The sequence below is a fragment of the Picosynechococcus sp. PCC 7003 genome (assembly GCF_001693255.1).
GTDB lineage: Bacteria > Cyanobacteriota > Cyanobacteriia > Cyanobacteriales > MRBY01 > MRBY01.
In genome coordinates this window covers 1,427,883-1,889,255 of sequence record NZ_CP016474.1, presented here as the reverse complement: position 1 = coordinate 1,889,255, position 461,373 = coordinate 1,427,883, and the positions used below count along the sequence as shown (strand labels likewise).

The 461,373-nt window shown below is 49.4% G+C and carries 427 protein-coding genes, 5 tRNA genes, 3 rRNA genes and 3 pseudogenes (1 of these 438 cut by a window edge); 231 read left to right on the top strand and 207 right to left on the bottom strand.

Going from position 1 to position 461,373, the window contains the following annotated elements; all coding sequences use genetic code 11:
* Positions 1-46 precede the first annotated feature (46 nt).
* From pipX to AWQ21_RS08950, 9 genes are all read left to right on the top strand, one after another.
* The gene (gene pipX, locus AWQ21_RS08990) at positions 47-316 is read left to right on the top strand and encodes a transcriptional coactivator PipX (RefSeq protein ID WP_065714245.1); all 270 of its coding nucleotides are present in this window, start codon (positions 47-49) and stop codon (positions 314-316) included.
* Between the two features lie 43 nt (positions 317-359).
* The gene (locus AWQ21_RS08985; protein WP_065714244.1) at positions 360-1,028 is read left to right on the top strand and encodes a YggS family pyridoxal phosphate-dependent enzyme; all 669 of its coding nucleotides are present in this window, start codon (positions 360-362) and stop codon (positions 1,026-1,028) included.
* Between the two features lie 420 nt (positions 1,029-1,448).
* On the top strand, positions 1,449-2,039 hold the full coding sequence (locus tag AWQ21_RS08980) for a cell division protein SepF (protein WP_065714243.1): 591 nt from the start codon (positions 1,449-1,451) through the stop codon (positions 2,037-2,039).
* 152 nt (positions 2,040-2,191) lie between these two features.
* Positions 2,192-3,001: a pyrroline-5-carboxylate reductase gene (gene proC / locus AWQ21_RS08975; RefSeq protein ID WP_065714242.1), complete on the top strand. Its 810-nt coding sequence runs from the start codon at positions 2,192-2,194 to the stop codon at positions 2,999-3,001.
* Positions 2,998-4,155, top strand: coding sequence for a 7,8-didemethyl-8-hydroxy-5-deazariboflavin synthase subunit CofH (cofH, locus tag AWQ21_RS08970; protein ID WP_065714241.1), 1,158 nt, complete (start codon positions 2,998-3,000; stop codon positions 4,153-4,155). Before proC ends, cofH begins: the two co-directional genes overlap by 4 nt.
* 91 nt (positions 4,156-4,246) lie before the next feature.
* Positions 4,247-5,263: a c-type cytochrome biogenesis protein CcsB gene (ccsB, locus tag AWQ21_RS08965; protein ID WP_065714240.1), complete on the top strand. Its 1,017-nt coding sequence runs from the start codon at positions 4,247-4,249 to the stop codon at positions 5,261-5,263.
* Positions 5,264-5,411: 148 nt separating this feature from the next.
* Positions 5,412-7,133 (top strand): KGK domain-containing protein, encoded by a 1,722-nt coding sequence (locus tag AWQ21_RS08960; protein WP_065714239.1) that lies wholly within the window; start codon positions 5,412-5,414, stop codon positions 7,131-7,133.
* Positions 7,134-7,184: 51 nt separating this feature from the next.
* Positions 7,185-8,177: a tRNA lysidine(34) synthetase TilS gene (gene tilS / locus AWQ21_RS08955; protein WP_065714238.1), complete on the top strand. Its 993-nt coding sequence runs from the start codon at positions 7,185-7,187 to the stop codon at positions 8,175-8,177.
* Positions 8,178-8,544: 367 nt separating this feature from the next.
* Positions 8,545-9,327: an RNA polymerase sigma factor SigF gene (locus AWQ21_RS08950; RefSeq protein ID WP_083997997.1), complete on the top strand. Its 783-nt coding sequence runs from the start codon at positions 8,545-8,547 to the stop codon at positions 9,325-9,327.
* Here the strand turns inward: AWQ21_RS08950 and AWQ21_RS08945 are convergent.
* From AWQ21_RS08945 to AWQ21_RS08920, 6 genes are all read right to left on the bottom strand, one after another.
* Positions 9,324-10,301 carry a DnaJ C-terminal domain-containing protein gene (locus tag AWQ21_RS08945; RefSeq protein WP_065714237.1) on the bottom strand — a complete coding sequence of 326 codons (978 nt, stop codon included), beginning with the start codon at positions 10,299-10,301 and terminating at the stop codon, positions 9,324-9,326. The genes AWQ21_RS08950 and AWQ21_RS08945 overlap by 4 nt on opposite strands.
* A gap of 360 nt (positions 10,302-10,661) precedes the next feature.
* Positions 10,662-12,896 (bottom strand): PBP1A family penicillin-binding protein, encoded by a 2,235-nt coding sequence (locus tag AWQ21_RS08940; RefSeq protein ID WP_065715284.1) that lies wholly within the window; start codon positions 12,894-12,896, stop codon positions 10,662-10,664.
* Positions 12,897-13,091: 195 nt separating this feature from the next.
* Positions 13,092-13,295 carry a phycobilisome linker polypeptide gene (locus AWQ21_RS08935; protein ID WP_012307538.1) on the bottom strand — a complete coding sequence of 68 codons (204 nt, stop codon included), beginning with the start codon at positions 13,293-13,295 and terminating at the stop codon, positions 13,092-13,094.
* A 226-nt stretch (positions 13,296-13,521) separates the two neighbouring features.
* Positions 13,522-14,007 (bottom strand): allophycocyanin subunit beta, encoded by a 486-nt coding sequence (gene apcB, locus AWQ21_RS08930; RefSeq protein ID WP_012307539.1) that lies wholly within the window; start codon positions 14,005-14,007, stop codon positions 13,522-13,524.
* Between the two features lie 84 nt (positions 14,008-14,091).
* Complete coding sequence (locus AWQ21_RS08925) at positions 14,092-14,577, bottom strand: allophycocyanin subunit alpha (protein WP_012307540.1); 486 nt, start codon at positions 14,575-14,577, stop codon at positions 14,092-14,094.
* Positions 14,578-15,040: 463 nt separating this feature from the next.
* Positions 15,041-15,901: a DUF72 domain-containing protein gene (locus AWQ21_RS08920; RefSeq protein WP_083997996.1), complete on the bottom strand. Its 861-nt coding sequence runs from the start codon at positions 15,899-15,901 to the stop codon at positions 15,041-15,043.
* Positions 15,902-16,159: 258 nt separating this feature from the next.
* Between AWQ21_RS08920 and AWQ21_RS08915 the strand changes: the two genes are divergently transcribed.
* The 4 genes from AWQ21_RS08915 to crtB all read left to right on the top strand — a co-directional run bounded on the left by AWQ21_RS08915 (position 16,160) and on the right by crtB (position 20,123).
* The gene (locus tag AWQ21_RS08915; protein WP_030006436.1) at positions 16,160-16,339 is read left to right on the top strand and encodes an NblA/ycf18 family protein; all 180 of its coding nucleotides are present in this window, start codon (positions 16,160-16,162) and stop codon (positions 16,337-16,339) included.
* A 249-nt stretch (positions 16,340-16,588) separates the two neighbouring features.
* Complete coding sequence (locus AWQ21_RS08910; protein ID WP_065715282.1) at positions 16,589-17,461, top strand: universal stress protein; 873 nt, start codon at positions 16,589-16,591, stop codon at positions 17,459-17,461.
* A 168-nt stretch (positions 17,462-17,629) separates the two neighbouring features.
* A complete protein-coding gene (gene pds, locus AWQ21_RS08905; protein ID WP_065714236.1) occupies positions 17,630-19,045 on the top strand; it encodes a 15-cis-phytoene desaturase in 1,416 nt (471 codons plus the stop codon).
* Positions 19,046-19,181: 136 nt separating this feature from the next.
* Positions 19,182-20,123, top strand: coding sequence for a 15-cis-phytoene synthase CrtB (crtB, locus tag AWQ21_RS08900; protein ID WP_065714235.1), 942 nt, complete (start codon positions 19,182-19,184; stop codon positions 20,121-20,123).
* Positions 20,124-20,177: 54 nt separating this feature from the next.
* Here crtB and AWQ21_RS08895 read toward each other — a convergent pair whose 3' ends face one another.
* Positions 20,178-20,573, bottom strand: coding sequence for a response regulator (locus tag AWQ21_RS08895; RefSeq protein WP_065714234.1), 396 nt, complete (start codon positions 20,571-20,573; stop codon positions 20,178-20,180).
* Positions 20,574-20,891: 318 nt separating this feature from the next.
* On the opposite strand from AWQ21_RS08895, the gene AWQ21_RS08890 reads away from it, so the two are divergent.
* On the top strand, positions 20,892-23,408 hold the full coding sequence (locus AWQ21_RS08890) for a DNA topoisomerase (ATP-hydrolyzing) subunit A (protein WP_065714233.1): 2,517 nt from the start codon (positions 20,892-20,894) through the stop codon (positions 23,406-23,408).
* On the opposite strand, the gene AWQ21_RS08885 is transcribed toward AWQ21_RS08890, so the two are convergent.
* A complete protein-coding gene (locus AWQ21_RS08885) occupies positions 23,383-23,574 on the bottom strand; it encodes a hypothetical protein (RefSeq protein WP_065714232.1) in 192 nt (63 codons plus the stop codon). The genes AWQ21_RS08890 and AWQ21_RS08885 overlap by 26 nt on opposite strands.
* A 134-nt stretch (positions 23,575-23,708) precedes the next feature.
* Here AWQ21_RS08885 and AWQ21_RS08880 point away from each other — a divergent pair, with 134 nt between their 5' ends.
* The 4 genes and pseudogenes from AWQ21_RS08880 (at position 23,709) to AWQ21_RS08865 (ending at position 26,718) form a co-directional block, all read left to right on the top strand.
* Complete coding sequence (locus AWQ21_RS08880; RefSeq protein ID WP_065710975.1) at positions 23,709-24,500, top strand: ABC-2 family transporter protein; 792 nt, start codon at positions 23,709-23,711, stop codon at positions 24,498-24,500.
* A gap of 50 nt (positions 24,501-24,550) precedes the next feature.
* Entirely contained in the window at positions 24,551-24,778 is a 228-nt protein-coding gene (gene psb34 / locus AWQ21_RS08875) for a photosystem II assembly protein Psb34 (protein ID WP_065714231.1), read from the top strand.
* A gap of 379 nt (positions 24,779-25,157) precedes the next feature.
* Positions 25,158-25,481, top strand: coding sequence for a translation initiation factor (locus AWQ21_RS08870; protein ID WP_065714230.1), 324 nt, complete (start codon positions 25,158-25,160; stop codon positions 25,479-25,481).
* Between the two features lie 71 nt (positions 25,482-25,552).
* Positions 25,553-26,718: pseudogene (locus tag AWQ21_RS08865) on the top strand (ISAs1 family transposase).
* On the opposite strand, the gene AWQ21_RS08860 reads toward AWQ21_RS08865, so the two are convergent.
* A complete protein-coding gene (locus AWQ21_RS08860) occupies positions 26,702-27,613 on the bottom strand; it encodes a ChaN family lipoprotein (protein WP_065714229.1) in 912 nt (303 codons plus the stop codon). The pseudogene AWQ21_RS08865 and the gene AWQ21_RS08860 sit on opposite strands and share 17 nt — an antisense overlap.
* 139 nt (positions 27,614-27,752) lie before the next feature.
* Here AWQ21_RS08860 and AWQ21_RS08855 point away from each other — a divergent pair, with 139 nt between their 5' ends.
* The 9 genes from AWQ21_RS08855 (at position 27,753) to AWQ21_RS08815 (ending at position 35,576) form a co-directional block, all read left to right on the top strand.
* Positions 27,753-28,166 (top strand): VOC family protein, encoded by a 414-nt coding sequence (locus AWQ21_RS08855; protein ID WP_065714228.1) that lies wholly within the window; start codon positions 27,753-27,755, stop codon positions 28,164-28,166.
* A 48-nt stretch (positions 28,167-28,214) separates the two neighbouring features.
* Positions 28,215-28,811, top strand: a complete 597-nt coding sequence (locus tag AWQ21_RS08850) for a hypothetical protein (RefSeq protein WP_065714227.1) — start codon at positions 28,215-28,217, stop codon at positions 28,809-28,811.
* A gap of 162 nt (positions 28,812-28,973) precedes the next feature.
* Positions 28,974-30,203: an RNA-guided endonuclease TnpB family protein gene (locus tag AWQ21_RS08845; RefSeq protein WP_065714226.1), complete on the top strand. Its 1,230-nt coding sequence runs from the start codon at positions 28,974-28,976 to the stop codon at positions 30,201-30,203.
* Between the two features lie 79 nt (positions 30,204-30,282).
* Positions 30,283-30,939 (top strand): YdcF family protein, encoded by a 657-nt coding sequence (locus AWQ21_RS08840; RefSeq protein ID WP_065714225.1) that lies wholly within the window; start codon positions 30,283-30,285, stop codon positions 30,937-30,939.
* Positions 30,940-30,969: 30 nt separating this feature from the next.
* Complete coding sequence (locus AWQ21_RS08835) at positions 30,970-31,434, top strand: NADAR family protein (RefSeq protein ID WP_065714224.1); 465 nt, start codon at positions 30,970-30,972, stop codon at positions 31,432-31,434.
* 89 nt (positions 31,435-31,523) lie between these two features.
* Positions 31,524-32,735, top strand: a complete 1,212-nt coding sequence (locus AWQ21_RS08830; protein WP_065714223.1) for an FAD-dependent hydroxylase — start codon at positions 31,524-31,526, stop codon at positions 32,733-32,735.
* Positions 32,736-32,825: 90 nt separating this feature from the next.
* Positions 32,826-33,344 (top strand): hypothetical protein, encoded by a 519-nt coding sequence (locus AWQ21_RS08825; RefSeq protein WP_065714222.1) that lies wholly within the window; start codon positions 32,826-32,828, stop codon positions 33,342-33,344.
* Positions 33,345-33,408: 64 nt separating this feature from the next.
* Entirely contained in the window at positions 33,409-34,299 is an 891-nt protein-coding gene (locus AWQ21_RS08820; RefSeq protein WP_065714221.1) for a hypothetical protein, read from the top strand.
* 98 nt (positions 34,300-34,397) lie between these two features.
* Positions 34,398-35,576, top strand: coding sequence for an esterase-like activity of phytase family protein (locus tag AWQ21_RS08815; protein ID WP_065714220.1), 1,179 nt, complete (start codon positions 34,398-34,400; stop codon positions 35,574-35,576).
* Here AWQ21_RS08815 and AWQ21_RS08810 read toward each other — a convergent pair.
* Both AWQ21_RS08810 and AWQ21_RS08805 read right to left on the bottom strand, forming a co-directional pair.
* Positions 35,522-36,295, bottom strand: a complete 774-nt coding sequence (locus tag AWQ21_RS08810) for an HAD family hydrolase (protein ID WP_065714219.1) — start codon at positions 36,293-36,295, stop codon at positions 35,522-35,524. The genes AWQ21_RS08815 and AWQ21_RS08810 overlap by 55 nt on opposite strands.
* A gap of 112 nt (positions 36,296-36,407) precedes the next feature.
* Complete coding sequence (locus tag AWQ21_RS08805; protein ID WP_065715281.1) at positions 36,408-37,724, bottom strand: sensor histidine kinase KdpD; 1,317 nt, start codon at positions 37,722-37,724, stop codon at positions 36,408-36,410.
* A gap of 279 nt (positions 37,725-38,003) precedes the next feature.
* Here AWQ21_RS08805 and AWQ21_RS08800 point away from each other — a divergent pair, with 279 nt between their 5' ends.
* Positions 38,004-38,333, top strand: coding sequence for a DUF3155 domain-containing protein (locus AWQ21_RS08800; RefSeq protein WP_065714218.1), 330 nt, complete (start codon positions 38,004-38,006; stop codon positions 38,331-38,333).
* A gap of 169 nt (positions 38,334-38,502) precedes the next feature.
* On the opposite strand, the gene AWQ21_RS08795 is transcribed toward AWQ21_RS08800, so the two are convergent.
* The gene (locus AWQ21_RS08795; protein WP_071932278.1) at positions 38,503-39,096 is read right to left on the bottom strand and encodes a cofactor assembly of complex C subunit B; all 594 of its coding nucleotides are present in this window, start codon (positions 39,094-39,096) and stop codon (positions 38,503-38,505) included.
* Positions 39,097-39,126: 30 nt separating this feature from the next.
* On the opposite strand from AWQ21_RS08795, the gene AWQ21_RS08790 reads away from it, so the two are divergent.
* Together AWQ21_RS08790 and queG are read left to right on the top strand one after the other, a co-directional pair.
* On the top strand, positions 39,127-39,837 hold the full coding sequence (locus AWQ21_RS08790) for a response regulator transcription factor (RefSeq protein ID WP_065714217.1): 711 nt from the start codon (positions 39,127-39,129) through the stop codon (positions 39,835-39,837).
* Positions 39,838-39,873: 36 nt separating this feature from the next.
* Complete coding sequence (queG, locus tag AWQ21_RS08785) at positions 39,874-40,857, top strand: tRNA epoxyqueuosine(34) reductase QueG (protein ID WP_065714216.1); 984 nt, start codon at positions 39,874-39,876, stop codon at positions 40,855-40,857.
* 37 nt (positions 40,858-40,894) lie between these two features.
* Here the strand turns inward: queG and tsf are convergent, their stop codons facing one another.
* Both tsf and rpsB read right to left on the bottom strand, forming a co-directional pair.
* The gene (gene tsf, locus AWQ21_RS08780) at positions 40,895-41,551 is read right to left on the bottom strand and encodes a translation elongation factor Ts (RefSeq protein WP_065714215.1); all 657 of its coding nucleotides are present in this window, start codon (positions 41,549-41,551) and stop codon (positions 40,895-40,897) included.
* Positions 41,552-41,600: 49 nt separating this feature from the next.
* The gene (gene rpsB, locus AWQ21_RS08775) at positions 41,601-42,371 is read right to left on the bottom strand and encodes a 30S ribosomal protein S2 (RefSeq protein ID WP_065714214.1); all 771 of its coding nucleotides are present in this window, start codon (positions 42,369-42,371) and stop codon (positions 41,601-41,603) included.
* A 621-nt stretch (positions 42,372-42,992) separates the two neighbouring features.
* Between rpsB and psaA the strand changes: the two genes are divergently transcribed.
* From psaA to AWQ21_RS08750, 5 genes are all read left to right on the top strand, one after another.
* Positions 42,993-45,212: a photosystem I core protein PsaA gene (gene psaA / locus AWQ21_RS08770; protein WP_065714213.1), complete on the top strand. Its 2,220-nt coding sequence runs from the start codon at positions 42,993-42,995 to the stop codon at positions 45,210-45,212.
* 174 nt (positions 45,213-45,386) lie between these two features.
* On the top strand, positions 45,387-47,588 hold the full coding sequence (gene psaB / locus AWQ21_RS08765; protein ID WP_012307572.1) for a photosystem I core protein PsaB: 2,202 nt from the start codon (positions 45,387-45,389) through the stop codon (positions 47,586-47,588).
* 189 nt (positions 47,589-47,777) lie between these two features.
* Entirely contained in the window at positions 47,778-49,979 is a 2,202-nt protein-coding gene (locus tag AWQ21_RS08760; protein WP_065714212.1) for an amino acid permease, read from the top strand.
* A 148-nt stretch (positions 49,980-50,127) separates the two neighbouring features.
* Complete coding sequence (locus tag AWQ21_RS08755; protein ID WP_065714211.1) at positions 50,128-51,234, top strand: AI-2E family transporter; 1,107 nt, start codon at positions 50,128-50,130, stop codon at positions 51,232-51,234.
* A 281-nt stretch (positions 51,235-51,515) separates the two neighbouring features.
* A complete protein-coding gene (locus AWQ21_RS08750) occupies positions 51,516-51,794 on the top strand; it encodes an HU family DNA-binding protein (protein ID WP_012307575.1) in 279 nt (92 codons plus the stop codon).
* A gap of 95 nt (positions 51,795-51,889) precedes the next feature.
* Here AWQ21_RS08750 and AWQ21_RS08745 read toward each other — a convergent pair whose 3' ends face one another.
* Positions 51,890-53,005: a DegT/DnrJ/EryC1/StrS aminotransferase family protein gene (locus AWQ21_RS08745; protein WP_065714210.1), complete on the bottom strand. Its 1,116-nt coding sequence runs from the start codon at positions 53,003-53,005 to the stop codon at positions 51,890-51,892.
* An 85-nt stretch (positions 53,006-53,090) separates the two neighbouring features.
* Between AWQ21_RS08745 and AWQ21_RS08740 the strand changes: the two genes are divergently transcribed.
* The 6 genes from AWQ21_RS08740 (at position 53,091) to AWQ21_RS08715 (ending at position 58,967) form a co-directional block, all read left to right on the top strand.
* Positions 53,091-53,861, top strand: a complete 771-nt coding sequence (locus tag AWQ21_RS08740) for an ABC transporter permease (RefSeq protein WP_065714209.1) — start codon at positions 53,091-53,093, stop codon at positions 53,859-53,861.
* Between the two features lie 75 nt (positions 53,862-53,936).
* Positions 53,937-54,899 carry a quinolinate synthase NadA gene (gene nadA, locus AWQ21_RS08735; RefSeq protein WP_065714208.1) on the top strand — a complete coding sequence of 321 codons (963 nt, stop codon included), beginning with the start codon at positions 53,937-53,939 and terminating at the stop codon, positions 54,897-54,899.
* A 258-nt stretch (positions 54,900-55,157) separates the two neighbouring features.
* On the top strand, positions 55,158-55,712 hold the full coding sequence (locus tag AWQ21_RS08730) for a late competence development ComFB family protein (protein ID WP_065715279.1): 555 nt from the start codon (positions 55,158-55,160) through the stop codon (positions 55,710-55,712).
* A gap of 100 nt (positions 55,713-55,812) precedes the next feature.
* Entirely contained in the window at positions 55,813-56,469 is a 657-nt protein-coding gene (locus AWQ21_RS08725) for a sigma-70 family RNA polymerase sigma factor (protein ID WP_065714207.1), read from the top strand.
* 69 nt (positions 56,470-56,538) lie between these two features.
* Positions 56,539-57,054, top strand: a complete 516-nt coding sequence (locus AWQ21_RS08720) for an anti-sigma factor (protein WP_065714206.1) — start codon at positions 56,539-56,541, stop codon at positions 57,052-57,054.
* A gap of 308 nt (positions 57,055-57,362) precedes the next feature.
* The gene (locus tag AWQ21_RS08715) at positions 57,363-58,967 is read left to right on the top strand and encodes an NAD(P)H-quinone oxidoreductase subunit 4 (protein ID WP_065714205.1); all 1,605 of its coding nucleotides are present in this window, start codon (positions 57,363-57,365) and stop codon (positions 58,965-58,967) included.
* 132 nt (positions 58,968-59,099) lie between these two features.
* On the opposite strand, the gene AWQ21_RS08710 is transcribed toward AWQ21_RS08715, so the two are convergent.
* On the bottom strand, positions 59,100-59,621 hold the full coding sequence (locus tag AWQ21_RS08710) for a sterol desaturase family protein (RefSeq protein WP_065714204.1): 522 nt from the start codon (positions 59,619-59,621) through the stop codon (positions 59,100-59,102).
* A gap of 190 nt (positions 59,622-59,811) precedes the next feature.
* Between AWQ21_RS08710 and AWQ21_RS08705 the strand changes: the two genes are divergently transcribed.
* On the top strand, positions 59,812-61,185 hold the full coding sequence (locus tag AWQ21_RS08705) for a lipopolysaccharide biosynthesis protein (protein ID WP_065714203.1): 1,374 nt from the start codon (positions 59,812-59,814) through the stop codon (positions 61,183-61,185).
* Between the two features lie 29 nt (positions 61,186-61,214).
* Here AWQ21_RS08705 and AWQ21_RS08700 read toward each other — a convergent pair whose 3' ends face one another.
* The 5 genes from AWQ21_RS08700 to AWQ21_RS08680 all read right to left on the bottom strand — a co-directional run bounded on the left by AWQ21_RS08700 (position 61,215) and on the right by AWQ21_RS08680 (position 68,857).
* The gene (locus AWQ21_RS08700) at positions 61,215-62,450 is read right to left on the bottom strand and encodes a glycosyltransferase (RefSeq protein ID WP_065714202.1); all 1,236 of its coding nucleotides are present in this window, start codon (positions 62,448-62,450) and stop codon (positions 61,215-61,217) included.
* 62 nt (positions 62,451-62,512) lie between these two features.
* Positions 62,513-64,288: a fatty acyl-AMP ligase gene (locus tag AWQ21_RS08695; RefSeq protein WP_065714201.1), complete on the bottom strand. Its 1,776-nt coding sequence runs from the start codon at positions 64,286-64,288 to the stop codon at positions 62,513-62,515.
* Between the two features lie 43 nt (positions 64,289-64,331).
* Positions 64,332-65,138, bottom strand: coding sequence for an SDR family oxidoreductase (locus AWQ21_RS08690; RefSeq protein WP_065714200.1), 807 nt, complete (start codon positions 65,136-65,138; stop codon positions 64,332-64,334).
* Complete coding sequence (locus tag AWQ21_RS08685) at positions 65,139-68,408, bottom strand: aminotransferase class I/II-fold pyridoxal phosphate-dependent enzyme (protein WP_065714199.1); 3,270 nt, start codon at positions 68,406-68,408, stop codon at positions 65,139-65,141. It abuts the gene before it with no gap.
* 375 nt (positions 68,409-68,783) lie between these two features.
* Positions 68,784-68,857, bottom strand: a tRNA-Val gene (locus AWQ21_RS08680).
* A gap of 144 nt (positions 68,858-69,001) precedes the next feature.
* Here AWQ21_RS08680 and AWQ21_RS08675 point away from each other — a divergent pair.
* The 3 genes from AWQ21_RS08675 (at position 69,002) to AWQ21_RS08665 (ending at position 70,829) form a co-directional block, all read left to right on the top strand.
* Positions 69,002-69,505 carry a hypothetical protein gene (locus tag AWQ21_RS08675; RefSeq protein ID WP_012307590.1) on the top strand — a complete coding sequence of 168 codons (504 nt, stop codon included), beginning with the start codon at positions 69,002-69,004 and terminating at the stop codon, positions 69,503-69,505.
* 43 nt (positions 69,506-69,548) lie between these two features.
* The gene (locus AWQ21_RS08670; protein WP_065714198.1) at positions 69,549-69,983 is read left to right on the top strand and encodes an MAPEG family protein; all 435 of its coding nucleotides are present in this window, start codon (positions 69,549-69,551) and stop codon (positions 69,981-69,983) included.
* Between the two features lie 354 nt (positions 69,984-70,337).
* Entirely contained in the window at positions 70,338-70,829 is a 492-nt protein-coding gene (locus AWQ21_RS08665; RefSeq protein WP_012307592.1) for a YajQ family cyclic di-GMP-binding protein, read from the top strand.
* Here the strand turns inward: AWQ21_RS08665 and menA are convergent.
* Positions 70,826-71,776 (bottom strand): 2-carboxy-1,4-naphthoquinone phytyltransferase, encoded by a 951-nt coding sequence (gene menA / locus AWQ21_RS08660; RefSeq protein WP_065714197.1) that lies wholly within the window; start codon positions 71,774-71,776, stop codon positions 70,826-70,828. The two genes, AWQ21_RS08665 and menA, sit on opposite strands and share 4 nt — an antisense overlap.
* Positions 71,777-71,916: 140 nt before the next feature.
* The gene (hisB, locus tag AWQ21_RS08655) at positions 71,917-72,528 is read right to left on the bottom strand and encodes an imidazoleglycerol-phosphate dehydratase HisB (RefSeq protein WP_062434959.1); all 612 of its coding nucleotides are present in this window, start codon (positions 72,526-72,528) and stop codon (positions 71,917-71,919) included.
* A gap of 94 nt (positions 72,529-72,622) precedes the next feature.
* Here hisB and AWQ21_RS08650 point away from each other — a divergent pair, with 94 nt between their 5' ends.
* Both AWQ21_RS08650 and AWQ21_RS08645 read left to right on the top strand, forming a co-directional pair.
* Positions 72,623-72,946, top strand: coding sequence for a phasin family protein (locus AWQ21_RS08650; RefSeq protein WP_012307595.1), 324 nt, complete (start codon positions 72,623-72,625; stop codon positions 72,944-72,946).
* Between the two features lie 60 nt (positions 72,947-73,006).
* Entirely contained in the window at positions 73,007-73,531 is a 525-nt protein-coding gene (locus AWQ21_RS08645) for an FKBP-type peptidyl-prolyl cis-trans isomerase (RefSeq protein WP_065714196.1), read from the top strand.
* Between the two features lie 99 nt (positions 73,532-73,630).
* Here the strand turns inward: AWQ21_RS08645 and AWQ21_RS08640 are convergent, their stop codons facing one another.
* The 4 genes from AWQ21_RS08640 to acsF all read right to left on the bottom strand — a co-directional run bounded on the left by AWQ21_RS08640 (position 73,631) and on the right by acsF (position 77,963).
* Entirely contained in the window at positions 73,631-74,473 is an 843-nt protein-coding gene (locus tag AWQ21_RS08640; protein WP_065714195.1) for a fatty acid desaturase, read from the bottom strand.
* A 77-nt stretch (positions 74,474-74,550) separates the two neighbouring features.
* The gene (hemN, locus tag AWQ21_RS08635; protein ID WP_065714194.1) at positions 74,551-75,948 is read right to left on the bottom strand and encodes an oxygen-independent coproporphyrinogen III oxidase; all 1,398 of its coding nucleotides are present in this window, start codon (positions 75,946-75,948) and stop codon (positions 74,551-74,553) included.
* Between the two features lie 139 nt (positions 75,949-76,087).
* Entirely contained in the window at positions 76,088-76,840 is a 753-nt protein-coding gene (locus tag AWQ21_RS08630) for a heme oxygenase (biliverdin-producing) (protein ID WP_065715278.1), read from the bottom strand.
* A gap of 46 nt (positions 76,841-76,886) precedes the next feature.
* Positions 76,887-77,963 carry a magnesium-protoporphyrin IX monomethyl ester (oxidative) cyclase gene (acsF, locus tag AWQ21_RS08625; protein ID WP_065714193.1) on the bottom strand — a complete coding sequence of 359 codons (1,077 nt, stop codon included), beginning with the start codon at positions 77,961-77,963 and terminating at the stop codon, positions 76,887-76,889.
* A 183-nt stretch (positions 77,964-78,146) separates the two neighbouring features.
* Here acsF and AWQ21_RS08620 point away from each other — a divergent pair, with 183 nt between their 5' ends.
* On the top strand, positions 78,147-78,530 hold the full coding sequence (locus AWQ21_RS08620; protein WP_065714192.1) for a helix-turn-helix domain-containing protein: 384 nt from the start codon (positions 78,147-78,149) through the stop codon (positions 78,528-78,530).
* A 3-nt stretch (positions 78,531-78,533) separates the two neighbouring features.
* On the opposite strand, the gene AWQ21_RS08615 is transcribed toward AWQ21_RS08620, so the two are convergent.
* From AWQ21_RS08615 to AWQ21_RS08605, 3 genes are read right to left on the bottom strand one after another with little or no spacing between them, the layout of a single operon-like run.
* Complete coding sequence (locus AWQ21_RS08615) at positions 78,534-79,268, bottom strand: polysaccharide deacetylase family protein (protein ID WP_065714191.1); 735 nt, start codon at positions 79,266-79,268, stop codon at positions 78,534-78,536.
* 29 nt (positions 79,269-79,297) lie between these two features.
* Positions 79,298-79,999: an ABC transporter ATP-binding protein gene (locus AWQ21_RS08610; protein ID WP_065714190.1), complete on the bottom strand. Its 702-nt coding sequence runs from the start codon at positions 79,997-79,999 to the stop codon at positions 79,298-79,300.
* Complete coding sequence (locus AWQ21_RS08605) at positions 80,000-80,776, bottom strand: ABC transporter ATP-binding protein (RefSeq protein ID WP_065714189.1); 777 nt, start codon at positions 80,774-80,776, stop codon at positions 80,000-80,002.
* 207 nt (positions 80,777-80,983) lie between these two features.
* Between AWQ21_RS08605 and AWQ21_RS08600 the strand changes: the two genes are divergently transcribed.
* Positions 80,984-81,733, top strand: coding sequence for a carbonic anhydrase (locus tag AWQ21_RS08600; RefSeq protein WP_065714188.1), 750 nt, complete (start codon positions 80,984-80,986; stop codon positions 81,731-81,733).
* On the opposite strand, the gene AWQ21_RS08595 is transcribed toward AWQ21_RS08600, so the two are convergent.
* Both AWQ21_RS08595 and AWQ21_RS08590 read right to left on the bottom strand, forming a co-directional pair.
* On the bottom strand, positions 81,730-82,008 hold the full coding sequence (locus AWQ21_RS08595; RefSeq protein WP_083997994.1) for a diguanylate cyclase: 279 nt from the start codon (positions 82,006-82,008) through the stop codon (positions 81,730-81,732). The genes AWQ21_RS08600 and AWQ21_RS08595 overlap by 4 nt on opposite strands.
* 138 nt (positions 82,009-82,146) lie before the next feature.
* On the bottom strand, positions 82,147-83,547 hold the full coding sequence (locus tag AWQ21_RS08590) for an aspartate ammonia-lyase (protein WP_065714186.1): 1,401 nt from the start codon (positions 83,545-83,547) through the stop codon (positions 82,147-82,149).
* Between the two features lie 95 nt (positions 83,548-83,642).
* Between AWQ21_RS08590 and AWQ21_RS08585 the strand changes: the two genes are divergently transcribed.
* The 5 genes from AWQ21_RS08585 to AWQ21_RS08565 all read left to right on the top strand — a co-directional run bounded on the left by AWQ21_RS08585 (position 83,643) and on the right by AWQ21_RS08565 (position 88,832).
* On the top strand, positions 83,643-84,326 hold the full coding sequence (locus AWQ21_RS08585; protein ID WP_065714185.1) for a Uma2 family endonuclease: 684 nt from the start codon (positions 83,643-83,645) through the stop codon (positions 84,324-84,326).
* A 75-nt stretch (positions 84,327-84,401) separates the two neighbouring features.
* A complete protein-coding gene (locus AWQ21_RS08580; RefSeq protein ID WP_065714184.1) occupies positions 84,402-85,517 on the top strand; it encodes an ABC transporter ATP-binding protein in 1,116 nt (371 codons plus the stop codon).
* Positions 85,518-85,748: 231 nt separating this feature from the next.
* Positions 85,749-86,903 carry an ABC transporter substrate-binding protein gene (locus tag AWQ21_RS08575; RefSeq protein ID WP_232314931.1) on the top strand — a complete coding sequence of 385 codons (1,155 nt, stop codon included), beginning with the start codon at positions 85,749-85,751 and terminating at the stop codon, positions 86,901-86,903.
* A gap of 85 nt (positions 86,904-86,988) precedes the next feature.
* Positions 86,989-87,969, top strand: coding sequence for a carbohydrate ABC transporter permease (locus tag AWQ21_RS08570; RefSeq protein ID WP_232314930.1), 981 nt, complete (start codon positions 86,989-86,991; stop codon positions 87,967-87,969).
* A complete protein-coding gene (locus tag AWQ21_RS08565) occupies positions 87,969-88,832 on the top strand; it encodes a carbohydrate ABC transporter permease (RefSeq protein WP_065714181.1) in 864 nt (287 codons plus the stop codon). Before AWQ21_RS08570 ends, AWQ21_RS08565 begins: the two co-directional genes overlap by 1 nt.
* On the opposite strand, the gene AWQ21_RS08560 is transcribed toward AWQ21_RS08565, so the two are convergent.
* Positions 88,829-89,524 carry a GUN4 domain-containing protein gene (locus AWQ21_RS08560; RefSeq protein ID WP_065714180.1) on the bottom strand — a complete coding sequence of 232 codons (696 nt, stop codon included), beginning with the start codon at positions 89,522-89,524 and terminating at the stop codon, positions 88,829-88,831. The two genes, AWQ21_RS08565 and AWQ21_RS08560, sit on opposite strands and share 4 nt — an antisense overlap.
* 377 nt (positions 89,525-89,901) lie before the next feature.
* Positions 89,902-90,564: a response regulator transcription factor gene (locus AWQ21_RS08555; RefSeq protein WP_065714179.1), complete on the bottom strand. Its 663-nt coding sequence runs from the start codon at positions 90,562-90,564 to the stop codon at positions 89,902-89,904.
* Between AWQ21_RS08555 and AWQ21_RS16510 the strand changes: the two genes are divergently transcribed.
* The 4 genes from AWQ21_RS16510 (at position 90,563) to purT (ending at position 94,201) form a co-directional block, all read left to right on the top strand.
* Entirely contained in the window at positions 90,563-90,814 is a 252-nt protein-coding gene (locus AWQ21_RS16510) for a hypothetical protein (RefSeq protein WP_065714178.1), read from the top strand. The two genes, AWQ21_RS08555 and AWQ21_RS16510, sit on opposite strands and share 2 nt — an antisense overlap.
* Positions 90,804-91,712 (top strand): gamma-carotene 1'-hydroxylase CruF, encoded by a 909-nt coding sequence (gene cruF / locus AWQ21_RS08545; RefSeq protein ID WP_065714177.1) that lies wholly within the window; start codon positions 90,804-90,806, stop codon positions 91,710-91,712. Before AWQ21_RS16510 ends, cruF begins: the two co-directional genes overlap by 11 nt.
* A 77-nt stretch (positions 91,713-91,789) precedes the next feature.
* A complete protein-coding gene (gene cruG / locus AWQ21_RS08540) occupies positions 91,790-92,983 on the top strand; it encodes a 2'-O-glycosyltransferase CruG (protein ID WP_065714176.1) in 1,194 nt (397 codons plus the stop codon).
* Between the two features lie 45 nt (positions 92,984-93,028).
* Positions 93,029-94,201, top strand: a complete 1,173-nt coding sequence (gene purT / locus AWQ21_RS08535) for a formate-dependent phosphoribosylglycinamide formyltransferase (protein WP_065714175.1) — start codon at positions 93,029-93,031, stop codon at positions 94,199-94,201.
* Here purT and AWQ21_RS08530 read toward each other — a convergent pair.
* The 7 genes from AWQ21_RS08530 to AWQ21_RS08500 all read right to left on the bottom strand — a co-directional run bounded on the left by AWQ21_RS08530 (position 94,198) and on the right by AWQ21_RS08500 (position 102,434).
* Positions 94,198-95,661, bottom strand: coding sequence for an LCP family protein (locus AWQ21_RS08530; protein ID WP_065714174.1), 1,464 nt, complete (start codon positions 95,659-95,661; stop codon positions 94,198-94,200). The two genes, purT and AWQ21_RS08530, sit on opposite strands and share 4 nt — an antisense overlap.
* Positions 95,662-95,754: 93 nt before the next feature.
* Positions 95,755-96,138 carry a hypothetical protein gene (locus AWQ21_RS08525; protein WP_065714173.1) on the bottom strand — a complete coding sequence of 128 codons (384 nt, stop codon included), beginning with the start codon at positions 96,136-96,138 and terminating at the stop codon, positions 95,755-95,757.
* An 81-nt stretch (positions 96,139-96,219) separates the two neighbouring features.
* Positions 96,220-97,128: a pentapeptide repeat-containing protein gene (locus AWQ21_RS08520; protein ID WP_065714172.1), complete on the bottom strand. Its 909-nt coding sequence runs from the start codon at positions 97,126-97,128 to the stop codon at positions 96,220-96,222.
* Between the two features lie 14 nt (positions 97,129-97,142).
* Positions 97,143-97,781, bottom strand: a complete 639-nt coding sequence (locus AWQ21_RS08515; RefSeq protein WP_065714171.1) for a hypothetical protein — start codon at positions 97,779-97,781, stop codon at positions 97,143-97,145.
* 73 nt (positions 97,782-97,854) lie between these two features.
* Positions 97,855-99,195, bottom strand: a complete 1,341-nt coding sequence (locus AWQ21_RS08510) for a bifunctional diguanylate cyclase/phosphodiesterase (RefSeq protein WP_083997992.1) — start codon at positions 99,193-99,195, stop codon at positions 97,855-97,857.
* 649 nt (positions 99,196-99,844) lie between these two features.
* Positions 99,845-100,696 carry a mannosyl-3-phosphoglycerate phosphatase gene (locus AWQ21_RS08505; RefSeq protein ID WP_065714169.1) on the bottom strand — a complete coding sequence of 284 codons (852 nt, stop codon included), beginning with the start codon at positions 100,694-100,696 and terminating at the stop codon, positions 99,845-99,847.
* Positions 100,677-102,434, bottom strand: a complete 1,758-nt coding sequence (locus AWQ21_RS08500; protein WP_065714168.1) for a sugar phosphorylase — start codon at positions 102,432-102,434, stop codon at positions 100,677-100,679. Before AWQ21_RS08500 ends, AWQ21_RS08505 begins: the two co-directional genes overlap by 20 nt.
* Positions 102,435-102,750: 316 nt before the next feature.
* On the opposite strand from AWQ21_RS08500, the gene AWQ21_RS08495 reads away from it, so the two are divergent.
* From AWQ21_RS08495 to AWQ21_RS08480, 4 genes are all read left to right on the top strand, one after another.
* Entirely contained in the window at positions 102,751-104,007 is a 1,257-nt protein-coding gene (locus tag AWQ21_RS08495) for a glucosyl-3-phosphoglycerate synthase (RefSeq protein WP_065714167.1), read from the top strand.
* A gap of 106 nt (positions 104,008-104,113) precedes the next feature.
* Positions 104,114-104,509 carry a hypothetical protein gene (locus tag AWQ21_RS08490; protein ID WP_065714166.1) on the top strand — a complete coding sequence of 132 codons (396 nt, stop codon included), beginning with the start codon at positions 104,114-104,116 and terminating at the stop codon, positions 104,507-104,509.
* Positions 104,496-106,289, top strand: coding sequence for an ABC transporter substrate-binding protein (locus tag AWQ21_RS08485; protein ID WP_065714165.1), 1,794 nt, complete (start codon positions 104,496-104,498; stop codon positions 106,287-106,289). The genes AWQ21_RS08490 and AWQ21_RS08485 overlap by 14 nt, the downstream gene beginning before the upstream one ends.
* A gap of 6 nt (positions 106,290-106,295) precedes the next feature.
* On the top strand, positions 106,296-107,687 hold the full coding sequence (locus AWQ21_RS08480) for a TldD/PmbA family protein (RefSeq protein WP_157094724.1): 1,392 nt from the start codon (positions 106,296-106,298) through the stop codon (positions 107,685-107,687).
* 90 nt (positions 107,688-107,777) lie between these two features.
* Here the strand turns inward: AWQ21_RS08480 and AWQ21_RS16750 are convergent, their stop codons facing one another.
* Positions 107,778-107,921, bottom strand: a complete 144-nt coding sequence (locus AWQ21_RS16750; protein WP_397428150.1) for a 4-Cys prefix domain-containing protein — start codon at positions 107,919-107,921, stop codon at positions 107,778-107,780.
* Between the two features lie 141 nt (positions 107,922-108,062).
* On the opposite strand from AWQ21_RS16750, the gene AWQ21_RS08475 reads away from it, so the two are divergent.
* The 3 genes from AWQ21_RS08475 to AWQ21_RS08465 all read left to right on the top strand — a co-directional run bounded on the left by AWQ21_RS08475 (position 108,063) and on the right by AWQ21_RS08465 (position 111,206).
* The gene (locus AWQ21_RS08475) at positions 108,063-108,767 is read left to right on the top strand and encodes a class I SAM-dependent methyltransferase (protein WP_065714164.1); all 705 of its coding nucleotides are present in this window, start codon (positions 108,063-108,065) and stop codon (positions 108,765-108,767) included.
* Positions 108,768-108,836: 69 nt separating this feature from the next.
* On the top strand, positions 108,837-110,300 hold the full coding sequence (locus tag AWQ21_RS08470; protein WP_232314929.1) for a hypothetical protein: 1,464 nt from the start codon (positions 108,837-108,839) through the stop codon (positions 110,298-110,300).
* Positions 110,301-110,333: 33 nt separating this feature from the next.
* A complete protein-coding gene (locus AWQ21_RS08465) occupies positions 110,334-111,206 on the top strand; it encodes an NAD(P)-dependent oxidoreductase (RefSeq protein WP_065714162.1) in 873 nt (290 codons plus the stop codon).
* Between the two features lie 99 nt (positions 111,207-111,305).
* On the opposite strand, the gene psbC is transcribed toward AWQ21_RS08465, so the two are convergent.
* From psbC to queF, 5 genes are all read right to left on the bottom strand, one after another.
* On the bottom strand, positions 111,306-112,688 hold the full coding sequence (gene psbC, locus AWQ21_RS08460; protein WP_065714161.1) for a photosystem II reaction center protein CP43: 1,383 nt from the start codon (positions 112,686-112,688) through the stop codon (positions 111,306-111,308).
* Entirely contained in the window at positions 112,672-113,730 is a 1,059-nt protein-coding gene (gene psbD, locus AWQ21_RS08455; RefSeq protein WP_012307174.1) for a photosystem II D2 protein (photosystem q(a) protein), read from the bottom strand. The genes psbC and psbD overlap by 17 nt, the downstream gene beginning before the upstream one ends.
* A 314-nt stretch (positions 113,731-114,044) precedes the next feature.
* Positions 114,045-114,602, bottom strand: a complete 558-nt coding sequence (gene cobU, locus AWQ21_RS08450; RefSeq protein WP_065714160.1) for a bifunctional adenosylcobinamide kinase/adenosylcobinamide-phosphate guanylyltransferase — start codon at positions 114,600-114,602, stop codon at positions 114,045-114,047.
* A gap of 36 nt (positions 114,603-114,638) precedes the next feature.
* Positions 114,639-115,511 carry a prolipoprotein diacylglyceryl transferase gene (lgt, locus tag AWQ21_RS08445; protein WP_065715276.1) on the bottom strand — a complete coding sequence of 291 codons (873 nt, stop codon included), beginning with the start codon at positions 115,509-115,511 and terminating at the stop codon, positions 114,639-114,641.
* Entirely contained in the window at positions 115,511-115,912 is a 402-nt protein-coding gene (queF, locus tag AWQ21_RS08440) for a preQ(1) synthase (RefSeq protein ID WP_065714159.1), read from the bottom strand. Before queF ends, lgt begins: the two co-directional genes overlap by 1 nt.
* A 221-nt stretch (positions 115,913-116,133) precedes the next feature.
* Between queF and AWQ21_RS15910 the strand changes: the two genes are divergently transcribed.
* Both AWQ21_RS15910 and AWQ21_RS08435 read left to right on the top strand, forming a co-directional pair.
* A complete protein-coding gene (locus tag AWQ21_RS15910; RefSeq protein ID WP_071932277.1) occupies positions 116,134-116,361 on the top strand; it encodes a type II toxin-antitoxin system HicA family toxin in 228 nt (75 codons plus the stop codon).
* A gap of 23 nt (positions 116,362-116,384) precedes the next feature.
* Positions 116,385-116,732, top strand: a complete 348-nt coding sequence (locus AWQ21_RS08435) for a type II toxin-antitoxin system HicB family antitoxin (protein ID WP_065714158.1) — start codon at positions 116,385-116,387, stop codon at positions 116,730-116,732.
* A gap of 69 nt (positions 116,733-116,801) precedes the next feature.
* On the opposite strand, the gene gatC is transcribed toward AWQ21_RS08435, so the two are convergent.
* Both gatC and AWQ21_RS08425 read right to left on the bottom strand, forming a co-directional pair.
* Entirely contained in the window at positions 116,802-117,095 is a 294-nt protein-coding gene (gatC, locus tag AWQ21_RS08430; protein WP_065714157.1) for an Asp-tRNA(Asn)/Glu-tRNA(Gln) amidotransferase subunit GatC, read from the bottom strand.
* A 55-nt stretch (positions 117,096-117,150) separates the two neighbouring features.
* On the bottom strand, positions 117,151-117,672 hold the full coding sequence (locus tag AWQ21_RS08425) for a photosystem I assembly protein Ycf3 (protein ID WP_065714156.1): 522 nt from the start codon (positions 117,670-117,672) through the stop codon (positions 117,151-117,153).
* Between the two features lie 68 nt (positions 117,673-117,740).
* Between AWQ21_RS08425 and holA the strand changes: the two genes are divergently transcribed.
* Together holA and AWQ21_RS08415 are read left to right on the top strand one after the other, a co-directional pair.
* A complete protein-coding gene (gene holA / locus AWQ21_RS08420; protein WP_065714155.1) occupies positions 117,741-118,721 on the top strand; it encodes a DNA polymerase III subunit delta in 981 nt (326 codons plus the stop codon).
* Positions 118,722-118,841: 120 nt separating this feature from the next.
* Positions 118,842-119,327 (top strand): DUF4168 domain-containing protein, encoded by a 486-nt coding sequence (locus AWQ21_RS08415; protein ID WP_065714154.1) that lies wholly within the window; start codon positions 118,842-118,844, stop codon positions 119,325-119,327.
* 139 nt (positions 119,328-119,466) lie between these two features.
* Here the strand turns inward: AWQ21_RS08415 and AWQ21_RS08410 are convergent, their stop codons facing one another.
* From AWQ21_RS08410 to AWQ21_RS08395, 4 genes are all read right to left on the bottom strand, one after another.
* Positions 119,467-120,336: a M48 family metallopeptidase gene (locus AWQ21_RS08410; protein ID WP_065714153.1), complete on the bottom strand. Its 870-nt coding sequence runs from the start codon at positions 120,334-120,336 to the stop codon at positions 119,467-119,469.
* Positions 120,337-120,472: 136 nt separating this feature from the next.
* Positions 120,473-120,706, bottom strand: coding sequence for a hypothetical protein (locus AWQ21_RS08405; RefSeq protein ID WP_232314928.1), 234 nt, complete (start codon positions 120,704-120,706; stop codon positions 120,473-120,475).
* A gap of 275 nt (positions 120,707-120,981) precedes the next feature.
* Positions 120,982-121,266 (bottom strand): DUF2470 domain-containing protein, encoded by a 285-nt coding sequence (locus tag AWQ21_RS08400; protein ID WP_065714151.1) that lies wholly within the window; start codon positions 121,264-121,266, stop codon positions 120,982-120,984.
* A 90-nt stretch (positions 121,267-121,356) separates the two neighbouring features.
* A complete protein-coding gene (locus tag AWQ21_RS08395; protein ID WP_065714150.1) occupies positions 121,357-122,280 on the bottom strand; it encodes a TIGR01777 family oxidoreductase in 924 nt (307 codons plus the stop codon).
* Positions 122,281-122,427: 147 nt separating this feature from the next.
* Here AWQ21_RS08395 and AWQ21_RS08390 point away from each other — a divergent pair, with 147 nt between their 5' ends.
* On the top strand, positions 122,428-122,928 hold the full coding sequence (locus tag AWQ21_RS08390; RefSeq protein WP_012307187.1) for an HNH endonuclease: 501 nt from the start codon (positions 122,428-122,430) through the stop codon (positions 122,926-122,928).
* Positions 122,929-122,942: 14 nt separating this feature from the next.
* Here the strand turns inward: AWQ21_RS08390 and AWQ21_RS08385 are convergent, their stop codons facing one another.
* From AWQ21_RS08385 to AWQ21_RS08370, 4 genes are all read right to left on the bottom strand, one after another.
* The gene (locus tag AWQ21_RS08385) at positions 122,943-124,202 is read right to left on the bottom strand and encodes an efflux RND transporter periplasmic adaptor subunit (RefSeq protein ID WP_083997991.1); all 1,260 of its coding nucleotides are present in this window, start codon (positions 124,200-124,202) and stop codon (positions 122,943-122,945) included.
* Positions 124,203-124,261: 59 nt separating this feature from the next.
* A complete protein-coding gene (locus AWQ21_RS08380; protein WP_232314927.1) occupies positions 124,262-125,479 on the bottom strand; it encodes an AI-2E family transporter in 1,218 nt (405 codons plus the stop codon).
* A gap of 60 nt (positions 125,480-125,539) precedes the next feature.
* On the bottom strand, positions 125,540-125,740 hold the full coding sequence (locus AWQ21_RS08375) for a hypothetical protein (RefSeq protein ID WP_065714147.1): 201 nt from the start codon (positions 125,738-125,740) through the stop codon (positions 125,540-125,542).
* Between the two features lie 69 nt (positions 125,741-125,809).
* Positions 125,810-126,319, bottom strand: a complete 510-nt coding sequence (locus AWQ21_RS08370) for a response regulator (protein WP_065715275.1) — start codon at positions 126,317-126,319, stop codon at positions 125,810-125,812.
* Between the two features lie 318 nt (positions 126,320-126,637).
* Between AWQ21_RS08370 and lipA the strand changes: the two genes are divergently transcribed.
* Positions 126,638-127,540: a lipoyl synthase gene (gene lipA, locus AWQ21_RS08365; protein ID WP_065714146.1), complete on the top strand. Its 903-nt coding sequence runs from the start codon at positions 126,638-126,640 to the stop codon at positions 127,538-127,540.
* Between the two features lie 130 nt (positions 127,541-127,670).
* Entirely contained in the window at positions 127,671-128,183 is a 513-nt protein-coding gene (locus tag AWQ21_RS08360) for a hypothetical protein (protein ID WP_065714145.1), read from the top strand.
* 289 nt (positions 128,184-128,472) lie between these two features.
* On the opposite strand, the gene nfi is transcribed toward AWQ21_RS08360, so the two are convergent.
* The gene (nfi, locus tag AWQ21_RS08355) at positions 128,473-129,153 is read right to left on the bottom strand and encodes a deoxyribonuclease V (protein WP_065714144.1); all 681 of its coding nucleotides are present in this window, start codon (positions 129,151-129,153) and stop codon (positions 128,473-128,475) included.
* Positions 129,154-129,340: 187 nt separating this feature from the next.
* Here nfi and AWQ21_RS08350 point away from each other — a divergent pair, with 187 nt between their 5' ends.
* The 5 genes from AWQ21_RS08350 (at position 129,341) to AWQ21_RS08330 (ending at position 133,652) form a co-directional block, all read left to right on the top strand.
* Entirely contained in the window at positions 129,341-130,087 is a 747-nt protein-coding gene (locus AWQ21_RS08350) for a hypothetical protein (RefSeq protein WP_157094723.1), read from the top strand.
* A gap of 106 nt (positions 130,088-130,193) precedes the next feature.
* The gene (locus tag AWQ21_RS08345; RefSeq protein ID WP_232314926.1) at positions 130,194-130,490 is read left to right on the top strand and encodes a hypothetical protein; all 297 of its coding nucleotides are present in this window, start codon (positions 130,194-130,196) and stop codon (positions 130,488-130,490) included.
* Positions 130,491-130,635: 145 nt separating this feature from the next.
* The gene (locus AWQ21_RS08340) at positions 130,636-131,100 is read left to right on the top strand and encodes a hypothetical protein (protein WP_157094722.1); all 465 of its coding nucleotides are present in this window, start codon (positions 130,636-130,638) and stop codon (positions 131,098-131,100) included.
* Between the two features lie 135 nt (positions 131,101-131,235).
* Positions 131,236-132,561, top strand: a complete 1,326-nt coding sequence (locus tag AWQ21_RS08335; RefSeq protein ID WP_065714141.1) for a (Fe-S)-binding protein — start codon at positions 131,236-131,238, stop codon at positions 132,559-132,561.
* A gap of 29 nt (positions 132,562-132,590) precedes the next feature.
* Positions 132,591-133,652: a D-alanine--D-alanine ligase family protein gene (locus tag AWQ21_RS08330; protein ID WP_065714140.1), complete on the top strand. Its 1,062-nt coding sequence runs from the start codon at positions 132,591-132,593 to the stop codon at positions 133,650-133,652.
* Between the two features lie 82 nt (positions 133,653-133,734).
* Here AWQ21_RS08330 and AWQ21_RS08325 read toward each other — a convergent pair whose 3' ends face one another.
* Positions 133,735-134,931 (bottom strand): phosphoglycerate kinase, encoded by a 1,197-nt coding sequence (locus tag AWQ21_RS08325; RefSeq protein WP_065715273.1) that lies wholly within the window; start codon positions 134,929-134,931, stop codon positions 133,735-133,737.
* Positions 134,932-135,089: 158 nt separating this feature from the next.
* Between AWQ21_RS08325 and AWQ21_RS08320 the strand changes: the two genes are divergently transcribed.
* Both AWQ21_RS08320 and AWQ21_RS08315 read left to right on the top strand, forming a co-directional pair.
* Positions 135,090-135,494, top strand: coding sequence for a universal stress protein (locus AWQ21_RS08320; protein WP_065714139.1), 405 nt, complete (start codon positions 135,090-135,092; stop codon positions 135,492-135,494).
* 459 nt (positions 135,495-135,953) lie between these two features.
* The gene (locus AWQ21_RS08315; protein WP_065714138.1) at positions 135,954-136,514 is read left to right on the top strand and encodes a hypothetical protein; all 561 of its coding nucleotides are present in this window, start codon (positions 135,954-135,956) and stop codon (positions 136,512-136,514) included.
* A 230-nt stretch (positions 136,515-136,744) separates the two neighbouring features.
* Here AWQ21_RS08315 and psaC read toward each other — a convergent pair whose 3' ends face one another.
* A complete protein-coding gene (gene psaC, locus AWQ21_RS15905) occupies positions 136,745-136,990 on the bottom strand; it encodes a photosystem I iron-sulfur center protein PsaC (RefSeq protein ID WP_012307203.1) in 246 nt (81 codons plus the stop codon).
* 254 nt (positions 136,991-137,244) lie between these two features.
* On the opposite strand from psaC, the gene AWQ21_RS08310 reads away from it, so the two are divergent.
* The 3 genes from AWQ21_RS08310 (at position 137,245) to AWQ21_RS08305 (ending at position 139,883) form a co-directional block, all read left to right on the top strand.
* Positions 137,245-137,823, top strand: a complete 579-nt coding sequence (locus tag AWQ21_RS08310; RefSeq protein ID WP_065714137.1) for a DUF1997 domain-containing protein — start codon at positions 137,245-137,247, stop codon at positions 137,821-137,823.
* 154 nt (positions 137,824-137,977) lie between these two features.
* Entirely contained in the window at positions 137,978-138,100 is a 123-nt protein-coding gene (locus AWQ21_RS16625; RefSeq protein ID WP_041443506.1) for a membrane protein, read from the top strand.
* A 130-nt stretch (positions 138,101-138,230) separates the two neighbouring features.
* A complete protein-coding gene (locus AWQ21_RS08305; protein WP_065714136.1) occupies positions 138,231-139,883 on the top strand; it encodes an MBL fold metallo-hydrolase in 1,653 nt (550 codons plus the stop codon).
* Here the strand turns inward: AWQ21_RS08305 and AWQ21_RS08300 are convergent.
* The 3 genes from AWQ21_RS08300 to AWQ21_RS08290 form a co-directional block, all read right to left on the bottom strand.
* Positions 139,880-140,194, bottom strand: a complete 315-nt coding sequence (locus AWQ21_RS08300; protein WP_065714135.1) for a DUF6679 family protein — start codon at positions 140,192-140,194, stop codon at positions 139,880-139,882. The two genes, AWQ21_RS08305 and AWQ21_RS08300, sit on opposite strands and share 4 nt — an antisense overlap.
* Positions 140,195-140,278: 84 nt before the next feature.
* Positions 140,279-141,166, bottom strand: a complete 888-nt coding sequence (locus AWQ21_RS08295; RefSeq protein ID WP_065714134.1) for an alpha/beta fold hydrolase — start codon at positions 141,164-141,166, stop codon at positions 140,279-140,281.
* Between the two features lie 92 nt (positions 141,167-141,258).
* Positions 141,259-141,981 carry a hypothetical protein gene (locus AWQ21_RS08290; RefSeq protein WP_065714133.1) on the bottom strand — a complete coding sequence of 241 codons (723 nt, stop codon included), beginning with the start codon at positions 141,979-141,981 and terminating at the stop codon, positions 141,259-141,261.
* Between the two features lie 232 nt (positions 141,982-142,213).
* Between AWQ21_RS08290 and AWQ21_RS08285 the strand changes: the two genes are divergently transcribed.
* The 9 genes from AWQ21_RS08285 (at position 142,214) to AWQ21_RS08245 (ending at position 151,276) form a co-directional block, all read left to right on the top strand.
* A complete protein-coding gene (locus tag AWQ21_RS08285) occupies positions 142,214-142,720 on the top strand; it encodes a GNAT family N-acetyltransferase (RefSeq protein WP_065714132.1) in 507 nt (168 codons plus the stop codon).
* A 53-nt stretch (positions 142,721-142,773) separates the two neighbouring features.
* Positions 142,774-142,847: transfer RNA gene (locus AWQ21_RS08280), tRNA-Pro, on the top strand.
* 408 nt (positions 142,848-143,255) lie between these two features.
* On the top strand, positions 143,256-144,098 hold the full coding sequence (locus AWQ21_RS08275) for a Tic22 family protein (protein WP_232314925.1): 843 nt from the start codon (positions 143,256-143,258) through the stop codon (positions 144,096-144,098).
* Positions 144,099-144,122: 24 nt separating this feature from the next.
* Positions 144,123-144,998: a peptide chain release factor N(5)-glutamine methyltransferase gene (gene prmC / locus AWQ21_RS08270; protein ID WP_065714130.1), complete on the top strand. Its 876-nt coding sequence runs from the start codon at positions 144,123-144,125 to the stop codon at positions 144,996-144,998.
* Between the two features lie 281 nt (positions 144,999-145,279).
* On the top strand, positions 145,280-146,740 hold the full coding sequence (locus tag AWQ21_RS08265) for a hypothetical protein (RefSeq protein ID WP_065714129.1): 1,461 nt from the start codon (positions 145,280-145,282) through the stop codon (positions 146,738-146,740).
* Between the two features lie 6 nt (positions 146,741-146,746).
* Positions 146,747-147,250, top strand: a complete 504-nt coding sequence (locus tag AWQ21_RS08260; protein WP_065714128.1) for a prepilin-type N-terminal cleavage/methylation domain-containing protein — start codon at positions 146,747-146,749, stop codon at positions 147,248-147,250.
* Entirely contained in the window at positions 147,225-147,767 is a 543-nt protein-coding gene (locus tag AWQ21_RS08255) for a prepilin-type N-terminal cleavage/methylation domain-containing protein (protein ID WP_071932275.1), read from the top strand. Before AWQ21_RS08260 ends, AWQ21_RS08255 begins: the two co-directional genes overlap by 26 nt.
* A 66-nt stretch (positions 147,768-147,833) precedes the next feature.
* A complete protein-coding gene (locus AWQ21_RS08250) occupies positions 147,834-150,638 on the top strand; it encodes a prepilin-type N-terminal cleavage/methylation domain-containing protein (RefSeq protein WP_083997990.1) in 2,805 nt (934 codons plus the stop codon).
* 107 nt (positions 150,639-150,745) lie between these two features.
* Positions 150,746-151,276: a GspH/FimT family protein gene (locus AWQ21_RS08245; protein ID WP_157094721.1), complete on the top strand. Its 531-nt coding sequence runs from the start codon at positions 150,746-150,748 to the stop codon at positions 151,274-151,276.
* 41 nt (positions 151,277-151,317) lie between these two features.
* Here the strand turns inward: AWQ21_RS08245 and AWQ21_RS08240 are convergent.
* The 3 genes from AWQ21_RS08240 to AWQ21_RS08230 form a co-directional block, all read right to left on the bottom strand.
* Positions 151,318-152,111, bottom strand: a protein-coding gene (locus AWQ21_RS08240) for an IS5 family transposase (protein ID WP_315862169.1) whose coding sequence is annotated in 2 segments (ribosomal slippage) — positions 151,318-151,818 and positions 151,821-152,111 — 792 coding nt in all. Because the reading frame shifts where the segments join, the coding sequence is not laid out codon by codon here.
* Between the two features lie 70 nt (positions 152,112-152,181).
* Positions 152,182-152,415, bottom strand: coding sequence for a hypothetical protein (locus AWQ21_RS08235; protein ID WP_065714124.1), 234 nt, complete (start codon positions 152,413-152,415; stop codon positions 152,182-152,184).
* Positions 152,416-152,418: 3 nt separating this feature from the next.
* Positions 152,419-153,363: a ParA family protein gene (locus AWQ21_RS08230; protein ID WP_198159627.1), complete on the bottom strand. Its 945-nt coding sequence runs from the start codon at positions 153,361-153,363 to the stop codon at positions 152,419-152,421.
* 125 nt (positions 153,364-153,488) lie between these two features.
* Here AWQ21_RS08230 and AWQ21_RS08225 point away from each other — a divergent pair, with 125 nt between their 5' ends.
* Positions 153,489-154,652 (top strand): ISAs1 family transposase, encoded by a 1,164-nt coding sequence (locus AWQ21_RS08225; RefSeq protein WP_065714122.1) that lies wholly within the window; start codon positions 153,489-153,491, stop codon positions 154,650-154,652.
* On the opposite strand, the gene AWQ21_RS08220 is transcribed toward AWQ21_RS08225, so the two are convergent.
* The 3 genes from AWQ21_RS08220 to fabI all read right to left on the bottom strand — a co-directional run bounded on the left by AWQ21_RS08220 (position 154,580) and on the right by fabI (position 156,890).
* Entirely contained in the window at positions 154,580-155,050 is a 471-nt protein-coding gene (locus tag AWQ21_RS08220) for a hypothetical protein (RefSeq protein WP_065714121.1), read from the bottom strand. The two genes, AWQ21_RS08225 and AWQ21_RS08220, sit on opposite strands and share 73 nt — an antisense overlap.
* Before the next feature lie 114 nt (positions 155,051-155,164).
* Positions 155,165-156,037: a 16S rRNA (cytosine(1402)-N(4))-methyltransferase RsmH gene (rsmH, locus tag AWQ21_RS08215; RefSeq protein WP_065714120.1), complete on the bottom strand. Its 873-nt coding sequence runs from the start codon at positions 156,035-156,037 to the stop codon at positions 155,165-155,167.
* A gap of 76 nt (positions 156,038-156,113) precedes the next feature.
* Positions 156,114-156,890: an enoyl-ACP reductase FabI gene (gene fabI, locus AWQ21_RS08210; RefSeq protein ID WP_012307288.1), complete on the bottom strand. Its 777-nt coding sequence runs from the start codon at positions 156,888-156,890 to the stop codon at positions 156,114-156,116.
* A gap of 280 nt (positions 156,891-157,170) precedes the next feature.
* Between fabI and ntcA the strand changes: the two genes are divergently transcribed.
* From ntcA to AWQ21_RS08195, 3 genes are read left to right on the top strand one after another with little or no spacing between them, the layout of a single operon-like run.
* Positions 157,171-157,902: a global nitrogen regulator NtcA gene (gene ntcA / locus AWQ21_RS08205; RefSeq protein WP_232308876.1), complete on the top strand. Its 732-nt coding sequence runs from the start codon at positions 157,171-157,173 to the stop codon at positions 157,900-157,902.
* Positions 157,903-157,954: 52 nt separating this feature from the next.
* A complete protein-coding gene (locus AWQ21_RS08200; RefSeq protein WP_065714119.1) occupies positions 157,955-159,325 on the top strand; it encodes a DUF3084 domain-containing protein in 1,371 nt (456 codons plus the stop codon).
* A gap of 14 nt (positions 159,326-159,339) precedes the next feature.
* Positions 159,340-159,741, top strand: coding sequence for a pre-16S rRNA-processing nuclease YqgF (locus AWQ21_RS08195; RefSeq protein ID WP_065714118.1), 402 nt, complete (start codon positions 159,340-159,342; stop codon positions 159,739-159,741).
* Between the two features lie 57 nt (positions 159,742-159,798).
* Here AWQ21_RS08195 and alaS read toward each other — a convergent pair whose 3' ends face one another.
* The 3 genes from alaS to AWQ21_RS08180 form a co-directional block, all read right to left on the bottom strand.
* A complete protein-coding gene (alaS, locus tag AWQ21_RS08190) occupies positions 159,799-162,432 on the bottom strand; it encodes an alanine--tRNA ligase (RefSeq protein ID WP_065714117.1) in 2,634 nt (877 codons plus the stop codon).
* 163 nt (positions 162,433-162,595) lie between these two features.
* Positions 162,596-163,726 carry a site-2 protease family protein gene (locus tag AWQ21_RS08185; protein WP_065714116.1) on the bottom strand — a complete coding sequence of 377 codons (1,131 nt, stop codon included), beginning with the start codon at positions 163,724-163,726 and terminating at the stop codon, positions 162,596-162,598.
* A gap of 248 nt (positions 163,727-163,974) precedes the next feature.
* Entirely contained in the window at positions 163,975-164,391 is a 417-nt protein-coding gene (locus AWQ21_RS08180; RefSeq protein WP_065714115.1) for a DUF29 domain-containing protein, read from the bottom strand.
* A gap of 141 nt (positions 164,392-164,532) precedes the next feature.
* Here AWQ21_RS08180 and purL point away from each other — a divergent pair, with 141 nt between their 5' ends.
* The 5 genes from purL (at position 164,533) to AWQ21_RS16505 (ending at position 169,240) form a co-directional block, all read left to right on the top strand.
* Positions 164,533-166,812 (top strand): phosphoribosylformylglycinamidine synthase subunit PurL, encoded by a 2,280-nt coding sequence (gene purL, locus AWQ21_RS08175; protein ID WP_065714114.1) that lies wholly within the window; start codon positions 164,533-164,535, stop codon positions 166,810-166,812.
* A 3-nt stretch (positions 166,813-166,815) separates the two neighbouring features.
* Entirely contained in the window at positions 166,816-167,148 is a 333-nt protein-coding gene (locus AWQ21_RS08170) for a DUF6883 domain-containing protein (RefSeq protein WP_065714113.1), read from the top strand.
* An 18-nt stretch (positions 167,149-167,166) separates the two neighbouring features.
* Positions 167,167-167,394: a DUF4926 domain-containing protein gene (locus AWQ21_RS08165; protein ID WP_065714112.1), complete on the top strand. Its 228-nt coding sequence runs from the start codon at positions 167,167-167,169 to the stop codon at positions 167,392-167,394.
* An 80-nt stretch (positions 167,395-167,474) separates the two neighbouring features.
* Positions 167,475-168,041 (top strand): Uma2 family endonuclease, encoded by a 567-nt coding sequence (locus AWQ21_RS08160; RefSeq protein WP_065714111.1) that lies wholly within the window; start codon positions 167,475-167,477, stop codon positions 168,039-168,041.
* A 128-nt stretch (positions 168,042-168,169) separates the two neighbouring features.
* The gene (locus tag AWQ21_RS16505; RefSeq protein WP_232314924.1) at positions 168,170-169,240 is read left to right on the top strand and encodes an HNH endonuclease; all 1,071 of its coding nucleotides are present in this window, start codon (positions 168,170-168,172) and stop codon (positions 169,238-169,240) included.
* A gap of 123 nt (positions 169,241-169,363) precedes the next feature.
* Here the strand turns inward: AWQ21_RS16505 and AWQ21_RS08150 are convergent, their stop codons facing one another.
* The 3 genes from AWQ21_RS08150 to AWQ21_RS08140 form a co-directional block, all read right to left on the bottom strand.
* Complete coding sequence (locus AWQ21_RS08150) at positions 169,364-170,986, bottom strand: serine/threonine-protein kinase (protein WP_065714110.1); 1,623 nt, start codon at positions 170,984-170,986, stop codon at positions 169,364-169,366.
* Positions 170,987-171,055: 69 nt separating this feature from the next.
* Entirely contained in the window at positions 171,056-171,499 is a 444-nt protein-coding gene (locus AWQ21_RS08145; protein WP_065714109.1) for a hypothetical protein, read from the bottom strand.
* Between the two features lie 279 nt (positions 171,500-171,778).
* On the bottom strand, positions 171,779-172,552 hold the full coding sequence (locus AWQ21_RS08140; RefSeq protein WP_065714108.1) for a COP23 domain-containing protein: 774 nt from the start codon (positions 172,550-172,552) through the stop codon (positions 171,779-171,781).
* A gap of 132 nt (positions 172,553-172,684) precedes the next feature.
* Here AWQ21_RS08140 and AWQ21_RS08135 point away from each other — a divergent pair.
* Positions 172,685-172,765: transfer RNA gene (locus AWQ21_RS08135), tRNA-Leu, on the top strand.
* A 32-nt stretch (positions 172,766-172,797) separates the two neighbouring features.
* Positions 172,798-173,130: a hypothetical protein gene (locus tag AWQ21_RS08130; protein ID WP_065714107.1), complete on the top strand. Its 333-nt coding sequence runs from the start codon at positions 172,798-172,800 to the stop codon at positions 173,128-173,130.
* Positions 173,131-173,133: 3 nt separating this feature from the next.
* On the opposite strand, the gene AWQ21_RS08125 is transcribed toward AWQ21_RS08130, so the two are convergent.
* The 4 genes from AWQ21_RS08125 to AWQ21_RS08110 all read right to left on the bottom strand — a co-directional run bounded on the left by AWQ21_RS08125 (position 173,134) and on the right by AWQ21_RS08110 (position 179,284).
* The gene (locus AWQ21_RS08125) at positions 173,134-173,943 is read right to left on the bottom strand and encodes a segregation/condensation protein A (RefSeq protein WP_065714106.1); all 810 of its coding nucleotides are present in this window, start codon (positions 173,941-173,943) and stop codon (positions 173,134-173,136) included.
* A 23-nt stretch (positions 173,944-173,966) separates the two neighbouring features.
* Positions 173,967-174,419: a LapA family protein gene (locus AWQ21_RS08120; RefSeq protein WP_065714105.1), complete on the bottom strand. Its 453-nt coding sequence runs from the start codon at positions 174,417-174,419 to the stop codon at positions 173,967-173,969.
* Between the two features lie 151 nt (positions 174,420-174,570).
* Positions 174,571-176,367: a pyruvate kinase gene (gene pyk, locus AWQ21_RS08115; protein ID WP_065714104.1), complete on the bottom strand. Its 1,797-nt coding sequence runs from the start codon at positions 176,365-176,367 to the stop codon at positions 174,571-174,573.
* A 202-nt stretch (positions 176,368-176,569) separates the two neighbouring features.
* A complete protein-coding gene (locus tag AWQ21_RS08110; protein WP_065714103.1) occupies positions 176,570-179,284 on the bottom strand; it encodes a cation-transporting P-type ATPase in 2,715 nt (904 codons plus the stop codon).
* Between the two features lie 456 nt (positions 179,285-179,740).
* Between AWQ21_RS08110 and proS the strand changes: the two genes are divergently transcribed.
* Both proS and AWQ21_RS08100 read left to right on the top strand, forming a co-directional pair.
* Positions 179,741-181,546 (top strand): proline--tRNA ligase, encoded by a 1,806-nt coding sequence (gene proS, locus AWQ21_RS08105; protein WP_065714102.1) that lies wholly within the window; start codon positions 179,741-179,743, stop codon positions 181,544-181,546.
* Between the two features lie 253 nt (positions 181,547-181,799).
* On the top strand, positions 181,800-182,999 hold the full coding sequence (locus AWQ21_RS08100; protein WP_065714101.1) for an HhoA/HhoB/HtrA family serine endopeptidase: 1,200 nt from the start codon (positions 181,800-181,802) through the stop codon (positions 182,997-182,999).
* An 82-nt stretch (positions 183,000-183,081) separates the two neighbouring features.
* Here the strand turns inward: AWQ21_RS08100 and fmt are convergent, their stop codons facing one another.
* Positions 183,082-184,068, bottom strand: a complete 987-nt coding sequence (gene fmt, locus AWQ21_RS08095; RefSeq protein ID WP_065714100.1) for a methionyl-tRNA formyltransferase — start codon at positions 184,066-184,068, stop codon at positions 183,082-183,084.
* A 61-nt stretch (positions 184,069-184,129) separates the two neighbouring features.
* The gene (gene bchB / locus AWQ21_RS08090; RefSeq protein ID WP_065714099.1) at positions 184,130-185,656 is read right to left on the bottom strand and encodes a ferredoxin:protochlorophyllide reductase (ATP-dependent) subunit B; all 1,527 of its coding nucleotides are present in this window, start codon (positions 185,654-185,656) and stop codon (positions 184,130-184,132) included.
* 299 nt (positions 185,657-185,955) lie between these two features.
* Here bchB and AWQ21_RS08085 point away from each other — a divergent pair, with 299 nt between their 5' ends.
* The 5 genes from AWQ21_RS08085 (at position 185,956) to AWQ21_RS08065 (ending at position 190,108) form a co-directional block, all read left to right on the top strand.
* The gene (locus AWQ21_RS08085; RefSeq protein ID WP_065715271.1) at positions 185,956-186,360 is read left to right on the top strand and encodes an Npun_F0494 family protein; all 405 of its coding nucleotides are present in this window, start codon (positions 185,956-185,958) and stop codon (positions 186,358-186,360) included.
* 54 nt (positions 186,361-186,414) lie between these two features.
* Positions 186,415-187,902, top strand: a complete 1,488-nt coding sequence (locus tag AWQ21_RS08080) for an AAA family ATPase (RefSeq protein WP_065714098.1) — start codon at positions 186,415-186,417, stop codon at positions 187,900-187,902.
* Between the two features lie 176 nt (positions 187,903-188,078).
* The gene (locus AWQ21_RS08075) at positions 188,079-188,591 is read left to right on the top strand and encodes a Fur family transcriptional regulator (protein ID WP_065714097.1); all 513 of its coding nucleotides are present in this window, start codon (positions 188,079-188,081) and stop codon (positions 188,589-188,591) included.
* A gap of 15 nt (positions 188,592-188,606) precedes the next feature.
* Entirely contained in the window at positions 188,607-189,626 is a 1,020-nt protein-coding gene (locus AWQ21_RS08070) for an ABC transporter ATP-binding protein (RefSeq protein WP_065714096.1), read from the top strand.
* Positions 189,627-189,637: 11 nt separating this feature from the next.
* Positions 189,638-190,108: a CRR6 family NdhI maturation factor gene (locus AWQ21_RS08065; RefSeq protein WP_065715270.1), complete on the top strand. Its 471-nt coding sequence runs from the start codon at positions 189,638-189,640 to the stop codon at positions 190,106-190,108.
* A gap of 40 nt (positions 190,109-190,148) precedes the next feature.
* Here AWQ21_RS08065 and AWQ21_RS08060 read toward each other — a convergent pair whose 3' ends face one another.
* From AWQ21_RS08060 to AWQ21_RS08045, 4 genes are all read right to left on the bottom strand, one after another.
* Positions 190,149-190,379, bottom strand: a complete 231-nt coding sequence (locus AWQ21_RS08060; protein WP_065714095.1) for a DUF2283 domain-containing protein — start codon at positions 190,377-190,379, stop codon at positions 190,149-190,151.
* Positions 190,376-190,636 (bottom strand): DUF4258 domain-containing protein, encoded by a 261-nt coding sequence (locus AWQ21_RS08055; RefSeq protein WP_065714094.1) that lies wholly within the window; start codon positions 190,634-190,636, stop codon positions 190,376-190,378. Before AWQ21_RS08055 ends, AWQ21_RS08060 begins: the two co-directional genes overlap by 4 nt.
* A 75-nt stretch (positions 190,637-190,711) precedes the next feature.
* Entirely contained in the window at positions 190,712-191,458 is a 747-nt protein-coding gene (gene cysE / locus AWQ21_RS08050; protein WP_065714093.1) for a serine O-acetyltransferase, read from the bottom strand.
* 113 nt (positions 191,459-191,571) lie between these two features.
* Complete coding sequence (locus AWQ21_RS08045; protein ID WP_065714092.1) at positions 191,572-193,200, bottom strand: AarF/ABC1/UbiB kinase family protein; 1,629 nt, start codon at positions 193,198-193,200, stop codon at positions 191,572-191,574.
* 402 nt (positions 193,201-193,602) lie between these two features.
* On the opposite strand from AWQ21_RS08045, the gene AWQ21_RS08040 reads away from it, so the two are divergent.
* Positions 193,603-194,982 (top strand): NrdH-redoxin, encoded by a 1,380-nt coding sequence (locus AWQ21_RS08040; protein ID WP_065714091.1) that lies wholly within the window; start codon positions 193,603-193,605, stop codon positions 194,980-194,982.
* 2 nt (positions 194,983-194,984) lie between these two features.
* Here the strand turns inward: AWQ21_RS08040 and AWQ21_RS08035 are convergent, their stop codons facing one another.
* On the bottom strand, positions 194,985-195,650 hold the full coding sequence (locus AWQ21_RS08035; protein WP_157094720.1) for a (2Fe-2S) ferredoxin domain-containing protein: 666 nt from the start codon (positions 195,648-195,650) through the stop codon (positions 194,985-194,987).
* A 110-nt stretch (positions 195,651-195,760) separates the two neighbouring features.
* A complete protein-coding gene (locus AWQ21_RS08030; protein WP_065714089.1) occupies positions 195,761-196,039 on the bottom strand; it encodes a hypothetical protein in 279 nt (92 codons plus the stop codon).
* A 258-nt stretch (positions 196,040-196,297) separates the two neighbouring features.
* Between AWQ21_RS08030 and AWQ21_RS08025 the strand changes: the two genes are divergently transcribed.
* A complete protein-coding gene (locus AWQ21_RS08025) occupies positions 196,298-196,726 on the top strand; it encodes a hypothetical protein (RefSeq protein WP_157094719.1) in 429 nt (142 codons plus the stop codon).
* 25 nt (positions 196,727-196,751) lie between these two features.
* Here the strand turns inward: AWQ21_RS08025 and AWQ21_RS08020 are convergent, their stop codons facing one another.
* The 8 genes from AWQ21_RS08020 to AWQ21_RS07985 form a co-directional block, all read right to left on the bottom strand.
* Positions 196,752-197,288: a hypothetical protein gene (locus tag AWQ21_RS08020; protein WP_065714087.1), complete on the bottom strand. Its 537-nt coding sequence runs from the start codon at positions 197,286-197,288 to the stop codon at positions 196,752-196,754.
* A gap of 91 nt (positions 197,289-197,379) precedes the next feature.
* The gene (locus tag AWQ21_RS08015) at positions 197,380-199,521 is read right to left on the bottom strand and encodes a heavy metal translocating P-type ATPase (protein ID WP_065714086.1); all 2,142 of its coding nucleotides are present in this window, start codon (positions 199,519-199,521) and stop codon (positions 197,380-197,382) included.
* A gap of 19 nt (positions 199,522-199,540) precedes the next feature.
* A complete protein-coding gene (locus AWQ21_RS08010; RefSeq protein WP_065714085.1) occupies positions 199,541-200,086 on the bottom strand; it encodes an HMA2 domain-containing protein in 546 nt (181 codons plus the stop codon).
* 51 nt (positions 200,087-200,137) lie between these two features.
* A complete protein-coding gene (locus AWQ21_RS08005; protein ID WP_065714084.1) occupies positions 200,138-200,440 on the bottom strand; it encodes a DUF5132 domain-containing protein in 303 nt (100 codons plus the stop codon).
* 186 nt (positions 200,441-200,626) lie between these two features.
* Positions 200,627-202,474, bottom strand: coding sequence for a ferrous iron transport protein B (gene feoB, locus AWQ21_RS08000; protein ID WP_065714083.1), 1,848 nt, complete (start codon positions 202,472-202,474; stop codon positions 200,627-200,629).
* Positions 202,475-202,477: 3 nt separating this feature from the next.
* Positions 202,478-202,720 (bottom strand): FeoA family protein, encoded by a 243-nt coding sequence (locus tag AWQ21_RS07995; protein WP_065714082.1) that lies wholly within the window; start codon positions 202,718-202,720, stop codon positions 202,478-202,480.
* Positions 202,721-203,024: 304 nt separating this feature from the next.
* A complete protein-coding gene (locus tag AWQ21_RS07990) occupies positions 203,025-203,939 on the bottom strand; it encodes a M23 family metallopeptidase (protein ID WP_065714081.1) in 915 nt (304 codons plus the stop codon).
* Positions 203,940-204,003: 64 nt separating this feature from the next.
* Positions 204,004-204,213: an Hfq-related RNA-binding protein gene (locus tag AWQ21_RS07985; protein ID WP_065714080.1), complete on the bottom strand. Its 210-nt coding sequence runs from the start codon at positions 204,211-204,213 to the stop codon at positions 204,004-204,006.
* A gap of 40 nt (positions 204,214-204,253) precedes the next feature.
* On the opposite strand from AWQ21_RS07985, the gene dapF reads away from it, so the two are divergent.
* Positions 204,254-205,099: a diaminopimelate epimerase gene (dapF, locus tag AWQ21_RS07980; protein ID WP_065714079.1), complete on the top strand. Its 846-nt coding sequence runs from the start codon at positions 204,254-204,256 to the stop codon at positions 205,097-205,099.
* Here the strand turns inward: dapF and AWQ21_RS07975 are convergent.
* Together AWQ21_RS07975 and AWQ21_RS07970 are read right to left on the bottom strand one after the other, a co-directional pair.
* Entirely contained in the window at positions 205,096-206,370 is a 1,275-nt protein-coding gene (locus tag AWQ21_RS07975) for a GAF domain-containing sensor histidine kinase (protein WP_065714078.1), read from the bottom strand. The genes dapF and AWQ21_RS07975 overlap by 4 nt on opposite strands.
* A 107-nt stretch (positions 206,371-206,477) precedes the next feature.
* Positions 206,478-207,230 (bottom strand): YebC/PmpR family DNA-binding transcriptional regulator, encoded by a 753-nt coding sequence (locus AWQ21_RS07970; protein ID WP_065714077.1) that lies wholly within the window; start codon positions 207,228-207,230, stop codon positions 206,478-206,480.
* 182 nt (positions 207,231-207,412) lie between these two features.
* On the opposite strand from AWQ21_RS07970, the gene AWQ21_RS07965 reads away from it, so the two are divergent.
* Positions 207,413-210,568, top strand: a complete 3,156-nt coding sequence (locus AWQ21_RS07965; RefSeq protein ID WP_065715269.1) for a hybrid sensor histidine kinase/response regulator — start codon at positions 207,413-207,415, stop codon at positions 210,566-210,568.
* A gap of 62 nt (positions 210,569-210,630) precedes the next feature.
* On the top strand, positions 210,631-212,223 hold the full coding sequence (locus AWQ21_RS07960) for a SpoIID/LytB domain-containing protein (protein ID WP_065714076.1): 1,593 nt from the start codon (positions 210,631-210,633) through the stop codon (positions 212,221-212,223).
* Between the two features lie 6 nt (positions 212,224-212,229).
* Here the strand turns inward: AWQ21_RS07960 and AWQ21_RS07955 are convergent, their stop codons facing one another.
* A complete protein-coding gene (locus tag AWQ21_RS07955) occupies positions 212,230-212,526 on the bottom strand; it encodes a hypothetical protein (protein WP_065714075.1) in 297 nt (98 codons plus the stop codon).
* Positions 212,527-212,745: 219 nt separating this feature from the next.
* Here AWQ21_RS07955 and hisF point away from each other — a divergent pair, with 219 nt between their 5' ends.
* Complete coding sequence (gene hisF / locus AWQ21_RS07950; protein WP_065714074.1) at positions 212,746-213,531, top strand: imidazole glycerol phosphate synthase subunit HisF; 786 nt, start codon at positions 212,746-212,748, stop codon at positions 213,529-213,531.
* Here the strand turns inward: hisF and AWQ21_RS07945 are convergent.
* Positions 213,528-214,688: an S-layer homology domain-containing protein gene (locus AWQ21_RS07945; protein WP_198159626.1), complete on the bottom strand. Its 1,161-nt coding sequence runs from the start codon at positions 214,686-214,688 to the stop codon at positions 213,528-213,530. The genes hisF and AWQ21_RS07945 overlap by 4 nt on opposite strands.
* Positions 214,689-214,960: 272 nt before the next feature.
* Between AWQ21_RS07945 and AWQ21_RS07940 the strand changes: the two genes are divergently transcribed.
* On the top strand, positions 214,961-215,878 hold the full coding sequence (locus AWQ21_RS07940) for a LysR family transcriptional regulator (protein ID WP_065714072.1): 918 nt from the start codon (positions 214,961-214,963) through the stop codon (positions 215,876-215,878).
* Between the two features lie 107 nt (positions 215,879-215,985).
* Here AWQ21_RS07940 and apcB (AWQ21_RS07935) read toward each other — a convergent pair whose 3' ends face one another.
* On the bottom strand, positions 215,986-216,495 hold the full coding sequence (gene apcB / locus AWQ21_RS07935; protein ID WP_065714071.1) for an allophycocyanin subunit beta: 510 nt from the start codon (positions 216,493-216,495) through the stop codon (positions 215,986-215,988).
* Between the two features lie 569 nt (positions 216,496-217,064).
* Between apcB (AWQ21_RS07935) and glnA the strand changes: the two genes are divergently transcribed.
* A complete protein-coding gene (gene glnA, locus AWQ21_RS07930) occupies positions 217,065-218,486 on the top strand; it encodes a type I glutamate--ammonia ligase (RefSeq protein ID WP_065714070.1) in 1,422 nt (473 codons plus the stop codon).
* 118 nt (positions 218,487-218,604) lie between these two features.
* Here the strand turns inward: glnA and AWQ21_RS07925 are convergent, their stop codons facing one another.
* Positions 218,605-218,892 (bottom strand): RNA-binding protein, encoded by a 288-nt coding sequence (locus AWQ21_RS07925; protein WP_012307242.1) that lies wholly within the window; start codon positions 218,890-218,892, stop codon positions 218,605-218,607.
* Between the two features lie 263 nt (positions 218,893-219,155).
* Here AWQ21_RS07925 and AWQ21_RS07920 point away from each other — a divergent pair, with 263 nt between their 5' ends.
* On the top strand, positions 219,156-220,058 hold the full coding sequence (locus AWQ21_RS07920) for a histone deacetylase (RefSeq protein WP_065714069.1): 903 nt from the start codon (positions 219,156-219,158) through the stop codon (positions 220,056-220,058).
* Here AWQ21_RS07920 and urtE read toward each other — a convergent pair.
* Together urtE and AWQ21_RS07910 are read right to left on the bottom strand one after the other, a co-directional pair.
* A complete protein-coding gene (urtE, locus tag AWQ21_RS07915) occupies positions 220,055-220,756 on the bottom strand; it encodes an urea ABC transporter ATP-binding subunit UrtE (RefSeq protein ID WP_065715268.1) in 702 nt (233 codons plus the stop codon). The two genes, AWQ21_RS07920 and urtE, sit on opposite strands and share 4 nt — an antisense overlap.
* 142 nt (positions 220,757-220,898) lie before the next feature.
* Complete coding sequence (locus tag AWQ21_RS07910; protein WP_012307239.1) at positions 220,899-221,423, bottom strand: peptidylprolyl isomerase; 525 nt, start codon at positions 221,421-221,423, stop codon at positions 220,899-220,901.
* Positions 221,424-221,619: 196 nt separating this feature from the next.
* Here AWQ21_RS07910 and AWQ21_RS07905 point away from each other — a divergent pair, with 196 nt between their 5' ends.
* Positions 221,620-221,859, top strand: a complete 240-nt coding sequence (locus AWQ21_RS07905) for a hypothetical protein (RefSeq protein WP_065714068.1) — start codon at positions 221,620-221,622, stop codon at positions 221,857-221,859.
* Positions 221,852-222,397 carry a hypothetical protein gene (locus AWQ21_RS07900; RefSeq protein WP_065714067.1) on the top strand — a complete coding sequence of 182 codons (546 nt, stop codon included), beginning with the start codon at positions 221,852-221,854 and terminating at the stop codon, positions 222,395-222,397. The genes AWQ21_RS07905 and AWQ21_RS07900 overlap by 8 nt, the downstream gene beginning before the upstream one ends.
* Here AWQ21_RS07900 and crtD read toward each other — a convergent pair.
* Positions 222,394-223,893 carry a C-3',4' desaturase CrtD gene (gene crtD / locus AWQ21_RS07895; protein WP_065714066.1) on the bottom strand — a complete coding sequence of 500 codons (1,500 nt, stop codon included), beginning with the start codon at positions 223,891-223,893 and terminating at the stop codon, positions 222,394-222,396. The genes AWQ21_RS07900 and crtD overlap by 4 nt on opposite strands.
* Before the next feature lie 170 nt (positions 223,894-224,063).
* On the opposite strand from crtD, the gene ffh reads away from it, so the two are divergent.
* From ffh to ilvA, 7 genes are all read left to right on the top strand, one after another.
* Positions 224,064-225,500, top strand: a complete 1,437-nt coding sequence (gene ffh / locus AWQ21_RS07890) for a signal recognition particle protein (protein WP_065714065.1) — start codon at positions 224,064-224,066, stop codon at positions 225,498-225,500.
* A gap of 52 nt (positions 225,501-225,552) precedes the next feature.
* Positions 225,553-225,927 (top strand): group 1 truncated hemoglobin, encoded by a 375-nt coding sequence (locus tag AWQ21_RS07885; RefSeq protein ID WP_065714064.1) that lies wholly within the window; start codon positions 225,553-225,555, stop codon positions 225,925-225,927.
* Between the two features lie 84 nt (positions 225,928-226,011).
* Positions 226,012-226,824, top strand: coding sequence for a Dam family site-specific DNA-(adenine-N6)-methyltransferase (locus tag AWQ21_RS07880; protein ID WP_065714063.1), 813 nt, complete (start codon positions 226,012-226,014; stop codon positions 226,822-226,824).
* Positions 226,825-226,946: 122 nt separating this feature from the next.
* Entirely contained in the window at positions 226,947-228,128 is a 1,182-nt protein-coding gene (locus AWQ21_RS07875) for a HEAT repeat domain-containing protein (RefSeq protein ID WP_065714062.1), read from the top strand.
* Positions 228,129-228,204: 76 nt separating this feature from the next.
* A complete protein-coding gene (locus AWQ21_RS07870; RefSeq protein WP_065714061.1) occupies positions 228,205-229,269 on the top strand; it encodes an anthranilate phosphoribosyltransferase family protein in 1,065 nt (354 codons plus the stop codon).
* Between the two features lie 295 nt (positions 229,270-229,564).
* Positions 229,565-229,888, top strand: coding sequence for a hypothetical protein (locus AWQ21_RS07865; protein WP_012307230.1), 324 nt, complete (start codon positions 229,565-229,567; stop codon positions 229,886-229,888).
* Between the two features lie 84 nt (positions 229,889-229,972).
* Positions 229,973-231,484 carry a threonine ammonia-lyase, biosynthetic gene (gene ilvA, locus AWQ21_RS07860; RefSeq protein WP_065714060.1) on the top strand — a complete coding sequence of 504 codons (1,512 nt, stop codon included), beginning with the start codon at positions 229,973-229,975 and terminating at the stop codon, positions 231,482-231,484.
* A gap of 11 nt (positions 231,485-231,495) precedes the next feature.
* On the opposite strand, the gene AWQ21_RS07855 is transcribed toward ilvA, so the two are convergent.
* Positions 231,496-232,686 carry a glycosyltransferase family 4 protein gene (locus AWQ21_RS07855; protein WP_065714059.1) on the bottom strand — a complete coding sequence of 397 codons (1,191 nt, stop codon included), beginning with the start codon at positions 232,684-232,686 and terminating at the stop codon, positions 231,496-231,498.
* Between the two features lie 495 nt (positions 232,687-233,181).
* Between AWQ21_RS07855 and trxA the strand changes: the two genes are divergently transcribed.
* Positions 233,182-233,505, top strand: a complete 324-nt coding sequence (gene trxA / locus AWQ21_RS07850) for a thioredoxin (RefSeq protein ID WP_012307227.1) — start codon at positions 233,182-233,184, stop codon at positions 233,503-233,505.
* 311 nt (positions 233,506-233,816) lie between these two features.
* On the opposite strand, the gene AWQ21_RS07845 is transcribed toward trxA, so the two are convergent.
* From AWQ21_RS07845 to AWQ21_RS07835, 3 genes are all read right to left on the bottom strand, one after another.
* Positions 233,817-234,266, bottom strand: coding sequence for a hypothetical protein (locus AWQ21_RS07845; RefSeq protein ID WP_065714058.1), 450 nt, complete (start codon positions 234,264-234,266; stop codon positions 233,817-233,819).
* An 84-nt stretch (positions 234,267-234,350) separates the two neighbouring features.
* A complete protein-coding gene (locus tag AWQ21_RS07840; protein ID WP_065714057.1) occupies positions 234,351-234,824 on the bottom strand; it encodes a hypothetical protein in 474 nt (157 codons plus the stop codon).
* 60 nt (positions 234,825-234,884) lie between these two features.
* Positions 234,885-235,541: a GNAT family N-acetyltransferase gene (locus AWQ21_RS07835; protein WP_232314922.1), complete on the bottom strand. Its 657-nt coding sequence runs from the start codon at positions 235,539-235,541 to the stop codon at positions 234,885-234,887.
* 215 nt (positions 235,542-235,756) lie between these two features.
* On the opposite strand from AWQ21_RS07835, the gene AWQ21_RS16190 reads away from it, so the two are divergent.
* Complete coding sequence (locus tag AWQ21_RS16190) at positions 235,757-235,933, top strand: hypothetical protein (RefSeq protein ID WP_157094718.1); 177 nt, start codon at positions 235,757-235,759, stop codon at positions 235,931-235,933.
* A 61-nt stretch (positions 235,934-235,994) separates the two neighbouring features.
* On the opposite strand, the gene hemC is transcribed toward AWQ21_RS16190, so the two are convergent.
* The 4 genes from hemC to mraY form a co-directional block, all read right to left on the bottom strand.
* A complete protein-coding gene (hemC, locus tag AWQ21_RS07830; RefSeq protein WP_065714056.1) occupies positions 235,995-236,960 on the bottom strand; it encodes a hydroxymethylbilane synthase in 966 nt (321 codons plus the stop codon).
* Between the two features lie 146 nt (positions 236,961-237,106).
* Positions 237,107-238,288: a tyrosine--tRNA ligase gene (gene tyrS / locus AWQ21_RS07825; RefSeq protein WP_315862170.1), complete on the bottom strand. Its 1,182-nt coding sequence runs from the start codon at positions 238,286-238,288 to the stop codon at positions 237,107-237,109.
* Positions 238,289-238,390: 102 nt separating this feature from the next.
* Positions 238,391-240,196 (bottom strand): penicillin-binding protein 2, encoded by a 1,806-nt coding sequence (gene mrdA / locus AWQ21_RS07820; RefSeq protein WP_065714054.1) that lies wholly within the window; start codon positions 240,194-240,196, stop codon positions 238,391-238,393.
* 57 nt (positions 240,197-240,253) lie between these two features.
* Positions 240,254-241,348 (bottom strand): phospho-N-acetylmuramoyl-pentapeptide-transferase, encoded by a 1,095-nt coding sequence (mraY, locus tag AWQ21_RS07815; protein WP_065714053.1) that lies wholly within the window; start codon positions 241,346-241,348, stop codon positions 240,254-240,256.
* 124 nt (positions 241,349-241,472) lie between these two features.
* Here mraY and AWQ21_RS07810 point away from each other — a divergent pair, with 124 nt between their 5' ends.
* The 5 genes from AWQ21_RS07810 to AWQ21_RS07790 all read left to right on the top strand — a co-directional run bounded on the left by AWQ21_RS07810 (position 241,473) and on the right by AWQ21_RS07790 (position 244,888).
* Positions 241,473-242,324, top strand: a complete 852-nt coding sequence (locus AWQ21_RS07810; protein ID WP_232314920.1) for an alpha/beta fold hydrolase — start codon at positions 241,473-241,475, stop codon at positions 242,322-242,324.
* Between the two features lie 123 nt (positions 242,325-242,447).
* Positions 242,448-242,906, top strand: a complete 459-nt coding sequence (gene psbQ / locus AWQ21_RS07805; protein ID WP_083997989.1) for a photosystem II protein PsbQ — start codon at positions 242,448-242,450, stop codon at positions 242,904-242,906.
* Positions 242,907-243,070: 164 nt separating this feature from the next.
* A protein-coding gene (locus tag AWQ21_RS07800; protein WP_315862169.1) for an IS5 family transposase occupies positions 243,071-243,864 on the top strand; the annotation gives its coding sequence in 2 pieces (ribosomal slippage) (positions 243,071-243,361 and positions 243,364-243,864; 792 coding nt in all).
* 88 nt (positions 243,865-243,952) lie between these two features.
* Positions 243,953-244,156 (top strand): hypothetical protein, encoded by a 204-nt coding sequence (locus AWQ21_RS07795; protein WP_065714052.1) that lies wholly within the window; start codon positions 243,953-243,955, stop codon positions 244,154-244,156.
* A gap of 147 nt (positions 244,157-244,303) precedes the next feature.
* The gene (locus AWQ21_RS07790) at positions 244,304-244,888 is read left to right on the top strand and encodes a Uma2 family endonuclease (RefSeq protein ID WP_232314918.1); all 585 of its coding nucleotides are present in this window, start codon (positions 244,304-244,306) and stop codon (positions 244,886-244,888) included.
* Here the strand turns inward: AWQ21_RS07790 and AWQ21_RS07785 are convergent, their stop codons facing one another.
* Entirely contained in the window at positions 244,889-245,482 is a 594-nt protein-coding gene (locus AWQ21_RS07785) for a Uma2 family endonuclease (protein ID WP_065714050.1), read from the bottom strand.
* A 130-nt stretch (positions 245,483-245,612) separates the two neighbouring features.
* Here AWQ21_RS07785 and AWQ21_RS07780 point away from each other — a divergent pair, with 130 nt between their 5' ends.
* From AWQ21_RS07780 to AWQ21_RS07745, 8 genes are all read left to right on the top strand, one after another.
* Positions 245,613-246,737 carry a class I SAM-dependent RNA methyltransferase gene (locus AWQ21_RS07780; RefSeq protein ID WP_065714049.1) on the top strand — a complete coding sequence of 375 codons (1,125 nt, stop codon included), beginning with the start codon at positions 245,613-245,615 and terminating at the stop codon, positions 246,735-246,737.
* Positions 246,738-246,802: 65 nt separating this feature from the next.
* A complete protein-coding gene (locus AWQ21_RS07775; RefSeq protein ID WP_065714048.1) occupies positions 246,803-248,236 on the top strand; it encodes a serine/threonine-protein kinase in 1,434 nt (477 codons plus the stop codon).
* 121 nt (positions 248,237-248,357) lie between these two features.
* A complete protein-coding gene (gene acnB / locus AWQ21_RS07770) occupies positions 248,358-250,964 on the top strand; it encodes a bifunctional aconitate hydratase 2/2-methylisocitrate dehydratase (protein ID WP_065714047.1) in 2,607 nt (868 codons plus the stop codon).
* Between the two features lie 82 nt (positions 250,965-251,046).
* On the top strand, positions 251,047-252,117 hold the full coding sequence (locus AWQ21_RS07765; RefSeq protein WP_065714046.1) for an ATP/GTP-binding protein: 1,071 nt from the start codon (positions 251,047-251,049) through the stop codon (positions 252,115-252,117).
* Positions 252,118-252,125: 8 nt separating this feature from the next.
* Positions 252,126-252,821 (top strand): DUF3226 domain-containing protein, encoded by a 696-nt coding sequence (locus AWQ21_RS07760; protein ID WP_065714045.1) that lies wholly within the window; start codon positions 252,126-252,128, stop codon positions 252,819-252,821.
* 101 nt (positions 252,822-252,922) lie between these two features.
* On the top strand, positions 252,923-253,162 hold the full coding sequence (locus AWQ21_RS07755) for a hypothetical protein (RefSeq protein ID WP_065714044.1): 240 nt from the start codon (positions 252,923-252,925) through the stop codon (positions 253,160-253,162).
* Positions 253,163-253,164: 2 nt separating this feature from the next.
* Positions 253,165-253,578 carry a type II toxin-antitoxin system VapC family toxin gene (locus AWQ21_RS07750; RefSeq protein ID WP_065714043.1) on the top strand — a complete coding sequence of 138 codons (414 nt, stop codon included), beginning with the start codon at positions 253,165-253,167 and terminating at the stop codon, positions 253,576-253,578.
* A gap of 32 nt (positions 253,579-253,610) precedes the next feature.
* Complete coding sequence (locus AWQ21_RS07745) at positions 253,611-253,856, top strand: hypothetical protein (RefSeq protein WP_065714042.1); 246 nt, start codon at positions 253,611-253,613, stop codon at positions 253,854-253,856.
* Positions 253,857-254,135: 279 nt separating this feature from the next.
* On the opposite strand, the gene AWQ21_RS07740 is transcribed toward AWQ21_RS07745, so the two are convergent.
* The 3 genes from AWQ21_RS07740 to upp all read right to left on the bottom strand — a co-directional run bounded on the left by AWQ21_RS07740 (position 254,136) and on the right by upp (position 255,609).
* Complete coding sequence (locus AWQ21_RS07740) at positions 254,136-254,402, bottom strand: YggT family protein (RefSeq protein ID WP_012307299.1); 267 nt, start codon at positions 254,400-254,402, stop codon at positions 254,136-254,138.
* 92 nt (positions 254,403-254,494) lie between these two features.
* On the bottom strand, positions 254,495-254,797 hold the full coding sequence (locus AWQ21_RS07735; RefSeq protein WP_062434476.1) for a hypothetical protein: 303 nt from the start codon (positions 254,795-254,797) through the stop codon (positions 254,495-254,497).
* Positions 254,798-254,952: 155 nt separating this feature from the next.
* The gene (upp, locus tag AWQ21_RS07730) at positions 254,953-255,609 is read right to left on the bottom strand and encodes a uracil phosphoribosyltransferase (protein ID WP_065714041.1); all 657 of its coding nucleotides are present in this window, start codon (positions 255,607-255,609) and stop codon (positions 254,953-254,955) included.
* 62 nt (positions 255,610-255,671) lie between these two features.
* On the opposite strand from upp, the gene AWQ21_RS07725 reads away from it, so the two are divergent.
* Both AWQ21_RS07725 and purH read left to right on the top strand, forming a co-directional pair.
* The gene (locus tag AWQ21_RS07725; RefSeq protein ID WP_065714040.1) at positions 255,672-256,130 is read left to right on the top strand and encodes a molybdenum cofactor biosynthesis protein MoaE; all 459 of its coding nucleotides are present in this window, start codon (positions 255,672-255,674) and stop codon (positions 256,128-256,130) included.
* A gap of 91 nt (positions 256,131-256,221) precedes the next feature.
* Positions 256,222-257,772, top strand: coding sequence for a bifunctional phosphoribosylaminoimidazolecarboxamide formyltransferase/IMP cyclohydrolase (gene purH / locus AWQ21_RS07720; RefSeq protein ID WP_065714039.1), 1,551 nt, complete (start codon positions 256,222-256,224; stop codon positions 257,770-257,772).
* 64 nt (positions 257,773-257,836) lie between these two features.
* Here the strand turns inward: purH and pyrR are convergent, their stop codons facing one another.
* Complete coding sequence (gene pyrR / locus AWQ21_RS07715) at positions 257,837-258,370, bottom strand: bifunctional pyr operon transcriptional regulator/uracil phosphoribosyltransferase PyrR (RefSeq protein WP_065714038.1); 534 nt, start codon at positions 258,368-258,370, stop codon at positions 257,837-257,839.
* Between the two features lie 118 nt (positions 258,371-258,488).
* A complete protein-coding gene (gene leuS, locus AWQ21_RS07710; protein ID WP_065714037.1) occupies positions 258,489-261,047 on the bottom strand; it encodes a leucine--tRNA ligase in 2,559 nt (852 codons plus the stop codon).
* A 132-nt stretch (positions 261,048-261,179) separates the two neighbouring features.
* Between leuS and AWQ21_RS16040 the strand changes: the two genes are divergently transcribed.
* The 5 genes from AWQ21_RS16040 (at position 261,180) to AWQ21_RS07685 (ending at position 265,781) form a co-directional block, all read left to right on the top strand.
* A complete protein-coding gene (locus tag AWQ21_RS16040) occupies positions 261,180-261,713 on the top strand; it encodes a YkvA family protein (protein ID WP_232314916.1) in 534 nt (177 codons plus the stop codon).
* Between the two features lie 359 nt (positions 261,714-262,072).
* The gene (locus AWQ21_RS07700; RefSeq protein WP_083997987.1) at positions 262,073-262,660 is read left to right on the top strand and encodes a DUF4087 domain-containing protein; all 588 of its coding nucleotides are present in this window, start codon (positions 262,073-262,075) and stop codon (positions 262,658-262,660) included.
* A gap of 65 nt (positions 262,661-262,725) precedes the next feature.
* Complete coding sequence (locus AWQ21_RS07695; protein WP_065714036.1) at positions 262,726-263,493, top strand: PD-(D/E)XK nuclease family protein; 768 nt, start codon at positions 262,726-262,728, stop codon at positions 263,491-263,493.
* A 41-nt stretch (positions 263,494-263,534) separates the two neighbouring features.
* Complete coding sequence (gene prfC / locus AWQ21_RS07690; protein WP_065714035.1) at positions 263,535-265,151, top strand: peptide chain release factor 3; 1,617 nt, start codon at positions 263,535-263,537, stop codon at positions 265,149-265,151.
* 21 nt (positions 265,152-265,172) lie between these two features.
* Positions 265,173-265,781 carry a TerD family protein gene (locus tag AWQ21_RS07685; protein WP_065714034.1) on the top strand — a complete coding sequence of 203 codons (609 nt, stop codon included), beginning with the start codon at positions 265,173-265,175 and terminating at the stop codon, positions 265,779-265,781.
* 57 nt (positions 265,782-265,838) lie between these two features.
* Here the strand turns inward: AWQ21_RS07685 and AWQ21_RS07680 are convergent, their stop codons facing one another.
* From AWQ21_RS07680 to AWQ21_RS07665, 4 genes are all read right to left on the bottom strand, one after another.
* Entirely contained in the window at positions 265,839-266,177 is a 339-nt protein-coding gene (locus AWQ21_RS07680; protein WP_065714033.1) for a DUF86 domain-containing protein, read from the bottom strand.
* On the bottom strand, positions 266,170-266,490 hold the full coding sequence (locus AWQ21_RS07675) for a nucleotidyltransferase family protein (protein WP_065714032.1): 321 nt from the start codon (positions 266,488-266,490) through the stop codon (positions 266,170-266,172). The genes AWQ21_RS07680 and AWQ21_RS07675 overlap by 8 nt, the downstream gene beginning before the upstream one ends.
* A gap of 75 nt (positions 266,491-266,565) precedes the next feature.
* Entirely contained in the window at positions 266,566-267,657 is a 1,092-nt protein-coding gene (gcvT, locus tag AWQ21_RS07670) for a glycine cleavage system aminomethyltransferase GcvT (RefSeq protein ID WP_065714031.1), read from the bottom strand.
* A 43-nt stretch (positions 267,658-267,700) separates the two neighbouring features.
* Positions 267,701-269,947 carry a DNA polymerase III subunit gamma/tau gene (locus AWQ21_RS07665; RefSeq protein WP_065714030.1) on the bottom strand — a complete coding sequence of 749 codons (2,247 nt, stop codon included), beginning with the start codon at positions 269,945-269,947 and terminating at the stop codon, positions 267,701-267,703.
* Between the two features lie 170 nt (positions 269,948-270,117).
* Here AWQ21_RS07665 and AWQ21_RS07660 point away from each other — a divergent pair, with 170 nt between their 5' ends.
* The 5 genes and pseudogenes from AWQ21_RS07660 (at position 270,118) to phoU (ending at position 274,528) form a co-directional block, all read left to right on the top strand.
* Complete coding sequence (locus tag AWQ21_RS07660; protein ID WP_065714029.1) at positions 270,118-271,266, top strand: tetratricopeptide repeat protein; 1,149 nt, start codon at positions 270,118-270,120, stop codon at positions 271,264-271,266.
* A 54-nt stretch (positions 271,267-271,320) separates the two neighbouring features.
* A pseudogene (gene rnhA, locus AWQ21_RS16715) lies at positions 271,321-271,746 on the top strand (ribonuclease HI); the annotation flags it as partial.
* Between the two features lie 162 nt (positions 271,747-271,908).
* The gene (locus AWQ21_RS16710) at positions 271,909-272,202 is read left to right on the top strand and encodes a hypothetical protein (RefSeq protein ID WP_315862264.1); all 294 of its coding nucleotides are present in this window, start codon (positions 271,909-271,911) and stop codon (positions 272,200-272,202) included.
* Positions 272,186-273,700, top strand: coding sequence for a DEAD/DEAH box helicase (locus AWQ21_RS07650; protein WP_065714027.1), 1,515 nt, complete (start codon positions 272,186-272,188; stop codon positions 273,698-273,700). Before AWQ21_RS16710 ends, AWQ21_RS07650 begins: the two co-directional genes overlap by 17 nt.
* A 159-nt stretch (positions 273,701-273,859) precedes the next feature.
* Positions 273,860-274,528, top strand: a complete 669-nt coding sequence (gene phoU, locus AWQ21_RS07645; protein WP_065714026.1) for a phosphate signaling complex protein PhoU — start codon at positions 273,860-273,862, stop codon at positions 274,526-274,528.
* A gap of 263 nt (positions 274,529-274,791) precedes the next feature.
* On the opposite strand, the gene AWQ21_RS07640 is transcribed toward phoU, so the two are convergent.
* Positions 274,792-275,463, bottom strand: coding sequence for an L-threonylcarbamoyladenylate synthase (locus AWQ21_RS07640; protein WP_065714025.1), 672 nt, complete (start codon positions 275,461-275,463; stop codon positions 274,792-274,794).
* A gap of 13 nt (positions 275,464-275,476) precedes the next feature.
* On the opposite strand from AWQ21_RS07640, the gene larC reads away from it, so the two are divergent.
* Positions 275,477-276,736: a nickel pincer cofactor biosynthesis protein LarC gene (larC, locus tag AWQ21_RS07635; protein WP_065714024.1), complete on the top strand. Its 1,260-nt coding sequence runs from the start codon at positions 275,477-275,479 to the stop codon at positions 276,734-276,736.
* Positions 276,737-276,911: 175 nt separating this feature from the next.
* On the opposite strand, the gene AWQ21_RS07630 is transcribed toward larC, so the two are convergent.
* Together AWQ21_RS07630 and AWQ21_RS07625 are read right to left on the bottom strand one after the other, a co-directional pair.
* Entirely contained in the window at positions 276,912-278,060 is a 1,149-nt protein-coding gene (locus AWQ21_RS07630; protein ID WP_065714023.1) for a hypothetical protein, read from the bottom strand.
* A gap of 213 nt (positions 278,061-278,273) precedes the next feature.
* Positions 278,274-278,810: a hypothetical protein gene (locus AWQ21_RS07625; protein WP_232314914.1), complete on the bottom strand. Its 537-nt coding sequence runs from the start codon at positions 278,808-278,810 to the stop codon at positions 278,274-278,276.
* An 860-nt stretch (positions 278,811-279,670) separates the two neighbouring features.
* On the opposite strand from AWQ21_RS07625, the gene AWQ21_RS07620 reads away from it, so the two are divergent.
* On the top strand, positions 279,671-280,870 hold the full coding sequence (locus tag AWQ21_RS07620; protein WP_065714021.1) for a YihY/virulence factor BrkB family protein: 1,200 nt from the start codon (positions 279,671-279,673) through the stop codon (positions 280,868-280,870).
* Between the two features lie 38 nt (positions 280,871-280,908).
* On the opposite strand, the gene metK is transcribed toward AWQ21_RS07620, so the two are convergent.
* From metK to AWQ21_RS07605, 3 genes are all read right to left on the bottom strand, one after another.
* On the bottom strand, positions 280,909-282,162 hold the full coding sequence (gene metK / locus AWQ21_RS07615; protein ID WP_065714020.1) for a methionine adenosyltransferase: 1,254 nt from the start codon (positions 282,160-282,162) through the stop codon (positions 280,909-280,911).
* Positions 282,163-282,297: 135 nt separating this feature from the next.
* Positions 282,298-283,290 carry a UDP-glucose 4-epimerase GalE gene (gene galE, locus AWQ21_RS07610; protein WP_065714019.1) on the bottom strand — a complete coding sequence of 331 codons (993 nt, stop codon included), beginning with the start codon at positions 283,288-283,290 and terminating at the stop codon, positions 282,298-282,300.
* A gap of 62 nt (positions 283,291-283,352) precedes the next feature.
* Positions 283,353-283,700, bottom strand: coding sequence for a hypothetical protein (locus AWQ21_RS07605; protein ID WP_065714018.1), 348 nt, complete (start codon positions 283,698-283,700; stop codon positions 283,353-283,355).
* 132 nt (positions 283,701-283,832) lie between these two features.
* Here AWQ21_RS07605 and AWQ21_RS07600 point away from each other — a divergent pair, with 132 nt between their 5' ends.
* The 3 genes from AWQ21_RS07600 to AWQ21_RS07590 are packed head-to-tail and all read left to right on the top strand — an operon-like array spanning position 283,833 to position 286,410.
* Positions 283,833-284,429 carry a DUF3727 domain-containing protein gene (locus AWQ21_RS07600; protein ID WP_065714017.1) on the top strand — a complete coding sequence of 199 codons (597 nt, stop codon included), beginning with the start codon at positions 283,833-283,835 and terminating at the stop codon, positions 284,427-284,429.
* Positions 284,413-285,507, top strand: a complete 1,095-nt coding sequence (gene mltG, locus AWQ21_RS07595; RefSeq protein ID WP_232314912.1) for an endolytic transglycosylase MltG — start codon at positions 284,413-284,415, stop codon at positions 285,505-285,507. Before AWQ21_RS07600 ends, mltG begins: the two co-directional genes overlap by 17 nt.
* A 12-nt stretch (positions 285,508-285,519) precedes the next feature.
* Positions 285,520-286,410 carry a tRNA (5-methylaminomethyl-2-thiouridine)(34)-methyltransferase MnmD gene (locus tag AWQ21_RS07590; RefSeq protein ID WP_065714015.1) on the top strand — a complete coding sequence of 297 codons (891 nt, stop codon included), beginning with the start codon at positions 285,520-285,522 and terminating at the stop codon, positions 286,408-286,410.
* On the opposite strand, the gene AWQ21_RS07585 is transcribed toward AWQ21_RS07590, so the two are convergent.
* From AWQ21_RS07585 to AWQ21_RS07570, 4 genes are read right to left on the bottom strand one after another with little or no spacing between them, the layout of a single operon-like run.
* Complete coding sequence (locus tag AWQ21_RS07585; protein ID WP_065715263.1) at positions 286,376-287,506, bottom strand: ABC transporter permease; 1,131 nt, start codon at positions 287,504-287,506, stop codon at positions 286,376-286,378. The genes AWQ21_RS07590 and AWQ21_RS07585 overlap by 35 nt on opposite strands.
* Before the next feature lie 11 nt (positions 287,507-287,517).
* Positions 287,518-288,624, bottom strand: coding sequence for an ABC transporter permease (locus AWQ21_RS07580; RefSeq protein ID WP_065714014.1), 1,107 nt, complete (start codon positions 288,622-288,624; stop codon positions 287,518-287,520).
* A gap of 3 nt (positions 288,625-288,627) precedes the next feature.
* Positions 288,628-290,595, bottom strand: a complete 1,968-nt coding sequence (locus tag AWQ21_RS07575) for an ATP-binding cassette domain-containing protein (protein WP_232314911.1) — start codon at positions 290,593-290,595, stop codon at positions 288,628-288,630.
* Positions 290,596-290,601: 6 nt separating this feature from the next.
* A complete protein-coding gene (locus tag AWQ21_RS07570; RefSeq protein ID WP_232314909.1) occupies positions 290,602-291,837 on the bottom strand; it encodes an HlyD family secretion protein in 1,236 nt (411 codons plus the stop codon).
* A 219-nt stretch (positions 291,838-292,056) separates the two neighbouring features.
* Here AWQ21_RS07570 and AWQ21_RS07565 point away from each other — a divergent pair, with 219 nt between their 5' ends.
* Complete coding sequence (locus AWQ21_RS07565) at positions 292,057-292,290, top strand: hypothetical protein (protein WP_065714012.1); 234 nt, start codon at positions 292,057-292,059, stop codon at positions 292,288-292,290.
* Positions 292,291-292,348: 58 nt separating this feature from the next.
* On the opposite strand, the gene AWQ21_RS07560 is transcribed toward AWQ21_RS07565, so the two are convergent.
* On the bottom strand, positions 292,349-293,821 hold the full coding sequence (locus AWQ21_RS07560; RefSeq protein ID WP_065714011.1) for a PPC domain-containing protein: 1,473 nt from the start codon (positions 293,819-293,821) through the stop codon (positions 292,349-292,351).
* 178 nt (positions 293,822-293,999) lie between these two features.
* Positions 294,000-294,842 (bottom strand): hypothetical protein, encoded by an 843-nt coding sequence (locus tag AWQ21_RS07555; protein ID WP_065714010.1) that lies wholly within the window; start codon positions 294,840-294,842, stop codon positions 294,000-294,002.
* A 694-nt stretch (positions 294,843-295,536) separates the two neighbouring features.
* Between AWQ21_RS07555 and AWQ21_RS07550 the strand changes: the two genes are divergently transcribed.
* The 3 genes from AWQ21_RS07550 to AWQ21_RS07540 are packed head-to-tail and all read left to right on the top strand — an operon-like array spanning position 295,537 to position 299,883.
* Positions 295,537-296,784 carry an efflux RND transporter periplasmic adaptor subunit gene (locus tag AWQ21_RS07550; protein ID WP_232314907.1) on the top strand — a complete coding sequence of 416 codons (1,248 nt, stop codon included), beginning with the start codon at positions 295,537-295,539 and terminating at the stop codon, positions 296,782-296,784.
* A gap of 10 nt (positions 296,785-296,794) precedes the next feature.
* Complete coding sequence (locus AWQ21_RS07545; protein WP_065714008.1) at positions 296,795-297,511, top strand: ABC transporter ATP-binding protein; 717 nt, start codon at positions 296,795-296,797, stop codon at positions 297,509-297,511.
* Positions 297,512-297,513: 2 nt separating this feature from the next.
* Positions 297,514-299,883 carry an ABC transporter permease gene (locus tag AWQ21_RS07540; protein WP_065714007.1) on the top strand — a complete coding sequence of 790 codons (2,370 nt, stop codon included), beginning with the start codon at positions 297,514-297,516 and terminating at the stop codon, positions 299,881-299,883.
* An 8-nt stretch (positions 299,884-299,891) separates the two neighbouring features.
* On the opposite strand, the gene AWQ21_RS07535 is transcribed toward AWQ21_RS07540, so the two are convergent.
* Complete coding sequence (locus AWQ21_RS07535) at positions 299,892-301,073, bottom strand: DUF1176 domain-containing protein (RefSeq protein ID WP_065714006.1); 1,182 nt, start codon at positions 301,071-301,073, stop codon at positions 299,892-299,894.
* A gap of 64 nt (positions 301,074-301,137) precedes the next feature.
* Complete coding sequence (locus AWQ21_RS07530) at positions 301,138-302,037, bottom strand: hypothetical protein (protein WP_157094717.1); 900 nt, start codon at positions 302,035-302,037, stop codon at positions 301,138-301,140.
* A gap of 569 nt (positions 302,038-302,606) precedes the next feature.
* Here AWQ21_RS07530 and AWQ21_RS07525 point away from each other — a divergent pair.
* A complete protein-coding gene (locus tag AWQ21_RS07525; RefSeq protein WP_065714004.1) occupies positions 302,607-302,906 on the top strand; it encodes a hypothetical protein in 300 nt (99 codons plus the stop codon).
* A gap of 156 nt (positions 302,907-303,062) precedes the next feature.
* On the opposite strand, the gene AWQ21_RS07520 is transcribed toward AWQ21_RS07525, so the two are convergent.
* From AWQ21_RS07520 to AWQ21_RS07505, 4 genes are all read right to left on the bottom strand, one after another.
* Positions 303,063-303,275, bottom strand: coding sequence for a hypothetical protein (locus tag AWQ21_RS07520; protein ID WP_065714003.1), 213 nt, complete (start codon positions 303,273-303,275; stop codon positions 303,063-303,065).
* Between the two features lie 27 nt (positions 303,276-303,302).
* Positions 303,303-303,500 (bottom strand): electron transporter, encoded by a 198-nt coding sequence (locus tag AWQ21_RS15900; protein WP_071932274.1) that lies wholly within the window; start codon positions 303,498-303,500, stop codon positions 303,303-303,305.
* Positions 303,501-303,549: 49 nt separating this feature from the next.
* On the bottom strand, positions 303,550-303,759 hold the full coding sequence (locus tag AWQ21_RS07510; protein ID WP_065714001.1) for a chlorophyll a/b-binding protein: 210 nt from the start codon (positions 303,757-303,759) through the stop codon (positions 303,550-303,552).
* Between the two features lie 214 nt (positions 303,760-303,973).
* A complete protein-coding gene (locus AWQ21_RS07505) occupies positions 303,974-306,496 on the bottom strand; it encodes a sigma 54-interacting transcriptional regulator (RefSeq protein WP_065714000.1) in 2,523 nt (840 codons plus the stop codon).
* Positions 306,497-306,610: 114 nt separating this feature from the next.
* Here AWQ21_RS07505 and AWQ21_RS07500 point away from each other — a divergent pair, with 114 nt between their 5' ends.
* From AWQ21_RS07500 to AWQ21_RS07460, 9 genes are all read left to right on the top strand, one after another.
* Positions 306,611-307,573 (top strand): aldo/keto reductase, encoded by a 963-nt coding sequence (locus AWQ21_RS07500; protein ID WP_065713999.1) that lies wholly within the window; start codon positions 306,611-306,613, stop codon positions 307,571-307,573.
* Between the two features lie 71 nt (positions 307,574-307,644).
* Complete coding sequence (locus AWQ21_RS07495) at positions 307,645-308,112, top strand: hypothetical protein (RefSeq protein WP_065713998.1); 468 nt, start codon at positions 307,645-307,647, stop codon at positions 308,110-308,112.
* A gap of 165 nt (positions 308,113-308,277) precedes the next feature.
* Positions 308,278-309,465 carry a CapA family protein gene (locus tag AWQ21_RS07490; protein WP_232314906.1) on the top strand — a complete coding sequence of 396 codons (1,188 nt, stop codon included), beginning with the start codon at positions 308,278-308,280 and terminating at the stop codon, positions 309,463-309,465.
* Positions 309,466-309,572: 107 nt separating this feature from the next.
* Complete coding sequence (locus AWQ21_RS07485) at positions 309,573-310,052, top strand: hypothetical protein (protein WP_065713997.1); 480 nt, start codon at positions 309,573-309,575, stop codon at positions 310,050-310,052.
* 196 nt (positions 310,053-310,248) lie between these two features.
* Positions 310,249-310,599, top strand: a complete 351-nt coding sequence (locus tag AWQ21_RS07480) for a hypothetical protein (protein ID WP_065713996.1) — start codon at positions 310,249-310,251, stop codon at positions 310,597-310,599.
* Between the two features lie 240 nt (positions 310,600-310,839).
* Positions 310,840-311,436, top strand: coding sequence for a fasciclin domain-containing protein (locus tag AWQ21_RS07475; protein WP_065713995.1), 597 nt, complete (start codon positions 310,840-310,842; stop codon positions 311,434-311,436).
* Positions 311,437-311,637: 201 nt separating this feature from the next.
* Positions 311,638-314,463, top strand: a complete 2,826-nt coding sequence (gene uvrA, locus AWQ21_RS07470; RefSeq protein ID WP_065713994.1) for an excinuclease ABC subunit UvrA — start codon at positions 311,638-311,640, stop codon at positions 314,461-314,463.
* 33 nt (positions 314,464-314,496) lie between these two features.
* Positions 314,497-314,847 carry a nucleotidyltransferase family protein gene (locus AWQ21_RS07465; RefSeq protein ID WP_232314904.1) on the top strand — a complete coding sequence of 117 codons (351 nt, stop codon included), beginning with the start codon at positions 314,497-314,499 and terminating at the stop codon, positions 314,845-314,847.
* Entirely contained in the window at positions 314,837-315,184 is a 348-nt protein-coding gene (locus AWQ21_RS07460; RefSeq protein ID WP_065713992.1) for a DUF86 domain-containing protein, read from the top strand. The genes AWQ21_RS07465 and AWQ21_RS07460 overlap by 11 nt, the downstream gene beginning before the upstream one ends.
* Before the next feature lie 178 nt (positions 315,185-315,362).
* On the opposite strand, the gene AWQ21_RS07455 is transcribed toward AWQ21_RS07460, so the two are convergent.
* Both AWQ21_RS07455 and ribD read right to left on the bottom strand, forming a co-directional pair.
* Positions 315,363-316,910, bottom strand: coding sequence for a P-loop ATPase, Sll1717 family (locus tag AWQ21_RS07455; RefSeq protein WP_157094716.1), 1,548 nt, complete (start codon positions 316,908-316,910; stop codon positions 315,363-315,365).
* A 30-nt stretch (positions 316,911-316,940) separates the two neighbouring features.
* Entirely contained in the window at positions 316,941-318,050 is a 1,110-nt protein-coding gene (ribD, locus tag AWQ21_RS07450; protein WP_065713990.1) for a bifunctional diaminohydroxyphosphoribosylaminopyrimidine deaminase/5-amino-6-(5-phosphoribosylamino)uracil reductase RibD, read from the bottom strand.
* 200 nt (positions 318,051-318,250) lie between these two features.
* Here ribD and AWQ21_RS07445 point away from each other — a divergent pair, with 200 nt between their 5' ends.
* Both AWQ21_RS07445 and arsS read left to right on the top strand, forming a co-directional pair.
* Complete coding sequence (locus tag AWQ21_RS07445; RefSeq protein WP_065713989.1) at positions 318,251-319,438, top strand: methyltransferase domain-containing protein; 1,188 nt, start codon at positions 318,251-318,253, stop codon at positions 319,436-319,438.
* Positions 319,439-319,478: 40 nt separating this feature from the next.
* Entirely contained in the window at positions 319,479-320,477 is a 999-nt protein-coding gene (gene arsS / locus AWQ21_RS07440) for an arsenosugar biosynthesis radical SAM (seleno)protein ArsS (RefSeq protein WP_065713988.1), read from the top strand.
* Here arsS and AWQ21_RS07435 read toward each other — a convergent pair.
* Positions 320,474-321,061 carry a hypothetical protein gene (locus AWQ21_RS07435; protein WP_157094715.1) on the bottom strand — a complete coding sequence of 196 codons (588 nt, stop codon included), beginning with the start codon at positions 321,059-321,061 and terminating at the stop codon, positions 320,474-320,476. The genes arsS and AWQ21_RS07435 overlap by 4 nt on opposite strands.
* Positions 321,062-321,144: 83 nt before the next feature.
* On the bottom strand, positions 321,145-321,771 hold the full coding sequence (locus tag AWQ21_RS07430) for a DedA family protein (RefSeq protein ID WP_065713986.1): 627 nt from the start codon (positions 321,769-321,771) through the stop codon (positions 321,145-321,147).
* A 176-nt stretch (positions 321,772-321,947) separates the two neighbouring features.
* Between AWQ21_RS07430 and AWQ21_RS07425 the strand changes: the two genes are divergently transcribed.
* From AWQ21_RS07425 to opcA, 4 genes are all read left to right on the top strand, one after another.
* Complete coding sequence (locus AWQ21_RS07425; protein ID WP_065713985.1) at positions 321,948-323,330, top strand: efflux RND transporter periplasmic adaptor subunit; 1,383 nt, start codon at positions 321,948-321,950, stop codon at positions 323,328-323,330.
* 436 nt (positions 323,331-323,766) lie between these two features.
* A complete protein-coding gene (gene tal, locus AWQ21_RS07420) occupies positions 323,767-324,912 on the top strand; it encodes a transaldolase (RefSeq protein WP_065713984.1) in 1,146 nt (381 codons plus the stop codon).
* Between the two features lie 109 nt (positions 324,913-325,021).
* A complete protein-coding gene (gene zwf, locus AWQ21_RS07415; protein WP_065713983.1) occupies positions 325,022-326,551 on the top strand; it encodes a glucose-6-phosphate dehydrogenase in 1,530 nt (509 codons plus the stop codon).
* 109 nt (positions 326,552-326,660) lie between these two features.
* Positions 326,661-327,995 (top strand): glucose-6-phosphate dehydrogenase assembly protein OpcA, encoded by a 1,335-nt coding sequence (gene opcA, locus AWQ21_RS07410; protein WP_065713982.1) that lies wholly within the window; start codon positions 326,661-326,663, stop codon positions 327,993-327,995.
* A 24-nt stretch (positions 327,996-328,019) separates the two neighbouring features.
* On the opposite strand, the gene AWQ21_RS07405 is transcribed toward opcA, so the two are convergent.
* Entirely contained in the window at positions 328,020-328,682 is a 663-nt protein-coding gene (locus AWQ21_RS07405; protein WP_065713981.1) for a Crp/Fnr family transcriptional regulator, read from the bottom strand.
* A 146-nt stretch (positions 328,683-328,828) separates the two neighbouring features.
* Between AWQ21_RS07405 and AWQ21_RS07400 the strand changes: the two genes are divergently transcribed.
* Positions 328,829-329,575 carry a hypothetical protein gene (locus tag AWQ21_RS07400; protein ID WP_065713980.1) on the top strand — a complete coding sequence of 249 codons (747 nt, stop codon included), beginning with the start codon at positions 328,829-328,831 and terminating at the stop codon, positions 329,573-329,575.
* Positions 329,576-329,881: 306 nt separating this feature from the next.
* Here AWQ21_RS07400 and AWQ21_RS07395 read toward each other — a convergent pair whose 3' ends face one another.
* The 11 genes from AWQ21_RS07395 to AWQ21_RS07345 all read right to left on the bottom strand — a co-directional run bounded on the left by AWQ21_RS07395 (position 329,882) and on the right by AWQ21_RS07345 (position 341,396).
* A complete protein-coding gene (locus AWQ21_RS07395) occupies positions 329,882-330,991 on the bottom strand; it encodes an ABC transporter permease (RefSeq protein WP_065713979.1) in 1,110 nt (369 codons plus the stop codon).
* Positions 330,992-331,027: 36 nt separating this feature from the next.
* The gene (locus AWQ21_RS07390; RefSeq protein WP_065713978.1) at positions 331,028-331,522 is read right to left on the bottom strand and encodes a salt stress protein, Slr1339 family; all 495 of its coding nucleotides are present in this window, start codon (positions 331,520-331,522) and stop codon (positions 331,028-331,030) included.
* Between the two features lie 55 nt (positions 331,523-331,577).
* Positions 331,578-332,165, bottom strand: a complete 588-nt coding sequence (gene aat / locus AWQ21_RS07385) for a leucyl/phenylalanyl-tRNA--protein transferase (protein ID WP_065713977.1) — start codon at positions 332,163-332,165, stop codon at positions 331,578-331,580.
* Between the two features lie 60 nt (positions 332,166-332,225).
* Positions 332,226-332,894: a response regulator transcription factor gene (locus tag AWQ21_RS07380; protein WP_065713976.1), complete on the bottom strand. Its 669-nt coding sequence runs from the start codon at positions 332,892-332,894 to the stop codon at positions 332,226-332,228.
* Positions 332,860-334,371 carry a cell wall metabolism sensor histidine kinase WalK gene (locus AWQ21_RS07375; protein WP_065713975.1) on the bottom strand — a complete coding sequence of 504 codons (1,512 nt, stop codon included), beginning with the start codon at positions 334,369-334,371 and terminating at the stop codon, positions 332,860-332,862. Before AWQ21_RS07375 ends, AWQ21_RS07380 begins: the two co-directional genes overlap by 35 nt.
* Positions 334,371-334,733, bottom strand: a complete 363-nt coding sequence (locus AWQ21_RS07370; protein WP_157094714.1) for a hypothetical protein — start codon at positions 334,731-334,733, stop codon at positions 334,371-334,373. The genes AWQ21_RS07375 and AWQ21_RS07370 overlap by 1 nt, the downstream gene beginning before the upstream one ends.
* A 111-nt stretch (positions 334,734-334,844) precedes the next feature.
* On the bottom strand, positions 334,845-335,834 hold the full coding sequence (locus AWQ21_RS07365) for a phosphotransferase family protein (protein ID WP_065713973.1): 990 nt from the start codon (positions 335,832-335,834) through the stop codon (positions 334,845-334,847).
* A gap of 2 nt (positions 335,835-335,836) precedes the next feature.
* Positions 335,837-337,669 carry an ABC transporter ATP-binding protein gene (locus tag AWQ21_RS07360; protein WP_065713972.1) on the bottom strand — a complete coding sequence of 611 codons (1,833 nt, stop codon included), beginning with the start codon at positions 337,667-337,669 and terminating at the stop codon, positions 335,837-335,839.
* A gap of 6 nt (positions 337,670-337,675) precedes the next feature.
* Positions 337,676-338,842: a glycosyltransferase family 4 protein gene (locus AWQ21_RS07355; protein ID WP_065713971.1), complete on the bottom strand. Its 1,167-nt coding sequence runs from the start codon at positions 338,840-338,842 to the stop codon at positions 337,676-337,678.
* Entirely contained in the window at positions 338,839-340,080 is a 1,242-nt protein-coding gene (locus AWQ21_RS07350; protein WP_065715260.1) for a glycosyltransferase family 4 protein, read from the bottom strand. The genes AWQ21_RS07355 and AWQ21_RS07350 overlap by 4 nt, the downstream gene beginning before the upstream one ends.
* A gap of 35 nt (positions 340,081-340,115) precedes the next feature.
* Positions 340,116-341,396 (bottom strand): glycosyltransferase family protein, encoded by a 1,281-nt coding sequence (locus AWQ21_RS07345; RefSeq protein ID WP_065713970.1) that lies wholly within the window; start codon positions 341,394-341,396, stop codon positions 340,116-340,118.
* A gap of 380 nt (positions 341,397-341,776) precedes the next feature.
* Between AWQ21_RS07345 and AWQ21_RS07340 the strand changes: the two genes are divergently transcribed.
* From AWQ21_RS07340 to AWQ21_RS07330, 3 genes are all read left to right on the top strand, one after another.
* The gene (locus tag AWQ21_RS07340; protein ID WP_065713969.1) at positions 341,777-342,166 is read left to right on the top strand and encodes a hypothetical protein; all 390 of its coding nucleotides are present in this window, start codon (positions 341,777-341,779) and stop codon (positions 342,164-342,166) included.
* 1,080 nt (positions 342,167-343,246) lie between these two features.
* Positions 343,247-346,783, top strand: a complete 3,537-nt coding sequence (nifJ, locus tag AWQ21_RS07335; protein ID WP_065713968.1) for a pyruvate:ferredoxin (flavodoxin) oxidoreductase — start codon at positions 343,247-343,249, stop codon at positions 346,781-346,783.
* An 86-nt stretch (positions 346,784-346,869) separates the two neighbouring features.
* Complete coding sequence (locus tag AWQ21_RS07330) at positions 346,870-347,886, top strand: dihydroorotate dehydrogenase-like protein (protein WP_065713967.1); 1,017 nt, start codon at positions 346,870-346,872, stop codon at positions 347,884-347,886.
* A gap of 6 nt (positions 347,887-347,892) precedes the next feature.
* Here the strand turns inward: AWQ21_RS07330 and AWQ21_RS07325 are convergent, their stop codons facing one another.
* Positions 347,893-348,483, bottom strand: a complete 591-nt coding sequence (locus AWQ21_RS07325) for a triacylglycerol lipase (protein WP_065713966.1) — start codon at positions 348,481-348,483, stop codon at positions 347,893-347,895.
* Positions 348,484-348,548: 65 nt separating this feature from the next.
* On the opposite strand from AWQ21_RS07325, the gene AWQ21_RS07320 reads away from it, so the two are divergent.
* From AWQ21_RS07320 to AWQ21_RS07310, 3 genes are read left to right on the top strand one after another with little or no spacing between them, the layout of a single operon-like run.
* Positions 348,549-349,223 carry a HEAT repeat domain-containing protein gene (locus tag AWQ21_RS07320; protein ID WP_065713965.1) on the top strand — a complete coding sequence of 225 codons (675 nt, stop codon included), beginning with the start codon at positions 348,549-348,551 and terminating at the stop codon, positions 349,221-349,223.
* A gap of 3 nt (positions 349,224-349,226) precedes the next feature.
* Positions 349,227-349,763, top strand: a complete 537-nt coding sequence (locus AWQ21_RS07315) for a peptidase C15 (protein ID WP_065713964.1) — start codon at positions 349,227-349,229, stop codon at positions 349,761-349,763.
* A complete protein-coding gene (locus AWQ21_RS07310) occupies positions 349,760-350,242 on the top strand; it encodes a DUF4112 domain-containing protein (protein ID WP_065713963.1) in 483 nt (160 codons plus the stop codon). The genes AWQ21_RS07315 and AWQ21_RS07310 overlap by 4 nt, the downstream gene beginning before the upstream one ends.
* Here the strand turns inward: AWQ21_RS07310 and surE are convergent.
* From surE to lepB, 3 genes are read right to left on the bottom strand one after another with little or no spacing between them, the layout of a single operon-like run.
* Entirely contained in the window at positions 350,239-350,922 is a 684-nt protein-coding gene (gene surE / locus AWQ21_RS07305; RefSeq protein ID WP_065713962.1) for a 5'/3'-nucleotidase SurE, read from the bottom strand. The two genes, AWQ21_RS07310 and surE, sit on opposite strands and share 4 nt — an antisense overlap.
* Positions 350,922-351,686: an ABC transporter ATP-binding protein gene (locus tag AWQ21_RS07300; protein ID WP_065713961.1), complete on the bottom strand. Its 765-nt coding sequence runs from the start codon at positions 351,684-351,686 to the stop codon at positions 350,922-350,924. The genes surE and AWQ21_RS07300 overlap by 1 nt, the downstream gene beginning before the upstream one ends.
* Before the next feature lie 53 nt (positions 351,687-351,739).
* Entirely contained in the window at positions 351,740-352,366 is a 627-nt protein-coding gene (gene lepB / locus AWQ21_RS07295) for a signal peptidase I (protein ID WP_065713960.1), read from the bottom strand.
* A gap of 245 nt (positions 352,367-352,611) precedes the next feature.
* Between lepB and AWQ21_RS07290 the strand changes: the two genes are divergently transcribed.
* On the top strand, positions 352,612-353,115 hold the full coding sequence (locus tag AWQ21_RS07290) for a hypothetical protein (RefSeq protein WP_157094713.1): 504 nt from the start codon (positions 352,612-352,614) through the stop codon (positions 353,113-353,115).
* A 14-nt stretch (positions 353,116-353,129) separates the two neighbouring features.
* On the opposite strand, the gene AWQ21_RS07285 is transcribed toward AWQ21_RS07290, so the two are convergent.
* Together AWQ21_RS07285 and AWQ21_RS07280 are read right to left on the bottom strand one after the other, a co-directional pair.
* Complete coding sequence (locus AWQ21_RS07285; protein ID WP_065713958.1) at positions 353,130-354,353, bottom strand: DNA double-strand break repair nuclease NurA; 1,224 nt, start codon at positions 354,351-354,353, stop codon at positions 353,130-353,132.
* Positions 354,354-354,429: 76 nt separating this feature from the next.
* Positions 354,430-355,137: an SIMPL domain-containing protein gene (locus tag AWQ21_RS07280; RefSeq protein ID WP_232314900.1), complete on the bottom strand. Its 708-nt coding sequence runs from the start codon at positions 355,135-355,137 to the stop codon at positions 354,430-354,432.
* Positions 355,138-355,389: 252 nt separating this feature from the next.
* Between AWQ21_RS07280 and AWQ21_RS07270 the strand changes: the two genes are divergently transcribed.
* The 3 genes from AWQ21_RS07270 (at position 355,390) to AWQ21_RS07260 (ending at position 358,225) form a co-directional block, all read left to right on the top strand.
* Positions 355,390-356,274 (top strand): RnfABCDGE type electron transport complex subunit D, encoded by an 885-nt coding sequence (locus AWQ21_RS07270; protein ID WP_065713955.1) that lies wholly within the window; start codon positions 355,390-355,392, stop codon positions 356,272-356,274.
* 8 nt (positions 356,275-356,282) lie between these two features.
* Entirely contained in the window at positions 356,283-357,623 is a 1,341-nt protein-coding gene (locus AWQ21_RS07265; protein WP_065713954.1) for a DUF2330 domain-containing protein, read from the top strand.
* Between the two features lie 140 nt (positions 357,624-357,763).
* The gene (locus AWQ21_RS07260; RefSeq protein WP_065713953.1) at positions 357,764-358,225 is read left to right on the top strand and encodes a thiol-disulfide oxidoreductase DCC family protein; all 462 of its coding nucleotides are present in this window, start codon (positions 357,764-357,766) and stop codon (positions 358,223-358,225) included.
* 49 nt (positions 358,226-358,274) lie between these two features.
* Here AWQ21_RS07260 and AWQ21_RS07255 read toward each other — a convergent pair whose 3' ends face one another.
* Complete coding sequence (locus AWQ21_RS07255) at positions 358,275-358,481, bottom strand: hypothetical protein (RefSeq protein ID WP_012307043.1); 207 nt, start codon at positions 358,479-358,481, stop codon at positions 358,275-358,277.
* Between the two features lie 172 nt (positions 358,482-358,653).
* On the opposite strand from AWQ21_RS07255, the gene AWQ21_RS07250 reads away from it, so the two are divergent.
* From AWQ21_RS07250 to AWQ21_RS07240, 3 genes are read left to right on the top strand one after another with little or no spacing between them, the layout of a single operon-like run.
* Positions 358,654-358,866, top strand: a complete 213-nt coding sequence (locus AWQ21_RS07250; RefSeq protein ID WP_012307042.1) for a DUF2555 domain-containing protein — start codon at positions 358,654-358,656, stop codon at positions 358,864-358,866.
* Positions 358,867-360,078, top strand: coding sequence for a bifunctional phosphopantothenoylcysteine decarboxylase/phosphopantothenate--cysteine ligase CoaBC (gene coaBC / locus AWQ21_RS07245; RefSeq protein ID WP_065713952.1), 1,212 nt, complete (start codon positions 358,867-358,869; stop codon positions 360,076-360,078). It abuts the gene before it with no gap.
* 22 nt (positions 360,079-360,100) lie between these two features.
* A complete protein-coding gene (locus AWQ21_RS07240) occupies positions 360,101-360,412 on the top strand; it encodes a DUF2499 domain-containing protein (RefSeq protein WP_065713951.1) in 312 nt (103 codons plus the stop codon).
* Here the strand turns inward: AWQ21_RS07240 and AWQ21_RS07235 are convergent.
* The 7 genes from AWQ21_RS07235 to psbA all read right to left on the bottom strand — a co-directional run bounded on the left by AWQ21_RS07235 (position 360,409) and on the right by psbA (position 369,105).
* Positions 360,409-361,881, bottom strand: a complete 1,473-nt coding sequence (locus AWQ21_RS07235; RefSeq protein ID WP_065713950.1) for a carotenoid oxygenase family protein — start codon at positions 361,879-361,881, stop codon at positions 360,409-360,411. The two genes, AWQ21_RS07240 and AWQ21_RS07235, sit on opposite strands and share 4 nt — an antisense overlap.
* Before the next feature lie 49 nt (positions 361,882-361,930).
* Positions 361,931-363,322 (bottom strand): glycosyltransferase family 39 protein, encoded by a 1,392-nt coding sequence (locus AWQ21_RS07230; RefSeq protein ID WP_315862262.1) that lies wholly within the window; start codon positions 363,320-363,322, stop codon positions 361,931-361,933.
* 339 nt (positions 363,323-363,661) lie between these two features.
* Positions 363,662-364,567 (bottom strand): N-acetylmuramic acid 6-phosphate etherase, encoded by a 906-nt coding sequence (gene murQ, locus AWQ21_RS07220; RefSeq protein WP_065713947.1) that lies wholly within the window; start codon positions 364,565-364,567, stop codon positions 363,662-363,664.
* Positions 364,568-364,614: 47 nt separating this feature from the next.
* On the bottom strand, positions 364,615-364,929 hold the full coding sequence (locus AWQ21_RS07215) for a Dabb family protein (RefSeq protein ID WP_065713946.1): 315 nt from the start codon (positions 364,927-364,929) through the stop codon (positions 364,615-364,617).
* Positions 364,930-364,971: 42 nt separating this feature from the next.
* Positions 364,972-366,627 (bottom strand): CTP synthase, encoded by a 1,656-nt coding sequence (locus AWQ21_RS07210; protein ID WP_065713945.1) that lies wholly within the window; start codon positions 366,625-366,627, stop codon positions 364,972-364,974.
* Positions 366,628-366,853: 226 nt separating this feature from the next.
* Positions 366,854-367,450 (bottom strand): hypothetical protein, encoded by a 597-nt coding sequence (locus tag AWQ21_RS07205; RefSeq protein WP_065713944.1) that lies wholly within the window; start codon positions 367,448-367,450, stop codon positions 366,854-366,856.
* Positions 367,451-368,022: 572 nt separating this feature from the next.
* Entirely contained in the window at positions 368,023-369,105 is a 1,083-nt protein-coding gene (gene psbA / locus AWQ21_RS07195) for a photosystem II q(b) protein (protein ID WP_012307032.1), read from the bottom strand.
* A gap of 113 nt (positions 369,106-369,218) precedes the next feature.
* Here psbA and cofG point away from each other — a divergent pair, with 113 nt between their 5' ends.
* Positions 369,219-370,259, top strand: coding sequence for a 7,8-didemethyl-8-hydroxy-5-deazariboflavin synthase subunit CofG (gene cofG, locus AWQ21_RS07190; protein WP_065713942.1), 1,041 nt, complete (start codon positions 369,219-369,221; stop codon positions 370,257-370,259).
* On the opposite strand, the gene AWQ21_RS07185 is transcribed toward cofG, so the two are convergent.
* Positions 370,241-373,021: an SGNH/GDSL hydrolase family protein gene (locus AWQ21_RS07185; protein ID WP_065713941.1), complete on the bottom strand. Its 2,781-nt coding sequence runs from the start codon at positions 373,019-373,021 to the stop codon at positions 370,241-370,243. The genes cofG and AWQ21_RS07185 overlap by 19 nt on opposite strands.
* 131 nt (positions 373,022-373,152) lie before the next feature.
* Between AWQ21_RS07185 and AWQ21_RS07180 the strand changes: the two genes are divergently transcribed.
* Complete coding sequence (locus AWQ21_RS07180; protein WP_232315102.1) at positions 373,153-373,359, top strand: hypothetical protein; 207 nt, start codon at positions 373,153-373,155, stop codon at positions 373,357-373,359.
* Between the two features lie 128 nt (positions 373,360-373,487).
* Complete coding sequence (ppc, locus tag AWQ21_RS07175) at positions 373,488-376,475, top strand: phosphoenolpyruvate carboxylase (protein WP_065713939.1); 2,988 nt, start codon at positions 373,488-373,490, stop codon at positions 376,473-376,475.
* A gap of 79 nt (positions 376,476-376,554) precedes the next feature.
* Here the strand turns inward: ppc and AWQ21_RS07170 are convergent, their stop codons facing one another.
* Complete coding sequence (locus tag AWQ21_RS07170) at positions 376,555-376,791, bottom strand: NifU family protein (protein WP_012307027.1); 237 nt, start codon at positions 376,789-376,791, stop codon at positions 376,555-376,557.
* 195 nt (positions 376,792-376,986) lie between these two features.
* On the opposite strand from AWQ21_RS07170, the gene AWQ21_RS07165 reads away from it, so the two are divergent.
* The 5 genes and pseudogenes from AWQ21_RS07165 to AWQ21_RS07140 all read left to right on the top strand — a co-directional run.
* Positions 376,987-377,727: a HEAT repeat domain-containing protein gene (locus AWQ21_RS07165; protein ID WP_065713938.1), complete on the top strand. Its 741-nt coding sequence runs from the start codon at positions 376,987-376,989 to the stop codon at positions 377,725-377,727.
* A gap of 34 nt (positions 377,728-377,761) precedes the next feature.
* Positions 377,762-378,394, top strand: coding sequence for a flavin prenyltransferase UbiX (locus tag AWQ21_RS07160; RefSeq protein ID WP_065713937.1), 633 nt, complete (start codon positions 377,762-377,764; stop codon positions 378,392-378,394).
* Positions 378,395-378,554: 160 nt separating this feature from the next.
* Entirely contained in the window at positions 378,555-379,679 is a 1,125-nt protein-coding gene (locus tag AWQ21_RS07155; protein WP_315862261.1) for a PQQ-dependent sugar dehydrogenase, read from the top strand.
* A 52-nt stretch (positions 379,680-379,731) separates the two neighbouring features.
* Positions 379,732-382,407 carry a trans-splicing intein-formed DNA polymerase III subunit alpha N-terminal partner DnaE-N gene (locus tag AWQ21_RS07150; RefSeq protein ID WP_065713935.1) on the top strand — a complete coding sequence of 892 codons (2,676 nt, stop codon included), beginning with the start codon at positions 379,732-379,734 and terminating at the stop codon, positions 382,405-382,407.
* A gap of 227 nt (positions 382,408-382,634) precedes the next feature.
* Positions 382,635-382,944 (top strand): annotated as a pseudogene (locus AWQ21_RS07140) (helicase-related protein); the annotation flags it as partial.
* An 11-nt stretch (positions 382,945-382,955) separates the two neighbouring features.
* Here AWQ21_RS07140 and AWQ21_RS07135 read toward each other — a convergent pair.
* Entirely contained in the window at positions 382,956-383,909 is a 954-nt protein-coding gene (locus AWQ21_RS07135; protein WP_232315101.1) for a UPF0104 family protein, read from the bottom strand.
* A 141-nt stretch (positions 383,910-384,050) separates the two neighbouring features.
* Here AWQ21_RS07135 and purD point away from each other — a divergent pair, with 141 nt between their 5' ends.
* Together purD and nblS are read left to right on the top strand one after the other, a co-directional pair.
* Entirely contained in the window at positions 384,051-385,316 is a 1,266-nt protein-coding gene (gene purD, locus AWQ21_RS07130) for a phosphoribosylamine--glycine ligase (protein ID WP_065713932.1), read from the top strand.
* A gap of 70 nt (positions 385,317-385,386) precedes the next feature.
* A complete protein-coding gene (gene nblS / locus AWQ21_RS07125; protein WP_065713931.1) occupies positions 385,387-387,405 on the top strand; it encodes a two-component system sensor histidine kinase NblS in 2,019 nt (672 codons plus the stop codon).
* Here nblS and AWQ21_RS07120 read toward each other — a convergent pair.
* The 4 genes from AWQ21_RS07120 to AWQ21_RS07105 form a co-directional block, all read right to left on the bottom strand.
* Positions 387,402-387,959, bottom strand: coding sequence for a CAP domain-containing protein (locus AWQ21_RS07120; RefSeq protein ID WP_065713930.1), 558 nt, complete (start codon positions 387,957-387,959; stop codon positions 387,402-387,404). The genes nblS and AWQ21_RS07120 overlap by 4 nt on opposite strands.
* A 40-nt stretch (positions 387,960-387,999) precedes the next feature.
* Positions 388,000-388,458: a Mov34/MPN/PAD-1 family protein gene (locus AWQ21_RS07115; protein WP_065713929.1), complete on the bottom strand. Its 459-nt coding sequence runs from the start codon at positions 388,456-388,458 to the stop codon at positions 388,000-388,002.
* Between the two features lie 99 nt (positions 388,459-388,557).
* Complete coding sequence (gene thrC, locus AWQ21_RS07110; RefSeq protein WP_232315123.1) at positions 388,558-389,667, bottom strand: threonine synthase; 1,110 nt, start codon at positions 389,665-389,667, stop codon at positions 388,558-388,560.
* 165 nt (positions 389,668-389,832) lie between these two features.
* Positions 389,833-391,473, bottom strand: coding sequence for a Ppx/GppA phosphatase family protein (locus AWQ21_RS07105; RefSeq protein ID WP_065713927.1), 1,641 nt, complete (start codon positions 391,471-391,473; stop codon positions 389,833-389,835).
* 92 nt (positions 391,474-391,565) lie between these two features.
* Between AWQ21_RS07105 and AWQ21_RS07100 the strand changes: the two genes are divergently transcribed.
* Positions 391,566-392,447, top strand: coding sequence for a 4-hydroxybenzoate solanesyltransferase (locus AWQ21_RS07100; protein WP_065713926.1), 882 nt, complete (start codon positions 391,566-391,568; stop codon positions 392,445-392,447).
* A 160-nt stretch (positions 392,448-392,607) separates the two neighbouring features.
* On the opposite strand, the gene rrf is transcribed toward AWQ21_RS07100, so the two are convergent.
* The 10 genes from rrf to ruvB form a co-directional block, all read right to left on the bottom strand.
* Positions 392,608-392,725, bottom strand: a 5S ribosomal RNA gene (gene rrf, locus AWQ21_RS07095).
* Between the two features lie 79 nt (positions 392,726-392,804).
* Positions 392,805-395,618 (bottom strand): 23S ribosomal RNA (locus tag AWQ21_RS07090).
* A gap of 205 nt (positions 395,619-395,823) precedes the next feature.
* Positions 395,824-395,899, bottom strand: a tRNA-Ala gene (locus AWQ21_RS07085).
* A 39-nt stretch (positions 395,900-395,938) separates the two neighbouring features.
* A tRNA-Ile gene (locus AWQ21_RS07080) sits at positions 395,939-396,012 on the bottom strand.
* Between the two features lie 121 nt (positions 396,013-396,133).
* Positions 396,134-397,623: ribosomal RNA gene (locus tag AWQ21_RS07075) — 16S ribosomal RNA — on the bottom strand.
* The 16S, 23S and 5S rRNA genes sit together here with 2 tRNA genes alongside, the layout of an rRNA operon.
* 439 nt (positions 397,624-398,062) lie before the next feature.
* The gene (gltX, locus tag AWQ21_RS07070; protein WP_065713925.1) at positions 398,063-399,508 is read right to left on the bottom strand and encodes a glutamate--tRNA ligase; all 1,446 of its coding nucleotides are present in this window, start codon (positions 399,506-399,508) and stop codon (positions 398,063-398,065) included.
* 168 nt (positions 399,509-399,676) lie between these two features.
* The gene (locus AWQ21_RS07065; protein ID WP_012307012.1) at positions 399,677-399,889 is read right to left on the bottom strand and encodes a photosystem I reaction center subunit IV; all 213 of its coding nucleotides are present in this window, start codon (positions 399,887-399,889) and stop codon (positions 399,677-399,679) included.
* 99 nt (positions 399,890-399,988) lie between these two features.
* Entirely contained in the window at positions 399,989-400,606 is a 618-nt protein-coding gene (locus AWQ21_RS07060) for a DUF6391 domain-containing protein (protein WP_065713924.1), read from the bottom strand.
* Positions 400,607-400,668: 62 nt separating this feature from the next.
* Positions 400,669-402,165, bottom strand: coding sequence for a site-2 protease family protein (locus AWQ21_RS07055; protein WP_065713923.1), 1,497 nt, complete (start codon positions 402,163-402,165; stop codon positions 400,669-400,671).
* A 103-nt stretch (positions 402,166-402,268) separates the two neighbouring features.
* Positions 402,269-403,360, bottom strand: a complete 1,092-nt coding sequence (ruvB, locus tag AWQ21_RS07050; RefSeq protein ID WP_065713922.1) for a Holliday junction branch migration DNA helicase RuvB — start codon at positions 403,358-403,360, stop codon at positions 402,269-402,271.
* 162 nt (positions 403,361-403,522) lie between these two features.
* Between ruvB and AWQ21_RS07045 the strand changes: the two genes are divergently transcribed.
* On the top strand, positions 403,523-404,752 hold the full coding sequence (locus tag AWQ21_RS07045; protein WP_065713921.1) for a sugar phosphate nucleotidyltransferase: 1,230 nt from the start codon (positions 403,523-403,525) through the stop codon (positions 404,750-404,752).
* Here the strand turns inward: AWQ21_RS07045 and AWQ21_RS07040 are convergent.
* Positions 404,729-406,186 carry an ankyrin repeat domain-containing protein gene (locus tag AWQ21_RS07040; RefSeq protein ID WP_065713920.1) on the bottom strand — a complete coding sequence of 486 codons (1,458 nt, stop codon included), beginning with the start codon at positions 406,184-406,186 and terminating at the stop codon, positions 404,729-404,731. The genes AWQ21_RS07045 and AWQ21_RS07040 overlap by 24 nt on opposite strands.
* Before the next feature lie 159 nt (positions 406,187-406,345).
* On the opposite strand from AWQ21_RS07040, the gene AWQ21_RS07035 reads away from it, so the two are divergent.
* Complete coding sequence (locus AWQ21_RS07035; protein ID WP_012307006.1) at positions 406,346-406,816, top strand: DUF4079 domain-containing protein; 471 nt, start codon at positions 406,346-406,348, stop codon at positions 406,814-406,816.
* Here the strand turns inward: AWQ21_RS07035 and AWQ21_RS07030 are convergent.
* Entirely contained in the window at positions 406,800-407,576 is a 777-nt protein-coding gene (locus AWQ21_RS07030) for a DUF1997 domain-containing protein (RefSeq protein ID WP_232315100.1), read from the bottom strand. The two genes, AWQ21_RS07035 and AWQ21_RS07030, sit on opposite strands and share 17 nt — an antisense overlap.
* A gap of 144 nt (positions 407,577-407,720) precedes the next feature.
* Between AWQ21_RS07030 and AWQ21_RS07025 the strand changes: the two genes are divergently transcribed.
* Positions 407,721-408,383, top strand: a complete 663-nt coding sequence (locus AWQ21_RS07025) for an SDR family oxidoreductase (RefSeq protein WP_065713919.1) — start codon at positions 407,721-407,723, stop codon at positions 408,381-408,383.
* Between the two features lie 146 nt (positions 408,384-408,529).
* Positions 408,530-410,536, top strand: coding sequence for a DICT sensory domain-containing protein (locus tag AWQ21_RS07020; RefSeq protein ID WP_065713918.1), 2,007 nt, complete (start codon positions 408,530-408,532; stop codon positions 410,534-410,536).
* A 285-nt stretch (positions 410,537-410,821) separates the two neighbouring features.
* Here the strand turns inward: AWQ21_RS07020 and AWQ21_RS07015 are convergent, their stop codons facing one another.
* The 3 genes from AWQ21_RS07015 to AWQ21_RS07005 form a co-directional block, all read right to left on the bottom strand.
* The gene (locus AWQ21_RS07015) at positions 410,822-411,403 is read right to left on the bottom strand and encodes a thioredoxin family protein (RefSeq protein ID WP_065713917.1); all 582 of its coding nucleotides are present in this window, start codon (positions 411,401-411,403) and stop codon (positions 410,822-410,824) included.
* Between the two features lie 73 nt (positions 411,404-411,476).
* The gene (locus AWQ21_RS07010) at positions 411,477-414,536 is read right to left on the bottom strand and encodes a PAS domain S-box protein (protein WP_065713916.1); all 3,060 of its coding nucleotides are present in this window, start codon (positions 414,534-414,536) and stop codon (positions 411,477-411,479) included.
* Positions 414,537-414,665: 129 nt separating this feature from the next.
* Positions 414,666-416,270: an iron ABC transporter permease gene (locus AWQ21_RS07005; protein ID WP_232315122.1), complete on the bottom strand. Its 1,605-nt coding sequence runs from the start codon at positions 416,268-416,270 to the stop codon at positions 414,666-414,668.
* Between the two features lie 184 nt (positions 416,271-416,454).
* Between AWQ21_RS07005 and AWQ21_RS07000 the strand changes: the two genes are divergently transcribed.
* Complete coding sequence (locus AWQ21_RS07000; protein WP_065713914.1) at positions 416,455-416,697, top strand: hypothetical protein; 243 nt, start codon at positions 416,455-416,457, stop codon at positions 416,695-416,697.
* A gap of 21 nt (positions 416,698-416,718) precedes the next feature.
* On the opposite strand, the gene AWQ21_RS06995 is transcribed toward AWQ21_RS07000, so the two are convergent.
* Positions 416,719-418,494 (bottom strand): S8 family peptidase, encoded by a 1,776-nt coding sequence (locus AWQ21_RS06995; RefSeq protein ID WP_065713913.1) that lies wholly within the window; start codon positions 418,492-418,494, stop codon positions 416,719-416,721.
* A gap of 86 nt (positions 418,495-418,580) precedes the next feature.
* Complete coding sequence (locus AWQ21_RS06990; RefSeq protein ID WP_065715257.1) at positions 418,581-419,372, bottom strand: YaaW family protein; 792 nt, start codon at positions 419,370-419,372, stop codon at positions 418,581-418,583.
* 105 nt (positions 419,373-419,477) lie between these two features.
* Here AWQ21_RS06990 and AWQ21_RS06985 point away from each other — a divergent pair, with 105 nt between their 5' ends.
* A complete protein-coding gene (locus AWQ21_RS06985; RefSeq protein ID WP_065713912.1) occupies positions 419,478-420,452 on the top strand; it encodes an NAD(P)/FAD-dependent oxidoreductase in 975 nt (324 codons plus the stop codon).
* A 12-nt stretch (positions 420,453-420,464) separates the two neighbouring features.
* Here the strand turns inward: AWQ21_RS06985 and hmpF are convergent, their stop codons facing one another.
* On the bottom strand, positions 420,465-422,183 hold the full coding sequence (gene hmpF / locus AWQ21_RS06980) for a pilus motility taxis protein HmpF (RefSeq protein WP_065713911.1): 1,719 nt from the start codon (positions 422,181-422,183) through the stop codon (positions 420,465-420,467).
* Between the two features lie 420 nt (positions 422,184-422,603).
* Here hmpF and AWQ21_RS06975 point away from each other — a divergent pair, with 420 nt between their 5' ends.
* From AWQ21_RS06975 to modA, 6 genes are all read left to right on the top strand, one after another.
* On the top strand, positions 422,604-423,830 hold the full coding sequence (locus AWQ21_RS06975) for a response regulator (RefSeq protein ID WP_065713910.1): 1,227 nt from the start codon (positions 422,604-422,606) through the stop codon (positions 423,828-423,830).
* Between the two features lie 219 nt (positions 423,831-424,049).
* On the top strand, positions 424,050-424,445 hold the full coding sequence (locus AWQ21_RS06970) for a response regulator transcription factor (RefSeq protein WP_065713909.1): 396 nt from the start codon (positions 424,050-424,052) through the stop codon (positions 424,443-424,445).
* Between the two features lie 60 nt (positions 424,446-424,505).
* Positions 424,506-425,042: a chemotaxis protein CheW gene (locus AWQ21_RS06965; RefSeq protein WP_065713908.1), complete on the top strand. Its 537-nt coding sequence runs from the start codon at positions 424,506-424,508 to the stop codon at positions 425,040-425,042.
* 140 nt (positions 425,043-425,182) lie between these two features.
* Positions 425,183-427,897, top strand: a complete 2,715-nt coding sequence (locus tag AWQ21_RS06960) for a methyl-accepting chemotaxis protein (protein WP_065713907.1) — start codon at positions 425,183-425,185, stop codon at positions 427,895-427,897.
* Between the two features lie 110 nt (positions 427,898-428,007).
* Complete coding sequence (locus AWQ21_RS06955) at positions 428,008-428,802, top strand: MlaE family lipid ABC transporter permease subunit (RefSeq protein WP_065713906.1); 795 nt, start codon at positions 428,008-428,010, stop codon at positions 428,800-428,802.
* Complete coding sequence (modA, locus tag AWQ21_RS06950; protein ID WP_065713905.1) at positions 428,799-429,590, top strand: molybdate ABC transporter substrate-binding protein; 792 nt, start codon at positions 428,799-428,801, stop codon at positions 429,588-429,590. Before AWQ21_RS06955 ends, modA begins: the two co-directional genes overlap by 4 nt.
* On the opposite strand, the gene AWQ21_RS06945 is transcribed toward modA, so the two are convergent.
* The gene (locus AWQ21_RS06945) at positions 429,580-430,176 is read right to left on the bottom strand and encodes an Npun_F5749 family FMN-dependent PPOX-type flavoprotein (protein WP_198159715.1); all 597 of its coding nucleotides are present in this window, start codon (positions 430,174-430,176) and stop codon (positions 429,580-429,582) included. The two genes, modA and AWQ21_RS06945, sit on opposite strands and share 11 nt — an antisense overlap.
* 39 nt (positions 430,177-430,215) lie before the next feature.
* A complete protein-coding gene (locus AWQ21_RS06940) occupies positions 430,216-430,539 on the bottom strand; it encodes a DUF2605 domain-containing protein (RefSeq protein WP_065713904.1) in 324 nt (107 codons plus the stop codon).
* A gap of 187 nt (positions 430,540-430,726) precedes the next feature.
* On the opposite strand from AWQ21_RS06940, the gene AWQ21_RS06935 reads away from it, so the two are divergent.
* From AWQ21_RS06935 to AWQ21_RS06915, 5 genes are all read left to right on the top strand, one after another.
* On the top strand, positions 430,727-431,389 hold the full coding sequence (locus tag AWQ21_RS06935; protein WP_065713903.1) for a TIGR00266 family protein: 663 nt from the start codon (positions 430,727-430,729) through the stop codon (positions 431,387-431,389).
* A 9-nt stretch (positions 431,390-431,398) separates the two neighbouring features.
* Positions 431,399-432,076, top strand: coding sequence for a TIGR00266 family protein (locus tag AWQ21_RS06930; RefSeq protein ID WP_065713902.1), 678 nt, complete (start codon positions 431,399-431,401; stop codon positions 432,074-432,076).
* A 39-nt stretch (positions 432,077-432,115) separates the two neighbouring features.
* On the top strand, positions 432,116-432,811 hold the full coding sequence (locus tag AWQ21_RS06925) for a TIGR00266 family protein (protein ID WP_065713901.1): 696 nt from the start codon (positions 432,116-432,118) through the stop codon (positions 432,809-432,811).
* Between the two features lie 138 nt (positions 432,812-432,949).
* The gene (locus tag AWQ21_RS06920) at positions 432,950-433,879 is read left to right on the top strand and encodes a substrate-binding domain-containing protein (protein ID WP_065715255.1); all 930 of its coding nucleotides are present in this window, start codon (positions 432,950-432,952) and stop codon (positions 433,877-433,879) included.
* Positions 433,879-435,195, top strand: coding sequence for a cell wall metabolism sensor histidine kinase WalK (locus tag AWQ21_RS06915; protein WP_065713900.1), 1,317 nt, complete (start codon positions 433,879-433,881; stop codon positions 435,193-435,195). The genes AWQ21_RS06920 and AWQ21_RS06915 overlap by 1 nt, the downstream gene beginning before the upstream one ends.
* A gap of 116 nt (positions 435,196-435,311) precedes the next feature.
* Here AWQ21_RS06915 and guaA read toward each other — a convergent pair whose 3' ends face one another.
* On the bottom strand, positions 435,312-436,925 hold the full coding sequence (gene guaA / locus AWQ21_RS06910; RefSeq protein ID WP_269465849.1) for a glutamine-hydrolyzing GMP synthase: 1,614 nt from the start codon (positions 436,923-436,925) through the stop codon (positions 435,312-435,314).
* A 287-nt stretch (positions 436,926-437,212) separates the two neighbouring features.
* Here guaA and moaA point away from each other — a divergent pair, with 287 nt between their 5' ends.
* Together moaA and AWQ21_RS06900 are read left to right on the top strand one after the other, a co-directional pair.
* Positions 437,213-438,202, top strand: a complete 990-nt coding sequence (gene moaA / locus AWQ21_RS06905) for a GTP 3',8-cyclase MoaA (protein ID WP_065713898.1) — start codon at positions 437,213-437,215, stop codon at positions 438,200-438,202.
* A 147-nt stretch (positions 438,203-438,349) separates the two neighbouring features.
* Positions 438,350-438,796 (top strand): hypothetical protein, encoded by a 447-nt coding sequence (locus tag AWQ21_RS06900; RefSeq protein ID WP_065713897.1) that lies wholly within the window; start codon positions 438,350-438,352, stop codon positions 438,794-438,796.
* A gap of 34 nt (positions 438,797-438,830) precedes the next feature.
* Here AWQ21_RS06900 and AWQ21_RS06895 read toward each other — a convergent pair whose 3' ends face one another.
* Together AWQ21_RS06895 and AWQ21_RS06890 are read right to left on the bottom strand one after the other, a co-directional pair.
* Positions 438,831-439,439 carry a rhomboid family intramembrane serine protease gene (locus tag AWQ21_RS06895; RefSeq protein WP_065713896.1) on the bottom strand — a complete coding sequence of 203 codons (609 nt, stop codon included), beginning with the start codon at positions 439,437-439,439 and terminating at the stop codon, positions 438,831-438,833.
* A gap of 69 nt (positions 439,440-439,508) precedes the next feature.
* The gene (locus AWQ21_RS06890) at positions 439,509-440,015 is read right to left on the bottom strand and encodes a ComEA family DNA-binding protein (protein WP_065713895.1); all 507 of its coding nucleotides are present in this window, start codon (positions 440,013-440,015) and stop codon (positions 439,509-439,511) included.
* A gap of 271 nt (positions 440,016-440,286) precedes the next feature.
* On the opposite strand from AWQ21_RS06890, the gene AWQ21_RS06885 reads away from it, so the two are divergent.
* Positions 440,287-440,805, top strand: coding sequence for an NYN domain-containing protein (locus tag AWQ21_RS06885; RefSeq protein ID WP_012306976.1), 519 nt, complete (start codon positions 440,287-440,289; stop codon positions 440,803-440,805).
* 401 nt (positions 440,806-441,206) lie between these two features.
* The gene (locus tag AWQ21_RS06880) at positions 441,207-442,808 is read left to right on the top strand and encodes a 2-isopropylmalate synthase (protein WP_062433790.1); all 1,602 of its coding nucleotides are present in this window, start codon (positions 441,207-441,209) and stop codon (positions 442,806-442,808) included.
* A gap of 130 nt (positions 442,809-442,938) precedes the next feature.
* Here the strand turns inward: AWQ21_RS06880 and AWQ21_RS06875 are convergent, their stop codons facing one another.
* The gene (locus tag AWQ21_RS06875; RefSeq protein WP_065713894.1) at positions 442,939-445,281 is read right to left on the bottom strand and encodes a sensor domain-containing diguanylate cyclase; all 2,343 of its coding nucleotides are present in this window, start codon (positions 445,279-445,281) and stop codon (positions 442,939-442,941) included.
* A gap of 553 nt (positions 445,282-445,834) precedes the next feature.
* Here AWQ21_RS06875 and AWQ21_RS06870 point away from each other — a divergent pair.
* Together AWQ21_RS06870 and leuC are read left to right on the top strand one after the other, a co-directional pair.
* Positions 445,835-446,953, top strand: a complete 1,119-nt coding sequence (locus tag AWQ21_RS06870) for a HAMP domain-containing sensor histidine kinase (RefSeq protein ID WP_065713893.1) — start codon at positions 445,835-445,837, stop codon at positions 446,951-446,953.
* Between the two features lie 49 nt (positions 446,954-447,002).
* Positions 447,003-448,406, top strand: a complete 1,404-nt coding sequence (gene leuC, locus AWQ21_RS06865) for a 3-isopropylmalate dehydratase large subunit (protein ID WP_065713892.1) — start codon at positions 447,003-447,005, stop codon at positions 448,404-448,406.
* A gap of 254 nt (positions 448,407-448,660) precedes the next feature.
* Here leuC and fba read toward each other — a convergent pair whose 3' ends face one another.
* The 3 genes from fba to AWQ21_RS06850 all read right to left on the bottom strand — a co-directional run bounded on the left by fba (position 448,661) and on the right by AWQ21_RS06850 (position 452,953).
* Positions 448,661-449,734 (bottom strand): class II fructose-bisphosphate aldolase, encoded by a 1,074-nt coding sequence (gene fba / locus AWQ21_RS06860; protein ID WP_030006557.1) that lies wholly within the window; start codon positions 449,732-449,734, stop codon positions 448,661-448,663.
* A 289-nt stretch (positions 449,735-450,023) separates the two neighbouring features.
* Positions 450,024-450,491: an SsrA-binding protein SmpB gene (smpB, locus tag AWQ21_RS06855; RefSeq protein ID WP_012306970.1), complete on the bottom strand. Its 468-nt coding sequence runs from the start codon at positions 450,489-450,491 to the stop codon at positions 450,024-450,026.
* Between the two features lie 149 nt (positions 450,492-450,640).
* A complete protein-coding gene (locus AWQ21_RS06850; protein WP_083997985.1) occupies positions 450,641-452,953 on the bottom strand; it encodes a ribonucleoside-diphosphate reductase subunit alpha in 2,313 nt (770 codons plus the stop codon).
* A gap of 277 nt (positions 452,954-453,230) precedes the next feature.
* Here AWQ21_RS06850 and AWQ21_RS06845 point away from each other — a divergent pair, with 277 nt between their 5' ends.
* Entirely contained in the window at positions 453,231-454,835 is a 1,605-nt protein-coding gene (locus AWQ21_RS06845) for a radical SAM protein (protein ID WP_065713891.1), read from the top strand.
* Positions 454,836-454,841: 6 nt separating this feature from the next.
* On the opposite strand, the gene trpC is transcribed toward AWQ21_RS06845, so the two are convergent.
* A complete protein-coding gene (gene trpC / locus AWQ21_RS06840) occupies positions 454,842-455,726 on the bottom strand; it encodes an indole-3-glycerol phosphate synthase TrpC (protein ID WP_065715253.1) in 885 nt (294 codons plus the stop codon).
* Between the two features lie 97 nt (positions 455,727-455,823).
* Positions 455,824-455,940, bottom strand: a complete 117-nt coding sequence (locus AWQ21_RS06835) for a photosystem II protein Y (protein WP_012306966.1) — start codon at positions 455,938-455,940, stop codon at positions 455,824-455,826.
* A 204-nt stretch (positions 455,941-456,144) separates the two neighbouring features.
* Here AWQ21_RS06835 and AWQ21_RS06830 point away from each other — a divergent pair, with 204 nt between their 5' ends.
* From AWQ21_RS06830 to sat, 3 genes are all read left to right on the top strand, one after another.
* Positions 456,145-457,089 (top strand): permease, encoded by a 945-nt coding sequence (locus AWQ21_RS06830; RefSeq protein WP_198159695.1) that lies wholly within the window; start codon positions 456,145-456,147, stop codon positions 457,087-457,089.
* A 513-nt stretch (positions 457,090-457,602) separates the two neighbouring features.
* Positions 457,603-459,537, top strand: coding sequence for a DNA primase (gene dnaG / locus AWQ21_RS06825; RefSeq protein ID WP_065713889.1), 1,935 nt, complete (start codon positions 457,603-457,605; stop codon positions 459,535-459,537).
* An 83-nt stretch (positions 459,538-459,620) separates the two neighbouring features.
* Positions 459,621-460,787 carry a sulfate adenylyltransferase gene (gene sat / locus AWQ21_RS06820; protein WP_065713888.1) on the top strand — a complete coding sequence of 389 codons (1,167 nt, stop codon included), beginning with the start codon at positions 459,621-459,623 and terminating at the stop codon, positions 460,785-460,787.
* A 256-nt stretch (positions 460,788-461,043) separates the two neighbouring features.
* On the opposite strand, the gene AWQ21_RS06815 is transcribed toward sat, so the two are convergent.
* Positions 461,044-461,373, bottom strand: partial view of a Tn3 family transposase gene (locus tag AWQ21_RS06815; protein WP_065713887.1) — the 3' portion only. 2,700 nt of this gene lie beyond the right edge of the window; 330 of the gene's 3,030 nt are visible here — the last part of the coding sequence; its start codon lies off the right edge, out of view; the stop codon is at positions 461,044-461,046.

The window sequence follows — 461,373 nt, the reverse complement described above, 5'->3', positions numbered from 1 at the left end:
AAAGAGAGGGCGCTTTGTGGCTATTGGTGAACTCACTAAAATTTGAATGAACACGGAATCTTATTTTAATCACCCGACATTTGGCATGCTCTTTCGGATTTGTGAACTGGAAGACAAGCAGGAGTTATTTACGACGCTCTATGCCCAGCGGTTATTTTTTATTGTGAACCAAGATGCCAATGGCATGAGTTTTGAGTCGGTCACTCGGATGGATGCGCGGTTAAAGATGGAAAATCGCCTGCGTCAGGTGCGCCGCTCCGGTGCCATGGCTGAGTTTCAAGTGTTGCAGGCACTCTTTAAACGAACGTTTCAATAAGCGAGTTAGTTGAGTCTAAAATTTACGGGTCATTTTTTTAGTAATGTCAGATGCGATCGCCGAAAATATTGCCCGACTACGGGAAGAAATCCCCCCGGAGGTGCGCCTGATCGCTGTAAGTAAAACCCACCCTGCGGCAAAAATTCGCCTGGCCTACGCGGCGGGAATTCGAGATTTTGGCGAAAATCGGTTCCAGGAAGCCCAGCAAAAACAAGCGGAATTAGAAGACTTGCCGGATATCCGGTGGCATTTTATTGGCCATCTGCAAAAAAATAAGGCGAAAAAGGCGATCGCCCATTTCGATTGGATTCATACAGTCGATAGTCTGGCCCTCGCCCAAAAACTGGATCAATATGCCGCCGACTTAGAAAATCCAGCCCGCTGCTGTTTACAAATCAAACCATTGCCTGACCCAAATAAATTTGGCTGGGAAATTCCTCAACTCTTGACTGATTTACCGCACCTCGCCACCTGTCAACACCTCAAGGTTCAGGGTTTAATGACAATTCTGCCCCTAGGACTTTCCCGCGCAGCGACCCAAGCGGCTTTTGGGCAGGTCTTTTCTCTCAAGGAACAGCTGAATCAGATGGCAATCTTGCCGGAACAATTAACAGAATTATCCATGGGAATGTCCGGTGATTATCCCCTGGCGATTGAGGCTGGAGCAACAATGGTTCGCGTCGGCCAGGGGATCTTTGGGGCACGGGAATAAGCACATCTGAGTGCTGACAACGACCTCGATCATCCCAGTGACCCGCCACAATCCCATAAAAAATTTCGAAATTGATCCTCTTGCAACAAATCTATTGATGAAAAATATCTAGAATTTAAAATGTTCGATTCACAAAATCTTATCAATGTCGATTCTCCAAAACTCCACTTTTAGGGCAAAATAAGCCATATGTCCTAAGGCGATCGCTAAGCTTAAGAAATTTAAATTGGCGGAGCCCCAGATAATTCATCCCTTAGAATATGCTCAAAATCACCTAAAGTCTTGGTCAAGTCTCTTCACCCTTCGAGCCTTATATCCTGGACAAACGATTTTGGGAGATGTCGCCCACCATCCACCAAAATAGCGAAGCATATCATTATCAAAATATTGAAAACCCTATAACCAAGGATATTTAGCCCCATGTTCAACAGCATACGTAACTTCCTAGGCTTCAACGAATCAGAAGAATACGAAGAATACTATGAAGGAGAAATTGATAATAACGATTATCATGCCCTCTATCCTGCTGAAATGCCCACCCCTTTGCCCGAAGAGAGTGCGCCTGCCCCCCGTCGTCTACCTGAAAACCCTACCGTTGTTTCTAACTTTGCCATGAACTCTAACACCACCCCCGCTCGTAACAATGTCATTGGCCTCCCTGGCGTCAGTAATTCCCCGGCTGAAGTGGTCGTTTGTGAGCCTCATTCCTTCGAAGAAATGCCCCAAATTATCCAAGCCCTTAGGGATCGACGTTCCATTGTGCTCAATCTCAACATGATGGATCCCGACGAAGCACAGCGGGCAGTGGATTTTGTTGCCGGTGGGACCTTTGCCATTGATGGCCACCAAGAACGGATTGGTGACAGTATTTTTCTCTTCACGCCGAACTGTGTCCAGGTCACGAATCAAGCTAGCTTAAACCAAGAAGAAACCCCTGCGGCTCCGGCGCGTCCGGCGGCCCCGGCTCCGGCTTGGAATGACGACATGACGCCGATGGCCCAGGCTCAATAAAAATTAGCCCACAAAAACGCTGCAATCAAACGGCGATCGCCAAAATTTGGGGATAGATTTTCTGTCCCCTTTTTGATGCGGTACATTTGCCTTCTGGGAAAAAATCAGTCAAGATGAATGCGTCATTTCAGGGATGAATGTGAAAAATTAAAATGGCTGCAAAATTCGGCATGATTGGCGGCGGTGTCATGGGAGAAGCCCTCCTCGCACGGCTCCTCAAGGAACAGATTTACTTGCCAGCGGATGTGATTGTAAGTGAACCTGTGGCAGAACGGCGGGCTTATTTACAGCAGGAATATCAGGTAGACGTCACGGCAAAGAATCTAGAAGTGGCGATCGCCTCTGATGTTTTGATGCTGGCGATCAAACCACAAATTTTCAACCAAGTCACCAGCGAACTCCAAGGCCAGCAGCAACAAATGCGCCCCCTGGTGTTGTCAATCCTTGCTGGAGTGACCCTGACCCAGTTACAAAGCGGTTTCGGGGACTATCCTGTGGTGCGGGCAATGCCAAATACACCGGCGATTATTGGCCAAGGGATGACAGCGATCGCCCCTGGAGATCTCGTTTCAGAAGCCCAGGTCGCCCTCGCAAAACAGATTTTTGGGGCTGTGGGTGAAGTGGTGGTGGTACCGGAATCCCTGATGGATGCGGTTACCGGACTTTCTGGCTCTGGCCCGGCTTTTGTGGCCTTGATGGTAGAAGCCCTGGCCGATGGCGGCGTTGCGGCGGGTTTACCCCGGGCCACAGCCCAACAACTTGCCCTCCAAACGGTTAAGGGAACGGCTGAATTACTCCAAACCTCTGGCTTACACCCCGCCCAACTCAAAGACCGAGTCACCAGTCCAGGGGGCACTACGATCGCCGGCGTCGCTGCCCTCGAAGCCCACGGGTTCCGCTCAGGGGTCATTGCTGCTGTGACCGCTGCGAAGGCCCGTTCTGTCGAGTTAGGCCAAGGATGAATTTACTGCAGGTACTAGATGCGGCGATCGCTGGCGTTGATCTTACGGTTGAGGCAGGGGTATTTCTCCTTTCCCAAACGGAGCCGGCGGCCATCGAAAATATCCGAGTGGCGGCTGATACCCTCAGACAAACGCTTTGCGGGGAAACCGTCACCTATGTAGTTAACCGCAATCTAAACTTCACCAATATTTGTGAGCAGCATTGTCACTTCTGCGCTTTTCGGCGAGATGTGGGAGATCCAGATTCCTTTTGGCTCGACCAAGGACAACTCCAGGAAAAAGCAGCGGCGGCCTGGGCGGAGGGGGCAACGGAACTGTGCATCCAGGGGGGACTAAATCCCCAGGCAAAACGTAATGGGCGATCGCTCAACTATTACCTAGATTTGGTTTCTGCTTTAAAGGATGCTTTCCCTGGCTTACATCTCCACGCCTTTTCTCCCCAGGAAATTGAATTTATTGCCCGCGAAGATCATCTGTCCTTTCGGGATGTAATTATTGCCCTCAAGGAAGCTGGCGTTGATTCCCTCCCGGGTACTGCCGCAGAAGTTCTCGATGATCAAATTCGCCGTCAGATTTGCCCCGAAAAGTTAAAGGCGGCAACTTGGCTAGAAATTGTCAGTACGGCCCACCACCTGGGACTGCCGACCACCAGCACAATGCTCTGTGGCCACATCGAAACGCCATGGCATCAGGTACAACATTTAGCCCAAATTCGGCAGTTGCAACAACAGGCGATCGCCGAGGGGAAACCCGCGAAGATTACTGAATTTATTCTCTTACCCTTTGTCGGTCAGTTAGCCCCCCAGGTACTCCGCAAAAAAGTGGGCCGGGATCAACCGGATCTGCAAAAAACACTGTTATTGACGGCGGTGGCTCGCCTCTTCCTTGGCAAATGGATTATTAATCACCAGCCGAGTTGGGTCAAACTGGGCTTGGCAGGGGCCACCACTGCCCTCCGTTGGGGCTGTAATGATTTAGGCGGTACCCTCATGGAAGAGCACATTACCACCATGGCCGGTGCCCAAGGGGGAACCTGTTTAACGGTCTCTCAATTACGAACGGCGATCGCCTCAGTGGATCGCCTTCCCGCAGAACGTACCACCCTCTATCAGGATCGACATAGCCGTCGGGGGAGCTCAGCCGATATGATCTAATGGGAAAATAAGTAACGATAAAAATTTTTTAATCACAGTCCACTAAAAGTCCAAGCTTTTTTGATCGATATTTTTTTAGGAGAATCGCACAATGGATTTGGTCGCACTCCAAAGCCTTTTAGATAACACTTCTTTTCTGGTTCTTTTCTTAACAATGCTCCTCTATTGGGGCGGGGCCGCGTTCCCAAACATTCCGGGCTTAACTGGCTTAGGCACCCTCGGCGTGGCGATCGCCAATCTCTGCATGGCCACCCTCCTAGGAGCCCGTTGGTTAGAAGCGGGATATTTCCCCCTCAGCAATCTTTATGAATCGCTCTTTTTTCTCGCCTGGGGAGTGACCACCATGCACCTCGTGGCCGAATGGATGAGTCGCAGTCGTTGGGTCGGTGTGATTACTGCGCCGGTCGCCATGGGGATCACGGCCTTCGCAGCCCTTTCTCTCCCGGCGGAAATGCAAAACTCAGCCCCCCTTGTCCCGGCCCTCAAGTCCAACTGGCTGATGATGCACGTCAGTGTGATGATGATTAGCTATGCCGCATTGTTGGTGGGGTCTTTGTTGGCGATCGCCTTTTTAATTGTCACCAAAGGCCAAAAAATTGAATTGCGAGGCAGCTCCGTTGGCAATGGTGGCTATCGACTGCGCCAGCCCCAAAATCCCACCGGTGAAACCCCGGCAACCGTAGTGTCCTTTCAGAAAACTGAACCCCAAAGCAACGGGAATACCGCTGTCTTAACGTCCCCCGATCTCCAGCAGCTCACCACAACTGCGACCCTCAGCCCTCAGATGTTGAGCATTGCCGATACCCTCGACAACATTAGCTACCGCATCATTGGCTTAGGCTTTCCCCTTCTGACCATTGGGATTATTGCCGGTGCCGTTTGGGCCAACGAAGCCTGGGGTTCCTATTGGAGCTGGGATCCCAAAGAAACCTGGGCCCTCATTACCTGGTTAGTTTTTGCTGCCTATTTACATGCCCGCATCACCCGGGGTTGGCAAGGCCGACAACCCGCCTTTCTCGCAGCGGCAGGTTTTTTTGTCGTCTGGGTATGTTATCTAGGAGTCAACATCCTTGGTAAAGGATTACATTCCTATGGTTGGTTTTTCTAAAAATCCGTAAATTTTAAAGAGAAAAAGACATTTCCGTGGGAAAAGCCCGATTAAAATAGGACACAAAGGATTGAATTTCGATATCAGTCCACCCGAATCCTCTTTTAGCTTGATGACCTAACTATTTTGATACTGTGGGGAAATAACCGTGAGCAAAAACTTTCAACCACTGAGCAGCGGTGAAGTGCTGTCGATTAATAGCGAATCCCGTTTTGTAATCGGCCATAGCACTTTTCGCGTTGACGAGTTCGCCGCCGCCTTAAAACAACTCTTACTAGACCAAGGGTTGGGGGGACTCACTGAAGAAACCATTGATTGGCTAACGGATAATGGCATTGAATGTGATGTGCTACGGTTTGGAGCCTCTGGTTGGGTTAAAGGAAAAGTCAGACTACACCTTGAATTTGCCGAAGAAGATGGTGGGGAGGCAAGCGCAGACCCAAAGCCTAAGGCAGCTGCTGATCTTCTTCCTTCGGTAGCTGCCAGTGATTTCCCTAGTGCGACTGCATCTACGACTTCTGAATCAGACTTTGATGATTTGGAACTAGAGTTTAACGAAGCAGAATTTGCTGACCTTGGTTTGGATTTTGATGATTCTGAATCTGATACTGCAGAGCCAGAACTGCCAGACCTTGACTTGCCAGATATGGAAGCAGCCCCCCAGGATGTTGGTACTGATTTTGCCGATCAAGATGACCTCGATGATTTTGAGGCCCTTTTTGATGAATCCAGCGATGCTGCCGAGGCAGATCTAGCAGAACCCGTCGATGATCTCGATGAGCTGTTCGGGGAAGAAGACTTTGATTTTGATGCCGCCGTTGCAGAGGAAGCAGAGGAAGTACCTGAGATTCACGGGCCTGATGCGCCACGAGAAGAAGAAGCTGAAGCCACCGATGTTTTTTCAGACTTAGATTCAGAGGAGTTCGGAAAAACGGCAGATTTTGACGAAGCAGTGGCGGCGGAAGCGGGTTTCGCTGGGATCACCCCAGAGGCTGATCACGGCGGGGAGGATATCTCGGCTCCTCCCCCAGAACCCGTTGAACAATCCACCATTAGCGGTAGAGAAACTATTGTCTTTCAGGAAACCCTTGTTCAGCCGGATGAAGAGTTTTTAGAAAATATTTTCGATCAAGAAACGTCTGAAACCCCAGAACAACCTACCCCAGAGTCAGAAGCTGAACTTCAAGAAACCGACGATTTAGAAGCGTTATTCTCGGAAGACACACCAGCTAGTGATCTAAACGAAGCAATTTCTGACGAAGATCTCGATGATTTGTTTGGTGACACAGAAGAGGGAGATTTTGACCTTGATCTAGATTTAGATGAATTTGCTGATGATGATGAGCCAACGGCAATCACGGTCGATAGCGGCGAAGAACAAGAAACGGTTCTTAAGGATCTGTTTGATGAACCGGAACAGCTTCCAGAGGAAGATGATTTATTCCAATCCCTATTGGAAGAAAACCCAGCCCCCGCTACTGGTGATTTAGAAACGTTAGAAGATCTACCGGAGATGGAGACAGAAAGTACTCCTGAAGCCCTAGAAACAGATCTTCTGGATGCCCATAATCCTTTTGGAGAGGTGGCAGAAGACCAACCACCAACCCAGGATGATATTCAGGATGCTGCTTTAGAGGCAGATGATCCATTTGCGGTGTTCACAGACAATGACACAGAAAGTCTGGATGATCTGTCAGGAGATTTGGAGTTGTCTTTGGACGAGGCAGAAGAGTCTTTGCCTGAAGATAGTGATCTTGATTTAGGCGATCTTTTTGATGATTCTGAAGTCTCAAGCAATCAGAATACCCAAGCCTCAGATGATGATCTCGGTCAGTTCATTAATGTGGCGATGTTTCGTAAAAAGCCATAGGCTTTTGGATACGAAGGGTAGATTCTATGGGCGTATTAGACCGGTGATTCCATGAGCTGGAGTCCTTTACATGCGCGGCTAAACCAACAGTTGAAAGAATCAAATTTATTGCCGACAGGGGCCATGATCCTTATGGCTGTTTCAGGTGGGCAAGATTCTGTCTGTTTAAGTCAGTTGATGTTGGACTTACAAAGCCATTGGCAATGGTCCTTGGCGATCGCCCATTGTCACCATGGCTGGCCTGGTGATGACAATATTGCAACCCATGTGCAAACCTTGGGGGCACAATGGCAGTTACCTTTTCACCTTTGCTGCGCAGGGACTTCTCTCCCAGAAACAGAAAATGCGGCGCGCCAATGGCGCTATCAAGCTTTAACTCACTTAGCAGCCCAACTCGGCAAGGCTTATGTGGTAACTGGTCATACCCAAAGTGACCGCGCAGAAACCCTAATCTATAACCTGGTGCGGGGGTCTGGGATGGCTGGTCTCGGCAGTCTCACTGCATGGCGATCGCTCTCAGACAAAGTCATGTTGGTGCGCCCCTTGTTGACAATTACACGACAGGAAACAGGTAAGTTTTGCCGACAGTTTAATCTGCCTGTGTGTCTCGATCCTTACAATCAGCAAATGCGCTTTAAGCGCAACCAGGTACGCCAGCAAATCCTGCCCCAGCTACGGACATTAAACACCCAAGCTGACAAACACCTCGCCCAAACAGCAGTAATTTTGCAGGATGAAAATGACTATCTTGAGGCGATCGCTCAACAATATCTCCACCAAACCCTAAATCCCCAGCAACACCTCCATCGCCTCACCCTACAGCCTTTGCACATTGCCCTCCAACGCCGCATTATCCGGCAATATCTCCAGCAAATTTTGCCCAAAATGCCAACCTTTGCCCAAATTACTGCTACAGTCGAATTGATCCATGGCTTTAATGGCGATCGCCTTAGCACTTTACCCGGGAAAATTCAACTGCAAGTCACTGGAGAATGGCTTGTGCCGAAGGCACCACAATCGAATTCTCCCAAGCCAATTCACTAAGATAAAATAATCACTTGCCACAGACCAAAAATCATTAATTCCGTAGATCCAGGGAGAACATTGAAAGAATTGAAAAGGAGATCCCCCTTCGTTTTTCAGTAATTCCACGGAGTTTTGTTGAAGATTCCGTAAAAAGTAGTGAACTTTGATAAAAATCAATACTATTTTGAATCTACCTATGCCAATATTATGATCACAAACGGCATAACTGACAGATGCTAAAGATATCTGAGATTGTCTTTCCCAAAACTCTCCTCTAGTCTTGCATTAATCTTTGATTTCTTCATCAGAAAAATAGCGGATCTTTTCTGACTTGCTCCAATCCATTTCTCAGTAATACTTTGACTATTGATCTGGCCGAAAAATAATGGAACCTACGATGACGACGAAAGTCAGTGACAATATTAAGTCCAAAACCCTGGAACTGTTACAGGAATATCGGCAGTCCCAAGATGTCAAAATTCGCAATCAAATTGTGAGTTTAAATATTGGTTTAGTTCGTAAAGAAGCCCATCATTGGTCGAGACAATGTAGCGAGAACTTTGATGATCTCATGCAAGTGGGCAGTTTAGGTTTGCTCCGAGCCATTGAGCGATTTACCCTAGAGCGCGGTAATGCCTTTAGTTCCTTTGCAAACCCCTATATTCGAGGTGAAATTCAACATTACCTGCGCGATAAAAGTTCCACTGTTCGTATTCCCCGTCGGATGCTCCAATTACGGCAACAATCTAATCGATTTATCCAAGCCTTTCGCCAAGAACATAATCGACAACCTTCCATCGCAGAAATTGCCGAACATCTCGATATTTCCGTGAGCGAGTGGCAGTCAATTAATCTTGCTTACCAAAATCGTGATCCCGTTAGTCTTGACGTTTCTGTAAAAGCTGATCAAGGGGAAAACACTTCTCTAGGGGATCTTGTTCCGGATCCGGGTTACAAAAGCTTTCAACTGGCCATTGAAGATCAAATTCGCATTCAACAGGGCCTTGCTCAACTCGAAGAACATACTCGCAAGGTATTGGAATTTGTTTTTCTCCATGATCTCACCCAAAAAGAGGCCGCTGACTTACTGGGAGTGAGTGTCATTACCGTTTCACGACGGATTAAAAAAGGCATTAATTCCCTCAAGAAAATCATTGGTAGTGACTAGAGGCTGACATTCTGGAGGCGATCGCGGGGCTTAAAAGAATTAAGGGCCCGGAGCTTCTCATAGCACTCTTTCTCTGCTTCGGTGGGCGTAGTCGGGACAACAATCTCAATTTTGACGAGCTGATCCGTGCGGTTGCCCTTCGGTTTGGGCCAGCCCTTGCCTCGGAGTCGTAGTGATTGCCCTGATTTAATCCCTGGGGGGATTTTCATCGTCACCTTGCCATCTGGTGTTGGGACGGCGACAGAGGCCCCCAGTACAGCCTCGTCGGGGGTAATTGGTAAAGTACAGGTTAGGTTATCCCCTTCAAAATGGAAAAAGTGATGGGACTGGAGTTGGACAATTAAATACAAATCCCCCCTTTGTCCTCCCATGACACTGGGAGAACCTTTGCCTTTGACGCGGATTTTATTGCCGTTGGTGACTCCCGCCGGAATTTTAACCGTAATGGTTTCTGTGCCTAGACTCAATCGTTTTTCAACGCCTCGAAAGGCTTCGGAGAATGTCAATTGAATATTTGCTTCTCGATCTGCGCCCTGGGTGGTGCCACTCGCTGTTGTATTAAAGCCAAAATCACTGTAAGGATTGCCGGTGCCCCGTGGCCCAGCGCCCGCTGCGGCTCGTCCGAGTAAATCATTAATAAACTCGTCAAAGCTGCCAAAATTACCAAAGTCGAAGTTACTAAAATTCTCAAAATCGACATTAACGCCAGCACTATAGGGACTGCTGCCCCCGCGAGAAGCCTGTTGCCAGTATTGGCCAAACTGGTCATATTTTTGCCGTTTTTCTGGATCAGAAAGAACTTCGTAAGCTTCACTAATTTCTTTAAACTTTGCTTCGGCAGCCTTATCCCCTGGATTGCGATCGGGATGGTATTGGAGAGCGAGCTTGCGAAACTTTTTCTTAATTTCATCGGCAGAGGCACTTTTACTGACCCCAAGGATGGAATAGTAATCTTTAAAATCCGTTGCTGCCATCGAAATTAAGCCTCCTTGCGGGGGTCATGATTTACTACACCATAGAATAGCAAATTGCTCTGCCAAGAATGGTTTGGTTTTCCCTATGGGGCATTGTTGGATCTCCGTATGAACAACGCTTTTAACGGCAAAGGGTTGAAATCCCCGCCCCTTGGGGCGTAATGCTCTATAATCATATCGTTGACACGGCAACGGATAGCGAAAACCAAGCTAGACACATACAAAGTATTTTTTTGTGACCGTGATTTTTGTCCTCGGGAACCGGGGAGTCCGCCTATCGCCAGAATATAAGACTCGCTATTCCTCGGAATAGAAAGCTGTTCTTTGGGTAGGAAGCCCCGCTGCTTGCGGCGGGGTAGTTCACAAGGCTTCACGCATATAAGCGCCCCACAGTTTAGCTGCGTAGGAACTGCCACCCCGAGTGGGACTATTGTCGTCGTTTCCCAACCAGATGGCCGTTACTAAATCTTGGGATGGGACATAGCCCACAAACCACAGATCGACGTTGCTGTTCGTTGTCCCTGTTTTGCCGGCTTCATCAAGGCCTAGGCGGGCGGCAGTGCCTGTGCCCCCTTGAATCACCCCTTGGAGCATCTCGGTCATGGTGCGGGCGGTATCGCGAGAAATAACCTGTTCTCGGTGGAGATCGGCGCGGTTACTGAAATCGTAGAGTAAATGACAGCTATCAATGGTTTCGCCAGTACAGTCGCTGCTGTCGAAAATACGGCGGATGGCGTGGGGTTTGTTCCAGGTGCCATCGTTGGCAAAGGTGGCATAGGCCCCTGCCATTTCTAGGACAGAGACCTCGCTTTCTCCCAAAATCAAACCAGGAGAAGGCCTCAGTTCTGAGTCTACGCCTAATTTTTGGGCAAAGTTAATGACGCGATCTAACCCCACTGTCTGGGCAATACGCAAGGCGATCGCATTTTCGGATTGGGCCATGCCACGAAACATATCGGTACTGGCGGTGCTGGTGCGCTCGCAACCACGATATTGTTGTCCTTGCCAGTTGAGGGGCGCACAGGAAAAGGCCGTGTAGGGAGAAATGCCTTGTTCAAGGGCGGCACCATAGCCAAACACCTTAAACGTAGAACCAGGTTGTCGTTTAGCTTGAACGGCGCGGTTAAATTGGCTTTCGGCGTAATCTTTACCGCCAACCATGGCGAGAATTTCGCCTGTGTCGCTATCGAGGGTGGCGATCGCCCCTTGGGAAAAGCCGACCTGGGAGCCATCCTGCTCTATGGATGCCTGGAGAGCCGAGGCAGCTTTCTGTTGCATCGTAATATCTAACCCCGTTTCGATGTAAAGATTCCCCATTTTCATGGCATCTTCCCCCAGTAATTCCGTCAACTCCTGCTGCACATAGCCATAAAAATAGGGTGCTGCATTGTTAGACAGCGAACGGCGGGCCTCTTCACTCAAACGCTCTTCAATGGGGGTTAATTTTGCCTGACGTTGTTCTTGGTCGGTGATCATCCCCAATTTGTACATCCGGTCAATCACAAGATTGCGTTGTTCGCGGGATTTATCCGGGTCAACGATAGGATTAAACGCATTTGGGGCGGGCAACATGGCAATCAAAGTGGCAGACTCCAGCAAATCTAGATCCCGGGCCGACTTATCAAAATAAAACTGGGCGGCATCTTCAAACCCCGACTGGCCCACCCCCAGGTAAACCTTATTTAAATACAGCAGCAAAATTTCATCTTTACTGAAGAAAGTCTCCATCTTCAGGGCCACAATCATTTCCCGTAACTTGCGGCTGGCACTTTTTTCCCGCCCCACCTCTGGAAACAGACTCCGGGCTACCTGCTGCGTGATCGTACTCGCCCCCTGGGTCGCGCTTCCCCGTGAAAGGGCCACCCTGATTGCCCGAGCAATCCCAATCGGATCAATGCCTGGGTGCCAATAGAAACGGGCATCCTCAGAAGCCATCACACCGTTTTTGAGGTAAGGCGAAAAATCTTTGAGCCGCGGCAGTTCCCGGTGGCTATCGGTGGTGACGGGGTTAATAGCCGTCTCTCCGTCCCGGGAAAAAATCACCACAGGGCCTGTAACGCCAGAAGGGAGGGGATTTAGAGGATATTTTATCCATTGCCACAGCAAGAATAGGGTCAGAAAACCGACAAAACCACCGCCGCTGAACAGACCATAACGAATAATCTTGACCCACATAGGGATTTCGTAGCGGTAGGTCAAACAGGCGGCCTGGGCTAATTCTGGGGGCGCAAGGTGGATAACATCACCATTGCGGAGGGGAAAATGCTTAACTTTACGCCGATTGACGTAAATGCCGTTGGAAGATCGTTCATCGTGGATGAGGTAATGGCGCGGATTCTCTGGATCTTTGCTGAGTGAAAAATGTTGGGCACTCACCGTTTCGTTGCGGATGGTGATATCTTGGCTCGAACTTCGCCCCCCGGTGTGGCGATCGCCAATTAACGGAAAAGGTTGTGTCTGGCCTTCAATGTGTAGCTCAGGTACACGGGCACCGGGCTTGAGGGTATGCTGCCCAAAATGAACCATCGTATTGAAAGCTTGGGTGACCATCTGTCCCAATTGTGTTTTCGGAGGTTGAGGATTTGGTTGGGTCATCGCGAGTACCACCACAAAGAGACACTGAAAATACAAGATCTAGGGTAGTCAATTTTGGCGTGAAATTTAGACGCTGTTACCCATTCGTGAACCAAATTTCTACCAATCCCCCCAATTTTGCAAAAAAAATAAGAGGCCGTTAATCGACCTCCCCAAGTCAAACCCAAAAACAGATGGACGCTTGATGATTCGTATTTAGGTCAAACCAGTATTGGTGCCGGGCTTACCAGTTGCCAGTTGCACCTTAACAATCTTGCCGCCCATCTTCATGATGCGTTGTTGCTCACGGAACCAATTGTCGTAGGGAACTAGCTTGGTGAAGTATGTATTTTGTAGTTCACGCTGTGTCCGAATTCGGCTTTGGCTTGGTACACAGGCCGTAATTTTAAACATCCGCATAGCTTAAATGATCTCCTTAAACGTTTTTGAACCCAGTCGTTTATCTGAAAGAGTTTTATTATCAAGGCTGATATAGCAAAGTTCGGAAGTCGCAACCCAGATTCTAGATCCCCAAAACTTATACCCAGACAAACCTAGTAAAAGCTTACAAAGAGCTAGACAGTGAGCGCATACCCCCGAACTCAATTGGGTTACTACACCACTTGCATCCGACAGATGCGAAGCATTAGCTTAAGCCAGAGCAGATGTAGTCGAAGTAAACACCCATTTCACGGCCAGCGTCAGCACCGACAAGACCAGCAGTGACTTCTTTCATTGCTTGGATCGCTTGAACAGTAGAACCAACGGGTACACCGAGGGAGTTGTAGGTTTCTTTCAAACCGTTGAGCACACGCTCATCGAGGATAGAAGGATCGCCAGCAAGCATTGCATAGGTTGCATAGCGGAGGTAGTAGTCGAGGTCACGAATACAAGCAGCGTAACGACGAGTGGTGTACATGTTGCCACCAGGACGAGTTACATCAGAGTAAAGGAGAGACTTAGCAACAGCTTCCTTTACGATTGCTGCAGCGTTAGCACTGATGGTGCTAGCCGCACGAACACGGAGGGCACCAGTTGTGAAATAAGCTTTGAGCTTATCCATTGCACTGCCATCAAGGTACTTACCTTGGACGTCAGCAGAGTTGATTACAGAAGTAATTGCGTCTTGCATTGTTATAATTCCTTATCTTAGTAGGTCTTAACGAAGTTCCAGAGGGCAAAAACCACTATGGAGAAAGTAATCAAATTTGTATGATTACTCCATTGCTCCGATGACATAGTCAAAGTAAGCACCAGCTTCAGCTGCATCGTCGCCAGACATCATGCCAGTCGCAACAGCTTTCATTTCACGAACTGCCTGAGCAACCGCGTCAACGGGAGTGCCCAAGGACTTGTACATTTCGCGAACGCCAACAAGACCGATTTCTTCGATTGGAGTTACATCACCAGCAACGACACCGTAGGTGATCAGACGGAGATAGTAGTCCATGTCACGGAGGCAAGTTGCAGTCATTTCTTCGCCGTAAGCGTTACCGCCGGGAGAAACAACGTCAGGGCGCTTCTGGAAGAGGGCATCACCAGCAGATTTGATGATGCGCTCACGGGAGCCAGTCAGGGTTTCAGCGATCCGAAGACGGCTTTCACCAGAAGTAACAAAAGCTTTGATGCGATCGAGTTCACCGGGGCTGAGGTAACGAGCTTCAGCGTCGGCATTCACGATGGATTTCGTGACAATACTCATCTATGGATTCCTCCTCTAGATATGAGACTAAATAAAGTAAATAATTACCAGATTTTAGATTTAAACTGGTTTTTTATCAAATAAATGGTGGCTTTCTTTAATTTGCTTTATATTGCTCAAATTAAAACCAACATTGTGGGTGTATGAGGCGCCTAAGCGTCCGGATTACTATCTAAATATTTCATCAGAGAAATAAGCCGACACTGTCCTAGGTTTTCCTACAGCCATCCGCAAATATTTTGCGTTACTGTGTCACCTCTCCTTGTTGTTTCGTAACAGTTTTTAACATCTACAGGGGCTAAGGGGGGTCTTGGGTTTGGTGCCGTCCTGAGGAACTCGAACCAAGATTTTTCTCAGTTGCTGGTCGCTTTACTGAAAAACGGGCCTTTAATTTTGCGGTGAGCGAGGTTGTATGGGTAGGAGAATGCCGGAATAAGATGTTGAATGTTGGAAGGCGATGTTTTTAGAAGAGACTGAGTTGTTCGGGTTCGGGGATGAGTTTCTGCCAGGGGAGAGGTGGCACGGGAATTTGGGACTGTTGCAGTTTTTCTTGAAAGTAGAGGGCATGGCCGGGGGAGTGATCTTCGATGGGACAGTGCATGAAGAAATAAGTAGAGTAGCCGGCGGCATACCATTGTTGAATCTGCTGACACCACTGCTCAAAGTAGGGCTGATTTAAGGAACGTTTGGGGTGGCTGATGAAGCGGACAATGGCCTTCTGGTTCGTTACTGTTGGGATCAAGGGCACTTCTGGTTTGGGACGTTGGGAATGGGCCTGGGGATTATCGGAGCAGTTGTAAATTGGGCGGGTATCTAATAGCACTTTACTCACGCCATGATGGGCGAGGAGGGCGTCGAGGCGATCGCGGTGGGGCGCTTGAAACCAGTCGAGGTGGCGTACTTCCACACCTAGGGTGATGGGACAATCTGCTAAAGCGAGTAGAAATGCTTGTAGATCGCCATAGTAATTCGGGGAATAGTAAGGGGGAAGCTGGGCAAAGATACAGCCTAGGCGATCGCCTAAGGGCTCAACCCGGTCGATAAACGCCTTTGCTTGGTCTAATTGAGCCATTAATGGGCCTTGGTGGGTCACGGTCTGGGGAAATTTCAAACAAAAGCGGAATTCGGGGGGCGTTTGTTCCCGCCAGCGTGTCACTGTTTCGGCAGAGGGCACCGCATAAAATGTTGTATTTCCTTCCACGGCATGGAGGCGATCGCCATAGAGCCTCAAAAAATCCTTCGCGGCACTGCCTCTGGGGTAAAAATCCCCTAACCAACCGCGGTAGGCCCAGACCGCACATCCCAAACGAAATTCCTGCACCACTAAGACATTTCCCCCTATTGCTGGTTGGGCTATCCCTAATATTTTCCAATTTTATCTAGAAATCCAGACAAACAAGTATTTTTACTCATTGCTTTGTTCACTTTGAGCAACTTACGGGGAGAAGAATCGCTAAAAACGAATTAACACAATCACACAGTTGTCAATAATTGTTTACAATATGTAATAGTTGGCCTGGCATTTCTGCATCAGGAGAAATTCAGCCCAGTATTGATAGTCAAAACTGTTCAGGAGATAACTATGTTTCCAACAAACAACGAACTCTCATTAGAGCAACAATTCAGCCTCCGTTCCTTCGAAAGCCAAGTGCAACAGATGAATCGTGAGCAAGCCCTAGAACATCTCGTGAAACTTTATGAACAAATGCTCTCACGGGAAAATATGTACAAAGAGGTAATCAAGCACCAATGGGGACTCTAGGGGATAGTCCAAACGCTGGAAACAGCATTAAAAGTTAGGTTTATTCTGACCCAAAGCATCCACTGGTAAACGTGAATATTTTTCACTGGCCTCCTTCTCGAGCCTGATCACGAAAGCATCATGCTAGGGATGCGGGGGTAGGGAAAAAATTCCAAATGATTTATTGAATTGCAGTTCAACATCCTGAGAGAGAAGTGCTACCGTAAAGAAAATTTTGATTCTTATCCCACAAGTTTTAGCGATATTGCCATGTTTCATAGCGCCTTAGTCTGTACAGATTTTTCCGATGGCTTAGATCGACTCACTGGCTGCATCGCAAATCTGGTACAGGGAGGACTATCCCGGATTGTTTTTTTTCATAGTGTGCCCCTCTGGACGGAAGGTAATATCCCCCGCATTGACAAAGAAAAGGTTGCCGCTGCCCAAGCCCATCTTTCCAAGGCCCTAACTCAGGTGCCGGCTGGTGCAGATGTAAAAGTAGAAATTGTTTCTGGGAATGCCCTTGATAATATTCCCCAAGTCATTGAGCAATATCAATGTGATGTCATCTTGGTGGGCACCCCCATCAAAAATTTAGTCCAAGAAAAAATGTTCGGTAGCACGAGCCTGGGCCTGATTAAATCTCTCAAAAAGCCGATCATGATCCTCCGGCCCCAGATTGTCTCGACCTACACCCGTGAGGAGTTGGCGCTGCGTTGCCGCCATCTGTGGCGATATCTGCTGCTTCCCTACAATGGCAGTGATGAAGCGAAGTATCTGGTTGAACAGGTTAAGGCTTTTGCGCAAGATGCGCCCCAAGGGGCGATCGCCAATTGTTTTTTGTTGTCTGTCCTCGATAATTCTGGTATCCAGCGGATTCAGATTGAATATCTGCAAAAGGAGGCCGAGGAAAAACTGGCGAAGGTCAAAGAAGAGCTAGAAGCCCTGGGACTGACGGTCAAAACCGCCGTTAAAATTGGCAATCCCCTCAGTGAAACCCTTGATATTGCCGTCAAAGAAGATATCAGTGCGATCGCCATCGCCAGCAAACCCCGCAATCAACTCCTGGAACTCACGGTGCATAGCTATGCCAGCGATTTGTTGCACCGCAGTTGGTTCCCGACCCTATTTTTCCCGATGTAGATAACTGAGGGCCGCATAAAGGCGATCGCCCTTGCGACAAATCAGACGGTTGATTTTGTTGAAAATCAAGGGATTTCTGGAGAAAAACGCAAATGTAACGAATTGCAAAGTATAATGAACAACAGCTAATTTTTAGTTGTCGTTCGTTAGAGTAGGAAGCCCTTCACCATGCGAGTTGCGATCGCCGGAGCCGGATTAGCAGGATTATCCTGTGCGAAATACCTTGTTGATGCAGGACATACTCCGATTGTCCTCGAAAGAAGAGACGTTCTCGGTGGCAAAGTCGCCGCATGGCAAGACGAAGATGGTGACTGGTATGAAACTGGTCTACATATCTTTTTCGGCGCTTATCCCAATATGCTCCAACTATTCAAAGAACTCGACATCGAAGATCGTCTGCAGTGGAAAGAACACACGATGATCTTCAACCAACCCGATGCCCCCGGAACCTATTCCCGGTTTGACTTTCCCGATCTGCCCGCTCCCATCAACGGCGTGTTTGCCATCCTCCGCAACAACGACATGCTCACCTGGGAAGAAAAAATCAAATTTGGCATCGGCTTAATTCCGGCGATGGTCCAAGGTCAAAAATATGTCGAAGAAATGGATCAATATTCCTGGTCCGAATGGATGAAAAAACAGGGCATTCCAGAACGGGTCGAAAAGGAAGTTTTTATCGCCATGTCTAAGGCGCTGAACTTTATCAACCCCGACGAAATTTCTGCCACCATTTTGCTCACCGCCCTGAACCGCTTCCTCCAAGAAAAGAACGGCTCGAAAATGGCGTTCCTCGATGGCTCCCCCACAGAGCGTTTATGCCAACCCATTGTGGACTACATCACCGAGCGGGGCGGCGAAGTTCATCTCAATCGTCCCCTCAAGGAAATTCAACTCAACGATGACGGTTCTGTAAAAGGCTTTCTCCTGCGCGGCTTAAATGGGGCCGAAGACGAATTTTTTGCCGCCGATGCCTACGTTTCAGCAATGCCCGTCGATCCACTCAAGGTAATGTTGCCGAACCCCTGGAAAGAAATGCCCTTTTTCCAGAAACTGGATGGCCTCGAAGGAGTTCCGGTCATCAACCTGCATATGTGGTTTGATCGCAAATTAACCGATGTGGATCACCTCCTTTTCTCGCGATCGCCCCTCCTTAGCGTCTATGCCGACATGAGTAATACTTGCCGTGGTTACTATAGCGACAAATCCATGTTGGAGTTGGTCTTAGCCCCCGCAAAAGACTGGATCAGCAAGTCCGACGAAGAGATCATCGCCGCCACCATGGAAGAATTAAAACAACTCTTCCCCGATGACTTTACGGGCGATAATCAAGCCAAGCTTTTGAAGTACCATGTGGTGAAAACCCCCCGCTCTGTCTACAAGTCAACCCCCGGTCGCCAAGATCACCGTCCTTCCCAAGAGACGCCCATCTCCAACTTCTTCCTCACTGGGGACTACACAATGCAGCGCTATCTCGCCAGCATGGAAGGAGCTGTCCTCTCCGGGAAACTCACCGCCCAAGCCGTTGCTAAAGCGGCTGAAACCACCCTTGCTGACCAGGCCACCACTGTTTCCGTTGCCGCATAAAATCAGTCTGTGGGAGACTTCTTGACAAAATTAAGATTAATTTCCCATTTGACTCGTACAATGCGACAATCATTATGGCTTTTTTTGCCCACGGGGAGGCCCGGAAACGACTCCCCAGACACTTCGCCCGCAACGCATGCTGCAATTGTCTAGACTTCAACCTTCTCCACCCACTGCCTCATCCTTCATTTCCCGTGAAGAGGCCTACGAATATTGTCGTACTGTTACGGCGATGTATTCTAAGACGTTTTACCTAGGCACTCTCCTCATGCCCAAGGAAAAGCGCGAGGCGATTTGGGCCATTTATGTCTGGTGTCGCCGCACCGATGAACTGGTTGATGGGCCAGAGGCAGTCAATACCACCCCAGAAACCCTCGATCAGTGGGAACGGGATCTTGAATCTGTATTTGCGGGGCAACCGGTTGCGGATCCAGATGTGGCTCTGGTGGACAGCTTGAACCGTTTCCCCCTCGATATCCAGCCCTTTCGGGACATGATTGCTGGGCAGCGCATGGATTTGTACCGGAGTCGCTATGAAACGTTTGAAGACCTAGAGCTTTATTGCTATCGAGTCGCTGGAACGGTGGGTCTGATGTCCGGAGCGGTTATGGGTTTAGAAAATCGCACAAATACGGCTCCCTGGAATAGTCAAATTCAGGCTCAAATGCCAACAGAGGAGGCGATCGCCCTTGGGATTGCCAACCAATTAACAAATATTCTCAGGGATGTGGGGGAAGACCGGGGTCGCGGTCGCATTTACCTTCCCCTAGAAGATTTAGCGCTATTTAATTATTCTGAAAAGGATTTGTTTGCTGGAGTGATTGATGAGCGGTGGCGATCGCTGATGAAATTCCAAATTAAGCGGGCCCGCCACTATTATCAAATTGCCGAGCGGGGGATTCGAGCCCTCCACCCCGATGCCCGTTGGCCGGTGTGGTCTGCCTTGATGCTGTACCAAGGGATCCTCGATATCATCGAGAAAAACGACTACGATGTTTTTAACCGCCGTGCCTATGTGCCGACGGCGAAGAAAATGGTTTATCTGCCCGTCGCCCTACTGCGATCACAGGTGTTGTAGAGTGTTGGACGTAACGGATTTTTGCTAAATCTCAAAAAAGGCGATCGCCAAGTTTTACTCCCCAATCAGGCGACGAATCTGCTGCAAAAAATCATCATAATTAACCACTGGCTTAGAAATATAATCCTCAGCCCCACTCTTGCTGAGAAACGTTTCGCGATCGCCTTGCATTGCGTGGGCCGTCACTAAAATAACTGGAATGTTCTTCGTCTGGGGATCCGCCTTAAGCATTTGGGTAATCCGAATCCCATCAACTGACTCCCCTTCATAGAGGCTCGCCGTCAAAGAGACGTCCATCATCACCAGATCAACCTTTCCCGCTGACGTTAAGGCCATAATTTCCCCGACATCCTCAGAGCAGAGCACCTCAAACTGGCCTCGCTTTTTCAAAATCGTGCTGAAAACACGCACATTAATCGGATCATCTTCAACTATCAATATTGTGGCCATAACTACTTTCTTGAGATTAGGGATAACTGCAAACAATCAACTCTGACATTCATTGTGGCGTAATAACTGAGTCTTTCGGGTCGCTAAGCAGAAGCACAATATATCATCTCTGCCGCCTTGACTATCACACCCTTAAATTAAAGACATCGCATAATTTATTTTTACCCAAAGCAAGGCGAATCCATAACAATGTTTTTTGCGACAGAGAACCCTATGCCTTTATGGTGAAAAAGATGCAAACGCTTGTAAAGATTTAAGAATCAACAGTATATTCCTTGAAAACAGCGTTCTCCATTATTGTCCAACTAGCATAAATTCATGGCACAACAACTTGATCTGCTCCAGTCCGGTCACATTATCCCAACAGCGCTCCATGTGGAAATGGAACAGTCCTATCTGGAATATGCGATGAGTGTGATCGTTGGACGCGCCTTGCCAGATGTGCGGGACGGCCTTAAACCAGTGCATCGCCGAATTTTGTATGCAATGTATGAGTTAGGCTTAAGTCCGGATCGTCCTTACCGGAAATGTGCGCGGGTCGTCGGGGATGTGTTGGGGAAGTACCATCCCCATGGCGATCAGTCCGTTTATGATGCCTTGGTACGGTTGGTACAGGATTTTTCAACGCGCTATCCGTTGTTGGCAGGCCATGGAAATTTTGGCTCCATTGATAATGATCCGCCAGCGGCGATGCGTTATACCGAAACACGGTTATCACCCCTCAGTTTTGAGGCGATGTTGGCGCAGATTAGCGAAGATATCGTTGATTTTACGGACAATTTCGATGGGTCTCAGCAAGAGCCTGTTGTCTTACCAGTGCAGTTGCCAGTGCTGTTGCTGAACGGTTCATCGGGGATTGCGGTGGGCATGGCCACGAATATGCCGCCGCACAATTTAGGGGAAGTGGTGGATGGGTTGATTACCCTGATTGATCGGCCTGACATTGAAGATGAAAAATTATGGGAAGTGATCCCGGCACCGGATTTTCCGACGGGAGGTGAGATCGTTGATCTCGCTGGGGTACGTGACGCTTACCGGACGGGACGAGGAATTATTCCGATGCGGGGCATTGTCCACTTGGAAGTGCTGCAGGTGGGTAAGAAACGAAAACGGGATGTGAATGCGCTAGTGGTGACGGAACTGCCTTACCAAGTGAATAAGGCAGGCTGGATCGAAAAGTTGGCGGATCTGGTGAACGATGGCAAAATTTCGGGGATTTCGGATATTCGGGATGAGAGCGATCGCCAAGGGATGCGGGTGGTGATTGAACTGAAGCGGGATGCAGAACCGGAACAGATTTTGAAACTGCTCTATAAAAAAACGGCGCTCCAGTCGAATTTTGGGGCGATTTTGTTATCTCTAGTGGATAATCAGCCCCGTCAGTTATCATTAAAAGCGATTTTGCAGGAATTCCTTAAATTTCGCGTCGAGACCCTCACCCGTCAGTATGAGTATGAGTTGGCCCAAAAGGAAACCCGACAACATTCGGTGGAGGGGTTATTGCTCGCGCTGAATAATTTGGACGCAGTTATTGAAATTTTGCGCAACGCGGCGGATGGCACCACAGCAAAACAGCAGTTCCAAGGAGAACTGGGGTTTAGTGAAAGTCAGTCCGATGCAATTTTAGCAATGCCCATGCGGCGCTTAACGGGTTTGGAACGCCAAAAACTGGAACAGGAATTTGCAGAACTGACTACAGAAATTGCCAAATTGAATAAACTGTTGGGCGATCGCCATGAGTTGTTAAAGGCACTCAAGCGGGAATTGCGCAGTTTAAAACGAAAATTTGCCGATCCGCGTCGTACCCGTTTACCGGAGACCCCAGCACCAGAGGCGAAATCTGCTCCGGCCAATGCTGATCCCGCCGCCGCACCAGAAACCCCGAAGAAAAAACGAAAATCCCGCAAAAAAGAGGAGCCTGCCCTCACATTGCTGCCGCAATTGACGGAGACTTCCCATGTGGCGATCGCCGCGTCGGGGGGGGTGTACTGGGGCAATGATGATGCGGGGTTATTGGATGAGGAACCGACTATTTTTAAGGCGCAGATTGGCAGCCAGGAAAATTTAATTGTCTGCACCGATCAAGGGAAAGCCTTTCCGGTGGCGATCGCCGATTTGCCCTACCAAGAGCAGCGAGATAAATCCCAATTAGTTGATTTATTGCCGGATCACGCCCTACGAGACAATCATCAACCCATTACCCAGTTTTTGCTGCCCGATAATTTAGCAGCATACGATTTACTGTTACTTACGGCCCAGGGACGAATTAAGCGTTTACCAGCGGTGGAATTAGACAGTTTTACCAGCCGTGGTTTGAGTCTGATTAAGCTCAAAGACAAGGACACCCTCAAATTTGCTTGCTTTGTCAAAGGGGGAGATCAGGTGGCGATCGCCGTCAGCAGTGGACGCGTTTTACATTTACCCGTCAACGACTCCGAAATTCCCGTCATGGGTCGCACTTCCCAAGGGAACCAAGCCCTCCGCCTGCGATTTAACGAACAAATTGTCGCCTGTGTGCCCTGCCAGCGAAACAGTGAACTTTATCTGATTTCCGAAGAAGGTTACGGCAAAAAATTAGCCGCCAGCAGCTTACGGCTTGGTAAACGGGGCGATATGGGCAACCATGTAATGCGTTTTGAGTCGAAAACAGACCTCTTGCTGGATCTCTTTGTGCCCGATCAGCAGGACTCCCTACTAGTAAAAGATGCCCAAGAAAATCTCGACCTGTTGCCCTTAAGTAAATTTAACTTGGCTGAAAAGGATAGCGCGGGACAAAGACTGGTGAAATTAACCGGGGGCGATCGCCTCGTTAATTGTTATCTGAGTGGGTCGTAGAAGCCATAAAAAAGAGGGGATGAATTTCCCCTCCGTGGTCATTGCCCTTGAGCTTGTTTTTGAGCATTTTATTGCGTTTTTTCAGTTGCCGTTGACGAGCCGCGCCGCCTTTGCCTTTGTCATTACGACCCCGACGCCGGGGACTTTCCCAACTTTTGATGCGCATCGGATTTTATGGTGATTACTTAAACTTCTTTTTTGACCATAACACAAATGGCTCAGACTTTTCTGCGGGGTACAAAACTCGGCCATAGGTTAAACTTTCAGCCTATGATAAAAGCGACTTTTTTCTAGGAGACTATGGTGCGATCGCCGTTCCGAAAAGCACAGGTTTTATTCACCACCTACTATGCCTACATGGTGGAATATCGGGCCGAGCTATTTTTTTGGGTGCTCAACTCATCCTTGCCGATTATCCTGTTGGGGGTGTGGACAGAAGCCTCCAACCAAGTAGAGTTGCCCCTGTCTGCGATTGAATTCGCCCGCTACTTTATCGCTGTCTTTTTTATTCGCCAACTGACCCTCGTCTGGGTAATCTGGGAATTTGAAAAGGAAGTCTCCCAGGGAAAACTGTCCTTTGCCCTGCTCCAGCCCATTGACCCCGTCTGGCGGCACTTTGCGAGCCATGTGTCAGAACGGTTTGCGCGCTTGCCCTTTAGTATTGCCCTGGTACTCTTGTTTTTCGCCCTTTATCCCCAAGCTTTTTGGGTACCGAGTCTAACCCAGGTGTTGCTCTGTATTCTCACAGCGGCGATCGCCTTTGGTCTTCGTTTTCTGTTGCAATACACTTTTGCTATGGCGGCTTTTTGGGTGGAACGGGCCAGTGCCATCGAACAAATTTGGTTTTTGTTTTATATTTTCCTGTCTGGCTATATCGCTCCCCTCGAAACCTTTCCCCCTTTAATGAAGGAAATTGCCCTGTTGACCCCTTTTCCCTATGTGGTGTATTTTCCTTCAGCGATTTTAATGGGGTTGCCGGTGCGCCTCACCGAAGGCTTCATTGTCATGGGCGTTTGGAGCCTGATTTTCTATGGTCTTAATCGCTACTTTTGGCGCAAAGGTTTGAAACATTACTCTGGCATGGGTGCTTAGGCAGCTTAACTTTTGTTGAGTTTTATTGATAGCTATAAAGTTAGGTTCCTATGATGATCGAATCCCCTGGGGATTTAAAGATTGACAAATTTGAAGGAGCCACCATGCGCTACATGGAAGATGAAGACGGTAAGCTGAATAATTTTGCCCAAGAGCCCAAAATGTACCAAGCAGAGGCAAAAACAGCCAAAGAACAAAAAAATTTGCTGGTTATTGGTATTTTAGGAGGTGTACTGGTGGTGGCGCTCATTGGCGTTACGGTCCTGATTTCAGGCTAAGAGTCCGGTTCGGCGGCTAGGAAAGTCAGGTTACACTGAAGATGTGATTAATTCGTCACATTTAAGAGGCGATCGCCATGAATGAAGGACTTCTCGCTGTTGAAATTATTGGGATTTTTACGGTTGCGTTTATAATTTTGACCCCGATTCTCTGTTGGGTTTTACCACACCATTTTTCTCTTTCCTGAAAGCAGTTTTGGTCAAGTTTTCTCGGGCTGTACCTGGCCCACCACAAGGATATTGATGGAATCCAGTTCACCAAGGGCGGCCCTGTCGCTCTTTTTTTGTGGTCGGTATGATTTTTAAACGGGTAATGACGCAACGAACCATAAAACCCGTAAGCTATGGACAAGTACACCCAAGCGATTGAATTTGAACGATGGCACGCAAAAAAGTTGTCTATCAAGAATTTGGTAACACCGTCGCAGACGATACCCCGGAGATTATCGATCTGCCGCCCCAACAACAAAGTCCCCGCATCCAAGCGAGCCGTTCTGGTCGTAAGGGCAAGACTGTGACTGTGATTGCAGGATTACAACATTCCCCAGAGACGTTACAAAAACTCTTAAAGCAGCTAAAAAATAAATGCGGCTCCGGTGGCACCCTTAAAGACAATACCCTGGAAATTCAAGGGGATCACCGCCAGTCGATTCTCGCATTCCTCCTTGATCAAGGTTACAAGGCGAAAATTAGCGGTGGTTAGGGCATGGTTGGCAGGGGCTACGCATCTAAAAAAAGGTGTAGAAAGGAGGAAAGAGGAAAAATGTGAAAAGAATGGCATCCCTATTTAACAACGAAGTTCTCAAAGCCAGTATTGACAAGCACTTTGGAGAAATAGAAGACCCAAGAGTAGAACGTACACGGGCACACTACTTAGTCGATATCATCGTTATCGCTCTTTTTGCCACTATATCAGGAGCCGATAGTTGGGTAGGAATCGAAACCTATGGAAATTCCAAAGAAGAATGGCTCAGGCAATTTCTCGAGTTGCCCAACGGCATCCCCTCCCATGATACTTTTGCCAGGGTATTTGCCAGATTAGACTCAGAACAATTAGAAGCAGAATTTCGCAACTGGGTAGGGACAATAGCAGGAAAGCTCTCAGCTCAGGTCATTGCCATAGATGGAAAAGCTTCACGAGGCTCCTACGATAGGGAAAAAGGCATTAAAGACCTACAACTGGTCAGTGCTTGGGCAACGTCATCTCGTCTAGTGTTAGGACAAGAGGCTGTGGAAACAAAATCCAATGAAATTACAGCCATTCCTCAACTACTCGCACAACTAGAGCTCAAAGGATGTATTGTGACCATCGATGCCATGGGCACTCAAAAGAAAATCGCCCAACAGATTTGTCAAGCTAAAGCAGACTATATTCTGGCTCTCAAGGGCAACCAGGGTAGATTGTTTAAAGCAGTAAAAAACCTGGGTTTGAAAAGCAAAGAGAATCTGCCAAAGAATGGCGAGAAACGGGATGGCATCAGACGGAGAAGGGACATCAGCGTCTAGAAACCAGAACAATCTGGCAAATTCCAGCATCTCATGTTTTGCCTCAAGAGTTACGGGAGCCTTGGCAGCAACTCCGTACCATCGTCATTGTGGAAGGAACTCGTCAACTTTGGCATAAGACTACTCACGAAATCCGCTTCTTTATCAGTTCTATAGAAGCGACAAATCAGGAGTTTGCCAGTCATATTCGCAATCACTGGGGAATTGAAAATCAGCTTCATTGGTGTCTTGACGTGGTCTTTGGAGAAGATAATTCTCGAATTCGCCAAGGTCATTCGGCTCGTAATATGAGCCTAATGAGGCGGTTCACGTTGAATCTGCTTCGTCAGGAGACTTCTCAAACCAGCCTCACCATGAAGCGTTACAAGGCTGCCATGGACAATGGTTTTTTACTTAAAATCCTTGCTGACTCTGGTTTTATTTTAGATGCGTAGCCCCTGGCATGGTTGGCGCTTCTGTCCACCAAAAGAGATCAGCAACCTCTGGTGTTGGGGTGAGGCCAGGATTGGGATTGAGTAAAACGATCTGCTGTTTTAGATTTTCGCCGAGGCGACGTTGCACCCGCTCAGGAATGCCATAGCCATAAATGACATGGCCTTGACCAGCGAGGGTAATGATTTGGGTCTTGGGGTTATTTTGAGCAAAATTGGCGATCGCCTCAGCCATGGTTTCATCCCAGACCACCTGGGCCGCGAAGAAATCATCAAAATCAAAATTGCCATGCTGACCATGGCCTGTGAAAGCATCCTGGAGGAGAGCTTGATAGCTTTCGTTGCTCAGATCCAGTTCGTCACGGGGCGGTAAATATTCATAATCGGCAGCCTCTAAGCTATCCAAACCGGCTGAGGACACCTGACGCACCACTTCATTGGGGGCATTGAGGGCGATCACTGGAATTTGCTTTTCCTGGGCAAAGCGGAGAATTGGCGCGTACAATTCCCAGTCAAAACCCCAACGGGTTTCATATTCCGTTTGGGCGACCAGTTCAGCTTCGCTAATTTCCCCGGCGATGTATTGATCTAAAACCGCTTGGAAGGGCCGTTGAAACATTTCCATGGCGATCGCCACTTGGGGATTATGATCGTGGAGAGCTTTGATAATTGCTAACTGGGCGATGTGATCGGCCTCGCTGGTGTGGTGTTCGCCGAGGTAGATGACCTGTGCTGTTTTCAGAGCAGCGAGGGAGGTGCTGGCGTTGGGCATGGGCGCGGTTTTGACGGTAATCGCGTTTAAGTTATGGCCTAAGCTGTCATCGGCATAGGCAAAAGAACCATAGAAACAGAGGCTCCCCCACAACAGCCAACCCCAAGTATTGCGCCAAGCTCCCATACCTTTTTCCCCACAAATCTTTTTTAAAAAAAACTAAAGAGAACTCAAAAAACTATGGCTATGGTAACGCAGGGGATTTTTGGCGACAGATTTAGCCCTGGGGGAAAATTGATCTGTCCTTTACCTAAACCAGTCAGCCATGCACCATGCTTCGATTCGCACTGCAGATATCCACCGGGCGATCGCCTTTTATGGGCAGCTCGGTTTCGCCATGGAAACCCAGTTCACCACAGGATATACCCTCGCCTGTTGGCTCAAAGGCCCCCTCGGACGGCTGGAACTCATGCAAATCCCCCAACCAAAGCCCGCCCCCGATGCCTTTGGCGATGAACATTATGTCGGTTACTATCACCTATCCTTTGACCTGACTGAAATCACCCCAGATTTATCCACTTGGCTCGCTGATTTACAACAACAGACCCCGGAACCGATCACAATTCTTTTGCAACCCCAACAGCAGATGATCGGCGATCGCATTTATGAAGTGATGTTTCTTGCCGATGCCGATGGGCTGCCCCTCGAATTTATCCGGTATCAGGGAACACGGGCCTAAGATTCCCCTTTGCTACACTGGAGAGCCTGTGAATTTTTTCTCCCGCCCATGACCGACGAACAGCTCAAGCTTTTTTCTGTGGCCGATGCCCCGAATCCTTACCGCGTCGAGCGTGTCCCCAGGCTCACCATGGGCAAAGAAAGCCTCTTGCAATGGAAGCAACGGATTCAAAACTTTCAAGACAATGTGCGTCAAAATCCCCCCGCAAGCCAAACCAGTTTACTTTTCGAGACCCAGTCGAAGCCAGACCACTGGGACGCCGAAAAAATTGACCCTTTTAACCTACCGCCGAAGCCCTGGGACTTCTATCGGGAGCGCTATGATCCCCTCCAGGAAAGTCAGGCAAATATTTACTTCGTCCTTGACCATGCGGTGCCGTTGCTGCTCTATGTGGGGGAAACAAAATTATCGATTAAGCAACGCTGGAAAGGGGTTCATGATTGCAAAGACTATATTGATGCCTACATCAGCTTGCACCGTCAGTACGGCTTGAATGTGGCAGTCAATTTAGCGTTTAATGTGTCAGTCCCGGCAGACCGTCCCCAACGGCTCGCCCTAGAACGGGATTTAATCTTGAAGTGGCGATCGCCGTTTAATAAAGAATGTTGGCGCTACTGGGGACAACCCTTCCAGCGGCGGGGCTAAGATGGGGCTATGCTCCCCGTAAATCTTTCTACCCATTGCCTATCAGAAAAACTCCGCAGTACTCCGCCTATAGCCACAGGCTTAGGGGGTGGTGTAGCGGAGCAAGCCGTAAGGCTTAAGTTCTTAATACACAGTCTACAAAATATTTGTCAAAATGTAGATATGCTAAACATGACGTGGGAATTTAAGCTAAAACTAACTGCTGAGCAGGTTTCAGAAATTGAGCGCACATTAACCGTGTGCCGCAAAGTCTGGAACTACGCTTTGCGTGAGCGTAAAGACTGGCTGAATTCTCGCAAGTCACCGATTAACGCTTGCTCAATCGAACGTGAGTACATCATTTCGGTTGATGAACCGTTTCCTAATTACCACGTTCAAGCAAAACGCTTGACTACAGCCAAAAAGGAAATCGAAGCACTGCGGTCGGTCAACGCTCAGATGTTGCAGCAAGTTTTACGCAAACTTGAAACAGCGTTTGAGCAATGGCGAATGAAAAAACATGGCTTCCCTCGGTTCAAGAATCAAGCTCGGATGCGCAGTTTTGTGTTCCCGCAAATGCTGAAAAACTGCGTCAGCCAAGCTGGCATTAAACTGCCGCAGCTGGGATGGGTGAAGGTTCGGTGGTCACGTCAGATCCCAGACTTGTTTGTTGTCAAGCAAGCGCGGATTGTACGCAAGGCTTCTGGTTACTTTGTCATGTTGAGTTTGCAAGCCGATGTGGATGTACCTCAAACATCGTTTTATGGGCATTCCATTGGCATTGATGTCGGGCTGGAATATTTTCTCAGTACTTCGGACGGCACACAAGTTAAACGCCCACGCTTCTTTGCTAAGTTACACCGCAAGCTGAAATTGCTGCAACGTCGCTTAAAGCATAAGCAGAAAGGAAGTGTTAACTGTGCAAAGTTGTTAAAGAAAATCGCCCGTGTGCATCAACGGATTGCAGATACTCGCAAAGATTGGCATTTCAAGCTAGCGCATCGAATCTGTGATCAGGCTGATAGCATTTTTATTGAGGATTTGGATTTCCGAATCATAGCAAAAGGGATGCTCGGCAAGCACACACTTGATGCCGGATTTGGGCAATTTACCAATCAAATACTGCCTTGGGTTTGCTTCAAGCGTGATAAATATTACGCCAAAGTCAACCCGAACGGTAGTAGCCAGGAATGTCCAGATTGCGGCGGTGCAGTTCGCAAAACACTGAGTGACAGATTGCATCATTGTCATGCGTGTGGGTCAACTAAGCCCCGTGACGTTGCAGCGGCTCAAGTGATCAATTCCCGTGGGCAACGGGATAGAGAAAATGCCTGTGGAGTCGAGGTGGCGGGGGATTCGGTAACGGGTTCTAGTCAACTGGCTGTGAAGCAGGAAATCTTTAGAGCGATCTAAAGAATCCCCATCCAAACAGAGTTATGGATGGGGAGTATGTCAAAATTGGCGATGTTTTGCTTTCTCTCTTTTCCTTGGCATGGCTATTTCTCCTAGAAAAGTGGCGCGACAGCGATCGCCCCGACCGCAGCAAGCAACGTTTTGCCGACGGCGCTGGTTTGTTTTTGGTCTCATTGGCCTAACCTGTGCGGCGATCGCCTACCAACGTATCCAGGGAGCTTTACGGCCAGCTAAGGCCATTTTCGTCCTCGGGGGCCACGAAGAACGGGAGCGGTTTGCTGCCCAATTTGCCCAGGAACATCCGGATCTAAAAGTTTGGGTTTCCTCCGGTAGTCCACCGGAATATGCCCGCCAGATTTTTGCGAACTATCAAATCGAAGGCGATCGCCTCCAGCTCGATTACCAAGCCGAAGATACCGTTACCAACTTCACCAGCCTCGTAGACGAATTTAAAGCCGAGGATATCGATAGCGTCTACCTAATTACTTCTGAAAATCACATGCACCGCGCCAAGCTCGTGGCTAGTATTGTTTTCGGCACCCACGGCATTGCCATTAAACCGGTACCTGTCCCGTCAGATAATCCCCCTGAAACGACCATGAAATGTATCCGTGATGGACTCCGCTCAATCCTCTGGGTGGTCACCGGTGAAACGGGCCGCGAGTGGCAAACCCTGACGCAGATCCCCGCCCAGGCGATCGCCCCCAGCGCCAGACAACCAGAGGAGAATTTATAATGACTGAGGTTTTGCTTGTGTAGAGGAGTCATGATGGAGTCAAACACCGAGCCAATTTATTTTTATAAGGCGAATGACCCCTATGGCTGCTTCTCGAATTTTTCCCTGCATCCGATCCACTGCGAAGCCCTAAACTGGCCCACCGTTGAGCATTTCTACCAAGCCCATAAATTTCTCCCCACCCATCAACAAGATCTCATCGACAAAATTCGCGCTGCCCCGACCCCCGAAATTGCCGCTGCCTTAGGCCGCGATCCCCAGCACCCAAAACGCCCCGACTGGGAAGACATTAAGCAAGAAATTATGTGGCAAGGGGTTTGGACGAAATTCAAAACCCACATTGACATTGCCCAAATTTTGCTGGCGACGAAGGACGCAGAAATTATTGAAAATTCCCCGGTGGACTATTACTGGGGCTGTGGTGCCGATGGCAGTGGGCGCAATTATCTAGGCAAAGTCTTAATGCGGGTACGCCGCCAACTGCGCCACGGGTAATAACCCCATAGCCTTCTTTCTAGCGAAAATGTTACCTTTTGTTTAGGACAAGCCACGTCCTAGCAGTTCCTCATTTCTCGCGCTCAGTAATGGAAAAATCTCACCTTGGGTTTGATGTGATCATTGTCGGTGGCGGTATTGTCGGGGTCACCCTCGCGGCCTGCCTCAAGCAGACAGATCTGCGGATCGCCATCGTGGAAGCACAACCCCTTGATGTGGTGACCCAACGGCAGCGGGCCTATGCAATGTCCCTGCTTTCCCAACGGCTTTTTCAGGAGTTGGGGGTTTGGGAGGCGATCGCCTCCCGCAGTGGCAAATACCGCAACATTCAACTGTCAGACGAAAATTTTTCTGGTGTCGTTAAATTCTCCCGCCAAGATCTCAAAACAGACTTTCTCGGTTTTTCGGGGCAACACCAAGTCGTCCTTGAAAGCCTCCAGGCTTCTCTGCGGGGCTATGATAATATCCGTTGGTTTTGTCCGGCCCAAGTCACTGCCATTCACTATCAGTCCGATCAGGCGATCGTAGAATTATCCAGCGAAACCCAAGGAAATCTAAACATTCAAGGGGCTTTGGTGGTTGGAGCCGACGGGCCACGCTCCCTCGTGCGCCAAGGGGCTGGTATTAAAACGAGGGGTTGGAAATATTGGCAATCCTGTGTCACCTGCGTTGTCGAACATGAAGCCCCCCGCAATGACGTTGCCTTTGAACGGTTCTGGGGCACAGGGCCGATGGGAGTTTTGCCCCTAACAGAAAATCGTTGTCAAATTGTCTGGACGAATCCCCATGCTGAAGCCCAACGCCTCAAGGAATTGCCCCCTGACGTTTTCCTAGAACATTTAGAACAACACACAGGCCCCCAGCTAGGCCGCTTGAAATTGCTTGGCGATCGCCAGGTTTTTCCGGTGCAACTGATGCAAGGTGATCGCTATGTGGATCAGCGTCTCGCGTTAGTGGGAGATGCGGCCCATTGCTGCCATCCGGTGGGGGGTCAAGGTCTCAATTTAGGGATCCGTGATGCTGCGGCCCTTGCCCAAACCTTAATCGAAGCCCAGCAACGGGGACAGGATCTCGGAAGTTTAGCTGTTTTGAAACGCTATGAACGGTGGCGCAAGCGGGAAAATCTCGTGATCTTGGGCTTTACGGATTTCCTTAACCGTCTTTTTTCCAACCGGATTTGGCCTGTGGTCTGGGTGCGCCGAATGGGTTTGGTGATCATGGCGAAATTTAGCCCTTTGCGTCTGTTTGCGCTCAAGCTCATGACCGGACAAAAGGGCCGTCAACCCCGCATTTTGGCGTAACTTTCTTGCTAGATTGTTAATTTTTCGGGAGATTCTGGGGATTTGCGTTCAAAATTGAAACCAAGTGAGCGTAAATTTCCCAATCATCCCATGCGTGTTCAATCTATCTATCGGGCGATCGCCCCCCTTCTCCTGGCGAGTCTACTGTTCCTGACGGCCTGTGGCGGCAATGCTCCGGTTCCTCCCCCTGACCCGAACCCTGGGGCTAATACTGAAGTCACCGCCCCGGCAACGGAGACGGCCCAAACGCCCCAAAAGGGCAGTGCTTTTAATCAATTTTTCCCGGCGGACAAAACCGAGGGCTATGACCGGGTCTTTACTCAAGAAAAAGAAGGTTTTGCGGAAATTAAGTTAACCCTCAACGGTACGGAAATGGCAAAGATTTCCATCTCGGATACCGCTAATAATCTTGCCGCCCGCAATAAATTTACCGAGGCCGAAGAAACCGTTAATGGCTTTCCCCTCGTGGCCCAGGGGGCAAATACCCATGCGGTTTTAGTCGGCGATCGCTATCAAGTGAAAGTGATGTCCCGGGATGCCAGCTTTGGCCCCGATGAGCGCAAGGCCTGGCTCGCTAAGGTGAATCTGCAGGGTTTAGCGAGTTTATAAAGCCAATTTTTCGTAAACCACAGCCGTAATCTTTCCAGATATTGACTAAATTAGGAGGTTTTTCATGAGTGCTTCAATTGTGGAATTGATGGATCAGTTACCCGAAAAAAATCTCACGACCATGCTTTTAAATGGTCTGGATTTTGTGGTGCCTGGGGAATGGACAAATATTGTTGGCTTCGACAATATGGTCAAAGCTGTGACGCGGGAAACCGATCCGGCAATCCTTCAAGCGGTACGCGATCGCGCCATTGTCCTCTACAGCGACAAATCCCAAGGTTATCAGCGGGCGATGTGGATCTACCAAACCGTTGATCGGGCAGATAAAGCCTTGGCGGCGGCGGCCCTGGCGAATAAGGTGGGCGATAAAATTCCCTTGGTGGGCGGTTTGATGCAGAAAGTAACCCCCAATGCGGATAAGGCCCAGGCCATTGATTTATGTCTCAAGCTTGTCGCCGAAATCACCTGTTTCTGTCAGATTAACGGGATTCCGGGGGATAGTCTGGGGGATTTCATGAAGGCGATCGCCGACTATAGTGGCGAAGAATTGATGCGGATCGCGACCCTGATTTGTGTAGATGGCTTAATTCCCCTGGGGCCGGATTTCCTCCAAAAAATTGACCGAACCTTAAACAACCTTTCGGCGGGAGAACTCAATAGTAATCCGGCCTTTAGCCGCGTTGGAGAATTTTTACCAGGGGGCAATCCGGCGGGGAAATTGGCCTTTATTAACCGTAGTTTTAGCTCCATGCAGGGCTGGATGAGCGGCTTCGTCAGTGCTCGCGGTTTAACCCCCGAAAAAATCATGGATCACATCCAAGGGTTTGTGGAAGTTTCCGATAACAAGCTCGATTATGTGGCGGCTTTCTTGGATCTCAGTACCAATTATTACGAACACACTGGCACCCAAACCGTTGCCCGGCGGCTCATTGACCGGGCCTATGGAGAAATCTAGAGCAAGCCATTGCCAGGGCAAACTTTGATAATCTGCTAGTTTAAGGGAGGAAAATCACCTCTCTTTTTTGTTGTGTTGTGGGAAAGCAAAAAGCCGTTATGAAGCCGAAAAATTCCTGGTGGCGATCGCCAAACATTTTATGGATCAAACTTTGTCTCATTGGCAGCTTATTGATTGGTTGCGCCCCCATTGTTCCCCCAGCAGAAAGCAATCCCCGCACCTTCGTGCCCCTAGCCGTAGAATTTTTAGATGAATATTGGCTACCCAAAACAGAGTTTCAAGGGACGACCGTCGGCGGCTTATCGGCCCTCTATTACAATGCCCAAACCGGCGCCTACTATGCCCTGAGTGATGACCGCTCCCAGTTTGCTCCAGCGCGCTTTTATACCTTCGATCTGGACATCGACGAAACCGGGGCCATTCCCCAAATCCAAGGGCTAAACCTCAAGGCAATGACACCTTTAACCACTCCTGACGGTGAAACCTTTGCCCCAGGGAGCCTTGACCCAGAAGGATTGGTTCTCTCGCCCCACAATACATTATTTATTTCCAGCGAGGGAGATACCGATGCCGCCATTGATCCTTTCGTGAAAGAATTTGACCTCGAAGGTCACGAATTGACCTCCCTCAGAATTCCCCAGCGTTTTCTAACAGGCGATCGCCAGCGGGGGGTACGCAACAATTTAGGATTTGAAGCCTTGGCCATTTCTGCCCCTTCCCAAGCCGCCGCTGACCCCTTTCGGATCTTTGTTGCTTCAGAATCTTCCCTTTATCAAGATACCCGGTCTGATAATGTGGGGGCGCCCATTCGTCTATTGCATTACGTGATCAATCCCATCGGCGAACCTGTGTTAATCGCCGAACATCTCTATCCCCTAGAACCTGCTCCCCAAGGGACGTTTTCCAATGGCCTGGTGGAAATTATTGCCCTCCCCCAGGAAGGTTATTTCCTTAGCCTGGAGCGCAGCTATGGCCTTGGAGGTGTTGGCGCAAAACTGTTCCAGGTAACCATTGGCAATGCCACCGACACCGACCGCATTGAGTCCCTTGCCGGCAATCCAGAGACCGTTGTCCCCATGCGGAAAACCCTCTTACTGGATCTGCGACAATTGGGAATTAGCCTCGATAACCTAGAGGGCATGACCCTAGGGCCACAGCTAGCCGATGGCAGCCAAAGTTTACTGTTGATCAGTGATGATAATTTCAGTGCCGATCAGGTAAATCAACTTTTGCTCTTTCGCTTGAGTAATTCGGCGGCTAAAGTCACATCAAAATAGGGCCAAGTCCCCACCTCTCCGGCTAGCACCGTAAAGGGTTGATCGGGTTCGCCCAGATCACTAAGTACTAGGTCGGCCCCCGTAAAATCTTGGTTAGCGGTGTAGTTATTCACGGTGACAACGGTGGTGAGGCCGGCACCCCGTGACGAAAGCCAGCCATTACCGGAATCCTCAAAGGCAACGCATTGATCGGCCCGGAGATTCATTTTTTCGAGGGCATAGAAAAAGATATCGGGGGCCGGCTTTTTCTGGGGTACCATGTCGCCAGCGGCGATCACCTCAAACCAATCCATGGCATCGGGGGCCAGGGAATGGGTTAATAGGGCAGTGACATTGGCTGGGGTGGTGGTGGTGGCGATCGCCAAGCGAATATTTTGATCCCGTGCTTCTTGGATCAGTCGTCTAACGCCGGGGCGTAGGGGCAAAACTTCATTGGCGAGTAAATCGCAGTAATGCTGGGTTTTGCGAGCGTGGAGATCCTTGATAAAAGCAGTCAAGTCGCTCACCGTTGGCATTTGCGGCTGCCAAGATTCAATGTAAAAACGAATTCTTTCTTTACCCCCCGTCACCTTCAGGAGCTGGCCATAGAGATCCACTGACCAATCCCAGGACAAACCGACATCGGCAAAGGCACGGTTAAAGGCAACGCGATGGGCATCCTTTTCTGTATTAGCCAGGGTGCCATCCACATCAAAAATCAGGGCTTCTAGTTGTCCCATGTAAAACCTCAACTATTTTTATCGTCCCACTGTACTGGGAAATTATCTGCAATACTAAAAAGTTGCTTGATGCAAAAACAGCATTCTAAATGTCAAAAATCAAATAATTAAATCAATCGCTTGGAGAAAACTCGGCCGAGATGACTTGATTGGGGTTGGCGGCAACTTTGAGCCACAGCATAAAGGTGCTACCGGGGAGAGTTTCGGTATGGGGTAAACCGATGGTTGGACTATACACTTCAATGTCCCCGGCCATTTTACCCACAAGATCAGCGGCGATCGCCAACCCAAGTCCGGTACCTTCAATGGCACTTTCAGCCTGCACACCCCGATAATGCCGTTCAAAAACGTGGGGTAAATCTGCCGGAGGAATGCCGTAGCCCGTATCGTGGACGGCAATGGTGAGTTCCTGAGTCTGGGCTTCAACCTGTAAGAGCACTTGCCCCCCGGACGGTGTATATTTCAGAGCATTTTCTAAGAGATTATTCAAAACTTCCATCAGGGCGGTGTGATTCCCCAAAATCCAGGGAGACGGTTCTGGCAGCGCGTAATTTAAAGTGATTCCCCGCTCGGCGGCGATCGCCCCCAGGGAAGCCACAAGGGGAAGCACCACTTCTGCCACGGGTAGCGGTTCTACGGCAAGGGAGCGGTCTGGGGCCAGACTCGGCCCACCATTGGGAGGTAACGCTAAACTTGGCCCCCCTTCTAACTGGGGAATTTGAGCCGTTAAGAGATCCACCTCTTCGCTAAATTGGGTGAGTAATCCCTTCAGGCGATCGCTTTCCCGGACAATTCCCTCAGCGACTGTGTAATTTTTTTCCGTCGGCAGCAACCGTTTCAACAGCAACTTACCGAAGGTACTAATCGCCATCGTTGGATTACGGAGCTGATGCAGCAGATCATGGAAATGCTCTTGCTCTAGGGCCTGTAGATGTTGCTGTTGGGTGAGCCGTTCCGTTGCCCAACTCTTTTGTTGATCCAATACACAAGCCAGCACTAAACCTTCGGCAATCAATTCAATCTGGGCCACCTCCGGCGATCGCCAACCTCGGTCTCGTCGTCCCGTCGCCAAAATCCCCAAAATCAAATCACCATGCCACAGGGGAAATGCCCTCGTTGGTTCCCCCAATAGATCTATCAGATCTTCCGGTAAAGCCCCCGTCTCCTCGCCCATCGAAACATCAAGCCATTCCCCTTGATCCGGATCCATCGTTACCATGTCCGTTGCCCCCTGCCTCCCCGCAGCCAGTAAACGATCAGGAAAAGCACTAATCGGTTGGAGGGTAATTTCTTGATTCTCTTGATCTGGCTGGGCCAAATAAACAATCCCCCACTCAGCCCCAATCCCTTGGGCTAACAATTGCAACTGTCCTTGGCACAGGGACAAATACTCGGGGCTAACTGGCAATAGTTGCGGTAATGTCGTCATGAATTTCATCCTCCCAAGCCGCAATCCCTAGGGGACGTTTCCCAGGAAACCTTGATAAATCAGGGGTTTTGACAAAAAACTTAATCCTTTTTTCACTTTTGGATTGATCGCCCACCTTCATTGGATTGTAGTAGATTTCCTAATACAAAAAATCCAACCCATAGCGAAAAACAGTCAATTTTCACTTGATTTTTTTCAATGGAGCCGATATACTTTGCTCGACATTCTGTAACTCCTGTTACAGCTGTTCTAAAAAAGTAAAGAAGAGGAGGTACTGGGTTGGCAAGAAAGCGTAAACGCAAGAGTCGGCGTCGGCAAGAAGGAAGAAAAATTTTAGAGATTGTCCCACAATATAATATCGAAAGCGGTGATGACAAACCTGTGACTGCAGCCCGCAAGCACATTGCTGCGAATGGGATTATGCCCCCAGCAGTCGTTGTAGTTAAGCGTAATGAGCATACCACTGATCGGTACTTTTGGGCAGAAAAAGGATTGTTTGGTGCCCAATATGTAGAGGAGAATCACTTTTTATTCCCCAGTCTACGGGTGCTTTGTAACAACGCCGATGAGGAAGCATCTGAAAAAGCGACTGTTTCTAGCAAAGCTTAAAGTTCCTTCAAAAAATATATCACTTAACCCAACGTTTAGTGATCTCTAAATCCCCTTCTATCAATTTCAGTAATCCCTAGTCCCACCCATTTTAGGGTCGGGGCTATTTTTGTTGCGTTGTTCCCATAGTATTGATGGCTAATTCTAGGGTTTGTTGGGGAGGCATCTCCTAGGCTTCGTGGAGTTGGTAGGGCATGACCTGGCGCAGTTGGATCAATTCATCACGGTGGGCTGTCACTGTGATCAATCGGGTGGGGGTCTCAGTAATCGGTGTTTGTGTGGTGATCTGTAAAATGACTTTTTCTATCTTCCCGGCCTTGCGCCAGTAAAATAGACCCGCCAAGGGAGCCAGGAGACAAATACCAAGGAAAGCAAAGCCAATATTGGGATAGAGGAGTGCTAGGACTAGGGCGATACAAACTAAGCCAAGGGCCGCTAATAGACTTAAGAAAACAGCGATAAAGCCACTGGGAGGGACAAAGCCTTCATAGGTGACAATGTTGTTCACGCCATCAACTGTGGTAATCCGATAGGCTCGCTGTTCGAAATAGGTTTGGAGGCGCTCAAAGATGGATTCTTCAGGTTCTTTTGCCAATAGCTCTACTTGTTCGGTGCGATCTTTGATGGAAGCGCGGATGAAGAAAAACAGACCCACCATCAAGAGCAATGTGAGGAGGAGGGTCGAGGTGATTACGGATTGTTCTAGCACGGTTTTTACGAGGGGGGCTTGAAGATTCACTGCATATAAATGTATATCGATCATGCTATATTTTGGGAAGTCTCCGGGAAAACCATGAAAAAAATTCGGGTTGTTCTAATTGAAGATCATGATTTAACGCGGATCGGGCTACGAACTTCTCTACAACAATGTGCGGACATTGAACTTTTGGCAGAGGCGGCCAATGGGGTGGATGGATTGCGTTTATTAGAGGAGATTCATCCTGACTTGGCAATTGTGGATATTGGTTTGCCTGAGCTAGATGGAATTGAGCTAACGCGAATTTTGAAACAAGAAAAACTCAAACATCAGTCCCAAGAGGCGCAAACAAAGGTTTTAATTTTGACGTTGCAAGATGATGATGCTGCTGTTTTAGCGGCTTTTGCGGCAGGGGCAGATTCTTATTGTATGAAGGATATTACGTTTGATCATTTGGTAGAGGCAGTCAAAACGACCGACTCAGGTAATAGTTGGATTGATCCGGCGATCGCCCGCATTGTTCTCAATCAAGTGCAAGGGGGAGAATCCCTTTCTGGCACTACGGTCACGATTCAAGCGACTTCTCCGGAGGATCAACAACTCCTTGAAAGCTGTCCTTTAACGGATCGAGAATTGGAAGTACTCCAATTGATTGTTGATGGTTGCAGCAATTCCGAAATTGCCGAGCATTTATTTATTACGGTGGGTACCGTTAAGACCCATGTCCGCAATATTCTCAATAAACTCTGTGCCGATGATCGCACCCAAGCCGCTGTGCGCGCCCTTCGTTCCGGTCTGGTCGGTTAAAAAGCGCTTTGGTTAAGATTCATCAAATTATTCAACATGTTGCAGTTGCAAACAGATAGGACTGTCCAAATTAAAGAATATGCTCTAAATTTAGGATTTCATTTGGTGGGAATTGCCGATGCCACCGTGGACAATGCCCACAATCAACAACAGTTACAAGCTTGGTTAGCAGCAGGGTTCCAAGCAGAAATGGTCTGGATGGCTAACTCTAAACGCCAGGATGTCACAGCCTGTTTACCAGGGGTGCAGTCGGTTATTTGTGTTGCCCTCAACTATTACACCCCCTATGAACATTCCCAGGAACCAGGAGTGGGCAAAATCTCCCGTTATGGCTGGGGACGGGATTATCATCGTGTTTTAGGGAAACGTCTAAAAGCGCTTTGCCAGTGGCTCACCGCAGAATTTCCAGAAGAACAACATCGCTTTTATGTGGATACTGGGCCTGTCCAGGATAAGGTTTGGGCGGAGCGGGCGGGCCTCGGTTGGATTGCCAAAAATAGCAATGTCATTACCCGAGAGTACGGTAGTTGGATCTTTTTGGGAGAAGTCCTCACCACCTTAGCTCTAACGCCGGATCAGCCCCACACGAAACATTGTGGTACTTGTACCCGTTGTATTGAGGCCTGTCCAACTCAGGCGATCGCCGTTCCCTTTACCGTTGATGCAAACCGTTGCATTGCTTATCACACCATCGAAAATCGGGCCGAACAACTGCCACCTCACATTGCCCCACATTTACAAAACTGGGTCGCCGGTTGTGATATCTGTCAGGATGTCTGCCCCTGGAACCAGCGATTTGCCCAACCCACCGACATCGACGATTTTCACCCTTATCCCAAACATCTGGCACCAAGACTCACCGAACTTGCCACCCTATCCGAAACAGAATGGGATCAAAGACTCACAGGATCGGCGCTGCGCCGTATCAAGCCAGCCATGTGGCGACGCAATGCCCAAGCGAACCTCGACCATCAACCCATAGAAAAAAACCTCCCCCATAAGATGGAGAAGGCGGAATAATATTTAAGTACACACAATCAAATCAGAACCAAAGTTCTTACTTGCCCATTTGTGCGGCGACTTCTGCGGCGAAGTCCTCTTCTTTTTTCTCAATACCTTCGCCCAGGACGAAACGTTGGAAACGACGAATTTGAACATTTTCACCAATGGTGGCGATCGTCTGCTTCACAAGCTCTTCAACCGTCATATTCTGATCACGGATGTAGGGCTGATCCATCAAAGAAAGTTCTTTTAGGCGCTTAGCAATGCGGCCTTCAACAATTTTTTCCTTGATATTATCGGGTTTCCCGGCGAGGTCATCGCGACCCATTTCAATTTCGCGCTCTTTGTCGGCAATTTCAGTCGGAATGTCATCGACTTTCACATACTGAACATTAGGACAAGCGGCGATCTGCATGGCGATCCCTTTGGCCAGATCTTTGAAAATATCACCACGGGCAACGAAGTCGGTTTCGCAGTTTACTTCTACGAGAACACCAATGCCGCCACCAGTGTGAATGTAACTTTCAATCAGTCCTTCGGCTGCTACCCGACCTGCTTTTTTCTCAGCAGAGGTAATCCCTTTCTGACGGAGCCACTCAATCGCTTTAGTGATGTCCCCATTGGTTTCACCAAGCGCTTTTTTGCAATCCATCATTCCTGCGCCAGTTTTATCGCGCAGTTCCTTGACAAGCTTTGCAGAAATTTGTGCCATTTTGCTGTTCACCAAAAAATTATCAGGTCAATTCAAGAAGATATTACGCTTATTCAGACTCAGATGCATCGGTCTCATCGGCGTACTCATCGATTGCTTCATCGAAGTCTCCGTAGTCACCGTTGTCGTCAACGGGCTGACCGTGGCGACCGGCATAGATTGCATCGGCCAATTTACCCACAATCAACTTAATGGAACGAATAGCATCATCGTTCGCCGGAATTGGTAAATCAACGGTTTGGGGATCGCAGTTGGTATCTAAGAGAGAAACAATGGGAATCCCTAACTTTTGGCATTCTTGAATCGCATTGTGTTCCCGACGTTGGTCAATGATCACCACAATGTCAGGGATTTTGCGCATGTTCTTGATGCCGCCGAGGTATTTTTGTAGCTTGTCCAGTTCGCGACGAAGCATGGAGGCTTCTTTTTTCGGACGGCGGGCAAGGTTGCCGCTTTCTTCGAGGGCTTCTAATTCTTTGAGGCGCTCAACACGGGTTTTAATGGTTTCCCAGTTGGTGAGCATTCCCCCCAACCAACGCTGGTTGATGTAAAAAGCGCCACAGCGTTTTGCTTCTTGGGCGATGATACCAGCGGCTTGACGTTTGGTGCCGACAAAAAGGACATGCTTACCATTTTCGGAAGCTTCCTTCATATAGCTGTAGGCTTGTTCAACGAGCTGGGCCGTTTGAACGAGGTCAATAATATGGACACCGTTACGGGATGTGTAGATGTAAGGTGCCATTCTGGGGTTCCAGCGGCGGGTTTGGTGCCCAAAGTGGACACCAGATTCTAGTAGCTCAGCGAGAGATACAACGGGCATATTCTGTTTACTCCTTTTCGGGTTAAACCTTCATCTGGGGACATTTCATCTGTGCGAAACACCCGAAAGAATCCCAGATGTGCGAGTTTTAAACAACCTTATCAGGGTAGCATAGCTCCGCTTCTGGGGGGAGAGGTTTGTAGAGAACAGGTTCTAGAAGCATGACAAGGAATTGAACGTCGGGCGATCGCCAACAATCATTGTGTTGCTTAAATCTTCGTGTAGACATTGGGGAATTACGAAAACGAAGAGCTTTCCCTTGCCTCTTAGCTTTTAGTCCCTGGGGCGATCGCCGGAGAACTCCCCATAATGAAAGGTAACGTTACATTGCTTTTTGTTACAAAAAACCGTTTGGGTTTTCAGTTTTTCGGCGGAATTCAATTGATTTAAGCCATTGTGCCGTAATGATTCCAGGGAGTTTTAAATATTGTTAATGTCCCCAACATCCTTGGAAAGTAGGCCCTATCATTTACATCAATGCTTTTTGCCCAATGGGTTTTAAAGCAGTCCTAAATCACTGGAAACCTTGCAAGCTGGTGATTCGCTCACAGCTTATCTATTTGAATAAATCTATTTAGATAGAACCTTTATTACGTCGATTGTCTAGAGAGGAGAATCCTCATGGCAGTAAAGGTTGATAAGGATCCGGTACCAACTTCCTTTGAGAAGTGGGGCAAACCGGGTCACTTTGACCGAACTCTGGCACGGGGTCCAAAAACCACCACCTGGATTTGGAACCTCCATGCTGATGCACATGATTTCGATAGCCAAACAAGTGATCTCGAAGATATTTCGCGCAAAATCTTTAGCGCCCACTTCGGTCACCTTGCTGTAGTCTTTGTTTGGCTCAGCGGCATGTACTTCCATGGCGCAAAATTTTCTAACTATGAAGCTTGGTTAAATAACCCCACTGTTATTAAGCCAAGTGCACAAGTGGTTTGGCCTGTTGTGGGTCAAGGCATTCTGAACGGAGACGTCGGTGGCGGCTTCAGCGGTATTCAAATTACCTCTGGTCTGTTTTACCTCTGGCGTGCTGCTGGTTTTACCAACTCTTATCAGCTCTATGTGACTGCCATTGGCGGTCTTGTTATGGCAGCCCTGATGGTGTTTGCCGGTTGGTTCCATTACCACAAAGCAGCTCCGAAACTGGAATGGTTCCAGAATGCTGAAGCCATGATGAATCACCACCTATCTGTACTGTTGGGTTGCGGTTCCTTAGGCTGGACTGGCCACTTGATCCACGTTTCTTTGCCGGTAAACAAGCTCCTAGATTCTGGTGTGGCTGCAAAGGATATTCCTTTACCCCACGAGTTCTTTGATGCTTCGGTAATGGCAGAACTGTATCCGAGTTTTGCTCAGGGTCTGAAGCCTTTCTTTACTTTAGATTGGGCAGCATACTCTGATTTCTTGACCTTCAAGGGTGGCTTGAACCCCACTACTGGTAGCCTCTGGCTCACTGACGTGGCTCACCACCATTTGGCGATCGCTGTTCTCTTCATCATCGCGGGTCACATGTACCGGACTGGTTTCGGTATCGGCCACAGCATGAAAGAGATCCTTGAAGCCCACAAAGGTCCTTTCACTGGCGAAGGCCACAAAGGTCTTTACGAAATTCTAACCACCTCTTGGCACGCTCAATTGGCGGTTAACCTCGCGCTGCTTGGTTCTTTAACCATCGTCATCGCGCACCACATGTACTCCATGCCTCCCTATCCTTACATGGCAACAGATTACGGCACTCAGCTGTCTCTGTTCACTCACCACACTTGGATTGGCGGCTTCCTCATTGTTGGTGCTGGTGCCCACGGCGCAATTTTCATGGTTCGTGATTACGATCCCGCTAAGAACGTTAATAACCTCTTAGACCGCGTAATCCGCCACCGTGACGCGATCATTTCTCACCTCAACTGGGTTTGTATTTTCCTCGGCTTCCATAGCTTTGGTCTCTACATTCACAATGACACCATGCGTGCGTTGGGTCGTCCCCAAGATATGTTCTCTGATTCTGCGATTCAGTTGCAGCCTATCTTCGCGCAGTGGATTCAAAACATTCATACCCTTGCTCCCGGTGGTACCGCTCCCAATGCGATCGCCTCTGCGAGTCAAGTTTTCGGCGGTGATGTAGTGGCAATCGGTAACAAAGTTGCCCTGATGCCCATCACCCTCGGTACTGCTGACTTTATGGTTCACCATATCCATGCGTTTACCATCCACGTCACTGTACTTATTCTGCTGAAGGGTCTTCTCTATTCCCGCAGCTCCCGCCTCGTACCCGATAAGGGTCAACTGGGCTTCCGCTTCCCCTGTGACGGTCCTGGTCGTGGTGGTACTTGCCAAGTTTCTGGTTGGGACCATGTCTTCCTCGGACTGTTCTGGATGTACAACTCCCTCTCCATCGTGATTTTCCACTTTAGCTGGAAGATGCAATCCGATGTTTGGGGCACCATCCTCCCAGACGGTAGCGTATCCCACGTCACTGGTGGTAACTTTGCCCAAAGTGCAATTACCATTAACGGCTGGCTCCGTGACTTCCTCTGGGCACAGTCTTCTCAGGTGATCAACTCCTACGGTTCTGCACTGTCGGCTTACGGCATTATGTTCCTAGCGGGTCACTTTGTGTTTGCCTTCAGTCTCATGTTCCTCTTCAGTGGACGTGGCTATTGGCAAGAACTCATCGAGTCCATCGTTTGGGCACACAATAAGCTCAAGTTGGCTCCTGCAATTCAACCCCGTGCTTTGAGCATCATTCAAGGTCGTGCGGTTGGTGTTGCTCACTATCTCCTCGGCGGGATCGTGACAACCTGGGCCTTCTTCCTAGCGAGAAGCTTGTCCATCGGTTAACTCTGAAATGGTTTACCGATCGCCAATTTCAGGGGGAGTTGTAAGAGTTATATTTCACTCGATTCACCTTCCCTCCCAATTGGCTCCTAGTATCTTTCCCTGCGGGAAAATACAGAGGTTACATTTGAAGACCTCACCCTCATTTGTTTAACGAGGAGAACCTCAAGCATAGTTATGGCAACTAAATTTCCAAAATTTAGCCAAGACCTTGCTCAAGATCCCACTACACGTCGGATTTGGTACGGAATCGCTACAGCACATGATTTCGAGACCCACGATGGGATGACTGAGGAGAATCTTTACCAAAAGATCTTTGCTTCCCACTTCGGTCACCTCGCAATCATCTTCCTGTGGACTTCCGGCACTCTCTTCCACGTTGCTTGGCAAGGCAATTTCGAGCAGTGGATCAAAGATCCCCTGAATGTTCGTCCCATCGCCCATGCGATTTGGGATCCCCACTTTGGTCAAGGGGCAATTGATGCCTTTACCCAAGCGGGCGCTTCTAACCCTGTAAACATTGCATACTCTGGTGTTTACCACTGGTTCTATACCATTGGGATGACCACCAATGCTGACCTTTACCAAGGCGCAGTATTCCTTCTGATCCTCTCTTCTCTGTTTTTGTTCGCAGGCTGGCTGCACTTGCAACCCAAGTTCCGCCCTAGTCTTGCGTGGTTCAAGGATGCTGAATCTCGTCTCAACCACCATCTAGCTGGTTTGTTTGGTGTCAGTTCTTTGGCTTGGACAGGTCACCTAGTACACGTTGCAATTCCTGAGTCTCGTGGTGTTCATGTCGGCTGGGATAACTTCCTTTCTGTGAAGCCTCACCCCGCTGGTTTGATGCCTTTCTTCACCGGGAATTGGGGTGTGTATGCTCAGAATCCTGATACTGCGGGTCATGTGTTTGGCACATCCCAAGGTGCGGGTACTGCAATCCTGACCTTCCTTGGTGGTTTCCACCCCCAAACTGAGTCTCTCTGGTTGACTGATATTGCCCACCACCACTTGGCGATCGCCGTGCTGTTTATCATTGCGGGTCACATGTATCGCACCAAGTTCGGGATTGGTCACAGCATCAAAGAGATCCTCAATGCCCACCAGCCCCCCAGCGGTAAGCTTGGTGCAGGCCACAAAGGTCTTTACGATACTGTCAACAACTCCCTCCACTTCCAGTTGGGTCTGGCGCTTGCTTCCTTAGGTGTGATCACCTCTTTGGTGGCACAGCACATGTACTCTCTGCCTTCCTACGCATTTATCGCCAAGGATTACACTACCCAGGCAGCGCTTTACACCCACCACCAGTACATCGCTGGTTTCCTGATGGTTGGTGCGTTTGCCCACGGCGCGATCTTCTTCGTCCGTGACTACGATCCTGAAGCGAACAAAGACAACGTTCTTTATCGCATGCTGGAGCATAAGGAAGCTCTGATCTCCCACCTCAGCTGGGTGTCTCTCTTCCTCGGTTTCCATACCCTCGGACTCTATGTCCACAACGATGTGGTTGTTGCCTTCGGTACGCCTGAAAAGCAAATCCTCATCGAACCTGTGTTTGCTCAGTTTGTCCAAGCGGCTTCTGGTAAAGCACTCTACGGCTTTGATGTTCTTCTTTCCAACGCCGATAGCATCGCTTCCAATGCAAGTGCGGCTTATCTTCCTGGCTGGTTAGACGCCATCAACAGCGGTTCTAACTCTCTCTTCCTCAACATTGGTCCTGGTGACTTCCTCGTTCACCATGCGATCGCCCTCGGTCTCCACACCACCACCCTCATCCTTGTGAAAGGTGCGTTGGATGCCCGTGGTTCCAAGCTGATGCCCGATAAGAAAGACTTCGGCTACAGCTTCCCCTGTGATGGCCCCGGTCGTGGCGGTACTTGTGATATCTCCGCTTGGGATGCCTTCTACCTCGCAATGTTCTGGATGCTGAACACCCTGGGCTGGTTGACCTTCTACTGGCACTGGAAGCACCTCGGCATTTGGCAGGGTAATGTTGCTCAGTTCAACGAAAACTCTACTTACCTGATGGGCTGGTTCCGTGATTACCTCTGGGCGAACTCCGCACAGTTGATCAACGGTTACAACCCCTACGGTGTCAACAATCTCTCCGTCTGGGCTTGGATGTTCCTCTTCGGGCACCTTGTTTGGGCAACTGGTTTCATGTTCCTCATCTCTTGGCGTGGTTACTGGCAAGAGCTGATCGAAACCATCGTTTGGGCGCACGAGCGCACTCCCCTGGCGAACATCGTTCGTTGGAAGGACAAGCCCGTTGCTCTCTCCATCGTTCAGGCTCGTTTGGTTGGTCTCGCTCACTTCACGGTGGGTTACGTCCTCACCTATGCGGCCTTCCTGATTGCTTCGACGTCAGGTAAGTTTGGTTAATTAATTTCTTCTGAAAATTAACCTACTAAACTTCCAACCCCTTGTCTTTTAGGCAGGGGTTTTTTGCGATGGGAAAACCTAGGACAATACGCCAAATATCCGATAAAAGGCAGAAATAAACTATTGCTGCACAAAAGCAGGAAAAAATAACGCTATGCTGTACACAAACTTGGCAAGCTTAGAATTTTTATGGCGAGTGAGAAAAAATCCGGGTTAGGAATGTTTGGGGGGGTCTATACCCCTTCTATTTTGACCATCCTTGGGGTGATCATGTACCTCCGGTTTGGTTGGGTTGTGGGGAATGCAGGATTGCTAGGCTCCCTCGCCATCGTCACCCTCGCTAATGCAATTACTTTTTTAACGGCCCTTTCGATCTGTGCGATCGCCACGGATAAGGTAGTCCGTGTGGGGGGCGCATACTATATGATTAGTCGCTCTTTGGGCCTAGAAACCGGCGGGGCGGTAGGGATCCCGCTGTATTTTGCCCAGGCTTTTTCGGTGGCCCTCTATACCATTGGTTTTGCGGAGAGTGTTGTCCAGGTTTTTGGTGGATTAAATCAGCTTTATGTGGCTTTGATTGTGACGATTTTGGTGGGAATTTTAGCGCTCACTTCCGCCAGCATTGCGATTAAGGCCCAGTACTTTATCATGGCGGCGATCGCCCTTTCTCTTGTTTCTTTGGTTCTGGGTCGCCCGCTGCCTGAAGCAGGAGATATTGCCCTGTGGGGTTCTAGCGCTGAAATGACAGTGCCCTTTTGGACAGTCTTTGCGGTATTTTTTCCGGCGGTCACGGGGATCATGTCTGGCGTGAATATGTCCGGTGATCTCAAGGATCCCATTAAAGCAATTCCCATCGGTACCCTAGCTGCCGTGGGCACTGGTTATGTTATCTACATGCTCATTCCGTTGCTGTTGGCCCAACGGGGAGATACAGCCAGCCTCATTGAAGACCCTCTCGTGATGCAGCGCTTGTCTGTTTGGGGGCCAGCAATTTTATTGGGCGTCTGGGGGGCGACCCTCAGTAGCGCGATTGGGAGTATTCTCGGTGCGCCTAGGGTTTTACAGGCCCTCGCCCGGGATGGCGTATTACCGCCTTGGTTAGGTTTTTTGGGATCTGGTAGTGGGTCGGAAGATGAGCCGCGTATTGGCACCATTGCCACCTTGGGGGTAGCGATCGCCGCTGTTTGCATTGGGGATCTCAACATCATTGCCCCAGTGTTGACAATGTTTTTCTTAACCACCTATCTCGTCCTCAATATTTCTGCCGGCATTGAAACTCTCCTCCAAAGTCCTTCCTTTCGACCAACCTTTAGGGTGCACTGGGCTCTATCTCTGTTGGGGGCTATGGGCTGCCTGGGGGTGATGTTTTTAATTAATGCGATCGCCACGGTTGTTGCCGCCTTGATCGTGATCCTCATTTACTTTTGGATACAGCGGCGGGAACTCCAAGTCACCTGGGGAGACGTTCGACGTGGCCTGTGGATGGCTCTCATTAGTAAGGCGATTTATCAAGTGGCAGGAGCCGAAGATAGCAAAAACTGGCGGCCTCATCTCCTGGTACTTTCTGGAGCCCCCCGGAAACGTTGGTCTTTAATCGAATTAGCAGACGGCTTGAGTCACAATCGAGCCCTAATGACGGTGGCGACGGTGTTGCCTGAGGGTTCTCGAGACGCTGGCCAACAGACAAAAATGGAAACCACAATCCGTGATTATTTGGCCAAACGGGGTGTGAAAGCCTTGGTGCGCCTCAGTACCGCCGATGATCCCTTTATTGGCGCCTTAAATTTAATTGAAACCTATGGTCTGGGAGATTTAACCCCCAATACGGTTTTGCTGGGAAGTACAGAATCTCCCGAACGATTTGCCGCCTACTGTCATCTTTTGCAACAGGTTCATATTGCTAGGCGTAACATTATTATTTTCCATGAAAATCCAGAACGGGCCTTTGGTCGCAAAAAACGGATTGACATCTGGTGGGGTGGGGTTCAAAGTAATGGCGGCTTAATGTTGATGTTGGCCTATTTGCTCCGCACTGACATCCAATGGCGCAGTGCCCAGATTTACCTCAAGCTGGTGGTACAAGACGCGACAGCCGCCCAGGCCGCCCGTTTAAACCTAGAGTCCCTGATTAGTAGTGCCCGCATTAAAGCAGAACCAATGGTCATTATTGCTGGCGATCGCTCCTTTGAAGAGATTCTGTACCAATCCTCCGCGAGTGCAGACCTCGTCTTCCTCGGCATGGCCCGCCCCCACGAGCCTGCTGATTTTCAGGACTATTACAAGAGTCTTTCCCAACGGGCTCAAAACCTACCAAGTACCGTGTTTGTCCTAGCTGCTCCTGATTTTGCCTTTGCAGAAGTGGTGGGTGCGCCCCGAAAAGTGAGCACTTAAATCCCCTAAAAAGTCGAGCCTACCCTATATAGGGGGGTATTGACCGCGTATTAACAAGGTATTCTCGAAAGAAAAATCGCTTTTGGGTGACATTGAAGTAACTTTGCCCTGACAATGGGAACAATTCTGACCAATAGCAAAATTCAGTATGTCTGAGCGGAAAATTACAGTCTCTTTTTCAACGCTACTGCTGATTGTCGGGGCAGTGCTATTGCTATTTTTACTCTGGCAATTGCGTAGTTTACTTGTGGTGCTCATGATTGCCGTCGTGATTGCAGCGACCCTTGCGCCTGTCATTGCAATTGCTGAATCTTTCCGAGTGCCCCGCTGGTTAGCGGTGATCGGTGTGTATCTCGGCTTGATCTCAATTTTTACCGGGGTGGGCTTACTCATTGGCCCTACAGTTGTTGATCAAATTCAAAAATTGATCCGTAAGCTACCCCTCTATTTAGAAATCGTCGGGGTTTTGGTTCAATCTTGGGCCGTCCGCTTAGGCATGACAGAGCCGCAAGTTTTAGAACAGTTGAACCGTCTTTTTGATTTGCAAGCACTGACGTCTTGGGCTTTCCGTTCTTCCCAAGAGCTACTGATTCGTTCCTACGGCATTACCCGGGGTGTCATTGGCGGCATTTTGAGTTTGATCCTGGCATTTATGCTCTCCGGTTATATGCTCTCTGGTTCTGACAAATTAATTAGAGGTTTTGTGAGTCTTTTTCCGGCCCCTTGGGATGAGCAACTCCTCGAACAGGTACAGCCCATGAGCGAGCGGATGGGGAGTTATATTCAAGGGCGGATCGTCGTTTCTGGGATTCTCGGCATTGTCATCACCATTGGCCTGAGGCTCCTGGGGATTTCAGAATTAGCTCTCGGTTTGGGGGTGATCGCGGCGGTGACAAATTTGATTCCGTTTTTTGGGCCGGTGTTGGGCGCTGTGCCGGCTTTGATTGTGGCGATCGCCCAGGGGGGATGGACATTTTTATCCGTCTTCCTTCTTTTTACCCTGATCCAAAACCTCGAAACTTATGTATTAGATCCGCTCTTAGTCGGTTCTTCAGTCAAAGTAAACCCGCTTTATCAATTGTTGGCGGTTTTGGGCGGTGCCCAGGTGCTGGGAATTTTAGGCGCGGTGATTGTGCCACCCTGGGTTGCGGGAGCCGCTGTCCTGCTCGATAACCTTTATCTCAAAACGAAGCCTTTACCAGTGTCCCTCTCCTCTACGGCGACTCCCCCCCTGCCCGACATCCACAAATCTTAGAAAAATCAAGTCTAAGCAGCGATTATTTCGACGTTCTCTGACAAATTTGTTCTCTCTTGTTCTGTTTTTAAAGTTTTGAAACGGAAAAATTGTTGAAATCTATGTAAATTAATGCTTTCAGCGATCCATATTGAGCAAAGAACGCTTAGAATAATGCAGGAAAACCTTGCAACAAGATAAGTTTGACCCGCAACAGTGCAAAATATCTCTTCTGGGATTCTTGTTTTGCCTGGTTTTTTTACCTATACTTCTCACAATATCTAAAATTCAGGAGATTTTTAATGAATAAAGGCGAATTAGTCGATTTAGTCGCTGAGAAAGCTGGTATCAGCAAAAAGCAGGCAGATTCAGTGATTAGTGCCACCGTAGAGGCAATCATGGAAACCGTTGCCAATGGTGATAAAGTAACCCTCGTCGGTTTTGGCTCCTTTGAACCCCGCCACCGCAAAGCGAGAGAAGGCCGCAATCCGAAGACCAACGAAAAAATGCAAATTCCAGCAACCACAGTGCCCGCGTTTTCTGCTGGTAAACAGTTTAAGGAAATGGTTGCCCCCAAATAGAAGGCAACTTTGGTCGGACAAACTAAAAATGTGTATGGAGGCTTAGATGGTCACAATGTTGACTTTCTGGGCTTTTTTATTGGCTGATCAGATTCTTAAACCGCCAATAGACCCTTGAGGGTTGTGGCGACTTGTTCTTGTTCTGGGAGGCTGAGGTCGGGGAACATGGGCAAAGACAGCACCTGGTGGGAACATTGCTCGGCAATGGGGAATTGTCCGGATTGGTAGCCTAGGCTTGCAAACACGGGCTGGAGGTGTAGGGGTTTGGGGTAATACACCATGGCAATAATGCCTTCTGCCTGGAGCTGACTGCGCAGGGTATCGCGATCGCCTGCTTGAACGAGGATGGTGTATTGATTCCAGACGTGGGTGCCGCCAGGGGTTGCTTGGGGGAGTTGAATCCCCTTGATATCAGCGAGTAACTCGTGGTAGCGGTGGGCGATCGCCTGACGTTGTTGGTTCCACTGGTCGAGGTGACGTAATTTAATCGCAAGGATCGTGGCCTGCACCGCGTCTAAACGACTATTCACCCCCAGCACTTCATGTTGATAACGGACTTTGGAGCCGTGTTCCCGGAGCATTTTGATCTGCCCATGGAGGGCGGGATTATTGGTCGTCACGGCACCACCGTCGCCACAACCACCTAAATTTTTTGTCGGAAAAAAGCTAAAACAGCCAGCATCTCCCCATGCCCCTACCGGGCGATCGCCCCATTTTGCCCCCGTGGCTTGGGCACAATCTTCAACGATAAACAGATTATGTTTTTGGGCAATTTCCCCAAGACGAGTCATGTTTACAGGTTGTCCAAACAAATGGACGGGAATCACAGCTTTAGTCCTGGGAGTAATGGCAGCCTCTAGTTGGTCGAGATCGAGATTAAAAGTTGCGGCAGTAATATCAACAAAGATAGGGGTTGCGCCACACATGGCAATGGCTTCGGCAGTAGCAATGAAAGTAAAAGTGGAGGTAATTACTTCATCACCGTCGCCAACCCCAAGGGCTTTGAGGGCAAGATAAAGGGCATCGGTGCCAGAGTTACAGCCGATGGTAAAGTCAACCTGGTGATAAGCGGCAAAATGTTTTTCGAATTCGGTAACTGCTGTCCCCCCAATGTAGCGACCAGAACTGAGCACTTCCAGCACGGCGGCATTGGTTTCATTGGCAATGGTTGCGTACTGGCGCCCTAGATCAACGGGAGGAATTTGGCTCATGGGTAGCGGTGATTTTTTGGGTAAGAATTCGCGTAAAAGCGTAAATATAAATGTTATAGGTTATGGGAGTGAAAAATAAAAGCGCATGGGTGAATTTATTGCGTTAGATCCGGGGGATTTGGGCTGGGCCCTGGGACTGATTGCCTTGGCGATCGCCCTAGCCCGGTGGCAGAAATTAGGACTAGAGGGGCAACTCCTACTCGCAACAGGACGGACAATTTTGCAATTGCTGGTAGTGGGCTATGCCCTAGAAATGGTCTTTGCCCTGGCGCACCCGTTGGCGGTATTAGGCATTGTCTTAGTAATGTTGACCATTGCGGCGATCGCAGCAAAAAATCGCATTCATGGGCGGGCCCCCTTCCCCCTCATTTGGGGCTCTATTTTTATCAGTGTGATGCTCCCGTTGGCCTATACCTTACTGGTGATTGTCCAACCCGATCGCTGGTACGACCCCCAATATTTAATTCCCTTGGCAGGGATGGTGCTGGGCAATGCGATGAATAGTGCTTCTTTGGCAGGGGAACGTTTAAGTAGCCGGATCAAAACCAGTCGCTTCGAAATTGAAACCCAACTGTGCCTCGGTGCAACCCCAAAACAGGCGATCGCCAGCTACCGTACCGAAGCGATCCGCGCCAGCCTAATCCCGACGATCAATTCTATGATGGTAGTAGGTTTAGTTAGTTTGCCGGGGATGTTTACGGGGCAAGTTTTATCGGGCATTGATCCGCTCAATGCTGCTTCCTATCAAATTCTGATTCTCTTTTTGATTGTGACCATTAACCTCATTTGTACTTCCCTGGTAACCGAGGGTCTTTATCGACAATTTTTTAACCCCGCTGCCCAGCTCACCCTCTAAGTTTTGCTCCTCGCCAATCCTTGCTAGACTGAATTTCCACATTTGTTGCGATCCATCTCTCACGGAAAAACGACCATGTTTGCTGCCGCCGCCCGTCCGACAACGCCTGCCATTCCCCAAGACCTCTTTGGGGTGATCGCCGATCTCAAACAAGACCTCAACGCCATCATCCTCGCCCACTACTACCAAGAAAACGACATCCAAGACATTGCCGACTACATCGGTGATTCCTTAGGTTTAGCCCGCCAAGCCGCCGAAACCGATGCTGAAGTGATTGTTTTCGCTGGGGTGCATTTCATGGCAGAAACCGCCAAAATCCTCAACCCCAATAAACTCGTCCTCCTGCCCGACCTTGATGCCGGCTGCTCCCTCGCCGACAGTTGCTCCCCCGCCGAATTCGCTGCATTTAAAGCCAAGCACCCAGACCATATCGTCATTTCCTATATCAACTGCACCGCCGAAATCAAGGCGATGAGCGATATCATCTGCACCAGCTCCAACGCCGTCAAAATTGTCAACCAAATTCCCGCCGACCAACCGATCATCTTTGCCCCCGATAAAAACCTAGGGCGATACGTCAGCGAACAAACCGGACGGGATCTCCTCCTCTGGCAGGGCAGTTGCATTGTCCACGAAACTTTTTCTGAAAAACGCATCATCGAACTCAAACTCGAACACCCCGATGCGGAGGTGCTCGCTCACCCTGAGTGCGAAACCCCCGTGTTAAACCACGCTGACTTTATCGGTTCCACGACGGCCCTATTAAAGCGCTCCCAAGATAGTGCCAGCCAAACTTTCATTGTCGCTACCGAACCGGGGATTATTCACCAAATGGAAAAGGCAAGCCCCGGCAAAACCTTTATTCCTGCCCCGTCTACCAGTAACTGTGCCTGCAATGAATGTCCCCACATGCGCCTCAACACCCTGGAAAAGCTCTATCTGGCGATGAAACATAAAACTCCAGAAATCACCCTCAGCCCGGACATTGCGACGGCGGCCTTGAAACCGATTCAGAGGATGTTAGAAATGAGTGTCTAGGAAAATGTCGTTAGTCACTGAAAAATAGGCAGTAGCAAATTGACAAAAATCCTTTAGAGTAAATGACATCCCCCACACAGGAAGTAAAACATTTGTAAATCTGTGTAAGTCAAGCAAAAAGATTGCCCATTCCCTTGCTATAAATTGGAATGATAGTAATGGGATGTACTTTCTTAGAGAATCGTGGTTTTTCCCCGGTTTTTACGCAAAGATAGTGAAGTGATTGGCCCCCTTGTCCCGGAATTTTCCAAGAAACCTATGAGTATTGATCAAATTGTTGAACAAGCCCTAAAAGACGGCTATCTCACCCCGAGTATGGAAGCGGAAGTTGGACGCATTTGCGATATGTCCTCTGAGCTTTCGATTGAGGAATACATGGCGTTGGATCGCCTGATGGGGGCTTTACTCACTGGGGAAGTGATTGCTGTCCCCCGGAAACAATTCATCAATGTTATGGAGGAGCTGGTCATTAGCCGCTCCATTGCCCGGGTCGCTGAGATTGAGGCGAGTAGCACCCAAAGTTTGGATGTGGGGGATATTGCTGCCTATGCGCTCAACCGCCTGCCACCGCTCTATGCAACGACGGAAGAGGGGGCTAATTATCAGCGTCAAAAGGCCCGTGAGGAATTACAGAGCTTAATTAATGAACAGGTGGATGCAGCCCTTTCTCGTTATTTAGACCGACCGGACTTTTTCCCTGAGCGTCAGGCGATCGCCTCTCCTAGTCAGGATAAGAGCGTGCTGGCCCAGGTGAGCAAGCTCCTTGAAGGCTACGCACCGGGATTTGAACAGGAAGAGAATGTATTTTCCTAGGGCTGGGGTCTGACGCTTGGAGCTAGGGTCTGGAACTTTTTTCTGGGCCGTAGGGTCTTTACAAAAAGAAGTCCTGTTATGAGTTCTTTGTGAAGAGAGCATGAACCGATCCCTTTCTATCCCCATTCCTTCCCATCAGGGAGCCGTTCCCCAAAGTGGTGTGTCTCCGGAAAAACTCTCTAACTATGATCTGATTCTCCGTTGCCAGGCGGGTAGTAAGCCTGAGCGGTCTGCTTTCGTGGAATTATTAAAACGTTATCAGTCCCATGTGGATCGGTTACTCTATCACCTCGCCCCAGACTGGCAAGACCGGTCTGATTTGTCCCAAGAAGTTTGGATTCGGGTTTATCGCAATCTGCAACGCCTCAATGATCCCCAAAAATTTAAGGGCTGGCTGAGTCGGATTATTACGAACCTCTTCTACGATGAATTACGCAAGCGCAAACGGGTTCGTCGTCCTCTCTCGTTAGACAATCCGTTTCAGACCCAGGATGGGGAAGTGGCTTGGGATGTGGCGTCTGATGATCCTAGCCCCGATGATGATCTCGCAACCCAAGAATTTTATGAACATTTACGGGAGGCGATCGCCGAACTGCCGGAAGTCTTCCGCACGACAATTGTGCTCCGGGAAATTGAAGGGCTAGCCTACGAAGAAATTGCGGAAATCACTGGGGTTTCCCTCGGCACAGTCAAATCAAGGATCGCCCGCGCCCGTGCCAAATTGCAGGAAATGCTCCAGCCCTACTTAGCAGAGTAAATGACTAAATAATGAAGACTTGCCTCAGCGGCAAACCGCTGGCGATCGCCTAGAGGGGGAGACCTAGAAATGAAAAAAAAACACACTTCTCACCAACACCACACCGATTCTGAAACTCCAATGGGCCAAAATTTTGAGCAATTCCAGCGTTTGAGTGCCTATTTTGACGGGGAGGCCACCCCAGCAGAGCGCCAGGAAATTCAGCATCTCCTGGATACTGACCCCCAGGTTAAACAGCAATATCAGCAGCTACGGCAACTCAAACAAGCGCTACAGTTGTTGCCCATTCCCACAAGCATTTCGGCCCAATATCTCGGTCAACGGGTATTGGCGCGGTTGCGTCGTTCCCAGTTACGCACCCTTTCCCTCTGGGGCAGTGGGGCGATCGCCGCTCTTTTTGTGGCTGGGGTCATGGGTCAGATGCCCCGTCTTAACCTCGACCGATTTGCCAATAACAACTCGGATCAGGAATCCACCACCGCCCTAGTCGAAACAACGTCCCTCCAGGGAGAAGAAGCCCTTGTGGTCGCCCTGAATCGTCCGGTTCTCCAAATTCCCAAACTGGCCACCACAGAGTCGCCCTAGTTTTTCGACTGGTGTTTAAATTTTGCCCACGTTGTCCATGGTGAGATACCTCGCCGTGGATTTTTGTTTGGCTTGAATTTTGACAGTCTAGGGCGCAAAAATATCGGGCGATCGCCGTTAACGATGCAAAAAAAGCATTATTTTTTTTTTTTTCCATAACAAAGCCAGGGTTCTGTCTCCGGATAGACAGACAACCCCACAAATAAACATGACCATAAAAAGTTTTTACTTTAACCCCTTGGCAGATTGTAACAAAAATTCATATAATCGGAGGCGAACGCAATAAATAAGTATTTTTTCCTAGTCCTATGGATAGCTTGCAAATCCCGTGGCTCACTACGGCGATCGCCTTTCCGCTTCTGGCCGCCCTTGTCATTCCCCTCATTCCCGACAAAGAAGGTAAAACCATCCGCTGGTATACCTTAGGCGTTGCCCTCACCGATTTTGCCCTTCTAGTTACTGCTTTCTGGCAAAACTACGATCTCGGTCGCACAGAATTTCAACTCACTGAAAATTTTGTATGGATTCCCCAGTTGGGGTTGAATTGGTCCCTAGGCGTTGACGGTTTGTCAATGCCTTTAATTATTTTGGCGACCCTGATCACCACCTTGGCAACCCTTGCGGCCTGGAACGTCACCAAGAAACCCAAACTCTTTGCGGCCTTAATCCTCGTGATGCTGAGTGCGCAAATTGGTGTTTTTGCAGTCCAGGATTTGCTGCTATTCTTCATCATGTGGGAATTAGAGTTAGTCCCCGTATACCTGCTCATTTCCATTTGGGGCGGAAAAAAACGCCTCTATGCGGCCACCAAATTTATCCTCTACACGGCCTTGGGTTCTGTTTTCATCCTTGCGTCCACCTTGGCCCTCGCCTTCTATGGCGGTGATGTGACCTTTGATATGCAAGCCCTAGGGCTAAAGGATTATCCACTGGCATTAGAATTACTGGCCTACGCTGGATTTTTAATTGGTTTTGGCGTTAAATTGCCTATTTTTCCGCTCCACACTTGGCTCCCGGATGCCCATAGTGAAGCGTCTGCGCCGGTCTCCATGATCCTTGCTGGTGTGCTTTTAAAAATGGGTGGCTATGGTCTGATCCGGTTAAATATGGAAATGTTGCCGGATGCCCATATTCGCTTTGCTCCCCTGCTCATCGTTCTGGGGATTGTCAACATTGTTTATGGGGCGCTGACAGCCTTTGGACAAACTAATTTAAAGCGACGTCTGGCTTCGTCTTCGATCTCCCACATGGGCTTTGTTCTCGTTGGCATTGCTTCATTTACCGATTTGGGCATGAACGGTGCCGTGTTGCAGATGTTGTCCCATGGTTTCATCGCAGCGGCTCTGTTCTTCCTGTCCGGGGTTACCTATGAACGGACTCACACCCTGATGATGGATGAAATGAGCGGCATTGCGCGGTTGATGCCCAAAACCTTTGCCATGTTTACGGCGGCGGCGATGGCGTCTCTGGCACTGCCGGGGATGAGTGGTTTTGTCAGTGAACTAACCGTCTTCCTCGGTTTGAGTAATAGTGATGCTTATAGCTATGGATTTAAGGCGATCGCCATTTTCCTAACGGCGGTTGGGGTGATTTTAACGCCCATTTACCTACTTTCAATGCTGCGGGAAGTATTCTACGGCAAGGGATCCCAGGTTTCACTCAACCTTGCAACTGGGGCAGATGCCAAACCGCGAGAAATCTTTGTGGCAGTTTGTCTGCTGGCCCCCATTATTGCCATCGGTCTTTATCCAAAGCTGGCAACGACCACCTACGATCTCAAAACCGTTGAAGTTGCTTCGAAGGTAAGAGCCGCTCTACCGCTGTATGCGGAGCAATTCTCCCAAAATGGCGATCGCCAAGCGCAAATGGGTTTAAGCTCTCAAATGCCTGCCCTGATTGCACCTCGTTTCTAGCAATCATTGGGTGCTTTCCACTAATAAGCTCTCTGGGTTAGCGCCATAAATTTAGGAAAATAATTTGAAACGAATGGGCTTCATCAAGCCCATTTTTTTATGAATCAATGCTGCTCAGGTGACACACACCACCTAAAGCCATTTAATCTGCCAAAGTTTCTGGTCTGCTGTACGTTGCTCTTTTTCTGTGAGCCAAGTAGATGTCGGGCGATAAGTGCCAAAGAGTCGATCCCACCAATCGACGCCGATCCCAAAATTATGGTGCCATTGATTATATTTATGGTGGACGTAATGGACGGGCATCGGTAACCAAAAGCATTTAATTGGGTTGTCATGCTGCAATTGATGGGCAAAGGCAGCAAAGGCAGCATAAATGAAACAGCCCAGAAACCAACTAATTCCTAAGATCCAGGAATGGAGAAAAAAGGGAAACAGCACAACATTGATCCCGAACACATAGTTGCGAAATTCCCAAAGAAAACCCTGGCCGGTGCCGCTGATATGGTGTTGGGTATGGCCTTGACCCAGCTTGGGAAACAGACGTTTGATGGGGTGTTTGGAGGAAACATGGAAAATCCGGTGAATCCAGTATTCCAGAAAACTCCCAAAGATAAAGGAGAGGCTAAAAACAAGGAGAGGCAATAAAACTTCCATAGGTCACACTTGCGGTTCAAGGAAAACTTCAATAGAGTAAACGGGTTGTATTCGCTGGGGCCCCTAGAGATAATCCTGACTCGATAAGACCCCATTTGTAAATTTTTGTATTATAGTTGCCCCTGCACGTCTCTGGGTTTAGGAGAGTTTCCTCAACGCCTAAGGCGCAGATTTCTTTCGTCACGAATTCATGGCTAAGTTGTTTTTGGCAGACCGCATTCTTCGCAAGATTTTAAAAAATTTTAGTTGGCTGCTCTGTGGGCAGATTCTGACGGCGATCGCCAATTTTGCTTACCTAAGTCTAACGGCCCACACCCTTGGAGTTGTAGCCTTTGGTCAATTAATCTTGGTGCGAGCCTATGTAGAATTAATTATTGGCCTGACCACCTTTCAATCTTGGCAAGCCCTGATCCGCTACGGTGCAGACTATCTCAAAAATCGGGACTATTTAGGCTTTCAGAATTTAGTTAAACTCACCACTTGTCTAGACTTTCTCGGTTCCCTAGGAGGATATTTAATCGCAGTGGTCGCAGCCCCTTTCATCGGGCCATTGGTCGGGTGGGATGCTGCAACGATTCACGATGTACAACGGGTAAGCATTTTGATTTTGTTTACCTTGAGCTCAACTCCTATCGGCCTTCTACGTTTATATGATCGTTTTGATTTGTTAGCGGTCTTGCAAATGGTGGCCCCTCTAGTTCGGCTTTTGGGCACGGCGATCGCCATCTGGTTAGAGGCCCCACTAGTCGGCTATTTACTGGCCTGGTTGAGTGGCGAAGCAGCCAATGGCCTCTGTCTTTTAGCCTGGGGGTGGTGGAATACAGCGAAAAAACCAGTATTCCAAGAAATAAACTGGTCTTTAAAGCCACTATTACGGATGAAGCCTCAAATCTTTAAATTCTGCCTTGTTTCTAATCTCAATTCTTCCCTACCCCTCGCCATTACTCTGAGCCCCCTAATTGTCGGCGTCTTTGCCAATCCTAGCGCCGTTGCCCTTTTTCGAGCTGGCTATGAATTTTCCACACCCCTCAAGGATTTAGCCCTTCTTTTTACCCAATCGGTTTATCCCGAATTAGCCCACCTTAGTGCCAAGGGTCGCTGGCGTAAATTTCGTAATCTGCTGTGGAAGCTCGGACGAATTTTGTTGGGGATTGGTGTTACTTTGCTAGTTGCTATTCTTCTGGGTGGAAAAATACTGCTTTATTACTCCATGGGATCTGAATTTACCGCAGCCTATGCTCCTCTCGTGTTGTTAATTATGGCGGGCTTATTCTTGATGGGGAATTATCTCTTGGAACCGGCGCTTTTTTCCATGGAGATGCCCCATTTATCCCTCCGGAATAATGCCATTGCCATTTTGTTAGTTTATCTGCCTCTACTCATGATTCTTGCCTATTATTACGGCGCTTGGGGAGCAGGACTAGCAACCCTGATTGCCAATGGTATTGGATTTAGCCTGAATTTATTTTGTACCTGGCAAGAATTGTGCTTAAGACAAAAAAAACAGCAACAAAATAGATCCTCTATTCAGACAAAACAGCCTATTTTTCCCTCAAAACATTAATTGAGCAATAAAAGCTCATATGCTTTCAATTAAATATTTTCACTAACTTGTTTCTTCCAGATATCCAGTAAGTTTTCTACTGCCTTATCTAAAGTAAGCTCACAGACATTTCCATAGGTGTTATCGGCCATTTCATGACGTAAATCATCATGCTCAACGAGGTGCTTAAGACTAAGTACAAATGCTTGGGCATCCTGAGGAGGATACAAAAAACCCGTTTTTCCATCTGTCATATTATCAATCACACCTCCCGCATTAGGGGCGATGACGGGAGTACCACTTGCCAGAGCCTCAACCACAGTAAGGGCTCGATTCTCTTTTTCGGAATTAGTCACATAAATATCAGTATTTGCAAATAGTTGCGGTACTTTTTCTGGAGGAACACGACCTAACATGTGAGTTTCAGGACAAATTTTGCTGAGTCGTTCCAGAATCTCCGAATTTAAAGGCCCATCTCCAGCGACAAATATCGCAACTCTTTTCCAGTCAATTAAATCTTTGAATTGTTCTAGGGCGTTTAAACCAAAATCCCATCCTTTATCAGGGGTTAGACGTCCTATAAATAATATTTTGACTTTCTCTTCTATCTCTTGATGCAAATCATAGTTTCTTACAAAAAAATCATTAATCTTAAGCTTGGGCTCTCTAAATTTTTGGGGGTCAAAGCCCCAAAGCTCTCGATAGTGGACATTAGTAATGCCCATCTGAACAAGCTTAGCTTCTGTCGTTTTACTATGAATCAATGTCAGATCATAACTGTTATATATCCAGGCAATTAATTTCTTCGCTATATTTTCAGCAAATTTGAGAAAAATACCCTTAACCGGAAAAAAGTCTTCGATATATTCAGTGAAATTTGTCCTAAAAAATCCAATACAAGGAATATTGTGTTTTTTGGCAAAGTCAATTCCTGGGATTTTTAAAAATCCTAGAAAAAGTCTTTCCGGTTCATCAACGTGAATAATGTCAGGGGAAAACGCCTCTAGCTGTTGAAGCATTTGGCCATAGCTCCCCCTAGTGACATTGCGCTCGAAGTCAATCCCCATAAAAGGCTGACTTTCAAGATTTACAACCTTAACATTTGGCAAAATGTTACCAGTATATTGCTTCCAGTCTGGATAAATAGCTTTTAAGGATTGATAGTCAGGGCAAAAAAGAATAACCTCGTGGCCCCACTTACTTAATCTTTGTACTCTTTGAAAACCACTCACCGTCACTCCATCAATAACTGGCAAAAATCCAGAAGTAATGATTGCAATTTTCATAAATTTAGAGTCTTGATAATAGGTTTTTATCGATATTTTCTAGGGAAGCAGTTATTTGATTCCTAAAAACTTGAGATTAAATTAGCAATATCATGGGTTTCATGGAGAATCCATTCTCCTAAACTATTAAGATTGCCTTCAAGAAAAGCCTGACGACAAGCCCGTCGTTGGATTTTGCCGCTAGAGGTCTTGAGAATGCTCCCTGTTCTCAGCAGGACAATGCCATAAACCTCAACCGTATGCTCTTGATACACCGCCTGACGGATCGCCCCGACAACTTCTGCGAGATCAAACTTGCGGACATAGCTCCGCTTCAATTCTTGAACCACCACAAGGCGTTCTTCATCGGCGGCCTCAATGGAAAAAGCAGCACCGGCACAGGGGCGGAGGGCGGGGTGGCATTGCTCAACAGTTAGTTCAATGTCTTGGGGGTAGCGGTAACGGCCCCAGAGGATCATTACATCTTTAATACGTCCGGTCACAAAGAGCTCACCATCTTTTAAAAAGCCTAAATCTCCAGTACGAAGATAAGGCCCTTGGCCATCGACATAGGCTTGGAAGGTTTCTTTTGTTATCTCTGGTCGCTCCCAATAGCCCTTGCCGATACCTTTGCCAGCGGCCCAAATTTCCCCTACCTGACCTTCGGGTAGTTTGGTGTTGGTCTCTGGATCAACGATCACTACTTCATCTCCTAACCAAGTCCAGCCGCAGCTGACAATACCGCGACGACCATCAGTACTAATGATTGCTTGGTTTTGTTCGAGGGCTTCGGGGGCTACATATTGCACAACGGGGGGGATGCCCTTGGAGCCACCACTAATGAAAAGGGTGGCTTCAGCCATGCCATAACAGGGATAGAAGGCTTCTTTGCGGAAACCGCAGGGGGCAAAGGTCTGGGCGAATTTTTCTAGGGTGCTGGCCCGGACGGTTTCGGCACCACTATAGGCTACATCCCAAGAGTTCAGATCTAGGCTTTCTAGTTGTTTTGGGGTTACCTGATTGGCGACAAGATCGTAGGCAAAGTTAGGGCCACCACTGGTTGTGATGCGATGCTGGGAAATGACTTCTAACCAGCGAACGGGCTTTTGGATCAGTTCAATGGGGGACATTAGATAGGAAGGAAAACCGCCATAGAGGGGTTGGATGAGGCCTCCGATCAAGCCCATATCGTGGAACATAGGGAGCCAACTGGCCATCTTGCTTTCGGGACTGTGGCTAAAGGATTTGTAAATAGTGGCGGAATTGTGCAATACATTGCCGTGGGTGACCATCACGCCTTTGGGTTTACCTGTGGAGCCGGAGGTGTATTGTAAGAAGGCGAGGGTTTCTTCGGTAATCTGAGGGGGTTGCCAGTCTGCTGCTAAGGTCAAGGGAATTTTATCCATGGCGATCGCCTTAACCTGGCTGAATTTTTGGGTGAGGCCAGCGGCTTTGATCGGCGCTTTGATGAGTTTCTTTTGGAAGTACTCAATCAAGGATTGGGTCGTTAAAATGGCTTTTGCTTGGCAGTCTTCCACTCGTTCCATGAGTTTATCGAGGGCATCGTCGCTGCGACTGGGGTTGATGGTGACGGCGATCGCCCCGGCATAGAGACAGCCATAAAAACTGGCGACAAATTCAAGACCAGCGGAGTAGGGAAATACTAAAAGAATGCGATCGCCTGGCTCGATAAAGGTCTGTAGATGGGCGGCGATCGCCTTTACCTGTTGCTCCAGTTGGGCATAGGTCAGTTGGGTGAGATTATCTTCCCCTGCAATAAAATAATAGGCCGTGCGATCGGGGCTAGCATCAGCGTGGTGATGGAGGAGATCAACAATGGTTTTCGCAGAATGGGTCATGGTTTTCGATCCCATAGAGTCAGGGTAAAGGAGGAAGTGAGTCTTAGTTTTGGCGGGCGCGGGCCACAAGCCGATCAAAATACCATTGCAGGACAGGAGCCAACAAACTATGAAGGCGGTAGAGCAGTTGCATTTCCAGACCGGGCGCAATGACAAATTTTTGTCGACGAACGCCCCGGAGGATCGTACTGGCAACCTGCTCTGCAGTCCACATTTGGGCAGTCTCTGTAATTAACTTGGTTTCCGGCGGTTTTGTCAAATTTTCGGCGGCCAGTTGGGGAGTATCGGTATCGGGTGGATAGGCGATCGCCACTTGGATTCCCACTTGCTTTAATTCGCTCCGGAGGGATTCTGCCAAGCCCCGCAGGGCAAATTTGCTGGGACTGTAAGGCGTATAACCAAAGAGTCCCAACAGACCTGCGCCTGAAGAAATCATCACAATATTCCCCTTTCCTGTAGTTTGCATCGCTGGAAGAGCCGCCCGGATAGCATACAGTGTGCCGAAATAATTCACCGCCATGGTTTGTTCAAAAACTTCGAGGGAAAGTTCCTGAAAATATCCAGGGTGGGCAATGCCGGCAGAGGTGATCAATAAATCCGGAGCACTAAACTTTTCAATGGCTGAGGCGATCGCCTGTTCGATCTCACATCTTTGGGCCACATCCGCCGTGAGGGTTAAACATTGCTGTTGGGGATTGGGAAAGATTGCTTGAAGCTTTTCCTGGGCTGCCTGGAGCTTGTTTAGACTGCGGGCAATGATTGAAAGATTAACATCCCCCTGCTGGGCCAACTGGCGGGCGATCGCCAACCCAATGCCACTCGATCCCCCCGTAATAATTGCATGTCGCATCTATTCAGCCTCAATCAGAAACTGCTGACCGACTTCCGCAAAAATTGTCAGGGCTTTATCTAGGTGTTCGCGGGTGTGGGTCGCCATGACGCTGGTACGAAGGGCCGCTTTGTTGCGGGGGACAGCAGGATACACCGCCGCATTCACATAGACCCCAGCCTCCAAGAGTGCCTTACAGAACTGCATGCATTTAAAATCGTCACCAATGTGCACTGTGATGATCGGCGTTTGGGCAGTGCCGACGGTAAACCCAAGGGACTGTAACCCCCGTTGCCAATATTGAGCATTTTCGTGGAGCTTTTGCACCCGCCAAGGTTCGGCAATCAAAATATCTAGGGCAGCGGAGGCCGCAGCCAGGGAAGTGGGCGGAATAGAGGCAGAAAATAACATCGACCGACCATTAAAGCGAATCCAGTCAATCACCTTTGCCTCAGCAGCGACCCAACCACCGATGGAGGCTAAACTTTTTGAGAAAGTACCGCAGAGAATGTCACTACTGCCGATCATCCCGAAATGTTCCTCCGTTCCCCGGCCCGTTTTTCCCAGTACCCCTAGGGCATGGGCATCATCCACCGCTAAAGTGGCCCCATGGCGATCGCATAATTTCCGAATTTCCGGTAGAGGGGCAATATCCCCGGTCATGGAATACAAGCCATCAATGGTGACCATCGTTGCCGAGTCTGCTGTCACCTGGATCAGTTTTTGTTCTAAATCCTGTAGATCATTATGTTGATATTGAACGACCCGGCAGCGACTCATAAAAGCCCCATCGTAAATACAAGCATGGGCCTCACTGTCGAGGATCATTGTCGTATTTTCGTTCATCAAGGCCGAGATAAAGCCTAAATTTGCCTGGTACCCCGTCGTAAACACCAAAGCATCTTCATGGCCCACAAAGGTCGCAAGTTTCTGCTCAAATTCCCGGTGTTGGCGGGTCGAACCATTCAGGAGGCGTGACCCCGTTAAACTTGGCCCTTCCTCCAAGGCCGCCTTTGCCGTCGCTTCTCGCACCCGGGCATCCGCCGTTAGCCCCAGATAATTGTTAGAGCCCAGCATGATCAGTTGCCGTCCCTCAAAAATACAGGTGGCCCCTTCATTCCGTTCGAGGGCGCGGAAGTAGGGCAGCAGATCATTGGCCCGAAGCTGATCCGGCAGGTTAAACTCCCGGGCCTTGTCGAGAACATTGCGGCTGGGTTTGTAGGCTAACCGCAACCGTTGATCTAGATCGATACCCTCTGCTTCTAATGGGGTCGTTTGGGGGAGATGTCCATTTTGATGATGCTGGGATTCTTGGGAGAGATTAGCTAGAGCCAAGAGATCTTGGGCAAGTTGGGCAACGGTAATATCCTCAAAAAATTTTTCGAGGGGCACTGTCAGATCAAATTTTTGTTCGATGTAGTGCTTAATTTCAATAACCTGTACGGAATCTAGGCCCAAAGCGGCAATGGGTTGATCATCTTGGATCGTATCGAGGGGCAGCGAGAGGGCCTGGGCCAATTGTTCTCGCAGGGGATTAATTAGGTTAGTTGTTGATTGGGAGAGGTTTTGTTTAGTAATATCTTGGGCCGAAGAATTGCTTATTTCACCCAGGACACTGCGGCCCACAACCAGCAGTTCATCGGCCAGGAAAGCTTGACGACAACGGTATCGTTGGATTTTACCGCTGGACGTTTTCGGGATGCTACCTGTTTTGATCAAAATAATCCCGTAGGTTTGCAGTTCGTGGTTTGCGGCGATCGCCTGGCGGATTTTTTGGGCGATCGCCTCGACATCCAGATTCCGGAGAAAGGTTCGTTTTACCTCCTGCACCAGCATTAGGCGTTCTGTACCGTCGATTTCCACCATGAAGGCTGCCCCGCAATTTTCCCGGAGGGCTGGATGGGACTGTTGGGCCGTAAGTTCGATGTCATGGGGATAGTGATTTTTTCCCCGAACGATAATTAAATCCTTCAGCCGACCGGTAATAAACAGTTCTCCAGCTGTAATAAAGCCGAGATCACCGGTGCGCAGGAAAGATTTTTGGTGGTGATCGAGGGTCGCCGTAAAGGTTTCTTTAGTGGCGATAGGCGCATTCCAATAACCCTGGGCGACACTGCCCCCCCGCACCCACACTTCTCCAGTCGTGCCTTCGGGGCAAGGGGCAAAGGATTCCGGATCAACGATCGCCACTTGGGTGTCATGGTAGGGCTGGCCACAACTGACAAATAGATTTTCTGACTCTGCCGATGAGTTGGTGGTAATCGGCGCTTGTTTTTTGTCACCCCCTGTGATGAAGAGGGTCGCTTCTGCCATGCCATAACAAGGATAAAATGCCTCTGGTCGGAAACCGCAGGGAGCAAACTTTTTACTAAATTTTTCGAGGGTGGCCGCCCGCACTGGTTCTGCGCCGCTATAGGCGAGCGTCCAACTACTTAAGTCTAGATTTGCCAGATCATTTTCTGTCAGGCGATCAAGGCACAAATCATAGGCAAAATTTGGCCCACCGCTGGTAGTGGCCCGATATTTGGCGATCGCCTGGAGCCAGCGTCGGGGATTGGTTAAGAACGCCACCGGGGGCATCAAAATACTGGGGAAGCCCACATAAAGCGGTTGGAGCACATGGCCAATGAGACCCATATCGTGGAAGAGAGGCAGCCAACCGACCCCGACACTTTTTTCACTATGACCGAAGGCGGTTTGAATAAGTCGTTGGTTGTGGAGGATATTCCGATGGGAAACCATCACGCCCTTGGGGATTCCCGTGGATCCAGAGGTATATTGCAAAAACGCCAGATCATCCTCTCGAATCACCTGGGATTCAAATCCTTTGGGATCTGGCTCTAAAGTATCCGTCGCCAAAAAAATTAAATTCTGAAACGGCTCTGCTTGGGCAAATCTTTGTTGAATATCTGTGAGCAGTGTCTTGGTGGTTAGGGCGAGTTTGGCCTGGGCATTGTCGGCGATCGCCAACAGGCGCGATAACTTTTGGTTGCGCTTCGGCGGATAGACAGGCACCGCAATCACCCCGGCGTAAAGGCAGCCCAAAAATGCTGTGATAAATTCCAGCCCAGAAGGATAGAGCAGCAATGCCCGTTCCCCGCGCCAGGGAGCTAGATGGGAGGCGATCGCCTTTGCTTGGGTTGCTAACTCTTGGTAGGTGAGGTGGCCAGACTCTGTTTCTCCATTTTCTAAAAAACAGTAGGCTTGGGCATTGGGTTGGCTGCGTGCCCGCTCATCAAGGATATCGAGCAACGATGCCTGTGCCTGGATAGGATGCTGGAGAAACGTCATAAAGCAGTAAATCAAAAGCTAAGGGGACGCAACGGCTGTGGACCCTGACCTTAAGGAATAATAAAGGAGTTTTCTAATTTTGTTATGCAGAAATATAGCCTAACGATGTCAATTCTGGCATTTCTGCCCCAGTATTTAGAATTAGGGTCATCACGTCCCATTTCTATAGCCTAGGTCAATGGGCTCAACCCTTATGGTTGAATCAGCGTTGGCCAGACAGAAGCTCAATCACTGGAAATATATAGGCGATCGCCTATCAACCCCTAGGTGCCGTAAAATCATAGCGCTAATGGGCTAGAAAAACGAGACAAGGGTGTTCCCGACTCGAATTTGCGAACATCAAACTGGGAAACCACTGGAAATTAATTTTTGGTATGGACGTAACTGGATTCGAACCAGTGACCCCATCGATGTCAACGATGTACTCTAACCAACTGAGCTATACGTCCGGGTTGCAAACAGGATATCAATGTAGCATTAGCATTTAAAAATACGCAAGCGCCTGAGCAAAGAAAAATCTAAGGATTGCTTTATCAGGGATGTTTGATTAAAATGGCATCGATTATTCAGGCTATCGAGTCCCCTTACGATCTTTGAGTCAATCTTTAGATATTCCGACCCTTGACACCCTGGCGCAGGAGCTAGCTGCCATTCAACAAACTGGCTCTAAGCGCATCGCTCTTCTCGGTTCTCGGCATGTCCCGATTACCCACCAGCACCTGATCGAAATGATGAGCTATGCCCTAGCCCTAGGGGGAAACCGAATTATCACCTCCGGCGCAACGGGGACAAATTCAGCGGCCATTAAAGGCGTAATGCGGGCCGATTCGAGCCTTTTAACGGTGATTCTGCCCCAAAGTCTAGAGAAGCAACCCCGCGAATCCCGCGTGGAACTCGAAAAGGTTGTGCATTTGGTGGAGCACCCCGAAAACGATGAATTGTCCCTGGGGGAAGCCAGTAGCCTGTGCAATAGTGAAATTATTTCCCGCTGCCAACAACTCATTTGTTTTGCTTTCCATGACAGCGATACTCTCCTACAAACCTGTCAGGAAGCCGAAGAACAGCGAAAACTCGTCACCCTCTTTTATTTCGATTAACTTTTTTTGTGCCCCCATTTGCTGAGTCGTTTAGGATTAATCCATGAATCTGTCTGTTGCTGCTGTTCTTATTTATTCGTTGGTCGGCGCGGTATTTCTGGTTTATCTGCCCTATGGGGTAGTGGGTTATGCACGGGTTAAACTGGCTAGTCAAATGAGCGATCGCCTAGAGATGTTTCGGCGACCGAGGGCAACAGTAGATCTTCTGCCGGATTATGCGCAGCGGGCTAATTGGGCGCACCAGAATGCCTTTGAAGCGTTGGCAGTTTATAGTGTTGCTTGTCTATCTGCCTTGGTAACGGGGGTGGATTCTCCCTGGGCCATGGGGGCGGCGATCGCCTTTTTGGTGGCGAGAACCTTCTATCCGTTGTTTTATATCCTCAACATTCCGGTATTGCGCTCGATGATGTTTGCCGTGGGAAATATCGCCAATATTACGCTTTTTGCCTTGAGTGTGATTGCCGTCCAGGGCCTCTAGGAAAACGCCCAGGGCCTCGCAGAACGTTTACAGGCAAATGTGAACCTTGAACATGGGCGCTATCCTTCCCTACCCTAAAGAGGGATAGGGAAGGATAGCGCGGTGATGTAGCAAAGCAAAATCACCAATCAATGTGAGCACAATATGCCATAATAGTAGCCACATTGTTCACTTAAAGAGAATCAATGCAGCTCAGGTTAATTTAGTCTGAGCAAGGGGTCAGGAACTGGCCTCTTTAGACGCAGAGCTGCCTAGCTCTACCGATTGCGGAAGCATGAGGCAACTAGGAGCGATGAAGCGTCGGAAACTCCATGCCTCTTAGGCTGGAGTAGTTCACTTCAGCTAAGTATCTTTATGGCTTCTACAAATTCCTTTGATGTGGTGAGTGATTTTGACCGTCAGGAAGTGGTCAATACCATCGATCAAGCCCTCCGGGACATCAACACCCGCTATGACCTCAAGGATACCAAGACCACCATTGAGCTGGGCGAAAATACGATCACGATCAACACTGCCAGCGACTTTACCCTCGATGCAGTGCAAACAATTCTGGTCACTAAAGCCGTTAAACGGAACCTGTCACCGAAGCTTTTTGATTATGGTGAGGCAGAATCCGCCAGTGGTGGCCGCGTGCGCCAAGTGATTACCCTGCGCCAGGGTATTTCTAAGGATGATGCGAAGAAAATCACCAAGATGGTCAAAACAGATTTTAAAAAAGTGCAGGCTTCGATCCAAGGGGATGCTGTCCGCATTTCGAGTAAGTCAAAGGATGACCTCCAGGCGGTGATGCAGGCGGTGCGGGATTTGGATTTCCCGATGCCGATTCAGTTTACGAACTATCGCTAATAACCCAAGCCTGTAACGCTGAGAAATTCTAGGTTGTAATAGGACAAAACATAGGCGATCGCCAACAGCAGACCACTGACGAAGTGAAACTTGACCGCAAAAAATTTGCAGTTACTCACCTTGTCGGGTTGGTCATGGTTCAGGCGCACATGGTTGATTAGACTGAGGGCGAAGGGAGCACTGGCAAACGTAAGGAGCATCCAGGGCGACCAGGTTCCGGCGGCCACCAACAGGCAAGTCAAGACTAAAACGGCTCCCAGACTATAGGTCAGTACCTGCGCTCCTTGGTAGGTACCGAGGCGAACAATGGGTGATTTTTTCCCGGCGGCTAGATCATCTGCGGCCTGGTGAAAATGGGAGCAAAATAAAATAATGCTGGTGGTCAAAGCAACCCAGGCTGAGGCCCAGACCGCATTCAGTGTGAAGGTTTGGGCTTGGCTATAGAAGACTCCCAGCCCCGTGATCCAGTAGGCGAGAAAACAAACAAACTCACCAATGCCGAGATAGCCCAAACGGAAGGGTGGCCCCTGGTAGGTATAGGCGATCGCCGTCGCCAAGAGTAACAAGTTAAACACCGTCCAATCCTGCTGGAGATAGCTAATTAGGGCAATGCCCGCTACCCCTAGGCCCAAAAAACCGAGGGCAATGGCAAAAACCAGTTGGCGATCGCCCGTGAGATTGACCACCGAGGTTGCCTTATTCACATCAATGCCGGTGTCTGCGTCGAACACATCATTACTCAGGTTCATCCAGGCGATCAAACAAATGGCCGCACCCAGGAAAAGCCCAAATTGCACCGGGTCAAACACCCCAAATTCCCCATAGGCCGCTGCCGTTGTCACCAGCACAGGGGTAACCGCCACGGTATAAATGGGGGGTTTAATCGCGCCAAGCCAAAGACGCCGGGCCGCTTTCGGACTAGAGGTAGGTGGGTTTTCCGTGAGCATTACTGATTAAATGAGCCAATTCTTCAGAAAAGTGTACCTTAACCTTTCCATAAGAGGGGGAGGAGCTGAGCAATGCCCCAATACACTTTAACTGTGGAAATTTGCTTGGCAATGTTGGGAATCAAAATTTCAAAAAGATCCTAAAGCACCCCTTTAGAACTGGGGATCGTTGCCGCCCGACGGGGGTCAATTTCCAGGGCCATGCGCATCGCCCGGGCAAAGGCTTTAAAGGTTGCTTCGATGATGTGGTGGGAATTGATGCCGTCTAGTTGGCGCACATGGATCGTCATTTGGGCATGGTTCACGATCGCCACAAAAAATTCCCGCACCAGTTGGGTATCGTAGGTGCCGACCCGTTCCGTGGGGATTTCTAGGCCATAACTGAGGTGGGGCCGACCGGAAAAATCTAAGGCGACCTGTACTAAGGCCTCGTCGAGAGGGGCGACAAAATGACCAAACCGCTGAATCCCTTTGCGTTCTCCAATGGCTTTGGCGATCGCCATCCCCAAGGTAATGCCCACATCCTCATTGGTGTGGTGGTCGTCGATTTCATAATCCCCTTGGGCCTGGATGTGCAGATCCAAGAGACCATGGGAGCAGAGTTGGTGCAGCATATGGTCGAGGAAGGGCACCCCCGTATTTACCTCACACTTGCCGGTCCCATCCAGATTTACCGTTACTTTCACATTCGTTTCACCCGTCACCCGGGCAACGGTCGCAATCCGGGGGGACTCAGAAGAAGCAGGCATCATTAGAATATAACTAGGTTCAAATTCGCTAAGCTATTCTAGCTTAAGGTTGAAACCATTTAGGGAAACCCATACTGAAGACGAGACAGACTACACCATGGACAACAACAACTTCCTGCAACAAATGCTGATGATTGGGATTGGGACTACCTCGATCGTCGCCGAAAAGGTCAAAGAAGCCAGTGACCAATGGGTAAAAGAAGGGACGATCAACCCAGAGCAGGCCAAGACGATGCTCGATGACATGATGAACCAACTCAAACTCGAACAGGGCAATGCAGAAGCTTATTTCGAGCGGCAGGTGCGGAATATTTTGCGGGATCTTGGGGTGCCTCGTCAGTCAGAAATGGATGAACTGCGCGGCCGCATTGATCGTTTAGAGCGGCAGGTGCGCGAACTGGAAAATAAGCAGTGGCGATAGGCCCGGTAAGATAGGAAAGCAATGCACACTGTTTGTAAATCTGGGAGTGAATAAACATCCATGCGAGAAATTTGGCTTAGTTTTGGGGTCATCGTTATCTGTGGGGTGATGTTAATCTTGTCTGCGGTCTTTAATGGGGCCAGCCAAACGGCGATCGCCGCTGAACTCAACTCAACCAGCCCAGTGGTACAAATTGCCGCTAATCCCACCGAGGAACTCAAAAATATGGATATTGATTTATCAAAAGCAACAACAACCGAATCTGGTCTTCAGTACATCGACGAAGTTGTTGGCGAAGGAGCGTCCCCCATGGAAGGGGAAATGGTGACGGTACATTACACCGGCAAACTCACCAATGGCAAAGTATTCGATAGCTCCGTTAAGCGCAATGAGCCATTTTCCTTTGTGATTGGCGTTGGTCAAGTGATCAAAGGTTGGGACGAAGGCGTAATCACCATGAAGCCCGGTGGTAAGCGGACGTTGATTATTCCGCCGGATCTGGGCTACGGCTCCCGTGGTGCTGGTGGTGTGATTCCGCCCGATGCAACCCTGATCTTCGATGTGGAATTGCTTGGTATTCGCTAGGCTAACCCATTATCTATATTGCTTTAGACAAAAATCCCCCATACCAAACGGAAAATGGGGGATTATTTTTTGGGATTGGCGTAATGATTAAAAGTAAACTTATTCTGTGACGACGGCTGGCGGCAAAATAACTTTAGTGGCGAGACCAAGCCGTTGTAAGAGCCAGATGGCCCACCAGGTAACATCCACTTCCCACCAGCGCCAACCGGCTTTCGCGACGTTGGGATAGGCATGGTGATTGTTGTGCCAGCCTTCACCATAGGTCAGGATCGCGGCCCACCAAAGATTGCGGGAATTGTCATCGCTTGGGTGACTGCGGTAGCCCCAAACGTGGGTGACGGAGTTGATAAACCAAGTGCTATGCCATAGCAACACGGCCCGCACGAGCATTCCATACACCACCCAAGACCAACCGCCCAGGAGATAAAGGGCGATCGCCAAGGGAATTTGCAGCAACAAAAAATTGCGGTTTAACCAGCGATAGAAAGGCTGTTTTGCTAGATCCTGGGCATAGCGACTGTATTGGTCAGCATCGAAAAATTGCTTATCCGGGTAGAAAATCCAGAGCATATGGCTCCACCAAAAGCCCCGTTTGGCGGAATAGGGGTCTTTCACTTCATCTTCGGTGTGGGCATGGTGCAGTCGGTGGCCCGCCACCCAAAAGATGGGGCCACCCTGGAGGGCAAGGGCTCCGATAAATGCCAGGGTATATTCCAGCCATTTGGGAACCTTCAAGCTGCGGTGGCTCAAGAGGCGATGGTAGCCCAAACAAATGCCAATACTGCCAAAGAGCCAGTGGAGAAACAGGCAAACGGCGATCGCCGACCAGGAGAAAAAGAAAGGGGCCAAACCAAGGGCCAGGAGATGAACCGCACCGAAAAAGAACACGGCAACCCAGTCTAGGGTTGGTTTTTGGGTGGGGTGTTGCACAGATTGGGTCATGAATTCTCAAACAATAGAACAAGACAAAGGGGAATATCGGTGGGTTGATCCTCCCCCAGGGGAACTGGTGGCGATCGCTAAATCGCCTTGGAGAAGGTTTTCTCAGTTTTGTGTTGCAGGTAGGTATCAAACACCGCCGCAATATTGCGGATCAGCAGCCGACCACTGGGCGACACCTGGAAACCATCTCCAGAACGGTGAATCAGGCCATCGGCTTCCAAATCATTTAAAGCATTGAGTTCGGCTTGGAAATAATCGTTAAAGTCTAAATCAAAGCCTAAGTGATATTTGTTTTCGAGGTTGGGGGCCGACAGTTGGAACTGACACATCAATTCCATGATCACAGTGCGACGAATCAGGTCATCTTGGCTGAGTTGAACGCCCTTTTCGATGGGAAGAATTTGTTGATCAATGGCGGCATAAAAATCTTTGAGCTTTTTATGGTTCTGGGCGTAAACGTTCTGGAGCATACTGATCGATGTCATGCCAAATCCCAAAAGATCCGATTCCGGCTTCGTGGTGTAGCCCTGGAAATTCCGGTGCAGTTCCCCCGCCTGTTGGGCGATCGCCAATTCATCGTTGGGCTTGGCAAAGTGATCCATGCCGATGAACACATAACCGTGGTAGGTCAGGTTAGCGATGGTCATCTTGAGGATTTCTAGCTTTTCGGCGGTGGGGGGCATCGCCGCTTCGGGCATCCGTTTTTGCAGAGGTTTCAACCAGGGCACATAGGCAAAGCTAAAGACAGCGATCCGGTCGGGGTTGAGTTGAATCGTTTTTTCCACCGTTTCCGTGAACGTCGCCAGGGTTTGGTAGGGCAGGCCATAAATCAAATCTACGTTGACGCTCTCAAAACCTGCCTCCCGAATCCAGGCCATCACCTCAAAGAGTTTTTCTTCCGGCTGAATGCGATTCACCGCTTCTTGCACCTTGGGGTTAAAGTCTTGGATGCCGAAGCTGATCCGCTTAAACCCTAGCTGACGTAAAGCAACAATATACTCGCGACTCACCTCACAGGGGTTGATCTCAATGGAAATCTCCGCATCCGGCGCAAATTGGAAATTGTCCTGGAGGGTCTGCCACAGTCGGGTGACTTGATCCAGGGTGAGGTAGTTGGGCGTGCCGCCACCCCAGTGCAGTTGTTGCACGAGGCGATCGCCTTGGACGAGGGGGGCAACCTGTTCAATGTGGCGAATGAGGTAATCCAGGTAGGTAGCGGCGGCGGGTTTGTACTGGGTGATGATCGTATTGCAGCCGCAGAAATAACAGGGCTTTTCGCAAAAGGGAATGTGGCAATAAAGGGATAACGGGGTTTTCTTATAGTTCCCCATGGCGATCGCCTGGCGGAAAAGATCCCCATCAAAATCGGGGGTTAATTCCGTTGCGGGGGGGTAACTGGTATAGCGGGGAACCGCTTGATTATATTTTTGGAGAAGCTGTCCATCAAAGCGGACATTTTGACAAGCTAAATTCATGGGAAAAAAAGATTAATTAAAGCAGTTGATGTTTCAAAAAAATCCCCCGGCACCTCCACTTCAGGGCGACGTTAAGCTTTCAAACCACATCACAAAAGTGCTCAGGGGAACTTGTAGGAATAGAGGATTAAAACAGGTTCTAAGAAGACGCCACGAGGGCCGGATCATCGGGCTGGCGATCGCGGCTCTCTGTACTGCCCGGACGGTCTTGGCGAGTTAACAAATCAAAGGTGTGTTCGCCAATGGCGGCTTTGACGTCTGGCTCCAATTCGTGCATCACATCCCGGTTGAGGGCAAAGGCATAATTGGCTTCGTTGATAATCTTTTGGATGGTTTCTTCGTCTAAATTCAACTGATCCAGGGCGTCCCGATATTGCAATTTAAAATTGCGGCGATCGCCTGGGGTCGGCCAATGGTCAAATTCATAAAATCTGGTGCCTTGGGCATCGGGTAACTTTAAGGCCGAGCGAATAATATTCTTTAAACTCTGACCCCCAGACAGATCCCCCATGTAGCGCACATAGGCATGGGCAATCAGGAGTACCGGATCAGTGGCGGCCAGTTCTTGTAAGCGTGCTTGGTAGACTTTACCCGCCGGGAGCAGTTCCAACTGCGCTTGCCAATGCTCACCGTAGTAGAAGGCAAGATCTTCTTCCAGATGGGGTACTCGGTTCAACTCCGGAAAATAGATTTCCCCTAGAATGTCGTGGTCTTTGTACTGTTCAAAGGCTGTCTCTAGGGTGTAGTAGACCGCATACAAATTGGCCATCAACTTCCGGAGGGGTTGCCGCTCCACAATGCCCTTCAAAAAACACTTCATAAAGGCCGTATTTTCTGAGAGGGTATGGGAAGTTTGGGTACCAAATCGGAGGCGTTGGGATAGGGTTGTCATGGCTACTCCATGGGGTAAATGGGCGGAAAAATGCTGAGGGAAATCTTTAGTGAACTTCGGCCCGTAGGGCTTCGGCATCCACAGGCTTCGTGAAGAAAATCAAAGCCATATGCCAAACAATGCTGGCGATCCAGGGGACTTTTTGGAAAAACTGAATTACTTTCGGTTTCCCGTTGGTGGCGATCGCCTTGAGATGTTCATTGGCGGCGGCGCAGGCTTCTAAGCGGGAGAAAAACTGGGGATGGTTCGTGTCGAGCACTTCCGGGAAAGCCCGCAGGGACGTTTCATTGGTGTTGCGAATGACATCTCGATTGTATTGGTGGGCATCGAGGCCAATCATTTCGTAAAAATCAGACCGCTCCAGGGTCGTCAGGGAATGGGTGACAAACACCGTCAGGAGGAAAAAGCGCGACCATAGCCGAGATTGCCAGGTTTTCCAGAGGGATTTTTGCGATCGCAATAGGGCTTTAAAAAAGTCCCCGTGGCGGTTTTCGTCTTGGCACCAACTTTCAAAATACTTAAACAGCGGATAAATATTATGTTCTGGATGTTTTTCCAGGTGGCGATACACGAGGATATAACGCCAATAGCCGATCTTTTCCGACAGGTAAACGGTGTAAATCACCCATTCCGGCGGAAAGAAAGTATAGGTGCGTTTTTGGGTAAGATATTTCAGGTCTAAACAAAGCCCAAAGTCCACCATCGATTTGTTAATAAATCCCGCATGGCGCGCCTCATCCCGGGCTAGGAGGTGGAACGCTTCTGCGAGGATTGGGCTGCGATCGCGGAGGCGGCGGGAAAGCTCTTTAAATAAAAGAAAACCAGAAAACTCAGATGTACAGGAACGTTCTAAAAAGTCAATAAAAATGCTGCGGGTTTTCTCATCGAAATGATCCCAAGATTGCTCAAAACTTTCGTCACGGATGAAATGGTTGCGGTTATAATCGGCGCGCAATTCTTCGAGGGCCGCCAAAATTTCTTCCTCGTGGGAAGAGAGCACCATTTTGGCAATTTTATCGAAATCCGTGGTGTAAAAACGGGGTGTGAGGAGGGTTTCTTGAACTGGTTTTTTAACCCCTGGTCTGAGGAGTTCTGGACTCGGCTGGTCAGTGAGCGTAACCATAGGCTGATTAAAGGGCGTTTTTTAAATCTTTCTGGGACTCATCTTTTCGGAATTATCCTGAAGTTTCAAGAGGGTTTCTCCGGCTAGCCTATAGTTACCTAGAGTAAAAAAATATGGCCCCCGTTCGGATTCCAGGGACATTGAAGAAATGTTAAAGTTTTGGTAGTGGAGTGTGCTTGACCAATGACTGACCCCAATCTTTGTAATGATGTCAATTTCCAATGTCCGATCCAATTTGTGGTGGATTTGTTGGGAAATAAATGGTCAATTTTAGTGTTGCGGGAGCTTTTTACGGGCGATCGCCGCACCAATGAGTTGCTTAAGGCTTTACCGGGGATCAGTACTAAAACGTTAATGGTGCGCCTGCGAGAACTAGAAACCCATGGCCTCGTGGAACGGCGCATCTATGCCGAGATCCCGCCTCGTGTTGAATATTCGTTAACGGCCAAGGGGCGAGAAATTCAACCGGTGATGACGGCCCTTCATCAGGTCGGCTCCCAATGGCTCGAACAAGATACGTGCGTTTGTCCCTTGCAGGGGGAAATAGATTCGGTGCAATCGGCTTGATTTTCAGGACAATTCAAAGAGTTCGGCCACGGTCACAAAGCGATAGCCCGCTTCGGTCAGTTGACTCAAAATCAAATCTGTCGCTTCTACGGTGCGTTGGCGATCGCCACCGCCATCATGCATCAAAACAATGGATCCGGGCTGTATCGCCCCAATCACCCGGGCCGCAATGTCCGAGGGACTAGCATCCAGTTCCCAATCAAAAGAATCTACATTCCAGATTACGAGGCGTTTCTGTTGCTGATGGAGATAAAGGGGTAACAGGAGAAAACGACGTCCCCAGGGCGGCCGAAAATCGATCTGGCCCGTCACCCCCAAATTTCGCAGCAATTGATCCGTTTTGTCTACTTCGTTGGTGATGTAGTCCCAGGAACGGAAGGCCATGTATTTGTGCTCGTAGGAATGGTTACTCAGTTCATGGCCAGCGGCGATGGTTTTGCGAACGGTGTCTGGATAAATTTCGAGATTTTGCCCCACCACATAAAAGGTGGCCTTCGCCTGGTAGTTGTTGAGAACCTCTAAAATAGCTTCGGTGTAGGGAGGGGCTGGGCCGTCATCGTAGGTCAAGGCGACGACTTTCTCGGTTGTGGCGACTTGGTACAGGCCAAAAAAGCTAATTTGCCGGATCAAGGGCAACGCATTTCGCACCAAAATCAAGGCGATCGCCGTGGCGAAAAAGAGACGAATGACCTTCCGCCAAGCCTTGGGATATGGAGGAACAAAACGAACAGCTTTCACAATTAGTATCGCAGGAGAAAAATGAGCACCTAGCCCAGATAGGCCGCTTTGACCCGTTCATCGCTGAGTAGATCCCGGGCGTTGCCGCTAATTTTAAGGTAACCCGCTTCCAAAACATAGGCGCGATCGCTACATTCGAGGGCCAGACTCGCATTTTGTTCCACTAAAAGAATCGTGGTGCCTTCGGCGTGGAGTTGTTGAATCACCTGAAAAATTTCTTTGACGATTTGGGGGGCTAGACCAAGGCTTGGTTCATCGAGGAGCAGGAGTTTCGGCCGACCCATCACCGCCCTGGCGATCGCCAACATTTGTTGCTCCCCACCGCTGAGGGTGCCAGCAATTTGATTTTTCCGTTCTGCGAGGCGCGGGAAAATGGCAAATTGTTTTTCGAGATCCGCCTTAATCCTTAAGGTGTCCTGGCGGGTATAGGCTCCCAATTCTAAATTGCTTAAAACTGTTTGTCGCGCTAATATCCGTCGTCCTTCTGGGCTATGGGCAATGCCCGCCCTAACAACGGCATGGGGGGCGCTTGTGGTGATCTCGGTGCCGTTATATAAAATTCGGCCTTGGCGGAGATTCACAAGTCGCGAAATAGCCTTGAGGGTGGTGGTTTTTCCTGCCCCATTCGCCCCGATCAGGGTGACAATTTCTCCGGTATTCACCGTTAAATGGATATTTTTTAGGGCTTCGATACCGCCATAATTGACCGAGACATCGATTAGTTCCAACATTTACTCATCCCCCAAATACGCTTCGATCACCGCTGGATCTGCCTTAACCACTTCCGGTAAACCGAGGGCAATCAGTTCGCCAAAGTCCAACACTGCCAGGCGATCGCACAGTCCCATCACCAGGGGAATATGGTGCTCAATCAACAGAATCGTCAGGTCAAATTGCGCCCGAATCTGTCGAATTAAATCACTCAAAGCGCCTTTTTCGTTGGGGTTCATCCCGGCGGCGGGTTCATCGAGGAGTAAAAGCTGGGGTTCCAACGCTAGAGCCCGGGCAATTTCTAAGCGCCGCTGATCCCCATAGGAAAAATTTTTCGCCTGTTGACGGTATTTTCCGGCTAAACCCACCAAATCCAACAATTCCTTCGCTCGGTCGTAGGTTTCCTGTTCCGCCTTTTTTGCTTTGGGTAAACCGAAAATTCCTTCGAAAATGTTGTTTTTTTGGTGCAGATGGCGGGCGATCGCCACATTTTCCAGGGCCGATAAATTTCCAAACAAGCGCAGATTCTGAAACGTCCGTGCAATACCAGAGGCGGCAATTTGGTGGGGCGCCAGACCATGAATCCCTCGACCTTGGTACAGAATGCTTCCTTGGGAAGGGGAGATCATCCCGGTCAACATATTAAAAAAAGTCGTTTTGCCTGCCCCATTCGGCCCAATTAAGCCAAAAATCTCCCCTGGTGTCACCTGAAAAGACACATCATGCACCGCCACCAGACCCCCAAAGCGCCGGGTTAGATGTTGGACATTGAGGATGGGAGTGGCTAAATCCGGCATAGGCTCGACCGATTGAATCAAGCTTATTTTAGCGGCATCTAGGGGAGAAATTAACGGGATTATCAAGGCGGCGATCGCCAAAAATCTCCTTAGGTGATTGGTCTACCTTATGAAAAATATGTGCCATCCTCATTTATCTAAATGGATTGTTTTGGTTTACTATGATCCCTCAGTAGTCACCTCGTTTTGACATCGGACGATCGCACAGTGAAAAAACTTATTCGCGGCCTGGACAAATTTAAGCAAAGCTATGTTGCGAGCCACCAGGATCTTTTTGAACAACTCTCCCACGGCCAAAAGCCCCGCGTTCTTTTCATTTGCTGTTCCGATTCTCGCGTTGATCCGGCGCTGATTACCCAAACAGATATTGGCGAAATTTTTGTCATCCGTAATGCTGGCAATATTATTCCCCCCTATGGTGCGGCCAATGGTGGCGAAGGGGGCACTTTAGAATACGCCCTCCAAGGTCTCGATATTCGGCAAATTATTGTTTGTGGCCATTCCCACTGTGGCGCGATGAAGGGATTGTTGAAATTAAATAAACTCCAAGCGGATATGCCTCTGGTTTACGATTGGCTCAAACACGCCGAAGCCACCCGTCGCCTCGTCCGGGATACTTACCCCCACTGCGAAGGGGAAGAACTGGTCGAAACCCTCGTCGCGGAAAATGTTCTTGTCCAGATTGATAATCTCAAAACTTATCCCGTGGTGCGATCGCGTCTCCACCAGGGCAAACTAAAAATCTATGGCTGGATTTATAACATCGAAAACGGGGAAGTCCTCGCCTACGACGAAGCGAAACATGCCTATGTGAAGCCAGACTATAGCCTCATTGACGAAAGTCCCTTTGCGGAACGGGAAGCCGTAGAAGGTTGTCCAATTCCTTACACCATCGCTTCTGGACAGACTTTAGCGGGTTGGTACGGTGAAACTGATACGTTTTCCGTGAGCGGTTAGGATTGTTGTCCGTTACTGTTCGGTAAGGCCCCCCGGGTTTTCACGGTCTGAGATCTGGTTTTGCGCTGGTCGAAGATTGTTTTAACACAGTTTCGGCCAGACTGTTTAGCGAGGTAAAGGCTCTGATCTGCCATTTTAATCAGGGCTTCAAAGTTATCCATATCGGCTAAGCGCGCCGCCACGCCAATGCTGAGACTGCCATACCAAAAGGAGTTTCCCACAGGCACGGCAAACTGATTGATAGATCTCAAGATTCGCTGGGCGATCGCCACAATGCTTTCTAATGTGGGTTCGAGATAAGGGAAGAGGGGTAGGGTAAGCTAGCAGTGTCCAAACTAAACTAATTTACTTACCCTTCGGCTTAACCCGAACTGTTTTATGAAGATTTCAGCGATCGCCTTTTTTCTGTCCGATTAATTGCCGGGTAATTGACTCATTTTTTCGAGGTCGAGGACTTGGGCAAGGGTTGCTTGATCCATTAAGCCTCGCTCAAGGACAATTTGCCGGAGGGTTTTGCCCGTTTGCAGGGATTCCTTGGCGACATCGGCGGCGTTGAGATAACCGATATGGGTATTCAGGGCCGTGACAAGGGAAAGACTACTTTCTGCATAATTGTGGCAGCGTTGTTCATTGGCGGTAATCCCAGCCAAACATTTTTCGCTGAGAGCTTTGATCGTGTTGCCAAGAATTTCGATGCTGTGGATCAGATCATAGGCAATTAGGGGCATCATCACGTTCAGCTCTAGTTGACCAGCCTGGGCCGCAAAGGCGATCGCCGTGTCGTAGCCCATCACCTGAAAGCAGACCATCGAGGTCATTTCTGCCATGACGGGGTTATATTTACCGGGCATAATCGAGGAACCGGGTTGGACGGGCGGTAACTGAATTTCCTTAAAACCAGTGTTGGGGCCAGAATCCATCAGGCGCAAATCATGGGAAATTTTCACCAGATCCTGGGCGAGGTTACGCAGGGAGCCAGACACATTCACAAAAGGCGACATACTTTGCATGGCTGCCATTAGGTGCGACGCAGAAGTTAAGGGTTGCCCGATCAGCTCACTTAAAATTTCGGCGACGCGGAAACGGTACTGGGGATGGGTGTTTAAACCTGTGCCAGAAGCACTCCCGCCTAACCCTAAAACGGTTAGATCCTTTGCAGCAGTTTCGATGCGTCCCATGTGGGCGGTGAGAATTTCTGCCCAAGCACGGAATCCTTCCCCTAAACGCACGGGAACCGCGTCCTGCATATGGGTACGGCCAGATTTGACGATGTGGGCGAATTCTTCGGCTTTGTTATCAAGGGTGGCGATCGCCCCAGAGAGAGCCGGATATAAACAATGTTCGAGGGCGAGTAAAGCACCGATGCGGATTGCTGTAGGAATTACATCGTTGGTGGATTGGCCATAGTTCACATGGTCATTGGGGCTGACGGTTTGGTAATCGCCCTTTTCGCCGCCGAGGAGTTCGAGGGCACGGTTCGCCAACACTTCATTAATATTCATGTGGTGGGAAGTGCCAGCCCCGGCTTGGTAAACATCAACCACAAATTGATCACGCAGATTGCCTTTGAGCACTTCATCACAGGCTTGGACAATCGCCGTCGCCAAATTTTCGGGGATACAACCCAATTCGCTATTAGTCAGTGCTGTGGCTTTTTTGATCAGCACACAAGCATCGACATAGGTGGGAAGAGGCTTTAGGCCGCTAATGGGGAAATTTTCCGTTGCCCGGAGGGTTTGGATGCCATAGTAGGCATCGTGGGGGATTTGGCGATCGCCCATGGAATCTTTTTCAATGCGAAAATCTGCGCTCATTTTTGCTAATTTAATCAAATTTACCTCCCATCAGTGTAAGGGGAGGACACAAAATCAGATCTTACAATGGGACTAAATGATCTGGAGAATGACCGATGGTTGCTTCAATGAAGAATGCACGCCGGAAAGAGGCGATCGCCCCTTGGGTTCCAGCCCAGTGGGAAGCGTACCAACAACAACGGGATTTACCGACGGATGATCTCAATAAACAAAAACTCTATTTTTATCAAAATTCACTATTACTTGAAATGGATGCAGAAGGAATTAATCACGCTTCAGTTAATAATTTATTTACGCTACTCATTGGCTTTTGGTTTGCATTTAAGCCAGAAAATACAGGACATTTAATGGGCGGTTGTCAATTAGAAAAAAGCTCACAAAAAATTGCGGCTGCACCTGATTTAGTTTTGTATCTTGGGAACAATCATCCCGTTTGGAAACAAGGCGATCGCCGTTATTTAAACCTCGATGAATGGCGCGTCCCTGATTTAGTCGGTGAAATTTCTGACACGACAATTTTCCATGATTTAGACCGTAAAAAAGAAATCTATGCCGCTTTAGGCATCCCCGAATATTGGGTAATTGATGTCCAAGCCCAACGGTTTTTTCTCTTAGTTTTAAATGAGTCTGGACGCTATGAATCCGTTGAAACATCTCAGGTTTTAAAGAATTTGCCGAAAGCATTGTTAGAAGAAGCCCTAGAGCGTGTTGCCTTAGACGGTAATGCCCAAGTAGCTCAGTGGTTTATGGGACAATTGCAAGCCGAACAGCCCCAATGAGGGGGTTTTAGTTTTGGGAAATTTGAGGATTATTCGCTTTAATGGGGAATAATTGTTGTCAATCCAAAACTTTCTATGGCTAGCGTAACGTTCGAGCAAGTGACGAAGCGATTTGATGATTTTGTCGCCGTCAACAACCTCAACCTTGCCATCGAAGATGGTGAATTCTTAGTATTTGTCGGGCCATCTGGCTGCGGGAAAACCACGTCTCTCCGGTTATTGGCCGGGCTAGAGTCCATTACAGACGGGCAAATTTGCATTGGTGATCGCCGCGTGAATCACCTCTCCCCCAAAGATCGTGACATTGCGATGGTGTTTCAATCCTATGCCCTCTATCCTCACATGAGCGTCTATGAAAATATGGCGTTCAGTCTGCAATTGCAGGGAGTTGATAAAACCGAGATCAACAAGCGTGTCCAGAGTGCTGCCGCCCAATTAGGGATCGCAAGATTATTACAACGCAAACCCAAGGAGCTTTCAGGCGGACAGCGGCAACGGGTCGCAGTGGGGCGGGCAATTGTTCGCAAACCCGCCGTCTTTTTGATGGATGAACCCCTCTCAAACCTCGATGCTAAATTGCGCGTTCAAGCCCGCAAAGAAATTAGCAAACTCCACCAAGATCTTAATACCACCTTTATTTACGTCACCCACGATCAAGTGGAAGCGATGACCATGGGCGATCGCATTGCCGTGATGAAGGATGGCATTTTGCAGCAGGTCGATAGTCCCGGCAATCTCTATAACAATCCCAATAATTTGTTTGTCGCCGGATTTATCGGTAGTCCCGCGATGAATTTCTTTGACGTAGAGCAAACGACCAATGAAGAAGAACCCTGTCTAAAATTGGGTCAGAATTTAATTTCAATTCAAAAATATTTACCGCAATTTATCGTTGATGGTGGCGTGACCTTTAAGGATCGGCCGATCACCTTAGGGATTCGTCCCGAAGATATTTACCATCCTCAATATTTGCCCCCTGATATCCCCACTATGCCTGTGCAAGCGACAATCAATATGATTGAAATGATGGGCAATGAACTTATTGTTTACCTCACAACGGCTGAACAAGAAGAGTTTGTGGCGCGATTTGACCCCCGTGCTACGGTTAAACAGGGAGAAACCCTTGATGTGTTGTGGAATGTCCAACGTCTGTATCTTTTTGATCGCGAAATGGAAACAGTTATTGCATAGAACCATCTGTTATTTTAGATAGTTTAAACCCAATTCAAATCACAATTTCTCTTTTAACTAATTTGTTGAATTCAACCTTTATGAATGTTTTTTTTACAAAAAAGATCTCCACTTAAGCTTACTTCCTTCGCACTTAGTTCCGCACTCGTTTTAACAGGTTGTGTTGGCGAACAAACAACTTCTGGAGACGGCACAGCGAGTGATACTAAACAAGTCACTGTTTTCGGGGTGATGATTGGGGAGCAACAGGAAAAAATTGAGGCTGCCCTCGCTCCTTTTACTGAAGAAACAGGCATCGAAGTGGTTTACGAAGGTACAGATACCTTTGCGACGACCCTCCCGATTCGGGTTGATTCTGGTAATCCGCCTGATTTAGCGATGTTTCCCCAACCAGGACTAATGGCAGATTTTGCGCGGGAAGGTATGCTGGTTCCCCTGACAGAATTCATGAGTCTTGAGGATTTGCAAGCAGCTTACGACGAATCGTGGATTCAGCTTGGCAGTGTAAATAATGTGCCCTATGGGGTGTGGTATCGGGCTTCGGTCAAAAGTTTAGTGTGGTACAACCCGCAGCAATTTACGGCGAATGGTTACGAAATTCCTACCACTTGGGATGAAATGCTGGCCTTGAGCGATCGCCTTGTATCTGAAGGCAAAACCCCCTGGTGTATTGGCATGGAAAGTGGTGATGCTACAGGTTGGGTCGGCACTGATTGGGTTGAAGAAATTATGCTGCGCACCGCCGGCCCCAATGTCTATGACCAGTGGATTAGCCACGAAATCCCCTTTAACGATCCGGCGGTAGAAAATGCAGTTAACATTTTCGGCGACATTGTCCGCAACGAGGATTATGTTTATGGTGGCGTAGTGAGTGCCTTGAGTACGCCTTTTGGGGATTCAATTCAGGGATTGTTTGGCGAAGATCCCAACTGCTACCTACACAAGCAGGGGAACTTTATTGAGGCATTTTTACCGACGGATATTAATCTTGATGAAGATGTCGATGTATTCCCCCTCCCGCAGATTAATCCCGATCAAGGCTTACCAATTTTGGTGGCTGGGGATGTGTTTGCGATGTTTAATGACACCCCGGAAGCGCGACAATTAATGGAATACCTCGCCAGTAAAACGCCCCACGAGGTCGCCGCTGGCTTGGGGGGATATCTTTCGCCGCGACAAGGCATTGATTTAGCCCTGTATCCCACGGATTTGAGCCGAAAACAAGCAGAGATTTTGAATAATGCGGATGTGATCCGCTTTGATGCGTCGGACATGATGCCCGGTGCGGTGGGAACAGGCACGTTCTGGTCGGGCATGGTGGACTATGTCGGCGGCGCAGATGCGGAAACGGTTTTAACCAATATTGAAAATAGCTGGCCGGAGTGACATCCCCCTAAATCCCCCTTCAAAGGGGGACTTCGATTCCCCTAAATCCTTCTTTAACCAGGACTATAAGTATTTCATGGAGGTCATGATGGAATTTTGGACGCGTCTGTTGAACGTCGTCTTGGCGATCGCCATCGGTTGTGGCGGTGTGATTGGGCTATTTTATTTAGCCAATCTTGCGATTAATGCCCTGCCGAAACCCTGGAATCAGCGGTTGTTGCCATGGGTTTATATTTCTCCGGCATTATTGTTGCTGTCTGCTTATTTGATTTTGCCGACGGTGCAAACTTTTTATCTAAGCTTTTTAGATGGGCGATCGCAAAACTTTGTCGGACTCAAAAACTATATTTTTGCCTTCACGGATCGGGCAATGTTAATTGCCTTTAAAAACAATTTACTCTGGCTTGTCTTGGTCACGGGAATCAGCGTCAGTTTAGGGTTAATTATTGCCGTTTTAGTCGATAAAGTGCGCTATGAACCAATTATTAAATCCCTGATTTTCTTGCCGATGGCAATCTCCTTTGTGGGGGCGAGTGTCATCTGGAAATTTATGTACGCCTACAAACCCGCTGGCGATGATCAGATTGGGGTTTTAAATGCACTGCTGGTGAATTTTGGCTTTGAACCTGTGGGCTGGGTTGTGGAGCAATCGGTAAATAATTTTGCCCTAATTGCAATCATGATTTGGCTTTATACAGGCTTTGCGATGGTGATTTTATCTTCGGCGGTGAAAGGGATTCCCGAAGAAGTCATCGAGGCGGCGCGGATTGACGGGGCAAATAGCTGGCAAATTTTTTGGCGAATTACGATCCCGATGATCCGCTCAACAATCCTTGTCGTCAGTACCACGATTATTATTTTGGTCTTAAAAGTATTCGATATTGTCTTTGTGATGACAGGAGGAAATTATGGTACGGAAGTGATCGCCAGTCGCATGATTAAAGAGATGTTTAATTATCGAAATTTTGGGCGCGGTAGTGCGATCGCCATCGTGCTTTTAATTTTAATTATCCCAGTAATGATCAGTAATATCCGACGGTTTAGAACACAGGAGAAGTTACGCTGATGGCACAGCAAAAGCAGACTCAATTTTGGCAAAAAACACCAATTCATATTTCGTTATTGGCGATCGCTTTTATTTGGACATTGCCATCGGCGGGGTTATTGATTAGCTCTTTTCGGCGGCGGGATGCGATGTTGGCGACGGGCTGGTGGACAATTTTTCAGCATCCCTTTGAACTGACCCAATATCACATCGGCAATTATGTGGATGTACTGCAATCGGAGGGCATGGGCCAGGCTTTTTTTAATAGTTTGACGATCGCCATTCCCGCGACCGTGATTCCCATTGCGATCGCCTGTTTTGCCGCCTATGCCTTTGCATGGATGGAATTTCCGGGGCGACAATTTTTGTTTATCGTGGTGGTTTGTCTGTTGGTGGTGCCGCTGCAAACGACCCTGATTCCCATTTTGCGGGCTTATCGAGATTTGGGTTTATCCAATAGTTTTCTGGGGGTGTGGCTTGCCCATGCGGGGTATGGCTTGCCCCTGGGGATTTACCTGTTGCGTAACTATATTGGTGAGTTGCCACGGGATTTAATCGAAGCGGCGGCGGTGGATGGGGCGTCCCACCTGAAGATTTTTACGAAACTAATCGTCCCCCTCTCCATGCCGGCGATCGCCTCCTTTGCCGTCTTCCAATTTCTCTGGGTTTGGAATGATTTGCTCATCGCCCTCGTTTATTTAGGCACCACCAATGATGTCGCCCCCGTCACAATCCAACTGAGTAATTTAGTCGGGTCACGGGGTCAAGATTGGCACCTGCTCACCGCTGGGGCTTTTATCTCGATGATCGTTCCCCTCGGTGTGTTCTTCAGCCTACAACGTTACTTTGTGCGGGGAATTTTAGCAGGTTCCGTAAAATCCTAGTCCTTTTCCTTTGTCCACACCGGATGTTGGAACAGCGCGAGGATTGTTTTCGCACCCCGCAACTGGTTAGAGGTGGGCAGATGTCCCCTCGGCGCATCTAGATTCCAGATAAATGCTTTGGGATAGCGTGCCCAAATCCGCCCATCTCGCCAGGCGATTTTTTCCCAGAGGGCATTAAAGTCCTTACCGAGGGAATTCCATAATTTGCGCTGTACCGAGAAGCCAAATTTACCCCCAGAATAAACCTGCCATAGCTGATCGAGGGTGAGCAGATCCTCGTCTGGAAACCGTTCCACTTCCGTGAAATAGAGCCACTTACGCTTGACGGCGGATTCCCCAGCGAGCTCACACATTTTCTGGAGGGTTAGAATATCCGCCTCCAGAAACTCCTCTTCGATCAATTTGTCTTGAATGATTTGGTAGTCAATATCTCGCGCTGACTTGAGTTCAACGACCCCCTCCGGAAATTCTTGCTGCATAAACAGTAAATTTTCGGCGGTTTGATTCTGGGTGAGCACTTGGCAAATTCTCCCCATGACAGGGGTCGCCGCCTGGCCCTCTTGCGCCAGCAAAAATTCTCTCAAGCAAGCAAAACCAGCATCCCCTTGATCAATCAGTTGGGGGATTTTTTCGAGCTGCTTTTTCGCCGATAATGCCGAAAATTCTTGCAGTAAATCGCTGGTTGCCTCCATGTAAATTGTGTCTCCCCAATGTGTTGCGTCAAAAATGTTGTGATGGATGTAGTGCGTAGGCGATCGCCGTCAAAATCACTATTGAGTCAAGCAGAGCGATAAGGCTCTACCCAGTTAGACGGAAATCACCATCAAACCAGACTATCACAGGACACAGTAGGAAATATTGACTCTTGCTTAAGAATCTTGTTCACAACACTGTAAACTGCCTGACTTTTAGAGGCTATTTGTAAAGTAAATGAATTTCTTGGTTTGCCCCCTAAATCTCCTCACTAAAGCTCCTCACTAAAGCTCCGGCAAAATGGGGGACTCTGATCCCAATTGATTGACCGAAAATCTCCCCCAGACTGGGGGCTGGGGGCTTTATAAGTCAGCTCTTAGTCTTGCGTCGAGGAGGTATCCACTGGTTTTTCATAGCCATTTTCGTAGGCAAACCGTACCAATTGAGACCGATTCTCAAGCCCTAACTTACTCAAGATACTACTGAGGTGGGTCTGTACCGTGCGTGGACTCACATAGAGATGCTCACTAATTTGCTTATTTGTCCAACCCTGGACGGCCTCCCCAAAAACACGCATCTCAGCGGGGGTTAGCGGGAGTGGCTCTGGGGCTTGCTTCATCTGTTCAATGTTAGCCTGGGCAGCGAGTCGTTGCATTTCTGCTTGGATTTCCTCTGACCTGGCTAGTTGACGCTCAATTTTGGCCAACAACTCTTTCATTTCAAAAGGTTTGGCGATGTAGTCGTCCGCCCCCGAAAAATGCCCCTCAATGCGGGCCTCTAAATCCGTCTGACTCGACAAAAATAAGAATGGAATTAACTGCCCTGTCGGTTGGGAACGAATATACCGGCAGAATTCAAAGCCATCCATTTCCGGCATGCAAACATCAGAAACGATTAAATCTGGTTGAAACTCAAGCCAAATATCGAGTCCCTGCTTGCCAGAAAAAACGACCTCGACGATATACCCAGCTTGCGTCAGTAAGTTTTCTAAAATCTTTTGCAAGATAGGATCATCATCAATTACGAGAATCCGTTTCATGAACCTGCACCCGCTGAAAGTAAACATGTTGGAGTTTGCCCAGCAATACTCCGGAGGGTTTGATCCCACCTTTAAAAAACGCAATCAAACCAAGGGTATTACGAATACCGAACAACATGGGAGGTTGTTTTGTAACCGATCTACAGATTTATTTACAATTTTTTGTAAACTATGGGGAGTGTCAATTGCTTCTCAGTTCAATTTTGCGCCCCAGGGACGCCAGGAGGTCAGCGCCAGTTATGAAAATTAGGCTCAAGCCAGAAGAATATCTATTGTGGGGTCATGGGTTGGCCATGGCCTTTGGTTTAGCGGGCTTACTGCTTGTTTTACCAAATGCCAATTTCATTGCCAGCTTGCCAGATTTTGGCCAGGTTGCTTTTCGTCTCTCGATGGCCAACGGTGGTGTGATGTACATGCTCCTGGGGATGGCTGCCGTCACTGTTTATGCTTATCGCCTGTTGGGAAAGAAATATTTGTTGTCTTTTCTGGTGCCAGCGCTGGCGGTGTCGGTGTCAGCGGAACTAATGGGCACCAGTACGGGATTTCCGTTTGGGGCGTATCACTACACCAGCGGTTTGGGCTACAAGATTGCGGGGTTAGTTCCCTTTACCATTCCTCTATCCTGGTTCTACCTGGGCTTTAGTAGTTTTCTGATCGCGCGGGTGGGTTTGCAAAAATATAATTTGCCCCGTTGGGTGTATTTTCTGGCGGCGATCGCCCTTGGGTCTTTACTGCTCACTTCTTGGGATTTTGTTTTAGATCCGGGCATGAGCCAAACCGCTGTGCCTTTCTGGGAATGGGAAGTAGTGGGGCCATTTTTTGGGATGCCCTATGAAAATTTCTCCGGTTGGTTCGGGACAGGTTGTGTGTTTATGGGCATTGCCAGCCTGTTTTGGGGCAAGCAACCGCTTAATCTTTCCCGGGAACAATTGATGCTGCCCTTCGCGATGTATCTCTTGAATTTCGGTTTTGCGATGATGATGAGCATTGGTGGCGGCATTTATCCCCCCATTCTGTTGGGGATTCTGCTGGGCTTGGCACCAATTACCGTGCTGTACTTCAGCATTCCCAAAGCGAGCCAATCAACGACGACGATGCCGGTAGTAGATACCACGACTGGAAAAATGCCAGTGGGTGCTGGTCGTTAACTACTTTTTCGTATCGCCCCCATAATTCAAAACTGGGGGTTTTTTGTGTTTATTTTTAGTTGGAAATTACTTAAGTTATGGATTTTTCCCCGGTATGGATCGGTGGTGTTTGCTTGTTGGGGCTACTCATTCAGGGTAGTGGGGCCTTGATTGTCCTGGCGCGGTTGATGAAGGGGGCCGTGCGGCGATCGCCTTTGACACCGAAGCCCTCCCATTCGAACAATTTGGCTGCGGTGACGGTGGTGGTGCCGAGCCTCAACGAAGCAGAACGGATCCAACCCTGCCTGGATGGACTAAGTCAGCAGAGCTATGAAGTGCGAGAAATCCTCGTCGTTGATAGTAATTCCACCGATGGCACCAGGGAAAAAGTTTTAGCGCAAGCCAAGGCTGATCCTCGGTTTCGGTTATTAACGGATGATCCGCTGCCCCAGGGTTGGGTGGGCCGTCCCTGGGCGTTGAATTGGGGCTTTGAGCACAGTTCGCCAGACAGCGAGTGGATTTTAGGAGTGGATGCCGATACCCAACCGCAACGGGGCATGATCGCCAGTGTGTTGCAGGCCGCCGAGGAGGAAGGGTTTGATTTGGTTTCCTTGTCGCCCCAGTTTATTTTGCGATCGCCGGGGGAATGGTGGTTACAACCGGCCCTGTTGATGACCCTACTCTTTCGCTTTGATGTGGCGGGGATTCGCCAGCCGGATCAAGACAGTGTGATGGCCAACGGGCAATGTTTCCTCTGTCGGCGTAAGGTATTAGAAAAAGTCGGGGGCTACCGTTCGGCGGCGGGATCGTTTTGTGATGATGTGACCCTGGCAAGAAATATTGCGAAGGCGGGTTATAAGGTTGGTTTTCTCGATGGGGCGAAAATTATTAAAGTCAGAATGTACGAAGGGATGCGCGAAACCTGGGACGAATGGGGGCGATCGCTTGATTTAAAGGATGCCACTTCCCAGACGGAACTCTGGGGGCAACTATGGCTGCTGACGATGGTGCAAGGCTTACCGATTCCCTTAACGATGCTGCTGTTTGGGGGCCTCGAAGAAGGTCTAAGCAACCCCTTTTTGTCTAGCTGGTTAGGCTTAAATGTCTTTTTGCTCCTGGTGCGCTTTGGGATGCTGTTGGCCATTTCCGGTTCTTACGACCGCCAATTTAGCGAGGGAAAAAGTGCTTTATTGTTTTGGCTATCGCCCTTGGCCGATCCCTTTGCAGTGGCGCGGATTTTCCTGTCAGCCCGAAGAAAACCCAAGGCTTGGCGGGGGCGTGTGTACGGCTAAAAACGGTATGATATCTCTGTTTTGTTCTTGGCAATAGGTGAAAAAATGGCGATCGCATTACCGAAAAAAATCATGTTGTTGGGTTCTGGAGAACTGGGGAAAGAAGTGGCGATCGCCGCCCAACGCTTAGGCAATACCGTGATTGCAGTTGATCGCTATGACAATGCCCCAGCGATGCAAGTGGCCGATCAACGGGAAGTCATTTCGATGCTCGATGGGGCTGCCCTCGAAGCTGTGATCAAAAAACATCAACCGGATCTGATCGTGCCGGAAGTGGAAGCGATTCGCACCGAAAAGCTCCTTGAACTTGAGCAAGCTGGTTACACTGTCATTCCCACCGCCGCTGCCACCAACTTCACCATGAACCGCGATCGCATCCGGGATCTCGCCAGCGAAGAATTAGGTTTACGCACCGCCAAATACGCCTACGCCACCAACCTCGAAGAACTCAAAACCGTGGCCCAAGATATCGGTTTTCCCAACGTGATCAAACCCGTGATGTCCTCCTCGGGCAAAGGGCAATCCGTGGTGAACAACGCCGACGAATTAGAAGCGGCTTGGAATTACGCTATTGAGGGCGCTCGAGGTGACACCGCCAAAATTATCATCGAAGAATTTATCGATTTTGAAGTCGAGATTACGCTGTTAACCATCCGCCAGTGGGCAGGAGAAACGCTCTTTTGTCCGGCGATCGCCCATCGTCAAGAACGGGGCGATTACCAAGAATCTTGGCAACCCGTGGGTTTAACAGAATCCCAAGTAAAAGATGCCCAAGACATTGCCCGTAAAGTCACCGATAAACTCGGTGGCGCTGGCATTTTTGGCGTGGAATTTTTTATCACCAAAGATGAAGTCATTTTCTCTGAACTATCGCCCCGGCCCCACGACACCGGCATGGTGACGCTCATCTCCCAGAATCTTAATGAGTTTGAATTACATCTCCGGGCGATCCTTGGCTTACCGATTCCCACGATTGAACTGCTGAGTCCGGCGGCTAGTGCGGTGATTTTAGCCGAGAAAAATAGCGATCAAATTACCTTTACAGGCGTTGCGGAAGCCTTGGCTATTCCAGACACAGATCTCCGTTTATTTGGCAAGCCTGATTCTCGTCCCTATCGTCGCATGGGGGTCGCCCTCGCCAAGGGGAAAGATGCCGCTGAAGCCCGCCAAAAAGCAACAACAGCCGCCGCCACAATCAAAATTGTTGAATCCCTCTAATTGACCGTTGTTTGACCGGGAAGGTTATTTGCGAGGGGAAGCCAATCTCGGCCGAGTTGAATCGTGATGTCAGAATTTAATACTCCGGTACTTTCTACCCGCACTTCCCCAAAACCCAGGTTCGCGCGAATTTCGGAAGCTGCGAGGTCATCGCCTTTTTGGGCCACGATGCGTGTGCTTTCCAAGGGTTCTGACCAGTCCTGGGCGATACTGACCCGACTATAACCTGTTTCATTTAAATGCTGAAGGAGCGATCGCACCGCTTGGGGGTTGCCGGTACTGTCTTGGATTGCAATGCGAACATTCCCAGGAGAGAGAAAATCTAAATTGCTCGCGTAATCGGTTTGCAAGTCAAAATGCTGGGCCATGACCCGACTAATGCGGCTGCGGTGGGGTAACCAATAGCTCGTGCTGCCGTTTCTGCCATCGCCACTAAATTCCCCTGGGAGCATCACCATCTGAATATTACTGCGGTCGATCTGAGAACCAAAGCCAGCGAGGGCAATCAGTTCTTGCACGCTCATGTTCGTATCAATGTGGGATTGAATAATCGACATTACCTGGGGAAATTTCACCAAGGTACTGGGGGTTAAGCCTTGCTCTAGAACGGCACGGATCAACGTTTGTTGGCGTTGGACGCGACCAATATCCCCATATTCGTCGTAGCGGAACCGGAGAAATTGGAGGGCTTCGTCGCCATTGAGGTGCTGTTCCCCTTCCTTGAGGTTGATGTAGAGGCGCTGGCTATCGTCCTGGTATTTCATGTCCTTGGGGACGTAGACAGTGACCCCACCGAGGGCATCGATGAGTTTGCCAATGCCCTGGACATTGACGCGGATGTAGCGGTCAATTTCGACGCCACCCAGGAGATCACTTACGGTTTTGGCGGTGAGGACAGCACCACCGTAGGCGTTGGCATGGTTAATTTTCGAGAGGCCGTAACCTTCGATATTAGCCTGGGTATCCCGGGGAATAGAGAGGATTGACAATTGTTTGTCAGCAGGGTCAAAACGCAGCAATAGCATGGTATCGGCCAGCCCCTCAAAGGAATTGACGAGGGCATGGTAACCGAGATCTTCACTGGTACCGTCGTCCACTTCAGAGGTGAGCACTTTTGTCCCTAGCAGCAGGATATTTACAGGGCGCGTCAGTTCTGGTAAGCGGAGGGATTGTTTGGCGATCGCCTCATCCTGGGAAAAGACATTGAGTTCTTCCGGGGCGATGGGGGTTTGGCGGAGGGGTGTGGAGGAAAGAGACACCGCCAGTAAAGCACCCGCCGTAGCAGACACAATCGAAACGCCCGTCAAACCGCACCAAATCATCAACCAGTGCCAGGTTGAAAGGGGCCGCCGTTTTTTCGTAGGCGACTTCTGAAACAGGTTCGCTTTAGCGTTTTTTTGTTTTTGGGTTGCTTTGGCCGATAGACGTTGATTTGCTAGGGATGATTTTGTTGCAGGCACAGGTTTCCTCACACCGGAAAGACCACACTAAAAATTGCGGGACGAAATACTTTGATAGCTATGCTAAACCAGAGGTTCCACTTTTGGTGAGTTTTACTTGAGAAAATACTCCTCGAAATTGTCAGCCACCGGGTCAGTGCTTGTTGGGGTTGTTTTAGCGGATTTTTGCCAAACACGCACCATCAAAACAAAGCAACCGAGAAAATATCCAGACGTCAAGAGGGCATTGAGATACATCACCCGAAAGCCTCCGATGCCTGCCAGATGCCCGCTCCCCCAGCCTAACCCCAGGTAGAGACTTAGCCAGCTCAGCATTAGCATAATGGCCTGGCGACTGATCTGTTGTTCACGGCGATCGCCTTTAGATCCATAGAGCTGCCATAATGCCGGAAAAAAACCGAGGATTGGCACCAAATAGAGGTAAAGACGTAATTGCCGCAGACGATTTTCACCAAGGCGATCGCCAAATTCAGACATAGATCTCGACTCCGCAGGGACTACATCAATCCTAGCTTAAGTCTTAATTACACAGCCTTTCCCAGCGACATAGCACCGAATCTAACAACGTCGTTGACCATCGGGCATGATTGCCCCCTGCAAATTGACCCGTCCCAAAGCAACCCCTTCTAGGTTGGCATTTTCTAAGTTACAACCCTGGAGATTTGCCCCCCGGAGCAGACAGCCCCGCAGATTTGCCCCCACCAGAGACGCCCCGGTGAGATCACTATGGCTCAGATCTGCTCCCCGAAGATTTACCGTATCTAAGTCAGCCCCTACCAGATTGCTATAGGCCAGATTACTCCAGCGCAGATCGGTTTTACGGAGGGTTGCCCCCTGGAGATTTGCCCCAAATAGATAGCTGTGGTGGAGGTGGGCTTGGGTCAAATCTGCGCCCATAAGTTTAACTTTATAAAGCTGTCCCTGACCGACTTCCGCCTCAAATAAATTGGCTTGGCTGAGATCCGCTTCGTTGAAACTCACTTCATTCAGGTTTGTTTCGCTTAAATTAGCGCGATGCAGTTGGGCTTGGCTGAGGTTTGCCCCCAGGAGACTGCTGTAGCGGAGATTGGCACCGATCAAATTGGTGTGGTAGAAATTGACCCCCTGCAAACAACATTGACGCAAGTCCGCCCCGATCAAGTTGGCAAAACTGAGGTCGGCCCCCGAAAAATTACTATTGGCAAAGTGGCCATTACTGCCGTTGACAGACTGCAAATTGGCATCCAGAAGGTGCAGCGATTCCCCCTGGGCACTACTCAGATCGGCTTGTTGGAGGTTAGCGGCAATCAAACGACTGTGGTCAAGGAGACATTGGGACAGATTACAGCGACTGAGATCTATCCCCCGCAAGTTAAGTCGGCTCAGGTTGCCGTGACTCAAGTCAGGGATCACTGAAGGGTTAGCTTGCCGCCATTGGAGCCAGGCCAGGGTGCCTTGTTTGAGGATAGTGAGCGGTTGAGATGCCATGGTTCGTTTCAGAATTATTCTTGACGCTGGGTTGCTTGGGGTCGGCCAGGGGCATAGGCGATCGCCGCCAGGGCGGCCTGGGAACCCGCAATAATGTCCCGCTCTTCACCCCCAAGATAAACCCGGCCAAAACTCCCCACGGCCGTCACCTGAAGAATATTAATTTGGGCATATTTTTCCGCCTCATTGGCTGCGAGGGCGGCATAGGCTGCGGGTTGAACTTCCAGCACGTAGAGGGTTTGACCCGCCAACAACATTTGTCCCCGTCGATTGCGGTTTACCAATTGGGCCTGGTGGGCGTCAATGTTGCGAATAATTTGGCTAGAGACCACCTCTGGTTTGAGACAATCCTTAGCCGTGACCCCCAGGGAATCGAGGATTGCTTGGCCCGCGGCCTTGGTTTCCCCTTGGCGGGGCGAGTGAATTTCGAGTAGCCCATACAAACGTTCGACAAACTGTACCCCTGGGCGCACGGAGGTGGATTTGAGGGCCACATCGGTAATGCGGTTAATTTCGATGCCTGGGGACACTTCAATCCAGAGGGATGAGTCTCCTGGTAGGGGGAGAAATCCAAGGGCGACCGTCCCAATGTAGGATGCGTGTTGCGGTTGCAGGCTATCGAGATAAACATAGCTGCGCAGTTCAATGCCCAAGATTGTCTCCCTGTATTGTCTGGGTTTACTGGCTTAAAAGTTTACCCCACTTTCAGGTCTTTTCTGGGAACGATTAGGCGGCTAGGGCGAACTGATTTTGCTTTTCGGGGGCCAGACGCTCAAAGGCATTGGTCATAAAAGGCGATCGCTCAAACTGGGCCGCGTGGATTGGCCGACTAAAGACAAACCCTTGGATTTCGTCGCAGTTAAATTGTTTGAGAAATTCCAATTCTTCCTGGCTTTCTACCCCTTCTGCGGCGACTTTAATTTGGAGCTTATGGGCCATGCTGATAATGGCACTAATAATCACGGCATTCGCGGGGTTGCTGTGGATTTTCTGAATGAAAGAGCGGTCGATTTTGACCTTATCAAAACAGGCATGCTGGAGGTAGCTCAGGGCAGAGTAGCCAGTCCCAAAATCATCAAGGGAAATTTGTACACCCAGGGTTTTCAAGGCCTTGAGACGACGGAGGGAGCCATCTCCATAGCCGACGAGGGTACTTTCAGTGAGTTCGAGTTCGATGTCTTGGGGTTGAAGTTGATGTTCGATGATGATTTGACTAAGGCGTTGGTGTAAATCTAATTGGGCAAATTGTCGGGCAGAAAGATTAATGGACATGGTGAAATTTTTCAGTCCAGTCAGTTGCCATTGGCGCAGTTGACGACAGGCTTCTTGGATTACAAATTCACCAATAGGAATGATTAACCCTGTTTCTTCGGCGAGAGGAATAAATCGAGCAGGAGAAATAAGACCGTGATCGGGATGAAACCAACGTAATAGGGCTTCGGCACCAGTGAGCTGACCTGTTTGGATATTGATTTTGGGTTGGTAGACTACTTCTAGTTCATTCTGGGCGATCGCCTTGCGTAATTCTGTTTCTAAAGAAAGGTGGTTCGAGCGCCCGATATTAAAGGCCATGGAGAAAAATATCGATTGGTGCCCTCCCTGGTCATGGGCGCGCAACATCGCAGTGTGGGCGTTTTTCAGTAGGGTCGCCAAATTCAAACCATCGCGGCCATAGATTGCCATTCCAATACTGATACCAACGAAGGTTTCTTGGCCATGTTCTAAGGAAAAGGTTTGGGAAAATATCTCTAAAATTTTCTTGGCAACATTGGCGATCGCCTTTTTACTCGGGAGAGGATTAAGCACGACAGAAAACTCAAAACCATTGAGATGTGCTAATTCACCATACTGTTGAACAGCAGTCCGCAAGCGCTCTATGGCCTGGGCAAATAATCGATTTGCCACCTCATGACCCAGGTTTTCGTTCACCCGCTGGAATCGATCGAAAGTCAAACAAAATACGCCAATAAAAGACTTTTCACTGTGCTGTTGCTTAACGGATTGAAAAAAATTTTTTAAGTCAAATTGAGTAGGGAGAGCATTACTGGAAAACTGGGTATTCATCATCTTTTTTAATCCGTTTATCAGCGCAACAAAAATATGAGGAGTAATCGATAAGGAGAATAATGTTTTTCCCGAACAAAAACCCAATGAAATTTTCTGTGGACAATCTTATTTAGCCATCTTTCCCCAGGGAGAATTGTATTTAAAGTGACAATATGCCTGCAAGTACGGATGTAGGTACAGATATTTCGTTCCCGTGGATGATACTAGACTAGGCATCCATGATCGTTTTAAGACTATAGCGACTTTCCTAGAAACCAAGATTAAAGTATAGATATTAATTTTTTATTAAGGCTAGATAAAATATGCTCAAGTCTTTGCGTGGAAAAGCTTTTCTGGATTTTGCCAGGGGATGCTGACAGCGTTTTCATTCATTCTCCCCAAACCAGTTGGCACGTTAAAAGTCACTCTAAATATCGCTCAATATCGATAAATTTAACGAAAATCTCCTTGGGAAAATAGAATATTTTTTTAAGGTCTATTTGAAAAGTAATCTGTAGAATTGTGATTGTATTGTTGTGTAGCTATCAAGAAGTATGTGATGCCGACTAACTGCAAAAGAGAGCCCCATATAAATAAGTAGAAAATAAGTAAGTGATAAGAATTTTCTATAGACTTGCTACCGGAAGGAATCAGAGATGCTCTGGAGGTCTTACCGCGCCAAGGGATGATCTAACTCATTCAATTGTTTTTCTACTGCGGCGGCCCAGCCCTTAGCACCGGGATAGGGGGCGACTAACCAGCCTTGCTCTTGAATATGGGAAGCTAGCTTCGGGTTCACTCCTTCTGGCCCCGGTACGGCGATCACCACATCGACGGCTTCTAGTAAAGACAAATCATTGGGGCTATCCCCCAGGCCGAGGGTTTTGATGGGCGGTTGATCCGGATGGGCTTTTTGCCATGCCTGCTGGAGGAGTTGCACGGCGCGCCCTTTTCCGGCTCCCGCCCCCAAAAGATGACAGAAGCGATTCCCCACCAGGATTTGCAGACCAGCTTTTTTCGCTAAAGATTCTAACTGTGCTAAATCCGTTTGGGGCCGCAAAAAAGGTTCACTAAATTGGCGATCGCCCGCCTGTTTTAACGCTTCTAAGGGCAACTGCGTGAGATCCTGTAATGCCTCCAGACTTAAATCCCCAAACCCCGTCAAGGGTTCCCCAATCTGTTGGGCCAAATTCTGGAGGGATTGTCGCGCTTGGGCGTAGGAAATGCCGAGGGTAATGGTGGTGAGGGTGGCCTCGGTCGTCATCGCCACATCCAATTCTGAAAAATCAAACCGTGGATCGCCCGGTTCCAGGAAAATGCCGCTACCATTTTCCACAATAAATGGATCCTTTAACCCAAGGGACTCGCGCAGGTCAAGCACCTCTGCCTTCGTTTTGCTGGTGGTGGGAATGATCGGAATTCCCGCTTGTTTCAAGGTCTGGATTGTTGGTATCGCCGCATCGTAGCGATAGTCATCGTGGTTGAGGAGGGTGCCGTCGAGATCAGTGAAGCAGAGGAACATTGGTAATCCACGCAGTTTGATAGGGGGCTAGGGAAATGTCCGTTGTGCCTTCTTCTAACACAACTTGACCCAACAGATCCTGCCAGTCGTCGGTGCAAATGAGGTTTAAGCTTGCCACTGGGATGGTTGTGGGGCGATCGCCCAGGTTAAACAAACAGAAAATACTCTGGCGGCGATCGCGGCTCTGACGCCAAAAACCAAAGACTGCCGGACTCTGGAAATCAAGGGTATATTGGGTCGCGTTGGGATGGAAAGCAGGCTGCTGGCGACGGATCGCGATGAGTTTTATGAGTTCTCGCAAGACCCAAGCCTGGTCAGAGTCAGGATCAGTGAGCTTTTTCTGGAGCAGATCATAATCCCATTGGTGGCGGTTAATGCTGCGGTTATGGTTCGTCGCGGCTACCTTGGCATCATCATTAGGGGTCGCCAAAAAACTATGGATATAAAACGCCGGCACTCCCTCTAAGGACATCATGATCGCCTGGGAACAGAGGAACCGTTGCCGTTGCCAAGGGTCGGGGCCTGTGATGGTGCCTTTGAGGGCATCGAACAAAGAAATATTTAATTCATAGGGTTTTTCGGTGCCGTTGGGCAGACTACGGTAGCTGATCCTGGCCCCAAAATCGGCCATGGTTTTGATCAATTGCTCGAATTCTTGGCCTTCTAGAAGACCTTCGGCGGGACGGAGGCCAATGCCATCGTGGGAGGCGGTGAAATTAAAATAGGCGCAACCATCCTGGGCCGGGGGCATACTTTTCATCCAGGTTTTGAGGTGCCGGGCTTCGCCGCGAATCAATGCATTGAGGAGGAGAGGCGGCAGGCTGAAATTGTAGATCATGTGGGCTTCGTTGCCCTTGCCAAAATAACTGAGATTTTCCCGGTTGGGGACGTTGGTTTCGGTGATCAAAACGGTGCGCGGATAGGTGATGGCGAGGATCTCCCGGATCAATTGGATTACCAGATGGGTTTCCCGCAGGTGAATGCAGGCAGTTTGTAATTTTTTCCAGAGAAAGCCCACCGCATCGAGACGAATAAAGCGGATTCCATGTTGGCAGTAGCCCAAGAGGATATCGATAAACTCAAACAGAACGTCCGGATTGGCAAAATTGACATCTACTTGGTCGCGGCTAAAGGTTGTCCAGACGTGGCGATCGCCTTTTGTCGTGGCAAATTTACTTAAGAGAGGGCTACTGCGGGGCCGCACCACTAACTGGGTATCGGTATCTGGGGGCACCTCAATGAAATAGTCACAGCCGGGTTTTTCCTGGGCGAGGAACTGCTGAAACCAGTCTGATTCACTGGAGACGTGGTTGATCACAAGATCGGCCATCATTTCAAATTCGGCGGCGATCGCCTCAATGTCTTGCCAACTGCCCAACTGTGGATTGACCTGGCGGTAATCGATCACCGCAAAGCCATCATCGGAACTGTAGGGGAAAAACGGCAAAATATGCACACCGCTAATCACCCCCTGGAGCCGCTCCCGCAGAAAAATCAAAAGTACCTGGAGAGGATTGGGGCCATTATCCGCACTGGGTTGGTATAGGCTATCCCCGTAGGTAATCATCAGGGCTGTACTCTGATCCCATAAATCTTCGCTTCCCGCCGTCGCCATTAAATGGGGCGCAAGCACCCGCTCCAAGCGCGCAACTAACTCTGTAGGCGGATGGTTGGGATACAGGGTCGCAAAAAATTCATCAAGGCGATCGCCAAGACCTGCAATCTGGGGAATGGTCATAGGAGTAACAGGACAAACACGCTAATTTCACTCATCGAAGGATCTGCCGACTTCGCTTTTTTTAAAGCCCCAGGGCCTTATCACTACAGCATCAAAAGACATCATTTTAGAAATCAGTTTGATCTGCTTTTTCAGTATTTTCTTGGGGACAAAAAAACGACTGACTCACCCTTTACTCAAGTTAAATCTCAGCCTATCAACAAATGAAGCTGACATTGTAGTAATTTTTACGTCGCTTTAGATACGGCCAACCCCGCAAAATTGGGTTAATTTAAAGGCGAATTTTAAGATTTTCTTTTTATTTAGGTGACTAGCAATGGACTTTTGCCAAGAATTCATCACCACCATCCATGATCTTGATGCCGATCTGGATTACCTCGAAAAACGCCTGATGAATCTTCGTGAAATTTGCCCCATGGCGTTACTCATTCCTTCCCTTTACGAAGAGCTACAACGGCCTGCCCTCACCCGGATCAAAGAACATTTAAAAGGCTGTGCCTACATCCAAACGGTCAATGTTTGTCTCCACGCCGAAACCGTCGAACAATATCACCATGCCGTGATGTTTTTTAGCGAATTGCCCCAAAAAGTCAACGTCATTTGGACGAATGGGGCCCGGATTCGCGGCATTTTAGAAAAGCTGGCCCACCAAAATCTCAATCTCCTTGATTACATGGGCAAGGGTTGGGCAGTATGGCTGGGCCTTGGCCTGGCGTCCCTAGATGCCCGGGCGATCGCCCTCCATGACGCCGACATTGTCACCTTTGACCGTTCCCTGGTGGCCAAGCTGTTTTATCCCATCGTGGAGCCAGAATTTGGCATTGCCTATAACAAAGCCTATTACACCCGTCTCGGTCTCGAAAACCGAGCGATGAATGGCCGGGTTGTGCGCCTCTTTGTTGCGCCTCTGTTGGCAACCCTCGAAGATGTCCTGGGACGCAATGCCTATCTCCACTACCTCAAATCCTATCGCTATCCCCTCGCCGGTGAATTTGCCATGACCGCAGATCTGGCTTTAAATCTGCGCGTTCCCTGTGACTGGGGCATTGAGGTGGGGTTATTGGCAGAAGTTTATCGCAATGTAGCGCCGAAACGGGTGGCCCAGGTAGATCTGGGCTTCTTTGACCACAAACACAAAGCGGTAGGCAACAATCCCCAAGAAGGATTACAGAAAATGTGCACCGAAATTTTGTCTTCGATCCTGCGCACCCTGACAGAAACAGAGTCGATTGTTTTCTCTGAAGGGCACCAAATCGCGCTCCAGGTGAAGTTCCGCCGTGTGGCCCAGGATATGATCCGTCAATATTTTGTTGATGCGACCTGTAACGGTATTCCCTATGACCGCCACCGGGAAGAAATGACCGTCGAAAGCTTTGAACAAATCATTCCCTTGGCCTTTGATAAATATATGCACGAGCCGGCTGTGTACCGCATTCCCGATTGGACCAGGGCCTTGGCTGTGATGCCCGACCTCCGGGAGCAACTGATGGCAGCAGTAGAGGCGGATATGGCAGAAGTGCAGTTAGAGGCCACCATGCAGCGTTCGGAAATTCCCCCTTTAGAGATGGTTTAACTCCTAGGGCGATCGCCATTGCCGGGGGAGATCATGGGGGAGAGGATGCCGAAGACCACCACAATCGATACAATCTTTAAACACAGTTGTCGCCCTTACTCTCCCCATGTTGCGTGAATTTTTTCCCTTTATGATTCCCATCGAAGCCAGCACGATCGCCGGCGCTTGCCTCTGGGCCTTTGCCCTTTATATCGGTATTGCTCCGTTGCGGGAAGGGATCTTGAATGGTCTAGAGCGTTGGATGAACTGGGCCGAGCGATCGCTTTATTTTTCCGAAGAAGAATTTGAAAAGGACAAAGAAATTCGTGAATCCAAAAGTGCTTTTTCGGCCTCGCTCCTAAGTATTTTGCCCTTTTTGCTCTTTGGCGCCGGTTGCAACTTTGGAGTGGAGTGGAGCCTCGGCCACAGTTGGGCGATCAGTTTGGGCGTAATGGCCTGTGCTGGCTGTGGGGTGTATGAACTAGGGCGTTTAGATGGGGCACAGGGCAATGAAGAAGAATAAATCATTTCAATTCTCTAAATTATTTCGGTTACAGCGGTTTTGGGCATTTGTGGCGGCGATCGCCTTTACCTTAACTCTGCCCTCTGTCCTCACCGCCTGTAATCCCCAAGCCAGTAACGCCACGGGGGCAGGGGACAACCAAATTGTGATCAGCGTCCTCAGTGACCCAAAAACCTTTAACCCGGCCCTCTCGGCAGAGTCACCCAGTATTTTTGGTCTTACCTACGAAGGCTTAGTTTCCGAAAATCCCGTCACTGGAGAAACGGAGCCCCGGCTTGCCGAATCCTGGGAATTTTCCGAAGATCAACTCAGCTTGACCTTTACCCTGCGGGACAATCTGCAATGGTCTGACGGGGAACCCCTCACCGTTGATGATGTTGTCTTTAGCTATAACCAGATTTATCTCAACGAAAAAATCCCCACCAATTCCCGTGATGGCCTGCGGGTGGGCATTGCCGGGACTTTACCGACGGTGGAAAAAGTAGGCGATCGCCAAGTGAAATTCACGATCACCGAACCCTTTGCGCCTTTCCTCAACAATACAGCCCTGGAAATTCTGCCAGAACATGTCCTCCGCGAAAGCGTTGAGCAGACCGACAGCGAAGGCAATCCCCTCTTTTTGGGTACCTGGGGCGTCAGCACGCCACCGCAAGATTTAGTTTCCAGCGGCCCTTACCAGTTGATTAACTATGCCGTGGGCCAGCGCTTAATCTTTCAGCCCAATCCCTACTACTGGCAAACCCCCAAACCCTACGTGGATCAAATCGTTTGGCAAATTGTCCCCAACACCGACACCACCTTGCTGCAATTCCGGTCTGGTGACTTGGATGTTACAGGGGTCAGCCCAGATTATTTTTCGCTCCTGAAACGGGAAGAAGATCGGGGCGAATTTACCATCTACAACGGCGGTGAAGCCTACGGCACGAGTTTTATTTCCTTTAATCTCAATACCGGGAAGCGGGACGGTAAACCCCTCGTCGATCCCATTAAGTCGAAATGGTTTAACAATCTGAAGTTTCGCCAGGCTGTGGCCTATGGCATTGATCGCCAGCGCATGGTGAATAATATTTACCGAGGTTTAGGGGAAGTGCAACATTCGCCGATTTCAGTGCAATCTCCCTTCTACAACGACCAGGTGCAAACCTACGATTACGACCCGGACAGGGCCAAGGCGCTCCTCGAAGAGGCGGGCTTTTCCCACAACGCCCAGGGGCAATTAATTGATGCCGACAATAATCCGGTGCGTTTTTCTTTGATTACCAATGCGGGCAACAAAATCCGTGAGGCGATGGCCACCCAAATTGAGCAGGATCTCGAAGCCCTGGGGATGCAGGTGGACTATAGCCCGATTGGTTTTAATATCCTCGTCGATAAGTTGAGCAATTCCCTCGATTGGGATTGTTTCTTGTTGGGTTTAACAGGAGGAAATGAGCCTAATGGTGGTGCCAATGTGTGGTTTCCCGACGGTAATTTGCATATGTTTAACCAAGCAGCACGGCCAGGTACCACACCTCTGACCGACCGGGTGATCAATGATTGGGAACAGGAAATTGCGGATCTCTACATCCAAGGGGCCCAGGAGCTGGATCTCGACAAACGTAAGGAGATTTATGCTAAAACCCAAGAACTCGCAGCGGAATATTTGCCGTTTATCCATCTGGTGAACAATTATTCCCTCGCGGCGGTGCGTGACAAAATTGAAGGGGTGCAACATTCGGCCCTGGGTGGCCCCCTCTGGAACCTTGAAGACTTAACGATTGCGGCTGAAATTAAGGAGTAAAGATCGATGACGACCCTCACCATGCAACAGATTACCGATGCCCTCCAAGGGGCGATCGCCACCCATCAAGAGGCTGTGGACTACCTAGAAATTCGGGTGCAGCAGAGTGAATCTACCAGTCTGGCCTTCCGGGGGGCGCAGTTCGACGGCAGTAACCGTAGTTTTGCCCTCGCCGGCGGGATTCGGGCCTGCCACCAGGGGGGTTGGAGTTTTGTCACCTTCAATGGCCTTGCCGAATTAGGCGATCGCGTTGCTGAAGCGGTTTCCCAAGCGAAACTTGTGGGGAAAGAATCGACCCAACTCGCTCCCAGTGGTGCCATCGAAGACTATGTGCCGGTAGAGATTAAAACCGACCCCCGCACTATTTCCCTTAAGGAAAAACGGGATCTGCTGGCGAAATACAATCAAATTTTGCTGGATTATGACCCCCGGATTCAAACCACCATGGCGAGCATCAGTGACAGTTTTGTCACCACCTACTTCGTCAACTCCAACGGCAGTTGCATCATCCAAGAACGCCTCGATGTTAACGGTAGATTTGGGGCGATCGCCAGGGGCGAAGATGGGGTTGTCCGCCAGGGGTTTGAATCCATTCATTCCCGCTGTGATTTTGATGTGCTCCTTGGGATTGGCGATCGCGTTAAAGGTGCAGCCGAAAGAGCCATCCGCCAACTAGAAGCCAAACCCGTCAAAGGCGGCCAATATACTGTTGTCCTTGATCCTTACCTCGCAGGGGTTTTTATCCACGAAGCCTTTGGCCACTTATCCGAAGCAGATTTTGTCTATGAAAATCCCCGGATGCAGGAGTTGCTCACTATCGGTAAACCCCTCGGTATTTCCCAACTGAATGTGATCGATGATGCCACCCTTCCTGATCTGCCCGGCACGATGAAATACGACGACGAAGGGGTGCCCGGTCAGCGTAAATATCTCATCAAAGACGGTGTGCTTACCCAGCGACTCCACTCCCGGGAAACCGCCGGCAAAATGAGCGAAGCCCCCACAGGTAATGCCCGCGCCCTACAAGCTTCTTATCCGCCCCTGGTACGCATGACGAATACGGCGATTGAGCCCGGCGATACCCCCTTTGCAGAAATGATCCAAGATATCGAAGAAGGGGTTTATGCAGTGCGGATGATTGGCGGCCAAACCAATGGGGAAATGTTTACCTTTGCGGCGGCAGAAGGCTACATGATCCGTGATGGCAAAATCGCCGAACCCGTTAGTGATGTCACCCTTTCTGGTAATGTCTTCCAAACTCTGAAGGACATTGAGGCGATCGGTAACGACACCCTCTATACCAACGGCGGCTGTGGTAAAGGTGGCCAAGGAGGATTACCTGTCAGTGTTGGCGGCCCTCACTTGCGCATTAAAAATGTTGTCGTCGGTGGCCGGTGACATCCTCCCGACGCTGACCCTAAGAGCACACCACGGGCTTCCCAACCAAGATCGCTCTTGAGTATTCCTGCCCCACGCCACTTATCTAGGTCATCGACCCCCGACAGACCGGCTTGGCAGGCGGTTTTCATAACGGTATTTTGGAACTAAGAGGGTGCGGCATTGGGAACAATAATTGTGTTGAATCGGATTGAAGCTGGAGCAAGCAGGGTTGAGGCAGATGGATTGCTGCATAGCTTGGGGACATAGATGCTAGATTTACACCTAAGATTATAGAAACACTGTACTGTTCCGAAGACAGACCTGAAAATTTTCTTTGAAGGCGACTTGTACAATGGAATGGCTTGGATGCTTTTTTAGGATTTGGGGCCGCCCATGTTTTCCCAGTTACCCACCGATAACCGCGAATTGAATTGGTTTACCCTCACGGAGGCGATCGCCAAACGTTTCGACGCAGAATACCAAAACCAAAGGCCCGATCTTCCCGACGAAGTACAAGCCCTGCCTATTTTCCTCGACTGGCAATCCGGCAAACTCCAGAACCGCGTTACCTCGAAATTTTGGGAATTAGCCCAACCGAAGAAAAATCAACATTGCCTCGATCTAGGTTGCGGGATCAGCTTTTTGATCTACCCTTGGCGCGACTGGAATGCTTATTTTTATGGCCAAGACATCAGCAAAGTTGCCACAGAAATCCTCCAATCCCGCGCCCCCCAGCTCAATTCCAAACTCTTTAAGGGCATCTCGAACAAACCTGCCCATCACCTCGAAAGCTACCAGGACAGTTTTTTCGATTTGGCGATCGCCACCGGATTTAGCTGTTACTATCCCCTGGCATATTGGGAAACCGTATTAGAACAAGTCCAGCGTGTCCTCAAACCAGGCAGTTTTTTTGTCTTTGATGTGATTGACCCAACCCAAGACATGGCCGAAGACTGGTCAATCCTCGAAACCTACCTGGGCGCCGAAGTATTCCTCGAAAATCTCAACGACTGGCAAGCCCTGATCAAAAAATCCGGGGCCAAAATCATCAAAGAACAATCTGGCGAACTGTTCCATCTCTACAAAATTCGCTGGTAATTTGATAGAAACAGCCCATTATCATTTTGACCATTGGCTGTTTGTCGGGTCAGTGAGAAGATAAAAAGCGTGGCTTATCAAGGACTGTGGGAAATGTTTAAGCGGATTATTCTCCTTATTGTTTTGGCATTGGGCCTGTGGAGTTGTGGCGATCGCCTCGATGCCCGTCTCGCCAGTGATCTCAATCGCGAACCGACGCCCGTCACCACCCAAGCACTCACAGAAGTGGCGACTCCTAGCCTCATTACCGCACTGCGCCAAGAATTAGACCAATACCAACCCCAGGTCAAAATTCTCAGTCCCCGTCCCGACGAAACCTTTGACAGCACCACCATCGACGTCCAGCTCCAGGTCAATGACCTACCCATTTTCAAAGACGAAGAACTAGGCATGGGGCCGCACGTTCACCTGTTTGTCGATGACCAGCCCTACATTGCCGTCTATGACACCAGCAAGCCCGTCACCCTCGAAAACCTCAGTCCCGGTAGCCACCTGATCCGCGCCTTTGCCTCCCGTCCCTGGCACGAAAGCTTTAAAAACGAAGGTGCCTACGCCGAAACCACCTTTAATATTTTCACCAAGAGCAATAATAATATTCCCGATTTCCAACAGCCCCTGCTTACCTATAGCCGTCCCCAGGGAACCTATGGTGCCGAGCCGATCATGTTGGATTTTTATCTGACCAATGCCCCACTCCATTTCATTGCCCAGGCCGACAATAGTGACGATGTAAACGACTGGCGCATCCGGATCACCATTAATGGTGAGAGCTTTATTCTCGATGACTGGCACCCCATCTACCTCGAAGGCTTTAAAAAAGGCGAAAACTGGCTCAAACTGGAATTTATCGATGACCAAGGGGAACTGCTAGAAAATATCTACAATAGCCCTGTCCGCGTCATTAACTACGATCCGAAGCTCAACGATACCCTGGCCAAGCTCGTCCAAAATAAACTCTCCCTCAGAACCGCGAAGCGTCTCGTTACCACCAAGCCTCTCACCCCTGAAGTAGAAACCACCACCCCGGAAGAAACATCAGAGCCAGCACCAACCGTTGTTCCGGAAATTGATGAACCCATGCCCGCAGCAGAAACAGAAGTAGCTCCTGCTGTAGAAAAAACGTTACCAACACTAGAAGAAGAAGTAACACCAGAGACGGAACCCATCCCCTCTCCTGATGCGCCTGAGACAATGCCAGCCGAGGCAGAAGAACCTGCTGCCACCGTCGAGGAGGCAAGCCCCAGTCAATCTGAGTCATCTTTGGAAGTTAAGCAACCCGATCTTCCGCCAGAGATTGATGAAGAGGTCGCTCCCACCACAGCTCCAGAGATCGAAGCCCCACAACCAACCGCACCGGAATCTGAAGTAGAACCAGAAATATCGTCTCCCCCGGAAACCACTGAAAGCGCTCCTGAGCCAGAGGTTGAGCCAAGCCCCACTGTGCCAGAATCGGATATTTCCCCAGAGACAGATCCCCTAGAACAAAGCACCAATGATCTAGAGTCTCCGGAAATTCAGTTGTTCCCGGAGTAACCTAGAAGCGATCTTGATCATCATTAATAACTAATGACGAAAAAAATTGCGTTTCTCGGCATGGGGGTCATGGGGGCACCGATGAGCCTCAACCTCCAGAAAAAAGGTTTCCAAGTCACGGTTTGGAATCGTTCCGCTGCCAGTCCTCATTTAGCTAGGGTGGCCACAGCGGGTTTGCCCGTTGCCCCGGCGATCGCCACTGCGGTAAACGATGCAGATTACATTTTTAGTTGTGTGAGCGATGTCCCCGACGTGAAATCAGTTCTCCTAGGGGAAAAAGGGGTGATCCACCATGCTAAACCCAATGCCCTGGTTGTTGATTTCAGCACCATTGGCACCCGTGCGGCCCAGGAAATTGCCGAAACACTCCAAGCCAAAAATCTCCGGTTCCTCGATGCCCCCATCAGTGGTGGGGATGTCGGCGCAGAAAATGGCACCTTGACGATTATGGGTGGGGGCGATCGCCCTGATTTCGACGAAGCCAAACCTTACCTAGAAGCCATGGGTAAGAATATTTACTACTGCGGGAAGACAGGTAGTGGCCAGGCTGTAAAAATGTGTAACCAAGTTCTTTGCGCAATTCATATGGTGGCCCTCTGTGAGGCGATTAAGCTGGCCCAATCCCAAGGCATTGACCCTGATTTAATGATCGAAGCTTGTCAGACCGGGGCGGCAGGTTCCTGGGCGATCGCCAACCTCGGCCACAAAATTACCGCTAGCGATTTTCGACCGGGTTTCATGGTCAAGCACATTATCAAAGACCTCCGCCTAGTCAACGAAAGTCTCGCAGACCTAGAATTACCCGGTTTAGCCCTGGCAACCCAAAAATTTAAAGACACCGCCCAGTTGGCCGATGCCCTCGAACAAGGCACCCAAGCCATGTTCCGCTCATATACATTCTCCTAAAGGTTGTATCCCCCAAGCAAAAAACTCCTACCCTAGGGCAGGAGTTTTTTGGTTTCTATGAGTGAAATTCAGTGACTCAACTGAAGGCTCAACAAACTCTTAGTCAAGCTCGTTCATGTTCAGTACGGGCTCAGTCTCACGGTCAATCCCTTTCTCGAAACCAGCTTCAGCCGCCCGTGCACGACCAGCATGCCACAGGTGACCAACGAGGAAGAAGAAAGAAAGAACGAAGTGAGAACCAGCCAACCACTGACGGAGGTTCACAAAGTTAAAGGAGTTAGGCTCCGTAATAATCCCACCAACAGAGTTAATGGAAGCATTCGGGGCGTGGGTCATGTACTCAGCCGCACGACGCAGTTGCCAAGGCTGAATGTCATTGCGGATTTTATCGAGGTCAAGACCATTGGGGCCACGAAGCGGCTCCAACCAAGGACCACGGAAATCCCAGAAGCGCATGGTTTCACCACCAAGGATGATCTCACCAGTAGGCGATCGCATCAGGTACTTACCAAGACCAGTAGGACCTTGAGCAGAACCAACGTTCGCACCCATAGATTGGTCACGGGCCAAGAAGATTAAAGCCTGAGACTGGGACGCTTCAGCGTTAGTCGGGCCATAGAACTCACTGGGGTAAGCAGTGTTGTTAAACCAAACAAAGCAAGTCGCGATGAAGGCCATTAAGGACAAAGCACCGAGACTGTAGGAAAGATAAGCTTCACCAGACCAAACGAGCGCCCGACGGGCCCAACCGAAAGGTTTGGTGAGGATGTGCCAGATACCACCGAAGATACAAATCAAACCGATGTAAATGTGACCACCGATAATATCTTCCATGTTGTTGACACCGATGATCCAACCTTCACCACCAAAGGGAGCCTTGAACAGATAACCAAAGATCACCGCAGGATTCAAAGTCGGATTGCTGATGATACGCACGTCGCCACCACCGGGGGCCCAAGTGTCGTATACACCACCAAAGAACATCGCTTTAAAGACAAGTAGCAACGCACCACAGCCGAGAAGGATGAGGTGGTAACCAATGATATTGGTCATTTGGTTCTTGTCTTTCCAGTCATAACCAAAGAAGCTGGAATATTCTTCAAGGGTTTCAGGGCCACGGACAGCATGGTAAATACCACCAAGACCGAGAACCGCAGAAGAGATGAGGTGTAATACACCAACAACGAAGTAGGGGAAAGTATCGATAACTTCCCCACCGGGGCCTACACCCCAACCAAGGGTTGCGAGGTGAGGCATTAGGATGAAACCCTGCTCGTGCATGGGCTTCTCTGCGACAAAGTGGGCGACTTCAAACAAAGTCATCGCACCAGTCCAGAATACGATAAGGCCAGCATGGGCAACGTGGGCACCCAAGAGCTTACCGGAGAGATTGATCAGGCGGGCATTACCAGCCCACCACGCAAAGCCGGTCGATTCGATATCACGACCACCGGAAATGGGCGCATTAGAGAGCGTTACCACGGGGTAATACCTCCTCAGGGAATACAAATTGTTCGTGAATTTGGTCTTGCGGTGCCATCCAGGCCCGCATACCTTCGTTCAGCAGAATATTCTTCGTGTAGAACGTTTCAAATTCAGGGTCTTCCGCTGCGCGGATCTCCTGGGATACGAAGTCATAGGCTCGTAGGTTTAATGCTAAACCCACAATACCCACAGAACTCATCCACAGCCCGGTTACAGGTACAAACAGCATGAAGAAGTGCAACCAACGCTTATTGGAAAACGCAATCCCGAAAATCTGAGACCAGAAACGGTTTGCGGTCACCATCGAGTAGGTTTCTTCTGCCTGGGTCGGCTCAAATGCCCGGAAGGTATTTGCTTGGTCACTGTCTTCAAACAGGGTGTTCTCTACTGTCGCCCCGTGGATCGCACAGAGCAGGGCACCACCGAGAATCCCTGCAACACCCATCATGTGGAAGGGGTTCAGGGTCCAGTTGTGGAAACCTTGTAGGAACAGAATGAAACGGAAGATACCAGCGACACCAAAGCTAGGTGCAAAGAACCAGCTAGACTGACCCAAGGGGTACATCAGGAATACACTGACGAATACCGCAATGGGGCCAGAGAAGGCGATCGCATTGTAGGGACGGATTCCTACCAGACGGGCAATTTCAAACTGACGCAGCATAAAGCCGATCAGACCGAAAGCACCGTGGAGGGCAACAAAGCTCCAGAGTCCACCGAGTTGGCACCAACGGGCAAAGTTCCAGTTGGCTTCGGGGCCCCAGAGGAAAAGGAGGGAGTGACCGAGGCTGTCAGCGGGGCTGGATACAGCAACAGTCAGGAAGTTACACCCTTCGAGATAAGAGGATGCTAATCCGTGGGTGTACCAAGAAGTAACGAAGGTGGTACCAGTCAACCAGCCACCGAGAGCCATAAAGGCGCAGGGGAACAGGAGGATACCGGACCAACCGACGAAGACAAATCGATCTCGCTTTAACCAGTCATCGAGGACATCAAACCAGCCTCGTTCCTGGGGCGCGCGTCCGACTGCAATAGTCATAGTTTTTAATTCCTCTTGTCTATATGAATGAACAAGGGTTGGATATTAAATGGCTTACGCTAGTTTCCTTGTTATGGATTCTCCCTGTCAAATGAGCAAAAGCCAATAGGTATAAATCCTATGGTCGGGGGAGTTTCCTGAAACTACGTAAGCGGGTCAACCTTATGAAATATAGGCTATTCCAGACGGTTAACGTTTCTTAAAATAACACATACTCCATGGGCATACAGCCTTCTGAAGGATTTTATAACCTGAGTGTAAACACTTTTCTTAATATCTAGCAGAGTTTTTGTTACAAAAAGATACAATCAACTTCAGCTAAGGGGCGTTTTTACTGGAGGCAAGGGTTGTCCTAGCTTTTTAATATCTAAGGCGTGGCCACCCACTAACAGATAGGCTTGATCAGCAACAAGGCCTACTTCGCGGATCAAGCGACCTAGGCGATCGCGGAATAAGCGTCCTAATGGGTAAGTAGGCACGAGGCCCCAACCGGTTTCTTCAGCGACGAGGATTAGGATCCGTGGGGAATTTTTGACGGTCTCTAAAAATGCTGTGGTGAGCTGGTGCCAAGGAGCAGGCTCTGTTTCTAAATGATTAGCAACCCACAAACCTAAGGAATCTACGAGGACGCAGTGGTCTTCAGGCGTGCGGTGAATGGCGGCGGTTAGATGGACTGATTCACCGATAAATCCCCAAGTTTCGGGGCGGCGATCGCGGTGGTGTTGGATACGGGCCATCCATTCGGGGTCATCAGGATCTTCGGTGGCCGTTGCAATATAGGTGACGGGGCGTTGGGACTGGAGGGCAAGGTGTTCTGCCCATTCACTTTTGCCGGAGCGGACCGCTCCAGTAACGAGGATGGTTTGGCCCATGGATAACCTTGTGATTAGAGGAGCAATGGTAATGGTTTAAGTCTCAGAATTTTCTGGGATAGCTTCTGCCTCTCGCAATTCCCGCGGCGATCGCACATCGGGCAGACGCCGTTTGAGGACGTACAACCAAACCAACCCCAAAATACCAAGGGCCATCCCGGTTAAGCTGACCAGTTGAGCAATGCGAATACCACCAAGCATCAAACTGTCAGTTCGCAAGCCTTCAATCCAAACCCGGCCCGCACTATAGGCGATCCAGTAGGTCAGAAAAATCGTGCCTGTTTTGAGGCGATCGCCATGGCGCATACCCCAGAAAAACAGATAGAGGAGCAAGGCAAAAACCCCAAGATTCCAGACAGATTCATAGAGGAAAGTTGGGTGAAAATACTCGTATTCCACAAGACCTAAAGGACGATTTTGGAGGGGGATATAAAGCTTCCAGGGTAAATCAGTCGGTGCCCCAAAAGCCTCAGAATTGAAAAAATTCCCCCAGCGACCAATAGCTTGACCCAAAATCAAGGAAGGCGCGATCAAATCCCCTAGCTGCCAAAAAGAAATTCGATGTAGACGACAAAAAATCAAGGCTGCAATCACGCCACCAAGGATCGCCCCGTGGATTGCAATGCCCCCTTGCCAAATCGCAATAATATCCTGGGGCCGATCCGCGTAACTACGCCACTGGAACAGCACATAATACAAGCGCGCGCAGGGAATGGCCCCGATAATTCCCCAGATAATGTAATCGGCTAGTAACTCCGGTTTGACCCCCCGTCGCGTTGCCAAAAATTGGGAGAGATTCACCCCAATCAACACGGCGATCGCTATCAAAAGACCATACCAGCGAATTGCAAAATTACCCACCTCAAACAAAATGGGGCCGGGGGATTGGAACTGCCAAGCGAAAATCATCATGCCTGTTCTTTCGTGTGGGTGACTTCAATGACAGTATGCACATTACCACGGGGTTGGTAGTCCCCTTTGATCGTCATTTCGAGGGGGTCACAAGCCGCTACCAGGTCATCGAGAATTTGATTAACTGCTTCTTCATGGGAAATATAGCGATCGCGGTAACTGTTGATATAAAGCTTGATTGCCTTGAGCTCTACAACTTTTTGGTCAGGAACGTAGGAAATATAAATCGTGGCAAAGTCCGGGTAGCCAGAAAAAGGACATTTACAAGTGTATTCTGGCAGGGTGATGTTAATGGTATAACGTCGTCCGGGGCGGGGGTTCGGGAAGGTGATCAGCTCGCCGTTTTCAATTTCGCGCTCCCCATACTTTAGGGTCTGTGCTTCTGTGGTCTGGCCCATGGGTAAAACCTTAATATTTTTTAAAGAAACCGTATTGTATTGTACAAATCTTTGTTGAAATCTTGGGCTTCTAGGAAATTTCTTTGAGATTAATTAGGCCAAGACCCCCACGAAACATATATTTTAACTGCGACCCTTCTCACGATGAAATTATCGTGATGCAATGTTCTGGGCATAATATTTTGGTACTTTTTTGTAGTACCATCGAGGTGCTTAACTAAATGAAGCGTAAAAACAGTAAAACCTTAGCGCTTATTTTTCAAAGGCCCATCAGTGGCAACATTGCCTGGTCTGACATTGAGGGGCTCTTGCTGGAACTAGGAGCAGAAATTTCCGAGAGAAGCGGATCGCGAGTTGCTGTAATTCTCTTTGGTGAAGTGCGGGTTTTTCATCGACCTCACCCTTCCCCTAAAACTGATAAAGGAGCCGTTGCCAGCATTCGGAAATAGTTAGAATCCCACGGAGTAAAACCATGAACATGATGATTCTTGATGGTTATCGAGCAAAAATTGAGTATGATCCCGAACTCGACTTATTTCGCGGCGAAATCTTGGGGTTAAATGGCGGCGCAGATTTTTATGGTAGTAATCCAGCAGAACTCCGCCAGGAATTTAGAAATTCTCTTAATACTTTTCTCGAAGTCTGTGCCGAAAAAGGGATTAAGCCAACAAAAGACTATTCAGGACGGTTTAATTTGCGAGTGCCGCCGGAGCTACACCGGGAAATCTCAATGATTACGACCAGCAAAAATATTAGCATTAACAAGTGGATTACAGAGATTCTGCAGGAAGCGGTGCAGTCTGTTGATCAAGAAATCTAAAAAAGCAGCCAGATCTCCCCATGGCGGTAAACAGAGAAACCTGGCTAACAATACTCAAAGAATAATGGTCTATTCGCTTTCGCCGAGGATCTTGGGGACGCGGAAGTAGTCTTCTTCGCGATCCGGGGCATTGTCTAGCAGCAATTGGCGATCGCCAAAGGTTTTTTGCTCATCGGCGCGGGTAATATTACTCACATCAATGGCTCTGGTAGTCGGCTCTACATTGTCCGTGTCCAGTTCGCTGAGTTGTTCGACATAATCCAAAATCGCACTGAGTTGGGATGGTAAACGTTGTTCCTCTTCCGGCGTCAATTCCAACCGTGCCAAATGGGCAACCTTGCGAACCTGTTCAAGATCAATCATGTTTAAATTCTCAATGTGAATGCTTGCTTTTTTAAAGTTTTAATGACGGGCTAATTTAGAAAAAGACGTCCATTTCCGAGCGGCCAGTGGTTTTTAGCCAGTTTTGGGCTTCGATGTAGTTGTTTGGCGCAATGCGGATCGCCTGCTTCCAATATTCGGCGGCTTTATCAAAGAGCGCTTCCGATTCGTCTTCATTGCCGGCTTGCTTCGCCTTTTCGCCTTGGTAGTGGTAGACCACAGCAATGTTATTTAAAGCCTGGGGCATCCGAGGGTTGAGATCAATGGCTTCATGGTAGAGTTCTAGGGCTTTACGGTGATCGCCGTTGCTGGCATAAATGAGGCCCATATTGTAGAGGATATAGCTACGATCGTTGGGGTCATCTTCGAGTCTCAGGGCTTCTTCGTAGTTTTCGAGGGCTTCGGAATATTCCCCATCAGCTTGGGCCGACATCCCATCGCGATAGTAGGCAAAGGCTTCTTTGGAGCGGTTGTTGGTGGGCAGAATTTTGAGGATGATATCGGCCATCACCGTAAAGCTTTTGTCGATGAAATTATCGTTGCGCTGTGTTCTGGGCATAATGGTTACGTTGCGAGGGATGCTCTATTTACTTTACCTTGCTTTGTTTGTGATTTTAGCGGATTGCGATGGCGGTGTATTTTTTCTGGGGAGAGGATGATTTTGCGATCGCCCAAGCGGTGGATCAGATTAAGCAATCGGTCTTAGATCCGGCGTGGCTATCGTTTAATTTTCAGACCTACGACGGCAGCAAAGAGGAAAGTACCATTGATGCCCTCAACGAGGTGATGACGCCGCCCTTTGGCATGGGAGGACGCTTGATCTGGCTCAATGAAGCAACCCTGTGTCAATCCTGTTCAGATAGTCTTTTACAGGAATTACAACGCACGTTGCCCGTCGTCCCAGATAGCTCCCATCTCCTTATCACCAGTCGAAAAAAACCGGACAAGCGGCTAAAATCGACAAAATTTATCCATGAACACGCCAAAGTGCGAGAGTTTTCGCCGATTCCTCCCTGGCAAACGGAAGCCCTTGCGGATCGCGTTAAAGCAACAGCGCGGGAATTGGGGGTGAATTTAGATCGACAAGCCACAGAATTGCTCGGTGAGGCGGTGGGAAATGATACGCGGCGGCTCTGGAATGAGTTGGAAAAGCTCAGAATTTATCAAGGGAACCGGACACAACCGCTAACTCAATCTGACATTCAAATCCTGGTGGCAGCAACGAACCAAAATAGCTTGCAACTTTGTGAGGCGATCCGGGAAGGCAATGGTGGTTTAGCCATTCAACTAGTGGGGGAACTGTTGGCGCAAAATGAACCAGCTCTGCGGATTGTGGCGACATTAATCGGGCAATTCCGATTATGGACAATTATCAAGGTAATGATTGAGGCGGGGGAACGGGACGATCAGGCGATCGCCAAACTCGCGGATCTCAAAAATCCCAAACGTCTATATTTTCTCAAAAAAGAGATTGCCCGGTTGCGGAGCCAGCAACTCCTCAAAACCCTGCCGATTTTGCTCGAACTTGAAGCCGGTCTAAAACAAGGGGCGATCGCCACGGAGATTCTCCCGACGAAGATCCTTGAACTCTGTCAGCATTTCCGTTAAACCCTTGGAATCATGGCAGAAAAAACTTTTCCCCTGGAACTTCCCTCCCTAAAACCTATTCTTTAATATTGAATACGTTTAAAATTTGCCATCGCTGATTTTTATTCCCCATCGGTCATTATGCTTTTACCCCGTCGCTTCCAAGATTATCTGCTGGGCAGTTGCCTCACCCTCAGCTCCCTGGGCTTGGGGCTAGCCCCCCAATTAACCCTCAAACCGGAAATTCTTGGCTGGCAAAATCAGGCGATCGCCCAACAACCGAGCACCGCAGACATCAATCGCTATGCCGAGGCTTATCTGGCGATCTACGGCAACAACAGCATGGATAATCTCCTGCTGGAAGTCGAAAATCTCATTGGCCGCAAACCGGACTGGGAAATTCGCTGCGATCAGCCCCAAAGCATTAACCGCCTCAATAACCGTGCTGCCATTGGGAAAGTACGCAACTACTGCAACAATGTCTTGCCCAATCTCATCGACGATATTATGCCCCGCAGCACCTTTAATCGCATTAGTAATCAGTTGCCCAATAACCCGACTCTCCAGGAACAAATTCAGGATGCCATGTTCGATATCCTCAAACAAAAACAGGGCGGCGGCCGTTAACAGTCTTACTTTCATCCATAAAGCAGGATTTGCTATTCCCCCAACACCATGGGGGATTTTTTTGCCCATCGGTACACACACAAGGCGATCGCCCGGGGGAAGAGCGATCGCCTAAAAAACTGAGTTAAGACCAAAGAATTTAAAGCAGGGGCGACATCCGACTCCGATAACGTTGCTGATTTAACCCCTCCGCGTAGAGCGAGCCTTGGGGATTACCAGCATAACGAGCTGCTTTATTTTGAAGTCGAGCAATCCGATCATTGGTGGCTGGGTGGGTACTCAAAAATTCAGGGGGACGACCGCCACCACTGTTGGCAGCCATTAACTTTTTCATAAAGGAAGCCATCGCCTCTGGGGCATAACCGGCCCGGGTCAACATATTAAATCCGAGATCATCTGCTTCCGTTTCGTCGCTGCGACTGTTGGGATAATCAACGGCGATCGCCACCCCCAACTGAACAATCTGACTACTATCCAAGCCCGTCGCCGCCAGAATCCCCTGGTTCCGTGCCTGCATTCTCATCTGTTCTAGGGAATGTTTCGCCGCAATGTGACCAATTTCATGGCCAATCACACTGGCAAGTTCTGCCTCATTGGCGGCGGTTTTTATCAGTCCTGTGTTGACGTAGTTGTAGCCCCCCATGGTGGCAAAGGCATTCACACTGTCATCTTCTACGACAAAGAATCTGTAATTTAAATTGGGGCGTGTACTTTGGCGAGCGAGGCGTTGACCAATTTCGTTGATGTAACTTACAACCCGCTGATTTTGATAGAGTTTTACCTGGCCGGAACGGGTCAGTTCATTGTGAATTTGTTGACCAAAGTCCTGTTCCTGGGCATCCGAGAGATTGGAGATTTGATAACTCTGTACCCCCCAGATCAAAACGCCCCGTAAAAGATTTTCAAAAAAACCCGCCTGGCTTACGGTGGGTGTCGCAAGGTTGACGCTGATCGCGACAATGCAGGCTAATAGACCATACATCCAGCGTTTTTTCCGGCGATGCAACATGATGCTTGTGTTCCTGTGGCTGTTTTTAATAGGGAAGGTAGATTGGATGACAAACCAAGAATTTACCTATTTCCATGGTAACCAATCGTAATTTTCCGTTATGTCCTAAGACGGTCGCCCCCAGGGATTTAGTTCCTCAGTTCATGTTTTGGTAATAGTAAAAGTTAAAGGTTTCAAACATACCGCCGACAAAACCACAGGCGATCGCAATGACCAAGACCCCTTCCCAAATGCGTCCATTGCCAAACACTTTAAGGATATTACTAAAGGCATCCGTTAACAGTTCAACGGTTACCCCAGGGAAAATCCCCACCGCTGCACAGAGAGTCAAAAGTAAACCGCAAATCACCATCGGCGCCAAAAAGCTCATCGTAACGGTGATAAACAGTGAAGAGAAAAATCTAGGGGTCGCTTTCATAAGTCAGGAGATCCTTAGCCACAAGCGCTCGTTTGCTTTGGGATATGGCGCATTGAACTGACTTTAGAGTAACCAATTAAATGGAACGCATACTGTAAAGGACATGATTCTTAAATTTTTATAAAATTTTGAGATGTGTCAGGCCACTCAGAAACCGCCCATCCCCCACAGAGTGCTTGAGATCGGCGGTTTTAAACAAACTATGATTCAAGTTGCTGGGAGTTTACTTAGGTGGGATCAGCTTGGGCCGCTTGCATCATTTCTACTAAAACAGTGTGAGCTTCTTTCGCGTTGGCCAAGGTTTTGGGGAAAGGAATCCGTACCGCTTCTGTGCCGGTTGTGTCAGTCACTTCAAGGGCCATCCCCGTTTCATCAAGGGACAACATTTTTGCGGCTTCTGCACGATGACACTGGCCAAAATGCTTTGCATAAAGGAGAACCGCGTCGCCATGGTCTTTGTTCATGTGGTTACAAATGCGATCGCTTACTGCGGCAGTGATAATTTCAGACATGATTTGTTAAAAAAGAACGATAAATCTTGATTAAAAATAATAGGGTGCCAACCCTAAAAAGTATGGATGGATCGTCATGCTACTGAGGATCTAATTAACCAGTAAATCGATCAGAGCGGCTTTGAGATCAGAAAATTTAAACTGGAAACCGGCCTCCTCAGTCCGTTTGGGGAGCACTTTTTGCCCTTCTAAGACGACCTTTGCACCATCACTGAGGAGTAATTCTAAAACAAAGCCGGGGACAGGTAGCCAAGCCGGGCGTTTCATCACGGAGCCTAAGGTTTGGGCCAGGGTTTCCATGGTGACTGGATTGGGGGCAGTGCCGTTGTAGATACCTTGCCAATCGGCGCGGGTGAGGGCCATTTCAATCAAGCTAACAAGGTCATCGCGGTGGATCCAAGAGACCCACTGCTTCCCTGTACCAAGGGGGCCACCGACAAAGGTATTGAAAGCGAGAATCATCTTTGCGAGGGCGCCTCCTTCCTTGGCAAGGACAATCCCAAACCGGAGAATGACGGTGCGAGTGCCGTGGTTTTGGGCTTCTAGGGCCGCCGCTTCCCAGGCTTGACAAACGTCTGCGAGGAAGTCGTTACCGGGAGGACTCGTTTCAGTGTAGGTGGCGGTTTCACTGGTGCCGTAATAGCCGACAGCAGAGGGATTAATGAGTACCTGGGGTTTTTGGGCGGCTTTGGCGATCGCCTCAACGATTTTTTCTGTTCCCCCCTGGCGACTGTGGCGAATTTCTTGCTTATAGCTGGGTGTCCAGCGTTGTTCTGCAATGGGAGCCCCGGCCAGATTCACCACCGCATCGCAGCCAGAAATACAGTCTTGCCAGGGGCCTGATTCCGTGGGCATATAGGCCACAATCTTGAGCTTCGGATAGGCTGAGGCTGGAAAAATACCTTGGGCTTTGGCCTCGCTGCGGGTCAAGACTAAAAGCTCATGGGTAGGGTACAAGCGTTCAACTAAGCGTTGCCCCACAAGACCTGTTGCACCGGTAATCGCAATTTTCATTGAAAAAAGTTTAAATCATCAAGGATATACACAAATTGTGGCGTAATGGCCTCCATGGCGACAACGCCCCCCTGTCTTTGAGAGCTGTGCTAGCATAGGCGGAAATATTGAGTCTAGCGTCTTTCTTTTAAACATTACGCAGAGAATATGGCCAAGGTATTGGTGCTAAATGCCTCCTATGAACCGCTCAACATTACCAGTTGGCGTCGGGCAGTGGTGTTGTTGCTCAAAGACAAGGCCGAAAGCCTAGAACACAATGGCCGCGTCATTTACCAGAATTTTCCTCTCCCCACCGTCATTCGCCTGCGCCACTACATTAAAGTGCCCTACCGCGAGATTCCCCTGACCCGTAAAAATATTCTGGAACGCGATCGCCACACCTGCCAATATTGTCGTAAGCGCGGCGAACAACTGACCCTCGACCACATTATTCCGCGATCGCGGGGCGGCGTAGACAGTTGGGAAAACCTCGTCACCGCCTGTATGCGTTGCAATGTGCGCAAGGGCAATCGCACCCCCAAAGAAGCGGAAATGGAGTTATTGATCCAGCCGCGCAAACCCCACAGTAGCCTCTATTTCGAGCTTTTAAAATACACTCGGGACGATCTCAACCACGAATGGCGCAAATATGTGATCGGCATTAACTAGCTTCTCGCGCTTTACTAGAAGACTTCCTCGGTTTGGGGGAAGACAGGGGTGCCATCGGTCAAATTGAGAATGCCCGTGGTAATCACCTGTTCTCCGGTGGTTAAGCCTTCTAGCACTTGATAGCGATCGCCTTCAATGGCCCCTAAAGTGACGGGTTTTTGCACAGCAATTAAAGGCGGATCATTTTCCCCTTGGGCGTCGGGATTGGGGGCAGTGACGAAGACAAAGGTTTCTGCGCCAATGCGTGACACAGCGGTGACGGGAACCGAAACTCCCGTTTGCTGACTCAGAATGAGTTTGGCTTTGACCTGTTGTCCTGTGAAAAGGCGATTGTCAGGGTTATCAAAGCTGGCCTTCGCCAGGATGGTTTGGGATGCAAGGTCTACTTCCGGGGAAATAAAACTTACTTGGCCCCGACCTACGGTTTCTAGGGTGCGATAGTCAATCAGCTCGACAGGTAGGGAGAGACGAAGATCAGCAGCCTGCTCGATGGGGACAAAAAAGTTGAGGCTAAGGCGCGTATTTTGGGCAATGGTGCCAATGGTGGCTCCCCGTTCGAGGTAGTCTCCTGGTTGAACGGTTAAGTCGCCAATGATGCCGGTAACGGGGGCTGTTACTTGAGTTTCCCGGAGGTCTTCGTTGGCGATCGCCACCGTATTATTTGATTGGCGGAGATTAGCTTTGGCCTGGTTCACGCTCGCTTGGGCAGCTTTGATCCGTTGATTAATGGTATTTAGTCGCGCCTTGGCCACCTCTAGATCCCGTTGGCTCTGGTCGAGATCCCGCTTGGGTAAAGCTCCGGTATCCACGAGGCTTTTAATCCGTTGAAGATCTTGTTCTCGGAGTTTTAAATCGGCCTGGGCTTCGAGCTTTTCCGCATTGACGGCACTGAGTTGGGCTTCGGCATTGGTTTGGGCCGCCCGGGCTGCTTCTACCCCGCCGATCGCCTGTTGCAAAGAAGCCTGGCTGCGCTCTGACTTGAGGGTCAAAATAGGTGTTCCCGCCGCGACCGTATCCCCCTCTTGGATTTGAATGGCTTGGACAATGCCGTCTACTTCTGGTTTCAGGGTAACGAGATTATCAGCTTCTAAAACCCCCACATATTCAGTGGTGGTGGCGAGCAGATCGGGGTCTAAGGTTTCGAATTTCACCGGTACTCCCTGGGGAGTTTGGGCTTGGGGCGGTTGACCACCACAGCCACTGAGGCTCACAGCACAGCTTACAACTAGACTTAAGACCACTGGCGATCGCCAATCACTCCGGGACGCGCCCATACATCAAATTCCTCAACCAGAAATAAAATCACTCTTAACAAGGGTACACAAAGTTTTCCTTAACTGGGGGACTCCGGCGGATGGTCCGTCGGCAATTCTGGCGTTTTTCCCCTTGGTTCTGCGGCTACTGATTGACTGGATTCAATATCTACAATTCCAGAAACCATGGCCAATACTTGGCCTTCTTCCTTCGCTTGCCAAGGGTCTAAAATATCTTTGATCAAGACTTCCCGAACGATTACTTGGCCGATAACTGCCAGGGGCAATGCCAAAAATAGCCCCAAAAAACCCAACTGCAATGTCACAGCAAACAAAACCTGCGCCAGAAGCGTTACGGCGGGGAGTAGGGATACTTGCCGAGCCATCACCCAGGGGGTCAAAACATTCCCCTCTACCTGCTGAATTACAAAATATAAGATCAAAACTGCCCAGATTTTCCATGGAGCTTCCAACAGAGCAATGAGGATGGGGGGAATCACGCTCAAAGCGGGGCCAATATTGGGAATAAAGGTTAGTAAACCAGCCAAAATTGCCTGGGGTAAAGCCAATGACAACCCCAAAATCAAGAGGCCCACATAGCTCAACACACCAATGCAAAACATATTAAACATAATGCCCGCTACCCAGCCCTTGAGATCTGCGTCACAAAGGGTCAAAATTTCGTCTGCTCGCCGCCGATAAAAGGACGGAAACAAACGAATAAATCCCTGGCGATAGGGTTGGGGATCTGCTAGAAACATCAAGGTTAAAACCGTGAGCAACAAGACATTCAAAAGCACCTTGAGGGAGTCGGAAAATAGACTCCAGCCACGATTGAGTAGCTCATTAAGGAGGGTGGAGAGTTGTGGAATAACCTCATCGAAGTTCGGTAACTGTTCGCTGATCTGCAAGCCAAAGTTCTCTTCAATTCTGAGAATTTGTGCATCTAACCACCCATCAATTTCATAGAAGCCTGTGTTGAGCTTGCTAAACAGAATTTGGAACTGGCCAATAAAAGGTGGAATAACGATGGTTAAAGCAAGCCATAGGATTAATGCCACAAGAAATAGGGCCGTAAAGACCGCAAAGGAGCGTCCAATTCGCAGGAGGGGTTGGTTGAAACGGGCCGCGAGGCGATCGCCCCAGGTTTGTAGCTTGATCACCAGCACATTGAGAGCATTGGCCAGGATCACCGCCGTGAGTAACAACAGTAAAAACGCTTTAATTTGCCAGAGAATATAAAGGGAACTCAGAAGAACAATGAAGCCGCTCCATTTCCGAAAATCCACGTTACTCACACGCCTCAAGTTAGTGCTGTTGTTTTGATTATGTCTTAGTTTTGACTAACCCTTACCCATTTAGGAAGTCTGGGACATACTCCGCCACCACAATAGCCCGGCCATCACCAGCGCCGGTAGTAAAATCGCCGCCACAGCACCGCCATTAGATGAGGCGATCGCCCCCAAGCCAAAACCATAGGGCAAGCCATACTTAATTAACGCCGCCCCCGCCGCCGAAATCACCAACACCTTAACTAAAGAATAAAGCTGTGCGCCCATCGAAATTACTATCCCTTGATGTTGTCGCCATTGACCTTTGGCCAAGAATACTGGTTCAGTTTAGCGAGCCTACTTCAGCTTTTGTTTCACAAAACTAACCAACTGTGCCATTTGTTTTCTGAGCAGATCGATTTCCCCTTGGAGGGCGTTCACCTTCGCCTGCAACGCCACAATTTCTGATGCCATTGGATTCCCCGTTGTGCTCGCACTGAGGGAAGCAAGGGGAGCCTCTGGGATTGTCTGTGCGTGCTTTCTAGCCTTCGCCATTGCATCTTTGATGGCGTTGATCAGTTGCTTTTGGTCAAAGGGCTTCTCGATGAAGGAAAACAGTTCAAAGGGTTCCGGTAGCTTTTCGGTGACTTCTTCCTTGCGGCCAGACATTAGCACCAAAGGGATCGCCTTTAGTTCCGGGCGCTTTTGAATTTCTTGGTATACTTCCCAGCCGCTCATCTTCGGCAGGAGAAAATCCAACATGATCAGATTGGGATGTTCCGTATTGATAAGATTGAAACCCTCAAGTCCATTCTTGGCCTCAATGACTTCAAAATTCCCCTCTGGCAGCATATCCTTAACCCGCATGCGGATCACTTTGCTGTCGTCAATCACTAGGATTTTGTGGGTCACAACATACTCCTTCACAACATAAAATAGCTGACTGGGTCGTCTCTATGATGGCGTGGACTTGGTAAAAAGTTTAGAGGCTTCGACCAAAATCTACGATCATTTAGCAGTTAAGCGATTGAGTTTTTCTCAGTTTGACATACTCATCGGCCTGAAGCCACCGTGATGTTGCCCACGGGGTTAGCCCCACGCCTAGGGATGTTGGGTTAGCTGGATTTTCAGTAAACTAATTCTAAAAATTCCAGAACATCTCTCAACAGTGTTTTTATAAAAATTATGGCTCCTTCTGCGCCTCACTCCTCCAACGTCCCGATTTTGCCCATGCCCAATTGGGTCAAAGCTCCCCTTGGTAAAGCGAGTGAGATCTCGACGGTACAGCGAATCATTAAACAACGGGGCATTCATACCATCTGTGAGGAGGGAAAATGCCCGAATCGGGGTGAGTGTTACGCCAATCGAACCGCAACATTTTTATTAATGGGGCAAGTATGTACTAGGGCCTGCGCGTTTTGTCAGGTGGATAAAGGCCAAATTCCCCTCCCCCTTGACCCCCAGGAACCCCAAAAGGTGGCAGAGTCGGTGCGGCTGTTGGGACTGAGTTATGTGGTGTTGACATCGGTGGCACGGGACGATCTTGCCGATGGGGGAGCCGGCTGGTTTATGGCGGTGATGGCAGCGATCCGGGCGGAAAATCCAGGGACACAAATTGAAGTGCTGACCCCGGATTTTTGGAGTGGAAAAGGGGCAGAGACAGCCCAGGCAGAACGGGTCAAAACAGTGGTGGCAGCGCAACCGACTTGTTATAACCACAACATTGAAACGGTAGAACGGCTCCAGGGTCCCGTGCGTCGGGGGGCAAAGTATGGGCGATCGCTCCGGGTTTTGGAATTGGTAAAAGCGTACAATCCTGAGATCCCGACGAAATCAGGCTTAATGCTCGGCCATGGGGAAACGGAAACAGAAATTATCCAAGCATTACGGGATTTACGGGCGGTGGGGTGCGATCGCCTCACCCTAGGCCAATATATGCGCCCTTCTCTCGCTCATTTACCGGTACAAAAATATTGGACACCAGCGGAATTTGAACACCTAGGGGCGATCGCCCAGGAAATGGGTTTTTCCCATGTGCGTTCAGGGCCTCTGGTGCGTAGTTCCTACCATGCTGGCGAGTCCGCCTAGAGACCGTATAAATTATTGCGATTTATGAAAGAGTATTACTAGATTATGTCGTTTTGGGGCGATGCTTTCGATGGGGTTCCCTGAGCTTTTAAGCTAAAAAAAGTAAGGCCCCGTTTCGGGAGAAGAAACCATGTTCAACGACGCCCTCAAAAAGCAACCATTTTCCCTCAACTTATCGGCTATTGTCATGACAATCTTGGGGTTTTGGTTGAGTGCCTCTTTCCTCCTCGATTTTGTAATCATTCCTGTGTTGTCAATGACCGGGATGATGGCCGACAGCGGTTTTATCAGCACGGGATATGTTTTGTTTGGGGTGTTTAACCGTTTAGAGGTGGTCTGTGCCGCCGGGATTTTAACAATCTTTTTTGGGTTTAAATTTGAACATCTCTTTGGCGATCGCCAAGCCTTAAATGCCCTCGTCATTGCCAGCATTTTGTTAAATATTGCTTTACTTTATACCTATTTGATTACGCCTCAGTTAGCTGGCTTTGGCTTAGAAATGACTGGCCTCAATGGGACGGCAACGATGCCTTTACAGATGTCAGTGTGGCACAGTTTGTATTGGGTACTAGAAGCCGCAAAATTTATTTTGGGAATCACTTTGCTGCGGTGGTGTTACCGTCGTGCCTGTGCGATCGCCTAAACCACTAATTGGCTTTTTAACGGCAAAGGGTTGAAATCCCCGCCCCTTGGGGCGTAATGCTCTATAATTATGTCGTTGACACGGCAACGGATAGCGAAAACCAAGCTAGACACATACAAAGTATTTTTTGTGACCGTGATTTTTGTCCTCGGGAACCGGGGAGTCCGCCTATCGCCAGAATATAAGACTCGCTATTCCTCGGAATAGAAAGCTGTTCTTTGGGTAGGAAGCCCCTCTGTTTGCGGCGGGGTAGTTCACGGAAAACGATGCCGCCAAAAGGCGGTATTTTTCATGGGAAATTAGGTTTTCGAGAAGCCAGTTTATCCGCCAAGCGAGTGGGTTCCAGGAGGCGATATTTCGGCGTACAGGCGAGGACAAAATCAATGGCCGTGGCTAAACTGACCCGATGGCCCACAGAAATATAGAGGGGACGCACCTTCGTCCGACTCCGGAGCACAGCGCCAATGGTTTCATCGTGATCCTGTAAAGGCACCCACTGTCCCTTTTCGAGGGGAACGTCCTGGTGGGTACCAATATAGCGGGATTTTGCCACCCCAATCGTCGGTAAATCTAACAAGATACCCAAGTGAGAAGCTAACCCCAAACGGCGCGGATGGGCATAGCCTTGGCCATCACAGAACAATAAATCTGGCAGGTGTGTGATTTTTTCTAAGGCGTTTAAGATAGCAGGGATTTCCCGGAACGACAATAGCCCTGGTACGTAGGGAAAGGACGTGGGGCAGCGGGCGATCGCCGTTTCGATAATCTCCAAATCGGGAAATGATAAAACCACCACCGCCGCCCGTGTGATCATGAAGCGTTCCTCAAAGCCTACATCAACCCCAGCAATGGTTTTGACCTTTGTAGGTAAGCAATCTTGGAGCAGGAGCCATTGTCGTAGTGACGTTTGAATCTCCCGGGCGATCGCAGGGGAAACATCCCAGGAATGACTGTGGTGTAAAACAAGCATTTGCGTAACTCCTCATGGGTATTTCGAGGATCAAAGGAACCGATTTTCGTCCCATCAATCGGTAACCGTTAAATTTCACCAATTAATTCAGAATCAATCTGGCACTTTCCTCTACACTGGAAGCAACTTTTTAAAACTTCATTTTCATCCATATCCTGCCCCAAAATTGTGTGTTGAGGTTGCCGCCATGCGTCAAATATTTCTGTTGTTGCCCCTTGCTGCCGTGGGTTTAACACTCGGGAGTTGCTCTCTATTGCCCGGTGGTGGCGGTGATGAACCGACCCCTGAAACTCCCCAAGCCACAGCGCCAACTCCAGCTCCGGAGCCAGACGCTGAATTGTTTGCCCCCCCCACAACAGAAACATTATCTTCTGTGCTGATTCCGTCTACTGACCCGGATGCCCGTCGTCGAGCCACCGCAGAAGGTCGGCCAGATCCCTTTGCGGATCTTCCCATTGTGCCCCAGGTGACTTTAGCGCCTCCCCCAGCACCAACACCAACACCGACTGCTTCTGGTACGCAACCGGGTGCCCCAGGTACAGCCAATGGCGCTGGTACCCCTGGACAGACTACGCCAGGTACACTCCCTGGAGCCGTGGCGATCGCCCCACCGCCACCTCTGGACTTTACGCCGGTTCTCCCTGCCCTACCAGAGCCTACAGCAGCCCGCAATACCAAGGTTACTGGGGTTGTCCAAATAGGGGGGATTGATTATGTCATGGTGGAATCCCCCGATGAGCGTTTTAGCCGCTATGTGAAGGTGGGAGACTATGTGGCCAATGGTCAGGTACTTGTAAAAGCGATCGCCTTTAATCGGGGTGTTCCCGTTGTCACTCTGGAGCAGTACGGCATGACGATTCAGAAAAAACTCAATGAAACTTCGGTGGCGAGTAATCCTGGAGAACGTACTGTTCCGACCCTAGAAGAAGGTTAAATTCGTCCAGAAAACAAGCCAATCACCATCGAAATATTACCCCCCAAGGGGAGCAGGCAAAACGGTACAATGCTCCTAATGTTTGACGTGGAAAAGGACAGCAATTGTGACAACTCCGGGCACTGTAACAGAACTGATCACAGAATGTTTGCGGCGGGAGGATCTGCCCCTGGCCATTTATCGGGAGGTGGCGGCCCATCTACAACAGGTGCCCCAGGTAAAGGTGGAATTAGAGTTACGGCGATCGCCAAAATTTAATTACTTCCATAGCCAAATTGGGGAAATGCGTCTCCACTATCCAGCAGATCTCCCCCAAGGCGATCGCCAACAACTTGAAGCGATTCTTTCCTTCTACGCCGAGCGATATGGTGCTTGGCAACGGGACAGCATTAACCCCGAATAAAGCAGCCATACCCAGCTATCTCACCCCAACTCCTGAACGAAAATCCTACAATGGAAGTGTAAGGAAACTTGTCAAACACCTGATTTTGCTCTCCTAAGCGAGGCTTTTTCAGACGAGTTTCAAACGTTTTGAGGAGTGCTCAATCATGAAAACAATAGTTGCTTTACTTAGCCTAGGTAGCGTTATGCTCACGGCTGGTGCAGCCCAGGCCCAAATCACTCCCACAAATCAATACAGTTACATTGGTATTGCTGGAAATGTCGGTTTAACCGATCCTGATCGTAGTGTTGCCGATGACGGAGTCACGGTGATCAGTAAAATTGCGATTCTAAACAACGTATCCTTCCGCCCTGGCGTCAATTTTGGGGGAGATACCTCCGTCACGCTACCAATTACCTATGACTTTGCGGCCCGGGGACGCATCAATCCCTATGTTGGCGCCGGCATAGTCACAGATTCTGGAGACACCGACTTCTTGGCCACTGGCGGCATTGACTACCGTTTCTCACGGGATTTTGTGGGGAATGTCGGTCTCAATGTTGGGTTTGCCGATGATGCGGATGTGGGTCTCACCCTGGGGGTTGGCTACGTTTTCCCCCAAGGTCGTTAGGTGTTTAACCGGGAATTACCCGTTAATCATTTAGGACGTTACAAATCATGTTGATTTTCTGCCTCCCTATCCTGGGAGGTTTTTTCTCGGAGTCGCAAACTTCTATAGTGGTTTGAGGTAGTTTTTGGACGAGCAATGACCCTTTCTGACACAAAATTAGGTGGTTTTGACCCGCAGCTTCCCCCAGAACAGGGAGTGATCGACAGTTGCGTGCATTGTGGCTTTTGTTTGGATACTTGTCCGAGTTATCGGGTGCTCGGCTCTGAAATGGATTCTCCCCGGGGTCGGATCTACCTGATGGATGCGATCGCCAAGGGAGAGGCGGAAATTAACAGCGCCACGGTGCAACATTTCGATAGTTGTCTGGGTTGCTTGGCCTGTACCTCGGCTTGTCCTTCGGGGGTCCGTTATGACGAACTACTGGCCTCGATGCGGGCGCAAATTGAGCGCAACTACACCAGAAGCCTGGGCGATCGCCTATTTCGGTGGCTGATTTTCAACCTATTCCCCTATCCTTTGCGCCTAAAATTGCTGCTGCCATTGCTGTGGTTTTACCAAAATTCGGGTCTGCAGTGGCTTGTTCGTAAACTAGGTATTTTGAAGTTGATTCCCCGGTTGGCGGCGATGGAGTTGATTTTGCCCCAAGTTAATCTCCAGGCCAGCAAACAATCGTTACCCACTCTGATTCCGGCCCAGGGAGAAAAACGGTATCGCGTTGGCATGGTGCTGGGTTGCGTCCAACGGTTATTCTTTTCTCCGGTGAATGAGGCAACGGCCAGGGTTTTAACGGCTAATGGTTGCGAAGTGGTGATTCCCAAAAGTCAGGGGTGTTGTGCGGCGCTCCCGGCCCACCAAGGACAAACGGAGCAAGCCCAAGAATTAGCGCGACAGATGATCGATAGCTTTGCCGATCAAGACCTCGATTACATCATTATCAATGCCGCTGGTTGTGGCCATACCCTCAAGGAATACGGACGAATTTTACAGGACGACCCAGCTTATGCCCAAAAAGCCCAGAATTTTGCGGCCAAGGTGCGCGATGCCCAGGAATTTCTCGCGACGGTGGGTTTAACGACCCCTTTAAATCCTTTAACCTCTGACACATTGCCTCTTGTTTATCAGGACGCTTGTCACCTGCTCCATGGCCAAAAAATTTCTGCCCAACCGCGCGATCTGCTCCAGCAAATTCCCCATGTGCAGCTCTGTGAACCCGCTGAACATAATCTCTGTTGCGGGAGTGCCGGGGTATTTAACCTGCTCCAGCCGGACATCGCTGCCGAACTAGGAGAACGCAAAGCTCGCAATCTCGTAAACACTGGCGCAAAGGCGATCGCCTCGGCGAATCCAGGCTGTAGTCTGCAAATCCAGAACCATCTCCAACAACAGGGCCAAACAATTCCCCTATGGCATCCCATGGAACTGCTCGATTTTGCCATTCGCGGCGTCCCCTTGCCCCTATAATGATCCCGATATCTATGGTGGAGAACGTGATGGCACGGCAACGGGTTGGTTTATTGTTTGGGGGAAAATCTGGGGAACATGATGTTTCTATCGTCTCAGCGGCAGCGATCGCCAAAGCCTTTGCCCAGGATGATAACTCCGAAAAATACGAACTCCTCCCGTTTTACATCGACCGCAATGGCATTTGGCACGGCCCAGAGATTTCCCAACAGGTGCTCACTGCCGGAAAAGCTCTCCCCGCAGAAACCGTTGATCCGGCCAGTCGTTGGCAATTTCCCCCAGCGGCTCCTAGCGTTGATGTGTGGTTTCCCATTGTCCATGGTCCCAATGGCGAAGATGGTACCCTCCAAGGTCTGCTGACCCTGATGGAAAAGCCCTTTGTGGGGAGTAAAGTGCTCGGTTCGGCCGCCGGTATGGATAAACTGGCGATGAAAATGGTCTTTGCCCAAGCGGGTCTGGCCCAGGTGGATTATGTGGGCGTGCTGCGTTCGGAAGTGTGGTCTGGCCCTTGCGTTTTCCCAAAAGTCTGCGACAACATTGAAGCCCAGCTTAACTACCCAATGTTCGTCAAACCAGCAAATCTGGGGTCTTCTGTGGGGATTAGTAAAGTGCGCAGCCGTGACGAACTCGAAAAAGCGTTGGATCTTGCCGCTGAATATGACCGTCGAATCATCGTTGAAGCTGGGGTAACAGCCCGGGAAGTAGAATGCGCCGTTCTGGGCAATGATCAGCCGAAAGCCTCGGTGGTGGGGGAAATTCGCTTTGACAGTGATTTCTACGACTACGAAACGAAATATACCGATGGGAAATCCAGTATGCACATTCCCGCCGAGATCCCAGCGGCGATCGCCCAACAGATTCAAGAACTCGCGATCAAAGCTTTCCAAGCCCTCGACTGCCGTGGCATTGCCCGGGTAGATTTTTTCTATGTGGAAGCGACCCAGACGGTGTTGATTAACGAAATTAATACCCTGCCTGGTTTTACGGCCCTGAGTATGTACCCTCAGTTATGGCAACAAAGCGGCATTCCCTTCCCTCAATTGGTGGATCGCCTGGTGCAATTTGCCCTAGAAGACGCCCCACAAGCTTAATCGTCTCGACAAATTCCCCGAAAAAAAGCCCCCCTAAATCAGCTAGGGGGGTATTTGTTAGATCAAAAGAACAGTTAAAAGTTTAGGCATCATCGAGGGCAACGATACCGGGCAGCTCTTTCCCTTCCAGCAGTTCGAGACTGGCACCACCACCAGTAGAAATGTGACTCATTTTGTCTGCAACGCCGACTTTTTCGACAGCAGCAACGGAGTCACCACCCCCAATAATCGTGACAGTACCGGTTTCAGTCGCCCCCGCAAGGGTCTTGGCGATCGCCTCGGTACCTACAGCAAATTTATCGAACTCGAATACCCCCATCGGGCCATTCCAGATCGCTGTGCCACAACCATCGAGAGCCTCTTGGAAGACCTTCACAGAATCAGCACCAATGTCGAGACCCATCCAACCATCGGGAATGGCATCAACACTAACCGTTTTCGCTTCAGCGTCAGGCGCAAACTTGTCTGCCACAACCACGTCAGTGGGGAGCAAAATTTTCCCTTGGGCTTTTTCCATTAAGCTCTTCGCCAAATCGATCTTGTCATCTTCCACGAGGGAACCACCGACGGATTTCCCTTGGGCCTTGTAGAACGTGAAGATCATCCCACCGCCGATCAGGAGCTTGTCGCACTTTTCCAGGAGGGTTTCGATGACACCAATTTTGCTGGACACCTTAGAACCGCCCACAATCGCCACGAGGGGACGCTTGGGAGCTTCGATGGCCCCCTTGAGGAACTGGAGTTCTTTTTCGATTAAAAGACCAGCAACGGAAGTACCAACGTGGTGGGTGACGCCTTCGGTGGAACCATGGGCACGGTGAGCGGTCCCGAACGCATCGTTGACATAAATGTCTGCATTGGCCGCGAGTTGCTTGGCAAATTCAGGATCATTCTTTTCTTCGCCAGGGTTAAAGCGGAGGTTTTCTAATAATGCCACTTGACCATTACTGAGGTTGGCGATCGCCTGGTTTACCGCATCCCCAATGCAATCATCACACTTAGTGACAGATTGGCCCAACAATTCAGACAAGCGGGCGGCCACAGGCGTTAAGCGCATCGAATCAACCACCTGACCCTTCGGACGACCCATGTGGCTTCCGAGAATCACCTTGGCACCTTTCTCAGTCAAATATTTGATGGTGGGGAGTGCGGCCCGAATCCGGGTATCGTCAGTGATTGCACCGCTTTCATTGAGGGGTACATTAAAATCAACCCGGACAAATACGCGCTTACCGCTTAAATCTGCCTCTGTTAAATTTGCAACTGATTTCTTAGCCACAATATAAGATCCTCCAAATGCTTGCTTTTTATAAAGTTCTGTCATCTTGTCATCAGAAGAAGACCATTTTTCCGAGAAAATTGAACTAGAGTTCCAAATCCAGAAAAATATCTCCATGCAGATTTTACCGGAGCCTGTGTCTAGGAGGTAGAGCTACTATGTTTAAAACCATTCTTTTTCCCGTTGATAAAAGTCGTGAAGCCCGTGAAGCGGCAGAAACCGTAATCAGCCTTGTGAAATCCTTCCAAAGTCGTTTAGTCCTGCTCTCCGTGGTCGAACCAACAGAGCCAGAGGAGCGCCAGGGGGTGATGAATTCCGAAGAAGCGGTGGCCAAGCTCCTCCAGGGGGCCCATGATCTCTTTGCCCAGGCCGGAATCGAAGCCGACATCATTGAACGGGAAGGGATGCCATCTTTCACCATTTGCGATGTGGCCGATGAAATTGAGGCTGATTTAATCGTGATGGGCTGTCGGGGTATGGGCTTAACCCAGGAAGGGGCCGCCGAAAGTGTCACCAGTAAAGTCACGAATCTTTCTCCTTGCCCGGTCTTAATCATCCCCTAGGGGTTGCGCTGTCAGTTCAATACCCAGCTTGAGATTACTTCTATTTGTTCCATGGGACGATGGCGATCGCCTTTTTCTGTTCAGCCTTTTCTCCCATGGCAATACAAAAATTTTGATCTTTAATTAGGAAAGATCTTAAAAATCATAAGTATTTATATTCATTCAAGAGGGCCTGCCTCTATTTGAAGGAGAATCAACAAAAATAGACCAGAATTGCAACAACTTGCTCGGCTAAAGATTTTATTTGCTCATCTATGGCGGAAGTGAGAGTTAAAATTAACAGTAATCATTTAAGATTGCATTAAAATAGTTACAGTACCCCCATTCAATCAATAAATGCCCAGTTATATTTCTATAGGAAAATAAAAAATAAGCAAGTGATCTTTTAGTAGTAATGCGTTTTACTGGGTGTATAAAGCATTGATTTTGCGTCGTCTACAGTAGGTTGAAATAGCGCTTATGAATGCAGCATCTACCAATAATCGTCCTAAACTTCAGTTAATTGGTGAAGTCCTTGAAGATGCAGGCTTGATCTCCGAGGCCCAATTACAAACGGCCCTTTTTGATCAGCAAATTTACAACGATTTAAAATTTGGTGAAATCTTGACTCTGCGGGGCTGGATTCACCAACCAACGGCTGATTTTTTCGCGAAATATGCGAAACAAGAACTGATATTGATTGATGGCAAACGGCTTGGTGATTATTTGCTTGAGGCGGATTTGCTCACCACCGAGCAGCTCGCTCTCATTCTCGAGGAGCAAAAGCTTAACCATCTGCTATTTGGCAGTTTAGCGGTCTTAAAAGGCTATATTCCTCAAAAAACTTTGAATTTTTTCTTGCGCAATATCCTAAATAAAAATGTTGGCGATCGCCAATTTTGGCAGACTACCCACCACCCCAAAACATCTCTCATCGAAAAACCTAACGCGAAAGCCACTCAATCCGCGCTACCCAAAGACACCCTGAACGCGGCCAAGAGCACTGGTGCTGAGCCCACAGAAATTAACTGGATTGGTTAGTTTGTTCCTGAAAAATAGAACTTCTTAATTGCGAAAACGTTTGACCTATGGCGATTCTCCTGGAAAGCGATCGCCGCATGCTCGTGGCAAAACAAATACAATATAACGGACAATAAAAAAAGAGAGGACTTAAAATGCCTCTCCAGAGATGACCAGAATGGTTGAAAACGTTAATGGGATAGTGTTTTAATATAACCCAATACAAAAAGGCTTGTGTTAAATGGGCGAGTTTAGTAGGCCAGACCCATACTACGAGTTGTCTCGGCACCGAGGTAAACCCGGATACTGAGAAAGTCGGTGGGGCAAGCAGTTTCACACCGCTTACAACCAACGCAATCTTCTGTTCTCGGAGAAGATGCGATCTGACCCGCTTTGCAGCCATCCCAAGGAACCATCTCTAGGACATCAAGGGGACAGGCACGGACGCACTGGGTGCAGCCAATGCAAGTGTCGTAAATTTTAACGCTATGAGACATTGAGTGTTAACTCCTACAAGAATGTGGTTTGATTATGTCAGCATTCTGGATTATGGGTTAGTTTACCGCAGGGCTAGAAGTCCCTTGGCGAAAAGGTGATATAAGTTTACGTTGTGTTACATATCCCTAAAAATCCTGCGTCTCTGGGCAATTTTGGGCATTTTTTGAAATTTTCTGGGTTGCTTTTTCGGAGGCAGAGACCAATGTTTTTATTGATTCGGTGTTGATACAAAATTTAGGAATAGAACTTTACTATGGCCATTCGCTTCCAAGCCCTCGAAGTTGTTGCCCTCTCCGTGCCGGAGGCGCCCCGTCCTATTCAGGAGTATCTCCGGGAAATTGATTGTCTGGTGGGGGCGATCGCCGATCCTGAGCGCACCGAAAAAATTGCCCCGGATCAATACCGACTCAAAATGCGGCCCATTGGTTTCTTAGATCTATACAAATTCCAGCCCATTGTGACCCTGAAAATTTGGTGTGATCGCCACTGCCAAGTCCATATCAAAAGTTTGGATTATCAACTGCGGGGCCTCGAACCCTTCATGAAAGGTTTTAAACTCGATGTGACTGGCCGATTACAACCTGTCGCCGATAAGCAGGCGCAATGGTTACTCCAGGGTGAAGCAGATCTCCAGGTCAAACTCGAGCTGCCGCCCCCCCTCTGGTTTACCCCCAAGGCCTTAGTGAAAAAGACGGGCGATCGCCTCCTGCAGGAAATCTTGCAACGCATCAAAGGACAACTCCTTGATCAATTAGTGCGTGACTACCAAGTTTGGGCCCATGGTGCCCCCGAAATCTCGGCCTATGGCGATCGCCTCGAAACCCACCCTTAAATTTCCCGCAGGACAGATCTTATTTCAATGGGTCAAAATTCCATAAAATCCAAGAATTTCCAATGAAATAGCAAATTTTGCTGCCATAAAAGTTAATTTCCGCTCTCTGGAAAAATCGCTATGATGAAACTGAATGTACAGTTACCCTAACTCTATGGATATCAAATTACTTTTATTGGCTTTGACAGGTGTCTTTACTGTGGCTTGTCTCTTTTTCGGCACCCAAAATGGTTTTTATGATTCCGATGATTACCACGGCAATGGTTCCGCCCACTAATGTGCCTGCCCATCATTTTTGGGTGGTTTCGCCACAAGTTCCCTTAACCAGATCTTTTATTGTTCGTTGAGATACTCTAGGATCTCCTGCGGCGATCGCCTCCTTGGGATTCTAGGATTTTTTGTGCCCAATGCCCCCTGCCGTCGCCCCCGATTTGCCTCAATTATCCTGCCTGCCCTACGCCACTGGTCAACAAGCAGAAGGTGTTTGTCTTCTTCTTAAATTGGGGCCTTATCAACTGCTACTCGACTGTGGTGTCACGGATTTTGCGCGGCTCCTCGCCCAGGACAAAATGCCCGATGCCGTTTTTTGTAGCCATGCCCATCGGGATCACGCCGAAGGCATCCTCGCTTTACATCGCCATTTTCCGGAAGTCCCCATTTATCTGAGTGCTGCGACTCAAACATTGTTGCCCCTCAACTGGCCTGGGGCAAAGGTTCCGTCTGATTTAGGTCAAGTGGTGCCCTGGCGATCGCCCGTCGAAATTGCCGACAATTTAACCCTCCAACTTTTCCCCGCCGGACATTTGCCGGGGGCGGCGGCGGCTTTGTTTACGTTCCATACCCCAGAGCGAGATTACACGGTATTTTACACGGGAGATTTTTCCGTTTCCCATTTTCAGTTGGTGAATGGCTTATCCATTGAGGCTTTGCGGGGTTTCCAGCCCGATGTGCTGATCATCGAGGGTAGCTATGGTACGATGCGGCATCCCCACCGCCGTCAACAGGAAAAATACCTCACCCAACGGATTCTCGACGCCTTAGATTCTGGTCAGTCGGTGATTTTGCCCGTACCGCGCCTCGGCCTCGGCCAGGAAATCTTAAAATTATTGCGATCGCACCACCAATTTACCGGCAAAAAAGTTGATATTTGGGTAGAAGGCCAAGTGGCCCGTGGGTGCGATTTGTATTTGGAGATCTTGCCAGAATTGCCAAATCCAGTGCAAAATTTTGCCCGTCACCAGGCCCTCTTTTGGGATGACCGGGTCTACCCCCGGATGCATCGCCTCGCCCCAGGTGAATATCCAGACCTGCACCAGGGCAACCATGTGATCATCACCGATTACACCAATGACTTCGCCAAGTATTGCGAAGCAGAGCAATGCCCTTGTTTACTCCTCTTACCAGAACATCCAGGGGTTTGGTTAGATATTGAAGCGCCTCCCCTGGCGGCGATCGCCCCTAAAAAACACGTCCAAATCGAAACCTATCTCCTCGCCGAACACAGCGACGGTCGCAATACCACCCAGTTAATCCACAACTTGCGGCCCCAACACGTTGTCTTTTTCCATGGTTCTAGCCAAGACTTGGAAGATCTCACCGCCCTCGAAGAACTCCAAAGCCGCTATCAACTCCATTGTCCCGCCGCCGGAAAGTTAGTCGAGCTTCCCATTGGGGCCACGTTTATCCAACCAGAAGGCCCCCACAGCACGGAATACGAAGGGGAAATTAATGAAGTGGGGGCTTGGATTACCATCAGCCTGCCCAATAGCCTCAACGATGATCCCCGTTGGCAAACCTTTGCGGATACGGGTCTGGTGGAAGCGCGCTGGCAGGGGGAAGAACTTGTGCTGCGCGGCATTAACGAGCGGGAACTGCTACGCCATAATGTCGATGCCCAACGATTTAACAACTTAGATTGCTGCCTCAACTGCCGCTTTCAAAAAGGATTGCGGTGCCAACAACCAAAATCTCCCCTGTATCGCTTTAAGGTGACACCAGAGGGGTATTGTCCAGAGTTTCAGGCGATCGCCCAGGCTCCAGATCCATCAGAAGAGATTTAGTCTTGATTTTTTGAATCGGGGAAATGGGGGAAAATTTGCTCCGCTTCTGGGCAATCTTCGGCAATGGAAAGTTCCACATCCATCTTCGGCACCGAGGCGAGTTTTTGGGTGATCGCGCCAACGCTTTCTAGGCGCACCAATTCTTCCCAAGAGGAAATTTCGTCCTCTTCTTCCGTTTCATAACGGATTGTGAGAATTTCTCCTTCAAACGCCGTAATAGTCGCATTTTCAATCCAGCGCTGTTGATCCCGCAAGAATATACAAACTTCTTTTTCATCGTTGCAGATTTGGTTAATCTTGCGGTGTAGCATAAGCTTCTCCAAAGTTTGGGCAGAGCACAATAACATTTCTCTACTAAGCATTGTAGACAATCTCCCTGCACTTTTACAGTCCTTTTAGGGGTGATCTTGATTTAAAATTTCGCGAATATTTTCTGCTACTGCGATGGTTTGTTCAACCATTGCTAAATGACCGCAGTGATCAATTTCTCGGACATTATTGCCCATACAACCAAAACTAGGGTGAAAGCTGGCTAAATGGCGCACATACTTCAGTTCCATCACCGGATCTTGCTGTCCGGCCAAAAAATAAACCGGTTGGACTAATTGGGCCACCAACTGCGGTAGATAGTGCACTTCCTGTTCGGTGGTCGTTTCGAGGAGGGCACCGAGGGCGGCAGTGGCATCAGCCTGGAGAAAGTCATGAATTCTCTGTTTTCCCCACTGTCTTGAGAGGGGACGATGCACCATCAACCGGGCAAAAAATAAGTCCAATAAAGGTATATGTTTCAGGAAAGGCCAGCGATTTTTGACGAGGTTTTGGCCGGCATTGCGAAACTTTTCAAAGTCTTCTTTAAGATAAATGCCCCCCCCAGCATTGATGCAGATAATGCCCCGCACCCGTTTGGGACAAATGGCGGCCCCCCACAGGGCGATGCTCCCGCCGAGGGAGTGACCCACAAGCCAAACATGTTTGAGGTTGAGGGTTTCGAGTAAATGCTGTAGATCGGTGCCGTAGTCTTGAAGGGTGTAGCCTTGGTCTGGGTAGCGATCGCCTTGGGTTTTGGCGGCAGATTCTCCGAAACCCCGAAGATCGTAGGCCAGACAAGCATAATCTTGCTTTAAAAGATCAATGAGGGGTTGCCAATAGGCGCGACTCAGGAGCCAACCATGGATAAATACAAGCACCGGAGATTCGGGATCTTCTCCGGCAGGATCTGAGGGGCGATCGCTGGGGGTAAAGTCATAGGCATGGAGCACATCGCGAATTACCGTTGTTGCCATAAAGTCTTTTTACCAATGGGCTCACATTTCGATCACTCTTTATTTTACCCAAGAGCGATCGCCCAGCTTTCTCGGCCTAGGGACATTTACATTTATGAAATATGCAGCAGGCGATCGCGCACATTATTCGCAATCCGCTGGCCTAAATACTCAGGAATTGCACTTTCATTGGGGCCAAAAAGGTACAAAATTAGCCTGGTGTTGCCGCGCCAAGACACCAGATTGGCATTAATTACTAACAGATCTTCCTGCCAAATCGCATACATTGCTCGGTACAACAGACCTTCTTGTTCCTTCGCCTCGATGATCAGGGTCGGCAGATGGAACACAGGGTCAATGTAAAATTCCGTATGCACCTCAGCGAGCCCCGCCGCAAAATCAAACTCGACGGCCAACATCTCTTCCACGGCAAAGCGGCCCGCCAGGGCTTCCCGCACTGCTCGACAGACATTCCCGGCGGTATTGGGGGTGAGGGCCTGGTCATTACGATCAATTCTGAGCTTGATGAAAACGAGCATTGGCGCTTGGATCTGCCCATACAGGCTGAGGCTATGGATCTTCAGACCGTAGGCGAGGAGAATCCCGAAAATATCACTCAAGAGAAAGGATTGATTTCGGTAGGCAAACTGGAAAATGCTCCGGTTGCCATCGGGACTAATTTCAACGATCGGCCGCTTGGCCCGGTAAAGCTGATAGGCTAACTGGAGATTTTGAAATTGTGCTTCACTACTGACGAATTGTTCGTAAAATTCGGGAAATGAACGATTAAAACGTTTCAGTAGATCTAAATTAGAGGATTTGAGGGTGGCGGCCATAGGTAATGGGGGCGGTGTGGCTAAAAAAGACTTCAGAAAATAAAAATGCGTATGCTGATCTCCGAATAACCCTTATTTCCTATAGTTTACTCCAGGAATTTTGCGCTTTCTTGACTCTGGTGCCCTAGCAGCCCCCAGTCAGCCTTCGCAAAAGATCTTGTAAGATTATCAAGAATATTTATTTGTCGTGTCTTGCGACTTCATCCGAGGCGATCGCCCCCATAAAATGAGCATGGGTTTCCTAAAACGACTATTTAATCCCACCGTTGATGTTCCAAATGCCCAGATCAGTAATTCACAACTGGAGTCTGCTGGCCAACCGCGTATTTTCTTTAGCCTAGATCGCGACCTTGATCTCTACGAGCTAGAAGAACTTTGTGATCAAGTGGGTTGGGCCAGACGTCCCATTCGTAAAGTCCGCAAAGCAATCCAACATAGCTTTCTGGTGGTCACGGTCTGGGAAGTGCGCAATAGCAAACGGCGGCGTCTCATCGGGTTTGCCCGGGCCACCTCTGACTGTGCTTTTAACGCGACGGTGTGGGATGTGGTGATCCATCCCCAGTTCCAGAGCCAAGGCTTAGGTAAGGGCCTCATGCAGTTCATGATCAAAAAACTGCGGGAGTCAGATATCAGCAACATTACGCTTTTTGCTGATCCCCAAGTAGTAGAGTTTTACCGGCGGTTGGGTTTTATCCTTGATCCAGAAGGGATTAAAGGGATGTTTTGGTACCCAAGCTGAAAATGATTTCACAAATAGTCTAAGGCTAAGTTATACTAGCTGAGGTATTTTAACGGGATGTAGCGCAGCTTGGTAGCGCGCCTGCTTTGGGAGTAGGATGCCGCAGGTTCGAATCCTGTCATCCCGATTTTTTGATTTTTAAGACTCTCTGGTGGCGATCGCCCCCGTTAATTTGACCACTCCAGGCCAGCCTAGGCACGTCATAAAAAAGCCTAGATCGCCCCAGAATAATTGAATTTTTTGTGTTAGAGTCGAAATCATTGGCAAGTCTATGCCGATACTTTTCTATTTGCAATGGGACTTGAGTATAAACATTTACGAAATGGAACTCCAATTTACGGAGTCACGTCTCTAGAATACGTTGGTAAACTGCAATATCCGTCACCCATGGAAAGCCCCAGTTTATCGAGATCATGGAATAGATTGCCGCTTTTTTAGTGGGGATTTCTAAGACGTAATACAAAGCATTTTGACGGCTTATTTCTTTAGGATTAATTTTTCTAATCTTGCAGTTATTTTGTTCGAGGTTTTATTTATGAAAAGTCTGGTTCGTTTGGGTCAAAAAGCCTTATTGATGGGTACGGTAATTGCCGGAACAATCTTGGGCGTTAATAGCAGTGTGTTGGCGCTTCCTGAGGCAACGGTTGTCGAAAAGCTCCGGCCAATTCCGATGTATATGCTGATCAACGACGAAGGGCAGCCAATTTTCGCGACGGTCACTGACCAAAATGGCGGTGAGTCGGGAGTTACGGGGGTTTTTGTCAGTCTTGCGGATGCAGAAAATCTCGTGGCGGCCCGCCAGACAGAATCGAAAAAACTCCTCGATGCAGAACGGGCAAAACCCAATGCCGATCCCCAAATTGTCGCTGAACTAGAAGCCCAAGCGGCCCTGTGGCAAGAGGCCAACATTCTGCCCATCGGCTTGGATAAGATCTACCAGTTTGCTCAAAGTGACGAAGCAGAAGATTTAACCTTTAAGTTTTTGCCGACCATGGCCCAGTTAAATGCAGCGGCCCAAGTGACGCAACAGGAAAACTTCCCTGGTGTCCCTTTATTTTTCCTCTCGATTCAGGAAAAGGATGCCAATGGACAGGATATTGTTTCTTTCCCAACCCTGGCAGGGGATGACAACAATGGTAACGGCGAAATCCCCGTTTTCTTTGAGGTACAGCCGATTCTTGAGCAATTGGATGCGTTCCCAGAAGATGAAGAGCTAAGTATTAATGTGATGCCCCTTGAGGTATTTATTGCCAAATTACTCGATGAGGATCTGCCCACAGAGGAACAGGAATTTTTGGAGTCGATGACCCTCATTCCCTCAGCGGAATCGGCCCAATTGATCCAAGCTGTGATTGAGCAGCAACAGCAACAACGATAATAGGGTGTTGGGAACGGTTGATTCTTGACTGAGATCATTGCGGCTCAGGATTTAGGACGGTGGCGACAGTGGGCCCAGACCCAGGCGATCGCCACCGATATTTCTGTTGAGGAAGTGGACTGGTTTCTCCAGGGGCTGACCAGCGTGGATCGGCTCAGTTTGCGGCTAGGAATCCGGGAAGCTGTACAGAGTCAGGTGTCTTTGGCTGAACTTTCACAGCTCTGGGAACGGCGCTGCCAGGAAAAAGTTCCGGTGCAATATCTCGTCGGGAAAGCGCCCTGGCGAAATTTTGAGTTGTTCGTGTCCCCGGCGGTGTTAATCCCTCGGCCCGAAACAGAGTATTTAATCGATTTGGCGCGGACTAGCCCAACAAATTTACACGCAGGCCACTGGGTCGATCTGGGGACGGGCAGTGGGGCGATCGCCTTGGGTTTGGCAGAGAGTTTTGTGGCAGCGACGATCCATGCCGTTGACCAGAGTGCCGCCGCCCTTGGAGTCGCCCGAAAAAATGCGATCGCCTACGGCTTTCAAAATCGAATTCAGTTTTACCAAGGCAGTTGGTGGGAGCCGCTACAACATTTGCGGGGACAGGTGGCGGGAATGGTTTCCAATCCCCCCTATATTCCCGCTGCCCTACTGCCGGATTTACAGCCAGAAGTTTATCGTCATGAACCCCATAGTGCTCTTGATGGGGGCACAGACGGGTTAGCCGACCTGCGAATTTTGGTGAATGAAGCGCCGGATTATTTGGTTTCTGGTGGCATTTGGCTCGTGGAAATGATGCGTGGTCAGGGGGAAGCGGTGGCGCAATTACTCGCAGACAATGGCCGCTACACCCAAATTCAGATCATTGATGATTTTGCTGGGGGCGATCGCTACGTATCCGCCCAGCGCATCTGAAGAAAGTTACGTAAGTGTCATACGTGATTAAAATCACTGATAATATCTACCTTTAGACTTAAATTTAACTTAAGGCAGCTTATCTTTGAATGTGTTGTCCTCAAGCAACTTTTGGTTGATTGTCTCGGCTGAAAAAGCTGATATATAAAGTTTAATCTGTAAAATGCGACAAACACCTCAAGTTGTGGGCATCCTAAGAATTAGAGGTAGAAGCAGTGCTGCCCAGGTCGTTGCTTAGAATATTGCGGAATTTCAATAAACACTGCGAGGTTAAAACCACCATGTATACATTCTTACTCCAGTTCCTCCTAAAAACAAAACAGACTAAGGAAAGCGGTTTTAGTCTCGTGGTTGCTTTGGGGCTAGGTCTTTTCTTGGTGGTCACCGGTGCAACAATGCTCCTCCGTTCCAATGATGATCAAGTCGCCTCGACGCTACAGAAACATAGCCAAGAAAATATGGCGATCGCCGAAGCAGGTCTAAACCGAGTGCTTGGGGTACTTCGCTCTGAGGAAAATAGTATCTTTCTAAAGCTTGACAAGAACGAATGGACAAAAGAGAAGTACGATAGCCTGAAGCCAACTGCAGAAGTTTTTGACGGTGGCTGTAGCGAATACAATAACCAAGAAAGTGATGGTGAAGAGAATGCTTCTGAAGATATTCCTTTAGCGGTGGCTCAGATTCGTGACAGCAGTATATCAGTTGACAACAAAGGTGAATTTCAACTCCTTGCCTATGATTATGATTCTCGAACGGGCACAGGCACCTTTACTGTAGAGGGAAGTTTATCCGGTGATCGAGGTACAGCTATCCTTGAAGCATCTGTGTATGTCGGTGAATTTTCCAACGAAGGGGAATCGACATTCCCTGGTATGTACATGGAAAACTTTATTGAACTCGGCAACAACGATGTCTCTTTAATTCCTAACGTCAGTGCTGATCCGAATGAAAAAAGCAATATTATTTGCACAAGATGTCAATTTTCTAACTTAGAAGACGCTTGTGCCGCCGATATTTCCCCAGCAGACTATGCAAACTTAATCCATCGAGATGCAATGGGGGCTCAGAATAACTCTAAACTCACTAACGTCATTCCTCGGTTAGGTGAGCCCAATCTGCCGCCCTTGCCGGTTCCCCCACAAACAATTACCGCAGATTTAGGCAGTAATGTTCGAGATCTACCTAGCGGGGGTGATCAAACAGTTTCCTTTGATCCTGATGGTGCAGGCCCAGCCCAGGCCTATCAAGCCTATGTTTACAAAGCAGAAGACATTGATATTGGTGGTGGCGTTAAAACCTGGACGATTAACACAACAAACGCGCCTGTGATTGTCTTCCTCTCTGGTGATTTAACAATTTCTGGGAACCGCCAAATTATCCATGAAGGTGATTTTGGTGACTTTGCAATTTTTGGTAAGCCAGATAGTGGTACAGGCACAGTCTCTCAAAATATCCGCATTAACGGGACAGCCAGTTCGACATTCTTTGTCTATGCTCCTGATGCCCAGGTGGGAATCAATGGTGGCGGCAACGGCGACGGCATGAACGGCGTTATCTGGGGAAAAATTTGGGACGCTTCTAATTCCAATGCCAGTGGCGCAGTTGTTAATATTCCCCCGGGTGCTCCTGAAGCTTTGGGCAATGCCTTTGGTACAACCTTTGAAAGCATTTCTCTCAAACGGCCAGCACAAGTTGTCAACACAGGCGTGGTTACGTGGGAGAGAAGAGAAGCAACAAACTAACTAGCCATGATGCAACCTCGATGGACGACAAAAAACAACTCTAGCTCTGTCCCTAAACAAGGTCAGCAAGGCTTTACCTTTATTGAAGTCTTGGCAGGGATTATTGTTTCGACAATCTTTGTGCTTGTGACAGCCGAGGCCACATTTGTTAGTGTTGTTTTGCGAGTACAGGCCCAGCGTGCATCTGAAGCGATGAATGCAATCCAGTCAGACTTTGACGAAATTAAATATGAGGCTGCTTTGTCTTTCTCAAATGCCTCGCCTGACTGCGACGCAACTACCCCAGAAAAGGGTTATGCCCAAGCATTAATCAATCAGATTAAGGCTCCTGACCCTCCTACTCTGGTGAACAAAGAATACAATATGAACCGAAATTTAAGTATTCCGGATCAGCCTCCTTACAACATTGTGGAAGTCAGTTATCGAGTTGAAGATCCAGATAGCGGGCGAATCGTCGCAGAATATTATTCGGAGATTATCCCTGATGCCTTCTTTGCCTGTCGGAATTAGACGTAACTCGGCCGGATTTACACTCATTGAGTTGATGGTCGCAATTTTTATGGCAGGCATTTTGGCAACCATATCCACGCCTGTGATGTTTGGTTTTATCAATCGCAGTAAGTTAACCAGTGCCAGGAGTGAGCTTTTTGGGGCTTTAGAGGAAGTCCAACGCCAAGCGATCCGCCGTAGTATTAGTTGTCGATTTATTTTGCCGTCGAGTCCTGCCACCAATCCAACCCTTAACAGTGATTGTTTTGTCACAGGCGATCGCAGTTTAGAGGGGATCACCATGCGTCATAATGGTGCCACTGTTAAACCGACCGATTTTTTGTTTGATTTCCGAGGTAGAACCAGTGATCCAAGCAGAAACTTCCTTACAAATGATTTGGTACTGATTCTCACAAAAAATGGAAATTTGGGGAACCAAAAATGTGTCATTGTTTCCCGTGGTTTGGGCTTAGTCCGTAATGGCAATTACCCACCCGGCGATAGTTCAACAGACCCAGCTAAGTGTTCATTGCAATAGCTTTTTTGGGTATCATTAAAGTGATATGGCATTTTACATTGCTACCGGTTCGAGGCCCGCAAAACGATGAGACGTTGGCTCCTAAAATACTATTTTAATTTGCTCAATAGACGATCGACCTCACAAGGAAACCGAGGCTTTACTGTTATTGAAGTGCTCCTGGCGATCACCCTGAGCGGGATTGTGGCTACTGGTCTTGGCACAGCCATGGTCGCCACCCTCAATGCCAGCAATCGCACCGAAGCCCGTACCCAGCGGCGTTCTCAACTCAACCGGGCCATTGATTACATCACAGAAGATGTCCGGCGATCGCGTGTTCTTGATGTTGCAACCAACGATGCCACCGATGACACCTTAGTTTTAGAATATTTCCCAGAAATAGGAGACAACATCAACTCACGAACCATTGAATATTCCATAGCAGAAAAAGATGACAATTCCCCCTGGGTAGGGCCGATGGTGCTCCGACGGAAAGAGTATAGAACAGGAGATGATCCAGATGCCGTTAATTGGACAGTTCTCGTTGATGCCATTTCTGAGAACACAAATATTCCTGTTCCTCCAAACATTACTTGTCCGGAAGGAAGCACGACAATTGGGAATACAGGCTTTCGTGCTTGTTTGGAAGAAGAGACCTCCGCAACAGGTAATGCTATTTATAAAGTCGATCTAGCGCTCCACGGTGAAGTTAATGATTTTGAGGGTAGTAATAATACATCTGAAGTTTTAAGTGTTAGTAGTTCCGCCTTTGCGCGGAGTATTAATCCCCAGGGAGATATCCTAATTAACCCTTCTATCGAATCAGTGGCCCTAAGTAGTGATTTGACGACTGCGACGGTTAACTGGAGTGAAGCTCTCGGCGGGGAAAAACCCTATTCCTATACCCTCTATCGTTGCAGTGAGGGGCCGGATACCTGCGAAATCGATCAAGCTACTTCTGACACGGTCGCCAGCGAATTAACAACCAGAACCTACAGTGATAATATCTCTGGTCTGTCCCGAGGCAATACCGTTTGCTATGAAGTGAAGGTTGTTGATAACTTAGGAGATACCAGAACCAGTAATCCTGTTTGTGTCGAATTAGTAGAAGAACTAATCCCGCCGCAAATTGAAGACATTTGGGAATCCCAGGGAGAAGTGGGCCTTGAGTGGCGGGCCGCTTCCGGTGGTGATCCCGGCTACCTCTATGGTCTGAAGCGTTGTGATGTCGCAGGAAATGCAGATGATTGTGACCCCACAACATCGGTGCGCGATCCAGAAATTGCTGGTACTTCCTACTTCCCTGATATTGTGACGGGCATCAGCGATGGTCAAAAAATTTGCTATGCCGTTGTTGTCAAAGATCAAATAGGAGAAATAGCCCAGGGCGATCCGAAATGCATCATCAAGGGACAACCTCTCTCTGCACCACCGATTAAAAAGATTACAGAACAAGCTAATAATACCGTTGATCTCACTTGGTTGAGTGCCTCTGGTGGTGACTATCCCTACACTTACGATCTATTGCGCTGTGACGTCGCCCCAGACCAAACTTGCACTCCAACCACATCTCTGAACTTGGCGACTGAAGATAAAAGTTTCTCTGGAGATGATATTTCAGCAGTCAATAGCGGCGATAAAATTTGCTACGCTGTGCAAGTGACAGACAACAGTGCTGCTACCAGTATTGGGGAAACAGAATGTCTAATTAAAGATGCGCCCCTTGCTGCGCCGGATTCTTTGACAGTGACCCTTGATGTTAGTAGCGCCGAGATGGATATTACCTGGCCTGATGCGACAGGGGGCACCCCAGACTATACCTATAATCTTTATCGGTGTAATACGACCAACACAAGCTGTACCCCCAGCTTGCTGACTTCTGATGTAACTTCAGGTGTATCCGGATATGCAGATAATGTCAGTAGCATTGCTAGAGGTCAGAATGTTTGCTATGCCGTGCAAGTCAGTGACGCAGACGGAGCAACAGACCAGACGGAAACTGTGTGTGAAACAAAAATTGATCCTCTACTTTTGAGCGGCCTTGTTGTCACCATTGACCCGGATGCTTCCGAAGCCAATATTGCCTGGAGTTCGATTACAGGGGGCAGTACAGCATCACCAACCTACAGTCTTGCTCTAAAACGTTGTACTGGAGAAAACTGCACACCCACCACAGTGGCATCCACCAGAACGACACAAAATACAGGTAGCGGTAGTTTTACCAATAGTGTTTCTGGTATTGCTGAAGGCACTAACATTTGTTACGCCATTGAGGTTACCTCTGGCACCCAAACCACCAGTGGCCAAACCTGTACGACCCTCGAAACGAGTTTGGCTGCGCCTGTAATTACTTTGAATAACTCATCTTTGGTGAAACCAACTGTGAACTGGTCAGCCGTTACTGGAGCAACGGGTTATCGAGTGTTTAGTTGTCAAGGGCAGGGAATCTGTGATCCATTATCAGGGGACACAGCGAATACAACAAATCTTTCCTTTACGCCAGATAATAATCCGAGTGTTGGTAATGAATGGTGTTTCGTCGTTAAAGCAACTAAGGGTTCGGTGATTAGTCCTGCGAGTGAGCAACTTTGTGGTGCGATACAAGGTTTAACTGCACCGGAAGGTCTAAAACTTGAATTTACTCAGCGGTCAGATAAGCGCTACGATGCCAAGGTTAGTTGGAGTTTAAACACGAATGTAACAAGTTACAAGCTATATTTCTGCTCAACTAGTAATGACTGTACACCTAATGATTTAGTTTTAGATAATATCAAAACATCAACAGCTACGGATGGCCCAATCGATAAAAATACAAACATTTGCTACGGAGTTGTTGCAGAAGCAAATGGCATATCTAGTCCAATGAGTAGAGTTTGTGGTCGAGCAAAATAATAGAAGCTAACGAAAAAGCAATATTGTCTACCGTAAGATTGATTGCTCACAGCTTTTGATACTCGATATCATGGGGGGTGTAGTTAGATCTACTTAGGCTGTGTTTCATGTCACTATTATTCTCTAGGGCCAAAGCACCTTTTAGACCCCTCAAAACCCAAGGCTTCACACTGTTTGAAGTGTTGGGGGTTTTGCTGCTAGTTGGTATTTTGGCAGGAATTGCAACCCCGTCACTCCTCGGCTTTTTGGCACGGGCAGGCGCAAGACAAGACTTTACGGCTTTACAGGGTTTGTTGCAACGTACCCAACAGGAAGCCATTCGCCAGAGTCGCACTTGTCGGGTCATTTTGCCCGCCAACAATAGCGAGAATGCAAAAGTGTCCTCTGATTGTCGGGTAACGGAGGATGTGGTGCTTGAAAATGTTGTGATCAAATACAACAATGCCAATAGCAAAGCGATTAATTTTAATTACCGAGGTAACACCAGCCCGCTGCGCACTATCGTCCTGGCAGATACCCAGTCACAATACCAACGTTGTTTAATCATTTCCAATGGCATTGGCGTCATTCGTAAAGGGGTTTATGTCGGCGATATCTCGGGCAATGTCTCTGCTAGTTCTTGCCAAACAACTGGTTGATTTTCTTGATTAAGAGGATGTCTGAGAAAATATTGTAAAGATTACGCCAAGCGCCTCAGAAGGATGCGAATGGATGCTAGATATATCCACGCTTCCGCACTCCTCGTATTACATTCATAGTCTCGACTCAAACGGCGGCACCAGTAAAACCAGCCAAAGGTTCTCTCCACTACCCATCGCCTTGGTAATGCTGTGAATCCTTTGCACTCCTCCGGACGTAATACTTTCTCCAATATCCAGCCAAACTTGTCCATTACCCAGCGCACAAGACTTTCTCCGTGATACCCCCCATCCACATACAACAGGTAAAAACACTCTAGATTCAGTCCCATCCTTTGGATTCGTGCCAACAATAGCTTTAATCCTTGACCTTCCGCGGTGTTGGCGGCAGTTACCACTACGGCCATCAAAATGCCCAAGCTATCCACCATGATGTGTCGTTTGCGACCTTTAACTTTCTTATTTCCATCAACTCCAACATCCTGATGAATCATTGTTGCTGTATCCACCGATTGAGAATCCACCACCCCATAGCTCGGTGAGGAGGGTGGTCATGACCTGTGGTGCGTTCCCACTGATGGAGAGTTTGGTTAATACGTTCGAGGGTGCCATCGTCACGCCATTGGCGGAAGTAGTGATAGACGGTTTGCCATTTGGGGAAATCATGGGGCAGTAAGCGCCAGGCGATACCACCCATGAGGATATAGAGGAGAGCATTAACGACTTGACGCAGGTCAGTGGAGCGGGGACGACCACCCGATTTAGCTGAGGGAAGTAGGGGTTTAAGGAGAGACCATTGGTCATCGGTGAGGTCTGTCGGATAGGATGTAGACATGATTTTTGAGATTAGAGATTTATGTACTTCTACAGGCTAAATCTCTATTTTTTTATCCGCCATACCCTTCTCAGACATCCTCTAAGATAAAAGTATTATGCATAGCTTCATATTGGTCTTCCTCTAGCTGTTTGATCATAACTGGCAAAATATTTCTTTGGGAATGCTTGAGTTGCTCAACCAAATTTTCCAAAATAATCTTGTTAAACTTTTCTTTATTTTTAGATTTGATAAAATCACAAGGAACTTGAACTAATTCACCAACTTCTAATTCATTTAATGGTAAATCTTCTAAGATAGACATAGCTTATTCATTGATAAAATTTGGATTGATAAATACTTCTTTAACTAGCTCTTGGTAGCATTTCGTGATCTGAGATTGACGCCAACAGACAACAGGCATCTGTTTGAATTCTGCAACTTTAGTCTGGGCAAATGTGCGAATAACTTCATTGTATCTTTTGCCAGAGAAACAATGTTTATCTAGTTCTTGGTCAATCATTTGATCTAGTCTTTTACCTGCGTCTGCCGGACAGTTACTGTAAACTAAGCCAAGGTTCCACGGGCCTAAGTGAAGAGTCTTTACCTTTTTGCGTGATTCCCGTACTTCTTTGATTTTTTTATGGATACGTACACCATGATAAATCGACTTTTTTCCATGGTCGATCGGTATTAGTAGAGAGTCTATGCTGTACATCAAGCTACGAGTTAGTTGATCTGCAGCAGGAGATGTATCGATAAAAATATAATCAAAACTAGGTGTCAATAAGTCAATAATTCTTGGGAAAACTTTAGCTGCCGAAAATCCTTGATATTGCCCTTTAGATTCACGGAATTCATCTAATGCATATTTCCCAATGGGCAGAACATCAATTTCTAGCTTCTCCTTTTCTGAGGTGGGAAAAATTCGATGCTGAATAACTGAATTGAGAATTTCTCTTGCGTTTTTGATTTTTCTCTGGGAAATGGATTTAACACATTCGAGCAGCCAGCTATTATATTTATCTGGAATAAGACCAAGCCCTCGTGTTAGATCGTTTTGTGAATCTAAATCAATTAGTAAAACACGTTTACCCGCCAACGCCAACTCAGCACCGATGTTGATAGTATTCGTTGTTTTGGCGACGCCTCCTTTTTGATTCCAGACAGCTGTCACCAAAGCTCTATAGGGATTATTAAGACAATAATTTAGCTGCTTCATCAGAGCCGGAATAGTCTTTTCGGTCATTCGTTGAATATCTGTCATCGGCATAACTAAACCGTCAATGCGCTTCCAGATCTGAAAGAAATCACCATTCATCACTAGACCATAGGGAGCAGGGGCTACGCATCTAAAAAAAGGTGTAGAAAGGAGGAAAGAGGAAAAATGTGAAAAGAATGGCATCCCTATTTAACAACGAAGTTCTCAAAGCCAGTATTGACAAGCACTTTGGAGAAATAGAAGACCCAAGAGTAGAACGTACACGGGCACACTACTTAGTCGATATCATCGTTATCGCTCTTTTTGCCACTATATCAGGAGCCGATAGTTGGGTAGGAATCGAAACCTATGGAAATTCCAAAGAAGAATGGCTCAGGCAATTTCTCGAGTTGCCCAACGGCATCCCCTCCCATGATACTTTTGCCAGGGTATTTGCCAGATTAGACTCAGAACAATTAGAAGCAGAATTTCGCAACTGGGTAGGGACAATAGCAGGAAAGCTCTCAGCTCAGGTCATTGCCATAGATGGAAAAGCTTCACGAGGCTCCTACGATAGGGAAAAAGGCATTAAAGACCTACAACTGGTCAGTGCTTGGGCAACGTCATCTCGTCTAGTGTTAGGACAAGAGGCTGTGGAAACAAAATCCAATGAAATTACAGCCATTCCTCAACTACTCGCACAACTAGAGCTCAAAGGATGTATTGTGACCATCGATGCCATGGGCACTCAAAAGAAAATCGCCCAACAGATTTGTCAAGCTAAAGCAGACTATATTCTGGCTCTCAAGGGCAACCAGGGTAGATTGTTTAAAGCAGTAAAAACCTGGTTTGAAAAGCAAAGAGAATCTGCCAAAGAATGGCGAGAAACGGGATGGCATCAGACGGAGAAGGGACATCAGCGTCTAGAAACCAGAACAATCTGGCAAATTCCAGCATCTCATGTTTTGCCTCAAGAGTTACGGGAGCCTTGGCAGCAACTCCGTACCATCGTCATTGTGGAAGGAACTCGTCAACTTTGGCATAAGACTACTCACGAAATCCGCTTCTTTATCAGTTCTATAGAAGCGACAAATCAGGAGTTTGCCAGTCATATTCGCAATCACTGGGGAATTGAAAATCAGCTTCATTGGTGTCTTGACGTGGTCTTTGGAGAAGATAATTCTCGAATTCGCCAAGGTCATTCGGCTCGTAATATGAGCCTAATGAGGCGGTTCACGTTGAATCTGCTTCGTCAGGAGACTTCTCAAACCAGCCTCACCATGAAGCGTTACAAGGCTGCCATGGACAATGGTTTTTTACTTAAAATCCTTGCTGACTCTGGTTTTATTTTAGATGCGTAGCCCCTGCCATAGGGAGGTAGCTTATCTCCATCTACACTCTCTTTGTTGAGGTATTGTTGAATCCCATTTCCGTCAGTTTTATAGCCTACTGATTCTTGATAATATTTATTTTCTTTGCATTTATCGATGAAGAATTCATCCGCAGACTCTGCAAGAATTTGATCTCGCTTTTTGACCTCAACAGTGATTAGTGGTTTTCTTTTATCGTCATCGGAAAAGATTAAATAATCTGGCTTTAATCCTGAACCAATCTTAATCTGTGATTCTATTTGAGTGAAGTTTAATCCCAACGATGGCCAAATACATTCATCGATAAAATGCTTTTCTAGTTTAACTTCTGAATAATCGGAAGGGAGTTGCTTCCAGCGTTCAATAACTGCTTCGTATGTATTGGCCATGATTTTAACTTCAATCTATAGCCATTGTGTCGCCAAAGGATAATAACAATTTCTTCTCGATACAATTATTCATATTTTGATGTTAAAATTCCTGTACTTCGAGCGATAGTCGCCCTATTCTGCGGCTTCTTTTAACTCAGCAAAACGCAACTTTGCGGATCGTGCCCGGGGATTCTGATCAACTTCTTCATCACTGGCAACAATCGGCTTTTTGGTGAGTACCCGCCAAATTTCCCGCTGTCGAAACGCATTTTTAACCAGACGATCTTCGAGGCTATGAAAACTAATAATCCCTAATCTGCCTTGGGGTTTGAGCCATTGGGGGGCATTGACTAATAGATATTGCAGCGCATCGAGTTCACCATTTACGGCAATACGTAATGCTTGAAAAACCCTTGTTGCCGGATGGATTTTCGCTTTTCTGGCCTTGGGATGATAGGTATAAAACACGATTTCTTCTAATTCTTTAGTTGTCTGAATCGGGCGTTTCATGGCTATTTTTTTGGCAATTTGTCGTGACAAACGTTCATCACCATACTCATAGAACAGATTCGCCAACGCTTTTTCTTCATAGGTGTTGACAATATCCGCCGCTGTTAAGCTTTGCCGTTGATCCATACGCATATCGAGGGGCGCATCCATTCGAAAACTAAAGCCGCGATCGCCTTGATCAAACTGTACGGAACTCACCCCAAGATCCGCGATAATCCCATCAAATTTTTCTCCTTGGGGATTATATTCGCCAAAATTTGACCGCACCGCCCGAAAGCGATCGCCAAATTCTTTTAATCGTTCTGACGCAGCGGCGATCGCCTGACCATCCCGATCCACTCCCGTAACGCGCACATCGGGATACTGCTGCAAAATCAATGCTGTATGGCCGCCGCCGCCCAGGGTCACATCCAGGTAATGGCCCCCCGGTTTTACTCCCAAGCCCGCCACCAACTCTTCTCTCAACACCGAAATATGCTTAAACGCTTCCGCCATGAATCCATCCAATAAAAAACAAAATCCCCCTATCACTGAGGGGGAGCCCAAGAACGCAAAACCCTAAACTAGGACATTACATCCCCATGATTTCGTAGCCAGAATCCACATAGAGCACTTGACCTGTGACCCCACTCGAAAGATCACTACAGAGGAACGCCGCCGCATTACCCACTTCCTTTTGGGTTACGGTTCGGCGCAAAGGAGCCGTTGCTTCCACATGGTGAATCATATCGAGGATGCCACCCACCGCTGAAGACGCCAAAGTCCGGATCGGGCCGGCCGAAATTGCATTCACGCGAATATTACTGGGGCCGAGGTCCGCCGCCAAGTAACGCACACTCATTTCGAGAGCCGACTTTGCCACACCCATCACATTGTAATTGGGGATAACCTTCACCCCACCCAGGTAAGTTAGGGTTACAATCGCGCCCCCTTCTGTCATCACTGTTTTGGCACCCCGGGCGAGACGCGTTAAAGAATAGGCACTAATGTCGAGGGCCGTATTAAAACCATCCCGCGAAGTATCACTAAAATCACCCGTCAAATCTTCGCGATTCGCAAAGGCAAGACAGTGGATCAAAATATCTAACTTGCCCCACTCTTTTTTGACAGACTCAAACACTTGATCCACCTGGGCATCATCTTGCACATTACAGGGGAGGAAAAGAGAAGGGTTGAGGGGCGCAACAAGCTCACCTACTTTTTTCTCAAACCGTCCTTTGTCATCGGGGAGATAAGTGACCCCAATATTCGCCCCGGCGGCATGTAATTGTTGGGCGATCCCCCAGGCAATGGATTTGTTATTTGCAATCCCAGTGACTAGGGCATTTTTTCCAGTTAAATCAAGCATATGGGTTCTCAAAAAGTATAAAAAATTAAAGCCAAGAAGCCAGCGTATATTATCTTCGCGCTCTGGTGACCTCGATGCAAACGGCTACTTTAGGGCAAATCAGGGGAAATTCTGCAAAATGCCTGGGAACTAACCCAGAAATCCATAATTATTTTGAAGCAAAAAGTACAAAATACTATACCAGAGTAAGATTTAGTTTAAGGGGAATGCTCATGGTCTCTGCACACTGAGCGCTAATGTTTCACCCATCACGGTGGGGAACTGTTGCCCAACAGAATCTATGATGTACAACCCTGACTTCAACCAACCTCCTTTTTCTTCTGCCAATCCAGTGCCTGAATTACCTGCGACTCAAATTACAGACCTTGCGACGGCGTTTCGTCAGTTTCACAGTGGCCCCTTCCCACCCGTCGTGGAGAACTATGACCGGGGCAAGACGATCTTTTTTCCGGGGGATCCAGCGGAACGGGTTTATTTCCTCCTGAAAGGGGCTGTCCGTTTGTCCCGGGTCTACGAAGCGGGGGAAGAAATTACGGTGGCCCTCCTCCGAGAGAACAGTGTCTTTGGGGTTTTATCGCTACTCACGGGACAAAAATCGGATCGCTTTTACCATGCGGTGGCTTTTACGCCAGTGGAGTTGTTGTCGGCTCCCATTGAGCAGGTGCAAAAGGCTCTTAATGAACACCCAGAACTGGCGATGTTAATGCTAAAGGGGTTGTCGTCGCGCATTTTGCAAACGGAGATGATGATCGAAACTCTAGCTCACCGGGACATGGGCTCGCGCCTCGTGAGTTTCCTGTTGATTCTCTGTCGAGATTTCGGGGTGCCGACCGATGAAGGGATTCGTATCGATCTCAAGCTATCCCACCAGGCGATCGCCGAAGCAATTGGCTCAACGCGGGTGACAGTGACGCGCCTCCTGGGGGAACTTCGAGAACAGGACATGATTTCGATTTATAAGAAAAAAATTACCGTCCATGACCCCGTAAACCTGAGTCAACAGTTCGCTTAACGCTAAAGTAGAAAAGTCATACTTGTGTGTTCGGATGTCACCTTTTTGTTAAATGACCAGTGCTTTTGTACTAATTTTTTCGGTTTTAATCTTGGGGGGCATCCTGGCAGCACTGGGCGATCGCCTGGGTAGTAAGGTCGGCAAAGCGCGGCTGACGTTATTTAATCTACGGCCAAAACAAACGGCGGTGGTCGTCACGGTCATGACGGGGACAGTGATCGCCGCCAGCACCTTGGGCTTATTGTTCGGGTTGAGTAAGTCTTTGCGCCAGGGGGTTTTTCAGTTGGATGAAATCCTCGCCCAGCGGCGACAAGAGTTGATGGATGTGACGGCAGAAAAGGAAAAGATTGAAAAGGAATTGCAAGCTGCCAGGGACGATCGCCTAGAGGCAGAACAAGATTTACAGGAGATTGAAGCAAAATTTGAAACAGCCCAAACCCAACTAGAAGGCTTTCGGGAACAGGCCAGTGTCCTCCAGGCCGATATTAATGCGCTCACCACAGAACAAACGACCCTGCGACAACAGCGCGATCGCCTCCAGGCCCAAAGCGAAACCCTCCGCGCCCAACTGAATCAACAAAACACCATTATTGAGGAGCGCTCCCAGCAGATTGAAGCCTTAGAAGCCCAACAAAGTGAACTCCAAGCCGAGATCAACCAGCGCGATGGTCGCATTGCCGAACTCGACCAGGCGATCGCCCAAAAGGATCAAGTGCTCACGGGCCTAGAAAATCAAATTGGCTCCCTAGAAGAGCAAATTGATATCCTCGAAGCCAACTACATCAATTTCCGCAGCGGGAATGTGGCCCTCACCACGGGGCAGGTCTTAGCCTTTGGCGTGGTGCGGATTATCGATCCCAAAGCAGCGACCCAGGCCGTTGATCAGCTGCTCCGGGAAGCGAATCGTAATGCAATCATTGCCACCGGGGGCGTTAATCCTGATTTTGAGGCGCGGGTGGTGCAAATTACCAATGCCCAGGTGCAACAACTTCTTGGGCAAATTGCCGATGGTCGGGACTATGTGGTGCGTCTCCTGGCAGCGGGGAACTATCTCCAGGGGGAAGGTTCCGTTCAAGTATTTGCGGATGTGACTTTAAATGAGCAGGTTTTTCGGGCGGGGGAAGTGATTGCCACTTTATCTTTAGAGGAGCTCAGTGTGCAAAATCCGAGCGCCGCCCGCCGTCCAGTGGATTTCTTGTTGGGGGCAGCGCAATTCCGGGCACGACGAGCGGGTGTCCTGGGGGATATTCAGGTAAAAGATGGCAATGTGGGCCACATCATTGATTTCGTCGAAGCCCTCAACAACGCGCCAGAACCCATCACAGAAATTCGGGCGATCGCCATCGAAAACGGCTTTACGGCAGGGCCGCTCCGCTTAGAATTGGTGGGGCTGAATAACGGTAGAATCGTCATCAGACAGTAGGACAAAAAGAATACATGAGCATTTATCTTGGGTTTGACCCAGGTCGTGACAAATGTGGCCTTGCGGCGCTGGATGGCCAAGGGCAATTGTTGAACCACGGTGTCATTGCTGCGGATCAAGCACCCAACATTGCGAAAGAATGGTGCCAACAGTATGGCGTTTCCCTGGTGGTCATGGGCAATCAAACAACGGCCAAAGAATGGCACCAAAAACTAAGCGCTATTTTGCCCCAGGGGCTGGCGATCGCCTTTGTGAATGAACGCAACAGCACCCTCGAAGCCCGTGATCGCTATTGGCAGATGTATCCACCCAATCTATTTCAGAGATTACTCCCCCAAGGAATGCGCCTGCCCCCCCGACCTATCGATGATATCGTGGCGATTTTATTGGTTGAACGCTATCTCAAACAGCCATAGCCAATAAAAAAGGATGAGCATTAAGAACCCATCCCGATCATTCAATTGCTGCAGTGTTTAACCCAGAGCATCAAGCAATTGTTGTTTTGCGGTTTGGAGGGCTTCTGGTAATTTACTGGCATCCCGTCCCCCGGCCTGAGCAAGATTCGGACGACCGCCGCCGCCACCGCCGCAGAGTTTAGCGATGCCGCCGATGAATTTACCGGCTTGCAGCTTTTTGTCTTTATAAATGCCTTCGCTAAAGGCTGCCACCAAGGAAACTTTGCCGTCTTCTGGGGTGGAGGCTAAGACCACCGCTGCATTACCGAGTTTTTGTTGTAAACGTTCGGCGGCAGTTTGCAGGGCTTTGGCATCGAGATCCCCCATATTTTCCACGAGGATCTTAAAGTCACCGACGGTTTCCGCTTGGCTGACAAGGGCTTCCGATTTGGCGATCGCCAGTTCTCCCTTCACTTTCTCTAGTTCTTTCTGGGTATTGCGGAGTTCAGTTTGAATATTCTCCACCCGTTCAGTGATTTCTTCGGGCTTGGCTTTAAACTTATCACCCAATTCTTTCACCACTTGATCGCGGACTTTTAAATATTCTAAAACAGCGGCTCCGGCAACCGCTTCAATGCGGCGAATACCAGAAGAAATACCCGTTTCAGAGATAATCTTAAACAGACCAATTTCAGCGGTATTTTTAACATGGGTACCGCCACAAAGTTCCATCGAAACATCGGGGAAATCGACCACTCGGACTTCTTCCCCATATTTTTCCCCGAACATTGCCACTGCCCCTTTTGCTTTCGCTTCAGCGATGGGCATCACTGTCACTTGACTATCATGGGCTTCAGCGATCCAAGTATTAATTTGATCCTCAATTTGCGTTAATTCAGCCGGTGTTAAAGCCCGAGGACAATTAAAGTCAAACCGGAGGCGATCAAAGTCCACTAAAGAACCCGCCTGGGAGATGGAATCATCCACAATATTTTTCAAGGCTGCTTGCAACAAATGGGTTGCGGTGTGATTCGCTTGGGCACGCCGACGACAAGCCCGATCGATCGTGGCATTAAGGGTTTCACCAACGTTTAAAACACCCCGTTCCACCTTGCCATAGTGAACAAAAAATCCCGATTCTTTCTGCACATCGGTAATGCGAACCACGAGATTCTCGCCCGAAAAATAACCGCGATCGCCAATTTGTCCCCCAGATTCCGCGTAGAAAGGTGTTTGGTCACAAATGAGCTGTATTTCCGCACCAGCCTCCGCCTGTTCAACCCGATGCCCATCCACTAAAACCGCTTCAATTTTCACTTGGGATTGCAGATCGGTATAGCCCAAAAATGCCGTCGGATGAATATGTTCAGCTAATTCATCAAGGCTTCCTTGGACAGTTAAATCAATGGTTTCATGGGCGGCTTTAGAACGTTCTTGCTGCTTTTTCATCTCCGCTTTGTAGCCTTCAGCATCAACCGTTAAACCGTTTTCTTCAGCGATTTCTTGGGTCAATTCAAAGGGAAAACCAAACGTATCAAATAGGGTAAAAGCATCAACCCCAGAAATTTGTTTTTTTTCTTTTGAAATAATTTCTGCAAGCAGTTTTTCACCCCGCTCTAAAGTTTTCAGGAAATTGTTTTCTTCCCGCTCTAATTCCTGCTTGATAAAACTTTCCCGCTCACGGGTATTGGAGTAGGCAGTTTCAGAGAGTTGAATCGCGGTTTCTGCCACTTGATTAATAAAATTGCCTTCAATGCCAATCAACCGACCATGACGCACCACCCGCCGAATTAAACGGCGTAATACGTAACCCCGATCGGTATTAGAAGCAGTAATCCCGTCGGCAATCATATGGACAACAGAGCGCACATGATCGCCAATGACTTTTAACGAAACTTTTGTTTTTTCGTCCGCTTTTTCGTAGTGAATTCCGGCGGCTTTGGCGGCAGTTTCAATAATCGGAAAAATCAGATCTGTTTCATAGTTGTTGGGGACGCGCTGAAGAATTTGCGCCATCCGCTCCAACCCCATCCCTGTATCAATATTTTTATTTTGGAGGGGGGTTAAATTGCCTTCAGCGTCGCGATTATATTGCATGAAAACGAGGTTGTAATACTCGATAAACCGGGTATCATCCTCTAGATCAATGTCATCATCTCCCAACTCTGGTTTGAAGTCATAGTACAACTCGGAACAGGGGCCACAGGGGCCAGTGGGGCCAGATTTCCAGAAATTGTCTTCCTCACCCATGCGGATAATTCGTTTTTCGGGCACACCGACTTGATCACGCCAAATATCAAAGGCTTCATCGTCTTCACGGAACACGCTAACGACAATATTTTTCGGGTCAAGCTGAAATACTTCTGTGGACAGTTCCCATGCCCAGGCGATCGCCTGTTCTTTGAAATAGTCCCCAAAACTAAAATTTCCGAGCATCTCAAAGAAAGTATGGTGCCGGGCGGTGCGGCCTACGTTCTCAATGTCATTGGTGCGGATACATTTTTGGGAGGTGGTGGCGCGGGGGCTAGGGGCGTCCTGCTGTCCGAGGAAAATCGGCTTAAACGGTAACATCCCCGCAATGGTCAAAAGTACCGTGGGATCCTCCGGCACAAGGGAAGCACTGGGGAGGATGGGGTGTTGCCGCTGGTTGAAAAACTCTAAAAATTTTGACCGAATTTCACTTCCGCTCAGGACAGGAGGCACACTAGACATAGGAGTTACGAAAAATTTTTGCGCTACAAACTTTACTGTCTGTATTGTGACATTCTTTGCGGTGGATTCCTGGGGAAAACCTCAAAATCAGGCGATCGCCCCGGAAACTTTTTTGCTCCCAAAAGGCGATCGCCCAAGTTGATATTAATTTTTGAGTTAACGATTAAGCAGACTGGACTTTTGCCTCCTGCTGACTGCTTTGCAATAGTTTAATGATCGCGGACTTCTCTAGGAGTCCCACAAGAGTTCCATTGGTCTGGATGACGGCGAGGGCTTGCAAACCTTGTTGTTCGAGTTTGGCGGCCACATCTAAGAGTGACAAATCAGACTGGACTTGATTTTCCGCAGGGACAGATTTGATGAAATCACGCACTTGATTGTGGGGCCAGTCATTGGTAGGCACTGCGCGGAGAACATCAAGGTGCACCTCACCGAGCAATTGACCTGTTTCGTCCTGGACTAGGAAGCGTTTCCACTGGTTACCAGAGCGAATAGCACTGTTTGCTAAATCCCGTAGCGTCGTTTCTGCTGAGATAATCGGACTGTCTTTAACCACTGCATCAGCGGCCGTTAAACCAGAGAGGGCTGATTGAATGGTGGCAGATTGAGCAGAACGACCCGCGTTTTGGAGTAAGAACCAACCAATAATCAGTGTCCAGAAGCTACCCACATTAGAAATACCAAGGATAGATAATGCACCGAGAATAATCGCTGTCCAACCGATGAACTGACCAACACGGCTGGCCCAGATCGTGCCGGTGAAGCGGTTCCCCGTCAGTTTCCAGACGATGGATTTGAGGACGTTACCACCATCAAGGGGTAGACCAGGGATCATATTAAAGGTGGCCAAGATTAAGTTGATGTAAGCCAACAATCCGGCGATCGCCGCTGGCGGCCCACTCAGGACACCGCTACCCGTTAAGAGGAAAAGCGCGATAAATAGAGCCAAACTCACAAGCGGCCCTGCTACGGCAATCCAGAATGCACCACCGGGAGTTTTCGCTTCCTCATCAAGGTTGGCGAGTCCCCCGAACAGGAATAGGGTGATGGAGTTTACACCAATTCCTTGGCGAATCGCCGCATAACTGTGGCCCAACTCGTGGAGTAATACAGAAGCAAACAGGAGCAAACCTGCTACTAATCCTAAAATTAAGGCGTTGATGCCGAGGGCCGGAAACTGAGACGCCAGGCCGCCGCCAAAGTTTAGGGTAACGAGCACCAGAACAATAAACCAAGAAATATTGATGTAGAAGGGAATCCCAAATAAATTCCCCACCCGAAAATTGCCGTTCATAAATGAACCTCCCGAATGGTTGTTGAGGCCCAAAAAGACTTACGTTTAGCGCTATTGAAAACCTTTTTGTCCGCTTTCACTGCTTACATTGTAACAAAATGTAAAATTCTCACCTTGCTGGTTGAGTAGTGGAATCCGTCGTTTCGGGTTCGGTTCGCTTGGGGCTACTCGCTTTTGACGTCACCGTTTAAAAAAAGGCGATCGCCTTTAAAAAATAGAATCTTCACCAAATTCAACAATGGTTAGACTTAATTCAATAGGTTTTGTGGGGGACTAAGAAAAGGATAATCCTGGGGAAATTTCACATCATATTCAAGTTGCATATTGGCTATAGCTTCCTGATAACAATCCAGGTAAATTTCTTCGAGTAAATGACTCAAACTAGGAGAATCTGCTAACAAATCTTTTAATTTAGATTGAGTTCTCCGAATCGTTACATCCCAACCCCGATAACATTCAGGCATAGGGACATAGTGGCGCTTTAGGAGATGCTCAAATAGCGTAATTAAGCGACTTTTGAGTTCACGTTTTTCCCGTTTCCCCAAGGATTCCACCTCATCAATTAAGTGTTCTAAATCCAGGGCTGCAAAATTTTGAGCTTTAAGTTCCTCGACAGTTTTCTCGATCCACACCAAAAAATCACGATCATAGAGCGCTTTTTCCATCTTGATGAATCTCCTGAAAACTTGTCTCATTGGCGATCATAACGATTAACCCCAGTAAAGTGGCGATCGCCTCTTTGCATATACTATCTTTCCCCTGAAGCCTTACAATAGCGCTGTTACAGAAATTTTGATGCAAAATCCATGACCACTTGCCCTTTCACCCCTGAAGAAATCGCATCCGAAGGTATCAAGCCCGAAGAGTACGAAGAAATTGTCAGCCGTTTAGGTCGCCACCCCAACAAGGCGGAACTGGGGATGTTTGGCGTGATGTGGTCGGAACACTGCTGTTATAAAAATTCCCGCCCGTTGCTGTCTGGTTTCCCCACAGAAGGGAAGCGCGTCCTCGTGGGGCCTGGTGAAAATGCGGGGGTTGTCGATATGGGGGATGGTCTGCACCTCGCCTTTAAGATTGAATCCCATAACCACCCGTCGGCGATCGAGCCTTTCCAAGGGGCTGCAACGGGTGTCGGCGGTATTCTCCGCGATATTTTTACGATGGGTGCGCGTCCGATCGCCCTTTTAAATTCCCTGCGTTTTGGAACCCTCGACAATGCCCAAACCCGCCGCATTTTTAACGGTGTGGTCGAAGGAATTTCACACTATGGCAACTGCGTGGGCGTGCCGACCGTGGGCGGTGAGGTCTATTTTGATAAGGCTTACTCCGGTAATCCCCTCGTCAATGCGATGGCGTTGGGCTTGATGGAAACCGAGGAAATCATCAAATCGGGAGCCTATGGCGTTGGTAATCCGGTGCTCTATGTTGGCTCCACCACGGGACGCGATGGCATGGGGGGTGCAAGTTTCGCCAGTGCGGAATTAACCGATGAATCCATGGACGATCGCCCTGCTGTGCAAGTGGGGGATCCCTTTACCGAAAAATCCCTGATTGAAGCTTGTTTAGAAGCCTTTAAAACCGGAGCGGTGGCAGCGGCACAAGATATGGGTGCAGCGGGTTTAACCTGTTCTACGGCGGAGATGGCGGCAAAAGGTGGGGTCGGTGTCCTGCTCGATCTCGATAAAATTCCGGTGCGGGAAACGGGCATGGTTCCCTACGAATATTTACTTTCGGAATCCCAAGAACGGATGTTATTTGTTGCCCACAAAGGTCGTGAACAAGAGTTAATTGATATTTTCCACCGTTGGGGTTTACAGGCAGTTGTTGCGGGCGAAGTGATTGAAGAACCCATCGTCAAAATCATGTTTAAGGGTGAAATTGCGGCGGAAGTTCCAGCCACTGCGCTATCAGATAATACACCAATTTATCACCGGGAATTGATGGCGGAAGCCCCCGAATATGCGCAAACAGCTTGGGCTTGGTCTGCCGATAGTTTGCCGAATTGTGATGTTAATGGCATCGCTGGAAAATCTTGGAATGAGATTTTATTAACCCTGTTAGATGTGCCGACCATTGCTTCTAAAAAGTGGATTTATCGCCAGTACGATCATCAAGTGCAAAACAATACGGTGATTTTCCCCGGTGGAGCTGATGCAGCGGTGGTGCGGGTTCGTCCAGTAAATGGTAAGCCCGATGCGTCAACAATTGGCGTGGCAGCTTGTACCGATTGCAATCCCCGTTATGTCTATTTGAATCCGTTGGAAGGGGCAAAGGCGGCAGTGGCTGAAGCGGCAAGAAATTTAAGTTGTGTCGGTGCGGAACCCTTGGCAATTACTAACAATTTAAATTTTGGTAGTCCCGAAAAACCTGTGGGTTATTGGCAGTTGGCAAATGCTTGTAAAGGGATTGCGGAAGCTTGTCGGGAATTGGATACGCCTGTCACGGGTGGTAATGTTTCTCTCTATAACGAAACCCTTGATAGTGATGGCAAACCGACCCCCATTTATCCAACGCCTGTAATTGGTATGGTGGGACGGGTTGAACAGATTAATCAGGTCTGTGGTTTGGCGTTCCAAAATGCTGGGGATAAGGTCTATCTTTTGGGCATTCAAGCAACAACAACCCTTGGCGGTTCGGAATATTTAAATACGATTCACAATACCGTGGCTGGTATTCCCCCCCAAGTGAATTTCACCCTCGAAAAAGCTGTCCAAAAAACCGTGCGGGAGGCGATCGCCGCTGGACTGTTAGCCTCTGCCCATGACTTAGCGGAAGGGGGTTTAGCCGTTGCCCTGGCGGAATGTTGTATTGGCGGCAAGGTCGGCGCAACGATTTCTGTCGATTCAGAAGGGCGTTTAGACGAAATGCTCTTTGGTGAAACCTGCGGCAAAATTATTGTGTCCGTCGCCCCCGATAAACAAGCCCAATTTGAAGCCCATTTAACCCAATCTTTGGCGGACAATTGGCAGGCGATCGGTGTGGTTAATGATTCCAATCATCTGGAAATTGGCTCTTTGATCAATGTTTCCGTTGCCGAAATGACCACTAGCTGGAGTGAGGCGATCGCCCGTCGCTTACATCCCTAAGAAATGAGAGTTCCCAATGCAGAAAATGCGATTATTGATATTCGGAAATTGCGAGATTATTGCCTTAATCTAGACCATAGTGATGGCAAACATAAGGCGCGATTATTCCGTTCTCAATTGGGAATGAAAGCTCAAGATGCTGATCGATTACGGTTGATCTTATTTGACATTGTGCAAACCCATGATGCTCAACTGGGTCGCCGTGATCAATTTGGTCAGCGTTATACTGTCGATTTTGAATTGGTATGGCAGAATAAAAGAGCAATAGTGCGTAGTGGCTGGATAATTGAGCATGGCTCAAATGTTCCTAAACTAACAACTTGTTATCTCTTATAAGTTTGGAGAACAAATCTAATGAAAAATTCAACTCAGTTATTAGATGTTGTTGCTTTAACGGTTGATTTACCAGAGTTTAATTTATTAAAAGGACAGGTTGGTACTGTTGTCGAAATTCTTGCGGATGGTAAAGCTTTTGAAGTAGAGTTTAGTGATCGCCAAGGGAGAACCTTTGAATCGGTGGGTCTATTACCAGAACAAATCATGGTGTTACATTTTGAACCAATGATGTCTATCGCGGTTTAGTCAGGCGATCGCCCGTCGCTTACACCCCTAATCAGAATCGTTGAATACAATAGAAAGCACAAATCAAGTGGGTAAGGCTAATGACTACAATGACCCTGGCGCTAGAACCCGTTTTCACGTTAAGCAATGAACAATTTCAGCAACTTTGTCTGGTTAATCCGGAGCTTCAACTGGAACGCACAGCTAAAGGAGAACTCGTAATTATGCCTCCCACTGGTGGCGAAACGGGACGACAAAATGCCAATTTGATTTTTCAGGTGCAACTTTGGAATCAGAAATACCAATTAGGGGAAGTTTTTGATTCTTCAACGGGTTTTATTTTGCCCAATGGTGCGACCCGTTCCCCTGATGTTTCTTGGGTCGAAAAATCCCGTTGGGAAGCTTTAAGTATTGATCAACGGGAAAAATTCATTCCACTTTGTCCGGATTTTGTCATTGAATTAGTTTCGCCTAGTGATGCTGTCCAGAAAACAAGAGACAAAATGGCTGAATATCAGGATAATGGCTGTAGTTTTGGAATATTAGTTAATCGCAAAGAAAAACAAGCTGAAATTTACACCCCCAATTGCAAAACTCAAGTCTTGTCTCTACCTCGTAAGATTTCGGGTGTTAATCTCCTCAAGGATCTTGTCCTGGATTTAACCTGATTGGCGATCGCCCGTCGTTTACATCCTTAGTTTGATCTGTTGATTATAATTGTCCAAACTCATTGCAATAGTTGGATAAATAATTCTTACCATGCAAAATCTATCCCTTTATAGGAGATGATTTCAACGTGAAATTACAGCTTAAAGAGATTACTTTTGATGAAAGTGATCAAAATTTATTTCAAGTCAATGACCCTCGGCTAAGGGCTGATGCACTAAAATATTCTGTTGTTCCCCGCTTACAAGAGCTACTCAATCAATGCATAGCAAAGGTCAGAGGAGTCTATGAGGTAGAAGTCTTCGATACTTCTATTATCTCTTATTATCCACATTTCAGAACTAAAAGAGAAAAAGAATTAACTTTTTTGTATGACACTGCTTATGCGGGATTAGGAGGGAAAAGAATCAAAGACAAGTGGCATGGGATAGAAAAAAAGAATAAAAAACCTGTACAGATACTGCCCTTTCGCTACGGATTAATGTTAACAGAAGCAGGTCTTGAAATTTTCTTTGAAAATTATTGGCTTACTGGCTTAACAAATCAATCTTATAAGAAATTTTTCGATTTTCATTTGCAATTTGAAGATTTGCTTCATACTCTTTGCTATCGGAGTAATATATATCCTGTTTTATATTGGGGTGATCAACTCTCATATATCTCGTCTTTTAAAGATCATTATGAGTATATGATTGCGAATAAATATTTTGACAATCATTATTTTTCTAGAGTTTATAAATTTCCTATTACAGAATTAGACTTGATTGATATTATTGATGCTTATGTTTCTTTTTATCCAGTATATGACTCTTATTTGAGAATTTCGATGGGTCAAGATCTTTGCTTTCAAGATCTTTTATCTAAGCTTCATAAATGGAAATATGATCAATTAAATTCAAATGAGTCTGATGAAAAAGATCTTCCTATTCATCATAATCTTGATCATATTAAAGCTTTAAAAAATGCAGAAAAAAGGCTAAAAGTGATGCCAGCTATTCGGTGGCAAGTTTTCCAGAGAGATAATTGGAAATGTGTTTCCTGTGGCAGAACAGCGGGAGATAATATTGTTTTACATGTGGATCACATTATCCCTCGTTCAAAAGGAGGAAAAAATGCATTAGAAAACTATCAAACCTTATGTAATTTGTGCAATTTAGGGAAAAGCAATAAAGACATGACTAATCTTCGGCAGAAAAAGTAGTATCTTGCCATCTTTTATGGCATAAGATTTAGCGATTGCCAATTTACTACCTTTGAATTGACGGGATGATTATTGCTGGGAGTTTAAGGGGGCGATCGCCTTTGGACGAAGACTCAAGATAGCTTAAAATCCCCCAAGGTTGCTGTTCGTCCGGGAAGCGGCCAACTTCATGAGGATTTTGCCCTTGCTTTTCTCATATTCTTTTTTCAAAGTTTGTTTACTCACCACAGGATTACTGGCAGGTAGTCTCTGGCTCAAATCCGCCCAGCGAGTAAGCTGCTCCCGTTGCTTGAGGGAAATTGTTGCCTGGGTAATATGAAAATACCGTTGGGGTTGCCCCAGGGCAAAGAGCAAAATTCGATAGTTCCCTTGACTAGCTAAAAGACGTGCCATCTGTTGGCCAATCTTTGTTTTCAAGTCCAGATAGCAAGGCAACCAGCGGGCTCCTTCACTGCTGTTATACAGCACTGTGATCCACAGCAACATCGGATGGGGAGCCTCAATAAAGAGGAACTGATTATAGCGGGTATCAAAGCGGCGCTTACCTAACTCCTCACCCTCTAACATCGCCCAAAGACTGGCGATCGCCGTCGGTTCAGCCGGTACAATCCGAGGGAAAACAATCTTACTTTGGGGTTTATCCGCTGGCCAGGACTGGGCTGCACAAACCGTGTCCGTAAAGGTTGTATTCAGTTTGTCCGTGGGTCTTCCCTGGCGATTTACCGTCGAATTACGAAAGCTGGGGGCAGTGGTGGCATTGTTAATCCGGGTCGGATCATTGGGGCCAGCCACCGGAGATGTCGCCTGGAAATTTTGCAGATTTTGGGACGTGGTGAAAAAGGATTTCTTGGTTTCGGCTGCTTGTTGTTCATAATATTTGGCGATGGGAGCCATGGCTTGCCAAATATCATTGACAGTTTGGGGGCGATCGCGCGGATTTTTCGCCATGCAGCACATGATAATTTCCGCCAAAGGAGCCGGAATTCGCAGACTTTTATCAAAGGGAATCGGCGGTGTGTCATGGTGCGCCCGGTACCAACCCCCAAAGGAATTATTTTCGGGCATCACGGGCATATCCCCGGTGAGCATCTCGTACATCGTAATCCCCAGGCTATAGATATCAGAGCGTTGATCTAATTCCTTGCCTTCCATTTGCTCTGGGGAACAGTAAGCGAGGGTGCCCATAAACGATTGGGTCTGGGCGGCACCAGCTTGGCTCAGGCGAGCAATCCCAAAATCTAGAATTTTTACCAGTTCTCCCAGGGACGCATCCTGCATGATCAGAATATTGCTGGGTTTAATATCCCGGTGAATAATTAAACATTGTTCACCCTTGAAGGTAATCCCTTGGTGGGCGGCTTCCATCCCCAAACACACCTGCCGTACCACTTGAAAAAAGCGCGGTAAACCGAGGGTCGCGTGGGCAATAATATCGTTAAGACTTTCCCCTTCTAAAAATTCCATGACATAAAAGGGCACATCCTGGTCATCAACGCCATAGTCTTTTACCCGCACGATATGGATGCTTTTTTCACTCAAAAGAGCACAGATGGTGGCTTCCCGCTCAAAACGTTGGCGCATTTTATCGTTGAGCAAGGTCTGGGCTAAAAACTTTACGGCGACAGTGACTCCCCCTAGCACTGTATCTTCACCCCGGTAGACACGCCCCATAGCCCCCTGGCCTACGAGGTCTACCAGGCGATAACGGCCGGCGAGAAGGCGATTGACATTGGGATCGGTAGTCATAGTTTGGGGTGGACGAACAAAACAATCAAAAAAATAGGAGACCAGACAAAACTGAGATCACTAAAGCTATTAAAGCTGACGGAGGAGAGTCCCTTCAATGGTACTGGTGAGATAGTGGCCTGCGAGGATCCCCCCGGAGTAGCGATATTCATTGTCGTTAATCTGGTAGAACATTTCAAAGCCACTACGCCGTTGGCGATCGCCAAGCACCCAGTATCGCTGAATGATTGATTCTGAGCCAACCCAACCTTCCCCTTCCACCCGTCCCAAAATGCTTTGTTGCAGTACATAGGTATATTGTCGCTCACCGCTATCTAAACGCCCTTTGTATTGATAAGAAATTTCGGGGCGATCGCCGTCTTGAAACGTTAACTTTGTCACCATCGTAAACCAATTATTTTGGCCCCAAGCAACAATGGTTTTGCCCCGAATGAGAATGGGGGGTTGATTTCGTTCAATCCAACTACCATTTAACGTCCAGCGACCTGCTTCCAACAAAAAACTATGGGCCACAATGTATCTTGCTCCTTGGGACTACGAGACGAATCAATGTCATTTGACCCTGTTCTAGCTGACCAAAAACCTTGATCGCACACAGTGGGGATTCGTGACGAAACCTCCTTCTATTGTAAGGAGTTCTGCCCCATTCCGAAAAAGCCAGTGACCCGCTTTGGTAGATTGTTAACGATTGAGATATTCAGGCCAGAAAAAACCCCAGGCGATCGCCTAGGGAAAAATTACACAGTAGAGGACGCTTACGGGCAAAGCGAAATGCTGTGTGGCCCAGATGCTCTAACGGAAGAGATCGGTGTTCAATCTGAGGCCATTATTGGTCGGGCTCGGATTCGACTGACCAGCGGCGCGACCCTGGGTTAAATATTCACCGGTACCACCATCGGCGGGATCGAGGAAGGGCTTGAGGCTAATGCCACTGCTTGAATAACTTTGGGCCATGGGGCTAGGGGTGGAGCGACGGCCCCCAAAAATACTTTGGAGTTGCCCCAGGAGGCTATTGGTCGATCCGGTGCCCATAAAGGTGTTGACCCCACGGGTTTGGAAACCACTGTCAGCACTGAGGAGGTTATCGAATACTTGATCCCGGGTGGTGATCGCATTTTGGCCCCGGGGTACCGTAAAGACAATTTGACAGCTGGGATTCAGTTCGGTGGTCACACAAACGATGTCATAACCATTTTCGCGGCCAGTAGTAAGCTCGACGAGACCATCACCCCGGTACATTTCTAAACGGCGGGCAATTTCTTCACAGCGACGCTCTGCACTCCAACCACCCCCCATGGTGCGGGGAATGGCCCAGGGATACACTTCCCCCGGACGACTTTCGGGTTGATACATCACGGTGTATTGTCCTTGGTCATACTGACACACAAAACGGCGATCGCCAGAATTGTCGATCACATCACCGGGCGTATTCCCTGCATTGGGTTCTGTGTCCACGACGATGTCCGGCGGCACCTGGGCGATCGCACTACTGGCGGTAAACCCAAAAATTCCTAACCCGACAATGCCGATTTTTAACCTAGTTCGAGCCTGCAAACCTTTACTCATCTTCAAATTTCTCGTGCGTCACAGTAAATCCTAGCGGGATCCTATGGGTTTTGCTGACGGGATAAGCGGACTTTGGGTTCCCCTTGTCGGCCGGAAAATGGATGTGATATATTTACTGAGCTAATTAATTTTGCGGACGTGGCGGAATTGGTAGACGCGCTAGATTTAGGTTCTAGTGTCCTAGACGTGAGAGTTCGAGTCTCTCCGTCCGCATCCATAACAGAAAATTCCTGGGGTTTGGAGTGATGGCACTTTCCCACACTGAATTTGAGCAGGCGATCGCCCAAGTGGAAACTGACCTTGCCGCCCTGAAAGCTCGTCATGCCCAGGTTAAAGCTGCCGAAGCCCGCATCACAGAACTAAAAGCAGAACAAGACAATCTCCAGGCAGAGCCAGAAACGATCCAAAAACAAGCTTCCCTTAAAACAGAACTCAACCTCATTGCCGCCGAAATTGCCAAGTTAGAACTGCAACTCGAAAGTCAGTTACTCAAATGGCAGGAACCCTTTTGGCAAATTGTCCGCTTCACAGGAGTGGGCATTGTGCTGGGCTGGATTCTCAAATCTTTTACGGTTTAGAGCTTAAATCTCCCGGTGCCCTGGATAAAGCGGACGCACCAACACCGGCGCATAAAAATCATCCTGGGACAGCACCACCTTGGACTGGGCTGACAATAAAAGTAAGGCCCAAAAGATCCCCACCTTTTCGTGACGGTGTTGCTTGGCAGTGATGTCCTGGGGGAAAAATTCGTTGGCTTCTTTGTAGGCGATCCACTGACGGATTAAATCGTCTAATTCAAACACCATGGGGGTTTCTGGATCCGGGGGCATTTGGGTCTGAAAAAACTGTTCTAGCTGGGCAGCCAATTCCGTGAGATTTTCATCATGGGCCAACTGGGTAATCTGTTTAATGGCCGCTTTGTTGGATAGTTTACGGGGCGTTTTGAGGCGTTTTTTGGGGGTGTGATCCTCGATCTCGTTGGCGATTTGTTGGATTTGCTCAATAAATTCCTGGAGAGTGACCCGCCGCCGTTTTGGGGGAGGTGCTACGGCCCGTCGCCGGAGTCTTTTTTCGAGCTTGAGGGGAAGTCGTTCAACATCACCGGCTTCCCAATCTTCGTAAAATTCTTCGTCCTGAACCTCTGCTTCAATGGCTGTTAAACTTTCGAGGGTGTCGGCCTTGAGAAGAACCAGTTTAGAGGCCCACAAAAAGGTCTGGCCCGACTGGGGTAGGTCTGCTTCCCTCAGAATTGGGTCTGTGTCTCCGGCGAGGCCTAGTTCGTTCAGGAACTGATCAATGACATCAATGACCTGCACGTCCCAGGGATCAATTTCTCCCTGTTGGGCTAGTTCAATGAGGGTGGCGATCGCCGCTTGGGGTTGGGTGGCCATGGCTGAAATTCAAGGGTCAAAAATTAGGCCGTTTGCTCAGATTGAGAATCATCTTGGGATGTGTCGGCGGTTTCCTGGGTTTCCACGGTAGCGGTAGAAGTTTCAGGTTCAGGCGCAGTTTCGTCTGCGGTGGATGTTGTCGCGATGGGGGAATCTGTCGATGATTCTGCGGCGTTTTGTTGGGCAGCCTGAAGTTCAGCCAAAGCTTTTTCTAATTCTTCAATTTTTTGACTTTGGAGCTTGAGTTCCCGCTGGGCTTTCCACGATTCAATTTGCCGCTGTAGCTGATCCCATAGGCTAAACATCCAGGCCAAAATCGCCCCTGTGCCCACTGCCAGTAGGAGTTCAATGGAGAGGGGCGCTTCGGCTTGGAATCCCGGAATAATATTAATCCCGACGGGTTGCGTATTTTCGATACTAAATAGCGCTAGGGCTAAGCACAGGGCAAAAAACAATAAAAAATTCAGTTGCCGCATGATCTCTCCACAGGATGCATCGCGTGGCGGATCTCGATGGCGATCGCCAACACATCCCCTAGGATATCGCAATTGTTCCGACCCAAAAAAATTGCCCCAAACATTGTTGGGGCTGCTGGACGATGGAAATGAGAATTACCTTGGTTCAGCCTTAAGCCAGGGACATTTTGGTGCCACCCACAGCATCCCCAAGGCTGACATTTACCCCAGAATAGACAGTACCCCGACGGGCATCGATAGAGATAATCGACCCATCCCGAATTAGCTGGGTTGCCTCCTTAAAACCGACAATCACCGGAATGCCTAGGCGCATCCCCAAAGTTGCCGCATGACAATTTTGATTCGGTTCCTCGATCACAATGCCACTGGCCTTACGGATCATCTCCACATAGGCTGCATCCGTAGAGCGAGCAACGAGGATTTCCCCTGGCCCAAAATCATTAATATCTTCACTTTGATTCACGACCCGGGCACGACCACTGGCCGCCCCTTGACCAATGCCAATGCCTTCTCCGAGTACCGCCTGCACCATTTCAACTTTAATGAGATCTGTGGAGCCAGACACCCCTTGGAGCGTCCCGGCTGTCATGATCACCAAGTCCCCTTCATGGAGAAAGCCGCTCTCCTGGGCGACATTAATTGCCGCTTTAAAGGTTTGGGTCGTCGATGGCGAGTCCATGACAAGGAGGGGTTTGGCTCCCCAGACCAACTGGAGACGACGGGCTACATCCACATGGGGAGTCACGGCAAGAATCGGCGTTGCTGGGCGAAATTTGGAGACGTTTCGGGCCGTTGCCCCGGACTTGGTGAGGGTCATGATCGCCGTTGCATCCAACTGTCCGGCAATGTGACTGACGGCGGCGGAAATGGCGTTGGGAATGGATTTTTTATCAGAAGGTTGTTTTTGAATGCCGTCGGGTTCTTTTTCGATACGTTTGGCGATGGTTGCCATGGTCGCCACAGCTTCTACGGGGAATTCACCCACGGCGGTTTCATTCGAGAGCATCACCGCATCAGTACCGTCTAAAATCGCATTGGCCACGTCAGAAACTTCAGCGCGGGTGGGGCGAGGATTACTCACCATGCTATCGAGCATCTGGGTGGCGGTAATTACAGGAATCCCAAAGCGGTTGGCGGTGGCAATGAGTTTTTTCTGGAGGATGGGCACATCCTCTGCGGGCAGTTCGACCCCAAGGTCCCCCCGGGCGACCATGACCCCATCGGAAAGGGACAGAATGGCCTCCATCTGTTCGATCGCCTCGTGCTTTTCGATCTTGACAATCACGGGGACATTTTTTCCGGCATTGGCGATGAGTTCTTTGATCTCTAAGACATCCTGGGGATTGCGCACAAAACTGAGGGCGACCCAATCAACGCCTTGGTCGAGGCCAAACATCAGATCTGCGCGGTCTTTATCGGTGAGGGCTTTGACGGAGAGATAAACCCCAGGAAAGTTGACCCCTTTGTTATTGGAGAGCTTACCCCCAACCACTACACGACAGTGGAGATTTTTGGCGGCAATATCGACCCGCTCAACTTTCATTTCTACCTTGCCATCGTCGAGGAGAATGGTGGAGCCTTCGGGGACTTCCTCGGCCAGCTTGTCATAGCTGACATAACCCACTTCTTGGGTACAGGGGACTTCGCGACTCGTGATGATGTAGGGATCGCCATTTTTGAGGGTGATAAAACCACTTTCGTAGCGACCGAGACGAATTTTTGGCCCCTGGAGATCTTGGAGGATGCCAACGGGTTGGTTTAGTTCAAAGGCGGTTTGGCGAATGAGGCGAATGTTGCGCTGGTGGTCATCGTGGGTACCATGGGAGAAATTCAGCCGTAGAGTGGTCGCCCCTGCTTCGATGATTTCCCGGAGAACGTCTGGTTTGCTAGTCGCAGGGCCAATGGTGGCAACGATCTTGGTGCGGCGGGGCATTTCTCTAGAGGGCATAGTGAATTTTCTCGGGTCAGTTGGGAAAACAAGCCTCATATTATCCCAAAAGTTGACGTTTCTTTCTATACGTGGCAGGGGAGTTCTGGGAGATTTTGGGAATCTCGACGGGATCTGCTGTGGGGTTTATGGGTGGGAGCTTTTGGCGGACGGAGGGGAAGCTGAACAATCTTCCCCTGATTTTCGTGATTTTCCTTCAGGTTCAGGTATCCAAATAATTGGCGGCGATCGCCGTGGGGATCATCGGTAACATCGGCAGTAAACAGATTAATCCCTGTTGCCAGGTGAGAGGGGCCGTTTGGAAGAGTTGATTCATAAGACCCCATTGACTAAAGGCAATCTGCAACGCCACCGCGACGGCGATGCCGACCAACAGGAGTGGGGCTTGAATGATCGCTTTTGTTTGGCCGCTAATGTAACGGATTAGGCTACGACCCAGTTGACTGATACTCAGTAAATAAATGATCCGGGCAGCAACGAGGGCTTGGATCGCCATGGTGCGGGCCAAGGCTAAATCGCCGGTGCTGGTTTTGATCCATTCAAAAATGCCAAAGATCAGAATCCAGTTAAAGATAGAAATAATCCCGATCCGTCGGAGCAGCTTGGGGGTAATCAGGGGTTCGTTGGGATTGCGGGGGGGAGATTGCATAATCCCGGCGGGCTTGGCTTCAAAGGCGAGGGGCACAGTCATGGTGATCGAGTTGATCATATTGAGCCAGAGCACCTGCAAAGAAAGAATCGGCAAATCCCGCGCTAGCAAAACACTGATCAAAATTGTCATGGATTCACCGCCATTGACGGGCAAGAGGAAGGCGATCGCCTTACGGAGATTTTGGTAAACGGTGCGTCCTTCCTCTACGGCCGCTTCGATGGAGGCAAAATTATCGTCGGTGAGCAACATCGCGGCAGATTCCCTGGCGACCTCTGTGCCACCCTTGCCCATGGCGATGCCAATATCGGCTTGTTTAAGGGCTGGGGCATCGTTAACGCCATCGCCAGTCATGGCCACAATATCGCCTTTTTTCTGGAGCGCTTCGACGAGGGCCAGTTTTTGGGCTGGGGCAACCCGGGCAAAGACCGATCCTGTTTCGGCGGCTTCGGCCAGGCTTTGGGGATCCATTTTTTCGAGGTCTTGGCCCTCAAAGGCGATTACCGTTTCTCCGGTGCGAATCCCCATGCGTTGGGCGATCGCCTTGGCGGTGGCAATGTGATCGCCGGTGATCATCTTGACGTTAATTCCCGCCGTTTGGCAGGCATGGACAGCGGCGATCGCCTCCGGTCGGGGGGGATCAATCATTCCCTGGAGTCCTAAAAACTCAAGCCCTGTGGCGAGATCCTCATGGTCAACGCTGTGTTGGTGACTGCTCACCTCTTTTTTCGCAAAGGCTAAAACCCGTAATCCCTTAGTGGCCATGGTCTCTACCACTGCTTCGATGGTTGCTGGATTGAGGGCGATCGCCTGGCCATCGTCCAAGAGCATCGTTTCACAGCGACGTAACAAGGATTCCACTGACCCTTTCACATAGATCGTCCGCCCCGTACCATCATGAAGGGTCGCCATGTATTGATATTCCGACTCAAAGGGAATCGAATCGAGTCGGGGCTGCTGGGCGTCTAAGCCTACCTGGCTGAGGCCTGCCTTCGCCGCAGCGGTAATCAATGCTCCCTCCGTTGGATCGCCCACCACTGACCAATCATCGCCCGCTTGTTTCAGTTGAGAATCGTTGCAGAGCAACCCGGCGGTAAGACATTCTGCCAGGAGCGGCGGTAAGGTTTCAAAGCTGGCCTCCCCATCATCACCGGTTGCAGCCAGGTAAACTTCCCCTTTCGGACTGTAGCCACTGCCACTCACTTTGTAATGGACATCCCCGGCATAGATCGCCTGGACGGTCATCTGATTTTCGGTGAGGGTGCCCGTTTTATCGGAACAAACCACCGTAGCACTACCGAGGGCTTCCACCGCTGGTAATTTACGGATGATGGCGTGGCGGCGGGCCATGCGGCTGACCCCAATCGCCAGGGTAATCGTCACTACGGCGGGTAATCCTTCGGGGATGGCACTCACAGCCAGGGCCACGGCGGCTTCAAACATCGCGGCGAGGTCGCCCCCCCGGCCCCAACCAATGGCGAAGGTGAGGGTCGCCAGGGTCAAGATCACATATAAAAGGGAATGACTAAATTTGGTGAATTTGCGGGTCAGCGGTGTGGTTAAACTGACTTGCTTTTCCATGGATTGGGAAATCTGCCCCATTTCCGTCTGATTGGCGATCGCCACGACAATTCCTGTGCCCTGACCAAAGGTGACAAAGCTACCCGCATAGGCCATATTGCGGCGATCGCCGAGGGGCGTCTCCAAGGGCAAAGAACCTAATTTTTTCTCGACGGGTACTGCTTCACCGGTTAGGGCCGACTCGTCAATTTGGAGGTTCCGCACCTTGAGTAACCGTAGATCGGCTGGCACTTTGTCCCCGGAAGCCAAAAGCACAATATCGCCAGGCACTAAATCCCGCGACGGGATCCGGAGGGTGTTGCCTTCCCGCAGAACCATTGCTTCGGTGGTAACTGCTTTGGCCAGGGAGGCGATCGCCCCTTCAGCCTTAGCTTCTTGGATATAGCCAATCACCGCATTGATAAGCGTAACCCCCCAGATGACCCAGGCATTCGTCCAGGAACCCAAGGCCGCTTTAATACTCCCAGCGATGATTAAGATGTATAGAAGAGGCTGATGAAACTGCAACAAAAAACGCAACCAAGCTGGTTTTCCGGCCCGAAATTGCAACTCATTCCAACCATACTGCTCATAACGCTGGGCCACTGCCTCTGGCGACAACCCCCGTTCTGCATCGCTCTGGAGAGTCTGAATCAAGGCTGCCTCAGGTTGGGCATGGCAAGGGGGAAGTGACGATGACACTGGCATAACTTAAGCTTGAAAATCAACCTGTAAATTTGATCCTCCAAATTCTAGCAATTTAGTTTTATAAAATCGTGTCGTTAAATTGTTAAGCTTTTTGTTTTTCATACTTGAAATGTCCTGGGGCAAAATCAAAGTAAAAGTAGTCTTGTTCTGTACCACGCCCATGTTCGCCTCGTAAAGGATCTAGGTCTTGACAATTTTTTAAGACTGCCTAAACTATGTATTCCTTAAAAATAAATCTTGCTTAATTTTTTTTGAAACTAATTTTTGAAACAAAAAAGAGAGATTTTATTTTATTTTTTTATTGCCAATTAATTGACTCACTTCTCTAACTCATGCCAGAAGAAAATTGACTGACAACGACGTTTTGACCACGCCCCCGATTCTAAAATGGCAGCAAGTAATCCATAATGGGCGATGAATCATTTCATTAGCTGTCACGAAAAACTCAAAATAACCATGCGCCTTTCCCAAAGTCTGTTCGTTACCCTCCGAGAAGATCCCGCCGATGCGGAGATCCCTAGCCACAAGCTCCTGCTGCGAGCCGGCTATATCCGGCGGATTGGGCGGGGGATTTATGCTTACCTACCGTTGATGTGGCGCGTGCTCCAGAAGGTATCCCAGATCGTCCGGGAAGAGATGAATGCCACCGGTGCCCAGGAAACCCTTTTACCCCAGTTGCAACCCGCAGAGATTTGGCAAGAGTCAGGCCGTTGGGATACCTATACCCAGGCAGAAGGGATTATGTTTTCCCTGCGCGATCGCCTGGACGGAGAGTTGGGTTTGGGGCCGACCCACGAGGAAGTGATTACCACCATCGCCAAGGACATGATCCGCTCCTATCGGCAGTTGCCCCAGCATTTGTACCAGATTCAGACGAAATTCCGCGATGAAATTCGACCCCGGTTTGGCTTGATGCGCGGGCGGGAATTCATCATGAAAGACGGCTATTCATTCCATGCTTCCGAGGACTGTCTCAAAAAAACCTATGCAGACATGGATCAGGCGTACCGCAATATGTTGCGTCGCTGTGGATTGCAATTCCGGGCTGTAGAGGCCGACTCCGGGGCGATTGGCGGTTCTGGTTCCCAGGAATTTATGATCCTCGCCGATGCCGGGGAAGATGAAATTCTCTACACCGAAGACGAAAAATACGCGGCGAATACCGAGAAAGCAGTATCTCTGCCCGTTGATGCGACTGAATCTCCTTTCAACAGTTTTGAAAAGCGCGAAACCCCGAACACAGCTACCATCGAATCCCTGTGTAAGTTCCTAGATTGTTCCCCCACTTGTGTCGTTAAAAATGTTCTTTATCAGGTAGTTTATAATAATGGCAAAACAGTTTTAGTCTTGATTTCTATTCGGGGTGATCAAGATGTCAATGAAGTCAAATTGCAAAATGAATTGACAAAATTAGCGCCTAATTACGATGCAAAAACAGTCATTGCCTTAACAGTACCCGATGCCGACGCCCAACAAAAATGGGCCGCAAAATCATTGCCTCTAGGCTACATTTCTCCGGCCTTAGCAGATGATTTCATTGCTCAAAATAAAGAGGTTTCAGGGGAATTTCTGCGCTTAGTTGATCATACGGCAGCGACCTTAGAAAATTTCGTGACGGGTGCCGATGAAACGAATCACCATGTCCTCGGTGCAAACTGGGGTACAGAGTTTAAACTACCTGCATTGCAAGTGGATGTGCGGTTAGCGAAGACCGGCGATCGCGCCGTTCACGATCCGACCCAAATTCTGCAAACGGCGCGGGGCATCGAAGCGGGTCACATTTTTCAATTGGGGACGAAATATTCCGAGGCCATGGGAGCGACCTTTACCGACGAAAATGGTAAGGAACAACCCTTGGTGATGGGCTGCTATGGGGTTGGGGTTTCCCGGCTGGCCCAAGCCGCCGTGGAGCAATCCTACGACGAGAATGGCATTATCTGGCCCGTGGCGATCGCCCCTTACCATGCCGTGGTAGTGGTGCCCAATGTTAAGAGTGAAGAACAGATGGCAGCCGCAGAAAAACTCTATGCTGATCTCAATGCCGCTGGGGTCGAGACGATCCTCGATGACCGCAACGAACGGGCCGGGGTGAAATTCAAGGATGCAGAACTGATTGGTATTCCCTTCCGAGTTGTGACGGGCAAATCCCTTAAGGATGGCAAGGTGGAAGTGGTGCGCCGCAAAGAAGGCGATCGCCAAGATCTTGACCTCGATGATGTGGTTGCCACCTTACAAAATTGGGTCAGCGAAGCAACAAGTTAGTTTTGCAGCAAATTTTTAAATTGCTTGATGGTGGGGGTTAAGTTGTTTGATCCCCATTTTTGTGAACCAAAAACCGCAAATTTACGTCAAAAATTATGACCCAGGGTTTAGTAATGGCGAGAAAACCTCACCTAAACCGGGTGAATTCAATTGCTAAGATTGAACGATAAAACCCCCTGTGGTGTCTCCCCAGCACCCGGTTCGATGTGGCCATCATCCTAAAACTTTATACAGACTGGATAGAAAAACTTCTATGAGACGATCAAAATTTGTCCAACGATTTACAACCCACATTGTTGCCCTCTGTGTGGGCTGTGCCATTACCTTCGGGGCGTTGCAAGGCTCTAGCCAAACCCTTGACCAACCCCTGGCCGATACTAAGCCTCCCCAGGAAGTGGCGGCGGTGCCGGTGCAGGCAGGTCGTAGTTTTGTAGCCGATGCGGTGGCCAGAACCGGTCAAGCAGTGGTCCGGATCGATACGGAAAAAACCGTTGTGCGCCGCTTCCAAGACCCGTTTATGAATGATCCGTTTTTCAGGGAATTTTTTGGCGATCGCTTTGGTCTACAGATGCCCGATGAACAGCGTCAGGTGGTCACTGGCCAGGGATCTGGGTTTATTACCGACCGCTCGGGGGTGATTCTGACCAATGCCCACGTCGTCAGTGGTGCCGATAAAGTAACTGTCACGCTAAAAGATGGTCGTAGCTTCGAAGGGGAAGTAAAAGGCACCGACGAAGTAACCGATCTCGCGGTCGTGAAAATTGACCCTAAAAGTGAGTCTATTCCCGTGGCTCCCCTGGGTGATTCTGGGGCTGTGCAGGTGGGTGACTGGGCGATCGCCGTCGGTAATCCGGTTGGTCTGAACAATACCGTTACCCTAGGGATCATCAGTACCCTGGAGCGGTCTTCGGCCCAGGCGGGGATTCCCGATAAGCGCGTCGATTTCCTCCAGACCGATGCCGCCATTAACCCTGGTAATTCCGGTGGCCCCCTCCTTAACTCCGACGGTGAAGTGATTGGGATTAACACCGCGATCCGTCGGGATGCGATGGGCATTGGGTTTGCAATCCCGATCAACAAAGCCAAGGATCTTGAACCCACCCTCGCTGCTGGGAAAGAAGTCCCCCACCCCTTCATTGGGATTCGGATGGTAAGCCTCACACCGGATATGGCCAAGGAAAATAACGCTGACCCCAATTCCATCGTGCTATTACCGGAAGTGAACGGCGCGCTAGTGCTGGGTGTGGTGCCGGGTAGTCCAGCAGAAACAGCTGGCCTGCGTCGGGGCGATGTAATCACGAAAATCAATGGTAAGGCGATCGCCGATGCCCAACAACTCCAGGAAACCGTTGAAAAGAGCGGTATCAATGCCAACCTGAAGCTCGAAATCCGTCGGGGCGATCGCACCTCAGAGATCACTGTCAGAACGGCGCAAATGGAAGGCGTTTCTTAAACTTTTCTGATTGTTCATTGTTTCTTCTCCAAAAGCTTCCAGGTGCATAGGCCTGGGGCTTTTTTTGTGGCTCGCAACGGGCTTAGGTCAAGCACTCACCCACGGTTAAGCGCATCCCGTTGACCATATCCCAACCGGACTGGGGTTTTTTACCGCTGGGTTGCACCTGTTTGAGCAATAAAAGTCCGTCCCCAGTTTGAATAATTGGCCCAAATTTTTTGGCGATCGCCACAATTTCTCCGACGTTTCCTGTGCTCCCAACCAATTCTTTGAGGGGTTCGTATGCTGCGGGGTACTGCGCAAAACATTCCGGCACGATGGGAATCGTTTCTAGGACTTTTAAAGGTTTATCGCGGCAGATGGTGACGCAGTTGGGATAGAAACCGCGCACTTGGTTATGTAAGGCGATCGCCCCTTTTTGCCAATCTAACTGAAAATCTTCCTTCTGAATCAGCGGCGCATAGGTGGCGTGGTCTGGATCCTGGGGGACAGGAGTGATTTTCCCTTGAGCAAGTTGAATAAGCGTTTCCGTCAATAAAGCCGCCCCAGAGGTCGCTAATTTCACTGCCAAGTCATGGGCATTGTCCCAAAGATCAATGGGCGTTTCGGCCTTGAGGAGCATTGCCCCGGTATCCATCCCCTCATCCATGAGCATGGTGGTCATGCCCGTCACCGTTTCTCCCTCGACTAAGCTCCACTGGATCGGCGCGGCCCCCCGATATTTCGGCAGCAGAGAACCATGGCCGTTAACACAGCCCAACCGGGGCATCTGGAGAATTTGCGGCGAGAGCAACTGCCCGTAGGCGACCACCGCAAACACATCGGCCTGGAGGTTTTCGAGAATCGCTAAGGTTTCCGGGTCTTTTTTGATGCGCTTCGGTTGCCAGACGGGGAGATCATGGGCGATCACCACTTTTTTCACCGCCGACGGAATCAGCTGACTACCCCGGCCCCGCCGCTTATCCGGTTGGGTGACCACCCCCAGCACTTCAATGTCTGGATAATGCAATAGGGCTTCTAGGTAAGGCACCGCAAATTGGGGTGTGCCGAAAAAGACAACTTTAAGCATGGGAAAAAGAGCAACCAAGCGTGCGATCAGCCTCTCACTTTAGCGCAGATCTCCCCAGAGCTTAAGCGCCGACAGACTCCTTAGCGGCGTAGAGCACTTCCAGGGAAATTTCACTCAGTCCTTGGGCACGGGCATACTTTTCGGTGTTGCGCTTCACCTTGCCCCGCACAAATCCGGGGACTTTGTTCAGTTGCCCCTGGGCCTCTGTGGTCCAATTCAGGTCAGAACTGGCCGACATGGTGGTGGTGATCACTTCCTTGGTATCGTGGCCGCCGAAAATTTCGAGCAGGTGGTCTTCCATGCCCAGGGTGAAGGAGTTGTACACCAGATCCGCAAGTTGATTGGTGCCCTCGTAGCCCACGAAAGGTCGATAACCAATGGGGAAGTTTTGGATATGGATCGGCGCGGCAATCACCCCACAGGGAATATTTAACCGTTTGCCCACGTGGCGTTCCATCTGGGTACCAAAAATTGCGGCGGGTTCTAGGCAGGCGATCGCATCGGCAATTTCACCGTGATCTTCACTGATTAAAATCTCATCACAGTATTCACTGACTTCCTGACGGAACCAGTCGGCATCATATTTACAGTAGGTTCCCGCCAACACCACATGGATGCCCATTTCCCGCGCCAAAATTTTTGTCATGGCCGCAGCGTGGGTATTATCCCCAAAGACGATCGCCTTTTTGCCGGTTAAATTTTGACAGTCAATGGAACGACTAAACCAAGCCGCCTGGGACACATGGAGGGTTTGTTCTTCGATGAAAGCTTCGTAATCGGCTGTGGCCCCTTGGTCATTAATCACCCCTTGGATCGCGCGGATGCACCGAGCTGTTTCCACAACGCCCATGGGGGTAATGTCCACATAGGGTTGATCGAATTCCTGTTCTAGATATTTCGCAGTGCTCAAGCCCAATTCCCGGTAGGGCACGAGGTTAAACCAGGCTTGGGGCAACTTTTTCAAATCATGGACGGAGGCTTTGTCGGGAATGACCAAATTCACGCTAATCCCCAACTCAGCCATGAGGGTTTTCAGTTCACGAATGTCGTGGTTATTGTGGAAACCGAGGGTCGAGACCCCAATAATATTTACCGAGGGTTGTGGGGTTTTCTCGGTGGCTAGGTTTTCTTGTTTTCGGGCTTTATTGATATAAAACTGGACAATTTGCTGGAGAGTGCGATCGCCGGCCTGGAGTTCATTGACCCGGTAGTGGTTCACGTCGGCCAAGATAACATCACCCTTGGCATCCAACTGGGCGCGGGCAACAAAATTTTCGAGGTCTTCCTGGAGGATGCTCGAGGTGCAAGTGGGGGTCAGGACAATTAAATCCGGTTGTTCCTCTTGATCTTTACGGACAATATTATCGACAACTTTTTCCTGGGAGCCCCGCGCCAGAACATTCCGATCCACAATGCTGGCGGTGACGGGGGTGAAGTTGCGTTCCCGTTCTAACATCGAACGCATCACATTAAAGTAATCATCACCTAAAGGAGCGTGCATAATCGCATGGACATTTTTAAAAGAACTGGCAATGCGTAACGTGCCGATGTGGGCTGGGCCTGCATACATCCAATAGGCAAGTTTCATAAGTATTTTTACTCCCAAAAAAAACTGGTTTGTGATCAAAAAGTGATCTCAGTCAGTGTCATTTTCGCAAATGATTTTCGGGTTCTCGGAGAAGAAAACAAAAGTCAATAAAACGATGTATCTCGCAAAGAAAATGGCACCATTTCAAGGGATATCGCTACCAAAAAGTGTCGCCGTCTGTTTCTTTTAACGAATTTCAGGAGCTGGCTCGATGAGGATTCCCCATCAAGAACTTTGGGGAAAGATATACAATGCAATTTAACTAATTCCGTTTGATTGCAATCGTTTCTGTTCCTGCCATGACCCAAGTTTTTACGCCAAAGCCCATTCAATATCCTCCCGAAACGATTCAGCGGGCACTGGTGGCCTTTGCCTGTACACCGCTCCGATGGCAACTGCTGGCGGCGATGAAAGATCAGAGTGTGGCGCTACCGGATATTGCTGGGGAAGCAGGACTCCAGACGGGTTATAGCGGGCGATCGCTCACGGAAGGAGTCGTGGAGGAGTTGATGATGTGGCTCATCCAAGTGGGCTTGCTCCGGCGGGAGGTCGATGGTCAGGGGTTGACAGATAGTTTTCGTTTAACACCTCTGGGGCGTCAGGTATTAGCCCAATGGCAAGCGGAACCCCAGGCTCTACGGGTGTCATGGCTGTCTCGGCTCCAAAATAGTTTACAACGTTGGTTGAGTCGGTTTTCGATCTAGACTGTACAATCTAAATCTATGCATCTATCTTTAGGTTTAATGTGAGGAAGCTTCATGCGGGCGATCGCCATTTTTAGCCCTAGTCGTCGGTCTGGAAAATCATGGTTGATTACGGCGCTGGCCCGCTCCTTAACTCGGCAAGGGTTGCGGGTTGTTCCTTTCCAAAGCCAAACAGAAATCACAGACGGCTATCGGGTAGATGCCGCCGCAGAGGTCAGCCAGTCGTCAGCTTGGCAAGCGTGGGCCGCAAAAATTCAACCAGCAACCCATCTCAACCCAGTTTTATTGAAAGCCTGTAGTCCTCCTGGTGAGCCATGGCCCAAGTTTCAACTGCTGATTCAAGGGCGGGGCATTGGTACCGTCAAACGAACGGCCTACTACGATAATTATTACGATATTGCGCGACCGTTGATTCGAGAATGTTTGATGGAATTGCAGTCCAATTGTGACGTGCTGCTATTCGATAGTTATCGCGACAGTCTTTGCCATCCCCTCGCCAGCGATACCGACCAAAATTTTGAGCTCCTCAAGGGTTTAGAGGTGCCCGTCGCTGGCATTATTTTGATCGACTGCACCCATGAAGGGGGGATTAATCAGTTATGGGGCCTCTGGCAACGGCTTTCCCCAGAAAATCGTCAACTGATTCGGGGGGTCATCTTCAATCAGTGGCAAGGCGATCGCCCCCAAGAAACCCAAACCAGCCAATGGGTGAAAACGCATCTCAAACGACCCGTCCTCGGTTATATTCGGCCCCTTCAAAATCTCACCTTTGACCCCGAAAGCCTCTGTACTCTCCCCGCCCCTAATCCCACGAAATTACCCCAAAATAAACTGCGCTTGCAGGTGCTCCAGCTCCCCAATCTCTCATCCTATGCAGACTTTGATCCCTTGATGGGCGAGTCTTCCGTGAACTTGGAGTTCCTTGATCACACCGAACCCCTCTGTTATCCCGATGCGGTGATTGTGCCCCACACAGACCAGGCGATCGCCGATCTCGACTACCTCCATAAATATGGTTATCCCCAACAGTTGCAGCAATTCGTCAATGCTGGCGGTACGGTGTTGGGAATTGGTAATGGTGCCAATCTACTCAGTAAAAAAATTGTCCTCCCCAGTGGGGATTTTCAGCCGGCCCTCGGTTTAATGCCTTTTGCTAGCCAGTCCCACACCAAGGCCGCCCTTTTCCCTGTCGAAACATTTTCACGTCTGCCTTTTCCAAATCTTCCCCTCAGTGGCATGACCCTACCCTGTGGCATCCTGAACTATGCTCCCAGTAGCGGTTATACCCAACTCTTTGAAACCCCAAATCTGGGCCTCGTTAACCCAAGTCAAAATATCTGGGTCGTCTACTTACAAGGATTGTTTAATAATGGTTCCTGGTGTCGCTTTTGGCTTAATGCCCTCCGCCAAAAACGGGGACTTTCTTCTCTACCGACAGGCATTGCCAATTTTAATGAACGCCAAGAAGCAATCCTCGAAACCCTCGCAAATCACATCGAGCAATATATTGATCCGATGACCTTACTAGATGAGGCCCCTTGATCGTCCTGAGTCAAAAAACAGGGGCCATGTTTTCACGGAATCGTCTAGAGCAGGCGATTGCCTTTTTTTGGGGATCCTGGCTTGAATGTTGGTATTTATTCGCAATAAAGCCAGATTGTTGCAAAAGTAGAAAAGGACGTTTATGCTTGTCAATAAGCTGAACTTGTTGAAAAAATATGCTGGTACCTTCCTACGACGTAAGCGCCCTTAAGACCGAACTCAATGCTAAGGGGTGGCGGTTAACGCCCCAGCGGGAAAAAATTCTCGGCACCTTTCTAAATTTGCCGAAGGGCGAACACCTCAGCGCTGAAGATTTACACAATGAGTTATTGGAGCAAGGGGAAAAGATTAGCCTCTCGACGGTATACCGTAGCGTAAAACTCATGACCCGCATGGGTATTTTACGGGAGCTAGAGCTAGCAGAGGGCCATAAACATTATGAGCTGAACCAATCCCAAGCCCACCACCACCATTTGGTCTGTGTCCAGTGCAATAAAACCATTGAGTTTGAGGATGTCGCGATCAACAAACACAGCATTGCCCAATGTCAACAGCAGGGGTTCGAGTTACTCGATTGCCAGTTAACGATCACCACCATTTGCCCGGAGGCTCGCTTGATGGGTTGGCCCTCGGCACTCCCCCATGATTGGGTCTGTTCGCGGGAAAAAGCCCAAACCCACCTCCATTAATCGAGGCGATCGCCTTTGACGGTAACATTGCAACCCCAAGCGCCTTTATTGGTGACAGAAAATTTAACGGTGGGCTACCAGCGGCGTGCCTTACTTCAGGATTTGAATCTGGCGATCGCCCAGGGGCAGTTTGTCTGTTTAGTGGGCGCAAACGGATCGGGAAAATCAACCCTGATTCGGACATTGGCGGGTCTAGAGTCTCCCCAAGCGGGTCAGGTTTGGCTGAATGGGACACCCTTGACGGCCCTCAATGCGGCCCAGCGCGCCCAACGCCTGAGCTTGGTTTTAACAGAACGGGTTGATCTCCCTTGGATGTCAGTGACGGAACTGGTTGCCCTGGGGCGTTATCCCTATACCGATTGGCAAGGGCGTTTGGGGCCAACGGATCAACAGATTGTCCGGGAGGCGATCGCCGCCGTTGGTTTAACAAATCTCCAGGCCCAACCCCTGAACAACATTAGCGACGGTGAAAGACAGAAAGCAATGATTGCGCGGGCTTTGGCCCAGGCGACGGATTTAATGTTGCTGGACGAACCGACGGCCTATCTCGATGTGCCCCGTCGGGTAGAGGTGATGCAATTGTTGCGGTTTTTGGCGCACCAACAAGGACGCACCGTTTTGATGTCTACCCATGACCTCGATTTAGCCCTGCGGAGTGCAGATCAGCTCTGGCTCATTACTCCCAGCCAAAGGTTAGTGGTCGGGACACCGGAGGAATTGGCCCTAGAGGGATATTTGGGATCAACCTTTAGTAGCGATCGCTTTTACTTTGATCAAATGAGTGGTCAGTTTCAGCTACAGTACCAGCGGCGATCACCCATCCAATTCACCGGCCAAGGCTTGGCGGCCACCTGGACAGAACGCGCCTTAACCCGTCTGGGCTTTGAAGCGGTACAAACGCCTTGTCCATTGCGCCTCGATCTCCAGGAGCAGCCCACCTGCTGGATTTTGTCCCAGGGCGATCGCCAAATGCAATTCACGAGCCTTGGGGCGCTCAGCACCCATCTCCAAGCTTTACAATGGGAAGACTGTTGACCAAAGCAACCATGGCAGAGATCAAAATTCCCCAACGCGACATCCTTAGTCTTAATTTGGCCCCCCTGAAAACCCTGGTACAATCGATCTTGCTCGATGAGGCCCTCGCAGACCATGAGCAAAAGTTTCAGTTAAAGATTGATTTTCCCCAGGAAGCAAACGACCCACGCGAACTCTCAGAAATCCCAGAAATTCGTCTCTGGTTTGTGCGCCTCGATGCGATCTTTCCCTGGTTTCCCTTTCTCCTCGACTGGAAAGCAGGGGAATTAGGCCGTTATACGGCGATGCTCGTTCCCCATCAATTTCATCGCACCGAAGGGATTCAATATAACCCCGAAGCCCTCGAAATTTTTGTGATGAACAAAGTGTTTTGCCTCAGTGAGACTTTACCGAAATTCGGCATTCAACCCCAGTTACGGGTAAAGGCGATCGCCCAGCTATTAGGTTACGAACTAGATGACGACTTCTTAAATAGTCTTTAGGGAAGTTTGGTCTGGCTTTTACTAATAATATTACGAGGCACTAAGTCACTGGTTCTATCATCGTTTCCATCGATGTTGGTAGGATTTGATATTCAATGGCCTGGGGGTTGTCAATACGTTTTGAGGCTTGTAAAATCTCGATACCAATCACCTGCCCTTTTCGATCATAATCGAGGATAATGCCAGGATTTTCTTCACCACTTTCCTCAATATCTACATCTTTTAAGGTGATGCATAACACATCAACTTCAGGATCATATTTAATTTTCATTCGACTCTCCAATATCTTTTAATTTGACTCGTGCGGTAGAGGGTGACAATCTTTTTGGGATCAACCATCGTATTCATAAAAATACGGATTAAATACTTTTTGCCATTGTCGAAAGTAACCTGGGATTGATAAACCGTTATTGCTTCATTCTGTTTAAAAACTTGCTGGGGATTGGCAAGAACTGCCTCAACTAATTCGAGAGGAATCCCACGCTTTTTACTTTCTTCTAGGGCGTGGTGAGAAAACTCAAACTCCATGCTCGAAAGCCTTTTGCTTTAAGGAATTCAGATCAAAATTTTTATTGATCAAATGAATTGGTCTGCACCTGAATCTTAAATCCCTGCACCATCCAAATATTGTTGAATTTCCCGGTCAGACAAGCGACAGCTATCTTTTGTATGTTGTGTATGTTGACGATGGTGGGCTGTGACGAGATCTGGCTGCTGTTGACCTTGGAGAGTTTGGACTTGCTCTTCTAGGGCCTCAATGCGGTCTAAGAGAGTACGAATTACCGTTGCTTCCGAATCAGGTAAGCTGCCGTGTTCCAAAGGATTGACCTTGACCCCAGAACGATAGACGATCCGCCCCGGAATGCCGACCACCGTGCAATCCGAAGGCACATTGCGTAAGACCACTGACCCGGCCCCAATGCGCACGTTATTCCCAATTTCAATATTGCCGAGTACCTTAGCCCCCCCACCAACTACCACATTTTCACCGAGGGTCGGGTGACGTTTGCCACTCTCTTTCCCCGTGCCGCCAAGGGTAACACCTTGGTAGATCAAACAATAGTCGCCGACAATGGCCGTTTCACCGATCACAACGCCCATGCCATGGTCAATAAAAACTCCGTGGCCAATGCGGGCACCTGGATGAATTTCAATTCCTGTTAAGAAGCGAGCGATATGAGAGAGAAATCGGGGGATAAACGGCAGACCAGAGCGATAGAGGGCATGGGACACGCGATGGAACAGCAGTGCTTGGAGGCCCGGATAGCAAAATAAAACTTCAAGCCAGTTACGCGCAGCGGGATCCCGTTCAAAAATAATGCGGAAGTCGGCGAGGAGGGTGGAGAGCATAATGAATTCTAATCAGAGCGATAATTCATGCCAAAGGTCAAGGCCATTTTCTATAGTATCCCTTGGTTGTTCTGCCTGGGGCAATTTTCTAGATTTCATCACCCAGGGGATATTTACTTTAGGCGTCCTGACCGCAAAATACTAATGATTAGCCACAATCCTAAAAGACTGGCCGCTGCAAACAAAATTTCATTCACAATCATTAACTGACGGTTCGGCGAAATGGTGATGATCGCGGCCCCCATGATTAAAGATCCCACCACAATGCTAAAGGAAAGGCGATTGGCAGAGTCGTCAATGCTGCGGCGCAGGCCATCGAGCTCCCGCAGGTTTAAATTCCACTGGAGGGTTTCTGAGCTGAGGCGGTCGAGAATCACGTCAATTTGTCGCGGCGATCGCAAAGAGATCGTTTTGAGATCGAGTACCGTGCGGAACATGGTTTGAAACGGGGTATCTCCCACCAATTGCCGCCGGAAAATATCAGTGATCAGGGGCTTAATCTCATCGAGTAAATTAACTTCTGGGTTAAAACTACGGGCGACCCCCTCTAAATTGGCAAGACTTTTGGCATACAAACCCAAATTTCCTGGGAGTTTGACCTTATTATTGCGGGCCACCTGCAAAATTTCGTAAAACACTTCACTAAAATTCAGTTGCGTTAAGCTCCGGTCGTAATATTTACGCAGCAGGCGATCGTAGTTGGCTTCTAGGCGGGCGATGTTCGTCGTATGAGCACCTTCAGAGAGTTCAAGGGTCAACTGAGCACAGCTTTGGGCATCCATATCCACAATGGCCAGCAGCATCTCTGTCAGCAGTTTCTGGGTGCGCGGATCAAGGCGGCCAATCATTCCACAATCAATTAACGCTACCGTCTGACTATCGAGGTAGAAAATATTACCGGGGTGTGGATCGGCGTGGAAAAAACCATCCACAAAAATTTGCTGGAAAAAGGCCCGAAACAAAATTGTGGTGATTGCTTGACGTTGTTTTTCTGAAGTGACCTCCGCTTCAAGCAAAGGTTTGCCGTCGAGCCACTCCATGACCAGCAGCTTTTCGGTGGTCAGCTCCCAATAAATTTCTGGGATTGTCAGTTTTTGTTGATCAAACCAACTGCTTTTTGCCAAATTGCGCCGGAGCTGATCGGTGTAACCTGCTTCGGTACGAAAATCGAGTTCCGCCTGGACAGCCTTGGTAAATTCTTTCGCAAGGGCAATCACATCATAATCTTGACCAAATTCTGTTAAAGCCGCGAGTTCCGCAATCCCTTTGATCAGGGCAATGTCCTGGGCGACGATTTGATCAATGCCTGGCCGCTGCACCTTTAGGGCGACAGCTTGACCACTCCGCAAAACCGCCCGATGGATTTGGGCAATGGAACCCGCTGCAATGGGATTTGGATTGATTTCTTGAAAAACATCTTCGAGGGGGCTGGAGAGTTGCTGGCGAATGGTTTGCTCGATTTCAAACCAAGGCACCGTGGGGACTTTTGCCTGGAGGGCCGTGAGGGCCTCAATGTATTTAGGTGGCAAAAGATCGGGTCTAGTGCTCAAAAGCTGTCCGAGCTTGACATAAAAAGGCCCAAGCTCCACCAGAATATTGCGAAAAACTTCAGGGGGGGGAATCTGTGGTTTATCGGCCTTGCCACCGGTCAGGAGACTCTTCATGAAGTCCCAACCATTACTGAAGACAATTTCAATAATTTCCCGTTGGCGTGAACTGCTCTGGGTCAGAGAAAAAACCATGGAATACCCGCTGTAGAGTGGTGTCTGGTCTCTACTATAAGTCAATTTTTTTGGTTGCTTCCACAGGTATACAAGAAATTGTCCCTAATGATTTCAAGTTTTTTTGCGAAACTAATTTCCAAGGCAAGCCTATCGCTTAGGGCTATTTTGTCCTGTTGTTCCAGTCCTCCTTGGAACCCAATTTTTTTATGCTGGTTTTCCCGTGTCCCCTTTTTGTGTTTAAACCTTAAGACTCTGTTAAGAACGAAAAAAGCAGGGGTAGGATAAGGATAGATATTAGTTTAGTATTTGAGCTTTTGAAATATAAAGACAAAACAAATTTTTGGCTATTAAAAATAAAAAGATCACTTTCCTTAAAGCTTTGAGAAAATCATTTTTGTTGATGGGTCTAATGAAGTCAAAATGAAACTTTTAAACATTTACCAAAAAACCATTTATTTTTTCCTTGTTTTTATTTTAGGATTTTTCCTTCATGTTGCTCCAGCGATCGCCAATGAGAATAGCGTAGAAATTTATTTTTTTTATAGTGATACCTGCCCCCATTGTGCCGAACAGAAGCCATTAATGGAATATATTGATCAACAGAATGAAACAGTCGTCTTAAAAGCCTATGAAGTGAATCAGAATCCTTATATTTGGCGGGATTTCATCGTTCAACAAAAACTAACTACCACCGCTGTTCCCCGTACTCAAATTGGCGATCGCTCATTCATTGGCTACAGCAATACCGACGGAAATCTAGAATACAATCCTATCTACCAAGGCTATGTCGGCTACCGTAATCAGATTATCCAAGCCATTGAAGCCCAATTAGGACAACGGATTAATATTCCCGGCAGGCATGTCAGCCAGACTATTCCTTGGTGGATCTTAGGTGTACCGGCCTTTTATTTTTGCTGCCATCCTATTTTTAAACGAAGACTTAAAACCGACCAGCAAAAACGATACTGGATTGGCGGTGGGATTGCACTAATTTTAGTGAGTCTCTTTATATTTTTAGCCATGATTCCTGAAGTGATGATCAAAAATATGGCCCAAGGTTTACCTTTTCCACTCTTTGTTTCTATCCTGTCTTTGGCGGATGGATTTAATCCCTGTGCGTTTACGGTCTTACTGATTTTATTATCTCTCCTTACCTATACTAAAAGCCGGCGTGATATGGCCATCATTGGTCTGACTTTCGTGTTTACGTCTGCTGTGATGTATTTTGTGTTTATTATGTTAATGATTGCAGTGGGATCAGTTTTTCTAGAAACTTATGGGAAAATGACGCTACTCATTCTAGGGGTTTTGATTACCATTGCTGGTGTTATCAATCTCAAAGATTATCTGCTGTCTAACCAATTGATCTCCCTGAGTCTTTCCCGAAAAGAAAAGGTTTTAATTAGCCAAAAGGCAGGCAAAATATCCCGAACGCTCCAACTCCACCAACGTAATCCCAAAGTTTTTTTGGCAGCCCTGGGCGGCACAATGGTGCTAGCAATTTTTGTAAATGTAATTGAATTAGGTTGTACGGCGATTTTGCCGGTCGTTTATCTGACGAGCTTGGTCCAATATTGCCCAGCAAATAACAGTTGGTTTTGTTTTTCTGCTTGGACTGGATTATATTCACTAGTCTACATTGTGCCGCTTCTAGCAATTTTAGGAAACTTTATCTATTCCTTTAAATCGGCTCGCTTGACGGAAGACCAGGGAAAAGTATTAAAGCTCGTAAGTGGTACTTTAATGATTTTCTTTGGGATCATTATGGTTGTGAGACCACAACTTTTATTGTTCGGCTAAGCTTAGAGAATTTGATCCGAAGCAATCAATTGGGGATCAAGATGTTTTTGAAAGTGTTGGTGAATGAGTTCAGCGGCAGCATTGGGAGGAAAATTACTGTACTTTTGTTTGTCGGGCATCACCACAAGGTTCGGTGCTTTTTTACAGCGGCCCATGCAACCAGTGGTTTCGATCCTGACTTGGTCAGCGATGCCTTGGTCTCGGATAGCTTCTTGGAGGCGTTCGTAAATGAGTTGGCCGCCCCGTTTCCAGCAGGTGGATTTTTTGCACAAAACAATTTTCTGGGAACCATTAACGGCTGGGCTGGGATTTTCTTCAATGTTGGGGGTTTTGTTGCCTGTCGAATCGGCAGCTCCTGTAGGGCGATCGCCAGGGGAATTTCTAGGCGTTTTACCTTGAGGCTCTGATAAGAGAGCAATGTGTTGGATTTCTAACTTCTCTTTGGATTTTTTGGGATGACGCCAAATGATGCCCCGCACCTCTAGCTTGCTGTGGGGTCCGAGCTGAAAATGGAGCCGTTTGTGGAGCTTGCTCGGAATCTTAAATCGGTAGGAGCCATGGTCAGTCTGGAGGTCGAAATGTCGAATCCGCTGATGTTTACCCAGTTTAAAGTTGCTGGCTGTACCGACAAAGGCAAAGGATCGGTGGTGAACGGCTAGTGTAATCATGGATAAATAAAAATCTTTCTTAAACAAACGGACGAGATGCAACCATTGTTTTTGGAGATGATTTGAAAATAAGCAGGCTTTTTGACAACGTCTTTGGGGAAATTCTCGCTCTATTCAGAACGGGTATTCGGGAGGTGACGCTGGGATGATTCGAGATTGGCCCGGAGTGAGACGGGGGAAGAAGGGGGATTGGTAGAGAGAGTCAGAGTTGTCTTGATGGCTTGTTTTAGTAGGGGTTTCCCTAATTTGAAGGTGGTAGATAAGGCGATCGCCCCCAACATCACCGTACCGAGGCTAGTGAGCGCCTTTGAATCACCCCGATGATAATCCTCAAAAATTTCCCTGAGATGCAAACTGAGGACGGACTTATTCCAGTGAATCAAAGACATGGCTAAACTTGAACCTCATTGAAAGTTTTGCAAGGTAAACCTGGGTTTATTATTGCATAATCCTTGCAATTGAAGCGTCTTTTATGGAGAAATTTGATGCCCTAGGCTAGGGATGGTGACAGTAGCGGCTTTTATTTCCGTGACGAAATCTATGAATTTATGCCATGAAAGCTTTTAGATATTGACACAAAATCAAAAGAGGGCTATCCTGAGGATAGAAAAGGAATAAATTCCCCACATTTTTCAGGAGGAAAGACAATGAGAGGTAGAGGTGGAATGCGTCCCGGTGCAGGTCGTAAGAGTGCATGGCAGAGTGGCGCAACAAAAACGATTCGCGTCCCCGCAGCGATTGAAGAGGAGCTATTAACCTTGGGAAAGCATTTAGATCGCGGGCAGGCTGTTCTCACGGGGCAAACCCTGCACCAACTCGAGGACATCTTGGCAAATTATCAAGCCCAATGCGACACCAATCCCGATGAAGCGTGGGAACCTGTCCGTCAACTGATTGCAGAAATTCAGACAGTACTTGACCAAGCGCCCCTCCGGGGTCGTGGCAGAATGGGTCGTCGGGGCATGCTGGGACAGGGTCAAGGTAATCGTTGCCGTGGGGGTCAGCCCTTGGAAATGAATGATGTTGACCTCGCGGCAGTGAATGGAGAGGCTCAAGCTCCAGAATCCCACTGCTAGCAAAAGGCGATCGCCACCCGAAACATTAACGACAGCCCGTCCCACAGTGACCGAAAGTAGTTCTGCTGCGTTGACCATGCCGAAAGCCTCGCCCTTTCCTGCCCCCGGTGCCTCGTCCTCCATGGGATGCTGCCTGTTCGGGGTCGAGGGGTGGGGTATTGATCGGCAACCCGGCTGCCCGTTGAAAGGCGCGGAGGTGATTTTGTTGGGAAGCCCGCTGGAGATTGCGAAAAACCTGTTGCACATCGCCATAGCCGGCGCTGAGAGCTAGAAGTTTTTCATACATTTCGCCATTTTCAATTTCTGCTTCTACCCCCGCTAAACAGGCTTTATGGAGGGTGGCAGGGACAGGAATTTTATTGATCCAAGGGTTAATGGGGATGGGAAGTTGATATTTACGGAAAAGGGGCAAAAGGGCGCGAATATGGCGTTTTTCGGCTTCGATAATATTCGTAAAAGGACGCACTGCCCCAAATTTTTCGATGACAACGCGATAGGTTTCGCCGGCTTTGTATTCGTCTTGGAGGGCTTCGTTAAGGGCGATTTCTAAATTTTTTAGCATTGTCAAAAACAAAAATAAATTGTTGAAAAATAAACGACAAATTAGCGTCAGAACATAATCGTGGGTTGTGCCACCTCACTGCTGGAAATAATTAAGACAGGGTTTCCAATTGGTGCTGGAGTAGGGGACGGAGACTGTTTAAACCTGCGGCGATCGCCGTACCGTTGTGGATCACCGTTGCCCAGAGAGGATTTAGTCCCACCGTTGCCGCCAGACCCAAGCCGATCATGTTGGGCGCGACCACCAACAGGGTATTTTGTTCAATCAAACTTTGGGTTTCCTTCGCGATGGCGATCGCCTCGAGGAGCGTACTCAAATCATTATTCATCAGCACCACATCCGCCGTTTCCCGAGCAATGTCTGAACCATCGGCAAAGGAAATAGATACATCTGCATAGGCGAGGGCGACCGAATCATTCAGACCATCCCCCACAAAGGCAACCACCCGACCAGACCGCCGTAAGTTGCGGACAATCCGCGCCTTATCCTCTGGGAATGCCTCCGCATGGACATGGTGCGCGGGAATTTTTAGGGCGTGAGCCACCTGATGCGCCCGTTGGTGGCTATCTCCGGTCAACACGTGCACCGCCATTTGGCGCTCATGTTGCAGCGTGGCAATCAAAGACGCACTTTCGGGACGTAACGGATCGGTATAGGTCAGCCAACCGAGTAACGCTTGATCAGAGGCGACGTAAATAGTTGATGCCGCAAAATTATCAATTTCTCGCTGATCGGCAAGGGGACAAATGCCCTGCTGTTCGAGGAAGGTCGCACTGCCGACGAGAATGGTTTGCCCCTCAATGGTGGCTTTGATCCCAAATCCCACCTGATAGTCCCAACCTTGGCGGGGGAGGAGTTCAATGCCCTGTTGTTGGGCGTGGTGGACAATGGCTTCGGCGACGGGATGGGTGATCCGCTGTTCGGCAGAGGCAGCCAGTTGCAAGAGTCGCTCTGGGGAAAGGCGATCGCCCCAAGCACCCCAGGGGGTTACTGATTCAACGGTGATTTTGCCTTGGGTGAGGGTGCCTGTTTTGTCAAAGACAATCGTGTCAATTTCTGCCAACAGTTCGAGGGTGCGCCCACTGCGGACAAGAATGCCGTGGCGGGTGGTATGGTTTAACGCCCCCAAAAAAGCTGTCGGCATCGACACCCGGACTCCCGTAACGAAATCAAGGGTGAGGATGGAAGCGGCACGGGTTGGGTCTTGGGTTGTGCAATAGACGACGCTGGCGAGGACGAGGGAAGGCAAAATCAGTTTATCGGCAAGCTGGGCGGCGTAGTTTGCCATGCGAGTATCGTGGACGGGGGCTTTTTCTAGCAATTCCACACTGAGGGCGGCCCTGGTATTGTGACCAACCCGTTCGCAGCGAATCCGTAATTTTCCGGAACGGAGCAGGGTGGCGGCATAAACTTCTGTATCCACCTGGGCGACGATGGGCATCGATTCACCGGTCAGTTGCTGTTGATCCACCGTCGCCTCACCGCCAATGACCACGCCATCAACGGGAATCCGTTCCCCCGGATAGACAATGACTGTTTCGCCGACTTGAACGCGATCGCTTTCAATTTGAATCATTTCCCCCTCCCGTTCGACCCAAGCCCAACGCCCGATGGTCTCCATTAAGTTGGCGGTGGTGCGTTCCGTGGCGCGGGCGGTTTGTTCGCGAATTAAATCCCCCAGTTCATGGAGGGTAATTACCAAGGCGGGGGTGACGAGTTTGCCTTGTAAGCCGCTAAAAATGAGGGCCAGGAAATCCAGACAGTCAATATTGAGTTTGTGGTCTTGCCAAAGGCTGGCGATCGCCCGTTGAGCCACCGGAAAACCAGCCCCCAAGAGGGTTAACCGCGCCAAGCTTTTAAGCAACAAATTTTCCCATTGATTACTCGCTAGACCCAATCCCGTCGCCAAGAGGGGCAACGTTAAACTAGATTGCTGCACTTGTGTCCAGAGGGAGGGAGTTTCGCTTTCTGGGGGTGGGCTGACCGTTGTTTGGGGTAGAGGGGCGGCCCGTAATTGTGCGGGTTTGTAGTGAATCACCACCGATGCCGCCCAAGGGTTAATCCGAAAGGTTTCGACCCAAGGCAATGTGGCGAAATAAGCCGATAAGCGACTGTAACCGTTCTCTGGAAAGGCGACTAATTTTAAGCGAATCCGCCCTGCGAGTTGGTGAACGATCTCATAGTCAAAGGGAAAGTCCCAGGTAAATTGCGAACTAAGCTGGAGTGAGGTCATTAACTTTCAATTGATTGACTTAGGCGATCGCCTCACCGAGGCGGGCTTTATTGAGAATATCCATCAGACGTAGCCCCAGTTCCATATCCGAGAGGGCGCCAGCATCGTATTGGATTGCCACCGAACTCGCCGAGGTATTGAAACGCACCCCCAGCACGTGGTCATCATCCCGCAGCAGCCGTTCTAGATGTTTCGCAAAAAGGCGATCGCCCGCAATTTGATCAATCCGGAGGCGAATCCGACCGGGCACAGAATGAACAATTGTCACCCCCTCCCCAAATACATCACTGTGATCCATTTCTGACGTTTTTACCTTCTTTTCTGGGGTCGTTGTGGGCTGTTTTAACTCCTTAAAAATCTGTCGTAAAACAGTGGCAATACCTAAATTGACGAGCAGCGCATTTGCCCCCCGTAACTGGAGGCGACTAGTAATAAATAGCCCCAACAAAACAGGCAAAATCATTTCAATTTCTTCATGCTCTTTGACAAAATTTGCCAGTTGAGTCACTTCCGGTTCGGGACTGGTTTGAGATGTATTTTCTACAGAGGTAATTGTACTGACCATGGCACTATCCTTTTCATGGCAATAATTGACATTGAGACTAAAATTTCAGCCTTAAGCATTGTGATCTTGTACGGCTTCGATGGCGGGAAGTTCTTGCTTCTCAGCCTGTTCCGCTAAGACTTCTGCCTTGGCTTCGGCGACAAGATCACCAACTTGTTCGCCAGCTTCGGCGATCGCCCCTTTGGTTTTTTGATAGAGGACAACCCCGGTTTTAATGGAGGCTTTCGCCACTGGCTTCAGGATCGACGCAACGGCGGGCGCTAATACCACGGCTCCTGCAACAAGCGCGACGGTTTTGAGGGTACCGTTACGATTTAAGCTTTGATTGTAGGCACTTTTGACTTGTTCTAACATTGACTTTCTCCAGAATTTTCGCGTTTTTTACCAACTAAAGTGAGGCTTGATGCCCTTGTCCTTATTATGGCATGGCTAAAGTTTTACCTTTATTAATTTTTACTGTGAATTAAAAAGGTTTTTTAGTGCTGTTTACAGGAATTTATCAACACTTGATTTGTTGATTTTATTTTGCAAAAAAATATTTTAAGTGCCAATATTTAATAGCAAAAAACTTTGGTAAACAACAAAACTAAAGATCCAAGCTGTGACAAAGGGAATGATGATCGAAATGAGTAAATAACGTACTGACTTTGCCTCACCCCAAATAGCACCGAGGGTCGTCAAACAGGGCATATAAATGAGGCTAAATAGGCAGTAACTAAAGCCCTGGGCAAAGGTAATACTATTGTTCAACTCTTGGGCCGTTGCAGCTTCGCTAAGGCCATAGAGAACAGCCAGGGCCGCAACTTGAACTTCTTTGGCAACAAAGCCAAACAACACAGAAATCGTCAGAAATGGATTAAAGCCGAGGGGAGCCATCAACGGCTGAAATAAGCCACCAATTTGTCCGGCGTAGGTGTCGAGTCCGGCACTACCTTCTGGAAAACTCGTGAGCAACCAAATCAGGCTACTGCCGATAATCATGAAGGTTGAGAGACGTACCACAAATTCTTTCATCTCTCCCCATACCCTCAGGGCGACTTGGGGGAGGGTGGGGAGGCGATAGGGGGGCAGTTCTAAAACAAAGGGATCCCGCACGGCAAAATATTTGAAACGACTCAAAATGGCAGCCACGATAAAGGCGGTGGCAAAACTCATTAGGTACAACACAAATAAGGCGATCGCCCCTTGGTAGCCCGGCATCACCGCCGCGAGAATAAAGACGAATACCTGTAACCGCGCTGAACACAGAGAAAAAGGAATCACCAACATCGCCAAGAGGCGCATCCCCCGACTCCGCATCACCCTCGTTCCCATAATCGCGGGCACATTACAGCCAAAGCCCATCATCTGTAGCACAAAGGTGCGCCCATCGAGACCCAAACGCCCCATGAGAGAATCCATTAAATAAGCCGCCCTAGACAGATACCCACTGCCTTCGAGGAAGCTCATCACGATAAAAAAGATTGCTACCAACGGCACAAATGATAACAATGCCGCAAAGCCAGCCCAAACCCCATCCAACAGTAAATCATGGAGTAGCGGCGGTAAGGGGGACAGCAGCGGTTCTAAAACAGCTCCCTGAAACCAACCCGTGACCGCATCCACCGGATCAGCACTGGGTAAGCCGACTGTCCAGATGAGCCAAAAGACCCCAAACATTGAGGCGAAAAAGATCGGTAACCCCCAGACGGAGTGCAATAAAATACCATCCAACACATTGGTAAAGGTGCGGATGGTGGGCGAGGGCATCTGTAATACCCCTTCAAGGATGGCATCCACCTCCTCGCTGTGGACGTGGTGGTCATGGAGTGATTGCCTTAAATTTTGAATACGATAGGCTTCTACCTGTTCATGGACGGTGCGGGTGATGCCTTGCACAACACGGGGACAACCTTCGCCATATTTGGCACTAATGGCATAGACAGGCACACCAATCCGTTCGCTGATAGCGATCGCATCAAATTTGACCCCATAACGTTTGGCTTCGTCGGCAAGATTGAATACGGCGATCGCCGGCAGACCGAGGGACTTAATTTGCAAGAGTAAGCGTAGCTGGCGATCGATCTGGGCTGCATTCAGCACCACCACCACCAAATTGACCGCATACTCCTCTAAAAATCGACGCACTACCTGCTCGTCATCGGAATAACCATTAAGGTCATAAATTCCCGGCAAATCGACACATTCAACAACCTCTTGATCGAGCTTGATCACCGCCCGAAATAAGTCCACCGTCAAACCCGGCCAGTTGGCGATCGCCGCATTCGCTTTCGTAACCCGATTAAAAAACGTCGATTTCCCCGTATTCGGATGTCCCACAAAGGCAATCCGCCGCGTTACATCCTTCCGTTGCGAGTTGATCTGGGTTACATGGCAATGGCTAGCCATCGATTAGACCTCTGCCACGATCACGGAAATATGCCGCGCTTCATCCCGCCGCATGGCAACCTCCGTGGTACTGCCAATCCGCAAATGGAGTGGCCCTCCGAGGGCTGCTTTCCGTAAAACTTGAATGGGTTTATCAGGAAGAATTCCCATTGCCTCTAGGCGGGTAATTAAACTTTGACCGTATTTACTATCAGAAATTTCACGGACTAGCGCGATTTGACCAACAGCTAAGTCTAAAAGGGTCATGCTGTCTATCCTCTAAGCGGATTGATTTTGGAGAAAATAATAAAAAAGATTCTCAGTTATAAATTTATAACATTTTTGCATACCGCTAAACCAATGAAATCTTTTGTAACCAGATCTGCATTCGTCTAAATCTCAGTTAGCGAAGGCCCACATTTGCAGCAGCAAGCCCTTGAACTAGAGAAAGCTCAAAGGCCTAATTTATCTTGGTTTTCCGGTGATTTGAGGGTGACTAGTTGGCAGGAATGCCTGGGTCATGGAGCGGTAATTCAGTTTCCTCAACCAAATAGCGTAGATCGCCGTCGGGTTATTGGACCGTTTGGTTACGCCAAAGCTCTGGATCGATCGCCACTCCGTTGACATAAAGTCCCCAGTGGAGATGAGGCCCGGTCGAAGCGCCACTAGAGCCGACAGTGCCGATGGTTTGACCTGCCTGGACAAAATCTCCTTCCTTGAGGTTGCTGGGAATACTGTTGAGGTGTAGAAAAACGCTAATAACGCCCTGGCCATGGTCGATGCCGACGGTATTGCCGTGCACCTTAAAGCCATTTTTCTCGAAATCAATCAGGGCCACTTTTCCAGGGGCGGGAGCGACCACAGGGGAACCATAGCCCGCTGCATAGTCAACGCCGCGATGGTAGTAATCCTGGGCAAAAACGCCGTTGTAGTAGCGTCGCACCCCAAAAATCGTTGAAACGCGACCGCTATTGGGCCTGAGGAAAGGGCCATTCCAATGTTTGGTAGGGGTAACGAGGGCTTTAAGGACTGCAACACGGTCAAGTTCGTATTGAGTGGCTGGGCCGGAGCCACGACCAGAAAGGGTAATACGCTGGGTCGGGAAACGGCGGTCTTGGACCCACACGGCGAGGTTGCGAGTCTCGTTACCATCGCTCACCTGGAGGAGGGTTTTACCGTGGGGTTCGAGGGGGGAAGTGGGAATCAAAGCTCGGTAGCGATCGCCGGCTGGATCGAGGGGAAAAACGGGATAGGTATCGGCCTGGGTCGCGCCACTTTTCGTAAAGCGCACCGTTAACGTATCGGCCTGTTGAGGATCGAGGGTACCGGGGGGATCAATAATTACGGCCATGCTCTCCCCAAGCTTGGGACTGCTGGGATTGACTGTGACTTGGAGTTGCGGTTCGCTGGTGGCTGATTCTGAAAACCCCACAACTAGGGCAAGGCTGGCGAAGAAGGGGAGAAAACGGGGGAGAGAAACAGTCATGATAAATTGCGTTAGGTCAATAGATTAAAGGGACGTACAGCAGGCGAAAAAGTTTACCGATAGTTCACGCTTTGACGTAGGCGATCGCCTGGCGAGAAATCATAAATTCCTTAGTAGAGCTGCGGTCAACGACACAAAGGCAGTGGGGATCTTGCCATAAAATTCGGCCAATAATGACATCGTTGGTGATCAGTTTAATCTCCACTTCCCCCTTTACTTTGACGAAGCTCTGGATTCGACGCACACTCGGATAGCCCGTATTAAATTCTGTCATAATGGCGAATTAACTTTTATTGATAGCTTAACCGACAAGTATGGTGCTGGAATTTACGAAATATCAAGGTCTGGGTAATGATTTTATTCTGCTGGATAATCGCCAGCAAGGAACGCCCCTCGTCACCCCGGAGCAAGCCATTCAACTGTGCGATCGCCACTTTGGCATCGGTGCCGACGGTGTTATTTTTGCTCTGCCAGGCCAGGCTGGTGCCGACTATACCATGCGCATTTTCAACTCCGATGGCTCTGAACCGGAAATGTGCGGCAATGGGATTCGCTGTTTAGCCCGCTTCATTGACCACCTAGAGGGGGGAAATCCACCCGGCAAAACCTACAGCATCCATACCCTAGCAGGGATGATTCGACCCCGTTTAGAAGCCGATGAATTGGTACGGGTCGATATGGGTGAACCGATCCTCACGGCAACGGACATTCCCACCACCCTAAAAGACAGTAATGGCCAAGCCGTCAATCAGTCCCTCGAAGTGGCTGGGAAAACCTGGACTGTGACCTGTGTGAGCATGGGCAATCCCCACTGCATTACCTTTGTCGAAGATGTGGTGACAATCCCCCTAGAGGCGATTGGGAAAGACTTTGAACACCATCCGGCCTTTCCCCAAAGGATCAATACCGAGTTTATTGAAGTGGTTCGTCCCGACTATATCAAAATGCGGGTTTGGGAACGGGGTGCTGGGATTACCCTCGCTTGCGGGACGGGGGCCTGTGCCTCGGTGGTCGCCGGGGTCTTAACGGGCCATTGCGATCGCCTTTGTACTGTAGAACTACCGGGGGGCTGTCTCCAAATCGAATGGTCAGTGGCGGACAATCACATTTATATGACGGGGCCAGCGGCCATTAGCTTCCAGGGGCAAGTTACGCTTTAGACACTGGGGGCGATCGCCAAGGGAAACGAAAACGTCGATCCCTCTGTCCAGCGGCTTTCAATCTCTAGGGCGGTGCCCATCTGGTTGAGGTAGGTCTGACAGAGCAATAGCCCCAGGCCAGTCCCTTTCTCATTGTCGGTGCCTGGGGCTGACAGTTGATAGCTATGGCTGCGAATTTTCTTGAGGGTTTCGGGTTTCATCCCTAGTCCCGTATCCCTGACTCCCAATTCCACATATTGGTCACTCTGGCGTGCAAACAAGGTGATCGTTTCACCATGGCGCGAATATTTCACCGCATTGCCCAACAAATTGCGGAGCACAACCCCGATGAGTTCCAAATTACCCAGGACTTGTAATTGGGGTTCCATCTCAACCTCCAAGGTCACGTCTTTTTGTTGGGCGCAGTCTTGGCACCAGGGCAACACATGGTCGGCGATCGCCTCTACTCTGATCGGCTCAATGGGTACTGTTTGGGTCTGGAGTTGCTGTTGGGCCCATTGCAACATCTGCATCACTTTTATTTCTGTTTGATCAAACTTTTTGCAGACTTCGGGAATTAAAATTTTTAGCTCCTCCGGTTCCAGATCCTGGGCCGCTAAGAGTTCCATCACCGACCGAAAACTAATCAGGGGACTGCGCAGATCATGGGACAACACCGCTAATAGCTGATCCTTGAGGCGATTGCTTTGGTCGAGGGATTGCACTTGCACCGTAAGCAATTTAATTTTGTTCTGCTTTTGCTTCAGACTACGGCGTAAACGGAGTACATCTTCCACCTGGTGCGCCAGCATTTGCAGCAGTTCCCGTTCTGTGGCGGTCAATGTGCGGGGTTGTTCATCGATTAAACATAGGGTGCCGAGGGGATAGCCGTCCCCAGAGCGGATGGGATAACCAGCATAGAAACGAATGTAGGGTGCTCCCGTAACGAGGGGATTGTCGCAAAAGCGCTCATCAGCCAAGGTATCCGGAATTTCAAAAATATCGACTTCTCGAATGGCGTGGCCACAAAAAGAAATATTCCGGGGGGTTTCGTTCGCCCCTAAACCGACCTTCGCCTTAAACCACTGCCGACAATCGTCCACGAGGGAAATCAGGACAATCTTGACCTGAAACAATCGCGCCGCGAGGTTGACAATACGATCAAGTTCAGGCTCCTGGGGAGTATCTAAAAGCTCCTGTTGGAACAATGATTTGAGACGTTCTGCTTCGTGGGGCAAAGGTTCGGGGGTACGCATCACTTCAGGATTTCCTTGCTGCGGTGAAAAGATCATTTTCTCTTTTCAAGGTACCCAAACTAGAAATATTTTGCGCGGTCTTGAGACGTCTCAGGGTCTCTCTGTCGTGGGGAGATCACATTGGCTAGATTTTCTAGGTACGGTTAAAGGGTCGCCAAGGCCGGGGCGATCGCCAAATTACTGGTGACCGTTTGCACATCATCGAGGGCTTCGATCATTTCAATCATCCTGAGGATCGTTTCGATCTGGGCCTCGTCGGTGAGGTTCATTTCCGTCTCTGGAAACCACCGTAACTCCGCCTCTTTTACCGTAAAACCTGCATCTTGCAAGGTCTGGTTGAGGTGTTCGAGGTTCTCGACGGCGCTGAGCACTTCCACCTCATCACTATCTTCAATGGCACTGTAGCCTTCCGCTTCGCCGATTAAAGACGCTTCTAGTAGGGCTTCTTCGTCGATCTCCCCCGTGAGTGTCACCACCCCTTTGTGGCTAAACATCCAGCTCACACAACCCGTTTCTCCCAAATTGCCACCATTTTTACTAAAGGCAGCCCGTAAATCCGCCGCTGTACGGTTACGGTTATCGGTGAGGGCTTCGATCAAAATGGCCACGCCCCCGGCCCCATAGCCTTCGTAGCGAATTTCTTCGTAATTAGCCTCGCCATCATTGTAGGTACCCGCCCCCTTGGCGATCGCCCGTTCAATATTGTCATTGGGGATGCCAGCGGCCTTTGCTTTCTCAATGGCAGTGCGGAGTTGAAAATTGCCCGCCGGATCAGGAATGCCATGGCGAGCCGCAACAATGATTGCCCGCGATAACTGGGTAAACGTTTTCCCTTTCTTCGCATCAACCCGTGCCTTTTGTCGTTTAATATTTGCCCACTTACTATGTCCAGCCATTGCGAATGCTCAAATCAAATCATTACTATTGCGCTTTTAAACCATAACAGGCCGCCAATACACAACAGATTTTGAACCTGTCAGTAAAACTTTACCTTGGGTAATCCACCCGAAAGATTAGGTTATCCTGATTGTAATTGACATTTTCTGTATTTTTTGACCTGCGTTGGATGGGGGCACCAGTGAACAACAACAGTCATGATGAAGCGCATAACTATCAAGACTCTGAGTTTGAGGACGAACTCCTAGAACTATTTGAAGACCTCGAAGCAGACCCTCCGCCTCCACCAACGGTCGACTTTCCCAAGGAAATCGATCCGAAAGTTTCATTTATCAGCTTTGCGAACAACTTTGAAGAACTTTTAGCCTTTGAGGAAGCGACATCTTCCCAGTCGCAAATGTCTCAACAAGCTTCGCCCCAAAACGAAGCCGACCTCGAAGCCGATTTAGAAGCTCTCCTCCAAGATACTAACCCCAACCAACCCCCCGAAATAGAAACTTACGCTGTCGAGAGCGAACCTTATTTCCCCCTCGAAGACCCCGTTTCCCCGCCCCTCAAGCGCCCCAAGGCCATTGCCACCAAGATCTCCCCGGTAACCAATGGTCAGATCAGCTATTACTCTCCCCTAGAAGATCTCAGTCAGTACCTAGAAGTGACGCCCAGTTCGTCGGCCAACCCTGTAAACTGGAACGCCCTCACCCAACTCATTCAACAAGCCCCTAGCGCCTCTAGCTCTAGCCCTAGTCCCTCCCCTCAAAAACGTCCCCAAATCACCATTTCCAAACAGACAGACTTCGGCGAATTAGAAGCCCTGCTCCAACAGGCAGACACCATGGGCGGGCCTCCTATTACCACCACCAGTGGCCCCAACACAACTCGTCAACGCTCCCAAAAGGTCAACAGCTTTGAGCAGACCATGCGGATTCCCGTCAAGCAACTCGATAACCTGAGCAACTTGATGGGAGAACTTGTTGTCAACCGCAATACCCTCGAACAAAGCCAAGAAAAGCTCCGGCAATTCCTCGACAATCTCACGGGCCAAGTTCAACGGCTCAATGACATTGGTGGCCAGATGCAAGATCTTTACGAGCGCTCCCTCCTAGAGCGTTCTCTGCTTGCCAGTCGCGGCCAGAATACTGAATATCACTTTCCTTCAGGCTTTACTGACAAACCTGCCGCCCCCAACCGCAGCAATGCCCAAGAATACGATCCCCTCGAAATGGATCAGTTCACTGGCTTCCATCTCCTCTCCCAGGAGATGATTGAGCTGATCGTGCGGGTGCGTGAATCTTCCTCTGACATCGAATTTTTAGTTGATGATAATGAACAAATTGCCCGTAACCTCCGGCAGGTCAGTACGCAGCTCCAGGAAGGTTTGACCAAATCACGGATGATTCCCTTTGCCCAAGCGGCCGATCGCCTGGTGCGCCCCGTCCGGGAAATTTCGCTCAAACTTAATAAGCGAGCCTCCCTCAATGTTGAAGGTCGAGAAGTGCTCATTGACAAAATGATCCTGGAGCAACTCTACGACCCCCTAACTCACCTGATCAACAACGCCATTACCCATGGGATCGAAGCCCCGGAAGTACGCCTCAGTAAGGGTAAGCCTGCGGCAGGGGTTGTCTCCCTCAAGGCTTACATTCAGGGGAATCAAATTGTCATTTCTATTGCTGATGATGGCGCAGGGATGGATTCTGAAGCCCTTGTCCACAAAGCCCTCGAAAAGAACCTGATCACCCCTGAGCAACTGCCGGATCTCAGTCAGCAGGATATTTATGACTTTATTTTCCATCCTGGCTTTACCACCAAGGCCCAGGCCGATGACTTTTCGGGTCGCGGGGTTGGCATGGATGTGGTCCGCACTGCCCTGGGTAGTATTCGAGGCACGATTACCATTGACTCCGTTCTGGGTAAAGGCACAACATTTACCATTCGACTGCCCCTCACCCTCAATATCTGTCGTGCTTTATTTTGTCTCAACCGCCATGCCCGCATTGCCCTGCCCATGGATGGGGTTGAAGATATGCAGACTTACACCCTAGACCAAGTGGAACAGCAAGGTCGCAGACGTTATATTCGCTGGCGAGATTCTCGATTGCGGGTTTATCCTCTCAATAATTTGTTGACGCTCCAACGGCAAATTGGGCGGGGCTCAATCTATGGTGGAGTTAGCGATCCTGACCAAATTCCCGTTGTGATCCTGCGCAGTGCGGGGAATCTCCTGGCGATTCAAGTGGATCAGGTGCTGGGGGAACAGGAAATTGTGATTAAACAGATCGAAGGGCCGATCCCAAAACCAGCGGCGATCGCCGGGGCGACAGTCCTGGGGGATGGCACGGTTATGCCTGTGGTCGATGTGCTAGAGCTGATTGAACTTGCGGCCCAGGGACGGGTCAGGGCCAAGGCTACCACCTGGCAAGATAACCCGGCCTTACATCTACTCGTGCCAGAGATGGTGCAAACAGAGCCCATTGTGTTGATTGTAGATGATTCGATCACGGTGCGCGAACTCCTCTCGATGAGTTTCACCAAGGCTGGCTATCGGGTTGAGCAGGCCCGGGATGGCCAGGAAGCTTGGGAAAAACTCCGGGGAGGATTACCCTGTGAACTGGTCTTTTGCGACATTGAGATGCCGCGCATGGATGGCTTGGAGCTATTATCGCGGATTCAAAAAGACCCCAATTTAGAAAAAATTCCGGTGGCAATGCTCACATCCAGGGGAGCGGATCGCCACCGACAAATGGCCGCTGAACTGGGAGCGAGTGCCTATTTCACGAAACCCTATCTTGAGGAAGTGCTTTTAGATGCGGCCCAAAAAATGCGCCAAGGGGATGTATTGCTGCCCGGCAGTACGCGACAGCCCACGGTCTTGGAACCTGAAGACGAGATGGGGGATTTTGAACCCCTAGATGATGCGTCGGTGAAAGTGACGGCCCCAAGGATTTTGATTGTGGATGATTCGGTGACGGTGCGGGAATTGCTGGCCATTACCTTCCAAAAGGCGGGCTACCATGTGGAACGGGCCCGGGATGGAGAGGATGCATTGGAGCAGTTATTGAAAAATCCAGATTTTAGTTTGGTGTTCTGCGATATTGAGATGCCGCGTTTGGATGGTTTAGCGTTGCTCGAAGAAATTCAAAAGTATCCTGAGTTGACTCACATTCCCATCGCCATGTTGACCTCACGCGGGGCCGGACGACACCGACAAATCGCAGCGGCCCGGGGAGCAAAGGCCTATTTCACCAAACCCTATGTGGAAGATCAGTTGCTGGGGGCAGCGGCCCGGTTAATGGCTGGGGAAATTTTGCTAGATGAAAATGGTAAGGTGGTGGCGTAACTTTGGGATGGCGATCGCCGTCTATACTTCCATCAATTGTTTTAGGTGTTAGGGGACTCGCCATGGTGCGCAGTGCTAAATTTCAGGGGCAGTGGCTCGGATTAGGGTTATGGATCGGACTTGGGCTATGGGGGCCGGGGGCGTTACCCGGAAATGCCGTTGAGATCGAAGTGGGCATCGTCCAACGGTTCGGGGAAGAGCAAAACGATACTTTGACGATCTCTAGTCTGCCGGGCGATCGCCTTGAGGTGGACATTCTCAGCGGCGGTCAAAAACAAACGCTCCAGACCGATCAAGTCACCCTAGAAGTCGCCCAGCAACCCTTGCCCCAGGCGGAATTGGCAGAATACGTTGTCCTCAGTGACCAGGGCACCTTCGAGACGGCGGAAGACAGCGCCAAATTTTGGCGTTCCCTCGGCATTGAAGTAGAAATTACCCAACCCGGTCGCTGGCAAGTCTGGGCAAAACGGGATGTTTATCAAACGCCCCTCCTCCGGCGGTTGTTGCTCCAGGAATTAAAGGCGAAGGGTTACACGACCCCTTATCTAAGCTCGACGGTGCGCACCGAAAAGGCGATCGCCTCCTTTGTGGTGGGGGGATATCGCTACAATCGAGCAAATGTGACGATCCGTTCGCGCAACGGTTTGTTTGATATTCAAGAAGATGGCGGCACAAAAAGTCGTTTTGCTGGAGAACTCAGGCTACAACCCAATGCCTATGGCACCTTTACCCTCGTCAGTGATGTGGATATTGAGGTGTATTTACGGGGGGTCGTTCCCTACGAAATTGGCCCCAATGCCCCCGATAATGCCGTCGAAGCCCAGACGATCATTGCCCGCACCTATGCCCTGCGTAATTTACGGCGCTTCCAGGCAGATGATTACGAACTTTGTGCCACGATCCATTGTCAGGTTTACAAAGGTCTCCAGGGCACCAGTCCCCGCATTGACCAGGCGATCGCCCGCACCAAAGGTTTAGTGCTCACCTATAACAACGAATTGGTCGATGCCCTGTATTCTTCCACCACCGGGGGGGTGACAGCCTCCTTTAGCGATGTGTGGGACGGGGCAGAGCGGCCCTACCTCAAAGCCGTGATTGATTCCCCGAACCCAGTCTGGGATCTTAAGGGTAACTCCCTCGCTGACGAACAAGCCTTTCGGAAATTTATCGCCCTCAACCAAGGCTTTAACGAAACGGGGCGTACTGTGTTCCGTTGGGAAAGATCCGCCACCCTCCAGGAATTGGCCACAACCCTACAAACTTATTTAGAACGCACCCAAAATCCCCTCGCGGGCATTCAGACAGTGCAAAAACTTGAAATTAAGCGGCGATCGCCTTCGGGTCGCGTCCTAGAATTGGATGTCACCACCGACCGGGGCATTGTCAAACTCCTCAAAAATGAAATTCGCAGTGCCCTAGGGCCGCCCCGCAGCACCCTGTTTTACCTACAGCCCAACCTCAATCCCCAGAATCAACTCACGGGCTATACCTTTGTGGGGGGCGGGTTCGGCCATGGAGTTGGCATGAGTCAATACGGTTCCTACAATCTTGCTAATTTAGGCTGGTCAGCGGCGCGGATTCTCCAGTTTTATTATCCTGGTACTACCCTCCAGCCCTTGGATGAATCCATCGTCTTTTGGCGGGAGACTCCTTAAGAAACCCTAGAGATAGGTGGCAACGGAACGTAAAGATTCGGGGATGGCGATCGCCTCCGGAAATTCTAAAGTCGTCTCCGAACTGCCGAGGTAACCGGAGGTGGTAAATGCCATCAACATCCGCCCCAAAGCAACCCACACCACCCGATCAAATTCCCAATCTCCCTGGCGTGGCGTATAGCAAGCAATGGATTTCAACGCCCAAAAATAACTATTGCGCACCACCGAGCCGCCTTTTTTGTAGGGGGGCAGATCATCTTGGTGAATACAGAGAATGTCATCCTGGAGAGCTACAACACGCATAAAAACTGATCGGCGAAATACAAGCCTATTCTAAATCACCGCAAAATTCCCAAGTATCAGTTGGCTTGCGCTTACGTTTCTGAAGGTCATTGCAACCATGATGTTGCCCATAAAAGGAACCCCCCTCGCTGCCGCCACAGTGAATCGCTATTGTTTTGATCGAACCTGAAACCGCTTAAAATATGACCTTGCCCCCTGACCTAGGAGACCCCATTTAAAATGCTCGCCAAACGAATTTTGCCTTGCCTCGATGTAAATGCTGGCCGGGTTGTCAAAGGTGTGAATTTTGTCGATCTTAAGGATGCTGGTGATCCGGTGGAGCTGGCGAAAGTCTATAACGATGCGGGGGCCGACGAATTGGTTTTTCTAGACATCACTGCCACCCACGAAGACCGCGACACCATTATCGATGTGGTCTACCAAACCGCAGAACAGGTCTTTATTCCCCTTACCGTCGGCGGTGGCATCAGCACCACAGCCCAGATTAAAAATCTCCTGCGGGCCGGGGCCGATAAGGTCAGTATCAATTCTTCAGCGGTGCGGAACCCCAATTTCATCAATGAAGCGGCGGAACGATTTGGTAATCAGTGCATTGTGGTGGCGATCGATGCCCGGCGACGACCAGATCCAGCAAATCCGGGTTGGGATGTGTATGTGCGAGGAGGCCGGGAAAATACCGGGATTGATGCCCTGGGCTGGGCGAAGGAAATGGCCCAACGGGGGGCTGGGGAATTGCTCGTGACGAGTATGGATGCCGATGGTACCCAGGCGGGTTATGACCTCGAACTGACAAAGGCGATCGCCAATGCCGTTGAAATTCCGGTCATTGCCTCTGGGGGCGCGGGGAATACCCAGCATATTTACGAAGCCTTGACGACCGGGAAAGCAGAGGCCGCCCTCCTCGCCTCGTTACTCCACTATGGTCAACTGACCGTCGCCGAAATTAAGACCTATCTCCAACAGCATCAGGTGCCCGTGCGCCCCGTAAATCCTGTCAGTCCCTAGGTTTGCGGCAATAACCGTCGACGATAAACCAAGGCTTGGTGACAATAAACGAGGCCTTCAGCTCGGGTGGCGATCGCTCCGGGTTTGAGTCTCGATTTTTCCTGGGGGAGCACACCAATCTTTGCTTGGAGGGCCGCCGCCATCGCTGCCTGGGCATAGGGGGGGATCTCCTCATAATCTGTGTAATGTTCTGCTAGGGCAATGTCCCCTGGGGGTAAACGGAGGCCCTGGGCGATCGCCACGAGAAGATGGACGCGCCGCAAAGGTTGCTGGGGCTGAAAAGTTTGATCAGGAAACCCTGAAAAAAAGCAGCCCCGATAGCCCTGTTGAATCGCCTCAGCCGCAGGGGAATGGGGCGGCACATCGAGAAATTGCTGCCGGGGCCGCCGGGGACTGGGGTGAAACAGGGCCTGGATCCACAGGGCAAACTGGCCGCGACTGAGGGGCTGATCTGGGGAAAATTCGCCCTGGGCTGAACCGTGAATGTAGCCAAGATTGGCGATCGCCTGAATAAAGGGCTTGGCCCAATGATTTTGCACATCGGTAAAAGTCGGCAGATAGGGCAGCGGATCGACCAACCCAGGCGCAGCCAAGACGGGCAATTCTCCCTGTAAAACCAAAGCTTGGTGCAAAAAAGCCACCATTTCTCCCCAGGTAATGCGTTGGAGGGGCCGGAGATCAACTTGGGGCTGGGTCACGACAAAGTGATGTTGGGTGGCAGCGGCGATCTCCCCCATCGCCGCCGAGGGAATCTGGGCGTAGTCCCGAAACGCCCGTAAGACCGCCGGATTGCCCGGACTTAGGCCCAAACCCCGTACCAATGCTTCTAGCACTTCAAAGCGTTTTAGGACAGTTTGGGGGCGAAAAGGACCATCGGGATAACCCGTCAAAAATCCCATGGATACTGCTTTGGCGATCGCCAGCTGGTCTGGGTGAGAAACATCCGAGAATTCCGGCACAAAAGTGCCCCAGGGCCGTGGCAGATCAAAACATTGGGCCAGCACCGTGGCAAATTCACGCCGAGTCACTGGTTGAGTCGGATTAAACCCAGACCCAAACCAAGCTCCTAAACCTTTGACGGTGACAAGCTGATTACTAAACGGCATGGCCCAATGGTCAAGGGAGGGAACCAAGGGAGCCGGATTTGAGTGATTCATATTGGGCATATCTAGCGATGCAACCGAGGCAAATCACTCGGCCATAGATTGAGCACAGGTGCAAATTGTCCCCATCATAGATTCTTCTGCAAAACTTGCTGGACTTTTGTCAAATTATTGAGCTATTCCCGCAAGCAGCCCCGCGCTCTATGCGTCAGCATGAGCGTCGGGAGTATGTCACGTTTGTAACATCCGGAACAAAAAGCCCCAAAATCAATGCAGTAAACTCATTGGGCACATGACAGGAAAACATTTAACCAAGGGGATGACCCATGCGCCTGGAGCAATTGCAAGCATTTTTGGCGATCGCCGCCACCGGAAATTTTGGTCAAGCAGCCCAGCAATGTGGCGTCACCCAATCCACCGTCAGTCGCCAAATTCAAAGCCTTGAGGCCGCCGTCGGCATGCCCCTTTTTCACCGCAGTGCCCAGGTCAAACTTACCCTGGCGGGGGAACGGTTTTTGCCCTATGCCCGCAAAATTTGCAGCAGTTGGGATAATGCCCGTGCTGAAATCAATGATCTCCTCGCTGGCAACCAATCGGAGCTTTGTGTCGCCGCGATTCACTCCGTCTGTGCCTATCACCTGCCGCCTGTGCTCCAACAATTCTGTCGGATGTATCCCCAAACCCAACTGCGGGTCACCGCCCTCGGCAGCGATCGCGCCCTGAAAGTATTGCGGGATAGCCTCGTGGATGTGGCCATTGTCATGAACAATCGCTTTCTTACCGCCAGCCCCGATATGGTCGTGATGCCCCTCTACAAAGAAAGCGTTGAAGTCCTCCTCAGCAAACATCATCCCCTCGTCCAAAAGGAAAAATTAAGCTGGATCGACATCGCGAGCTACCCCCAAGTTGTTTTCAAAGATGGCTATGGCATGCAACGCTACGTACAAGATCAATTGGCTAACCACGGCCTCGCCCCCACGGCCACCGTTGAACTCAATAGCCTCGATGCGTTCCGTGGACTGGTACGCCAAGGCGATATGATTGCCCTCTTGCCCCAATCTGCCCTTGTTGAAGCTCGCACTGATTCTGCCCTGGTGGTCAAAGCGTTACCCGATGCGATGGATATGCGGGAAGTCGTGCTCGTCACGACCAGCGATCGCCTAGAGATTCCGCCAATTCAATACTTTTGTAGCCTCATTACCCAACTTCTTTCTCAACCGCGCCTCGATACCCTCAGTGCCTAGGTCTAGGTTTAGAAAAAGATCCATAAAAAAATTGCCCCGACCAGGGTCAGAGCAAGGAACTGAGGTGACAGCCCACCATTGGGATAAGTTAGTTGCCGTCAAATAATCTAGAGATCTATTTCGCTCAGTTCACGGGTCATGTGGTCAAACGGTTCATCGACAAAAGCTGTATTTGCAATGCCAGCCGCCGCCGCCATTTCCTTAATGGCATCCTTGAGGAATTGAATCCCCCGGACCGTCGGCGCAATGGGCACCCCTAGGGAATTGTAGGTTTCTCTTAAACCCTGCAGTACCCGCTCGTTGAGAACGTCCATATCCCCAGCAATCAAGGCATAGGTGCCATAGCGGAGGTAGTAGTCCATATCCCGCAAACAAGCAGAAAAGCGACGGGTTGTATAGGCGTTGCCCCCGGCTAAGAGCAGCTCAGGCACCGCTTCAAAGAGGTTATTAGCGGCGGCCTTAACAAGCTCCGCAGATTGACTATTGATCATCGCGGCAACGGCGATTCGGTCATTCCCCGAAGCAAAGTAATCTTTAAGGCTCTCGATGGCATCACGGTCAAAGTAACGCCCGGTGGTATCGTAATTTCTGATCAGACTTGTAACAGCGTCCCGCATTAAATTTTCTCCGAACAGCAGTTTTATTAAGCGCGTTTAGAAAAGATCATCCCAGGGGGATGAGAAGCTTCGTTTTATATTGACATACTCCCATGACTGAAGTACATGGTTTTTCCTTTGGGTAGAGACCCCAGGACGAGCCTGTTTTACGTCCCCCAAAGGAGTGGAGGATGCCTTTTTCCGTAATTTTATACGGCATTTATAATCCCAGGTTTCGGGCCGTATTGATTACATTTCTTTAAAAAAAATAATAAAACTGCTCTAAATCTGAGAGTGAAAAGGCGATTTTTGTTTTTCCCAAGCAAAACCGAGGCTGTGACCATCAACGCAAGGTGGGGTGACTTTCTGTAAATATTTTGGTGAAATTTTGGCGATCGCCTGACCCGAAGTTTTAAATCTACCTTACCCTGACAATGGCGGTTCATGGGCCGCAACCTGTGAAGATGTGACCCAGGCTACAACGAACTGCCATAACTCTTTTTAGGATCAAGCGAACTGTGTCGAAGCTAATCCCATCGCTTGCCGGATCCACCAGTGAAAATTGAGAATCGTTTGTGAGGCGCCCCACCATGACCCAGACAGCAACCGACGTTTTACGGCTGATCCAAGAGGAAAATATTCAAATTATCGACCTCAAGTTTGTTGATCTACCAGGCATTTGGCAACATTGCTCGTTTTACCAAGATCAACTGGACGAAGCCTCCTTTGTTGATGGGGTGCCCTTTGACGGTTCGAGTATCCGCGGTTGGAAAGCCATTAATGAATCTGACATGGCGATGGTGCCTGATCCCACAACTGCCTGGATCGACCCATTTTGTAAAGAAAAAACCCTCAGCCTCATTTGTTCCATCAAAGAGCCCCGCACGGGGGAGTGGTACAGCCGTGATCCCCGGAGCATTGCCCAAAAAGCAGTGGATTATCTCGCGGCCTCCGGCCTGGGTGATACCGCCTATTTTGGCCCCGAAGCAGAATTTTTTGTGTTTGACGATGTGCGTTTTGACCAGACGGAGAATAAAGGATTTTATTACGTTGATAGCGTCGAGGGTCGCTGGAATTCGGGCCGCAAAGAACCGGGGGGCAATCTCGCCCACAAGCCAGGCTACAAACAGGGTTATTTTCCTGTGCCACCGACGGACACCCTCCAGGATATGCGCACAGAAATGCTACTGACCATGGCGAAATGTGGTGTCCCCATTGAAAAACACCACCACGAAGTAGCCACCGGGGGCCAAAATGAATTGGGTTTTCGCTTTGCGACGCTCCTCAAGGCGGCGGATTATTTGATGACCTATAAGTATGTGATCAAAAATGTTGCCCGCAAGTATGGGCGCACTGTGACATTTATGCCGAAACCGCTATTTAACGATAATGGCTCCGGAATGCACACTCACCAATCCCTCTGGAAAGAGGGTCAACCACTTTTTTGGGGCGATCGCTATGCCAACCTGAGTCAACTAGCGCTTCATTACATTGGCGGGATCCTCAAGCACGCCCCGGCCATACTCGCCTTTTCTAACCCCAGTACCAACTCCTACAAGCGCCTTGTCCCTGGCTTTGAAGCCCCGGTTAATTTGGCCTATTCCCAAGGGAACCGCTCGGCGTCGGTGCGTATTCCCCTATCTGGGCCAAATCCCAAAGCAAAACGTCTCGAATTCCGTTGTCCCGATGCCACCGCTAACCCTTATCTTGCCTTTGCGGCGATGCTCTGTGCGGGCATTGACGGGATTAAAAATGCCATTGACCCAGGCGATCCCCTAGATGTCGATATCTATGATTTGACCCCTGAGGAACTGAGCAAAATTCCTTCGACCCCCGCCTCCTTGGAAGCAGCCCTCGAAGCCCTCCAACAAGATCACGACTTTTTAACGGTCGGCGGTGTCTTTACGGCAGATTTCATTGAAAATTGGATTGAGTACAAATTGGACGCTGAAGTGAATCCTCTCCGGTTGCGGCCTCATCCCTACGAATTTTCCCTTTACTACGATTGCTAAACGGCAACACAGCCCCATAAAAAATCCCACTGCCGATGGTAGTGGGAAACAAACCAATTTACTTTTGACGACAGCTAGACTAAGTAGCTGTATCGGGTGGTAATGCTACAAAAAAGCTTTAGTAGCGGCTACGGCCACCGCCACGGGAAGCGGGACGACGGTCTTCACGGGGTTTTGCCTTATTAACCTTGAGGTCACGACCCATCCATTCAGCACCATCTAGGGCTTCAATGGCCGCATTTTCTTCGTCTTCGCTAGACATTTCTACAAAGGCGAATCCTCTCGGTCTGCCAGTTTCCCGGTCAGTGGGAACTTGGACGCGGTTTACCTTGCCATATTCGGCGAAGGTTTCTTTTAGATCCTCATCAGTGACCTGATAGGACAAATTTCCAATATAAATCGACATAATTAACGAATATTCTTCCGAATCGGAGAATCGTAGAGGGCAGAGATTCGGAAAGCTACGCAGTCAGGAAAACTATTAGACAATCTCACTTAACTGGATCAAATCCTTATCTTGTTACGTTTGATTATAGCTGCTCTATTGGATTTTGAATCAGATGTCTAAATTTTTAATGGTCTTAGGCAGCTAAAAGCTAATCTTACTGCCCTTACTGCAAAAATTCTTTACAATCCTGGGAGGATAAATTGCTAATTTAGGGGCATGGTATGGGGTTTCCGGTTGTTTATCATCCTGATTATGTGACGCCGATTCCAGAGGAGCATCGTTTCCCGATGCCGAAGTTTCGGTTATTGCATGAGTTGCTGTTGGGGGATGAGGTGATTCAACCGGAGCAAGTTTATCAACCGCAATTGCCAGATCGAAGGTGGCTAGAACTTGTCCATGAGCCGGACTATGTGACGGCCTATTGCCAGGGAACATTGACCCCAAAGGCACAGCGGCGCATCGGTCTGCCCTGGAGTGCGGGAGTTGTGCAACGGACTTTGACGGCGGTGGGAGGGACGATTTTGACGGCGCAGTTGGCCCTAGAGCATGGACTGGCTTGTAATACGGCAGGGGGAACGCACCATGCTTTTCCGGGCTATGGGTCGGGATTTTGTATTTTGAATGATTTGGCGATCGCCACCCGGACAATTCAGCAACGGGGCTTGGCGAAGCGGATTTTAATCGTGGATTTAGATGTCCACCAGGGGGACGGCACGGCGTTTATTTTTCAAGATGACCCGACGGTATTTACCTTTTCGATGCATTGTGAGGTGAATTTTCCCAGCCAAAAGCAGCGCAGTGACTTCGACATTGGCTTGCCAGCAGGATTAGATGATGATGGCTATCTGCAAATTTTGGCCAAGCATCTAGAAGATCTCCTGAGTCAGGTGAAGCCGGATTTGGTGTTTTATGATGCGGGAGTGGATACCCATGTGGGCGATCGCCTCGGCAAATTAGCAATGACGAACTCCGGTTTGTACCGACGGGAGCGCATGGTACTGAGTACTTGTCTGGCGGCGGGCTATCCAGTGGCCTGTGTGATTGGTGGGGGCTATGCGAAAAATATCCATGACCTTGTGTACCGCCATTCCCTGCTCCATCGGGCGGCGCGGGATGTTTATTAAACGGCCAAAAATTCCTGGATTACAGCCTGGCTTAACTCGTGGGTACTCCCGGAAGCGACAATGCCCCCTTTCTGCATCGCGTAGTAACGGTCTGCCTGGCGCACAAAGTGTAAATGTTGTTCCACTAAAAGCACAGAAATTCCTGTTTCGGCAATAATCTGTTTCACGGCTGCTTCAATTTCTAAAATGATCGACGGCTGAATCCCTTCGGTGGGTTCATCCAGGATCAGTAATTTCGGTCGGCCCATCAAAGCTCTGGCGATCGCCAATTGTTGTTGCTGACCCCCACTGAGGTCGCCCCCCATCCGGTGCAGCATTTCCTTGAGCATTGGGAATAAATTTAAAATTTCTGAGGGGATATTGCTCTTATTGCGGCGGCCCTTGGGTAATGCCTCTAAGCCGAGGAGTAAATTTTCTTTGACTGTGACCCGGGGAATAATTTCTCTTCCTTGGGGAACATAGCCAATCCCAGACCGGGCACGGCGATCCGTCGCGAGGGAATTAATTTCTTGGCCCAAAAAACGCAGTTTCCCGGTGCGGGGGGGCAATAATCCCATGATGGTTTTTAGGAGCGTTGTTTTCCCGACGCCATTGCGACCAATTAGACACACCATCTCCCCTTGGGGCACATTCAAATCTACATTCCGTAAAATGTGGCTCTCACCGTAATAAACATTGAGATCAGAAACATTCAGAATTGGGGCATCGTTAGCTTGGGTCATGGTTTCAAAAAAACAAAAAAGGGGGAATATTTGGCTTCCTCATCATAGACAGGAATTCTCCCCCCGTTTCGTAACAAAAACAGCAGTATTTTTTTTGCAGTGTTAAATACTGTCGAACCTAAAGCTCGCCACAATCGGCGATCGCAATTTCCTGTTTCGGGGCACCGCTACCAGAACCTTGGGCCTCCATCGCTTTGACCACATCCATCCCTTCGATCACCTTGCCGAAGACTACGTGCTTACCGTTGAGCCAAGGAGTCAGGGTCGTGGTGATAAAGAACTGGGAGCCATTGGTATTGGGGCCACGGTTGGCCATACTCAGCAACCCAGGTACGTTGTGGCGTAGTTCAAAGCTTTCGTCTTCAAAAGTGTCTCCATAAATGGATTCGCCGCCGGTGCCGTTGCCGTTGGTAAAGTCTCCCCCCTGGCACATGAATTCAGGGATCACCCGGTGAAATTTAGAACCTTTGAAATGGAGGGGTTTGCCCCGCTTGCCGATGCCTTTTTCGCCAGTGCAGAGGGCGCGGAAATTTTCAGCAGTTTTGGGGGCAACGTCGGCTCGGAGTTCAAAAACAATGCGTCCGGCACTTTCGCCGCCGATGGTGATGTCGAAAAATACTTTGGGGTTGGGCTGTTCGCTCACGATGTACTTGTCCTAAAAAATGTCGTCTCTTTAACCAAATGGTACTGCAAGGGTGGCCTGAGGCGATCGCCTGCGGAGAAATCAAGAAATACGTTCATTTAGGACTTCATTGTTAGTTGACATACGGCAACAGCAAGGATAGGTTAATAGTTGTTATTCCAATCAAAGTACAAATGACCAGTAGCATGGGATGTCAATGGGCAAGCTACACCACAACAAAGAAATTGCAGCCGCCATACAAGAAGCATTAGAACAAGGTTGGATATTCAAAAAATCTAGCGGTTCTGCCCATGCTTTTGGGGTTTTACTTTGTCCAGAACATAGTTGGTTGGGTTGTAAAAAATCCGTTCTGTCTACACCCCGTAATCCTGAGAATCATGCTAAGCAAATCAGAAAAGCCATTAAACAATGCTCCCATTCAGAAGACAATGAATAATTATGAATTTACGTTGGTTTTAGCAAATATTCATGACTTTGATGAACAGCTTGTTGATCGTATTTTTGAAGTAGGTTGTGACGATGCTTCATTATTAACCCGTAATGGTGTGGTTTATTTAGATTTTGATCGTGAAGCAGCTTCTTTCAGTGAAGCCGTTTGGTCAGCGATTCGTCAAGTTGAAAGCATTGCTCAACCTAAGATTCGTGTTGATAGTATTCAGCCAGATGATCTAGTGACAGTTTCTGAAATAGCACGTCGTATCCAAAAAAGTCGTGAATATGTGCGTTTGTTAATCAATGGTGAAAGAGGTACTGGCAATTTTCCATTGCCTATTTCTGGGATGAGTCAAAAATCAATGATCTGGAGCTGGTCAAGGGTTTCTCAATGGCTATTTAAACATGATTTAGTTTCAGAAGAACAGGTGGCGATCGCCCAAGAAATTGCAGATATAAATCAATATCTTTTTCATCGAGATCATTGGTTAGAATTCAATCAACGAATGAAAAAAATTGAAGCTCGTTTATTGACTGTTTAAGTTGCCTGTTCAATTTGGCGCACAGCAGTCAAGGCAGAATAACTTACCCCAGCCGTGCCTTCTCCTGGGTGGACGGAATCCCCCACAAGCCACACATTTTTAAAAGGGGTTCTGGTGGCGAATCCAAAGGGCGCAAAGGTTGAAATCCGCTGCCCCACCCCACCGACAAAGCCTTTATGTCGGGCCGTATAGAACGCAAAAGTGCGTGGGGTTCCGGCTTCTTGGACAATGATATTTTCTGGGGAAAGGTCAAAATAACGGCCTAATTTGGCGATCGCCTCTTGGGTGTAACGTTCTTTGCGTTCTGCATAACCTTCGCCAAACCAGGGATCCGGATCGACGAAAGAAGAAGCAATAATCGTCCGATGACCCTCTGGGGCGCGACCATCATTGGGTTTACTCACCGAAACAAAAAGGGAATTATTTTCGCCAATTTCTTGGTCATAATCATAGAGAAATTGCAGGTGGGGGGGGCAGTTTTCGGGAATGGCAACCTCTTTTACACCCAAGTAAACAACAAATGCTCCTGATGGATCTGGTAAATTTTCAATGCGTTTTTGATAGATTTTCTTGAAAATTGATGGGGGTGGATTTTCTGAAATTTTGATTAAATCTTGGACGATGGTATTAGCGACTATGTGATCAAAGGCTTGGGTTGAAATTTCATTTTTGCGCTGATCAAAGACTGTTAATTGAGGCATAGTTTGACCCAAGTCAATTTCCTTAATTCGGTGGCGGGTAAGGAGAGTTCCCCCATGTTTTTCTAAGGCTTCGATGAGGCGATCGCTTAAGACTTGCATACTACCCTGGAGATGAAATAAGCCTTGGGGCGTTTGGGAAACCGCAAGGGCCGTCGCACCATAGAGCAACGCTGTTTCGGAAGTATCCACCTGGGAATACAGTTTTAACTGCAAATCCAAAAAAGTTTTCAATCTTTGATCTGCCGCAACACCACATAATTTCAGCGCGTCTAAAACCGTCAGCAAAGCAAAGGGAACTGTCACCAAAGTATCTAGCCGAAATGCCTTAATCAACTGCACAATATCCCAAGAATTACGGGGCGGCACCACCGGATCACGGCCTTGAAATTGCCAACTCGCCGCAAATAAAACCTTTAATAAATGCCAGAATTTTTCGCTCTTGGGAAATTGTTGGAGCCGTTCAGCTTCCCATTTTTCGGCATCACGCCAGACATTGATCGGTTCTGTTTCACCCGGTAAAAACACCGCACAGGCCGGATCGCAAACCGTCGCTGCGGGTAAATCTACGCCCAACTCTTGAAAAATGCGCTGGTGGATGCCCCCTGTTTCTAGGCCTGCCACCTGGGTTGCCCCCACATCGAAGGTAAAGCCCCGACGCTTAAAAGTGGACGCACAGCCCCCGGCGATCGCCGCCTGCTCATAAACCGTGACATCGTAGCCCCGTTTCGCCAACAGAGCCCCCGCCGTTAAGCCACCAATGCCCGCCCCAATAACCGCAACCTTGCCCTTACTCATCCCTAAAATGTCCGTTACAATTCTTTACCTTTTCCTATTGTCCGAAATTTGGCCTTTCTTGACAAAAAGGCGATCGCCCCTGATAAAGAGAGACTGCCGAACCTGCGACAGTCCGCAACTTGGTAAAGTATTTAGACAGTCACTAAACAGCCCACCCAGAGAAAAGACCTATGTTTGACGCCCTAGCCGAACGCCTAGAAGATGCCTGGAAATCCCTCCGGGGCCAGGACAAAATCAGCGAATCTAACATCAAAGAAGCCCTAAAAGAAGTCCGTCGTGCCCTCCTCGAAGCCGACGTCAACCTCCAGGTGGTCAAGGGCTTTATCTCTGATGTAGAAAAAGCGGCAGTCGGTGCAGAAGTGATTTCTGGCGTGAATCCAGGGCAACAGTTCATCAAAATTGTCTACGACGAACTCGTCAAAATCATGGGGGAGAGCAACGTTCCCCTCGCCGAAGCAGAAAATAAGCCCTCCGTGATTCTTATGGCCGGGCTGCAGGGGACCGGGAAAACCACTGCCACAGCCAAGCTTTCTCTCTATCTCCGTAAGCAAAATAAAACCGCTCTGATGGTCGCAACCGACGTTTACCGTCCAGCGGCGATCGATCAGCTCAAAACTCTCGGTGAACAAATTGATGTGCCTGTGTTTGACCTGGGGAGTGATGCAAATCCCGTTGACATTGCCAAACAGGGAGTCGAAAAAGCCAAGGAACTCGGTGTTGATGTCGTCCTTGTGGATACAGCGGGTCGCTTGCAGATCGATGCCGACATGATGGCCGAACTCAAGCAAATTAAAGACACGATTAACCCTGACGATACTTTGTTGGTCGTTGACTCGATGACAGGTCAGGAAGCCGCCAGTTTAACCCGCACCTTCCACGAGGAAATTGGCGTTACCGGGGCCATTCTCACCAAGATGGACGGTGATACCAGAGGTGGGGCGGCCCTATCAGTGCGGATGATCTCTGGTCAACCGATTAAATTTATTGGGGTTGGCGAAAAAGTAGAAGCTCTGGAGCCGTTCTACCCAGACCGTTTAGCGTCGCGTATCCTCAACATGGGCGATATTCTCACCCTTGTCGAGAAAGCTCAAGAAGCCGTCGATCTGTCCGACGTCGAGGAGATGCAGGCCAAGTTACTGGAAGCTCGCTTTGACTTTGATGACTTTCTCAAACAGATGCGCCTGTTAAAAAATATGGGCTCCCTTGGCGGCATGCTTAAGCTCATCCCTGGCATGGGTAACAAAATTGATAAAAATATGCTCGAACAGGGAGAAGTGCAACTGAAGCGTGTGGAGACCATGATTAACTCCATGACTAAAGAGGAGCGCAAAAATCCGGATGTCTTAGCCCAAACCCCCAAACGCCGTACCCGCATCGCTAAGGGTTCTGGATTATCAGAAAAAGATGTCTCGAAACTCATTGCTGACTTTACCCGGATGCGGAAGATGATGCAGCAAATGGGCCAAGGGGGTGGCTTACCCGGCATGGGTGGACTCGGTGACATGTTCGGTGGGGGGATGCCTGGTATGGGGGGACGTCCTGGCCGTGGTGGTACACCGAAGAAAAAGAAAAAGGCGAAAAAGAAAAAAGGTTTTGCTGACCTCTAGGTTTTCGTTGTTACGATGAATGGGATGGTGCCAAATAAACGGAGGTTCGCCTATGGCTAGTTTGTACGAAAAGTTAGGTGGCGCAGCGGCAGTGGATCTTGCGGTGGAGAAGTTCTACGGTAAGGTTCTGGCTGACGAACGGGTCAATCGTTTTTTTGTCGACACTGACATGGCCAAACAAAAGCAGCACCAAAAGGATTTCATGACCTATGTTTTTGGGGGAACGGATCGCTTTCCGGGTCGTTCGATGCGGTCGGCCCATAAGGAATTGGTTGAAAATGCTGGCCTAACGGATATCCATTTTGATGCGATCGCCGAAAATTTGGTGTTGACCCTCCAGGAATTGAATGTGTCCCAAGATTTAATCGACGAAGTCGTCACCATTGTGGGTTCAGTGCAGCACCGCAATGATGTTCTGAATCGCTAGCATTTAATGCTTATATGTTGAACTAAAGTGAAGGAATTATACGATGGGGTTGGTATTATAAAATCCTGTCGTTTTTTTGTGTCTATGGTTAATCCTGAAAATTTAACACCACCATTAAAGTGGGCTGGTGGTAAACGTTGGCTTGTGCCGACTCTAAAAACAATTTGGGAGGATTATCAGGATTTTCAATTGATTGAGCCGTTTTGTGGTGGGTTGGCGATCGCCTTGGGGTTGGCTCCCGAAAAAGCAATTTTAAATGACATTAATCCCCACCTTGTTAATTTTTATAAGCAACTTAAAAAAGGCTTGAAAAGTGACATTTTAATGAAAAATGATGCTGATCTCTATTATCAATACCGAGAACGGTTTAATAAGTTAATTGAAAATAATCAGAGTGAGACCCAAGAGGCAGCAAGCTTATTTTATTATCTGAATCGGACTGGTTTTAACGGCCTATGTCGATTTAATTCTCAGGGAAAATTCAATGTTCCTTTCGGTCGATATCGTTCAATTAACTACAGAGATGATTTTTTAGCCTACAAAAATTTATTTCAAGCTTGGCATTTTCAATGGGGAGATTTTGAAAAAATGCCAGTTGATGACCACAGTTTTGTTTATGCTGATCCGCCCTATGATGTGGAGTTTCGTCAGTATGCCGCCGGGGGATTTAGTTGGGCCGATCAAGAACGATTAGCCACCTGGCTGGCACAGCAAACGGTGCCAACGATTGCTTCGAACCAAGCCACACCCAGAATTTTAGATCTTTATCAAAGTTTGGGTTTCACTGTGACAACTTTGAGCGCCCCACGACGCATTGCCTGCAACGGCGATCGCACCCCTGCCCAAGAAATGCTCGCTTTCCGTAATTTGGCAGCAAAAGATTTATTGAATACATGAAAATTATGCAATTTATGCAATTCCCTCAGGCATCCTGTAAATTGTGATACCAGTTTTCCGGAGAGAGAGACTTACCTTGAAGGTCTGTCAACATTTTGTGTCGCAGTAAGGGGAGTGAATTCATGGGGCGAAGAAATACAGCACTGTCTGATGTTGCCCAACAGCCAACACTCCAGGAATTTTTGCAGTTATATATGACGGCGGATATTCGTCAGGAACCCACCGCCCAAGCCTGGGCCTTTCAGTTACTCCGGGAAGGGACATTTCAAGAACGCTGGCGACTGGTTAAGGTTTTTGCAAAACTAGGCCCAACGGCGATCGCCCCTCTTTTGACCATCGCCGAAGACCACACCGCCGAAACTGAATTACGTTGGTTTGCGATTCGCATTTTAGGGCAGTACCAAGATCCTGAGGCGATCGCCCGCTTGATTTTACTCATTGACCATTGCTCAGAAGAATTCCTCCTCGAGGAAATCATAAGAACTTTAGTGCAGCTAGAAGGAAAAGCCGTTGATTATTTGGTGCCGCTTTTGGCCAAACCAGAAAGTCGCAGCCTCGCCGTCAAAGCTCTGTGTAAACTGCGCTATCCGCAAATTATTGATCCCTTGCTGACGGTCATTGATGACCCAGATCCCCAAATACGGTGTTTAGCCATCGAAACCCTCAGTCAATTTCGCCAGCCGCAAATTTTTACTGCCCTGCTGTCTGCCCTAACAGATACCGTCGCCCAGGTGCGTCGGGAGGCGGTCAAGGGTTTGGGCTTTTGGGGCCAGTCCGTTGATCCGGTTGTGTTGTGCGAAAAAGTCCAGCCATTGCTCTACGATTTCAACCTGGAGGTTTGTGCCCAGGCCGGGTTTACCCTCAGTCGTTTCCCAATTCCCCAAGCAGCCAAGGCGATCGCCACTGTACTGCAATCTCCCCATACTCCCGAACCGTTGCAATGTAGTCTGATCCAAGCCCTTGGTTGGTTAGCAATCCCAGAAAGTCTAACCCAGCTCGAATCCTTGCTCTACCACGAGGCTGACACGATTGTCCTAGAAACGCTCAAGGCCCTTGGCCGGATCACCGAACCCAGTCTCCGGGGACAGGGCACAGCGATCTTGCTTCAGTTTTGGCAAAAAGTTTCCCAGCCCCAACCCTTGCCGATTCAACAAGCGTTTGTTTATGCCCTCGGCCAGCTCCAGGATCTCCGCGCCCAAACCTTACTAACTGCCTTTAGCCAAAGCCCCGAAAAGCCGATCCAACTCCACGCGATCGCCGCCCTGAAAAAAATTGGTAGCGCCACAAGTTCCGAACTTGGCTGATTTTTAGAAGCCAATCAGTTAAGCTAATTATTTCTTAATCTGAGAAAATCCATTTCCCCACCCACAGCAAGGCCCCATGAGTACCGAATTTCGTGAGCTACTGAAGAAAGTTGGCAGCGGTAAACACACCAGCAAAAGTTTGACCCGCGCCGAAGCGGCGATCGCCTTAGACATGATGCTCGATGGTACTGCGACCCCAGCCCAAATCGGGGCCTTCCTCATTTCCCAACGGATCAAACGACCCACTGGGGTAGAACTGGCAGGGATGCTCGATACCTATGACCGCCGCAGTCAAAAATTAGACCCCCTCCCCGATGGTGAAAAAGTTTTTATCTTGGGGATTCCCTACGATGGCCGCACCAAAACAGCCCCCATTGCACCGATCACGGCTTTGATCTTGAAAACGGCTGGGGTGCCGGTGCTCCTGCACGGTGGCGATCGCCTCCCGACGAAATATGGCCTCCCCCTCGGAGAAATTTGGCAAGCCCTGGGCCTGGATTTCAAAGCCCTCAGTTTTGCCCAATTGCAAAGCTACTTCCAGCGCACCCATTTTGCTTGCTGCTATACCCCCACCCTCCTGCCCGCTAGCCAAACCCTGATTCCCTACCGCGAAGAATTAGGCAAACGTCCTTCCCTGGCAACCCTCGAATTGGTCTGGTCTCCCTATGGCGATCGCCAAGCCCACACCATCGCCGGTTACGTACATCCCCCCACCGAAGCAATTATCCGCGATACGTTTACAGAGCGGGGTAACCCTCCCTATACCCTGATCAAAGGCTTAGAAGGCAGTGGCGATCTGCGCATTTCCCAGACCACCATTGTTGTCACCAATCAAACCGAATCCGCCGATGAATTTGTCTATCTCAAACCCAATCCCTATGACTATGGTTTAGGGGGCGAAGACATTCATCTAGAGAGCCCGGATCAATACTATAAAGATCTCGCCGCACTGCTCCAGGGACAGCCCTCACCCTTAACTGATTCTGCTGTGTGGAATGGGGGCTTTTATTTGTGGCATTGCGGCAAAGTCAAGGATCTCCAAAGTGGCTTAGATTTAGCCCAAACTTGGCTCAAAACCGGAAAATTGCAAGAAACCCTCATGGCCCTCAAGGCTGATTTAGGGGCAAAAATAGCCTCTTAAAATTTCAATAATCACATCAATGATTGTCATCTAAATCTTTTTATCGATCACAATCTTAAAAATTTGTAAAAACAAAGTTTTCAGTCTAGACTAAAGGGAAGATACCGAAATAGTATTTTTTCATTAGTCAGATGGCTGGGCTTGTTTTTTATGGCAGTTCACCATTGTATATGTGGGAAGTTTCGCCTGGCGTTTTCCCCCCATTGATACCAAAAGCTAGTCTTGTTTTTTGGTGCATTTAGTAAAGGGTAATGTGATCTTGTAATATTCGTTGACGTTAGGGAGGCAGAGTCAGATGATGACAAACCATGCTGTACAACGGTTGGTGGAATTGGCCGAAGGCATTTACATCGAAACTGCGATCCCGAGGGAAAGTCATCCTGCCCTACGGTCTGGCTTTGCGGGTTATCCCAGTAATCCCCGTTGGAATGTCCGAAAGTATCAGGCTTGGAAACAGGGGAAGCAATGGCGACAAGCTTTAGATAATGGGCAACTGGTGGTTGAAGAGCAGCACCTAGTCCCTGTGGTACAACCGGAATGCCAAGCCCCACCTCTCCCCAAAAAAACAACGCGAGATTGGCGATCGCCCCTCAAGAAATTGACCTTTTCGTTGAACTAGGCTTTCGTGGATTGACGGGATGGGGGTACAGTAAAATCCTCACACTTTTATCTGTCTTAAAAAATTCCCGTTGGCGATCGCCCTATGCACTGCGATTATTTGATCCAAATTTTAAATGCCCGCGTCTACGACGTAGCCCAAGAAACCCCCCTCGAAGTGGCCCCCAATCTTTCGCGCCGCCTCCACAACCACGTGTTGCTTAAGCGGGAGGATATGCAGTCAGTATTTTCTTTCAAGCTGCGGGGCGCCTACAACAAGATGGCACACCTGACCCCAGAGCAATTGCAATGTGGTGTGATCGCTGCCTCCGCCGGGAACCATGCCCAGGGGGTCGCCTTGGCCGCAACGAAATTGGGGACTCGGGCGGTGATTGTGATGCCCGTGGTGACCCCCCAGGTGAAGATCAATGCGGTTAAAGCCAGGGGGGGCGAGGTAATCTTGCATGGGAATGCCTATGATGATGCCTATGCCCATGCCCGTAAACTCGCCGATGAACAGGGGTTAACGTTGATCCATCCCTTTGATGATCCCTACGTGATCGCCGGGCAGGGCACCATTGGTATGGAAATTTTGCGCCAGTGCCAACAGCCGATCCACGCAATTTTTGTGGCGATCGGTGGTGGCGGACTGATTGCGGGGATTGCGGCCTATGTGAAGCGGGTACGGCCTGAGATCAAAATTATTGGTGTCGAACCCGTCGATGCCGATGCCATGAAACAATCCCTCGAAACAGGGGAACGGGTGCAATTATCCCAGGTGGGCTTATTTGCCGATGGGGTAGCGGTGCGCTACGTCGGGGAAGAAACGTTTCGCCTGTGCCAGGAATATGTCGATGAAGTGATTCTGGTTTCCACCGATGATACCTGTGCGGCGATTAAAGATGTGTTTGAGGATACCCGCTCTATTTTGGAACCGGCCGGGGCGTTGGCGATCGCCGGGATGAAAGCCTATGTAGAACGGGAAGGTATTAAGGACGAAACCTTAGTGGCCGTTGCCTGTGGGGCGAATATGAACTTTGATCGCCTGCGGTTTGTGGCCGAGCGGGCCGAACTTGGGGAGGGTCGAGAAGCGATTTTTGCGGTGACAATCCCAGAACAACCAGGCAGTTTGCGGAGATTTTGCCGTTGTATGGGGAGCCGCAATTTAACCGAATTCAACTATCGCATTGCCGATGAGCAGGAAGCCCATATTTTTGTGGGGGTACAAATTTCTGACCGCAGTGAAATTAAGACCCTCGCCGAAACCTTTGAAGCGCATGGCTTTAAAACCCTCAATCTCACCGATGATGAACTCACAAAATTGCACCTGCGTCACATGGTCGGTGGCCGTAGTCCCAAGGCAACCCATGAGTTGTTCTATCGCTTTGAGTTTCCCGAATATCCAGGGGCTTTGATGAAATTTGTCGATACCATGAGCCCCCATTGGAATATTAGTGGGTTCCACTATCGTAATAATGGTGCTGATTACGGACGGATTGCGATCGCCGTCCAGGTTCCCCCCGCCGAAATGGACGATTGGCAAACGTTCCTCGACCAACTCGGCTACCGCTACTGGGACGAAAATCAAAATCCTGCCTACAAACTCTTTTTAGGCTAGATAAATCGCTTTTATTCCCAGACCACGGCGGCCCGCTCCTGGACAATACGTTGGTAAACCTGCTCCGTGGCGATCGCCAATTTTGCCCAATTAAAGCGCCGGGGCAGATCCGCATAGGCATTTTCCACGAGGATTTTGGCATAGTCTGGGTGTTGTAAGACCTCTAAAATCCCCCAGGCAAGGGAGCTGGCCACATTCGCATAGGTGACAATGCCCGTTTCCCCATGGATAACCACCTCCGGTAAGCCGCCCGTATTGGAAACGACCACCGGGACTTTCGCCGCAAAACTTTCGAGGGCCACAATCCCAAAGGGCTCATATAAACTCGGGAACACGGCGCAATCGGCGATGGTTTGGAATTTATCCAAATCTTCGTCAGACATAAACCCCGTGAAATTGCACTGTTCCCAGATGCCCAAATTCCAGGCCTGTTCCTTGAGGCGATCGCTATTACCGCCCCCGATAATCACAAACCGGACTTTCCCCCGCATCACCTCCAGAATTCGGGGCGCGGCACTCAGGAGCACGTTAATCCCTTTTTCGTAGGTCAAACGCCCCACATAATAAACAATTCGATGGTCATCGGGGGCAAACTGACGGCGAAAAGACTGACGGTCAAAACTGCCCGCATGTTGTTTTTTTTCCGGCCGAATCCCATTAAAAATCACATCCATTTTTGGCCAGGGGGTTTGCAAGGCCCGCTCCAGTTCATGGCGCATGTATTGACTACAAACGATCACCCGCCAAGCCTCATGGGAGAGCATTTTTTCCTTGCGGGCAATGTAGCGGTGAGTATCGGTGTGAATGCCATTATGGCGACCATATTCCGTGGCGTGAATGGTAGCCAAAAGTGGAATTTTAAACTGATTTTTTAAGGCGATCGCCGCATCAGCAACTAACCAGTCATGGCTATGGATTAACTCACAGAGGCCCGTTTTTTCTAAAAAAGCCGCACCATAGGCCAGCATTTCTTGGTTCATCGCCCCCACCCACTCGAAAAAATCAGGGTGATCCGGCACCACGACCCGATGCACATGGATCCCTTCGACAATTTCATAGGCTGGCGCTAACCCCGTGGCCAAGGTCAACATATGAACTTCATGGCCCAGGCGGACAATTTCTGGATACAATTCCCCCACATGGCGAGCAATTCCGCCCACAACCCGGGGGGGAAACTCCCAACTGAGTACTAAGATGCGCATTGTCCCATCTCCCTCACCGCTTGCAAAAATACCCTTTCTTTCCCCATGCATTTAACCTCTTAAAGAAATTTCACAGCTCGCCGAGCGGGTCTGAACAAACGCTCTTTTTTCCTTTACAATAGAGATGGGCAAAAACTTTTGCGATAAAGAATGAAAGTTTTTGTTCACTCCTCACACCATACTTCGTCCGAATCGCCATAGTATTCGGGCGTTTTTTTTGTCAGTAATTTAACAGGATTGTTGCGCGCAAAGTTGCCGACTCCCCCTGGGATCAATCACCTTTCTTGAAAAGGTTTGCTTGTCGTATCCCCCTGAGCGATGGAGGATAAAAAAAGCTCGCTATATCCTAGCATTGGTTTTCCTTCAGTTTTCAGGAAAGCAACAAACGCAAAATTTTCTATCATTTTGCCCAAAGTTCCAAATGGGTCGGGACCTTTATGCTAGAATCCGTAGGTATCCTTAGAAAAATCTTGTATAAATTAGGAATTTAGAGGCATGTCAAAAACTGCCGCAGTCACAGACGCAACCTTTCAAGAAGAAGTCCTCGAAAGTGACGTCCCTGTACTCGTCGACTTCTGGGCTCCTTGGTGTGGTCCCTGTCGTATGGTTGCTCCCGTCGTGGAGGAGATCGCCGAACAATACCAAGATCAAATCAAGGTGTTTAAGCTCAATACCGACGAAAACCCTGGTGTCGCCAGCGAATATGGTATTCGGAGCATCCCCACCTTGATGATTTTCAAAGGGGGCAAAAAGGTCAGCATGGTAGTCGGTGCTGTGCCCAAAACAACCCTCGCTGCTGCGATTGATAAAGAACTTTAACGGCAAAGGGTTGAAATCCCCGCCCCTTGGGGCGTAATACTCTATGATCATATCGTTGACACGGCAACGGATAGCGAAAACCAAGCTAGACACATACAAAGTATTTTTGGTGACCGTGATTTTTGTCCTCGGGAACCGGGGAGTCCGCCTATCGCCAGAATATAAGACTCGCTATTCCTCGGAATAGAAAGCTGTTCTTTGGGCAGGCAGTCCCGCTGCTTGCGGCGGGGTAGTTCACTAACTTCAACGCACCATTAGCCAGCAACGGCATTATTCTACATCTGGCTTTCGTCTTTAACCCTAGTGTCTTCCTAGGGTTTTTTGGTGTCTGGCTGGGTGGCGATCGCCTTTAGTTTTTGATAAGCATCGGAATTTGCCAACTCTGGTGGCGGCGAGAAGGCGGCAATTTCAAGGCTTGGGGAGGGTAGTTGTGGGGATACACGATTGGGTTGACCAGGCTGAGCAAGGGTCGTCTTGGTAGGAAGTTCAGCACAAATGAGGCTTTCAAAGTCCCGATTAAATTGGACTTGGGGCTTTCCCCAGCGTTGCCAAACCCGCAGAATTGCCGTGACAGAAATTTTTTTATAGCGGCCCCGATACAGAGCTTCGAGGACAGCAAGGCGAATCCAGGCAATAGAACTATGGGAACACCATTGCTCAATGGTGGCGGCAGCGGTCTGACCATTGAGTTCAAAGCCATAATATTCTAAGAGGGCAATCGTTTCGGCGATCGCCTGCTGTTCTGGGATGCTCTCCCCCATGCCAACTGTTCTCCTCTTGGTGACTGATTTCTATCATCCCCTAAAGGTGAGGTTTACAACAATCCAAAGGTGAACATTTTGCCGTTAGATTTCTGAGCGGTTGACACGGTTACGCACCTTAGCGATGGTTTGGGGGAGTACTCCCACCAACTCAGCAAAGACATCATCGGACAGTTGGGCAGCCGTGTCGAGGTCAAACCAATTTTCAAACTGATTTAAGATAACTTGGGCCCGCTGTTCTGGAACGGGTTTGTCGGTGATTTGCTTCAGAAGTCTGACCCATTGCCGCCGAATGAGATAGGCCTTTTCCCGCTCGGTACCGGGCGCTGGCACTAACAAGGACAGGGCACCCACGGCAATTACCGATTCTACATCTTGATCAAAAACGCCACCAATGATTGCTCCCGGGCCAGCAAAATCGCCGTGATAGGCTTTGCGTAAAATCAAGCCATTTTTACGGCGGGGGTTTACCATCAAAAGTTCTCCCTGCTTCAATTGGGTCAAAATTTGACGATGGTCGATGGGAGAATTTGTGGTTGAGCGGGAGGTAGAGCCCATGGCAAAGGATAAAGAACAGTGGCGATCGCCAAACCAGCGGCGGTGAACAAACAAACCTGCTTAGGGAGATAAACTCTTTTGGACAAAGAGACGGCGCGGCCGACGGAGTACCCAAGCACTTAGGGGACGTTCTGCATATTTAATATCATACCCACAACTGAGATAGAGTTGTTTGGCGGCTTGATTATTTTCCAAGACATGGAGGGCCACACTGCCATAATTCCAGTAACGCACTTGGGTTTCACACCGGGCCAAAAGTTTTCGGGCGATGCCCAGGCGACGGTATTCGGGATTGACTGCCAAATTGGAAATATAGGGGGCCTTGGCAGGGGCGATCGCCAGGGCATTGAGATAGCGCACCGAAATTTCTACTGTGCCGACAATTTCCTCAGTTGTTGTCGTCTGCATTGCTGCCACAAAACAAGCATGGTGCTCTTTAGTCTGTTTGAGACGGTGATGTAAATCTTCATAGACCCCCAGGCGCAGGAGGGGAGTTAACCATCCCCAAGTGCCTTGGTAGTGATGGAAACTATGGGTCAAGACCGTTGCCAGGGCGCGGGCATCCTCTAGGGTAGCAGGCCGAATACTCAAGGTACTCTGGCTGAGGGTCGCATCGGCTGACGACAGTTGCGGGATATTCCAAACAGAAGAAAGACGAGGATTCACCAAGCCTCCGGAAACAAGGGTAAAATTTTCTAGGAAAACTTGAAACCACAAACCATTGTGCCAATTTTATGAATGGCTTGTCGAGGGATAGATTTTGCCAATAGTTTACGAGTCTCTAAATTTGTGGGTCGCTGTTCTTTCATGACGCTCACCCAAAGTTGGCAGAAACGTCTTGAATGAAAGACTGTTGAGGCACTTAGGCAAGCCGATAACATTCCAAATGCACGCCTGAAAGCGGCACTGCGCATTGTGAGGAGATCTTCACCATGGGACGAAAATCTAAACTTAAAAAACAACGTAAAGCGGAGTCTCAAAACTCACCAACCACAACGTCTCCATCGCCTAAGGGAGATATCGAGACCTTGAATCGGCTTGGCTATGGCGAACACAATCGACTGCGATCGCCAGAGATTCCTACAGACCGACCAGAACCCCAGTTATAAAGTTGCTATGAAAATCCCCCCTCCCTTGGAGGAGGGTGCAATCCATCACTCAACTACGGAATTAGGCACGGTTCGCTTCGTTAATTTCGGCCAAAATCTTGTCTGCCCCTTGGGCGATCGCCTTTTGGGCTAATTCAATACCGAGTTGTTCTGCATCAGCGCGGCTACCACTGACTTCATCCCGGATGAGGGTTTGCCCATCTAAGCTCGCAACCATTCCCACCAGAGTCAGGCGATCGCCTTCAATGATCGTGTTGACCCCAATCGGCACTTGGCAGCCTCCTTCTAACTGACGCAGGAAAGAGCGTTCCGCATAACAGCGATCGCGGCTCTCGGCATGTTCGAGCACAGGCCGCAGCAGACCCAAAATCTCTTCATCCCCATCCCGGCATTCGATGCCCAAGGCCCCCTGCCCCACCGCATGGAGAGAAATATCACTGGAAATAATCTGGTGGATGCGATCGCCAAAATCAAGCCGTTGCAGACCTGCCGCCGCTAGGATAATTGCGTCATACTCGCCCCGGTCTAACTTCGCCAGACGTGTATTCACGTTGCCACGAATATCTTTAAACTCCAAATGGGGGAAATGGTGCCGCAGTTGGGCCAAACGCCGCAGTGAAGAAGTGCCAATTATCGAGCCTGGTGGGAGGGTTTCTAGCTTTTTATCCCGATGTTTTTCGTTAACCACCAGGGCATCCGCCGGGTCAACCCGTTCCGTGACACAGCCAAGCATCAACCCCTCAGGCAAATTCGTCGGTAAATCCTTCAGGGAATGCACCGCAAAATCTGTCTCCCCCTTCAACATGCCGTCTTCGAGTTCCTGGGTAAATAATCCCTTATCGCCAATTTTTGACAGGGCCACATCCAGCACTTTATCCCCTTGGGTTTCCATGGTTTGTACTTCAAAGGTGATCTCTGGATAGGCTTTTTGCAGCTCATCCCGTACCCAATAGGTTTGGACTAAAGCAAGTTGGCTTTTGCGGGAGCCAATCCGCACAGTGCGTTTCGAGGGGGTCTCAGCGGTCATATCAATTCGGATTTATAAAAATGATCTTAAAATTTTGACTCAAACTAGGGTATCGCGTTGTCCGTCCCTAATCGCAGAATTTTTTCTGAGAACAGCCGGAAATGTTACAACTGTTCATGAAATCCTTAGAAATCAGAGTCCTAATCCTAGGGCACGAGGCGGACAAATTTCTTTTTCCCCACCCGGAGCACCTTATCTACCAATTGCTCAGGCTTCTCAAAGGTAAGATTCATATCCGTGATCCGCTCATCATCGAGACGAACTGCGCCCCCTTTAATTTGCCGACGACCATCGCCGCCACTGGAACACAAGCCAGAAGCACCCAAAATATAAAACAGGGGTGAGGGAAATTCCACTACCTTCAGGGAAAATTCTGGAATATTGGCGGCGGCCACATCCTGCACGGCTTTCTCGGCATCGACCGCCGCTGCAGCCCCATGGAATTGGGTGACAATGTCCCGGGCCAGGAGTTTTTGTTGGTCACGGGGGTTTGCAGGTAAGGTCTGGAGATCTTGTTTGGTCAGGAGTTCAAAATAGTCCTTCAGTAGGCTATCGGGGGTATTTTGCAACTTTTGGTACATGGTGTGGTGGTTGTCCTGGAGGCCCACATAGTTATTGAGGCTTTTGGACATTTTTTCTTTGCCATCGGTACCAATCAAGATGGGGAGTAATAGACCAAATTGGGGCTTTTTCCCAAAGTGCCGCTGGAGATCTCGCCCTACCGCAATATTAAACTTTTGGTCAGTGCCCCCAAGTTCTACATCCGCATCCACAGCCACCGAGTCATACCCCTGCATCAGGGGATAGAGAAATTCATGGATATAAATCGGGTTTTCGCTTTGGTAACGTTTGGCGAAGCCTTCTTTGGCCAACATTTGCTGCACCGTCATCGTCGCCAGCAGCTCTTGGATCTTGGCTAAATCTAAATCCTTAAGCCATTCGGAGTTGTAGCGAATTTCGAGGCGGTCTGGGGTCTCAAAATCGAGGATCGGCCGCAGTTGCTCAAGGTAGGTTTCGGCATTTTGTTGAACATCGGCGGCACTGAGTTGTTTGCGCACTTCTGATTTGCCGGTGGGGTCGCCAATCTGGGCGGTAAAGTCACCGATAATTACTACGGCGGTGTGGCCGGCGTCTTGAAAGGCGCGCAGTTTACGGAACGGGATACTGTGGCCGAGGTGCAAATCAGAGCCTGTCGGATCAATCCCTAATTTGACCCTCAAGGGGCGATCGCCTGTCTGGAGAACCTGGGCTAAATTTTCTTCAGGATTATCCGGAAAAATTTCGCTGGTGCCACGGGTTAGCCACTCAAGATTCGCAGACATATTCACAGGGGATTTTGTTAACTCAGTTGTGGAAATTTGAACCTGCCCATTGTGCCATATTCTGCTGAAATTATTGAACGCAGCTCAACGACAAGCTATCCATTCTGGCTATTCTGGCATTGCTGATGTAGATTCCGGAGTTTCGGCCTTTCCCTTGAGTTCAAAATAAGCAGCCATCACATCCCGCACCATTGGCCCGGCCACAGAACCACCACCACCGCCGGAGTGTTCCGCAAAGGCCACGACAACGATTTCGGCATCGTCGTAGGGAGCAAAGGCACCGAACCAAGCATGGTTTTCCCGGGGGGGTGCCTCGGCGGTACCACTTTTACCCGCTGCCGTCGGAATGCCAGGGACATTTAGCACTGTGCCGGTACCATTAGTAACCACAGCCCGCAGGCCTTTACGAATGGTTTCTAGGGTACTAGGGGCCATGTTGAGGGAGGTTTTTACCGGGGTATCGGTTTGGACGAGGTGGGGTTTGACCAAATAGCCTCCATTGGCTGTCACTGCAAACATCTGGGCCACTTGTAGGGGGGTGGCCAAAGTTAAACCTTGACCGATGGACATATTCACAGTGTCCCCCACATTCCAAGGCCGATCGAGGCGCGCTTGGGTCCAATCATTATCCGGAATTAGGCCACTGGTTTCTTCGTTGAGTTCAATGCCAGTGGGTGAACCAAACCCAAAGCGGCGCGACCAATCAATGAGCGTTTCGCCGCCAACACCCCGTCCCACTTGGCCAAAAAAGGTATTACTACTCCAGGCCATCGCTTTCACGTAGCCGGCGGCGCCAAAGCCAGCCCGGTTCCACTCGTAGAAACGAACCCCGGCAGCGGCAAGGTAAGGGCTAGTACTCAACACTGTATTGGCTGGGTATTTGCCAGATTCCATCCCGGCAGCGGCGGTAACGATTTTGAAGGTCGACGCTGGGGGAAACCCACGAATGGCCCGGTTAATGAAGGGATCGCCCTGGGCTGTGACGGCGGCCCATTTTTCAGGGGAAATGCGGTCAGAAAAAATATTGGGATCAAAGCTTGGGTAGCTCGCCATCGCTAAGACATCGCCATTGCGCGGATCGAGGGCCACGATCGCCCCTTTGCGCCGTCCCAAAACCCTCTGGGCAACCTTTTGGAGTTCGGCATCAAGGGTCAGGCGGAGATCTTCTCCGGCTTGGGCTGGTTTTTCCCCGAGCATTTTTACAAACCGGCCATCGCGGTCTACTTGAATTTCTTGACCGCCCCATTCCCCACGCAGACGCGATTCTAGGGATGCTTCTAGACCTAATTTACCGATGTAATCTTGGAGACGATAGCCCTCGGTGCGGCGGGCCTCGAATTCTTCGGGGGTTAATTCACGGGTATAACCGAGAATATGGGAGGCCGTATCGCCTTCAGGGTAGTAACGAACGGGTTCGATGATCACCTCTACCCCGGCGAGGGTCTGGTGATGTTCTTCGATGGCGGTGACTTGGGCAAGGGTCAGATTACGGGCGATCGCCAAAGGTTCAGTAGCGTAGATATCTTGGGATTCTAGGCGCTTTTCAATTTCGTTGGGGGCAATGCCCACCAACTGAGAGAGCAATTGTTTTGTTTTTGGCCAATCGGGTCTTGTGCGAGCTACGGGCCACACATAGACGGCATGGGCGAGTTTTGTTGTCGCCAATACCTTGCCATGACGGTCGAACATATTGCCCCGGATCGGTGGTTTGGGCGCAATGCGGACACTATTGCTGCGGGCCGTTTGCCGTAGTTCCTCTCCCTTAACGAGTTGCAAAAAAGCCAAGCGAGAGCCAATGCCGCCCAGGAGTGCCAAGCTAGCGGCAAACATAATTCCCCAGGGACGAACACCCCGGCCAACGGTGCGACCCGATTCTTTGCGTGAGGCTTTTGCAAGGGGAGAAATAAGGGTCATGGATGCCTAGGAAAAAAAGGAAAATTGATTCTAATTTTAGCGTGCTCAATTGGCTTTTTAGGTCAGGACAAAACTGAGCAGGACTAAGCCCAGGTTAATCAGATAAAAAGCGCCGACAATCTGGGTTTCGGGCCAACCACTGAGTTCTAGGTGGTGGTGAATGGGCGCCATTTTAAGCAATCTTTTTCCCTGACCTGTTTCGTCTTTGGTGGCTTTGTAATAACTGACTTGGGCAATGACAGAAACGGCCTCAATGCAAAAAATGCCACTGATAATCAGCAGGCCCCAAATGTTACCGCTGAGAATTCCCGCTGCGGCCAAGCCGCCCCCCAGGGCCAGGGAACCAGTATCTCCCATGAAAACTTTTGCGGGATTACGGTTGTGGTAAATGAAGCCCAGACAAGCTCCACTTAGGCAAGCACAGAGTAAGCTCAAGCCCGGATGTTCAGGTAAAGCGAGGGCACCCACACCCAGGAAGGCGATCGCCCCTGTGCCCCCGGCTAAACCATCAACACCATCGGTGAGGTTCGTGGCATTACTTTCGGCGACCATCGCAAATCCGGCCAAGGCCCAAAAGAAAATGCCGAGGGGTAAACTCAGCCCTGCAAAGAAGGTAATTGTGGTCAGTTCCGGAGCGGTGACGGCGAGCCAGATACAAAACACCACGGCGATCGCAATTTGGAGGATCAGCTTCATCCGGGGGGAAATGCCTTTATTGGATTTGAGGCGCAGCACTTGCCAATCATCTACCCAACCGATCACACCGTAGGCGAGGGTCACGAGGGCCACGGCGATCGCCTCTGGATCAAACCCCGTAAAGATCACCCCAGCTACCAGGCCAACAGGCAGGAAAATGAGGCCACCCATGGTGGGAGTTCCCGCTTTTTTGAGGTGAGCCTGGGGACCTTCTTCGCGAATAATTTGACCCGTTTTGAGCCGTCGCAACAGGGGCACGATCCACACCCCAGAGATCCCCGCCATAATCGCTGAGACCAAGACCGGAATCCATAGGGGCAAAACATTGCTAGGGTTCAGTTGGGGCTGATGGCTAATCAGTACAGCGAGGCCCACCAGTAAGGCGCTTAAAAGACCCAACAGTTGGGTGCCAGAAGGTTTCTGAAAAAAGAGAGGGAGTGACGATTTACTTTCCACGGGGTTATTTGGCGTTGATCAAACTTCCCAAAAAGATAGCATCTCCCTGGCTCTATCTCGCTTCACCCAGGGGACTTTGTTTTGGTCGAGGAGTGTGCCACAGTGAAAATTTCACTTCACTGTTATGGGGGCTAATGAAATCATGGCGATCGCCGAACAAAAAATTACCGTCAGAGACCTCACTTGGTTCTACCGCGAGACTGAAAAATTAGACAATGGCCGCCTGCCGATCCTTTTTCTCCACGGACTGCCATCCCACAGTTACGGTTGGCGTGGTGTCATGAAACGCTTGGCCGCTGCAAATTTTTACTGTATTGCCCCGGATTGGCCCGGATCTGGTTTTTCGAGTTACCCCAGCAGTCGGGAATTTTCCTACCGAGCCGAGGCTTTTCAAGGGGCGTTAAAGGACTTTCTCGCCGCTTTAGAAATTGAGCGTTGTCACATTGTCACCCAGGGATTTCTCGGTCATGTGGGCGTTTTATTTGCCCTCAACGAACCAGAACTATGCGATCGCCTGGTCATTCTCAATAGCCCGATCCTGCCGGGGAGTAAACTGCCCTGGGTGATGCAGCAGTGGGGCCTACCCCTCGCCGGTGATATGCTCACCCAGGATCCGCTATTAGTAGACCGCACCCTCGAAAAAGGCAGTGGCTTCGTGATTGGTGATCCTGATCTTGCCACCTACCGTAAACCCTACAAAACGAGTTCCGCTGTGGGCCGCGCCCTGATGACCACCGTGCGTCGCTTTGATTTGCCGAAGGTGTTGCCGGACTTGGGCGATCGCCTCAAAAATCGCCCGGAACCGACCCTGTTTCTTTGGGGGACTCAAGATCCTTGGTTAGACAATGACCAGATCAAAAACTGGGTCAAAACAGAAACCGCCCACCGTTGGGAAGCCCTGCCCGAAGCCAAGCATTATCCCCAGGAGCATTTTCCGGAGGCGATCGCCCCTGTACTGAGTGAATTTCTCGGCTAGGGAACCAGGGGAGCCATAAAAAAATATGAATGGCGCTAGTCGAAAACCTGATCTCAGTCCCATTTGTGAGATGATGTTGGCAATTGAAAACCTGATAACGTCATTAAGCTTTAATACATAACCATGATGCTACGTTTGCGGTCAGTTTTGTCCTTGCTGTTGGTGGTCATCACCACTTTTCTCGTTAGCTGCTCTGGCCCCGCGGCCAAAGTCCCCGATACCTATACCCCTGATCGGCTTGCCCAAATTCAACTGTATGCCACCCCGGTCGATGAGGCGCGCCAAGGGATGGAAACTCTTGGTAAATTTGTCCAGGAAAATAACTGGATTGATACCCGTACCTATATCCACGGGCCTCTGGGATTCCTACGCCGTGACCTCACCTACTTAGCAAATACTTTGCTGCCGAGTGATCAAAAAGCGGCGAAGAACTTTATTGATGAAATCTTTGCCCACCTAGAACGTCTTGATGTCGCGGCCCAAAATAAAAATGAGGCAGCAACATCAACGGAATATAACAATGCCATTGCTGATTTTGATGCTTTCTTACGGTTGATCCCGAGTGATGCTGAAGCAAGTTAATTAAAATTTCTAGATTTTAAAAAATCCTTTGTGAAAGTAATGAGGCGGTCAGGCGATCGCCTTTTTTATTGCTTGTTTTTTAGAGGATGTCTGAGAAGGGTATGGCGGATAAAAAAATAGAGATTTAGCCTGTAGAAGTACATAAATCTCTAATCTCAAAAATCATGTCTACATCCTATCCGACAGACCTCACCGATGACCAATGGTCTCTCCTTAAACCCCTACTTCCCTCAGCTAAATCGGGTGGTCGTCCCCGCTCCACTGACCTGCGTCAAGTCGTTAATGCTCTCCTCTATATCCTCATGGGTGGTATCGCCTGGCGCTTACTGCCCCATGATTTCCCCAAATGGCAAACCGTCTATCACTACTTCCGCCAATGGCGTGACGATGGCACCCTCGAACGTATTAACCAAACTCTCCATCAGTGGGAACGCACCACAGGTCATGACCACCCTCCTCACCGAGCTATGGGGTGGTGGATTCTCAATCGGTGGATACAGCAACAATGATTCATCAGGATGTTGGAGTTGATGGAAATAAGAAAGTTAAAGGTCGCAAACGACACATCATGGTGGATAGCTTGGGCATTTTGATGGCCGTAGTGGTAACTGCCGCCAACACCGCGGAAGGTCAAGGATTAAAGCTATTGTTGGCACGAATCCAAAGGATGGGACTGAATCTAGAGTGTTTTTACCTGTTGTATGTGGATGGGGGGTATCACGGAGAAAGTCTTGTGCGCTGGGTAATGGACAAGTTTGGCTGGATATTGGAGAAAGTATTACGTCCGGAGGAGTGCAAAGGATTCACAGCATTACCAAGGCGATGGGTAGTGGAGAGAACCTTTGGCTGGTTTTACTGGTGCCGCCGTTTGAGTCGAGACTATGAATGTAATACGAGGAGTGCGGAAGCGTGGATATATCTAGCATCCATTCGCATCCTTCTGAGGCGCTTGGCGTAATCTTTACAATATTTTCTCAGACATCCTCTTAGAAGCAGCAAAAAAGGCAAAGCTTGACTTCGTTTTTTGTATTGCTGTTAATGAGAAGATGGAGTCTCAATTACTAGCGGAAACAGGAAATCTGCTTCAAATATCACTACTCGATTCATCTGAAAAAGAAATTCTTGAGATTCTAAATTTTGCTAAAGAAAAAGAACCAAAATTGAAAAAGCTAGATTCTATAAAAGTAGCAAAAACTATTGTGCAGCTCGAACGCCTTCTTGGAAGGATCTTAAAACTTTATCTAAACTAAAATGCGGTGTTGGTATAAAAACTGCGCCCCTCCTCTCACAATATTTTATTTTCCCTAACTAACATGATGTAGGCGATCGCCTTTTTTTTGAAACAGGCAAGCTAAGCTGGATGCAGACAAAACTTTCTGGCGATGGGGTCTAGTGCGATGAATTTCACCCTCAGTCTTCCCGATACATGGCGGCTCAGTAGCGAACAATTTTTCGAGTTGTGTCAAAACAATCCGGACTGCCGCTTTGAACTCAGTACCCAAGGAGAATTGATTATCATGCCACCAACGGGCGGCGAAACCGGGCGACGCAATATGGATTTATCGTTTCAGGTGCGAGCTTGGGAACGCAATCATCAAACTCTTGGTGTTGCATTTGATTCTTCCACTTGCTTTAAGTTGCCCAATGGTGCTCACCGTTCTCCAGACGCGGCCTGGGTAAGCCGTCACCGTTGGGATGCCCTCACCGCTGCCGAAAAAGCGAAGTTTCCGCCCCTCTGTCCAAATTTTGTTGTGGAAATTCGTTCTCCGAGCGATCGCCTCCAAACGCTCCAAGAAAAAATGCAGGAATATCGAGACAATGGCGCAAAATTAGGTTGGCTGATTGATCCGACGACGCAGCGAGTAGAAATTTATCGCGAAAATCAAGCTCTCGAAACTTTAGAACAACCCAGTTACCTTACTGGAGAACAAGTTTTATCCGGCTTTGAGCTAGATTTAAACCCCATTTGGCATCTGGATTGATTATTTTTGGGGATATTGGGCCGTAAAGGTCTGAATTGCTTCTAATCGCGACGGCATCAACACACATTTCGCCAACAGTTCAAAGTCAAGATCTGGCAGCAATTTACTTTTGGGAAAAGCTTGGTAAGTGTTTTCTTCGAGGACATAAATTGAAAATTTTTCCGCTTGCCACATCCAAACTTCCTGAATGCCGAGGCGTTGATATTTTTCAAGTTTCTGGGGACTACCGCTGGTGACATTGACCTCAATGGCGAGATCGGGCTGCTCTTTTTGTTCACCGAGATAATAGGATTCGTCTGGTTCGAAGGAAACGGATTTTTCTCGCGAAGCCCGGGTCGCACTCCCAACGGGATAAAATTCGATCCCTTGATTGAACAAATGCAGTTCTACGAGAAAGCCGATGATCGTCTTAATAGATTCGTGGTATTCCCCCAGGGTCATCAGTTCAATTACTCCGTCTAGGTAAGTGATCCGCAGGCTGACAGTTTGCCCCAGCGCCGTTTGGATCGCCTGGAATTCTTCCCAGTTGTAGCGGCCAGGCAGGGTTAAGCTTTGGGTTTCGGTGAGGACGGGTCGGCTCGTGGCAACGGTCATGGAATCGTCCCTCGTGCTGGATGATGTACGTTCTATCCTACCGAATTTAGCAAAGGGAAAAGGCGATCGCCCCATCCCTTACACTGGGGGGTAATCTTTCCAGCAAACAATTTCAGGCGATAAATATAGAATGCAAACCTATTTTGCAACGGTAGCCCAGGGCATCGAAGACCTCGCGGCCCAGGAACTGACAAACCTCGGTGCCCAGGCGGTGAAAACAGAATATTGCGGGGTGTCTTTCCAAGGCGATCGCCGATTGTTATACAAAGTGAATCTCTGGTCACGGTTAGCATTTCGGGTGCTGGTGCAAATCAAAAAAGTGAAGGCATTTACGGCGAAGGAACTCTATCGCGGCGTGCAAAGCATTGACTGGTCTGAATACCTCGTCCCCAACCAAACCATTGCGGTGACCTGCACCGGTAAAAATAAAAACCTCAATCACAGCCATTTCACGGCCCTCCAGGTGAAAAATGCAATCATCGATCAACAGCGGGATCAATTTGGCGATCGCTCCAGCGTCAATGTCGAGGATCCGGATGTGCTGATCAATGCTCACATTCGGGACAATCGCTGTACCCTCAGCCTCGATAGTTCTGGCCACAGCTTGCACCGTCGGGGTTATCGACCTGCCATGGGGAAAGCCCCCCTCAAGGAAAATTTTGCCGCTGGCCTCCTCGATCTCGCAGAATGGACACCGGATCTGCCCCTCGTCGATCCCCTCTGCGGTTCTGGCACCTTTGTCATTGAAGCGGCCCTGAAGAGTTTGAATTTTGCGCCGGGTCTGTTCCAAGGGGATTTTGGGTTTCAGCATTGGCAGGATTTTGACGCAGACCTTTGGCAAACCCTCCTCAACGACGCCGAATACGCCACCAAGGATCAACTGCAACAGCCGATCATTGGCCAAGACCGGGATCAAAACGTGATTCAACAGGCCTGGACGAATGCGGAAAATTGTGGGGTTGCGGAGCACATTCAACTGGCTTGTCGGGAATTGGAACAGGTGGAAGCGCCCGCCGACCATGGTGTGATTATCTGTAACCCGCCCTATGGCCATCGCCTCGGTGCCGATGAAGATTTGGAACTCCTTTACAAACGTATTGGCGATATTTTTAAACAGCGGTTTAAAGGCTGGACAGGCTATATTCTCACGGGCAATGCAGAACTGGCGAAACGGGTCGGGCTGCGGGCATCACGGCGCTTTGTGGTCTATAACGGTGGCTTGGAATGTCGCCTGCTGAAATACGAACTCTACTAAAAGGTTCTCTGTTAGGATGGGGGGCAAATTGATGCTCTTTTTTTACCTCATTTTTAAACCTTGGCATGGAGATCCTCTGCACCCGTCCCGGATGTCACCATCCCCAAAATCATTTTAGTGATCTCGATGATCCAACCCACCTAAAAACGGCCCAGCAGAAATATTGCACCAGTTGCGGGATGCATTTAATTTTGGGTGGCCGCTACCTCCCGCAGAAACTTCTCGGCCAAGGGGGCTTTGGGACAGCTTTTTTGGCGCGAGATCGCTACACACCGACTATGCGCTTGTGCGTGGTGAAACAGTTCCAACCGATGGGAAATTTAGACGATCAGCAGTTGGCCATGGCCCAGGAATTGTTTGAACGGGAAGCCCATGTTTTAGAACGAATCGGCAACCGTCACCCCCAAATCCCGGATTTGTTTGCGTTTTTTCCGTTAATTGTGCCGCAACCCCAGGGCCAGGGAACGGCGCAATATTTCTATCTGGTGCAAGAGTACATTGAGGGGAAAGATCTGGAGCAGGAATTAGCGGAGCGGGGCAAGTTGCCGGAGAGAGAAGTCAAAGAAATTTTCGTGTCGATGTTAAAGGTTTTGGCCTTTGTCCATGACCAGGGGACAATCCACCGAGATATTAAACCGTCAAATATTATGCGCCATGTGGACGGTGAACTTTATCTTTTGGACTTTGGGGCAGTAAAAGAGGTCACGGCGGGAGCGGGAGTGGCCAGTGCATCCCAACGTTCGACGGGGATTTATTCACCGGGCTATGCACCACCGGAACAGATGCGAGGGGCGCAGGTTTATCCGGCCACGGATCTCTATGCATTGGCGGTGACCTGTATTGTGTTGCTCACGGGGGAAAAGCCGGAAACGCTATTTGATGGGTATCAAAATAAATGGCAGTGGCGCAAATTTATCCAAAACATTGAACCCCGATTTGGCGCACTCTTGGATTTGATGTTGGAACCCACCCCAGGCGATCGCCCAAAATCTGCCCAGGTGGCCCTCAAACTTTTAGAGTTGCCTGCCCAGCAACAAGCCCCTGCACAACCCGCCGCCTCAAGCACACGGGTTCAGCCGCCGGCTCCAGCGAAACCCCCTAAACAACAAAAACAGGCACCGCTTGCTCCACCCAAAAAAACACCGCCACCGACGAAAGCACCGACTGGTTCTGTGGTGCCACTTCTAATTGGGGCGGGGTTTACGGGCTTTCAGGGAGTATTCTTGATGCCCCTTGTGGGGACTTTCCTGGCGGGTAATGTGGGTATGGGCGTTTGGGGGGCGGCCATGGGGTTAATCATTTTGGCGATCGCCCTGAGAATCCTCGAACTGAAAGAAATGGTGATCCTCGGCGCGATTACCCTGGGTGCGGCTTTTTTCCTGGTGCAAACCGTGGAATTCACCACCCTCGCAATTATCGCCGTTTTAGTTGGGGCGGGCTTGGTGGCGGCGATCGCCCTGTTTACCCTGATTTATCGTTTGCTCCAAAAAATTCTTTAAACCCATCAATACTTCCTTACCCTTGTGGACAATCCAAGACCCAGATTGTTCACCCATAGCGCCATTACAGCGGGCATTACAATAGAGTATCTAAAACGTTAGATAACCGATAGATCTCCCTATGCTAGAAGCCTACCGCAAACACGCCGCTGAACGCGCCCAATTAGGAATTCCCCCCTTACCTCTCACCGCAGAACAAACTTCCGAACTCTGCGATCGCCTCAAAAATCCCCCCACAGCAGAACAAGAAGAACTGCTGAGTTTACTGCGCGATCGCGTGCCCCCCGGCGTTGATGAAGCTGCCTATGTCAAAGCCGGATTCCTCACAGGCATTGCTAAAAAAGAAATTACCTGTCCCCTGATCAGTCCCCAAGGCGCAGTAGATCTCCTGGGCACGATGGTCGGTGGCTACAACGTCCAATCTTTGGTGGAATTGCTCAAAGCCAACGACAGCAATATTGCCAGTGCCGCCGCCACTGCCCTGAGCAAAACCCTGTTGGTCTTCGACGCCTTTAACGATGTCCTCGAGCTCGCCGCTACCAACCCCTACGCCAAACAAGTCATTGATGCCTGGGCTGAGGCCGCTTGGTTTATTGGCAAGCCCAAAGTTCCCGAGGCGATCGCCGTTACTGTCTTTAAGGTGCCCGGTGAAACCAACACCGACGACCTTTCCCCCGCGCCCCACGCCACGACGCGCCCCGACATTCCCCTCCATGCCCTCGCAATGCTAGAGTCCAAAATGCCAGAGGGCTTAGAAACCATTGCTGAACTGAAGCAAAAAGGCCATCCCGTTGCCTATGTTGGTGATGTGGTCGGTACCGGTTCCTCCCGGAAATCAGCGATCAACTCCGTACTATGGCACCTCGGCCACGAAATTCCCTTTGTCCCCAACAAAAAAGCAGGGGGCTATATCCTCGGTGGGAAAATTGCCCCGATTTTCTTCAATACCGCTGAAGACTCCGGCGCACTACCCATTGAATGTGACGTCAGCAAACTCAAAACTGGCGACGTCATTACCATCCATCCTTATGAAGGCAAAATTACCAACGAAGCAGGCGAAACCGTTTCGACTTTTGAACTGAAGCCCGAAACGATTCTTGATGAAGTTCGCGCAGGCGGTCGGATCCCCCTTCTCATTGGCCGTGCCCTCACCGACAAAACCCGTGAAGCCCTCGGACTTGAGCCAACAACATTGTTTGTGCGTCCTTCGATGCCAGAAGATACTGGTAAAGGTTTTACCCTCGCCCAGAAAATGGTCGGGAAAGCCTGCGGTCTCCCCGGCGTGCGTCCAGGGACATCCTGCGAGCCGATCATGACCACTGTGGGTTCCCAAGATACCACTGGCCCCATGACCCGTGACGAGTTGAAAGAATTGGCCTGTCTCGGTTTCAACGCAGACTTGACCCTGCAAACTTTCTGTCATACCGCAGCCTATCCGAAGCCCGTAGACATTAAAACCCACAAACAGTTACCGGACTTTTTCTCGACCCGTGGCGGTGTTGCCCTCAAGCCGGGCGATGGCATTATTCACTCTTGGCTGAATCGGATGTTGATGCCCGATACCGTTGGGACCGGTGGCGACTCCCATACTCGTTTTCCGTTAGGGATTTCCTTCCCCGCAGGTTCCGGTTTGGTGGCTTTTGCGGCGGCATTAGGTGTGATGCCCCTCGATATGCCTGAGTCTGTCCTCGTGAAATTTACGGGCGAACTGCAACCCGGTGTCACCCTCCGCGATATCGTCAATGCGATTCCTTGGGTGGCGATGCAACAGGGCAAACTGACCGTCGGCAAAGAGAACAAAATCAATGTTTTCAATGGCCGGATCATGGAAATGGAAGGTCTGCCGGATCTCAAGGTGGAGCAAGCTTTTGAATTGACCGATGCCACTGCCGAGCGTTCCTGTTCTGGTTCGACGATTAAACTCAGTGAAGAAACCGTGGCGGAATATCTGCGGTCTAATGTCGTGCTGATGAAGAACATGATTGCGCGAGGATATTCCGATGCCCGGACTCTGCTGCGCCGCATTGCAAAGATGGAGGAATGGCTCGCGAATCCTTCTCTGATGTCTGCCGATCCTGATGCGGAATATGCCGATGTGATCGAGGTGAACCTCAACGAGATCAAGGAACCTATCGTGGCGGCTCCCAATGACCCTGACAACGTCAAACTGATGTCTGAATGTGCAGGGGACAAAGTGGATGAGGTCTTTATCGGTTCCTGTATGACGAATATTGGTCACTATCGCGCCGCAGCGAAAATCCTTGAAGGGGCTGGTGTTGTCAAAGGTCGTCTCTGGATTTGTCCGCCCACCCGTATGGATGAAAAGCAACTCCGGGATGAAGGGGTTTACGGTGTCTTTGCGGCGGCAGGGGCACGGACAGAAATGCCTGGTTGTTCTCTTTGTATGGGGAACCAAGCCCGTGTGGAAGATAATGCAACGGTCTTCTCCACTTCGACCCGGAACTTCAACAACCGCATGGGTAAGGGGGCGCAAGTGTACCTCGGTTCTGCGGAATTGGCGGCAGTTTGTGCGCTCCTCGGCAAGATTCCCACGGTGGAAGAATATCAGGCGATCGTCTCTGAGAAGATTGATCCGTTTAAGGGTGATCTGTACCGTTACCTCAATTTCAATGAGATTGATGGTTTTGAGGATGAGGGTCGCGTAATTGCCCTGGAAGATATGCCGAAGATTGAGGATCTCCTCGGTATGCCCGTTGGCGCAAAATAGGAAAATATATTCAAACTTCACCTATAATGAGATTTTGCATTCCTCCATGTAAAATCTCATTTTTAGTATGAGAATCAAAAGAATGAAAAATACTATAGAAATCAAAAATTTTCGTAGTTTCCAATCTTTAAAAGTAGATGGCTTCAAAAAAGTTAATTTAATTGGAGGCAAAAACAATATCGGAAAAACTTCTCTCCTAGAAGCATTGTTACTCTTTTTTTATCCTCACCCCAATAGCACTCTTGGCATAAAAAAGGCAAGAAAACAATCCTCTGATTCCTTAAAAAAGCAGCCCAAAGAAGCATGGAATAGTCTTTTTTACAATCAAGATATAACGAAGAAGATTTGCCTGCAAGGGGAATTTGACAGTCAATGTAAAAAGATCAAATTATTAGTTGCCCAATCTTTAAAGTCTGAAATATTTAATGAAGATGAAAACATAAAAGACTTATTGGGAATTATTTCTGAAGACAATTCTTCGATATCAATCTTACAAATACAACAACAGATCAATACAGAAGAAATTATCAAGAAAAATTTAGTAGCTCATTCTCGCGGCTTTTATTCTCCAGATTTTCCCGATGAGATTGACATACCTGTGATTCCATCATCTGTGCCTATATCAGGTCAGGAAATTGCAAAAAAGTATGACAGAGTAAAATATGAAGGAAAAAGTGATGACTTCTTGAAAATGATTCAAATTTTAGATCCTTCCATTGTAGAAGCTGAGACATATTCATTTGTTGAACCAACTCTATTTTTAAGAAAAGACAATCAGAAAAGAGGCTTCCCAATTTCTTTGTTTGGTGATGCAACATATAGATGTTCATCTATTGCACTAGAGATTTTAAGTGAGGATAACAAAGTCATTTTTGTAGATGAAATAGAGAATGGTATTCACCATACTAATCAAAAAGAATTTTGGGAGCTATTATTTCGACTTTCTAAGGAATTTGATGTGACAATATTTGCAACAACACACAGCCTAGAAATGATCAAAGCATTTGCTTTAGCAGGAAAAAAATATTCTGAACAAGGAGCATATATCGAATTAGCAGAAAATCCTCGCACTCAAAAAACAATCGCTATTACCAGAAGTATTGATGATTTACAATACGAACTGGAGCATCACAAGCCTGTTCGGGGAGAGTAGTTATTTATATGGCAAATATTTTGATTGTTGAAAGCAAAAATGATAAGGCTTTCTTCGAGGCTCTTATAGAAAAAATGCAAATTAATGAATTGATAGTTGATTCTCCTATTAACATTGATAATTATGAATGTCTGAGTGGATTGAATTCAGATAAATTGACGAAAGCCATCAAAAGTCTATCCGATAGCTTATTCAAAAGAAATATATCTAAGATAGGGATTATTATCGATCAGGATTATGATTCTCAAGAAGAAAAATTAAAGCTAGTCAATGATTGTCTAAGCACAGTTTTTGGAGACATAAGTATAATTCAAGAAGTCGGAAATCTGTATTCTTTATCTGTGCAGGATATTGATCTAGAAATAGGTACTTATTTTACCAATGTCAATAACTCGGGAGAATTAGAAACTCTATTAAAAGCTATTAAAAAATCCGACTCTACTTATGCAGATTGTTTAAGCTCATGGCAAAATTGTTTAAAAGAATGCATGGGAGAAGAGGGAAAACTATCTCTCAAAGAATTCGATAAGTTTTGGCTAAGTATTTATCTGCGGTATGATACACGCTCAAAAAAAGACTCTAAACAGGCTGGACGTAAATGCTCAGTTAGTGAATTAGAATACATTTTGAAGCATAAAGATATTTTTGACTTTGAACATACTTTGCTGGAGGATATCAAGAATTTCTTAAAATTGTTTACTTAGATTTGAATATTAAAAGTCTACTAATTTTGAGTTTTTCTAAATGTAATATTAACCACTCAAAGGAATACTTAAATAATAAATGTTTTATCTTTAGATAATTTATGAATGTTATTGTCAATATTCCAGACGATGTGATCCAGAAACTAGAGGCACAAAACCAGCCTTTACAAACTCTTCTTTTACAAGCACTGAATGAATATTTAGAAAAAAGATCTCCTACAACGACAAAGACATGGGAGCTATGTGGAACATTTGAGGTCACAAACCCAAATTCTTGGGAATTGGCAGATCAAACAGGTACTACAAACTACGCAGAAAATCTGGATCGAGACTTATACTAACAATGTCTACATCGAAAATTCTCGTAGATACCTCTGCATTAATTGCGTTCTTCGTCAAAACAGAAACTCATAACCAAACCGCCAGAAAATATGTAGTGAGTCATCCAGAAAAAGAATGGGTAATACTAAAAACGGTCTTTGATGAAACTGTGACATGGTTTCGTACAAGAGTTTCTAGTAAAGCTTCCGTACAACTGGGTGAAATTTTGCGTACAGAACATCAATATTGCCATCTATCTGACAGTGATGATGATGCCATTTGGGAAACCTTCAGAAAATACGATGATAAAAAATGGAGCTACACAGACTGCTCCTTGTTAATTATGTCTCAGCGGCTTCAAATACCAGAGATTTTTGCCTTTGATGAGCATATTCGACAGATGGCAGGCTTGGGCATCGTTTGTGTCCCTCGATAAAATTCCGACAGTGAATGATTAGGGAAAAACTAATGCAGATTGTTGAAAAAAAAATCAACACTCAAAATGAAACCTTAAATGCATTGCTCTTAGAACTTCAAGAGGAATGTCAACAAGTAATTTCTCTCATTCATCAATTACAGCTCACTGATTTGAGCGATCGCCAACGGGGAAAAATCCTATCGGAACTCCTCGTTTCATCGATTCACTTAAATACTCACTGTGATGAAGAATGGCAAAATCTTATTACTGATGAGTTGCAGAGTTTGTCAGATTAATCTGAAGCGAAGAACGCTCTTAAAGACCCACTGCTTTTTGTAGTACGAAAAATATCTCAATTTTCATCACGCTTCAGCCAATTTTTTCTCAATGACGATGGCGATCGCCAAAGTAGTTTTTTACGTTTCCTTAAGATTTGGCCGGGTTTCTTGTGGAAAACTTCCAAATTTTTGTGGAAAAAGAACTGTTTTTGTGGAAAAAACTTGAAAAATTTCCTAGAACTGATGCCCCCAACTGAAAAATCACAATGGGGGGCGATCGCCAAAAACTTAGGGCCTTTAGAACAAAGCGCCACCACCCAGGACACCACCAACAGCCTGGAGCAAGAAAATCGCCACAATGGGAGACAGATCCAACCCGCCTAGGGGCGGAATAAACGAACGGAACAGGTTAAGGTAGGGGTCGGTCACAGGGCTCAGAAAACCCATCACTTGCATTGCCCAATCTGCGGTCTGAAACCAACTGAGAAGAATGCGGACAATGAGAAGCAGAAGATAAATCTGGATAAAGTTTCCGAGGCTGACTCGTAATAATTCGGCTGCCATATTCCTGTTACCGTATAAAAAACTGAAGACCTGACAATGGGGCCTTTGTCGTTCATCTTAACCGATGTTGCAAAATTGCTTGGGTGCGGATATCAAGAATTGGGGTTCAAGGGTTCTTGGCCATTGTGGGGATGCAACACCGTCATTTGTTGGCGGACATCGTCAATGGCACCGTTTAATTGAGCAATTTTATTCTCTAAACTGCGACGGGCCATTTCCATTCCTTCTTCGGTATCAAAGCTGAGGGGTTCTTCTTCCTCTGACCACTGAGCCTGACGCGGGGCATTATTGTCCTTGACTTTCGAAGCGGCGATCGCCCCGGCAATGCCCCCCACAACACCACCAAAAATAGTGCCCAACAGGAACCCCGTTCCAAATCCATCGCGTTGACTCATAGGAAACCAAAATCCTTGATTCTTCTCAGTGCTACCTTAAGCTTAACGGTTGGGGATCGCTCTTGACTAGGGTACATTTGCAAAGATTTTTGCACGGGAATGACCGCTGCCGGAAGATTGATTTTTTTGTCCCCTGGCAAACCAACGTCAGAGATTTAGTGGGTGCCAAAGGTGCGATCGCCTGCATCCCCTAGACCAGGCACGATAAAGCCTTGATCATTAAGTTCTTGGTCAATCATCGCCGTATAAATTTGCAGGGAAGGATAGTCTAGGCTCAGTTTCTGGAGGGCTGGGGGAGCAGCAACTACGGAAACAATGCGCACATTCTCCATGGCAACCCCGCGTTTTGTCACTTCAGCCATGGCCGCCGTGATTGTTCCCCCCGTGGCTAACATTGGATCGAGGAGCAGCAGGCGAGTTTCTGGGTCAAATTGCTCTGGTAGATTATTTAAATAACAGCCTACTTCAAGGGTTTGTTCGTCCCGCCGATAACCGAGGTGGTAGGTGGCCGCAATGTTGGGGATTACCTCCTGGACTCCTTCCATCAGACTCAGTCCGGCCCGCAGAATGGGAATTGCAATAAGCGGCGTTTGGGGATGGATTAAGGTGGCTGGGGCCTGGGCAAGGGGAGTTTCAACGGCGGCATCGAGGGTGGGCAGCCAATAGCGACAGGCTTCATAAGTGAGCCATTTCCCCAGTTCTTTCATGGCGGTTTTAAACAAGGGTGTGGGGGTATTGGTTTCCCTGGCGATCGCCAACCAATGCTTGAGGAGGGGATGATCAGGCACAAAAACCCGGAGTTGCGAAGCCATAGACGTTTTGCATCAAGAAAGAACCGTCCTTTAGACTAGCATAAGCTTTTAGATGAAACCCGATGCGCGTCCCCACCTATCCCCACGATCAGTTTGCGATCGCCTTTGCTCCCCTCTCCTTTGATACGGTGTACCGTCTCGCCGAAGATCCTGGCAGTGGGGCCGTGGTGGTGATGAGCGGTACCGTCCGGAATCGCAGTGATGGCAAGGCCGTCCATTATCTTGAATACCAAGCCTACGAACCGATGGCGATCGCCATTTTTCAGCAGATCGCCCACGACATCCGCCAACAGTGGCCCGACACAAATCGAGTCGTGATTCACCACCGCATCGGCAAGCTAGAAATTGGTGAAATTAGCGTCCTCGTCGCCGCCAGTTGTCCCCACCGGGCCGAAGCCTTTGCTGCCTGTCGCTATGGCATCGACACGATTAAACACAATGCCCCGATCTGGAAAAAGGAATTTTTTGCCGGGGGGATGAGCGAATGGGTGCAGGGTTGTCGCACCGCTGAGAGCTGTTAATCCTTCCTGACAGATGCCCCTGTAATCGTTTGAAGAAGGTAAAGGTGATCGCGTATGATGGGACGCTGGTTCACATAAGGAAATCGCGGATATGGCACGTCGTTTAGCACTATTGAGCGTCTCAGACAAAGCTGGCATCGTCGAATTTGCCCGGCAACTCGTAGAAGAATTTGAATTTGACATCATTAGTAGTGGTGGCACCGCCAAAGCCCTCAAGGATGCGGGCGTTCCCGTCACCAAGGTCAGCGATTACACCGGTTCCCCAGAAATCCTCGGTGGCCGTGTGAAAACTCTCCACCCCAAAATCCACGGCGGCATCCTCGCGCGTCAGGACTTTCCCGAACACCTCCAGGATTTAACGGACAACGACATTCGACCCCTCAGCCTCGTCGCCGTCAACCTTTATCCCTTCGAGCAGACCATCGCCAAAGCAGGTGTGACCGTTCCCGAAGCCGTTGAGCAAATTGATATTGGTGGCCCCGCGATGCTCCGGGCAGCGGCGAAAAACTTTGGTAGCCTCACGGTGATTTCCAACCCCCGCTATTACGACGAATATTTAACGGAACTGCGCAATAACAGCGGCACCGCAACCCTTGAATTCCGGCAGCGCATGGCCGGGGAAACTTTTGCTCTCACCTATGCCTATGACCAGGCAATTTCCAGCTATTTTGCCAGCACCGTCAATGCAGATGCCGACTTACCCCAACGGCTAGGGATCAGTGGCGAAGCAGTGCAAACCCTCCGTTACGGCGAAAACCCCCACCAAAAAGCCACTTGGTACAAGACCGGCACCCAGGCCAGTGGTTGGGCTGCCGCCGAAAAACTCCAGGGGAAAGAACTCAGCTACAACAACCTCGTAGATCTCGAAGCGGCGCGACGGATCATTGCGGAATTTCCCGATGGGGATCCTGCTGTAGCCATTCTCAAGCACACCAATCCCTGTGGTGTCGCCCTGGGTTCAACGTTACAAGAAGCCTACGAAAAAGCCTTTGCCGCTGATTCTGTGTCTGCCTTTGGGGGCATTGTCGCCCTAAATAAACCCCTCGATGGCCCGACGGCTGAGGCAATGGGGAAAGTCTTTTTAGAATGTGTGGTTGCCCCTGACTGTACCCCAGAAGCGCGGGAAATCATTGCGAAGAAGAAGAATTTGCGGGTCTTGACCCTTCCTGATCTGCTCACTGGCCCCACCCAAACCCTAAAGGCGATCGCCGGTGGCTTTTTGGCCCAGGATGCTGATGTTCAAATTGAAGATCCTGCAAATTGGCAGTGCGTCACCGAGAAGCAACCCAGCGAGGCCGATCTAGCGGAATTGTTCTTCGCTTGGAAGCTCTGTAAGCACGTGAAATCCAATGCGATTCTTGTTTCCAAGGATCGGGCCACCGTCGGTGTGGGTGCTGGTCAGATGAACCGGGTCGGCGCCGCAAAAATTGCCTTTGAACAGGCGGGCGAAAAAGCTCAAGGGGCTTATCTGGCGAGCGATGCCTTCTTCCCCTTTGATGATTCTGTGCGTAGTGCGGCAGCGGCCGGGATCAAGGCGATCGTCCAGCCGGGTGGTTCCATCCGCGATGAAGATTCGATCAAGGCCGCCAATGAATTGGGCCTAATCATGATGTTCACCGGTTCCCGCCATTTCCTCCACTAGGATTTCTTTTTAAAATGAATTTAGAAGGTGTGTTGTAGAAATTGCGATGCACCTTTTTTGCTGTTTATTTGATCAGTTCCACGGCATCGCGGCCATCTAAATCCTGGAGATAGACTTTGACTTTTTCCTCTTTGGCGGTGGGGAGCTTTTTCCCGGTAAAATCCGGCTGGATTGGCAGTTGGCGGTGGCCCCGGTCTACAAGAACGGCTAGACGAATCACTTCTGGGCGACCATAATCATTCACCGCATTGAGGGCAGCGCGGATGGTGCGACCTTTGTAAATCACATCATCGATTAGGACGAGATTCTTGCCATTGAGATCAAAGGGAATATCTGTTTTTGAGGGCGTCCGTACCCGAATTTGGTCGAGGTCATCGCGATAAAACGTGATATCGAGGGCACCGACGGGCACCGCAATACCTTCGAGGGTTTCAATCTGCTTGGCAATATTTTCTGCCAAAGGGACGCCACGGGTATGGATGCCCAGGAGTGCTAAATCTCCTAAGTTTCCGGCTTTTTCGACAATTTGAGAAGCGAGCCGGGTGATGGTGCGGCGCATCTCTTCGGCAGACAAAATTTCGATAACGGTCTGGGTCATGGGCGGCGGCTGGTGGAGTCCTTGCTATTGTAGAGCTTGTTTTTAGCGGACGAAAAGAAAAGGGGGAAGCCTGGGTTAAAAATCACCCCCCCCCAATAGATGCGCGCGCGTCTTTTATCTAGGGTGTCACCACAAAGTTCACCAATTTATTGGGGACAACGATCACTTTTTTAATGTCTTTGCCTGCAATATAACGTTGGGCGAGATCCGAGGCAGTCGCCATTTTTTCCAGGTCAGCTTTGCTAATGCCTGCCGGAACTTGAATCGTGCCTCTGGTCTTACCGAGGATTTGGATCACGATGGTGATTTCGTCCACGGTCAGGGCCGCTTCATCCAACTGTGGGAAAGGAACAGTATGGACCGATTCACTGTGACCGAGATTTGACCAAAGCTCATCGGCGATGTGGGGCGCAAAGGGAGCCAGCAGCAAAATCAGCGTTTCGATCGCCTCTTGATACACGGGGGAATCGACGCATTTAACATCTTTGATCGCATTGTTGAGCTTCATCAGTTCGGCGATCGCCGTATTAAATTGATAGTCCCCTTCGAGGTCTTCTTGGATTTCTTTAATCGCAGTGTGAACGGCCCGACGTAGATCTTTTTCTTCCTTAGAGAGTTCTCCTGTCGCCTTAACGTTAGTCTCTGCTACTTCATAGGCGGCGACCAAATTCCAAATGCGGTTCAGGAAGCGGAATTGCCCTTCCACATCCGCATCATCCCACTCTAGATCCTTTTCGGGGGGCGCTTTGAAGAGGATAAACATCCGCGCTGTGTCTGCACCGTATTTGTCCAAGACCAACGCCGGATCGACGCCATTGTATTTTGACTTCGACATTTTTTCGTAGAAGCCTGCGAGTGCTTCGCCGGTCTCTGGATCTTTGGGATCATTGGGGTCAACTTGATCGGCGGGCACGTATTTATTCGTGCGGGCATTTTTGTAGGTCAGCGCCTGTACCATTCCCTGGGTCAGGAGTCGCTTAAAGGGTTCATCCACAGATACCAGTTGGCGATCGCGCACCACCTTTGTAAAGAAACGAGAGTAGAGCAAGTGGAGAATCGCGTGTTCAATGCCGCCCACATACTGATCTACTGCCATCCAATCGTTAACTGGATCGAGGGCGAAGGGTTTTTCGGTATTGTTGGCGTCGGTATAGCGCAGGAAATACCAGGACGAATCAATAAAGGTATCCATGGTGTCGGTTTCCCGACGGGCCGCTTTACCGCAACAGGGGCAATCCACCGCTTGCCAGTCTGCCATTTGGGCTAAGGGTGAACCACCGCGCGCGGAAAATTCCACATCTTCAGGCAATACGACAGGGAGATCACTGTCTGGCACGGGCACCACCCCACAGTCGTCACAGTAGATCATCGGAATCGGGCAACCCCAATACCGTTGTCGAGAAATGAGCCAATCCCGCAGGCGATATTGAATTTGTTCTCGACCAAAACCGTTTTCTGCCGCAAATTTGGCGATCGCCTTTTTCCCTTCGGTAGAAACCAAGCCATCAAACTGACCGCTATTCACCATAATGCCCGCATCGGTGTAAGCCTCTGTGAGTGCCGCCGTCGCGTCGCCCCCTTCCGGGATAATCACCGTTTTGATCGGTAAATCATTTTCGCTGGCAAACTTAAAGTCACGGCTATCGTGGGCGGGCACCCCCATCACTGCCCCTGTGCCATATTCATACAACACATAGTTCGCGATCAGAATCGGCACTTCTTCTCCGGTAAAGGGATTGGTCACCCAGCCCCCAGTGCGGACACCCTTCTTCGGCTTATCGTCGGCGGTACGATCCTGTTCGCTTTCTTGACTCACCTCAGCGATAAACGCATCTACGGCAGCTTTTTGTTCGGGGGTTGTCACCTGAGCCACGAGGGGATGTTCCGGCGCCAGGACAACATAGGTGACCCCAAAGACCGTATCCGGGCGAGTGGTAAAGACTGCCACTTTCTCATCGCTGCCCACAACGGGAAATTCCAGGTGCGCCCCGGTGGATTTGCCGATCCAGTTTTCCTGCATTAATTTCACTCGCTCTGGCCAACCGTCGAGGGTATTAAGATCCTGGAGGAGTTCTTCAGCATAGTCGGTGATCTTCAGGAACCATTGGCGCAGCAATTTTTTCTCAACGATCGCCCCCGATCGCCAGGAGCGGCCTTCCGCGTCTACTTGTTCGTTGGCTAGTACCGTTTGGTCAATGGGATCCCAGTTCACTGCGGCTTCTTTTTGGTAGGCGAGGCCAGCTTTGTAGAACTGCAAAAAAAGCCATTGCGTCCATTTGTAATAGTCGGGGGAACAGGTGGCGACTTCTCGATCCCAGTCGATAGAAAGACCCAACTGTTTAAGCTGCTCCCGCATCTGGGCAATATTTTGATACGTCCACTTTGCCGGGGGAATGCCCCGATCAATCGCCGCATTTTCTGCGGGTAGCCCGAAAGCGTCCCAACCCATGGGATGGAGCACCCGATAGCCTTGCATTCTCTTGTAGCGAGCAATGACATCGGTGATCACGTAGTTGCGCACATGACCCATGTGGAGCTTGCCGGAGGGATAGGGAAACATCGACAGAGCGTAGAATTTTGGCTTGTCACTTTGGCTAGGGGTTTTGTCTAAGCCAAGCTCTAGCCATTGTTGTTGCCATTTCGCTTCAATATCAGCGGCACTGTATCGCGTTTCCACTCTTGGTTCTCCGTGTTGTAAGGGTCAGTGGCTTATTTTAACCCCCGAATGGATGGGTTGCTGCCTAGGAGGGCCAGGGATTTTTTTAGGGGCGATCGCCTTTGTTCTCGCCTTGGAAAAAGATCGGGCACAATGGACAATAGGGCCACGGGAGGAGAGATGCCGCCAAGCGATCGCCAATTTGATGAACCTTCCTTTTGGGCAAAGATCAAGAAACACCCCCATAACATCGGCAAGCCCATCCTGGAAAATGCCTTGGTTTTGTATTTTTGCTTAAAAGATCCAGAAACCCCCTTTCAGATTAAAGGGGCAATCATTGCGGTGTTGGCTTATTTCGTCATGCCCCTGGATGTTGTCACCGATTTTCTGCCAGCGGTTGGTTACGGGGATGATTTCAGCGCCCTCATTGTCACCCTCGGAACATTTTTTCAACATATCAAACCAGAACATCGAATCGCCGCACAAGAGAAATTGGATCAGTGGTTTGTCCGGGATGAATCAGCGACATTGAAACAGCAAGAATTGCAGCAATATTTACAGGTTTTATTAGTCGCTTTGTTAAAAGTAGAATACGGACTTGATCCAGATCTTGATAATCTTAAAGTAATTATTGATTTCACTCGCAAGAAAATCCAAGAAATCAAAAGACTAGACTCTCATGGGTAGACTAGACTCTCATGGGTCAGATCTAGAGGGAATAGAGATACAATTAAAACCCGCTTATCAAGGCGCAATCAAAATTCTTAGAAAAGAGCATAAAACCGCAGCACGTAACTTGCCAAAAGAATGCCCCTGGGAAATGCCTTTTATTCTAGGCCAGGTATGATTTTGATTTTTATATTTACAATCTGACCGCTCATGATTGAACAATTTAGAAAGGACTTGGATAGTTCATCTTTTTGATTGCAAAAAATTAAATAAAAATTCATTTGAAAGAAACTTAGTTGATGATGGATAATTAAAGGATCACTTTTTGAAGTAGACAGTTTTTCATCAATCACTGGAAGCGTTGGAGAAGATTACCCATGGTGAAGCACCTTTATCGGCTAGGAACTGTCGCTGTGTTATTGGCTTTGAGCGCCTGTGAAGTAACCATTGGATCTGATCCGCAAACTCCCCCAGCAGAAGATGTGGCCACCCAAGATCCACCAGGCAATACAGCAACCCGTTCCGGGGCCAGTGATGAGGGGGTTGCTACAACGGGCACTGGTGGCGGCATCGCAACATCGAGACCGACGGCACCGCAACCCCCGGTACAACCCCAATCACCACCACAACCCATTGCCCAAACTTCCACTAGCTTTGAAACTCGCTGTGGCTGGTTCTCGAATCCGACCCCAGGCAATATTTCCCTCTATGATGCCGACCGGGAATGGATCATTGGTGTCCAAGGGGGGCACCAGGTAGCGACGGATTGGGACTGGCCAAATTTTGCGCCGGATCAGTGGGTAGTGACCAATGTGGGCAGTTATGGCTATGGGTGCGCTTGCATGGATGTGCGGACAAACCCCGCAACAGGCACGATCAACGATATCCGCAATGTGCGCGCCCAGGCGATCGCCATTTGTCAGCAGGATCCGGCCCTCAATCGCTGGGCTAATCTTTTCCCATAAAATTCATCCCCAGTTTTGTAATCTAGGGAAAAGGCGATCGCCCTCAAAAAATCTTCAAACTTTCCATGTTCTATCTCTCCCAAGCCCACCTTGAACGCTTCCAGCGCTGCCCACCAACATTCCAAGCCCTTTACCTAGAGCAACTAACGGCTCCTAACGACCCCAATTACCTGGAAAATCAGCAATGGGGGATCCGATTTCACCAGGCGATGCAGCAACTCCAGCTAGGCTTGTCCCCGGCGCAAATTACCATAGACCCGAATCTCCATCAGAGTCTCCAGGATCTGCTCACCGCCCAACCCCAGCTCCTCGACCAACAACAGCAACAAACCGCCGCCGAATATCGCCGCACTTTGATGATGGACGATTTTCTGCTCACCATTATTTGTGACTGGATCAATTTTGGTGCCGACACTCTCCAGATTTATGACTGGAAAACCTACCGTCAACCCCGTCAAAGCGAGGAATTAAAAGACCACTGGCAAACGAAGCTGTATCTTTACGTCATGGCCGAGACCACGGGTTATCAGCCGGAGCAACTCGCGATGACCTATTGGTTTATCGCCCCAAGCGAAACACCGCAATCCCTAACGTTTCAATATAATCAAACTTGGCATCAGCAAATCCAAACCGAACTTGCCGCCCTGCTGACCCAACTGCAACAGGATCTAGATCAATACTTTCAAGACGGCACGCCTCTGCACCACGGCGATCGCCAAACTTGTTCCCATTGCCCACCCCATCAGCATTTTTCCGAGGTTGAAACCCTAGATTTTCTCGCCGGGAAAAGCCTAGAGGACTTTCTGGGGGAGATCAAAGCAGTACAATTGTAGACGCACCATTCATCCAGAAGCACAAACCCCAGACCAGATTTATGGCGACAGAATTGCACACAGAGCTAGAAGAAGCCGTCCGCTTGCGACGGAATTTTGCGATCATCTCCCACCCCGACGCGGGTAAAACTACCCTCACCGAAAAACTTTTGTTATACGGAGGTGCCATTCACGAGGCCGGAGCCGTTAAAGCCCGCCGGGAACAGCGCAAAGTCACCTCTGACTGGATGGAGATGGAGCAACAACGGGGGATTTCCATTACCTCGACGGTGCTGCAATTTTTATACAATGGCTATCAAATTAATCTGCTCGATACCCCTGGTCACCAGGACTTTAGTGAAGATACCTACCGTACCCTCGCGGCGGCGGACAATGCGGTGATGTTGGTGGATGCGGCCAAGGGTCTGGAGACGCAAACCCGCAAGTTATTTGAAGTCTGCAAACTGCGATCGCTACCGATTTTCACCTTTATCAACAAGTTAGACCGGCCTGGGCGGGAACCCCTCGAACTCCTCGATGAAATTGAACAGGAACTCGGCCTGCAAACCTACGCGGTAAATTGGCCCATCGGCATGGGAGACCGATTCCAAGGGGTTTATGATCGCCGCCTTGAAGAAGTGCACTTATTTGAACGGACGGCCCACGGTACCAAGGCTGCCACGGAGACCATTTATAAAATCGATGATCCGGCCCTCGAAGCCATTCTGGATCCTGAACTTTTCACACAACTAAAAGAAGAATTAGAAATTCTCGAAGAAATCGGCGCCGACTTTGACCTAGAAGCAATCCACGCAGGCAAGCAAACGCCCATTTTCTTCGGCAGTGCGATGACTAATTTTGGGGTGCAACTCTTCCTCAGTGCGTTCCTAGAATATGCCCTGAAGCCGGAACCCCGCGCCTCTACCCTGGGAGATTTAGAGCCCACCTACCCCGAATTTACTGGGTTTGTCTTTAAACTCCAGGCGAATATGGACCCCAAACACCGCGATCGCGTCGCCTTTGTGCGGGTTTGTACCGGGAAATTTGAAAAGGATATGACCGTCAGCCATGCCCGAACCGGAAAAACAGTGCGCCTATCCCGTCCCCAAAAGCTCTTTGCCCAGGGCCGTGAATCCCTCGAAGAGGCCTATGCCGGCGATGTGATCGGTTTAAACAATCCAGGGGTGTTTGCCATTGGCGATACGATTTATTGTGGCAAAAAACTCGAATATGAAGGCATTCCCTGCTTTTCGCCAGAGCTGTTTGCCTACCTAAAAAATCCCAACCCCTCGAAGTTTAAACAATTCCAAAAAGGGGTCAAAGAACTCCAAGAGGAAGGCGCAGTGCAGATTATGTATTCCGCTGATGAATTTAAGCGGGAACCAATCCTCGCTGCGGTGGGACAACTGCAATTTGAGGTGGTGCAACACCGTCTCCAGAGTGAATATGGCGTAGATAGCAAGCTCGAACCGATTCCCTACAGTGTGGCGCGTTGGGTGACGAACGGTTGGGAAGCCCTAGAAAAGGCGGGCAAAATTTTCAATACAATGATCGTCAAAGATCTCTGGGAACGGCCCGTGATTCTCTTTAAAAATGAATGGAATCTCCACCAAATCCAAGGGGATCACCCGCACCTAAAATTGTCGGCGATCGCCCCCATTGGTTCTTCTGTTAAATGATGTTTCGCGTGGTAAAAACCTATGGCAATTCAACTGAAAAAAGGCAACCGCATTTCCCTCAAAAAAGAAGCCCCCGGCCTCAAAAAAGTGATGCTGGGCCTCGGCTGGGACATGGCAACCAGTAACTCAGGGGGCGGTTTCCTCGGCATCTTTAAAAAGCCCGCAGGCAGCATTGACCTCGACTCCGGGGTGCTGTGCTTAGATTCCCAAGGGAAGCTCAATAGCGCCAGTGATTTTGTGTACTATGCCAATCTCCATCACCAATCCGGGGCGATCGCCCACCAAGGGGACAACCTCACCGGCGCGGGAGAAGGAGATGATGAACAAATTTTTGTCGATTTAGAGCAAGTCCCTGCGGCGATCCAAAGTCTGCTGTTTACTGTCACCATTTACCAAGGCAGACAACGGGGCCAGGAATTTAGCCAGATCAGCAATGCCTTTGTGCGCCTCGTTGACCTGAGTAACAACCAAGAGATCGCCCATTACAAACTATCCGGCGAAACCTACCAAGGCAAAACCGGGATGTTGATGGCCGAGTTACGTCGGGAGGAAAACGGCTGGGCGATGACGGCCCTCGGTGATGGCCTCGACCCCCAGGATTCTGAAAATCTACTCAAAAAATATCGCTAACTGCCTAGTTTTCATAGGCTACCAACAAAAAATACATCAACTGGTGTGATTGCCCGTTTATTCCAAGTTGGGAATTAACTTTTTTAGATCTGCCATTAGTGGCGGGAGGGATTTTTGTGTTGTTAACCAAATTCGTTTGTGACTGACTTTTTCATATTGATGGGAAATAACATTTCGCTGACCGATAAGTGCACTCCATGGAATTCCAGGATGACTTTTTTGAAACTCTACAGATACTCTCCGGGCGGCTTCTCCTAGGATCTCCAATTGTCTTTCTGTAGCACTTTGCACCAATTCATTTTGACGATACTCTTCCCAGGTTAAGCCTTGAGTGAATTTTTCAATTTGTCTGCATGCCTCATACATATCCCACAGGTGAGCATAATTTCTATCCATGGCTGGAGTAAAGAACTCGATGATTCTCTTTTATTGATCTTAGAATGAAAGGATTAGAAATGCTTTCTTGTTCAATAAGATCAACTGGTCTACCAAAAAGATCAGAAAGTTTCTGTTTCAGTTGGATAACATCCAGTAAATCCCATTCAGCATCTTCTGAAAATCTTACCAAGCAATCAACATCGCTTTCTTGACTAAAACCTCCTTGTACAATAGACCCAAAAACTGAGAACTCTTGAATTTTCCATTGTTGGCAAAGGGCATTAAGAAGTTCTATTGTTAGAGTATCAATTAAAGGAACTTGGCTACCCATAATATTTGGTCATTTTTGAATCATTTTTTAAACTAAGATCACAAATCTGCTAAAAAAATATCGCTAACGGTTCAGCTATTTTTTGTCTGCACGATAAAAAGGTTTTTTCACTACCTGGGCTAGGTACTGTTTGCCCCGAATTTCGACGGTGACCGCCTGACCGACTTTGCCCAATGCTGGTGGTAGATAAGCTAAGGCGATCGCCTTTTCGAGGGTGGGGGACATCGTCCCGCTGGTGACAAGGCCCACTGCTTCACCATTCACAAGAACAGGATAGTCGTGGCGAGCGATACCACGCCCTTGCATCTCTAGGCCCACTAAACGCCGTTGAATGCCTACTGCTTTTTGGGTCTGCAAAATATCTTTTGCGATAAACTCGTCTTTTTCTTGCCAGTGGATCAGCCACCCCAAACCCGCTTCCAGGGGGGTTGTGTCGTCATCCATATCCTGACCATAGAGGTGTAACCCGGCCTCCAGTCGCAGCGTATCCCGTGCCCCCAAACCACAGGGCATCACCCCCGCCTCGATTAAGGAGTCCCAAAGTTTTTTCCCGGCCATGGGTGCGACCATCACCTCAAAACCATCCTCGCCGGTGTAGCCAGTTCGCGCAATAAAGGCCGTTTCCCCAAAGATTTGCCCTTGGCCGTGGTTAAACAGCTTTAGGGTCGCCAAGTCTAAATTTTCCACCACAGGTTGCAAGATTTCCTCTGCCTTTGGGCCTTGGATCGCCAGCAAGATATTTTCTTGGGAGACATCGGTTAAGGTGATCCCCTGGTCTGATAAATGGCCCGTCAACCAATCCCAATCCTTCTGGGTGGTGGCCGCATTCACAATCAAAAAGCCCTGGCGATCGCCCTGGTGATAATAAATCACGTCATCGATGATACCGCCATGGTTATTGAGCAGCACTGTATATTGCGCTTGGCCTGGGTCGAGTCGCGCCAGATTTGAAGGCACCAGTTTTTGCATTGCTGCGATGAGGTTTTCCCCAGCCAACTGAAACTTGCCCATGTGGGAAATATCAAACATCCCCGCTTCTGTGCGCACCGCCTGATGCTCCACCTTTAAGCCTTTGTATTGCACGGCCATCTCCCAACCGGAAAAGGGCACAAATTTGGCACCAGCTGCAATGGCAAGATCATGGAGGGGCGTGCGTTGCAAAGTCATAGGAGCTTCATCTAAGAGACATCAACACTAATATACGAGGTTCTCAGAACGGAATCTCATCGTCCGGGGCAACTGGGACAGGCGGGCGACCTTGAACAGTGGGTATGGTCGGCGGTTCGGGAGCAGGTGCTGGAGGTTTTTCGGATTCAGCAGGAAGCACAACCTGAACATCCGTTTCTTCTGGGAGCACAAAGTGGGTCAGTTCGATCACCTCTCCGTCAAACAATTCTGCAAACTGTTGGGCGATCGCCTGGATATCATCAGCAGCTTCGGGGATGTTTTCTGTAACTGCGGGATTCGGTGCTGACTCTGGCTCAACCCTTGGGGGCCCCTCCGGGGATAGCGAGGCGCTCTCTCCGAGATCCGCTTTGTGGTGCGCTGTTGGTATCGGTTCCGGAGGTTGCGGATTTGGGGCTGGTGCGGGTCTTGTTGGCTCCCCTGAGAGCGGTGGAGTCATGGGCTTCGGGGTTTCAACGACCGGGGGGGGCGGCACCACGACAGCACTTTGCGCCGGGGGAACAGCCGTGGGGGTTGGTACAGATGTAGAGAAAACCGGGGTTACTGATGCTCCCCCCTGACCATTTTCCAAACCATGGCCCACTTGCAAGGTCACCTTAAGGGGGTTGCCACAGATTTTTCCAAAGGCAGCCTCAAGCTGGGGGGTTTTATTTTTGGCAATTTTGAGTAAATTGGCGCTTTTAATGCCGATGAGGGCGGTGTGCTCCGTGAGCTGGAGCAGTTTGCCATGGTCTCGGAACAAAGACTGGCTCAACAAGGGCAGTTGGCGCACAATGCCTTGCCACAGTTCTTCCCGTTCCAGGGCTGAAATTGTCGGGCTGGTGGTTGCAGAAGGTGGTGGTGAGAGGGGGCGATCGCCATTGGGTTGTTCGCGATTTTGCGCCGTTGGGGGCGTGACATCCTGGAGCGGCGGAGATTGAGGGGGCGCGTTTACGTCTGGTACAGGGGCCGGAACTTGGGGAACTGCGGGTTCAGGGGGAGATTGGGGGACTTGAGGTTCTACCGCAGCGAGGGACGTTCCAGAACCATGGCCATTGGTCGCAGTGGGTGTTTCCCCGAAGGGATGGGGAATTTCCTGTGGGGGTGGCGGAGAAGTTGGTGGTTTCGACGTAGGTGGCGGTTGCAGATTGGTTTGAATATTTAAAGGAGTGGCCGCTGTTTGCGTTGTTTGGGTCTGCCCCAAAGCGGCGGGGAGCAATCCCAAAAGGGTAATTTCCAGCCACAGACGCGGTTGGGTCGTATTTTTAAGTTGATATTCGCTTTCTTTGAGGTGTTGCTGTCCCTGCAAAATAGTGGCAAGGTCCCACTGGCTTGCTTCCTGGCAAAGGATTTCCCAAGTCGGTTGGGTCACAGCGATCAAATCTCCCCGTTGGGGGGCTGTTTTTGCGATGAGTAAATTTAGATAAAAACTTGCTAAATTTTGTAGAACGACCAGAGGTTCCCGGCCTCGATTTAACAGGCTCCGACATTGTTGAATGACTGCTTCTGGATCATTGCTGTGAATCACCTGGAGTAATTGCAATAAATCCCGTTCTGGCACGGCCCCCACCAAATCCCAGACCTTATCAGGGGTAATTTCACCGGACAACAAACTCAGTTGATCCAACAAGCTTTCCGCATCCCGCAGACCCCCATTGGCAATTTGCGCAATTAACGTCACCGATTCGAGGGGAATATCGATATTTTCTAAATGGGCAATTTTCCGCAAGTGGGCCACCATCGCATCGAGGGGAATACGCCGATAGTCAAACCGTTGGCAGCGGGAAATAATCGTGGGTAAAACCCGCTGCGGATCAGTGGTTGCGAGGACAAAGACGACGTGGGCAGGCGGTTCTTCGAGGGTTTTCAGGAGGGCATTGAACGCCGCTACACTCAACATATGGCATTCGTCAACAACATAAACTTTGTAGCGACATTGCACCGGAGCAAACTGCGATCGCTCGATGAGTTCTCGAATATTATCGACGCCTGTATTACTCGCCGCGTCAATTTCAATCACATCTAAGGCTGACCCGTTGGCGATCGCCCGACAAACTTCACACTCGCCGCAAGGGTGGGGCGTTGGTTGGGCCGCATTTAGACAATTCAGAGACTTGGCCAAGATCCGCGCACTGGAGGTTTTCCCCGTCCCCCGTGGCCCTGAGAACAAATAGGCTGGGGCAATGCGTCGCTGTTCGAGGGCATTACTTAAAGTTGTGGCGATCGCCTCTTGGCCAACCAACTGCGCAAAAGTCTGGGGACGATATTTGTGGTGGAGCGGTTCGTAGGCCATGGGAAACAACGAAAAATTCGATAAAGGACGGCGATCAGTAAACAGTTATGGATCCAGCAGCAACGATAAAGAATCGATATCTAACGTCCAATGTCTAATATCTGGGGGTTAACAACATAAAATGGGTGAGTACAAGAACGACCAGAGCAAGTAAAAGGATTATTAAGGATATGGCGGGTTGGTTAAAAAAGCTATTTTCTCCCTCTCAGGGTCGGGGCCAAACACCCACCGTAGACCTTCCCCCCCTCACCGACGCAGATTTTGAATTTTTATTGGCGCAGCTCCTCCAGGGTATCTCTCGCGGGTGGCAGCCTGACCGCCTAGAAGTATTTATCGCTGATTTGGGGATTCGCGGCAAAGTCACCGCCTGGGAAGCATGGCTAGAACGCTACAGTACACAAATACTAGCACAGGCACAGCCTCCCCAACAACAACAAATCGGCACACGATTGCTCTACATCAGTAACGCCTTTAAAAATTCGCCGAAGTTACAACGTTTCGCCCGTGCTTTCGGGGATACAGGGCAACAATTAGTTACGGGACGCGGGAAAATTACCATTGAAATTTGGGAATACAACGGTGCGGATCAACTCGCTGAACTAGAAACGGCTCCAGATAATATCCCAGTACTAGAACATTCCCAAGAAGCATCTCCGGAACTAGCGGAACCGGTCGTCATCTCCGAAGTGGAAACGGCGGCGGAACCCCTGCCTGAAATGCCGGAAACGATCAATCCAGCGGAATCAGAAACGCCGATCGAAGAGATACCAGAGGAAACTACCCAAGAAATCACGGAAACCACAACTGAGGACACTTCCAAAACCATTGAATCGTTGTTTCAGGCTGGTCTAACAAAAGCCGATCAGGGAGATTTTGCGGGGGCAATCGCCGCCTGGGATCAAGTGATTGAACTCAATCCAACGGTTTCTGCAGTGTGGCATAACCGGGGCAGTGCCTTTGGTCGCCTCAAGCAATATGACCAAGCCCTCGAATCCCTCAAGCAAGCAATTCTGTTAGCTCCCGATAACGTTCTCATTTGGCGCGATCACAGTTATGTACTCATGGCCCTTGAACAATGGCAGGCGGCCCTCAAGAGCTGGAATACCACCATCGAATTGCAAGAAGACCTCGCCGAAGCTTGGTACCAGCGGGGCCTTACCCTAGAACAACTCAACAAACTAGAAAACGCCCAAATTAACTACCGCCGCGTGTTGCACCTTACTCCGGACTTTACCCAGGCCCAGGAACGTTTAGAGGCCATAGACGCAGTGCTCAATGCCCCATCTTCACCGCTGTCGTCGGATCCTTGGGCTGACTAATCAAGCTTTGCCACTGCTATTTTCACCGTCTCCATTATTCTTTTCTCGCATTTCATGGCACAACAACGCACAATTGACCGCATTTACACCGATGGTGGCTGTATTCGCAATCCTGGCCCCGGTGGCTGGGGAGTGGTGATCCAGTTTACCGATGGCACCGTTCTGGAAATGGGCGATCGCCAACCCGAAACCACCAATAACCGCATGGAAATGCAAGCCGCAATCCAGGCCCTCGAATTTGTCCGAGATTGTCCTCAGCAGGAACCGGTGCGCCTCTTTACCGACAGTAAATACATCATTGACGGCATCACCAAATGGATTAAAGGCTGGCAAAAAAAGGGCTGGAAAACCGCTACCGGCAACCCCGTTTTAAATCAAGATCTCTGGCAGCAGCTGAACCAACTGAACCAACCGATCATCTCTTGGCGTCATGTCAAAGGTCATAGCGGTGAGGCGGGGAATGAACGGGCTGATGCGATCGCCAATGGATTTGCCCGGGGCCAAGTCCCCAGCCTGCGCACCACCAACGGCCCCAAAGATCTACCAAAATCTAGAGGTATGGCCACCGATAGCCCGCCACAATTGACAATAGATTACCAAAAATCTAACGTTATAACGCCGAATCCATCTCCCCAAGAGCCCATGACAGATCTCACCAGCATTGCCCCTGAAGACATCACCCTGTCCTACCATGAACGAGTCAAGCGGTTAACAGACCTTATCGAAAGTCTCCGCATCGCCGACGAAATTGCCGAACATGGCTATTTTATTAGTAGCTCGGAGTTGGCAGATCTCATGGATGTGAATGCCAGTGCCGTCACCAGTCGAGGCCAAGAATGGACTTGGCGCAATTGGATTGTCTCCCGGGTAAAACGAGAGGGTAATCAGATCCTCTGGCAACTCGACCGCATTATCGGTAATGAGACGACGACCTAAGCTCACCTATGACCGGGGCACCCTGATCCTCCATCCCCCGCCCCGGGGGAAAGCTTGGCTAGATTTCGTCACCTGGGATGATCGCATTGAAAAATTTAGACTCTCTGCCCAGGATTATCGCCCCCTCGTGGAACGGTTACGGGACGAAGGGGTAGATTTTATCGATGCGGCCCAACAATTTTCTCCCCTAGCTTTTGAGCCAACCTTTTCCCTCGAACCCTATCCCCACCAGCAGGAAGCATTATTGGCCTGGAAAAAAGGCGATCGCCAAGGAGTTGTGGTCTTACCCACCGCCGCCGGAAAAACCTACCTCGCCCAACTGGCCATGGCCAGCACCCCCCGCACAACCTTGGTCGTGGTGCCCACCCTCGATTTGATGCACCAATGGTATGCCCAGCTCACCACCGCTTTTCCCAACATTGACGTGGGGTTATTGGGGGGCGGCTCCCGCGATCGCACACCGATCCTAATCGCCACCTACCACAGCGCTGCGATCCACGCGGAAACCCTAGGAAACCAATATGCCCTGATTATTTTCGATGAATGTCACCATTTACCCAGCGACTTTTTCCGGGCGATCGCCGAATATTCCATTGCCCCCTATCGTCTCGGTTTAACCGCCACCCCCGACCGGAGCGATGGCCGCGAGCAAGATCTCAAACACCTCATTGGGCCCGTTGTGTATGACCGCACCCCCAGTTCCCTCTCTGGGAAGGCCCTGGCCGAGCACCAAATTGTTCAACTTAAAATTCCCCTAAGCACCACCGAGGCCGAACAATATCAACAGCTCATTGCTACCCGCAATCAATTTCTGCGGGACAATAATATTTATTTGGGTTCCCTCGAAGGTTGGCAAAATTTTGTCGCCATCAGTTGTCGTTCCGCTGCGGGTCGCCGCGCCATGTTGGCTCACCGTCAAGCCAAAGATATCGCCGCTGGCACTGCTGGAAAACTGCGCACCCTCGCCCAGTTAATCCAACGTCACTACCCTGAAAAAATTCTTATTTTTACCAACGATAACGCCACCGTTTATCGCATCTCCCAAGACTTTTTAATTCCTGCCATTACCCACCAGACCCCCGTCAAAGAACGCCATCAAATCCTCGAAAAATTTCGTCGCGAAACATACCATATCCTGGTGACTTCCCATGTTTTAAATGAGGGGGTTGATGTTCCCAATGCTAGAGTGGCAATTATTCTCTCCGGCAGCGGTTCGAGTCGAGAATATGTACAACGTTTAGGGCGAATTCTACGCAAAGGCAAATCATCGACAAAGTTAGCTCTTTTGTACGAATTGGTAGCAAAAAATACAAACGAAGAGCAACTTTCCCAACGGCGACGTTCTGCCTTTAACCAAATAAAGCAACCGCTTACCTCCATAAATTCAAAGCGCAATTTGCCACGGGCAGCAGAAGCCCATAATCCTTATAAAGTCGACTTTCTGGAGGATTCTAAACCACCAAAACACCCACCACATTTAGAGCTTACTGACGACTAAAATCTTCCTTGATTTTGCCCATAAAGTGCCCCCTTGACGAAGAAAACCCCTCAGAAAAATTGTTAACCAAACTATAACTTAATCTTTTTTAAGCTTTGGAATTATAATGTGAGAATAGTCTCTATAAAAAACGATATAAAGAAACGTAATTTAAAATCTATGCAATTATTTCATCAGTCGCCCCAAAGAGAACGAACGCAATTTGAACGTTCTTTACAACGTTTAGAACAAGAGGTTTTACGGATGGGGGCGCTGGTCGAGCAAGCCTTTCGTTTGGGTCATAACTGTCTGTTTAAAGAAGATTTAGAGGCCTATGAAACGCTCCGGGCCTTGGATAAAGAGATTGACCGCTACTATCGCCAGATTGAAGCTGATTGCTCGGCAATGCTCACCTTGAAGGCCCCAGTGAGTCAAGATTGTCGGTTTGTGAGTGCGTTTATGCAGTTAGTGCGAGATTTGGAACGGATCGCTGATTATGCGGAGGATTTAGCAGAAAAGTCAATGCGTTTAGTCCCCTATTCGACCCACATTCTGATGGCGGATATTGAAGGGATGTCGGAGCACGCCCAGTTGATGTTGTCCACAAGCTTGGTGGCTTTAGCGGATCTAGACCCCAATGCAGGCGCCTATGTAAAAAGATTGGATGACCGGGTCGATGATGATTATGACCGCATTTATGCGGCCTTGGCCCAGCAGCAAAATCAGCCTGGGGTTATGGAACCATTTATTTTAATGGCGTTGATTATTCGGGATTTAGAACGCATGGCAGACCACGCCACAAATATTGCCCAACGTGTTTCTTATATCATCACCGGGCAACGGGGCTAGCGAGAATGACACCCCTCTAGTTCCCTTTTTGAGAAACACCTACACCCCTCTAGCTCCCCTGAAGGGGAGAAGATTGGCCACCTTCCCCAGGGAAGAACCCCTTCCGGCCTAACGGCCACCTTCCCCAGGGAAGAACAAGAACCCCTTCCGGCCTAGCGGCCACCTTCCCCAGGGAAGAACCCCTTCCGGCCTAGCGGCCACCTTCCCCAGGGAAGAACCCCTTCCGGCCTAGCGGCCACCTTCCCCAGGGAAGGATAGTGGGTTTATTGGGTGGCGTCGGAGAGATCGACGATATCGAGCCAGCTTTCAAGGGCATCCCAGCCGAGGCCTTTACGAATAAGGGTTGGTTGGCGATCGCAAAAGTCGAGAATTGTAGAGGTCTTGGTGCCGGGTTCGCTGTCACTATCGATGATGATATCGACAAGGGGTTCTAGGGCATCGAACAGGCGCGCTTTTTCGAGGCCGAGGGTAAAGGGTTCACCGTCTTCGTCTGGCAGGTGGGCAGAGGTAGAAACAATCGGATTGCCGAGGGCCTGGAGTAAACCCTGGCAAATGGCGTGATCGGGGACGCGGATCCCGGTGCTGCGGCGTTTGGGGCTCATCACTAGCTTCGGCACCTGTTTTGTGGCAGGCAGTAAGAAAGTGTAGGGGCCAGGAATTGCCCGTTTCATAATCCGGTAGGCTTCGTCACTGACCAGGGCATATTCAGAAATATTCGACAGGGACGAGCAGAGGAAAGTGAGGGGTTTATCGTTGGCGAGGCGCTTCAGTTGGCGCACTTTTTGCACGGCTTGCTTTGCGGTGAGATCACAACCAATGGCGTACACTGTATCTGTTGGATATAACATCACGGCCCCGGCCCGGAGTTGTTGGGCGATCGCCTCTAAATCCCGTTGCTGGGGATTTTTGGGGTGGAGAGAATAATAATTAGCCATTGTTTTTGTCGCTATGAAAAAAATTGCCTATCTTGAATGCCCGACGGGAATTGCAGGGGATATGTGTCTCGGTGCATTGGTAGATGGGGGCGTACCGCTGGAATACCTCAAAAATCAGCTAAATCGCTTGGGAATTGCCGCTGAATACGATCTTCGGGCGGAAATGGTGATTCGTCAAGGACAGCGGGCGACAAAGGTCTTTGTGGATCTCAAAACTGAGTCCGCTCACCATGATCATTCCCATTCCCAGGAGCATGGCCATCACCCAGATCACCACCATCACCATGGCCATGCACCCCACCGTCATTTGCCAGAAATTCAAGCCATGATTAAAGGGGCTGGCTTACCAGAGCGGGTTGAGCGCTGGAGTTTGGCAATTTTTCAGAATTTGGCGATCGCCGAAGCAACGGTGCACGGCACAACCCCAGAGCAAGTACATTTTCACGAAGTCGGCGCGACCGATGCCCTCGTGGATATTGTGGGCACTTGTTTGGGTCTCGATTGGCTGGAGATTGATGAATTGTATTGTGCGCCCATGCCCACCGGTGGCGGCACAGTGAAAGCAGCCCACGGCATTTTGCCCGTACCTGTACCAGCAGTGCTTCAACTCTGGCAACAACGCCAAGTTCCGGTCTATAGCAATGGCATCGAAAAAGAATTAGTCACCCCCACTGGCGCGGCGATCGCCACCACGTTAGCGACGGAATTTTGTCGGCCACCAGCCATGACCCTCGAAAAAATTGCCCTCGGTTCCGGCACCATTGATTTACCTTTACCCAATCTGTTGCGGCTCTGGATCGGTCACCAGCCAGAAACGCCTCACCTGGAAACTGTCGTTACCCTGGAAACCCAAATTGATGATCTCAATCCCCAGGCGATCGCCTATGCCTGCGAAAAATTACAAGCGGCTGGGGCCTTAGACGTTTTCACCCAGGGGATCACGATGAAGAAAAATCGGCTGGGTACTCTCTTAACGGTGATTTGTCCCGTTGCGTTGGTTGAGATTTGCGAAGAAATTTTGTTTATCGAAACCAGTACCCTCGGCATCCGTCGCCAAACCCAAACCCGGTCAATTCTCCAGCGGCGCTTTGCAACCGTTGCCACCCCGGCCGGAGATATTCAACTGAAAATCGGCTACCGGGGCGACAAAATTTATAACGTCCAACCGGAATACGAAGACGTTAAGGCGATCGCCCAACACACCGGGAAATCCTGGCAGGCGATCGCCCAACACACCCTTTGTCAATTCCATAAAGACATCGAGCAAGCTTAACCCTAAAAAAGCTGGCAACGTCGCCTTTAGAGGTCATTTATAAAGTTAATAAATCCCTAGATTGGCCCCCTAAATCCCCTCACTAAAGCTCCGGCAAGCTGGGGGACTTTGACCCACTGATTTGCCTAAAAATCTCCCCCAAACTGGGGGGCCGGGGGGCTTTATAAACAGGCTCTTAGGTCTTGCGAATATTTAAGAAACGTTGGTATTTCTGATAGAGGGGCAAACCAGGGAAATCCTGCTTAAAGATATCTGGTACATCATAGTCACTGGCAGGATAAGCATCTTTGATGTTTTGCAACTCTCCAGCAATTTGCTCCCACTTTCTGAGATCCCCCAGGAGAGCCTTAAACTCAGCCCCTGCATTTTTATTACGGTAGTTCAAGGCCAGGAAGTGAAACACTTTGACGTGGCCCAAAAGGTTATTTTGATTCCTCGGCATCCCCATCGCCGAACACAGAGTATAAACAGTTTCCTCGATCTCCAAAACCCGCTGCTCCAAAACCTCTAGGTTCGTACCAATCGGCTGGGTTAACACTTCCTGGGCTAGTTTGAAGGTTGACAATAGTAGAGAATAGCGTGATTTCAAGTTTCTCAAAATATTCAGCAACTTCACACCACTTTTATAGCGGCTGACCTCTTTAATCGCCAAAATATAGTTTTTAGTAACCCGCAAGCCCTCATCTGTCTTAAATTCCTTGAGGAAAGGGGTGACCTTCGCTTTCATTTCCAGGACAATCTCGGTGCTGTCTGTGTTGTTGTCCAAAATATCGGCGATCGCCTCGTAGACCTTAAGCTGAGTTGGGCTGCGATACAGAAATTCGGTCTCATTAATCAACACAAAACTTTCGAGGGAAAATAACATCACCTCAAACAAATCAATCGTATTCTTGAGATTTTTAAAGGTGCCCATGTTCAGATCGATTAAAATCCGAATCCGAAAGAAATCAAGAAATTCCTGATTGCCAAATTTTCGATTTTCTAAGCCCTGGAGGGTGATTGCCTTCGTTTCAAGCTGCTTCCAAAGCTGCCCATAGCGATCAAGAAAATAAGGGGGAACCGCAGGCTTCGCAAAATAATTTGTGACCTTCTCCACCAAGCTCTTGTTGCCAAAAATTGGCTTCTTCCAAAAAGAATCGGCGGTTTTTTCTTCCGTCGATGGAGACTCTGGGGTCGTAGTCGTCTGATTCGGCGAGCCTTGGGGGATGGGGGATATTTTGAGGTCAAAGTGAGCCTGGAGTACATTAAACTCCGCCTGGGTAAGCTGACCTTCTTTGACTAAAGAGAGTAGACGCTCTAATTGTGATGCGTTATTGATGGGCATGCTTTCCTCACTGATTGAATCAAATAACCCCAGCGCTACCCTGTAGTGTATCTCTCCCCTGGGGTTTGTTACATCGCGTTGTTGATCTTTTACGGAGCCGCCAAAAAATCACCAAAATAATTTTTCCGTTGAGCAAGGCTCCCACCTAAGACAACAAATGTCCCACCAACGGCCCAAAGCTAGGCGTCCAACATTGCGTATCGCCATAAATCCCTAGAAACGAATTTGGCTAGAGTGGATCATCCCCATGCCACCGCAGACATCGGTATAAAACCAATTTCCCTGGTTGCCGTAGAGGTTGATGGTTTGGCGCGATCGCACTGTGCACAAAATTGGCCCATTGGGATAGGTTCGCACATTAGAAGGGGGAGCAAAGACAAAGGCGGTATCGTTTGCACCTGTATTACCGGGGTTGCCATCACAGACAAAGTTCAACATATTTTGCGTGGCTGTGGATCTGGGGCTATGGGTCACCCCATCATGGAAGCTCGTCCAGGTATTATCCCAACAATGGGCCTGGGCATTAATTTTCATTTGGCCGAGGTAGTAAGTGAAGTTAACACTGCGTTCACTGGCTCGACGGATAGAACAGCGATCCACGTTGACACTCGCGCCAGTCACTGCTTGACCCATGTAGACATTGCAGGATTGGGCATTGAGATTTTTTTGAGGGCCTAGGGCTGTGGCCAGGACTAAGCCGAGGGGCACCAGCAACAGACTCAGGGTTTGATGCATTGTAGGGCGTAACATATCAGTTACCTCCACCATCGAAAAGTGATGTAGGGCTAATCATATTGTCGCTATTTTTCCCCGCAACAACGGCTTATTTTTATAAAAAGTAATGACCAATGGCTTGCAAGATTTAATTTTTTCTTTATTTTTTTACTCGGCTCGACTTGAAAACTATTCAATAGGAGAGTCACCTCTAGGGGCTTGGGATTTGAACCTCAAACGAAAAATTTCCTTTTAGAAACCAAAGCTTGAATTTATGGGGTTGAGGGGTGATCCCCTGCATTTAGGGATTACTTGACTCTTTTTAGAGGTTATCTGAGAAGTATCAAATGTTGTCAAGTCGTCCGCCGAATCACGCAATTTGGGGAACTTTTTTTAACCAAAAACCGAGGTGATCTCCCCCCAACTAGGGGGCAAAGTAGACTTTTTAAGCATCCGCTTAGAGATTGATAACTTCGGAGGAAAATAGCAAATCTTAGGCCGTGTTTTAAACGCTTCTCAATTGAGATTTTGTGGCTAATTTATATTAAGGCTAAAGGGAATTTTCTCAAAAGCAATCTATCAAATATTCTTTCATTGGTAAACTTTGGGAACAATTTTTTCAATAAAAAGGGACTTGGTTATGTGATTAGATCGCCAGATAATTCTTGATTAGTGTGGCAGTGGCCCAGCTCTGGTGCGTTTGTACATGGGAGAAGCAAGGCGATCGCCGACGGAATATGGTTAACGGCAAAACGAGCCTTGCCCCGCTGCGAAAACAGGTTTGACCGATAAACTAATAGGTAGTGGTACTGTACTTCTTGGAATCTCAAAATGTTTCAGCAAATGCAGCTGCGTAGACACGCCCGAAAAAATATGTTGCCCCGATCGGTCTGGCGATGAAACGTTTTTTGCGATTTTTTTTATTTCTCAATCACCGAACGCTGTATTGGACAATCCGCCAGGCGTTGCGGCGACGACTGCTGGGGCTTTCGGCAGAGATTGCTTTTAATGTGATGCTGTCTTTGTTCCCCACGATCATCATGGCATTGACGGCCCTGGGGTTATTTACGGCTACCCTAGATAATCAAACAATTTTGCAGTTGGCCAGCTATTACGAAGATGTAATGCCGGTGTCGGTGTGGACGCTCCTGCGGGAGTTCGCAGCGGAAATTAGTAAAACCCCCAGTAAAAGTTTATTTTCAGTGAGTTTTGTGGCGACGATCTGGGTCTCGTCTGGGGCGCTGAGTGCGGCGATGAATGCCCTCGATCAAATCCATGAAATCCCCCCGGAACAACGGCGTCCTTTCTGGAAAGCTAAGTTGATGTCGATTTTTATCACCCTGGGGGCGATCGCCCTGTTGATTTTCGCCTCATTCCTGGTGCTGGTGGGCGATAGCGTGATTAAAGTGGGGCTAGATTTGATTGTGCGTTTACCCGTGGATACGACGGGGGTCAATGTCCTGGTCACCCTCTGGCGATTGCTGAGTTTCCCCTTAGCGTTGGGGTTAGGGACGGGCATCATTGCGATGGTGGTTAATATTCTGACGAGTCCCCCTGATCGGCGTCACCCCCTGCGCAAACTCAAACAAATGTCCTTTGGCTTGGCGATCGCCCTTGTTGCTTTTTTTGCTCTGTGTTTTTCGATTCTCTTTATCCAAAATCTAATCGTCGATATGGAGATCAATTACGATCTGGCAAATTTGTTGGTCATTCTCTGGCGTTTCTTGAGTTTGCCCGTTGCCTTGGCGATCGTTTCCATTGCCTTTGCCTTTATCTACAGCATGGGTTCTAGTCGTCTGATTAAAGGGATGCCCATTCTCCCCGGTGCCGTTTTAGGGGCCGTTTCCTGGGCGATTATCTCTTCTTTATTTCGCCTCTATGTTGCCAACTTTGGCCAATATAACCGTGTCTATGGCGCTGTGGGGACGGCGATTATCCTGATGCTCTGGCTCCAACTCAGTGCCCTGGTGATGCTCCTAGGGGATCAGCTCAATGTCGTCATCGGCGAAGCCATGCTGGCGGATGCTCTCAAACGTGGAGATCGCCAACTCAACAAAAATCCCCCACTGCCAGAGGAAGCACCAGGGGAAATTTAATTAGCTTTTTAGGTTTAGGACGTCAGTACGCAAGAAAACTAGACAACGGTGGCCGTGGCTAGCTCCTGTTTCAGGATTTCGACCTTGTCCAAACGCTCCCAGGGAAGATCCAAGTCTGTCCGGCCAAAATGCCCATAGGCGGCCACATCCTGATAAAAACGCCCATCACGTTGGCTCGGTAAATTGCGCAGATCAAAGGCCTGGATAATCCCCGCCGGACGCAGTTCAAAATGTTTCTGCACCACTTCCAGCAACCGATCCTCATCTACCGTGCAAGTGCCAAAGGTCTCGATCATCACACTGACTGGACGGGCAACCCCAATCGCATAACTCACCTGCACCTCGCATTTTTCCGCCAGGCCCGCCGCGACGATATTCTTCGCCACATAACGGCAAGCATAGGAAGCACTGCGGTCTACCTTAGTGGGATCTTTGCCAGAGAAAGCACCACCCCCGTGGCGGGAATAGCCACCGTAGGTATCGATGATAATCTTGCGGCCCGTCAAACCAGAATCCCCCTGGGGGCCACCAATGACAAACTTGCCAGTAGGATTCACGAGGAATTTCGTACTGTCACTTAAACCTACCGTTGCGCCGGCAAAAACGGGTTTAACAACTTTTTCTAAAAGATCCGCCTTGATCTTGGTTTGGATCTCCGTGTTGTCTGTCAGTTCCCCAATGGTCTCTGTGTGCTGGGTCGAAATCAAAATCGTATCGATCCCCACGGGTTTGCCGTCCTCGTAGATCACCGTGACTTGGGTTTTACCGTCGGGGCCGAGGTAGGGCAGTTCACCGTTTTTGCGCACTTGGCTCAATTTCAAAGACAGACGATGGGCCAAGCTAATGGGGAGGGGCATTAATTCGGGTGTCTCGTTGCAGGCATAGCCAAACATTAACCCTTGGTCTCCGGCACCAATTTCGTCGAGTTCGTCGTCACTGAGTTGATGCCGTTGCTCCTGGGCGCTAGTTACCCCCTGGGCGATGTCGGGGGACTGTTCATCCAGGGCAATCAACACAGAACAGCTATTGGCAGAAAAGCCGTTGTCCGCATTGGTATAGCCAATTTCTTCAATTTTCTGGCGAGCCACCTGGATAAAATTCACATTCGCTTGGGTTGTTAATTCACCCGTAATCAGCACCAAACCGGTATTGGTTACAACTTCAGCAGCAACACGGCTAGTGGGATCAGCAGCCAACACCGCGTCTAAAATTGCGTCGGAGATTTGGTCACAAATTTTATCGGGATGTCCCTCGGTGACGGATTCGGAGGTAAAGAGATAACGACGAGACAATGTTGTATATCCTCTTGAGTTTAGAAAGTGGACAAGCGGGGTAGTGGCTTTTTATTTTATCTGGTTGAGTTCCTTTCTCTTTCGCAATTCGGGAGTTTCTGCTGGGCGACCGCCGATTTTTTTTCACTCTACACCTTAGCCATGACGCCGTTGGTGCCAGTGCCAAGCGTGTTGCAAGATGGTTTCGAGGTCGGCGTATTGGGGTTGCCAACCCAAGATCGTGCGGGCTTTGGCGCTGCTCCCTACAAGGCTGGGAGGATCACCGGGGCGGCGGTCGGTGGCGATCGCCTTAATATTTCGGCCAGTAATTTTCCGGGCCGCTTCAATCACCTCTTTTACCGAAAACCCATTACCATTGCCGAGGTTAAAAGCATCGGTAGCGCCCCCTTGCAGTAGATATTCCAGGCCAAGCACATGGGCATCGGCGAGGTCACTGACATGGATATAGTCGCGGATGCAAGTACCGTCGGGGGTAGGGTAATCGGTGCCAAAAATTGAAATACTGTCTCGTTTACCAAGGGCTGCAAAGAGTACCAGGGGAATCAAGTGGGTTTCGGGATTGTGGTCTTCTCCGAGGTTGCCCTCTGGGTCTGCCCCGGCGGCGTTGAAATAACGGAACATCACTGACCGCAGCCCATAGGCTCGGTCAAAATCCCAGAGCATTTTTTCCACCATCAGCTTGCTCATGCCGTAGGGGTTGATCGGGTTTTGGGGATGAGCTTCGGGGATGGGAATTTCGCTTGGTTCACCGTAGGTGGCACAGGTGGAAGAAAAGACAAACTGCTTGACTCCCGCTGCTATCATCGCCTCCAGGAGTGTTAAAGTCCCGACCAAGTTATTGCGATAGTATTTGGCGGGCGCTGTGACCGATTCTCCCACATAAGCATAGGCGGCAAAGTGCATCACCGCATCGATTTTGTGGTCTGCAAATATTTGATCTAACAAAGGGCGATCGCCCGTGTCTCCGACGATCAATTCCGTTTTGAGCACCGACGCCACCAGATCCCGGTGCCCATAAACCAAGTTATCCAGCACGATCACCCGATAACCGCGCCGCTGGAGGCTTAAAACTGCCTGGGAGCCAATGTAACCCGCTCCCCCCGTGACTAATACTGTTTTTTCTGCCATGGCTGTTCCCCTGTTGTGCTCCGAATAACCACTAGAACATTAATGGAAATATCAAGACTTTTCTAGAATTTAGACACCTTCCCATGGAGCCAATTTACCAGCAACGTCGGGCAATTTTTCATAAACCAACGCCAGGCTAAAATCCGAAAAATAGGCTTAGAAAATCGAGCAATATATTTCGCCAAGCGATTAAGGGGGCGACGGCGGACTTTTTTGTTGATGAGATTAACCGAGCCAATATCGTAGAGGCATTCTAAAACCAGTTTGACTGTGGTCTCTTCTCGCAAAAACATGGTTTCAATGAGCAGCAACATATCCTGGAGGCGTTTCTCTTCAAATTCTTGTTCCTGGGCGGTTTTTGTGAGGGGGGCTGTAACCTCGGATTGGACAGTAATTGGGGCTTTGGACATGGGCAGATCACAATGGGCGCATTGAAAACATCATAGTGGGAGTTTAGGGGCCCTGTACAAATCAAAACTTTGGCCCACTGCGTGATATTCTGAGAGAAATTATTTCTGTTCCTTTTTTGCCAGCCACTGTCTATGTCTTCGCCTTCTTTTGATTCCGGACGGGAGCTTGATGCTCAGGACATCGTTACCCTCACCGATGCCATGGGGCGATCGCTAGATTGTTATGTTGAGAATGAAATTACCCAGGATGGCACTGAGTACTATTTCCTGATGCCGGTAGACCAGCCGGTGGTAATCCTCGCTTGGGACGAAGATGAAGCCGAGGAGAGCGATTTACCGGAAACGGAACTGGTTGAAGATCCAGAGGAGCTCGCAGAAATTTTCCCCGATGCGAAGGCCGTTTTGGCAGAACATGATTTGATCTTGCAGGATACGGCCCATGTGATGACCGTCCGTGGCGAATTGCCCCCCCTAGAGGAAGATAAAATTCTTTCCCTAGAAATTGAAGATGATAATTTCGAAGACGAGGATCTAGAAGCTGAAGAATTACAGGAACTGGCGCGGTTCTACCACCTCGATCAACTGTATAGCATCTACACGCCCCTAGAGCCGATTCCCATTTTTGTGAAGGTGACCGAGGATGAAGAAATGGAGATCCTCGAACCAGGGGATCCGATGATCCAAAGTTTAGTTGATACGCTCCTGCTCCAAGATGCCGATGCCGACTAATGCGTCCCCAAAAACGCAACCCTTATCACGTCGGAAACAGGGTTTTCCTTGGTTTTCTGGGATTCTGACCCTGACAGTGGCGATCGCCTTTTGGCAGAGTTGGGCCTGGTGGCGGTGGGCGATCGCCCCTGGTGAAAATGCTGACCAGACGGTGCAACTCGACATTCCGGTTGGTACAGGCGCCGCACAAATTGGCGAAGATTTAGCGACTTTGGGTTTAATCCAATCTCCTAAGGCCTGGCAGATCTGGGTGAAATGGCTCAGGCTCACGGATCGGGGCGGCAGTCTAAAAGCAGGCACCTACCAATTTCCACCGAACCAAGATCTCCCGGCGATCGCCCAGCAAATTTGGTCGGGGGATGTGGTACAGACTAGCGTGACCATCCCCGAAGGTTGGACGATCCAACAGATGGCCAACCGTTTTGAGGCATTGGGTTTTTTCCCCGCCACGGAATTTATTGCGGCGACCCAGACCATTCCTCGTGAGCAATTTCCCTGGTTGCCAGAAGATTTAACGTCTTTGGAAGGCTTTTTATTTCCCGACACCTATTTTCTCGATAACGCCCAGCCTAGCCCCCCAGCGATCATTGAGCAGATGTTGGGCCAATTTGAAGCGGTGGTTTTGCCCCTCTACGATGCGGAAACAGTGCCTTTGGATTTGTCCCTCGCGGAATGGGTAACCCTGGCGAGCATTGTAGAAAAAGAGGCGGTAATCCCTGAGGAGCGGCCTTTAATTGCTGGAGTATTTGTCAATCGCCTGGAACAGGGGATGCGCCTAGAAACAGACCCGACGGTGGAATATGGCCTGGGCATTCGCCAAACGAAGGAACAACCCCTTACCCTCGAGCAGGTGCGCACCCCCAACCCCTACAACACCTATCTCAATGAAGGTCTACCACCAGGGGCGATCGCCTCACCGGGGTTAGCCAGTTTTCGCGCCACATCCAAGCCTGAAGCGACGGACTTTTTATTTTTTGTGGCCAATTACGATGGCACCCATGTTTTCAGTGAAACCCTCGCCGAGCATGAAGCCGCTACCCAACGCATCCGCGCCGCCATCGACGGTGAGACAGAATAGTTACGCCTGACCATGACGAGCTTGGTGCCCCAGTTAACCGCCGACGGTTCCTACACCTTTTTTTCTGAGGAATTTCAGGAGCATTTCCACTCCCAGGTGGGGGCGAAACGGGAGGCCGAGGAAAAATTTCTCAGACCCTGCCGGATCACTGAACTTGCCCAACGACCCCAACTCCGACTTTTGGATATTTGCTATGGCTTGGGTCACAATACCGCCGCGGCTCTCACGGAAATTTGGCGGATCAATCCTCACTGTCGCGTGACATTATTTGCCCTCGAAAGAGACCAGGCGATCGCCCTTGATAGCATTCAGCAAAATGTTCTGGCTGCCTATCCCGAAACAGTGGTTTCCCTACTCCGGGAACTGGGCGAAACGCTTCAAGTTGAAACAAGCCGATTAAAAGCTCAATTACTCACAGGAGATGCACGGCAGACTATCCAACGGGTGATCGATGTAAATTTCCAGGCCGATGCCATTTTTCTTGATCCCTTTTCGCCTCCTAAATGTCCCCAACTCTGGACAGTGGAATTTTTGGGTTTAGTGGCCCAATGCCTTACCCCAAGCGGTTATCTGGCGACCTATTCCTGTGCGGCGGCGGTTCGGGTGGCCCTCCAGGCAGCAGGTTTGCAGCTCGGAAAAACTCCCGGTGTGGGTCGCAAATCTCCCGGAACCCTCGCGCGGTTTATCCCCGATAATCTCATCCCCCTTTCCCAACAGGAGCAGGAGCATCTTCTGACCAATGCGGCGATCGCCTACCGAGATCCGACCCTCCAGGACGATGCGGCCACGATTTTGCAACGGCGGCGGGACGAACAACAATCCAGCCAGCGGGAATCCACGAGTCACTGGAAAAAACGCTGGTTAGCCCTCAATTCAACTGCGCCCGGAAGCGATGCACACTAACCGACAACAGAATGATCGCAAACCCTAGCAATGCCAAAATATTCGGCCACAGGGAGTCAATCGCCACACCTTTGAGAATTAAACTGCGGGCGATCGCCACATAATGGCGCAGCGGGTCAAACCACGAGAGAATCTGGAAAAATTTCGGCATACTCTCAATCGGGGCGATCGCCCCAGAAAGTTGGATAATCGGTGCATTAAAAAAGAACGAAGTAAGCACCACTTGCTGCTGGGTACGGGATAGGGTGGCGAGTAAAATCCCTAAACCAATACTCACAAACACATACAGTCCAGAAAGGGAATAGAAAATTAAAAAATTGCCCCGAAACGGTAAATTGAAAATAAACTTTCCCATACCGCAAGCAATCAAAACATCACCCATCAAAAGGATAAACAACGGCACGATTTTCGCCAATAAAATTTCCCAGCCCGATGCTGGAGTCATGAGTAATTGCTCTAATGTCCCCACATCTTTTTCCCGAATGACCGTGACCGAAGAAATGAGAGATCCCGTTAAAGTCAGCACTAAACCGATCACCCCCGGCACAAAAAACCAGCTACTAATTAAACCCGGATTATAAAGAAAACGGCTTTGGGTTTCGACGGGAGGCGTTTTAAAAATAGGATTTTGTTGGCGGGTATATTGATTCACAATTTGATTGATATAACCGTTTGTAATGCCAGCGGTATTAGCATCGACTCCATCAATAAAAACTTGTACTTCCGTCGAATTGCCTTGGTTTAAATCTCGATCAAGGTTGGGCGGAATAATTAATCCGGCGGTTAATTTTCCATTGCGTACCTGCTCCTGTAACTGGGCTTCATTTTTAGGGATTGACTCAATTTGAAAGATGTCATTTTCCGTCAAGGCAGAAACAAATTCACGACTTTGGACAGAGTTGGCGTAATCAATTAACCCTAAACTGAGGTGATCGACATTGGGACTGAGGGCTAAACCAAAAACTAATAATTGAATCGTCGGCGGAAAAATCAGGAGAAAAATAGATTGGCGATTCTTCAAAATTTGTCGGATTTCTTTGAGGGTCAATGCCCAAAATCGACTATCAAAAAAGCGATATAGAAAATTAATTTTCATAACTTCATTTTTCACTCCGACAACTGCATTTTTTCCATGATTTTTGTAGCGGCTTTAAAGAGAAGTAAACCAATCACGCCGACAACAATGGGTACATACCAAATACTGCTCCAACCACTGCCCCGCACAAAGGCATCTCTCGTGAGCAAAATGTAATAGCGGGCGGGAATAATGTTGGCAATTAAAGAGAGGGGAAAGGGAATATTTTCTAAGCGGTAAATAAAGCCAGAGAGCAAAAATGAGGTCAAAAATCCGGCGATCGCCGTGCCTTGGACTGCGGCATTTTGGTTTCCGCCCCGTGCGCCGATAAATAACCCGAAGGACACCGCCGCTGCGAGGTAAATAGCTGTGCCAATAATTAATGGGAGGGGACTGGTTTGGAGTCGGATATGGAACAAGACAAAGGAGATGGTCATCACCACGAGGGTTTCGGCGATCGCCACCAGCCAGTAGGCTAACCCCTTACCCAACAGCCATTCCGTAGCACTGAGGTCGGAAGCGTAGACCTGAATTGCGGTTCCCTGTTCCTTTTCCCGCACCACGGCGATCGCCGCCAGCATCGAGGGGAATACCCAAAACACCACCCCAAAAATCCCCGGCACAATATACAGGGCTTCCTCACGACCGGGATTAAACCAAATCCGCACCCTAGCCTGAATTCCCTCGGGACGTTGGGCATTGGGTAGGCTTTGGATAAAAAAGTTAGTCACCGCCCGCACACTGTTTTGGATCACCCGCGCATTATTCACATCCGTGCCATCGATCAGGGCTTGTACCTTGGCATTCCCCGCTGCGACATCTTCAGCAAAGGTTGGGGGAATGACGATGGTCGCTTTGGCTGTGCCTCGATCCAGAGAAGATAAGGGCAAACTGTCGACCAATGGGGTCGGAATAAATTGATTGGTGGCAAAAAGTCGTTCCACATAGCTGCGACTGAGGGGCGAATTGTCGAAATCCTGCACTGCGAGGGGAATATTTTTCGTTTCCAACCGAATCGCGTAGCCATAAATTAACAACATTCCCAAGGGCAGCACCAACGCCAAGGCAACGGTCAGGCGATCGCGGCTAAATTGCGCCAGTTCCTTTTTCGCTTGGGACAACACACGTTTGAGGCTCATGGTTTAGCGTACATCCTCCGCCCGTTGGACTGTACCGATAAAAGAATCTTCGAGGGTAAAGGGAATGGTGCGTTGACTGTAAATTTCAATCCCCTCCCGCTGTAAAGTTTGCTGAATAAACGCTAATTCTTGGGCTGGATGATCTAAAACCAGGTGGAGGCGATCGCCAAAAATCGACACCCGCCAATGATCCAAATTTTCCTTGAGCAAATCCGAGGCCCGTTGAAGCCGATTCGTACAAAACTCGATCAATTCCCCCGGTTGCGCCGCCTTAATTTCCGTGGGGGAACCCTGGGCCACAATTTCCCCCGCCACCATAAATGCCATCCGATTACAGTTTTCCGCCTCCTCTAAATAGTGGGTCGTAACGAGGATCGCCGTCCCCTGCCGCGCAAAATCCCGAATTAGTCGCCAAAACTGCCGCCGCGCCACCGGATCGACCCCCGAAGTCGGTTCATCGAGAAATAAAATGTCCGGTTCGTGCATCACCGAGGCACCAAAGGCGACCCGCTGTTTCCAACCCCCCGGTAAACTGCCCGTGGTAATTTTTTCCCGACCGAGCAACCCACACGTTTCCAACACCCAGGCGATTTTTTCCCGCCGTAATTTGCGCGGAATGCCATACACTCCACAGTAAAACTCTAGATTTTGCTGAATCGTTAAATCGTCGTAGAGAGTGAATTTTTGACTCATGTACCCAAGGCGCGATCGCACTTCCGAACGATGGAGATTTTCCGTTTCCCCCGCCAGTGCCATCACCCCCGCCGTCGCCGGGAGTAGGCCACAGATCATTTTAATCGTGGTGGTTTTGCCCGCACCGTTTGCGCCAAGGAGTCCATAAATTTCGCCGTAGTGGACATCGAAGGTGACATTTTTCACTGCCTGAAATTCCCCAAAGGTTTTTTGCAGTCGTTGGGCAGAAATGGCGATTTTTGGGGCTTTTGGCTTTAAATCTCCCCGTTTGCGGTAATAGGGAAACGCTTTGTACACCGGATCCGCCCCTTGCTGGCGCAGATGGTTCACAAAGACATTTTCGAGGGTTGGTTCATTTGTCTCTAAGCTTTGTACCTGAATGTTTGCAGCGGCTAGGGTTTGCGTAATGTCCTGCTGGGCTTGGTTAATATCGGCGGTCAAAATATCGAGGCGATCGCCAAAGGATTGCACATCGAGCACCGTTTTGGGGGGCTGATTGCGTAACAATTCCTCCGCTGCCGCCAGAGCATTCGCTCGCAATTCCAAGCGATGTAAGCCTAAATCCTGCTGCAACTCCCCCAACGTACCCAGCTGCTGAATTTCCCCGTCATAAATCAGGGCGATGCGATGACAGCGTTCCGCCTCATCCAGATAGGGCGTTGCCGTGACAATGGTTACCCCCTGCGCCGCAATTCCCGCCAGCAAATCCCAAAATTCCCGCCGTGACACCGGATCGACCCCCGTCGTCGGTTCATCGAGCAATAAAATTTTCGGCTGGGCAATCAACGCACAACATAATGCTAGTTTCTGTTTCATCCCCCCCGACAACTGCCGCGCCAAACGATCGGGAAATTGATCCAGATTCATTAACTGCAGTAAATGACGGTGGCGATCGCCAAATATCTGCTCTGGCACATTGCGCAAACCCGCCACATAGCGCAAATTTTCCAAAATACTCAAATCCAGATACAACGAAAACTGTTGCGTCAGATAACCCACCTCCAAACGGGATTCCTGCGGCGTTTTACCAAGCATTGTTACTGAGCCAGCCGTTGCCCCCATCACCCCCGCCAAAATCTGAAACGTCGAAGTTTTGCCCGCCCCATCGGGGCCAATCAACCCAAAAATCTCCCCCGCCTTCACCGAAAAATCCAGCCCCCGCACCGCCTGTACCGCGCCGTAATCTTTCCGCAGTCCCGCCACCTGAATTGTGGTTGCCCCGTGGCGTAAGCCATTCTCAAAAGTATTTTTATGGTTGATTGCCGTTGCTGCCATCATGCCCCTTTAGCGTCGTGCTTTTTTCGTTGCCGCCGCTTCCTGCGTCAAAATCGTCGCATCCGCAGGCATCCCCGGTTTCGCCAAACCCGCTTCATTTTCAACTTGCAACTTCAACCCAAACACTTGCGTCACCCGATCATCCCGAAAATAAATATTTTCCGGCGTAAAGGAAGCCTCCGTATCGATCGCCGTCACAGTGGCATTTAAAGGCTCCTCCGGTGCAGAGTCCAAAAATACCGCCGCCTCCTGCCCAATGTGAATCGCCCCCACCTCTTTTTCGGGAATAAAACCCCGCAGATACACCTCCCCCAAATTCACTAGGGTTAACAACGTTTTTCCCGTTGCCACCACTTCCCCCGGTTCGGCGGTGCGGGTTAAGACCACCCCATCGATGGGACTGACCAATTCTAAATCCTTGAGTTTTGCCGCAATTTCGTTGTAATTGGCTTGGGCATTTTGCACTTGGGCTTGGGCGGCACTGAGTTGGGATTGGGCTTGGGCGAGTTGGGTTTGGAGCCGTTGCACTTGGACGGCGCGAATATCTGGATTAAATTGGCTGGCTTGGGTTTGGGTGAGATTGCCTTCGGCGGTTTTCACCTGTTCAGCGGCGGCGGCAACCACGGCACGGCGGGCATCAAGGTTTTCCTTCGTCGATAAATATTGGGTTTGCGCTTGTTCCAATCGCTGCTTGGAAACCACACCGGAATCGTATAGGCTTTGAAAGCGATCGCCATCGGCTTTGGCAAGGGCGAGTTCGGCTTCCAGTTGTTTCACCTGCGCTTGGGCTTGGGCGAGTTGGGCTTTGGCGGCGGCAACATTCGCTTGGGCCGCATTGACCCGTCCGGCGGTGTCACCCTGGGCCTGCTGTTGGGTTAGCTGGGCTTCGGTGATCTGATTTTCGATGACGGTGATTTGCAGTTGGGCTTGGTTTACCTGCTGTTGGGCGGCGTTAATCCGAGCCTGTGCCCCATCTAAGGAAGCCCGTAATTCTGCACTGTCAAGGGTGACAAGGACTTGACCCTTTGTAACCCTGTCTCCCTCCCGTACGGCGATCGCCTCGATTTTTCCACCAACCTTCGCACCAACATCCGTTTCATAGCCTTCGATTCTGCCGCTGAGTTCAAGGCCTTGGGTGGGTTCTGGACGCAGAAAATAATTCACCAGACCAACGCCCAATCCTCCCACCAATACAATCGGCAGCACAATCTTGAGGATTTTTGGCATGCTATTTTTTTGAGTCATTGTGGCGGCAGTTATCCCATTCCCAACAGGCGTTAGCGGTTGCACCAACTACCTTTCATTATGGAAGCGATGCTGGGAGGGATGGCTGAGTTCGTAGTATTTCGACAAACAGATACCAGAAACTTTTGTTTCTAATGCATGACATTCAGTCAAGTATTCCTACATAAAAATTAATATCTTGTTAAGATCAAAGCGGCACTCACACAATAGGCAAATAACATGACTCAAGGTTTTAGCTACACTCCCACAACCACTGATATTCCCGTAGTCTTCCAAGACAGCTTCGTCAATGCAACAATCTCTGCGACCCAGGCTTGGTCTTTGTTTTTTACAGGCGGGACTTCAGAGGGTCAACTTGGTAAAAAGCGTGTTACAGGCTGGCTTTGGAACTACTTCTTATTCGGGGTTATTTTTGCTTCGATCGCTGAAATTACTATTTTCAACGGCTTCTAAAACCGTGACATCTTCAAGGCAAAACATCCTGTCTTAGGTTATCTGTTTTGTTAAGCGGCTACAGGCTGCTTTTTTTGTCATTGCGTGGGTCATGTTCGCATAAAACACGGTCTAGTCCTTCCAATTGACTGCAATCGATCGTGCCGTTCCCAGCATTCCCGGAAGAACTGGTGATCGCAACCCCTTTGAGCAGCGACATTCCCTTAAATCCCGATTGCTGATTATTCGCCCAACTGCTCGGGTGACTATCGCCAATGGTATAGTTGCCTGCTTTTAAGATGACATTCGGACGCACAATCCAATAGGCATTCGGCACTCCCCCTTGACCCGGTTGGGTTGTCGCTTGCCAGGGGCCATAGGTTGTACCATCCTGATGAGTCAGCCACATCGTTCCTGGAGTTTGACCCTGGGCATCGTTCCAGTGGTAGTTCATGAAATAAGTCAACCGCGCCGCATTCGGTAAAGAAAACTGTGTGGCACTACTTGGATTATTACGAACACCATAAATATTATTGTTATCAAAAAGCGTCACTTCTTGAAGGGCAACTTCTGGGGTTGCTGTTGGCGCTTGGACAACGGAATTATTTTGACTGAGACTGAGGAGATAGTCCCCTGTTTCGCCGGCTTCATAGCTATTAACAACGATGGTATATTCCCCGGTATCAGGTAGCTTAATGGCTAATGTTTCTTTTTCTCCTTTCCAATTATCATCAATTTGTGCGATGGCTTCTCCCTGGGGATCAACCAAAATCAACAATCCATCAAAAGCTTGGGTTTCTAAGGTGATTTGAATCGTATCTCCAGCTTGAGCTGTAAATAGATGCGCATTGTAAAATGTCCCATCATCAAAAACCTTACTATTTCTTGTTAAGGTGCCTCGCCATTGCCTCGAATTGACTCCCGTTTGGGTCTGGGTCTGGCTCGGTGCAGATGACTCGGTGGCGCTGTTATATTTATTGGCTGACACGATGCAATAAGCGTAGCTGTTGCGGAACGTGTCGGTGTTTCGCACCTGTACCCAACTGGCGGTTCCTTCGACATAGTAGGGCAGCGGGCCTTCGATCATTCGCACTTGGCGCGTTTGGGGGCCAAATTCCAAGAGATAACCCTTGCCTGATCTCAGATCGAAGGGGCCAGCGACTTCCCATATTCCATTATTTTGGGTCCAGTTAGGCCGCATTTCTGAGGTGATCATCGAAAAAATGACATACACAGGCCCAGGATTTTGGGCGCCATCATTGAGAGCTTCTTGGTAGGGCGTCCATTCTAAAGGCCCCTGAAACGGTAAACCATAGTTACCACAGGAAAGAGCCACATCGCCGCCATCCTCTTGGGACGTATTTTGAGAACTAGATTGGCTACAGGGAACTTCCACAAGACGACAGTTGTATTGGTCACAAACTTCCTCAAAACAGCGATTTTCGAGATTATCGAATGGGTTGGCTGCGGTGAGGGTTGCCCCTTGGAACAGCAGTAGGGCCCCTAAAAAAACTGTCCGACCACTAAAATTAGCAACCTGTTGAATATTCATCTTCACTTCCTACCTTAAGAACGAAAACAATAAAACGGAAGCAGCAAGGCCTAGTTGTTTTTCCCGACAGACGGCAAGTTAAGATCAAGTATTTGTGTTGAATTCTGAAAAGTACCGCATCGGTTTAGCTAAACTCTTTGCTGAGCAATGTATGTAGATTCTTTGTTCTAATGCGAAACTAGGGGAACATAGGGGAGATCTCGCCCGTTTGTCGATCCACTTCGTACCAGTTGTAGGTTACGGTACGGCTGGGTTCGCCAGGATTATTGACAACTTCATAGACATGAAAGAGGTAATAGGCGTCGGTCTGCTCGACGACCTCAATATGAGCACTATTTTGGGGCGCCGTCGCCGCCAGTAAGTCTTGCCATTGGGTAATGTCTGGGATCGTCATTACCTGTCGAATGGCGATCGCCTCGGTGATTGGCTGAGATGATGTGGAGGTTTGGGTTGTGCCGTGATATCGAGAAGCTGGGACTAGACAGTAGGCAAAGCTCGTATTGGACCCGCTCATCCAACCCGTGTTTTGGGCCTGTACCCAACTCGCTGTCCCTTCAACGTAGTAGGGCAGAGAGCCTTCGTGCATTTTGATCTGCTGTGGGAGAGTTCCATTAAACTCAAATAAATGATTTCTGCCAGATTTTAGGGTAAAAGGCCCTATTGCTTCCCAGGTTCCGTTGTATTCTGTCCAGTTTGGTCGTATTTCTGGGGTAATCCTTGAGAAAACGACATAAAAATCTCCAGGGTTACGGGCCCCGTTATCCAAAACTGATTGGTAAGCCGTTGCTTCCAAAGGCCCTTCAAAATTTAGATTGTAAGTGCGACAAGAGCTGAGGGATTTTACGGGATTTCCTTGGGATGAGGGTTCAAATTGTCCACATGATGTCCCCGGCAAACAGATCCTTTGGTTTTCATCGAAGGGGTTCGGATTCGCCGCCATGGGCGTTGTCCCCTGCATCACCAATAAAATACCAAGCAAAAAAGCCTGTCCGCCAACATGAACGACCTGTTGAATTTTCATTTGCTTTCCCCCTCCGTTGAGACTGGGGTAAATCGATTTGCTTCCGGGTAACTAATCGGGTGATGATTGGGATAAATTACCTGGGGCTTGGAGAAGGGCTCTTTTGTTGAGATTTAACGAGTTTAATCACTCACTAAATTTATTTTTTAGTTTAACAATTTAATGATTTCTTTTCCCTGGCTCTCCCCTTATTTTCATTGTACCCAAGGAGTTTTAGGGCCATAAATATTGCTTAGGCTTTTATCTTAGAGCTTAATCTCTTGGTCAATAAATATTAACTTATATTGATAATTTTAAATTGAATTCGATAGAGTTTTATCCCCTTAAGCAACAGGGGATAGCGATTATTGCCGACCTTCGGTTTTGCGAATATAGCAGGCTCAGGAGCGGGCGATCGCCAAATCATTGTGGGGAATTTTGATCGCAGTAAGTTCTCAATCTCGGCATGAGTTAGCGAAACATTACTATAGCGGTCTGATTCAAGCGGCAATGGCTACGATGGAAGTAGGCTCCCAGACGTACAACCTGACTCGATAGGTTCTATTTAGTTGTGGCCACAAACCCTTCCTTATCGTCGAAATCCTCAAAATTTTCAGACATTCGGTTCAAACCGTGGCTATCTGGTTTGGGAATCATCGCGGTCGCTGGAATTTGTGTTGTCCTATTTCGCCCAAAACCGATTCCGGTAGAAGTGGTGACCATCCAACCAGGGCCTTTGAAAGTGATGATTATTGAAGAGGGACAAACCTACCTTGAAGATCGCTACCTGGTTTCTACCCCTGTTACGGGTTATGTACCCCGCCTGAGTCTTGAGGTTGGTGATCCGGTGAGCCAGGATCAAGTGATTGCCCAGATCGATCCCCTCGTCTTTGATAATGAGGCGTCGGCAATCTTGGCCCAAATTAATGCCCTCCAAGCTGAAAAAACAGGCGTTGCTACTCTCCGACCCAAAACGGAAAGTTTGACCCAGGCGGCAGCTAATATTAAGGCGGTTGAAGCGGAAATTGCGGCAGATCAGGCGATCGCCACGGAGTTGAGAATTCGTTTAATCCAGGCCCAACAGGAACAGCAACGGGCGGAATTTCTCTATCGCAATGGGGCCATCTCGAAGCAGGCGTTGGAAACGCTAGAACTGAATACCCAGGCGATCGCCCAAAATTTAGAGGTGGAAAAACAAAGAATCAATCAGACTAAGGCTAATCTGCAAGAGGCGATCGCCGCCCGGGAGGAACTGCAGGCGGCCCAACAGGATCCCGATTATTTACTCGAAGTTTATGATGCTCAGATTCGCAGTTTAGAGGCAGAGCTCGCCAGCCGCACCGACCAAGTTCAACGCACCGCAATTAAAGCACCCATCAGTGGTCAAGTGCTGCGTCTCTATCAAAAGAATCACCAATACTTGGAGGCCGGGCAACCCCTGCTGGAGCTTGGCAATTTGCAAAATTTGGCAGTGATGGTGGATGTGCTCTCCAGTGAAGCGACCCAGATTCAACCCGGAAATCCCGTTGAAATTGCGCAATGGGGTGGCGATCGCCTATTAACTGGCCGGGTAAAACGCATTGAACCAGCGGCTTTCACGAAAATTTCTGCCCTCGGCGTCGAAGAACAGCGCGTGAATGTGGTGATTAGCCTCGATGACATTCCCGCCAACCTGGGCGATCAATATCGGGTCGAAACCCAGATCGTGGTTTGGCAAGCGGAAGACGTTTTGCAGGTGCCGCTTAGCGCCTTATTTCGTTGCGATGGGCAATGGTGTGTGTTTCTGGTAGAAGAGGGACAGGCCCAGGCGGTAGCGGTGGAGATTGGTTATAAGACGGAACAAAATGCCCAAGTTACAAATGGTTTAGCCGCCAATGATCAAGTGATCCTTTATCCCTCCGGGGAAGTTCAATCGGGGCGTCGGGTACAGCCCCAGGTAGACCATGCAGCGCCGACAAACTAGAGAGCCATATATGACCGACTCACCCCTTGTTCTTTTTTGGATCCAACACCTTTCCAAGACTTATCACATTGGCGATGTGGCCGTACAAGCCCTCAAAAACGTTGATCTAGAACTATACGAGGGGGAATTTGTCGTGCTGTTGGGGGCTTCGGGGAGCGGCAAATCAACCCTGCTCAATATTTTGGGGGGCTTAGATGTTCCGAGTGCGGGCGAAATCTTTTTTCGGGGCAAAAATCTCACCACCGCCAATGAAGCGCAACTTACCCGCTATCGCCGAAACCATGTGGGCTTTGTCTTCCAATTTTATAATTTGATTCCAAGTCTGACCGCCGCAGAAAATGTTGCCTTGGTAACGGATCTGGTTGCCCATGCCATGGCCCCCACGGAGGCTCTGACCTTAGTGGGTTTAGGAAATCGCCTAGATCATTTTCCGGCGCAGCTATCGGGGGGCGAACAACAACGGGTGGCCATTGCCCGGGCGATCGCCAAACAACCGGAGGTCTTGCTCTGCGATGAACCCACGGGAGCCTTAGATTTTCAAACCGGGAAACGAGTGCTGCAAGTGCTTGAGCAGATTAATCGCGACCTGGGCACTACCGTCGCCGTAATTACCCATAATGCGGGGATTGCCGCCATGGCTGACCGGGTGTTGCGGATGCGCAGTGGGGAAATTGTCGCGATTGAGACGAACGCGATCAAAAAATCGCCGTTGCTTTTGGAGTGGTAAGGATGATTGCACCGCTGGATCGGAAGTTATGGCGAGATCTACAGGCCCAGTGGGGTCAACTCTTGGCGATCGCCCTCGTGGTGGCCTGTGGCATTGCTTGTTTCGTCATGATGATGAGTGCTTACCATTCCCTAGTACTCACCCAGACGGCCTACTATGAACGCTACCGGTTTGGAGAAGTGTTTGCCGAACTGAAGCGCGCGCCCCAAAGCCTACAACCGCAAATCACCGCTATCAGCAATGTCAAGGAAGTGCAAACCCGGATTGTCGCCGATGTCACCCTGAATGTAACAGGACTTTTAGAACCGGCTACAGCCCGGTTGATTTCCTTACCCCCTAGGCGCGAGGGAATGCTCAATGGTTTGTTTTTGCGCAGTCCAGGCACCGTTCCCGATCCCCAGCACCCAGAGGAAGTACTCATCAGTGAAGCCTTTGCGACAGCCAATCAGATCCAAGTGGGTGATCGCCTAGGGGCAATTCTCAATGGTCGCTGGCAAGACCTCCGGGTCACGGGCATTGCCCTCAGCCCTGAATATATCTATGCAGTCTCTGGAGGCAATATTTATCCAGACGATAAACGCTTTGGCATTCTCTGGGCCAACGAAACCGCTTTAAGTCAGGCCTTTGGTCTCGACGGGGCCTTTAATAGCATCGTGCTCACATTGACTCCTGGGGCGAATGAACGGGCCGTGATTACCCAGTTAGATCATCTGCTCGAACGGTATGGCGGCTTAGGAGCCTATGGTCGCCATGATCAATTTTCCCACCGCATCGTGAGCGATGAAATTAAGAGTTTAGAGGTCTCTGCCACGATTCTCCCGACAATCTTTTTGGCGATCGCCGCTTTTTTGCTCCATATTTTGATCTCCCGTCTGATTGCCATCCAGAGGGGCCAAATCGCCGTGCTCAAAGCCTTTGGCTATACTAATGTTCAAGTGGGTTGGCATTACCTCAAATTCATGTTGCTGGTTTTTAGTGGTGGTGCTGTTTTGGGAGTATCCCTGGGACTTTGGTTAGGACAAAGCTTAACCCAACTGTACGCAGACTTTTTTCATTTTCCCTTCCTGCGTTACGAGGCCAGTGTCCTACTCATCATCACCGCCTTGCTCATTAGTGGCGGTGCGGCCTGTATTGGTGGATTAATGGCGGTACGGGAAGCGATTCTCTTGCCCCCAGCCGAGGGAATGCGGCCGCAGCAACCCGTGACATTTCGCGCCACCGTGGTCGAAAGATTGGGCTTACAACGGTTTTTTTCCCCAGCCGGACGCATTATTCTGCGTAATCTCGAACGTCGTCCCCTCCGGGCCAGTTTATCGGTTTTGGGCATTGCTGTGGCCGTGGCTGTTTTACTGACGGGGTTTGGCCTCCAAGGGTCGATGACGACTTTGATGGATATCCAATTCCAGACCGTCCAGCGCGAAGACATCACATTAACGTTTAACCAACTGCTGCCCTATCGCAGCCGTTATCACCTGCGCCATCTACCAGGCATTCTCAAAACAGAGGTCTTCCGCTCGGTGCCGGTGCGATTACGCCATGGCCATTATCAATATCGCCTGGCAATTACTGGCCTAGAACCCCAAGGGGAATTGCGACAGCTCGTTAACCGTCACCTGCAACCCGTGTCTTTACCGCCGGGGGGTCTCGTCTTGGGCACAAAGCTGGGGGAAATCCTACATATTCAACCCGGCGATCGCCTCTGGGTCGAAGTCCTTGAAGGGAAACGCCAACAGACGGAAACCTGGGTGATGGGCTTAGTGGATGAGCCAATTGGCCTATCTGCTTATATGAATTTAGAGGCGCTGAATCAGATGCTGGGTGAAGGTCGAGTGATTTCCGGGGTCTATGCCCTCATTGACTCCCAAGTGAAAGCCCCCCTTTACCAAGCACTCAAACAACTACCAGCCATTGAAGGCATTGCCTTTCGGGAAGCCTTGCTAGAAAGTTTCCAGGCCATTAGTGGCGAAAGCCTCCAGATTATGACCGGCATTATTGTCCTCTTTGCCTGCATTATTACCTTCAGTGTGGTTTACAATTCAGCGCGCATTGCCCTGTCCGAGAGAAGCCGCGAGCTCGCGACCCTAAGGGTGATGGGATTTACCCAAACTGAAATAGCGTTTATTCTCCTGGGTGAACAAACCCTACTGACGCTCATCGCCATTCCCTTGGGTTTGGGGTTCGGGGTGCTGCTGCTCTGGCTACTGGTGCAAGCTTACAATACGGAGCTTTATCGCCTACCGTTAACCCTAAACACGGGGATTTATGGGCTGACGGCTTTGATCGTCATTTTCACGTCTCTCATCTCAAACTTGCTTATTTATTCCCAGCTTCAGGCCCTAAATTTAGTGACCGTCTTAAAAATTCAAGAGTAATCTTTTGATCAATCTTGGGTCAGCCAAATGGAGCCGATGGCGGCATGGTCTGCGTATTGGGTGGTTGTTTGATAACTGACTTGGCGATCGGGGTAAATACCAGCGTAATCGCTTAGGGTCCATTGATTAGAGCGAAAGAAGAGCCGGGATTTTTGATCGTCATTGAAGGGGGAATCGGCAAATTGAATCAATTCTCGACTTTCGTTTTCTGTGCTGTAGCTGAGGGTCGCGGGGCCATATGCGGCGATCGCCTCAGCCAGAAGAGTACCAGGGCCAACCCCGGCAGCGGTACGGTAGCTGGGATTGTCCACCATAATCCAGCTAATTTTTTCTTGATCGCCGGGGAGATTTTCACCGCTGTCCCCATCAAAGGCCACCACAAACTGCGCCGCACCGTAGAGATTCACTTGCCAGCCGGTGGGCAGATCGACCCCCAAAGGCACAACCTCAAAGGTGGCCGCAGCGGGCAGTTGGGCTTTGAGTTCCCTAAAAGTCATTCCCAGACGAGCTGGCCCAACCCCTTCGCTGGTAATTAGATAGTCTGCACTGGGCGATCGCACGCCGAGATCCGCACAGCCATTGGGGACACCATCGATCAAACTGGCAGAGACAAGCCGCAGACTATAGCCATCCCAATAATATTTAGAGTCTTCTAGGCAAGTCCCTGCCCCGTTAAATTTATAGCCATTGCTGAGAACGCTGGTTTCTGGGTCAAAGGAGGGAAAGCCAGCGAGGGCTAAACGCGAATGGGTAATGGTTTCACCGTCAACGTAAACAAATTCATAAGCTCCCTGGTAGGCCGCCATAAAGCACAGCACACTTACCAGATATCGATCCTCGCCCTGTTGATAAATCGCCGCATCATCGAGATTGGCGGCCAAATTATCGTTGTCCAGGCAGAGGCCGAGGCTGGCTTGCTGATCCACGACCCGCTGAAAAATACTGGCTTTTTCCGATCCAGTCACCGGGCGGGCGATCGCCACTGAGATCGGCGGCGTGATCTCCGGTTGCGGGGTGGGAAGACTCGCCTCAGGTTCAGTGGGAGTCTGTTCTAAAACAGCACCGAAGCCCGGTTGGGGAGCGGGGGGCTGAATACTGGCGGTGGTGCGCTTCCCGAAAAACTGATAGGCGGCGATCGCACTGAAAACAAAGGCCGTGGCAGGGAGAGTGTAATAGTAAAATTTTTGCATGGTCGGCAGGGCTCCTGGATAATCACTTTGAAAGTTCAGTCAAAAATTTCAGCCAACAAAAACGCTAGAGACAGAGTTGCGGTGAATAGGTTTGGGAACCCCGACCCGGTTGACAGCGCCAGGTTACTTGGCGATCGCTGACCGTCCAGGTGCCATTGACATTTTTATTGAGGCTAATCGTGAACCGTTGTCCCCGCACCGAATCATCCAACAGACCTTCTTGGGTAATGGTCACCGTTGAACGCTGGGGATTTTCTACCGTATCGTTTTGTCGCTCGATGCTCACCCGGAAACTCTCTGGAGTGTAACCAAGGCTTCTTGCCGTGGCCAAGGCCACCATGAGCGGATCTTGGGCAGCCCCATTGTTTGCAAGTAAGAGTGGCTCGGTTGCCTGGGACAATAACGTTGCTTGATCAAATAAATTCATCAAAGACGCCTTATTTACGCTTTGCACCTCAACAATCCCCGGCACATCCGGCGCTTCATACCAACCATAGGCCACATCAAACTGACTTTGAATTTCGGCAAAAACCACATCAATGCCATTGATCGACGCGCGACTCAGCTTCGGATTCGGCCCCACGGTGCGCCTCTGGGCAAATTCTTGGAGGGTTAAATTCTGGGGGTTGGGTTGCCGGCGGAGGGTCTGGGGATAAATCGCGTCTGTCCCCAGCACAGGGGTTCCCTGGGCAAGGCAACGAATCAAATTAAAATCCCCTGGCCTAAGAATCGAAATACTGCCATCATTGCGGAGCATCGTCCGAAAATTGCGGGGAATTTCCAATTCGATGCCAAATTGCTCGAACTTAACCATGCGGGTTTCACTAACGGCGCTTAAATCATTCGTATTCCGACAAACCCCTTGGCTGGTGGCTGGCGGTAACTGTCGCAAAATACCAATGCCCCCAAGGGCGATCGCCCCAGCGATCATTAAACAATTGCCAACTAATTTTTTGTTCATCATCACACCTTATACGATAACTTTCTGACTTCACCAGATTTAAAATTCGGCGATTTATATGCACCGACGGTCCCAAGCCAAAAAAGTTTTTTTCGTTTACTAATGTCCCCAGCTTAAACAGGATTTTTCTGACCCCAACGATGGTTACATTTTTTGTGACATAACTTCTGAAGGACGCCAAGCAATTGCCCGCAAAAACCCAACGGAAAAGATTAAGATTCCTTAAGGCCATTCCCTGGCCCAATTACTTGCTCAATTAAAAGATTGATTACAAGTTGTTAATCTAAATTTATCGATCTTTGATTGATTTTTGCTCTGTAATTAGAAAACCACTTCCGGAAAAAATCTAGGCCTGGATAACGTCCTGGAGTTCCGTTTAAAACAAATAAGTCTGACATGAAACTTTGGATTAAGACCACCAAAAACTTCAATATTTTTTCTATACTTAAGTCAGCCTGTAGTGATCTACACAGCGCTATCTGACCACGACAGAACGAAGTTCAGCCGATGAGCGGACTTTATTTATCCTGCCTTGGTCAACAATTGCAGCTAAGTCGAACCAGAGGAAAGCCATGAATTTACCCAGCAACAAAGATGAGCTAGTCACCCAGTTACATCAGCAAATTGACGAAGCCTCTCGCAATATCGATGAGTTGAAGCTCCAAGCTAATCTTGCCAAGGCGGAAGCGAGATCTGCTTTTGAGGCGAACATTGCCACCCTAGAATCCCAAAAAGTTAAGTTGCAAGAACAGGTCAATCATCTGAAACATAGCACAGACAGTGCTTGGCAAGAACTGGCTGAAGGCTGTCAGAAGTCCTGGCATGAGTTTCAAAGTGCGGTTCAAAAGGCGATCGCCCAATTCAAGGCATAACGATCGATACCCATTGGGAGCACCTTTTCTCCTTTAATTTCCCCGATAAAAAAACCCTAAAGCCCCATCCCACTGGAGTTTTAGAGTTGATGATCACGATTGCTCGTGTAGAGGAGAATAAAACTTGGACAAACTTAGAGAAAATTACAGATGACCCTAGAGGGCATTCACGGCGATCGCCCCGATGGTACCCGTCCCAAGCAACCCTAAGATTTTCATCGCTAAGGCCCCAAGGCTGGCCCCCTGTTGAGAGCGGCGTTTGAGAAAACTGTAGATGTGGGGCGCACCAGCTAAGAAGAAGAGAATTGCAATGATGCCCCCATTCTGAGAAGTTGGGGTTCGTTTTTTGGTGGTGAGCTGACGGGACATATGGAGTACCTAAGAGTGCAACGGGGGTTAGGCCATGAAACCTAGGCGGTGGCCATTGGATTTCGCGAGGCGAATCAGACTTTGTCGAGTTTTTGCATCGAGGCCCACGGCGTTGCAGAAGTTGGAGATCGTCTTGCAATGAAGACCGATGACCTTGCCACGGGTTTTGTTAAAGCGGGCTGTACCCATTACTTTGCGAACCAAGATAACCAGGGAACCAAACATTGCAACTAGCCTCGTAAAACGACAAATAACTGGGAAAAAACTTTAAAAATTAGAGTTGGAACAGGAGATTGATGAGGGTGTCGCCACCAATCAATTCCGTTGCGATGAGCGCCACAAAGCCAATCATTGCCAGGCGGCCATTTAACTTCTCGGCGTAGCTTGTCCAGCCGGCGGTGTGCTCTGCATCAACGTAAACTTCAGGCTCGATTGCAAAGCTGTTGAGTTGACCGAATTCGTTGGAAGTATAACCAGTAGCCATTGAGGAAACCTCGTGTTTGCTTACATGAATAAATATAACAGATTGTAAACAAATGTTGCAAGCTATTGACGGAAAAATATTTTTCTGGGGTGTAATTTTCTGCGCCGCCATTTGCCCCAAACAGCAGTAACCCCAATCCTTACAGGGGATCGGGGTAGAGCAATAATGGGCGGAAAAATCATGTTAAGCCCTGGGTTTTTGTAACAAAAATCTGTTACAAACCGACAATAATCTGAGCCATAGCCCAGGTGAGACCGAGACTTGTCAGGTACTGGGGCAACAGCGATCGCCAGGCTTGTTTACTAATCTTTTTCGTGAGCACAAAGGTGCAGAGCGTCCCGAAGATCAGGGTAGAACCTTGGAGAAAGGCAATGACGGCAGGGTGAGCGACAACAATCGGTAAGGTACTGCCCTGGAGACCGAAGGTGGCCATGGTGACGGGTAAAATTTGGCCGGCTTCCCCTAAACCGAGACGGAGATAATGGGCAAGGCTGCCTCCCAAAACCAAGGGCAGATAGCCATAGGCCAGTTGTAAAAAGGGTTTTGCTTTGGGGGGTGAATTTAAAAATTGCACCGCTGCCCCCGTGAGGAGTACCAAGCCAGCGGGAATTCCCAAGGCGGCGATCGCCAACCCCAGGTGGGGCCAAAATTGACTGAGGTCTACATTTAAACCCAGGACTTGATTAATTTCCGGCAGCCGATGAAGAAAAATGCCCCCCAGCAGTAACAGTAAAAGAGCCACTTCATAGGCGCGGGGTTGGTGGGTTGTCCAGAGTTCAATGGCTGGGGGCCGCAAGTTGACCGCCACCGACCGATGGGGGCAAGCCTTGAGACAAGTCATACAGAGTACACAATCGCGGTTGTCTTCGAGTTGGGCCGGGTGGGAGTATAGGGGGCAGCCCGCCGTTTCTAAGCCTTCACCCTTTTGGGGACCACCTTTGTAACATTGATAGGTGCTACATTCTGCCGAACAAGTGCCCTGTTGCGCCCGTAGTTCTGTCATCGAGAGTTTTGCAAAGAGGCCATTCATGCCGCCGATGGGACAAAGATAGCGACACCAAAACCGCCGTTCAAAGATCGCCGAACAGATCATCGCCCCGGCGGTAATGATAATCAGTAACCAAGCGGAGAGATAAGCGGTATTTTGTAAATCCCACAGTTCTTCCCAAAGAAAGATTAAGGCAAAAAGGCCAAAGAGAAACCAACCGCCCCATTTTTCGGCCTGCTGACGGGGCCAGGGTTTGAGGTCTCGCTTCAGGAGTTCGGTGGTAATTTTTTGGGTGATTTCCCCGTAGATCATAAACGGACAAACGGCACACCAGAGACGACCGACAAAGGGAAACGCCAGGAGCACCAGGGGCCACCACCAAGCCCAAAAGAAATTTAAGGCAAAGTTTTGGTCACGGGTTTGGGGGGCGAGAAAGAGAACGGCAATAATTAACGGAAAGGCGATCGCCGTAAAACCATAGTTAATGCGGTCGGGCCACCAAGGGCTCCGGAGAAAACGCCGGAAGGTAGGGTAGGCATTGAGTAAATTGAGGCGAAATCGTTTTTGTTTCCCCTGGGCTGACCAAAAAATTTCTTCGGTGAGCATTGACCCCTGATCCGATTGGACAATGGCCCGTTCCACCAGGTTTTGCAACTCGCGGATATTGTTCGGGAAGTCGTAGGACTGGAGACGACGGAGAGCTTCGGGGGTAAGGGTCGGTTTATCGAGGCCCTTCGCCCGGCAAAATAAGCTGGTGTAATATTCCACCTGGGCCGCTAGATCTGCTTTGCGGACCCGCAGCGGTGGCACCTTGATCGTTTCGGAAAAATGGCGGGCCACGGCAGGGAGTTGTCGTTCGGCGATCGCCACCAATTTTGCCGCAGTTTGTTGGGGGACAGGTTCTGGATCACCGGGACGACTGATGGGGGTATAGGTCTGGGTTTCGATTAAAGTGGCGACTTTATCGATCAATTCCGGGGGTAGTTCTTCAATCTTGTTGAGGATTAGGGTGCCTTTCCCTAGCCATTCCAGGAGACCTTTTTTGCCATCGGTGCGGCCAAAGAGTTCAGCGCCACTTTTTTGGAGAATGCTGCAATCGATCTTAATAATTGGCTGGCGCCGCCGGGGTGAACCATAGTGAATCAAGGCGGCTAAATTATCTTTTTCTAAGCCCGGCTCTCCAAAAATATAAATGGATCGATCATGGGTGCCCGCCTCACGAATTTGTTGCCGCAGGCGTTTAGCATAGCGACTTTTCCCCACAACGCCCCGTTTTGCTTTGGTGACGAGGTAGGGGCGCAAAATTTCCTGCTGTTGCTGTTCCTGTTGGAGGGCTTGGGCGACTTCTGCGAGTTCCTGGGCGAGATCCTGGGAAAAGGCCTGGGTAATTTCAGGATAGTTTTGAATTATGTCTTGCCACTGTTGGCGCGGCATAAACCACACTTCTGTTTCGGTGACGGTGGCGATCGCCTCTTGGGCAGCTTCATTCAGCAGTAAGGAGCGCAGGTTAACGGTACTGCCTCTGGTTAAGGAGTTGGTCTCCGGTGCAGCCTCGGCATTGTGACAGACCACTTCCCCGGAAATCAAAATGTATAAACCTTGGGGCGCTTGGCCGATCTCGCTGAGGGCCTGTTGGGGAGGGAGGGTTTGCCTTTGGAGTGCTGCGGCGATCGCCCCCAGGGTTTCCATCGATAAACAACCGAGGCTGGTGCGCTCCTGTAACCAAATCAAACGTTCCTGGATGGTCATACTTGTTTTCCTCCAACCCTTGCCCCCCCAGCTTATCGAATCTGAGAGTGTAGATTAATTCCTCAACGGAACAAGCTACAGTGAAACCAGTGACCCGCCAAAAAAAACGAACTTATGAAAACAAGACAACTAGGCAAAAGTTCCGTCCAAATTACCCCGATTATTCTCGGCACATGGCAAGCGGGAAAGCGCAATTGGGTAAATATTGACGACCAAGAAATTGTTGCTGGGATCCGTGCCGCCGTAGATGCAGGTATTGCGACCATCGATACCGCTGAAATTTATGGCGATGGGGATTCAGAACGTCGGGTCGCCGAGGCGATCACCCCCCAACGGGATCAAGTGACTTTACTGACCAAAGTTTTTGCAAATCATCTCCACCATGACCAGGTGATCACCGCCTGCGAAAATTCCCTCAAAAGACTCCAAACAGACTATATCGATCTGTATCAAATCCACTGGCCAGCGGGCACTTGGAATTCTGACCTAGTTCCCATTGGCGAAACCATGACCGCCCTGAATCAATTAAAAGAACAGGGCAAAATTCGCGCCATTGGGGTGTCTAATTTTTCCCTCGCACAGCTCCAGGAAGCCATGGAACACGGCCAAATCGATAGTATTCAACCGCCCTACTCTCTGTTCTGGCGAGCCATTGAACGGGAAATTCAACCGTTTTGTGCGGCCCAGCAGATTTCGATCCTCGCCTACTCTTCCTTAGCTCAGGGGCTGCTCACGGGGAAATTTGGCCCTGATCACCAGTTTGCAGCCGGAGATCACCGCTCCCACAACCGTCTGTACGCTGACCCAGAAAATTACCAGCGGGTACAAGCAGCCCTAGAACTCCTGAAACCGATCGCCACGACGAAAAATTGCACCTTAGCCCAACTGGCGATCGCCTGGCTGATTCGGCAGCCCCAAACCAATGCCATTGTCGGGGCGCGCAATGCCCAACAGGCGATCGCCAATGCCCAGGCCATCGATGTCGAGTTAACGGCTGAAGATCTCGACGCCATTGACCATATTGGTCGAACCGTGACTGATCCTTTAGACGAAAATCCGCTCCTGTGGAATTGGTAAGGTGTACGCCAAGAAACTCAAAAATCCTTTGGCTATACTGAAAGCAAGTTTCAGCGCTCTGCATCAACTAAATGAAAGCTTTAATTTTGGCCTTGGGAATTTCCTGGCTGGCGATCCCCGTCGCCGCCCAGGGAACTTGTCTCCGGATTAGCGATTTTTATACCACCTGCCAGGATGGTCGGGGGAATCAGTATAGTATCCAGACCTTTGGCCCCAACACTTTTATCAACGGCCATGCCTACTATTCCCGCTCTCCCTACTATGGTGATTATCCTGGGTCTAGCAATTATCGACGGCAGGGCGATCGCCATTGGAAACCAGCCCACTACCGCCAGCCGAGTAGCCGTCATACCTATTCTTTTAGCAATACTTTCAAAAGTAAAAAGAGTCGCCCTTGGCAATATGAGCCCTACTGGCAACAGCCCTGGAAAAATGAGGCGGCTCCATCACCCCAATTCAACACCTATTGGCAGCGCAATCCTTGGCAACGCCCCACCTACCACAACGACCAAAATATCTACCTCGACACCCGTTGGTAAAGGCATTTTTAACTGCCCCAAAAGTTTGTTAATAAAAAGACGACAGGCGGGCGAGGAAAAGGCGATAAAAAGGCGATCGCCACCGATGATTTATTTTCTGTGTCTCCTAAACATTGAAGCGCCAAAAATCCAGTACGATAAAGCGGTACTTTTGCGTCCGTTGCTATGGCACAGTTTCCTTTATCTCCTGCATCCCTGCGCCGTTGGTTGCCCTGGGGTTTAGGTGGCCTGACGATCATCGCTTCCCTTGGCATTCTGGGGTTCCGTCATTATCAACGACAACAAGTTTCTTTTAGCAGCACTTCCGTCGTCATCAGCAACAGCACCCTCACCACGATCACCACCGATGCGGCCAAGGCAACGCTTCCTGCGCCTCAAACAAAAACGACTGTGATCACCCTCAAGGCCGTTGGAGATATGGCCCCAGGGACTCGTTACTCGAAAACCCCCCAAGTCGAACAAAAAATGCAAATGTTCGCCGGAGTCGAAGGCCAGCTCGGTTGGAGTGACCTCCTCATCGGCAACCTAGAAACCACCCTCACCAATCATCCCTACGCCGCCAAAGATATTAGTCGGCCCAATGTCTTTGCTTTTCGGACAGCGCCCAGCTACGTCAATCTCCTCAAGGATGCCGGGTTCCAAGCCCTCAGCATCGCCAACAACCACACCTTCGACTACGGCCCAACAGGCTTTCAAGATACCCAAGCGACCCTCACGGACACTGGCATTGCTCCCATTGGCGTTAAAAATCAAATCCATTACCACCAACACAAAGACCTTACCGTTGCCCTCATCGGTTTTAGTACCTACCAGTATCACAACACGGTTCAAGACCTGAATGCCGCCGTCGCCCTGGTCAAGGAAGCCGACGCCAAAGCCGACATTATCGTGATCTCTGTCCATGCTGGTGCCGAGGGTACTGGGGCAAATCGCGTCCGGCCTGGTACCGAATGGTTTTTTGGCGAGAACCGTGGCGACCTCCATAAATTTTCCCGGACGCTGATTGATGCCGGAGCCGATCTAATCGTTGGCCATGGCCCCCATGTACTCCGGGCTGTGGAACTTTACCAAGGTCGTTTGATCGCCTATTCCCTCGGTAATTTCGTTGCCGATGGTGCTCTGTCGGTGGCCAGTACCCTTGCCGAAAGCGTTGTTTTAGAGGTTTCGATGAGTAGTGAGGGGCGTTTTTTGAAGGGAAAACTCCATCCTGTGCGCCTCAACGGCCAAGGATTTCCGTTTTACGATGCTACGGGAACGGCGATTAAGCGGATGCAACAATTGACCCAACGGGACTTTCCGGAGACGCCTTTAACGATTCAAGCAGATGGTCAGCTTTTACCGAAAACCCTGTAGCCTTTGATAGTAGGGAATTGCAAAAAAGTTGCGCTCAAAACTGCATAAGCAAAATTTCTGGTCACTATCACCTGGCAACACACAATCAAGCCAACCAGGTAAAACAAATGACTACTTTCGCTTTCTCCCGTCCCCAATCCCTCAAGCTGGCTACCGCTGGTGCTCTCCTCGCCCTCGGTGTTCTCAGCCTCGCCCAACCCGCTAAAGCTGATAATGTTTCTAGCAGCACCATGATTTCTGAACAGACCAGTGCCGCCGTCGGTGTGGGTAACTCCACCTCTAACAGCATGGGCCAATCGAATTTCCAAAACCAGAGCGGTTTCTTTAGTGGTGGTGACAACGGCGCCCAGTCCACAATTATTGGCTCCCAAACCGCCGTTGCCGATGGCTTCTTCAACAATGTCAACAACAATTTAGGACAGTCCAGCACTCAACAACAATCTGGTGCCTTTGGATTCGGCAATAATGCCAGTATCTCCCAGGTGGGTGCAAGCCAAACAGGCGCGGGAATTGGCTTCGGCAACAGCGTCAACAACAGCAGTTTCCAAAACAGCTTTCAAAACCAAAGCTCCATCTTCTCTTTCTAAAAAAGGCGATCGCCAAGGTGGTGGTGTGATGGCACAAAGCACATCATCGCCTTGACTGAGACCTGACCCATAAGCGCAATCTTTTCCCTAACACGACCAGTCTGTTAGGGGGCTTTTGCTGTGGGTAACCAAATACTGCATTTGTTCTGGGGCGTGGCAACTATCAAGCAGTACCACAACAGAGCAGGCCAGTCCGATGATTATTACTACTTTTTTCCGTCATCACTCCCTCAAACTCGCCCTTACCTTCGCTGTATTTGGTTTCCTATGTTGGCTTTATTGCCTTTCGCCCCTGACCCTCAACCTTAGTCAACTCCAGAAAGTCGCCATCTACATTAGCTTAGAAGTCTTGTACGATGTGTTGCGCCACTGGTGTTTAAAGCTGGTACAAAATGGTTGCGATCGCCTCCGCCATGTTTCTCCTTTCATAAATGATCTCTTTGCAGTTGTGACCAAACTGGTAACCGATGGCCGTAATTTTAAAATTCATCTCCCCACGGTTACGGGGCAAATGTGGACGATTTATCCTCTACGCGTTCTCTCTTAAAAAGTCAAGCCTGCTCTAATCTTTATGGCCTGTGGTATCGCCAACAAATTCTGAAAATAACTATTCCTAGACCGTTGTTCACCCAAGAAAGTTCCATCATTTCCCAATAAATAGACCTTTCCAGACAATTCCTGCCAAAACAAAAAATACTTGCTACAGTGAGGAAGATTGTAAAGTTTGCTTTACAAAACACCACAAAAAGAAACATTTTTACTGTTCGCTCACATACAGGAAGTATCTATGCGTTTTACAAAAACCCTCGCCCTCAGTCTGGCCCTTGGTAGCACCCTTGGCTTCAGTACCGTTGCCCAAGCAGGGGACTATGGTAGCTACGGTGACAAAACCAAACCCATGACCGAAGCTGAAGCGCCCGCACCCGCGGCGGCAATGACAGCACCGACCATTGTGGACATTGCTGCTAGCAACGATGCTTTTTCGACCCTCGTGGCAGCAGTTTCTGCGGCTGACCTCGTCGAGACCCTTTCTGGTGAAGGCCCTTTCACCGTTTTTGCCCCCACCAATGATGCCTTTGCCGCCCTTCCCGATGGTGTGCTCGAAAGCCTTTTACTTCCGGAGAACAAAGATCTCCTCACCCAGATTTTGACCTACCATGTGGTCAGCGGTAATGTCATGTCTAGCGATCTCAGTGCTGGGGCTGTAACCACCGTTGAAGGTAGTGATGTGATGATCTCCCTCGATGATGGCGTGAAAGTCAACAATGCGAATGTTGTGATGGCCGATATCCCTGCCAGTAATGGCGTTGTCCATGTGATCGATGCTGTGATTTTGCCCCCTGAGTTGTTGGCCGCCACAGAAACACCCAGTGAAAATCTCTAGGTTGATTTCAGTAAAGTGATTTAACACTATAACGATTTTGGTTATCTGCGAAACCACGGCATCGGGCTGTGGTTTTTTATTGTTTGATGCAAATTGCTGTGGCTTAGCGGTTAAGGATCTGACCAGGGCAGGGCTCTGAAATTCTCGACAGGTCTATCTATAATGTTTAAGCACTTTTCCTCGATAATGGCGATCGCCCCCATGAGCAAATCCGACCAAATCCGCATCCGTGGCGCAAGACAGCACAACTTAAAAAATGTGGATCTCGATTTGCCGCGTAACCAGTTGATTGTGTTTACGGGGGTGTCCGGTTCGGGGAAGTCGTCCTTGGCGTTTGACACGATTTTTGCGGAGGGACAGCGCCGTTATGTAGAATCCCTCAGTGCTTACGCACGGCAGTTTTTAGGGCAGTTGGATAAACCCGATGTGGATGCCATTGAAGGGCTGAGTCCGGCGATCTCCATTGACCAAAAATCCACTTCCCATAACCCCCGTTCCACGGTGGGAACCGTCACGGAAATTGCCGATTATCTGCGGTTACTCTTCGGGCGGGCGGGTGAACCCCACTGTCCCCACTGCGATCGCCCGATTGCGCCCCAGACCATCGATGAGATGTGTGATCGGGTGTTGGCATTGCCGGAGCGCACCAAATTTCAGTTACTTTCCCCCATTGTGCGGCACCAAAAGGGAACCCACAAAAAGACCCTTTCTAGTATTGCCGCCGAAGGGTTTGCACGGGTGAGAATTAATGGCGAAACCCGCGAACTCAGTGACAATATTTCCCTCAATAAAAATCACTATCACACCATCGAAATTGTGGTGGATCGATTGGTGAAAAAAGAGGGCATTCAAGAGCGATTAGTGGATTCTTTAAGCACCTGTTTAAAGCATTCTGAAGGGACGGCGATCGTCGATTTAATTGAGACGGGTGAACAAATTATTTTTTCCGAAAATTTCGCCTGCCCCGAACATGGTGCGGTGATGGAAGAATTATCCCCCCGTTTGTTTTCCTTTAACTCCCCCTATGGCGCTTGTCCCGCCTGTCATGGGTTAGGCAGTCATCGGCGTTTTTCCCCTGATCTCGTGATTCCCGATCCGAAACAACCCCTCTATGCGGCGATCGCCCCTTGGTCAGAAAAGGAAAATACCTACTATTTATCGTTGTTATATAACCTCGGACAAAACTTTGGTTTTGAGATCCAAACTCCGTGGGAAAAACTCAGTAAAGAACACCAAAAAATTTTACTCCACGGCACAGAAGAACCCATTTGGTTTGAGGAAGAATCCCGCTATGGGGGTGGCAAAGGTTACTATCGCCATTATTCCGGCATTTTAAAACTATTAGAACGCAATTATGAAGACACAAATTCCGATGCCATTAAAGATAAACTTGAAAAATATTTAATTAATCAACCCTGCGAAGTCTGTCAAGGAAAACGACTTAAACCCGAAGCTTTGTCGGTGCGTTTAGGACAATATAATATCGATGAATTGACCAGCGTTGCCATTCGGGACTGCCTCGAACGGGTGGAAAATCTAGAGTTAAGCGATCGCCAAAAACTGATCGGCGAATTAGCCCTAAAAGAAATTCGCGCCAGATTAAATTTTTTGCTCGATGTCGGCTTAGATTACCTGACCCTCGACCGTGCCGCTATGACCCTCTCAGGGGGAGAAGCCCAGCGCATTCGCCTTGCCACCCAGATCGGTGCCGGCTTAACAGGGGTTTTATACGTACTCGACGAACCCAGCATCGGGCTACACCAGCGAGATAATGAGCGATTGTTGCAAACCCTAGAAAAATTGCGTGACCTCGGCAATACACTGATCGTCGTAGAACATGACGAGGACACCATTCGCACCGCCGATCACATCGTTGATATTGGGCCAAAAGCAGGGGTGCATGGCGGTGAAATCGTCTTTCAGGGCAGCTTTGACAAATTTCTCAAAAATAAACAATCCCTCACCAGTGCTTATCTCTCCGGCAGACGTACCATCGAAACGCCCCCAGAGCGACGGGAAGGCAACGGCGGCAGATTACGCCTTGAAAATTGCACCAAAAATAACCTCAAAAATATCACCGTAGAAATTCCCCTCGGAAAATTGGTGTCCGTGACTGGGGTGTCCGGTTCCGGCAAATCCACCCTGATGAATGAATTGCTTTATCCGGCGTTGCAACATAGCCTGAATCGGAATGTGCCTTTTCCAAAGGAGTTGGGCGGTGTCAAAGGGTTAAAGTCCATTGATAAAGTGATCGTCATTGATCAATCGCCAATTGGTAGAACCCCCCGCTCGAATCCCGCCACATACACCGGAATTTTTGACCCCATTCGGAATCTATTTGCCGAAACGGTGGAAGCGAAAACGAGAGGTTACAAAAAAGGGCGATTTTCCTTCAACGTAAAAGGGGGACGTTGCGAGGCGTGCAGTGGTCAAGGGGTGAATGTGATTGAGATGAATTTCTTGCCGGATGTTTATGTGCAATGTGAGGTGTGCAAGGGGGCAAGATACAACCGCGAAACCCTTCAGGTGAAATTTAAGGGTTATTCCATTTCGGATGTGTTGAATATGACGGTGGAAGAGGCGTTGGGCGTGTTTGAAAATATCACAACGGCGGCAAATCGACTACAAACCCTGGTTGATGTGGGCTTGGGTTATATTCGCTTGGGGCAACCGGCACCAACCCTCTCCGGTGGGGAAGCACAACGGGTAAAACTGGCTTCGGAACTGTCGCGACGGGCGACGGGCAAAACCCTTTATTTGATTGACGAACCGACCACAGGACTGTCTTTCTATGATGTGCATCATCTATTAAATGTGTTGCAACGGCTTGTTGACAAAGGAAATTCTGTCCTCGTCATTGAGCATAATTTGGATGTGATTCGCTGTAGTGATTGGCTAATCGATCTAGGGCCAGAGGGTGGCGATCGCGGCGGAGAGATTATTGCAACGGGCACACCTGAAGATTTGATTAAGGTCAAAGAATCCTACACAGGTAAATTCCTCAAACCGCTATTAACGAAGAAATAATAAACGGCGATCGCCAAAGTGTTTAGTAGAATAATGACAATTACAAGAAAAAATTTGTCGCTGTCAGTAGGTAATTTTATGAAGCCCGAAATACTTAAGCAAAGTTTTGTCCTTTCGAGCCTTGCAAAATACCATAATCAGCTTGAAAAATTTGGGGTAAAGTCTCTCGCTCTATTTGGTTCTACTGCCCGTGATGAAGCGACTATCGATAGTGATTTAGATTTTTTAGTAGAGTTTGATACTGAACTCACATTTGATATTTACATGGATTTGAAATTTTTTCTTGAGGAACTATTTAACCGCAAAGTAGATCTTGTCATCAAAGAAGATCTCAAACCCCAAATCAGAGAAAATATCCTTAAACAAGTGATTTATGTCCCGTAGTCTTCGTCTCTATCTCACCGATATTCTCAAGAGCATTACAAAAATTCAAAATTATGCTGAGAATTTAACCTATGAAGAGCTTTGTGAAGACAGTCATACCCTTGATGCGATCGCCCACAATTTGCAAATTATTGGCGAAGCAACAAAACAGATTCCCGATTCTCTACGTGAGCAATATCCACAAATTGAATGGAGGAAGGTTGCCGGCTTGAGGGATATTATTGCCCATACATATTTTCGTGTGAATACCAAAATCGTTTGGAGCATTATGACAACAAAATTAAATTCTCTCCAAACTTGCGTTCAACTTATGCTTGAAAACGACGATATTTCGTAGATTAATCTTGACAATAGCTTAATTGAAAAAAGTATCATTTCAATACTCTTAAGATTATCTAAAGTAAACCAATGATCACCCATTGACGACTCATTAGACTGGAAAACGCTGTATTGCTGCAATTCTAGAACCTAGTATTCAACATCTAAATCCCATAATAATAATGACTGACTCCATATTATTCCCAAGGATTTCTGTCTCCAAATGCTAGTTCACTTGTAGATAGTTTTTCAAACATTGGATGAAAAGTAAAATATGTACTTTCATTGATGTCTGGTAGTTTATCTAATTCATACGAAAAAATATATCTGCTATCTGAAAGTTGCTTATACCCAATAATGCCTAACTTAAATAATCTATTAACAATTTCACCAGGACTATTGTCGTCAGGAAAATATGAACCTAGCCACTTAATATTTTCATAAAAACGATTAGGCTCAGGCGTAGTTAAAATTCTCTCTTTTGCCTCGATTAAAATTTCTTTAAGTTTTTTCGGAGAAATATATTCAAGGTTTCCAGTGTTTTTTGCAATTTTTATTAAAAGCTTAACGAGAGAATCCAAATCAGGATATAGATACTTCCACTCATCTGCAAGTGCCTGTGTTCTATTCAAGGAATATTGAGATTCGGCATCAACAACATTTTTAATTGTAATCTTGCCACAACCAATTTTGCTTGTTTCTTCGATCGCATGCATACAAAAGGCTAATAAATCTCGTGGTCGATAGAGGGTTCTTTTGATCATGTAATCAACAGGAGAATTTATATTTTCTTGAGAGCTTAAATCAAAGATGTCACTCATGCCTTCTATTTTTCGAGTAGTAGAGTATCTAATAAAACGTAGTAGAAGCATGGTTTCAAGCTTGGGTTTAGTCCACGAGATTCGTAGTATATTGTTGTCAAATTTTTCTCTTTGAGGTAAATCTAACCCCTCAAGAATATTTGTTCTCAATGCAATCAATGGTTTTACTCTTTCTCGATAAACATAGTCTTTCATAACCATGAACAAACTACCAAGAAGTAGTTGTTGATTTTCATCTTCAGGATTCCATCCAAGATCTAAATCATCGAATAGAAGATACAATTTTGCTCCACCAACCACATCCCAAAATCCATTTTTATGAAAACTTTCGGTCTCTTTAATGAGCCCATGAGTAACTTCGTAAGAAGACGATCTTGCGTCTTTCCCTGCGGAAACTGAAATATCCTTTATTTGAATTTTTATTTCCTTCAATAAATTAATTATTACGTCAGCTAACGTTTGATTTTCTCTAGATAATTGATTGACTTTATTTAGAAATTTATAAGCTTTTAGATCATTCCCAATCAATAATTTAAGTTTTCTTGCTGGACCATTATGTCCATATTTTTCTCGGAGAACCTCAATCATAATTACATATTGCCATATCAGCTTAAAAAGTATTTTTTCAAGCCCTTTTATTGTTTTCAATTCAAAGAATTCATCTGTTTGGATAATGGCTTCTAGATAGCTTTTTTCTGGTCGAATAAAAGCACAGATATAATTACTATTATCTCTAAATTTGCTGTTGATGTGTGATAATATTGCGGATTTACCTGAACCAGTACGCCCCAACAATATGTACCGATCATCATTTATGTCTTCTGAAGCTCTATAAGCTGGGGTGTCTTCAACAAAATATTCGCTGAGGTTCAAGTCATTTTCTGCTGAAAAATCACCTAAAGAAATATTTAATATTGTTACCAAATTAACCTCATTTAAGCAAACAATAAAAATCTATATAGTGGATAATTGACCTTCGATTAAAAAATCATGGCCGATGGATTGAAGCTTGACATTTTCGAGGGCGATCGCCTCGTCCATGAGCGTTAAACCTAAATTTCCCACGGGGGTCGGTGCTCCTTGGCCACCAATAATTTTCGGCGCGATAAAAGCCATTACCTTTTGGACACTGCCAGAGGCGATCGCCGCCGCCGCGAGGGTACCGCCACATTCCCACAACACCTGCAAACAACCCCGGTCGTAGAGATATTGCATCACGCCCTCAGGGGCTACCGGATCAAGGTGCACCACTTCCACTCCTCGTTGCCGGAGGAAATCCTGCATCTCTGGGTTTGCTGTGGCCTGGGTTAAAACCACCGTCGGCGCAGCGGCCACATCCCACAAATGGCGATCGCGGGGCAGGGTTAAAGTCTGGCTCACAACAACACGCAAAGGATTATGGTCAGTAGTCCCGTGAGTCGTTAAATAGGGATCATCCAAGCGTACCGTATTTCCCCCGACAACCACGGCATCACACTGAGAACGAAGATCATAGACTCGATTACGAGTTTCCTGGTGGGTGATCCAAGCACTGTGGCCCGTGGTTGTGGCAATTTTCCCATCGAGGGTCATGGCATATTTCAAAATTCCGAAAGGACGTTGATGCACCATCCGCCAAATGAAGCCTGCATTTAACGCACGACAAGCGGCCTCTTCAACACCCGTTACGACCTCAATACCCGCATCTGTAAGGGTTTTTAAACCGCCCCCTGCCACCAAAGGATTCGGATCGATCATGCCCACCACCACTTTGGCAACACCCGCTTTGACCACAGCCTGACTACAGGGGGGTGTTCTGCCGTGGTGATTACAGGGTTCTAGGCTGACATAGAGCGTTGCTCCTTTAGCGGCTGCCCCTGCCTCCCGGAGAGCAAACACCTCTGCATGGGGTTGACCTGCCCCCGGATGAAATCCTTCGCCAATAATTTTTTGATCTTGAACGACCACAGCTCCCACCATCGGGTTGGGGGCGGTTTTTCCGGCTGCCTGCTTTGCTAACGTAATACAGCGTTGCATCATGGCACGATCAAAGTCAGTTCCAACGGGGGCAGCGTTTGAGGTCATGGGTGAAGGCAACATTTAAACTTAAAAATTCTTTCCCATTGTAGGCAAGAACCGAAGGGCAGACATAGGGGCAAAGGTTAACTGATGGTGAGGAAATTCAGTTGATTTGGCCGTATTTGCGCCATTGACTCAGGTGATTTTCATAAATCATCGATATCATGATCAACACATACGCGCTGATCTGGGGTTTAAACTCACCAATGCCCGAACAAAGTATTACACCGACCTACGATGTGGAGAATGCGGTTCTCAGTCGCTACCAAGCGGGAGCCGAGACCCATGAACCCAGCCTGTGTTGTCCGACGGAATACCAGGATGTCCATTATCTGGATGTGATTCCCGATGAAATTTTGACAAAGGATTACGGTTGTGGTGATCCGACTCGCTATGCAAAACCAGGGGATGTCGTCTTGGATCTCGGTTCGGGGGCTGGCAAGAATTGCTACATGGTCGCCCAAAAAGTGGGGCCGACAGGGAAGGTGATTGGCATTGATTTTAATGATGTGATGTTAAATCTCGCCCGTAAATATCAAGGGGCGATCGCCACCAAAATTGGCTTCCACAATACCGAATTTGTCAAAGGGAAAATCCAAGACCTCAAACTCCCCCTCGATCCGCTCCAGGCTTGGCTCCAGGCTAATCCCATTACCACCCTAGAAGATATCGCCCGCTATGAAACAGAAGGCGATCGCCTCCGGGCAGAGTCCCCTTTGATTGCCGACGAGAGCATTGATCTGGTGATTTCCAACTGTGTTCTGAACCTCGTCAAACCCAGCGATAAACAACAACTGTTCCAAGAAATCCACCGGGTACTCAAACAAGGTGGCCGCGCCGTTATCTCGGACATTGTTTGTGACGAGACACCCACCGAAAAAATCCTCAATGATCCAGAGCTATGGAGTGGTTGCATTGCTGGCGCTTTCCTCGAAGCCGAATTTTTGCAAATGTTTGTGGATGCTGGTTTTTATGGGGTGGAAATCTTGAGTTACGCTGCTGAACCCTGGCAAACCATTGATGGCATCGAATTTCGCTCCTTGACTGTCCGGGCCTACAAAGGCAAAGTGGGCATTGGTCGCGAACGGCACCAAGCAGTTATTTATAAAGGCCCCTGGCAGCAGATCCAAGACGACGCGGGCCACACCTATTTTCGGGGAGAAAGAATGGCCGTTAGTGATCAAACCTTTCAACGCCTAACCAATCCCGACGGCCCCTATGCTGGGCAATTTATCGCCGTTGCCCCCTACCAAGGAATTTCCTCGGAAGCCGCTGCTCCATTCAACTGTCCTCCAGAGGCCCGCCGTGATCCCCAAGAGACCAAAGGCGCAGATTATAACCTGACCCAACTAACCGTAGACTCCGCCTGTTGCAGCCCCGACAGTTGTTGCTAAATTGCTTAAAACTCATCCTTGTTCTGTTCTCCCAATCACCATGGTTCAAACCCCTACCCAAACCGCCATCCCCGCTTTTCAGAAAACCTTGGGTCAGCCCCTCAGCAAAACTCCCATCAGTACCCTCCAAATTAACCTCGGTAAAAAATGTAACCTCGCCTGCACCCATTGCCATGTCGAGGCTGGCCCGAAGCGCACCGAGGAACTCAGCCCGGAAATTTGTGCCCAATTAATCCAAGTGATTCGCACCTTTCCCCAAATTCAAACGGTGGATCTCACTGGGGGAGCACCGGAAATGCATTACGGATTCCGGCAACTGGTGGCCGCAGCACGGGAAACGGGAAAAGATGTCATTGTGCGCTCAAACCTCACAATTTTTTTCGTGCCTGGGTATGAGGACTTACCCAGATATTTTGCGGAAAATCAGGTGCGCGTGGTGGCTTCCCTACCCTGTTATTTGGAAGATAATGTCGATCGCCAACGGGGTACGGGGGTATATCAAGATTCCATTGCGGCCCTACAACGATTACATGCCCTGGGCTACGGTCGGGATCCAGCCCTAGTTTTGGATTTGGTTTACAATCCGCCCGTGCCCCGGAACCAGGACTTTTCCCTTACCCCCAATCAGGCGGCCCTAGAACAGGATTACAAAGCTTATTTGGAAAATCATTTTCAAATTCAGTTTAATCACCTGTTTACGATCACGAATTTGCCCATTGGCCGGGTTAAAAATTATCTCCAGGCCCACGAGCTTTATGAACCCTATCTCAGCTTTTTAGCGGCACATCACAACGGGAAAACGGTGCCAAACCTTATGTGTCGGAATCAGCTTTCTGTGGATTACCAAGGCAATATTTTTGATTGTGATTTTAACCAGATGGAAAATCTCCCTGCTCGCACTCCCGACGGTCAGCCTGTTACAGTGCAGCATCTCCTAGAGGCCAACTCTTTGGATGCCATTAAAACGGTGGCAACGAAGCCCTATTGCTATGGTTGCACAGCGGGGAGCGGTTCGAGTTGTGGTGGTGCTTTGAGCTAGAAAGCTGGCAGTTGAATCGTTGGCGGTGACTTGAGCCGTCCTTCTCCGTGGCGTTGGGCTGCTTGGATGAACGCGGCACTGGGACAGGTCGTTCCAGGCTCTGGACGAAAAACAGCAATACCCGCACCAGCTAGGATAAATTGCACTAATCGGGGTTCTGATCCGTGTTGGGACACCCAAAATTCCGCTAATCGATCCCCATCTGGAGTTGTCCCTAGCCATTGCACATAGAACTCGGGTTCACCCAGAGTGATTAGCGCCCGGACGCGATCTGCTGCCTGTTTTTGAGCCTGGGCTTCGGGTTTCATTTCAATGCAGGCCAGTTTGATTAAAACCGTTTGATTGTTGATGGTTGCCTTGAGGCGATCGCCTGTAATTACTTCGATTTCTGTCGGTATCCAGAGGGAGGCTGTTGCTGGTCTAGAAACAAGGGGAGCGGATTCTACCGGAGACTTGAGGGTGACGGGTCGTGTCCACGCAGATAGCCGGCCGATTAAATAAATAGCCCCAATCCCCAAGGAAAGCAAACCCAGCAGCATGAGGCCGATTATGGATAAAAGAGAAACGCTATTTTTACCTGACATGGTGCGCAATATCTCCGCTGGCTAATCCGGTTATATCGCGGCCCTGTGGGGAAGGCGAGGAAACTTAAAAATCTTAAGGCGGCTTATTTTTCTGGTTGGTTGTGGGGACGATATTCCAACCACAGGGGAATAATAATCCAGGCCGCCACAAGGGCAAAGACAATGAGGCCAAATTTCGCCATGAACCGCAACACATCCGCCAGGGGCATAATGCGTCCGAGAAAATAAGGAAGTGTCACCGTCACTGTTCCCCAGGCGATCGCCCCAGCTAGATTGCACAGCAGAAAGACCGGCCATGCCATCCCGACAATGCCCGCGAAGGGGGCCGCAAAAATCCGAAAAAAGGTGATAAATCGACCAACAAAAACGGCTTTAGGGGCATTTTCTAAAAACTTTTGTTTGGTTTCGGCGAGCTTTTCGTCACTAATTTTGAAGACATGGGCCACTTTTTGCAGCAGCGGCAGCCCACCCCATTTCCCCACCAGGTAGCCGATGTTATTGCCGATAAATGATCCGGCGATCGCCCCGCCCAAAACCCAACGGTATTGCAACTCGCCGCTCCCCGCAAAAAAGCCCCCCAGCAAGGTCAACGCTTCTCCGGGGAGAGGGATGCCCATATTTTCCAGGCCAATACCGATAAAAACAGACCAGTAGCCATATTCTGTGACGAGGGTTTGCAGGGTTTCTAGGGAAATCAACTCAAGGGTCATGGGGAGAATTTAAGACAATGTTTATATTTTGACATTCGTTTCTGGCTGACGGGGGCGGCGGTCGTCACTTTCGGGGTGGGTGATCAGCCTAGTTGCTAGGGACTTCTAGGGAAAGCCACCAAATCAGCCCAAAATTTTTTAAGATAATTATTAAGCAATATTACAAACATTCCACCGTGACCCAACTTGCCCCGAAACCTGATCCGACTGATAATCCAGCGATCGCCCGTCAACCGAAGCGGCTACCCTGGCTTGGTTTAGTGGTCGGGATCTTGATCGGGGCGATCGCCACCTATGTGGGGGGCCAATTTTCTACTCCCCAGGCCGAAGAAACGTCATCCGCCCCAACGACGAATCCCAATCAAGCCCCTGGGCGAGCTGTCACGACCTTGACCCTCGAACCCCAGGCGATCGCCAAAACCATGGCCATTGTGGGCACCGTTACCCCCGCCGAGATTGTGGCGATTACGGCAGCCCGTTCGGGTCTCCAGATCACCAACCTCCTGGTGGACGAAGGGGACAATGTCCAAGCCGGTCAACTCCTCGCCCAACTGGACAACGCCACCCTCCAGGCAGAACTGCGCCAGGCCCAAGCCCAGGTGGCCCAAGCCCAGGCCCGCCTCGCTGAACTCAGAGCCGGAGCCCGCTCCGAAGAAATTGCCCGCGCCCAGGAGCAGGTGAACCAAGCCAGGGCCGCCCTCGGTCGAAGCCAAGCGGATCTCAAACTAAGCGAACAACGCCTAAAACGGAACCAAGAATTATTTGAAGCCGGGGCGATCGCCGCCGATACCCTCGATGAAACCCGCACCCGTCGTGATGGCGCGGCTGCCAGCGTCAGTCAAAGTCAAGCCACATTACGGGAAGCCGAACAACGCCTCCAGGAATTGCGCCGTGGCCCCCGCCTCGAAACCCTGGCCCAGGCCGAAGCCCAACTGCAACAGGCCCAGGCCCAGGTCAGCCTAGTGACCACCCGGTTGCGGGAGACCCAAGTCCGAGCACCGCGCTCCGGTAAAATCCTCGAAAAGTTTGCCCAACTTGGCGATCTCAGTTCTGCCAATGAACCGCTATTCAATCTTTTAGAAGCAGGGCAATTGGAACTCGAAGCAAACATTCCCGAAACCCAGCTTAGTCAGGTTGAAATCGGTCAAACCGTCGCAATTACCAGCGATCGCGATCCCAACCTTCAACTCACAGGACAGATCCAAGAGATTGTCCCCACCGTTGACCGACAATCCCGCCAGGCGACCTTGAAAATTAGTTTGCCCCCAGGGACAGCTCTCAAGCCGGGGATGTTTTTGCGGGGCAATATTATTCTGGCTCAGGCCCAGGGGATCGGTGTACCGACAGAAGCCGTAGTTCCCCAGGATGGCGAGCAGGCAACGGTTTTCCGGGTGAATGATGACAACACTGTCACCGCCGTCACCGTCGAGCTTGGGGAGCTTTTAGACAATGATCAGATTGAAGTTTTAGGGGGGTTGCAACCGGGCGATCGCCTGGTGGTCAAGGGCGCACCTTATCTTAAAGATGGAGACGCCATCGAAATTCAACCCTTTCAGTAGACCTTTTTTAGCTAGCGAAAATCAAGGCGGTGAAATCTTAAGTTTTAATGCTTTTTCCTAAAGAAAAATTTTCACTTAAGACGTAATTTTATGTTTGTTTAATAAATGCCAAGGGTTAGGGGAGATCGTCACCCCAAAAACGCTTTTCTGTTGTCACAACCCCAAGCGAAGCAACGCTTTAGGGAGAAGTTAACCTGTTTAAAAACAGCCTTTAAAATAATTCTTTCGTCCCAGCAATCCAGACCCTGGCCCTTGAGGTGAGGTAATCCTCACAAATCAGGTCAAGATTTTTTCAAAAAGTGAAAACTTCCTCAACAATCCCCGGCCACTTTTAAAAAGATCTTGTAAGTTGAGAGTAGTGCCCCCATTCACTGTATCGAAACATTAATACCCACAGCCTGGGGGCGATCGCCGCACACAAAAGGAGTAATGACCTATGGCTACCGCAAACCCGATTATTGAGATTGAAGACTATGGTCAAAGTATCTGGATGGATAACCTCAGTCGGGATTTAATCACCTCTGGGGAATTGACACAATTGATCGACAGTCGGGGGATCCATGGGATTACCTCTAACCCAGCGATTTTTGAAAAGGCGATCGCCGGCAACGAAATTTACGACGAAGCGATCAAACAGGGCATTGCGGCCGGAAAATCCACCCTCGAAATCTACGAATCCATCGTGTTTGAGGATATCGGCAACGCCTGCGATATTTTTGCTGGGGTCTACGAAAAGACCGATGCCCTCGATGGCTACGTGAGCATCGAAGTCCCCCCCAACATCGCCAAAGATACCGAAAGCACGATCAAAGAAGCCCGGCGCTATTTCAAGGAAATTGGTCGCCCCAACGTGATGATCAAAATTCCCGGTACCCCTGAAGGGTTGCCCGCCGTCACCCAGGCGATCACCGAGGGCATTAACGTAAACGTCACCCTACTCTTCTCCGTACAGGCCTATATCGACACCGCTTGGGCCTACATCGAAGGATTAGAAAAACGCGCCGCCGCCGGGGAAGATATCAGCAACATTGCCTCCGTTGCCAGCTTTTTCCTCAGCCGCATTGACGTCAACATCGACAATCAACTCGATGCCAAAATCAAATCCGGAGTCAGTGAAGATGTGGCCAGTAAGCTGATCGGCCTCAAAGGAAAAGTGGCGATCGCCAACGCGAAAATTGCCTATCAACATTACCTCGAAATCTTTAGCAGCGACCGTTGGCAAGCCCTCGCCGCCAAAGGCGCTAAACCCCAACGGCTCCTCTGGGCCAGCACTGGTACAAAAAATCCCGACTATAGCGATGTGATGTATGTCGATGAACTCGTCGGAGCCGATACTGTCAACACCCTGCCTCCCGATACCATCGAAGCCTGTGCCGACCATTGCGATCCTGCCAACCGCATCACCGCCAATGTCGCCCAAGCCAAACAAATCATTGCCGCCCTTGGTGACGAAGACGTGGCGATCGATCTTGACGCTGTCATGGCCGAACTCCTCGAAGAAGGGATCGAAAAATTCATCAAACCCTTTGAATCCCTCATGGACTCCCTCGAAACCAAAGTTAAACAACTGGCCACTGTCTAGCCCCTGTTGCCGAAACCTGTCCCCCTGCGAAAGGGGATTTTAGGGGGATGTCAAAATCCCCTTCTGATTACTCTATTTCTCTACCCATTGCTCCTTCAAACCCAGCCCTATGGTTGCCTTACAAGAAAATCCCCTCAGAGCCGGACTCCGCCAAGAACGCACCCCAGACCCCCTGATCATTGTCATTTTTGGCGCATCCGGCGATCTCACCCAGCGTAAACTCGTTCCTTCCCTCTACGCCCTCAAAAAAGACAATTTATTACCGCCAGAAATTACCATCGTCGGTGTCGCCCGGCGGGACTGGAGCCACGACTACTTCCGCGAACAAATGCGCCAGGGCATTGAGGAATTTTCTGACGGCATTGGTAGCGAAGACCTCTGGAACAACTTTGCCGAAGGGCTCTATTACTGTTCCGGCAATATGGACGACCCCGACAGTTACCAAAAACTTAAAACCCTCTTAGACGAACTCGATCAAAAACGAGGTACTAGGGGCAATCGTGTCTTTTACCTCGCCGTCTCCCCGAAATTTTTCCCCCCCGGCATTAAAAACCTTGGCGCCGCTGGGATGCTCAACGATCCCCTCAAGCATCGCCTCGTGATCGAAAAACCCTTCGGCAAAGATCTCAGTTCTGCCCAAGTTTTAAATAACGTCGTCAAAAATGTCTGTCGTGAAGAACAGGTTTACCGCATCGACCACTACCTCGGCAAAGAAACCGTCCAAAACCTATTAGTGTTCCGCTTTGCGAACGCCATCTTTGAACCCCTCTGGAATCGCCATTACGTTGACCACGTGCAAATTACCGTCGCCGAAACGGTAGGCGTAGAAGACCGCGCTGGCTATTATGAAACTTCTGGTGCCCTGCGGGATATGTTGCAAAATCACCTGATGCAACTGTTCTGTTTAACCGCCATGGAAGCCCCCAATGCCCTGAATGCCGACAGTATTCGCAGCGAAAAAACCAAAGTATTACAGGCCACCCACCTCGCCGATATCCATAACCTCGACAAATCCGCCATCCGGGGTCAGTACAAAGCAGGCTGGATGAAGGGGAAACCTGTACCGGGCTACCGGGAAGAACCCGGCGTCAACCCCGAATCAACGACTCCCACCTACGTCGCGATGAAATTTATGGTGGATAACTGGCGTTGGCAGGGTGTGCCTTTCTATCTGCGCACCGGGAAACGTTTGCCCAAGAAAGTTTCAGAAATTGCGATTCAATTTAAGCAGGTGCCCCTGGCGATCTTCCCATCAGCGGCAAAACAGGCGAACCCCAATACCCTTGCCCTGCGGATTCAACCGAATGAAGGGATCTCCCTACGCTTTGAGGCCAAGATGCCCGGTGCAGATATTAGAACCCGCAGCGTAGATATGGATTTTAGCTATGGAACATCCTTTGCCATGGCCACCCAGGATGCTTACACCCGACTGCTTTTAGATTGTATGGTCGGCGACCAAACCCTCTTTACCCGGGCCGATGAAGTGGAAGAGGCTTGGCGCGTGGTTACACCAGCTTTAGCCGCGTGGGATGGGCCAGCGGATCCCAGCAATGTGCCCCAGTATGAGGCCGGCACTTGGGAACCGACGGAAGCGGAATTTTTGATTAATCGGGATGGTCGCCGTTGGCGCAGGCTGTAGAGGCAAATTTCCAATTTTAGGAAACAGATATCAGGTCTCAGTGTTTGTTTATTTTTGATTGCTTAACTCTTTTCGCAAAAAACTCTCTAAATCAATCTCTGGAAAAATTATGACTATTTCAGCACCCCTTGTTTCTTTGCAAGCTCCGAAGGATGTCTCGATTGAGGAGATTGAAGCGGAACTGTCGCAACTCTGGCAAAATTACCGCTCCGATGAGGGCATGAGTGCCACCCGGGCTACAACCTTTAGTTTTTTAGTCTATGAGCCGGACGATTCCCAGGCATTGTTAGCGAGTTTGGGATTTTATTCGGGGCCCATCGATGGAATTGCCGGTTCGCGGACGGTGGCAGCGATTCGTGCCGCCCAAAAGGCCTATGGTTTTGAGGAAACAGGCAAGATTTCACCGGAATTACTCACAAAGCTCCGGGAGACCTGGGAATGTCAAAGACAGGATCAAGGCTGTCAACCATTGACCTATTCGGCCGATCTGAGTAGTTCTGGGGTGGCCGATGCGATCGCCGCCGCTAATCCCTGTCGAATTATCACCCTCTGTCCCACCACCGGCGAAGATGAAGGGGTTTCGGCCCAGGTTTCCGCCTATTGTCCGATTAATAAGCGAGGCGGCAGTACCCTCGTTTGTTGCGAGTACATTACCTTAAGTGGCACAGCAGCGGCCCTAGAGCGCATTGGGGGCTTAATTACGGCTTTAATGGTACGGGATTTACCAAAATTCATCTGGTGGAAAGCAGTACCAGACAGCAACTATGGCCTCTTTCAGCGGTTGATGGCAGAAGCGGATACCCTCATCCTCGACTCTAGCGGCTTCCGGGATTCTGAAGCGGATCTCAAGGTTGTGTGCGAACTGTTGCAGCAGGGAATCAATACTGCTGATCTCAATTGGAGTCGTCTGGCGGCCTGGCAAGAGTTAACCGCCGCTGCCTTTGACCCCCCAGAACGACGGGCCGCCATCTGGGATATAGACCATGTGAATCTTAACTACGAAAAGGGTAACGCCACCCAAGCGATTTTGTTTTTGGGCTGGCTCGCTAGTCGCCTCGGCTGGGATCCGACGGACATCGAACGGGAATCAGGGGATTATGAAATTCACCGCATTCGCTTTGGCGATCGCCAAAATAAAACAATCACAGCGGAAGTTGTTGGATTGCCCATGGCCGATGTGGGAGATATAGTCGGCGATCTCGTGAGCCTCAAACTCACTTCCAGCAACCTCGATGCCGATTGTTGTACCGTAATTTGCTCAGAAACCTCTGGCTGTATGCACATGGAATCGGGGGGGGGTGCCCAAGCCTGCCGCATTGAACAGGTCACTCCCTTGGCCGATCAAGCAACAGAGCATCTCCTAGGGCAACAGCTCCAGCGCTGGGGCAAAGATGTACTCTACAACGAAACCATGGAACAGGTGCGTAAAATCCTCGCCCTTTAACCTTTAATCTTGCAATTTTTGTCTTCAGTGGCCAAGGCGAACCTGAAATCGATCCGCCTGGGTGAGTTGAATTTTGTCTGCTTGCATGAGTTGTTTGAGGAGCCGATTGACCGTCACCTGGGTCGCCCCCAGCACCTCAGATAAGTGCTTGCTGGTGAGGGGAAACGGAATCATTACTCCCTCAGGGGAAGGTTTGCCATAGGTGCGCCCCAACATTTCCAGGTACAGCCACAGTCGATCAATGGTTTTGCCTTGGCACAGCAGGGTTTGTTCTAGGCGTTGGTTTTGCTGTTGGTGCCGGAGCGCTTGTAAGACGTTGTTTTTTAGGGTGGGCCACTGATCGAGATCTTCCCAGTAGAGCCAAAAGACTTCTGTTTGATCCACTTGGGCGATCGCCTGGAGCGAGATCATTGGACTGCGGTAGATATCAATGGGTTGATCGGCTCCAATAAACGCCAAAATCACCGGCTGTCCATCGAGGGAAAGGGACGGCTGAAAATGCCGCAGACGACTTTCAAGGCGCACAAACCCTTTCGTCACAAAGTAAAGTAAACCGGGCCGGGTGGGGATGGTCTCTTCTTGGAAAAAAGTTCGACTCCGACAGTGGGCGATCGCCCATTCTTGCAAAAACTCTGTGATTAAAGGCGATTGGGGCTTAATTTCATCAACGGCAAAGAACTGAGACATTACTTCTTTATAGAGACACAAAAATACACAAAAATAGTGAATATGCGCGAGCTAATCTCGGATTGGTTTTCGGGGTAATCAAGACCAACAAAAGCTGCGGAAAGCTTTATTATCCTAGAAGATCCCCCTAACCCAGGCAAGTTGCGATGTTGTCCATTCCAGTCATAACCCAGGCTGGCAATTTAACCAACGATCTTCGGGCACACCTCGCCCAGGCGGGAGATTTTCCCAAGGCCAGTGAAATTCCGCTCCAGCTTTGTTTTCAACGGCAAGGCATCGGCTTTCGTTCGGCGATCGCCTTAAAATTAGCGGCCCACACCCACCAGTCTCCCCAGGCCATTGCCCAGGCCTATCTCACACGGCTCACTGCCCCAACGCCACAACCCGATCCCAAGCACCAGACTGCAACAACAGCATTTACCTATGAGGCGATCGCCACTCCCCAGGGTTGGTTAGAATTTTTCTTGGTGCCAACGGAGATTGGCCGCTGGCTAGATCGACTATTGTTACGGCCAGAAAACCTGACTGCTCCAAAGCTGTCCCCAGATCTTTTATTCTCTTGTCATTACCTGCAGCAGCGATTCCAAGACCTCAGCAACCTCGCCGCTGACTACGCCCCTGATACGCTCCAATGGAATTTTGAAAACGCTATTTTACCAACCTGGGAGCAAGCCCTCCTAGAGGCGATCGCCCATTGCGCCTTAGGGAGTTTCGAAAACCGACCGAAACCCCACCTGTTTGCTGTCCTCGAACAAAATCTCTGGGAAGTACAACGCCATTGCCCCCTATTTTATTTTCTCCGTGAAAATCCCACCCAAGGCCGTCATTATTGGCAGTGGTTTACCTATCTCGCTCAATTTTTAGCCTGCTATCTTCCACAATTAGAAAATTAATTGATAAAGCTCAAAGACAGTGAACCAAAAGCTTTCACGCTTTTTTTGATTGTTATATTTGAAATTTTCGACACAAAACTTGAAAAAAACATGGCAGTTTGAGAAAAGATGGTCTAAACTTACAGGTGTGTGAGGAGCGAACCAGAAAGAAGACCGAGACGAAACACGGAAAGTCGCCGGTCTTTTTTCTGTGCCCAACACAAAAAATATCCCAGGGTCATATCTCTACAAACAATCACCCCAGGATTTACAAAAGTCTTTAGTTTTTTTTAATTAATGAACCTTAGCTACTGGTCGCAACAGGATTCAATCTTGGCGGTTCTGAAGGCTCTTCGGATCGAGGGCATCCCGTAGGCCATCACCGAGCAGATTAAAGGAAAGCACCGTAACGATAATCAAAATGGCCGGTGACCAGACAAGCCAGGGTTGCAAGACCAGAATAGAAGCATTGGTACTGAGAGAAAGCAAATTTCCCCAACTGGGGTCGGGCTGTTGAATGCCGAGGCCAATCAAGCTTAATACCGATTCAGCAATGATAAATCCCGGTACAGCCAAGGTCGCGGAGATAATTGCATAGCTCGCCGTCTGGGGCAGGATATGTTTGGTGATGATGTAGAGCGATCGCCCCCCCGTTGCTTGGGCCGCCTGGACAAATTCTTGGTTTTTAATGGAGAGCACTTGACCCCGAATTACCCGGGCGAGGCCAGACCAGCTAATGAAAGAGGTAATCAGCACGATCAAGAGGAATCGTTGGGCACTGGTTAAACTAGCTGGCAAAATCGCCGCCAGGGACACCAGCAGATAAATCCCCGGAATGGTCATCAACACTTCCACAAAGCGCATCAAGACCGCATCAATCCAGCCACCAAAGTAGCCGGAAATACCGCCAATGAGCATCCCCAAGGGAAAGGAAATGACAATCCCCACGAGGCCAATAAACAGGCTAATGCGGCCCCCATGGAGTAAACGGCTAAATTGATCACGCCCCTGTTCGTCGGTGCCAAGAAGATTAAAGCGGGCCTCGCCGACCACCCCAAATAAATGGCGATCGCCCCGGATGCCCGGAAAGACAATTTTTTCCTCGAAGGTCGGGGGCAAGGGCAATTTGATCTGGAACAGTTGGTAAGGATCGCCTTTGACAAAGAGGCGCAGCGGTTGGGGGTTATCAGTGTCAACAATCAGTTGGCGATCGCCCGTGTCGAGATCCGTCGGCCCCTGGCTGGTGGGATAAACAGAAGGGAGGCCATTGCGCCAGTGGATCGCGCTTGGCGGCATCAAAGAACCGTCTGCCTGAGACACATAGGGGTCATAGGGGGCAAAAAAATCAGCACCAATGACGAGGACATAAAAGGTGATCAGGATAATCGCGCCCAAACGCGCCAGGGAATTATTTCGAAGTTTGCGCCACCAATCCATAGTTACTGCCAGGGTTGCCAAAAATAATGTGTCCCCTCATTCTAATGCCTGCAGATACTCGATCGCGGCGGCAAGGGGGGAGTCATAGCCCTCGGCAAAGTCCATAAACCAGAGGCCTTCGTTGGAGAGGGGATCCAGTTGCTTAAGCCAAGTTTCAGCTTTGGTGCGCCAATATTTAGCCTCAGCCTGCTTTTGTTTTTCGGCAGCGGCGATCGCCTTGAGGTCTGTCTCCGGGAGGGGCTGCTGGGCTTGCTTTTGCTGCGCGGCGATCAGTCGGTTAATGTCTTGGTACAGGCGGTGATTTTTTTCACAATCTTTGAGTTTATTGGCGGTCGTTTCCTGTTCGAGGGCTTGCAGCATGGACGAGAGGCGATCGCCCTGGGATGGCTTTTCTACGGCAGGCTGCGGGCGAGCTTGGTATTCCTGCTGGAGCGCCGCTAGCGTTTGATCCAGGCCGTTGTCCGGTGGCTGTGGGGTTGCCGAGCGATGTTGATTTTCTAAATCCCGTAGCAGGTCATCAAGGGAAGCCATCGTTCTATTGCCGAAAAAATCTCATCTCAATTATAAAAAAGATATTTCCCTTTCTTTAATCCGGCGCAAACTGACACCGCAAACGCACTGCCTGGGCTAGCAAACGCCGATAATCCTGGTTATCAATGACATAGGAACCAAATCGCTCCAGGTGCGGATTTTGTAGCTGGGCATCGAACAGCAGAAACCCTTGCCGCCGCAGATGTTCGACTAACAGCACCATCGCCACCTTGGAACCATTAGGAATCTGAAAAAACATCGATTCCCCGATAAAAGCCCCACCAATGGCGATGCCTAAAATGCCCCCAGCCAATTGATCTCCCTGCCAGGTTTCAAAACTGTGGGCCCACCCCGCCCGGTGCAACGCTCGATAAACAGCCATCAATTCCGGCGAAATCCAGGTCACGTCACGGTTGGCACAGCCGGCACACACCGCATCAAAGGCCTGGTTAATTTTGGGGGTAAAAATTTGTTGATTGAGCGATCGCCTCAGGGATTTAGGATAACGAAACCGTTCATCGAGGGGAATCAAAGTCCGTTGCCGACTCGAATACCAACCCAAATGCTGTTGCTCATCCGCCATCAAAAAATAGCCCTGGGAATATCCTTCTAAAATTGCTGGCAGATTAAAACGGCTGATCATAAATTGCCCACGACGGAATTTTTTGAATTTTTCAACTGTACCAGGCGATCGCCCTAGTATTTAGGCCCTGAGGCGATAACCAATACCCCGCACCGTCTCGATGAGATCACTCCCCAACTTTTTACGGAGGTAGCCAATGTACACATCGACAATATTCGAGCCTGGATCGTAATCATAGCCCCACACCTGATCTAGGAGCTGCTGACGGCTCAAAACTTGGTTAGGGTGGCGCAGCAACGTTTCTAACAGGATAAATTCACGGGTGGGCAACTCTAGCCAAACATCCCCTTGTCTAACCCGACGCGCCTTGAGATCTAGCTCCAAGGTCTGGGTTTTTAGACACATCGGCTCCGGGGTCGCCATCGGGGTAAAGGTGCGTAACCGCGCTTGGACACGGGCCAGGAGCTCTTTAAAACTAAAAGGTTTACCCAAATAGTCGTCGGCACCCAGATTTAGACCCATCACCTTATCGTCGAGATCATCGCGGGCTGTGAGAATAATAATTGGGGCTGTGACCCCCTGACCCCGCAGATCATGGAGCACTTCGAGGCCATCGGCATCGGGCAACCCCAGATCTAAAATTAAAAGGGCAAAAGGATATTGCAAGGCCCAATCCAACGCTTCTTTGGCGGTGCTGGCGATAGTTACCGTAAAGCCTTCGCTCTTAAACCCCTTTTCGAGGAAGGAAGCGATTCTAGGTTCGTCTTCGATAATCAGAATCTGGGTCATAGGGAATCGTCAGGGTAAATGTACTGCCTTTGTTTAACTCGCTTGTGACGGTAATGCTGCCGCCATGGGCGATCGCCACCTGTTTAACGATTGCTAAACCGAGGCCTGAGCCTTCTGTGCCCCGTACTTGGCGGCCCCGGGCAAACCGTTCAAAAATCCGTGTTTGGTCAGCGGCGGCAATTCCCCGCCCACTATCCTGTAACCAAAATTGTAAATTTTTACCGGTGCGAGTGACCCCCAAACAGATTTGGTCATCGGGTTCGGTGTGTTGAACAGCATTTTGGGCCAGGTTAATCAGCGCTTGGGTCAGGCGTTGGCGATCGCCCCAGAGAATCCCAGTCACCATCCCCTGGCGTTGCCATTGGCGAGGACTAGACGTTAAAGCCGTAATTTTCGTGTAAAGCTCTTCTAAAAACGACTCTAAATCAATCGGTTCGTAGTGCAAAAAATTGGGTCGCTCCAACTTCGCCAACAGGATCAACTCCTGCACCAGTCGGCCCATGCGATCCAGTTCATCTAAAACCAATTCCACCGTTTTTTGTTCTTCGAGGGGAAGCTGGGCGATCGCCATCAATTCCAAATGACCCCGAATAATCGTGATCGGCGTGCGCAGTTCGTGGCCCACATCATTAAGAAACTGCCGCTGATTTTCAAAGGCCGTTTCCAGACGATCCAACATCGAGTTAAAGGCCTGGGCTAAATTCGCCAATTCCCCCTGGGTGGTGATCGGAATTCGTCGCGTCAGGTTGGATTCATTAATGCTGGTCGCCGTCTTTAAAATCAACGTTAAGGGAGCCAAAACGCGCCCCGCAATCACCGCACTCACCGCGATGGACAGACAAAAAACCCCGGTCAACGTCGCGAACACAATTTTTAGAGAAGCCAAGGTTTCGTTATGTTCCCCCGCCACCGCATGCACCGCAATAAAACGGCCAATAATTTCTCCCGCTGCATTTTCAATCGGCAGCGCTACATACAGAATATCCCCCGTTTCCGAATTGGGACGCGGATCAACCCCCTCTTGCCAGCGGTTCACCTGAGCCAAACGTTGGAGCAGAGCAGAATCTGCCTGGAGGGTCGGCGGCAGAGCTTCGGGACTGGAGCGATAGAATTCCTCGGCAATGACCCCAATAATAAAAGTGTCATCCTCTGGTACCCGACGGGCGAGGTACAGATTAAACAAAGAAACCAAATCCGCCGGGGTCGAAAGAGGCAAAATTTCAGTTTCCCGGAGGGCAAACCGTTGTTTCACTTGGGGGTCATTATTAAGTAACCCTTCAAACAAATACACATCTTCCTTAAGGTCATTTCTCACCCGCTGGTTAATGTTGCTGAATACCAAATGCAACATCAGGGGAAAGGAAATGGCGAGGAACCCCGACAGCAACAGTAAATACCAGAAGAAAACCCGACCACGCACCGAGAGAAAATGGATTCGCAGCAGTTTGAACCATTGTTTAGGGGAAAAGACGACCATTAACGCTGTAGTAGGGAGCGTTGGGGCAAGGGGCGTTCAATAATACCGGCCACTTGGGTGGCGGCATTGAGATTGAGACTAAGGGCTTGTTTCGCCCAAATATTACCTTGAATTACCGCACCATTAGCAATGAGAGTACCTCTGGGTTGGACGATGATATCACCCCGCACGGTGGTTTGCCGGAGAATGCAGGTGGCTCCGGAAGGGACTTCGAGATCCCCAATGGCGATCGCCCCTAAACTGCCTTTGCATTGGGTCGCTTGGGCGAGGACGGGACGGAATCCGAAAGCACCAATGAAAAGTGCAAGGCCCAGTCCAAGACGGCAAAACTGAGATTGTAAAGAATGCTGATACTGACCCATGGGAAAATAGCCGATTTTTAAAGGATAGGGATTGTCGGGCGACTCGATCTCACTACTAGGATGACCTGGAGCGATGAAACAACATTGAAAATTCCGTGAGAAGTTTCTCATCTAAACCTGTTGCAGTTGTCGGGCAAGGCGATCGCCACAGAGTTCGATTAAGGCCGGGATATTAGAACGACGTTCTGGAATACGCCAACTAATGGCAATATGCCGCAGTAGAGTGAGACTGGTGTAGATATCGATGGCTTTGCTGAGTTCAAAGTTAATTTGGGTCTGTTTTGCTAAAAAAGCCGCTTTTAAAGTCTGTTCCTGGCTAGCCATCCCATCAGGATCACCCCAGGTGCGGAGGCTCTGCTCGGTCATGTGGGCGATAAAGTTCCCCAGGTCAACGGCGGGATCTCCCTGGCAATAAAGATCGAGATCCACCAACCAAAGGCGATCGCCTTCCACCAAAATCTGATCGGGGTAAAAATCCCGGTGAATCGTTGTGGAGGGACGGGAATACTGATCTAAAGCCTGGCCGAGGCGTGCACTCTGGGCGATAAAGTGCTGCATTTTTCCCTGCCATTGGGGTTGCTGCTGGGCAAGATCCCAGAGGCGATTGCCTAGGATCTGTAATTCGTCAGCGATAGTGTGGGTTTTGTTGGTCGCTACGGAATGGGTGTGAATTTTGTGGGCGAGGGCGGCAATTTTTTCCGGTAAACCTGGCTGGATCGGCAATAACTTTGTTGTGGGTTGACCGGGCACCCAACTTTGCAGCCACATCCTCCAGGGTTCAATAAAACCAAGGGGTTCCGGCACGGATAAGCCATCTTCACTATCCCCATGGAAGCCGTTCTCCCATAACGCTCGTTGGTAGCCGTAACTTTGATGATCTGTGCCCTTGGCGCGAATTTTACCGAGAATAATCTGTGTCCCCGCGTCGGTGTCTAAGTGATAGGCAATTAACGCTCTTCGTCCGATTTTGTGGCGCAGAAGTTTAGCCGTTGTCACCCTTTGTAAGGTAGGAAAAATGGTGGCGAGGTGGGGCTGGGCTAACTGGGGATCGAGGGCAAACGGTAGCCAGGGTATTTTGGGATCCGGGGAAATTTCTGCCATAGTTAACGCCCAAGAGATTCGGTGATGCTTGTCAGGATTTGCCGTTGGAAGAGGTCGGCATAGGCTCCCTGGCGGGCGAGGAGTTCGTGATGGGTGCCCTGTTCCCGGATTTGCCCCTGGTCGAGATAAAGGATTTGGTCGGCGGCGATCGCCAACTGGAGATTATGGGTGACGAGAAAGGTGGTGCGATTTTCCGCTAACCGTTCCAGGGCGTCAAAAACTAACTGTTCATTGACGTTATCCAAGCCGCTGGTGGGTTCATCCAGGATCAGAATGGGGGTTTGTCGCATGGCCGCCCTGGCGATCGCCAACCGTTGCCGTTGCCCACCGGAGAGGGTTGTACCCCGTTCTCCCACCACCGTGTCGTAGCCTTGGGGCAGTTGCAAGATAAAGTCATGGGCATTGGCTAAACGGGCCGCCGCTTCGATCTTGGCCATGGTTGCGTCCTCGATGCCATAGGCGATATTTTCCCGGATTGTCGCCGCAAACAATAAGCTCTCCTGCAACACCACCGCCATTTGGGCGCGTAGGCTCGTCAGTTGATAATCCCGTAGATCCTGACCATCGATAAGAATGTTTCCCGCCGTCGGGTCATAGAGCCGCAATAGCAAGCTGAGAAGCGTCGATTTTCCACTGCCGGAGGCACCAACGAGGGCAATTTTTTCCCCGGGTTGCACCGTTAAATTTAGCCCCTTGAGAATTTTTTGGTCGGGGTGATAGGCAAAGGAAACATCTTTAAATTGAATCAATCCCTGAAGAGGCGGCGTGGCGATCGCCCCTGGTTTGTCCTGGATATCGGGGGTTTCCGCCAAAATGCTTAAAATCCGTTCCCCTGAAGCCGCCGCCTTCGCCAGACGCCCGGTATATTTCGCAAAATTCTGCACGGGTTTGTAGGCATTGCGCAGATAGGTTAAAAACACCAAGACTGTTCCTGGCGTGAGGGCATCTTCAATCACCAGATGGGCCCCATAGCCCATCACCAAAGCTGTCCCTAGGGCAATTAATACATCCACCACCCGTTCTAAGTTTGCCGCTAATCGTTTGGTTTCAATGCTCTCCTGGAGGCTTTGCTGGTTTTGGCGACTAAAGAGATCCGCAAAGGCCTGCTCTAGGGAAAGGGCCTGCACCAGTTTAATGGCAGCGAGGGATTCGGCGGCGGTGGCGGCGACGGCTCCTTCCCGGTGGCGTTGGGTGAGGGAAGCACGGCGAATTTTGGCACTTAAACGACTGGCAGCAAACCAAAATAGAGGGAAAGTCACGAGGGACAAGAGGGTGAGTTTCAGGTCAAGCCAGGCCATCACCCCAAGCATTCCCCCCAGGGTTAACAGGCTAACTACCAGGGGTAACGCTGCCGTGAGTAAAATTTCCTGGAGACGGTTTGCATCGCTACTCACCCGGATAATCAGGTCACCACTGCGGGCTTGGTAGTGGTAACGCAGGGAAAGCCGTTGCAGATGGCCATAGAGTTGATCCCGCACCTGGGCCATGACGCGACTACCCACAATCGCCAAACTGACGGTATTCCAATAGGTGGCGATCGCCCGACCGACGGCAATGACGATCACCCCAGCGGCAATTAAAACTAACAACCAGGCGGGATCGAGGTTCCTAAAGCCGAGAAAAGCGAGAGTCGGTTGAGTTTGAGCAGGAATTAGCACCCCATCAATAAGCAGCTTGAGGGGCCAAGGTTCCAACAGCCGCAACCCCACATCCACCAACAAAGTGACCATCGCCACCAGCAAGAGTCGCCACTGGGCACGGATTTGGGGCCAAAAGGTGGTGATCACAGCCCAGAGGCTAGGGACAGCTTGGGTCATGGGGGAGGCACGGTGCATATTTTTCTAACTTTTAACCTCAACGTTGAAAAACGAGGCTTGGGCGATCGCCAAAATTTGGGCGGCAATGTGATCCCAAGTGTGGCGTGCAAAAACGGCGGTGCGGGCGGCGGTGCCTAACTGGTGCCGTTGCTGGGGCGATCGCCAGAGATGTTCCAGGGCCTGGGCAAAGGCGGTTGGCTCTCCCGGTGGACACAAAATCCCCGTCACCCCATCGTCAATTATCTCCGGCAGTTGACCGATGCGACTCGCCACCACGGGTAATCCCGCTGCCATGTATTCGACCACCTTAAGGGGCGAAAAATAGAAATCCTCACTGGCGGGATAGGGGGCCACGGCCACGCTCATTTGCTCTAACCAATGGGGGACTGCCTCCGGGGGCACTGCGCCCGTCCATTGCACCTGGGCCGTTAAATCATGCTGGGCGATCGCCTGTTCAAGGGCTTGCCGTTGGGGGCCATCACCGACGATCAACAAGCGGGCTTCCGGGACGACTTGGCGTAATTGGGCAAAGGCTTCTATGAGGCAATCTAGGCCATGCCAAGGTTTGAGGGAACCGACAAAACCCACGGTAAACGGCATTGCGGCGGACGGCTGGGAGATTTCTGAAAAACGGTCTGGATTTACCCCATTGGGCACCACAAAAAGGTGATCGCCCGGCACCCATTGTTGCAAATAGGCTTTCACTCCCTCGGAAACTGCGATTAAAGCCGTTGCCCCTCTAAAAACAGTTTCTGCCACCTGCAACGCTAAATCCCGGTTTATTAAACCCCGGTGAGTAGCTTGCTCTTCAATCAGGGGCGCATTCACTTCTAAAATACTGGGAATTTGCCGGTTTCGCGCAAAAGTCATCCCCCCATGGCTCCAGAGGGAATAGCGTTCATAGACGAGATCATAGGGGGCCGCCTGGGTTAATAAATCTTGCAATATCTGGTTTTGTTGAAATAAGCCCTGCTCCCGCATTGCCAAATCACCCTTGGGAACTTTGGGTAAACAATAGACGGGTAAATCGGCTAAATCTGCGGGCGGTTCGCCTCCAAGCCTCGCTGCAAAAAGCGTCACCGTTGCCCCCTGGTTCTGAAAGGCGCGGATCATCTCTTGCACATGGATCGAGGCCCCTTTGCAACCAAAGACCGGAATGCCTGGATCGGCGCAGACATAGGCAATTTTCATTGTGGTGCCCCCCCTGAGTGAAACAGTTGGCGCAGTTGGGCCGCATTGCGCTGGAGGTTGAAGACTTGTTCTAACCGTTGGCGGGCTGCCTGGGCGAAGTGGCTACGTAGTTCTGTCTGGTGCAAAAGGGTCTGGAGGGCTTTGGCGAGTTGTTCTGGATCATTTTGGGCCACTAGCAACCCCGTTTTCTGGTGAACAATAATTTCAGGAATTCCCGTCACATCCGTCCCGACGCAGGGAGTCCCCAAGGCGATCGCCTCTAGTAAGACTGTGGGCAAACCATCCCGATTGCCATCCTTACCGACGACATAGGGGGCCGCAAAAACCGTCGCCTGTTTAAGGAGCTGAAACACTTCCCCCTGGGGTTTGGGGCCAGTAATTTCTACCCAAGGCTCTAGTTGGTGCTGGGCAATTTGCGATCGCAAAGTCGTTTCGAGGGGGCCAGTACCGACGATCTGACAGCGGAACGCACAACCCCAACGGCGCAGCAGATCACAAGCGGCGATTAGGTAGGTTAAGCCTTTCTTTTCCACGAGCCGCGACACCGACACAATTAACGGCGGCTCCGGATTCTCTAAACGAGGTTGGTAGGGAAGTTCCGTTAAATCCATGCCGTTGTAAATGCGTTTTACCTTAGTGGCGACTTCCCCATACTGTTGCTGTAAATAGGCACGGTTATAGTCGCTGACAGTCACAACGGCGGCGGCATCCTGGAGTTTGCGGGCGAAATCGGCTGGGTCAACGCTTTCGTGGAAAATATCCTTGGCATGGGTCGTAAAGCTGTAGGGAATCCCCGCAAAATGGGCCGCTAAACGGGCGACACTGGTGGCGACGCTGGCAAAGTGGGCGTGGAGATGGGTGATCCCCTGGTGACGGACAGCTTGGGCGAGCCAGAGGGCCTGATATAGAACGCTAGAGCGTTCCCCTGTGGCGTAGGCGAGTTTTCCCCAGAGGTCGGGAATCAGGGCGGCAGTGGCTTGAATTTCGGCCCAGAGATAACTGGCGGCGGTGGGATTTTGTCCTAATAAAGTGGGATGCGATCGCCCTTGGCTGGGTTTTTGAATATAGGTGACGGGAGCTTTGACCCGGGCAATTTTATCTTGGAAATGACTATCCACCGGGGGCCGTAGGGCAAAAATTCTGACATCTAAACCTGCTGCTTCATGGGCGAGAATTTCATTAACAATAAAGGTTTCTGAATAGCGGGGATAGCGTTTAACAACATAGGCAATGGCCATGGCACCTTGAAAAATAATGGAAATAAAATGATGGACTAGGAAGCCTGGGCAGTAAAACAAGTAGACGTTTTGAGCAGTTGCCCCAAAAGGAGGGGCAACTGTTGGGTGGCCTGGAGATTTAGATCGAGGTTGCCCTTGGGGAGTTGCGGATCACAATGGAGCCAAGCCGCTAGGTTTTGGGGATTAACCTGGTGGGGGTGGAGCACATCTACCAGACCTAATTGTTTTAAACGGGTCGCCCGGAGCCATTGTTCCTGACGGGGTTTGACCCGGGGAATAATCAAAGCGGGTTTCTGGAAGGAGAGAATTTCACAGGTGGTATTGTAGCCACCCATGGCGATCACCCGTTCGGCGGCGGCCATGAGGATCGTCGGTTCGGGACAGTAGGGCAGGGTTGTCAGATGGGGATTGTGCTGGGCGATCGCCCCTAGGGTCTGGCGCACGGACTCCGGCATAAAAGGCCCCGTGAGTAGTACCCCCGGCAGGTCTGCGGTGAAGGGAATTTGGGCAAAGGCGATCGCCAGGGTTTCCCCATCTTGACCGCCACCCACCGCACCGAGGACGAACCTGGCTGGTAAATCCCACGCTTTTAAGGTTTCTTGCCAGGGTTGCCCTAAATACTGGAGGCGATCGCATTGGTTAAAGTAGCCCAGAGTAACCATTTTTGCGATCACCTCTGGGGAAAAATCATATTCTTGCCGCAGATCATAAACCTGGGGATCACCGTAGATCCACACCGCATCATAGTAGCGACGAATTGCCGTTTCATTATCCGCCCGTTGCCAATCCCGTCGCACCGCTGCTGGGTCGTCCAACACATCCCGTAACCCTAAAATACAGTGCATCTGGGGCTGTTTACGGATATATTCCAGACTGGGATCAAGTTCCCGTTCCGCCCCCCGGGGGACATTATCCACGATAAAAACGTCGGGTTGGAACTGTTGGACTGCGTTTAAAATTAACTGCGATCGCAACCCAATGATTTCCCGTAAAGGCAAAGCTAAATGACGCGCCCGATAGGAACCATCACGATTTTTCTTCAGAGCAGGCAAACTTAAACAATCAATCCCCGCAGTGGCAAGCCCTTCGTTGCCATCACCCATGCCACTAATGAGCAAAATATCTAGGGGTAAAGCTGATCGTTGTAGGGTCTGCGCAATCAACAAATTACGCCGTTTGTGACCCAATCCCATGGTGTCGTGGGAATATAACGCGATACGGTGGCGGGGGTGTGGTTTCACAGGAATAGGGGCTTGGATAGAGATCCCTTGGGGCGATCGCCATTGAACATTCCGTTGTCGTTGGGCGGGTTCCATGGGCAAATACCTCTCCTTTGGGATCTGACCGCGACATTGATCGCCAAATCCTTGACGACTATGGATATCTTGACCTTCCTCCCTAAACCCCGGGTGAAGATTCCATGAGAAAACCTTCATATAAAAAGCCGAGATAATAGCGTGTCTCTTCGGCTGAGTTTCACTGGGGATTACTGTAGTTTAGGGAAAATGTAGTGTTAAAAACCGCTGAGAAATTCAAACATCCGTAGATAATGAATCAAGGGTGATCGTCAAACATTTCGACAAGCTGCATCAGTAAAATTTTGTGGCCACTACTTACCCCCAGCAGCCTGAGCTAATCGTTCCAGAATGCTCCAGTCCTTAACTTTTCTAGTTTTCCCTCACGGGAGGTTCATTCCATGTTTCTGAAAAAAGTTTCCCTGACGGTCTTGTCTTCTCTTCTCCTGCTCGCTGGTGCCTCGATACCTGTGAAAGCCCAAGTCTATGTCAATGGCGAATATATCCAGGGCGAAGATCTGATGATCCTTGAGTACCTTGCTGGCGGCTCGATTCCTGCGGGTAGTTACTGGCTTGACTACAATACCGGTGCGTGGGGCTATGCAGGAGATTACACGGTGCAAGGTTACCTTGGTGCTAGCAGTAATCATTACGATGGCAGCTATGGCAATAATTCTAGCGGCTATGATTCCTACTACAGCACTGGTGGGGCTGGGGGCTACGGCTCCTATGCCTCCGATGGTGACTGCGCCTATTTCTCATCGGGAGATATCTCAGTTTCTACCTGCTAAAGAGAAAGGGGGCGATCGCCACAGCGATGAACGTGAGCTAAACCGTTTTCCTTAGTGGCGATCTACTTACTCCTTGCTAAGACCTCTTTGTCCTCGGTAATAACCATTTCTTCGTCTCAAGGTACAGCTTTATGGTTACTAGTCACTCTCATCTATTTCCTGCTGGCAATAATCTAGCATTTTGGGAAATTCCAAAAGATCCTGGGTTGGTTAATGCTTTTGCCGCTTATCCAGTCTCTCCTATACAGCCTCCCAAGGTCGAAAAACACCCTAATTGGGATACTTCCACAGACATTGCTGTAATGGTTCTTCTTCTTGGTTTGATTATTACTTGTGTTTTAGTCCTTTGCTTTAACCAACCGAATGGACGTTGAGATTTCAGTCTCCACAATTTTTTAGATTGACTGAATAGCATTAATAGCTTTATCCGTTGCACTCTAATAGTGGCGGGAGATGCAAAATTACAGATTACGATGGCGGCTATGATTCCTACTCCAGCACTGGTGGGCCTGGGGGCTACGGCTCCTATGTCTCCGATGGTGACTGTGCCTATTTCTCATCGGGAGATATCTCAGTTTCTACCTGCTAAAGATAGAAGAGGCGATTGATAAAGTCAATCAAGTCTTTGATTGGCCCGCTAAATCTCCCCACTAAAGCTCCGGCAAGCTTGGAGAATACTAAGCAGTTTCCCCCCAGAATTGGGGGGCGAGGGGGCTTTATGAAACAACTCTTAAAACAAAGATCTAGAAAATAACCAGAACCGTTACAAAAAACAGCAAAAAAAAATCTTTCTTAGCAGGGATCAAAGGCGACTTTACAGAGTTTAAACCTTCCCTGCTTTTTGTCATACCATCTCCAATCCCATCAAGCTTCTCCCTACAATAAAACTGTTATGGGCTGTAAAAAATACTATTACCTTTATTCCCCATAAATACCCAATAACTTTAACAAGAAAAAAGTTGCTTTAGTCAGATTAATTCATAAAGACAACCCCGTGCTTTTGTTGCCCCTCAAAAAGTCTTCACCTTTACCACCAAAAGCCAATTCAGCCCCATTGACCACTACCAAGGAATTGAGATTATGGCTACCCCAAAAATTGCAACCCTCGATGCGAATGAAGCCGTCGCCAAAGTTGCCTACAAATTAAACGAAGTGATCGCCATTTATCCCATCACCCCCGCTTCACCGATGGGCGAATGGGCCGATGCTTGGGCCTCCCAAGGACAGCCAAATCTGTGGGGCACAGTGCCCAGCATCATCGAAATGCAGAGTGAAGGGGGAGCCGCCGGAGCCGTCCACGGTTCCCTGCAAACGGGTTCGTTAACCACCACTTTTACCGCTTCCCAAGGGCTGTTGTTGATGATCCCCAACCTCTACAAAATTGCAGGGGAACTCACCTCAGCGGTGATCCATGTTGCCGCGCGATCGCTCGCCGCCCAAGCCCTTTCTATTTTTGGCGATCACTCCGATGTGATGTCTGTGCGGGGGACGGGATTTGCCCTGTTGTCCTCCGCCTCGGTGCAGGAAGCCCACGATCTGGCCCTGATTGCCCAAGCGGCGACCATGAAAGCCCGTGTGCCCTTCATCCACTTTTTTGATGGGTTCCGCACCTCCCACGAGATTCAGAAAATCGAATTACTCGATGAATCTGTTTTACGGGAACTGATCGACGATGAAGATGTGTTTGCCCACCGTGCCCGCGCCTTAACCCCAGATAATCCCGTCATTCGTGGCACTGCCCAAAACCCCGATGTCTTTTTCCAAGCGCGGGAATCGGTGAATCCGTTCTATGAAAAATGCGGTGCCATTGTACAGGAAATGATGGATCGCTTTGGGGCACTGACAGGACGCGCCTACAAATTATTTGAATATGTGGGTGCGCCGGATGCGACGCGGGTAATTATGCTGATGGGTTCCGGTTGTGAAACCGTCCATGAAACGGTGGATTACCTCAACGCCCAAGGGGAAAAGGTGGGTGTGTTAAAAGTGCGGTTATATCGTCCCTTTGATGGATCAGCATTAATTGCGGCGTTACCGAAAACCGTCGAAAAAATTGCTGTGTTAGACCGAACGAAGGAACCCGGCGCAAACGGTGAACCGCTCTATTTAGATGTGATTTCCGCCTTAATGGAAAGTTGGGAAGGCGCGATGCCCAAGGTGGTTGGCGGACGGTATGGCTTGTCTTCCAAAGAGTTTAATCCGGCAATGGTGAAGGGGATTTTTGATGCTTTAAATCAAGCAAAACCCAAGAATCATTTTACGGTGGGCATTAATGATGATGTCAGCCACACATCCCTTGAGTATGATCCGAATTTTTCGACGGAACCGGACAGTGTCGTGCGGGCGATGTTCTATGGCTTGGGTTCCGATGGCACCGTGGGCGCGAATAAAAATTCGATCAAGATTATTGGCGAAGAAACAGATAATTATGCCCAAGGTTATTTTGTCTATGACTCGAAGAAATCGGGGGCAGTGACGGTTTCCCATCTGCGCTTTGGCCCGAATTTAATTCGCTCGACTTATTTAATTAATCAGGCGAATTTTGTCGGTTGTCACCAATGGTTATTCCTCGAAAAATTGGATGTGCTGAGTGGAGCAAAGGATGGGGCAACTTTTCTTTTAAACAGCCCCTATACAGCGGATCAAGTGTGGGATCAATTACCCCTTGAAGTCCAAGAACAAATTGTTCGTAAACATCTCAAATTTTATGTGATTAATGCGAATAAAGTTGCCCGTGAAAGTGGGATGGGGGGACGGATTAATACGGTGATGCAAACCTGTTTCTTTGCCCTCTCCGGTGTACTGCCCAAGGAAGAAGCCATTTCTAAAATTAAGGAATATATCAAGAAGACCTACGGCAAGAAAGGGGCGGATGTGGTCACCATGAATATTCAGGCGGTGGATAACACCTTGGCGAATTTATTTGCGGTGAATGTGGGTGAAGCCAATAGCCCGATCCATAAGCCTCCCGCCGTTTCCCCCAATGCGCCCGACTTTATGCGCAATGTCCAAGCACCGATGTTGATCAAAGAAGGCGATCGCCTGCCGGTGAGTTGTCTGCCCTGTGATGGTACTTACCCGACGGGAACCTCCAAATGGGAAAAACGTAACGTCGCCCAATTTATTCCAGAATGGGATCCAGAGGTTTGTATTCAATGCGGTAAATGTGTGATGGTGTGTCCCCACGCGACGATCCGCGCCAAAGTTTATGAACCTAATCTATTAGCAAATGCGCCAGAAAGTTTTAAAGCAATTGATGCGAAAGATAAGAATTTTTCGGGGCAGAAATTTACGATTCAAGTCGCTCCCGAAGACTGTACAGGCTGTGGCATTTGTGTGGATGTTTGTCCCGCGAAAAATAAGGCGCAACCGTCGAAAAAAGCGATCAATATGGTGGAACAATTGCCCCTGCGGGAACAGGAACGCACCAATTGGGATTACTTCCTCAGTTTGCCTTTACCGGAACGGCGGGAATTAAAACTGAATCAAATTCGTGAACAACAATTACAGGAGCCACTGTTTGAATTTTCGGGAGCCTGTGCCGGCTGTGGCGAAACCCCGTACATTAAATTGGTTTCCCAACTGTTCGGCGATCGCACGGTGATTGCCAATGCGACAGGTTGTTCCTCCATCTATGGCGGCAATTTACCGACAACCCCCTACACAAAAAATGCCGAAGGTCGGGGCATTGCTTGGTCAAATTCTCTGTTTGAAGATAATGCCGAATTCGGGTTAGGGTTCCGCCTTTCGATCGATAAACAAGCCCAATTTGCAGCGGAATTATTACAACGTTTAAGCGGTGAACTCGGTGATAATTTCGTCAGTGAATTATTAACTGCCCACCAAGCCGATGAAGCTGATATCTGGGAACAACGGCAACGGGTGCGCGAACTTAAAAATAAACTGGCAACCCTCGATTCTGCCGATGCCAAACAGTTAGCTTCCCTTGCGGATTATCTCGTGAAAAAATCTGTCTGGATCGTTGGCGGTGACGGTTGGGCCTATGACATTGGGTTTGGGGGTCTCGATCATGCGATCGCCAGCGGTAAAAACATCAATATTTTGGTGATGGATACCGAGGTTTATTCCAACACTGGCGGACAATCCTCCAAAGCCACACCCCGCGCTGCCGTCGCCAAATTCGCCGCCGGCGGGAAACCAGCCCCCAAAAAAGACCTTGGTTTAATCGCCATGACCTACGGCAATGTATATGTCGCCTCCGTTGCGATGGGAGCCAAAGACGAACACACCTTAAAAGCCTTCCTCGAAGCCGAAGCCTACGACGGGCCTTCCCTGATCATCGCCTATAGCCACTGCATCGCCCACGGCATCAACATGCAAACCGCCATGACCCACCAAAAAGAACTCGTCGAAAGCGGTCGCTGGCTCCTATACCGTTACAACCCCGACCTCAAAGCAGAGGGCAAAAACCCCTTGCAACTCGATAGCCGTACCCCCAAAGGCAGCGTCGAAAGCTCCATGTACAAAGAAAATCGCTTCAAGATGCTCACCATGACCAAACCCCAAGCAGCAAAAGAACTGCTCAAACAAGCTCAGAGTGATGTCGATACCCGTTGGCGAATGTACGAATACCTTGCCAACCGTCCCGAAGCCTGATCAATAAAAAGTCCCCCTTAACAAGCCGGAGCTTTAGTGAGGAGATTTAGGGGGATATAAAACCATTAATCTACCGGAGAACCACCATGGATTTAACCACACAATATCTAGGTCTGACTTTGCGATCGCCGTTAATTGTCGGAGCCGCCGCGCCCCTCACCGAAGATATCGACAACATTAAACTAATGGAAGATGCCGGAGCCGGAGCCGTCGTTTTACATTCCCTCTTTGAAGAACAAATCCGCAAAGAAAAACTCGAACTCCACCACCATTTCACCTACGGCACAGACTCCTTTGCCGAAGCCTTAAATTACTTCCCAGAAAATGCCTCTGATGTTTTCCATGTGGGCGTAGAAGCCTATTTAGAGCACATTCAAACGGCCAAATCGATGGTCAGAATGCCGATCATTGCTAGCCTTAACGGTTCCCACCAAGGGGAATGGGAGCATACGGCCAAACTAATGGAACAAGCCGGAGCCGATGCCATTGAATTAAACATTTACTACGTGCCGACAGATATCAATAAAAATGGTTCAGAAGTGGAATATGAATACATTCAAATTGTGCGGACGGTGCGGGAAAACTTAAATATTCCCGTTGCCGTTAAGCTGAGTCCGTTCTTTAGCAATATGGCAAATATGGCAAAACGTCTCGTCGATAATGGTGCAAATGGCTTGGTTTTATTTAATCGTTTTTATCAGCCGGACATTGATATTGAAGAACTAGAAGTGACCCCGAATTTAATCCTTAGTAGTCCGTTGGATATGCGTTTGCCGATGCGCTGGATTGCAATGCTCTATGGCCGCTTGGATGTGGATTTTGCGGCGACTAGCGGTATTCAACGGGGAACCGATGCGATCAAAATGTTAATGGCTGGGGCAAAAGTAACGGCTTTAGTGGCCACTTTATTACGCCACGGCATTCAACACATTGAAACCATGGAAACGGAAATGGTGCAGTGGCTCGAAGAACATGAATATCTATCTTTGGAGCAACTGCGGGGCAGCATGAGCCAGATTAATTGTCCCGATGAAAGTGCCTTTGAACGCGCCCAATACATGCGAGCGATTCAATCCTACCAACCAGAGCGACACACGCTTTGAGGTTAACTATTGCTGCAGGGCCTTGGCGATCGCCTTGAGAGCACGGGGGTCAGACAACATCCAAGGGTGTAAGGGCACGGGCAACTGCACCCCTGTGCCAATGGGGAGCTTAGTGCTCTTGGCTGGGAGAATCATTAAATCAAAGGGTGTCCATAACCAGGTAACCTTCACGGGTTCTAGGGCCGTGGCCACATCACGGTTCAAATCCTGGAGCAACTCACTATCCGGGCGCATTTGACGAATCCCAGGAAAGGGCAAACCATAGGCCGATAACGTGCCATTATTGGGGGCTGAAATACTCACATAGCGTTCTACCCGTCGATTGCCACCGAGCCGTTGCAAATAGTAGCGGGTCACAATGCCTCCCATACTAAATCCCACGAGATCAAACCGTTGGGTCGCGCCAAAATGTTGGTGCACATAGGCTTCAATTTGACTGGCCAAAACGGGCAGTGCTTGACGGCCATCATTGGGTTGTAAATCAAGGGCATGAATTTCCCAACCTTGCTGACTAAGGTAGCGGGTTAAAGGTTTAAACACGGTGTGGCGGTCTAAAAAACCGTGGATTAACAACACCGGATTTGGGGAGTGAGTCATGGTTTATTGAAAAATCCTGAGAATCTTGATTACAATTTTATTAAGAACTTTTACAAAATTTGGTTATGTCTCACCCTAGCTTAGCGACACTTTCCCAACAACTCGAAAGTGACAACTCCAAGGATCGCATGGTCGCCCTTGCCCAATTGCGGGATGTAGCCCCCCTAGAAGCGATGCCTCTCATTAAAAAAGTATTAGATGATGAGGTGCTCCAAATTCGCTCGATGGCGGTTTTTGCCCTAGGAATTAAGCAGACAGAAGAGTCTTATCCAATTTTGATTAAGCTGTTAGAAACTGATGCAGATTATGGCATTCGGGCCGATGCGGCGGGCGCTTTAGGGTATCTCCAGGATGAGCGGGCCTTAAAACCGTTGTTACGGGCTTTTTATGAAGATACATCTTGGTTAGTGCGCTTTAGTGCGGCGGTTTCTCTGGGGAATCTTGGTCGTCCGGAAGCAAAAGATGCCCTGATCCAAGCCCTCGATAGTGGGGAAGCGATTTTAGAACAAGCCGCGATCGCTGCCCTGGGAGAAATTGGCGCAGTGGAGACTGTGGATCGTCTTGTGACCTTTGTTTCCTCAGAAAATTGGCTGGTGCGACAACGGCTCGCAGAAGCCCTGGGCGTACTCCCCTGCGAGAAAAGTCTGGCGGCGGTCAAGTTCCTCGTCAAAGATGATCATCCCCAAGTGCGGGAAGCAGCCCAATATAGCCTCGACAGACTTAGTAATAGTAATTCGTAACGCGTGCGCGGCAAAATTTTACTCACCTCCTTTCGGCCCTGGCTGGAACATCACACCTCCAATGCCTCGGATGATCTCCTCTGTCAACTCAAGGCGAGGCCGCTAGCTTTTGCGGATTTTTTATTTCTGCACCATCTGCCCGTGGAAACGGCGATCGCCTCTGCAAAAACCCTCCAAGCCATTGCCGCTTATCAGCCGGATCTGGTGCTCTGCTGTGGCATGGCCGAAAAACGTGATCGCCTCACAGTGGAATCCCAAGCGTTTTATCAGGGACAGCAGTTACAAACACGCTTGGATCTGCAGGCGCTCACGGCTCCCCTAGAATTTACAGAGATTAGCCACGATGCCGGCAAATTTGTCTGTGAAGGGCTATATTTTCAAGTGTTAAAGCATCTCCAGCGGCAACAATCCCCAACGCGGGCCCTATTTCTCCATGTGCCCCTAATCACGGCGGCCAATCGACGGTTAATCCTGCGGGATGTTGAAACCATGCTCCACTGGCTGCTGCCCAATGTTCTGGCTTGCCCCACTGACCCATGACTGTCCCCAAGACCCCAAACCCGAAGACGTTAAAACGTATCCGCACCCTCAGTAAGCTACTCGACAGTGCGATCGCCATTCCGGGGACAAAGTACAAAATCGGCCTCGATCCGATCATCGGTTTGGTGCCAGCGGTGGGGGATTACCTGAGCTTGATTCTCTCTGGCTACCTGATTTTCGAGGCGGCCAAACTGGGAGCCAAACAGGATACCCTCGTCAAAATGGCCCTCAATCTTCTTGTTGATAGCGTTGTCGGTACGGTGCCCGTGGCAGGGGATCTCTTTGATGTGGCCTGGAAAGCCAACGAAGCAAATTTAAAGCTTTTAGAACAGGATTTGCCCGATCAGACTGACCTAGACAATGCACCCATTGACTGGCGTCCTCTGATTTTAATTTTGGGGGCGATCGCCTTGGTGATTCTTTTGGGCGGTTTGCTGACCCTGTGGTTGCTGAAGGTCATTTTTAACGCCTTGGTTTAGATCGCAATTTGGGTGACGGCAATATTTCCCGAAAAACACACATCCACATCGGTACCCGCAGCCCGGGGACGATCGGGGTAGGAGCCGACATAATGGAACTGTTGATCCCGTGCTTCGTAGCGGACCTGCATCGGGTCGGTACTGCGCTCACAGAAAATAATTTCTGGGTCAGAGGCCGCCGTTAAATGGGGAAAATTCACGTTCCAAAAATGCTTTTCTGGCAATTCTTGGGTCAATAATTTCGCCAACAGTTTCCCCGTCCAGTGGGTGACAAGATCCCAGTCGATTTCCAAAGGCCGCTGGATGAAATGGGAAAAGGCGATCGCCCGCTTCCCAAGGATTGTTGCCTCCCGCACCGCCGCTACTGTTCCCGAAGTGTAAATATCCACGCCGAGGTTTCCCCCCGCATTCACCCCCGACAGCACCCAATCTGCATCCGCCGCAAACTGCGTGAGACCCAAGCGCGTACAATCTGCCGGTGTGCCCGCCACGGCATAGGCATTATCTGTCCGTTGCTCGACGGGGATGGGGGCATAAACCGTAAACCGATGGCCGCATTCAGACATTTGCGTTTGGGGTGCCACCGTCACCACTTCCTTGGCATGGGGGGCGATCGCCTTTTGCAAGGTCGCAATCCCAGGGGCATCAATCCCATCATCATTCGTTAGTAAAACGCGCATTACGATCCCAAATAAGCCTCTAAAACCTGTTCATTACACTGGATCTCTGCCGGTGTCCCATCCGCCAAATTACTCCCCTCTGCCAGCACCCAGATGTGATTACACAAGGACATGATCACATCCATATTGTGCTCAATAATTAAAAAGGAAATCCCTTGCTGGTTCCAGCGGATAATGTGGTCACAAATTTGATTGATGAGGGTGGGATTAACCCCCGCCGCCGGCTCATCCAACAAAATTAACTGGGGATCGCTCATCAAAGCCCTGGCCATTTCCAGGAGTTTGCGTTGTCCCCCCGATAGGGCCCCAGCATAATCCTGGGCTTTTTCGACTAGGCCGACGGATTCTAAAATGGCGATCGCCTTTTCCCGATTTGCCTTTTCTTGGCGACGAATTTTTCCCTGCTGCCATACCCGCAGGAAGTTTTCTCCGGTTTGCTGTTGGGCTGCCAGCAGCATATTGTCGAGTACCGATAACCGCGACAGCACCCGTGCCACTTGGAATGTGCGCACAAAGCCCCGCGCCGCAATCTGATGGGACGGTAAATGCTGCACTTCCTGGCCGTTAAAAATGACCTTCCCCTGATCCGGCGTAATAAAATTCGAGAGCAAATTGAACAACGTCGTTTTGCCCGCACCATTGGGGCCAATCAAACCCGTAATTTGTCCACGGGGCACAGTAATCGAAGCATTTTGCACCGCACGGATGCCACCGAAACTTTTATGGAGACCTGATGCTTGCAGCAAAGGAGATGGTTCACTCATGGTTGCCGGGATAGGGAGTCGCCCTATATCCTAGCGGTCTCTGGGATGGGACGCTAGGGTGTAATCGGTTCTTCGTCGGCAAATTGCGGCTCTTCGTTAAGGATACCGACGCGGTTAAAGGGCCAAAAGCGAATAAAGGCTTTCCCCACAAGCTTTTCGCGGGGGACAAACCCCCAATAGTGGGAGTCATAGCTGTTGTTGCGGTTATCGCCGAGGACGAGGTAATGATCCTCTGGAATCGTCACGGGGCCGTAATCATATTCTGGGGCTTCGTTGATGTAGTCCTCTTCGAGGGCTTCCCCGTTAATAAAAACGGTGCCGCCACTGACTTGTACGGTATCGCCGGGAATCCCAATGACGCGCTTAATAAAGGCATCTTTGTAGTTTTGCTGCTGGAGAATTTCTGTCGGGTTAAACACCACCACATCGCCCCGTTGGGGGTTTTTGAAATGGTAGCTGATTTTTTCGATGATTAGGCGATCGTTCACTTCTAGGGTGGGCAGCATCGACTCGGAGGGAATGTAGCGGGCCTCAGCGACGAAGGTGCGGATCCCAATGGCCAAAATACCAGCGGTCACAAGGGTTTTAATGGTCTCTACCCAGGGGTTTTCTTCGTGCTGTTGTTCCGTTCCGCTGGGTTTTTTGGTTGGTTCAACGGGAGATTGAGAGTTTTCGGGCATTATCGGTTCGCGCAGAAGTGACTAAAAAAATTACCGGGCAAAGCATAGGACGTCTTTAGCCTCGTCTTTGTGCCTACCCATACAACCAATGTTACTGTTTCTTTATTGTATGCTTTTTCACAGAACATTGGAATTTGCAATAAAGATTTTTTCAAAAAACAATCTTTATCCTGCAATATTCTAGAATATTTTTAGGATTTCAAAAAATAATTGAATGGCAAAAGTGTTAATTTTTAAGTACGACTTTGAATTTTAAAAAATTAGTTAAAAGACAAATATCAATGCCTCTAAATCGAACACGTCAAAAGGAAATTTTGGAAAAGCTCGCAAGTCATTATCCTTACCCATGCCAAGATGTATTTAAAGAATTTGACTATGACAGTGAACTCATTCAATTTTGCTATTTACAAGAACATGGGTTGATAGAATACCATAAGATTGGTGTTAATCCAATTAGTTTATACAAAATAAAAATCACAGCGAAAGGACTAGATTTCTTAGAGGACGACGGAGGATTATCCGAAATCTTGGGGACTATAACAATCAAACTTCATAATGAAACTATCCAAAATTTATTGATGAGCAAAGTCATTGATTCTGATTTGCCTGAAGAAGATAAGAATCGGCTTTCTCGTCAAATAAAGACTATTTCGGAAGAAGGATTAAAAACTGTGACGCGTTCCCTTATTCAGCAAGGATTAAATCACATACCAGATGTCGTGAGTTGGTTGGAAAAATTCTTACCTTAGTAATCTTAAATTTTTTAAGCTACAGAGCCCCGCTTGCGAGTTTCTTTGTAAGAGACGCCGACGTTTGTTAAGCCTGCCTTGAGGAGTTGCTGTTCGAGGAGCGCAAAAAAACGGGCGCGATCGCCACCCCGGATCACGGCTTGATTATGGGCTTCGGCGATCGCCACGGGATACCCAAACCCCTTTTGCACTTGGCCCAGGACAATTCCGAGGCTTTGATCGAGGAGTTGAGAATCTTCAGCGACCCAGCGGGGCATCTCGATCCGGGCCACCTCCGTCCCCACATGGAGATAACAAAAACAAACCTGATCCGCTTCTGGATACTGATTTAAGATGCGGGCCTGACTGAGCCAAAGCCCACTGCGATCGCCGGGTTGCAACAGTTGCTCAAAGAGGGTGCTATCCCGCAACGGTTCAATGGTTTGACAGGGGAGGGTGTCGCGAAATTCCGGTTTGCGTTCCTTGGTTTCGCCGTCGAGGCAATGGGTTTGACAATCGGGTTTGTCGTGGGGGCAAGCCTGGAGCCGCAGAAAATGGACGGCCTCCACACTGCGGGTTGAACTAATGTAGCCAATTAGCGGAATCCGGGTTTCCCGGAGTTGTTGCCAAGCCCCCAGGAGGGGTTCCAAAATCTGTTGGCGGGCTTCGGCGGGCAAATTTTCTAAAAACCAATAGACCAGAGAGCCGTCCACCATCGCCACGTTGGGAATATGGCCGTGGGCACCAGGGGGCAATACCCACTTACAGGCCATCTCAGCGAGCACTTCGGCTTCGGAGGCGGTGCGGCGATAACCCAGCCATTCATCGGTGCGGATCCCCCATTTGCGGGAGGTGTAGAGATCTTCACTGCGATAAAAAATTTCCGGCAGATGATCCAGCAACGGGTGCAAGCTTTGGCCGTAGTGGAGCATCACCCGACCAATATTAATCAAATAACAATAGGCAATTTCGTGGTGGGATGGGGCAATCTGGGAGCCATCTGTGGCAAAAACCGTGTGGGCTTGGGAAGGGGGAGAAATGGGAATGCGGGTCTCTAGGGGTTCGAGGGGAATGCCATGGTTAAAAATGAGGCGATCGCCCCAGGTATTTTGGTGGGCCTGGAGGGTCTGGAAATCTGCCTGGGCTTCCTGGAGCAGAGAAATTCCCCGCTCGATTCGTTCGCGCCCCGTGGCGGCCTGTTCCTGGAGGTGCGCCCCCATATCTGGCAGTTGTCCCGCAAGTTTAATTAGATCTAACATTCCCTCAAGTTTCGCCCCTATCCCACCAGGCGATCGCCCCTAAATTTAAGCGCAATTTAGCCGAAAAAGCAGGGTTTTAGTAACGGATCGTCAGGGTTACAGAAGCATTCACCGTCTGTTCACCCCCTTCCACGGGAGAAGGTGCCGCACTTTCGAGGGCCATGGTCCGCACCGCATCCATGGTCTTAAAAATGGGTGTTGGTGGGGCCGCGCCATTGACCTGAATTTGGACAATTTCCTGGGGACTTAGACCCAAGGCAGTGAGGACAGTTTGGGCCTGGGTGCGTGCATCCTGAGCGGCTTCGGCGAGGGCGGTTTTTTCGGCTTCAGCGAGGGCGGCATCGGTGGCCCGGAAGGAAATCCCATCAATGCGGGTCGCTCCGGCTTTTACGGCTTCATCCATCAGGCTCCCGGCTTGGGCAGTGGGCACCTCAAAGCTCACAGTGTTGGTAGCTAGGTAACCGATGAGACGGCGATCGCCATTGTTGTAGTCATATTCCGGCTGGAGATTAATCCCCGTGGTGGTGAGCTTGGCGACATTTTTGGACTTGAGAAAATCCACCACCTGATTACTGCGCTTGGCAATATCAGCCTGGACTTGGGTTGCCGTCGCCCCCCGCACCTCAACCCCAAGGCGTACCTCAGAAAGACTGGTGGCAATGGCTTCTTCGCCGCGCCCCGTGACGGTGATCGTGCGCAATAGTTCTTCGGCGATCGCCCCGGAGGTTCCCCCCAAGAACAACATTCCTGCCAATAACGGGACAAACAATTTTTTCAGTTTCATTTTTTTCATACTCCTACACACAGGTGCGAGATCACAAGGACAATTGTGTTTGACGATCGAGAAATTTCTTGGTCCATCAAATTCACATTTTTTAATATTAAACAGTCCCTGGAATCTTGCCTTGACTGTAGTTTACGGCCTGCATCAGTCTCAAGGTTTTTTGTTACAAAAAAAGAAACCTTTTCACCGTCCCTCGGCTTTTCTCCCATACTTTAGGCAACTTATTTTTTGCTTAGTGAGGGAGGATTTTTAATGCCCTTCAGTGATGCCCGTGATTATCAAATCGCCATTCTGACGACGTTTCTTCTGCTGGGAGTTTACACGCGGGATTGGACGTTACATTTAACCTGGGTTTTGGTGGCGATCGCCACTTGTATTGCGACCCAATGGAGCCTTAGTGCTTGGCAAGCCTACCGTTGCCGGAAAGAAACCCCTGTACAATGGCCACCGCTACTCATTTCCGGGGCGCGGAGTGCGGTGATTACCGGCCTGGGCCTTTCTCTGCTCCTGCGGGTAAATCATCCCCTCGTTTTAGTGGGGGCAGCGGTCGGGGCGATCGCCAGCAAATTTTTATTTCGTTACCAAGAAAAACATTTTTTCAACCCCGCCAATTTTGGCATCATTATGGCTCTCCTATGGACAGATGGGGCTTGGGTTTCTCCCGGTCAATGGGGCACTGATTGGTGGTATTTATTGCTGTTTTTTAGTGCCGCTGGCCTCGTGCTCAACCGCGTTGGCCGTTGGGATACTTCTATCGCTTTTCTCGCGAGTTATGGCGGTTTAGAAATTCTCCGTAACTTTTGGCTGGGTTGGAGTTGGGATGTGGTTGCCCATCAGTTAACCAGTGGTTCGTTGCTGCTCTTTGCGTTTTTTATGCTGACGGATCCACGCTCAATTCCCAATGGGAAACAGGGACGAATTTTTTGGGCCATTAGTATTGCCCTGCTGACCTTTGTTTTACAACATGGCCTTTATAGTTCAATGGCAATTTTTTGGGCGTTATTCTGTCTGGCGCCTAGCACCATTGTGATCGATAAAATTTGGCGATCACCCCGGTTCCAGTGGCAAGAAAAAGCTCAACCGAAGGCCTCCTCTAGCAATGTTTCCCTGAACCTACAAACTCGCCCCGTTATCTAAGGAAAATCATGTTTAAAACGATCTTGCAATATGTGCGCGGCCTCGCCATTACCTGCATTGGTTTACTGCTGCTGACGCAACCCGCCTGGGCTTTCTGTGGTTTTTACGTCGCCAAAGCCGATACCGAGCTCTATAACCAAGCATCCCAAGTAATTATTGCCCGGGATGGCGATCGCACTGTTCTCACCATGGCTAATGACTACGAAGGAGAAGTCTCAGATTTTGCCCTGGTGGTGCCCGTCCCCGTCGTTCTCAAAGAAGAACAAGTTCACATTGGGGAAGCGAGTATCATCAAACGCCTCGATGACTTTAGCGCCCCCCGCCTCGTGGAATATTTTGACGAAAATCCCTGTGCTGTAAGGAGATTTGATGATGGTTTTGGGCTCCTGCAAAATGCGGCGCCACCAATGCCCATGGCCGCAGAATCCATGCGCGAAACAGCAGCCGATCTCGGCGTCACCATCGAGGAACAATTTAGCGTCGGCGAATACGACATCCTCATTCTCAGTGCCAAAGAATCCGATGGCCTCGAAACTTGGTTACGCCAAAACGATTATCAACTACCCCAGGGGGCCAGTGAGTTACTACGACCTTACATCCGGAACAAACTGAAATTCTTTGTGGCCAAGGTCAACCTCGAAGAATTTGACCGGAGCGGTGTGAATCAATTACGTCCCTTAATGATGGCCTTCGAGTCTCCGAAGTACATGCTGCCGATTCGCTTGGGAATGATGAACGCCCAGCAAGCTCAGGATCTAATTGTCTATATCCTTTCCCCCAAGGGCCAGGCGGAAGTCACCAACTATCGCACGGTGAAAATTCCCTCAAATGTAGAAATCCCTGAGTTTGTAGAAGCGGAATTTGGTGATTTTTATACCACCATGTTCGAGCAAGATTACCAGCGCCAGGGCCGGGATGATATTTTCCTAGAATATGCCTGGGACATGAGCAGTTGTGATCCCTGTTCTGCCCCCAATCTAACGAAGGCAGAGCTTAAACAGGCCGGAGTCTTTTGGGATGAAGATCAATATCTACCGAGGGTCTTTATCACCAGACTCCATGTGCGTTATGGCCGCGACAAGTTTCCGGAAGATCTCCGTTTCCAAGAAACAGCTAATCGTCAGTTTTTCCAAGGACGCTATGTGATTCGCCATCCTTACCGTGGGGAAATGACTTGTAGTGCGGCCCAGGATTACCGACGTCAAACCTACCAACGCCAGGAAGCGGAGGTACAAACCCTGGCGAAGTTAACGGGTTGGGAGCCAGCCGACATTCGCCGCAAGGTTGATTTTATCGAAACCAACGGCCCAACGCCGACGAATGATACTTGGTGGGATTCTATTTGGTAACGGGATAGGAGCAATCTAAACCCGAAAAGGCTGGGGCGATCGCCAAATGGGCATTACAAAAACATGGCCCCTTGGTGGTCCCCAGGCCCCCGCAAAAAATCTTTACAATAGAGTTAAGTTTTTCACCCCAAAATTGCGCCATGTCCTCCACCCCATCCTGGAAAATTAAATTGCTCTATGACGGCCAATGTCCCCTTTGTCTGCGGGAAGTCAACTTTTTGCGGCGCAAGGATAATGGTCGCGGTTTAATTTGCTTTGTGGATGTCGCCGCCGATGATTACGACCCTAGCCGCCACGGTGGCGTAACTTTCCAGACTGCCATGGAGCGGATTCATGGTGTTTTACCCGACGGCACAGTGCTCCAAAATGTGGCGGTTTTTCGGTCTGTTTACGAAGTTCTGGGAATGGGCTGGGTCTACGGCATCACGGAAATTCCTGGTATTGGGCAATTGGCCGACTGGGTTTATGGCATCTGGGCAAAATATCGTCTCCAACTGACGGGCCGCCCCGATTTAATCACTCTGATCCAAAACCGGGAAGCACGACAAACCTGTAGTGTTGGCGATCGCTGTCGTCTCGAAACGTCAGTAACGGAAACCTAAAACTCTTTCTCTGAAGGCGATCCGCCGAGGAAAGGCTTAGTTTTTAACGTCAGACATCGTAGCTCATAAGCTGTTCGACGGGCACAAAGACTTCCCGGGGCAGAAGGATAGACCGTTCACGAAAGCTGACAAATCCCTGGAGCGTTTTGGGATTCACCGAAACCCCAGTGACATATTGGGAGCGCACGGGATGAACAGCAACATATTGGTTATAGATCTGCTGGGCAGCTCGCAACACGCTGGGTTCAATTAACATGGGAGGCTGACTCCTTGGGGAACAGAATCTCCCCTTAAGATTACGTCTAGTTTACTCGACAAATCAAGTTGACAATAAGAACGATGACAGGCCATTGTTTTGGGAATTTCTAAGAGTAGAATAAAGAATGAACAAAACCTAAAAGAACGTGCAGCGTCAGGGAGGTCTTATTATGACAGTCTTAACGAAAACCCCCCAGGAAATCGCCCACATGGACGAAACGGATGTGGCTCAACTCGCCGCACGATTAGAACAGGACGATTATGGGACTCCCTTTGAAGCCCTCCAGGATTGGCACTTGTTGCGGGCGATCGCCTTTCAGCGGCAAGAGTTAGTCGAACCCTACTGGCACCTGTTGGACATCGAAGCCTACGACGAATCATAGATGCTCAACGGAAAAAAGATTGTCGTCGGCATTAGTGGGGGCATTGCCGCCTACAAAGTTTGTGAAGTCATTTCCCAACTGTTCCAGGCTGGGGCAGAGGTGCGGGTCGTCCTGACGGATTCGGCCCAACGTTTTATCACGCCCCTCACGGTCGCTACCCTCAGCCGCCACCCGGCCTACACCGACGAAGATTTTTGGGATAGCCATCGACCCCGCCCGGTGCATATCGACCTGGGGGAATGGGCGGATTTGATTTTGCTGGCTCCGCTGACCGCAAATACTTTAGCCAAGGTGAGCTTGGGCCTTGCGGATACGCTATTGACGAATATTATTTTGGCGTCCACTTGCCCGGTGCTGGTTGCGCCTGCAATGAATACGGACATGTGGCAACAGCTATCGGTACAGTCCAATTGGCGGCGACTCCAACAGGATCAGCGGTATCACATCCTCGATCCAAATAGTGGTTTGTTGGCCTGCGATCGCCAGGGAAAAGGGCGCATGGCAGAACCCGTGCAAATTATTAAAGCAGTGCAAGCCCTGATCCACAGTCGCGGCCAAGCGGATCTAGTAGGCAAAAAAATTCTTATCAGTGCCGGGGGAACCCGGGAGCATTTCGACCCAGTGCGTTTCATTGGTAATCCTTCGACGGGAAAAATGGGGTTGGCGATCGCCGAGGCAGCGGCCTACCGGGGGGCGACTATCACCCTTGTTCACGGGCCAATCGAAAGCCGTTTGTTAGAAAATTTGCCCAACATTAAGCGGTTTCCGGTCACCAGCGCGGCCGAAATGGAAAAAGCCATGCTGTTTCAGGCGGATCAGTTTGATTGGCTCATTCTATGTGCGGCGGTCGGTGATGTGCGTCCCATGGTAAATTATGACCATAAGCTCGCTAAAGCAGAACTGCCGGAAAATCTTGCTCTCGAAGAAATCCCTGATATCGCCGCTCAACTGGGGCAACGGAAGCGCCCCGACCAAAAACTGATTGGCTTTGCGGCTCAAACGGGAGAAATTACCGCCCCAGCCCTCGCTAAACTGCAACGGAAAAACCTCGATGCGATCGCCGCCAATGCCATTGATCAAGCCAATTCTGGTTTTGCCAGTGAAACAAACCAACTGATTTTCCTTGATAAAGAGGGCCGCAAAGCCACTATTCCCCAGGCCAGCAAGTTGGCGATCGCTCATCATCTACTAGACTTTATCAAGCAACTTTAAACAAAAATTCCTGTCCCCTGTAATGAATGCCCTTTCCTTTCCCACTTGGATTGTCCACATTTCCAGCGTTCTAGAGTGGATTCTGGCCATTTGGTTGATCCAAACCTACGGTAATTTAATCCAAGACAAAAGCTGGTCGGCCCTGGCCTGGGGCATGCTACCGTCTCTTGTGAGTGCGATGTGTGCCTGCACTTGGCACTTTTTCGACAATGCTCCCAGCCTCGAATGGCTCGTTACCATCCAAGCCGCCCTGACCCTCGTCGGAAATTGCACCCTCTGTCTAGGAGCCTGGTGGATTTGGCGATCGCCTGGCCCTAAAGAATCCACTGATTAGAAGTTCACAAACACTTCCGGTGTCCAACTGCCATGTAAACCGTAGGGAATATGCTGCTTTAAATGTAGGGTCGCCAAAGGTCGAGCAAAATTTTGCGCATCAAAAATCACCACATCCGAACGGTGCCTGGTCGAATCATAGACCATTAGTAAAACCCAACCCTCATCCTCCGCAACGCCCCCAGGACGGGGTACAAAAATTGGTTCTCCCGTAAATCCAGTTGGCGCAAAGGAATAAAATTGGGAATCCTCCCCTTGGTGATCCACTTTCCAAACCGCCTGCAAAGGTGCATTACCTGTTTTGGCATGGGTCGCCCCGATATAAGCATAGCGATAGTCTCGTCCTACCAGTTTTGGATGCACCACCGGAAACTCACAGCAGCGGGTATCCAATAGTGCTCGCGTCACCTTTTTTGTCGCCAAATCCAAGGTAAAGCGCCACAACTGACCTGGATCTAACGCATCAAAATCAACGTTTTTATAATCCACATCCGCCTGCACCTGGGGAATCGACTGATAACAGACCGAATCCACAATAATCTGATTATCTCGCTCAAAGGCATTGGCATGGTGAAATACAAAGCCCGCCTCCGCCTCTAAGGTTTGCACATCATCTCGCGCCGGATCCCTCGGAATGACGATCATCTGTGTTGGTTTATCCGCCTCAAACTTGACACATTCACCAGCTCCCTTAAACCCAAAAACATAGGGCAAAGGATTAAATTTCACCGATGCCTGGAAAAAAATCACATAATTCGGCGTAATCACAAAGTCATGGATAAAGGCAAATCCCTTGGCCTCATGTTCGCGGTAGCGCAGCAACTCCCCTGTCGGACTCAATTCATAGATCACCAATCGCGTCGGCAGACCTGGTTTTACCGCAAAATTCACTAAACAAGATTGTCCTCCATCCCAAATGCTAGCTGGATCAATGCGTGGATGGGCCGAAAAACTATCCCCAGGCTTGAGCGTCTCTCCTAAATAATCCAGGCCACACGTTTCTAAGTTTTCTGGATTTAAGCGATGGGGTTCTGCTGCTTCCCAGAGCGCTAATAATTTTTTCCCCCAGTAGATCACATTGGTATTGGCAATATTTTTGAGCCTGAGGTCAAATACATTGTTGAAGAAGCCCCCTAATTTCTGCGTGCCAAATACCCCTCGATACAAAGGCTTCCTTGCTTTTTGCTCAGCGACGAACCCTGCTGTCTGCACAAAGCGATTCTGGAAATAGGCTCGCCCTTCCTGAAAGGTAACTGAGCAAATCATTCCATCACCATCAAAGGGATGCTTAATCGGTGTGCCACCAATGTCTAAGAGCCCAGGCCCGTTGCGAAACAAGGTTCCCATCAGTTCGACAGGGATCTCCCCTTCAACGTCAGTAACTTCATAGGCTAGCTCCTGTCGCTGGGATTCATAGCCTTTTTGCCACGCGGCTTGGTGATAGGAAAGCTGTTCTGTTGCGGAAACCATAGGGGCAATCTGTTACGTTAACTTTTGTAAAGTTTAACATTTCCTGTTTCTATCCTTGCCGCTGATAGATATGCAACTTTTCCAACCCTGGGAGTTCTAGATAGTCCGATTGAATAAAATCATCTAATCTTGCTTGGGCCGTGGAATCACGTAAATAATCCTGGAGACTAGCGCCAATAATCAAAACAGGTTTTTTTGCGAAAATCTTATCAATTTCTTGGGAAACAGTGGCTTCCTGTCCATACCAACTTTCCAGAAGAAATCGCTTATTAATATTGCTGGGATGGGTGACCAATGGGGTGATTGGGGTCCAGCCAGCAAACCAATAGGCTAAGTGTCCTCTAGTTAGCCAAATGTTGCCATTTAGGGGGCCATGCTCTACTAAATATTGCTTGACTGTTATCGATGTTCCGTGGAGACAACTAGGACTATTGAGGCAATAAGAGCCTGTTTTGAAATACTGCAAGGAAAAGTGTACGAGTAAGACAGAAAGAATAACCGCCACGAGTTGTTTTTTGAAATTGTCTTTACGATCTAAAAAATTGGCGATCGCCGGGGCAGCAAGTAAAGAAAATATAGGCAAGAATTGAATAATATAATGTTTATAAAAAACACTCGTTCTTAAAATCGAAAATTCTATAGACAAACAAAACAAAATCCCAATTATGTAGAATCTTTTTTTAAAAAAATCTAGCTTTTGTTCTTGTCTCTGTACCTGAATGAGCTGCGAAAATGCAAAAAAAAGTGTTGGGCCAAAGACGGCACTAAAAGCAATGGATATCGTCATCACAAAAATATCTGCAACAAAACCCAATTGATTTACAATAACATTCAAAAAATCGCTTTGTTGTGAATAATTTAAAGATGCTTTAATTAAACCAATATTTAATGCCTCTAAGTTGCCAGTAACGAAGTAAGGAAGCAAGATAACCAACATACCTCCCAAATTCCCCAGAGCAAAACAGATGCCTGGCAATAAAACTAGTTTATAGTTAGGAAAGCCACTTTTAATGGATATAAATAAGATATAAAATCCTACAAATAAGCCAAGATAAGCAAGGTTTAGCCGGATCATAATCGCTAATCCCATGCATAGGCCACTTGCTGCTAAGGCAGGTTTATTTTTTGGACAAAAGAGAATCAATGCAAAGCTAAGCATCATCGGTATTAAAGCTAGATGCTCAGACATAATAGACTGCCCCCCTGGATTTAAGTTAATCAAAAAAATGACTAATATCCCAGAGATAAGTCCTGTCGTTTTATTCCAGATTCTCTTGGCAATCTCATAATTAATAAAACCAATAAGTGCAACAATTATTGCTCCTAAAAAGCGTAAAAATACAAACGAGTGTTGTGCCAACCAAATGATACTTGCAAAAATATACCAATGTAATGGTGGCTTGACGTCTAATAGAGCTGTATACGGTAAGTGACCATCCAGTACAGATTGACCTAATAAAATAAAAGTTGATTCGTCCCAATCAATATCGGTTTCAAAAAAATAGGGTAAACGAGTTAATATGGCGACGGTTAATACAAAAAAAAAGGAGCGAAAATCTGTCTATTTAATTCTATTCTTTCTGCTAATTTATTGGCCATATTTGATTAATTAACTAGACACTTAAAGTGCTTTATTTGTTTTTAGAAAACAGTGAAAAATTCAAAAAAAATATCAATCCCTAATAAATAAGCAACAAATTTGTTTCGTTTTTTATTCATATACAAACTCTTTCTATGGGATGATTCATTATTTCTATAGCAAGAGTGATCTTCTATTGATTTAGGACTTTAACGCCGTCCGGAGACTTCCTTGATGGACTTTTAATAAACTTTCTGCTTCCTCAAAACCAATATTTTTCCAATGCATAAGGAGGGCGACTTTGACGCGGCGATGGGATTTTTCAAGGAGAATTGCTGCCTCCTCGCGATTCAAATCTGTTAGGTCCTGGAGGATGCGAAGCGCTCGGTCATGGAGTTTATGGTTAGTTACAGCTACGTCAATCATGCGATTGCCATAAACTTTACCGAGCTTGACCATTACGCTGGTTGAGAGAATATTTAAGGCCATTTTGGTGACGGTTCCGGCCTTAAGACGAGTAGATCCGGCTAAGATTTCGGGGCCAGTCAGCAGACGAATATCCACATCGGCAGCAAAGGGCACTTGATCGGCAGGAACGCAACTAATGAAAATGGTTTTGGCACCCCGCTGTTGGGCGGCAGTTAATGCTCCTTGGACGTAGGGGGTTGTTCCACCAGCGGTAATGCCGACGACCACATCTAATTCGGTGATTTGGCGTTGGGCGATCGCCTTTTTACCATCTTCGGCCCGGTCTTCAAGATCTTCTGAACTGCGCACGAGGGCACCGGCTCCTCCGGCAATAATCCCTTGAACCAGTTCCGGGGGGGTGCAGAAAGTGGGCGGACATTCCGCTGCGTCTAAAACACCGAGGCGGCCACTGGTGCCAGCTCCCACATAAAATAGACGTCCTCCCTGTTGGAGGGCTTCGCTGGTGATTTCGATGGCCTGGGCAAGTGCTTTGCGGGCATTGGCGATCGCCTCTAGGGTTTTTTGATCTTCTTGGTTAAAGAGATCGACCAATTCCAAAGCCGACATTTGATCTAAATTTTGGCTCTGGGGGTTGACCTGTTCTGTGAGTAAATGGCCACGACTTTCGTAGGAATTCAAGGAATCGCCCTCGCACTAACGCATGAGAAATAAACAAAGTTAACCATTTACTGTCCGAAGAAATCAACCACCTGAACTTTTGTCCATTTGCACTTATGCCGTTGGAGAAATTCCTGGTGGTTGGGGTGAGGCCCATAGGTATCAAGGGCTGCATTGCTTTCTAATTGCACATACAAAGCCAACTGATAATCCTTAATGTGGACATCACGATCTGCCCGGGCTTTTAATCCCAGGTCAACTTTTAAAACGCCAGGAATCGCCCCCAAAAGACTCAGGCCATCTTCAATAATGGTTTGAGTTTCGGCAGTCCCTGTTGAAGCTGCCAATTCAAACAGAACAATATGGTGTACGGAATTTGCCATGGTTTTTGTCGTTGTTATCAAGTTAATTACAGGTTTTTCAACCTAGGACAGAGAAATGGACATCTCCGTGCTTTGGTTATCTAGATCAGGGATTGGTTGGGACTTGTGATTGCCCGCCGCTTGAATAAACCCGAAAAAGAGGGGGTGGGGGTGATTGGGACGGGATTGAAATTCGGGGTGGAACTGGGTCGCAATAAAAAATGGGTGGTCAGCGTATTCAATAATTTCCACCAAACGACCATCGGGGGAAGTGCCACTCACCTGATAGCCTGTTTCTAAAAATAGACTCCGGTAAGCATTGTTGAATTCGTAGCGATGACGGTGACGCTCGTAGATCACCTCTTGGCCATAGAGTTGATAGGTCAGGGTATCGGGGGTGAGCCGACAAGGGTATAAGCCCAAGCGCATGGTGCCCCCGAGATCCACCACATCCCGCTGTTCTGGCAGGAGGTTAATCACGGGATTCTTCGCCTCTGGGTTAAATTCGGCGCTGTGGGCATCTTCTAATTTGGCAACATTCCGGGCCCATTCGATCACTGAAGATTGCATCCCGAGACAAAGGCCGAGGAAAGGAATTTGATTGATGCGGGCATATTCAATGGCGGCCACTTTCCCATCAACGCCCCGTAAGCCAAATCCTCCGGGAACGACAATCCCCGCCATGTCTGCGAGGTACATGGCCGCGCCGTGTGCTTCGATATCTTCGGCGTTGACCCAATGGAGTTTGATGTCCATGTCATTGGCGATCGCCGCATGGCCGAGGGATTCCACTACGGACAAATAGGCATCATTGAGCTGGACATATTTGCCGACAATGGCAATATCCATATGGCGGTTCGGGTGCTTCATCCGTTCGACAAGGTTTTGCCACTGCTCTAAATTCGGTTGCCGGGGTTCCATCCGCAGCAGTTTGAGGGTTTGTTCTGCCAAGCCTTCCCGTTCCAGCATCAGGGGCACTTCATAAATGCTGCTGGCATCCTGGGAGGTAATCACCTGTTCTTCTGGGACATTACAGAACTCCGAAATTTTTTCCCGTTGGCCCTGGGGTAGGGGGCGATCGCAACGGCACACAAGCACATCCGGTTGAATCCCGATAGAGCGCAGTTCCTTAACAGAGTGTTGGGTGGGCTTGGTTTTCATTTCTCCTGCCGACGGAATCCAGGGGATTAAGGTCACGTGCATATATAAAACATTGTCCCGACCAGCCTCTTTGCGGAACTGACGAATCGCTTCTAGGAACGGTAAAGATTCAATATCGCCGACGGTACCGCCAATTTCTGTGATCACAAAATCAGGATTGGTATTCTCCGCGACGCGAAAAATTCGTTCTTTGATTTCGTTGGTAATGTGGGGAATCACCTGAACCGTTCCCCCTTGGTAATCGCCCCGTCGCTCTTTATTAATCACCGCTTGGTAAATGGAACCGGTGGTCACACTGTTGAGGCGAGACATAGAGGTATCGGTAAATCGTTCGTAGTGGCCGAGGTCGAGATCCGTTTCTGCGCCATCTTCCGTGACGAACACTTCCCCATGCTGGAACGGGCTCATGGTGCCGGGATCGACGTTAATATAAGGATCAAGTTTTAGGATCGATACCGAATAGTCGCGAGACTTCAGCAAACGCCCCAAACTTGCTGCCACAATGCCTTTCCCGATGCTGGAGACCACACCACCGGTGACAAAGATAAATTTAGACATTAACCGATACCCGTTCCGTTCACAATGTTTTTAACCTGTTCATTTTGCCATACTCCTTTCGACAGACAGAGGAAATTTGCTGGCAGAGGCTGAACCCATGTTGAGTTGTATTGTATTTTCTTTCGTGAAAATCTGTGTATCTTACCCGAAAAATTCCGGCGGCGATCGCCAAACTAAGGCATTTTAAAAATGTCAACTCAGCTGCTTTTACATAGCGAACGACGTTCTAGGCAGGTTTTGGGCGGCTCGAAAATACGGGTTGAGCACCAGGCCCCGCTTGGCCCCGAATGGTTTCTAGGACTTTTGCAGCGGTGGCCGCATCATGGGGAGTCAGTCGCTCGAATTGATAGACACGGTAGACGCGGTTCTCTGGATTTGCAGCTCGATTATCGTAATGATAAAAACGTACAGTCTGGAAATTTTGGTCGCGATAAATCACGATTTCTTCGTTTTCTGGTACCGGAATCCGACTAATTTGGATTTGCCACAGGTGCTGCACAATGACAGCATGGGTCGGGGTCACAATGTAATGGGTCGCCTTGAGGGAAGAACGCACAACCTTCGGCATGACAACGAGAAAGGTAAAGGCGATCGCCAAACTTAATCCCAAAAAAATAAGCCAAATTCCGAGAGCTTCCCCGATTTCATCCCAATTTGCAAGCCCAATTAACAAAAAGAAGCCAAATGCAAATAGGCCGAAATAGCCAAAAGCTTGAATGATTTTCAGACTCCAGGGCGATGATCCGACCGCCTGGGGCATGCCTTGCCAGAGAATTTTTTCTTGGGGTTCTAAAAAAATCGAAAGATCATAAATATTGCTCATTATCGTTAGTTTCTTTCACTCTTACCCCCATAGTTATAGCGAAACTTAATTCTATAAAATCTAAAATAGAGACATTTACACTACCGAGTAAGAAAATTCTTATGAAACTATCGGTTCAGACTATCTTGGTTTTGATGGGCTTGGTTGGTTGTACGGGCACAGCGCAGATGCAAAATGGTGCTCTGACAGGAACTGTGGAACGAGTCTGGGAGGATGGATTCAGGATCAACACAGGCGATCGCACGATCAGGGTCGATTCTTGGAGTATATGTGGTGACAATACCAGGCAGAATGTCTCAGTTGGTGACGAGCTCACGATAGAAGGAGAATTCAGTGGTGGCGAGTTTGACGCCTCAGCCATTACAAACGTGAATGATGAAAATATTTGCTCAACAGCCTCTAGCTAAAATCTCAATTGTCCTTAGCTGAAGATGCCAACAGTTGGAAATTTCCCAAAAAAAAGCAAGCAAAAACCCCCACCATCTCTGGTAGGGGCCTCTGCCAATCATTACTTATTCAGTTTTACTGTCAAAGCAATCATCTTTTTTTCAACTAAGCGACTCAATCGGTTATTAACCGTTGATTGCAGGTGCTTGCAGTGCTACAGGAGCTTGCTCGCCAGCTGCTAAGTCTAAGGGGAAGTTGTGAGCATTACGCTCGTGCATTACTTCAAAACCGAGGTTGGCACGGTTCAGAATGTCAGCCCAGGTGTTGATTACACGACCTTGAGAATCAAGGATGGACTGGTTGAAGTTGAAACCGTTCAGGTTGAATGCCATGGTAGATACACCAAGGGCAGTGAACCAGATACCTACTACAGGCCATGCACCCAAGAAGAAGTGCAAGGAACGAGAGTTGTTGAAAGATGCATATTGGAAGATCAAACGACCGAAGTAGCCGTGAGCTGCAACGATGTTGTAAGTTTCTTCCTCTTGACCGAACTTGTAACCGTAGTTCTGAGATTCGGTTTCAGTGGTCTCACGTACCAAAGAAGAGGTTACGAGAGAACCGTGCATTGCGGAGAACAAAGAACCACCGAATACACCAGCCACACCAAGCATGTGGAAGGGGTGCATCAGGATGTTGTGCTCTGCCTGGAATACGATCATGAAGTTGAACGTACCAGAGATACCCAAAGGCATACCATCAGAGAAGGAACCTTGACCGATGGGGTAGATCAGGAATACTGCAGTTGCTGCTGCTACGGGAGCAGAGAATGCAACACAGATCCAGGGACGCATACCGAGGCGGTAAGAAAGTTCCCACTCACGACCCATGTAGCAGAATACGCCGATGAGGAAGTGGAAAATCACCAACTGGTAAGGGCCACCGTTGTACAACCACTCATCGAGGGAAGCTGCTTCCCAGATGGGGTAGAAGTGGAGACCAATTGCGTTAGAAGAAGGTACAACTGCGCCAGAGACGATGTTGTTACCGTAAAGGAGAGAACCTGCTACGGGCTCACGGATACCGTCGATGTCAACGGGAGGAGCTGCGATGAACGCAATGATGAAGCAGGTGGTTGCAGTGAGAAGGGTAGGAATCATCAGGACGCCGAACCAACCGACATAGATGCGGTTCTCGGTGCTGGTGATCCACTGACAAAACTTCTCCCACAAGGAAGCGCTGCCGCGCTGTTGTAGTGTAGTAGTCATGTGTTTATGATTGCTATGAAATTATCAAGGTGCTTAACCTTAGTAGCTATATTAGTGAAACTATTGCTTTTTGTAAAGTGTTTTAAGGAAATGTTTTGATTTGCGGAGAGGCCATGCTGGATCTGTCAAGGGTTGATCGCCCGATAGTGGGAGGCGATAGTCATGAAAACGCTGTTATTACCTACAGTCCAGCCTTTACGTTGGTGCCAACTTACGAATGTTTCAATCGCTGTTCATATTGCAATTTTCGCGTTGACCCAGGTCAAGATCGTTGGTTGACCCTAACGACCGCCCAAGCTCACCTGGAAAACCTCCGGGGGCAGGGAGTCCGAGAAATTTTGATTTTGAGTGGAGAGGTGCACCCAGCTTCAGCGCGGCGATCGCCTTTAATCCGGCTAATTTACGATCTGTGTCAGTTGGCCTTAGATTACGGTTTTATTCCACACACCAATGCTGGCCCCCTGAGTTGGGCAGAAATGGAATTATTCAGGGATGTAAATGGTTCCATAGGGCTGATGTTAGAACAGATGCGTTCGGATCTCCCTGTGCATCGCCACGCCCCCAGTAAAGATCCCCAAGTGCGATCGCAGCAATTGGTTTGGGCCGGACAGCTACAAATTCCGTTTACAACAGGTCTTCTATTGGGCATCGGGGAAACCCCCCAGGATTGGCAAGATACATTAGAGGCGATCGCCAAAATTCAGGATCAATATGGTCACATCCAAGAAGTGATCTTGCAGCCCCACCGTCCTGGTCAAACTCAGGATTATTTAGGTGAAGCCTTTTTGCCGGAGCAACTACCAGAGGTCATCCAATTGGCCCGCGACATCTTACCATCGGAGATCGCAATTCAAATTCCGCCTAATCTTGTAGCCGATCCCCAATGGCTCTTAAGTTGTCTCCAGGCTGGGGCAAGGGATCTTGGCGGCCTCGTCCCCAAGGATGAAGTCAACCCCGACTATCCTCATCTCCACCTCGATCAACTGCAACTCCTGCTCGCGGATCAAGGTTGGCAATTACAACCCAGGCTCGCCGTTTATCCGGCCTATGATGCGTGGCTGGCTCCCCAGGTTAAACAGGTCGTTGAACGCCATCGCAAGGAATTAACGGCTCCCAAAACCTTGCCTGAGAAAATTCAGTCTGAAGCACGTTGAGGCCAGGGAATCGTTGAGATTTTAGCTAGTTCTTGGGCTACCTGGGCCGCCCCAAACTGATTGAGATGGCTCGGATCTGAAAACCACTCATAGCGACCCTGCCACGCTTGTTGATGGACAAAATCAACGAAATCAAGCTTGTCTCGGTTCGCTAATTGGCGAAAATACTGCCGAAACTGCCGTTCATAGTCCAAACGTACCGGATCGAGGTAATAATCCGTCAGAGGTTGATTTAAAAAAACCAGGTGAATTTGGTGGGAGTCAAGATGACTCAAAAGCTCCAGAAAGGTTTCATGTTGCGTACCCCGGAGGTTAAACGCCGCATAATCCCCGTCATAATTTCCTGTTACCTGGGTGTGGTTTTGGTAGTAGGTTTTTGGTATAAAACGGCGATCGAGGGGCAAAAAACCATCTAAATTAAAACCTTGAGCCTGCTGACCTGATTCAGCAGCAGCCATTGGGGAGGCTGCCTCTGCGGTAGAAGTCCAAGTGTGTAGTGGCGCTAATGTTTGGGCAAAAAGACGTTCTTTAAGGAGTTGTCGCTGATCGTAGACCTGGGAAGCTGTACCCAGCCATTGGGCAGCAATTTGTTCTAAATCAGGAAAAACAAAAGTGGGGGTTTGACGTTTAGGGAGATCCTGAGACAACAGTTGGGAGAATGTACCGGCTTCAAGGGCTCGGAACCCTGGGGAACGGGTCATCAGTTTGTAGGTTAAATCCTGCCGACCGCTATTAAACGCCCGGGCGCCATCGGCAAGGATAATTAACCGGGGCAGTTGCTCCGGAGGGAGAATTTGCCGCAGCAGGAGATCAAAAATCTGGACAGTGGCACCATTGATCCCGAAATTGAAAATATCCAGGGGCGGATGGCCTTTTTCGGTGAGGGCCGTTTGCAAGGCCAAAGGATCAAGACCACGCAGGGCACGGGAACTACCAATAATGAGAACGTCAGGCACACCATTTTTGGCGATCCGCTCTTGGTAGAGGGCGAGTTTTTCGTCTAGGAGCGGATTGTCAAAGGAAGGATAGGGGCTAGTCAATGGTGGGGCGATCGCCTTTGGGGCTGTGGTTTGCCAATTGGTGTTGAAGAGCTGGGCATCTAAGACTTCTGAGCGGGTTGCCGGATCAGTTTGAGACATGGACACAGATTGAGGGGGGGCCAGCTCCCGCCGGAGCCATTGGCCGGCCAACCAATCGGTTTGGGCGGTGACGACAATGCCTCCAATTAGCCAGAAGCAAGCAACTCGCCACCGCCGCTCCAAGGAAAAGGCTCCTTGGTCAAGCCCCCCTTGGTGTAAAACAAGACCACTGTTATCCGGTGCTGGCTGCCAGAGGCGACTGCGCTGGAGGAGATTACGGGCACCCTGGTTTAAACGTTCTAGGGGAGAGGGACTGGGGACAGTTTCAACGGGGGCAAAGGTCGGTTCCGTTGCTGTCTGTGATGATGTACTGACTGGGGTAACGGTATTGAATTTTAGTGATTGTTGCCAGAGGGCTTTGCTTTGACCCGAACGGCGTCCATAGACCTTCAGACGAGTAAAGGGGTGGGGTTCTAAACCCCGAAAAAGCGCCGCGATCGCCTTGAGCGTTGCCATTTGGGGCGGACAGGCGATCGCCTCCGTCATGATGTAGAGGGTGTCATCTTTTTGACGGAGGGTGATATGGATGCCGCCGGTGGCTAAACGTCTTGTTAGATCAGGATTCAGGCAGCGCTGGAGCAAAAACCGCCAAGCCTCTAAATCCCCCTGTTGGGCCAACTGTTGGGGAGAATCATGGTGTGCCCCTTGATCACCGCCCGGCAACTGCCATTCACTGTGCCAGAGTTCGTCATTTTGGGGGGCTGATTTCGCCCGGATAATGGCGCGATGCAACCCCTGGGGCGCTAGGGTATCGAGAATAGCTTGAATAGTCTTGAGAATACGGGGCTGGGCTAGGGAAATATTTGGCGCTAGGAGGCACTCAAGGGACAGCACAGTATCGGTCACTTGCGCCCGAATTGTCAGGGGGTGAGATTGGAATGCCTGGGTCAAGATCTGGGCGATCGCCTCAGGATCTCCCCATTGGCCCCACTGCCGCAACATGACATCTGGGGGCGTCAGATCAACCCATAGCAACCATTCTGGTTTTTCTTCCCCACGAATTTGACAGCGAATTGCCCCATCGCGAAAGCCTTTGATTTCTAATTCCCGGAGCCGTTGCACGAGGGATTCTGTTAGTAAGCCATAGTCAGGGCTGTAGTCGCATTCACAGGTGATCCAAAGACGCTGCTGCCCTTGGTGGGGGGCTGTATTCGCTAGGGTCTGGGTTTCAACCTGAATACTAATCCCCAACTGACTGAGATTTTGACTTAAATATTGGGCGATCGCCTGGGGATAACCGAGGCGGGCCTGGTTTTTTCGATTGAGCTGAAACGTCCCTTGGGTCGGCGATGTGGGCGATTGTTCCAGGGGAATCAAACTTAACCAGAGGCTTTTTTTCTCCTGGCGGAGGCGTCCATAGACAATAAGACGGTGAATGGTGACAGTAGGATTTGGCTCTAGGAGTTGTACAGGGGGCGGTTGACGGCGCATGCTCCGTAAAATCGCTTGGGTAATCTCTTCTTTTTCCGTGGGGCAACTGGTTTCACAAAGGATATGGAGCGTATTTCCCCGCAGTCGCACCCGCAACCGTGAATACCCTCCCAGGGGCACCGCCTGACGAATGGCATCCTGGAGCCAGGGTGCCAGATGAAAATGAAGATCTGTGGAGGTTGCAGTTGTCACAGTGGCAAAGGGGCGTTTTTGGGTTGGCCGAGTGGGGACAATTCACTCCCTAAGATATACGAAAGTCCCCGGAATTGTTCTCGCATAAATAGGCTAGTAGGATAGGGATGGTCTGTCGTGTCTATCGCCCTATGAAAGTTCAGTTCCCTGTTCCTCCTAATCTCCTCGTTGGGCTATTGGCCCCAGCCTATCTTTTGACCCACCGTTGGGGGGAAGATTTCGCCCAGACCTTAATGCAGGCAGGGATTTGGAGTGAAGAAATTTTCCGAGGCGATCGCCTCCCTTCTCTACCCTTTCCCGATGTTGAGCAGTCCGATTCGCCTGAGCCTTCCCCTTAACCGCTAAAAGGCGATCTCCCGTTCCGTGTTCCACCGCACTACCCCGATCGAACCTTAGCCCTTACAATCATCAAGATCTTCTTTCACAGCAGACAGCCCATTTTCCTAGCCCCAAACGTCTAAGTACCATGAACCAAGTCATGCATCCCCCCAGTGCCGAAGCTGAACTTTTGTCCACTTCCCAATCTCTCCTCCGGCAACGCCTCACGCTGGTTGAAGACATTTGGCAGGCGGTGTTGCAGAAAGAATGTGGTCAAAAACTCGTTGAACGGCTCAATCATCTCCGGGCAACCCGGGCCGCCGATGGCCAAAGCTTAAATTTCTCTCCCAGTAATATTTCTGAACTGATCGAAACCCTAGATCTAGAAGACGCAATCCGGGCAGCGCGGGCCTTTGCCCTTTATTTCCAGTTAATTAATAGCGTCGAGCAACATTACGAACAGCGCGAACAACAACAATTTCGTCGGAACCTCGCCTCTGCCAATGCCAACGAAGCCAATGGCAACAGCGTCCACACAGAAATTGCCCCCACCCAAGCCGGTACCTTTGATTGGCTGTTTCCCCATCTCAAGCAGCAAAATATGCCGCCCCAGACGATCCAGCGTCTTCTCAATCAGTTGGATATTCGCCTGGTGTTTACGGCCCACCCCACGGAGATTGTGCGTCATACGATTCGCAATAAACAGCGGCGGATTGCGGGAATCCTGCGCCAACTAGATCAAACCGAAGAAGGGCTTAAAAGCTTGGGGACGAGCGATTCTTGGGAAATCGAAAATATTCAACAGCAACTTACCGAAGAAATTCGGCTCTGGTGGCGCACCGATGAACTGCACCAATTTAAACCCCAGGTGTTAGACGAGGTGGACTATGCCTTGCATTACTTTGAGGAAGTTCTGTTTGACACCCTACCGGAATTATCGGTACGACTCCAACAGGCCCTAAAGGCATCTTTCCCGACCCTCAAGGTGCCCACCACCAATTTTTGCAATTTTGGCTCTTGGGTTGGGGGCGATCGCGATGGCAACCCCTCCGTGACCCCTGATGTGACCTGGAAGACAGCCTGCTACCAGCGGGGTTTGGTGCTAGAGCGTTACGTTGCCTCGGTGGAATCCCTTTCGGATGTGTTGAGCTTATCGCTGCATTGGAGTAATGTGCTGCCGGATCTGCTGGATTCGTTGGAGCAAGATCAAAATATTTTCCCCGACATTTACGAAACCCTGGCAATTCGCTACCGCCAAGAACCCTATCGCCTCAAATTGGCCTACATTAAGCGGCGCTTAGAAAATACCCTAGAACGCAACCGCCGTTTGGCGAATATGCCCGCCTGGGAAAATAAGGTAGAAGCCGCCGATGAAAAAGTTTATCTCTGTGGACAGGAGTTTCTCGCTGACCTGAAACTAATCCGTGAAAGCCTGGTGCAAACGGAAATCAACTGTGCGGCCCTAGACAAGCTTATTTGCCAGGTAGAGATTTTTGGCTTTGTACTTACCCGCCTTGATTTTCGCCAAGAATCCACTAGACATTCCGATGCGATCGCCGAAATTGTGGACTACCTGGGGGTATTACCGAAATCCTACAACGACCTCAGCGACGCAGAGAAAACCGCTTGGCTGGTGCAGGAACTCAAAACCCGCCGTCCTCTGATTCCGAAGGAAATGCACTTTTCGGAAAAAACCATTGAGACGATCCAAACCCTCCAAGTACTGCACCGCCTCCAACAGGAATTTGGTATCGGCATTTGCCAGACCTACATCATCAGTATGACCAACGAAGTCAGTGATGTCTTAGAAGTGCTGCTTTTGGCCCAGGAAGCGGGTTTGTATGACCCCCTCACAGGGCTGACCACCATCCGCATTGCGCCCCTTTTTGAGACGGTGGATGACCTGCGCAACGCCCCGGAAATCATGCAGGCGTTGTTTGAAATTCCCCTCTATCGCGCTTGTTTGGCTGGTGGCTACGAACCCCCCGCCGATGGACGCTGTGATGAAACCTTTGGCGATCGCCTGGTGCCCAATCTCCAGGAAATTATGCTCGGCTATTCCGACAGCAACAAAGATTCCGGCTTCCTCAGTAGTAATTGGGAAATTCACAAAGCCCAGAAAAATCTCCAGCAAGTAGCTGATCCCTACGGCATTGACCTCCGCATTTTCCACGGTCGGGGCGGTTCCGTTGGTCGGGGGGGTGGCCCTGCCTATGCCGCAATTTTGGCCCAACCGCCGAACACCATTAATGGCCGGATTAAAATCACCGAACAGGGGGAAGTGCTGGCCTCCAAATATTCCCTCCCAGACTTGGCTTTATATCACCTCGAAAGCGTTTCTACAGCGGTGATTCAATCGAGTTTGTTGGCCAGTGGTTTTGATGATATTCAGCCCTGGAACCGGATTATGGAAGACCTCTCCCAGCGATCGCGGGCGGCTTACCGGGCGTTAATTTACGAAGAACCAGACTTCCTCGACTTTTTCATGTCCGTGACGCCGATTCCGGAAATTAGCCAACTCCAAATCAGTTCCCGCCCGGCCCGTCGTAAAAAGGGCAATAAAGATTTGAGTAGTCTCCGGGCAATCCCCTGGGTCTTTAGCTGGACCCAAAGTCGTTTCTTGGTTCCCGCTTGGTATGGCGTGGGCACGGCACTCCAGGGCTTTTTTGAAGAAGATCCCGTCGAGAACCTGAAGTTAATGCGCTATTTCTACAGCAAATGGCCCTTTTTCCGGATGGTGATCTCGAAGGTGGAAATGACCCTCTCCAAGGTGGACTTACAGATGGCGAGCCATTATGTCCATGAACTGGCGGAAAAAGAAGATATTCCCCGGTTTGAACGGCTACTGGAGCAGATTTCCCAGGAATACAACCTCACGAAGCGGTTAATCCTCGAAATCACAGAAAATGAAGCGCTCCTCGATGGCGATCGCCCTTTGCAACGTTCTGTCCAACTGAGAAATGGCACCATTGTCCCCCTCGGTTTCCTGCAAGTCTCGCTCCTCAAACGATTAAGGCAATACACCAGGGAAACCCAGGCCAGTATCGTCCACTTCCGCTACAGCAAAGAAGAACTCCTGCGGGGTGCCCTTTTAACCATCAATGGCATCGCTGCCGGCATGCGCAATACCGGTTGATCTCAAACAGATCCGTCAGATACCAAAAAGGGGTTTACCACGGTAAACCCCTTCAGCTTTAGAGAAAGTGAAAAGTGATTTAGAAAACCTGTTCTACTTCTGCAATTTCCGGAATATTTTCCCGTAAACGCCGTTCGATGCCCATCCGTAGGGTCATGGTTGAACTGGGGCAAGACCCACAAGCGCCCTGGAGACGCAGTTTAACCACGGGGCCATCAATCTCTACCAACTCAACGTTGCCACCGTCGGCTTTGAGGTAGGGACGCAATTCATCAAGGGTTGCTTCGACGTTTTCGGTCGTGAGTGCTAATGCCATAATTTTTTTGGTGAACGAAGGGATCGCCTTCTATTATAAAGTTTCCGTTTTATTCCTTTGCAAAGAAAATGCTCTCCAGTAGACTTTGAGGCGATAATGTTGGCGATCTCAGAGGGATCCGCTACGTGGCGCGCCTGTCGTTGGTTCCACCCAACAGTTGCCCCTAGAACAACAACGGTAGTAGGGTAATTAATTATGCCAAGTCCAAACGACCTTAACCTAATTGACGAAACCTTGGGTGAACAGCCGCTTCAGGAAAGCACCCCAGACGGAGCAGTGACGGCAGACTCGATGCTCACAATGCTTGCTGCTGCCGATAAAAACCAACGCATGATCGCCGCCCGCTACTTTTGTGACCACCGTGATGAGCGAGCCGTAAATCCCCTCATTGAGCTGCTCCAGGGAGACGTTTGTCCCCTCACCCGTGTGAGTGCTGCCTATGCCCTTGGTCGTAATGCCTCAGCAACAGCGGTACCCGCTTTAATTGATGTGCTCGATCAGGATTGGAATGGCTATGTGCGCAAGGGGGTTGTTTGGGCTTTGGGGAACTGTGGCGATCGCCGCTCCGTTGATCCGTTAATACACGCCCTCCAAAATGACATTTCCGCTGTCCGTCTGTGGGCCGCCAGTAGTCTCGCCCAGGTGGCCAAACTCCAGTACGAAGATATTTCCCGGGCGATTCCGCCCCTCATTCGGGGGTTACGTCGCGATAAAATGGCCGCCGTCCGCAGTAACTGCGCCTGGTCGTTGGGGCAACTTTGTCGTGAAATGCCCTCCAACGTGATCTACGCCACCGCCGTCGATGCCCTGATTGAAGCCCTCGTTGAAGATGAGGATGTCGGCGTCAAAGAAGACGCCCGGGCCGCGCTGCTACGCATTGGGGATCCCAATGGCCTGCAAATGATCGAAGCGTTAGAATTTGAAGGTTTGATTTAAAAAAACTTTACAAACCTTGCAGTCAAAATTTTCTATGGATCGACCCCTCACAGTAGGTATCAGTGGTGCATCGGGGCTTATCTATGCGGTGCGGACACTTAAATATTTACTTGAAGCCAACTTTACCGTGGATGTCGTCGCCTCAAAAGCATCCTTTATGGTGTGGCAAGCGGAGAACCAGATCACCATGCCCGCAGATCCCGATCACCAGGCTACTTTTTGGCGTGACCAAGCAGGGGTCCCCGAAAAAGGTACTTTACGCTGTCACCGTTGGGGCGATGTGGGGGCAGGGATTGCTAGTGGTTCCTACCGTACGAGAGGAATGCTGGTGATTCCCTGCAGCATGAGCACCGTCGCCAAAATTGCCAATGGTCTCAGTTCTGATCTCCTCGAACGGGCCGCCGATGTCTCCATCAAAGAAGGTCGCAAGGTGGTGATTGTGCCGAGGGAAACGCCCTTTAGTTTGATCCATTTGCGAAATTTAACTCAACTGGCTGAGGTCGGTGTCAAGATTGTCCCGGCGATTCCGGCCTGGTATCACCAACCGCAAACCATTAATGATTTAGTAGATTTTGTTGTTGCCAGGGCCTTGGATCAGTTTGAGATTGACTGTATCCCTCTGAAACGCTGGAAGGAAGACACAGCCAGTCAAAAATTAGAGCCATGATCTACCCTGGGAATTGTTTATCCTTAGCGGAGTATCTGTCCCCATGAACACTCGACTGAAGCTGCTGATGACGGCCCTATGGTGGAGTGCCTTGCCCTTGGTGGGTTGTTCATCTCAGTCCGTTTCAATGCCCAATGGAACCCCAGAAACGGTTGCTTTAATGAGTCCCCAGGTTGAGGATTTAGCGGTGGACGCCGTGACGGTGACGCCAATTGTTGAAGGTTTAGAACATCCTTGGGGGGTCGCTTGGCTACCCAATGGGGATATGTTGATCACGGAGCGACCGGGACGGTTGCGCCTCGTGCGGGATGGGGTCTTGGAACCAGAGGCGATCGCCGGGGTTGCAGAAGTCTCTGCAGCTGAGGCCCAACAACTGTTTGCGTCCCGGCAGGGGGGCTTATTAGACATTGCGCTTCATCCAGACTTTGCGCAAAATAACTGGGTTTACTTTACCTATGCTTTCGGTACCCAAGATGCAAACCGCACAAGGGTCGCCCGGGCTAAATTTGACGGAGAAAAGTTAACCGATTGGGAAGTGATTTTCCAGGTGGCACGTACTAAACAAGGGGGACAGCATTTCGGCTCCCGACTGACTTGGCTCCCGGATCAAACCTTACTGATTTCCATTGGTGACGGTGGGAATCCGCCCCTAGAACAGGATGGGGAGTTTATCCGGAACCAAGCCCAAAACCTTGATAGTCACCTGGGGAAGGTAATCCGCATTAACGATGATGGCTCAATTCCTGACGATAATCCCTTTGTAGATGAACCAGGAGCGTTACCGGAAATTTGGAGTTACGGCCACCGCAATATCCAAGGATTGGCCTTCGATCCCATCACCCAGCGGGTTTGGGCGACGGAACATGGTTCTAGGGGTGGTGATGAGGTGAATTTGATCCAGGGAGATGCGAATTATGGTTGGCCCCAGGTTTCTTTTAGTGCGGAATATGCAACAGGGCGACCCGTGGCCCCCGCAACGACAGCCCCAGGAATTACGGATCCCCAGCGGGTTTGGACACCTTCGATCGCCCCTTCTGGGTTGGCGATTTATACAGGCGATCGCCTTTCAGATTGGCAGGGAGATTTATTTGCAGGGGGCTTGGTTTCCCGGGATATTCACCGTTTAGAGGTCAATGAACAGGGAAATGTGATCGCCGAGTCACGGATTCCCATTGGCCAACGGGTGCGGGATGTGCGCCAGGGCCCCGATGGTTACCTCTATGTTTTAACGGATGCAAATTCGGGTCAACTGTTGCGTCTAGCACCCCAGGGTGAAGATTCATAGAAAAACTCCCTTAAGATAAGAGATGCATTATTCGTTTTGAGTCGCCTCCCCCATGTCTTTTGTCGGTCTCCATATCCACAGTGATTACAGTTTGCTCGATGGCGCTTCCCAGATTAAGCCGCTCATTAAACGGGCCGAAGAACTGAAGATGCCGGCGATCGCCTTAACAGATCATGGAGTCATGTACGGGGCGATTGAACTACTCAAAACCTGTCGCAATAAGCGGATCAAGCCGATCATTGGCAACGAAATGTACGTGATCAACGGCGACATCGAAGACAAAACCCAACGCTTTAAGAAGTACCATCAGGTTGTTCTGGCGAAAAATACCCAGGGCTACAAAAACCTGGTGAAACTGACCACCATCTCCCACCTCAAGGGCTTTCAAGGTAAAGGTATTTTCGCGCGCCCCTGCATTAATAAAGAACTCATTGAGCAGCACCACGAAGGGCTGATTATGACCAGTGCCTGCCTCGGTGGGGAAGTGCCCCAATGTATCCTCAAGGGGGAATACCAGCGGGCGAAGGAAGTGGCACAGTGGTACAAAAATATTTTTGGCGATGACTATTACCTCGAAATCCAAGACCACGGCTCCCAGGAAGACCGCATTGTTAATGTGGAGATCGTCAAAATTGCCCAGGCGCTCGACATTAAAATCATCGCCACCAACGACTCCCACTTCATTTCCTGCTACGACGTAGAGGCCCATGATGCCCTCCTATGCATCCAAACCGCAAAATTAATCACCGAAGATAAGCGCCTCCGCTACAGCGGCACCGAATATCTCAAATCCGCCGACGAGATGCGTAAACTCTTCCGCGACCACCTCGACCCAGAAATCATCGACCAGGCGATCGCCAATACCCTCGAAGTTGCTGCCAAGGTCGAACCCTACAAAATCCTGGGGGAACCCCGTATTCCCGATTACCCCGTCCCCGAGGGCCATACCGCTGACAGTTACCTCGAAGCAGTCACCTGGGACGGACTCCTCAAACGCCTCAAATGCAAAACCCAGGCCGAAGTCGATCCCACCTACAAAGAACGCCTCGAATACGAACTGCAAATGATGCAGCAGATGGGATTTTCCACTTACTTTCTCGTGGTGTGGGACTACGTGAAATATGCTCGGGACAATGATATTCCCGTTGGGCCGGGGCGGGGTTCTGCGGCCGGTTCCCTTGTCGCCTATTCCCTCGGCATTACAAATATCGACCCGATTCACCACAGCCTGCTGTTTGAGCGTTTCCTTAATCCCGAACGAAAATCTATGCCTGACGTTGATACGGATTTCTGCATCGAGCGGCGGGACGAAATGATCAAATACGTCACCGAAAAATATGGCGAAGATCGGGTGGCACAAATTATTACCTTTAACCGCATGACCTCCAAAGCTGTGCTCAAGGACGTGGCGCGGGTGCTGGATATTCCCTATGGGGAAGCGGACATGATGGCAAAAATGATCCCCGTGGCTCGGGGCAAACCGGCAAAACTCAAGGTGATGATCTCCGACGAGACGCCAGAACCAGAATTTAAACGTCGCTATGAAACGGATCCCCAGGTGCGCCGTTGGGTCGATATGGCGATCCGCATCGAGGGCACAAACAAAACCTTTGGCGTCCATGCAGCGGGGGTGGTGATTTCTTCCACGCCCCTAGATGAAGCAGTACCGCTCCAGCGCAACAATGAAGGGGCAGTGATTACCCAGTACTACATGGAAGATGTGGAGGCGATGGGGCTGCTGAAAATGGATTTTCTCGGCCTAAAAAACCTCACCACGATCAAAAAAGCGGCGGATTTGATCAAAGAATATCGCCACGTGGAACTGGATCTCGATCAGTTGCCCCTCGACGAACGCAAGGCCCTAGAAATTATCAGTAAAGGCCATACGAAAAAGTTACCGGGTGATATTGATAAAACCCATGATCTGTTTGGTCGAGGTGATCTAGAGGGAATCTTCCAGCTAGAATCCGACGGCATGAAAAAAATTGTCCAGGATTTGCGCCCCTCCGGCATTGAGGATATTTCCTCTGTCCTCGCCCTTTACCGACCTGGCCCCTTGGATGCGGGGTTAATTCCGATTTTTATCAACCGCAAACATGGCGTCGAAAAAATCGAATATCAGCATGAGCTTTTGCAGTCGATTTTGAATGAAACCTATGGGGTGTTGGTTTATCAGGAACAGATTATGAAAATGGCCCAGGATTTGGCGGGCTATTCCCTTGGGGAAGCGGATTTGCTGCGGCGGGCGATGGGAAAAAAGAAAATTGACGAAATGAAAAAACACGAGGCCAAGTTTGTGGAGGGGGCGGCGGCCAATGGGGTTTCGGAGGCGATCGCCAGGGATTTATTTGATCAGATGGTGAAGTTTGCGGAATATTGCCTCGCCGGGGATACACCTGTCGTCACCGTGGAATATGGGGTGCTGCCGATTCAAACCATCGTGGAGCAGGAATTGCTCTGCCATGTGTACAGTGTTGATGCTCAAGGATTAATTTACACCCAACCCATTGAACAGTGGCACAAGCGGGGCGATCGCCTTTTGTACGAATACGAACTGGAAAATGGTCAAATTATTCGGGCAACCCCCGATCACAAATTCCTGACAACCACAGGGGAAATGCGGCCGATTGACGAAATTTTTGCGAAAAACTTAAGCTTGGCCGAATATGCCTTACCCAAAGGGCCACAACCTGAATATATCGCGTCTCCGTATGCAACAGTGAGCTAAAGAAACTTTCTTTTTCATACTATTTAATTTAATAATTTTTGGGATTTTTGTGCATGCCTGATCACTTCAAAGAACAAAAACAGTTATTCGCCAAGTATGAGCGTTGTTCCAGCATCGAGCAACAAATTATGCAGGTCATGGCGGTGATTTATAGTTTGACGAATCGGGCGAATATCATCCGTTGTTTGACACTGCTCAATATTGACAAAGCACCGAATACACCCTTTGGAGATGTGTTCCTTTATTAGCCTCAAGGCAGGGGGAACCGGTCTGAATTTAACAGCAGCCGACTATGTCATTCACATGGATCCCTGGTGGAACCCCGCCGTCGAAGATCAAGCCAGCGATCGCGCCCATCGCATGGGGCAGCAACGTCCTGTGACGATATATCGCCTGGTGACAAAAAACACAATTGAAGAAAAAATCGTTGATCTCCATCGTCATAAACGAGATCTAGCGAATAGCCTTCTCGAAGGTACCGATGCTGGCGGACAGTTATCAACAGATGAATTGATTCGCCTCCTGCAGGAAGTTTAAGGCGGAGCGAATTATGATTTTTTCGTCTGGCGATATTCAAACAACAGCAAAGCGGCAACGGCGATCGCAAAGGGCAACAGATAATACAGGCCACGAAAAACAATTAAGGTGGCCAAAATAACCTCCTCTGGCTGGGTCGTTTGGAGAAAAAATAGAATCACCGTTTCAAAAACCCCCAGGCCCCCAGGAATCGTACTGATCAAGCCTGCGACCATTGCCAAGACATAAATCCCAAAAAAGACAGGATAAGAAATCGATACATCAAACAGTGAATAAAGGGCTAAAGCCGCAAAGCCCCAATCCAAACTAAAAATCAGAATCTGTTGCAGCGAAATTTGTAACGAGGGGAAGGTGAATTGATGGTTGCGCCACCGCAAGGGTTTTTGCAGCAAAAGATTACCCAGTCCGTATAATCCACTCAGCGCCAAACAAAAAAGTCCCAACCCCCGTAAAGACTGGGCGAATAACGGGAGTTCGATGGCTGTCGGTAGGGGCAAATTAAAGACGGTGAAAATAAAGCCCCCCACGGTGACCAAGCCCACCCACAAACTCAAGTTCGTAAAGGCAATCACCTGGGCAATATCGAGTTGAGACACCTGCCACTGGCGATAAAGGCGATATCGCAGCATACTTCCCGATAAAAAGGCAAAACCCACATTTGGGCTAATGGTGTAGGTGATCAAGCCCGCAAAGGCGACTTTATGGTGTTGTAATTGTTTCTTGAGATAACGGAAGGCCAACAGATCGTAATTGGCGATCGCCCCATAGCTACACAACGTAAACAAGCCAGCGATCGCTAACTGCACCGGAGAGAGATGGCCGATATTTTCCCAGACAAGCCCCCAACTCATTCGTCGCAATTCTTGCCAGACCATCACGATGGCAATACTGCAAAGAATCAAGCTTAAGGCCGATAAAAAATGTCGGCCCACAAACTGTTTGAGTTGATTTGAATGCTTGCCCACAAAGCCCCATCTGAGAAGTTTTTTTAAGGTGGATCATGACTGTTAGCCGGGGTTACCAGCACCCTATCATAGTCTCCGGGGAGGGAAACTCTTCAGATAGAATAAAAGATTGATCAATTAACAAAGGTTGAATTAGTAACAATGAATGTACTCGTGGTGGGTAACGGCGGCAGAGAGCATGCGATCGCCTGGAAACTGCTCCAATCTCCCAACGTCCAGAAAGTCGTTTGTACCCCCGGTAATGGCGGCACCGCTCTGTTAGAAAATTGCCTCAATCTGCCCCTCGCCGTGGATGACTTTGCGGGCATTGCCCAAGCCTGCACCGACCACGACATCACCTTTGTTGCCGTTGGCCCGGAAGTCCCCCTTTCCCTCGGCCTCGCTGACTTTCTCTCAGAACGCAATATTCCCGTGTTTGGCCCGAAAAAAGATGGCGCGATCATTGAAGCCAGTAAAGCCTGGGCCAAAGACCTGATGAGCGAAGCAGGGGTACCCACCGCCGCTGCGGGTACCTTCACCGATCCCCAAGCAGCAAAAGACTATATCCAAAGCCAAGGCGCTCCCATCGTCGTCAAAGCCGATAGCCTCGCTGCCGGAAAAGGGGTGATCGTTGCTGAAACCCTCGAAGCAGCCCTAAATGCCGTTGATCGCCTCTGGGCCGAAGGTTACAAAACCTTGGTCGTCGAAGAATTTCTCGTCGGTCAAGAAGTTTCTGTGCTCGCCCTCACCGATGGAAAAACGATCCGACCCCTGTTGCCTTCCCAAGACCACAAACAAATTGGCGAAGGGGATACCGGCGAAAACACAGGCGGTATGGGCGTTTATGCTCCTACTCCCATTGCGACCCCTGAAATTATGGCCCAGGTGCAAACCGATGTCTTGGAAGCAACCCTTAAAACCTTACAAAATCGCGGCATTGACTACCGGGGGATTCTCTACGCAGGTCTCATGGTTGCGCCGAACGGTGATGTTAAGGTGCTGGAATTTAACTGTCGCTTTGGCGATCCAGAAACCCAGGCCGTTTTACCCCTCCTAGAAACGCCCCTCGATGAGATTATGCTTGCCTGCATTCATCAAACCCTTGCCGAACTGCCTCCCTTACAGTGGTACGACGGGAGTGCTGTCTGTGTTGTGGCGGCAGCGGCGGGCTATCCCGGTGCCTACGAAAAGGGCAAAATTATCACAGGTATCCAAGAAGCTGAAGCTCTGGGTGCGACAGTTTTCCATGCAGGGACTAAATTAGAAGGAGACACTCTCGTTACCAATGGGGGTCGTGTCCTTGGCATTGTCTGCCGTGGCCACAGTTTTGATCAGGCGATCGCCAACGCATACCAGGCCGTTCCCAAGGTTCAGTTCCCAGGAATGTACTATCGTCGCGACATTGGTCATCGCCTCAAAAAAGCGTAACTTGCAACAAAACGTTACATTGTATTTAATAAAGCAAACTTGATCTGGTAAGTTCACCCCCGAAAACACCTTGCTAACCCTCATCACCAAACTCCGCAATATCCTTTCCCGCTGGTGGTCAGAATTCACATTGCAGACCAAACTGATGGCTGCAGCCACCCTAGCCGTGTCCCTGCTGATGAGTGGCTTTACCTTTTGGGCGGTGAACTCAATCCAGCAAGATGCCCGCCTTAACGACACCCGTTTCGGCAGCGATCTGGGCCTTTTACTCGCCGCGAACGTCGCGCCCCTTGTCGCCGACCACAATCTTTCTGACCTTGCCCTCTTCACCAATCGCTTTTATAACAGCACCGAAAACGTCCGCTACCTCATTTATGCCGACCCCAACGGCAAAATCGTCTACGGTATTCCCTACTCAGAAGCCGAAGTCCAAAACAGTCTCACCATCGAACGGCGCATCACCCCGCCAGACGATTACAATCCCGCCGGCTTTTTTCCCGTCGCCAAGCAACATCTGACCCCCAACGGTGAAATCACAGACGTCTTTGTCCCCCTTCATCAAAATGATCAATATCTCGGCATTCTTGTGGTTGGGATCAATCCCAATGCCACCGTTGTTGCCTCCTCTAATCTGACACGGGATGTCACCCTTGCTGTATTTGTCTTTATTTGGGTCATGGTCATCCTCGGTGGTGTTTTTAACGCCCTGACCATTACGCGACCGATTAAAGAACTCCTCGATGGCGTGAAAAATATTGCCGCCGGAAATTTTGAGCAACGGATCGATCTTCCCTTTGGTGGAGAACTTGGTGAACTGATCGTAAACTTCAACGAAATGGCCGAACGGCTCGCCAGCTACGAAGAGCAAAACATTGAAGAACTCACCTCCGAAAAAGCCAAACTCGAAACCCTCGTCACCACCATTGCCGATGGCGCCATCCTCCTCGACACAGACTTAAAAATTATTTTGGCCAACCCAACGGCCCGCAAAATTTTCCACTGGGACGAAAAATCAATCATTGGTACCACGGTTCTTCACCACTTACCCGCTTCTGTCACCACCCAAATTACCCGTCCGCTCCACCAAATTGCCGCAGGTGAAAACCTAGATTCAGACTTCCTGATTGAGCACCATGCCGTCCAAGGTAATGCCGAAGAAATCATTCGGGGAAATGAATTTAAAATCACCCTCGAAGATATGGTGGACAACGTGGCAGAAGCTACGACAATTCGGATTTTGCTCACTGAAGTGTTGGATAAGAGCAAAATCAATGTACGGGGCATTGCGATTACCGTCCAGGACATCACCAAAGAAGCGGAGCTTAATAAAGCCAAGAGCCAATTTATCAGTAACGTTTCCCACGAACTGCGCACCCCACTCTTTAATATCAAGTCCTTTATTGAGACACTCCATGAATATGGGGATGATTTGACAGAGCAGCAGCGGCAAGATTTCCTTGAAACCGCCAATAATGAGACCGATCGCCTCACCCGTCTGGTGAATGATGTTTTAGATTTATCGCGCCTTGAATCTTCTCGTGTTTATCGTCTGGATGAGGTGGATATTTCCCAGCCCATTGAGCAGACCCTAAGAACCCACCAACTTAACGCTCGGGATAAAGAAATTAAACTAACCCATGAGTTGGCAACTGATCTACCGATGGTTCTGGGCCATTATGATCTGCTGTTACAGGTACTGACAAATCTCGTGGGGAATGCGCTCAAATTCACCCAAGCAGGGGGCTGTGTCAGTGTGAGGGCTTATCCTGTTCCCCATGACCCAGAGCGGGTGCGCATTGAAATTTCAGATACAGGGATTGGGATTGACCCTGAGGATCAAGAGGCAATTTTTGACCGTTTCTTTCGGGTAGAAAATCGTGTACATACCCTCGAAGGCACGGGCCTTGGGCTATCAATTGTGAAAAATATCATTGATAAACACAATAGTCGGATTCATCTGATTAGCGAGGTGGGCATTGGCACCACGTTTTGGTTTGAGCTTAATGTTGCCCAAGAGAAGCCAGAGTTGCAGTTGCTCGATAATCAGCACCATCTGCAGGATCAATCGATAGAAGTCAGCAGTAGTTAACGGCGTTTTAGAAAAAGCTGAGTGAAATAGTAAACGCCTTCTTCATTTTTAACGACACCAATGCCCGTGAGATCAAAGTCGCCAATGATATTTTTGTGGTGGCCAGGACTGTCGATCCAGCCTTCCACAGCGACGGTGGCCAGGTCATCATAGCCTTGGAGGAGTGCGAGATTTTCGGCAACACTGGCATATTTTAAGGCTTGTTTTTCGAGGCTAGCGGCCCGATCTTCAAAACCATCGTGGGAAAAGCTGGCTTCGCCGGAGGCCATTTTGGCACTGTATTTGCGGGACTCATTTGTAATCCGATAGTCCAGGGTTAAAGGTTCTAGGCCCAGACTGATTCGATAGGCGTTGATTTGGGCGTGAATCTGTTGCTCGATGGTTTCGGTATTGGGGAGTTTAACGGGTTGGGAGGTGAGGGGTTGTTCCTGTTGGACGACTGGCTGATTCGCTGTGGGAGAAATGGTTGGTCGTTCTGTCTGCTCAAAGACGAAACGGGCACCGAAATAGAACAAGATGGGAACCACAAAACGTGACCAACGCTGGTGTCTCATGGGGAGAGCCTCTGGGGGAAGTTAGCTCTATTGTAAGAACTCAGGAATTAATCTGAATGGGTTCTTCTTGAAATTGGCGATCGCCATCGAGTTGCCAACTGCGGTAAGTGGTCACTTGCTGATTTTCCACAGAAAGAATGAGGTAGGAATAAATATCCCAGGCGATCACCCGGTCATATTCAGACGGAATCGCGGGATGGTCCGGGTGAGAATGATAAATGCCGATGATCGCGAGGTCTTGGGTGCGGGCATATTTTTGGGCCTTCAGAATCGCGGTAGGGGCGATCGCAAAGCGGTCATGGCGCGACTGGGCTTGGGGATTTGGGGGGAGCAATTCCGGCATCCCTTGGCTAAATTCCAGCGTCCAAGTATTTTCCGTAGGCCAGATTTCCCTTACGGTTTTATTGTGCCCCAGTAACAGACCACAACATTCTTCCGGGTAGCAGGTCTGGGCCTGGGTGATGAGTTGTTCAATTTGAGAAGGAGTCAAACTTAACATAGTGACCTTATGGCCTCGCTGCTGAGAAAAAACGCCCAAATCCTTAGAAGATTCAGGCGCGGTTTTTTATTTTATTTATAAAAGTAATTTAATGACAGCCTAGAATCCCATCGCTTTGGCCACCGCTGCCATGTTTGCGGGAATTCCAGTTTGTCCCTTCGATAGGCTGTGGGCGATCGCCGCATCGGGATCCTTCAAACCATTACCTGTCAGAACACAGACCACTGTTGCTCCTGTTGGCACTTGATCTTTGACTTTCAAAAGCCCGGCCACCGAAGCCGCACTAGCAGGTTCACAGAAAATGCCTTCATTCGCACCGAGCTTGCGATAAGCCTCAATAATTTCTTCATCGGTCACCGCATTAAAAGCCCCTTGACTAGCGGCCTGCACCCCATGGGCCTTATCCCAGTTAACCGGGTTGCCGATCCGAATTGCCGTCGCTAGAGTTTCTGGGTTATGGACAGGCCCTCCCTGGATAAACGGTGCCGAACCCGCCGCTTGGAAGCCCATCATTCGGGGGAGCTTCGTCGCTTTGTTCAATTCATGGTACTCACAAAAGCCCATCCAGTAGGCCGTAATATTCCCTGCATTCCCCACGGGGATACAAAGCCAATCTGGCGCTTCACCAAGGGCATCAACTACTTCAAAGGCTGCGGTTTTTTGACCCTGGAGACGGTAAGGATTTACAGAATTTACCAACGTCACAGGGTAATTCTCTGACATTTGCCGCACAATGCTGAGGGCATTATCAAAGTTACCTTCAATGGCGATCACCTCAGCCCCGTATAACAACGCCTGGGCCAATTTTCCAAGGGCCACATAACCATCGGGAATTAAGACAAATGCCCGTAGACCCGCCCGTCTGGCATAGGCAGCAGCAGCGGCGGAGGTGTTACCGGTACTCGCACAAATCACAGCTTCGGCCCCTGCTTCCTTGGCTTTAGTAATCGCCATGGTCATGCCCCGGTCTTTAAAGCTCCCTGTGGGATTAAGGCCATCATATTTGGCATAGACTTGCACCCCACGACCAATTTCTGCGGCAATACTGGGAATTGGAATCAGGGGTGTATTGCCTTCGTAGAGGGTCACCACGGGGGTACTGTCGGTTACGGGGAGATATTGGCGATACGCGTTAATCAAGCCCGGCCATTTAGCAGCATGGTGGGTCGGAAAGGGAGCAGAGGTCAGATCGGCTTTAGGAGTACTCAGAACCACAATTGTTCTCTTAAAGTTTAGAAAGTGTAGTCAAATAAACGAAATCTTCTCTAAAGGGTAGCAGTAAGGGGCTATCTGGGCTAGTCACAGGGGCGATCGCCGCCCTATTGGTATAGGGATTTTAAGAAAAGATTAACGTAGACTAACTATTTTAAGAGTTTAAGGGCATAGATGGGCGGCCACGGTCACTGCAAATTCTTCTTCAAAGATCTCCTTGTTATAGTTTAAACTCCAGAGCTCTAGTTCGCAGGCATCATCCCCATGGGTCGGGGTCAGTTTGAGGGTGAGTAGGCGCTGTTTCGCATCAAAGTCACACTGAATTTTGGCGATCGCCCCCGCCTGGCGTCGGTCAAGGGCCACCGCAAGCCGCATGATCGCACTCAGTTCACTCACCATCTGTCGGTGTTCTTTGTGGATGAGATTTTGATAATTTTCGTGTTTTTTCTTTGGCTTGCTTTTGCGGTGGTAGCGGGCGAGGTTCGCGACAATTTCCAATTGGGTTTCATTGAAACCGAGGAGTTCTGCATTACGAATTAAATAATAGGAGTGTTTATGGTGGGCCGCATGGCTGATATAAAGACCACAGTTATGGAGAATCGCCGCCGCCCATAGCATTTCCCTCGCTTCGGTGTCCCATTGATGGATGCCCCCCTGGAGCTGGTCAAAAAGACTCAAGGAAAAGTCAGCGGTGCGTTGACTGGCAACCAAATCAACGCGATATTTTTTGGCGATCGCCATCACACTCCGTTCTCGAATCGAACTTTGATATTGCAGGCGACTTTCGATCAAACCATGGGAAAGCATCCAGTCGACGATCACCCCTTCTCGCAACGCCCGTTCACAGAGAGTAATTTTCTTAAGCTCCAACAGATCCATGGCTTCTTGGAGAATGATTGCCCCGGCCAGGATAATTTCTGCCCGCTTATCCGCCATTCCCGGTAAGTTGGAACGCTCCCGACAATTAAGCTCCCGCATCTGTTGAATCAGTTTGCTCAAATCCTGACGCGAAAACGTATAGCCATGGAGGGGACTCGGTACGTTCCCCAAATTGGCCATCGCGTGCATTGCTGCTAAGGTTTCGATGGTGCCAGAGGTGCCAATCATTTGTACCTGCTCCCCCGGTAAAAGATGCTCTTGCAATTCTTCAATGGGACGTTCCAACATCCCCCGAATATAAGCCTGTAGGGCCGCAAATTCTCGGTTGCTAATCGGATCGGTATTCACAAAATCCTGGGTTAACCGCACTGCTCCCACCTTCGTACTGCTGAGAAACCGCGCTTCATGGCTTTCCACCAAGCTAATTTCCGTCGAACCGCCCCCAATATCAATCAAGACATGGGGTTGTTGGTTAAAATCCACTGCCGATAGAACGCCGAGATATATACGACGCGCTTCTTCTTGGCCGGAAATTAAATCAACTTCTAACCCTAATTCTGCTTCAATTCGTTGTAAAAAGTCTCGACCGTTGGGGGCTTCACGCACTGCACTGGTCGCTACGGCTACTAGAGAATCTACCTGAAAGCTCGTCGCTAGATCCTGACAACGGCGGAGGGCATTTAAAGAACGATCCATGGCGGCTTCCGTCAGATTGCCTGTGAGGCGATCGCGATGACCAAGGCGCACCGTATCTTTTTCCCGGGCCACAATTGTAAATGCAGGCAGGCTGGGTTGGATTTTGACAATCACCATGTGAATTGAGTTAGTGCCGATGTCAATTGCTGCTAGGGTACAGTCCTCCCCTTGGGTGACATTCGCAAATTGAGTGGAATTCGTTTTAAGCTGATAGACGGAAGTAGCCATAGATTTATGTCTGTCATCTTTGCTGACTTCTCTATTATTAAGGATTACCTCCGATTTACTGATTTTTTATGACATCTCTTCGTTGAAATTCTATGGTTTTTGAGCCTACCTGGAAAAAAATTATCTATTTATTACGCTGGGATAAGCCGGCGGGTCGCCTAATTTTAATTATTCCTGCCCTATGGGCTGTCTTCTTAGCGGCCGAGGCCAAGCCTGACTGGAAACTGGTCTTGGTGATTATCCTTGGGGCGATCACGACCAGTGCGGCGGGCTGCGTTGTGAATGATTTGTGGGACCGGAATATTGATCCCCAAGTGGAGCGCACGAAAATTCGCCCCCTCGCTTCCAAAGCTCTCACGGTCAAAGTGGGGATTATTACGGCGATCGCCTTTTTTCTTTGTGCCGCCGGATTAGCCTTTTATTTTAATCCTTGGACAAATCCCCTGAGTTTTTGGCTGTGTGTCGCCGCAGTTCCAGTAATTATTGCTTACCCTCTGGCAAAACGTTTCTTTCCCGTGCCTCAACTTGTTTTGGCGATCGCCTGGGGCTTTGCTGTTCTCATTAGTTGGAGTGCCGTGACCCAAAATTTAAGCGCCGCAACCTGGTTATTGTGGGGAGCAACGGTCTTCTGGACATTAGGCTTTGACACCATCTACGCCCTCTCCGACCGAGATGACGATTTAAAAATTGGCATTAATTCCAGTGCTATTTTTTTTGGTAAATTTGCCCCCGAAGCCGTGGGTATTTTCTTTGTTTTAACAGCGATTTGTCTTGCTATTTTAGGCAGAACATTGAATATTAATCTATTGACTTACGGTATTGCCTGGGCGATCGCAGTCGGTCTTTGGTTTAAACAATACCTAAAAATTCGCAAACCCAATCTTTCTCGCAAAGCCTACAATCAGCTCTTCGAAGAAAATGTCATCATTGGCTTTATTCTACTCAGTGGAATGATCACTAGCTTTATCTTTTAAACTACACAATCACTCAAAAAATACCATAAGCTGTCTTTTTCATCATGACAGCTTGACTATAGTTCTAAGAAAAAAATAAAGCCCCCAACAATGAGTTGAGAGCTTTGATTAGAATATAGAGTTGAAGAATAAAATATTCAGTTTTTCATAAGAGAGAGAAGCTTGGCATTGAGCTATTTTCCCGGTAGGCTACCCCACAGGTATCGTCGCCGCTATAGCGTTTCACATCTGAGTTCGGGATGGAGTCAGTGTGGTTCCACTATGCTAGAAACACCAAGCAGTGGTGTGGTCTCACACCCTCAAGACTGCACAAAATACTTATTAGTTTATCGAAATACTTAGTCTAACCATCTGTTTAAGGACAAGCCCTCGGTCTGTTAGGACATCTCGGCTCCATATGTTGCCACACTTCCACCTAATGCCTATTAACGGGTGTTCTTCCCGTGACCTTACTGGATTAACTCCATGAGAGTACTCATCTTGAGGTGGGCTTCCCACTTAGATGCTTTCAGCGGTTATCCTCTCCGCACTTGGCTACCCTGCGTTTACCGTTGGCACGATAACAGGTACACCAGCGGTGCGTCCTTCCCGGTCCTCTCGTACTAAGGAAGACTCCTCTCAATACTCTTACGCCTGCACCGGATATGGACCGAACTGTCTCACGACGTTCTGAACCCAGCTCACGTACCGCTTTAATGGGCGAACAGCCCAACCCTTGGGACCTACTTCAGCCCCAGGTTGCGATGAGCCGACATCGAGGTGCCAAACCTCCCCGTCGATGTGAACTCTTGGGGGAGATCAGCCTGTTATCCCTAGAGTAACTTTTATCCGTTGAGCGACGGCCCTTCCACGCAGCGCCGTCGGATCACTAAAACCGACTTTCGTCCCTGCTTGACTTGTAGGTCTCGCAGTCAAGCTCCCTTCTGCTTTTGCACTCGATGGCTGATTTCCAACCAGCCTGAGGGAACCTTTGTGCGCCTCCGTTATCGTTTAGGAGGCGACCGCCCCAGTCAAACTGCCCACCTGATACTGTCCTCTCACCGGCTTCACGGTTTAGAGTTAGAATTCTAGCCTTGTTAGAGTGGTATCTCACCAGTGACTCCATTACCCCCACAAGGGCAATCTCAACGTCTCCCACCTATCCTGCGCAAACAAAGCCCGAACCCAATACCAAGCTACAGTAAAGCTTCATAGGGTCTTTCTGTCCAGGTGCAGGTAGTCCGTATCTTCACAGACAATCCTATTTCGCCGAGCCTCTCTCCGAGACAGTGCCCAGATCGTTACGCCTTTCGTGCGGGTCGGAACTTACCCGACAAGGAATTTCGCTACCTTAGGACCGTTATAGTTACGGCCGCCGTTCACCGGGGCTTCGGTCGTTAGCTTCGCCTAAGCTAACCAACTTCCTTAACCTTCCGGCACTGGGCAGGCGTCAGCCCCTATACTTCCTCTTACGAGTTTGCAGAGACCTGTGTTTTTGGTAAACAGTCGCCTGGGCCTCTTCACTGCGACCAGCTCTCGCTGGCACTCCTTCTCCCAAAGTTACGGAGCAATTTTGCCGAGTTCCTTAGAGAGAGTTACCTCGCGCCCCTCGGTATACTCTACCACCCTACCTGTGTCGGTTTCGGGTACGGGTCCTATGCTTTCAACACATAATTAGTTTTTCTAGGCACTATCCTTTACTACGCAGAGACCGTAGTCTCCTCCCAATCCATTCAGGGTGTAGCTATCTTTCATGCGTCATAATTATGCTCCCACATAAGAGTTGAGGAATATTAACCTCATGTCCATCGACTACGCCTTTCGGCCTCGCCTTAGGTCCCGACTAACCCTCCGCGGACGAGCCTTCCGGAGGAACCCTTAGGGTTTCGGGGTATGTGATTCTCACACATATTTTCGCTACTTAAGCCGACATTCTCACTTCTATACAGTCCACATCTGCTCACCGCTAATGCTTCACACCATATAGAACGCTCCCCTACCACTCTTTCGAGTCCGCAGCTTCGGTAACTTGCTTAGCCCCGTTCATTTTCGGCGCAGGAGCGCTTGACCAGTGAGCTATTACGCACTCTTTCAAGGATTGCTGCTTCTAGGCAAACCTCCTGGTTGTCTATGCACTCCCACCTCCTTTATCACTTAGCAAGTATTTTGGGACCTTAGCTGGCGGTCTGGGCTGTTTCCCTTTCGACGATGAAGCTTATCCCCCACCGTCTTACTGGTTGCTTTTTGTACAGTATTCTTAGTTTGTCTCACTTTGGTACCGCTCTCGCAGCCCGCAGCGAAACAGTGCTTTACCCCTGTACAAGCTTTTATCAACCGCTGCGCCTAAACACATTTCGGGGAGAACCAGCTAGCTCCGGGTTCGATTGGCATTTCACCCCTAACCACAGCTCATCCGCTCCTTTTTCAACAGAAGTCGGTTCGGACCTCCACTTGGTATTACCCAAGCTTCATCCTGGCCATGGTTAGATCACCCGGGTTCGGGTCTACAAACTGTGACTAACGCCCTTTTCAGACTCGTTTTCACTTTGGCTTCGGCTTTTCACCTTAACCTGCCACAGCCTGTAAGTCGCCGGCTCATTCTTCAACAGGCACACGGTCAGACGTTAAATCGTCCTCCCATTGCTTGTAGGCTAACGGTTTCATGTTCTATTTCACTCCCCTCCCGGGGTTCTTTTCACCTTTCCCTCGCGGTACTTTTACACTATCGGTCACACAGTAGTATTTAGCCTTACGAGGTGGTCCTCGCTGATTCAACCGGAATTTCACGTGCTCCGGCCTACTCGGGATACAGTTAGGCTACTTTGATTTTCGACTACAGGACTTTCACCTTCTTTGGTGTAGCTTTCAACTACTTCGTCTAACCTCTATAGTCCATATCACTGTCCCACAACCCCAACCGCCTAAGCAGTTGGTTTAGGCTCTTCCCGCTTCGCTCGCCGCTACTAAGGGAATCGATTTTTCTTTCTCTTCCTTCAGCTACTAAGATGTTTCAATTCGCTGAGTTGGCTCATACCATCCTATATATTCAGATGGCTGTATTTAGGGTTGCCCCATTCGGAAACCTCCGGCTCAATGCTTGCTTCCAGCTCCCCGGAGTATATCGTCGGTAACCACGTCCTTCTTCGCCTCTGTGTGCCTAGGTATCCACCGTTAGCCCTTTGTAGCTTGACCTTTCTTCGAGGTCAGACTCTTGGCTATTTTTGGATTGTTTGTACTTTCGTACTTTCCTACCTAGCTATTATTTCGACTATCTAATATTCTTTTGTGCAGTTTTCAAGGTGCTTTACTGAAATTTCTTTCAGCATTCAACAACACTATTTACCTAATGGCAAATTTATGGTGCTGATGCCAAATTCGTTTCATTATTTCGTGGTCTTGGTGGAGGTAAGCGGACTCGAACCGCTGACATCCTGCTTGCAAAGCAGGCGCTCTACCAACTGAGCTATACCCCCATTGACATCAACAATTGATGATTATCAACGGTTGATAAGTGGGCCATCCTGGACTTGAACCAGGGACCTCACCCTTATCAGGGGTGCGCTCTAACCACCTGAGCTAATAGCCCATGTCCACGAACCTAAATTTGAAAATGACTTCCGTTATTCCCCCTCGCACGACCTTCGAGATGACCTTACTGCGTTCTATTTGCTGATTGCTTTCAAACTTCAGTAGGTTAGGTCTCCCTAAAAGGAGGTGATCCAGCCACACCTTCCGGTACGGCTACCTTGTTACGACTTCACCCCAGTCACTAGCACTGCCTTCGGCGCCCTCCTCCGCGAACGGTTAGAGTAACGACTTCGGGCGTTGCCAGCTTCCATGGTGTGACGGGCGGTGTGTACAAGGCCCGGGAACGGATTCACCGCAGTATGCTGACCTGCGATTACTAGCGATTCCTCCTTCATGCAGGCGAGTTGCAGCCTGCAATCTGAACTGAGGCCGGGTTTGATGAGATTCGCTTGCCCTCGCGGGGTTGCTGCCCTTTGTCCCGACCATTGTAGTACGTGTGTAGCCCAAAATGTAAGGGGCATGATGACTTGACGTCATCCCCACCTTCCTCCGAGTTGTCCCCGGCAGTCTCCCTAGAGTGCCCAACTTAATGCTGGCAACTAAGGACGAGGGTTGCGCTCGTTGCGGGACTTAACCCAACATCTCACGACACGAGCTGACGACAGCCATGCACCACCTGTCTCCGTGCTCCCGAAGGCACTCTCGCATCTCTGCAAGATTCACGGGATGTCAAATCTTGGTAAGGTTCTTCGCGTTGCATCGAATTAAACCACATACTCCACCGCTTGTGCGGGCCCCCGTCAATTCCTTTGAGTTTCACACTTGCGTGCGTACTCCCCAGGCGGGATACTTAACGCGTTAGCTTCGGCACTGTCCGGGTCGATACAGACAACGCCTAGTATCCATCGTTTACGGCTAAGACTACAGGGGTATCTAATCCCTTTCGCTACCTTAGCTTTCGTCCCTCAGTGTCAGTTACGGTCCAGTAGAGCGCTTTCGCCACCGGTGTTCTTCCCAATATCTACGCATTTCACCGCTACACTGGGAATTCCCTCTACCCCTACCGTACTCAAGTCACACAGTTTCCACCGCCGATCCACAGTTAAGCTGTGGGCTTTGACAGCAGACTTGCATGACCACCTACGGACTCTTTACGCCCAATAATTCCGGATAACGCTTGCACCCTCCGTATTACCGCGGCTGCTGGCACGGAGTTAGCCGGTGCTTATTCCTCAAGTACCGTCATTTATTCTTCCTTGAGAAAAGAGGTTTACAATCCAAAGACCTTCCTCCCTCACGCGGTATTGCTCCGTCAGGCTTTCGCCCATTGCGGAAAATTCCCCACTGCTGCCTCCCGTAGGAGTCTGGGCCGTGTCTCAGTCCCAGTGTGGCTGCTCATCCTCTCAGACCAGCTACTGATCGTCGCCTTGGTGGTCCCTTACACCACCAACTAGCTAATCAGACGCGAGCTCATCTTCAGGCGAAAAAACTTTTCACCTCTCGGCATATCGGGTATTAGCAGTCGTTTCCAACTGTTGTCCCCGTCCTGAAGGCAGATTCTCACGCGTTACTCACCCGTCCGCCACTAAGCCCGAAGGCTTCGTTCGACTTGCATGTGTTAGGCATACCGCCAGCGTTCATCCTGAGCCAGGATCAAACTCTCCATATTAGATTCTTTACTCATTCCTTAGAACTTTCTTTCCTCTTATTAAGAGATATTTTTTTAAGGCTCTCTTTATCCTTAACTAAGTTCCTTGGTATCGATTGTTTCAATCTCAACCAGCTCACTTGTTATAATCTTGTTAAAACAAGGGGGCGGATAGTCACTTTCAAATTCTATTCTTTTGTCTCGGTTCGGGGCGTCGGTTCAGTGCGTCTGTCTCAACCGCGCTTAACTATATTAACCAGACAACCTGGAGATGTCAACACCTTTTTCCAGCTTTTTTTGATATTTCTTGGGCGGAATCCCTGGAATCAAGTTAGGGCAAGGCTTCGACAAATAAAAAAAATTTGGATCCCCCCCCCTGCCTTAAGGCTTTTTTTAAGCAAGAGGGAAATAAGGGATACACACATCAGGGATTTGGCAACCAAATCCCTACGTTAATTGTTTAGATTGAGGCGATCGCCTGATTGAGTCTTGCGATATCCCAATCTTTTTGGTGAAGGAGTACCCAGGATTGCATCAGATCGGGGCCTTGGAGTTCACCCATTAGTCCGGCGCGCATGGATTTCATGACGACGCCTTTTTTGACGCCATGGGCTTTGGTGACTTGGTTAATGAGTGTTTTGGCATCATCGGGGGTGAGATCGGTACTGGCTTGGATGTTTTGCAGAACCTCCTGGAGAATGGCTTTTACGCCTTCGGTTTGGAGTTGAGCCGTGGCTTTTTCGTCCAAGGTGATGCTATTCCCAAAGAGGAGTCGGGTTTCTTGGGTGACATCGGCCAGACGGGTAAGACTAGGCGCAACGAAGGCGACAAGGGATTCTAACCAGGGGCGATCGCCTAGATAATCTCCGTAACCTGCTTCTTGTAAATAAGGAACAAGCAGATCCGTCAGTGCGGGGATCGGCATGCCGTGGAGGTACTGGGCGTTAATCCAATCAAGCTTGTCCCAGTCAAATTTTGCGCCGGCTTTATTAACCCGCTCGAGGGAAAATTCTTTCGCTGCTTCTTCTAGGGTGAAGATTTCCTGAGTTGAATCGGTCGGTGTCCAGCCCAAAAGACTCATATAGTTGGCGATCGCCTGGGGCAAAAATCCCATTTTGCGAAAATCATCAATGGACGTCACTCCATCCCGCTTAGACAGCTTACGTCCTTCTTGGTTGAGGATTAAGGGCGTGTGGGCAAACCCGGGTACTGCCGCGCCAAGGGCTTCATATAAAAGAATTTGCTTCGCGGTATTGGCAATGTGGTCTTCCCCCCGAATCACGTGGGAGATTCGCATATCAATGTCATCAACCACCACTGCAAGATTATAGAGAGGCTGACCAAAGGGTTCATCCTCTGCTGGGGTACGGGCAATCACCATATCACCACCGAGATCGCTGCCTTTCCAGACCATATCGCCACGGACTAGGTCTTTCCAGGCAATCTGCTGGTCATCGTCAATTTTGAAGCGAATCACGGGTTTACGGCCTTGGGCTTCGAATTCCGCTCGCTGCGCCTCTGTTAAGTTACGGTGGCGATTGTCATAGCGGGGGGCTTGATTATTGGCTCTTTGTTGTTCCCGCATCGCCTCAAGTTCTGCAGGAGTACAGTAGCAACGATAGGCAAGGCCTTTATCTAAAAGGGTCTGAATTGCTGCTTTATATTGATCCAGCCGCTGAGTTTGGAAAAAAGGGCCTTCATCCCAGTGCAAACCAAGCCATTGGAGACCAGTCTTAATGTTTTCGGTGTATTCGGGCTTAGACCGTTCCAAATCGGTATCTTCAACCCGGAGGACAAAGGTACCGCCATGGTGGTGGGCAAAAAGCCAATTAAAGACAGCAGTTCTAGCTGTCCCGATGTGGAGATTTCCGGTGGGACTTGGGGCAATACGAACGCGAACAGTCACGAGGTTAATCCTTTGTTGTAGTGGTTTAATTTAATCTTCGTGGTGGCTATTTTCCCATTGTCCTCTAGGAATTTGAAGGGGCATATAAAAACACCGCCCCGCAAGGAGACGATGTTCGTTGTGTGTTTAATATCAAAAATGGGTTTTTAAAAAGAGAGGTAGAAGGACTTAGCCAACAACTTCGAGTTCGTGCTCAGCGAAATTGTTGGTGTTTAGACCACCAGCACTACCACTGAAGCCGTTGTAGTTGACTTTGTTAAAGCGAACAATGACGGGATAGATAATACCGCTTTTATCAATGCTTGCTACTGTGCCGACATCGCCGTACCAGTAGGATTCTTTCCGGAGGATTTTAACTTTGGATCCGCGTTCGATAGCCATGCTTATGTTCCTTTAAAGCGATTACTAAAGAGTGTAGTTAGACTTAGATAACAGCCTACTATCGGATAGGGGTTTTCAGGCACTTGAAGTGTTTAAGTTTTATTGCGAGTCCTGCCACCGTAATCGGACAAAATGGCTTGGATTTCCACTCTCGCCCGTGTTTTCTTGGATTTCTTCGAGGGCGAGATTAAAGGGAATGGCGGTGGTGATGTGCTGCTGGGCATATCTACCGAGATCGGGGGCGATCGCCCAAGCCGTGGCGGCGGCAGTCCCCATGCCCAGGAGTTGAGTGAGGGGATCTTTGGGGAGCAACCAGGAAGCTCCGCCTGCTAATCCGGCAGTCAGTAATAGAGTGACAGAAATGTTGGTGCCACAGCGGGGATGGACGGCTAAATTCCACTCCCCAGACCGGAGGCGATCGCCTGCTGTACTGACCGCCCGGTAGAGATCAGTTTTATCCACGCCGCCAAATAAATAAAAACCTTGCCCCGTGGACATCCCACTTAATTCCGCATAGTGGTGACGCCAAGCCGTTGGATAGCGTTCTGCCAATTCCGTAAGCACCCAAACCGTTCCATGTTCCAGGGCGTGGGCTTGGCGAATAAATAGCAGTTCCCTCAGACCGGGCACGAAACCCAATTGCTCGATTAAAGTTTGATCTTGACTGGCCTGCGGTGAAAACCAATCACCATCCCAGGAAAAATTACGCGCTGTCATTGCTGTTGCTATCCTTTGCTGAAAAAATGTTGTCCATTTAAGCTTGAATTTTCCCCAAGAGGTTAGGCGCCGATCCCCAATTGTCCCGCCAAGCTAGGACTCAAGGGAATTAAAGTCACCAGCATCAAAAATAAAGCGACCAATCCCAGGATCGCCCGGGTATCATTAGGTTCCAATAGTTCATTGAGGCTGGGGCGTTCTGCTTCCCGTTGTAGGAAAATAATAATTAAGGCCCAGTAGAGGGGGATGGGGTTTGCGGGGTTAAACAAAGCCACCAGTCCTAAAACCACGAGGGTGGCAATGGTGGTACGACGGGCCGTTTTACGGCCATAAATTGCCTGGATAATGCGGCCTCCGTCCAGACAACCTGCGGGGAGTAAATTTAACGCGGTGATCACCAAGCCCAACCAGCCCAGAATCGTCAAAGGATGAATCGCTACAATGGCCTGTTGCAGTCCATCGCCCAGGAAAATGCGGGCCAGGGTCCCCACTAACACTGAACCCTGGAAAAATTGACTGGGAACTTTAAATAAACTATCCGGGTTAGAGAGTCCGAACCCCCCCAAGAGGAGCAAAAGGGAAATTAGCCCCCCTGCCGCTGGGCCAGCAAAGGCAATGTCAAAGAGCGCTGTACGGTTTGGGAGCAGGGATTCAAAGCGGGTAATCGCCCCGAAAGAAGCAATCTGCCAGTTGGGGAGGAAAAAGGGAACGCTGAGTTTGACGTTATATTTTTGGCTCGTGAACCAGTGGCCCAGTTCATGAACCCCCAAGACTAGCCACATCCCAAGACTGAGGGGCAAAACATCGGGATAACGCTGCCAATTACTGAAGAAATCAAAGCCTTTAAGGACACCAATCGCCTCTAGGGTCGTCGCTAAGGTGGCGACAAATAGGACTAGGGCAACATTTTTCTGGGCGAGACTCGTGGTTTTTGGGTCGTTACTGCTCGGTAAGATCACGATCACTGGTTTGCCTTCTGGGTCTTCGACTAAGAAAAGGCGGTATTTATCCCCCAGGCGATCGCCTAATTTTTCCGTCAGTTTTCGGTGGGCTTCTTCGGGTTCCCCCCGCAAATTTCCCTTGAAAATGGCCCCTTCTTGGTAGGGAATCGCTTCTGTGGCAAAGAATGTATCAATGCCAAAAATACCTTTAATGGTTTGGAGATCCTCCGGGTTAATGGGTTGAATTTCGGGTTCAGTCGCTGAATCTGCTGGGGATTGTGTCGAGGATTCGGTGTCTGTGGTTTCGGTTTGGAGTCGTTCGAGGGCCTGTTTGCGAATCATTTCCCCTTGGCCTGCCTCTCGGCGTAGATTGCCCAGATAGATATAAGCCCCTGCCGAAGCCATCAAAATCAGCACCACACCAATGAGATCAAGGCTTACCCCTAAAAGAATGCAACTCAATAGCACCAACCAGGGAATCGTAATCGCCAGGGATTGTCCCCAGGCTAATAAACCTAAGCGTCCCGCTTTTTGCGATCGCCGATAGCCCCACAAAACCGTACCCAAAGCCGCGAAAATAAGCAGTATTAATGCTGAGGTTGCAGGGGAAAAATCCATAATGAAGTTGCGTTGATCGTCCAAATTTCAAGTGTTTTCCCTATTTTAGAAGGATTTCCCCAGAAAGAAATTTTGCGGCCTTCACCCAAAACCCCAGCCACAGTTAGGGTAAAAGGTCTAATTGCGTGGTTTGTTCTGCTGCGGTTAAACCCAGATGTTGTCTTGCTTTTGCACTCACTAGACGTCCCCGGGGCGTGCGATTTAAAAAACCAATTTGGAGTAAATAAGGCTCGTAGACCTCTTCAATGGTTTTGCTATCCTCACCAGTGGCGGCGGCGATCGCCTCTAAACCCACCGGGCCCCCCCCAAAATGATTGAGCATTGTTTCTAAAATTAGGCGGTCTGTCCAGTCCAGTCCCAAAGCATCAACGTTGTACAGATCCAGTGCCGTTGCCGCCACCGTTTGGGAAATTTCTCCATAACCTTTTACCTGGGCATAATCCCGGATTCGTCGCAACAAACGGTTGGCAATTCGGGGCGTCCCCCGCGCCCGGCGGGCAATTTCTAAAGCGCCCTCTGGGGTAATGGGCTGCTCTAGGATTAGGGCACTACGGTGGACAATGGCAATCAATTCATCGACCTCGTAAAAGCGCAACCGTTGAATTAACCCAAAGCGATCGCGCAAGGGAGACGTTAAAGCGCCCACTTTGGTTGTCGCGCCAATCAAGGTAAAAGGCTTGAGGGGAATGCTGCGAGTTCTGGCACTGACTCCTTTGCCAATGGTGACATCCAAGCGCCCATCTTCCATCGCTGGGTAGAGTAATTCTTCGGCCATGCGATTGAGACGGTGAATTTCATCGATAAATAAAATATCGCCAGCCTCTAGGCCCACCAATAGGCCACTGATATCCCGGGGTCGTTCCAGGGCTGGGGCCGCGGTAATTTTACAGTTCACACCCATTTCTGCGGCTAGAATCAACGACATGGTTGTTTTTCCTAACCCAGGCGGGCCATAGAGCAACATGTGATCGAGGGGGTCACGGCGGGCTTTGGCGGCGGCGATCGCAATACCCAGCACTTCCTTGAGATCCTTCTGGCCCAGATAATCGGCAAGGCGTTGGGGACGAATTCGGTCCTCATTGGCCGACTGTTCCTGGTCTTCGGGCAGGGCTTGGCTCGTGGTGAGGGCATCCCTACCCAAAGCCTGATCACGTTTGGAAGGGGGAACATGGCCTTGATTGCGTTTAATCGCCATTACTGTAGACAGAAAACAACTGTCATTCCATCCTAAACTGAATCTTTAGGGAAATTTGGGCATTTAGGGAAAGGAACACCTTTCGGTAAAATAAAGACCAATCTTCCGAGGCTTTGCGTTATTTAGCCTGAAAACAGTCATTGTTCGAGGACAATACCATTCATGAAAGCCATGATTCTGGCAGCGGGTAAAGGAACCAGGGTTCGTCCGATTACCTACACCATCCCCAAGCCCCTCATCCCAATTCTGCAGAAACCCGTGATGGAATTTTTGCTGGATCTGCTCGCCCAACATGGCTTTGATCAGATTATGGTGAATGTGAGCCACCTCGCCCACGAAATTGAAGGCTACTTTAAGGATGGTCAACGCTACGGGGTGCACCTCGCCTATTCCTTTGAAGGCAATATTCAGGATGGCGAACTACAGGGGGCAGCTCTCGGTTCAGCAGGGGGTCTGCGTAAGATCCAAGATTTTCATCCGTTTTTCGACGATACCTTTGTGGTGCTTTGTGGTGATGCCCTAATTGATCTAGACCTCACAGCAGCGGTGCAGTGGCACCGAGAAAAAGGGGCGATCGCCACCGTAATCACTAAATCCGTCCCCAAAGAAGCAGTCTCCAGCTATGGTGTGGTGGTCACAGACGACGAAGACCGGATTCTAAGTTTCCAAGAAAAGCCCAGCGTTACCGAGGCCCTCAGCACAAAAATCAATACCGGAATCTATATCTTCGAGCCAGAGGTGATCGATTTTATCCCCCCCAACTGCGAATTTGACATCGGTGGTCAACTGTTTCCAAAGCTTGTGGCTGCCAACGCACCTTTCTACGCCCTGGATATGGACTTTGAGTGGGTGGATATTGGCAAAGTCCCCGACTATTGGCAAGCGATTCAGAGCGTCCTCCAGGGCAAGATCAAAAATGTGCCCATCCCCGGCATCGAAGTCAAACCAGGCATTTATACTGGCCTGAATGTGGCCGTCAACTGGGATAAAGTCGAGATCCAAGGCCCCGTCTATATTGGCGGCATGACCCGCATTGAAGATGGCGCAAAAATTATTGGCCCGACAATGATTGGCCCCAGTTGTTGGATTTGTGCGGGAGCCACCGTCGAAAGTAGTGTGATTTTTGAATATTCTCGCTTAGGCTCAGGGGTACGCCTCAAAGATAAATTGGTTTTCGGGCGCTACTGTGTTGATAAAACGGGGGCAACCATTGATCTGCAAAAAGCAGCCCTTGATTGGTGGATTACGGATGTGCGCCATGCGAATCCCCCCACGGCGCCGGTGAAAAATCCCCATGTGGTCGAATCCTTAGAAATTGAAGCGTTTTTAAATAGCTCTGGCTTGGAGGAGGATCCTCCCCAACCACCATCATCTAGATCTAGCAGCCTTTAGGAGTTTAACCACGGTTTTACATTGGTTGAACTGCGCAATTTTGAGGGCCGTATCGCCCCGTTTATTTTGGGCATTGAGATCTAAGTCTGGGCACCGTTCGAGGAGCAGTTGAACGACGGCATGGTGATCCCGGTGGGCAGCCCACATTAAGGCCGTGGCTTGGTGCTGATCTGTAGCGTTGACATCGGCCCCTGCACGCAACAGCATTTCAATGACCGCTTGATAACCGCGATCGCCCGCCTCCATGAGGAGGGTTTTGCCACTGGGGAGACGTTCGTCAGGATTTGCCCCTCTAGCGAGGAAAAGTTCGAAGAGGGCAAGCTTACCTTGGTTGAAGGCGATCAGGAGCGCGTTTTCTCCTTCGTTTCGGTAGTGGAGGTCTGCGCCCTGGTCGAGGAGGAGTTGGGCGATCGCCCTTTGTCCTTGGTAAGCAGCAACGAGGAGGGGGGTATCGCCTTGGTGGTTGGCCAGGTTCACCGCCGCATTGTGGCTCAGTAAATATTCGACGATCTCGTAGTGGCCTTCGAGGGTTGCTAAATGGAGGGCCGTGTCGCCTGCTTCATCGGTGCTGTTGGGATCCAACTGATGCTGAAGCAGATATTGCACCAAGGCCAGATTGCCAGCAGCCCCCGCAAGAGGCATTAAATCTGGCTGAATTAGGGTTGCCCCGGCTTGAACTAGGCGTTGTGTGAGGGGCAAATTCCCCTGTTCGATGGCAAAAATTAAGGCCGTATCTCCATTAAGATCCGTGGCATTGACCGCTGCGCCAGCCGCTAACAGCATTTCAACAACCTCGTCATACCCAGAAATAACCCCATGCATCAGGGGTGTCTTGCCGTCGCTGCTGGGGAGGTTCACATTTAACCCAGCCTCGAGCAGCACTTTTAAACAGGCGATCGCCCGCTCTGATACAGCCACCGTCATTGCTCCCAGGCCCTGGTAGGGGTTAGCCCGCTGGGTCAAGAGTGTCTGAACTACTGCTGGGTGTCGTCCTTGAATCGCTAAATTCAACGCCGTATCCCCATCAAAATCTTCGTGGTTGATTTTGGCTCCGGCCTTGAGCAAAATTTCTACGGTGGCGATCGCCCCCCGATAGGCCGCCACCATCAGCGCCGTACTACCATCTTCATTGGTCGCATTAGGATTCGCGCCAGCCACAATTAAAAAATGGAGAATTGCCGTTTGGCCTGCCGCCGCTGCCACCATCAACGCCGTGAGGCCATATTTCCCCCGCAGTTCTAGATCCGCGCCGTGGGTGAGACAGAGTTTAACGAGATCTAAGGCTCCTGTCTGGCAAGCATACATCAACGGACTCGTGCGATCGCCATCGAGAATATTGACCGGCACTCCCTGGGCAAGCAAGGCAGCCACTCGATCCACATTTTGGGCGCGAATTGCCTGAAATAACTGGGCGCGGTCCACGGGGGCTGTCATCGCGAAACATACAATAAAGATTAATTTCTATTGTAGGAGTATCCCGGATCGATACTGTCCTAAGCTGCCCCAGATTCCGAGTGATAATTTCCATTTACCAAGGGAATCGGTTAAGTTTTATAAAGATTTCCAGCATCCTGAACGAAGGAGAAAACACCCATGAGTTTTGAAATTCCAGAGTCCGTCAAAGTCTGGTCCCAGTTTGGTCATCCCATTATGATGTGGGTCTTGTTTGGGCTTTGTATTTATGCGATGTACCTCGGCATTCAGATCCGTCGCATCCGGAGTGCCGATAAAGAAGTCCGCAAGGAACTGGTGAAAAAGCAATTTAACTTCAAACACCACCAAGTGGGTTCTGCCCTGCTGGCATTTATGGTTTTGGGCACCATTGGCGGGATGGCCGTAACCTACATCAACAACGGTAAATTATTCGTTGGCCCCCACCTCCTCGTCGGTTTAGGGATGACCGGGTTAATTGCAATCTCGGCTTCTTTGGTGCCTTTCATGCAACGGGGCAATGACCTGGCGCGAGTTACTCACATTGGCCTGAATACATTGCTGGTGGCCCTGTTTGGTTGGCAGGCTGTGAGCGGGATGGACATTGTGACGAAAATTATTGGCCGTCTGTAGGTAGCGTCCAGGCAAAATTTTCGGGGGGGACAGGGGCACTGTCCTCTTTTTTGTGGGTTTCTGGACTGTCTTCTGGGGTGCGAATGACGGTGCAACCCCGGCCACTCTTGAGGGGTAAGGGGAGATCGAAACAGTCATGGAAGTCTTGCTGTACTTTTGTGGTGAGGCGCGGTGAGACCTGGGAAACAATGGTCGCGAGGAGGCGATCGCCAGTGGTTTTGAGGAGACCCTGGGGCAGCTTATAGATAAACCGAGGGAACTGGACTAGCACCTGTAAATGTAGCTCCCAATTCACCTGGGTAATCACCGGTGGCATCGGGCGATCGCCCAACAATTTTCGCGCCTGGGCATCGTTGGCGAGTACCTGTTCCCAGGGGAGATGATCGAGACACATCAGCGCATCATAATCAATGGCATAGCCCTGGGCTTGGGCTTCAGGCAATGGCACATTGTACATTCTGTAGGCATTTTCAACGGGAGGATCAAAAACCACCGCCAGTTTTGGTTCTACCTCGTAGCCGAAATTGCCAAATTTGCCCACTGTCAGAATATAGCCATTATCCGTGAGGGGTTCTACTTGCATCGGTTTCGCACAACGGTGAAACCAACCGCCATGGCGATCAAGATATGCCGCAACCTCCTCTAGGGGCGCGTACATTTGCATGATCCCTCGATAGTGGGTCTCAAAATGCATTGGTGGCGTTTCGGGATTACCGTCACCAAAGGCCGTAAATAGACGAGACGATTCCGCAGGGTTCATAGCAGCAAAAGACAAGAAATAAACTTGTTGTACCTAAAATCATGCCCGCTTTTCTGTAAAGTTGCACCCCAAGACCGAAGAATTCAGGGTAATAATTGTAAATCGAAGGCAAATTAAGCCAGCGATTTTAGGAGGTTAACGAGGATGAAAGTTTTAGTGGTCGGGGCGACGGGGGAAACGGGACGGCGCGTTGTCGAAACCCTAATTGCCCAAAATATCCCGGTGCGGGCCATGGTGCGGGATCTAAACAAAGGGAAAGAAATTTTGCCCTCGGACGCCGAATTGGTCGTTGGCGATCTCCTCAATAGAAAATCCCTGCCAGAGGCGATCGCCGACTGTGATCACATCATCTGTGCCGCCGCTGCCCGACCCAGTTTAAACCCCGCTGCGTTTTTCCAAGTGGATTATGTCGGCACCAAATCGCTGATCGATGCCGCCGTGGCCCAGGGGGTTAAACAGTTTGTCCTCGTAACGTCCCTTTGTGTGTCTAAATTTTTCCATCCGTTGAATTTATTTGGTCTGGTGCTGTTCTGGAAAAAGCAAACAGAAGCTTACTTAATCAATAGCTCCCTTAATTACACCATTGTCCGCCCTGGTGGCCTCAATGCCGAAGCCGAAGCGCCCCTTGTGCTAGCCCAAGCCGATACGCTGTTTGAAGGGCGCATTCCCCGACAGCAGGTGGCCGAATTATGCGTGGCCACCCTTGATCATCCCCAAGCAAACCGGCGAATTATTGAAGCGATTACTGACAGTGACCGTGAGCCTAAACCCATTCCCGAACTGATTCGTGCCTTGGGGTCTAATTAATAGCACCAGAAACTTGACTATTGACTTCACTGAGAAATCTCCCAGAAAAATTGATCAATATTAGGTGATCAAGGATAATCTAGGGAATTCCTCTGGTCCATCGTTCGTAGAAGGCGACTATTCCTTTCGGGAAAAAGCATTTCTTAATGAGTATTCAAACCTCGGTTGTCAAACAATTATTTGAAGCCGTTCCCCATGGGCGATCGCAACTCTATTTCAAATCTTCCCTAACAGCGCTCTCCCACGCGATGGAAGATCAAATCCTGGCGGGTCAGGATTCCCCCTTGGTGATCGCCAGCTTCCAACAGGAAAGATACTACCGTCAGGAAGCGACCCGTTATCGTCGCATTGCCGATAAATCCCGACAGGTTTATGTCCTAGCGGCCCCAGAAACAGAATTTGCCAATGCCTCTGACACCTACGAGCGCATTGCCTTTACGCCGGACGATGCCTTGAGCGAAGAATGGCACTTGGTGGTGATCGGGGAAAACTTTGCCAGTTGTCTCCTGTGCCGGGAAAAACACAACAATTCTGAAAAAAGGGATCACTTCGCTGATAATGCCCGTCGCTTTGAAGGCATTTGGACAGAAGATCGAAATATTACCGAAAAAGCGGCGGAAATCCTCCTAGACCGCATTGCTCAATATCGCCCAGAACTCCAGGAAAAAATCCAAGCGGCGAAGGACACCTATCTCCAGAATGGCCACCAAGATCTAACGGAACATCAGCCCAATTCCACCGCCGATCCCTTTGTGCAACGGCTGGTGAACTATCTCCAGGCTGGTCAATACAAGATTCTCAAGGCCAACCGCTCCCTGGCCAACAAAGAACAAAAGGAGCGTTTAATTAATACGGTCACGGCGGCCATTCGGCGATCGCTCGACACCGAGGATATTCTGCAATTGGCCGTGGAAAAATTAGGGGAAGGCCTTGGGGTCTGCCGCTGCATTATTTACCGCTGTAAAGAGTCAGACGAACAAGCCCAGATCCACCATGAATTTCTCCATGGGAATCAAATCTCTGTGAAGGGTCAAAATTGGCCCCTAAAAGATAATCCCCTCTTCCAAAAGGTGGTCTCCCTGGGGGAACCCCTAGGCATTGATAATACTGATCAAGATCCGGACTTCATCAAAGACCAGCTAGAAACTCTCACCCAAACCTGCTCGATTGTTTCCTGGCTGTTGGTGCCAGTGCTCTACCAAGGACGACTGATCGGCATGATTGAGCTGCATCACTGTCATCCAGAGGCGGTTCATTGGCGACAGGAAGACATTGCCCTCGTAGGGGCGATCGCCATCCAGGTGGGTGTTGCCCTAATCCAAGCCGAAGCCTACAACAACCTAGAAGAACTCAACGAACAATTGGCGGCCCTCGACCGCACCCGTTCCAACCTTGTGGCGATCACCGGTCACGAACTCCGGACACCATTGTCAACGATTCAAGTTTGTTTAGAAAGCCTAGCCAATGAGCCGGATATGCCGGAGGAACTGCGCCAGGTGATGCTGGATACAGCCCTTCAGGATGCAGAGCGGCTGCGGACCCTCGTCCAGGATTTTCTGACCCTATCCCAACTCGAAAGTGGTCGAGTAGAGTGGAACATTGAGCCCCTGATGCTCTATGAATGCGTGGAACTGGCCATGAGCCACGTGCGAGCTAAACGGTATCAAAGTGGCGGCCAACCCTTACCACAACTAATTAACCATGTTTCGCCAGATTTGCCCCTCGTCCAAGCTGACGGGGAATGGCTCGTAGAAGTGATCGCCAAGTTGCTGGACAATGCCTGTAAATTTAGTGATGCCAAACAGGGCCAAGTGGCGATCGCCATCACCGCCGAAGATCCCAATAAACTCACCGTAAGCATTATCGATAATGGCCGGGGCATCGAACCCAAACGCCTCGAAACAGTCTTTGATCGCTTCTACCAAGAAGAAGGGGCATTGCGGCGGAGTGCTGGTGGGACTGGCTTGGGATTAGCGATTTGTCGCCAAATTGTCACCGCCTGGGGTGGAGCGATCTGGGCAGAATCCCAGGGCAAAAATCAAGGGAGCCAATTTTCCTTTACGGTGCCAGTCTTTGCAGAACCCAGCCCTCCCAAAACGAACCAGACGATCAGCAAAACAAAAACGAAAGCGAAACGTGCCCGGCGTCGCTAACAAACCCTCACAAAACCGATCCAGCCACCTTAAGCTTTGTGAATATTCCCAACTAAATATCAGCATGGGCCTACAAAGGACGAAGGGCGCAGGACAATAAAGATAGAGGGACACCACAGATCAATGGCTCCCTACATGGGCGAGAGACCCCTGAGTGAAGTCCCAAGGAGGCTTTATGTTAAGCACCTATTTATTTCCCGATGGCACCCTATACATTTTCGTGAAACTGCTTGTCCTGGCCCTCGTCATTTTGCTATGGCTGACGGTCAAGTCGTCCCCTGTGGTTTAACCGAAATAACTGGGGGCATTACCCGGTTTCCATTTGATATTGCAACCAAGGCTAGGCTTTTGGTTGGGATCGGGAGTTTCTTTTGCCAAAACTGCGGCGATCGCCTGGCGTAGATCAGCTCCCGTTACGGGCTTGTCATTACCAGGGCGCGCGTCGTCTAACTGGCCCCGATAGACCAGCTTTAGGTCATGGTCGAAAAGGAAAAAATCAGGGGTACAGGCCGCTTGATAACTTTTGGCGATCGCCTGGGACTCGTCATAGAGAATTGGAAAATTTAATTTGAGGGCCGCGGCCATTTCCTTGAGCTTCCCTGGGCCATCATCAGGATAATTCTCTGCATCATTGGCACTAATGGCGACAATGCCCAGATCCTGGGGGACAAAATCCACTCCCAACCGGGCCAGCTCGTCCTGGACATGGATCACAAACGGACAGTGGCGACACATAAATATCACTAACAAACCCGCTTTCCCTTGGCAATCCGCCAGGCTGACGGTTTTTCCGGTGGTGACATCCGGTAGAGCAAAATCAGGAGCCGGAGCACCGAGGGGGAGCATGGTGGATTCAGTGCGAGCCATGGAAAATTACCTCAATCAAGTGTTTACAAGGGTGTGCAAGTTGCTAGGACTGACGGACACCATCAAAATCAATTTAGCGATCGCCTTCATAAACCCAAGTGAAATGGAGATGGGTCTGAAGCATGTCCAATAAAATTGAAAAATCAAGTGGTTTTTCTAAAAAAGCATCAAAATCCGGATTTATATTATGCCAACCATTATTCAATACATCCCCGGACATGACGAGGATAGGGAGCGCCCTAAATTTTTCGAGTTGACGAATCTGCTGGGCCATTTCTTGGGCGTCCATGCAGGGCAGCAGCATCTCCGAAATAATTAGATCCACGGGATGGGCCTCTGCCATGATTAAGCCATCTTTACCGTTTTCTGCTTCAAGAATCTTAAATCCCAGGGGCATCAGGAAATGTTTAATCAAAGAACGATTAACCCAGTGATGATCAACGATGAGAATAGTTTGCCGACGGCCCACATAACCGATGATTTGTCGGCGATCGCGGGTTGCGCCATCATCAGAAACCAGTGGAGGACTGACGAGCACTTCCGATAGCTCTAGGTCAAAGAAAAAACAACTTCCTTTGTTGGGTTTGCTCGTTAACTGGAGTTCACCCCCCATCATCGCTACTAATTTTTGGCTAATGGCTAATCCTAGACCAGTACCCTGGGGACGACTATGGCGATCGCCGACCTGCTCAAAAGGCAAGAAAATCTTATTGAGATGTTCCGGTTCAATGCCACAGCCCGTATCCCGAACCGCGAAGTGTACCCTGTGCCAATGTTGCTTAGAGGAATGGGGAGAAGCTTCCTGGGGCTGGCTTAAGTTAACTTCTAAAACAACGCTCCCCTGGTGGGTAAATTTAATGGCATTGCCTAATAGATTGAGTAACACTTGCCGGAGACGCTGATCATCAACTAATAAATAATCAGGGAGATTTGGGTCAATGTCGTAGTTGAGCAGAAGTTGCTTTTCTGTGGCTTTGATCTGACAGGTTTGGAGAATATCCAAAATAAAGTAATGGAACTGTACCGCCGTCGGCACTAATTCTAGGCGCTGGGCTTCGATTTTAGAAAAGTCCAGCACATCGGCAATCAGGCTGAGGAGATAATGACCACATTCTTCAATGACCCCTAAGCTGCTCTTTTGCTCCACACTCAAAGATTCATCGAACATTAGGATTTGTGCATAGCCCAAAATGCCATTTAGAGGTGTGCGTAGCTCGTGGCTCATCTTGGCGAGAAACAAACTTTTTGCCCGGTTTGCCTCTTCGGCTTGCTTTTTGGCCGCTTGGAGGGCAAGTTCATTGGTTTTGCGCTCTGTAACATCCATCGCTATGGTAATTTCTAGGTTGCGCCCATCCGGCAAGGTACCGAGGGGAGCACTACTAAAATCCCAGATGCGTTTTTCGCCGCCTTTGATGAGGATTGCATATTCGCCGTCATGGGTAGAGTTTTGGATCTCGTAAACTTTTTGGATACCCTGTAGGGCTGTCAGATACTTATCACCGTAGGCTTTTGTTGCCCAGGCTTCGATAGTGGGAATTTCAGTGATATCGTAGCCCGTTAACGCTGTCCAAGTACGATTGAGCTGCAAAATTTCGCCATCGCTGGCATAGAGGAGAATTGGGAAGGGCGCATCTTGAATCGCATGGTAGAGACGTTGTTCGCTTTCGGCAAGGGCTGCATTCGCTTGTTTTTGTTGGGTGATGTCTTGGACAAAGATAAAAAATCGGTTTTGATCTCCGCTAGGGTCAGTGGTCAAACTCAGTTGCATCTCTAGGATCTGGCCGGTTTGGTGTCGCCACTGTTGATAGAGTTTGAGTTTGCGGCGATCGCCCCATTCTGCGAGCAGTTGTGTGGTATCAAGGTCATCGGTAATGAGCAGATCAAAGATTGACCGTTGCAATAATTCATCCGGGTTGTAGCCCGTCATTTTACCCAGGGCCGCATTGACTTCAAGAAAATAGCCTTGGTTATCTAAGACGGCATAGCCATCGATGGCAGTTTCAATGGCTGTTAAATACTGGGAAGCACTAGCGGCACGAATCTGCGCTTTTTCGATGTCTGCTTCCCTGGCGATCGCCTCTAACTTAAAGCGCTGCAACCGCAGCATCTGGTAGCCCACCCAAAAAACAACCCCGATCAGTAAGCCCGATAGACCACTAATGGCGATCGTCAACTGGCGAATGGGAGCATTGGCCTCCCGGAGATTAACCTTATAAATTACGATCCAAGGGGCCTGAGTTGTTTCAAAGGAAGCTCCCACAACGGGAATATCGCGGTAGTCAGTGCCTCGCACCAAACGCCGAGACTGAAGAATCGCTTGGGTTGCCAAGAGAGACTCTCGGTCTAGGGAACGCCGGAACTGTAGCGGTGAATTATCCGCAAACCGCAGGGGATTGAGGTAGCGAATATCATTTCCTTCACGACGCACCAGTAAGATTTCAGCGGTAGCACTGGTGCTAGAAACTCGGTCTAATAAGCTATATAAAAAATTCTGGGGATCTTTCTCTAAGTACACCGCCCCGATAAAGTCATTTTGCTTATCGTAGATGTAAGCCAACACCCCATAAACAGGAATTTCTTGGCCCCCTACGTTAAGGAGATTTAAGTCGATCAACCGCACATCTCCCCCCAGACTGGTTAGGTGATCATCGTGCCCAAAAACAGTGCTAATTTCCTTGGGTAAGGGATTTTGCACCCCAGTTTGCCAAGCAACCTGTCCCTGGCGGTTAAAAAAAACGATGCGACGGTAATCGTAACTGGTTTGCACATCGAGGGCCAATTGATTTAAATTCGCCTGTTGCTGTTGGACAATGGCGGAATTCGGATCGTTGGTCGCAAAGGCTTTTAGGGCGTCAATGGTCGTCGGTCGCGAGGCAAGTACCCGGGCATCGCCTTTGCGCTCCAGTAACCACTGGTCGATTTGGGTCGCCTGGAGTTTAGCCACTCCCAAAAGATTGTCCTGGAGGTCGAGTAAAAGTTTTTCGCTAAACCAACGAAAGCTGAAAACGCCACCGGCAACGACACCAATAACGGCGATCGCCAATCCCCAAAATAAATACCGGACATTGAAGCGTGATCTGGACAGACTTTGACTTGACTGGGAATCCGGCAGCCTGGGGGAATCCTGAAACATTTACTTGGGAAGCCGACTAGGATAACGACGATTTTTCTAAATCAATCTTCTAGAAGTCACTTTACCTGTTCTCACCCAGTTACTAAAGATTTGTGGAGACTTTCTTACATTTATTATTCATTTAGTCATTTAGTCGTTGCGGACATGGGCAATGCGCCAACTGAGAAAAATAACCGGAATCAGACCCACCGCTAAAATCGCCAGAGCGGGCACAGAGGCTTCGACTAAACGTTCATCGGAAGCATATTGATAAACTTTCACGGCCAGGGTATCGAAGTTAAAGGGACGAATCACCAGGGTCGCTGGGAGTTCCTTCATTACATCCACAAACACCAACATCGCAGCGGTTAATAAACCACTCCACATGAGGGGAGTATGCACACTCACTAAGGTACGAATCGGTGTATAACCGAGGCTGCGCGAGGCATCATCTAGGGTGGGTTTAATTTTGCCGAGGCTTGTTTCGACGGCCCCAAAGGACACCGCCAAAAAGCGTACCAAATAGGCAAAAACCAGGGCGGTAATGGTGCCACTCAGGAGCAAACCCGTTGAGATATTAAACTGGGCTTGGAAAAAATTGGCGATCGCATTGTCGAGCTTACCCATGGGAATCAGAATTCCCACCGCGATCACCGAACCGGGAATAGCATAACCCAGGGAAGAGATCCGCACGCCCAAGGCCATCCAGAGGCTGTGATTTAACCGTTGACCATAGGCTAAAACCAAGGCGATCGCCACCGCTAAAACCGCCGTCACACTGGCTAAGACAAAACTGTGCTGGGCAAACTCCCAGAACTGCGTCCGAAACTGCGCCTGGGGACGATTAAACGCCATTTCTAACAGAGTCCCGACGGGCACAACAAACCCAAAAAATACCGGGATCCCGCAGGTCAGCGTGGCGATCGCCGCCCGCCATCCCTGCAACTCGTAAGCCTGGGGTTTGTCGTAGTTATTACTGGTTTGGTAATACTGGGCCTGGTGCCGTGACCATTTTTCGAGCACTAACAATCCCGCAATAAACAGCATCAAGACTGCCGCGAGTTGAGCTGCTGCCTGGGGAGCCCCCAAACCAAACCAAGTGCGATAGATCCCCGTGGTGAAGGTTTCCACGCCAAAATATTGCACCGTGCCAAAATCATTTAACGTTTCCATCAAAGCTAAAGCCAGACCCGCTGTAATCGCTGGCCGGGCTAACGGTAAGGCGATCGCCCAAAAACTTTTCCAGGGGCCGCAGCCCAAAGCACGACTCGCCTCTAGGGTTGTGACCGACTGTTCTAAAAAAGCAACCCGTGCCAGCAGGTAGACGTAGGGATACAACACCAAGATCAACATGATGATCGCCCCTCCCAGGGAACGAACCTCCGGAAACCAATAATCCTGGGCCGATTGCCAACCGAAGATCAGTCGCAAAAACCGCTGTACCCAGCCGAAATAGTCCAAAATATCCGTGTAAATATAGGCCAATAGATAAGCCGGTGCAGCGAGGGGCAACAATAACAGCACCTCCCAAAAACTTTGGCCCCGAAAGCGGCACATCGTCACCAGCCAAGCCGTGGCGACCCCCAAAATCGTGACCCCCGCACCAACCCCAAGCATCAACCAGAAAGAATTAAGCACATAACGCCCCAGCACCGTTTCGACCAAGTGACGCCAGATCTCGCCAGAATCTGTAAAAACACTCCCCAATACAGAAAAAATTGGGAGGGCAATCAGAGCGGCGATCGCCAAAGTCATCGGAGTCCAAAAATTGAGCTGTAAACGTTTCAAGGGATTCACAATCAGGAGAGGTACCAAAATCCCATTGTGGAGTGAAGAGGAAGACTAATGCAACTTATTTGCACCAAAGTCCCCCTCGCCGGGACGATAAAATAGGCAGTATTAACCATCATTGCCCAAAGTAAATCCCAACCCATTGGTCATGAATCAACCCAACTTTCTCACTCCAGAAGAATCCCTCGATGTCGATGCTGCCCTTCTAAGTAGTCCAGAGAAATTTCTCGCCCGTCTCACCATTTCCTCCCAACGGCTACTGGGGATCATCGCCCAAGATCTCGACTGTCCCGTCGAAAGCCTGAGCCACAAACAAATTATCCAGTGGTTTGAAAAGGACGCCAAAACGCGCCAGGAAAAAGGCCCAGAAGCGGCTGTTTTGAAATGGTAATGCTAAGTTCTGACGGGTGACTTAGTCACTGGTTTTCAACGGTTCCGTCAGCATCAATTTCGCCAGGGCGATGCACAGCAATCCATTAATCCCTAAAAATGCCTGGGCCAAAACGCCAGACCCCAAACCCCAAACCGTCGGCGCGGCGATCGCACTGACCCAGAGGCAACTCGCAACCCCTAAACAGAGGCCAACCCCAAAGCGTTTTCCCCCTTCGGTGCCAGCAAACAGCAGCAATATTCCAAAGGGAATCAAAACACTGGCAAACAGGGGATTTAAAGCAGGACTGCCATTGATAGCATTACCCAATTCCGGGAGAGAACTGCCCAGAAGCCGAAAAGGAGCCTGAGGCAAATCAAAAATATAAATACCTTTTAGGAAAAATAACCCCGAACTGCCGAAAACTAAGCCACTACTGAGGGGCCAACCCCAGCCAAAGGGTAAATAGTTTCGCAGCAGAAAGGCGAGGAGATAGGAACCTAAAACCATCGCTAACTTCGGCAAAAGGGCTACTGTACCCCCATCGATCCAAAAACGAGGATTCAAATACCCATTGTCCCGGAGCCAGCGGAAGAAATCTTTGACGGTGATTTTGCCTTTCAGGGCTTCTGTTACTGCTTGTCCCGCATTGAGATACCCTGCACCGTAATGGTTTAAAGGATCTTCGGTTACCTTTTGGGCCGATTGGGTTAAGACCTGTAAAACTTCGGCTGGTTCAGTCACACCGCTCGCCTTGACCATTGCCGCCACACCAGCCACGTGGGGCGCAGCCATACTGGTTCCTTTGTAGTCGATAAATTCTGGTTGCCCTGTGTTGGGATTCAAGGTTTCCTGAAGAATGCCCCCCGCTTCACTGCCCCCAGGGGCCGCGAGATCAATCCCTGCCCCGTAGTTGGAATAGGGTGCTTTTTTACCAGCCGCATCGGTGGCCGCCACACCAATCACTTTGGGATAACGGGCCGGATAGGCAGCGGCATTTTTGTTTGCATTACCCGCAGCGGCAATGATCACCACATTTTTACGGTAGGCATAGTCGATCGCCTCTTGCATCAATTGACTGGCCCCTGCTCCCCCAAGGCTGAGATTAATCACATCGGCCCCTTGATCAGTGGCAAAACGAATGCCTTCGGCGATGTCAGCGACGGTCCCCCCACCATTGGCGGCGAGCACTTTAATGGGCATGATCTTTGCTTTATAGGCAATGCCAGCCACACCGTAGTTATTGTTAGTAGACTGGGCGATAGTACCGGCAACATGGGTGCCATGGCCCACATCATCGAAAGCTTCCGGGCGATCGCCAACGAAATCATAGCCCCCAACAAAAGCAGTTTGTTCTAAATCTGGCACAGGGCTGACCCCGGTATCAATAACCGCCACGGTGATCCCTTCCCCTTGGGTTTCTGACCAGGCGGCTTCGACATTAATGCTGCGTAAATTCCATTGCTTCGGGTAATCTGGGTCGTTGGGCACCCCATAGGCCCGGTAGATATAGTTCGGTTCGATGTATTCCGTTGCTTTTTTGATTGGGTCAAATTTGCGCAACCGCTGAAGCATTTCTTGATTGCCTTCGATGACATAGATTTGATCAGCGGCAGAAAATTCACTGTTGAGCTGGGGGATCAGGTTGAATTGTTGGGCGATCGCCTTTAACTGTGCCTCAACGACACTGGTTTCTACGGTTTCGCGAAAATCTAAGATCAAAGAATCATACTCGCCTTCGGTCGCCAAGCTTGGTGCGCGCCAAAGACCAAACCCAAGACCAACACAAAAAAGCAATAAAATCAGAAATTTGCGCATGGGGAAGTTTTGCCAAATCTATTGCCCCAGCCTAGCTCAAATTTTTGTAAAAATGGGTTATATGTAACGGAGTTAAACCAGGGGTTTTAAGCAACAACCAGGGGTTCTCTAGTGAGGCGAATTTGGGCCAAGGTGATAATCATCGGGATAATACGCCCATAATTGGTGGCGATCGCCCGCCAACCAAGATCGACGAGGAACCAGCTCCACAAGGCTGGGACAACAGCCCCTAACACACTACGGGTTAAACCATAACGCAAGGCTGTTTGAGTCAGCATCAGAGAACCCAGCCTGGTCGTGGTTGTTTTTAGAGCTTGACCCGTCGCAAAATGTAGCGCCAACTGTCGGGCAACTTGCTTCATTAAAAATGATTTCAGCACACTACTAATCACCAAGGTGCTACTGCCTTTGAGGAAAATTCTCAGGGGGTTATGTTGGAGTTGAACAGGCAAAGCTTCTGGTAAATCCGTTTGGGCCAGCGATCGCCTCACTTTATGAATCAAGGCTCGCTGTTCTTTTTGGGGAAGTTTATCCCAAGCGCGGCTGGTCAAAGCTAGGAAAATTTCTGCTTCAATCTCTGTCGTATCCAGAGCCGTACCACAGGGAATATCGAGGAATTCCCCCACCTGAAATAAAATCTGGCGGTAGGTGAGGGTCTTGGTTTGGCGACGGAGTACAGTGACCCCATCGGCGGCTAAAAAACGAAAGCGAGTTTCAATCTGCTGAATTTGGCGATCGCGGTCTTGACTACGAATGGCACTAGGTTGGGGCGTTTGCCAATAGTCGAGGGGGTTAAATTTGCGGCTAAAGAGCAGTTGAGTGAGGTGGTGCAGTTCCTCATCCGTTGCCAGTTCTAGGGCCGTCCGTAGTTCATCCACAGCAAACATCATCTCCACGCGTGATGCCGTCTATTTTAATCTAGCTTTTCCCTGGTCAACTTTTTACAATGGGGCGCGAACAAAGAGCGTTAGGAAACGGGATCAATGTTAGATGTGGCGATTATTGGGGCGGGACTAGCAGGGATTCATTGTGGCCGGAAAATTCAACGGGCAGGCCACCAGGTCGCTCTTTTTGACAAATCCCGGGGTGTGGGTGGTCGCCTCGCAACCAGACGAATTGAGGGGCTGCCCCTCGACCATGGCTTACCCTACTGGGAAGTTTTAGGGCCTTATACAGCAGCTTTAACGGAAACTTTAATACAAGCTGATCTGTTAGAACCCTGGTCAGTGGCAACGAGCGATCGCCTTGATCCAGATCTCTGGAAAACCCTTCCTGGGGAACAACGGTGGATGGCGCCAGCAGGGATGACGGCGATCGCCAAATATTTAGCCCAGGATTTAACCATTCATCGGAGCCAGCGTCTGATTCACCTTGAGGAAGTTTCGGGCCATTGGCGACTGACCTTTGAGCAGGGGGAAACGGTTCTCGCTCGGCAGTTAGTTTTAGCGCTGCCCCTGCCCCAGGTGATCACACTCACTTATTCTTTTATTACCGTGCGCGATCGCCTTGCGGAAATTTTCTATGCTCCGGCCCTCTCTATGATGATCGGTTATGACCAGTTTGATTGGATATTTCCCTGGCAAGCGCTCCGCCTCACCCAACATCCCCTGTGGCGCACAATTAGCTATGAAGGACAAAAGCGATCGCCCGGAAACTTTACCCTAGTCTGTCAAACGACGGGAAATTTTGCTCAAGACTATCTAGAGACAACGGATCTAACCCCCGTCGCCACCATGCTGTTCTCTGAAATCCAAAATCTTTTTGCCTTGCCGACCCCCCAATGGTGGCAAATTCAGCGTTGGCGCTATGCTCTCCCTGAAACGAACTATGGCCAGGCCTACTATCGTTTTCCCACGAATTCTCCCCTGATCGCCTGTGGAGACTGGTGTTTGGGGAATGGCATCGAAGGGGCGATCGCCGCTGGTTTGGCCACTGGTGATGCGCTTTTATCTGTGTAAATGTAATTAATCCTACGGAGAGTGAGTTGCCTCGGCCATGGTTTGTTCGAGTTCCTGGGCGAGCTGTTGCTGTTGTTCGTTGACCTGTAGAAACTGATGGATTAAATCTTCTAGGGTGCGTAGGGACTGGGTCATTTGTTCTAAAGCACTTTTCATGGGGAGTAAATTTTCTTCGTAGAGCTGAATTTTTCCCTGTAGTTGTGCTTGTTCCCGTTGTTTGGCTTCGTATTCCGCTTGTTTTTGCTCTAGGTTCTTCTGTTGTTGTGCTAACTCCCGTTCCTGGGGCATGAGGATATTTTCAAGCTGCTGAATCGTATGGTGCATTGCCTCAATTTCGGCTTCGAGCTTCTGCTTTTGGGTTTCGTCTTCTACTTCATAATCTTCGAGGTAGGCGATCGCCGGACTCAGATCAATATTTTGCTCTGCTTCTACTTCGATAATCCCCTGGCGACGTTTGAGGACGCGCAAATGCTGCTGTAATGCCCCCTGACGTTCCCGGAGTGTGCGTCGTTGGCCTACTAAGGTCTGGTTGAGCATCCCTAATTTTTCTTCTTCGTCCCGGAGTTCTTCTTCAAGCTCTTGGAGCTCCATCACGTTATCTGGTGCGACCGCAGCCAAGGATGCTTTGATTTCGCCGACGGCTTCATGTTGAAGGGTGAGTTCTTCTTCCTGGTCATTGACAAAGCGAACCAGTTTATCCAAATCGTCCCGTAATTTTTCGACGGTGCTTTCGAGTTCTCCGAGGGGCATCGCTTCGATGGTGGCCAAGTCCACCCCATAGTGTTCAATGCCCCCAGCGCCAGCAGCAAGGCTAGTGAGCAAATCCTGCATATCCTCTTGGCGCTGGCGTGAGGTGGCTAATTGGTTGAGGTGGCTTTGTTTGGCCTGGAGGAGTTGCCGTTGAACTTGGAGTTGGGTTTTGGCGTTTTCTAGGGCTTGGTGTCTCTCTTCGACATTGGTGGTTTCGGTCTGAACTTGAGTGGCGATCGCCGCGAGTTGGGTTTCTAGTTCCTGGAGCTGTTGGGGATATTGCGCGAAGGTTTGAAAAAGTTGTTCCTGTTGGGTGAGTTCTTGGAGCAGATCCCCCAGTTGAATTCGCACTTCGTCCGTGGGGGCATGGTTACTTTGGCACTGAACGAGGATTTGATGGATTTTTGTGGCGATCGCTGGATTTAACCCCTGTCCACCAGTTTCTTCCTGGAGACGTTGTTGCTCCCCGCGGAGTTGTTGCCAGGCCCCTTCCAATTCCGCTTGCTTACGGGCAAACTCCGCTTTAATTTCGTCGGCCTCGGCCTTGAGTTTTTCAAAGGCTAGTTTTTCGTCCTGGAGCTTTTGCAGTTCGGCTTCAGTTTCTTCAATTTGATCGAGGCGACTATTCATTTCCTCCTGACGACGATTGAGTTCATCGGCTTGGTAGGTCAGGGATTGCCGCCATTGTTCAATTTCTTCCTCTTGGGATTTTGATTTATCCATGAGGCGAGAAAAGTTTTGTAACACCGTCAAAATGCGGTTTGTGGCGATTTCGGGGGTCCCCTGAATCAAACGGTTATTCCCCAGGTTGACAACGACTAGGGCACCGTCACTGAAATTACTCAATTCATCGGCGGGGACTAATTCTTCCCCAGGCACCGTGCTCCAACTGCGATCATTACGTTCACAGGCAAGCAATTTAATTTCGGTTTTGCTGCCCATGAATCCTTTCGTTTTTTTGACCTCTGCAAGGTATAGCACGTGAATGTATTCCCCCTGAAACTGCTAGTGCCTGAGCGAAGTGGTGATGAGTCATGGATAGAGTTTAGTGCGTAGGTGACCAAACCTTAAAGCCTTAGGCGATCGCCGTTGGTTGGGACTGACCGGAGGACTGCCATCACGAAATATTTTTAGGATTACCCATGGTCAAGGGGCACTTACGACTGAAGTTGACTCACCTTAAATGATTTTAGAAGATCATTGTACTGGCTTAGTCTTCTCAGCTAGGAGTGTAATTTTTCGTGATTTTCTGACATGGTGAGGAACCACTTGTTTTACCCTAAAGGGAAAATAGTGAATTGTTCAGCCTGAATGCTCGCCCACCAGCATGATCGTCACGGGGCGAGTTGAGCTTATTAAAGCCTTAGGCGATCGCCCTGCCCCAATGATCCCCAAAAAATTATGCAAGGGACTCTCAATGAAATTGATCTACGCAGTATTTTACAGCTCATTGAGCTGGGGCAACGGACTGGGCAATTGTGGATCGAAGCTCGACCATTGGGGGCCATTGATGATCTGAGCTGGCAGTTTCAACAAACTCCCCATTTCCAACAATCACTGCCCCTATCTACCTGGTTAGTTTTTTTTGTGAATGGTCAAATTGTCTACGGGACTGATGACTATTCCCTACAGATGCACCGTCTGCGAGATTACCTAGTTCACTACCATCTCAGCCACAAGCTAGCGGATCTTGACCGAGAGGCGATCGCCACAACCACAATTCCTGAATATGCAGCCCTGTGGCGGCTCCTAGAAACCCAAACCATCACCGTTGACCAGGCGCGCCATATCCTCCAGGCGATGGTGCAAGAAACCCTCTTTGATCTCCTGAGTCTCCACCAAGGCCAGTTTAATTTTCAGTTGGGCACTCCCTTTGGGCCACAGCTACACACCTATGCGGTGACTTCCTTGCTGTTTGAGACGGTCAAAAAAGTCCAAAAATGGAAGCAACTCTATCCCCATATCCAATTTCCCCAACAGCGTTTACTTCTATCCCAGCCCCAAAAACTTGCGGCAGCTCTACCGGCGATCGCCTACCAAAAATTAGCCCAGTGGATTACTGGAGAAACAACCCTCCGTCAACTGGCCCGTTATCTCAATCGCGATCTCGTTGCCCTTGCTAAGGCCTTACTCCCCTATATCCAAAAAGGCTGGCTCCAAGTTCTAGATCCCGTCCACCCCCTGGGTTTGTCGCGCCCTCATGAAGTGCCGTCTGATCAGACCTGGCGCATCCTTTGCATTGATGATGATTTCACCATCGGCAAGGCTGTGGAACAAATCCTCAGCACCCAGGGTTACCAAGTGCACCTCGTCCAAAATCCCCTAGAGGCGATTCAAGTTGCCTTTGCCGTGGCCCCCCATTTGATCCTTTGTGATATTGCCATGCCCCACCTCGATGGCCATGAAATTTGTATGATGCTGCGCCACAGTAAGCGATTTCAAGATCTCCCCATCATTATGCTGACGGGCCAAGAACAATTTATTAACCGAATTCAGGCCGATTTTGCTGGGGCAACGGACTATTTAACTAAACCCTTCGGCCAGCAGGAACTGTTAACCTTGCTTGAAAAATATCTCCCAAACCATCAACCATCGAGGATCTCCCCCGGCGATCGCCCTTGGAGCTAAAAAACAAGTTATGATGGCGATGGTCTAACCCTTAGTTCTAATAGCACCCTTACTAAACGCCAAGATTTACGGCAATTCCCAAGAACTTTCTCAAGAAATAAACATTTTGCAATCCCTCTCCCTGATAAATTGAAGTCTGTCCATTCCAGGGCATATTTTTGACAATGTTGATGCTACGGTGATTATTACACCGGTGATTTTATTGCTAGGACATCTGTGATGAGTAGAATTTTGGTTGTTGAGGATAGTCTCTCTCAACGGGAAATGATTTCAGAATTACTGAAAGGCAACGGCCTCACGGTGGATGTTGCCGGTGATGGCCTTGAGGCCTTAGAAACCCTCAGTCAAATGACTAAAAATGCAGCTAAAACCCTGCCCAACTTAATTGTGCTCGACATTGTTATGCCACGGATGAATGGTTATGAGCTCTGTCGTCGCCTCAAATCCGACCCCCAAATTCAAAAAATCCCCATTGTGATGTGCTCTTCAAAAGGGGAAGAGTTTGACCGGTATTGGGGCATGAAGCAGGGAGCTGATGCTTATATCGCTAAACCCTTTCAGCCGGCGGAGTTAATTGGCACAATCAAGCAACTCCTGCGCAGCAATAAAAAATAGGTTGATCCCTAGGGAATAACTGTTTTTGGCCAAACCTGAATTGTCTGTTTTCTTTGATCTATGTCTACACCTGATGACAGTTCCCTACAACAAAACCTGACGTCTTTGGAAACCCAGTTACAGGGTTTAGAAAGCCCGGAAGGAGAGCTACACCTTAAATTTCAGCTTCCTTCTGGGACTGGTTTTGTGCTGCCGGCGTTTGGTATTCGAGAAGTGATGCAACAATCACCGGATCGGATTACGCCGATTCCCAATGTCTCTCCACTGCTGCTGGGTACGATTAATCTCCGGGGTCAGGTCATTTGGGTTGCGGATCTAGGACAGTTTTTAGGGGATAGTGCCCCTTTGCGGACAGACCGTGCAGAAATTCCGGTGATTGCGATCGAAGATCAAGATATGCTGCTGGGTTTAGCTGTTGAAGAGATGCAAGGGATGCAGTGGCTTTCTGTGGAAACGTTGCAAATTCAGCTGAGTGATCTATCAGATGTTATGGCTCCATTTGTGCAGGGAATCTGGGCCGATGGTGATGATGCCAGCAAATCTTGGCATTTATTAGACCATGTGGCGATTTTAAGATCGGCCAGGTGGGCAACATAAGGGTGTTAATACTTACTGCGGTGGTGCTGTGATCTGCGAGAAAGTAGATTACATTAAAAATACGTTTTGCATCCGTTAAAAAGTTTGTGCAGCGCTCAGTAAGATAATCCTAAAAATGTGCCAGTCCAGGAGGGAACCCGATGCCGCCCAGCACCACTGATTATTCAAAAGAGTATGCTGAGGCCCAGAAGGCCTATTATCAGAATAATTTGTCTGAAGCAGAGGCGATCGCCAATCAGTTGCTCAAAGATTACCCGGACGATCCCCATCTGCTGCTTTTGAGTGGCCATATTTCCCTCGGTTTACAAGATCTAGGGCGGGCTTCCGCGTTTTACCACCGGGTTTTGGATGTGACCAACCAGCGGGATTACCATGAATATGCCCGGCAAGGTTTGGCTCAGGTCAATGCCTATAGCGGGCAAGTCAATGGTCACCAGGAAACCACCGGCGGACAGCCGACCTTTACCCAGCCAGAAGACCACCCGCTTACAGAAGATTACGCATCCCCAGAAAACTTTGTTGCGGCATCCGGGGAACCAGAGATTCCCGCAGATGTAGATGATTACGCAGCGCAATGGGCAGAGCCAGAATTGCCCCTGAGGAATTTTCCGGAGGACGAAGAAACCTTTCTCGTACCCCATCCCGGCGATGATCACTCCACTGAAGCGGGCTCAGACCAATCTCTCAATGATCCTTTTTTTGAGGCAGAAGCTGGTGAATTTATTGAATTTAACGAAGACGAATTGGTTGAATTCGATAGTGCGGTCGGTCTAGAAGAAGACGGTGATCTCCTGGGGAATGAGGACACATCCCCCTTTGATCTAGACTGGTCTCCAACGCATGAAAACGGTAAATTTTCAGCAGATCTAGACCATTTTGATGTAGTAGACACTGATCCCCTAGACTTTGAAAGTGAGTCTCCCACTTGGCTTGAAAATCCTTCTTTAGCTGAGGAAGACGAGTTGACATTTGATGAGCCGACTCACCCAAGTTTCGCGTCTGATTCGCTATCTTCTGCTAACACTGATGATTTTGACGATGAAATTAGCTTAGGCAGCCTTGGTGCAGAACTATTTGATGAACCAGAAGAGCGACCAAAACAAGATGAAGGGGGATTTCTTGAGGAGTTTGGGATTCTTGAGGGGCAAGATCTAGATAATTTTGGCGATTTTAGTTCGGATATCCTCGATGATGGCCAAAAAATGCCCGATACAGCTCTTTTTGAAGCGCCCCTAGAAACACCGACAACCACAGGGGAGTTTGATTTTGATGATTTTCCCGAGGAACTGGGACTCAATGAAGACGACAGCCTATTTATCACCCTAGGGGAAGATAGTGTTTCTGGTGGTTTAGGGACAGATTTTACTGTTTCTGATAAAGCCCAGGAAGTTGTCGCAGAAAACCCCAAAAAGTATTTGGCGTGGTTTGAGAATGTGCCTCTCCAGAAAAAACAGTTATTTACTGCAACTGGTGCTGCTGCTGCTTCGGCGATCGCCACCTTGATTGTAACAGTGGGCGTATTTCAAACAACCCCAGCCGAACAACGCTCCCAAGCCCTCTGGCCCGTGGCGAAAACAGGTTTACTCACAAGTTTACTAGCCGGGGCGGCCAGCTTTGGTACGACCCTATTTTTAGGACAGTTAACAACCCGACAGATCAAACGCAGCACCGATAACCTCCAGAACCAGTTTGACGCGGTCTCCCAGGGGAATCTCAATGTCAAAGCAACGGTTTTTGCGGAGGATGAATTTGGGGCTTTAGCCACGGGCTTTAATAAGATGGCCCGGGTTATTCTCAATACCACCAGTGAAGCCCAGCGGCGGGCCGAAGAAACAGAACAGTCCAAAGAAGACCTCCAGCGTCAGGTGATCCGTCTCCTTGATGATGTAGAAGGGGCCGCCCGGGGCGACTTTACCGTCCAAGCAGAGGTCACTGCCGACGTACTAGGGGCCGTCGCTGACGCCTTTAACCTCACCATTCAAAACCTCCGGGAAATTGTTCAACAGGTAAAACAGGCGGCCCGTCAGGTGAATAAAAACGCTGCCGACAGTGAATCCTTTGCTCGAGGCCTATCCAGCGATGCCCTCCGTCAAGCCGAAGAATTAGCTGTCACCCTCAACTCAGTCCAGATGATGACCGATTCGATCCAGCGGGTTGCTGAAAACGCCCGGGAAGCCGAAGAAGTTGCCCGAACCGCTTCGAGTACGGCCCTCAAGGGGGGAGAATCCGTAGAGCACACCGTAGCCGGGATTTTACAGATTCGAGAAACGGTGGCCGAAACAGCCCGTAAGGTAAAACGCCTGGCCGAGTCTTCCCAAGAAATTTCGAAAATTGTCGCGGTGGTCTCCCAGATTGCGTCCCGTACAAACCTCCTGGCGTTGAATGCATCCATTGAGGCGGCCCGGGCTGGGGAATCAGGAAAAGGCTTTGCGATTGTGGCCGACGAAGTCCGTCAGTTAGCAGACCGTTCTGCAAAAGCCCTGAAGGAAATCGAGCAAATTGTTTTACAAATCCAAAGTGAAACAAGCTCGGTCATGATCGCGATGGAGGAGGGTACCCAGCAGGTTATTGACGGTACCAAACGGGCGGAACAGGCGAAACAATCCCTAGAGGACATTATTCAGGTCTCGAACCGTATTGATGCCCTGGTGCGCTCGATTACGGCGGATACCGTTGAGCAGCGGGAAAATTCTCGCGCCGTGGCCCAGGTGATGCAATCAGTGGAGTTAACGGCCCAGGAAACCTCCCGGGAATCCCAACGGGTGGCCGGATCGTTACAGAAGTTGGTGGGCATTGCCCGGGATCTATTGTCTTCTGTGGAGCGATTCCGCATAGAATCCACGGATGAGGCGTAATATGATTGGGCAATGGCGTTCATGCCAATAAAATTTGCATAGAGTTTGGCGATCGCCTTTTCTCTTTGCCTTTTATTTTTTAATTCTCCAGTTGTCTCATCCCATCACCTATGACTAGCCAACGCAGATCAAAAAGCTCCCTCAGCAAATGGTTTGAGCGGTTAGTTGCCGCGATGCTTTTGGGGGGACAAGTCATTGTACATCTCCTGCGGGGGCGCTTCAATCGACGCATCACTATCGAACAAATGGCGGCAGTGGGGCCTGATTCTCTTCTCATTGCCCTGGTTACTGCTGGGTTTGTTGGCATGGTATTCACCATTCAGGTGGCCCGGGAATTTATTTACTTTGGTGCGGGGACTGCGGTGGGGGGGGTCTTGAGCCTTTCTCTATCCCGGGAGTTAGCGCCGGTGTTGACGGCGGTAGTGCTAGCGGGGCGGGTCGGGTCGGCTTTTGCAGCGGAGATTGGTACGATGCGAGTCACAGAACAAATTGATGCGTTGCATATTTTGCGCACAGATCCGATTGACTATTTGGTGGTGCCTCGCTTTTTAGCCTGCTGTTTAATGTTGCCTTTATTGACGATTTTATCTCTCCTGACAGGCATGGGGGGTGGGTTGATTATCGCCATGAATTTATATCAGATTCCCCAGTCAATTTTCATCAACTCAGCCCAAAGCTTCCTAGAATATTGGGACATCATCAGCGCTATGATTAAGTCTATTGTTTTTGGCGGCTTAATTGCAGTCATTGGTTGCAGTTGGGGTTTGACGACGACTGGGGGAGCCAAGGGAGTAGGGCAATCGACAACGACAGCTGTTGTTACTTCTTTATTGGCGATTTTTATTGCTAATTTTTTCCTGTCTTGGCTGATGTTCCAAGGGTTAGGTAGTGCCTTAGTGGGATGAAATTTAAACTACCGTATTTTATTTGGGGTCTCATTACTACCCTGGTTATCGGTCTCTGTAGTTGTACCCTGGGCAATTCTCAGCCGACTTTGGTGGTGGCGATCGCCGCTTCTCTGACGGATGTTATGGCAGAGATTCGCGCTGAGTTTCAAGCACAGCATCCAGATATTTCAATTCAATTTAATACTGCCGCTTCTGGGACTTTACAAAGGCAAATTGAGCAACAAGCTCCCATTGATATTTTTGCCAGCGCCGCCCTAGAACCTGTTGAATCCTTGGCCCAAAAAGGGTTTGTCGAAACAGAAGCAATCCGAATTTTTGCAAAAAATCAACTTGTTCTAATTCAAAATCAACAAAGTCAACCACAATTGAACCACTTAGAAGATTTGGCTGATGAGGACGTCCCAAAAGTTGCCCTGGGTAATCCCAAAACAGTACCAGCAGGAAAATATGCCGCAAATCTTTTGGAAAAATATCCCCAGCTTTATGAAACCCTAGAACAGTCTCAAAAATTAGTCTTTGGGGAAAATGTGCGGCAAGTTTTAACCTATGTCCAAAATCAATCGGTAACAGCAGGATTTGTCTACCAAACGGACATTTTTCAGCAATCTAATCTGCGAGTGATTGAATCTTTTTCACCAGAATTAACAGACTCAATTTTATATGCGATCGCCCCGATTAAAACCTCACTACATCAATCCCAAGGGCAACTTTTTATCGATTTTATTTTAGGTCAGCAGAGTCAGGCTATTTTGCAAAAATATGGCTTTCTTTCCCCTAGGGATTGACAAAATTTTGCTGCCAAGTGCCGTCGGCCGTGCGGTGATACAGAAAACGATTTTGGGGGTTGCCCCGCAATTCTAGGTGATCCACTTTTGTCACTTGAAAGAGGAGAAGCACGAAATTAGAAACAGGTTCTTGATCATTGACTGCATCCGGGTGGAAATCCGCTAAATTTTCGCTGCGGCGATCGCCAGGCTGGGGCCAGAAAAATTGGGCCCGGGCCGCATCGGAAAGGGCCTGCCAGGTCTGCTGTCTGGCGGGCTTGAGTCGTGATGATGAGCTTTGCGCCGTAACCATGGTAATTTGACCACTAAAACGAAATTGTTCCCTAGTTTTGGTGAAATACCAAGCAATTTCGGCATCAGGGCAAGCCGAGAGATGGTTTATTTTTTCACTGCGCTGATCCGTAATGATTTTGAGATCATTGCTCTCGTCGAGAAACCCCCGAAAAACCACCGTGCGATTACTGGGTGTTCCCACCGGCGTTACGGTTGCCAACTGAAAAAAGCGATGGTGAGGCTGACTTTTATTCCGGTGCAAAGCCCGTGCTAGAGGCGATCGCCAAGGAGCCAATTCAAACGTCACAGACATCATTATTTACCGTCAAACCAAGTATAAACAGGCTCAAAATTAGGCTTCTCCTTCTAACTGACGCCGCTTCTGGGCCACTTGCCAACATTCAGAAACCAATTGGTGCCAAGGCATCAACACCTGAACATCGACCCCAGCATTCCCATCCATTGCCTGAAAAAGGGACTTGGTGGCCATCACCTCTCCCTGGGCCTGGCGAATGCGGGCGATTAAGTCTTCCTGTTCACCAGGGGCCATAAAACTTAAGGATTTTTTTTCGAGGGCTGTGAGGGATAGATCAAACCAGTAGAGAAAATCATCTAAAAGCGGGGCCAGCACAGCCTTTAAAAGTTGCTTTTCATTGGCAGGTTCTGGAGAAAACATAAATATTTTTAAAATGAGATTTTCTTTACAGATCTTAACATTGTGGGGCGATCGCCGCTGGCGAGGATGATTTCCCTATTAAGCAACCTTAACAAACATTTCTTCACTCCCGTTGCCCTGCTAAAAATAAGGGGAATTAGCTTGTATTGGGCTAGTTTGTTCAAACTCTCATCATGGTGGAGTCACGGTGAAATACGAAATCCGCTACAAACCCGCCTTTGCTTGTCTATTTGTCACCCTCGAACCCGGCGAACAGATCACAGCCGAATCTGGTGCAATGGTCAGCATGGATGGCGGAATCTTAATGAAAACTGAATTTTCGGGGGGATTTTTCCCGGCGATTCTCCGTCGCTTATTTGGGGGAGAATCCCTATTTGTGAATGTCTATCGCAACACAAGTCAGCGACCCCAGACTGTCATTTTAACGCAGTCAATAGTCGGTGATATCCACCGCATTGATCTGTCCCAGGGGCCGATCTGTTTTCAGCCCGGTGCCTACATTGCCCATACCCCCGGCGCAAAAATGGGAATCCGTTGGGCTGGTTTTGCCAGTTGGTTTGCGGGGGAAGGTCTCTTCAAACTGCAATTCACAGGCAGTGGACGGGTCTTTTACGGCTGCTATGGCGGCATCATCGAAAAACAAATTGCCGGGGAATTTATCGTCGATAATAGTCACCTCGTTGCCTACGATCCGGGCATCACGATGAATATCCGGATGTCTGGGGGATTATTTGGTTCCCTCACCTCCGGCGAAGGCCTGGTGAATAAACTCAAGGGCCGTGGCCGAATCTATCTCCAATCGCGGAGTGTGTCGGGTCTTGTGGGCTTTTTACGTCCAAAATGTCGTTAGGGGGTAGCTATGGAAATTAAACTCTTACATCAACCAGATAATGCGATCGCCCATGTCACCCTCGATGCTGGCGAAGAAATCATTGCCCAGGCCGGCGCAATGGTTGCCATGAGTGGCAATATCAATGCCAGCACGACCCTCCGCAAAGGCAAAGGGGGCGGCATTATGGGGGGACTAAAACGGATGCTGGCCGGGGAATCCCTCTTTTTAAGCGTTTTTCGGGCACCCTTACCTAACAGCGAAATTTGGTTTGCTCCCAAGCTGATGGGAGACCTCCTCCTCTACGAAATGCGAGGCGATGAATTTGTTGTCCAGGCCTCTTCTTACCTTGCCTCTGGCCCAAATGTGGACATTGATCTCGGTTGGCAAGGCTTTAAATCTTTCTTTTCGGGGGAATCTATCTTTTGGCTCAGCATTAGCGGCCAAGGGCCTTTGGTGGTCACGTCTTTTGGGGCCATTTACGAAGTGGATATAGACGGCGAATACGTCGTTGATACAGGCCATATTGTTGCCTTTGAAAAGAGCCTGAGTTTCACCGTGGGTAAAGCAAACCCCTCTTGGATCGGTGCATTCCTCGGCGGAGAAGGTCTAGTCTGTCGCTTCCGGGGGAAAGGCAAACTTTACTGTCAAACCCATAACCCTGGAGCCTTCGGTTCCCTGGTCGGCTCCCAATTACCACCCCGTTAAGTTGTCCTTTGAAGCCAGTGCTGAAAGTGCTTGAAAATTATGTCTCAGTTTAAATTTCGCGTTGAAAATAATCCTTCCTATGCCTCGCTCATTGTGACCTTACCGCCCAACCAAACCCTGCTCGTGGAAGCGGGGGCCATGGCGGCCATGGATGCCAACATCGAAATGAAATCGAAGATGCGGGGGGGCTTGATGAAGGGCATCGGGCGGATGTTCAGTGGAGAATCCCTATTTATCAGTGAATTTACCGCCAGAAATAGCGCCGGGGAACTCTATATCTCGCCAGGGGTACCGGGAGATGTGACCCATTATCATTTAGACGGTTCTAAAAGTCTGATGGTGCAGTCTTCGGGTTTTGTGGCTTCTAGTCCTTCGGTGGATTTGGATACAAAATTCCAAGGGCTGAAGGGCTTTTTTACGGGGGAATCGATCTTTTTCCTGCGGGCATCGGGCCAAGGGGATTTTTGGTTTAGTTCCTACGGGGCAATTATCGAAATTCCCGTCGAAGGGGATTATGTGGTGGATACGGGCTACATTGTTGCCTTTGAGGATACGTTGCAATACAACGTGGAAATGATTGGTGGCTTGTCCTTCCGGGGTTTGCGGACGGGTATTCTCGGTGGGGAAGGGCTAGTCTGTCGCTTTAGTGGTCGGGGTAAGCTCTGGGTACAATCTCGCAATTTGTTCCCACTTATGAATTTCCTTTATCCCTTCCGACCGGTGAAGAGCGATTAGGGTCTGGTTTTTAGCGATGGTGGACTGCTTTTTTCCTTGGGGAATGCTTCGAGGAGCCGTCCTTGTAGTGGCAGATACCGCCCGCGTAATAGGTAGGGTATCCTAAAGGCATTCTTGATGGATGCAGTGGGAGCAGTCATGGCCCAGAAAAACGATACATTGCCTCTAATGCTGGCCCTCACCGTTACCCTGGGAATTCTGGGGGGCGGTGGTTGGTGGTTTCTGAACCGCTCTGGTTTCCAGGGTTTGTCTCCCAATGGGACGGATACGAATTCTCAGGATGGGGCGATCACCCGTCCTTCCCAAGCAACGGACAATCCTTTTAGTCCGCCGGCAATGGTGGCTCCGGGGACAGTGGTAAAAATTTCTGGTTCTACCAGTATGGTGCAGATTAACACTGCCCTAAAAAATCGGTTTGAGCTGCAATATCCCCAGACCCGTGTTGAAACGATGGCTAATGGTTCCAGTAGAGGCCTTGAGGATCTGCTGGCAGGAAATATTGACCTCGCGGCGATTTCCCGTCCCCTCCAACCGGAAGAAATCCAACAGGGCCTCAAGGCGATCGCCATTACCACCGATGCCATTGCCATTGTGGTCGCCAAGGAAAATCCATTTAGTACCGGGCTGACCGGGGAACAGGTACAGGGCATTTTTCAAGGGAATCTTACCGATTGGTCAGCGATCACCGATAAGGCCACGGGGGAAATTCGAGTGATCAATCGACCCCCGGTCAGCGGCACGCACCAAACTTTCCAAGAAACAGTGCTTAATGGGGCAAACTTCGGCAATGGCCCTAATTTCACCAATCTAGAACAGGACGCCACCACGCCGATTTTGCGAGCCCTGGGCGCTGACGGAATCAGTTATGCCACCTACAGCCAAATTGCCAATCAGCAAACCGTGAGAACGGTGCCCATCGATGGGGTAACGCCGGAATCGGATCTTTATCCCTACACCCGCACCCTTTATTATGCTTATCAAGAACCCGCTTCCCCCCAGGTTGAGGCTTTCCTCGGTTTTGTCGGCACCCCTGTGGGAGCGGAGTTGATCCAAACGGCGCAACAGTAATGTTTCAAACCACCCGTAATCGTCTGGCCCTCTGGTATACAGCGATCACCGCAGTGTTGCTTTTGGTTTTCGCGACGGGGGTTTATTTTTATGTTCGTTATACCTTAATTGAACGCATCGATGACACCCTAAAGCACGTGGTGGAAGTGGTGGAGCGATCGCTAATCATTGAGCCAGATGATCCCGTGGGCTACCACATCAATCTAGAAGCCAGTTTTCGGCAACAGTCCCCCACCGTCGAGGATGACCGCATTGACCTGGAGTTTTTCAACCCAGCCGGAGAATTGCTTTGGTCAACCTTTTCGGAACCGTTAATCTTACCCTTGGAGTTGCACCCCCGGGGAGAAACGGTGCGTCTAGGAAATGATTATCTGCTGCGACAAATCACCGATCGCCTCGAAGTAGATCGCTACGTCTTGGGTTATCTACGGGTGAGCCATCCTTGGTTTGAGGTGACGCGACCGATTCGGAAATTAGTCCTCGATCTCAGCCTGGGGATCGCGATCATGATTACCTGTGGGGCGGTGATTGGTTGGTTACTGTCTGGCATTGCCATTGAACCGGTAAAGGAGTCTTATCAACAATTGCGGCAATTTACGGCGGATGCGTCCCACGAGCTGCGTAATCCCATTGCGATGATCCAAACCAATGTGCAAATGGCGATCGCCTACCCAGATCCCGACCAACGGCAACAAAACCTCAAGGTAATTGAACGGTTGACCCAACGGTTGGGCCGTCTAGTGAATGATCTCTTATTTCTCGCCCGCAGTGATAGCGGGGTTCTCCAGGCGGAATTTGAACTGATCCCCTTAGATGCCCTGTTGCTAGAAGTCATTGAAGAACAACGGGCTAGCTGTCGCCAGGAAAAAATTGAGTTGCAATTGAATATTTTAGGAGAAGCCGCCACGGAGGAACCCTACAAAATTTTCGGCGACTGGGACCAAATGGCGCGACTCTTTACCAATCTGATCGGCAATGCGATCGCCTACGCTTTTCCGGGGGATTGGGGCGATAAACCCAGACAAATCACCGTCACCATGGCCCTCAAGGAAAAAACAGGACGCACCGCAGGCGAAATCCTCCAAGTGACGGTCAAAGATAATGGCATCGGCATTCCCGCTGACAATTTACCGAATATTTTTGACCGCTTCTATCGCCTTGATCCCGCCCGGACGAATCCTGGGGAAAGTAGCACTGGCTCCGGTCTTGGTCTCGCCATTGCGGCGGCGATCGCCAAAAATCATAAAGGCAAAATCACCGTCGCAAGCAAAGACCAAGGCACAATATTTTCTGTCTCTCTACCACGAGCGACCTAAGCAAGATCAGTTGCTCCCCAAGAAAAAAGCCCCAACAGTTTTCACCTGCGGGACTCTCAATCTCCCCTTGAGGGGAGCTAGATGGGTGTTCCTGAAGGGGAGCTAGGGGTAATAGCTTACTCCCATTCGATGGTGCCGGGGGGCTTGGAGGTAATGTCATAGACCACCCGGTTAACCCCTTTCACCTCATTCACCATGCGATTAGAAATGGTTTCCAAAAGCTCATAGGGAGGGCGAGCCCAATCCGCTGTCATCCCATCTTCACTGGTAATCATCCGTAGCACAACAGGGTGAGCATAGGTGCGCTTATCGCCCATCACGCCCACACTGCGGATCGGCAGTAAGACCGCAAAGGCTTGCCAGAAATCGCTGTAAACCCCTTGTTTTTTGATTTCATCCCGCACAACCCAGTCCGCATCCCGGAGAATATTTAACCGCTCTGCGGTGACTTCTCCAATAATCCGAATTGCGAGGCCAGGGCCGGGGAAGGGGTGACGGCGAATAATTTCATCGGGTAAACCGATGTTAGCCGCCACCTTACGCACTTCGTCCTTAAAGAGTTTACGGAGGGGTTCAACCAATTTAAAACGCAGATCCTCTGGCAAGCCACCGACGTTGTGGTGACTCTTAATTTTGACCGCGACCCGTTCCCCCGTTTTGGGGTCAACATTGGTGTCTGCGGATTCGATTACATCGGGGTACAGAGTCCCCTGGGCGAGGTAATCAAAGGGGCCAAGGCGTTTTGATTCTTCCTCAAAGACGGCGATAAATTCGTGGCCAATGAGACGACGTTTTTCTTCGGGATCTGTAACCCCTGCGAGCTTGTCGATAAAGCGATCACGGGCATTGATATAGGCAACGGGAATGTGGAATTGCTCATCAAAAATTTCCACAAGGCGTTCCGGTTCCCCTTTCCGCATAAAGCCTTGGTCGATGAACATACAGGTCAGTTGATCACCGATGGCTTGGTGGAGCAAAAAGGCCAAAGTAGAAGAATCAACGCCCCCAGAAAGAGCCAGGAGTACCCGTTGATCACCGACCCGGGCCCGAATCTCCCGAATCGCGTCTTCAACAAAGGCTTCTGTGGTCCAGGTGGGTTCACATTTACAAATGTGGTAGACAAAATTCCGGATGAGAGCCATCCCGTCCTGGGAATGAACCACTTCTGGGTGGAACTGTACCCCGTAGAGTTGACGGCCATGGTGGGCGATCGCCGCACAGGGGGTATTGTCCGTATGGGCGAGGATTTCAAAACCGTCGGGTAGCTGCACACAGGAATCCCCGTGGCTCATCCACATGGTGGAACCTTCCTCCACATTGGTCAGCAGATCGGTGGGATCATCGATGAAGATAGATGCCTTACCATACTCTGCATGCTTGGCCCGCTCGACGGTGCCGCCGAGTTGTTTCACCATCAGCTGCATCCCGTAGCAAACCCCAAGGACAGGAATACCGAGATTCCAAATTTCGGGGTCACAGGCCGGAGCATAATCGTCATAGACAGAGCTGGGGCCACCGGAGAGGATAATCCCACTGGGATTGAGTTGCCGCAACTGTTCAGCACTGGTGCGATAGGAAATAACCTCAGAGTAAACTTCCGTTTCGCGAATTCTTCGGGCAATCAGCTCAGAATATTGAGAGCCAAAGTCTAAAATAACGATAATTTGGCGTTGAAGACTGCTGCCTGTATTAGTGGCGTCAATCGGTTTTTGGAGTGGAGTCGTAGTCACGTTCAGCAAAAAATCCCTAGTGGAAGTTAACAGTAAGGTGGGCCAGGAATAAAATCCAAGGCGTCGCGTTTCCCAGCAACAGCATTCGCCGGGTTGCTGTGGAGATTGGGGAAAATTGTGAATGCTGAAGGGATATTAAAAACGGTATTTATAGAGCAAATAAATATTCCGAACAAAATAACACAGATCGATATTTTTTTAAAGTCTGATCTGAACCAGGCAGAGGATCGTTATCTTCTGTATCCTCAAAGAAAGCTTGTCCTTTATTTGTCGTGGTAGCAGTAAGCATGAATCCGGTAGATTATCTCCGCATTAGCTTGATTGATCGATGTAATTTTCGTTGCCATTACTGCGTTCCGGATGAAGCGAGTCTCCAATATTTGCTGACCTCAGAGCAACTGAGTAATGGAGAAATCTTAACGCTCCTCGAACAGGTATTTATTCCCTTGGGATTCCGTAAATTTCGCCTTACAGGGGGAGAGCCTCTCCTGCGTCCCCAGTTGGTTCCTCTTGTCCGGGCGATCGCCCACTTGCCGGGGGTAGAGGATTTATCCATGACCACGAACGCTTATCTCCTGGCGGACATAGCTCAAGATCTCTATGATGCGGGTCTCAATCGCCTCAATATCAGCCTAGATTCTTTGAAGCCTGAGACCTTTGATCAAATTATTGGTAACCGGGGGAAGAGCCGCTGGCAACAAACTTGGGATGGCATCCAAGCAGCCCATCGCGTCGGTTTTGACCCCCTCAAGCTCAATGTGGTGGTGATCCCTGGAGTCAATGATCAAGAGGTGCTCGATTTAGCGGCGTTGACGGGCGATCGCCATTGGCATGTGCGCTTTATTGAGTTTATGCCCATCGGCAACGACAAATTATTTAATGAACGGGCCTGGATTCCTTCCGAGGAACTGCGGCAACGGATCCGGGCGAAATGGGGTTTAGAAACGGCGCTGGTTCAAGGCAATGGCCCCGCAGATATTTTCAAGATTCCGGGGGCGAAGGGGACGCTTGGGTTTATTTCCCAAATGTCTGAATGTTTTTGCGATCGCTGTAACCGGATGCGCCTCTCGGCAGATGGTTGGCTCCGGCCTTGTCTACTAAATGAAGCGGCACAAATGGATCTCAAAACATTACTCCGGACGGGGGTTCATCCTGGGGAGATCAGAGCGAAGGTCAAAGCGCTTCTCGACCAAAAACCGGAGATTAATTTCAAAATGCGCGATATGGGCACCACCACAGGTCAGTATGGCCGCACCATGTCGCAAATTGGCGGCTAAAGGGCTGTATTGTCTGGGCTTCATTACATTTCTGGGCACAAAACGTCAATAAACGTGAATCGAGTTCCCCAAAGGGAGCTTTTTTTTCTAGAATATTTGTAGCAAATGTTACCGAATAAATTTCGATTTGTGCATTAGTCCAAACCTATGATCAAAGAACGCCTTACCCCCTGCGAAACTCTCCTTTACCATTGGCTCCATTTTCAGCAAAACCAAACGAAGCCAGAGGAGTTGAATTTACAGTATTTTCAAGTCTGGACTGCAGAATTTCTCACGGAAAAGGCCAGCGGCGAAGATATTGATCAAGCTCTGCTGCGGTTGATGCAATTGCGATTGATTTATCTCAACGATGCCGGAGCATTGGCGATCGCCCCAGAAGAGCAACCCGGCGTAAAAATGGCCCCCTTACCCCGAAAGTTTTGGCAGGTGTGGTCTTGGGAGCACCACCTAGCGGCGGGGAGTTTGGCGATCGCCTCGGTGATCCTAATGGCCGTCTCTGCCTTTGCCCTGTGGCAAAACACCAATGCGCCCTTAGATATGACAGAATCAGCAGCCGTTACGGAACAAATGCTTGAGACAAATGACCCAGAATAGCGGCCCGAAGAAGCAGCACAAACGGGGCAATGAATCAGCGGTGAGGGGAACGGGGATTGAGATATTTCGCGGCGATCGCCCCGCCAATGAGTCCAAATAAATGCCCCTCCCAAGACACCCCTGGGGTCGTCGGCAAAACACTCCAGAGTACCCCACCATAGAGAAAAAACACCAAGAGCGAAACGGCAATGGATGGGATATCCCGCCGAAAGTAACCCCGGAATAACAAAAATCCTAAATATCCAAAAATTAAAATACTGGCCCCAATATGCACAGAATTTTGGGCGCCAATGAGCCACACCCCCAGGCCACCGACCAGCATTGTGATTAAGGTGACCGTAAAAAAGTCACGGATGCGGTCAAGCATCACAAGCCAGCCCAACAGAGCAAAGGGGATCGAGTTGGTGACGAGGTGCTGGAAACCACCATGGAGAAAGGGCGCAAAGAAAATTCCCCTTAGTCCCAGCAGTTGTCGGGGCAGAATGCCGAACACATCTAGGCCACCCCGCCAAAGATTTTGAAAAACAAACTGATCACTAATTTCCAGGCCCCAAAAACTCGCTAGAAACAAACCCAAAATAATGAGTTGCTGTTTTAATTCCTGGGCAACAGCCTGGGCTTCGGGATCGCGCTGATGGGTCATGGATTCGGCGAAAAATCATAATATTTCTTCCCACGTTAACAAGTTTCGCGGTCAATCGGACGGCTATGTTCACGAAAAACGAAACAAGTGCAACCACTGCATGATCTGAGCGCCGGAAAGCTGTAACCGACTCTGTAAATCTGCGAAATCACGGTAATGACCCTGTTGTCGCTCTGTAATGATCCGTTGGGCTAGGGGAGCCTCGACGCCAAAATTGACTAACGTCTTAAGATCAGCGCGGTTCAGGTTAATTTGTTCTGGCGCTAATTCTGGTGCATAGTAGGCAAAACTGAGGATCGCGGCCAAGGGCTGGAGACGCTGCACGGGAATTCCTAGGGCCGCTGCCACATCATCGAGGCTATAGAACTGTACTCCTTGGCTGGTGAGCTGCACGAGCGATCGCCCCTGGTGAATGGAAATGCCTGGCAGCCGGAGCCAATCATCGACGGTAGCTTGGTTAACATCGATCTTGATGCCCATGGCCGCAGCGAGGGCGACTTCTTCGAGGGAGCGGAGGCGATAGTACGGATCTTCCCTCAGGCGTTGCTGTAATTGCTTTTTCCGGAGAAAATTCATGGTTTTTTGCGGGCCTCAATCTTGTTTACTCTACAGGCGATCGCCTCTATTTTTTATCATTGCCGAAACGATCCCTTAGCCTTTACAATAGGCCGATAGACTTATTTTTATGCCTTATTCCGTAGGAAAGTCCTGGCCTAGTCCATCTGCTAACCTACACTATATTTCTCTTTTATTTTTACTGCGAGGGAAAAATTTTTTCCCTTTATTTAAACCCAAACTAAAACCCTATATTTAAAAATCACCCTATTATTTTAGGGCCAATTTTGCTATGAACTTTTATCAGCGTCGCCTGTCTATTTTTGTAGATGGGAATAATATGTTTTATGCACAGCAGAAAAATAATTGGTTTTTTGACCCCCGTCGTGTTTTAGATTATTTTACTTGCGATCCCACCGTGCGCCTGATTAATGCCTTTTGGTACACAGGCCTAAAGGACTCCCAAGATCAGCGAGGTTTCCGGGATGCTTTAATTAGTCTGGGTTATACGGTACGCACAAAAATTCTCAAAGAATACTACGATGATGTCTCCGGTCGCTACTCTCAAAAAGCAAATTTAGACATTGAAATCGTGGTCGATATGTTTAATACAGTCGATCAATATGATCAAGTTATTTTATTTAGTGGTGATGGTGATTTTGAACGAGCAATTGAACTTTTGCGCTCAAAAAACACTCACATTACCGTTGTTTCAACGGAAGGAATGATTGCGCGGGAACTGAGAAATGCCACGGATTGTTACATTGATTTAAATAATCTGCGGGCCGAAATTGAAAAAACAGAACCTTAACTAATTACGGCAATTGTAGAAGCCTTTAAATTTCTTGAATTGTTGATTATTGATCGCTATTGTTGACTAGACTCAGGCCAAAAACGAGTGTTGTGCTCTAGTAGCGTGGCTGTCCTCAATAACTAGCAACCATAACTCTCCTCTTGTCCGCTACCGATATTCTGGACTTTGGCTCACCAAGCTGCCTGCGAGGGAAGCAACCTGTTGCGCCTGACCATCTGTTATGCCTTGGACGAATGCTACTAATCCTTTTTTACGGCAGAATATCTAATTTCTAAGGAATTGGTTTATCCTAGGGAGATAGCTATTGACTCCTTAAAATTGGGTATAGCCAGTACTTTTATTCCAATCAACATAGAGTTTTTATTTAGACTATTTTCACGCTAAGGGAGCGGGAAATGATGAACAACCAAGACGATCGCATTATTATTTTCGACACAACATTACGGGATGGTGAACAATCTCCGGGGGCAACCCTCAATGGAGACGAAAAGCTGGCGATCGCCCGTGCCCTAGCGCGACTTGGTGTAGATGTCATTGAAGCGGGTTTCCCTAGGGCGAGTCGGGGTGATTTTGATGCTGTTCAACGCATTGCCGCCGAAGTCGGTACAGAAAATGGGCCAACAATCTGTGGTTTAGCCCGGGCCACCAAGGGCGATATTGAAGCGGCGGGAAATGCCCTCAAACCTGCTTTTAAAAATCGAATCCACACTTTTATCGCCACCTCTGATATTCACCTCGAATACAAACTCCGCAAAAGTCGCAAGGATGTGTTGGCGATCGCCCCAGAGATGGTGGCCTACGCCAAAACCTTCACCAATGATGTGGAATTTTCCCCCGAAGACGCAGGCCGCTCGGATCCAGAGTTCCTTTACCAGATCCTCGAAGCCGTGATTGATGCTGGGGCGACCACCGTCAACATCCCTGACACCGTCGGCTATACGACCCCTGCTGAATTTGGCGCTCTGATCAAAGGCATCAAAGAAAACGTCCCTAACATTGACCGAGCAATTATCTCTGTCCATGGTCATAACGATTTGGGTTTAGCCGTGGCCAATTTCCTCGAAGCCGTAAAAAATGGTGCGCGACAATTAGAATGCACCATCAATGGCATTGGCGAACGGGCCGGAAATGCCGCCCTCGAAGAATTGGTGATGGCCCTCCATGTACGCCGTCAATATTACAATCCTTTCCTCGGTCGTCCCGCTGACTCAGAAGCGCCCTTGACCAATATCAATACCAAAGAGATCTACAAAACGTCTCGCCTGGTTTCTAATCTCACGGGGCTTTCTGTCCAAGCGAATAAAGCGATTGTTGGTCTGAATGCCTTTGCCCACGAGTCTGGTATTCACCAGGATGGCGTTCTGAAAAACAAGCTCACCTACGAGATTATGGATGCCCAGTCCATCGGTTTGACCGATAATCAAATTATCTTGGGTAAACATTCTGGTCGGAATGCTTTTCGCACCCGCTTAGCGGAATTAGGGTTCGACCTGTCTGACAATGATCTCAACAAAGCCTTTTTACGCTTTAAAGATCTAGCCGATAAGAAGAAAGAAATTACCGACTGGGATTTGGAGGCGATCGTCAAGGACGAAACCCAGCAACCCCCCGAATTATTCCGTCTGGAGCTAGTGCAAGTTTCCTGTGGTGACCATGCCCAACCCACGGCCACCATTACGATTCGCACCCCCGGAGGAAAAGAATTAACCGATGCCGCCATTGGTACCGGGCCTGTGGATGCCATCTATAAGGCGATTAACCGGGTGGTGCAGGTGCCCAATGAATTAATTGAATATTCTGTACAGTCAGTGACGGCGGGCATTGACGCTATTGGTGAAGTTACGATTCGTCTGCGGCACGAGGGACGAATTTATTCTGGCCATGCGGCAAATACAGATATTGTGGTGGCGTCGGCCCGGGCGTATATCAGCGCTTTGAATCGTTTGTATGCAGCTCTTCAGGAAGATGTTTCCGCTAATCCAGCGAAGGCTTCCCTGTAGTTGTTGCGGCAGTTAATCTGCTCACTTTTTCCAGCTTTTTGTAGATGGGGCTTTTTCTAATTGAGGAAAAAGTCTCTTTTTTTATGCGTTGGGCTGGAGCTGCGTCTGCGGCTGGCTTGGGTGGGCTAATTTACGGTAGTTCAAAGACTTCTGAACGGGCGCGGCCCTTGGCTTTGGCATGGTACATCGCTAAGTCGGCGTCGCGTAAAATGCCTGTCGAGGTGAGATATCGATCAAGGTTAGGCAAAACACCGATGCTCACTTTCACAAATAGGGACTGGCCCGCTAGTTCAAATGGAGTTTGTAGGGCTTTGTGGATCCGTTGGCTCACCTCAAAGGCAGTCCGGGTTTCGGCGATTTCGGTGAGGAGCACGACAAATTCGTCACCCCCCAGACGGGCTAAGGTATCGGCATCCCGGAGACATTGGCAAATACGTTTGGCAAATTCTTGGAGGAGCTGGTCGCCAACGAGGTGGCCGAGGCTGTCGTTAATCGCCTTGAAATAATCTAAGTCAAGGAATAAGAGGGCGTTGTGGTGCTGGGGATAGCGTTGTTGTTGTTTAATGACTTGCTCTAGGCGCTCTTCTAGGAGGGAGCGATTGGGGAGGCCGGTGAGGTGATCATAGAAGGCTCCTTGGACAAGGCGCTGTTCAATTTGTTTGCGATCGCCAATGTCAACCATTTGCCGAATCACATGGAGGGGTTTTCCTTCGGCATCACGCACGAGGGCGACTTGCTCTAGAACATGGACGTCTTGACCATCTTGGGCAATGTAGCGTTTTTCCCGCTGAAATTCCTGGCGATCGCCTTGGCGCAGGATGTCATTGAGGCGTTCATCTTCGGCTTGGTCATCGGTGTGGGTCAACTCTAGGTAGGTTTTTTGTAGCAGTACCTCTTGATCGTAGCCAATGATGCGGCACCAGGCCTGGTTAACCCGTTCATAGTGGCCTTCTAGGTTGGTGATCGCCATGCCGATGGGGGCGAGTTGGAAGGTTTGGTGAAATTGCGCTTCGGTTTTTTGTAGATTAGCGGCGGCGGCCTTTTCATGGCTAATATCGGTTTGGATCCCAATAAAGTGGGTCAGATAACCGACGGGATCGCGTACCGGAAAAATGTGGAGGGCATTCCAAAAGGGTTCGCCATTTTTGCGATAGTTGCGGAGAGTGGTCTTACATTCTTGACCCTTGAGGATCGCGGCTCGCAATTCTGTGAGGGATGGCTGTTGGCGATCGCGGCCCTGGAGAAAATTGCAGTTACGCCCCAGGATTTCGTCTGCGGTGTAGCCGGTAATTTTTTCAAAACCTTGGTTGACATAAATAATTGGATTATTCTCTTCTCGGGCATCGGTGATCACGACTCCCTGACGGATCACGTTAATCGAGCGGTGTAACAGGTTCATGTCCGATGCCTGGCGATCGCGTTCGATACTACTGGACAAAACATGGGCGATCGCCTGGAGAAAATAAGCCTCATCCCCACTGAAATGACGTTCCTCGGTACTATAGACCGCCAGCACTCCCCAGGGATTGTCGGCTGGGCCAATGAGCATACTGACCCCACTGATAATCTGATAATTGTGCAGTAACGTTTCGCCCCGAAAACGACTCTCAACGCGTAGATCCTCGATGCTGATCGATTGTTGTTGGGTCAGGGTATAACCCACATGGCTATCGGGGGTTGTGCTCACTGTGATCGAACCAATGAGATCGACGGGCCAGCCATAGCCCGCTTCTAGGGTGCAGATGGCGGTCTTTTTTTGTTTCAGATAGAGACAGCTATAGGGAACTTCCAGGGTGCGGGCCACGAAAATCACCGCTTGACGGAATAATTTTGCTAAATCTGACGCGTTGAGGCTGATGCTCCCTAGTTTGGCGATCGCCGACTGTTGGCGCACCTGTTGACGGAGTTGTTGTTCCGTGAGGAGTTGCTCGCTCTCGTCGAGAATACACATCAAGATCTGATCTGGAGCAATAAACACATACTCCACCCGGAGGTACAAATTTAAACGAATAAATTGCAACCGCTGACTGTTCGAGACCTCCTGCTTGAGACAATTGTCTAGATGATGGTAGAGAGTCGGTAAGGCCGCAAAAATTTTCTGGGGTCGTTGCCCTAGATTCAACGCAGGCTGCTGGAGTGCTTGGCTATTGAACCGCGCCGCCGCCGGATTAAAGTCCGATAGATAAAGCTCCCCCTCAATGGCTTGCCAACGGTAGCAGGGAAGGGGCAGCGAAAAATATTCTTGGTACTGTTGACTGTATTGGTGATCGTATTGCTCCTTTAACTGATGGTATTGTTGGAGCGCCTCTCGATATTGGTTGGCGATATGATTTTTTTCATTTTCTAAAGTTTCGATTTGGGCCGCTTGATCTTCTAATAGGGCGATCGCCTGGCCATAGGCCTCAATTAACCATGCAAAACTGCCGACTCCCCTCGGTGGTTGCCCCCCTTGATCTGGCAATTTATTAATCATAAAGTCTCTATTCCTAATCCAACGTTCCTTCTGTTCTTGTTACACAACCTGCTCTGATGTTTTTGATCTAGGGCGAGTGCGAGGGGGGCTAAAAGTTAGTAACAAAAAGAGGACTTCTCCGTACTAGCTGTTAACAATTGTTCAAAAGGGAAACTTGATCCCTTAGCCGTTATCTCAAGCCCTTATTTGGAAATAAACCATTGATGTGGGACAGAGTCAGCCTTTCTATCCTACCAAATTTCTCTTCTTTTCTTTGTCAAATTAAGGATTGATTGGACTAATCTGACTTCTTTTTTGGGAGACTCTTTTGGGGGGAGATAATGCGGACTAGAGCGACTGAAAATTACTTGATCGGATTTGGCGAAAAGGGGCGATCGCCCGATTAAAGGAGTTGAGTATTTAAACTTATTAATTGTCCCATTTCCCTGTAATGGCCTGGGTATAATGAAGCTAGAGAAGCAGCGCCGTAACTGCCATCGGGTTCAACGTTTAAAATGGGGGATTCGGCTGCTCAACCAGCAGTTGAGTCGAAATTAACCTGGGGTGATGTGCCATGTTTTCGCTGAGCAACCGTGATCGTGTTCTGGTCGTGGATGATTCGCCAGATAATTTATTGTTGATCCAGAGCATTTTAGAAGATGAAGATTTAGACCTGGTGACGGTTAATGATGGTCGCAAGGCCCTAGAGCTTGTGGCACAGCAGCCGTTCCATTTAATCTTGCTCGATGTGATGATGCCCCACATGGATGGTTTTGAGATTACGCGGCACATTCGCAACGACCCTGATATTCCCTATATTCCGATCCTGTTGATCACGGCCCATGCCCAACCAAGTGTTGCCTTGGGTTTGGATATTGGTGCCGATGACTTTATCCGTAAACCCGTTGAGATTGATGAACTGATTGCCCGGGTGCGATCGCTGCTGCGATTTAAACATACCGTTGATGAAAAAAATATGATTGTCCGGCAGCGGGAAGACTTTGCCTCCCGGTTGACCCACGATATGCGTACCCCCTTGATTGCGGCGGATCGGATGCTCAATCTCCTCTTGCAGGGGGCTTTGGGGGAATTGTCGGAAGCAATGCAAGAAGTTTTACGAACCATGTCCCGCAGTAATGCCAACCTGTTGGAGATGGTGAACAATATTTTGGAGGTTTATCGCTACGAGTCCGAGCGGAAGACGTTTTATTTTAGTCGGGTGGATCTCAAGACGATGATCACCAATGTCCTTGAGGAGCTACGCCCTTTAGCGCAGGAAAAACAGCTTCAACTCCAAGGGGAACTCCCCGAAGTTCCTGTATTGCTCGAAGGCGATCGCCTGGCGGTGCATCGCGTTTTAGTTAATCTCGTAAGTAACGCCATTAAATTTACCGAGCAAGGCCACGTCACCGTTAAATTAACCCCGATAGACCAAGACCAAGTGCAAATTCAAGTGAGCGACACAGGGAGCGGCATTAGCCCTGAAGATCAAGGAGAAATCTTTGAGCGGTTTCGCCAAGGCAAGCATTACAACGGCGGCAGTGGTCTGGGGCTACACCTTTCAAAACTGATCCTCGAAGCCCACCAAGGCCAGATCAGTCTCACCTCCCGCCTCCAAGAAGGTAGCACCTTTAAAATTACCTTACCCCTCTCCCAAACCCCTGCCCAAAGCGAGGAAAAAAAAGTTGTATGATTGAAGCTCTGCACAGCATATTATTGGCGTACTTAAGCAATTCAGTTCTATGAGCAAAGGCACTCTTTTTGATAAGGTTTGGGACTTACACACCGTTAAAGTTTTACCCTCTGGCCAAACGCAACTATTTATCGGACTGCACCTGATCCATGAAGTGACCAGTCCCCAGGCCTTTGCCATGCTCAGAGATCGCAATCTCCAGGTTATGTATCCAGAACGCACCGTCGCCACCGTGGATCACATTGTCCCGACAGAAAATCAAGCGCGGCCCTTTGCGGATCCCCTCGCCGAAGCAATGATGCAGGAACTTGAGAAAAATACTGCCGCTAACAAGATTCGTTTTTATAATGTCGGCTCTGGGAGCCAAGGGATTGTCCATGTGATTGCCCCGGAACAAGGCTTAACCCAACCGGGCATGACGGTTGCTTGTGGCGATTCTCACACTTCTACCCATGGAGCTTTTGGGGCGATCGCCTTTGGCATTGGCACGTCCCAAGTGCGGGATGTGCTCGCCTCCCAAACCCTGGCCCTGGCGAAGTTGAAAGTCCGCAAGATCGAAGTCAATGGCGATCTCCAACCGGGCGTCTATGCCAAGGATGTAATTCTGCACATTATCCGTAAACTGGGCGTTAAAGGGGGCGTCGGCTATGCCTATGAATATGCCGGGACAACCTTTGAGAAAATGTCCATGGAAGAGCGGATGACCGTCTGTAATATGTCCATCGAGGGGGGCGCCCGCTGTGGTTATGTCAATCCTGACCAAGTGACCTACGATTATTTGAAAGATCGTCCCTTTGCCCCCAAGGGAGAAGACTGGGAAAAGGCGATCGCCTGGTGGGATAGCCTCCGCAGTGAAGCCGACGCTGAATATGACGATGTGATCACCTTTGAGGCAGCAGACATTGCCCCCACCGTCACCTGGGGAATCACGCCGGGTCAAGGTATTGGCGTCGATGAATCGGTGCCGACCCCAGACATGATGGCCGAAGATGAACAGGCGATCGCCGCTGAGGCTTACAAATATATGCAGCTCCAGCCGGGCCAACCGATCCAAGGCACCAAAATTGATGTCTGTTTTATCGGTAGTTGTACCAATGGTCGCTTGAGCGATCTCCAAGAAGCGGCTAAATACGCCAAAGGTCATCGAGTTGCGCCGGGAGTAAAAGCCTTTGTGGTGCCCGGTTCTGAGCAAGTGAAACAACAAGCTGAGGCCGAGGGACTTGACCAAATTTTTACCGAAGCAGGCTTTGAATGGCGGGAACCCGGCTGCTCCATGTGCCTGGCCATGAACCCTGATAAGCTCGAAGGCACCCAAATCAGCGCTTCTTCTTCAAACCGCAACTTTAAAGGGCGGCAAGGTTCCGCGACGGGGCGCACCCTACTCATGAGTCCAGCGATGGTCGTAGCTGCCGCCGTTACAGGTCAAGTTACCGATGTGCGCACCCTCAACTAAATGATTGCCTCCAGGGTTAATCTTTCTCTGGAGATAATACCCTCTGTCTTCGGCACCTCCCCCAAGGAATAGCTTTCCGGTTCCCTTCCACTGGAAAGGCTAGGGGAGGGTTATTTCGCAACTGTGGTATTCAGTGATAACCCTCTAGTTCCCCCTCTTCATTAAGCAAAAAAAGTGAGTCCTATTCTCACTGGAATAGGACTCAAGTCAGACTGGCTTAGACAATAACATCTAAGGCCGGAAGGAGTTTAAGCTTAGGCGTTAACTGCAGTTTTTGCTGCAAGTTCACCGCTAGCATATTTCTTCGCAAACTCATCCAAGGGGATTTGCTTGATCTTGCTGGCGTTACCAGCACACCAGAATTGCTGATAGCGATCGCTACAAACCTGCTTCATGTACTTGATCGAAGGCTTGAGGAAGTGACGGGGATCGAAGTTCTTCGGATCCTTCATCGCTGCTTCACGAATTGCCGCAGTGATCGCCAGACGGTTGTCGGTGTCGATGTTTACTTTACGAACACCGCTCTTGATCCCTTTTTGAATTTCTTCTACGGGTACACCATAGGTTTCAGGAATGGCACCACCGTACTCGTTGATCATGTCGAGCCACTCTTGGGGTACGGAGGAAGAACCGTGCATGACCAAGTGAGTGTTGGGAAGCTTCGCGTGGATTTCAGCGATCCGGCTAATGGCGAGGATCTCACCAGTTGGCTTCCGGGTAAATTTGTAAGCACCGTGGCTGGTTCCGATCGCTACAGCAAGGGCATCTACTTGGGTCCGCTCAACAAATTCGACAGCTTCGTCGGGATCGGTTAGGAGTTGTTCTTTGCTGAGGGCACCTTCAAAACCGTGGCCGTCTTCTGCTTCACCCATCCCTGTTTCGAGGGAGCCAAGGCAGCCGAGTTCCCCTTCGACGGAAGCACCAACGGAGTGGGCTACTTTTACAACTTCAGCAGTCACACTGACGTTGTAGTCAAAGCTCGCGGGAGTTTTGGCATCGGCTTCGAGGGAGCCGTCCATCATTACGGAGGTGAAGCCGTTACGGATTGCGGAATAGCAGGTGGCCGGGCTGTTGCCATGGTCTTGGTGCATCGCAACGGGGATGTGGGGGTAGGTTTCCACGGCGGCAAGCACGAGGTGACGGAGGAAGTTTTCCCCGGCATAACTACGGGCACCACGGGACGCTTGGAGAATTACGGGGCTATCGGTCTCATCAGCAGCCTGCATGATGGACAGAATCTGTTCCATGTTGTTGACGTTAAACGCAGGAATGCCATAACTATTTTCTGCAGCGTGATCTAAGAGCAAACGCATTGGGACGAGAGCCATAGATGTCCTCCTATCTTACTTGCTTATTTTATTCGTGATTTTGTCAAGAAAATTAATTCTCTTATCTGACAATCTTAAGATACATTCACCCTTTTGACGAATGCTTTTGTTGAGTTTTGGCGATCGCCTTTATTGTTGGGGATTTCTGATCACTGGGTTTCACTCCACCAATTATCAAAGGGATGACCGAAGAATATGGATATTCTCCAAGGCGATCGCCCCACAACTTACTTGCACCTTTGATTGGCCCAGGGTGCTTTTTGGGGAAACTTTCCAGTATTGGATAAGTTTAATAACGTTTTAAGGCCCGCGCCATTTCCCGGCTATCTTGGCGGCGCTTGATCGTTTCGCGCTTATCGTGGAGCTTTTTCCCACGGCCTAGCCCCAGGCTGACTTTCACTAAGCTGCCCTTGAGGTACATTTTTAAAGGAATCAGCGTTAATCCCTTTTGTTCTAGTTGACCGATCAAGCGGCGAATTTCTTTACGGTGTAGCAATAATTTGCGATCGCGCTTGGGTTCATGGTTAAAGTACTGGCCACTGGCAGTGTATGGCGAAATATGCACATTGAGCAGCCACGCCTCGTTATTGCGAATCAAAACATAACCGTCCCCTAGGTTCACCTTGCCAGCCCGCACCGATTTTACCTCCGTTCCCTGGAGCTGAATCCCGGCCTCTAAGGTTTCGAGGATTTCATACTGGAAACGGGCTTTGCGATTATCACTAATGATTTTGATCGGTTTTTTGGTGTCTGCCATAGGGTTTTGAACAACTGCGGAACAAGAAATATGTAATCTCTAATCCTAACAAATTCCCCGAAGCCCCTGATCCCTCTCCCACCAGGCGCTTAATGAACCGCAATGGTCAGCAAAAGCTTTCGATCAATATATTTTTTGATGCAGGTTTCCTAATTCGCGCAGGCAACACAGCCTTCAGATCCTTCTTTAAAGTCATCTTTTTGCACGGTGCGGATATAGTAAATCGCCTTGCATCCTTCAGCCCAAGCCAACATCAAGATTTCAAAAATATCCTTCGCTTTTAAGGCTCGTTCCGGTTCGTTGGGGAAATAAATACCTTGGTTGAGATTGAAAATTAATTCCATCGAGATGCCTGTATCAATCCACTTCTGCATCGTCGCGACGGCTTTGACCACAATCCGCTGATCCATACTTTTGTTTTCTTGGTAGAACCAGAAAGATTTACCGATAAACGGTGGGGCGATGGGAACGGTGCCTTTTGCCCATTTGTCATAGAAAAATTTACTGTAGGTCGGCAAAATACTCGCGCTACAACCTTGCACTAGGGAAGAGGAAGTATTGGGAGCGATCGCCGTAATGTGGCTGTTGCGGATGCCATACTTTTGCACATCCTCACTGAGGCTTTCCCAGCGGTCTACTTCGTGGGCATTTTCTCGATACCAAGTAATCGGTTTCGCGCCGATTAAATGACCCTTACTCCATTCGCTCCCCGGGAAAGCAGGGTAAGCGCCCCGTTCTTTGGCGAGGTCCACGGAGGTGCGGGTGCAATAGTAGCCAATATCTTCAAACAGGCGATCAATGGCCTCAACATTTTTATAGGAAAGCTTATTTTTGGCGAGCCAATCCGCCAAGCCCATCGCCCCGACGCCAATGGTGCGGTAACGCTGGTTATGGATGCTACTGTCTTCAAAGGGGGTGTTAGTAATTTCGATGGTGTTATCGAGGATGCGCACCGCTACTTCACAGGCATCGGCTAGTTCCTCGGCTTCAATATTCGCCAGGTTTAAAGAGTCGAGGTTACAGGTGTGGGCAAGCTGACCCGGCACGACATTGGAGAAGGATTCGACGCACAAGTTGACCCCAGGAATATAGCCCTCGTGTTGGTTGGGGTTGGCGCGGTTAATGGTGTCCTTAAAGGCGATGTAAGGCATCCCGGTTTCGATCTGCGATCGCATAATTTCCTTAAACAGGTGCCGGGCATCTACTTTTTTGTAGAGCTTAATTTCTTTGTCGAGGCTTGCTTCAATTTGACGGTAGGCTGCGTCAAATTTTTCTCCCCAGAGGGCCGCGAGATCAATGCCGAGGTTTTCTTTGATTTCATAGGGATCGACCAGAGTCCAGGCTTCTTTGTTTTGTACCCGTCGCATGAATTCATCGGTGACCACCAATTGGGGAAACACATCGTAGGCTTTGCGCCGCTGATCCCCGTTTTCGGTCTGCATTTCGAGGAATTCCGGCACGTCTAAATGCCACACATCGAGGGAAACGGTGATTGCCCCAGCTCTGCGTCCCCCCTGATTAACGGCGATCGCCGTATCGTTGAGGAGTTTAATCCAAGGGATCACGCCCCCGGAGGCATTCGCTTTACCCATGACGCGGCTACCTGTAGCGCGAATCCGACTGACATTACAGCCCACCCCGCCACCATTTTTAGAAATGCGGGCCGCGTTGGTGATTTCCCGGAAAATACTTTCTAGGTTGTCCTCCATGCCGATAATGAAACAGGAAGAAAGGGAACCATTGGGGACGCGTAAATTGGCGAGGATCGGCGTCGCTAAAGAAATCTGCCGTTGGGCGATCGCCTCGTAAAATTTCTTTGCCCACTTCAGCCGATTTTCTGGTTTTTCCGGGAGAGCCAGGAGAAGAGCACAGGTTAAAAACGCTTCCTGGGGCAGTTCATCATCCAGAAGATAGCGCTTTGTGAGCAGCACCGCCCCCGCATAGTCATAATCCATATCCCAATCAGGATTGATCCAACCATTAGCAATCTCTAGCTCTGCCGCACTGTATTGCAACAGCCTTTCGTCGTAGGCTTTCGCCGCGACTTTTTCGGCCACGAGTTGGGAATATTGACCATACTGATAACCGCGCGCCACGAGGGTATCTTTCCAGAGGCTCCAGATGTGTAGACGCCCAGCCACATAACGCCAGTCCGGTTCTTCAGGACTACACATTTCCAGGGCACATTGAATTAAATTTTCTTGAATTTCCCGGGTGGTGACCCCATCTTTGAGGCGCGTTTTCAGGCCGGCTTCAAGTTCAATGGTGTTGGCCTCTAAATCCTGACAGGCCCATTGCACCACGTTGCGAATTCTGGTGACATCGAGGGGGGCCCGTTTACCGCTCCGTTTGATCACATAGGTCTGGGGTTTCGTCGGTGTTACCGCCGCCCTGGAAGCAGAGTAGATTGCAGTGGCGCTAGTGGTGCTTCTGGAGGGGGCAGTATCTTGACGGAGATCCATAGGGCAGACGGGATGAAGAGGTTAAATTAAAAAAATTCTGTTTAGAGATGGCACCATATTTATGGTGAAAAACAGAAAGCTTGCATATACTAACACTAGATAAGCTTGGAAAACAAATAATTTTTTTACAAAATTTTGGGGTCAATTTGGGGTATTTACGCTAGGGAAAATCGGGGAAAAACCCGCTTTTTTCTGTCCCCTCTGTGGCGATCGCCAATCCCTGAAGGGACTCCCTTACAATGGCAAGGGTACAAAACTTTTTCTGACCCTGACGACTTTGTTTGACCAAGAATGCCTCCTCTTTGATCCGGTAACACCAACGGCCAACGCAATCCCCCTGGTTTTCGCCTTTCCCAATACCTACACCGTGGGGATTACGAGCTTGGGCTATCAACTGGTGTGGGCAAAATTTAGCCAGCGGCCCGATGTGGATGTGCGTCGCCTGTTTACGGATTTAGAGGAAAAACTGCCGTCCCAGCCAGAAATTGTGGGCTTTTCTTTTTCTTGGGAACTGGATTACACAAATCTTTTTAGCCTTCTGGAGCAGCTAAAAATTCCGTTACGGGCAGCCGAGCGTGGCGAGCAGCATCCCCTCGTGTTTGGTGGTGGGTCGGTGTTGAGTGCCAATCCAGAACCCTTTGCGGACTTTTTCGATGTGATCCTCCTGGGGGACGGGGAAAATCTCCTGGATGAATTTATCGATCAATACCAAGGGGTACGCCAAGGCGATCGCCAAACCAAATTACGCCACCTCGCCCAAACGCCGGGGATCTATGTGCCCAGTCTGTACGAAGTAACCTACCAGGAGCCAACGGGGGCCATTGAAACCATTGAACCCAAATATGCCGATGTGCCTCCCAGCGTCGAAAAACAGACCTACCGGGGGAATACCCTCTCGGCCTCGACGGTGGTCACAGAACAAGCCGCCTGGGAAAACATCTACATGGTAGAAGTGGTGCGCAGTTGCCCGGAGATGTGCCGCTTTTGTCTCGCCAGCTATGTCACCTTGCCTTTTCGGACGGCTAATTTAGAGCAGTCATTGATCCCAGCCATTGAGCGGGGCCTTAAAGTTACGGATCGCCTCGGTTTGCTCGGGGCTTCTGTGACCCAACACCCGGAATTTGAGCAACTATTAGACTATCTTTCTCAACCCCAATATGCCGATGTGCGCCTGAGTATTGCCTCGGTACGGACAAACACCGTCACGGAAAAATTGGCCCGGACCCTCGCCGCCCGGGATACCCGTTCGATCACCATTGCCGTAGAAAGTGGTTCTGAACGGCTCCGGGAAATTGTGAATAAAAAGCTCACCAATGACGAAATTATTACAGCGGCAGTAAATGCGAAGGCAGGCGGCCTTAAGGGGATTAAATTCTACGGGATGGTGGGCATTCCTGGGGAAGAAATGGCCGATGTAGAAGCAACTGTGGCGATGATGAAGGCCGTCAAAAAAGCGGCCCCAGGCTTGCGCTTAACCCTGGGTTGTAGCACCTTTGTGCCTAAGGCCCACACGCCTTTCCAGTGGTTTGGGGTGAACCCAGCGGCGAAGAAACGGCTGCAACTCCTCCAGAAACAGCTCCGTTCCCAGGGGATGGAATTCCGGCCAGAAAGCTATAACTGGTCAGTGATTCAGGGGTTGCTTTCCCGGGGCGATCGCCGCCTATCACGATTACTCGAACTGACCCGTGACTATGGCGATACCCTCGGTAGCTACAAGCGGGCTTTTAAAGACCTCAAAGGACAAATTCCTCCCTTAGAATTTTATGTCCACCAGGATTGGCCGACGACCCAGGTGCTCCCCTGGCAGCATCTACAGACTGCGATCCCCAAGGCCACCATCGAGAAGCATTTCCAAACGGCGGCGGTGCCGCTCCAGGTTTAACCCGATCTAAAACTGAAACAAGTCGGCGATCGCCTGTTGAGGATCCGGCTGTTTCACGAGGGATTCCCCAATGAGAACGGCCTTGGCTCCGGCCTCTCTGACAAACCGGAGATCAAGGGGGGTATGTAGGCCCGATTCACTGACAACGCGGACCCCCTTAGCCTGGAGTTCAGCACGACGACTTTCCAGCAACATGGTGGTTGTTTCCAAATCGACAGAAAAATCTTCGAGGTTACGGTTATTGATCCCCACGAGGCTGACCCCCTCGATGGCGAGGACGCGATCCAGTTCAGCGAGGGTATGCACTTCCACCAGGGCCGTCATCCCTAAGCTGCGGATAATTTTGACGAAATAGGCAAGGTCTTGGTCACTGAGGATCGCAGCAATCAGCAGAACGGCGTCAGCACCGTGGCTGCGGGCCTTAAAAATTTGATAAGGATAAATAATAAATTCTTTGCAGAGCAAGGGGAGATCCACCGCATCGCGCACGAGGCTCAGGTTTTCGAAGCTCCCCTGGAAAAACTTGTTATCGGTGAGGACTGAGAGGCAACTGGCTCCCCCGGCGGCATAACTTTTGGCGATCGCCACTGGGTCAAAATCTTCCCGAATTACCCCCTTACTGGGAGAGGCTTTTTTCACTTCGGCGATGAGTGCAGGTTGGGTCTTCCCATGGACTAAGGCCCCTAGAAAATCTTTTGCCGGTGGCACCTTCGTCACCCGTTGGCGCAGCTCCAGGAGAGAAACCTTATCGCGCAGCTGTTCCACTTCTTTTTCTTTATGCCAAACAATTTCCTCCAGGATATGCTGGGGTTTGGCATCGGGCACCGCCACTTGGTACTGCAAGATGCTGACGTTAACGGGACGGCTGGGGTGGAGACGACGGATTTGCACAGTCATAGGAATTGCTGGGGATGAAAAAGCAACCCCTAGGGGCTGCTCCTGTCAAAAACAAAGGGTAATTTACGCGAAAAGCAGTAGAGATAAAGACTTATTTCTTCGTTTGCATGTTGCGGAGTTGGTTCAGGGCAGCCGCAGCAATGTTAAAGATTGCCCAAGAGCCAGCGATGATTACAGGAGCTAAAACAACAACAACTCGCCAATCCATGGTTTGATTCCTCTCAGTTAAAAAATGATGATAAACAAAGTTTTTCAATTCTATACTAATAACCCATTAAGCTCCTTTTTCCAAGGCTTGTAAGAAGATCCCCAGGGGGGTGTCGGGCCGGGGCGATCGCCGCTCAAAATCGAGCAAAAGACCAGGGATCGGTTAGGGTAAATGGAGCAATTTTTCTGGAATTTAGGTGTGGTAATGGTCGCTTTGCAACAGTGGTTTACCCTGATGATCGCCCAATGGCTGATCCTTTGGCCCTGGCTTTTTGTGGGGGGATGTCTCTCGACGGTGGCCCTGATTTTTGCGCCCCGTCCCTGGTGGGAGAAAGTCCTCCCCCAAAGCACCTGGTTGCAATTACTGGCTGGCCTTGGCCTCGGTCTTATCCTGCCCCTAGGTCAGGCTGGAGGACTGCCCCTTATGCGACGGCTACTGTGGCAATCCGGGTCCTCGGTGGTGGCGATCGCCTTTTGGTTGAGCACCGTTTCCCTGAGTCCCTTTGTGCTGGCTAAATTTTGGCAGCAGTTATCTGGGCGGGGAGGACTCCTGTTGTTCTATGGCAGCCTGAGCCTGGGGATCTTGCTTTTGATTGCCAGTATTTTTATGTTGGCGCGTCAGCAACGCAGTTACCAACAGGGGGATCTAGAAACTTTTTTGTATCCGGCGATCGCCCGTCCCAGTTCCCACCGAATTCCCAACGCCCAACCAGAAACCCTTTCGCCACCGAGTAAACTGACAATCCTGCCCACTTCTCGTCGGTTTCGATCCCTCATGGCGAGCCAAAACCTCATGCAAGAACTGCTGGAATGGTCGGTCTGGCTTTTGATCGCCTGTGGCATGATGGCCTGCGGTCAAGTTCTGTTCCCCCTAGAAACATTACTCAGCCACGGCATGACGGGTCTATTTGGCGCGGGGATCTTGTACGCTATTCAACCGACGCAAATGGCGGCGATCGCTGATCTGATTTTGGGGAGTCGTAGCCCTGGTGTTGCCCTTGGCTTTCTCCTGACTGGAACTTTCTTCAATGGCATCACTCTGATTCTTTTAATCAATGTCGTCCGCTGGCGGGCCTATGTTTATCTCAGTCTGCTTTTGGGGTTAACCCTCCTGGCCCTGGATCTATGGCTGAATTTTTATGTTTTTTAATCTTTTGTAAGTGCTTACTTTTAGTGGCCCAAAGAAAAATCACGTTCCCCCGGATCTCCCGATTTGGGTGATATCTTTAGAGACAAGAAGCGAAGCGCTTCTCCTGGCAGATTAAACAGCTTAATCTAAACAATAGAAAAAAGAGGTGAAAACGCTGTTCCAAACTACGTCTGTCCATCCATATCCAAAAGCAATAATCCTCACGAACATTCGCTATTTTCCAGAGTGCTGAACAGGGGAGTTTGATCAAGGCTAGTTCTTTGGCAGCTCCAAGATTTTCTGAAATAGATTCGGAAAACAAGCTTGAGTATTCGGACTGGATTCTTGTTTTTGTCATGAACTCTCTGTTACACATTCGTTTATCAACTGCACATTCTCTAAGCTCACAGTTTGTGGGCTTTTTTTGTGGGTAGAAAGCCGAGGGCAGATCAATTTATGGTTTGTAGCAGCGCACCCGGAGATTTTCTTTTATCTTTAAGGGTGCATTCTTTTGAGATTTTTGCGGCGTAATCCATGGCCTACCCCTCGATTCATCCTGACACCATCGAAGAAATTCGCGCCAAGGTTGATATTACTGAGGTGGTATCTGATTATGTGGTGCTCAAAAAGCGGGGCAAGGATTTACTGGGGCTTTGTCCGTTCCACGATGAGAAGACACCGAGTTTTACGGTGAGTCCGACGAAGCAGTTTTATCACTGTTTTGGTTGTGGGGCGGGGGGCAATGCGATCAAGTTTTTGATGGAGATTAATAAGTCTCCCTTTGCCCAGGTGGTGCTGGACTTGGCCCAACGGTATCAAGTCCCGGTCAAAACCCTCGAACCGGAACAGCACCAAGAGATCCAGCGGGAACTCTCTCTGAAGGAGCAGCTCTATGAAATTGTGGCGATCGCCAATGATTTTTATCAATATTCCCTGCGGCAACCGGAAGGAAAAACGGCGCTAGATTATGTCCGCGAGCAACGGCAATTAACGGAAGCAACGATTCAAAACTTCGGTCTGGGCTATGCACCAGGGGGCTGGGATACGCTCTACCACTACCTTGTGGAACAAAAACGCTACCCCATCGAATTGGTCGAAAAAGCAGGCTTGATTAAACCGCGCCAGTCGGGGAACGGCCATTATGATCAATTCCGCGATCGCCTGATGATCCCGATCTACGATGTCCAGGGCCGGGCGATCGCCTTTGGTAGCCGTACCCTAAGCAACGAAGAACCGAAGTATCTCAATTCCCCGGAAACCCCTTTATTTGACAAGGGCCGGACGCTTTTTGCCCTCGACAAAGCGAAGGGGGCGATCGCCAAACGAGATGCTGCCGTAGTCGTCGAAGGTTATTTTGATGCGATCGCCCTCCATGGGGCCGGGTTTGACCATACGGTGGCTTCCCTTGGCACTGCCTTTACCCAGGGGCAAATTAAACAACTGCTGCGCTACACCGACTCCAAGCAAATTATTTTCAACTTTGATGCAGACAAGGCGGGGATCAAGGCAACCCAACGTACCCTCACCGAAATTGAACCGCTCATTTACAGCGGCCAGGCCCAGGTACGGATTCTCAATCTCCCTGGGGGGAAGGATGCGGACGAGTTTTTGCAAACAGACCAAGGCCCAGAACAGTACCAAACCGCCCTCGAAACAGCTCCCCTCTGGCTCGACTGGCAACTGGATCAAATTTTGCTGGGCCAAGATGTCACCCAAGCCGACCAATTCCAAGGGGTGATCAAGCAAATCGTTCGCCTGATTGCCAAAATTGATAATCCCAGTTTTCGGAGCCACTACATCGCCAAGGCCAGTGAACTCATTAACCACGAAGATTCCCACTACAAAAAACAATTGGAAGCAACCCTCCTAACCCAGGTGAACCGTTTCCGCAAAGCCCAAGCCCGGAACCCGGCGGCGACCCCAGACGTGCAACCAGAGGCGATCGCCATTTCCTCCCAAACCATTGCCCTCGCCCAGGCCGAAGAATTGCTGCTGCGGATTTATCTCCACAGTCCGGCCCAGCGTCACCCCATCGAAGCACGCCTTGCCGAAAAGGAAGTGATGTTTAGCCTGTCCCACCACCGTTGGCTTTGGCAACAAATCCTTGAAACCCCTTTAGAAATTAAGCAAAACCATGTCCATAATCAATTGTTGGGCCGGATGCTCGATATTTTGACCCACCACCCCGAACGGATGCACAGTCTTGGCTCTCTGCTCTACCTCACTGAAACCACCGAAATCGATGTGCGCCGGGCCACCTTGAATATCCATGCGGCGATCGCCACCCTTGAACACGTCAATTGGACTCAACATCGCCGCTATTGCCAGGAAAAATGGCAGGGCCTTGATCCCCAACACCCGGATTTTGCCTATTACCTACGGGAATTTGAACAGGCCGACCGCAAACTGAAGGCGATCGCCCAGGAACGGCAATTTTCCCACCTAGAGATTCTCCACCACGAAACATAACTCGCCCCATTCCCACAATGGAAAGAACAGAAACTGATACCATGAGAGCTTGCAGATAGCCATGCTTTTATATCCTAAATTTTATGAGTACCCCATCCGGTCTAATTGCGCCCCACGGTGGCCAATTAATTAACCGCATCGCCTCCGACGCCGAGAAGCAAGAATTCCTCGCCCAGGGCGATCGCCTCCCCCGCATTACCCTCGATGCCCGCGCCCAATCCGATTTAGAAATGATCGCCATCGGTGGCTTCAGTCCCCTCAAGGGCTTCATGGAGCAAAAAGACTACGAACTCGTGGTCGAAGAAATGCACCTCAGCAACGGCCTGCCCTGGTCTGTGCCCGTCACCCTTTCCGTGTCTGAAGAAATTGCCGATCCCCTCAAAGAAGGCAATTGGGTACGCCTCGATGATGCTAATGGTCGCTTTATCGGTGTCCTCGAACTCACCGAAAAATACCACTACAACAAAGCCCACGAAGCGATCAACGTCTACCGCACCGACGAAGAAAAGCATCCCGGTGTCAAAGTCGTCTACGAACAGGGAGCCGTAAACCTTGCTGGCCCCGTCTGGTTACTCGAACGGGATGACCATCCCCTTTTCCCCAAATATCAAATTGATCCTGCCGCTTCCCGGGCGGCCTTCCAAGCGCGGGGCTGGACAACCGTCGTCGGCTTCCAAACCCGGAACCCGATCCACCGCGCCCACGAATACATCATCAAATGTGCCCTCGAAACCGTTGATGGTTTATTCCTCCATCCCCTCGTTGGCGCGACCAAGAGTGATGATATTCCCGCTGATGTGCGGATGCGCTGCTACGAAATCATGCTGGAGAATTACTTCCCCCAAGAGCGCGTGATTTTGGCGATTAATCCTTCGGCGATGCGCTATGCTGGCCCCCGTGAGGCGATCTTCCACGCTCTGATCCGGAAAAACTATGGTTGTACCCATTTCATCGTGGGTCGTGATCATGCCGGTGTTGGTGATTACTATGGCACCTATGACGCCCAAAAGATCTTTGAAGAGTTTGACCCCCAGGCTCTTGGGATCACGCCGATGAAATTTGAGCACGCCTTCTTCTGTAAGAAAACAGAACAGATGGCGACCTCCAAAACCAGTCCTAGCGGCCCCGAAGACCGGATTCACCTCTCTGGTACCAAAGTGCGGGAAATGCTCCGTCGTGGGGAATTACCACCGCCACAATTCTCTCGCCCCCTCGTCGCGGCTGAACTCGCAAAAGCAATGCACGATTAATTGCTGAATTGCTAATTTTTTAAGAAAAAACAAAACCTCCTTTTCGTTGCGATTAGGAGGCTTTTTTGGGGGTCATGCCGAGATACGTGTAAAAAAGTGCAAGTAGAGTTTATAACCCTTGCTACAAGTAGGTTTCAGGCACTAATCGACAATTTCTTGATGAGGTGTTCTATAGAGGGGACAAAATCGATGTTTCACAGATAAGAATCAAGCTATGCCGAGATACGGATAAAAGTTTCCCTAGATGCTGAAATGCTTACAGAGCAAAGTCATCAGGAATAATAAACGGAAGAGAAAAAGCCTCTTCAAGTGCCGGTGGAGTTTGCCCGAGATCAGCCACAAAGTCACCATAGCGTCGTAGATTCTTGGTGAGATAAGGACTCATAATGGCCACATCTTCGGGTGTGACGGTATAACCCTGGGTACAGAGCTCCCGAATGACCTGTGAGATATCAACGGCATTATGCAGAATGACAGCAGCAGAGACTAATTCGAGATATTTGAGTTGTTTTTCCTGGGCATCAGCATCATTTTCTGTAATGACCCCTTCCTTGCCAAAGAAAAGCCAATCAAGAAACCGGTGAAA

Coding starts and splice junctions, on each gene's coding strand:
- hemN (WP_065714194.1), bottom strand. CDS start 75,948: ATGAATTTAGCTTGTCAAAATGTCCGCTTTGATGGACAGCTTCTCCAA.
- coaBC (WP_065713952.1), top strand. CDS start 358,867: ATGCTCAACGGAAAAAAGATTGTCGTCGGCATTAGTGGGGGCATTGCC.
- AWQ21_RS08560 (WP_065714180.1), bottom strand. CDS start 89,524: ATGGAGGCAACCAGCGATTTACTGCAAGAATTTTCGGCATTATCGGCG.
- AWQ21_RS07505 (WP_065714000.1), bottom strand. CDS start 306,496: ATGACCATCCAGGAACGTTTGATTTGGTTACAGGAGCGCACCAGCCTC.
- AWQ21_RS08310 (WP_065714137.1), top strand. CDS start 137,245: ATGGCCATTCGCTTCCAAGCCCTCGAAGTTGTTGCCCTCTCCGTGCCG.
- AWQ21_RS08750 (WP_012307575.1), top strand. CDS start 51,516: ATGAATAAAGGCGAATTAGTCGATTTAGTCGCTGAGAAAGCTGGTATC.
- aat (WP_065713977.1), bottom strand. CDS start 332,165: ATGATCAGCCGTTTTAATCTGCCAGCAATTTTAGAAGGATATTCCCAG.
- AWQ21_RS07250 (WP_012307042.1), top strand. CDS start 358,654: ATGACAGTCTTAACGAAAACCCCCCAGGAAATCGCCCACATGGACGAA.
- AWQ21_RS07430 (WP_065713986.1), bottom strand. CDS start 321,771: ATGACCCTTGAGTTGATTTCCCTAGAAACCCTGCAAACCCTCGTCACA.
- AWQ21_RS08715 (WP_065714205.1), top strand. CDS start 57,363: ATGGATAGCTTGCAAATCCCGTGGCTCACTACGGCGATCGCCTTTCCG.
- AWQ21_RS08570 (WP_232314930.1), top strand. CDS start 86,989: ATGATGGAATTTTGGACGCGTCTGTTGAACGTCGTCTTGGCGATCGCC.
- AWQ21_RS07405 (WP_065713981.1), bottom strand. CDS start 328,682: ATGTCTCAGTTCTTTGCCGTTGATGAAATTAAGCCCCAATCGCCTTTA.
- AWQ21_RS06915 (WP_065713900.1), top strand. CDS start 433,879: ATGTTTCAAACCACCCGTAATCGTCTGGCCCTCTGGTATACAGCGATC.
- AWQ21_RS07985 (WP_065714080.1), bottom strand. CDS start 204,213: ATGACAGAATTTAATACGGGCTATCCGAGTGTGCGTCGAATCCAGAGC.
- AWQ21_RS07605 (WP_065714018.1), bottom strand. CDS start 283,700: ATGTCCAAAGCCCCAATTACTGTCCAATCCGAGGTTACAGCCCCCCTC.
- AWQ21_RS07855 (WP_065714059.1), bottom strand. CDS start 232,686: ATGCGCATCTTAGTACTCAGTTGGGAGTTTCCCCCCCGGGTTGTGGGC.
- AWQ21_RS07055 (WP_065713923.1), bottom strand. CDS start 402,165: ATGGATTTTTCCCCTGCAACCTCAGCATTAATACTGCTTATTTTCGCG.
- AWQ21_RS07675 (WP_065714032.1), bottom strand. CDS start 266,490: ATGGGTAGCCAAGTTCCTTTAATTGATACTCTAACAATAGAACTTCTT.
- AWQ21_RS16710 (WP_315862264.1), top strand. CDS start 271,909: ATGACAGATCTCACCAGCATTGCCCCTGAAGACATCACCCTGTCCTAC.
- AWQ21_RS08005 (WP_065714084.1), bottom strand. CDS start 200,440: ATGTTAGAACAAGTCAAAAGTGCCTACAATCAAAGCTTAAATCGTAAC.
- fabI (WP_012307288.1), bottom strand. CDS start 156,890: ATGCTTGATTTAACTGGAAAAAATGCCCTAGTCACTGGGATTGCAAAT.
- AWQ21_RS07880 (WP_065714063.1), top strand. CDS start 226,012: ATGGTTAATCCTGAAAATTTAACACCACCATTAAAGTGGGCTGGTGGT.
- AWQ21_RS08795 (WP_071932278.1), bottom strand. CDS start 39,096: ATGATCGATATACATTTATATGCAGTGAATCTTCAAGCCCCCCTCGTA.
- AWQ21_RS08035 (WP_157094720.1), bottom strand. CDS start 195,650: ATGATTACACTAGCCGTTCACCACCGATCCTTTGCCTTTGTCGGTACA.
- rsmH (WP_065714120.1), bottom strand. CDS start 156,037: ATGGCGGAAGCGTTTAAGCATATTTCGGTGTTGAGAGAAGAGTTGGTG.
- AWQ21_RS07570 (WP_232314909.1), bottom strand. CDS start 291,837: ATGACTCAAAAAAATAGCATGCCAAAAATCCTCAAGATTGTGCTGCCG.
- AWQ21_RS08885 (WP_065714232.1), bottom strand. CDS start 23,574: ATGCGCATCAAAAGTTGGGAAAGTCCCCGGCGTCGGGGTCGTAATGAC.
- AWQ21_RS07150 (WP_065713935.1), top strand. CDS start 379,732: ATGTCTTTTGTCGGTCTCCATATCCACAGTGATTACAGTTTGCTCGAT.
- AWQ21_RS07500 (WP_065713999.1), top strand. CDS start 306,611: ATGAAAACAAGACAACTAGGCAAAAGTTCCGTCCAAATTACCCCGATT.
- AWQ21_RS08835 (WP_065714224.1), top strand. CDS start 30,970: ATGATGGAGTCAAACACCGAGCCAATTTATTTTTATAAGGCGAATGAC.
- AWQ21_RS08480 (WP_157094724.1), top strand. CDS start 106,296: ATGACGACCCTCACCATGCAACAGATTACCGATGCCCTCCAAGGGGCG.
- AWQ21_RS08435 (WP_065714158.1), top strand. CDS start 116,385: ATGAACATGATGATTCTTGATGGTTATCGAGCAAAAATTGAGTATGAT.
- AWQ21_RS08845 (WP_065714226.1), top strand. CDS start 28,974: ATGCTAAACATGACGTGGGAATTTAAGCTAAAACTAACTGCTGAGCAG.
- AWQ21_RS08815 (WP_065714220.1), top strand. CDS start 34,398: ATGAAGCCGAAAAATTCCTGGTGGCGATCGCCAAACATTTTATGGATC.
- AWQ21_RS06925 (WP_065713901.1), top strand. CDS start 432,116: ATGTCTCAGTTTAAATTTCGCGTTGAAAATAATCCTTCCTATGCCTCG.
- AWQ21_RS08760 (WP_065714212.1), top strand. CDS start 47,778: ATGGCGAGTGAGAAAAAATCCGGGTTAGGAATGTTTGGGGGGGTCTAT.
- AWQ21_RS08225 (WP_065714122.1), top strand. CDS start 153,489: ATGGCATCCCTATTTAACAACGAAGTTCTCAAAGCCAGTATTGACAAG.
- AWQ21_RS07040 (WP_065713920.1), bottom strand. CDS start 406,186: ATGACAGCCCCCGTGGACCGCGCCCAGTTATTTCAGGCAATTCGCGCC.
- zwf (WP_065713983.1), top strand. CDS start 325,022: ATGGTTGCCTTACAAGAAAATCCCCTCAGAGCCGGACTCCGCCAAGAA.
- AWQ21_RS06890 (WP_065713895.1), bottom strand. CDS start 440,015: ATGAATTTTCTCCGGAAAAAGCAATTACAGCAACGCCTGAGGGAAGAT.
- AWQ21_RS07510 (WP_065714001.1), bottom strand. CDS start 303,759: ATGGCTACTGGTTATACTTCCAACGAATTCGGTCAACTCAACAGCTTT.
- AWQ21_RS15900 (WP_071932274.1), bottom strand. CDS start 303,500: ATGTTTGGTTCCCTGGTTATCTTGGTTCGCAAAGTAATGGGTACAGCC.
- AWQ21_RS07485 (WP_065713997.1), top strand. CDS start 309,573: ATGACTACTTTCGCTTTCTCCCGTCCCCAATCCCTCAAGCTGGCTACC.
- cruG (WP_065714176.1), top strand. CDS start 91,790: ATGGATTTTTCCCCGGTATGGATCGGTGGTGTTTGCTTGTTGGGGCTA.
- AWQ21_RS08890 (WP_065714233.1), top strand. CDS start 20,892: ATGGCACAACAACTTGATCTGCTCCAGTCCGGTCACATTATCCCAACA.
- AWQ21_RS08100 (WP_065714101.1), top strand. CDS start 181,800: ATGAGACGATCAAAATTTGTCCAACGATTTACAACCCACATTGTTGCC.
- AWQ21_RS07920 (WP_065714069.1), top strand. CDS start 219,156: ATGGGGTTTCCGGTTGTTTATCATCCTGATTATGTGACGCCGATTCCA.
- AWQ21_RS08915 (WP_030006436.1), top strand. CDS start 16,160: ATGTTTCCAACAAACAACGAACTCTCATTAGAGCAACAATTCAGCCTC.
- AWQ21_RS07865 (WP_012307230.1), top strand. CDS start 229,565: ATGATGACAAACCATGCTGTACAACGGTTGGTGGAATTGGCCGAAGGC.
- AWQ21_RS08620 (WP_065714192.1), top strand. CDS start 78,147: ATGACTGACCCCAATCTTTGTAATGATGTCAATTTCCAATGTCCGATC.
- AWQ21_RS08895 (WP_065714234.1), bottom strand. CDS start 20,573: ATGGCCACAATATTGATAGTTGAAGATGATCCGATTAATGTGCGTGTT.
- AWQ21_RS08160 (WP_065714111.1), top strand. CDS start 167,475: ATGACTACAATGACCCTGGCGCTAGAACCCGTTTTCACGTTAAGCAAT.
- AWQ21_RS08640 (WP_065714195.1), bottom strand. CDS start 74,473: ATGACCCAATCTGTGCAACACCCCACCCAAAAACCAACCCTAGACTGG.
- AWQ21_RS08850 (WP_065714227.1), top strand. CDS start 28,215: ATGACCGACGAACAGCTCAAGCTTTTTTCTGTGGCCGATGCCCCGAAT.
- cobU (WP_065714160.1), bottom strand. CDS start 114,602: ATGGGCCAAACCATCCTCGTTACTGGAGCGGTCCGCTCCGGCAAAAGT.
- AWQ21_RS08180 (WP_065714115.1), bottom strand. CDS start 164,391: ATGGAAAAAGCGCTCTATGATCGTGATTTTTTGGTGTGGATCGAGAAA.
- AWQ21_RS08465 (WP_065714162.1), top strand. CDS start 110,334: ATGACGAAAAAAATTGCGTTTCTCGGCATGGGGGTCATGGGGGCACCG.
- AWQ21_RS07345 (WP_065713970.1), bottom strand. CDS start 341,396: ATGGAACCCGCCCAACGACAACGGAATGTTCAATGGCGATCGCCCCAA.
- AWQ21_RS07680 (WP_065714033.1), bottom strand. CDS start 266,177: ATGGATAGAAATTATGCTCACCTGTGGGATATGTATGAGGCATGCAGA.
- nifJ (WP_065713968.1), top strand. CDS start 343,247: ATGGCTACCCCAAAAATTGCAACCCTCGATGCGAATGAAGCCGTCGCC.
- AWQ21_RS07035 (WP_012307006.1), top strand. CDS start 406,346: ATGAGTTTTGAAATTCCAGAGTCCGTCAAAGTCTGGTCCCAGTTTGGT.
- AWQ21_RS08575 (WP_232314931.1), top strand. CDS start 85,749: ATGATTGGGGAGCAACAGGAAAAAATTGAGGCTGCCCTCGCTCCTTTT.
- AWQ21_RS08700 (WP_065714202.1), bottom strand. CDS start 62,450: ATGAAAATTGCAATCATTACTTCTGGATTTTTGCCAGTTATTGATGGA.
- AWQ21_RS16190 (WP_157094718.1), top strand. CDS start 235,757: ATGGGACGAAAATCTAAACTTAAAAAACAACGTAAAGCGGAGTCTCAA.
- hisB (WP_062434959.1), bottom strand. CDS start 72,528: ATGATGCCTGCTTCTTCTGAGTCCCCCCGGATTGCGACCGTTGCCCGG.
- AWQ21_RS08630 (WP_065715278.1), bottom strand. CDS start 76,840: ATGACAACCCTATCCCAACGCCTCCGATTTGGTACCCAAACTTCCCAT.
- AWQ21_RS07120 (WP_065713930.1), bottom strand. CDS start 387,959: ATGAGACACCAGCGTTGGTCACGTTTTGTGGTTCCCATCTTGTTCTAT.
- AWQ21_RS07390 (WP_065713978.1), bottom strand. CDS start 331,522: ATGGCTTCCCTTGATGACCTGCTACGGGATTTAGAAAATCAACATCGC.
- AWQ21_RS07725 (WP_065714040.1), top strand. CDS start 255,672: ATGCGCGTCCCCACCTATCCCCACGATCAGTTTGCGATCGCCTTTGCT.
- AWQ21_RS08695 (WP_065714201.1), bottom strand. CDS start 64,288: ATGACCCATTCTGCGAAAACCATTGTTGATCTCCTCCATCACCACGCT.
- AWQ21_RS07025 (WP_065713919.1), top strand. CDS start 407,721: ATGAAAGTTTTAGTGGTCGGGGCGACGGGGGAAACGGGACGGCGCGTT.
- AWQ21_RS08010 (WP_065714085.1), bottom strand. CDS start 200,086: ATGGTCAGTACAATTACCTCTGTAGAAAATACATCTCAAACCAGTCCC.
- AWQ21_RS07870 (WP_065714061.1), top strand. CDS start 228,205: ATGAGTACCGAATTTCGTGAGCTACTGAAGAAAGTTGGCAGCGGTAAA.
- AWQ21_RS08495 (WP_065714167.1), top strand. CDS start 102,751: ATGGACTTTTGCCAAGAATTCATCACCACCATCCATGATCTTGATGCC.
- arsS (WP_065713988.1), top strand. CDS start 319,479: ATGGTTCAAACCCCTACCCAAACCGCCATCCCCGCTTTTCAGAAAACC.
- larC (WP_065714024.1), top strand. CDS start 275,477: ATGAAAAAAATTGCCTATCTTGAATGCCCGACGGGAATTGCAGGGGAT.
- fmt (WP_065714100.1), bottom strand. CDS start 184,068: ATGCTTAAAGTTGTCTTTTTCGGCACACCCCAATTTGCGGTGCCTTAC.
- AWQ21_RS07785 (WP_065714050.1), bottom strand. CDS start 245,482: ATGACCGTTGCCACGAGCCGACCCGTCCTCACCGAAACCCAAAGCTTA.
- acnB (WP_065714047.1), top strand. CDS start 248,358: ATGCTAGAAGCCTACCGCAAACACGCCGCTGAACGCGCCCAATTAGGA.
- AWQ21_RS08690 (WP_065714200.1), bottom strand. CDS start 65,138: ATGCGACATGCAATTATTACGGGGGGATCGAGTGGCATTGGGTTGGCG.
- AWQ21_RS08065 (WP_065715270.1), top strand. CDS start 189,638: ATGGCAGAGATCAAAATTCCCCAACGCGACATCCTTAGTCTTAATTTG.
- AWQ21_RS06930 (WP_065713902.1), top strand. CDS start 431,399: ATGGAAATTAAACTCTTACATCAACCAGATAATGCGATCGCCCATGTC.
- AWQ21_RS07210 (WP_065713945.1), bottom strand. CDS start 366,627: ATGTCTAAATTTATCTTTGTCACCGGTGGTGTGGTCTCCAGCATCGGG.
- AWQ21_RS07475 (WP_065713995.1), top strand. CDS start 310,840: ATGCGTTTTACAAAAACCCTCGCCCTCAGTCTGGCCCTTGGTAGCACC.
- AWQ21_RS07215 (WP_065713946.1), bottom strand. CDS start 364,929: ATGGCAAATTCCGTACACCATATTGTTCTGTTTGAATTGGCAGCTTCA.
- AWQ21_RS07235 (WP_065713950.1), bottom strand. CDS start 361,881: ATGGTTTCCGCAACAGAACAGCTTTCCTATCACCAAGCCGCGTGGCAA.
- AWQ21_RS07330 (WP_065713967.1), top strand. CDS start 346,870: ATGGATTTAACCACACAATATCTAGGTCTGACTTTGCGATCGCCGTTA.
- purD (WP_065713932.1), top strand. CDS start 384,051: ATGAATGTACTCGTGGTGGGTAACGGCGGCAGAGAGCATGCGATCGCC.
- AWQ21_RS08720 (WP_065714206.1), top strand. CDS start 56,539: ATGAAAAAAAAACACACTTCTCACCAACACCACACCGATTCTGAAACT.
- AWQ21_RS07925 (WP_012307242.1), bottom strand. CDS start 218,892: ATGTCGATTTATATTGGAAATTTGTCCTATCAGGTCACTGATGAGGAT.
- AWQ21_RS07765 (WP_065714046.1), top strand. CDS start 251,047: ATGAAAAATACTATAGAAATCAAAAATTTTCGTAGTTTCCAATCTTTA.
- AWQ21_RS08870 (WP_065714230.1), top strand. CDS start 25,158: ATGGCACGCAAAAAAGTTGTCTATCAAGAATTTGGTAACACCGTCGCA.
- crtB (WP_065714235.1), top strand. CDS start 19,182: ATGCTGCAATTGTCTAGACTTCAACCTTCTCCACCCACTGCCTCATCC.
- acsF (WP_065714193.1), bottom strand. CDS start 77,963: ATGGTTACGCTCACTGACCAGCCGAGTCCAGAACTCCTCAGACCAGGG.
- AWQ21_RS07065 (WP_012307012.1), bottom strand. CDS start 399,889: ATGGCTATCGAACGCGGATCCAAAGTTAAAATCCTCCGGAAAGAATCC.
- AWQ21_RS08805 (WP_065715281.1), bottom strand. CDS start 37,724: ATGACGACATTACCGCAACTATTGCCAGTTAGCCCCGAGTATTTGTCC.
- proC (WP_065714242.1), top strand. CDS start 2,192: ATGGCTGCAAAATTCGGCATGATTGGCGGCGGTGTCATGGGAGAAGCC.
- psaC (WP_012307203.1), bottom strand. CDS start 136,990: ATGTCTCATAGCGTTAAAATTTACGACACTTGCATTGGCTGCACCCAG.
- lipA (WP_065714146.1), top strand. CDS start 126,638: ATGGCTCCTTCTGCGCCTCACTCCTCCAACGTCCCGATTTTGCCCATG.
- cysE (WP_065714093.1), bottom strand. CDS start 191,458: ATGCTCTCCACCCTCCTCGCCGACTTCCGCATTATTTTTGAACGGGAT.
- AWQ21_RS16040 (WP_232314916.1), top strand. CDS start 261,180: ATGGACAATAGGGCCACGGGAGGAGAGATGCCGCCAAGCGATCGCCAA.
- psaA (WP_065714213.1), top strand. CDS start 42,993: ATGGCAGTAAAGGTTGATAAGGATCCGGTACCAACTTCCTTTGAGAAG.
- AWQ21_RS06830 (WP_198159695.1), top strand. CDS start 456,145: ATGGTCGCTTTGCAACAGTGGTTTACCCTGATGATCGCCCAATGGCTG.
- AWQ21_RS08925 (WP_012307540.1), bottom strand. CDS start 14,577: ATGAGTATTGTCACGAAATCCATCGTGAATGCCGACGCTGAAGCTCGT.
- AWQ21_RS06875 (WP_065713894.1), bottom strand. CDS start 445,281: ATGATTAATAAATTGCCAGATCAAGGGGGGCAACCACCGAGGGGAGTC.
- AWQ21_RS08855 (WP_065714228.1), top strand. CDS start 27,753: ATGCACCATGCTTCGATTCGCACTGCAGATATCCACCGGGCGATCGCC.
- tsf (WP_065714215.1), bottom strand. CDS start 41,551: ATGGCACAAATTTCTGCAAAGCTTGTCAAGGAACTGCGCGATAAAACT.
- AWQ21_RS07465 (WP_232314904.1), top strand. CDS start 314,497: ATGACAATTACAAGAAAAAATTTGTCGCTGTCAGTAGGTAATTTTATG.
- AWQ21_RS07205 (WP_065713944.1), bottom strand. CDS start 367,450: ATGAGCAATATTTATGATCTTTCGATTTTTTTAGAACCCCAAGAAAAA.
- AWQ21_RS07480 (WP_065713996.1), top strand. CDS start 310,249: ATGATTATTACTACTTTTTTCCGTCATCACTCCCTCAAACTCGCCCTT.
- AWQ21_RS08245 (WP_157094721.1), top strand. CDS start 150,746: ATGTCACTATTATTCTCTAGGGCCAAAGCACCTTTTAGACCCCTCAAA.
- AWQ21_RS07340 (WP_065713969.1), top strand. CDS start 341,777: ATGTTTCTGAAAAAAGTTTCCCTGACGGTCTTGTCTTCTCTTCTCCTG.
- AWQ21_RS08605 (WP_065714189.1), bottom strand. CDS start 80,776: ATGCCGGATTTAGCCACTCCCATCCTCAATGTCCAACATCTAACCCGG.
- AWQ21_RS08235 (WP_065714124.1), bottom strand. CDS start 152,415: ATGTCTATCTTAGAAGATTTACCATTAAATGAATTAGAAGTTGGTGAA.
- AWQ21_RS07395 (WP_065713979.1), bottom strand. CDS start 330,991: ATGGATTGGTGGCGCAAACTTCGAAATAATTCCCTGGCGCGTTTGGGC.
- AWQ21_RS08285 (WP_065714132.1), top strand. CDS start 142,214: ATGGGTTTCCTAAAACGACTATTTAATCCCACCGTTGATGTTCCAAAT.
- AWQ21_RS07555 (WP_065714010.1), bottom strand. CDS start 294,842: ATGAAAATTCAACAGGTCGTTCATGTTGGCGGACAGGCTTTTTTGCTT.
- AWQ21_RS07010 (WP_065713916.1), bottom strand. CDS start 414,536: ATGTTTCAGGATTCCCCCAGGCTGCCGGATTCCCAGTCAAGTCAAAGT.
- phoU (WP_065714026.1), top strand. CDS start 273,860: ATGCAATTATTTCATCAGTCGCCCCAAAGAGAACGAACGCAATTTGAA.
- purT (WP_065714175.1), top strand. CDS start 93,029: ATGGCGATCGCATTACCGAAAAAAATCATGTTGTTGGGTTCTGGAGAA.
- AWQ21_RS07020 (WP_065713918.1), top strand. CDS start 408,530: ATGAGTATTCAAACCTCGGTTGTCAAACAATTATTTGAAGCCGTTCCC.
- AWQ21_RS07030 (WP_232315100.1), bottom strand. CDS start 407,576: ATGAACCCTGCGGAATCGTCTCGTCTATTTACGGCCTTTGGTGACGGT.
- AWQ21_RS07755 (WP_065714044.1), top strand. CDS start 252,923: ATGAATGTTATTGTCAATATTCCAGACGATGTGATCCAGAAACTAGAG.
- AWQ21_RS08510 (WP_083997992.1), bottom strand. CDS start 99,195: ATGATGAATACCCAGTTTTCCAGTAATGCTCTCCCTACTCAATTTGAC.
- AWQ21_RS07875 (WP_065714062.1), top strand. CDS start 226,947: ATGGGGCGAAGAAATACAGCACTGTCTGATGTTGCCCAACAGCCAACA.
- AWQ21_RS08825 (WP_065714222.1), top strand. CDS start 32,826: ATGCGTGTTCAATCTATCTATCGGGCGATCGCCCCCCTTCTCCTGGCG.
- AWQ21_RS07660 (WP_065714029.1), top strand. CDS start 270,118: ATGGCGGGTTGGTTAAAAAAGCTATTTTCTCCCTCTCAGGGTCGGGGC.
- AWQ21_RS08830 (WP_065714223.1), top strand. CDS start 31,524: ATGGAAAAATCTCACCTTGGGTTTGATGTGATCATTGTCGGTGGCGGT.
- AWQ21_RS08295 (WP_065714134.1), bottom strand. CDS start 141,166: ATGGCAACAACGGTAATTCGCGATGTGCTCCATGCCTATGACTTTACC.
- AWQ21_RS08045 (WP_065714092.1), bottom strand. CDS start 193,200: ATGGTTTTTTCTCTGACCCAGAGCAGTTCACGCCAACGGGAAATTATT.
- AWQ21_RS08485 (WP_065714165.1), top strand. CDS start 104,496: ATGAAGAAGAATAAATCATTTCAATTCTCTAAATTATTTCGGTTACAG.
- AWQ21_RS07530 (WP_157094717.1), bottom strand. CDS start 302,037: ATGATGAACAAAAAATTAGTTGGCAATTGTTTAATGATCGCTGGGGCG.
- psaB (WP_012307572.1), top strand. CDS start 45,387: ATGGCAACTAAATTTCCAAAATTTAGCCAAGACCTTGCTCAAGATCCC.
- AWQ21_RS08130 (WP_065714107.1), top strand. CDS start 172,798: ATGGCACTTTCCCACACTGAATTTGAGCAGGCGATCGCCCAAGTGGAA.
- AWQ21_RS08405 (WP_232314928.1), bottom strand. CDS start 120,706: ATGAGCTTTTTGGCGCCGATGGTGATTTGCGGTTTACTTTTGACTCTC.
- AWQ21_RS06975 (WP_065713910.1), top strand. CDS start 422,604: ATGCAAGGGACTCTCAATGAAATTGATCTACGCAGTATTTTACAGCTC.
- AWQ21_RS08980 (WP_065714243.1), top strand. CDS start 1,449: ATGTTCAACAGCATACGTAACTTCCTAGGCTTCAACGAATCAGAAGAA.
- AWQ21_RS07780 (WP_065714049.1), top strand. CDS start 245,613: ATGCAAACCTATTTTGCAACGGTAGCCCAGGGCATCGAAGACCTCGCG.
- AWQ21_RS07260 (WP_065713953.1), top strand. CDS start 357,764: ATGTCCTCCACCCCATCCTGGAAAATTAAATTGCTCTATGACGGCCAA.
- AWQ21_RS07590 (WP_065714015.1), top strand. CDS start 285,520: ATGACGAGCTTGGTGCCCCAGTTAACCGCCGACGGTTCCTACACCTTT.
- alaS (WP_065714117.1), bottom strand. CDS start 162,432: ATGTCTAGTGTGCCTCCTGTCCTGAGCGGAAGTGAAATTCGGTCAAAA.
- AWQ21_RS07300 (WP_065713961.1), bottom strand. CDS start 351,686: ATGAGTGAACCATCTCCTTTGCTGCAAGCATCAGGTCTCCATAAAAGT.
- AWQ21_RS08260 (WP_065714128.1), top strand. CDS start 146,747: ATGATGCAACCTCGATGGACGACAAAAAACAACTCTAGCTCTGTCCCT.
- AWQ21_RS08415 (WP_065714154.1), top strand. CDS start 118,842: ATGCTTTTACCCCGTCGCTTCCAAGATTATCTGCTGGGCAGTTGCCTC.
- AWQ21_RS08860 (WP_065714229.1), bottom strand. CDS start 27,613: ATGGGAGCTTGGCGCAATACTTGGGGTTGGCTGTTGTGGGGGAGCCTC.
- AWQ21_RS06850 (WP_083997985.1), bottom strand. CDS start 452,953: ATGGATCTCCGTCAAGATACTGCCCCCTCCAGAAGCACCACTAGCGCC.
- apcB (WP_012307539.1), bottom strand. CDS start 14,007: ATGCAAGACGCAATTACTTCTGTAATCAACTCTGCTGACGTCCAAGGT.
- AWQ21_RS07640 (WP_065714025.1), bottom strand. CDS start 275,463: ATGGCTAATTATTATTCTCTCCACCCCAAAAATCCCCAGCAACGGGAT.
- AWQ21_RS06940 (WP_065713904.1), bottom strand. CDS start 430,539: ATGTTTTCTCCAGAACCTGCCAATGAAAAGCAACTTTTAAAGGCTGTG.
- AWQ21_RS06970 (WP_065713909.1), top strand. CDS start 424,050: ATGAGTAGAATTTTGGTTGTTGAGGATAGTCTCTCTCAACGGGAAATG.
- AWQ21_RS08015 (WP_065714086.1), bottom strand. CDS start 199,521: ATGACCTCACTCCAGCTTAGTTCGCAATTTACCTGGGACTTTCCCTTT.
- crtD (WP_065714066.1), bottom strand. CDS start 223,893: ATGAGTAAGGGCAAGGTTGCGGTTATTGGGGCGGGCATTGGTGGCTTA.
- AWQ21_RS16625 (WP_041443506.1), top strand. CDS start 137,978: ATGGATATCAAATTACTTTTATTGGCTTTGACAGGTGTCTTTACTGTG.
- feoB (WP_065714083.1), bottom strand. CDS start 202,474: ATGGCTAGCCATTGCCATGTAACCCAGATCAACTCGCAACGGAAGGAT.
- AWQ21_RS08370 (WP_065715275.1), bottom strand. CDS start 126,319: ATGCGGGTTAAGGATATGCTGCCAGAGGGGAATTTTGAAGTCATTGAG.
- AWQ21_RS08685 (WP_065714199.1), bottom strand. CDS start 68,408: ATGACGTTTCTCCAGCATCCTATCCAGGCACAGGCATCGTTGCTCGAT.
- AWQ21_RS07560 (WP_065714011.1), bottom strand. CDS start 293,821: ATGAATATTCAACAGGTTGCTAATTTTAGTGGTCGGACAGTTTTTTTA.
- fba (WP_030006557.1), bottom strand. CDS start 449,734: ATGGCTCTCGTCCCAATGCGTTTGCTCTTAGATCACGCTGCAGAAAAT.
- AWQ21_RS08185 (WP_065714116.1), bottom strand. CDS start 163,726: ATGAACGGCAATTTTCGGGTGGGGAATTTATTTGGGATTCCCTTCTAC.
- AWQ21_RS08275 (WP_232314925.1), top strand. CDS start 143,256: ATGAAAAGTCTGGTTCGTTTGGGTCAAAAAGCCTTATTGATGGGTACG.
- AWQ21_RS08610 (WP_065714190.1), bottom strand. CDS start 79,999: ATGTTGGAACTAATCGATGTCTCGGTCAATTATGGCGGTATCGAAGCC.
- psb34 (WP_065714231.1), top strand. CDS start 24,551: ATGATGATCGAATCCCCTGGGGATTTAAAGATTGACAAATTTGAAGGA.
- AWQ21_RS08395 (WP_065714150.1), bottom strand. CDS start 122,280: ATGAAAATTGCGATTACCGGTGCAACAGGTCTTGTGGGGCAACGCTTA.
- AWQ21_RS08820 (WP_065714221.1), top strand. CDS start 33,409: ATGAGTGCTTCAATTGTGGAATTGATGGATCAGTTACCCGAAAAAAAT.
- nfi (WP_065714144.1), bottom strand. CDS start 129,153: ATGCTTGTTTTACACCACAGTCATTCCTGGGATGTTTCCCCTGCGATC.
- AWQ21_RS06920 (WP_065715255.1), top strand. CDS start 432,950: ATGGCCCAGAAAAACGATACATTGCCTCTAATGCTGGCCCTCACCGTT.
- AWQ21_RS07490 (WP_232314906.1), top strand. CDS start 308,278: ATGGCACAGTTTCCTTTATCTCCTGCATCCCTGCGCCGTTGGTTGCCC.
- AWQ21_RS08125 (WP_065714106.1), bottom strand. CDS start 173,943: ATGGCCACCCAACCCCAAGCGGCGATCGCCACCCTCATTGAACTAGCC.
- AWQ21_RS08060 (WP_065714095.1), bottom strand. CDS start 190,379: ATGAAAATTAAATATGATCCTGAAGTTGATGTGTTATGCATCACCTTA.
- AWQ21_RS08565 (WP_065714181.1), top strand. CDS start 87,969: ATGGCACAGCAAAAGCAGACTCAATTTTGGCAAAAAACACCAATTCAT.
- AWQ21_RS08230 (WP_198159627.1), bottom strand. CDS start 153,363: ATGCCGATGACAGATATTCAACGAATGACCGAAAAGACTATTCCGGCT.
- AWQ21_RS08265 (WP_065714129.1), top strand. CDS start 145,280: ATGTATACATTCTTACTCCAGTTCCTCCTAAAAACAAAACAGACTAAG.
- AWQ21_RS07620 (WP_065714021.1), top strand. CDS start 279,671: ATGAAACGTTTTTTGCGATTTTTTTTATTTCTCAATCACCGAACGCTG.
- AWQ21_RS08580 (WP_065714184.1), top strand. CDS start 84,402: ATGGCTAGCGTAACGTTCGAGCAAGTGACGAAGCGATTTGATGATTTT.
- AWQ21_RS08290 (WP_065714133.1), bottom strand. CDS start 141,981: ATGGCCGCCACCCTCAAATCCTCTAATTTAGATCTACTGAAACGTTTT.
- AWQ21_RS07990 (WP_065714081.1), bottom strand. CDS start 203,939: ATGACTGTTTCTCTCCCCCGTTTTCTCCCCTTCTTCGCCAGCCTTGCC.
- psbQ (WP_083997989.1), top strand. CDS start 242,448: ATGATGCTACGTTTGCGGTCAGTTTTGTCCTTGCTGTTGGTGGTCATC.
- AWQ21_RS07320 (WP_065713965.1), top strand. CDS start 348,549: ATGTCTCACCCTAGCTTAGCGACACTTTCCCAACAACTCGAAAGTGAC.
- AWQ21_RS08075 (WP_065714097.1), top strand. CDS start 188,079: ATGCTGGTACCTTCCTACGACGTAAGCGCCCTTAAGACCGAACTCAAT.
- AWQ21_RS08200 (WP_065714119.1), top strand. CDS start 157,955: ATGACCAGTGCTTTTGTACTAATTTTTTCGGTTTTAATCTTGGGGGGC.
- pipX (WP_065714245.1), top strand. CDS start 47: ATGAACACGGAATCTTATTTTAATCACCCGACATTTGGCATGCTCTTT.
- AWQ21_RS08385 (WP_083997991.1), bottom strand. CDS start 124,202: ATGGGCGCGTCCCGGAGTGATTGGCGATCGCCAGTGGTCTTAAGTCTA.
- AWQ21_RS08810 (WP_065714219.1), bottom strand. CDS start 36,295: ATGGGACAACTAGAAGCCCTGATTTTTGATGTGGATGGCACCCTGGCT.
- AWQ21_RS07045 (WP_065713921.1), top strand. CDS start 403,523: ATGAAAGCCATGATTCTGGCAGCGGGTAAAGGAACCAGGGTTCGTCCG.
- tilS (WP_065714238.1), top strand. CDS start 7,185: ATGAGCTGGAGTCCTTTACATGCGCGGCTAAACCAACAGTTGAAAGAA.
- AWQ21_RS07750 (WP_065714043.1), top strand. CDS start 253,165: ATGTCTACATCGAAAATTCTCGTAGATACCTCTGCATTAATTGCGTTC.
- AWQ21_RS08525 (WP_065714173.1), bottom strand. CDS start 96,138: ATGTCTGAATTTGGCGATCGCCTTGGTGAAAATCGTCTGCGGCAATTA.
- AWQ21_RS08665 (WP_012307592.1), top strand. CDS start 70,338: ATGGCTTCTACAAATTCCTTTGATGTGGTGAGTGATTTTGACCGTCAG.
- AWQ21_RS07370 (WP_157094714.1), bottom strand. CDS start 334,733: ATGGGTCAGTATCAGCATTCTTTACAATCTCAGTTTTGCCGTCTTGGA.
- lgt (WP_065715276.1), bottom strand. CDS start 115,511: ATGATTTTCGCTTGGCAGTTCCAATCCCCCGGCCCCATTTTGTTTGAG.
- AWQ21_RS07540 (WP_065714007.1), top strand. CDS start 297,514: ATGATTGCACCGCTGGATCGGAAGTTATGGCGAGATCTACAGGCCCAG.
- AWQ21_RS06880 (WP_062433790.1), top strand. CDS start 441,207: ATGAACAACCAAGACGATCGCATTATTATTTTCGACACAACATTACGG.
- AWQ21_RS08490 (WP_065714166.1), top strand. CDS start 104,114: ATGTTGCGTGAATTTTTTCCCTTTATGATTCCCATCGAAGCCAGCACG.
- AWQ21_RS08020 (WP_065714087.1), bottom strand. CDS start 197,288: ATGCTAAAAAATTTAGAAATCGCCCTTAACGAAGCCCTCCAAGACGAA.
- AWQ21_RS07685 (WP_065714034.1), top strand. CDS start 265,173: ATGGCAATTCAACTGAAAAAAGGCAACCGCATTTCCCTCAAAAAAGAA.
- AWQ21_RS06835 (WP_012306966.1), bottom strand. CDS start 455,940: ATGGATTGGCGAGTTGTTGTTGTTTTAGCTCCTGTAATCATCGCTGGC.
- AWQ21_RS08505 (WP_065714169.1), bottom strand. CDS start 100,696: ATGTTCCTCTGCTTCACTGATCTCGACGGCACCCTCCTCAACCACGAT.
- AWQ21_RS08120 (WP_065714105.1), bottom strand. CDS start 174,419: ATGCGGCAACTGAATTTTTTATTGTTTTTTGCCCTGTGCTTAGCCCTA.
- pyk (WP_065714104.1), bottom strand. CDS start 176,367: ATGCCCTCTAGAGAAATGCCCCGCCGCACCAAGATCGTTGCCACCATT.
- AWQ21_RS08755 (WP_065714211.1), top strand. CDS start 50,128: ATGTCTGAGCGGAAAATTACAGTCTCTTTTTCAACGCTACTGCTGATT.
- AWQ21_RS07885 (WP_065714064.1), top strand. CDS start 225,553: ATGGCTAGTTTGTACGAAAAGTTAGGTGGCGCAGCGGCAGTGGATCTT.
- AWQ21_RS07630 (WP_065714023.1), bottom strand. CDS start 278,060: ATGCCCATCAATAACGCATCACAATTAGAGCGTCTACTCTCTTTAGTC.
- AWQ21_RS07845 (WP_065714058.1), bottom strand. CDS start 234,266: ATGGGGGAGAGCATCCCAGAACAGCAGGCGATCGCCGAAACGATTGCC.
- AWQ21_RS07445 (WP_065713989.1), top strand. CDS start 318,251: ATGCCCGAACAAAGTATTACACCGACCTACGATGTGGAGAATGCGGTT.
- AWQ21_RS07400 (WP_065713980.1), top strand. CDS start 328,829: ATGTTGTCCATTCCAGTCATAACCCAGGCTGGCAATTTAACCAACGAT.
- AWQ21_RS07535 (WP_065714006.1), bottom strand. CDS start 301,073: ATGCAAAAATTTTACTATTACACTCTCCCTGCCACGGCCTTTGTTTTC.
- AWQ21_RS07285 (WP_065713958.1), bottom strand. CDS start 354,353: ATGTTAGATCTAATTAAACTTGCGGGACAACTGCCAGATATGGGGGCG.
- AWQ21_RS08880 (WP_065710975.1), top strand. CDS start 23,709: ATGGTGCGATCGCCGTTCCGAAAAGCACAGGTTTTATTCACCACCTAC.
- AWQ21_RS07115 (WP_065713929.1), bottom strand. CDS start 388,458: ATGTTAAGTTTGACTCCTTCTCAAATTGAACAACTCATCACCCAGGCC.
- leuC (WP_065713892.1), top strand. CDS start 447,003: ATGAGCAAAGGCACTCTTTTTGATAAGGTTTGGGACTTACACACCGTT.
- AWQ21_RS07905 (WP_065714068.1), top strand. CDS start 221,620: ATGGGCAAGCTACACCACAACAAAGAAATTGCAGCCGCCATACAAGAA.
- AWQ21_RS08985 (WP_065714244.1), top strand. CDS start 360: ATGTCAGATGCGATCGCCGAAAATATTGCCCGACTACGGGAAGAAATC.
- AWQ21_RS08140 (WP_065714108.1), bottom strand. CDS start 172,552: ATGAGTAAAGGTTTGCAGGCTCGAACTAGGTTAAAAATCGGCATTGTC.
- apcB (WP_065714071.1), bottom strand. CDS start 216,495: ATGCGGGACGCTGTTACAAGTCTGATCAGAAATTACGATACCACCGGG.
- surE (WP_065713962.1), bottom strand. CDS start 350,922: ATGCGCGTTTTACTAACGAATGATGATGGGATTGATGCCCCTGGGATT.
- AWQ21_RS08840 (WP_065714225.1), top strand. CDS start 30,283: ATGGCTATTTCTCCTAGAAAAGTGGCGCGACAGCGATCGCCCCGACCG.
- AWQ21_RS06895 (WP_065713896.1), bottom strand. CDS start 439,439: ATGACCCATCAGCGCGATCCCGAAGCCCAGGCTGTTGCCCAGGAATTA.
- dapF (WP_065714079.1), top strand. CDS start 204,254: ATGGTGCTGGAATTTACGAAATATCAAGGTCTGGGTAATGATTTTATT.
- glnA (WP_065714070.1), top strand. CDS start 217,065: ATGACCCAGACAGCAACCGACGTTTTACGGCTGATCCAAGAGGAAAAT.
- holA (WP_065714155.1), top strand. CDS start 117,741: ATGGCGGTGTATTTTTTCTGGGGAGAGGATGATTTTGCGATCGCCCAA.
- AWQ21_RS06995 (WP_065713913.1), bottom strand. CDS start 418,494: ATGCGCAAATTTCTGATTTTATTGCTTTTTTGTGTTGGTCTTGGGTTT.
- AWQ21_RS07775 (WP_065714048.1), top strand. CDS start 246,803: ATGGAGATCCTCTGCACCCGTCCCGGATGTCACCATCCCCAAAATCAT.
- AWQ21_RS07495 (WP_065713998.1), top strand. CDS start 307,645: ATGAAAGCTTTAATTTTGGCCTTGGGAATTTCCTGGCTGGCGATCCCC.
- AWQ21_RS08910 (WP_065715282.1), top strand. CDS start 16,589: ATGTTTCATAGCGCCTTAGTCTGTACAGATTTTTCCGATGGCTTAGAT.
- AWQ21_RS07435 (WP_157094715.1), bottom strand. CDS start 321,061: ATGTCAGGTAAAAATAGCGTTTCTCTTTTATCCATAATCGGCCTCATG.
- AWQ21_RS06885 (WP_012306976.1), top strand. CDS start 440,287: ATGAACTTTTATCAGCGTCGCCTGTCTATTTTTGTAGATGGGAATAAT.
- AWQ21_RS07665 (WP_065714030.1), bottom strand. CDS start 269,947: ATGGCCTACGAACCGCTCCACCACAAATATCGTCCCCAGACTTTTGCG.
- tal (WP_065713984.1), top strand. CDS start 323,767: ATGGCTACCGCAAACCCGATTATTGAGATTGAAGACTATGGTCAAAGT.
- AWQ21_RS06900 (WP_065713897.1), top strand. CDS start 438,350: ATGATCAAAGAACGCCTTACCCCCTGCGAAACTCTCCTTTACCATTGG.
- AWQ21_RS07460 (WP_065713992.1), top strand. CDS start 314,837: ATGTCCCGTAGTCTTCGTCTCTATCTCACCGATATTCTCAAGAGCATT.
- AWQ21_RS07105 (WP_065713927.1), bottom strand. CDS start 391,473: ATGGCTACTTCCGTCTATCAGCTTAAAACGAATTCCACTCAATTTGCG.
- AWQ21_RS07380 (WP_065713976.1), bottom strand. CDS start 332,894: ATGACCCAGATTCTGATTATCGAAGACGAACCTAGAATCGCTTCCTTC.
- AWQ21_RS07940 (WP_065714072.1), top strand. CDS start 214,961: ATGCGCCTGGAGCAATTGCAAGCATTTTTGGCGATCGCCGCCACCGGA.
- AWQ21_RS08080 (WP_065714098.1), top strand. CDS start 186,415: ATGCGGGCGATCGCCATTTTTAGCCCTAGTCGTCGGTCTGGAAAATCA.
- AWQ21_RS08500 (WP_065714168.1), bottom strand. CDS start 102,434: ATGACCATTCCCCAGATTGCAGGTCTTGGCGATCGCCTTGATGAATTT.
- AWQ21_RS07155 (WP_315862261.1), top strand. CDS start 378,555: ATGAGTCCCCAGGTTGAGGATTTAGCGGTGGACGCCGTGACGGTGACG.
- pds (WP_065714236.1), top strand. CDS start 17,630: ATGCGAGTTGCGATCGCCGGAGCCGGATTAGCAGGATTATCCTGTGCG.
- AWQ21_RS07165 (WP_065713938.1), top strand. CDS start 376,987: ATGCCAAGTCCAAACGACCTTAACCTAATTGACGAAACCTTGGGTGAA.
- AWQ21_RS07970 (WP_065714077.1), bottom strand. CDS start 207,230: ATGGCTGGACATAGTAAGTGGGCAAATATTAAACGACAAAAGGCACGG.
- purH (WP_065714039.1), top strand. CDS start 256,222: ATGGCACGTCGTTTAGCACTATTGAGCGTCTCAGACAAAGCTGGCATC.
- AWQ21_RS07375 (WP_065713975.1), bottom strand. CDS start 334,371: ATGGTCGTCTTTTCCCCTAAACAATGGTTCAAACTGCTGCGAATCCAT.
- AWQ21_RS07625 (WP_232314914.1), bottom strand. CDS start 278,810: ATGTTACGCCCTACAATGCATCAAACCCTGAGTCTGTTGCTGGTGCCC.
- gcvT (WP_065714031.1), bottom strand. CDS start 267,657: ATGACTTTGCAACGCACGCCCCTCCATGATCTTGCCATTGCAGCTGGT.
- AWQ21_RS07565 (WP_065714012.1), top strand. CDS start 292,057: ATGACTCAAGGTTTTAGCTACACTCCCACAACCACTGATATTCCCGTA.
- AWQ21_RS07960 (WP_065714076.1), top strand. CDS start 210,631: ATGGTGCGCAGTGCTAAATTTCAGGGGCAGTGGCTCGGATTAGGGTTA.
- menA (WP_065714197.1), bottom strand. CDS start 71,776: ATGCTCACGGAAAACCCACCTACCTCTAGTCCGAAAGCGGCCCGGCGT.
- AWQ21_RS08725 (WP_065714207.1), top strand. CDS start 55,813: ATGAACCGATCCCTTTCTATCCCCATTCCTTCCCATCAGGGAGCCGTT.
- bchB (WP_065714099.1), bottom strand. CDS start 185,656: ATGAAACTTGCCTATTGGATGTATGCAGGCCCAGCCCACATCGGCACG.
- sat (WP_065713888.1), top strand. CDS start 459,621: ATGAGTACCCCATCCGGTCTAATTGCGCCCCACGGTGGCCAATTAATT.
- queF (WP_065714159.1), bottom strand. CDS start 115,912: ATGGGCCAGACCACAGAAGCACAGACCCTAAAGTATGGGGAGCGCGAA.
- ilvA (WP_065714060.1), top strand. CDS start 229,973: ATGCACTGCGATTATTTGATCCAAATTTTAAATGCCCGCGTCTACGAC.
- dnaG (WP_065713889.1), top strand. CDS start 457,603: ATGGCCTACCCCTCGATTCATCCTGACACCATCGAAGAAATTCGCGCC.
- AWQ21_RS07015 (WP_065713917.1), bottom strand. CDS start 411,403: ATGGCTCGCACTGAATCCACCATGCTCCCCCTCGGTGCTCCGGCTCCT.
- AWQ21_RS07180 (WP_232315102.1), top strand. CDS start 373,153: ATGAAAGTTCAGTTCCCTGTTCCTCCTAATCTCCTCGTTGGGCTATTG.
- galE (WP_065714019.1), bottom strand. CDS start 283,290: ATGGCAGAAAAAACAGTATTAGTCACGGGGGGAGCGGGTTACATTGGC.
- AWQ21_RS08410 (WP_065714153.1), bottom strand. CDS start 120,336: ATGTTGCATCGCCGGAAAAAACGCTGGATGTATGGTCTATTAGCCTGC.
- AWQ21_RS08350 (WP_157094723.1), top strand. CDS start 129,341: ATGCGTCAAATATTTCTGTTGTTGCCCCTTGCTGCCGTGGGTTTAACA.
- AWQ21_RS08705 (WP_065714203.1), top strand. CDS start 59,812: ATGGCTAAGTTGTTTTTGGCAGACCGCATTCTTCGCAAGATTTTAAAA.
- AWQ21_RS08645 (WP_065714196.1), top strand. CDS start 73,007: ATGCGAGAAATTTGGCTTAGTTTTGGGGTCATCGTTATCTGTGGGGTG.
- AWQ21_RS07160 (WP_065713937.1), top strand. CDS start 377,762: ATGGATCGACCCCTCACAGTAGGTATCAGTGGTGCATCGGGGCTTATC.
- AWQ21_RS08320 (WP_065714139.1), top strand. CDS start 135,090: ATGTTTAAAACCATTCTTTTTCCCGTTGATAAAAGTCGTGAAGCCCGT.
- AWQ21_RS08300 (WP_065714135.1), bottom strand. CDS start 140,194: ATGCTACACCGCAAGATTAACCAAATCTGCAACGATGAAAAAGAAGTT.
- AWQ21_RS07650 (WP_065714027.1), top strand. CDS start 272,186: ATGAGACGACGACCTAAGCTCACCTATGACCGGGGCACCCTGATCCTC.
- ntcA (WP_232308876.1), top strand. CDS start 157,171: ATGATGTACAACCCTGACTTCAACCAACCTCCTTTTTCTTCTGCCAAT.
- AWQ21_RS06870 (WP_065713893.1), top strand. CDS start 445,835: ATGTTTTCGCTGAGCAACCGTGATCGTGTTCTGGTCGTGGATGATTCG.
- AWQ21_RS07840 (WP_065714057.1), bottom strand. CDS start 234,824: ATGGGCTCTACCTCCCGCTCAACCACAAATTCTCCCATCGACCATCGT.
- AWQ21_RS07325 (WP_065713966.1), bottom strand. CDS start 348,483: ATGACTCACTCCCCAAATCCGGTGTTGTTAATCCACGGTTTTTTAGAC.
- AWQ21_RS07695 (WP_065714036.1), top strand. CDS start 262,726: ATGTTCTATCTCTCCCAAGCCCACCTTGAACGCTTCCAGCGCTGCCCA.
- smpB (WP_012306970.1), bottom strand. CDS start 450,491: ATGGCAGACACCAAAAAACCGATCAAAATCATTAGTGATAATCGCAAA.
- AWQ21_RS08740 (WP_065714209.1), top strand. CDS start 53,091: ATGGGTGAATTTATTGCGTTAGATCCGGGGGATTTGGGCTGGGCCCTG.
- AWQ21_RS08110 (WP_065714103.1), bottom strand. CDS start 179,284: ATGCCAGTGTCATCGTCACTTCCCCCTTGCCATGCCCAACCTGAGGCA.
- hisF (WP_065714074.1), top strand. CDS start 212,746: ATGCTCGCCAAACGAATTTTGCCTTGCCTCGATGTAAATGCTGGCCGG.
- AWQ21_RS07060 (WP_065713924.1), bottom strand. CDS start 400,606: ATGACAGCGCGTAATTTTTCCTGGGATGGTGATTGGTTTTCACCGCAG.
- AWQ21_RS07100 (WP_065713926.1), top strand. CDS start 391,566: ATGGTTTTTGAGCCTACCTGGAAAAAAATTATCTATTTATTACGCTGG.
- AWQ21_RS07585 (WP_065715263.1), bottom strand. CDS start 287,506: ATGAAAATTAATTTTCTATATCGCTTTTTTGATAGTCGATTTTGGGCA.
- AWQ21_RS07740 (WP_012307299.1), bottom strand. CDS start 254,402: ATGGCAGCCGAATTATTACGAGTCAGCCTCGGAAACTTTATCCAGATT.
- AWQ21_RS16750 (WP_397428150.1), bottom strand. CDS start 107,921: ATGCAGCAATCCATCTGCCTCAACCCTGCTTGCTCCAGCTTCAATCCG.
- AWQ21_RS08330 (WP_065714140.1), top strand. CDS start 132,591: ATGGCACGGCAACGGGTTGGTTTATTGTTTGGGGGAAAATCTGGGGAA.
- AWQ21_RS08520 (WP_065714172.1), bottom strand. CDS start 97,128: ATGGCATCTCAACCGCTCACTATCCTCAAACAAGGCACCCTGGCCTGG.
- trxA (WP_012307227.1), top strand. CDS start 233,182: ATGTCAAAAACTGCCGCAGTCACAGACGCAACCTTTCAAGAAGAAGTC.
- AWQ21_RS08590 (WP_065714186.1), bottom strand. CDS start 83,547: ATGAGCGCAGATTTTCGCATTGAAAAAGATTCCATGGGCGATCGCCAA.
- AWQ21_RS08220 (WP_065714121.1), bottom strand. CDS start 155,050: ATGGCCAATACATACGAAGCAGTTATTGAACGCTGGAAGCAACTCCCT.
- ribD (WP_065713990.1), bottom strand. CDS start 318,050: ATGACCTCAAACGCTGCCCCCGTTGGAACTGACTTTGATCGTGCCATG.
- mltG (WP_232314912.1), top strand. CDS start 284,413: ATGCCGATGCCGACTAATGCGTCCCCAAAAACGCAACCCTTATCACGT.
- upp (WP_065714041.1), bottom strand. CDS start 255,609: ATGGCTTCGCAACTCCGGGTTTTTGTGCCTGATCATCCCCTCCTCAAG.
- AWQ21_RS16510 (WP_065714178.1), top strand. CDS start 90,563: ATGAACCTGCACCCGCTGAAAGTAAACATGTTGGAGTTTGCCCAGCAA.
- AWQ21_RS07810 (WP_232314920.1), top strand. CDS start 241,473: ATGGGGGCTAATGAAATCATGGCGATCGCCGAACAAAAAATTACCGTC.
- uvrA (WP_065713994.1), top strand. CDS start 311,638: ATGAGCAAATCCGACCAAATCCGCATCCGTGGCGCAAGACAGCACAAC.
- AWQ21_RS08400 (WP_065714151.1), bottom strand. CDS start 121,266: ATGTCTGAAATTATCACTGCCGCAGTAAGCGATCGCATTTGTAACCAC.
- purL (WP_065714114.1), top strand. CDS start 164,533: ATGACCACTTGCCCTTTCACCCCTGAAGAAATCGCATCCGAAGGTATC.
- AWQ21_RS08940 (WP_065715284.1), bottom strand. CDS start 12,896: ATGACCCAACCAAATCCTCAACCTCCGAAAACACAATTGGGACAGATG.
- AWQ21_RS08475 (WP_065714164.1), top strand. CDS start 108,063: ATGTTTTCCCAGTTACCCACCGATAACCGCGAATTGAATTGGTTTACC.
- AWQ21_RS08935 (WP_012307538.1), bottom strand. CDS start 13,295: ATGCGGATGTTTAAAATTACGGCCTGTGTACCAAGCCAAAGCCGAATT.
- AWQ21_RS07365 (WP_065713973.1), bottom strand. CDS start 335,834: ATGGCAGAAATTTCCCCGGATCCCAAAATACCCTGGCTACCGTTTGCC.
- AWQ21_RS08055 (WP_065714094.1), bottom strand. CDS start 190,636: ATGGAGTTTGAGTTTTCTCACCACGCCCTAGAAGAAAGTAAAAAGCGT.
- AWQ21_RS07355 (WP_065713971.1), bottom strand. CDS start 338,842: ATGAAAATTGCCTATGTCTGCGCCGATCCAGGCATTCCGGTCTTTGGT.
- AWQ21_RS07575 (WP_232314911.1), bottom strand. CDS start 290,595: ATGATGGCAGCAACGGCAATCAACCATAAAAATACTTTTGAGAATGGC.
- AWQ21_RS07975 (WP_065714078.1), bottom strand. CDS start 206,370: ATGATCTTTTCACCGCAGCAAGGAAATCCTGAAGTGATGCGTACCCCC.
- AWQ21_RS07900 (WP_065714067.1), top strand. CDS start 221,852: ATGAATAATTATGAATTTACGTTGGTTTTAGCAAATATTCATGACTTT.
- AWQ21_RS07945 (WP_198159626.1), bottom strand. CDS start 214,688: ATGAATCACTCAAATCCGGCTCCCTTGGTTCCCTCCCTTGACCATTGG.
- AWQ21_RS08025 (WP_157094719.1), top strand. CDS start 196,298: ATGAGAGGTAGAGGTGGAATGCGTCCCGGTGCAGGTCGTAAGAGTGCA.
- AWQ21_RS08745 (WP_065714210.1), bottom strand. CDS start 53,005: ATGAGCCAAATTCCTCCCGTTGATCTAGGGCGCCAGTACGCAACCATT.
- AWQ21_RS08340 (WP_157094722.1), top strand. CDS start 130,636: ATGAAAACAATAGTTGCTTTACTTAGCCTAGGTAGCGTTATGCTCACG.
- AWQ21_RS08150 (WP_065714110.1), bottom strand. CDS start 170,986: ATGACTACCGATCCCAATGTCAATCGCCTTCTCGCCGGCCGTTATCGC.
- AWQ21_RS08165 (WP_065714112.1), top strand. CDS start 167,167: ATGAAAAATTCAACTCAGTTATTAGATGTTGTTGCTTTAACGGTTGAT.
- AWQ21_RS07580 (WP_065714014.1), bottom strand. CDS start 288,624: ATGAGCCTCAAACGTGTGTTGTCCCAAGCGAAAAAGGAACTGGCGCAA.
- AWQ21_RS08375 (WP_065714147.1), bottom strand. CDS start 125,740: ATGGGCGCACAGCTTTATTCTTTAGTTAAGGTGTTGGTGATTTCGGCG.
- AWQ21_RS07310 (WP_065713963.1), top strand. CDS start 349,760: ATGACTGTCCCCAAGACCCCAAACCCGAAGACGTTAAAACGTATCCGC.
- AWQ21_RS08305 (WP_065714136.1), top strand. CDS start 138,231: ATGCCCCCTGCCGTCGCCCCCGATTTGCCTCAATTATCCTGCCTGCCC.
- AWQ21_RS08950 (WP_083997997.1), top strand. CDS start 8,545: ATGGAACCTACGATGACGACGAAAGTCAGTGACAATATTAAGTCCAAA.
- AWQ21_RS07360 (WP_065713972.1), bottom strand. CDS start 337,669: ATGCACCGTGCCTCCCCCATGACCCAAGCTGTCCCTAGCCTCTGGGCT.
- ruvB (WP_065713922.1), bottom strand. CDS start 403,360: ATGGCGATTAAACGCAATCAAGGCCATGTTCCCCCTTCCAAACGTGAT.
- AWQ21_RS08555 (WP_065714179.1), bottom strand. CDS start 90,564: ATGAAACGGATTCTCGTAATTGATGATGATCCTATCTTGCAAAAGATT.
- opcA (WP_065713982.1), top strand. CDS start 326,661: ATGACTATTTCAGCACCCCTTGTTTCTTTGCAAGCTCCGAAGGATGTC.
- AWQ21_RS08710 (WP_065714204.1), bottom strand. CDS start 59,621: ATGGAAGTTTTATTGCCTCTCCTTGTTTTTAGCCTCTCCTTTATCTTT.
- AWQ21_RS07760 (WP_065714045.1), top strand. CDS start 252,126: ATGGCAAATATTTTGATTGTTGAAAGCAAAAATGATAAGGCTTTCTTC.
- AWQ21_RS06965 (WP_065713908.1), top strand. CDS start 424,506: ATGTCTACACCTGATGACAGTTCCCTACAACAAAACCTGACGTCTTTG.
- pyrR (WP_065714038.1), bottom strand. CDS start 258,370: ATGACCCAGACCGTTATCGAAATTTTGTCTGCCGAAGAGATGCGCCGC.
- AWQ21_RS08335 (WP_065714141.1), top strand. CDS start 131,236: ATGACCCTTTCTGACACAAAATTAGGTGGTTTTGACCCGCAGCTTCCC.
- AWQ21_RS08390 (WP_012307187.1), top strand. CDS start 122,428: ATGGCCAAGGTATTGGTGCTAAATGCCTCCTATGAACCGCTCAACATT.
- AWQ21_RS08945 (WP_065714237.1), bottom strand. CDS start 10,301: ATGGCAGCAACGGATTTTAAAGATTACTATTCCATCCTTGGGGTCAGT.
- AWQ21_RS07255 (WP_012307043.1), bottom strand. CDS start 358,481: ATGTTAATTGAACCCAGCGTGTTGCGAGCTGCCCAGCAGATCTATAAC.
- AWQ21_RS07350 (WP_065715260.1), bottom strand. CDS start 340,080: ATGGCCATTGCCTATGTTGTTAAACGCTATCCCCGCTATTCAGAAACC.
- AWQ21_RS07955 (WP_065714075.1), bottom strand. CDS start 212,526: ATGCGTGTTGTAGCTCTCCAGGATGACATTCTCTGTATTCACCAAGAT.
- AWQ21_RS15910 (WP_071932277.1), top strand. CDS start 116,134: ATGAAGCGTAAAAACAGTAAAACCTTAGCGCTTATTTTTCAAAGGCCC.
- AWQ21_RS08730 (WP_065715279.1), top strand. CDS start 55,158: ATGAGTATTGATCAAATTGTTGAACAAGCCCTAAAAGACGGCTATCTC.
- AWQ21_RS08650 (WP_012307595.1), top strand. CDS start 72,623: ATGGACAACAACAACTTCCTGCAACAAATGCTGATGATTGGGATTGGG.
- queG (WP_065714216.1), top strand. CDS start 39,874: ATGTTGCAGTTGCAAACAGATAGGACTGTCCAAATTAAAGAATATGCT.
- ppc (WP_065713939.1), top strand. CDS start 373,488: ATGAACCAAGTCATGCATCCCCCCAGTGCCGAAGCTGAACTTTTGTCC.
- AWQ21_RS06955 (WP_065713906.1), top strand. CDS start 428,008: ATGACTAGCCAACGCAGATCAAAAAGCTCCCTCAGCAAATGGTTTGAG.
- AWQ21_RS07525 (WP_065714004.1), top strand. CDS start 302,607: ATGAATTTACCCAGCAACAAAGATGAGCTAGTCACCCAGTTACATCAG.
- AWQ21_RS08170 (WP_065714113.1), top strand. CDS start 166,816: ATGAGAGTTCCCAATGCAGAAAATGCGATTATTGATATTCGGAAATTG.
- AWQ21_RS07700 (WP_083997987.1), top strand. CDS start 262,073: ATGGTGAAGCACCTTTATCGGCTAGGAACTGTCGCTGTGTTATTGGCT.
- psbA (WP_012307032.1), bottom strand. CDS start 369,105: ATGACTACTACACTACAACAGCGCGGCAGCGCTTCCTTGTGGGAGAAG.
- AWQ21_RS07790 (WP_232314918.1), top strand. CDS start 244,304: ATGAATTTCACCCTCAGTCTTCCCGATACATGGCGGCTCAGTAGCGAA.
- ffh (WP_065714065.1), top strand. CDS start 224,064: ATGTTTGACGCCCTAGCCGAACGCCTAGAAGATGCCTGGAAATCCCTC.
- AWQ21_RS07745 (WP_065714042.1), top strand. CDS start 253,611: ATGCAGATTGTTGAAAAAAAAATCAACACTCAAAATGAAACCTTAAAT.
- AWQ21_RS08790 (WP_065714217.1), top strand. CDS start 39,127: ATGAAAAAAATTCGGGTTGTTCTAATTGAAGATCATGATTTAACGCGG.
- AWQ21_RS07520 (WP_065714003.1), bottom strand. CDS start 303,275: ATGTCCCGTCAGCTCACCACCAAAAAACGAACCCCAACTTCTCAGAAT.
- AWQ21_RS07995 (WP_065714082.1), bottom strand. CDS start 202,720: ATGACCCTTTTAGACTTAGCTGTTGGTCAAATCGCGCTAGTCCGTGAA.
- AWQ21_RS07005 (WP_232315122.1), bottom strand. CDS start 416,270: ATGACTTTGGCGATCGCCGCTCTGATTGCCCTCCCAATTTTTTCTGTA.
- AWQ21_RS07170 (WP_012307027.1), bottom strand. CDS start 376,791: ATGGCATTAGCACTCACGACCGAAAACGTCGAAGCAACCCTTGATGAA.
- hemC (WP_065714056.1), bottom strand. CDS start 236,960: ATGACCGCTGAGACCCCCTCGAAACGCACTGTGCGGATTGGCTCCCGC.
- AWQ21_RS08315 (WP_065714138.1), top strand. CDS start 135,954: ATGAATGCAGCATCTACCAATAATCGTCCTAAACTTCAGTTAATTGGT.
- AWQ21_RS07270 (WP_065713955.1), top strand. CDS start 355,390: ATGCCCTTCAGTGATGCCCGTGATTATCAAATCGCCATTCTGACGACG.
- AWQ21_RS08040 (WP_065714091.1), top strand. CDS start 193,603: ATGAAACTTTTAAACATTTACCAAAAAACCATTTATTTTTTCCTTGTT.
- AWQ21_RS07000 (WP_065713914.1), top strand. CDS start 416,455: ATGAATCAACCCAACTTTCTCACTCCAGAAGAATCCCTCGATGTCGAT.
- mrdA (WP_065714054.1), bottom strand. CDS start 240,196: ATGACCCTTATTTCTCCCCTTGCAAAAGCCTCACGCAAAGAATCGGGT.
- rpsB (WP_065714214.1), bottom strand. CDS start 42,371: ATGCCCGTTGTATCTCTCGCTGAGCTACTAGAATCTGGTGTCCACTTT.
- cofH (WP_065714241.1), top strand. CDS start 2,998: ATGAATTTACTGCAGGTACTAGATGCGGCGATCGCTGGCGTTGATCTT.
- cofG (WP_065713942.1), top strand. CDS start 369,219: ATGCTGGATCTGTCAAGGGTTGATCGCCCGATAGTGGGAGGCGATAGT.
- AWQ21_RS07795 (WP_065714052.1), top strand. CDS start 243,953: ATGGAGTCTCAATTACTAGCGGAAACAGGAAATCTGCTTCAAATATCA.
- AWQ21_RS07735 (WP_062434476.1), bottom strand. CDS start 254,797: ATGAGTCAACGCGATGGATTTGGAACGGGGTTCCTGTTGGGCACTATT.
- AWQ21_RS08585 (WP_065714185.1), top strand. CDS start 83,643: ATGGTTGCTTCAATGAAGAATGCACGCCGGAAAGAGGCGATCGCCCCT.
- AWQ21_RS07600 (WP_065714017.1), top strand. CDS start 283,833: ATGTCTTCGCCTTCTTTTGATTCCGGACGGGAGCTTGATGCTCAGGAC.
- lepB (WP_065713960.1), bottom strand. CDS start 352,366: ATGCCCGAAAACTCTCAATCTCCCGTTGAACCAACCAAAAAACCCAGC.
- AWQ21_RS07545 (WP_065714008.1), top strand. CDS start 296,795: ATGACCGACTCACCCCTTGTTCTTTTTTGGATCCAACACCTTTCCAAG.
- AWQ21_RS08255 (WP_071932275.1), top strand. CDS start 147,225: ATGCCTTCTTTGCCTGTCGGAATTAGACGTAACTCGGCCGGATTTACA.
- AWQ21_RS06985 (WP_065713912.1), top strand. CDS start 419,478: ATGTTAGATGTGGCGATTATTGGGGCGGGACTAGCAGGGATTCATTGT.
- psbD (WP_012307174.1), bottom strand. CDS start 113,730: ATGACTATTGCAGTCGGACGCGCGCCCCAGGAACGAGGCTGGTTTGAT.
- ccsB (WP_065714240.1), top strand. CDS start 4,247: ATGGATTTGGTCGCACTCCAAAGCCTTTTAGATAACACTTCTTTTCTG.
- nadA (WP_065714208.1), top strand. CDS start 53,937: ATGTTTGCTGCCGCCGCCCGTCCGACAACGCCTGCCATTCCCCAAGAC.
- AWQ21_RS06945 (WP_198159715.1), bottom strand. CDS start 430,176: ATGTCTGTGACGTTTGAATTGGCTCCTTGGCGATCGCCTCTAGCACGG.
- prfC (WP_065714035.1), top strand. CDS start 263,535: ATGGCGACAGAATTGCACACAGAGCTAGAAGAAGCCGTCCGCTTGCGA.
- AWQ21_RS08195 (WP_065714118.1), top strand. CDS start 159,340: ATGAGCATTTATCTTGGGTTTGACCCAGGTCGTGACAAATGTGGCCTT.
- AWQ21_RS08030 (WP_065714089.1), bottom strand. CDS start 196,039: ATGTCTTTGATTCACTGGAATAAGTCCGTCCTCAGTTTGCATCTCAGG.
- AWQ21_RS08250 (WP_083997990.1), top strand. CDS start 147,834: ATGAGACGTTGGCTCCTAAAATACTATTTTAATTTGCTCAATAGACGA.
- cruF (WP_065714177.1), top strand. CDS start 90,804: ATGAAAATTAGGCTCAAGCCAGAAGAATATCTATTGTGGGGTCATGGG.
- AWQ21_RS07265 (WP_065713954.1), top strand. CDS start 356,283: ATGTTTAAAACGATCTTGCAATATGTGCGCGGCCTCGCCATTACCTGC.
- AWQ21_RS06960 (WP_065713907.1), top strand. CDS start 425,183: ATGCCGCCCAGCACCACTGATTATTCAAAAGAGTATGCTGAGGCCCAG.
- moaA (WP_065713898.1), top strand. CDS start 437,213: ATGAATCCGGTAGATTATCTCCGCATTAGCTTGATTGATCGATGTAAT.
- AWQ21_RS08425 (WP_065714156.1), bottom strand. CDS start 117,672: ATGCCCAGAACACAGCGCAACGATAATTTCATCGACAAAAGCTTTACG.
- AWQ21_RS08085 (WP_065715271.1), top strand. CDS start 185,956: ATGACCCAAGTTTTTACGCCAAAGCCCATTCAATATCCTCCCGAAACG.
- modA (WP_065713905.1), top strand. CDS start 428,799: ATGAAATTTAAACTACCGTATTTTATTTGGGGTCTCATTACTACCCTG.
- AWQ21_RS08360 (WP_065714145.1), top strand. CDS start 127,671: ATGTTCAACGACGCCCTCAAAAAGCAACCATTTTCCCTCAACTTATCG.
- AWQ21_RS07240 (WP_065713951.1), top strand. CDS start 360,101: ATGAATGCCCTTTCCTTTCCCACTTGGATTGTCCACATTTCCAGCGTT.
- gatC (WP_065714157.1), bottom strand. CDS start 117,095: ATGATTGATCTTGAACAGGTTCGCAAGGTTGCCCATTTGGCACGGTTG.
- AWQ21_RS08670 (WP_065714198.1), top strand. CDS start 69,549: ATGAATCTGTCTGTTGCTGCTGTTCTTATTTATTCGTTGGTCGGCGCG.
- proS (WP_065714102.1), top strand. CDS start 179,741: ATGCGCCTTTCCCAAAGTCTGTTCGTTACCCTCCGAGAAGATCCCGCC.
- AWQ21_RS07280 (WP_232314900.1), bottom strand. CDS start 355,137: ATGAAACTGAAAAAATTGTTTGTCCCGTTATTGGCAGGAATGTTGTTC.